Origin of the sequence: Castellaniella daejeonensis, from assembly GCF_039523555.1 — a bacterium.
Classification (GTDB): Bacteria; Pseudomonadota; Gammaproteobacteria; order Burkholderiales; family Burkholderiaceae_B; genus Castellaniella; species Castellaniella daejeonensis.
Genome location: NZ_BAAAFN010000015.1, coordinates 1 through 451,193 on the forward strand (window position 1 = coordinate 1; position 451,193 = coordinate 451,193).

The 451,193-nt window shown below is 68.0% G+C and carries 401 protein-coding genes, 2 tRNA genes, 2 pseudogenes and 1 riboswitch (1 of these 406 running past the window's edge); of the genes and pseudogenes, 207 read left to right on the top strand and 198 right to left on the bottom strand.

From position 1 onward, the window contains the following. Positions 1-32: 32 nt before the first annotated feature. The 4 genes from ABD022_RS09780 to dnaA all read right to left on the bottom strand — a co-directional run bounded on the left by ABD022_RS09780 (position 33) and on the right by dnaA (position 6,195). Complete coding sequence (locus tag ABD022_RS09780) at positions 33-626, bottom strand: hypothetical protein (RefSeq protein WP_343821148.1); 594 nt, start codon at positions 624-626, stop codon at positions 33-35. A gap of 523 nt (positions 627-1,149) precedes the next feature. After that, positions 1,150-3,603, bottom strand: coding sequence for a DNA topoisomerase (ATP-hydrolyzing) subunit B (gene gyrB, locus ABD022_RS09785; protein ID WP_343821150.1), 2,454 nt, complete (start codon positions 3,601-3,603; stop codon positions 1,150-1,152). A 50-nt stretch (positions 3,604-3,653) separates the two neighbouring features. Then, positions 3,654-4,766, bottom strand: a complete 1,113-nt coding sequence (gene dnaN, locus ABD022_RS09790; protein ID WP_343821152.1) for a DNA polymerase III subunit beta — start codon at positions 4,764-4,766, stop codon at positions 3,654-3,656. Between the two features lie 4 nt (positions 4,767-4,770). Beyond that, complete coding sequence (gene dnaA / locus ABD022_RS09795; protein WP_325125901.1) at positions 4,771-6,195, bottom strand: chromosomal replication initiator protein DnaA; 1,425 nt, start codon at positions 6,193-6,195, stop codon at positions 4,771-4,773. 281 nt (positions 6,196-6,476) lie between these two features. Between dnaA and rpmH the strand changes: the two genes are divergently transcribed. From rpmH to mnmE, 5 genes are all read left to right on the top strand, one after another. Beyond that, positions 6,477-6,611, top strand: a complete 135-nt coding sequence (rpmH, locus tag ABD022_RS09800) for a 50S ribosomal protein L34 (protein ID WP_043679136.1) — start codon at positions 6,477-6,479, stop codon at positions 6,609-6,611. 50 nt (positions 6,612-6,661) lie between these two features. Next, a complete protein-coding gene (locus tag ABD022_RS09805) occupies positions 6,662-7,018 on the top strand; it encodes a ribonuclease P protein component (RefSeq protein ID WP_325125898.1) in 357 nt (118 codons plus the stop codon). Continuing rightward, the gene (yidD, locus tag ABD022_RS09810) at positions 7,015-7,251 is read left to right on the top strand and encodes a membrane protein insertion efficiency factor YidD (RefSeq protein ID WP_325125896.1); all 237 of its coding nucleotides are present in this window, start codon (positions 7,015-7,017) and stop codon (positions 7,249-7,251) included. The genes ABD022_RS09805 and yidD overlap by 4 nt, the downstream gene beginning before the upstream one ends. 120 nt (positions 7,252-7,371) lie before the next feature. After that, on the top strand, positions 7,372-9,048 hold the full coding sequence (gene yidC, locus ABD022_RS09815) for a membrane protein insertase YidC (RefSeq protein WP_325125894.1): 1,677 nt from the start codon (positions 7,372-7,374) through the stop codon (positions 9,046-9,048). 86 nt (positions 9,049-9,134) lie between these two features. Further along, positions 9,135-10,505, top strand: coding sequence for a tRNA uridine-5-carboxymethylaminomethyl(34) synthesis GTPase MnmE (gene mnmE / locus ABD022_RS09820; protein WP_325125892.1), 1,371 nt, complete (start codon positions 9,135-9,137; stop codon positions 10,503-10,505). 30 nt (positions 10,506-10,535) lie between these two features. Here the strand turns inward: mnmE and ABD022_RS09825 are convergent, their stop codons facing one another. The 3 genes from ABD022_RS09825 to ABD022_RS09835 form a co-directional block, all read right to left on the bottom strand. Further along, positions 10,536-10,832, bottom strand: coding sequence for an antibiotic biosynthesis monooxygenase family protein (locus tag ABD022_RS09825; RefSeq protein ID WP_343821157.1), 297 nt, complete (start codon positions 10,830-10,832; stop codon positions 10,536-10,538). Between the two features lie 99 nt (positions 10,833-10,931). Next, positions 10,932-12,041 carry an NAD(P)/FAD-dependent oxidoreductase gene (locus tag ABD022_RS09830; RefSeq protein WP_343821158.1) on the bottom strand — a complete coding sequence of 370 codons (1,110 nt, stop codon included), beginning with the start codon at positions 12,039-12,041 and terminating at the stop codon, positions 10,932-10,934. Between the two features lie 62 nt (positions 12,042-12,103). Beyond that, positions 12,104-12,979, bottom strand: a complete 876-nt coding sequence (locus ABD022_RS09835) for a LysR family transcriptional regulator (protein WP_343821159.1) — start codon at positions 12,977-12,979, stop codon at positions 12,104-12,106. Between the two features lie 133 nt (positions 12,980-13,112). Here ABD022_RS09835 and ABD022_RS09840 point away from each other — a divergent pair, with 133 nt between their 5' ends. The 3 genes from ABD022_RS09840 (at position 13,113) to ABD022_RS09850 (ending at position 15,317) form a co-directional block, all read left to right on the top strand. Next, the gene (locus ABD022_RS09840; protein WP_343821161.1) at positions 13,113-14,177 is read left to right on the top strand and encodes an alkene reductase; all 1,065 of its coding nucleotides are present in this window, start codon (positions 13,113-13,115) and stop codon (positions 14,175-14,177) included. A gap of 115 nt (positions 14,178-14,292) precedes the next feature. Beyond that, positions 14,293-14,790: a MarR family winged helix-turn-helix transcriptional regulator gene (locus ABD022_RS09845; RefSeq protein ID WP_343821163.1), complete on the top strand. Its 498-nt coding sequence runs from the start codon at positions 14,293-14,295 to the stop codon at positions 14,788-14,790. Between the two features lie 101 nt (positions 14,791-14,891). Beyond that, a complete protein-coding gene (locus ABD022_RS09850; RefSeq protein ID WP_325125012.1) occupies positions 14,892-15,317 on the top strand; it encodes an organic hydroperoxide resistance protein in 426 nt (141 codons plus the stop codon). 54 nt (positions 15,318-15,371) lie between these two features. Here the strand turns inward: ABD022_RS09850 and ABD022_RS09855 are convergent, their stop codons facing one another. Further along, positions 15,372-15,656, bottom strand: a complete 285-nt coding sequence (locus ABD022_RS09855) for a heavy-metal-associated domain-containing protein (RefSeq protein ID WP_325125014.1) — start codon at positions 15,654-15,656, stop codon at positions 15,372-15,374. Positions 15,657-15,765: 109 nt separating this feature from the next. Between ABD022_RS09855 and dinB the strand changes: the two genes are divergently transcribed. Next, on the top strand, positions 15,766-16,899 hold the full coding sequence (gene dinB, locus ABD022_RS09860; RefSeq protein WP_325125016.1) for a DNA polymerase IV: 1,134 nt from the start codon (positions 15,766-15,768) through the stop codon (positions 16,897-16,899). A gap of 54 nt (positions 16,900-16,953) precedes the next feature. Here the strand turns inward: dinB and ABD022_RS09865 are convergent, their stop codons facing one another. Next, positions 16,954-17,826: an MOSC domain-containing protein gene (locus ABD022_RS09865; protein ID WP_343821166.1), complete on the bottom strand. Its 873-nt coding sequence runs from the start codon at positions 17,824-17,826 to the stop codon at positions 16,954-16,956. A gap of 107 nt (positions 17,827-17,933) precedes the next feature. Between ABD022_RS09865 and ABD022_RS09870 the strand changes: the two genes are divergently transcribed. From ABD022_RS09870 to ABD022_RS09880, 3 genes are all read left to right on the top strand, one after another. Beyond that, positions 17,934-18,827, top strand: a complete 894-nt coding sequence (locus ABD022_RS09870; RefSeq protein WP_325125021.1) for an EamA family transporter — start codon at positions 17,934-17,936, stop codon at positions 18,825-18,827. Between the two features lie 137 nt (positions 18,828-18,964). Further along, positions 18,965-20,155 carry an acetylornithine transaminase gene (locus tag ABD022_RS09875; RefSeq protein WP_343821168.1) on the top strand — a complete coding sequence of 397 codons (1,191 nt, stop codon included), beginning with the start codon at positions 18,965-18,967 and terminating at the stop codon, positions 20,153-20,155. A gap of 42 nt (positions 20,156-20,197) precedes the next feature. Continuing rightward, a complete protein-coding gene (locus ABD022_RS09880) occupies positions 20,198-21,319 on the top strand; it encodes a 5-methyltetrahydropteroyltriglutamate--homocysteine S-methyltransferase (RefSeq protein WP_325125025.1) in 1,122 nt (373 codons plus the stop codon). A 66-nt stretch (positions 21,320-21,385) separates the two neighbouring features. On the opposite strand, the gene ABD022_RS09885 is transcribed toward ABD022_RS09880, so the two are convergent. From ABD022_RS09885 to gcl, 10 genes are all read right to left on the bottom strand, one after another. Next, positions 21,386-22,177 (bottom strand): anti-sigma factor family protein, encoded by a 792-nt coding sequence (locus ABD022_RS09885; RefSeq protein WP_343821170.1) that lies wholly within the window; start codon positions 22,175-22,177, stop codon positions 21,386-21,388. Positions 22,178-22,190: 13 nt separating this feature from the next. Next, on the bottom strand, positions 22,191-22,718 hold the full coding sequence (locus ABD022_RS09890; protein WP_325125029.1) for an RNA polymerase sigma factor: 528 nt from the start codon (positions 22,716-22,718) through the stop codon (positions 22,191-22,193). A 12-nt stretch (positions 22,719-22,730) separates the two neighbouring features. After that, positions 22,731-23,120 (bottom strand): COG4315 family predicted lipoprotein, encoded by a 390-nt coding sequence (locus ABD022_RS09895; RefSeq protein ID WP_325125031.1) that lies wholly within the window; start codon positions 23,118-23,120, stop codon positions 22,731-22,733. Positions 23,121-23,344: 224 nt separating this feature from the next. Further along, positions 23,345-25,519 carry a malate synthase G gene (locus tag ABD022_RS09900; protein WP_343821172.1) on the bottom strand — a complete coding sequence of 725 codons (2,175 nt, stop codon included), beginning with the start codon at positions 25,517-25,519 and terminating at the stop codon, positions 23,345-23,347. Between the two features lie 223 nt (positions 25,520-25,742). Beyond that, positions 25,743-27,161 (bottom strand): pyruvate kinase, encoded by a 1,419-nt coding sequence (gene pyk / locus ABD022_RS09905; protein ID WP_325125035.1) that lies wholly within the window; start codon positions 27,159-27,161, stop codon positions 25,743-25,745. After that, positions 27,158-27,589: a GlcG/HbpS family heme-binding protein gene (locus ABD022_RS09910; protein WP_325125037.1), complete on the bottom strand. Its 432-nt coding sequence runs from the start codon at positions 27,587-27,589 to the stop codon at positions 27,158-27,160. Before ABD022_RS09910 ends, pyk begins: the two co-directional genes overlap by 4 nt. 29 nt (positions 27,590-27,618) lie before the next feature. Beyond that, positions 27,619-28,881: a glycerate kinase type-2 family protein gene (locus ABD022_RS09915; protein ID WP_343821174.1), complete on the bottom strand. Its 1,263-nt coding sequence runs from the start codon at positions 28,879-28,881 to the stop codon at positions 27,619-27,621. 112 nt (positions 28,882-28,993) lie between these two features. Then, positions 28,994-29,878 (bottom strand): 2-hydroxy-3-oxopropionate reductase, encoded by an 885-nt coding sequence (glxR, locus tag ABD022_RS09920; protein ID WP_343821176.1) that lies wholly within the window; start codon positions 29,876-29,878, stop codon positions 28,994-28,996. 41 nt (positions 29,879-29,919) lie between these two features. Then, positions 29,920-30,696 (bottom strand): hydroxypyruvate isomerase, encoded by a 777-nt coding sequence (gene hyi, locus ABD022_RS09925; protein ID WP_325125043.1) that lies wholly within the window; start codon positions 30,694-30,696, stop codon positions 29,920-29,922. Between the two features lie 11 nt (positions 30,697-30,707). Beyond that, entirely contained in the window at positions 30,708-32,489 is a 1,782-nt protein-coding gene (gcl, locus tag ABD022_RS09930; RefSeq protein ID WP_343821178.1) for a glyoxylate carboligase, read from the bottom strand. Between the two features lie 220 nt (positions 32,490-32,709). Here gcl and ABD022_RS09935 point away from each other — a divergent pair, with 220 nt between their 5' ends. Beyond that, positions 32,710-33,627 (top strand): LysR family transcriptional regulator, encoded by a 918-nt coding sequence (locus ABD022_RS09935; protein WP_325125047.1) that lies wholly within the window; start codon positions 32,710-32,712, stop codon positions 33,625-33,627. Further along, positions 33,624-34,577 carry a DMT family transporter gene (locus tag ABD022_RS09940; RefSeq protein WP_325125049.1) on the top strand — a complete coding sequence of 318 codons (954 nt, stop codon included), beginning with the start codon at positions 33,624-33,626 and terminating at the stop codon, positions 34,575-34,577. The genes ABD022_RS09935 and ABD022_RS09940 overlap by 4 nt, the downstream gene beginning before the upstream one ends. Positions 34,578-34,635: 58 nt before the next feature. Here ABD022_RS09940 and ABD022_RS09945 read toward each other — a convergent pair whose 3' ends face one another. Beyond that, positions 34,636-35,148, bottom strand: a complete 513-nt coding sequence (locus ABD022_RS09945; RefSeq protein WP_325125051.1) for an ureidoglycolate lyase — start codon at positions 35,146-35,148, stop codon at positions 34,636-34,638. Between the two features lie 84 nt (positions 35,149-35,232). After that, positions 35,233-35,739: a 2-oxo-4-hydroxy-4-carboxy-5-ureidoimidazoline decarboxylase gene (gene uraD / locus ABD022_RS09950; protein WP_343821181.1), complete on the bottom strand. Its 507-nt coding sequence runs from the start codon at positions 35,737-35,739 to the stop codon at positions 35,233-35,235. Between the two features lie 158 nt (positions 35,740-35,897). Here uraD and ABD022_RS09955 point away from each other — a divergent pair, with 158 nt between their 5' ends. Further along, positions 35,898-36,833 (top strand): LysR family transcriptional regulator, encoded by a 936-nt coding sequence (locus ABD022_RS09955; RefSeq protein WP_325125056.1) that lies wholly within the window; start codon positions 35,898-35,900, stop codon positions 36,831-36,833. 64 nt (positions 36,834-36,897) lie between these two features. Here ABD022_RS09955 and ABD022_RS09960 read toward each other — a convergent pair whose 3' ends face one another. Both ABD022_RS09960 and ABD022_RS09965 read right to left on the bottom strand, forming a co-directional pair. Beyond that, a complete protein-coding gene (locus ABD022_RS09960) occupies positions 36,898-38,280 on the bottom strand; it encodes an NCS2 family permease (protein WP_425545220.1) in 1,383 nt (460 codons plus the stop codon). 174 nt (positions 38,281-38,454) lie between these two features. Further along, entirely contained in the window at positions 38,455-39,393 is a 939-nt protein-coding gene (locus tag ABD022_RS09965) for a LysR family transcriptional regulator (protein ID WP_325125058.1), read from the bottom strand. 138 nt (positions 39,394-39,531) lie between these two features. Here ABD022_RS09965 and xdhA point away from each other — a divergent pair, with 138 nt between their 5' ends. The 6 genes from xdhA (at position 39,532) to ABD022_RS09995 (ending at position 47,982) form a co-directional block, all read left to right on the top strand. Beyond that, entirely contained in the window at positions 39,532-41,016 is a 1,485-nt protein-coding gene (gene xdhA, locus ABD022_RS09970; protein ID WP_325125060.1) for a xanthine dehydrogenase small subunit, read from the top strand. Between the two features lie 22 nt (positions 41,017-41,038). Then, positions 41,039-43,402: a xanthine dehydrogenase molybdopterin binding subunit gene (xdhB, locus tag ABD022_RS09975; RefSeq protein WP_425545231.1), complete on the top strand. Its 2,364-nt coding sequence runs from the start codon at positions 41,039-41,041 to the stop codon at positions 43,400-43,402. Continuing rightward, positions 43,402-44,433 (top strand): xanthine dehydrogenase accessory protein XdhC, encoded by a 1,032-nt coding sequence (xdhC, locus tag ABD022_RS09980; protein WP_325125064.1) that lies wholly within the window; start codon positions 43,402-43,404, stop codon positions 44,431-44,433. Before xdhB ends, xdhC begins: the two co-directional genes overlap by 1 nt. Positions 44,434-44,537: 104 nt before the next feature. After that, positions 44,538-45,872, top strand: a complete 1,335-nt coding sequence (gene guaD / locus ABD022_RS09985) for a guanine deaminase (RefSeq protein WP_325125066.1) — start codon at positions 44,538-44,540, stop codon at positions 45,870-45,872. A 43-nt stretch (positions 45,873-45,915) separates the two neighbouring features. Further along, positions 45,916-47,412 carry an AMP nucleosidase gene (locus tag ABD022_RS09990; protein ID WP_325125068.1) on the top strand — a complete coding sequence of 499 codons (1,497 nt, stop codon included), beginning with the start codon at positions 45,916-45,918 and terminating at the stop codon, positions 47,410-47,412. A 21-nt stretch (positions 47,413-47,433) separates the two neighbouring features. Beyond that, positions 47,434-47,982, top strand: coding sequence for a YaeQ family protein (locus ABD022_RS09995; RefSeq protein WP_325125070.1), 549 nt, complete (start codon positions 47,434-47,436; stop codon positions 47,980-47,982). 57 nt (positions 47,983-48,039) lie between these two features. Here ABD022_RS09995 and ABD022_RS10000 read toward each other — a convergent pair whose 3' ends face one another. The 5 genes from ABD022_RS10000 to ABD022_RS10020 all read right to left on the bottom strand — a co-directional run bounded on the left by ABD022_RS10000 (position 48,040) and on the right by ABD022_RS10020 (position 52,370). Further along, on the bottom strand, positions 48,040-48,792 hold the full coding sequence (locus ABD022_RS10000) for a TSUP family transporter (protein ID WP_325125073.1): 753 nt from the start codon (positions 48,790-48,792) through the stop codon (positions 48,040-48,042). A gap of 109 nt (positions 48,793-48,901) precedes the next feature. Further along, positions 48,902-49,927: a DctP family TRAP transporter solute-binding subunit gene (locus tag ABD022_RS10005; protein ID WP_325125075.1), complete on the bottom strand. Its 1,026-nt coding sequence runs from the start codon at positions 49,925-49,927 to the stop codon at positions 48,902-48,904. A gap of 59 nt (positions 49,928-49,986) precedes the next feature. Further along, positions 49,987-51,285: a TRAP transporter large permease gene (locus tag ABD022_RS10010; protein ID WP_343821187.1), complete on the bottom strand. Its 1,299-nt coding sequence runs from the start codon at positions 51,283-51,285 to the stop codon at positions 49,987-49,989. Further along, positions 51,282-51,806, bottom strand: a complete 525-nt coding sequence (locus ABD022_RS10015; protein ID WP_325123765.1) for a TRAP transporter small permease — start codon at positions 51,804-51,806, stop codon at positions 51,282-51,284. Before ABD022_RS10015 ends, ABD022_RS10010 begins: the two co-directional genes overlap by 4 nt. A 93-nt stretch (positions 51,807-51,899) precedes the next feature. Then, positions 51,900-52,370 (bottom strand): SET domain-containing protein, encoded by a 471-nt coding sequence (locus ABD022_RS10020; RefSeq protein ID WP_325123766.1) that lies wholly within the window; start codon positions 52,368-52,370, stop codon positions 51,900-51,902. 143 nt (positions 52,371-52,513) lie between these two features. On the opposite strand from ABD022_RS10020, the gene ilvB reads away from it, so the two are divergent. Then, entirely contained in the window at positions 52,514-54,289 is a 1,776-nt protein-coding gene (gene ilvB / locus ABD022_RS10025; RefSeq protein WP_414647386.1) for a biosynthetic-type acetolactate synthase large subunit, read from the top strand. Here ilvB and ABD022_RS10030 read toward each other — a convergent pair whose 3' ends face one another. From ABD022_RS10030 to ABD022_RS10040, 3 genes are read right to left on the bottom strand one after another with little or no spacing between them, the layout of a single operon-like run. Then, positions 54,290-55,048 (bottom strand): SDR family oxidoreductase, encoded by a 759-nt coding sequence (locus ABD022_RS10030; protein WP_325123768.1) that lies wholly within the window; start codon positions 55,046-55,048, stop codon positions 54,290-54,292. Positions 55,049-55,063: 15 nt separating this feature from the next. After that, positions 55,064-56,521 (bottom strand): aldehyde dehydrogenase family protein, encoded by a 1,458-nt coding sequence (locus tag ABD022_RS10035; protein WP_343821189.1) that lies wholly within the window; start codon positions 56,519-56,521, stop codon positions 55,064-55,066. Positions 56,522-56,573: 52 nt separating this feature from the next. After that, entirely contained in the window at positions 56,574-57,656 is a 1,083-nt protein-coding gene (locus tag ABD022_RS10040) for a tartrate dehydrogenase (protein WP_343821191.1), read from the bottom strand. A 277-nt stretch (positions 57,657-57,933) separates the two neighbouring features. Between ABD022_RS10040 and ABD022_RS10045 the strand changes: the two genes are divergently transcribed. Genes ABD022_RS10045 through ABD022_RS10055 form a run of 3 tightly spaced genes read left to right on the top strand, consistent with a single transcriptional unit; the run spans position 57,934 to position 60,698 of the window. Continuing rightward, positions 57,934-58,914 carry a TRAP transporter substrate-binding protein gene (locus tag ABD022_RS10045; RefSeq protein WP_425545221.1) on the top strand — a complete coding sequence of 327 codons (981 nt, stop codon included), beginning with the start codon at positions 57,934-57,936 and terminating at the stop codon, positions 58,912-58,914. A gap of 4 nt (positions 58,915-58,918) precedes the next feature. After that, entirely contained in the window at positions 58,919-59,407 is a 489-nt protein-coding gene (locus tag ABD022_RS10050) for a TRAP transporter small permease (RefSeq protein ID WP_325123771.1), read from the top strand. Between the two features lie 13 nt (positions 59,408-59,420). Continuing rightward, positions 59,421-60,698 carry a TRAP transporter large permease gene (locus tag ABD022_RS10055; RefSeq protein WP_325123772.1) on the top strand — a complete coding sequence of 426 codons (1,278 nt, stop codon included), beginning with the start codon at positions 59,421-59,423 and terminating at the stop codon, positions 60,696-60,698. A gap of 122 nt (positions 60,699-60,820) precedes the next feature. Here the strand turns inward: ABD022_RS10055 and ABD022_RS10060 are convergent, their stop codons facing one another. Genes ABD022_RS10060 through ABD022_RS10075 form a run of 4 tightly spaced genes read right to left on the bottom strand, consistent with a single transcriptional unit; the run spans position 60,821 to position 64,230 of the window. Next, positions 60,821-61,837 carry a TRAP transporter substrate-binding protein gene (locus ABD022_RS10060; protein WP_343821193.1) on the bottom strand — a complete coding sequence of 339 codons (1,017 nt, stop codon included), beginning with the start codon at positions 61,835-61,837 and terminating at the stop codon, positions 60,821-60,823. A gap of 51 nt (positions 61,838-61,888) precedes the next feature. Further along, positions 61,889-63,169, bottom strand: a complete 1,281-nt coding sequence (locus ABD022_RS10065; RefSeq protein WP_325123774.1) for a TRAP transporter large permease — start codon at positions 63,167-63,169, stop codon at positions 61,889-61,891. 10 nt (positions 63,170-63,179) lie between these two features. After that, positions 63,180-63,674, bottom strand: coding sequence for a TRAP transporter small permease (locus tag ABD022_RS10070; RefSeq protein ID WP_325123775.1), 495 nt, complete (start codon positions 63,672-63,674; stop codon positions 63,180-63,182). After that, entirely contained in the window at positions 63,661-64,230 is a 570-nt protein-coding gene (locus ABD022_RS10075) for a gluconokinase (RefSeq protein WP_325123776.1), read from the bottom strand. The genes ABD022_RS10070 and ABD022_RS10075 overlap by 14 nt, the downstream gene beginning before the upstream one ends. A gap of 132 nt (positions 64,231-64,362) precedes the next feature. On the opposite strand from ABD022_RS10075, the gene gntR reads away from it, so the two are divergent. Further along, positions 64,363-65,427, top strand: coding sequence for an HTH-type transcriptional regulator GntR (gene gntR / locus ABD022_RS10080; RefSeq protein WP_343821196.1), 1,065 nt, complete (start codon positions 64,363-64,365; stop codon positions 65,425-65,427). 35 nt (positions 65,428-65,462) lie between these two features. Here gntR and ABD022_RS10085 read toward each other — a convergent pair whose 3' ends face one another. After that, positions 65,463-68,054: a DNA topoisomerase III gene (locus tag ABD022_RS10085; RefSeq protein ID WP_343821198.1), complete on the bottom strand. Its 2,592-nt coding sequence runs from the start codon at positions 68,052-68,054 to the stop codon at positions 65,463-65,465. Positions 68,055-68,367: 313 nt separating this feature from the next. Between ABD022_RS10085 and ABD022_RS10090 the strand changes: the two genes are divergently transcribed. The 6 genes from ABD022_RS10090 to kce are packed head-to-tail and all read left to right on the top strand — an operon-like array spanning position 68,368 to position 74,320. Then, positions 68,368-69,612 (top strand): branched-chain amino acid ABC transporter substrate-binding protein, encoded by a 1,245-nt coding sequence (locus ABD022_RS10090; protein WP_343821200.1) that lies wholly within the window; start codon positions 68,368-68,370, stop codon positions 69,610-69,612. 25 nt (positions 69,613-69,637) lie between these two features. Next, complete coding sequence (locus ABD022_RS10095; RefSeq protein WP_343821202.1) at positions 69,638-70,579, top strand: branched-chain amino acid ABC transporter permease; 942 nt, start codon at positions 69,638-69,640, stop codon at positions 70,577-70,579. Positions 70,580-70,583: 4 nt separating this feature from the next. Next, positions 70,584-71,867: a branched-chain amino acid ABC transporter permease gene (locus tag ABD022_RS10100; protein ID WP_343821204.1), complete on the top strand. Its 1,284-nt coding sequence runs from the start codon at positions 70,584-70,586 to the stop codon at positions 71,865-71,867. After that, positions 71,864-72,619 carry an ABC transporter ATP-binding protein gene (locus ABD022_RS10105; protein ID WP_343821206.1) on the top strand — a complete coding sequence of 252 codons (756 nt, stop codon included), beginning with the start codon at positions 71,864-71,866 and terminating at the stop codon, positions 72,617-72,619. The genes ABD022_RS10100 and ABD022_RS10105 overlap by 4 nt, the downstream gene beginning before the upstream one ends. After that, a complete protein-coding gene (locus ABD022_RS10110) occupies positions 72,616-73,335 on the top strand; it encodes an ABC transporter ATP-binding protein (protein WP_325123783.1) in 720 nt (239 codons plus the stop codon). The genes ABD022_RS10105 and ABD022_RS10110 overlap by 4 nt, the downstream gene beginning before the upstream one ends. 43 nt (positions 73,336-73,378) lie before the next feature. Then, positions 73,379-74,320, top strand: a complete 942-nt coding sequence (kce, locus tag ABD022_RS10115) for a 3,5-dioxohexanoate:acetyl-CoA acetone transferase (RefSeq protein WP_343821208.1) — start codon at positions 73,379-73,381, stop codon at positions 74,318-74,320. 14 nt (positions 74,321-74,334) lie between these two features. On the opposite strand, the gene ABD022_RS10120 is transcribed toward kce, so the two are convergent. Both ABD022_RS10120 and fabG read right to left on the bottom strand, forming a co-directional pair. Continuing rightward, the gene (locus tag ABD022_RS10120) at positions 74,335-75,126 is read right to left on the bottom strand and encodes an SDR family oxidoreductase (RefSeq protein ID WP_325123785.1); all 792 of its coding nucleotides are present in this window, start codon (positions 75,124-75,126) and stop codon (positions 74,335-74,337) included. Between the two features lies 1 nt (position 75,127). After that, the gene (gene fabG / locus ABD022_RS10125; protein ID WP_343821210.1) at positions 75,128-75,868 is read right to left on the bottom strand and encodes a 3-oxoacyl-[acyl-carrier-protein] reductase; all 741 of its coding nucleotides are present in this window, start codon (positions 75,866-75,868) and stop codon (positions 75,128-75,130) included. 139 nt (positions 75,869-76,007) lie between these two features. Here fabG and ABD022_RS10130 point away from each other — a divergent pair, with 139 nt between their 5' ends. Together ABD022_RS10130 and ABD022_RS10135 are read left to right on the top strand one after the other, a co-directional pair. Continuing rightward, positions 76,008-77,054 carry an AraC family transcriptional regulator gene (locus tag ABD022_RS10130; protein WP_343821212.1) on the top strand — a complete coding sequence of 349 codons (1,047 nt, stop codon included), beginning with the start codon at positions 76,008-76,010 and terminating at the stop codon, positions 77,052-77,054. Between the two features lie 38 nt (positions 77,055-77,092). Continuing rightward, the gene (locus tag ABD022_RS10135; protein ID WP_343821213.1) at positions 77,093-79,528 is read left to right on the top strand and encodes a GDYXXLXY domain-containing protein; all 2,436 of its coding nucleotides are present in this window, start codon (positions 77,093-77,095) and stop codon (positions 79,526-79,528) included. 49 nt (positions 79,529-79,577) lie between these two features. Here the strand turns inward: ABD022_RS10135 and gluQRS are convergent, their stop codons facing one another. The 8 genes from gluQRS to ABD022_RS10175 form a co-directional block, all read right to left on the bottom strand. Next, positions 79,578-80,528 carry a tRNA glutamyl-Q(34) synthetase GluQRS gene (gene gluQRS / locus ABD022_RS10140; protein WP_325123789.1) on the bottom strand — a complete coding sequence of 317 codons (951 nt, stop codon included), beginning with the start codon at positions 80,526-80,528 and terminating at the stop codon, positions 79,578-79,580. A 51-nt stretch (positions 80,529-80,579) separates the two neighbouring features. Then, a complete protein-coding gene (locus tag ABD022_RS10145) occupies positions 80,580-81,047 on the bottom strand; it encodes a Smg family protein (RefSeq protein WP_325123883.1) in 468 nt (155 codons plus the stop codon). A 115-nt stretch (positions 81,048-81,162) separates the two neighbouring features. Further along, on the bottom strand, positions 81,163-83,184 hold the full coding sequence (locus ABD022_RS10150) for an acetyl/propionyl/methylcrotonyl-CoA carboxylase subunit alpha (RefSeq protein WP_343821215.1): 2,022 nt from the start codon (positions 83,182-83,184) through the stop codon (positions 81,163-81,165). A gap of 10 nt (positions 83,185-83,194) precedes the next feature. Next, positions 83,195-84,796: a carboxyl transferase domain-containing protein gene (locus tag ABD022_RS10155; RefSeq protein WP_343821217.1), complete on the bottom strand. Its 1,602-nt coding sequence runs from the start codon at positions 84,794-84,796 to the stop codon at positions 83,195-83,197. 70 nt (positions 84,797-84,866) lie between these two features. Continuing rightward, positions 84,867-86,048, bottom strand: a complete 1,182-nt coding sequence (locus ABD022_RS10160) for an acetyl-CoA C-acyltransferase (RefSeq protein WP_325123792.1) — start codon at positions 86,046-86,048, stop codon at positions 84,867-84,869. Between the two features lie 15 nt (positions 86,049-86,063). Further along, complete coding sequence (gene aceK / locus ABD022_RS10165) at positions 86,064-87,926, bottom strand: bifunctional isocitrate dehydrogenase kinase/phosphatase (protein WP_325123793.1); 1,863 nt, start codon at positions 87,924-87,926, stop codon at positions 86,064-86,066. An 8-nt stretch (positions 87,927-87,934) separates the two neighbouring features. After that, on the bottom strand, positions 87,935-89,113 hold the full coding sequence (locus ABD022_RS10170) for an isovaleryl-CoA dehydrogenase (RefSeq protein ID WP_325123794.1): 1,179 nt from the start codon (positions 89,111-89,113) through the stop codon (positions 87,935-87,937). 9 nt (positions 89,114-89,122) lie between these two features. Continuing rightward, positions 89,123-89,509, bottom strand: coding sequence for a MerR family transcriptional regulator (locus ABD022_RS10175; protein ID WP_325123795.1), 387 nt, complete (start codon positions 89,507-89,509; stop codon positions 89,123-89,125). A 125-nt stretch (positions 89,510-89,634) separates the two neighbouring features. Between ABD022_RS10175 and ABD022_RS10180 the strand changes: the two genes are divergently transcribed. The 3 genes from ABD022_RS10180 (at position 89,635) to ABD022_RS10190 (ending at position 93,093) form a co-directional block, all read left to right on the top strand. After that, the gene (locus tag ABD022_RS10180) at positions 89,635-90,720 is read left to right on the top strand and encodes an MBL fold metallo-hydrolase (RefSeq protein WP_343821220.1); all 1,086 of its coding nucleotides are present in this window, start codon (positions 89,635-89,637) and stop codon (positions 90,718-90,720) included. Positions 90,721-90,728: 8 nt separating this feature from the next. Beyond that, complete coding sequence (gene metC / locus ABD022_RS10185) at positions 90,729-91,943, top strand: cystathionine beta-lyase (protein ID WP_325123797.1); 1,215 nt, start codon at positions 90,729-90,731, stop codon at positions 91,941-91,943. Between the two features lie 73 nt (positions 91,944-92,016). Next, on the top strand, positions 92,017-93,093 hold the full coding sequence (locus ABD022_RS10190) for a metal-dependent hydrolase (protein WP_343821222.1): 1,077 nt from the start codon (positions 92,017-92,019) through the stop codon (positions 93,091-93,093). Positions 93,094-93,116: 23 nt separating this feature from the next. Here ABD022_RS10190 and ABD022_RS10195 read toward each other — a convergent pair whose 3' ends face one another. From ABD022_RS10195 to ABD022_RS10210, 4 genes are read right to left on the bottom strand one after another with little or no spacing between them, the layout of a single operon-like run. Then, positions 93,117-93,737 (bottom strand): thiol:disulfide interchange protein DsbA/DsbL, encoded by a 621-nt coding sequence (locus ABD022_RS10195; RefSeq protein ID WP_325123799.1) that lies wholly within the window; start codon positions 93,735-93,737, stop codon positions 93,117-93,119. A gap of 22 nt (positions 93,738-93,759) precedes the next feature. Next, the gene (locus ABD022_RS10200; RefSeq protein ID WP_325123800.1) at positions 93,760-94,449 is read right to left on the bottom strand and encodes an SPOR domain-containing protein; all 690 of its coding nucleotides are present in this window, start codon (positions 94,447-94,449) and stop codon (positions 93,760-93,762) included. A 4-nt stretch (positions 94,450-94,453) separates the two neighbouring features. Continuing rightward, positions 94,454-96,136, bottom strand: a complete 1,683-nt coding sequence (argS, locus tag ABD022_RS10205; RefSeq protein ID WP_325123801.1) for an arginine--tRNA ligase — start codon at positions 96,134-96,136, stop codon at positions 94,454-94,456. A gap of 41 nt (positions 96,137-96,177) precedes the next feature. Then, on the bottom strand, positions 96,178-100,092 hold the full coding sequence (locus ABD022_RS10210; protein WP_343821224.1) for a DUF6531 domain-containing protein: 3,915 nt from the start codon (positions 100,090-100,092) through the stop codon (positions 96,178-96,180). A gap of 92 nt (positions 100,093-100,184) precedes the next feature. Between ABD022_RS10210 and ABD022_RS10215 the strand changes: the two genes are divergently transcribed. Both ABD022_RS10215 and ABD022_RS10220 read left to right on the top strand, forming a co-directional pair. Beyond that, on the top strand, positions 100,185-100,529 hold the full coding sequence (locus ABD022_RS10215; RefSeq protein ID WP_325123803.1) for a DUF1840 domain-containing protein: 345 nt from the start codon (positions 100,185-100,187) through the stop codon (positions 100,527-100,529). A 29-nt stretch (positions 100,530-100,558) separates the two neighbouring features. Continuing rightward, positions 100,559-100,876: a hypothetical protein gene (locus ABD022_RS10220; protein WP_343821226.1), complete on the top strand. Its 318-nt coding sequence runs from the start codon at positions 100,559-100,561 to the stop codon at positions 100,874-100,876. Between the two features lie 174 nt (positions 100,877-101,050). Here the strand turns inward: ABD022_RS10220 and leuA are convergent, their stop codons facing one another. Beyond that, positions 101,051-102,754 carry a 2-isopropylmalate synthase gene (gene leuA / locus ABD022_RS10225; protein ID WP_325123805.1) on the bottom strand — a complete coding sequence of 568 codons (1,704 nt, stop codon included), beginning with the start codon at positions 102,752-102,754 and terminating at the stop codon, positions 101,051-101,053. A 374-nt stretch (positions 102,755-103,128) separates the two neighbouring features. Beyond that, a complete protein-coding gene (locus tag ABD022_RS10230; protein WP_325123806.1) occupies positions 103,129-103,671 on the bottom strand; it encodes a hypothetical protein in 543 nt (180 codons plus the stop codon). A 36-nt stretch (positions 103,672-103,707) separates the two neighbouring features. Here ABD022_RS10230 and rpoN point away from each other — a divergent pair, with 36 nt between their 5' ends. The 3 genes from rpoN (at position 103,708) to ABD022_RS10245 (ending at position 108,002) form a co-directional block, all read left to right on the top strand. Next, the gene (rpoN, locus tag ABD022_RS10235; protein ID WP_343821228.1) at positions 103,708-105,060 is read left to right on the top strand and encodes an RNA polymerase factor sigma-54; all 1,353 of its coding nucleotides are present in this window, start codon (positions 103,708-103,710) and stop codon (positions 105,058-105,060) included. Positions 105,061-105,121: 61 nt separating this feature from the next. Beyond that, positions 105,122-106,516, top strand: coding sequence for a DUF2868 domain-containing protein (locus tag ABD022_RS10240; RefSeq protein ID WP_325123808.1), 1,395 nt, complete (start codon positions 105,122-105,124; stop codon positions 106,514-106,516). Beyond that, complete coding sequence (locus ABD022_RS10245) at positions 106,509-108,002, top strand: GTPase/DUF3482 domain-containing protein (RefSeq protein WP_343821230.1); 1,494 nt, start codon at positions 106,509-106,511, stop codon at positions 108,000-108,002. The genes ABD022_RS10240 and ABD022_RS10245 overlap by 8 nt, the downstream gene beginning before the upstream one ends. A 65-nt stretch (positions 108,003-108,067) precedes the next feature. On the opposite strand, the gene ABD022_RS10250 is transcribed toward ABD022_RS10245, so the two are convergent. Together ABD022_RS10250 and ABD022_RS10255 are read right to left on the bottom strand one after the other, a co-directional pair. Then, positions 108,068-109,003: a TPM domain-containing protein gene (locus ABD022_RS10250; protein WP_343821232.1), complete on the bottom strand. Its 936-nt coding sequence runs from the start codon at positions 109,001-109,003 to the stop codon at positions 108,068-108,070. Continuing rightward, positions 109,000-109,614 carry a LemA family protein gene (locus ABD022_RS10255; protein ID WP_325123811.1) on the bottom strand — a complete coding sequence of 205 codons (615 nt, stop codon included), beginning with the start codon at positions 109,612-109,614 and terminating at the stop codon, positions 109,000-109,002. The genes ABD022_RS10250 and ABD022_RS10255 overlap by 4 nt, the downstream gene beginning before the upstream one ends. Positions 109,615-109,873: 259 nt before the next feature. Here ABD022_RS10255 and ABD022_RS10260 point away from each other — a divergent pair, with 259 nt between their 5' ends. The 4 genes from ABD022_RS10260 (at position 109,874) to ABD022_RS10275 (ending at position 114,339) form a co-directional block, all read left to right on the top strand. Continuing rightward, positions 109,874-111,334 carry a DEAD/DEAH box helicase gene (locus ABD022_RS10260; RefSeq protein ID WP_343821234.1) on the top strand — a complete coding sequence of 487 codons (1,461 nt, stop codon included), beginning with the start codon at positions 109,874-109,876 and terminating at the stop codon, positions 111,332-111,334. A gap of 30 nt (positions 111,335-111,364) precedes the next feature. After that, on the top strand, positions 111,365-111,997 hold the full coding sequence (locus ABD022_RS10265; protein WP_325123813.1) for a LysE family transporter: 633 nt from the start codon (positions 111,365-111,367) through the stop codon (positions 111,995-111,997). Between the two features lie 32 nt (positions 111,998-112,029). Beyond that, complete coding sequence (locus tag ABD022_RS10270) at positions 112,030-113,628, top strand: peptide chain release factor 3 (RefSeq protein ID WP_325123814.1); 1,599 nt, start codon at positions 112,030-112,032, stop codon at positions 113,626-113,628. A gap of 75 nt (positions 113,629-113,703) precedes the next feature. Beyond that, positions 113,704-114,339, top strand: a complete 636-nt coding sequence (locus ABD022_RS10275; protein ID WP_325123815.1) for a hypothetical protein — start codon at positions 113,704-113,706, stop codon at positions 114,337-114,339. A gap of 50 nt (positions 114,340-114,389) precedes the next feature. On the opposite strand, the gene bfr is transcribed toward ABD022_RS10275, so the two are convergent. From bfr to ABD022_RS10300, 5 genes are all read right to left on the bottom strand, one after another. Further along, positions 114,390-114,854 carry a bacterioferritin gene (gene bfr / locus ABD022_RS10280; protein ID WP_325123816.1) on the bottom strand — a complete coding sequence of 155 codons (465 nt, stop codon included), beginning with the start codon at positions 114,852-114,854 and terminating at the stop codon, positions 114,390-114,392. Positions 114,855-114,982: 128 nt separating this feature from the next. Further along, positions 114,983-115,234: a (2Fe-2S)-binding protein gene (locus ABD022_RS10285; protein WP_325123817.1), complete on the bottom strand. Its 252-nt coding sequence runs from the start codon at positions 115,232-115,234 to the stop codon at positions 114,983-114,985. Positions 115,235-115,416: 182 nt separating this feature from the next. Continuing rightward, on the bottom strand, positions 115,417-115,857 hold the full coding sequence (locus tag ABD022_RS10290) for a DUF1850 domain-containing protein (RefSeq protein ID WP_343821236.1): 441 nt from the start codon (positions 115,855-115,857) through the stop codon (positions 115,417-115,419). After that, positions 115,857-117,875, bottom strand: a complete 2,019-nt coding sequence (locus ABD022_RS10295) for a TRAP transporter permease (protein ID WP_325123819.1) — start codon at positions 117,873-117,875, stop codon at positions 115,857-115,859. The genes ABD022_RS10290 and ABD022_RS10295 overlap by 1 nt, the downstream gene beginning before the upstream one ends. Positions 117,876-117,994: 119 nt before the next feature. Continuing rightward, on the bottom strand, positions 117,995-118,954 hold the full coding sequence (locus ABD022_RS10300) for a TAXI family TRAP transporter solute-binding subunit (protein WP_325123820.1): 960 nt from the start codon (positions 118,952-118,954) through the stop codon (positions 117,995-117,997). Between the two features lie 225 nt (positions 118,955-119,179). Here ABD022_RS10300 and ABD022_RS10305 point away from each other — a divergent pair, with 225 nt between their 5' ends. The 3 genes from ABD022_RS10305 to thpR are packed head-to-tail and all read left to right on the top strand — an operon-like array spanning position 119,180 to position 123,043. After that, complete coding sequence (locus tag ABD022_RS10305) at positions 119,180-120,631, top strand: chloride channel protein (protein ID WP_325123821.1); 1,452 nt, start codon at positions 119,180-119,182, stop codon at positions 120,629-120,631. Continuing rightward, entirely contained in the window at positions 120,618-122,459 is a 1,842-nt protein-coding gene (locus tag ABD022_RS10310; RefSeq protein ID WP_343821238.1) for a cation:proton antiporter, read from the top strand. The genes ABD022_RS10305 and ABD022_RS10310 overlap by 14 nt, the downstream gene beginning before the upstream one ends. Continuing rightward, positions 122,456-123,043, top strand: coding sequence for an RNA 2',3'-cyclic phosphodiesterase (thpR, locus tag ABD022_RS10315; RefSeq protein ID WP_325123823.1), 588 nt, complete (start codon positions 122,456-122,458; stop codon positions 123,041-123,043). Before ABD022_RS10310 ends, thpR begins: the two co-directional genes overlap by 4 nt. Before the next feature lie 321 nt (positions 123,044-123,364). On the opposite strand, the gene ABD022_RS10320 is transcribed toward thpR, so the two are convergent. After that, the gene (locus ABD022_RS10320) at positions 123,365-124,510 is read right to left on the bottom strand and encodes a trypsin-like peptidase domain-containing protein (RefSeq protein ID WP_343821783.1); all 1,146 of its coding nucleotides are present in this window, start codon (positions 124,508-124,510) and stop codon (positions 123,365-123,367) included. Positions 124,511-124,588: 78 nt separating this feature from the next. On the opposite strand from ABD022_RS10320, the gene ABD022_RS10325 reads away from it, so the two are divergent. Further along, a complete protein-coding gene (locus tag ABD022_RS10325; protein WP_425545232.1) occupies positions 124,589-125,365 on the top strand; it encodes a Nif3-like dinuclear metal center hexameric protein in 777 nt (258 codons plus the stop codon). Positions 125,366-125,373: 8 nt separating this feature from the next. Here ABD022_RS10325 and mscL read toward each other — a convergent pair whose 3' ends face one another. After that, on the bottom strand, positions 125,374-125,838 hold the full coding sequence (mscL, locus tag ABD022_RS10330) for a large conductance mechanosensitive channel protein MscL (RefSeq protein ID WP_325123825.1): 465 nt from the start codon (positions 125,836-125,838) through the stop codon (positions 125,374-125,376). Positions 125,839-125,989: 151 nt separating this feature from the next. Between mscL and petA the strand changes: the two genes are divergently transcribed. The 9 genes from petA to ABD022_RS10375 all read left to right on the top strand — a co-directional run bounded on the left by petA (position 125,990) and on the right by ABD022_RS10375 (position 135,738). Then, positions 125,990-126,634 (top strand): ubiquinol-cytochrome c reductase iron-sulfur subunit, encoded by a 645-nt coding sequence (petA, locus tag ABD022_RS10335; RefSeq protein ID WP_325123826.1) that lies wholly within the window; start codon positions 125,990-125,992, stop codon positions 126,632-126,634. Positions 126,635-126,681: 47 nt separating this feature from the next. Then, complete coding sequence (locus ABD022_RS10340; RefSeq protein WP_325123827.1) at positions 126,682-128,067, top strand: cytochrome b; 1,386 nt, start codon at positions 126,682-126,684, stop codon at positions 128,065-128,067. Between the two features lie 31 nt (positions 128,068-128,098). After that, the gene (locus tag ABD022_RS10345) at positions 128,099-128,947 is read left to right on the top strand and encodes a cytochrome c1 (RefSeq protein WP_325123828.1); all 849 of its coding nucleotides are present in this window, start codon (positions 128,099-128,101) and stop codon (positions 128,945-128,947) included. 134 nt (positions 128,948-129,081) lie between these two features. After that, complete coding sequence (locus ABD022_RS10350) at positions 129,082-129,690, top strand: glutathione S-transferase N-terminal domain-containing protein (RefSeq protein WP_325123829.1); 609 nt, start codon at positions 129,082-129,084, stop codon at positions 129,688-129,690. Positions 129,691-129,693: 3 nt separating this feature from the next. Continuing rightward, complete coding sequence (locus ABD022_RS10355; protein ID WP_325123830.1) at positions 129,694-130,128, top strand: ClpXP protease specificity-enhancing factor; 435 nt, start codon at positions 129,694-129,696, stop codon at positions 130,126-130,128. Positions 130,129-130,159: 31 nt separating this feature from the next. Next, positions 130,160-130,235 (top strand) — tRNA-Thr (locus tag ABD022_RS10360). Positions 130,236-130,418: 183 nt separating this feature from the next. Then, positions 130,419-131,393: a TAXI family TRAP transporter solute-binding subunit gene (locus ABD022_RS10365; RefSeq protein WP_325123831.1), complete on the top strand. Its 975-nt coding sequence runs from the start codon at positions 130,419-130,421 to the stop codon at positions 131,391-131,393. A 69-nt stretch (positions 131,394-131,462) separates the two neighbouring features. Next, entirely contained in the window at positions 131,463-134,048 is a 2,586-nt protein-coding gene (locus ABD022_RS10370; RefSeq protein ID WP_343821244.1) for a TRAP transporter permease, read from the top strand. Positions 134,049-134,247: 199 nt separating this feature from the next. Next, positions 134,248-135,738: a GGDEF domain-containing protein gene (locus ABD022_RS10375; protein ID WP_343821246.1), complete on the top strand. Its 1,491-nt coding sequence runs from the start codon at positions 134,248-134,250 to the stop codon at positions 135,736-135,738. A 23-nt stretch (positions 135,739-135,761) separates the two neighbouring features. On the opposite strand, the gene hemB is transcribed toward ABD022_RS10375, so the two are convergent. Together hemB and yihA are read right to left on the bottom strand one after the other, a co-directional pair. Continuing rightward, complete coding sequence (gene hemB / locus ABD022_RS10380) at positions 135,762-136,778, bottom strand: porphobilinogen synthase (RefSeq protein WP_343821247.1); 1,017 nt, start codon at positions 136,776-136,778, stop codon at positions 135,762-135,764. Between the two features lie 64 nt (positions 136,779-136,842). Continuing rightward, complete coding sequence (gene yihA / locus ABD022_RS10385) at positions 136,843-137,466, bottom strand: ribosome biogenesis GTP-binding protein YihA/YsxC (protein ID WP_325123835.1); 624 nt, start codon at positions 137,464-137,466, stop codon at positions 136,843-136,845. A 153-nt stretch (positions 137,467-137,619) separates the two neighbouring features. Between yihA and ABD022_RS10390 the strand changes: the two genes are divergently transcribed. The 3 genes from ABD022_RS10390 to ccsB all read left to right on the top strand — a co-directional run bounded on the left by ABD022_RS10390 (position 137,620) and on the right by ccsB (position 141,880). Continuing rightward, entirely contained in the window at positions 137,620-138,309 is a 690-nt protein-coding gene (locus ABD022_RS10390; protein ID WP_325123836.1) for a c-type cytochrome, read from the top strand. A 228-nt stretch (positions 138,310-138,537) separates the two neighbouring features. Next, a complete protein-coding gene (locus ABD022_RS10395) occupies positions 138,538-140,529 on the top strand; it encodes a cytochrome c biogenesis protein ResB (RefSeq protein WP_325123885.1) in 1,992 nt (663 codons plus the stop codon). A gap of 40 nt (positions 140,530-140,569) precedes the next feature. Then, the gene (ccsB, locus tag ABD022_RS10400) at positions 140,570-141,880 is read left to right on the top strand and encodes a c-type cytochrome biogenesis protein CcsB (RefSeq protein WP_425545233.1); all 1,311 of its coding nucleotides are present in this window, start codon (positions 140,570-140,572) and stop codon (positions 141,878-141,880) included. A gap of 81 nt (positions 141,881-141,961) precedes the next feature. Here the strand turns inward: ccsB and ABD022_RS10405 are convergent, their stop codons facing one another. The 4 genes from ABD022_RS10405 to ABD022_RS10420 all read right to left on the bottom strand — a co-directional run bounded on the left by ABD022_RS10405 (position 141,962) and on the right by ABD022_RS10420 (position 148,977). Further along, positions 141,962-144,898 carry a putative bifunctional diguanylate cyclase/phosphodiesterase gene (locus ABD022_RS10405; RefSeq protein WP_343821252.1) on the bottom strand — a complete coding sequence of 979 codons (2,937 nt, stop codon included), beginning with the start codon at positions 144,896-144,898 and terminating at the stop codon, positions 141,962-141,964. A gap of 136 nt (positions 144,899-145,034) precedes the next feature. Then, the gene (lysA, locus tag ABD022_RS10410) at positions 145,035-146,315 is read right to left on the bottom strand and encodes a diaminopimelate decarboxylase (protein ID WP_343821254.1); all 1,281 of its coding nucleotides are present in this window, start codon (positions 146,313-146,315) and stop codon (positions 145,035-145,037) included. Further along, positions 146,312-146,515, bottom strand: a complete 204-nt coding sequence (gene lptM, locus ABD022_RS10415) for an LPS translocon maturation chaperone LptM (RefSeq protein WP_343821256.1) — start codon at positions 146,513-146,515, stop codon at positions 146,312-146,314. The genes lysA and lptM overlap by 4 nt, the downstream gene beginning before the upstream one ends. After that, the gene (locus ABD022_RS10420; protein WP_325123840.1) at positions 146,515-148,977 is read right to left on the bottom strand and encodes a penicillin-binding protein 1A; all 2,463 of its coding nucleotides are present in this window, start codon (positions 148,975-148,977) and stop codon (positions 146,515-146,517) included. The genes lptM and ABD022_RS10420 overlap by 1 nt, the downstream gene beginning before the upstream one ends. 157 nt (positions 148,978-149,134) lie before the next feature. Here ABD022_RS10420 and ABD022_RS10425 point away from each other — a divergent pair, with 157 nt between their 5' ends. The 4 genes from ABD022_RS10425 to ABD022_RS10440 all read left to right on the top strand — a co-directional run bounded on the left by ABD022_RS10425 (position 149,135) and on the right by ABD022_RS10440 (position 153,618). Then, the gene (locus tag ABD022_RS10425) at positions 149,135-149,722 is read left to right on the top strand and encodes a shikimate kinase (RefSeq protein ID WP_325123886.1); all 588 of its coding nucleotides are present in this window, start codon (positions 149,135-149,137) and stop codon (positions 149,720-149,722) included. Between the two features lie 6 nt (positions 149,723-149,728). Beyond that, positions 149,729-150,808: a 3-dehydroquinate synthase gene (gene aroB, locus ABD022_RS10430; protein WP_325123841.1), complete on the top strand. Its 1,080-nt coding sequence runs from the start codon at positions 149,729-149,731 to the stop codon at positions 150,806-150,808. Between the two features lie 29 nt (positions 150,809-150,837). After that, positions 150,838-151,974: a deoxyguanosinetriphosphate triphosphohydrolase gene (locus ABD022_RS10435; protein ID WP_325123842.1), complete on the top strand. Its 1,137-nt coding sequence runs from the start codon at positions 150,838-150,840 to the stop codon at positions 151,972-151,974. 243 nt (positions 151,975-152,217) lie between these two features. Then, the gene (locus tag ABD022_RS10440) at positions 152,218-153,618 is read left to right on the top strand and encodes a CoA transferase (RefSeq protein ID WP_425545234.1); all 1,401 of its coding nucleotides are present in this window, start codon (positions 152,218-152,220) and stop codon (positions 153,616-153,618) included. Between the two features lie 25 nt (positions 153,619-153,643). On the opposite strand, the gene ABD022_RS10445 is transcribed toward ABD022_RS10440, so the two are convergent. The 5 genes from ABD022_RS10445 to ABD022_RS10465 form a co-directional block, all read right to left on the bottom strand. Next, positions 153,644-155,197 carry a tripartite tricarboxylate transporter permease gene (locus ABD022_RS10445; protein WP_325123844.1) on the bottom strand — a complete coding sequence of 518 codons (1,554 nt, stop codon included), beginning with the start codon at positions 155,195-155,197 and terminating at the stop codon, positions 153,644-153,646. Then, positions 155,194-155,631 carry a tripartite tricarboxylate transporter TctB family protein gene (locus ABD022_RS10450; protein ID WP_343821260.1) on the bottom strand — a complete coding sequence of 146 codons (438 nt, stop codon included), beginning with the start codon at positions 155,629-155,631 and terminating at the stop codon, positions 155,194-155,196. The genes ABD022_RS10445 and ABD022_RS10450 overlap by 4 nt, the downstream gene beginning before the upstream one ends. A 20-nt stretch (positions 155,632-155,651) precedes the next feature. Further along, the gene (locus tag ABD022_RS10455) at positions 155,652-156,632 is read right to left on the bottom strand and encodes a Bug family tripartite tricarboxylate transporter substrate binding protein (protein WP_325123846.1); all 981 of its coding nucleotides are present in this window, start codon (positions 156,630-156,632) and stop codon (positions 155,652-155,654) included. A 91-nt stretch (positions 156,633-156,723) separates the two neighbouring features. Continuing rightward, complete coding sequence (locus tag ABD022_RS10460; RefSeq protein WP_325123847.1) at positions 156,724-158,154, bottom strand: sensor histidine kinase; 1,431 nt, start codon at positions 158,152-158,154, stop codon at positions 156,724-156,726. Continuing rightward, entirely contained in the window at positions 158,138-158,821 is a 684-nt protein-coding gene (locus ABD022_RS10465) for a response regulator (RefSeq protein WP_325123848.1), read from the bottom strand. Before ABD022_RS10465 ends, ABD022_RS10460 begins: the two co-directional genes overlap by 17 nt. Positions 158,822-158,992: 171 nt before the next feature. Here ABD022_RS10465 and ABD022_RS10470 point away from each other — a divergent pair, with 171 nt between their 5' ends. After that, positions 158,993-161,719 carry a diguanylate cyclase gene (locus tag ABD022_RS10470; RefSeq protein ID WP_343821262.1) on the top strand — a complete coding sequence of 909 codons (2,727 nt, stop codon included), beginning with the start codon at positions 158,993-158,995 and terminating at the stop codon, positions 161,717-161,719. Between the two features lie 7 nt (positions 161,720-161,726). On the opposite strand, the gene uvrA is transcribed toward ABD022_RS10470, so the two are convergent. Next, positions 161,727-164,585: an excinuclease ABC subunit UvrA gene (gene uvrA, locus ABD022_RS10475; RefSeq protein WP_343821787.1), complete on the bottom strand. Its 2,859-nt coding sequence runs from the start codon at positions 164,583-164,585 to the stop codon at positions 161,727-161,729. A gap of 195 nt (positions 164,586-164,780) precedes the next feature. Between uvrA and ABD022_RS10480 the strand changes: the two genes are divergently transcribed. Together ABD022_RS10480 and ssb are read left to right on the top strand one after the other, a co-directional pair. Next, positions 164,781-165,977, top strand: a complete 1,197-nt coding sequence (locus ABD022_RS10480; protein ID WP_325123850.1) for an MFS transporter — start codon at positions 164,781-164,783, stop codon at positions 165,975-165,977. Positions 165,978-166,162: 185 nt separating this feature from the next. After that, entirely contained in the window at positions 166,163-166,651 is a 489-nt protein-coding gene (ssb, locus tag ABD022_RS10485) for a single-stranded DNA-binding protein (protein ID WP_325123851.1), read from the top strand. 81 nt (positions 166,652-166,732) lie between these two features. On the opposite strand, the gene ABD022_RS10490 is transcribed toward ssb, so the two are convergent. Further along, the gene (locus ABD022_RS10490) at positions 166,733-167,437 is read right to left on the bottom strand and encodes a glutathione S-transferase family protein (RefSeq protein ID WP_325123852.1); all 705 of its coding nucleotides are present in this window, start codon (positions 167,435-167,437) and stop codon (positions 166,733-166,735) included. 140 nt (positions 167,438-167,577) lie between these two features. Between ABD022_RS10490 and ABD022_RS10495 the strand changes: the two genes are divergently transcribed. From ABD022_RS10495 to ABD022_RS10510, 4 genes are all read left to right on the top strand, one after another. Beyond that, positions 167,578-168,192, top strand: a complete 615-nt coding sequence (locus tag ABD022_RS10495) for a TetR/AcrR family transcriptional regulator (protein WP_343821263.1) — start codon at positions 167,578-167,580, stop codon at positions 168,190-168,192. Positions 168,193-168,259: 67 nt separating this feature from the next. Continuing rightward, on the top strand, positions 168,260-168,955 hold the full coding sequence (locus tag ABD022_RS10500; protein WP_325123854.1) for a glutathione S-transferase N-terminal domain-containing protein: 696 nt from the start codon (positions 168,260-168,262) through the stop codon (positions 168,953-168,955). A 10-nt stretch (positions 168,956-168,965) separates the two neighbouring features. Beyond that, the gene (locus ABD022_RS10505; RefSeq protein ID WP_325123855.1) at positions 168,966-169,895 is read left to right on the top strand and encodes a patatin-like phospholipase family protein; all 930 of its coding nucleotides are present in this window, start codon (positions 168,966-168,968) and stop codon (positions 169,893-169,895) included. 101 nt (positions 169,896-169,996) lie between these two features. After that, entirely contained in the window at positions 169,997-171,118 is a 1,122-nt protein-coding gene (locus ABD022_RS10510) for a hypothetical protein (RefSeq protein WP_325123856.1), read from the top strand. Positions 171,119-171,157: 39 nt separating this feature from the next. Here ABD022_RS10510 and ABD022_RS10515 read toward each other — a convergent pair whose 3' ends face one another. Together ABD022_RS10515 and ABD022_RS10520 are read right to left on the bottom strand one after the other, a co-directional pair. Continuing rightward, positions 171,158-171,697: a cyanophycin metabolism-associated DUF1854 family protein gene (locus ABD022_RS10515; protein WP_325123857.1), complete on the bottom strand. Its 540-nt coding sequence runs from the start codon at positions 171,695-171,697 to the stop codon at positions 171,158-171,160. Continuing rightward, positions 171,687-173,939, bottom strand: coding sequence for a cyanophycin metabolism-associated ABC transporter (locus ABD022_RS10520; protein ID WP_343821265.1), 2,253 nt, complete (start codon positions 173,937-173,939; stop codon positions 171,687-171,689). Before ABD022_RS10520 ends, ABD022_RS10515 begins: the two co-directional genes overlap by 11 nt. 240 nt (positions 173,940-174,179) lie before the next feature. On the opposite strand from ABD022_RS10520, the pseudogene ABD022_RS10525 reads away from it, so the two are divergent. The 13 genes and pseudogenes from ABD022_RS10525 to ABD022_RS10585 all read left to right on the top strand — a co-directional run. Further along, a pseudogene (locus ABD022_RS10525) lies at positions 174,180-176,330 on the top strand (cyanophycin synthetase); the annotation flags it as partial. Positions 176,331-176,423: 93 nt separating this feature from the next. After that, on the top strand, positions 176,424-179,054 hold the full coding sequence (gene cphA / locus ABD022_RS10530) for a cyanophycin synthetase (protein ID WP_325123860.1): 2,631 nt from the start codon (positions 176,424-176,426) through the stop codon (positions 179,052-179,054). Continuing rightward, positions 179,041-179,907: a peptidoglycan DD-metalloendopeptidase family protein gene (locus ABD022_RS10535; RefSeq protein WP_325123861.1), complete on the top strand. Its 867-nt coding sequence runs from the start codon at positions 179,041-179,043 to the stop codon at positions 179,905-179,907. Before cphA ends, ABD022_RS10535 begins: the two co-directional genes overlap by 14 nt. Before the next feature lie 164 nt (positions 179,908-180,071). Continuing rightward, complete coding sequence (locus ABD022_RS10540) at positions 180,072-181,280, top strand: aminotransferase-like domain-containing protein (RefSeq protein ID WP_343821269.1); 1,209 nt, start codon at positions 180,072-180,074, stop codon at positions 181,278-181,280. Further along, complete coding sequence (gene ubiA, locus ABD022_RS10545; protein ID WP_325123863.1) at positions 181,277-182,230, top strand: 4-hydroxybenzoate octaprenyltransferase; 954 nt, start codon at positions 181,277-181,279, stop codon at positions 182,228-182,230. Before ABD022_RS10540 ends, ubiA begins: the two co-directional genes overlap by 4 nt. Before the next feature lie 116 nt (positions 182,231-182,346). Beyond that, complete coding sequence (locus ABD022_RS10550; RefSeq protein WP_343821272.1) at positions 182,347-183,960, top strand: GMC family oxidoreductase; 1,614 nt, start codon at positions 182,347-182,349, stop codon at positions 183,958-183,960. Between the two features lie 33 nt (positions 183,961-183,993). Continuing rightward, complete coding sequence (locus ABD022_RS10555; protein WP_325123865.1) at positions 183,994-185,271, top strand: putative Na+/H+ antiporter; 1,278 nt, start codon at positions 183,994-183,996, stop codon at positions 185,269-185,271. 100 nt (positions 185,272-185,371) lie between these two features. Beyond that, entirely contained in the window at positions 185,372-185,632 is a 261-nt protein-coding gene (locus ABD022_RS10560) for an FmdB family zinc ribbon protein (RefSeq protein WP_343821274.1), read from the top strand. A 12-nt stretch (positions 185,633-185,644) separates the two neighbouring features. Next, positions 185,645-186,295, top strand: a complete 651-nt coding sequence (locus ABD022_RS10565) for a DUF502 domain-containing protein (RefSeq protein ID WP_325123867.1) — start codon at positions 185,645-185,647, stop codon at positions 186,293-186,295. 31 nt (positions 186,296-186,326) lie between these two features. Further along, positions 186,327-188,120: an aspartate--tRNA ligase gene (gene aspS / locus ABD022_RS10570; RefSeq protein ID WP_343821276.1), complete on the top strand. Its 1,794-nt coding sequence runs from the start codon at positions 186,327-186,329 to the stop codon at positions 188,118-188,120. Between the two features lie 15 nt (positions 188,121-188,135). After that, positions 188,136-188,987: an endonuclease/exonuclease/phosphatase family protein gene (locus ABD022_RS10575; RefSeq protein ID WP_343821278.1), complete on the top strand. Its 852-nt coding sequence runs from the start codon at positions 188,136-188,138 to the stop codon at positions 188,985-188,987. A gap of 112 nt (positions 188,988-189,099) precedes the next feature. Next, entirely contained in the window at positions 189,100-190,005 is a 906-nt protein-coding gene (gene rpoH, locus ABD022_RS10580) for an RNA polymerase sigma factor RpoH (RefSeq protein ID WP_325123870.1), read from the top strand. Positions 190,006-190,377: 372 nt separating this feature from the next. Then, positions 190,378-193,023 carry a cation:proton antiporter gene (locus ABD022_RS10585; protein WP_343821280.1) on the top strand — a complete coding sequence of 882 codons (2,646 nt, stop codon included), beginning with the start codon at positions 190,378-190,380 and terminating at the stop codon, positions 193,021-193,023. On the opposite strand, the gene ABD022_RS10590 is transcribed toward ABD022_RS10585, so the two are convergent. Genes ABD022_RS10590 through ABD022_RS10610 form a run of 5 tightly spaced genes read right to left on the bottom strand, consistent with a single transcriptional unit; the run spans position 193,007 to position 197,081 of the window. After that, positions 193,007-193,621, bottom strand: a complete 615-nt coding sequence (locus ABD022_RS10590; RefSeq protein WP_325123888.1) for an SCO family protein — start codon at positions 193,619-193,621, stop codon at positions 193,007-193,009. The genes ABD022_RS10585 and ABD022_RS10590 overlap by 17 nt on opposite strands. A 55-nt stretch (positions 193,622-193,676) precedes the next feature. Further along, a complete protein-coding gene (gene cyoE, locus ABD022_RS10595; RefSeq protein WP_325123872.1) occupies positions 193,677-194,579 on the bottom strand; it encodes a heme o synthase in 903 nt (300 codons plus the stop codon). Then, positions 194,576-195,691, bottom strand: a complete 1,116-nt coding sequence (locus ABD022_RS10600; protein ID WP_325123873.1) for a COX15/CtaA family protein — start codon at positions 195,689-195,691, stop codon at positions 194,576-194,578. Before ABD022_RS10600 ends, cyoE begins: the two co-directional genes overlap by 4 nt. Continuing rightward, complete coding sequence (locus tag ABD022_RS10605; protein ID WP_325123874.1) at positions 195,691-196,302, bottom strand: SCO family protein; 612 nt, start codon at positions 196,300-196,302, stop codon at positions 195,691-195,693. The genes ABD022_RS10600 and ABD022_RS10605 overlap by 1 nt, the downstream gene beginning before the upstream one ends. Next, positions 196,299-197,081 (bottom strand): SURF1 family protein, encoded by a 783-nt coding sequence (locus tag ABD022_RS10610; protein WP_343821283.1) that lies wholly within the window; start codon positions 197,079-197,081, stop codon positions 196,299-196,301. The genes ABD022_RS10605 and ABD022_RS10610 overlap by 4 nt, the downstream gene beginning before the upstream one ends. Before the next feature lie 35 nt (positions 197,082-197,116). Here ABD022_RS10610 and ABD022_RS10615 point away from each other — a divergent pair, with 35 nt between their 5' ends. After that, complete coding sequence (locus tag ABD022_RS10615; RefSeq protein WP_325123876.1) at positions 197,117-197,323, top strand: twin transmembrane helix small protein; 207 nt, start codon at positions 197,117-197,119, stop codon at positions 197,321-197,323. Between the two features lie 115 nt (positions 197,324-197,438). Here ABD022_RS10615 and ABD022_RS10620 read toward each other — a convergent pair whose 3' ends face one another. From ABD022_RS10620 to coxB, 5 genes are all read right to left on the bottom strand, one after another. Further along, complete coding sequence (locus ABD022_RS10620) at positions 197,439-198,314, bottom strand: cytochrome c oxidase subunit 3 (RefSeq protein ID WP_325123877.1); 876 nt, start codon at positions 198,312-198,314, stop codon at positions 197,439-197,441. 29 nt (positions 198,315-198,343) lie between these two features. Next, positions 198,344-198,538 carry a DUF2970 domain-containing protein gene (locus ABD022_RS10625; RefSeq protein ID WP_325123878.1) on the bottom strand — a complete coding sequence of 65 codons (195 nt, stop codon included), beginning with the start codon at positions 198,536-198,538 and terminating at the stop codon, positions 198,344-198,346. Then, positions 198,535-198,651, bottom strand: coding sequence for a cytochrome oxidase small assembly protein (locus ABD022_RS10630; protein ID WP_325123879.1), 117 nt, complete (start codon positions 198,649-198,651; stop codon positions 198,535-198,537). Before ABD022_RS10630 ends, ABD022_RS10625 begins: the two co-directional genes overlap by 4 nt. Positions 198,652-198,670: 19 nt before the next feature. After that, the gene (gene ctaD / locus ABD022_RS10635) at positions 198,671-200,281 is read right to left on the bottom strand and encodes a cytochrome c oxidase subunit I (protein WP_325123880.1); all 1,611 of its coding nucleotides are present in this window, start codon (positions 200,279-200,281) and stop codon (positions 198,671-198,673) included. A gap of 85 nt (positions 200,282-200,366) precedes the next feature. Continuing rightward, complete coding sequence (gene coxB, locus ABD022_RS10640) at positions 200,367-201,524, bottom strand: cytochrome c oxidase subunit II (RefSeq protein WP_343821285.1); 1,158 nt, start codon at positions 201,522-201,524, stop codon at positions 200,367-200,369. A gap of 347 nt (positions 201,525-201,871) precedes the next feature. Here coxB and ABD022_RS10645 point away from each other — a divergent pair, with 347 nt between their 5' ends. From ABD022_RS10645 to ABD022_RS10660, 4 genes are all read left to right on the top strand, one after another. Continuing rightward, entirely contained in the window at positions 201,872-202,687 is an 816-nt protein-coding gene (locus ABD022_RS10645) for an NUDIX hydrolase (protein WP_325124512.1), read from the top strand. Between the two features lie 37 nt (positions 202,688-202,724). Then, on the top strand, positions 202,725-203,318 hold the full coding sequence (locus ABD022_RS10650) for a PhaM family polyhydroxyalkanoate granule multifunctional regulatory protein (RefSeq protein ID WP_325124511.1): 594 nt from the start codon (positions 202,725-202,727) through the stop codon (positions 203,316-203,318). Between the two features lie 70 nt (positions 203,319-203,388). Then, on the top strand, positions 203,389-204,756 hold the full coding sequence (gene glmU, locus ABD022_RS10655) for a bifunctional UDP-N-acetylglucosamine diphosphorylase/glucosamine-1-phosphate N-acetyltransferase GlmU (RefSeq protein ID WP_343821288.1): 1,368 nt from the start codon (positions 203,389-203,391) through the stop codon (positions 204,754-204,756). A 16-nt stretch (positions 204,757-204,772) separates the two neighbouring features. Continuing rightward, the gene (locus ABD022_RS10660; protein WP_343821289.1) at positions 204,773-205,828 is read left to right on the top strand and encodes a glycosyltransferase family 4 protein; all 1,056 of its coding nucleotides are present in this window, start codon (positions 204,773-204,775) and stop codon (positions 205,826-205,828) included. A gap of 49 nt (positions 205,829-205,877) precedes the next feature. On the opposite strand, the gene ABD022_RS10665 is transcribed toward ABD022_RS10660, so the two are convergent. Further along, a complete protein-coding gene (locus tag ABD022_RS10665; protein ID WP_325124508.1) occupies positions 205,878-206,402 on the bottom strand; it encodes a gamma carbonic anhydrase family protein in 525 nt (174 codons plus the stop codon). Between the two features lie 133 nt (positions 206,403-206,535). On the opposite strand from ABD022_RS10665, the gene waaC reads away from it, so the two are divergent. After that, complete coding sequence (gene waaC / locus ABD022_RS10670) at positions 206,536-207,540, top strand: lipopolysaccharide heptosyltransferase I (RefSeq protein WP_325124507.1); 1,005 nt, start codon at positions 206,536-206,538, stop codon at positions 207,538-207,540. 42 nt (positions 207,541-207,582) lie between these two features. Further along, positions 207,583-208,932 (top strand): 3-deoxy-D-manno-octulosonic acid transferase, encoded by a 1,350-nt coding sequence (locus ABD022_RS10675; protein WP_343821291.1) that lies wholly within the window; start codon positions 207,583-207,585, stop codon positions 208,930-208,932. Positions 208,933-208,942: 10 nt separating this feature from the next. On the opposite strand, the gene galU is transcribed toward ABD022_RS10675, so the two are convergent. Further along, entirely contained in the window at positions 208,943-209,782 is an 840-nt protein-coding gene (gene galU / locus ABD022_RS10680; RefSeq protein ID WP_325124505.1) for a UTP--glucose-1-phosphate uridylyltransferase GalU, read from the bottom strand. Then, positions 209,779-209,958 carry a hypothetical protein gene (locus ABD022_RS10685; protein WP_325124504.1) on the bottom strand — a complete coding sequence of 60 codons (180 nt, stop codon included), beginning with the start codon at positions 209,956-209,958 and terminating at the stop codon, positions 209,779-209,781. The genes galU and ABD022_RS10685 overlap by 4 nt, the downstream gene beginning before the upstream one ends. Positions 209,959-210,145: 187 nt before the next feature. Between ABD022_RS10685 and ABD022_RS10690 the strand changes: the two genes are divergently transcribed. Next, positions 210,146-211,417, top strand: a complete 1,272-nt coding sequence (locus ABD022_RS10690; RefSeq protein ID WP_343821293.1) for an amino acid deaminase — start codon at positions 210,146-210,148, stop codon at positions 211,415-211,417. Positions 211,418-211,431: 14 nt separating this feature from the next. On the opposite strand, the gene ABD022_RS10695 is transcribed toward ABD022_RS10690, so the two are convergent. Continuing rightward, positions 211,432-212,316: a type III pantothenate kinase gene (locus tag ABD022_RS10695; protein WP_343821295.1), complete on the bottom strand. Its 885-nt coding sequence runs from the start codon at positions 212,314-212,316 to the stop codon at positions 211,432-211,434. Then, positions 212,313-213,185, bottom strand: coding sequence for a biotin--[acetyl-CoA-carboxylase] ligase (locus ABD022_RS10700; protein WP_343821297.1), 873 nt, complete (start codon positions 213,183-213,185; stop codon positions 212,313-212,315). Before ABD022_RS10700 ends, ABD022_RS10695 begins: the two co-directional genes overlap by 4 nt. A gap of 45 nt (positions 213,186-213,230) precedes the next feature. Here ABD022_RS10700 and ABD022_RS10705 point away from each other — a divergent pair, with 45 nt between their 5' ends. From ABD022_RS10705 to ABD022_RS10725, 5 genes are all read left to right on the top strand, one after another. After that, positions 213,231-213,875: an alpha/beta hydrolase gene (locus ABD022_RS10705; protein ID WP_325124500.1), complete on the top strand. Its 645-nt coding sequence runs from the start codon at positions 213,231-213,233 to the stop codon at positions 213,873-213,875. A gap of 151 nt (positions 213,876-214,026) precedes the next feature. Beyond that, the gene (locus ABD022_RS10710) at positions 214,027-215,268 is read left to right on the top strand and encodes a D-alanyl-D-alanine carboxypeptidase family protein (protein ID WP_343821299.1); all 1,242 of its coding nucleotides are present in this window, start codon (positions 214,027-214,029) and stop codon (positions 215,266-215,268) included. Positions 215,269-215,275: 7 nt separating this feature from the next. Further along, the gene (locus ABD022_RS10715; protein ID WP_325124498.1) at positions 215,276-215,551 is read left to right on the top strand and encodes a DUF493 family protein; all 276 of its coding nucleotides are present in this window, start codon (positions 215,276-215,278) and stop codon (positions 215,549-215,551) included. Between the two features lie 13 nt (positions 215,552-215,564). Beyond that, positions 215,565-216,266, top strand: coding sequence for a lipoyl(octanoyl) transferase LipB (gene lipB / locus ABD022_RS10720; protein WP_325124497.1), 702 nt, complete (start codon positions 215,565-215,567; stop codon positions 216,264-216,266). Then, positions 216,232-217,023 (top strand): enoyl-CoA hydratase, encoded by a 792-nt coding sequence (locus ABD022_RS10725; RefSeq protein WP_325124496.1) that lies wholly within the window; start codon positions 216,232-216,234, stop codon positions 217,021-217,023. The genes lipB and ABD022_RS10725 overlap by 35 nt, the downstream gene beginning before the upstream one ends. 28 nt (positions 217,024-217,051) lie before the next feature. On the opposite strand, the gene ABD022_RS10730 is transcribed toward ABD022_RS10725, so the two are convergent. Together ABD022_RS10730 and ABD022_RS10735 are read right to left on the bottom strand one after the other, a co-directional pair. After that, positions 217,052-217,912 (bottom strand): EamA family transporter, encoded by an 861-nt coding sequence (locus ABD022_RS10730; RefSeq protein WP_343821301.1) that lies wholly within the window; start codon positions 217,910-217,912, stop codon positions 217,052-217,054. Further along, a complete protein-coding gene (locus ABD022_RS10735) occupies positions 217,909-218,523 on the bottom strand; it encodes a nitroreductase family protein (RefSeq protein ID WP_343821303.1) in 615 nt (204 codons plus the stop codon). The genes ABD022_RS10730 and ABD022_RS10735 overlap by 4 nt, the downstream gene beginning before the upstream one ends. Positions 218,524-218,633: 110 nt before the next feature. Here ABD022_RS10735 and ABD022_RS10740 point away from each other — a divergent pair, with 110 nt between their 5' ends. From ABD022_RS10740 to ABD022_RS10755, 4 genes are all read left to right on the top strand, one after another. After that, on the top strand, positions 218,634-219,530 hold the full coding sequence (locus tag ABD022_RS10740; RefSeq protein WP_325124493.1) for a LysR family transcriptional regulator: 897 nt from the start codon (positions 218,634-218,636) through the stop codon (positions 219,528-219,530). A gap of 67 nt (positions 219,531-219,597) precedes the next feature. Next, entirely contained in the window at positions 219,598-220,425 is an 828-nt protein-coding gene (locus ABD022_RS10745) for a formylglycine-generating enzyme family protein (protein ID WP_343821305.1), read from the top strand. Positions 220,426-220,643: 218 nt separating this feature from the next. Beyond that, complete coding sequence (gene nirK, locus ABD022_RS10750) at positions 220,644-221,708, top strand: copper-containing nitrite reductase (protein WP_325124491.1); 1,065 nt, start codon at positions 220,644-220,646, stop codon at positions 221,706-221,708. 53 nt (positions 221,709-221,761) lie between these two features. Continuing rightward, positions 221,762-222,079: a c-type cytochrome gene (locus ABD022_RS10755; RefSeq protein WP_325124490.1), complete on the top strand. Its 318-nt coding sequence runs from the start codon at positions 221,762-221,764 to the stop codon at positions 222,077-222,079. Positions 222,080-222,142: 63 nt separating this feature from the next. Here ABD022_RS10755 and ABD022_RS10760 read toward each other — a convergent pair whose 3' ends face one another. Together ABD022_RS10760 and ABD022_RS10765 are read right to left on the bottom strand one after the other, a co-directional pair. Then, positions 222,143-223,189, bottom strand: coding sequence for a C45 family peptidase (locus tag ABD022_RS10760; protein ID WP_325124489.1), 1,047 nt, complete (start codon positions 223,187-223,189; stop codon positions 222,143-222,145). Positions 223,190-223,196: 7 nt separating this feature from the next. Then, positions 223,197-224,060: a MurR/RpiR family transcriptional regulator gene (locus ABD022_RS10765; RefSeq protein WP_325124488.1), complete on the bottom strand. Its 864-nt coding sequence runs from the start codon at positions 224,058-224,060 to the stop codon at positions 223,197-223,199. Between the two features lie 85 nt (positions 224,061-224,145). Between ABD022_RS10765 and ABD022_RS10770 the strand changes: the two genes are divergently transcribed. Next, on the top strand, positions 224,146-225,471 hold the full coding sequence (locus ABD022_RS10770; protein ID WP_325124487.1) for an aspartate aminotransferase family protein: 1,326 nt from the start codon (positions 224,146-224,148) through the stop codon (positions 225,469-225,471). 14 nt (positions 225,472-225,485) lie between these two features. Further along, positions 225,486-226,013: a carboxymuconolactone decarboxylase family protein gene (locus ABD022_RS10775; RefSeq protein WP_325124486.1), complete on the top strand. Its 528-nt coding sequence runs from the start codon at positions 225,486-225,488 to the stop codon at positions 226,011-226,013. A gap of 41 nt (positions 226,014-226,054) precedes the next feature. On the opposite strand, the gene ABD022_RS10780 is transcribed toward ABD022_RS10775, so the two are convergent. Both ABD022_RS10780 and ABD022_RS10785 read right to left on the bottom strand, forming a co-directional pair. Further along, entirely contained in the window at positions 226,055-226,621 is a 567-nt protein-coding gene (locus tag ABD022_RS10780) for a cob(I)yrinic acid a,c-diamide adenosyltransferase (RefSeq protein ID WP_343821309.1), read from the bottom strand. A gap of 38 nt (positions 226,622-226,659) precedes the next feature. Further along, positions 226,660-227,094: a GNAT family N-acetyltransferase gene (locus ABD022_RS10785; protein WP_325124520.1), complete on the bottom strand. Its 435-nt coding sequence runs from the start codon at positions 227,092-227,094 to the stop codon at positions 226,660-226,662. 155 nt (positions 227,095-227,249) lie between these two features. Between ABD022_RS10785 and ABD022_RS10790 the strand changes: the two genes are divergently transcribed. Next, positions 227,250-227,549 carry a copper-binding protein gene (locus ABD022_RS10790; RefSeq protein ID WP_325124484.1) on the top strand — a complete coding sequence of 100 codons (300 nt, stop codon included), beginning with the start codon at positions 227,250-227,252 and terminating at the stop codon, positions 227,547-227,549. Positions 227,550-227,577: 28 nt separating this feature from the next. Here ABD022_RS10790 and hslU read toward each other — a convergent pair whose 3' ends face one another. From hslU to ABD022_RS10825, 7 genes are all read right to left on the bottom strand, one after another. After that, the gene (gene hslU / locus ABD022_RS10795) at positions 227,578-228,894 is read right to left on the bottom strand and encodes an ATP-dependent protease ATPase subunit HslU (RefSeq protein WP_414647415.1); all 1,317 of its coding nucleotides are present in this window, start codon (positions 228,892-228,894) and stop codon (positions 227,578-227,580) included. Positions 228,895-228,920: 26 nt separating this feature from the next. Beyond that, a complete protein-coding gene (gene hslV / locus ABD022_RS10800) occupies positions 228,921-229,454 on the bottom strand; it encodes an ATP-dependent protease subunit HslV (protein ID WP_325124482.1) in 534 nt (177 codons plus the stop codon). A 61-nt stretch (positions 229,455-229,515) separates the two neighbouring features. After that, positions 229,516-229,956, bottom strand: a complete 441-nt coding sequence (dksA, locus tag ABD022_RS10805; protein WP_325124481.1) for an RNA polymerase-binding protein DksA — start codon at positions 229,954-229,956, stop codon at positions 229,516-229,518. Positions 229,957-230,037: 81 nt separating this feature from the next. Next, positions 230,038-231,147: a CobW family GTP-binding protein gene (locus ABD022_RS10810; RefSeq protein ID WP_325124480.1), complete on the bottom strand. Its 1,110-nt coding sequence runs from the start codon at positions 231,145-231,147 to the stop codon at positions 230,038-230,040. A gap of 244 nt (positions 231,148-231,391) precedes the next feature. Then, on the bottom strand, positions 231,392-231,685 hold the full coding sequence (locus tag ABD022_RS10815) for a hypothetical protein (RefSeq protein ID WP_343821311.1): 294 nt from the start codon (positions 231,683-231,685) through the stop codon (positions 231,392-231,394). Positions 231,686-231,752: 67 nt separating this feature from the next. Continuing rightward, positions 231,753-232,538, bottom strand: coding sequence for a molybdopterin-dependent oxidoreductase (locus ABD022_RS10820; protein WP_325124478.1), 786 nt, complete (start codon positions 232,536-232,538; stop codon positions 231,753-231,755). Beyond that, a complete protein-coding gene (locus ABD022_RS10825) occupies positions 232,535-233,191 on the bottom strand; it encodes a cytochrome b/b6 domain-containing protein (RefSeq protein WP_325124477.1) in 657 nt (218 codons plus the stop codon). The genes ABD022_RS10820 and ABD022_RS10825 overlap by 4 nt, the downstream gene beginning before the upstream one ends. Positions 233,192-233,286: 95 nt before the next feature. Between ABD022_RS10825 and ABD022_RS10830 the strand changes: the two genes are divergently transcribed. Together ABD022_RS10830 and ABD022_RS10835 are read left to right on the top strand one after the other, a co-directional pair. Beyond that, positions 233,287-234,003 (top strand): winged helix-turn-helix domain-containing protein, encoded by a 717-nt coding sequence (locus ABD022_RS10830; protein ID WP_343821313.1) that lies wholly within the window; start codon positions 233,287-233,289, stop codon positions 234,001-234,003. Further along, positions 233,997-235,493 (top strand): sensor histidine kinase, encoded by a 1,497-nt coding sequence (locus ABD022_RS10835; protein WP_325124475.1) that lies wholly within the window; start codon positions 233,997-233,999, stop codon positions 235,491-235,493. Before ABD022_RS10830 ends, ABD022_RS10835 begins: the two co-directional genes overlap by 7 nt. A gap of 20 nt (positions 235,494-235,513) precedes the next feature. Here ABD022_RS10835 and ABD022_RS10840 read toward each other — a convergent pair whose 3' ends face one another. Further along, entirely contained in the window at positions 235,514-235,981 is a 468-nt protein-coding gene (locus tag ABD022_RS10840) for a Fur family transcriptional regulator (RefSeq protein WP_325124474.1), read from the bottom strand. A gap of 52 nt (positions 235,982-236,033) precedes the next feature. On the opposite strand from ABD022_RS10840, the gene ABD022_RS10845 reads away from it, so the two are divergent. From ABD022_RS10845 to ABD022_RS10860, 4 genes are read left to right on the top strand one after another with little or no spacing between them, the layout of a single operon-like run. Further along, entirely contained in the window at positions 236,034-236,177 is a 144-nt protein-coding gene (locus tag ABD022_RS10845; protein WP_325124473.1) for a hypothetical protein, read from the top strand. Beyond that, complete coding sequence (locus ABD022_RS10850; RefSeq protein ID WP_325124472.1) at positions 236,174-236,908, top strand: metal ABC transporter ATP-binding protein; 735 nt, start codon at positions 236,174-236,176, stop codon at positions 236,906-236,908. The genes ABD022_RS10845 and ABD022_RS10850 overlap by 4 nt, the downstream gene beginning before the upstream one ends. Beyond that, entirely contained in the window at positions 236,908-237,813 is a 906-nt protein-coding gene (locus tag ABD022_RS10855; protein ID WP_325124471.1) for a metal ABC transporter permease, read from the top strand. Before ABD022_RS10850 ends, ABD022_RS10855 begins: the two co-directional genes overlap by 1 nt. Then, on the top strand, positions 237,813-238,916 hold the full coding sequence (locus tag ABD022_RS10860; RefSeq protein WP_425545235.1) for a metal ABC transporter solute-binding protein, Zn/Mn family: 1,104 nt from the start codon (positions 237,813-237,815) through the stop codon (positions 238,914-238,916). The genes ABD022_RS10855 and ABD022_RS10860 overlap by 1 nt, the downstream gene beginning before the upstream one ends. Before the next feature lie 21 nt (positions 238,917-238,937). On the opposite strand, the gene ABD022_RS10865 is transcribed toward ABD022_RS10860, so the two are convergent. The 5 genes from ABD022_RS10865 to ABD022_RS10885 form a co-directional block, all read right to left on the bottom strand. Next, the gene (locus ABD022_RS10865) at positions 238,938-239,984 is read right to left on the bottom strand and encodes a tyrosine recombinase XerC (RefSeq protein ID WP_343821318.1); all 1,047 of its coding nucleotides are present in this window, start codon (positions 239,982-239,984) and stop codon (positions 238,938-238,940) included. A gap of 13 nt (positions 239,985-239,997) precedes the next feature. Further along, positions 239,998-240,678: a DUF484 family protein gene (locus ABD022_RS10870; RefSeq protein ID WP_325124468.1), complete on the bottom strand. Its 681-nt coding sequence runs from the start codon at positions 240,676-240,678 to the stop codon at positions 239,998-240,000. Between the two features lie 30 nt (positions 240,679-240,708). Further along, the gene (dapF, locus tag ABD022_RS10875) at positions 240,709-241,596 is read right to left on the bottom strand and encodes a diaminopimelate epimerase (RefSeq protein WP_325124467.1); all 888 of its coding nucleotides are present in this window, start codon (positions 241,594-241,596) and stop codon (positions 240,709-240,711) included. A gap of 72 nt (positions 241,597-241,668) precedes the next feature. Beyond that, positions 241,669-242,559 carry a lysophospholipid acyltransferase family protein gene (locus ABD022_RS10880; protein ID WP_325124466.1) on the bottom strand — a complete coding sequence of 297 codons (891 nt, stop codon included), beginning with the start codon at positions 242,557-242,559 and terminating at the stop codon, positions 241,669-241,671. Between the two features lie 41 nt (positions 242,560-242,600). Next, complete coding sequence (locus tag ABD022_RS10885) at positions 242,601-243,467, bottom strand: lysophospholipid acyltransferase family protein (RefSeq protein WP_325124519.1); 867 nt, start codon at positions 243,465-243,467, stop codon at positions 242,601-242,603. 289 nt (positions 243,468-243,756) lie between these two features. Between ABD022_RS10885 and metK the strand changes: the two genes are divergently transcribed. Further along, complete coding sequence (gene metK / locus ABD022_RS10890; protein WP_325124465.1) at positions 243,757-244,920, top strand: methionine adenosyltransferase; 1,164 nt, start codon at positions 243,757-243,759, stop codon at positions 244,918-244,920. Between the two features lie 78 nt (positions 244,921-244,998). On the opposite strand, the gene ABD022_RS10895 is transcribed toward metK, so the two are convergent. Then, positions 244,999-245,634 carry a TetR/AcrR family transcriptional regulator gene (locus tag ABD022_RS10895; RefSeq protein WP_343821320.1) on the bottom strand — a complete coding sequence of 212 codons (636 nt, stop codon included), beginning with the start codon at positions 245,632-245,634 and terminating at the stop codon, positions 244,999-245,001. 195 nt (positions 245,635-245,829) lie between these two features. On the opposite strand from ABD022_RS10895, the gene ABD022_RS10900 reads away from it, so the two are divergent. From ABD022_RS10900 to metF, 13 genes are all read left to right on the top strand, one after another. Continuing rightward, positions 245,830-246,951 (top strand): efflux RND transporter periplasmic adaptor subunit, encoded by a 1,122-nt coding sequence (locus ABD022_RS10900; protein WP_343821321.1) that lies wholly within the window; start codon positions 245,830-245,832, stop codon positions 246,949-246,951. Positions 246,952-246,959: 8 nt separating this feature from the next. Beyond that, positions 246,960-250,079: an efflux RND transporter permease subunit gene (locus tag ABD022_RS10905; protein ID WP_343821323.1), complete on the top strand. Its 3,120-nt coding sequence runs from the start codon at positions 246,960-246,962 to the stop codon at positions 250,077-250,079. Then, on the top strand, positions 250,076-251,524 hold the full coding sequence (locus tag ABD022_RS10910) for an efflux transporter outer membrane subunit (protein WP_343821325.1): 1,449 nt from the start codon (positions 250,076-250,078) through the stop codon (positions 251,522-251,524). The genes ABD022_RS10905 and ABD022_RS10910 overlap by 4 nt, the downstream gene beginning before the upstream one ends. A 206-nt stretch (positions 251,525-251,730) precedes the next feature. Further along, positions 251,731-251,886, top strand: coding sequence for a hypothetical protein (locus ABD022_RS10915; protein ID WP_325124460.1), 156 nt, complete (start codon positions 251,731-251,733; stop codon positions 251,884-251,886). 10 nt (positions 251,887-251,896) lie between these two features. After that, positions 251,897-252,436: a cupredoxin domain-containing protein gene (locus ABD022_RS10920; RefSeq protein ID WP_325124459.1), complete on the top strand. Its 540-nt coding sequence runs from the start codon at positions 251,897-251,899 to the stop codon at positions 252,434-252,436. 13 nt (positions 252,437-252,449) lie between these two features. Continuing rightward, complete coding sequence (locus tag ABD022_RS10925) at positions 252,450-254,150, top strand: cbb3-type cytochrome c oxidase subunit I (RefSeq protein WP_325124458.1); 1,701 nt, start codon at positions 252,450-252,452, stop codon at positions 254,148-254,150. A 25-nt stretch (positions 254,151-254,175) separates the two neighbouring features. Next, on the top strand, positions 254,176-255,054 hold the full coding sequence (locus ABD022_RS10930) for an SCO family protein (RefSeq protein WP_325124457.1): 879 nt from the start codon (positions 254,176-254,178) through the stop codon (positions 255,052-255,054). Further along, on the top strand, positions 255,051-255,554 hold the full coding sequence (locus ABD022_RS10935) for a hypothetical protein (RefSeq protein WP_343821327.1): 504 nt from the start codon (positions 255,051-255,053) through the stop codon (positions 255,552-255,554). Before ABD022_RS10930 ends, ABD022_RS10935 begins: the two co-directional genes overlap by 4 nt. A gap of 2 nt (positions 255,555-255,556) precedes the next feature. Further along, positions 255,557-256,996 carry a cbb3-type cytochrome c oxidase subunit I gene (locus ABD022_RS10940; protein WP_343821329.1) on the top strand — a complete coding sequence of 480 codons (1,440 nt, stop codon included), beginning with the start codon at positions 255,557-255,559 and terminating at the stop codon, positions 256,994-256,996. Further along, a complete protein-coding gene (locus ABD022_RS10945) occupies positions 256,993-258,918 on the top strand; it encodes a cytochrome b N-terminal domain-containing protein (protein WP_343821330.1) in 1,926 nt (641 codons plus the stop codon). The genes ABD022_RS10940 and ABD022_RS10945 overlap by 4 nt, the downstream gene beginning before the upstream one ends. 31 nt (positions 258,919-258,949) lie before the next feature. Next, a riboswitch (S-adenosyl-L-homocysteine riboswitch) is annotated at positions 258,950-259,047 on the top strand. Between the two features lie 65 nt (positions 259,048-259,112). Beyond that, positions 259,113-260,519: an adenosylhomocysteinase gene (ahcY, locus tag ABD022_RS10950; RefSeq protein WP_325124453.1), complete on the top strand. Its 1,407-nt coding sequence runs from the start codon at positions 259,113-259,115 to the stop codon at positions 260,517-260,519. A gap of 69 nt (positions 260,520-260,588) precedes the next feature. Continuing rightward, a complete protein-coding gene (locus ABD022_RS10955; protein ID WP_043679699.1) occupies positions 260,589-260,927 on the top strand; it encodes a phage holin family protein in 339 nt (112 codons plus the stop codon). A gap of 23 nt (positions 260,928-260,950) precedes the next feature. Next, complete coding sequence (gene metF, locus ABD022_RS10960; RefSeq protein ID WP_325124452.1) at positions 260,951-261,787, top strand: methylenetetrahydrofolate reductase [NAD(P)H]; 837 nt, start codon at positions 260,951-260,953, stop codon at positions 261,785-261,787. A 66-nt stretch (positions 261,788-261,853) separates the two neighbouring features. On the opposite strand, the gene ABD022_RS10965 is transcribed toward metF, so the two are convergent. Beyond that, positions 261,854-262,483, bottom strand: a complete 630-nt coding sequence (locus ABD022_RS10965; protein ID WP_343821331.1) for a 5-formyltetrahydrofolate cyclo-ligase — start codon at positions 262,481-262,483, stop codon at positions 261,854-261,856. Between the two features lie 29 nt (positions 262,484-262,512). Between ABD022_RS10965 and ABD022_RS10970 the strand changes: the two genes are divergently transcribed. The 5 genes from ABD022_RS10970 (at position 262,513) to murI (ending at position 269,866) form a co-directional block, all read left to right on the top strand. Then, positions 262,513-264,651, top strand: a complete 2,139-nt coding sequence (locus tag ABD022_RS10970; protein ID WP_343821332.1) for a lytic transglycosylase domain-containing protein — start codon at positions 262,513-262,515, stop codon at positions 264,649-264,651. Then, on the top strand, positions 264,648-265,772 hold the full coding sequence (locus ABD022_RS10975) for a tRNA nucleotidyltransferase/poly(A) polymerase-related protein (protein ID WP_343821334.1): 1,125 nt from the start codon (positions 264,648-264,650) through the stop codon (positions 265,770-265,772). The genes ABD022_RS10970 and ABD022_RS10975 overlap by 4 nt, the downstream gene beginning before the upstream one ends. Before the next feature lie 284 nt (positions 265,773-266,056). Next, on the top strand, positions 266,057-268,225 hold the full coding sequence (locus ABD022_RS10980; protein WP_343821336.1) for a S8 family serine peptidase: 2,169 nt from the start codon (positions 266,057-266,059) through the stop codon (positions 268,223-268,225). Continuing rightward, positions 268,203-268,991 carry an autotransporter outer membrane beta-barrel domain-containing protein gene (locus tag ABD022_RS10985; RefSeq protein WP_343821337.1) on the top strand — a complete coding sequence of 263 codons (789 nt, stop codon included), beginning with the start codon at positions 268,203-268,205 and terminating at the stop codon, positions 268,989-268,991. Before ABD022_RS10980 ends, ABD022_RS10985 begins: the two co-directional genes overlap by 23 nt. Before the next feature lie 68 nt (positions 268,992-269,059). Then, complete coding sequence (murI, locus tag ABD022_RS10990; protein ID WP_325124447.1) at positions 269,060-269,866, top strand: glutamate racemase; 807 nt, start codon at positions 269,060-269,062, stop codon at positions 269,864-269,866. Between the two features lie 3 nt (positions 269,867-269,869). Here the strand turns inward: murI and ABD022_RS10995 are convergent, their stop codons facing one another. The 3 genes from ABD022_RS10995 to ABD022_RS11005 all read right to left on the bottom strand — a co-directional run bounded on the left by ABD022_RS10995 (position 269,870) and on the right by ABD022_RS11005 (position 273,522). After that, positions 269,870-271,051 (bottom strand): class I SAM-dependent methyltransferase, encoded by a 1,182-nt coding sequence (locus tag ABD022_RS10995; RefSeq protein WP_325124446.1) that lies wholly within the window; start codon positions 271,049-271,051, stop codon positions 269,870-269,872. 227 nt (positions 271,052-271,278) lie between these two features. Next, on the bottom strand, positions 271,279-272,826 hold the full coding sequence (locus ABD022_RS11000) for a DEAD/DEAH box helicase (RefSeq protein WP_343821338.1): 1,548 nt from the start codon (positions 272,824-272,826) through the stop codon (positions 271,279-271,281). Between the two features lie 222 nt (positions 272,827-273,048). After that, positions 273,049-273,522, bottom strand: a complete 474-nt coding sequence (locus tag ABD022_RS11005) for an Lrp/AsnC family transcriptional regulator (RefSeq protein WP_325124444.1) — start codon at positions 273,520-273,522, stop codon at positions 273,049-273,051. 260 nt (positions 273,523-273,782) lie between these two features. On the opposite strand from ABD022_RS11005, the gene glmS reads away from it, so the two are divergent. Continuing rightward, on the top strand, positions 273,783-275,615 hold the full coding sequence (gene glmS / locus ABD022_RS11010; RefSeq protein ID WP_325124443.1) for a glutamine--fructose-6-phosphate transaminase (isomerizing): 1,833 nt from the start codon (positions 273,783-273,785) through the stop codon (positions 275,613-275,615). 22 nt (positions 275,616-275,637) lie between these two features. Here glmS and ABD022_RS11015 read toward each other — a convergent pair whose 3' ends face one another. Continuing rightward, positions 275,638-278,214, bottom strand: a complete 2,577-nt coding sequence (locus ABD022_RS11015) for an EAL domain-containing protein (RefSeq protein ID WP_343821340.1) — start codon at positions 278,212-278,214, stop codon at positions 275,638-275,640. A gap of 132 nt (positions 278,215-278,346) precedes the next feature. Next, entirely contained in the window at positions 278,347-279,258 is a 912-nt protein-coding gene (locus ABD022_RS11020) for a LysR family transcriptional regulator (protein ID WP_325124441.1), read from the bottom strand. Between the two features lie 137 nt (positions 279,259-279,395). On the opposite strand from ABD022_RS11020, the gene ABD022_RS11025 reads away from it, so the two are divergent. The 6 genes from ABD022_RS11025 to hmgA all read left to right on the top strand — a co-directional run bounded on the left by ABD022_RS11025 (position 279,396) and on the right by hmgA (position 285,483). Then, positions 279,396-280,046, top strand: coding sequence for a TRAP transporter small permease (locus ABD022_RS11025; protein ID WP_343821342.1), 651 nt, complete (start codon positions 279,396-279,398; stop codon positions 280,044-280,046). Then, positions 280,034-281,311, top strand: a complete 1,278-nt coding sequence (locus ABD022_RS11030; RefSeq protein ID WP_343821343.1) for a TRAP transporter large permease — start codon at positions 280,034-280,036, stop codon at positions 281,309-281,311. The genes ABD022_RS11025 and ABD022_RS11030 overlap by 13 nt, the downstream gene beginning before the upstream one ends. Positions 281,312-281,378: 67 nt before the next feature. Then, complete coding sequence (locus ABD022_RS11035) at positions 281,379-282,359, top strand: TRAP transporter substrate-binding protein (protein WP_325124438.1); 981 nt, start codon at positions 281,379-281,381, stop codon at positions 282,357-282,359. A gap of 70 nt (positions 282,360-282,429) precedes the next feature. Continuing rightward, positions 282,430-283,449 carry a fumarylacetoacetate hydrolase family protein gene (locus tag ABD022_RS11040; protein WP_325124437.1) on the top strand — a complete coding sequence of 340 codons (1,020 nt, stop codon included), beginning with the start codon at positions 282,430-282,432 and terminating at the stop codon, positions 283,447-283,449. A gap of 7 nt (positions 283,450-283,456) precedes the next feature. Continuing rightward, complete coding sequence (maiA, locus tag ABD022_RS11045; RefSeq protein ID WP_325124518.1) at positions 283,457-284,098, top strand: maleylacetoacetate isomerase; 642 nt, start codon at positions 283,457-283,459, stop codon at positions 284,096-284,098. A gap of 86 nt (positions 284,099-284,184) precedes the next feature. Beyond that, positions 284,185-285,483, top strand: coding sequence for a homogentisate 1,2-dioxygenase (gene hmgA / locus ABD022_RS11050; RefSeq protein ID WP_325124436.1), 1,299 nt, complete (start codon positions 284,185-284,187; stop codon positions 285,481-285,483). Positions 285,484-285,599: 116 nt separating this feature from the next. Here hmgA and ABD022_RS11055 read toward each other — a convergent pair whose 3' ends face one another. Continuing rightward, complete coding sequence (locus ABD022_RS11055; protein WP_325124435.1) at positions 285,600-286,730, bottom strand: homogentisate 1,2-dioxygenase; 1,131 nt, start codon at positions 286,728-286,730, stop codon at positions 285,600-285,602. 81 nt (positions 286,731-286,811) lie between these two features. Between ABD022_RS11055 and ABD022_RS11060 the strand changes: the two genes are divergently transcribed. Further along, positions 286,812-287,618: an IclR family transcriptional regulator gene (locus ABD022_RS11060; protein ID WP_325124434.1), complete on the top strand. Its 807-nt coding sequence runs from the start codon at positions 286,812-286,814 to the stop codon at positions 287,616-287,618. Between the two features lie 34 nt (positions 287,619-287,652). On the opposite strand, the gene ABD022_RS11065 is transcribed toward ABD022_RS11060, so the two are convergent. Genes ABD022_RS11065 through paaN form a run of 7 tightly spaced genes read right to left on the bottom strand, consistent with a single transcriptional unit; the run spans position 287,653 to position 295,901 of the window. Next, positions 287,653-288,798, bottom strand: coding sequence for an ABC transporter substrate-binding protein (locus tag ABD022_RS11065; RefSeq protein WP_414647410.1), 1,146 nt, complete (start codon positions 288,796-288,798; stop codon positions 287,653-287,655). Next, positions 288,795-290,018: a 3-oxoadipyl-CoA thiolase gene (gene pcaF, locus ABD022_RS11070; protein WP_343821344.1), complete on the bottom strand. Its 1,224-nt coding sequence runs from the start codon at positions 290,016-290,018 to the stop codon at positions 288,795-288,797. The genes ABD022_RS11065 and pcaF overlap by 4 nt, the downstream gene beginning before the upstream one ends. Positions 290,019-290,027: 9 nt before the next feature. Then, positions 290,028-291,350, bottom strand: coding sequence for a phenylacetate--CoA ligase PaaK (gene paaK, locus ABD022_RS11075; protein ID WP_325124432.1), 1,323 nt, complete (start codon positions 291,348-291,350; stop codon positions 290,028-290,030). A gap of 47 nt (positions 291,351-291,397) precedes the next feature. Continuing rightward, complete coding sequence (gene paaI / locus ABD022_RS11080; protein ID WP_325124431.1) at positions 291,398-291,886, bottom strand: hydroxyphenylacetyl-CoA thioesterase PaaI; 489 nt, start codon at positions 291,884-291,886, stop codon at positions 291,398-291,400. Then, positions 291,876-293,402 (bottom strand): 3-hydroxyacyl-CoA dehydrogenase, encoded by a 1,527-nt coding sequence (locus ABD022_RS11085; RefSeq protein ID WP_325124430.1) that lies wholly within the window; start codon positions 293,400-293,402, stop codon positions 291,876-291,878. Before ABD022_RS11085 ends, paaI begins: the two co-directional genes overlap by 11 nt. Before the next feature lie 4 nt (positions 293,403-293,406). Beyond that, positions 293,407-294,201: a 2-(1,2-epoxy-1,2-dihydrophenyl)acetyl-CoA isomerase PaaG gene (gene paaG, locus ABD022_RS11090; RefSeq protein WP_325124429.1), complete on the bottom strand. Its 795-nt coding sequence runs from the start codon at positions 294,199-294,201 to the stop codon at positions 293,407-293,409. A 32-nt stretch (positions 294,202-294,233) separates the two neighbouring features. Beyond that, positions 294,234-295,901: a phenylacetic acid degradation protein PaaN gene (gene paaN, locus ABD022_RS11095; RefSeq protein WP_325124428.1), complete on the bottom strand. Its 1,668-nt coding sequence runs from the start codon at positions 295,899-295,901 to the stop codon at positions 294,234-294,236. 357 nt (positions 295,902-296,258) lie between these two features. Here paaN and ABD022_RS11100 point away from each other — a divergent pair, with 357 nt between their 5' ends. The 11 genes and pseudogenes from ABD022_RS11100 (at position 296,259) to ABD022_RS11150 (ending at position 306,598) form a co-directional block, all read left to right on the top strand. Further along, entirely contained in the window at positions 296,259-297,284 is a 1,026-nt protein-coding gene (locus ABD022_RS11100; RefSeq protein ID WP_325124427.1) for a hypothetical protein, read from the top strand. Positions 297,285-297,389: 105 nt separating this feature from the next. Continuing rightward, positions 297,390-298,427: a 2Fe-2S iron-sulfur cluster-binding protein gene (locus tag ABD022_RS11105; RefSeq protein WP_325124426.1), complete on the top strand. Its 1,038-nt coding sequence runs from the start codon at positions 297,390-297,392 to the stop codon at positions 298,425-298,427. 19 nt (positions 298,428-298,446) lie between these two features. After that, entirely contained in the window at positions 298,447-299,403 is a 957-nt protein-coding gene (gene paaX, locus ABD022_RS11110) for a phenylacetic acid degradation operon negative regulatory protein PaaX (RefSeq protein ID WP_325124425.1), read from the top strand. Between the two features lie 346 nt (positions 299,404-299,749). Further along, positions 299,750-300,625, top strand: coding sequence for a branched-chain amino acid ABC transporter permease (locus tag ABD022_RS11115; RefSeq protein ID WP_325124424.1), 876 nt, complete (start codon positions 299,750-299,752; stop codon positions 300,623-300,625). 2 nt (positions 300,626-300,627) lie between these two features. Further along, positions 300,628-301,560: a branched-chain amino acid ABC transporter permease gene (locus tag ABD022_RS11120; protein WP_325124423.1), complete on the top strand. Its 933-nt coding sequence runs from the start codon at positions 300,628-300,630 to the stop codon at positions 301,558-301,560. Positions 301,561-301,564: 4 nt separating this feature from the next. Then, entirely contained in the window at positions 301,565-302,326 is a 762-nt protein-coding gene (locus ABD022_RS11125) for an ABC transporter ATP-binding protein (protein ID WP_325124422.1), read from the top strand. 11 nt (positions 302,327-302,337) lie between these two features. After that, a pseudogene (locus ABD022_RS11130) lies at positions 302,338-302,736 on the top strand (hemerythrin domain-containing protein); the annotation flags it as partial. A gap of 213 nt (positions 302,737-302,949) precedes the next feature. Further along, the gene (locus ABD022_RS11135; RefSeq protein WP_325124516.1) at positions 302,950-303,651 is read left to right on the top strand and encodes an ABC transporter ATP-binding protein; all 702 of its coding nucleotides are present in this window, start codon (positions 302,950-302,952) and stop codon (positions 303,649-303,651) included. 20 nt (positions 303,652-303,671) lie between these two features. Then, entirely contained in the window at positions 303,672-304,640 is a 969-nt protein-coding gene (locus ABD022_RS11140) for an MBL fold metallo-hydrolase (protein ID WP_325124421.1), read from the top strand. Positions 304,641-304,700: 60 nt separating this feature from the next. Next, positions 304,701-306,368: an FAD-dependent oxidoreductase gene (locus ABD022_RS11145; protein WP_343821347.1), complete on the top strand. Its 1,668-nt coding sequence runs from the start codon at positions 304,701-304,703 to the stop codon at positions 306,366-306,368. Positions 306,369-306,373: 5 nt separating this feature from the next. Beyond that, positions 306,374-306,598 (top strand): DUF2783 domain-containing protein, encoded by a 225-nt coding sequence (locus tag ABD022_RS11150; protein WP_414647408.1) that lies wholly within the window; start codon positions 306,374-306,376, stop codon positions 306,596-306,598. Positions 306,599-306,645: 47 nt separating this feature from the next. Here the strand turns inward: ABD022_RS11150 and ABD022_RS11155 are convergent, their stop codons facing one another. The 3 genes from ABD022_RS11155 to ABD022_RS11165 all read right to left on the bottom strand — a co-directional run bounded on the left by ABD022_RS11155 (position 306,646) and on the right by ABD022_RS11165 (position 309,397). After that, the gene (locus ABD022_RS11155) at positions 306,646-307,185 is read right to left on the bottom strand and encodes a cytochrome b (RefSeq protein WP_325124418.1); all 540 of its coding nucleotides are present in this window, start codon (positions 307,183-307,185) and stop codon (positions 306,646-306,648) included. A 125-nt stretch (positions 307,186-307,310) separates the two neighbouring features. Next, on the bottom strand, positions 307,311-307,904 hold the full coding sequence (locus tag ABD022_RS11160) for a phosphatase PAP2 family protein (protein ID WP_343821349.1): 594 nt from the start codon (positions 307,902-307,904) through the stop codon (positions 307,311-307,313). 119 nt (positions 307,905-308,023) lie between these two features. Then, the gene (locus ABD022_RS11165; RefSeq protein ID WP_425545222.1) at positions 308,024-309,397 is read right to left on the bottom strand and encodes a nucleobase:cation symporter-2 family protein; all 1,374 of its coding nucleotides are present in this window, start codon (positions 309,395-309,397) and stop codon (positions 308,024-308,026) included. A gap of 368 nt (positions 309,398-309,765) precedes the next feature. Between ABD022_RS11165 and ABD022_RS11170 the strand changes: the two genes are divergently transcribed. Beyond that, entirely contained in the window at positions 309,766-311,214 is a 1,449-nt protein-coding gene (locus ABD022_RS11170; protein WP_343821353.1) for a sensor domain-containing diguanylate cyclase, read from the top strand. Here ABD022_RS11170 and ABD022_RS11175 read toward each other — a convergent pair whose 3' ends face one another. Further along, entirely contained in the window at positions 311,215-311,832 is a 618-nt protein-coding gene (locus ABD022_RS11175) for an FmdE family protein (RefSeq protein ID WP_325124414.1), read from the bottom strand. Between the two features lie 232 nt (positions 311,833-312,064). Here ABD022_RS11175 and acnA point away from each other — a divergent pair, with 232 nt between their 5' ends. Together acnA and ABD022_RS11185 are read left to right on the top strand one after the other, a co-directional pair. Next, positions 312,065-314,740 (top strand): aconitate hydratase AcnA, encoded by a 2,676-nt coding sequence (gene acnA, locus ABD022_RS11180; RefSeq protein WP_325124413.1) that lies wholly within the window; start codon positions 312,065-312,067, stop codon positions 314,738-314,740. Positions 314,741-314,762: 22 nt separating this feature from the next. Continuing rightward, positions 314,763-316,157: an MFS transporter gene (locus ABD022_RS11185; protein WP_343821355.1), complete on the top strand. Its 1,395-nt coding sequence runs from the start codon at positions 314,763-314,765 to the stop codon at positions 316,155-316,157. Between the two features lie 4 nt (positions 316,158-316,161). Here ABD022_RS11185 and ABD022_RS11190 read toward each other — a convergent pair whose 3' ends face one another. Continuing rightward, the gene (locus ABD022_RS11190; RefSeq protein ID WP_325124411.1) at positions 316,162-317,001 is read right to left on the bottom strand and encodes an aldo/keto reductase; all 840 of its coding nucleotides are present in this window, start codon (positions 316,999-317,001) and stop codon (positions 316,162-316,164) included. A gap of 79 nt (positions 317,002-317,080) precedes the next feature. Between ABD022_RS11190 and panB the strand changes: the two genes are divergently transcribed. The 4 genes from panB to ABD022_RS11210 all read left to right on the top strand — a co-directional run bounded on the left by panB (position 317,081) and on the right by ABD022_RS11210 (position 321,656). After that, entirely contained in the window at positions 317,081-317,905 is an 825-nt protein-coding gene (gene panB / locus ABD022_RS11195; RefSeq protein ID WP_325124410.1) for a 3-methyl-2-oxobutanoate hydroxymethyltransferase, read from the top strand. 182 nt (positions 317,906-318,087) lie between these two features. Continuing rightward, positions 318,088-319,059: a LysR family transcriptional regulator gene (locus ABD022_RS11200; RefSeq protein WP_325124409.1), complete on the top strand. Its 972-nt coding sequence runs from the start codon at positions 318,088-318,090 to the stop codon at positions 319,057-319,059. Between the two features lie 111 nt (positions 319,060-319,170). Further along, entirely contained in the window at positions 319,171-320,616 is a 1,446-nt protein-coding gene (locus tag ABD022_RS11205) for a DNA recombination protein RmuC (RefSeq protein WP_325124408.1), read from the top strand. Beyond that, the gene (locus tag ABD022_RS11210; RefSeq protein WP_325124407.1) at positions 320,613-321,656 is read left to right on the top strand and encodes a 5'-methylthioadenosine/S-adenosylhomocysteine nucleosidase; all 1,044 of its coding nucleotides are present in this window, start codon (positions 320,613-320,615) and stop codon (positions 321,654-321,656) included. Before ABD022_RS11205 ends, ABD022_RS11210 begins: the two co-directional genes overlap by 4 nt. Positions 321,657-321,740: 84 nt before the next feature. Here ABD022_RS11210 and ABD022_RS11215 read toward each other — a convergent pair whose 3' ends face one another. From ABD022_RS11215 to ABD022_RS11245, 7 genes are all read right to left on the bottom strand, one after another. Further along, positions 321,741-321,866 (bottom strand): MFS transporter small subunit, encoded by a 126-nt coding sequence (locus ABD022_RS11215; protein WP_325124406.1) that lies wholly within the window; start codon positions 321,864-321,866, stop codon positions 321,741-321,743. A 13-nt stretch (positions 321,867-321,879) separates the two neighbouring features. Beyond that, a complete protein-coding gene (locus ABD022_RS11220; protein WP_325124405.1) occupies positions 321,880-323,286 on the bottom strand; it encodes an L-lactate MFS transporter in 1,407 nt (468 codons plus the stop codon). An 83-nt stretch (positions 323,287-323,369) separates the two neighbouring features. After that, complete coding sequence (locus ABD022_RS11225) at positions 323,370-323,636, bottom strand: formate dehydrogenase subunit delta (protein ID WP_325124404.1); 267 nt, start codon at positions 323,634-323,636, stop codon at positions 323,370-323,372. Beyond that, positions 323,633-324,487, bottom strand: coding sequence for a formate dehydrogenase accessory sulfurtransferase FdhD (fdhD, locus tag ABD022_RS11230; RefSeq protein ID WP_343821358.1), 855 nt, complete (start codon positions 324,485-324,487; stop codon positions 323,633-323,635). Before fdhD ends, ABD022_RS11225 begins: the two co-directional genes overlap by 4 nt. A gap of 9 nt (positions 324,488-324,496) precedes the next feature. Continuing rightward, positions 324,497-327,370, bottom strand: a complete 2,874-nt coding sequence (fdhF, locus tag ABD022_RS11235) for a formate dehydrogenase subunit alpha (RefSeq protein ID WP_343821360.1) — start codon at positions 327,368-327,370, stop codon at positions 324,497-324,499. A gap of 9 nt (positions 327,371-327,379) precedes the next feature. Then, positions 327,380-328,954: a formate dehydrogenase beta subunit gene (locus tag ABD022_RS11240; RefSeq protein ID WP_325124401.1), complete on the bottom strand. Its 1,575-nt coding sequence runs from the start codon at positions 328,952-328,954 to the stop codon at positions 327,380-327,382. Positions 328,955-328,956: 2 nt separating this feature from the next. Next, complete coding sequence (locus tag ABD022_RS11245; RefSeq protein WP_325124400.1) at positions 328,957-329,439, bottom strand: NAD(P)H-dependent oxidoreductase subunit E; 483 nt, start codon at positions 329,437-329,439, stop codon at positions 328,957-328,959. A 194-nt stretch (positions 329,440-329,633) separates the two neighbouring features. On the opposite strand from ABD022_RS11245, the gene ABD022_RS11250 reads away from it, so the two are divergent. Then, on the top strand, positions 329,634-330,737 hold the full coding sequence (locus tag ABD022_RS11250) for a substrate-binding domain-containing protein (protein ID WP_325124399.1): 1,104 nt from the start codon (positions 329,634-329,636) through the stop codon (positions 330,735-330,737). A 61-nt stretch (positions 330,738-330,798) separates the two neighbouring features. On the opposite strand, the gene ABD022_RS11255 is transcribed toward ABD022_RS11250, so the two are convergent. Beyond that, on the bottom strand, positions 330,799-334,284 hold the full coding sequence (locus tag ABD022_RS11255) for a DUF748 domain-containing protein (protein ID WP_425545223.1): 3,486 nt from the start codon (positions 334,282-334,284) through the stop codon (positions 330,799-330,801). Positions 334,285-334,459: 175 nt separating this feature from the next. Next, positions 334,460-334,906, bottom strand: a complete 447-nt coding sequence (locus tag ABD022_RS11260; protein ID WP_325124397.1) for a cupredoxin domain-containing protein — start codon at positions 334,904-334,906, stop codon at positions 334,460-334,462. Positions 334,907-335,124: 218 nt separating this feature from the next. Between ABD022_RS11260 and ABD022_RS11265 the strand changes: the two genes are divergently transcribed. Continuing rightward, positions 335,125-335,709, top strand: coding sequence for a hypothetical protein (locus ABD022_RS11265; RefSeq protein WP_325124396.1), 585 nt, complete (start codon positions 335,125-335,127; stop codon positions 335,707-335,709). A 13-nt stretch (positions 335,710-335,722) separates the two neighbouring features. Here ABD022_RS11265 and ABD022_RS11270 read toward each other — a convergent pair whose 3' ends face one another. After that, positions 335,723-336,433: a winged helix-turn-helix transcriptional regulator gene (locus ABD022_RS11270; protein WP_343821365.1), complete on the bottom strand. Its 711-nt coding sequence runs from the start codon at positions 336,431-336,433 to the stop codon at positions 335,723-335,725. A gap of 186 nt (positions 336,434-336,619) precedes the next feature. Between ABD022_RS11270 and ABD022_RS11275 the strand changes: the two genes are divergently transcribed. Next, entirely contained in the window at positions 336,620-337,444 is an 825-nt protein-coding gene (locus tag ABD022_RS11275) for a class I SAM-dependent methyltransferase (protein WP_343821367.1), read from the top strand. Between the two features lie 73 nt (positions 337,445-337,517). Then, positions 337,518-338,603 (top strand): tRNA epoxyqueuosine(34) reductase QueG, encoded by a 1,086-nt coding sequence (gene queG, locus ABD022_RS11280; protein ID WP_343821369.1) that lies wholly within the window; start codon positions 337,518-337,520, stop codon positions 338,601-338,603. A 49-nt stretch (positions 338,604-338,652) separates the two neighbouring features. Here the strand turns inward: queG and ABD022_RS11285 are convergent, their stop codons facing one another. Then, positions 338,653-339,294, bottom strand: a complete 642-nt coding sequence (locus ABD022_RS11285) for a pseudouridine synthase (RefSeq protein ID WP_325124392.1) — start codon at positions 339,292-339,294, stop codon at positions 338,653-338,655. Continuing rightward, a complete protein-coding gene (locus ABD022_RS11290; protein WP_325124391.1) occupies positions 339,291-340,229 on the bottom strand; it encodes a LysR family transcriptional regulator in 939 nt (312 codons plus the stop codon). Before ABD022_RS11290 ends, ABD022_RS11285 begins: the two co-directional genes overlap by 4 nt. Positions 340,230-340,385: 156 nt before the next feature. On the opposite strand from ABD022_RS11290, the gene ABD022_RS11295 reads away from it, so the two are divergent. Beyond that, positions 340,386-341,699 (top strand): MFS transporter, encoded by a 1,314-nt coding sequence (locus ABD022_RS11295; protein ID WP_343821371.1) that lies wholly within the window; start codon positions 340,386-340,388, stop codon positions 341,697-341,699. Between the two features lie 19 nt (positions 341,700-341,718). Here ABD022_RS11295 and ABD022_RS11300 read toward each other — a convergent pair whose 3' ends face one another. Together ABD022_RS11300 and ABD022_RS11305 are read right to left on the bottom strand one after the other, a co-directional pair. Continuing rightward, positions 341,719-341,862, bottom strand: coding sequence for a hypothetical protein (locus ABD022_RS11300; RefSeq protein ID WP_325124389.1), 144 nt, complete (start codon positions 341,860-341,862; stop codon positions 341,719-341,721). 178 nt (positions 341,863-342,040) lie between these two features. Further along, positions 342,041-342,116, bottom strand: a tRNA-Phe gene (locus ABD022_RS11305). A 133-nt stretch (positions 342,117-342,249) separates the two neighbouring features. Between ABD022_RS11305 and hemA the strand changes: the two genes are divergently transcribed. The 6 genes from hemA (at position 342,250) to ABD022_RS11335 (ending at position 347,780) form a co-directional block, all read left to right on the top strand. Further along, positions 342,250-343,527, top strand: a complete 1,278-nt coding sequence (gene hemA, locus ABD022_RS11310) for a glutamyl-tRNA reductase (RefSeq protein ID WP_325124388.1) — start codon at positions 342,250-342,252, stop codon at positions 343,525-343,527. A gap of 83 nt (positions 343,528-343,610) precedes the next feature. Further along, complete coding sequence (gene prfA / locus ABD022_RS11315) at positions 343,611-344,690, top strand: peptide chain release factor 1 (RefSeq protein WP_325124387.1); 1,080 nt, start codon at positions 343,611-343,613, stop codon at positions 344,688-344,690. Positions 344,691-344,692: 2 nt separating this feature from the next. Continuing rightward, entirely contained in the window at positions 344,693-345,508 is an 816-nt protein-coding gene (gene prmC, locus ABD022_RS11320) for a peptide chain release factor N(5)-glutamine methyltransferase (RefSeq protein ID WP_414647413.1), read from the top strand. A gap of 61 nt (positions 345,509-345,569) precedes the next feature. Beyond that, on the top strand, positions 345,570-345,911 hold the full coding sequence (gene grxD, locus ABD022_RS11325; protein WP_325124385.1) for a Grx4 family monothiol glutaredoxin: 342 nt from the start codon (positions 345,570-345,572) through the stop codon (positions 345,909-345,911). After that, positions 345,908-346,516 (top strand): UbiX family flavin prenyltransferase, encoded by a 609-nt coding sequence (locus tag ABD022_RS11330; RefSeq protein WP_325124384.1) that lies wholly within the window; start codon positions 345,908-345,910, stop codon positions 346,514-346,516. Before grxD ends, ABD022_RS11330 begins: the two co-directional genes overlap by 4 nt. Positions 346,517-346,550: 34 nt before the next feature. Next, on the top strand, positions 346,551-347,780 hold the full coding sequence (locus ABD022_RS11335) for an HD-GYP domain-containing protein (RefSeq protein ID WP_325124383.1): 1,230 nt from the start codon (positions 346,551-346,553) through the stop codon (positions 347,778-347,780). Here ABD022_RS11335 and ABD022_RS11340 read toward each other — a convergent pair. Further along, entirely contained in the window at positions 347,770-348,999 is a 1,230-nt protein-coding gene (locus ABD022_RS11340; protein ID WP_343821376.1) for an MFS transporter, read from the bottom strand. The two genes, ABD022_RS11335 and ABD022_RS11340, sit on opposite strands and share 11 nt — an antisense overlap. A gap of 8 nt (positions 349,000-349,007) precedes the next feature. After that, positions 349,008-350,198, bottom strand: coding sequence for an MFS transporter (locus ABD022_RS11345; protein WP_343821378.1), 1,191 nt, complete (start codon positions 350,196-350,198; stop codon positions 349,008-349,010). Positions 350,199-350,441: 243 nt separating this feature from the next. Between ABD022_RS11345 and ABD022_RS11350 the strand changes: the two genes are divergently transcribed. The 3 genes from ABD022_RS11350 (at position 350,442) to ABD022_RS11360 (ending at position 353,949) form a co-directional block, all read left to right on the top strand. Next, positions 350,442-351,530, top strand: coding sequence for a TRAP transporter substrate-binding protein (locus ABD022_RS11350; RefSeq protein ID WP_325124380.1), 1,089 nt, complete (start codon positions 350,442-350,444; stop codon positions 351,528-351,530). A gap of 116 nt (positions 351,531-351,646) precedes the next feature. Further along, positions 351,647-352,258, top strand: coding sequence for a TRAP transporter small permease subunit (locus ABD022_RS11355; protein WP_325124379.1), 612 nt, complete (start codon positions 351,647-351,649; stop codon positions 352,256-352,258). Positions 352,259-352,260: 2 nt separating this feature from the next. Next, positions 352,261-353,949, top strand: coding sequence for a TRAP transporter large permease (locus ABD022_RS11360; protein WP_343821381.1), 1,689 nt, complete (start codon positions 352,261-352,263; stop codon positions 353,947-353,949). Positions 353,950-354,157: 208 nt separating this feature from the next. Here ABD022_RS11360 and ABD022_RS11365 read toward each other — a convergent pair whose 3' ends face one another. Continuing rightward, positions 354,158-356,755, bottom strand: coding sequence for an EAL domain-containing protein (locus ABD022_RS11365; RefSeq protein WP_325124377.1), 2,598 nt, complete (start codon positions 356,753-356,755; stop codon positions 354,158-354,160). A 282-nt stretch (positions 356,756-357,037) separates the two neighbouring features. Between ABD022_RS11365 and ABD022_RS11370 the strand changes: the two genes are divergently transcribed. Both ABD022_RS11370 and tdh read left to right on the top strand, forming a co-directional pair. Next, positions 357,038-358,240, top strand: a complete 1,203-nt coding sequence (locus ABD022_RS11370; protein ID WP_325124376.1) for a glycine C-acetyltransferase — start codon at positions 357,038-357,040, stop codon at positions 358,238-358,240. Positions 358,241-358,262: 22 nt separating this feature from the next. Continuing rightward, entirely contained in the window at positions 358,263-359,303 is a 1,041-nt protein-coding gene (gene tdh, locus ABD022_RS11375; protein WP_325124375.1) for an L-threonine 3-dehydrogenase, read from the top strand. A 239-nt stretch (positions 359,304-359,542) separates the two neighbouring features. Here the strand turns inward: tdh and ABD022_RS11380 are convergent, their stop codons facing one another. Next, entirely contained in the window at positions 359,543-360,514 is a 972-nt protein-coding gene (locus ABD022_RS11380; RefSeq protein WP_343821383.1) for an asparaginase, read from the bottom strand. Continuing rightward, complete coding sequence (locus ABD022_RS11385; protein ID WP_325124373.1) at positions 360,514-361,803, bottom strand: Glu/Leu/Phe/Val family dehydrogenase; 1,290 nt, start codon at positions 361,801-361,803, stop codon at positions 360,514-360,516. Before ABD022_RS11385 ends, ABD022_RS11380 begins: the two co-directional genes overlap by 1 nt. A gap of 229 nt (positions 361,804-362,032) precedes the next feature. On the opposite strand from ABD022_RS11385, the gene ABD022_RS11390 reads away from it, so the two are divergent. From ABD022_RS11390 to ABD022_RS11425, 8 genes are all read left to right on the top strand, one after another. After that, positions 362,033-362,800 (top strand): phosphoadenylyl-sulfate reductase, encoded by a 768-nt coding sequence (locus ABD022_RS11390; protein WP_343821385.1) that lies wholly within the window; start codon positions 362,033-362,035, stop codon positions 362,798-362,800. Then, positions 362,797-363,708 (top strand): sulfate adenylyltransferase subunit CysD, encoded by a 912-nt coding sequence (gene cysD / locus ABD022_RS11395; protein WP_325124371.1) that lies wholly within the window; start codon positions 362,797-362,799, stop codon positions 363,706-363,708. Before ABD022_RS11390 ends, cysD begins: the two co-directional genes overlap by 4 nt. A gap of 29 nt (positions 363,709-363,737) precedes the next feature. Beyond that, on the top strand, positions 363,738-365,036 hold the full coding sequence (locus ABD022_RS11400) for a sulfate adenylyltransferase subunit 1 (RefSeq protein ID WP_343821387.1): 1,299 nt from the start codon (positions 363,738-363,740) through the stop codon (positions 365,034-365,036). Between the two features lie 83 nt (positions 365,037-365,119). After that, positions 365,120-366,031 (top strand): LysR substrate-binding domain-containing protein, encoded by a 912-nt coding sequence (locus tag ABD022_RS11405; RefSeq protein ID WP_325124369.1) that lies wholly within the window; start codon positions 365,120-365,122, stop codon positions 366,029-366,031. A 142-nt stretch (positions 366,032-366,173) separates the two neighbouring features. Next, on the top strand, positions 366,174-367,388 hold the full coding sequence (locus ABD022_RS11410) for an ABC transporter substrate-binding protein (RefSeq protein WP_325124368.1): 1,215 nt from the start codon (positions 366,174-366,176) through the stop codon (positions 367,386-367,388). 105 nt (positions 367,389-367,493) lie between these two features. Continuing rightward, positions 367,494-368,369 (top strand): branched-chain amino acid ABC transporter permease, encoded by an 876-nt coding sequence (locus tag ABD022_RS11415; protein ID WP_325124367.1) that lies wholly within the window; start codon positions 367,494-367,496, stop codon positions 368,367-368,369. Positions 368,370-368,376: 7 nt separating this feature from the next. Then, positions 368,377-370,317 carry a branched-chain amino acid ABC transporter ATP-binding protein/permease gene (locus ABD022_RS11420; RefSeq protein ID WP_325124366.1) on the top strand — a complete coding sequence of 647 codons (1,941 nt, stop codon included), beginning with the start codon at positions 368,377-368,379 and terminating at the stop codon, positions 370,315-370,317. Further along, a complete protein-coding gene (locus ABD022_RS11425; protein ID WP_325124365.1) occupies positions 370,311-371,030 on the top strand; it encodes an ABC transporter ATP-binding protein in 720 nt (239 codons plus the stop codon). Before ABD022_RS11420 ends, ABD022_RS11425 begins: the two co-directional genes overlap by 7 nt. A gap of 20 nt (positions 371,031-371,050) precedes the next feature. On the opposite strand, the gene ABD022_RS11430 is transcribed toward ABD022_RS11425, so the two are convergent. After that, on the bottom strand, positions 371,051-371,725 hold the full coding sequence (locus ABD022_RS11430) for a Crp/Fnr family transcriptional regulator (RefSeq protein ID WP_343821389.1): 675 nt from the start codon (positions 371,723-371,725) through the stop codon (positions 371,051-371,053). A 147-nt stretch (positions 371,726-371,872) separates the two neighbouring features. On the opposite strand from ABD022_RS11430, the gene ABD022_RS11435 reads away from it, so the two are divergent. The 8 genes from ABD022_RS11435 to ABD022_RS11470 all read left to right on the top strand — a co-directional run bounded on the left by ABD022_RS11435 (position 371,873) and on the right by ABD022_RS11470 (position 381,392). Then, entirely contained in the window at positions 371,873-373,834 is a 1,962-nt protein-coding gene (locus ABD022_RS11435) for an AMP-dependent synthetase/ligase (protein ID WP_325124363.1), read from the top strand. Beyond that, on the top strand, positions 373,835-374,656 hold the full coding sequence (locus ABD022_RS11440) for an ABC transporter ATP-binding protein (protein WP_325124362.1): 822 nt from the start codon (positions 373,835-373,837) through the stop codon (positions 374,654-374,656). 28 nt (positions 374,657-374,684) lie between these two features. Further along, complete coding sequence (locus ABD022_RS11445; RefSeq protein WP_325124361.1) at positions 374,685-375,614, top strand: branched-chain amino acid ABC transporter permease; 930 nt, start codon at positions 374,685-374,687, stop codon at positions 375,612-375,614. Positions 375,615-375,626: 12 nt separating this feature from the next. Next, positions 375,627-376,688 carry a branched-chain amino acid ABC transporter permease gene (locus ABD022_RS11450; RefSeq protein WP_325124360.1) on the top strand — a complete coding sequence of 354 codons (1,062 nt, stop codon included), beginning with the start codon at positions 375,627-375,629 and terminating at the stop codon, positions 376,686-376,688. A 141-nt stretch (positions 376,689-376,829) separates the two neighbouring features. Next, positions 376,830-378,107 carry an ABC transporter substrate-binding protein gene (locus tag ABD022_RS11455; RefSeq protein ID WP_325124515.1) on the top strand — a complete coding sequence of 426 codons (1,278 nt, stop codon included), beginning with the start codon at positions 376,830-376,832 and terminating at the stop codon, positions 378,105-378,107. A gap of 55 nt (positions 378,108-378,162) precedes the next feature. Beyond that, a complete protein-coding gene (locus tag ABD022_RS11460; RefSeq protein WP_325124359.1) occupies positions 378,163-378,990 on the top strand; it encodes an ABC transporter ATP-binding protein in 828 nt (275 codons plus the stop codon). 14 nt (positions 378,991-379,004) lie between these two features. Continuing rightward, entirely contained in the window at positions 379,005-380,276 is a 1,272-nt protein-coding gene (locus tag ABD022_RS11465; RefSeq protein ID WP_325124358.1) for a phenylacetate--CoA ligase family protein, read from the top strand. 99 nt (positions 380,277-380,375) lie between these two features. Further along, positions 380,376-381,392 (top strand): amino acid ABC transporter substrate-binding protein, encoded by a 1,017-nt coding sequence (locus ABD022_RS11470; RefSeq protein ID WP_325124357.1) that lies wholly within the window; start codon positions 380,376-380,378, stop codon positions 381,390-381,392. Between the two features lie 14 nt (positions 381,393-381,406). Here ABD022_RS11470 and ABD022_RS11475 read toward each other — a convergent pair whose 3' ends face one another. The 3 genes from ABD022_RS11475 to dprA are packed head-to-tail and all read right to left on the bottom strand — an operon-like array spanning position 381,407 to position 384,057. Then, on the bottom strand, positions 381,407-381,883 hold the full coding sequence (locus ABD022_RS11475) for a hypothetical protein (RefSeq protein WP_325124356.1): 477 nt from the start codon (positions 381,881-381,883) through the stop codon (positions 381,407-381,409). Next, a complete protein-coding gene (locus tag ABD022_RS11480; RefSeq protein WP_325124355.1) occupies positions 381,880-382,785 on the bottom strand; it encodes a hydroxymethylglutaryl-CoA lyase in 906 nt (301 codons plus the stop codon). The genes ABD022_RS11475 and ABD022_RS11480 overlap by 4 nt, the downstream gene beginning before the upstream one ends. A 42-nt stretch (positions 382,786-382,827) precedes the next feature. After that, on the bottom strand, positions 382,828-384,057 hold the full coding sequence (gene dprA / locus ABD022_RS11485) for a DNA-processing protein DprA (protein WP_343821393.1): 1,230 nt from the start codon (positions 384,055-384,057) through the stop codon (positions 382,828-382,830). Positions 384,058-384,170: 113 nt separating this feature from the next. Between dprA and def the strand changes: the two genes are divergently transcribed. Both def and fmt read left to right on the top strand, forming a co-directional pair. Then, positions 384,171-384,695, top strand: a complete 525-nt coding sequence (gene def / locus ABD022_RS11490; RefSeq protein ID WP_325124353.1) for a peptide deformylase — start codon at positions 384,171-384,173, stop codon at positions 384,693-384,695. After that, positions 384,696-385,658 carry a methionyl-tRNA formyltransferase gene (gene fmt / locus ABD022_RS11495; protein WP_343821395.1) on the top strand — a complete coding sequence of 321 codons (963 nt, stop codon included), beginning with the start codon at positions 384,696-384,698 and terminating at the stop codon, positions 385,656-385,658. Positions 385,659-385,706: 48 nt separating this feature from the next. Here fmt and ABD022_RS11500 read toward each other — a convergent pair whose 3' ends face one another. From ABD022_RS11500 to rsmB, 4 genes are all read right to left on the bottom strand, one after another. Then, complete coding sequence (locus ABD022_RS11500; protein WP_325124351.1) at positions 385,707-386,414, bottom strand: response regulator; 708 nt, start codon at positions 386,412-386,414, stop codon at positions 385,707-385,709. Positions 386,415-386,420: 6 nt separating this feature from the next. Further along, complete coding sequence (locus ABD022_RS11505; RefSeq protein WP_325124514.1) at positions 386,421-388,754, bottom strand: sensor histidine kinase; 2,334 nt, start codon at positions 388,752-388,754, stop codon at positions 386,421-386,423. Next, the gene (locus tag ABD022_RS11510; protein WP_343821397.1) at positions 388,754-389,323 is read right to left on the bottom strand and encodes a DUF4390 domain-containing protein; all 570 of its coding nucleotides are present in this window, start codon (positions 389,321-389,323) and stop codon (positions 388,754-388,756) included. Before ABD022_RS11510 ends, ABD022_RS11505 begins: the two co-directional genes overlap by 1 nt. Before the next feature lie 95 nt (positions 389,324-389,418). After that, the gene (gene rsmB, locus ABD022_RS11515) at positions 389,419-390,771 is read right to left on the bottom strand and encodes a 16S rRNA (cytosine(967)-C(5))-methyltransferase RsmB (RefSeq protein ID WP_343821399.1); all 1,353 of its coding nucleotides are present in this window, start codon (positions 390,769-390,771) and stop codon (positions 389,419-389,421) included. A 212-nt stretch (positions 390,772-390,983) separates the two neighbouring features. On the opposite strand from rsmB, the gene rimO reads away from it, so the two are divergent. Continuing rightward, positions 390,984-392,306 (top strand): 30S ribosomal protein S12 methylthiotransferase RimO, encoded by a 1,323-nt coding sequence (gene rimO / locus ABD022_RS11520; protein ID WP_325124348.1) that lies wholly within the window; start codon positions 390,984-390,986, stop codon positions 392,304-392,306. Here the strand turns inward: rimO and ABD022_RS11525 are convergent. Beyond that, positions 392,303-393,259, bottom strand: coding sequence for a methyltransferase domain-containing protein (locus tag ABD022_RS11525; protein ID WP_325124347.1), 957 nt, complete (start codon positions 393,257-393,259; stop codon positions 392,303-392,305). The two genes, rimO and ABD022_RS11525, sit on opposite strands and share 4 nt — an antisense overlap. Before the next feature lie 74 nt (positions 393,260-393,333). On the opposite strand from ABD022_RS11525, the gene ABD022_RS11530 reads away from it, so the two are divergent. Beyond that, complete coding sequence (locus ABD022_RS11530) at positions 393,334-394,158, top strand: ComFC family protein (protein ID WP_343821401.1); 825 nt, start codon at positions 393,334-393,336, stop codon at positions 394,156-394,158. Between the two features lie 91 nt (positions 394,159-394,249). Further along, a complete protein-coding gene (locus ABD022_RS11535; RefSeq protein WP_343821403.1) occupies positions 394,250-394,720 on the top strand; it encodes a tRNA (cytidine(34)-2'-O)-methyltransferase in 471 nt (156 codons plus the stop codon). A gap of 13 nt (positions 394,721-394,733) precedes the next feature. Here ABD022_RS11535 and ABD022_RS11540 read toward each other — a convergent pair whose 3' ends face one another. From ABD022_RS11540 to ABD022_RS11555, 4 genes are read right to left on the bottom strand one after another with little or no spacing between them, the layout of a single operon-like run. After that, positions 394,734-395,774 carry an NAD(P)H-dependent glycerol-3-phosphate dehydrogenase gene (locus tag ABD022_RS11540; protein ID WP_325124344.1) on the bottom strand — a complete coding sequence of 347 codons (1,041 nt, stop codon included), beginning with the start codon at positions 395,772-395,774 and terminating at the stop codon, positions 394,734-394,736. A 19-nt stretch (positions 395,775-395,793) separates the two neighbouring features. Further along, positions 395,794-396,297, bottom strand: a complete 504-nt coding sequence (gene secB / locus ABD022_RS11545) for a protein-export chaperone SecB (protein WP_325124343.1) — start codon at positions 396,295-396,297, stop codon at positions 395,794-395,796. Positions 396,298-396,344: 47 nt separating this feature from the next. Then, positions 396,345-396,602 carry a glutaredoxin 3 gene (gene grxC / locus ABD022_RS11550; protein WP_325124342.1) on the bottom strand — a complete coding sequence of 86 codons (258 nt, stop codon included), beginning with the start codon at positions 396,600-396,602 and terminating at the stop codon, positions 396,345-396,347. 17 nt (positions 396,603-396,619) lie between these two features. Then, positions 396,620-397,030 (bottom strand): rhodanese-like domain-containing protein, encoded by a 411-nt coding sequence (locus ABD022_RS11555; RefSeq protein ID WP_325124341.1) that lies wholly within the window; start codon positions 397,028-397,030, stop codon positions 396,620-396,622. An 89-nt stretch (positions 397,031-397,119) separates the two neighbouring features. Between ABD022_RS11555 and gpmA the strand changes: the two genes are divergently transcribed. The 4 genes from gpmA to ABD022_RS11575 all read left to right on the top strand — a co-directional run bounded on the left by gpmA (position 397,120) and on the right by ABD022_RS11575 (position 401,881). After that, complete coding sequence (gpmA, locus tag ABD022_RS11560) at positions 397,120-397,872, top strand: 2,3-diphosphoglycerate-dependent phosphoglycerate mutase (protein WP_325124340.1); 753 nt, start codon at positions 397,120-397,122, stop codon at positions 397,870-397,872. Positions 397,873-397,895: 23 nt separating this feature from the next. After that, positions 397,896-399,365, top strand: coding sequence for a murein hydrolase activator EnvC family protein (locus ABD022_RS11565; protein WP_325124339.1), 1,470 nt, complete (start codon positions 397,896-397,898; stop codon positions 399,363-399,365). 183 nt (positions 399,366-399,548) lie between these two features. After that, positions 399,549-401,084, top strand: coding sequence for a S41 family peptidase (locus ABD022_RS11570; RefSeq protein WP_325126029.1), 1,536 nt, complete (start codon positions 399,549-399,551; stop codon positions 401,082-401,084). Between the two features lie 17 nt (positions 401,085-401,101). Continuing rightward, positions 401,102-401,881: a HesA/MoeB/ThiF family protein gene (locus ABD022_RS11575; RefSeq protein ID WP_325126033.1), complete on the top strand. Its 780-nt coding sequence runs from the start codon at positions 401,102-401,104 to the stop codon at positions 401,879-401,881. On the opposite strand, the gene ABD022_RS11580 is transcribed toward ABD022_RS11575, so the two are convergent. From ABD022_RS11580 to ABD022_RS11605, 6 genes are all read right to left on the bottom strand, one after another. Next, on the bottom strand, positions 401,811-402,560 hold the full coding sequence (locus ABD022_RS11580) for a pyrimidine 5'-nucleotidase (RefSeq protein WP_325126027.1): 750 nt from the start codon (positions 402,558-402,560) through the stop codon (positions 401,811-401,813). The two genes, ABD022_RS11575 and ABD022_RS11580, sit on opposite strands and share 71 nt — an antisense overlap. A gap of 43 nt (positions 402,561-402,603) precedes the next feature. Beyond that, positions 402,604-403,509, bottom strand: a complete 906-nt coding sequence (argB, locus tag ABD022_RS11585; protein ID WP_325126025.1) for an acetylglutamate kinase — start codon at positions 403,507-403,509, stop codon at positions 402,604-402,606. 1 nt (position 403,510) lies between these two features. After that, positions 403,511-404,005, bottom strand: coding sequence for a peroxiredoxin family protein (locus ABD022_RS11590; RefSeq protein WP_325126023.1), 495 nt, complete (start codon positions 404,003-404,005; stop codon positions 403,511-403,513). After that, positions 404,002-404,715 carry a BON domain-containing protein gene (locus ABD022_RS11595; RefSeq protein WP_325126022.1) on the bottom strand — a complete coding sequence of 238 codons (714 nt, stop codon included), beginning with the start codon at positions 404,713-404,715 and terminating at the stop codon, positions 404,002-404,004. Before ABD022_RS11595 ends, ABD022_RS11590 begins: the two co-directional genes overlap by 4 nt. Beyond that, entirely contained in the window at positions 404,715-405,308 is a 594-nt protein-coding gene (locus ABD022_RS11600) for a phosphoheptose isomerase (protein ID WP_325126020.1), read from the bottom strand. The genes ABD022_RS11595 and ABD022_RS11600 overlap by 1 nt, the downstream gene beginning before the upstream one ends. A 91-nt stretch (positions 405,309-405,399) precedes the next feature. Next, the gene (locus ABD022_RS11605) at positions 405,400-405,900 is read right to left on the bottom strand and encodes a YraN family protein (RefSeq protein WP_343821408.1); all 501 of its coding nucleotides are present in this window, start codon (positions 405,898-405,900) and stop codon (positions 405,400-405,402) included. A gap of 15 nt (positions 405,901-405,915) precedes the next feature. Here ABD022_RS11605 and rsmI point away from each other — a divergent pair, with 15 nt between their 5' ends. Then, a complete protein-coding gene (gene rsmI, locus ABD022_RS11610; protein ID WP_325126016.1) occupies positions 405,916-406,854 on the top strand; it encodes a 16S rRNA (cytidine(1402)-2'-O)-methyltransferase in 939 nt (312 codons plus the stop codon). 42 nt (positions 406,855-406,896) lie between these two features. On the opposite strand, the gene ABD022_RS11615 is transcribed toward rsmI, so the two are convergent. The 10 genes from ABD022_RS11615 to ABD022_RS11660 form a co-directional block, all read right to left on the bottom strand. Further along, on the bottom strand, positions 406,897-407,880 hold the full coding sequence (locus tag ABD022_RS11615) for a septal ring lytic transglycosylase RlpA family protein (RefSeq protein ID WP_343821410.1): 984 nt from the start codon (positions 407,878-407,880) through the stop codon (positions 406,897-406,899). Next, positions 407,877-408,752 carry an RNase adapter RapZ gene (rapZ, locus tag ABD022_RS11620; protein WP_325126012.1) on the bottom strand — a complete coding sequence of 292 codons (876 nt, stop codon included), beginning with the start codon at positions 408,750-408,752 and terminating at the stop codon, positions 407,877-407,879. The genes ABD022_RS11615 and rapZ overlap by 4 nt, the downstream gene beginning before the upstream one ends. Before the next feature lie 91 nt (positions 408,753-408,843). Then, the gene (gene hprK / locus ABD022_RS11625; RefSeq protein WP_325126010.1) at positions 408,844-409,779 is read right to left on the bottom strand and encodes an HPr(Ser) kinase/phosphatase; all 936 of its coding nucleotides are present in this window, start codon (positions 409,777-409,779) and stop codon (positions 408,844-408,846) included. Beyond that, positions 409,751-410,248, bottom strand: a complete 498-nt coding sequence (locus ABD022_RS11630) for a PTS sugar transporter subunit IIA (RefSeq protein WP_325126008.1) — start codon at positions 410,246-410,248, stop codon at positions 409,751-409,753. Before ABD022_RS11630 ends, hprK begins: the two co-directional genes overlap by 29 nt. A 134-nt stretch (positions 410,249-410,382) precedes the next feature. After that, entirely contained in the window at positions 410,383-410,706 is a 324-nt protein-coding gene (hpf, locus tag ABD022_RS11635; RefSeq protein WP_325126005.1) for a ribosome hibernation-promoting factor, HPF/YfiA family, read from the bottom strand. A 191-nt stretch (positions 410,707-410,897) separates the two neighbouring features. Next, positions 410,898-411,683, bottom strand: coding sequence for an LPS export ABC transporter ATP-binding protein (gene lptB, locus ABD022_RS11640; RefSeq protein ID WP_325126003.1), 786 nt, complete (start codon positions 411,681-411,683; stop codon positions 410,898-410,900). A gap of 4 nt (positions 411,684-411,687) precedes the next feature. Beyond that, positions 411,688-412,290: a lipopolysaccharide transport periplasmic protein LptA gene (gene lptA, locus ABD022_RS11645; protein WP_343821413.1), complete on the bottom strand. Its 603-nt coding sequence runs from the start codon at positions 412,288-412,290 to the stop codon at positions 411,688-411,690. Further along, the gene (lptC, locus tag ABD022_RS11650) at positions 412,287-412,904 is read right to left on the bottom strand and encodes an LPS export ABC transporter periplasmic protein LptC (protein ID WP_325125999.1); all 618 of its coding nucleotides are present in this window, start codon (positions 412,902-412,904) and stop codon (positions 412,287-412,289) included. The genes lptA and lptC overlap by 4 nt, the downstream gene beginning before the upstream one ends. After that, on the bottom strand, positions 412,901-413,503 hold the full coding sequence (locus tag ABD022_RS11655; protein ID WP_325125997.1) for a KdsC family phosphatase: 603 nt from the start codon (positions 413,501-413,503) through the stop codon (positions 412,901-412,903). The genes lptC and ABD022_RS11655 overlap by 4 nt, the downstream gene beginning before the upstream one ends. Next, positions 413,503-414,489, bottom strand: coding sequence for a KpsF/GutQ family sugar-phosphate isomerase (locus ABD022_RS11660; protein WP_323029481.1), 987 nt, complete (start codon positions 414,487-414,489; stop codon positions 413,503-413,505). The genes ABD022_RS11655 and ABD022_RS11660 overlap by 1 nt, the downstream gene beginning before the upstream one ends. Positions 414,490-414,581: 92 nt before the next feature. Here ABD022_RS11660 and ABD022_RS11665 point away from each other — a divergent pair, with 92 nt between their 5' ends. Then, positions 414,582-415,145 carry an adenine phosphoribosyltransferase gene (locus ABD022_RS11665; protein ID WP_269356744.1) on the top strand — a complete coding sequence of 188 codons (564 nt, stop codon included), beginning with the start codon at positions 414,582-414,584 and terminating at the stop codon, positions 415,143-415,145. Here ABD022_RS11665 and cydC read toward each other — a convergent pair. The 9 genes from cydC to ABD022_RS11710 all read right to left on the bottom strand — a co-directional run bounded on the left by cydC (position 415,039) and on the right by ABD022_RS11710 (position 428,883). Beyond that, on the bottom strand, positions 415,039-416,787 hold the full coding sequence (gene cydC, locus ABD022_RS11670) for a thiol reductant ABC exporter subunit CydC (RefSeq protein WP_343821792.1): 1,749 nt from the start codon (positions 416,785-416,787) through the stop codon (positions 415,039-415,041). The two genes, ABD022_RS11665 and cydC, sit on opposite strands and share 107 nt — an antisense overlap. Positions 416,788-416,843: 56 nt before the next feature. Continuing rightward, complete coding sequence (cydD, locus tag ABD022_RS11675) at positions 416,844-418,616, bottom strand: thiol reductant ABC exporter subunit CydD (RefSeq protein WP_343821416.1); 1,773 nt, start codon at positions 418,614-418,616, stop codon at positions 416,844-416,846. Beyond that, entirely contained in the window at positions 418,613-418,741 is a 129-nt protein-coding gene (gene cydX / locus ABD022_RS11680) for a cytochrome bd-I oxidase subunit CydX (protein ID WP_269356748.1), read from the bottom strand. The genes cydD and cydX overlap by 4 nt, the downstream gene beginning before the upstream one ends. Before the next feature lie 10 nt (positions 418,742-418,751). Further along, positions 418,752-419,909 (bottom strand): cytochrome d ubiquinol oxidase subunit II, encoded by a 1,158-nt coding sequence (gene cydB, locus ABD022_RS11685; protein ID WP_269356750.1) that lies wholly within the window; start codon positions 419,907-419,909, stop codon positions 418,752-418,754. Positions 419,910-419,922: 13 nt separating this feature from the next. Beyond that, positions 419,923-421,500 (bottom strand): cytochrome ubiquinol oxidase subunit I, encoded by a 1,578-nt coding sequence (locus tag ABD022_RS11690; protein WP_325125984.1) that lies wholly within the window; start codon positions 421,498-421,500, stop codon positions 419,923-419,925. After that, the gene (locus ABD022_RS11695) at positions 421,497-422,060 is read right to left on the bottom strand and encodes a GbsR/MarR family transcriptional regulator (RefSeq protein ID WP_269356753.1); all 564 of its coding nucleotides are present in this window, start codon (positions 422,058-422,060) and stop codon (positions 421,497-421,499) included. The genes ABD022_RS11690 and ABD022_RS11695 overlap by 4 nt, the downstream gene beginning before the upstream one ends. A gap of 152 nt (positions 422,061-422,212) precedes the next feature. After that, positions 422,213-426,145 carry a DUF3683 domain-containing protein gene (locus tag ABD022_RS11700; RefSeq protein ID WP_343821419.1) on the bottom strand — a complete coding sequence of 1,311 codons (3,933 nt, stop codon included), beginning with the start codon at positions 426,143-426,145 and terminating at the stop codon, positions 422,213-422,215. A gap of 135 nt (positions 426,146-426,280) precedes the next feature. Further along, positions 426,281-426,904 carry a YqaA family protein gene (locus ABD022_RS11705; RefSeq protein WP_325124541.1) on the bottom strand — a complete coding sequence of 208 codons (624 nt, stop codon included), beginning with the start codon at positions 426,902-426,904 and terminating at the stop codon, positions 426,281-426,283. Positions 426,905-426,933: 29 nt separating this feature from the next. Continuing rightward, on the bottom strand, positions 426,934-428,883 hold the full coding sequence (locus ABD022_RS11710; RefSeq protein WP_325124542.1) for a sensor domain-containing diguanylate cyclase: 1,950 nt from the start codon (positions 428,881-428,883) through the stop codon (positions 426,934-426,936). A gap of 211 nt (positions 428,884-429,094) precedes the next feature. Here ABD022_RS11710 and ilvA point away from each other — a divergent pair, with 211 nt between their 5' ends. Further along, a complete protein-coding gene (gene ilvA / locus ABD022_RS11715; RefSeq protein WP_325124596.1) occupies positions 429,095-430,603 on the top strand; it encodes a threonine ammonia-lyase, biosynthetic in 1,509 nt (502 codons plus the stop codon). A gap of 45 nt (positions 430,604-430,648) precedes the next feature. On the opposite strand, the gene phoR is transcribed toward ilvA, so the two are convergent. Continuing rightward, positions 430,649-431,989 (bottom strand): phosphate regulon sensor histidine kinase PhoR, encoded by a 1,341-nt coding sequence (gene phoR / locus ABD022_RS11720; protein WP_343821421.1) that lies wholly within the window; start codon positions 431,987-431,989, stop codon positions 430,649-430,651. Further along, a complete protein-coding gene (gene phoB / locus ABD022_RS11725) occupies positions 431,986-432,681 on the bottom strand; it encodes a phosphate regulon transcriptional regulator PhoB (RefSeq protein WP_325124544.1) in 696 nt (231 codons plus the stop codon). The genes phoR and phoB overlap by 4 nt, the downstream gene beginning before the upstream one ends. 185 nt (positions 432,682-432,866) lie before the next feature. Here phoB and ubiE point away from each other — a divergent pair, with 185 nt between their 5' ends. From ubiE to rfaE2, 5 genes are all read left to right on the top strand, one after another. Further along, on the top strand, positions 432,867-433,640 hold the full coding sequence (gene ubiE / locus ABD022_RS11730) for a bifunctional demethylmenaquinone methyltransferase/2-methoxy-6-polyprenyl-1,4-benzoquinol methylase UbiE (RefSeq protein WP_325124545.1): 774 nt from the start codon (positions 432,867-432,869) through the stop codon (positions 433,638-433,640). A gap of 200 nt (positions 433,641-433,840) precedes the next feature. Continuing rightward, positions 433,841-434,809 carry a Tim44 domain-containing protein gene (locus ABD022_RS11735; RefSeq protein ID WP_325124546.1) on the top strand — a complete coding sequence of 323 codons (969 nt, stop codon included), beginning with the start codon at positions 433,841-433,843 and terminating at the stop codon, positions 434,807-434,809. Between the two features lie 183 nt (positions 434,810-434,992). Continuing rightward, positions 434,993-435,619: a ubiquinone biosynthesis accessory factor UbiJ gene (locus ABD022_RS11740; RefSeq protein ID WP_343821422.1), complete on the top strand. Its 627-nt coding sequence runs from the start codon at positions 434,993-434,995 to the stop codon at positions 435,617-435,619. After that, positions 435,613-437,178 carry a ubiquinone biosynthesis regulatory protein kinase UbiB gene (gene ubiB, locus ABD022_RS11745; protein ID WP_325124548.1) on the top strand — a complete coding sequence of 522 codons (1,566 nt, stop codon included), beginning with the start codon at positions 435,613-435,615 and terminating at the stop codon, positions 437,176-437,178. Before ABD022_RS11740 ends, ubiB begins: the two co-directional genes overlap by 7 nt. Beyond that, positions 437,178-437,657 (top strand): D-glycero-beta-D-manno-heptose 1-phosphate adenylyltransferase, encoded by a 480-nt coding sequence (gene rfaE2 / locus ABD022_RS11750; RefSeq protein WP_325124549.1) that lies wholly within the window; start codon positions 437,178-437,180, stop codon positions 437,655-437,657. The genes ubiB and rfaE2 overlap by 1 nt, the downstream gene beginning before the upstream one ends. A 61-nt stretch (positions 437,658-437,718) precedes the next feature. Here the strand turns inward: rfaE2 and ABD022_RS11755 are convergent, their stop codons facing one another. The 9 genes from ABD022_RS11755 to ABD022_RS11795 all read right to left on the bottom strand — a co-directional run bounded on the left by ABD022_RS11755 (position 437,719) and on the right by ABD022_RS11795 (position 447,190). Further along, a complete protein-coding gene (locus ABD022_RS11755) occupies positions 437,719-438,399 on the bottom strand; it encodes a protein-L-isoaspartate O-methyltransferase family protein (protein WP_343821423.1) in 681 nt (226 codons plus the stop codon). A 72-nt stretch (positions 438,400-438,471) separates the two neighbouring features. Beyond that, entirely contained in the window at positions 438,472-439,296 is an 825-nt protein-coding gene (gene thiD, locus ABD022_RS11760; protein WP_343821425.1) for a bifunctional hydroxymethylpyrimidine kinase/phosphomethylpyrimidine kinase, read from the bottom strand. Between the two features lie 59 nt (positions 439,297-439,355). Beyond that, entirely contained in the window at positions 439,356-440,159 is an 804-nt protein-coding gene (locus ABD022_RS11765; RefSeq protein WP_325124552.1) for a thiazole synthase, read from the bottom strand. A 139-nt stretch (positions 440,160-440,298) separates the two neighbouring features. After that, the gene (locus ABD022_RS11770) at positions 440,299-441,651 is read right to left on the bottom strand and encodes a CsgG/HfaB family protein (protein ID WP_325124553.1); all 1,353 of its coding nucleotides are present in this window, start codon (positions 441,649-441,651) and stop codon (positions 440,299-440,301) included. A 6-nt stretch (positions 441,652-441,657) separates the two neighbouring features. Continuing rightward, the gene (gene lpoB, locus ABD022_RS11775; RefSeq protein WP_325124554.1) at positions 441,658-442,272 is read right to left on the bottom strand and encodes a penicillin-binding protein activator LpoB; all 615 of its coding nucleotides are present in this window, start codon (positions 442,270-442,272) and stop codon (positions 441,658-441,660) included. Between the two features lie 41 nt (positions 442,273-442,313). Further along, positions 442,314-443,663, bottom strand: coding sequence for a COG3014 family protein (locus tag ABD022_RS11780; RefSeq protein WP_325124555.1), 1,350 nt, complete (start codon positions 443,661-443,663; stop codon positions 442,314-442,316). Positions 443,664-443,845: 182 nt separating this feature from the next. Continuing rightward, complete coding sequence (locus ABD022_RS11785; protein WP_325124556.1) at positions 443,846-444,733, bottom strand: cobalamin-binding protein; 888 nt, start codon at positions 444,731-444,733, stop codon at positions 443,846-443,848. Positions 444,734-444,735: 2 nt separating this feature from the next. Then, the gene (locus ABD022_RS11790; protein WP_325124557.1) at positions 444,736-446,616 is read right to left on the bottom strand and encodes a TonB-dependent receptor domain-containing protein; all 1,881 of its coding nucleotides are present in this window, start codon (positions 446,614-446,616) and stop codon (positions 444,736-444,738) included. Positions 446,617-447,025: 409 nt separating this feature from the next. Further along, positions 447,026-447,190 (bottom strand): hypothetical protein, encoded by a 165-nt coding sequence (locus ABD022_RS11795; RefSeq protein WP_325124558.1) that lies wholly within the window; start codon positions 447,188-447,190, stop codon positions 447,026-447,028. Between the two features lie 276 nt (positions 447,191-447,466). Between ABD022_RS11795 and metH the strand changes: the two genes are divergently transcribed. After that, on the top strand, positions 447,467-451,193 hold the 5' portion of the coding sequence (gene metH / locus ABD022_RS11800; protein WP_343821428.1) for a methionine synthase. Its footprint extends 47 nt past the window's final position; the window shows 3,727 of its 3,774 coding nt (coding positions 1-3,727); the start codon lies at positions 447,467-447,469; its stop codon lies off the right edge, out of view.

Here is a 451,193-nt window from a genome sequence, read left to right on the forward strand (position 1 = left end):
CTTGCAGCGCCGACTGTGGAACCTGTTTTACTTTAACCAAACAGCCTCCGCGATCCCCGGTGTGATTCATGTGTACTACGAATGGTGCTTTTGAGGAAGACGTCTGTCGGGGCATTCGTGAGCAGCTTCACTACATCAATATGTCCATACTCTATACCCAGTTCGTCTAGCGCCTCGGGTGTAAGTTTGAATATGGTTGCAGAGCCCAACAGGAATGGCACACTGCTGTCTAGCTCTACCCCGTAAAGTGGAACGGCGAACGTGTACTCTTCAATCTTGTCGTGAACTATCGACATGATGTCTTGGAGTATTTCCTCACTATCGTCAGGCTGAACGCCGCTTGAGAGATATTTGGTGGCAACACTAAACCAAGCATCCCAGATATCTGAAAAGTCTGCTAGCCCATCAAACAACGCCGCTCTGTCTATCATCTCGACGATGCGTCGGAAATTTTGGTAGCCAGATTCCGTCATAAATACCCGGCGGTTTCTGGAAAGATGAAACTGACGAGAGAAGAAGTTCTCTTGAGGAATATCCTTAATCGATGCGGGTATGAAGAAAGATTTTTTCGTGAAAAACCTATCTGAAGTGTGCTTGAGCGCACGCAAAATTTTTGGCTCTATCATGGAAATCCGCTCAATAATTTAAAGTTAATCAGAGACAGGGATACACCGTAAGCTTGTCCTCTTCAGTTGCCAGCTCAACTGGATCGACATTACCTTGGTGGGAAACAGCACGAGCGTGAGCGATCATTTGGAACCGACACCGTGATGCGCCATCACCGTCTGATCGCAGTATCGACGATCTTACCTATGCGCAAGCGAATTAAACTCGTCTGCCGGGGAGCTCTAAAACTCCGGAAGATACAGTGATTTTCGGTGGTATATGAGGCCAAGTCGAGTAGTGTCTCTTCTTGGCCGGTAGCTATCTTTCGCGGGGGGGACAGCTTTGGGTCGAAAGCTGTCATCTGCGAAACTCTCAGCCGCAACGGATGGTCGGCGAGGCGGCGTAAGGCGACCAGCTTTCACGCGACTTTGATCCGAAGAAAAAGGGCCACCTATTGGTGGCCCCAAGATCCAAGATCTACGCTCAAACGAGAAACTCTAACTTACATGAGACAGATCTAAGCTTTCGCGAGATCCTACAACATCAAACGTCAATATTCCCCGCCTGCAGCGCATGCGCTTCAATGAAGGCGCGGCGCGGTTCCACGTTGTCGCCCATCAGGGTGACGAAGATTTCGTCGGCGGCGATGGCGTCTTCGATCTGCACGCGCAGCAGGCGCCGCACGGACGGGTCCATGGTGGTTTCCCAGAGCTGTTCGGGGTTCATTTCACCCAGGCCTTTGTAGCGCTGCTTGCTGATGCCGCGTTCGGCTTCGGTGCGCAGCCACTGCATGACCTCGCGGAAGTCGGCGACGGGCTTTTCCTTCATCTTGTCGCCGGAGCCGCGGCGCACGACGGCGCCGTCGCCCAGCAGACCCAGGAAGGTCTTGGCTGTGCGGGATAGCACGGCGTAGTCGCCGCCGCGCACGAAGCTGCGGTCGAACAGGCTGACGCGCATATTGCCGAAGTGGGGGCGGATGACGGCCAGGCGCCAGGCGTCTTCGACGTCGTCGTACTGGGCTTCGACGTGGACGGCTTGCGGGGCTTCCGGATTGTGCAGGGCCTGTTCCAGCGCTGCGGCGCTGGTGCGGGCGGCGGCTTCGTCCACCAGGCTGATCTGCACGCCTTCGGCCATGGCCGACAGTGCTTCGGCATCCAGCGTGCGGGACAGGCGGGCGATGACCGAATCGGCGGTGACGTACTGGCGGGCCAGGTCCATCAGCGCATCGCCGGAGATCGAGGCGGCGCCCGCGCGCGGCATGAGTTCCGTGTCCTTCAGCGCCAGCTGCAGCATGAACTGGGCTTCCTCGGCGTCGTCCTTCAGGTAGCGTTCTTCGCGGCCGACCTTGACCTTGTAGAGCGGCGGCTGGGCGATGTAGACGTGGCCGCGTTCGATCAGCGCCGGCATCTGGCGGTAGAACAGGGTCAGCAGCAGGGTCCGGATGTGGGCGCCGTCGACGTCCGCGTCGGTCATGATGATGATGCGGTGGTAGCGCAGCTTGTCGACGTTGAAGTCGGGCCCGATGCTGGTGCCCAGGGCGGTGATCAGCGTGGTGATCTGTTCGCTGGACAGCAGCCGGTCGAAGCGCGCCTTTTCGACGTTCAGCACCTTGCCGCGCAGCGGCAGGATGGCCTGAAACTTACGGTCGCGGCCCTGCTTGGCGGAGCCGCCGGCCGAGTCGCCTTCCACGATGTAGAGTTCGCACAGGGCGGGATCCTTTTCCTGGCAGTCGGCCAGCTTTCCGGGCAGGCCCGCGCCTTCGAGGACGCTCTTGCGGCGGGTCATTTCGCGGGCCTTGCGGGCGGCCTCGCGGGCACGGGCGGCTTCCACGATCTTGGCGCACAGGGCGCGGGCGTCGTTGGGGTTCTCGAGCAGCCAGGTTTCCAGGGTCCTGGCGACGGCTTCCTCCACCGCGGGGCGGACTTCGCTGGAGACCAGCTTGTCCTTGGTCTGGCTGCTGAACTTGGGCTCGGGCACCTTGACGGAAAGCACGCAGGCCAGGCCTTCGCGCATGTCGTCGCCGGTGGTGTCGACCTTGGCCTTCTTGGCCAGGTCGTTGTCGGCGATGTATTTGTTCAGCACCCGCGTCATGGCGGCGCGCAGGCCGGTCAGGTGGGTGCCGCCGTCACGCTGCGGGATGTTGTTGGTGAAGCACAGCACGGTCTCGGCGTAGCTGTCGTTCCATTGCATGGCGACTTCGACGCCCACGCGCACGCCGCCGGCTTCGGACTCGGTGGACACGGCGAAGATGTTGTCGTGCAGGACGGTCTTGGCGCGGTTGATGTACTGGACGAAGCCCTTGACCCCGCCCAGGAATGCGAGGTTTTCTTCCTGGCCGGTGCGCTCGTCTATCAGGCGGATCTTCACGCCGTTGTTCAGGAAGGACAGCTCGCGCAGGCGGCGGGCGAGGATTTCGTAGGTGTAGTCGACGTTGGTGAAGATCTCTGCGTCGGCCAGGTACTGGACCCGGGTGCCGGTGCGGTCCGCCGGGCCGGTGACGGCCAGGGGGGCGACTCGCACGCCGCGGCGGAATTCCATCTGGTGCTCTTCGCCGTTGCGCCAGATCGTCAGGCGCAGCCATTCGGACAGGGCGTTGACGCAGGACACGCCCACGCCGTGCAGGCCGCCGGAGACCTTGTAGGAGTTCTGGTCGAACTTGCCGCCGGCGTGCAGTTCGGTCATGACGATTTCCGCCGCGCTGCGGTGCTGCTCGTCGTCTTTATGGATGGCGGTGGGGATGCCGCGGCCATTGTCCGTGACCGAAATGCTGTTGTCGGCATGGATCGTGACGACGATGTCGTCGCAATAGCCTGCCAGCGCTTCGTCGATGGCGTTGTCCACGACCTCGAAGACCATGTGGTGCAGGCCCGTGCCGTCGGAAGTGTCGCCGATGTACATGCCGGGCCGCTTGCGTACGGCTTCCAGGCCCTTGAGCATCTTGATCGAATCGGCGCCGTAGCCGGCGGCCGCGGTGGTCTTGGTGGTGGAATCTGACATGAAAATCCTGTAGTTGAATCCGTCGATGGGTCAGTCGGCCCTGAAGGCGTTCAGATGCGCATCGGCATGACGACGTACTTGAATTCCTCGTCGCCGGGCAGCGTGATCAGCACGGAAGCGTTGGCGTCGGGCTGCACGGACCAGCGCACGGTGTCGGTCTTGATGTTGGTCAGCACGTCGAGCAGGTAGCTGACGTTGAATGCGACGTCCAGCGATTCCTGGGCGTAGTCGACTTCGAGTTCTTCGCGGGCCTCTTCCTGCTCGGCGTTGGACGAGGACAGGCGCAGCAGGTTGTCTCCCAGCTGCAGGCGCACGCCCTTGAGCTTGTCCGTGGTCAGGATGGCGGTGCGCTGGAGGGCGGCCTGCAGGGCATCGCGGGCGATGTCGAAATGCCGGGTGTAGCCGGAGGGGATGACGCGGCGGTAGTCGGGGAACTTGCCCTCGACCAGTTTGGAGACGACCTCGATGTCGTCGAAGCGGAAGCGGATCTGGCCGGTGGCGACGTCGATCTGGACGGCGGCCTGTTCGTCGTCGGAGAGCAGGCGCTGCATTTCGTGGATGGTCTTGCGCGGGATGATCACATCCAGCGTGGATTCCTGGCCTTCGACGGCCACGCCGCCGTGGGCCAGCCGGTGGCCATCGGTGGCCACGGCCCGCACGCGGCCGGGTTCGAGCACCAGCAGCAGGCCGTTCAGGTAGTAGCGGATGTCTTGCTGGGCCATGGAGAAGTGCACCTGGTTGAACAGGTTCTTCAGGGCCTTCTGGGGCATGGAAAAGGATGCCGCCCATTGTTCGGACTGCGTGACCGTAGGGTAGTCGGCCGCGTCCAGGGTCTGCAGGGCGAAGCGGCTGCGGCCGGCCTGGACGGTGAGCTTGGCTTCGTCCAGCGACAGGCGGACATCACCCGATTCGGGCAGGGCGCGCAGGATGTCGAGCAGCTTGCGGGCGGCCACGGTGGTGGCCCGGGCGTCATCGCCCACGCCGAAGTTCGCGCGGGTGGTGATCTGGACTTCCAGGTCGTTGGCGATGAATTCGAGCTGACCGCCCTGCTTGCGTATCAGCACGTTGGCAAGGATCGGCAGCGTGTTGCGCCTTTCGACGATCCCCACCACCATCGTCAGGGGCTTGAGCACGGCATCGCGGGTCGCTTGAATGAGTTGCATCTTCTTATCCTTTGAGAGTTTGCTCGAGTACGTGGAGTGCGTGGTTCAGCTCGGTCTGCTTGGCGCGCAGGTCGGTGATCTTGCGCACCGCGTGCAGCACGGTGGTGTGGTCGCGTCCGCCGAACAGGTCGCCGATTTCCGGCAGGCTCTTCTGGGTGAGCTCCTTGGCCAGGTACATGGCGATCTGGCGGGGCAGGGCAATGTTCGCGGGCCGACGCTTGGAATACATGTCGGCGACCTTGATTTTATAGAAATCGGCCACGGTCTTCTGGATGTTCTCGACCGTGATCTGGTTGTTGGAAACCGACAGCAGGTCCTTCAGGGCTTCCTTGCAGACTTCGACGGTGAGCACGTCGCGGCCGTGGAAATTGGCGTAGGCCGAGACCTTGCGCAGGGCGCCTTCGAGCTCGCGCACGTTGCTGCGCAGGTGCTTGGCGATGAAGAAGGCGACTTCCTCGGGCATGACGATGCGTTCGGCCTGGGCCTTGCGCAGCAGGATGGCGACGCGCATTTCCAGTTCGGGCGGCTCGATCGCCACCGTCAGGCCCCAGTCGAAGCGCGAGATCAGGCGGTTGTCTATGTTCGACAGTTCCTTGGGGTAGGTGTCCGAGGTGATGATGATCTGCTTGCGCTGGGCCACCATCGCCTCGAAGGCGTAGAAGAATTCTTCCTGGGTACGGTTCTTGCCCGCAAAGAACTGGATGTCGTCGATCAGCAGCAGGTCCAGCGAATGGTAATAGCGCTTGAAGTCGTCGAAGGCGCGGCGGTGGTAGGCCTTGACCACGTCGGAGATGTACTGGTCCGCATGGACGTAGCGCACGCGCGTGCTGGCGCCGCTGGCGAGCAGGGCATTGCCGATGGCGTGGATCAGGTGGGTCTTGCCCAGGCCGACGCCGCCGTACAGGAACAGCGGGTTGTAGGACACGCCGGGGTTTTCCGCGACCTGCATGGCCGCCGCGCGGGCCAGCTGGTTGGCCTTGCCGATGACGAAATTGTCGAACGTCAGGTCCCGGTTCAGGCGGGAGTGGTCCTGGATGGATTCCTCGGTGGCGGCCTGCACGGGGGCGGGCTGGGGGGGCGTGATGACGGCCGGCGCAGCCACGCTGGCACCTGCGGGCCCGGCTGCGGGCGCGGGCGACGAAGGCACGGGCCTGGCCGCCGGGGCCGGCGCCGGCCGGCCGACCGGGGCGGATAGCTCGAACTGGACCTGCACCGCCTGGGAATACCAGTCGGATGCCATCGATTCCAGGCGTGTGGAGAAGTTCTTGCGGACCCAGTCGAGCTTGAAGCGGTTGGGCGCGCCTATCCTCAGGACCGCGAGTTCCTCGTCGTAGTCGAGGGGTACCAGGGGCCGGATCCAGGCGTTGATCTGTTGTGGGGGAAGTTCCTGTTCCAGTCTCTGGACGCAGGCCTGCCAGAATTCATTCATAGGGGTCATCTTGCCAAACCTCGATTCTACCCTTTCCCGGCTGAAGTTATCCACAGCCTGTCCGGAGCGCCGGGGTGCGGCGGCCTGGCGGATGCCTCCAAGTGATTGACACGATTTCAAAAATTTGATGAAATAATGGGCTTTTCGATGCCGTGGGCATATTGTGCCTGTCGGCTTCATCCCGGGGATCTGCCTTTGTAGCCGCATCCGTGTTGTTGTGGCGGCCGTCTTTGCCCCGGGCCTGCCCCTGGCCATTTGCCCCGAGCTCTTTTGGATCCACCATGAAACGCACTTTCCAGCCTTCCGTTACCCGTCGCAAGCGCACCCATGGGTTTCGCGTGCGCATGAAGACCCGTGCCGGCCGCGCCGTCCTGAGCGCCCGCCGCGCCAAGGGCCGCAAGCGCCTGGCCGTCTGATTTTCCTTTCGGGGCCCGCCGCCTGCCGGCACGGCCCCGGAACGATCGCCATGCCAACCGCTTTTCCTCCGGCGGCCCGGCTGCATCGCCCCTCGGAATACGCGGCTGCCCTGAAGGGGCGGCGTATCGCCCGAGGGGCTTTGTTCGTGGTGTCCGGGCCGCGCGAACCGGCCGAAGGCCCCGCCCGGCTGGGACTGGTGGTGCCCAAGCGGCACGCACCGCTGGCGGTAACCCGCAATGCCATCAAGCGGGTCCTGCGGGAAGCTTTCCGGCTGCGCCGGGATGCGCTGCCCGACGGGGATCTGGTCTTCCGCCTGGTGAACCGGCCTCCGGCCGCCAGCCTGACCGCCCTGAAGCGCCAGGTCCGGGCCGAGGCCGATATTCTGCTGGCACGGATCGCATCATGATGCGCGCGCTGTTCATCGCCCCGATCCGCTTCTACCGGTACTTTCTCAGCCCCTGGGTGGGCCAGCAGTGCCGCTTTACCCCGACCTGCTCGGCCTATGCGATCGAGGCCATCGAAACCCACGGGGTGGCGCGGGGGCTGTGGCTGGGCGCGCGACGCATCGCCCGTTGCCATCCGTGGTGCCAGGGCGGCCACGACCCGGTCCCGCCCGCGCGGGGCACGGGCCGTCCGTGATTCCCCGGCATTCCGTTTCCCGTCAGGGACTTGTTCAGGGCATCCTTAGGGCCACAGTCAGGATTGCTACGTTAAACTGGTGAGCTTTTGCTCCGAACCGATACGAATACACAGGCGCCAATGGACATTCGACGCACCATCCTCTGGATGATCTTTTCCTTCTCGCTGCTGCTGCTGTGGAACAACTGGCAGGTCTACCAAGGCCAGCCGTCGCTGTTTTCCCTGACGCCGCCCGCTGCCGAGCAGTCCAAGACCGCCCAGTCCGGGGAAAGCCAGCCCGCCGGCGTGCCGGCGGTCGCGGCGCAGTCCCAGCCGGGGTCTCCTTCCACGGTGCCGGGCTCGTCCGCCGAGCCCCAGGGGCAGAAGGTCCACCTCAAGACCGAGGTCTACGACCTGACCTTCGACACCACCGGCGCCCAGCTGGTGCAGGCCCAGTTGCTGAAGTACAAGTCCCTGGCGGGCGACGACGGCCCGATGTACCTGCTGAATGACCAGCCGGGCGACACCTACGTCGCCCAGACCGGCGTGGTCGGCGCTCCCCAGGGCAGTGGCTATCCCACCCACCTGACGCCGTTCTCCCTGGTGACGCCCGAGCCCGTCGTGAAGGGCGACACGGTGGAAATCGCCTTCGAGGCCACCGCCGGGCAGGTGAAGGTGGTCAAGACCTTCATCGTGCCGCGCGACGGCTACGACATCCGCGTGCGCCACGACATCACCAACCTGGGCGACCAGCCGATCGATCCTTCGCTGTACCTGCAGCTGACGCGCGACGGCAATGATCCCCCGAATACCTCGGGCTTCTACAGCACCTTCACGGGCGCGGCGGTGTATTCGTCGGAAGACAAGTTCCAGAAGGTGAAGTTCGACGAGATCGCCAAGGGCAAGGCCAGCTACATCCAGCAGGCCGACAATGGCTGGATCGGCATCGTGCAGCATTACTTCGCCAGCGCCTGGGTGCCGCCCCAGGGCACGGTGCGCACCAACCAGGCGCTGCGCGTGGCCGACAACCTGTACGCCATCCGCACGATCGAGCAAGTCGGCACGATCGCCCCGGGCGCCCAGCGCTCGGTCGAGGCCAACCTGTGGGTCGGCCCGCAGGACCAGCAGGCGATGAGCGCGGTGGCGCCCGGCCTGGAACTGGTGGTGGATTACGGCTGGGTCACGATCATTGCCAAGCCCATGTTCAAGTTCATGACCTGGCTGCACACCCTGCTGGGGAACTGGGGCTGGACCATCGTGGTGCTGACGCTGCTGATCAAGGCCGTGTTCTACCCGCTGTCGGCCGCCAGCTACCGCTCGATGGCGAAGATGAAGCTGGTTGCTCCGCGCATGCAGCACCTGAAGGAAAAGTTCGGCGACGACAAGGCCAAGCTGAACGCCGCCATGATGGAGATGTACCGCACGGAAAAGATCAATCCGCTGGGCGGCTGCCTGCCGATGGTGGTGCAGATTCCGGTGTTCATCGCGCTGTACTGGGTGCTGCTGGGCAGCGTGGAAATGCGCGGCGCGCCCTGGATCCTGTGGGTCCACGACCTGTCGGTGCGCGATCCCTGGTTCATCCTGCCGGCGATCATGATGGCGACGATGTTCCTGCAGATCAAGCTGAACCCGACCCCGCCCGATCCGACCCAGGCGAAGATCATGATGATCATGCCGCTGGTGTTCGGCGGGATGATGTTCATGTTCCCGGCCGGCCTGGTGCTGTACTGGTGCGTGAACAACATCGTGTCCATCATCCAGCAGCGCATCATCATGGTGCGGCTGGACCGGGAAAAGGCCGCCTCCGCATCGAGCTGATGTAGACTGGATGCCGCCTTCGAAACGGTGCTCCTCGGGGCACCGTTTTTCTTTTCCGTGAACCCGACATTCGCTGCTGGTGACGCATGAGCGCCTTTGCTTCCGACCCCATCATTGCCATTGCCACGGCGCCCGGCCGGGGCGGCATCGGTGTGATCCGGATTTCCGGTCCGGACCTGAAGGACTGGGCCGATGCGCTGTGCGCCCGGGTCCTGCGCCCGCGCCATGCGCACTACCTGCCGTTCCGCGACCGCCTGGGCGAGGTCATGGACGAGGGGCTGGCACTGTTCTTTCCGGGGCCGAATTCCTATACCGGCGAGGATGTGCTGGAACTGCAGGGCCACGGCGGCCCCGCCGTGCTGCGGCGCGTGCTGGAAGACTGCCTGGCGCGGGGTGCGGGCATCGGCCTGCGGCTGGCGCAGCCGGGGGAATTCACCCAGCGCGCCTTCCTGAACGACCGCCTGGACCTGGCCCAGGCCGAGGCGGTGGCCGACCTGATCGAGGCCAGTTCAACCGCGGCGGCGCGCAGCGCCATGGCATCCCTGTCGGGTGCGTTTTCCGCCGAGATCGATGCGCTGAGCGAGCGTATCGTCCAGCTGCGCATGCTGGTCGAGGCAACCCTGGATTTTCCCGAAGAAGAAATCGACTTCCTGGAAAAGTACCAGGCCGCCCAGCGGCTGGATGCGGTCACGGCCGCCCTGGACGGCGTCCTGCGGACCGCCCGCCAGGGGCTGGTGCTGCGCGAAGGGCTGCACGTGGTGCTGGCGGGCCAGCCCAACGTGGGAAAATCCAGCCTGCTGAATGCCCTGGCGGGCGAGGACGTGGCCATCGTCACCCCGATCGCCGGCACCACGCGCGACCGGGTGGTGCAGCAGATCCACATCGAGGGCATTCCCCTGCATATCGTGGATACGGCCGGCCTGCGCGAGACCGAGGACACGGTCGAGCGCATCGGCATCGAGCGCAGTTGGGCCGAGATCGCCCGCGCCCAGGTGATCCTGCACCTGCAGGACGCCCGGCACCCGGACGACCCGCTGGACGCGGAGATCGTGCAACGCCTGCCGGCGGGGGTGCCGGTGCTGCGGGTATGGAACAAGACCGATCTGCTCGAGCCGGGTGCGGTGGCCGCTGTGGCGGCCGACGATGCGCCCCTGCTCATTTCCGCCCAGACGGGTGCGGGCCTGGATGCCCTGCGGGCCCGGTTGCTGTCCATCGCCGGCTGGACACCGGGCGCGGAATCGCCCTGGCTGGCGCGCGAACGGCACGTGCGTGCGCTGGAAACGGCGCGGGAACACCTGCGGGCCGCCGCGGCGCATGCCGCGCACAGCGATCAGGTGCTGGATCTCTTTGCCGAGGAACTGCGCCTGGCGCACGAGGCGCTGTGCGGGATCACGGGCCAGTTCACCAGCGACGACCTGCTGGGAGAGATTTTTTCCAGCTTCTGCATCGGGAAGTAGGCCCGGCCGGAGCCGGGCCGGGGCGGGCGCCTAGCCTTCGATCCGTACTTCCGAGTGCACCACTTCCGGCGCCTTTTCGAAGAATCCGCCGACCAGACCGCGCCAGGCCTGGAAATCGTCCGACTGGCGGAAGTGCACCATGTGGTCTTCCAGGGTTTCCCAGTACACCATCAGCACGTATTGCTGGGGGTTTTCGATGATGTGGTGCAGTTCCACGCGCTTGCAGCCCCGGGCGCGGTGAAAGATCGGCAGTGCCTGGCGGACGCCGGCCTCGAAGTCGGCCTGGGTGCCGGGTTTCACGGTGATGTGGGCCATTTCGCGGATCATGTCGGATTCCTGTGGTCGAGGGTTGAACGATGCCATGATTATGCACCGCGCCGGCCGGTGCCCGCCCGGGCGGCTTCCGGGCGGGTCGCGGCAGGCGGGTCAGGGATTTCCCAGCCGTTGGATCACTTCGCCGGCAATGGCCAGGCAGGCGGTCAGGCCCGGGGATTCGATGCCGTACAGGTTGACCAGGCCGGGCACGCCGTGCGCCCGCGCATCCTGGATGAGGAAGTCGGCGTCCTGGCCGGCGGGCACGGCCAGCTTGGGGCGGATGCCGGCATAGTCGGGGTGCAGGGCGCCGTCGCGCAAGTCGGGCCAGTAGCGGCGGATGGCGGCGTAGAAGCCATCGGCGCGGGCGGGATCGACGGTGTAGTCGATGGCATCGACCCATTCGACGTCGGGACCGAAGCGGGCCTGGCCGCCCAGGTCCAGGGTCAGGTGCACGCCCAGGCCGCCGGGTTCGGGCACGGGGTAGATCAGGCGGGAAAACGGCGCCTTGCCCGATAGGGCGTAGTAGTTGCCTTTGGCGTAGCGGCCGGCCGGGATGCTGCCGGGCGGCAGGCCGTCGATGGCGGCGGCCACGGTCTGGGCATGCAGGCCGGCGCAATTGACGACGCGGCGGGCGATGAGCTCCATGGGCTCGTCGCCGCCGATGCGCAGCAGGATGCCTTCGGGCAGGACCTTGCCCGAAAGAACGGGGGCGCGCAGGGCCAGCAGGCCGCCGGCGGATTCCAGGTCGCCCTGCAGGGCGAGCATCAGGCCATGGCTGTCGATGATGCCGGTGGAGGGCGATTCCAGTGCGGCCACGCATTGCAGCGCCGGCTCGCGCGCCCGTGCCCGGGCGGCGTCCAGCCGGCGCAGGTCGTGCACGCCGTTGGCGGCCGCCGCCGCGCCGATGCGGTCCAGGGCGCCGATCTGTTCTTCCCGGGTGGCGACGATGAACTTGCCGCAGCGCGCGTGGGATACGCCGTGGGATGCGCAGTAGTCGTACAGGGCCTGGCGGCCCTGGACGCACAGCCGGGCCTTGAGCGAGCCGCGCGGGTAGTAGAGACCGGCGTGGATGACTTCGCTGTTGCGCGCGCTGGTGGCGGTGCCGATGGCGGCTTCGGCTTCCAGCGCCAGGGTTTCCAGCCCGGCCAGGGCGCAGGCGCGCGCCACGGCCAGGCCGACGACGCCGGCGCCGATGACGACGCAGTCGACGCGATCCGTCATGGTGTCTTCCTATCGAATGTGTGGGTGGCAGTGTATCGCCGCTTGCCCGGGGACGGCGGGCCCTACAGCCAACGGTCCGGGAACTGCTCGCAGAGAAAGTCGATGAAGGCGGTGACGCGGGGGCTGGCCAGCCGCCGGGAGCTGTGCAGCGCCCAGAGCTCGACCGGGCGGTCCGGTACGATGCCCCAGATTCTCAAGCCTTCGGTTGCAGGGCCGGGCCGCGTCATGGATTGGGGAAGCAGCGCTGCGCCCGTGCCGGCGCGCACGGCGTCGCGGACCATGAGCAAGGACGATAGAACGATGCGCGGCGTGGGCGTGACGGTGCGGGTGGTCTTGCCGTGCAGGAAGGTCCAGGTGTTTTGTACGGCGGCGTTGGCCAGTACGACGGCAGGGATTTCGGGCGGGTTGGCGGTGCGACGCGGCAGCCGCAGGCCCGCCGGCGCGGCCAGCAGCATGCGGTCGCGCGCGAAGCATCGCCCCACGAGCAGCGAATCGGCGGGTGGATTGACCCGGATGGCGATGTCGAAGCCGTCTTCGACCAGGTCGACGCGCCGATCCTCCGCGCGGATGTCGAGCGTGATGCCAGGGTATCGGCGGGTGAATTCGGCGGCCAGCGGGACGAGCAGCGTATGGGAGAACAGGACGGGCGCGCTGACTCGTAATGTGCCGCGAGGCTGCTGGCCGCCGTTGTGGATGGATTCGACGGCATCGGCCAGATCGCCGAGCAATCCATGCGTGCGCGCATGCAGGGCGGCACCTTCTTCGGTGAGCCGGAGCGTGCGTGCGCCGCGTTCGATGAGTCGCACCCCCTTTCGGTGTTCCAGTTCCATGATCTGGCGCGACAGCGTGGCTTTGGCGTAGCCGCTGGCGCGGCTGGCCTTGCCGTAGCCGCCATGCGTGGCGACCAGATCGAATGCCTGCAGGGCCGTGAGATCCATGAGTGTTCCATATATGGGACGATCTGTATGGATTTTATGTCTTCTTTCCCGCATTTGGAACAATCTATAGTGGTGCCGTAGACCCGGGATGCGTCCCGTCGTTCGATGATTGTTTACGTGGAGAGTTTCTGAAATGACGACTTTATGGGATCCGATCCGACTGGGCCATCGGGTGTTGAGCAACCGACTGGTCCAGGCGCCGATGACGCGCAGCCGTGCGCGGCACGATGGCACGCCGGGCGAATTGGCGCCTGCGTACTATGCGCAGCGGGCCTCGATGGGCTTGCTGATCACGGAAGGCACGCAGCCCTCTGCCGATGGCCAGGGCTATGCAAATACCCCGGGCCTGCACGAGGCCGCGCATGTGGCCGGATGGCGCCTGGTGACGGAGGCGGTGCATGCGGCGGGTGGACGCCTGTTCATCCAGCTGATGCATGCCGGCCGAATGTCTCATCCGGACAATACGCCTCATCATCGTCAGGCCCTGGCGCCTTCGGCGATTGCGGCGAATGTCCAGATACCCACGGTCTCGGGCATGAGGGATGTGCCGGTGCCGCGCGCCATGACGCCGGCCGATATCAGGCGGGCGATCGAAGATTTCGCCGTTGCCGCTGAACGGGCGGTGGAGGCTGGAGCGGACGGGGTCGAAATCCATGGTGCCAATGGCTACCTGGTCCAGCAGTTTCTGGCTCCCAATGCTAATGTGCGCACGGATGCCTACGGCGGCTCCATCGAGAATCGTGTACGGTTCGCCCTCGAGGTGGCAGCGGCGGTGGCGGACCGGATCGGTGCCGCCCGCACGGGGCTGCGCCTGTCGCCCGGCAGTGTCCTGGGCGGTATCGATGAAGGTCCGGAGAGCGCGGATCTGTATCGTCACCTGGTGACGCAGCTGGCGCCGCTGGGGTTGGCCTATCTGCATGTGGTCCAGGGACGGGACGAGGCCTTGCTGCAGCAGATTCGCCGCTTGTGGCCGAGCGTGCTGATCGTCAACCGGCCGGGGCGCGACCGGCAGTCCCTGGCTTCCGACCTGGATGCGGGCCTGGCAGACATGGTGTCGGTGGGCCGGATGGCGCTGTCCAATCCCGATCTGCCGGTGCGCATCCGGGAAGATCTGGCTCTGAACGAACCGGATCCCGCCACTTTCTACGGTGGTGGGGAAAAAGGCTACACGGACTATCCCGTTTTCCAGGCGGCCTGACGCGAGACGGACGGTAGCCGGGTTCCGGCCCGGCTGGCGTGCCTGCGGATTCATGCGCGAGAACATGTCAAAAATATCGCTTGCGATTAAATAGCGTGCTATATAAAATGGATGCATGAACCGTTCCAATCGATCCGCTGCCGCCGCCTCACCCGCCAGCCCGAGGCTGGATGCGCAGCTGTGCTTCGCGCTGTATTCGGCGCAGCTGGCGATGGGCAAGATCTACCGGAAGCTCTTGTCAGACCTGGGCCTGACCTATCCGCAATACCTGGTGATGCTGGTGCTGTGGGAAGCGGACGGCATGACGGTCACGGCATTGGGCGAGCGCCTGTACCTGGATTCGGCCACGCTGACGCCGTTGCTCAAGCGCCTGCAGTCCATGGGGCTGCTGCGCCGCGATCGCGCGGCCAACGACCAGCGCCAGGTACGAGTGACGCTGACGCAGACTGGAAGCGACCTGCGGGGGCGCGCCGCCGGCGTCCAGGATGGCGTGCTGTGCGCCACGGGCTGTACGCCCGGCCACGCGCGGGTGCTGAAGGCCGAACTGGAAGAACTGCGGGCGCATCTGCTGGCCGCGTCCTCACCCATGGAAAACCGCACGGCGCCGGACTAGGGCCTGTCCATTCGGATCAGGTTTCGTCAGGCCCGTTCACGGGACGCCGCCGATCGTGGTGCCGGCAGTGTCCCTGGAACCGCACCACAAGGAGTCCAAGCATGACAGTCGAAAACGTTCTCTACACGGCCCACGCCACGGCCACCGGCGGCCGCGAAGGCAGTGCCAAGTCGTCCGACGGCCGCCTGGCCATCAAGCTGTCCACGCCCAAGGAACTGGGCGGGGCCGGCGGCGACGGCACCAACCCCGAGCAACTGTTCGCCGCGGGGTATTCGGCCTGCTTCCTGGGCGCGCTGAAGCTGGTCGCCGGCAAGGACGGCGTGAAGCTGCCCGACTCGACCGAAGTGGCGGGCTCGGTGGGCATCGGCCCGATCCCCACCGGTTTCGGCATTGCCGTGGAGCTGAAGATCTCTGCTCCGGGCGTGGATCGTGCCACGCTGGAAGGCCTGGTGCAGAAGGCGCACGTGGTGTGCCCCTACTCCAACGCCACGCGCAACAATGTGGATGTGAAGCTGACGGTGCAATAAGCCCCGCCACGGCGGGATCACGGCGGCGGTCGCATGGCGGCCGCCGCTGCTGCATCAGCCGCCGCAGCCGCCGCAGCAGTTGCCGTCTTCGCCGTGGACGGGCTTCAGGGCTTCGTAGCCGGCGTCCTGGACGGCGACCTGCAGGCGCTGGACCGAGACCTGGGCGGTATCGAAGGTGATGGTGACCTTTTCATCGGCCAGGGAAACCGTGACTTCTGAGACGCCGGGCACGGCGGCCAGGGCACGGTCCACTGCGTCGGCACAAGAGGGGCCGCGCAGGCCGACCAGGCGCAGGGTGGCGGTTTTCTGGGCTGAGCGCTTCAGGGATGCTGCTTCCATGGGTGTCCTCGCAAGCGGGGGATGCCCTTGATAAGGGCAGGGTTATAGATTCATTTGAAATACATCTTCTAGGGCGGCTAGTATAGCAGGGTCGCTGCTTTTTCGTGCCATGCCTGCCGCACCCCCTGCCCGCCGTATTGCGCATCTGGACATGGACGCGTTCTACGCGTCCGTGGAGTTGTTGCGTCATCCGGGTCTGCGCGGCCTGCCGGTGGTGATCGGCGGGGGCGGCCCGAAGCCTGCAGGGGGTGAATACACCCGGCTGCGGGATTATGTCGGCCGCGGGGTGATCACGACGGCCACCTACGAGGCACGCGCACTGGGTGTGCATTCGGCGATGGGGATGATGAAGGCCGCGCGCCTGGCGCCCGATGCCGTGCTGCTGCCGGTGGATTTCCCGGCCTACCGTCACTATTCCCGGCTGTTCAAGTCGGCCGTGGCGGCAATCGCTCCCCGGATCGAAGACCGGGGCATCGACGAGATCTATATCGACCTGACCGATCTGCCGCAGGAATCCAGCGAGCTGGCCCGCGCCCTGAAGCAGGCGGTGCGCGAAGCCACGGGGCTGAGCTGCTCGATCGGCATTTCGCCGAACAAGCTGCTGTCGAAGATCGCCTCGGACCTGGACAAGCCCGACGGCATCACATTGATCGGGCCGGGCGACCTGGAACGGCGCATCTGGCCCCTGCCGGTGTCGAAGGTCAACGGCATCGGCCCCAAGGCCACGCGCAAGCTGCAGGACCTGGGCATCGAAACCGTGGGCCAGCTGGCCCGGGCGGCGCCGGAACTGCTGCAGCGCCATTTCGGGCTCGGCACGGCGCAGTGGCTGCTCGACGTTTCGCACGGCATCGACGACCGGCCCGTGGTGACGCAGTCCGAGCCCAAATCCCTGAGCCGGGAGACGACGTTCGAGCGGGACCTGCACGTGCGTCACGACCGGGCGCTGCTGTCGCAGATCTTCCTGGATTTGTGCGAACGCCTGGCGCAGGACCTGGCGCGCAAGGGCGTGCGCGGCGCGACCGTGGGGATCAAGCTGCGGTTCGACGATTTCCGGGTGGTGACCCGCGACCTGACGCTGAACGAGGCGGTCGGGGATGCCCGTGCCATCCACCGGGCTGCCGGGCAGTGCCTGAAGCGGGTGCCGCTGGAGCGGCGCCTGCGGCTGCTGGGCGTGCGGGTCAGCAAGTTGGAACCCGCCGGCGCGGGCGCGCGGGCTCATCCGGTGCAACTGGACCTGTACTGACCGGCAAGCGCGTGGGAACCGGCTGCCGTGCGCCGGCAGGCGGCGCAGCAGGGATCAGAAATCGTATTCGGGTTCGATGGCGTCGCCCGCCTGGAGCCAGAATTCGCCTTCCGGCAGGGCGGCGATGGCATTCATGCCGAACAGCACGCCTTGTTCGAACTGCCGGTGCCGTGCCAGGGTGCGGCCCGGCTCCGCCGCGGTGCCGCCCGTTTGCGGGTCCACGTTGGGGATGGGGCAGCGGGCGCAGGCCTTGACGAATGCGAACCCCGCGTCGCCCGTGCGGAATCCGGCCATGTGGTCTTCGTCGTAGGGTTCCAGGCCCTGGAGCACGATGTTGGGGCGGAAGCGGATCATGTCCACCGGCGTGATGCCCTGGGCGCCCAGCTGGCCGTTCAGTTCTTCCAGCGAGTGCAGGTTCGTCACGAGAAAGGGAAAGCCGTCGGCGAAGGCGAAGGCGTGCCGGTCCGCCGGCAGGAACGTCTGCGGCCAGTCGGGGTGGGTCTGGATCCAGTGCGTGACGTGGCGCAGGCTGGCCAGGCGGTTCGCCTGGGGATGCAGATGCAGCAGCCGGCAGGGAACGCCGATGAATGCGCTCAGCCATGCGGCGGCGTCGTCGCCCTGGTCCGCGCCCAGCGTTGGGGTGCCCCAGATGGTGACCGGCACGGCCTCGGCCTGCGGGGATGGCGGCGGCACGAAGCAATCGGATTGGCCGGGTGCTCGCAGCCAAAGGCCGTCGGCGATGGGCTCGGGGCGGATCAGCACCATGCGGGGGTACTGGCGCTGGGTCATGAATGTGCCCTGGGCATCCACGATGACCCAGTTGCGGTCGAATTCCAGGCCGGATTCGGTGACGCGGATGCGTTCGTGGGCGATGCCGGCGCAGGATTTGACCGGGTAGCTGTACAGGCTGTGGATGGCCAGGCGCATGAAAGTCTGCCGGAAAATGGAAACGGAACCAGCATTCTAAGGCGTGAAATGCCGTAGCATGCAGGATTCGCGCGTTCTCGCGCGCACGCCATGAAGCGAGAGATTCCATGCCCCTGAAAGATATCCTGGCCGCCCTGGTCGTCATCGTGGTGTGGGGCGCCAATTTCGTCGTCATCAAGGTCGGCGTGGACGAGATCCCGCCCATGCTGCTGGGCGCCCTGCGATTCCTGCTCGTGGCCTTTCCTGCCGTGTTCTTCGTGCCCCGGCCGGCCGTGCCCTGGCGCTATATCGCCGGCTACGGAGCCACCATCTGCCTGGGCCAGTTCGTTTTCCTGTTCCTGGCGATCTACCTGGGCATGCCGGCGGGCCTGGCATCCCTGGTGCTGCAGGCGCAGGCCTTCTTCACGGTGGCGATTGCCGCGCTGGTGCTGCACGAGGCCATCCGGGCGCACCATGTCGTGGGCATCGGGCTGGCCGCCGCCGGCCTGGCGCTGCTGGATCTGGGCGCCGGTGCCGAGACGACGGTGCCGCTGGCCGGCTTCCTGCTGACCCTGGCGGCTGCCTTCAGCTGGGCCTCGGGCAATGTGGTGCTGAAGTGCGCGGGGCCGGTGCGCATGCTGTCGATGGTGGTGTGGGGCGCCCTGCTGCCGCCCATCCCGTTCCTGGTTCTGTCGGCCATTTTCGAGGGGCCGGACCGGATCGTGGACAGCCTGGTCCACATCAGCTGGCGCGCGGTGGGGGCGGTGGCCTACCTGTCGGGGGTGGCGACGCTGATCGGATACGTGCTGTGGGGGCGCCTGCTGGCCCGCCATCCGGTGGCCCGGATCGCGCCGCTCAGCCTGCTGATCCCGGTGGTGGGGCTGCTGTGCGCCGACTGGTTCCTGGGTGAGCGGCTGGGCGTGTGGCAGTGGCTGGGAGGACTGGTGGTGCTGATCGGGCTGGCGGTGAACCTGTTCGGCGCCCGGCTGCTCCAGGCCGGGCGGCGTCTTGCCGGGGGCTAACCCCCCGGGGCGCGGCGCCTTGTGGCTTTTTTGGATACGTCGTGCCCCGTTGGGCCGGGAGGCCCCGTGTCCGTCTTAGAATATCGGTTTGCGCGGCGCCGTGCCGCCGGTACTTCGTTTTTCAGGAATCTGCACTCATGTCGATCGATCGCGCCGGGCTGAACGCCCTGATGGAAATCACCTCGCGTCCGGAGCTGGTGTTCGTCCGAGGCCAGGGTTCCTGGCTGGAAGATCACGCCGGCAAGCGCTACCTGGACTTCATCCAGGGCTGGGCCGTGAACTGCCTGGGGCACAACCATCCGGCCATGATCGACGCCCTGGCCCGCCAGTCGCAACTGCTGATCAATCCCTCGCCGGCCTTCTACAACCAGCCGGCCATCGAACTGGCCCGCCGCATCGTCGAGTCCTCGTGCTTCGACCGCGTGTTCTTCGCCAACAGCGGCGCCGAGGCCAACGAAGGCGCGATCAAGCTCGCCCGCAAATGGGGGCAGCTGCACCGCAAGGGCGCCTACAAGATCATCACTTTCGATCACAGTTTCCACGGCCGCACCCTGGCCACCATGTCGGCCTCCGGCAAGGCCGGCTGGGATCGCAAGTTCGCGCCGCAGGTAGATGGCTTCCCCAAGGCCGAGCTGAACGACCTGGATTCGGTGCGTACCCTGATCGACGACCAGACGGTTGCCGTGATGCTGGAACCGGTCCAGGGCGAGGCGGGCGTGATCCCGGCGACGCGCGAGTTCCTGCAGGGCCTGCGCGAGCTGACCCGCGAACGCGGCCTGCTGCTGATCGTGGACGAGGTCCAGAGCGGCATGGGCCGCACGGGGCGCATGTACGCCTACCAGCACGCCGGCATCGAGCCCGACATCATGACGCTGGGCAAGGGCATCGGCGGCGGCGTGCCGCTGTCGGCCCTGTGCGCGCGCGAGGCCGTCTGCTGCTTCGAGCATGGTGACCAGGGCGGCACCTACAACGGCAATCCCCTGATGACGGCGGTGGGCGTGGCGATCTTCGACACGCTGGCCGCGCCGGGTTTCCTGGACGAAGTCAACGCCCGGGGCCGCCAGCTGTCGGCCGGCCTGGAAAAGCTGTCGGCCAAATGGGGCATGCAGGGCGAACGCGGCCAGGGTCTGCTGCGCGCACTGGTGATGGACCGCGACGACGGCCCGGCGCTGGTCCAGGCCGCGCGCGACCGTGCGCCGGAAGGCCTGCTGCTGAATGCGCCGCGCGGCAACCTGCTGCGCTTCATGCCGGCGCTGAACGTGACCGCCGACGAGATCGACACCATGCTGGCCTGGCTCGACGAGCTGATCACCGACGTGCGGAAATGATCGATTCTTCAGTACGCTGAATAATTTCCCGAGGAGACTGCGATGCCCGTACGCAATGTTCCGCCGTTTCGCGCCGACCATGTCGGCAGCTTCCTGCGGCCCGTCTATCTGCTCGAGGCGCGCGACCGCCACGCCCGGGGCGAGATCGATGCCGCCGCCCTGCGCGCCGTCGAAGACCGCGCCATTGCCGAGATCGTGCGGTTCCAGGAAGACATCGGCCTGAAGTCCGTGACGGACGGCGAGTTCCGCCGCACGTATTTCCACCTTGATTTCCTGCGGCAGCTCGATGGCGTGTCGACCGACGATCCCAAGGTGGTGACCGGGCCGGACGGCAAGGAGCATCTGGCGCCGCCGTCGATCCGCGTGACGGGCAAGGTGCGCCATGCGCGCGACATCCAGCGCGCCGATTTCGAATACCTGGCGAGCCAGGTTTCGGCGGGCCATACGCCCAAGGTCACCATCCCCTCGCCCACCATGCTGCATTTCCGGGGCGGGCGCGCCGGCATCGACGCCGTGGCCTATCCGGAACTCGACCCCGATTTCTACGAGGACGTGGCCGAGGCCTATGGCCAGGAACTGCGCAGCCTGCACGACGCCGGGTGCCGCTATGTGCAGATGGACGACACCAACCTGGCCTATCTGTGCGACGGCCGCATGCGCGAGGCTGCGCGGGCGCGCGGCGACGACCCCAACGAACTGCCGCACCGCTACGCCCGGTTCATCAATCGGGTGGTGGCGCGCAAGCCCGAGGGCATGGTGCTGGCCATGCACCTGTGCCGCGGCAATTTCAAGAGCACCTACGCGGCCGAGGGCAACTACGAGCCCGTGGCCGAGGCGCTGCTGTCGGAAATGCATCTGGATGCGTATTTCATGGAATACGACGATGACCGCAGCGGCGATTTCCGGCCCTTGCGCTTCCTGCCGCGCGGCAAGATCGTGGTGCTGGGCCTGGTCACGACCAAGTTCGGCGCCCTGGAATCCAAGGACGACCTCAAGCGCCGCATCGACGAGGCGGCGAAGTACGCCCCCCTCGAGCAGCTCGCCCTGTCGCCGCAATGCGGCTTTTCGAGCACGGTCCATGGCAACAATGTGGCCGTCGAGGACCAGCGCGCCAAGCTGCGGCTGGTGGTCGAGACGGCCCGCGAGGTCTGGAGCGACGCCTGAGCCGCAGCAGGGGCTCGCACGCTGCCTCGGGGACGCCGGTGCTTCCGGATGCGGCGTGCCCCGGGTTCAGTCCAGCTGGCGGTAGATGGCCTCGGCCAGCGCGTACAGCCGTTCGCGCGGCAATGCGGCGCTGACCGCGTAGCCCTGGCGCCCGTCGATCCAGTAGAAGCCTTGGGCCGACTCGTCGCCGGTCCAGTGGAAGGCCACCGGCGGTGCCGCGGCGGCCCCGTCTTCCCGCGACAGCACCGAGACGTACAGCGTCACGCGCTCGCCGGCCGGATCCTGGTACATGAACTGCGCGCGCGCCTGCCCGGCTTCGCCCGGCAGCAGGCGGCCGCCGACCAGATGGAAGCCCTGGGCTTCGAGCACCGGCACCTTGAGCTGAACCCCCAGCCGTTTGGACAGCCATTGCACCAGGTGCGCCTGCTGCTGCGCCGCCACTTCCACGGGGTGGCGCTGTTCCGGCACGTAGACCGCATGGGCGGCGGCGGCCTCGCGCACGAAGACGGGCAACTGCGCCTGGGCGGCCTGCGGCCAGGCGCCCGGTGCCCGGCTGCCCAGGCCGTAGCCCAGCCCAAGGCCCAGGCTGAGCATCACGCCGGCTGCCAGTGCGTGCGGCCAGTGCCATTGCAGCGGCGGCCGGCGCAGTGCCTGGCGCAGCCGCCGCGGCACCGGTTCGTCCAGTACCTGGGCATGCAGGGCGCGCAAGCTGGCGCATTGCGCCTGCAGGGCGGCCACGCGGGCCGCCTCGCCGGGATGTTCCGACAGCCATTGCGCCACCTCCGCGGCGCGCCCGGGCGCAAGCTCTCCATCCACCCAGGCATGCAGCGTGGTTTCGTCGGGGCGGTTCATGGACATCGATTGCGTTCCTTCATTTGATGGCCTTCAGTGTCGCCCGGGAAGGCGCGCCGCCTTCCATCAGGCGCCGCAGCTGTTCGCGCGCCCGCGCCAGGCGGGACATGACCGTGCCGATGGGAATGTCGAGCATCCGCGCCGTCTCGGCGTAGCTGTATTGCTCCATCGCCACCAGCAGCAACACTTCGCGCGCCTGCGGCGCCAGCAGCGTCAGTGCGTGCTGCAGGTCGAGCCGCAGCCCCAGGTCCGAGGTGGGGTCGTGCGCGGGCCCCAGGGTCTCGTCCCAGTCGACCATGCGCCGCCGCGCCGCCTGTTGCCACTGGTTGGCGAAGAGGTTGTGCATCAGGGTGAGCAGCCAGCCGCGCAGGGCCGCCTGCACCTGGTCCGCCGACGCGGCGTCGGGCGGCCGCCACAGTGCCCATTTCTGGCAGGCGCGCTCCAGCGTATCCTGCACCAGGTCGTCCGCGCGGGCGGCATCGCCCACCAGAACCCGCGCATAGCGGCGCAGGCGCGGGATGTGGACGATGACGGCGTCGATGTCCACGCGGGACCGTGCTCAGGGCTTGGCGGCGTGCCAGGCGTTGTTGAGAAGGCCGTCGCCCGATTTGTCGCCGGGCTTGGCGTCCTTGCTCCAGTAGTAGAGCGGACGGCCCTTGTAGGCCCATTGCTTGCTGCCGTCGTCGCGGGTGATCACGCTCCAGTCGCCGGCGGCGGTGTCTTCCGCGGCTGCCATCAGCGGTGGCCAGTTGGCGGCGCAGCCGCCGTTGCATACGCTCTTGCCGGACCCCTCGGGGTCTTTGTCGAAGACGTAGAGCGTCATCTGGTTGGGGCCGACCAGCATGCCGTTCATGGCGGTGGCCGGGGTTTGCGCCTGGGCCGCGGGCGCCAGAAGGCTGGCGGCAAGCAGCGCCGGCCCGAGGATGCGGAAGGATGCGGGACGGATCATGGCAGTTCTCCTTGTGTGGTTGACCTGCGGTAAACAGTCCGGCCGGGCGGTTTATTCCATTGGACACCGTATCGGAATGAAAAATAACCCCCCCTTGCCGCGTTCGCGGCATGCCGTTCCTCTGGAGCGCTTTTCATCGCGGAGCAGACCGCCGATGAAAAAAACCGCCGGGACCGTGGCCGGTCCGGCGGTTTCCGGGATGCCGGGACGGGTGTCCCGGGGGATCAGGCCTTGGCGGCGAGTTCCGCCTTCTTCACCTGGCGCCAGCGGTGCAGCAGGGGCTCGGTGTAGCCGTTGGGCTGTTCCAGCCCCTTGAAGATCAGGTCGCTGGCGGCCTTGAAGGCGCAGGACGTGTCGAAGTGGCCGGCCATCGGCTCGTAGGCGGGATCGCCCGCATTCTGCTTGTCCACCACGGCGGCCATGCGGCGCAGTGTCTCCTCGACCTGTTCGCGGGTGGCGATGCCGTGCAGCAGCCAGTTGGCGATGTGCTGGCTGGAAATCCGCAACGTGGCGCGGTCTTCCATCAGGCCGATGTCGTGGATGTCGGGGACTTTCGAGCAGCCCACGCCCTGGTCGATCCAGCGCACCACGTAGCCCAGGATGCCCTGGCAGTTGTTGTCCAGCTCCTGCTGGATCTGCTCGGCGGTCCAGTGGGGGTCGCGGGCGACCGGCACGGTCAGGATGCGGTCGGTGTAGTCCTCATGGTGGTTTTCCAGGGATTTCTGGACTTCGACCACGTCGACCTGGTGGTAGTGCAGGGCGTGCAGCGTGGCCGCGGTCGGCGAAGGCACCCAGGCGGTGTTCCCGCCGGCCTTCACGTGGGCGATTTTCTGCTCCAGCATGGCGGCCATCAGGTCGGGCATGGCCCACATGCCCTTGCCGATCTGGGCGTGGCCGCGCAGGCCGCATTCCAGGCCGGTCTGCACGTTGTTCAGCTCGTAGGCCTGGATCCAGGCCTGGGTCTTCATGTCGCCCTTGCGCACCATGGCGCCGGCGCGCATGGAGGTATGCAGTTCGTCGCCGGTCCGGTCCAGGAAGCCGGTGTTGATGAACACGACGCGCTCGGCGGCGGCGGCGATGCAGGCCTTGAGGTTGACGCTGGTGCGGCGTTCCTCGTCCATGATGCCCATCTTGATGGTGTTGGGCGACAGGCCGAGGAGCTGCTCGACGCGGCCGAAGACCTCGCCGGCGAAGGCGACCTCGTCGGGGCCGTGCATCTTCGGCTTGACGATGTAGATCGAGCCGGTGCGGGAGTTGCGGCGCGCCTGCAGGTCGTGGATGGCGATCAGCGACGTGCAGACGGCATCCAGGATGCCTTCGGGCACTTCGTTGCCGTCCCGGTCGAGGATGGCGGGGTTGGTCATCAGGTGGCCGACGTTGCGCACGAACATCAGCGAGCGGCCATGCAGGCGGGCCGGGGCGCCGTCGCGGCCCGTGTATTCGCGGTCCGGGTTCAGGCGGCGGGTGATGGTCCTGCCGCCCTTGACCAGGTCTTCGGTCAGGTCGCCCTTCATCAGGCCCAGCCAGTTGCGGTAGGCCAGGACCTTGTCGTCCGCGTCCACGGCGGCGACGGAGTCCTCGCAGTCCATGATGGTGGTCAGGGCCGCTTCGACGACCACGTCCTTGATGTGGGCCGGATCGGTCTTGCCGATGGGGTGGCTGGCGTCGAACTGGATTTCGACGTGCAGGCCATGATGGCGCAGGATCAGGGCCTGCGGGGCGGCGGCATCGCCGCGGTGGCCCAGGAAGGCGCTGTCGTCGGCCAGGCCGGTGGCCGTGCCGTCCTTCAGCGTGACGCGCAGGCTGCCTTCGACGACGGCGTAGGCCGTGGCGTCATTGTGGGAACCCTGGGCCAGCGGGAAGCTGTCGTCCAGGAACCGGCGGGCGAAGGCGATGACGCGCGCGCCGCGCACCGGGTTGTAGGCGCCGCCGCGCGTGGCGCCGTCGGTCTCGGGAATGGCGTCGGTGCCGTACAGGGCGTCGTACAGGCTGCCCCAGCGGGCGTTGGCGGCGTTCAGGGCATAGCGGGCGTTCATGACCGGCACGACCAGCTGCGGGCCGGCCTGGACGGTGATTTCGCTGTCGACGTTCGCGGTGGTGACGGCGACCTGCGCGGGGACGTCCTTCAGGTAGCCGATGTCCTTCAGGAAGGCGCGGTAGGCGGCGGGGTCGGCGATGGGGCCGGGGTGCCTGGCGTACCAGTCGTCCAGGGCTGCCTGGAGACGGTCGCGCTCGGCCAGCAGGGCGCGGTTCCTGGGGGCCAGGTCATGAATGATCGCCGCGAGGCCTTCCCAGAAGGCGGCCGGCTGTACGCCCGTGCCTGGCAGGGCTTCTTGTTCCAGGAAGCGATGCAGCGAGGCGGCGATCTGGAGTCCATGGCTGGAAATGCGATCGGTCATGATGGTCCTTGGATAATCTGGGAGTCAATTCTGGATTATAGGCAGTCTTCTATAAGAGTTAAAGGGCGCCTGCGCCCCGGACCAGGGTTCCGATGCGCGTGCAAGTACCTGTCGCACAAAAGAAAACGCCCGCCTCCGGGGAGGCGGGCGGGCTATATGCCGGTCCGGATAGTGCTTATTAGGGAACCGCCAGGCTGGCCAGGCGGCCCGCTGCGGGGGCGCGTCAGGAGACCTGGGCGATGTGCAGCAGGTTGGTGCTGCCGCTGCGTCCGAAAGGCAGGCCGGCGATCACGATCAGCGTGTCGCCGGTCTCGGCCAGGCCGGCCTGCCGGGCGGCTGCGGCGGCCCGGTCGATCATTTCGGTCGATTCCCGCAACTGCTCGGGAAAGAGTACCGGGCGCACGCCCCAGGCCAGGGCCAGGCGGCGGGCCGTTTCCGGCTGCGGGGTCAGGGCCAGGATCGGCGTGGCGGGGCGTTCGCGGCTGGCGCGCAGGGCACTGAATCCCGAAGCCGTGTAGGCCACGGTCGCGGCCGGTTCCAGCAGGCCCGCGACGCGGCGCAGGGCGCAGCAGATGGCGTCGGGGATGTTGGCCTCGGCCGGGCTGTGGGTGGCGTCCAGGTTGGCACGCCAGGACGGGTCGGCCTCGACCTCGCGGATGATGTGCTCCATGATGGTGACCGCCTCGACCGGGTACTGCCCCGAGGCCGATTCGGCCGACAGCATGACGGCGTCGGCGCCGCTGTAGACGGCAGTGGCCACGTCCGAGGCCTCGGCGCGGGTGGGCACAGGCGCGGAGATCATGGATTCCAGCATCTGCGTGGCGACGACCACCGGCTTGCCGGCGGCGCGGGCCCGGCGCACGATGCGCTGCTGCAGCACCGGCACGCGCTGCGGGGGCAGCTCGACGCCCAGGTCGCCGCGCGCCACCATGATGCCGTCGGCCTGGCCGACGATGGCGTCCAGGTGCTCGATGGCGGCGGGCTTCTCGAGCTTGGCCATGATCCAGGCCCGGCCGCCGATCAGGCCGCGCGCCTCGACGATATCCTCCGGGCGCTGCACGAAGGACAGGGCGACCCAGTCGACACCCAGCGACAGGCCGAACTCCAGGTCGGCCCGGTCCTTGGGCGTGAGGGGGGAAATCGGCAGGATGACGCCGGGCACGTTGACACCCTTGCGGTCTGACAGCGGGCCGCCCACCAGCACCGTGGTCTCGGCGAAGTCGGGGCCGTGGCGGTCCACGCGCAGGCGCAGCTTGCCGTCGTCCAGCAGCAGGTCGGTGCCGTCTTCCAGGGCGGCGAAGATTTCGGGATGCGGCAGGTTGGCGCGTGCGGCGTCGCCTTCGGCCGGGTCCAGGTCCAGGCGAAAGGCCTGGCCCGCCGTCAGGGTGGTCTTGCCCCCGGCGATCCGGCCCACGCGCAGCTTCGGCCCCTGCAGGTCCATCAGGATGCCGATGGGGCGGCCCAGTTCCTGCTCGACCTGGCGGATGAGGCGGTGGCGTTCGGCGTGATCCTCGTGCGAGCCGTGGCTGAAGTTCAGGCGGAACACATTGGCCCCTGCCTGGGCCAGGGCGCGGATCTGTTCGAGCGATGAGCTGGCCGGCCCCAGGGTGGCCAGGATGCGGGCGCGGCGATCGGCCTTCATGCCCGGGCTCCCGCGGGGGTGCCATCGTCGCCGTCCAGGGCGGCGACGCCGGCGCGGGCCACCTGGGCGTCCTGCCCGGCCTGCACGCCGGAAACGCCGACCGCGCCGATCAGGCTGCCGTCGAAATAGATGGGCTCGCCGCCTTCCAGGGGCACGACCGGCATGGAAAGGGCGGCGATGCGGCCCTGGTTGACCATGTCTTCGTAGACCTTGCTGGGCTTGCCGCTGAGGATGCAGGTCCGGGCCTTTTCCGGCGCGATCCGGGCGCTCATGAGCGGGGCGCCGTCCATGCGCTGCAGCCACACGCTGTGGCCGCCGGCGTCGCAGATGGCGATGCTGACGTTCCAGCCGTTGCGGCGGGCTTCGGCCTCGGCTGCGCCCGCCATGCGGCGCGCGTCTTCGAGTGTCAGGACTCTGATGGTCTTCATGCTGTGTCTCCTGGAGGACGCCATGGGGTTCAGAGAACCAGGATGGCGCGGAAATCGTTGACGTTGGTCAGTGTGGGCCCGGTGACCAGGGAATCGCCCAGCCGTTCGAAGAAGCCGTGGCCGTCGTTGTCGTCGAGGTGGGCGCGCGGCGGCATGCCGGCCGCCCAGGCGCGCGCCAGGGTGTCGGGGCCGATCAGGGCGCCGGCGATCTCTTCCTGGCCGTCCACCCCGTCGGTGTCGCCCGCCAGGGCGTGGATGTCCCGGGCGCCGTCCAGGGCGATGGCCATGGACAGCAGGCATTCCACGTTGCGCCCGCCGCGGCCCTGGCCGCGCACGGTGACGGTGGTCTCGCCGCCGGACAGCAGCACGCAGGGGGCGGGGATCGGCTGGCCATGGGCCCGCACCTGCAGGGCGATGCCGCCCAGGACCTTGCCGACGTCGCGGGCCTCGCCCTCGATGCGGTCGCCCAGCAGCAGCGGTGCGACGCCTGCTTCGCGGGCCACCGAGGCCGCGGCTTCCAGGGCCATCTGGGGCGTTGCGATCAGGTGGGTCTCGACGCGCGCCAGCCGGGCGTCGCCGGGTTTCAGGGTCTCGCCTTCGCCGGATTCCAGCAGCCGGCGCGCCCCTGCCGGCAGGTCGATGCCGTAGCGGCTCACGATGTCCAGCGCGTCGGCGCAGGTGCTCGGGTCGGCCACGGTCGGCCCGGAAGCGATGTCGCACGGCTGGTCGCCGGGGACGTCGGAGATCAGCAGGTTGACCACGCGTGCGGGGGCGCAGGCCGCCGCGAGGCGGCCGCCCTTGATGCCCGACAGGTGGCGGCGCACGCAGTTCATCTCGGAGATCGTCGCGCCGGATTTCAGCAGGGCGCGGTTGATCGCCTGCTTGTCGGCGAGCGCCACCCCGGTGCCGGGCACGGGCAGCAGCGAGGATCCCCCGCCCGAGATCAGGCAGATCACCAGATCGTCGGGCGTGAGGCCCGACACCAGTTCGAACAGCCGCCGGGCGGCGCGTTCGCCGGCTTCGTCGGGCACGGGATGGGCGGCTTCGACGATCTCGATGCGTTCGCAGGGCACGGCGTATCCGTAGCGGGTGACGACCAGGCCTTCGATGGGGCCGGCCCAGTGCCGCTCGAAGGCCTGCGCCATGGCGGCCGAGGCCTTGCCGGCGCCGATGACGATCGTGCGTCCCTTGGAACGTTGCGGCAGGAAGGCGGGGATGCAGTGTTCGGGCTGGGCGGCGCGCACGGCTGCCTGGAACATGCGGGTGAGGAGCTCGCGGGGCGAGAGGTTCATGGTGCGTCCATCCCGAGGGTGAGGGGCGGCCGGGAGCCGCCGCGGTTTGCGGCCTGTCCGGCGGGCGCGTGCCCAAGGGAGCGCGCCCGCCGGACAGAATGCAGGATACCGCTTACTGTCCGATCTCGTGGTTCGCCAGGATCTCCAGGGCGCGCACCATGCCGGAATGGTCCCAGCCGGCGCCGCCGTGGGCCACGCAGGTGTTGAACAGTTCCTGGGCCACGGCCGTGCTGGGCAGGGCCAGGCCCAGCTGGCGGGCGGTGGTCAGGGCCAGGTTCAGGTCCTTCTGGTGCAGGTTGATGCGGAAGCCCGGATCGAAGGTGCGCTTGACCATGCGCTCGCCATGCACTTCCAGGATGCGCGAGCTGGCAAAGCCGCCCATCAGCGCCTGGCGGACCTTGGCCGGATCGGCGCCGGCCTTGGAGGCCAGGACCAGGGCTTCGCCCACGGCCTCGATGGTCAGGGCGACGATGATCTGGTTGGCGACCTTGGTGGTCTGGCCGTCTCCGTTGCCGCCCACCAGGGTGATGTTCTTGCCCATCAGCTCGAAGATCGGCTTGCAGCGGTCGAAGGCTGCCTGGCTGCCGCCGACCATGATGGTCAGGCTGGCCGCCTTGGCGCCGACTTCGCCGCCGGACACCGGGGCGTCCAGGTATTCGCAGCCCAGCGCATTGATCTTCTTGGCGAATTCCTTGGTGGCGACGGGCGAGATCGAGCTCATGTCGATGACGGTCTTGCCTTTGCTCAGGCCTGCGGCCACCCCGTTCTCGCCGAACAGCACGGCTTCGACATCGGGCGTGTCGGGCACCATGACGATGATGATGTCGGAGGCCTTGGCGACTTCGGTGGCGTTGGCAAGCGCCTTGGCGCCCGCGTCCAGCAGGCTCTGCGGAGTCTTGCCGTGGGTGAAGGTGGCCAGGGTGTGGCCGCCCTGGATGAGGTTGGCGGCCATGGGGCTGCCCATGATGCCCAGACCGATGAAACCGATATTGGCCATGTGAGTTCTCCTTGTGGATTCGAGTTGAGTCGTGATGGGGGTCAGGCCAGCGCCTGGATCCAGCCCAGGCCGTCCTCGGTACGGCCGGCCGGCTTGTATTCGCAGCCGATCCAGCCGTCGTAGCCGATGGCGTCGATGTGGCGCAGCAGCCAGCGGTAGTTGATTTCGCCGGTGCCCGGTTCGTTGCGCCCGGGGTTGTCGGCCAGCTGGATGTGCCCGATGGAGCCCAGGTGCCTGGCGAGCGTGTTGCCCAGCTCGCCTTCCATGCGCTGGGCGTGGTAGATGTCGTACTGCACGCGCAGGTTGTCGGAGCCTACTTCGTCGATGATGGCCAGCGCCTGGTCGGTGCGCGACAGGAAGAAGCCCGGGATGTCGAAGGTGTTGATGGGTTCGATCACCAGGCGGATGCCGGCCTTCTTCAGCTCGGCAGCCGCGTGGCGCAGGTTTTCGACGAAGGTCCGGTGGGCCGTGGCCTGGTCTGCGTCCGCGGGCATCTTGCCGGCCAGGCAGTTGAGCTGCGGGCAGCCCAGGGCCTGCGCGTATTCGATGGCGCGGGCGACACCCTGCCGGAATTCCTCGACGCGCCCGGGGTGGCATGCGATGCCGCGCTCGCCGGCGTCCCAGTCGCCGGCGGGCAGGTTGTGCAGCACCTGGACCAGGCCGTTTTCCTTCAGGCGTTCGGCCAGCGCCTGCTTGTCGTAGGCGTAGGGAAACAGGTATTCGACTCCCTTGAAGCCGGCTTTCGCGGCGGCCTGGAAGCGGTCCAGGAAGTCGATCTCGGTGAACAGCATCGACAGGTTTGCGGCGAATTTGGGCATGTCTTGACTCCTCAGTCCAGCAAGGTGATGGCGGTCGGGGCGTCCTCGCCGCGCTCGGCCAGTTCTTCGAATTCGTTGATCGCGTCGATGTCGTTGCCCATGGAGATGTTGGTGATGCGCTCCAGGATGAACTCGACCACGACGGGCACGCGTAATTCCTTGATCCAGGCGCGGGCCTGGGCGATGGCGGGCTGGATCTCTTCGACCGTCTTCACGCGGATGGCCTTGCAGCCCAGGCCTTCGGCGACCTTGACGTGGTCCACGCCGTAGCCGTCGGTTTCCGGCGCATTGATGTTGTCGAAGGACAGCTGCACGCAGTAGTCCATGTCGAAGCCGCGTTGCGATTGGCGGATCAGCCCCAGGTAGGCATTATTGACCACAATGTGGATGTAGGGCAGGTTGAATTGCGCGCCCACGGCCAGTTCCTCGATCATGAACTGGAAGTCGTAGTCGCCGGACAGGGCGACGATTTCGTCGCCGGTGTTCGCGGCCACCACGCCCAGCGTGGCGGGCACCGTCCAGCCCAGGGGGCCGGCCTGGCCGGCGTTGATCCAGTGGCGCGGGCCATAGACGTGCAGCAGTTGCGCGGCGGCGATCTGCGACAGGCCGATGGTGGTGACATAGCGCACGTCGCGGCCGAAGGCCTTGTTCATTTCCTCGTACACGCGCTGCGGCTTGAGCGGCGACTGGTCGAAGTGGGTCTTGCGCTGCATGGACTTCTCGCCCCTGCGTGCGCGGCATTCCGCGGCCCAGGCGCTGCGGTCGCGCAGCTGTCCGGCGGCCTTGAGGCGCCGGGCTTCCTCGATCATCAGGCGCAGGGCCGCACCGGCGTCCGATGCGATGCCGTAGTCCGGACCGAAGACCTTGCCGATCTGGGTGGGGTCGATGTCGATGTGCACGAAGGTGCGGTCCTTCGTGTAGACCGGGATCGAGCCGGTGTGGCGGTTGGCCCAGCGGTTGCCGATGCCCATGACGAAGTCCGAGGCCAGCAGGTTGGCGTTGCCGTAGCGGTGCGCGGTCTGCAGGCCGGCCATGCCGGCCATCAGCGGGTGGTCGTCGGGGATCACGCCCCAGCCCATCAGGGTGGGAACGACGGGCACGCCGGTCAGTTCGGCGAATTCCTGCAGCAGGCCGGCCGCGTCGGCGCTGAAGATGCCGCCGCCGGCAACCAGCAGCGGGCGCTCGGAGGCGTTGAGCATGGCCACGGCCTTGGCGGCCTGGGCCGGCGTGGCGGCGGGCTTGTAGACCTGCAGCGGTTCGTAGGTGTCGATGTCGAATTCGATCTCGGCCATCTGCACGTCGAAGGGCAGGTCCACCAGCACCGGGCCGGGACGGCCGGAGCGCATGATGTGGAAGGCCTGCTGCAGGATGCGCGGCACCAGTTCCGGTTCGCGCGCCATCACGGCCCACTTGGTGACCGGCTTGGCGATGGTCTCGATGTCCACCGCCTGGAAGCTTTCCTTGTGGAGCTGCGAACGCGGCGCCTGGCCGGTGATGCACAGGATGGGGATGGAATCGCCCGAGGCCGAGTACAGGCCGGTGATCATGTCCGTTCCGGCGGGGCCGGACGTGCCCAGGCAGACGCCGATGTTGCCGGGGTTGGCGCGGGTATAGCCTTCGGCCATGTGCGAGGCGCCTTCCACGTGGCGGGCCAGCACATGCTTGAAGCCGCCGTTCTTGCGCAGGGCGGAATACAGCGGGTTGATGGCGGCGCCGGGCACGCCGAACAAGGTGGTGATGCCTTCTTTCTGCAGGACCGCCGCTGCGGCGTCGACTGCTCTCATTCTGGCCATGATTTCTCCTGGGTCGATCGGTCGTTCGTTCGTTGACGAGACCAGAATAAAGAAATCGATCTGCGGCAGGAATCCCAGTCCACCTCTGTTCTGTCGATACTATTTGTATGTGGTCGAGTGGGCATGGAGTAGAATTCCCGGAATCCGGGGATGTCGGCCAGGTCGGGAATTCCCTTTCATTGCCGCATGTTTTCGGCTTTTTCCATCTGCGGGGTGCGCCTTGAGCCGCTATACCGAGGTACGCAGTTTTGTATTGATTGCCGAGCAGGGCAGCTTCGCCGCCGCCGCCCTGGTCGAGGGCGTGACGCCGGTCATCATGGGACGCCGCCTGACGGCACTGGAAAAGCGCCTGGGCGTGCAGCTGATGCACCGGTCCACGCGCGGCCTGGTGCTGACGGACCTGGGCGAACGCTACCTGGAACACTGCCAGCAGCTGATCCAGGATTTCGACGCGGCCGATGCCAGCATCATGTCCCGGGGCAAGTCGCTTTCCGGCCACCTGGTGGTGTCGGCGCCCGCTTCGTTCGGCCGCCTGCACGTGGCGCCGCATGCGGTGGCTTTCCGCGAGCGCTACCCCGACCTGGCGCTGTCCTTCAATTTCACCGACAGCGTGGTGGACCTGGTGCGCGAAGGCTATGACATGGCGATCCGCATCGGCGAGGTCACCGACCCCAATTACGTGGCGGTGCGCCTGTATCCGAACCGCCGCGTGGTCTGCGGCACGCCGGCCTACTTCGAATCGCATGGCGTGCCGCGCACGCCCGAAGACCTGATCCGGCACAACTGCCTGGCGTTCAACCTGCAGGGCGGGCAGCATCGCGGCTGGACGTTCGTGCGCGATGGCAAGCCCTTCGCCGTGCGGGTGCGCGGCGACCTGGCCTGCAACGATGGCGAGCTGCTGTATCACTGGGTGCGCCAGGGGCTGGGTATCGGCTGGCGTTCCACCTGGGAGATCCAGCGCGAACTGAAGCGCGGCGAACTGGTGACGGTGCTCGATGAGTTCGCCCTGCCGGCCTACGACATCCAGGCCGTCTATCCGCAGCAGCGCTACCTGCCGGCCAAGGTGCGCTATTTCATCGATGCCCTGAGAACCCATTATCATGAACCCGGTTATTGGGAAGGACAGAGAACATCTTGAATACGAACGACCGGACGCCCGACGCAGACCCGGGCACGCCTGCCGCAGGAGCGGCGCGGCAGGCGGCGGTAGCCCGCCGCAATGAACGGCTGGCGCTGCTGGCCCTGGCCGGAATGGCCCTGGGCTGGGGCTACAACTGGGTGGTGATGAAATCGGTGCTGGCCTATGTGGGCCCCTTCGATTTCTCCGCATTGCGTACGTTGTTCGGCGCCGTGTTGCTGCTGGCCGTCCTGGCGGTCCTGCGCCGGCCGGTACGCATCCGGGCCTGGGGACGCGTCGCGGTGCTGGGCGTGCTGCAGACCGGTGCGTTCTCCGCCCTGATCCAGATCGCGCTGCTGCACGGTGGCGCGGGCAAGACGTCCATCCTGGTCTACACCATGCCGTTCTGGGTGATTCCCATGGCCTGGGTGGCCTTTGGCGAGCGCATCCGCGGCCTGCAATGGCTGGCCCTGGCGCTGGCGGCCGCCGGCCTGGTGCTGATCCTGGAACCCTGGACGCTGCACGCCGATTTCGCCAGCGAATTGCTGGCGGTCTCGGCGGGCCTGTGCTGGGCATTGGCGACCATCGTCGCCAAGTGGATCAAGCGCGACCATCCCATGGATGCCCTGCCGCTCACTGCCTGGCAGATGCTGTTCGGCGCCCTGGCCCTGTGCGTGGCCGCCTGGATCGTGCCCGAGCGGCCCATCGATCCGGCGCCGTATTTCTACGGTGCGCTGGCCTACAACGCCATCATCGCCACGGCCCTGGCCTGGTTCCTGTGGCTGTTCGCCCTGCAGCACCTGTCGGCCGGTGTCGCGGGCATGTCGGCACTGGGCGTGCCGGTGGTCGGCGTGCTGGCCGGCTGGCTGCAGCTGGGCGAGCGGCCGGGCGCCCTGGAGCTGTCGGGCATGGTTCTGATCGGGGCGGCGCTGGCGGTGATCAGCCTGCGGTCGATGGGCCGGCGCGGGTAGGGCACCGCGGCATTGCCGGACCCGTGCCCGCCGTGCGGCGGGCGCGTCCGGCGCGGTGTCAGTCCAGCTCGGGGATCACGCCGGGCGCTTCCATCTGGACGATGTCGCAGTTGTCGCCGGGGCCGGCCCGGTCGATGATCAGGAAGTCGGAGACGGCATCCAGCGCCAGCAGCGGGTGGTGCCAGACGCCGCGCGCGTAGTTCACGCCCTGGTCGCCCTGGCACAGAAAGACGCGCAGGTCGGCGACCGTGGGGACGGACGCGGGGTCGGCGACCACGACGAGATAGGGCCGCCCCGACAGCGGCATGAAGGCCTGGCTCGCCTTCGGATGGCGTTCCATCATGGTGATGGTGAATGGCAGCGTGCGCGGCAGGCCGCGGAAGATCGAGACGATGGCGCGGCCGTCTTCGCCCGGATCGATGGCGGCCAGGTCGTGGTAGCGCTCGGTATTGCCGTCGTTGATGGTGAAGTGCCGGGCCGCATCGTCGGCCTGGATCACATCGCCGAAGGGGGCAAAGGCTTCCCGCGTCAGGGGTTCGATGGTCAGGGACGTCAGCGTGGTGGCAGTCATGGGAAACTCCGTGAAAATCCCGGCGAGGCGCCGGGATCGGGCAATGATCCGTGCCGGCGGGCCGGAGCCCGGCGGCCCGGGGCTTCAGGCGGCGAAGCGGGCGTCGAGGCGGAAGCGCGCGATCTGCCCGATCTGCTCCAGGCAGGTGTCGAATTCGGCGTCCCGTTCATTGTGCAACCGTTGCTCGATGGCGTCCATGATCTGGTAGCGGCTGCGGCCCTTGACGGCAATCACGAAGGGAAAGCCGAAGCGCTCGCGGTAGGCGGCGTTCAGGCCGCGCAGGCGCTGCAGTTCTTCCGGGCTGCACTGGTCCAGGCCGGCGCCGCGCTGCTCGCTGGTCGAGTCGTCGGTCAGGGTGCCTGCCGCGGCTTCCTTGCCGGCGAGCTCCGGGTGGGCCTGGATCAGGGCGAGCTGTTCGGCCGGGTCGGCGGCGCGCACCACCTGCATCATGGCCCGGTGCAGCGCATCGACGTCGGCGAATGGCCGGGCCGCCCAGGCGCGTTCAGGGATCCAGGGGGAATGTTCGAAGATCGTTCCGAGTTCCTGGGCAAATTCGGCCTGGGTCAGGGCGGACAGTTCGTTCAAGGTCATGACAGGAATGGATGAGTGCATCATGATGGAAAGTCTACGGTGTATCGCCCGCCAAAAGAAGGGCGGTGCGCGGTATAAGTGGTATATGCTGTGCCGCATCCCCGGGGGCGGACAGGTGCCGGATGGCCCATGCCCCCGCCAGAACGGAGAACCGAACGATGTCGACGCGACGCGGTAGCGAAACGCTGGATACGTATCTGCTGAAGGTGTTCAGCATCCTCATGACCGAGCGCAGTGTGTCGCGCACCGCGCTGAAGCTGAACCAGTCCCAGCCCGCCATCAGCGTGGCGCTGAAGAACCTGCGCCAGATCCTGCAGGACCCGCTGCTGGTGCGCGAGAAAGGCGGCATGGTGCCGACCGACCGCGCGCTGGCCATCCTGGAACACGCCCGCACTGCGCTGAGCTCGATCGATTCGATGCTGGAGGCCGGGGGTGTCTTCGAGCCCGGCAGCAGCCGCCAGGTGTTCCGCATCGGCTCGCCGGACTACCTGGCGCCGGCCTTTGCCGCCGCCGTGGTCGCGCGGTTTCGCCGCGAGGCGCCGCAGGCGCGGCTGGTGCTGCATTCCCTGGGTCCGGATTTCGATTTCGAGCATTCCCTGGCCGAAGGCGAGCTGGACGTGGTGATCGGCAACTGGCCCGAGCCGCCCGACCGCATGCACCTGTCGGTGCTGCTGGAAGACGAGATCGTGTGCCTGGTGGCGGCCGACCACCCGCTGGCGCGGCGTGGCATGACGCTGGAGGACTACCGGCGCGTGCCGCACGTGGTGCCGACCCCGTATTCCATCACCCAGCGCGGCATGATCGACACGGTGCTGACGTCCCTGCGGATCCAGCGCGAGGAATTCATCGAGGCGCAATCCTTCATGCTGGCGCCCTACCTGCTGCCCGGCACCGACCTGGTGTTCACCACCACGCGGCATTTCGCCCGCTACTACACCGAATTGCTGCCGCTGACGGTGCTGGAGTCGCCGATCGAATTCCCGCCGATGCGGTTCTATCAGTTGTGGCATGCGCGCAATCATCATGCGCCCTCCCATCAATGGCTGCGTCACTTGCTGGGCGACTGCGGCCGGGGCGTGCTGGCAAGGGGATGAAGCCGGACACGGGATAGTCCCTGCGGACTTCTCCCGTGCCTGCCGGATCCGGCGTCCGGGTGGGTCAGATGGCCCAGCCGCCCAGGTAGAACACGGCCAGCGCGATGGCGATGGCCAGGGTGCCCAGGTTCAGCTTGCGCCATTCGCCGGCGAACAGGCGGCCGATCACCAGCGTGCAGAAACCCAGCATGATGCCGGTGACGATGTTGCAGGTCAGCACGATGAAGACGGCGCAGACCATGCCGGCCATGGTGTCCACGGTATCGTCCAGGTGCAGCTTGCGCACGCCGCCCAGCATCAGCAGGCCGACATACATCAGGGCCGGCGCGGTGGCATAGGCGGGCACCAGGCCGGCGAGCGGCGACAGGAAGATCAGGGCCAGGAAGCCCAGTCCGACGATGGTGGCGGTCAGGCCGGTCTTGCCGCCGGCCGCCGTGCCTGCCGCCGACTCGATGTAGGCCGCCGCCGGGGCGCCGCCCAGGCCGGCCGACACGATCGAGCTCACCGAATCCGCCGTCAGGGCGCGGCCGCCGTTGATGATCTGGCCGTTCTCGTCCAGCTGGCCGGCCTGGCCGGCCACGGCGCGGATGGTGCCGGTGGCGTCGAAGACGGCGGTCATGACCAGGGCAAGGACGCTGGGGATGACCACGGCGTTGAGCGCGCCGCCGACATCCATGGCCCCGATCAGCGAATGCTCGCCGCCGAATGACGGCAGGGCGAACAGGCCCTGGAAGCTCACGGCCGGATCCCAGATCAGGCCGACGGCCGACAGCGCCACGATGACCAGCAGGATGCCGCCCGGCACGCGCCGGCGCTCCAGGCCGAAGATCGCCGCCAGGCCCACCACCGACAGCAGGGCCGGCAGGGCGTTCAGGGTGCCCAGGGACACCGGCAGGCCGGGGCCCGGATTCTTCACCACCAGGCCGACTTCGTTGGCGGCGATCAGCAGCAGGAACAGGCCGATGCCGATGCCGGTGCCGTGCGCGATGCCGGTCGGCAGGTTGCGCAGGATCCAGCTGCGCACGCCGGTGGCGGAGATGGCCGTGAAGATGACGCCCATCAGGAACACCGCCCCCAGGGCGACGGCGGGCGACAGGCCCTGGCCCAGGACCAGGTCGAATGCCGTGAAGGCCGTCAGCGAGATCGCGCAGCCCACGGCGATCGGCAGGTTGGCCCACAGGCCCATCAGCAGGGAGCCGAAGGCGCTGGTCAGGCAGACGGCGATGAAGACCGAGGATGTGTCGAAGCCCGCCTTGCCCAGCATGGCCGGCACGACGAACACGGAATAGACCATCGCCAGGAAGGTCGTCAGGCCGGCCAGGGTTTCCTGGCGCACGCTGGTGCCGCGGGCTGAAAGCTGGAAGCGCCGTTCCAGCCAGGGGTTGGAGGGTGCGGGGGATGCGGGGGTGCCAAGTCCCGCAGGCAAGGCATGTTCCTGCTCGCTCATGAGGGTGTCTCCGGAATGGGTGGGCGCCTTCTGATGGGACGGACGCTTTATGGGTCAGGCCATTCTAGGGACGAGGTTTTCGGCTGTGTGCGCGCGGCTCTGATGACGATTATCAAGCCCGGATGATGTCTTCTGGGAGGCGTCAGGGTTTGTCCTGATGCCGTGCAAACGGGTTCAGGCGTCGTCCAGGCTGGCCTGCAGCATGGCGGCGACCTTGGCGATGCTCTGGCGCAGCCAGACGACTTCCGGCGCGCCGTGACAGCGGCGGTGCCACAGCAGGTAGAAGCGCATCGGCGGGAAAGGCAGGGGCGCGGGCAGGATGGTGATGGGCAGGTAGCGCGCGTAGTGCTGGGCGAATTGCTTGCCGGTGGTGAAGATCAGGTCCGTGCGCAGCAGCATGCCGGCCACCTGGCCGAAATACGGGATGGTCATCTGGATGTTGCGCTTCAGGCCCTGGGACGCCAGGTGGCCGTCGATGAAGCTCTGGCGCTCGGTGACGTACGGAAAAGGCGCCAGGTGCGGCAATTCCAGGTAGTGCTTCAGGGTGAGCTCGCGGTGCGCCGCCGGGTTGTGGCTGCCGATCATGCAGACGACCTCGTCGTCGAACAGACGCGCCATGTGCATCTGCGGCGGCGGTTCGAGCCAGTTGCCGATGACCACGTCCAGGCCGCCGTCCTCGAGGCCTCCCGCGTAGTCGTAATCGGCATTGATCGGGTGTACGATGAATTTGGCGTGCGGCGCCTCGCGGCGCAGGATTTCGGCGATGTTCGGCAGGAACATCGCATCCAGGTAGTCCGGCGCCCCCACATGGAATTCCCGCGTCGTCCGGGCCGGATCGAAGGCCCCGGGCGGCTGGGTGATGCGCTCGATGGCGCTCAGGGCCTCGTTGGCGTGTGCCAGCAGTTCCAGGCCGCGGCTGGTGGGCACCATGCCGGCCTTGCCGCGCACCAGGATCGGGTCGCCGGTGATGTCGCGCAGGCGGCGCAGGGAATTGCTCAGGGCCGGCTGCGACAGCCCCAGCTTGATGGCGGCGCGCGACACGCTCTGTTCGGTCAGCAGGATCTGCAGGATGCGCAGCAGGTGCGTGTCCATGGGTTCGCGGGTTCGTTGCATCGGCCTATTATTCACGGGCGTGCGCCCCCCGTCCACCGGATGACGGCATGATGTTCTTCATCATCGGGGGTGAATGGCCGGGGTGGTGGCGCGGTGATATCGTGGATGCAACACCTGTTCAATGAAAAGAGGGATGCGATGGAGACCGATGTCATTCGCTTTCACTATCGTGGCCGGATCCACGAAGTTTCCGACCAGCCCACGACCCGCACCGTGCTGCAGTACCTGCGCGAGGACCTGGGTTGCATGGGCACCAAGGAAGGATGCGCCGAAGGCGACTGCGGCGCCTGTACCGTCATGGTGGCCGAGCCCGACGGCCGGGGCGGCGTGGCCATGCGGGCGGTGAACGCCTGCATCCAGTTCCTGCCCACGCTCGATGGCAAGGCGCTGTACACGGTCGAGGACCTGCGCCGGGAAGACGGCACGCTGCATCCGGTGCAGCAGGCCATGGTCGACTGCCACGGATCCCAGTGCGGTTTCTGCACACCGGGTTTCGTCATGTCCTTGTGGGGCATGTACCTGGCGCACGGCCCCGACGATCCTGCGCCCACGCGCACCGAGATCGACGACACGCTGTCGGGCAACCTGTGCCGCTGCACGGGCTACCAGCCCATCGTGCGCGCCGCCGGCGAGATGTTCAAGTATCCGGCCGTGCCCTTCGACCGGGCGGCCCTGGCGGACATCCTGGCCACGCTGCAGCGCGACGGCGTGTTCACCTACACGCATGACGGCCACACCTTCCATGCGCCGCGCACCCTGGCCCAGCTGGCGCAGCTGCGCCTGGAGCATCCCGATGCCCGCATCCTGGCCGGCAGCACCGACGTGGGCCTGTGGGTGACCAAGCAGTTCCGCGACCTGCCGCACCTGATCTACATCGGCCAGGTGGCCGAACTGCGCGACATCCGCCAGGAAGGCGACGATCTGCTCATCGGCGCGGGCGCGCTGCTGAACGATGCCTTCGATGCGCTTGTCGAACACATCCCAGAGCTGGCCGAAATGCGCCAGCGCTTTGCCTCTTTCCCCATCCGCAACGCGGGCACGCTGGGCGGCAATGTGGCCAACGGCTCGCCGATCGGCGATTCCATGCCGGGCCTGATCGCCCTGGGCGCCAGCATCGTCCTGCGCCGGGGCGAGCGCGTGCGCGAAATGCCGCTTGAGGACTATTACCTGGGCTACCAGAAGAACGCCGCCGAGCCCGGCGAATTCGTGCAGGGCCTGCGCGTGCCCGTGCGGGTGGCCGGCCGCCAGTTCCGCCACTACAAGCTGTCCAAGCGCTTCGACCAGGACATCTCGGCGGTGTGCGCGGCCTTTGCCGTGATCCTGGACGAGTCCGGCGCGGTCCGCTCCGTGCGCACCGGTTTCGGCGGGGTGGCGGCCACTCCCAGCCGCGCCCGCGCCGTGGAAGCCGTCCTGCAGGGCCAGCCCTGGGACGAGGCGCATGTCCGCGCCGCGATGGACGCCGTGGCGCAGGATTTCAAGCCTTTGACCGACATGCGCGCCAGCAGCGAATACCGCCTGCTGGCCTCGCGCAACCTGCTGTACCGCTTCTATCTGGAAACCGCCCCTGGGGCGCCGCTGGCGACGCATCAGGTCAGTACGGCCGCGTTGGCCGACATTGCTTGAGGAGACCGCCATGAACATGCGCATCAATGTGCCGGTCGAGCTGGACCGGCTGGCCGTCGCCAACGACTGCATTCCCCGCCCCGTCGAAGGCGAACCCGCCGCCGGCGCGTCCAGCCCGCATGAATCCGCCGCGCTGCACGTCACCGGCGAGGCCGTCTACACCGACGACATCCCCGAACTGCGCGGCACCGTCTACGCCGCCCTGGGCCTGTCGGCCAAGGCGCATGCCCGCGTGCGCGGCATGGACCTGGAAGCCGTGCGCCGCGCGCCGGGCGTCGTCGCCATGTTCACGGCCCGCGACATTCCGGGCGAGAACAACTGCGGCCCGGTGCTGCACGACGATCCCCTGCTGGCCGACGGCCTGGTCCAGTACGTCGGCCAGCCGCTGTTCATGGTGGTGGCGCGCTCGGTGGATGCCGCGCGCCGCGCCGCCCGCCTGGGCCGGATCGACTACGAGGAACTGCCTCATCTGCTGACGCCGGTGCAGGCGAAGGAAGCCGATTCCCGCACGCTGCCCGACATGCGGCTGGTTCAGGGCGACGTGCTGGCCGCGCTGGACGCCGCGCCGCGCCGGATGAAGGGCACGTTCGACTGCGGCGGCCAGGAACAGTTCTACCTGGAAGGCCAGGTTGCCTATGCTGTTCCGCGTGAAAAGGACGGCATGCTGGTCTGGTGCTCCACCCAGCACCCGACCGAGATGCAGGCCGTGGTGGGCCACACGCTGGGCTGGCATGCCCACCAGGTCCAGGTCGAATGCCGGCGCATGGGCGGCGGCTTCGGCGGCAAGGAATCCCAGTCGGCGCTCTTTGCCTGCCTGGCATCGGTTGCCGCGCACCGGCTGCAGCGCCCGGTGAAGCTGCGCGCGGACCGCGACGACGACATGATGATCACCGGCAAGCGCCACGGCTTCCATTACGAGTATGAAGTCGGCTACGACGACGAGGGCCGGATCCTGGGCATGCGCCTGGACATGACGCTGCACTCGGGTTTCTCGGCGGACCTGTCCGAGGCCGTCGCCAGCCGCGCCGTGTGCCACTTCGACAATGCCTACTACATCCCGGCGGCCGACGTGCGCGCCATGTGCGGCAAGACGAACACGCAATCGAACACGGCCTTCCGCGGTTTCGGCGGCCCCCAGGGCGCGCTGTTGACCGAAGTCGTGATCGACCGCATCGCCCGCGAACTGGGCCGCGATCCGCTGGATGTGCGCCAGACCAATTTCTACGGCATCGATACGCGCAACACCACCCCCTATGGCCAGGTGGTCGAGGGCAACCTGCTCGAGCCGCTGGTGTCCGAGCTGGTCGCCAGTTCCGATTACCGGGCCCGCCGGCAGGCGGTGAGCGACTTCAATGCATCCAGCCCCGTCCTGAAGAAAGGCCTGGCGCTGACGCCGGTGAAGTTCGGCATTTCCTTCAACGTGCCGGCCTTCAACCAGGCGGGCGCGCTGGTGCACATCTACCGCGACGGCTCCGTCCTGGTGAACCACGGCGGCACGGAAATGGGCCAGGGCCTGAACACCAAGGTCGCCCAGATCGTGGCCAACACCCTGGGGCTGGACCTGGATTGCGTGCGCGTGACGGCCACCGACACCTACAAGGTCGCCAACACGTCCGCCACCGCGGCTTCCACGGGGACCGACCTGAACGGCAAGGCGGCCGAGGATGCCGCGCTGCAGCTGCGGGCGCGCCTGGCCGATTTCGCCGCCCGCAAGTACGGCGGCAAGCCCGAGGACGTGGTCTTCGCGTGGCGCCAGGTGAACGTCAATGGCCGCAATATCCCGTTCGGCCAGCTGGCCGACGAGGCCTACTGGGATCGCGTGCAGCTGTGGTCCGACGGCTTCTATGCCACCCCGGGCATCGTCTGGGACAAGGCCACCATGCACGGCCGGCCGTTCTTCTATTTCGCCTTCGGGGCGGCCGTCTCGGAAGTGGTGGTCGATACGCTGACCGGCGAATGGAAGCTGCTGCGCGCCGACATCCTGCATGACGTCGGTGCGTCCATCAACCCGGCGATCGACCTGGGGCAGGTCGAGGGCGGCTACATCCAGGGCACCGGCTGGCTGACCACCGAGGAGCTCTGGTGGCGCGAAGACGGCCGGCTGATGACGCACGCCCCGTCCACCTACAAGATCCCCGCCATCAGCGATTGTCCGCGCGATTTCCGCGTGCGCCTGTTCAGGGCGCAGAACCTGAAGGATACGGTGCACCGCTCCAAGGCGGTGGGCGAACCCCCGCTGCTGCACGGCATCAGTACTTTCAACGCCATCTGCGATGCGGTGGCGGCGGTGGGCGACGGGCGGTCTTCGCCCGACCTGCGGGCGCCGGCCACGCCGGAAGCCATCCTGAAGGCAGTCGAGGGCCTGCGGAAACGCAGCGCGGCCTGATGCACGCCTGGATCGATCAGGCCCTGTGGTGCCTGGATCGCCGGCAGGCGGCGGTGCTGGTCACGGTTGCCTGGGTGCAGGGATCGGCCCCGCGCGAGGCCGGCGCCAAGATGCTCGTGTCCGCCGGACACCAGTGGCTCACCATCGGCGGGGGGCACCTGGAATGGAAGGCTGCCGAGTCCGCCCGGGCGCGCCTGCGCGCCGATGACGGCCCGGACCGCTGGATCGAGGCCTTGCCCCTGGGGCCGGCGCTGGGCCAGTGCTGCGGCGGCATGGTGCATCTGCTGTTCGAGCGCCTGAGGGAATCCGACCGCGGCTGGCTTGAGGCCGTGCGCGCCGGGCTGCAGTCGCCCGCGGGCCGCGTTCGCGAGGTCCGCCTGGGCGGAGACGGCGCGGCCCCCTGCGTGCGCGTGTCCGAGCCGGATGCGGCGGCGCCCGGCGGCATCGATGCGGATGCCGGCCGGCTGTTGCGGCCCGGCCCCGGGCAGGGCTGCCTGACGCTGCGCGAGACCATCCGGCCCGATCCGCTGCATGTGGTGATCTTTGGCGCGGGACACGTCGGCCAGGCGCTGGTGCACATCCTGGGCACCCTGCCCTGCCGGGTAACCTGGGTGGACGCGCGCGACGAGCTGTTTCCCGGCACCGTGCCCGCCAATGTGTCGATCGAGGCCACCGACACGCCCGAAGCCGTGATCGACGAGGCGCCCCCCGACAGTTGCTTCCTGATCATGACCCACGACCATGCGCTCGACCAGCGCCTGTGCGAACAGCTGCTGCGGCGCGACGACGTGGCGTATTTCGGCCTGATCGGCTCGCAGACCAAGCGGCGCAAGTTCGAGCACCGCTTCCAGGCGCGCGGCATCCCGCCCGAACGCTATGCGCGCATCGTCTGCCCGATCGGTGAACCCGGCATCGAGGGCAAGCAGCCAGCCGTGATCGCCGTTGCGGTTGCCGCCCAGCTGCTGCGCCTGCGCTCGGAACGGGAACGGCTGGCCGGAGCGCAGGCACGAACCGAAGCGCCCGCGCATTGACCGCACCCGATCGATCCATCGAACCCCATCGAATTGAAGCACGCCGGGCCGCCGGCCCCGCCGCGAAGGCGGCCTGGCCCACAGACAACGACCGAGGAGACCTCATGACGTCCACGAAACCGTCCGCGCCCGCCCGATCGAATTCCGGCCTGCAGGCCTATCGTGCCCAGCTGCTTTATTTCCGGGACACCCCGAAGGCCGAGGACGAGGCCTGCGAGTGGATCCGCGACGGCCTGCTGGTCGTGCGCGACGGCCGTATCGAGCAATGCGGCGACCATGACAGGCTGATCGGGGATCTGCCGCCCGGGACACCGGTTCACGACTGGAGCGGGCGCCTGATCACGCCGGGCTTCATCGACACGCACATCCACTACCCGCAGACGGACATGATCGCCTCGCCGGCACCGGGCCTGCTGCCGTGGCTGGAGACCTACACTTTCCCGACCGAGCGGCGCTTCGAGAATCCGGACTATGCCCGGGACGTGGCGCGCTTCTTCCTGGACGAATTGCTGCGCTGCGGCACCACCACCGCGCTGGTGTACTGCACTGTGCACCCGGGTTCGGCCCAGGCCTTCTTCGAGGAAAGCCATGCCCGCGACCTGCGCATGGTGGCGGGCAAGGTCATGATGGACCGCAATTGCCCCGAATACCTGCGCGATACGGCCGAGTCAGGCGCCCGCGACAGCGAAGACCTGATCCGCCGCTGGCATGGCACGGGCCGCCAGCTGTATGCGCTGACGCCGCGCTTCGCGCCCACGTCCACGCCCGAGCAGCTCGGCCTGTGCGGCGAGCTGGCCAGGCGCTACCAGGACGTGTTCATCCAGTCGCACGTGTCCGAGAACCGCGACGAGGTGAAGTGGGTCATGGACCTGTTCCCCGGCTACCGCAGCTACCTGGACATCTACGACCAGTACGGACTGCTGAGGCCCCGGTCCGTCTACGGGCACTGCGTCTGGCTGGACGATGACGACCGGCGCCGCATGCGCGATGCGGGCGCCGTGGCCGCCCATTGCCCCACGTCCAACCAGTTCCTGGGCAGCGGCCTGTTCGATTTCGCCGCGGCCAAGAATTTCGGCATGCCGGTGGCCCTGGCCACCGACGTGGGCGGCGGCTCCTCCTTTTCCATGCTGCTGACCATGAACGAGGCGCACAAGGTCGCGCGCCTGTCGGGGCATTATCTGACGGCTCGGCGCATGTTCTGGCAGGCCACGCAGGGCGCGGCCAAGCACCTGGGCCTGACCGGGCAGATCGGCACGCTGGAGCCGGGCGCCGAGGCCGATTTCATCGTCCTGGATCCCAGGGCCACGCCGCTGCTGGCGCGCCGCAGCGCCCTGGCCGATTCGCTGGAGGAGCTGCTGTTCGCCCTGGCGATGCTGGGAGACGACCGCGCCGTCGCCGCGACCTACGCGGCGGGACGGGAAGTGCACCGTCGGGAGTGATGGATAGCCCCGGCTGTCGTGCAGAACTGCCATAATCGGGCGCATGGAAAAATTCATCGACACTGCGCGCCCGACCCGGCTGCCGCCGCTGATTCCGTTCTCCAGCTACGAGGACGCCGATGCGGCTGTCGACCGGCTTCTGGAAATCTACCGGCGCAACACGGCTTTCATCCGCGACGCTTTCCGCGAATACTGCGCCAATGGCCTGGAAACGGGCCAGCGGGTGCGCGCCTGCTATCCGGCGATCCGCATCCGGGTGCATTCCTACCAGGAAATCGACAGCCGCCTGTCGTACGGCCACCTGGTCGAGCCGGGGGTCTACATGACCACGGTGACGCAGCCCGCCCTGTTCCAGGACTACCTGCGCGAACAGGTGCGCCTGCTGTTGCGCAACCATGGCGTGCCGGTGGAAATCGGCGAATCCGACCTGCCCATCCCCCTGCATTTCGCCTTTCCGGAAGGCGAGTACGTCGAGGGTGAGTATTCCGAAGTCCCGGGGCACACCCTGCGCGACCACTTCGACGTGCCCGATCTCGCCGTGACCGACGACGCCATCGTCAACGGCACCTGGCGCGGCCGCCCCAACCAGGCCCGGCCCCTGGCGCCCTTCACCGCGCCGCGCATCGATTATTCCCTGCACCGCCTGCAGCACTACACGGCCACGGCGCCGGTGCATTTCCAGGATTTCGTGCTGTTCACCAACTACCAGTTCTATGTCGACGGCTTCGTCCAGTGGGCGCGCGAGACGCTGGCCTCCGGCGTGGGCGGCTACACGGAACTGGTCGAGCCGGGCAACCGCATCGTCACGCCGGACAACCTGGACGAGCCCCGCACGGGGCCGGCGCCGCTGCCCCAGATGCCGTCCTACCATCTGAAGCGGCCCGGGCACACCGGCATCACGCTGATCAACATCGGCGTGGGGCCGTCCAACGCCAAGACCATCACCGACCACGTTGCCGTGCTGCGGCCGTCGGCCTGGCTGATGCTGGGTCATTGCGCCGGGCTGCGCACCACCCAGCGGCTGGGAGACTACGTGCTGGCCCACGGCTACGTGCGCCAGGACCATGTGCTGGACGACGACCTGCCCCTGTGGGTGCCGGTGCCGCCGCTCGCCGAGGTCCAGGTCGCCCTGGAGCAGGCCGTGGCCGACGTGTCGGGCCTGTCGGGCTGGGAGCTGAAGCGGATCATGCGCACCGGCACCGTGGCCACCATCGACAACCGCAACTGGGAACTGCGCGACCAGCAGGAGCCGGTGCAGCACCTGTCGCAGTCGCGCGCCATCGCCCTGGACATGGAATCGGCCACCATTGCGGCCAACGGCTTCCGCTTCCGCGTGCCCTATGGCACGCTGCTGTGCGTGTCGGACAAGCCGCTGCACGGCGAATTGAAGCTGCCGGGCATGGCCACGGCCTTCTACCGCACCCAGGTCAGCCAGCACCTGCACATCGGCATCCGGGCCCTGGAACGCCTGCGCGAGATGCCCGGCGAACGCCTGCACTCGCGTAAACTGCGCAGCTTCATCGAAACGGCGTTCAAGTAGAACGCAGGAACGGAAATCGCCATGGCCCTGCGAGCCACCGTCTACAAGGCGGAACTTCATGTCGCGGACAACGACCGCGCCTATTACGGCACCCATGCCGTCACCGTCGCCCGTCATCCGTCCGAGACCGACGAGCGGCTGATGGTGCGCTTGCTGGCCTACGCACTGTGGGTCGAGGCAGACGAGCGGCTGGTCTTCACCCGGGGCCTGAGCGACACGGATGAGCCCGACCTCTGGAACCTGGACCTGACCGGGGCCGTGCGGCAGTGGATCGAGGTCGGCCTGCCCGACGAACGCCGCCTGCTGAAGGCGTGCGGCCGGGCGGAGCAGGTGATCGTGCTGGCCTACGGGCGCAGCGCCGATGTCTGGTGGTCGGGGGTGCGCGGCAAGCTGGAGCGGGCCGGCAACCTGCAGGTCCATGTCCTGGATGCCGAGGCCACGCGCGACCTGGCGGCGCTGGCCGAGCGCACCATGAGCCTGAGCGTGAACATCACCGACCGCACGGCCTGGGTGTCGTGCGACCGTGGAGACGTGAGCCTGGACGTGCGCAGCCTGCGCGAAGCCGCCTGACCCGCGGCCGGGCAGCCGGCGGCACCCCCGGTGCGGGTGTCGGCCGCCAATGCCGGGCTATCGCTCCAGCAGCATCTTCACCGAGACGATCACCGCCATGGCCACCATCAGGATGCGGATCAGCTGGTGGCCGCGCGTGATGGCCAGGCGTGCGCCGATGGTGCCGCCGATCCACTGGCCCGCCAGCATGGGCAACCCGAAGGACCAGACGATGTGGCCGCTGGCGGCGAAGAACAGGACGGAGGCCAGGTTGCTGCACAGATTCAGCAGCTTGGCGTGCGCCGTGGCCTTGACCAGGTTGAAGCCCAGCAGCGTGACGCAGGAAATCGCCAGGAAAGTGCCCGTGCCCGGGCCGAAGAAGCCGTCGTAGAAGCCGATCAGCGGGGCCAGGGTGGCGGCGTACAGGGCGGGCGCGATCCGCTGGGCGCGGTCTTCGGCGCCCACGCGCGGCGACAGCAGGAAGTACAGGGCGAAGCCGATCAGCAGAAAGGGGATCACCTGGCGCAGCACGCCGCTGTCGATGTGCGTCAGGGCGATCCCGCCCGTGAGCGCCCCCAGGAAGGTGGTCAGCATCATCCAGCGGCTGCGTTTCAGGTCGATCTGGCGCATGCGCAGGAAGTGCAGGGTGGCGGCGGTGGATCCGGCGATGCCGCCGATCTTGTTGGTGGCGATGGCGGCGCCCGGCGGCAGCCCCGCCGCCAGGAGCGCCGGGATGGTGATCAGGCCGCCGCCGCCGGCGATGGCGTCCACGATGCCCGCCAGCAGCGCGACGAAGAACAGCAGGACAGCGACGTCGAAGGTGATTTCCATGGGATGCCGGAAGGCGGGAGCGTCCCGGCATCATACGCCGCGGCGGGTTTTCGTGCGCGCCGGCCCGGGCGTGGCGGGCCAGGCGCACGCGGCGCCTGGAACCGGCCGATCAGCGCTTGGCGATGTCGGCCTGCGCCTGCTGCACCAGGTCGGTGCCGATCTGCTTCGCCCACTTGTCGAACACCGGCCGGGTGGCCTTGGCGAAGGCGTCGATCTGCTCGGGCGACAGCACCGTGACCTTCACGCCGTGGCCTTCGATTTCCTTCAGCAGGGAATCGTCGGTGTTGGTCACGCCTTTGCGGGCGATGACGATTTCCTGGCGGCCGGCTTCGATGGCGGCTTCGCGCACGATCTTCTGATCGGCCGGTGTCCAGGAATCCCAGACATCCTTGTTGACCACGAAGATCAGCGGGTCGGCCACGTAGTTCCACAGGCTCAGGTATTTCTGGCCGACGTCGTACAGTTTGGCACCGGCGTAGATGGACAGCGGGTTTTCCTGGCCGTCGACGGCGCCGCTGGCAAGCGCGGGCTGGGCATCGGCCCAGCTCATCTGCGTGGGATTGGCGCCCAGTGCGGTGTAGATGTCGATGTACAGCGGTGAACCGACCACGCGCAGCTTCATGCCCTTGACGTCCTCGGGCGTCTTGACCTCGCGCGCGGAATTGGACAACTGCCGGTAGCCGTTCTCGCCCCAGGCGAGCGGCACCACGCCCTTCTTGGACAGGATGTCGAACAACTGCTCGCCGACCTTGCCCTGGGTCAGGGCGTCGATGGCGGGATAGTCGGGCATCAGGAAGGGCAGTGAAAAGAGGTTCAGTTCCTTGACCTGCGGCGACCAGTTGATGGTGGAACCGATGGCCATGTCGATCACGCCCTGGCGGATGGCGGTGAATTCGCGCGTCTGGTCGCCCTGGACCAGGGACGTGCCCGGGTAGACCTTGATGTTGATGCGGCCGTTGGTGCGTTCGCGGACCAGGTCGGACCAGATCACCGCCCCCTGGCCCCAGGGGAAGTTGGTGCCCACCACGATGGACAGCTTGTATTCGGACTTGTAGTCGGCGGCCTGGGCCGGCAGGGCGGCGGCCAGGGCCGTGAAGGCCAGCGCGGCGGCGCCGATGATTCGTTTGAAGCGCATGTCAGTCTCCTCTTTGAAAAATCCCCGGCGGGCTTGCCGCCCGCTCGAACGCGTGAACGTCAGTATCCCAGATAATGCGGCAGCCAGAGTGCGATCTGCGGAAAGATCACGACCAGGGCCAGGGTGCAGAGCATGCCCCCCACCAGCCACAGCGCCCAGGGCACCGTGCTTTCCATCGGAATCCGGGCGATCTTGCTGGAGACCATCAGGTTGACGGCCACGGGCGGCGTGAACTGGCCCACCGCGACCATCAGCGTCAGCACCACGCCCAGCCACACCAGGTCCCAGCCGAAGGCCATGGCAACCGGCTGGATCAGCGGCACGAAGATCAGGAAGATCGAGATGCCGTCCAGGAACATGCCGGCCACGACCAGCAGCAGGATCAGCAGCGCCAGCACGCTGTATGGCCCCAGGCCGGAATGCACGATGGCGTTGGTGATCGGGTCGATGATCGACAGCGTGGACAGGGACCAGGCGAAGATCCCCGCCAGGGTGACGATCAGCATGATGACGGCGGACAGTTCCCCGGCTTCGCGCAGGATGGGGAACAGGTCGCGCAGGCGGATGGTGCGATGCACGCACAAGCCGATGAACAGGCCGTAGAACACGGCCACCACGGCGGCTTCCGTGGGCGTGAAGTAACCCATGCGCATGCCGCCCAGAATGATGACGGGGGCGGCCAGGCCCGGGATGGCCTCGAACAGGCTGCGCCAGAAGGGCGGGCGAGGCTCGGCGCGTGCGGCCGCACCCATCTTGTGGCGCCGCGCCAGCCAGACGGCCGGGATGATCAGGCCGATGCCCGCCAGGATGCCGGGGAACATGCCGGCGGCGAACAGCGCCGGGACCGAGGCCTGCGGCACCAGGACCGAGTAGACGATCATGGCGATCGAGGGCGGGATCAGGATGTCGGTGGCGGCGCCCGCCGCCACCACGCTGGCCGAGTAGGCGCGCGGGTAGCCGGCGCGATTCATGGCGCCGATCATGATGGCGCCCACGGCGGCGGCGCAGGCCGGGCCCGATCCGGAAATCCCGCCCAGGAACATGGCGACGGTGATGGCGACCACGGCCAGCATGCCCGGACCGTTGCCGGTGATGGACTGGGCCAGGCGCACCAGCTTGGCGGCGACGCCGGAGCGGTCGAAGATCGAGCCCACCAGCACGAACATGGGAATGGCCAGCAGGGGGTATTTGGCCAGGCCCGCATAGAAGCTCTGCGAAACCGCCATCAGGCCGAACCAGTGGGTGTCCGGGTTGGCCAGGGCGATGGCCAGGGTGCCGGCCGTGCCCAGGGCGATGCCCACGGGCACGCCGATGATCATCAGGACGACGAAGAGCCCGAACAGCAGGGTGGGGATCATGACTGCCCCCAGGCGCGCCGCAGGATGCCGGCCAGGCGCAGGGTGATGATTGCCGACAGCACGGGCAGCCACATGGAATACCACCAGGTGGGCACACCGATGGCCGGGGATGTGTCGCCCCAGTTGTATTCGTCCAGGGCCATGCGGCCCAGCAGCACCGTCAGGCCGGCGAAGAACAGCAGGGACACGGCGCCCGCGGCCAGGGCGAAGCGCCGCCGCCGTTCGGGGCTGCCGCCGTCGGCCAGCAGCTCGATGCGGATGTGCAGCAGGCGGACGAAGGCCGAGGAACTGGCGCTCATGGTGAGAACGATCAGCAGGAAGATGGAGATTTCCTCGGTCCAGGCGAAGGATTCGGAGGTGAGGTAGCGGACGATCACGTTGGCCAGGGTGATGCAGGCCAGGGCGCCCAGGGTCAGCACGGTCAGCCAGTCCTCGAATCGCAGGGAAACGCGCAGGGGTGGATCGGTGGGCGGCGCGTAGGCAAGCGGGTCGGCGGAATCGGCGGCGTGGTCGTCGGGCATGGGACGGGCAAGGCAGGTGTCGGGCCGGATGGCAACACTGAATCCTACAGCGAAACGGCGTACTTGCCAGTTGGTATGAGTACGGACACCGGCTCAGGATGCGTCCGGCAGCGCCAGCATCGTGCCGCGGCATGCGGGCGCACCGCAGCGGCAGCGGTAGTGGCGCTTCAGCGTCCGTGTGAGCGGCTCGTCGATCACCAGGCCGTAGTCGTAGAGCAATTCCGTGCCCGCCGGAATGTCCTGCAGTGCGTAGATCGCCACCCGGGTGCCCGTCTCGTTCTCGCGCGCCTCGCAGTTGGGAGCGCAGCCGTGATTGATCCAGCGGGCGTCGTTGCCACGCTGGCCGCCGTCGATCACCATGCCGCTGCTGAGCGCGAAATAGAAGGTGTGGTAGGGGTCGTCCGGGTTGACCGGCCAGCGTGCATCGGCCTGCTCCGCCGTCAGGCGGCGCCCTGCATAGTCCAGGATCCGGGTGCCGGCGGGGATGTCGCGCGCGGCGAAGACACCGGTGCCGTGCAGGGACGAGACGCGCACGGCATGCCAGGGCGAGCGGGGGTTGGCCATGGGATGCAGTCGAAAAGGGATAAACTGGGGTCCATTATCCTTGGGATGCTTTGCTCACGTCCACTCGTCCCGGCGGCGATCCCGCCGGGTGCCGCCGCGCGCGAGGGGCCGGTGCGGCATCCGCCACCCTTCCGTCCAGGTGAATGCCCGTGAATGCCCCCACCGCCGCCCATGCCGCCGTACCCGCGCCCGTCCTCGACCGCAACGGCGCCGAGGTCCTGCTGGACACCCTGATCGCCCTGGGGGTGGATACGGTGTTCGGTTATCCGGGCGGTGCGGTGCTGCCGCTGTACGACGCCCTGTACGCCGAGCCGCGCATCCGTCATGTGCTGGTGCGTCACGAGCAGGCGGCCATGCACGCCGCCGAGGGCTACGCGCGGTCCACGGGCCGCCCCGGCGTGGTCTTCGTGACTTCGGGGCCGGGCATGGCCAACACCACCACCGGCCTGCTCGACGCGCTCTGCGACTCGATTCCGGTGCTGTGCGTCAGCGGCCAGGTGGCAACCGGCGCCATCGGCACCGACGCCTTCCAGGAATGCGACGCGGTCGGCATTTCGCGCCCGGTCACGAAATGGAATGCCCAGGTGCGCCGCTCCGAGGACATCGCCGACCTGGCCGCCAAGGCCCTGCGCCTGACGCGCGCCGGCCGCCCCGGTCCGGTGCTGCTGGACTTCCCCAAGGATCTGCAGATTGCCCGCGTGCCACCCGAGCACGCCGCCGCCGCCCCCGAGCCCGAGGCCGCCGCCGAGCCGCTGGCGCCCGTGACCGAGGCCGCTCTCAAGCGCGCCGCCGCGCTGATCGCCCGCGCCCGCCGCCCCGTGTTCTACGGCGGAGGCGGGCTGATCAATTCGGGCATCGACGCCTGCCATGCATTCCGCAGCCTGGTGCAGGCCACCGGGGCGCCCTGCACCCTGACGCTGATGGGCCTGGGTGCCTACCCCGCGGGCGATGCGCAATTCCTGGGCATGCTGGGCATGCACGGCACGCTGCAGGCGAACCTGGCCATGCACCACGCGGACCTGATCATCTGCGTGGGCGCGCGTTTCGACGACCGCATCACCGGCCGCCTGTCGGATTTCTGCCCGCATGCCGACAAGATCCACCTGGACATCGATCCGGCCTCGATCGACAAGGTCGTGCGCGCCGATGTGGCGCTGGTGGGCGACTGCTACCCCCTGCTGCGGGCGCTGCACAAGGAACTGGGGCAGTATCCGCTGGAATCCGGGCGACTGGACGAATGGTGGCAGCGCATCGCAGTCTGGCAGGCGCGCGACTGCCTGAAATTCCCGCCTTCGGACGACACCATCCTGCCCCAGGACCTGATGCGCCGCATCGACCGGCTGCTGGCCGGGCGCGACGCCATTGTCTCCACCGACGTGGGCCAGCACCAGATGTGGGCAGCGCAGTACATCGGCATCGACCGGCCCAACCGCTGGCTGACGTCCGGCGGGGCGGGCACCATGGGCTACGGGCTGCCGGCCGCCATCGGCGCGCAGATCGCGCATCCGGACAAGCCGGTGGTCTGCGTCAGCGGCGATGCGTCCGTGCTGATGAACATCCAGGAACTGGCCACGGCCGCGCAGCATCGCGCGCCCGTCAAGCTGATCCTGTGCAACAACGGCCACATGGGCATGGTGCGCCAGTGGCAGGAACTGATCCACGAGGGCCGCTACAGCCACAGCTACAACGCTTCGATCCCGGATTTCGTGGCGCTGGCGGGCGCATTCGGCTGGGGCGCCGCACGGGTCGAGCATCCGCGCGACCTGGATGCGGCGCTGGCCGCCTGCATGGCGCACGATGGCCCGTATTTCCTGGACGTGGCGGTGGTGCCCCTGCAGAACTGCTTCCCGATGATGCCGGCCGGCTATGGGCACCAGCAGGTGATGCTGTCCGAAGACACCTGGTACGTGGAAGAGTGATCAGACACACCGGCCGCCGTCGACTTCCAGGCAGGCGCCGGTGATGAACGCGGCTTCGTCCGAAGCCAGGTACAGGCAGGCGTAGGCGACGTCGTCGGGGGTCGAGAACCGGCCCAGCGGGATGCCGGCGGTGAACTTGGCGCGGTTTTCGGGCGTGTCGGGCATGCCCATGAATTCCGTCAGCAGGCCGGTGGCGCCCACCACGGGATTGACGCAGTTGACGCGGATCCGGTCGGGGCCCAGTTCTGCCGCCATCGAGCGGCTGGTGGTCACCACCGCGCCCTTGGTGCCGTTGTACCAGGTCAGGCCGGGCCGCGGCCGGATGGCGGCCGTGGATGCGATGTTCACGAACACGCCCCCGCCCTGGCTGCGGAAATGCGGCACGAAGGCCTGGGCGCTGAGATAGATGCTCTTGACGTTGATGGCGTAAATGCGGTCGAACTCGTCTTCGGTGACTTCGAGCATGGGCCGGTTGCGGTGGGTGGCGCCGGCGTTGTTGACGACGATGTCCAGTCCGCCGAAGTGCTCCAGGGCCTGCGCCAGCAGGCCGCGCATGCTGGCCGCATCGGCGACGTCCACGTGCGCGAAGGCGGCCTGGCCGCCTTCTGCGCGGATCTGCGCGACGGTTTCGTGGCCGTGTTCGTCGTGGATGTCGGCCACGATCACCCGGGCGCCCTCGCGGGCGAAGACCGAAGCGATTCCCCGGCCGAACCCGGAGCCGGCCCCGGTGACGATGGCAGTCTTGTCGCGCAGGCGCATGGTGTGTGTCTCCTTTCAGGCTTGCTGGCCGTAGCGGATCGCCACGGTCTTCAGTGCGGTGAATCCCAGCAGGGCTTCGAAGCCTTTTTCGCGGCCGTGGCCGCTGGACTTGACCCCGCCGAAGGGCAGTTCGACGCCGCCGCCGGCGCCGTAGTTGTTGATGAAGACCTGGCCGCAGCGCAGGTGACGGGCCATGCGCAGCTGCCGCGCCCCGTCACGGGTCCAGACCCCGGCCACCAGGCCGTAGTCGGTGGCGTTGGCCAGGGCCAGGGCGTGCGCCTCGTCGCGGAAGGCCTGCGTGATCAGGACCGGCCCGAAGATTTCCTCGCGGGCAAGGACACTGCCGGCGGGCACGTCTCGGAACAGCACGGCTTCCTGGTAGTAGCCGTCCGGCGGCACGCCGTCCAGGATGCGGCCCCGGGCGGCCTCGGCCAGGCCTTCGTCGCGGGCTGCGTCCAGCAGCCCGCGCACGCGTTCGTACTGCTTGCGGTTCACCAGCGGTCCCAGGTCGGCGTCGGATGCGGGCGGGCCGGCGCGCAGGGCACGGAAGCGTTCGGCGACGCGTTCGACGAAGGCGTCGTGGATGCTTTCGTGGACCAGCAGCCGGCTGCCCGCCGAGCAGGTCTGGCCGCTGTTCTGGATGATGGCGTTGACGACCACCGGCAGGGCGGCATCCAGGTCGGCGTCCTCGAACACGATCTGCGGCGACTTGCCGCCCAGTTCGAGCACCACCGGGCAATGATGCCGCGCGGCGGCGGCGGCGACCTGCTGGCCGGTGGCGGTGGATCCGGTGAAGGAAATGTGCCGGACGCCCGGGTGGGCGCTCAGGGCGGCGCCGGCCTCGTGGCCGTATCCGGTGACGACGTTCAGCGCCCCGGGCGGAAAGCCCACGCGGGCGGCCATTTCAGCCAGGTACAGGGTGGACAGGCTGGCGTCTTCGGCGGGCTTGACCACGCAGGCGTTGCCGGCGGCTAGGGATGCGCCGACGCTGCGGCCGAAGATCTGGACCGGGTAGTTCCAGGGGATGATGTGACCCGTGACCCCGTGCGGCTCGCGCACCGTCATCACCAGGGTTCCGGTGTCGTAGGGCAGGGTCTCGCCGTGCAGCTTGTCGCAGGCGCCCGCATAGTATTCGAAGTAGCGCGCCAGGGCGGTGACGTCGTTGCGCGCGGTGCGCAGCGTCTTGCCGGTGTCGCGCGCCTCCAGGCGGGCCAGCTCGTCGGCCTCTGCCAGCACGGCGCGGCCCCAGGCCGCCAGCAGGCGTCCCCGGTCGCGGGCGCAGGTCATCGCCCAGGGGCCGTCGAACTGCGCCCCCATGGCCGCCTGGGCGGCCTGCACGGCGCGGTCGATGTCGTCGGGGGATCCGCGGGCGATGCGGTCGAAGGCCTGGCCGTCGGCCGGGTCGATGACCGGGATGGTGAGCGCGTCGGACACGGGCAGGCGGGTGTTGGCGATGAAGTGGTGCGCGGGCATGGCGTGCTCCTGGAAAGGCGCGGGCGGTGGGTGCGTGCGGTCGGCCCGTGGGTCAGCGGGCCTGGGCGACGTGGCTGGCGATCGCGCGGCCCATGTCGGCGGTGCGCGCCGTGCCACCCATGTCGGGCGTGCGGGGGCCTTCGGCCAGCACGGCCTCGATGGCTCGCAGGACGGCATCGGCCGCGTCCTGCCAGACGGAGACGTCCCGGCCGAGGTGCTGCAGCATCAAGGCGGCGGACCAGATCTGCCCGACCGGGTTGGCAATGCCCCGGCCGGCGATGTCCGGGGCGGAGCCGTGCACGGGCTCGAACAGGGACGGATAGCGGCGTTCCGGGTTCAGGTTGGCCGATGGGGCGATGCCGATCGTGCCGGTGCAGGCCGGGTCCAGGTCGGACAGGATGTCGCCGAACAGGTTCGATGCCACGATCACGTCGAAACGATCCGGATGCTGCACCAGATGGGCGCACAGGATGTCGATGTGGAACTTGTCCCAGGCGACCTCGGGATATTCGCCGGCAATGGCCTGCAGGCGCTCGTCCCAGTAGGGCATGGTGATGGAGATGCCGTTGGATTTGGTGGCCGCCGTCAGGTGCCGCCCCGGCCGGCGCGCGGCCAGCTCGAAGGCGAACCGCAGGACGCGGTCGACCCCGGTGCGGGTGAAGACGGATTCCTGGATCACGAATTCGCGTTCCGTGCCCGGGAACATGCGCCCGCCCAGGCTGGAATATTCGCCTTCGGTGTTCTCGCGCACCACCAGGAAGTCGATGTCGCCGGGGCGCCGGTTGGCCAGCGGGCTGGGCACGCCGGGCATCAGCCGCGCCGGGCGCAGGTTGACGTACTGGTCGAATTCGCGGCGGATGGTGATGATGGAATCCCAGATGGCGATGTGATCCGGCACCCGGTCGGGCGCGCCCACGGCGCCGAACAGGATGGCGTCGTGGCCGCCGATGCGTTCTTTCCAGTCGGCCGGCATCATGCGGCCTTCGCGCAGGTAGTGGCCGCAGCCCCAGTCGAAGGATTCGAAGTCCAGGTCCAGGCCGAACCGGGTGGCGGCGGCTTCCAGGACCCGCAGGCCTTCGGGCATGACTTCCGTGCCGATGCCGTCGCCGGGGATCACTGCGATTCTTTGTGTCATGTGCGCTCCGTGGGTGCCCCGGGTGGTGTGGCCGGGGCGGTTCGCGGCTTCGGTGCGCCGCCGGGTCGAGGGTTCGAGCATACCGCCCGGGCCGATGGCGCACCAGTGGGTTTTGCCCCGCCGGACGGGCGCGGGCCGTACCCTGTGATAACCCGAATCCGTGAGCGGTTTCCATTGCGACCGGGCCGGACTTCATGTTAGAACACCAAGGCTTTGACGCTGCGTTGCGCGCGGCGCGGGCCGGACAACATTCATATCGGATTCGGGAGACGACACCATGTTCCAAGGTAAGAAACTCGCACGGTGGCTGGCGGCCGCGGCCCTGGTCGGCATGACGGCGTCCGCGCCGGCCCTGGCGCAGACCACGCTGAAGATGGCCTACGCGCTGTCCGAGAACTCGCACTATGGCGCGGGTGCCGCCGCCTTCGTGAAGACCCTGGAAAGCAGCCTGCCCGACTTCAAGATCCAGCAGTTCCCGAACAGCGCGCTGGGCGGCGAGCGCGAGGTCATCGAGGGCCTGCAGCTGGGCACCATCGACCTGGCCATCGTATCCACGGGCGCCACGCTGAATTTCGTGCCCCAGACCGGCGTGTTCGACATCCCCTTCCTGTTCCGCGACCTGGCCCATGCGCGCAAGGTCCTGGACGGCAAGATCGGCCAGGACATGCTGGCCGAATTCCCCAAGCGCGGCCTGGTGGCCCTGGCCTGGGGCGAGCAGGGCTTCCGGCACCTGACCAACAACGTCCGTCCGGTGAAGGAGCCCGCCGACATCAAGGGCCTGAAGATCCGCACGACCGAAAACCCGATCCACATCGCCGCCTTCCGCGAGCTGGGCGTGCTGGCCACCCCCATGGCCTGGCCGGAAGTCGCCACCGCGCTGCAGCAGGGCACCATCGACGGCCAGGAAAACCCGCTGTCGGTGATCGTGTCCGTGAAGATGTGGCAACTGCAGAAGTACCTGTCGCTGACGGCGCACGTCTATGGCCCGGCGCTGATCCTGATGTCGCCGTCCGTGTATGACGGCCTGGACGATGCCGGCAAGGCCAAGTTCAAGGAAGCCGCCGCCGCCGGCGCCAAGGCCATGCGCGCCTATGTCGACCAGGTCGAAAAGGACGGCATCGAGACCCTGAAGTCCAACGGCATGCAGGTCAATACGGTGGACCACGCAGCCTTCGTCAAGGCGGTCCAGCCGGTCTACCCGCAGTACTACAAGCAGTTCGGCCAGGACCTGGTCGACGCCATCCGCAACACCCAGTAGGCCCATGGGCGTGCTCGGCTCGATCGACCGGGGCCTGACCCGGCTGGTGTCCTGGATCGCCCAGGCCCTGCTGTGGTCCGCCGTCGCGGCGGGCTTCTACCAGGTCCTGGCGCGCTTCGTGCTCGAATCGCCTTCGGCCTGGTCCGAGGGCTGGACCCGGGCCGCCATCATCTGGACGGTGATGCTGGGGGTGGCCCTGGCCTTTCGCCAGGGCGCCATGCTGGGCGTCGACCTGCTGCACAACCTGCTGGCGCCGCGTCGGGCGCGCGTGCTGGAGCACGTCGTCCTGCTGATCGTCGTCGGTTTCCTGGGTTTTCTGGTCTGGATCGGGGCCGACATGACCTGGCGCGTCCGGTTCCAGACCACGCCCAGCATGGGCATCTCCATTTCGTGGATCTATCTGTCCATTCCCGTGGGGGCCACGCTGGCCCTGTTCGCCGCGCTGGCCTACTGGGCCGAAGGCCCGCGGCGGCCCCACATCGAAACCGTCTGACCGGGGAAGCGCCATGTCGCAGTTGATGGTCATTTCCATGCTGCTGTTCTTTGGCCTGACCGTGCCGGTCGCCGTCTCGATCGGCCTGGCCACCATGGCCGGGGTCGGCTTCGACGGCCACATGACCTGGCTGGTGATCGCGCAGCAGCTCTATGCCGCCCTGGACAAATACCCGCTGGTCGCCGTGCCTTTCTTCATTCTGGCCGGCAACCTGATGGAAGAAGGCGGCATTTCCGAGCGCATGGTCGAGTTCGCCAAGAGCGTGGTGGGCGGCGTGCAGGGCGGGCTGGCCTGCAGCTGCGTGCTGACCTGCATGATCTTCGCCGCGGTGGCCGGCTCCAGCGTGGCCACCACCTTCGCAGTGGGCGCGATCCTGATCCCCGCCATGGTCAAGCACGGCTATCCGGCGCCCTTCGCGGCCTCGCTGCAGGCCTGCGCGGCGGAACTGGGCGTCATCATCCCGCCGTCCATTCCCATGATCCTGTACGCCGTGTCCACCGATACGTCGGTGGGCGAGGTGTTCATCGCCGGCATCGGGCCCGGCCTGCTGATCGTCTTCGGGTTGATGGCCTACGTGTGGCTGTACGCGCGCCGCAACGGCCTGGGCAAGCGTGACGGCGACGGCCGCCTGCCGGTCTGGACCGCGTTCAGAAAGGCCTGGTGGGCGCTGCTGATGCCGGTCATCATCCTGGGGGGGATCTACGGCGGGATCTTCACGCCCACCGAGGCCTCGGCCGTGGCCGTGGTGTATGCGCTGTTCGTTGGCATCTTCGTCTATCGCCGGCTGAATTTCACCACGCTGGGGCGCACCTTCCACCGCTCCGTAGTGTCCACGGCGATCATCATGTTCATCATCGCCAACGCGGGCGTGTTCGGCTTCCTGCTGAACCGTGCCGGGGTGCCGATGATGCTGGGCGAATGGCTCAGCCACCTGTTCGGCAGCGAGATCTCATTCCTGCTGGGGGTGAACGTCGCGCTGTTCCTCATCGGCATGTTCATCGAGACCTCCGCGTCGATCGTGGTGCTGGCGCCCCTGCTGCTGCCGGTGGCGACGCAGTTCGGGGTCGATCCGGCGCACTTCGGCGTGATCATGGTGGTGAACCTCGCCCTGGGCATGGTGACGCCGCCCTTCGGCGTGAACCTGTTCGCCGCCTGCACGGTCGCCAAGGTGCCCATCGAGCGCCTGATCCGGCCGTTGCTGCCCTTCGTCGGCGTGGTGGTGGTCTGCCTGATGGTGATCACCTACTGGCCCGACCTGTCGCTCTACTTCCGCGACCTGGTGTACCGCTGACCATCCGGCCGGCGGCACCGGGAACCTGGATGGAAAAAACCCCGGCCGGATCCGACCGGGCCGGGGTGCCTGCCTGATGGCGTGCCTGCGTTGCGGCCCATGGGCCGCAACGTGAAAGGGCCTCAGCCCTGCTTGCGGATTTCCTTCAGCTGGTCCTGCACCGCGTTCCACAGATCGGACCCGACCGCCTTCTCGATCTGCGCATTGACCGGGGCGATGGTCTCGCGCATCTTCTGCACGGCTTCCGGGGAGACGGTGTTGATCTGCATGCCGTCGGCCTTCAGCTGCGCCAGGGCCTTGTCGGCTTCCTGGCGGGTGTCTTTGCGCTCGAAGTCGCGGCTCACGGCGGCGGCCTTGAGCAGCACGTCGCGCTCGTCGGCGCTCAGGCCGTCCCACCACTTCTTGCTGGCCGTGACGATCCAGGGGCTGTAGACGTGGTTGGTGATGCTCAGGTATTTCTGGACTTCATAGAACTTGCTCGACAGGATGGTGTTGTAGGGGTTTTCCTGCCCGTCCACCGTCTTCGTTTCCAGGGCGGTGAACAGTTCCGAGAACGGCAGCGGCACGGCGTTGGCACCCAGGCGCTGGAATGTGTCCAGGAACACATTGTTCTGCATGACCCGCAGCTTCAGGCCGCTGAAGTCTTCCACGCTGGTCACGGGCTTCTGGCTGTTGGTCAGGTTGCGGAAGCCGTTTTCCCAGTAGACCAGGCCCACCAGGCCCTTGTCTTCCAGTTTGTGCATGATCGCCTGGCCGGTCTTGCCGTCGAGCACCTGGTCGGCTTCCTCGCCGGAATTGAACAGGAAAGGCGTATCCCACAGGGCCATTTCGGGCGTGATGCCGACCAGGGTGGCGGTGGAGCCCACCATCATCTCCTGGGCGCCGCCGATCAGCGCCTGCTGCATCTGGACGTCCGAGCCCAGCGCGGCGGCGCCGACGGCGCGGATCTTCATCTTCCCGCCGGAGAGCTTGGCGACCTCGTCGGCAAACACCTGCACGGCGCGCCCCTGGTTGGAATCCTGGTTCAGGCCGTAGCCGAAGCGGATCAGGCGGGTCTGGATGTCGGCGGCATGGGCCGCGGGGAGGACCATCGTGCCGGCTGCCAGCGTGGCAGCCAGGAACAGGGCTTTCAGTTTCATGGGGATTCTCCTTGGTGGAAAGTTCCGCCGTACGGGGCGGTGTTGTTTGCCTCAGCCCAGCCAGTGGACCGGGGCGGTGACGATCTGGGGAAAGGCCACCAGCAGGACCAGCAGCGCGGCGTAGACCAGCAGGAAGGGCGCGACGCCCCTGATCACGGATTCCATGCGCACGCCGCCCACGCCGGCGGCGACGTTGAGCACCGTGCCCACCGGCGGCGTGATCAGACCCAGGCAGCCGGTGAACACGAACATGAAGCCGAAATAGACCGGATCGATGTGTGCCTTCAGCGCCAGGGGCAGGCAGACGGGGGCGAAGATCAGGATGATGGGCGTCAGGTCCATGGACGTGCCCACCAGCAGAAGGAAGATCACCATGCAGGCCATGAACAGCGTCGGATGCGCCAGGATGGGCTGGAACAGCTGGGCCAGCTGATTGGGCAGGTCGGCAAGCGTGATCATGTAGGCGGCCACGGTCGCGGCGCCGCACAGGAACATCACCACCGCCGTGGTGATGCTGGAGGCCACCAGCACATCGTAGGCGGCCTTCCAGGACAGCGCCCGGTAGATGAAGCGCGACACCACGAAGGCGTAGACGGCGGCCACCACGGCGGCCTCGGTGGGCGTGAAGACACCGAAGCGGATCCCGCCCAGGATGATGACCGGCATGAAGATGGCCCAGATGCTGTCGGCCACTGCGCGGCGACGTTCGGCCGGTGAAGTGCGGGGCGCCGTGGGCAGCTGCCGGCGGCGCGCGACCACGCGCCAGGCCAGCAGCAGCGCGCCGCCCATCAGGATGCCGGGGACCACGCCGCTGATGAACAGCTTGCTGATGGACGTGTTGGTGGTCACGCCGTAGATGATGAAGGGCAGCGATGGCGGGATGATGGGGCCGATGATGCCGCCCGAGGCCAGCAGGCCCGTGCTGTAGTCCATGGGATAGTGCTGCTGGCGCATCATGGGCAGCAGGATGGTGGCCAGTGCGGCGGTGTCGGCGATGGCCGAGCCGCTCATCGAGGCCAGCAGCACCGAGGCGAACACGGCGACGTAGCCCAGGCCGCCCGGAATGTGGCCGACGAAGGCGCGCGCCATGTCGATGATCCGCTGGCTCAGGCCGCCCACGTTCATCAGCTCGCCGGCCAGGATGAAGAAGGGCACGGCCAGCAGGGGAAAGCTGTCGAAGCCGGCCTGCAGGTTCTGCGCCAGCAGCTGGGTGTTGAAGAAGTCCAGATGCCACATCAGGGCCACGCCCGATACCAGCAGGGAAACGGCGATGGGAATGCCGATCGCCATGGAGGCGAACAGGACTGCGAGGAAGATCAGCGTGGTGTCCATGCGGGCACTCCTAGGTTCGATCGCGGCGGCGGTCCAGGACCACCTGCTTGAACAGCAGGATTTCCATGGCGGCGGCCATGAACAGGGTGGCGCCCGCAGCGATCGCCAGGGGGTAGCCGATGACGGGGCTGTAGCTGTGCAGGCCGGCGATCACCTGGTCCCAGGCGCCCTTGACGACCATGCCCAGGACGATCGCGCTGATCAGGGCGGCCAGCGCGCCCATCGCCGCCCGTGTGCGCGGCCCCACCCGATCCACCAGCAGGTCGAAGCTCAGGTGGCGCCTGTCGTAGGCGGTGACGACCGTGCCCATGCAGACCAGCCAGATGAACAGCAGGCGGGACAGTTCTTCGTAGATCACCAGGCCCGTGCCGAATGCGTAGCGCAGCACGACATTGCTGAATACGGCGATCACCATGAGCGCCAGGGTGGCGGCCATGAAAGCCTCGGCGGCCTTGCGGATCGGCGGCTTGCGCGGTGCGCTGGCCGGTGCGTCAGGGGTGTGCATGGGGATTCCTTCGCAGCCATTCGGCGGCGTGTTCGAGGATTTCTTCCAGGGGCCGCTCGCTGTCCAGGTGCAGCAGGCCGGCTTCGTCGTGGGGCGGTTCCAGCGTGGCGAACTGGCTGTCGATCAGGGTGGCGGGGAAGAAGTGGCGGTCGCCGCGGCCGGCGACGCGCCGGTGGGCCGCATCGCGGCCGACTTCCAGCCAGATGAACGCCAGGCCATCCACGTGGGCGCGCAGCCGCCGGCGGTAGGCCCGCTTCAGGGCCGAGCAACTGAGGACGACGCCGCCGGCGGCATGGCGCGCCAGTTCGCATCCCAGGGCCTCCAGCCAGGATTCCCTGTCTTCATCGGTCAGGGGGATGCCGGCCCGCATCTTCGCGTGGTTCCCTTCGCTGTGGAAGGCGTCGCCTTCGACGAAGGCCCAGCCCTGCCGCCGGGCCAGCATTTCGCCGACGGTGGATTTGCCGCTGCCGGAGACGCCCATCACGACCACCGCACGCGGCGGACAGACCGTGGCGCCGAGTGCCCCGGCGGGAGAAGATAGCGCTATCTTTTGCATTGAAAAAAAATGGCCCTTACGTACAATGGTGCCCGGAGCGTCGGGCCGGGCCAGTGCCGACCGATCTTCCCGAAGGCGGTGAGACGCAAAGATAGCGCTATCTTATTCCGGCCGACATTAGGGAATTCCTGTATGAATGATTCTTCCTCCGACGGCGGGTCCGGCTCCCGGACGGCCGTGGCCCGGGGCCGCCGCCGCGCCACCGGGCGGGCGACGCTGGCCGACGTGGCAGCCCTGGCCGGCGTCAGTCCCATCACGGCCTCGCGCGTGGTGGCGGGCAAGACGACCGTGCGCCCCGAACTGGCCGAGCGGGTGCGAGCCGCCGTGGAGCAGCTCGGCTATCGGCCCGACCCGTCGGCGCGCGCGCTGGCTTCGGCCAAGAGCAGCCATGTCGTGGTGCTGATCCCGCTTCTGTCGAACACGCTGTTCACAGAGCTGCTGGAAGCCGTCCAGGATGTGATGTGGGAGGCAGGCTACCCGATCTTCGTGGGGATCACCCAGTACCGGCCCGAGCGTGAAGCCGCCCTGCTGGACAGCTATCTTTCCCATCGGCCGGCGGGGCTGATCCTGACCGGCTTCGATCGCAGCGAGGCCCAGCGCCGCCTGATCGAGGCCAGCCGCACGCCGTGCGTGCACGTGATGGAATTGAGCGACGATCCGGGCGTGTACTGCGTCGGCTTTTCCCAGACCGTGGCTGCGCAGACGGTGGCCCGCCACCTGCTGGACAAGGGGCGGCGGCGCATCGCCTTCGTCGGCGCCCAGCTGGATCCGCGCACGCTGGAGCGCGCCGAAGGCTTTCGCGGCGCCCTGCGCGCGGCGGGCTGCCACGACCCGCGGCTCGAAATCCTCGACCCCAGGCCTTCGTCGGCCGCCCTGGGGGCGGAAGCCTTCCGCCGCCTGGTGCAGGCGCATCCCGACCTGGACGCCGTATTCTTCTGCAACGACGACCTGGCCCACGGTGGCCTGCTGGAAGCGCTGCGCCTGGGAATCTCGGTGCCCGACCGGGTCAGCGTGGTGGGGTTCAACGATTTGCCGGGCAACACGCAGATGCTGCCCGCGCTGACGAGCCTGCGCACGCCGCGCCGGGAAGTGGGCGATGCCGCGGCGCGCATGCTGCTGCGGCTGATGCGCGGCGAGCCGGTGGACGAGCCCGCGATCGACCTGGGCTTCGAGCTGAAGATCCGCGCCAGCAGCTAGCATGCCCACCGGGCGGCGGTGCCGCCCGGGTGCGGTCAGAAGGCCGGGCCGTCGTCCTCTTCCGTCTTGGCCGCCGTTTTGCGGACGGCCTTTTTCGCCGCCGCCTTTTTAGCGGGGGCTTTCCTGGCCGTTGTCTTCGTGGCGGACTTTGCCGCCGTCTTGGCGCCCGCCTTGGGCGCGCGCGGCTCGAATTCGAAGCCGACCTTGCCGTCGGCCTGGCGCACCAGGAAGGCCTTGAACTTGCGGTTGGTGCGGCTGGACACGAAACCATCGAGCAGGTCGGTCTTGCCGGTGGCCAGCAGCTTGCTCATTTGCGCAGCGGGGATTTCCTGCTGCAGGATGACCTTGCCGCTGCGGAAGTCGCAGGTCTTTTCGGGACCCACGGCGCGTTCGCAGACGTAGTTCATGCCATGCTCGAAGACGTGGCCGCCGCATTTCGGGCAGGCGCCCAGCGGGGTATGGCCGGAGAAGTCCACGGATTCGGCGTCTTCGTCCTCGCGCTGGCCGAAGTCGAATTCCAGCTTGTATTCGTCGGTGATGCGCAGCACGGCGGCGAAGGGGCGGCCCATCTTGCTGATGAAGCCGGTCAGCGGGCCCAGTTCGCGCCTGGCCAGCAGTTCCTCGACTTCGGCGATCTCGAAGGTGCGCCCGCCCGGATGCTTGCCGATGGAGAAGTCGCAGGCCGTGCAGGCGTAGCGGCGGTAGTTTTCCTTGACCACGCCACCGCATTTCGGGCAGGGCGTCTGCAGGGTGGCGTAGTCGCCGGGCACGGTGTCGCGTTCGTATTCCTTGGCTCGCTTGACGATCACCTGGGTCATCTGGGCGATCTCGCGCATGAAGGATTCGCGGTCGAGCTTGCGCTGTTCGATGAGCTTGAGCTGGTGTTCCCATTCGCCGGTGAGTTCGGGCGATGTGAGCTCGTTGACGCCCAGGCCGGAGAGCAGCGTCATCAGCTGGCGCGCCTTGGCGCTGGGGATCAGGTCGCGGCCTTCGCGGCGCAGGTAGCCTTCGTTGAGCAGGCCTTCGATGATGGCCGCACGGGTGGCAGGCGTGCCCAGGCCGCGCTCGGACATGGCCTCGCGCAGGGCCTCGTCGTCCACGAGCTTGCCGGCGCCTTCCATGGCCGACAGCAGCGTGGCTTCGTTGAATCGGGCCGGAGGCTTGGTGGTCAGGCCGCGCGCCTCGATGTCTTCGGTGCGCACGCGCTCGCCTTCGGCCACGGGGACTAGGGATGCGTCCTCGCCCTGGGACTCGCGGCCGTAGATGGCCAGCCAGCCCGGGTTGACCAGCACCTTGCCTTCGGTCTTGAAATGGTGGCCCGAGACCTGGGTGATGCGGGTCGTGACGCGGAATTCGGCCGCCGGGAAGAACACCGCCAGGAAGCGGCGCGCCACCAGTTCGTAGATCTTGAATTCGGCGTCGCTCAGCTCGCGCGGCACCTGCAGGGTCGGGATGATGGCGAAGTGGTCGGAGATCTTCTTGTCGTCGAAGATGCGCCGGTTGGGCTTGACCCAATCCTTCTGCACGACCTGGGCGGCGTAGGGGCGCACGGAACGGGCCGCGCCCGATTCGCTGTCGGCCAGGACGCGCATGGTCTGCTGCACGGTGCCGACGTAGTCCTGGGGCAGGTAGCGCGAATCGGTACGCGGATAGGTCAGGGCCTTGTGGCGTTCGTACAGCGTCTGGGCCAGCGCCAGCGTGGTCTTGGCGGAAAAGCCGAAGCGCGAGTTGGCCTCGCGCTGCAGGGTGGTCAGGTCGAACAGGGCCGGGGACAGCTGCGTGCTGGGCTTGGATTCCTCGGTCACGCTGCCGGGCTGCTCGCGGCAGGCGGCCACGATGGTCTGGGCGGCCGAGGCGGACCACAGGCGCGAGTCGCGGACGTCGGGGTCCTGTTCGTTTTTCTTGAAGTCCGGATCGAACCAGCGCCCCTCGTACAGGCCGGCGGCGGCGACGAAGGTGGCGTGGACTTCCCAGTAATCGCGCGGCACGAAGCGGCGGATGCGGTCCTCGCGTTCCATGACGATGGCCAGGGTGGGCGTCTGCACGCGGCCCACCGGGGTCTTGAAGAAGCCCCCGTCCTTGCTGTTGAACGCCGTCATGGCGCGGGTGCCGTTGATGCCGACCAGCCAGTCGGCCTCGGCGCGGGACCGGGCGGCGGCTTCCAGCGGCTTCATGGTTTCGTCGTCGCGCAGGTTGGCGAAGGCCTCGCGGATGGAGGCCTGGGTCATGGACCGCAGCCAGAGGCGCTGGATGGGCTTCTTCACCCCCGAATACTGGATGATGTAGCGGAAGATCAGTTCGCCTTCGCGGCCCGCGTCGCAGGCGTTGATGACGGCGCCGACATCCTTGCGCTTGAGCAGCTTGACCAGCAGCTTGAGCCGTTCGGCCGAGCGCTTGTCGGTGGGGCCCAACTCGAACTGGGGCGGGATGACCGGCAGGTGGGTGAAGCTCCATTTGCCGCGAACCGGATCGTTCGGCGCAACGAGGCTGAGCAGATGGCCGACGCTGGAGGACAGCACGTACTGCTCGCTTTCGAAGTAGTCTCCTTCCCGGGTGAAGCCGCCCAAGGCCCGGGAGATGTCCAGTGCGACCGAGGGTTTTTCGGCAATGATCAGGGTTTTGGTCATGAGGTTCCAGTTGGGGCCGTTTTGCGACCACGATAGCGCGGATCATACGAGGGGGGACCACGGCACGCAAGTCGCCCCGTCCGGTGAGCAGCCGGCATGCCCATCCTTTGGCGCCGGATTTCCGTCCCTCCGAAAGGCCGGCGCGATGCGCTGGCGCCTTCTCTTCTCATTAGGGTAAGCCATGAGTCTGCGTGTCCGGTAAAGATACGGTCATGTCCTTGATCGATCTGTAATGGAACAGGCACGGTCTCTAACATGCCTTCAACCGGTGCATGTGGATGCGCGGTTGACCGCTCTCATGGAGGAGACCCTCATGAAATCACATTCCGTCCTGAATATGGCGCTGTTGCCCGGCCTGCTGTGCGTTTCGGCACTGGCGGCGGCCGCCCCCGTCAAGATCGCCCTCGTGGAGACGTTGTCCGGCCCGCAGGCGTCGACGGGACTGACCTACCGGTCTGCCGTGCGCTATGCGGTGGATCGCATCAACGCCGACGGCGGCTGGCATGGGCAGCCGCTCGAACTGCTGGAATACGACAACCAGGGCGGGCCGGCCGGTGCCGCCGACAAGCTGAAGGCGGCCATCTCCGATGGCGCGCAGCTCGTCGTCCAGGGCGCCTCATCGGCCATCGGCGGCCAGATCACCGAGGACGTCCGCAAGTGGAACCTGCGCAACCCCGGTCGCGAACTGATCTACCTGAACGTGGGCGCCGAGGCGCAGTCGCTGACGGGCGAGAAATGCCAGTTCTACCATTTCCGCGTCGCCGGCAACGCTCCGATGCGGGTCAAGGCCCTGGTGGCGGGCATGAAGCAGGACGGCGCACTGGGTTCCCGCGTCTATGCGATCAACCAGAACTATTCCTGGGGCCAGGACATGGAGCAGGCCATCGTGGATGCGGCCGCCTCCGGCGGCTACCAGGTGGTCGAGAAGACGCTGCACGATGTCGGCAAGATCCAGGATTTCTCGCCCTACGTGAACAAGATCGCGGCCGCCCGGGCGGATACCGTGATGACGGGCAACTGGGGCAGCGACCTGCTGCTGCTCATGAAGGCCGCCAGGGCGTCCGGCCTCAAGGCACGCTTCGGCACGGTCTACCTGGACCAGCCCGGCAACATCGCCAATGCGGGCGACGTCGCGCTGGGGGGGTATGTCGCCCAGGCTTTCAATGCCGAGGCAGCGGGCGAGGCGGGCGCGGCGTTCGTGCTGGACTACCAGGCCAAGATGGGCCATGCGCCCACCTTCATCGAGCCGCAGACGGTGTTCGGGGTGCTGCTGGTGGGCGAGGCGCTGAAGCACGTGCCGGCCGGCGACGGGAAGCTGGATGTGCGCAAGCTGGCGCTGCAGCTGGAGCAGGCCTCGCTCGAAACGCCCATGGGAACGCTCAGCATGCGGGCGCAGGATCACCAGGCCCTGCTGCCGCTGGCCGTATCGGTCGTGTCCCGCGATGCCCGCTACAAGGCCGACGGCACGGACCTGGGATTCAAGCCGGTGAAGCGGTTCACGGCACCGGAAGCCGCCGTGCCCGCGCAGGGCACATGCCGGATGCAGCGGCCCGATTGATCGGGTCCGGAACCAGGGAGACGTCATGGAACATCTCGCAATCCCCCTGCTGAATGGCGTCGTCTACGGCCTGCTCCTGTTCATGGTGTCGGCGGGATTGACGCTCATCTTCGGCATGATGGGCATTCTCAATTTCGCCCATGCCTCGTTCTACATGCTGGGGGCCTATTTCGCCTATGCGCTGCAGGGGGCGGTCGGCTTCTGGGTGGCGGTCGCCGTGTCGCCCCTGCTGGTCGGGGCCATCGGCGTCCTGGTCGAGCGGCATGTACTGCGGCGCGTGCATCGGTACGGGCATGCCCACGAACTCCTGGTCACCTTCGGCCTGTCGTTCATCATCGTGGAACTGGTCAAGCTGTTCTTCGGCAACTATCCGGTCAACTACCGGGTGCCGGCGGACCTGGATTTCGCGGCCTTCACGCTGGGCGGTCTGGATTATCCGGCCTACCGTCTGTTCATGGGCATCGTGGCCATCGGCATGTTCGTGGCGATCTACCTGCTGCTGTCGCGCACGCGGGTGGGGATCATCGTGCGGTCCGCCATCCACAGGCCCGAGATGGCCGAGGCGCTGGGCCACAACGTGCCGCGCGTCTTCATGGGCGTCTTCGGCGTGGGCGCCGCCATGGCCGGGCTGGCGGGCGCGGTGGCCGGCGCGTTCTACACCACCAGCCCGAACATGGCGCTGGAACTGGGCGTGCTGGTGTTCGTGGTGGTGGTGATCGGCGGCCTCGGCTCGCTGGAAGGCGCGATGCTGGCATCGCTGCTCATCGGGGTGGTGACCTCCGTGGCGGTGGGCATCGACGCCACGCCGGCCGACCTGCTGGTCTGGCTGGGTGCCGGAGACCTGGCGCAGGATGCCGCCGGCATCCTTTCCCTGAAGATCTCCAGCCTGGCCGCCAGCCTTCCGTTTGCGCTCATGCTGCTGGTGCTCCTCGTGCGGCCCAGCGGGCTGATGGGCGAAAAGGAGTAGCGCCATGAAGACACGCGCGATCCTGCTGGCCGCCGGCGTGGCCGTCCTGGCCACCGTTCCGCTGATGCTTCCGGACGGCCTGGTGAATGCGGCGATCTCGATGCTGATCGCCGCGCTGTTCGCCTGCGCCTACAACCTGCTGTGCGGCTATGCCGGCATGCTGTCCTTCGGCCATTCCGCCTATTTCGGCGTGGGGGCCTTCGCCACCATCCATGCCATGAATGCGCTGGGTGGCGCGGGGCTGCTGCCCACGCCCTGGATGCCGCTCGTCGGCGCGGCGGGCGGTCTGCTTGCAGGCCTGGTGGCGGGGTGGTTCTCGACCCAGCGCACGGGGGCGTATTTCGCCATGATCACCCTGGCGATCGCCGAGCTGCTGCACGCCATGGCCCCGCAGCTGAAAAGCGTCTTCGGCGGCGAGGCCGGCATTTCGTCGATGCGCATGCCGGCCTGGGGCCTGACGTTCGGCTCGACCGTGGAGGTCTACTACCTGACGCTGGCCTGGGTGCTGGCGAGCCTGGTGCTGCTGTACCTGCTGACCCGCACGCCGCTCGGACGCCTGGCGCTGGGCCTGCGCGAGAACAGCCAGCGCCTGCGGTTCCTGGGCTACGACGTGCACCGCATCAGCGTCCTGATCTTCGCGCTGTCGGGCATGTTTTCCGGCATCGCCGGCGGCCTGCAGGTCCTGAGCAACGAGTCGGCCAACTATGTCGTGTTCGACACCTCGCTGTCCGCCGCCGTCGTGCTGAACACCTACATCGGCGGCGTCCATGCCTTTCTGGGGCCCGCCCTGGGCGCGGCCCTGGTGACCTTCTTCGGCTACGCGGTCTCGGATCTGACGCAGTCCTGGCTGCTCTACCAGGGGGCACTGTTCGTGCTCGTCATCATCTTCATGCCAACGGGGCTGGCGGGTCTGCTGGCGCTGGCCGGCCGCTTCGTGCAGCGCCACGGCCTGCGGGCGGCGGCGCCCGGTGCGGGCCTCTATCTGCTGGCCGGGGCGTGCTACGCCGCCGCCGCGATATTCCTGACGGAGCTGCTGCAGCGGCTGTTTTCGCAGGACTACCGCAGCCTGGCCCATGCGGCGGGCGCCTGGGAATGGCCGGCGGTCTCCCTGTTCGGCCGGGAATGGCCGCCCCTGGGCGTGACGACCTGGCTGGTGCCGGCGACGCTGGCGGTGCTGGGCTGGCTCTTCTGGAAGATGGCCGCGGCTGCAGTCGGCCGCCTGCGCGATGCGGCGCCGGCGGACCATGCACCGGCGGCCGGCGCAATGACCGAAAGGAGGCTGACGTGAATGCTCCAGTCCTTTCCCTGCACGATGTCCGCAAATCCTTCGGCCCGGTGGACATCATCCGGGGCGTGAGCCTGGACGTGGGTGGGAACGAGCGGCATGCCGTCATCGGGCCCAATGGGGCCAGGAAATCGACGCTGTTCCATCTCGTTTCCGGCCAGCTGCGCCCGAGCGCCGGCGAGATCCGCCTGGGGGGGCGCCCCATCGCCGGCTGCAGTCCACAGGCTATCAACCGGCTCGGCCTGGCGCGGTCGTTCCAGATCACCAATCTCTTTCCCCGGCTGACGGTCTTCGAGAACATCCGCCTGGCCGTGATGAGACCGCGCGGCCTGCAGTACTGCTTCTGGCGCCTGGCCGACCGGGACGAACGCGTGCGCGATCGCGGCATGGCCCTGCTGGAGAACGTCCGCCTGTCCCATCGGGCATCGGCCGTGGCGGGCGAGCTGTCCTATTCGGAACAGCGTTCGCTGGAAATCGCCATGACGCTGGCGTCGGATCCCCGGATCATCCTGCTCGACGAGCCCATGGCCGGCATGTCGCGCGAGGAAACCCGCTACACCACGGAACTCATCCGCGAAGTCACGCAGGGGCGCGCCCTGCTGATCGTGGAGCACGACATGGAAGTCGTGTTCACGCTGAGCGACCGCATCAGCGTGCTGGTCTATGGCGAACTGATCGCCAGCGGGACGCCGGAAGAGATCCGCGCGAACCCCAGGGTCAGGGAAGCCTATCTGGGCGAGGAGGCCACGGCATGAACACGGAAACTCCGATCCTGCGCGTCCGGGATCTGCATGCGCACTACGGCAAGAGCCATGTCCTGCGCGGGGTGAGCTTAGACGTGAAGCCGCGCGAAGTCGTCGGGCTCGTCGGACGCAATGGCTCCGGCCGATCCACTTTGCTCAAGGCCGTCATGGGGCTGGTGCCGCCTTCGTCCGGAGACATCGTGCTCGCGGACCGTTCCCTGGCCGGCCGGCGGCCGTACGAGATCGCGCGCGCCGGGATCGCCTACGTGCCGGAAGCACGCGAGGTATTCGCCAACCTGACAGTCGACGAGAACCTGCGCATGGGAGAACAGCCGTGCCCGGAAGGCGTGCCCGCGTGGACGGTGGCGCAGATGTTCGACTATTTCCCCCGGCTGAAGGAACGGCGCGGCACGCTGGCGGGCAGCCTGTCGGGCGGCGAGCAGCAGATGCTGACGATCTGCAGGTCGCTGCTGGGAAACCCGCGCGTGCTGTTGATCGACGAGCCCACCGAAGGCCTGGCGCCGCAGATCGTGGCCGCGGTCAGTGACTGCATCGAGGACATCCACCGGCGGGGCGTGTCGGTCGTCCTGGTGGAGCAGAAACTGACCATCGCGCTGCGCGTGTCCACGCGCATGTGCGTGATGGGCCATGGCCGGATCGTCCGCGAGGGCGCGCCGCAGGAAATCGCGGGCAACGACGAACTGCTCGCGCAATGGCTGGCGGTTTGAACCTTGCGGCCCACGGGCCGCGCAGATGCATGGAAACGGAAACATGAAACGCAAGAATGACAAGGTCATCATCACCTGCGCCATCACGGGTGGCATCCACACGCCGTCGATGTCGCCCTATCTGCCGCTGACGCCGGAGCAGATCGAGGAGCAGGCCGTCGCGGCCGCCGAGGCGGGCGCCGCCATCCTGCACCTGCATGCCCGCGATCCGGTCGACGGTCGGCCCACGCCCGATCCGGAAATCTTCGGCCGCTTCGTGCCGCGGATCAAGGCGGCCACCGATGCCGTCATCAACATCACGACCGGGGGCACGACGCGCATGAGCCTGGCCGAGCGGCTGGCCTACCCGCTGCTGGCCAGGCCGGAGATGTGCTCGTTGAACATGGGATCGATGAATTTTTCCATCCATCCGGTCGCACGCCGCATGACCGAGTGGAAGCACGACTGGGAGAAGCCCTACGTCGAAGGCATGGAAGACCAGATATTCCGCAACTCGTTCAAGGACATCGCCTATATCCTGAAGTCCCTGGGGCAGGCCCACGGCACGCGTTTCGAGTTCGAGTGCTACGACGTGGGGCATCTCTACAACCTGGCCCATTTCGTGGACGAAGGGCTGGTGCAGGCGCCGCTGTTCATCCAGTTCATCTTCGGCGTGCTGGGCGGCATCGGACCGGATCCGGCCAACCTGACGCACATGCGGGACGTCGCCGACCATTTGTTCGGCCGGGACGGCTACCGGTTTTCCGTCCTGGGGGCGGGCAGGCACCAGATGGCCCTGTCGACGATGGCGGCTGTCATGGGCGGGAATGTCCGCGTGGGGCTGGAGGACAGCCTGTTCCTGTCGCGGGGCGAACTGGCCCCATCGAATGCGGACCAGGTTCGCAAGATCCGGCGCATCCTGGAGGACTTGTCCCTGGAGATCGCGACGCCCCGGGAAGCCCGCGACATGCTGGGCCTGAAGGGGGCCGATGCCGTGGGCTTCTAGCCCGCGCGGGCGGGCTACAGGTATTCGACGTTGCCGTCCACGCTGATGGCCTGCCCCGAGATGTTCGAGGCAGCCGGGGTGGACAGGAACAGGGCCATTGCGGCGATGTCTTCGGCCGAGACCATGCGGCGCAGGGAAATCTTGCCGAGATACTGCGCCCGCATGGCTTCGTCGTCCAGCCCCAGCGCCTGGGCGCGCGCCGCGATGACGCGGTCCATCCGGGGGCCGGCGACGACGCCCGGCAGGATGGCATTGACGCGCACGCCTTCGGGGCCGAGTTCCGCCGCCAGGGATTTCATCAGGCCGACGATGGCCCATTTCGTCGCGGCGTAGGGGGTGCGGAAAGGGTAGCCCAGGCGGCCCGCCACGGAGGACATGGCGACGATGTGCGGATTGTGTGCGGAGCGTTTCAGGTGGGGGACGGCATGGCGCAGGAAGTAGAACTGGCTGTTCAGGTTGGTGCCGATCGTCCGCTCCCAGTCGGGGGCGGACAAGGTATCGATGCCGCCCGTGGGACCGGCGATGCCGGCGTTGTTCACCAGCACGTCCAGGCCGTCCAGCGCCTGCGCCGCGTCTTCCACGGCGTGCGCGGCGGCGTCTTCGCGGCCGACGTCCGCGACGGTTCCCCGGGCGCCGGGATGGCGCCGCCGGAAGTCTTCCAGCGCCTGTGCGTCGATGTCGCAGACATAGACGCGGGCGCCCGCCTCCAGGAAGCCCGCCGCGATGGAGGCGCCGATGCCGGCCGCGCCCCCGGTGATCAGGACTTTCAGGCCCGCAGGCACGAGCAACCGTTGGGTGATCGACATGTCAGATCCTCAGGCCGCCGGTGACTTCGATCACGGCGCCGTTGATGTAGCTGGCCTCGTCGCTGGCCAGGAAAGCGTAGAGATTGGCGACTTCCTCGGGTTGCCCGAGGCGGCGCAGCGGGACCTGGTCGCTCATGCGCGTCAGCACGGTATCCGGCACGCTGTCGAGCATGGGGGTCTGGATGAAGCCGGGCGCCACGGCGTTGACCCGGATGCCCTTCGGGCCCAGTTCGCGGCACCAGGTCAGGGTGAAGCCGATGACGCCGGATTTGGCGGCCACGTAGTTGGTCTGGCCGAAGTTGCCGTAGAGGCCGACCACGGAACTGGCGTTCAGGATGACGCCGCAACCCTGTCCGATCATGCTGGGAACGACGGCCTGGGCGGCATTGAAGACGCCCTTCAGGTTCACGTTGATCACCGCGTCGAATTGCGCCTCGGTCATTTTCTCGAAGCGGGCATCGCGGGTGATGCCTGCGTTGTTCACCAGGATGTCGACGCGTCCGAACCGGTCCAAGATGGATTCGACGGCCCGATCCATGCCGGACCGGTCCGTGACGTCGGCCGCGATGCCGATGGCGGTTGCGCCGGCGGCGCGGCAGTCGTGGAGCGTCTGCTGCACGGCGTCTTCGTGTATGTCGCAGGCGACGATCGTTGCGCCTTCCTGCGCGAACTTGATGGCGGTCGCTGCGCCGATTCCGCGGCCGGCGCCTGTGATCAGTGCGACCTTGTCTTGTAGCTTCATGCCGATTCCTGTCTCCCTGGCGGGTTGTCTGTTCTGTTGCGGGCCGGGCATGGCCCCGGGGAAAGAGTAATGGAGTCCCGCATGGATGATAAGATCGATTCCGGACGTCCGCATATCATCATCGGAAATACCATTCCCCATGCGAAGCCGCCCTCCCCGCTATAACGAGCGCATCTATGCGCCCTACAAGATCGCCGCCCTGGTCGAAGTGCTGGCCGAGCAGGGGATCCCGCCGTCGCTGAGCCTGCAGGGCACCGGGGTGGACGAAACACGCATCTACGATGCCACGGCGCTGACTTCGATCCGGCAGTACGTGGACGTCTGCGGCAATGCCCTGGCCCTGTCGGCCGATCCCGCCACGCCATTCCTGACAGGCTCGCGGCTGCATCTTTCCGCCTATGGCATGTACGGCTATGCGCTCATGTCGTGCCTGGAAATGCGCGACTATTTCCTGCTGGGCGTGAAGTACCACTCGCTGGCGACCCCGACCCTGACCATCGAGTGGTCGGAACGGGACGACAAGGCGGTCTGGACCTTTCCCGATGCGATCGTGAGCTACGACTCGCCGGACATCCGGCGCTTCCTGATCGAGCAGCAGTACACACAGCACGTGACGCACCTGCAGGACGTGTTCGGCCGCCCCTGCTTTCCCGTCAGGGCCTGTTTCTCGTATGCGGCGCCGCTCCATGCCGCGATCTACGAGCGCTTCCTGGGCTGTCCCTGCGAGTTCGGCCATCCGCAGTGCGAGCTGCACTATGACGCGGCCATCCTGGATCAGCGTCCCCGGCTGGCGCACCGGCTGACGGCCACCGTGCTGCAGCAGACCTGCGAAGGTCTGATCAGCAACGCCAGTACCCTGACGGGCATGGCGGGCGAGGTCTACCAGCGCCTGCTGAGGCGGCCCGGCGAATTCCCCGACATGGAGGCGATCGCGGCCCAGCTGGGCATGACATCGCGCAACCTGCGCCGGCATCTGCAGGCCGAGGGCACGTCGTTCTCGGCGATCCTGGACGACGTGCGCTCGTCCCTGGCGGTGGAATACGTACGGACCACCCACATGAACGGCGACGACATCGCACTGCTGCTGGGTTTCTCGGAATCGACCAATTTCCGCCGGGCCTTCAAGCGCTGGACGGGCAAGACGACGCGGGAATACCGGCAGGCCGCGCAGGAACGCGCGCGATAAGATGCGGTGAACGTTTCCGTCTGCCCACAGGACTCCGCATGATGCAATCCGACCCACCCGTTTCCCAGGCCGACGCCGCGGGTCCGTGGCGCCGCCGCCTGGCCGGGGGCGCTGCGCTGCTGGCCGTCATCCTGGCCGCCGCTGCCCTGGTCTTCTGGGTGGCGTCGCAGTGGGGCGGATGGGCGCCGGACGCCCGGCTGTGGCTGGCGCGCGGTGCGCTGGCCGGGTCCAGCCTGGCGGCGTCGGCCCTGGCCTGGCGCGCGGGCCGGTGGGTGGATCTGCCTGCCGGGCTGGCGGCGGCCTGCACCGGCGCCCTGCTGGCGCTCGTGGGCCAGGCGTACCAGACCGGCGCGGATGCCTGGCCCCTGTTCCTGCTCTGGGCCGGCCTGAGTCTGCCCTGGCTGCTCCTGCTGCGCACGGTATTTCCCTGGCTGCTGTGCGCCGCCCTGCTGAACCTGGCGCTCGGGCTTTATCTTTCGTCCGGGGCCGCATCCTGGCTGGACTGGGACGATTCCCGGACGTTCCTCGGGCTGGCGGCCCTGAATGCCTGCCTGCTGGTCCTGGCCGAATGGGCGGGAGCCCGGCTCGACGACCCATGGCGCCTGGCCAGACGGCTGGCCGCGGCCGCGCTGTTGTGGGGGCTGTGGATGGCCGGTTTTCCGGCGGCCCTGGACATGGGCGCCGGGCCGGCGCCGTGGCTGCCCGTGCTGTCGGTGGCCGTGCTGGCGGCGCTGTACTGGGTATATGCCCGCCGGCGCCGCGACCTGGCCGTGGGCGCATTGGCGCTGCTGACCGGCCTGGGGCTGGTCTGGCTGTGGCTCTGGCCCCATGCGGACGACATGCTGACGATGCTGGGGCTCATCCTGCTGCTGCTGGCGCTGGGGCTGGCTGCCCTGGCGCATGTGCGCCGGCTCTGGCGCGCGGTGTCGCCGGCCCGGGCGCCCGGGGAGCCCTGGTTCCTGGCCGGCCTGCGGGTGGGGATCCTGGGATCCGTCGTCCTGCTGCTGGTGGCCTGGGTGGCGGCGATGGCGGATATCGAGACCGGCGCGCAGGCCCTGCTGCTGGGGGTGATTCTGCTGGTGCCGGGCCTGTGGCTGGCGCGCCGCGGCCGCCCGGGTGCGCTTGCCGGCCAGCTGGGCGAAGTGCTGGCCGGCGTGGGCCTGGTCCTGGCGACTGGCGGCGCCCTGTTCCTCGATACCGACCGGGGCCTTCCGGCGCTGCCGCTGGGCGCGGTCCTGGCCCTGGGGGCGGCGGTCTTCCTGGCCAGTGCACGGCAGGCTCTGCGCTTTGCCGCCGCGCTGGCGGTGCTGGCTGCGGTTCTCTGGCTGACCTGGCCGGCAACGCCGGCCGATCGGGGGCTGCTCGATGCCGCCCCCGCGGACTGGCCGCAGGGCCTGATGCTGCGCCTGTGGTGGTGCCAGGCGGGGGCGGTGCTGGCCTGGACTCTGTCGCTGCGGGCGGATCGCCGGCCATTGTGGCGGCCGGTGGCCTGGGCCTTGCTGCTGGTCGCACCACCCCTGGCGTGGCTGGCGGCGGCGTTCGGCGGTGGTTACGCCTGGGGCCTGCCGCTGCCTGACCGGCTGGCGGGCCTGGCGGTTGCCCTGCTGCCCGGACTGGTCCTGGGCGCCTGGCTGGCGTCGCGCCGTGCGCTGCCGCCGGCCGCCTGCTGGACGGCCGCGGCCGTCCTGTCCATGGCTGGCCTGGGATGGGTGGACGCCCCGGGGGTTTCGGTGGCCTTGACCGGGTTCCTGCTGGGCCGCCTGGCCGGGCACCGCCTTCTTTCGTGCCTGGGAGTAGCCATTGCCCCGCCCGGCCTGTATGTCTTCTACCTGGATCCCGCTGTGACGCTGGCGCACAAGGCCGGAAGCCTGGGGCTGGCCGCGCTCTGGCTGCTGGCGGCGGCCGGACTGGCCGGCCGGCCGGCCCTGGGAGCGGCCCTGGGCCTTGCTGCGCGGCGTGCGCCCTGGCGGCGGCCGGCCGGGATGCTGGCCGCCGGTGCGCTGGCGCTGGCTGTGGCTCAGATCCAGATCCATCATTACCGGACGATCCTGGCCGAGGGGCGGCCGGTGGTCCTGGCCCTGGCGCCAGTGGACCCGCGCTCCCTGATGCAGGGAGACTACATGGACCTGGACTACGCTGTGCGCCGTCAGGCGCGGGACTGGCTGGGCGAGCGGACTTCGGTGCGGGACGCGTTGCAGGCTTCCGGGCGGGGCTGGCTGCTGCTGCGGTCCGACGACCGGGGCATCTGGCAACTGGCGGGGGTGACGGCCGAGACACCCATGGCCGCGGCGGACGTCGTGGCGCTGGCCTTTCGCTGGCGTGCCGGCGAGATGGATTGGGGCGCTCGCAGCTGGTTCTTTCCCGAGGGGCAGGCCGAACGCTACGCCAGGGCGCGCTATGGGGTGCTGCGGGTGGCGGTCGACGGCACCGCCTTGCTGTCCGGGCTGCTGGACGAAGAACAGGCGCCGCTCTAGGTGCCCCCGGGTTGCGTGCGCATGACCCGCGCACGGTGCCGCGCCGGCCTCAGCCCGGGCGCGGCGCGTCCACCCCGAACCGTTGCGCCCAGCGGGCGGTGGCTTCAGGCCAGAATGCCTGCGGCGTGGCCGCCGCCAGATCGGAGAATCCCAGGTCGCGCCAGGCGGCGCGCAGGCAGTCCAGGGGGCGCGATACGTCCAGCGCGGGCGCGTGGTTCTGCTTGGACAGCTTGTGGCCGGCGGCGTCCAGGACCAGCGGCACGTGCAGTACGCGCGGCGGAACCAGCCCCAGGGCGCGGGCCAGCTGCCGCTGGCGCGCGGTGGAGTCCAGCAGGTCGGCGCCGCGCACCACGTCGGTGACGCCCTGGTCGCCGTCGTCCACGACCACGACCAACTGGTAGGCCCACAGGCCGTCGGCCCGGCGGATGATGAAGTCGCCGACCTCGGCCGACACGTCCTGGGACTGGGGGCCCAGCCAGCGGTCGCGGAAAGTTTCGATGCCGGGTGCGGCCAGGAAGCGCCAGCTGCGGACGGGACGCCGTGCGGTGGGCGGGGTCGTGTCCGGGCCGGCTCCGCGCGAGGCCGCGGGCGGGCGGCAGGTGCCGGGATACGGGCCGGGCGGCAGTTCGCGCCGGGTGCAGGCGCAGCCGTAGACGCGCCCGGCATCCCGCAGCCGGGCGAATGCCCGTTCATACAGGGGGTGCCGCTGCGTCTGCCAGACCGGTTCCTCGTCCCAGCGCAGGCCCAGCGTTTCCAGCTGTTGCAGGATGATGCGGTCGGCCCCGGGCACGGTGCGGGGTTCGTCGATGTCCTCGATGCGCAGCAGCCAGCGCCCGCGATGCGCGCGAGCATCCAGGTAGCTGGCCAGGGCGGCTACCAGCGAGCCCGCGTGCAGGGGGCCGCTGGGGCTGGGCGCGAAGCGGCCCACATAGGCGGGGCTGTCCGCAGCCCCGGCCGCCGGCGATGCGCCCTGGTGGCCGGCGGAAGGGTTCTGGGGCATCGGCATCGTGGCTGGGGGGCGGCTGATCCCGCCGCCCGGGGTGGACGGGTGCTAGTGCGACAGGCGGCCTTCGTCGTCGGCCAGCAGTTCCTCGAATACCAGGTGGTCGACTTCGGCTTCCTGGCTCCAGAGGACCATCAGCGCCAGGACCTTGATCTCGGCCAGGGTCAGGGGCGAATGATCCGCCGCCTGGGCGGCTTCGATCAGGATTTCGCGCAAGACCGGGGGCAGGCTGCCCGAAGTTTCCAGGAAGCTGATGAAGCCGATGGCCTCGGTGCCCAGCGCCGCGTATTCCTCGTCGGTGTAGATGCGCGCGGCGTCGCGCCGGGCGTCGCGCATGACGGCCAGCGGCAGGCAGCGCTCGGTGGTGTTGGCCAGGTCGCGCAGCCAGTTCAGCGCGTCGTCGATGTCTTCGTGCTCGAACCCGGCGGCCGCCAGCTTGCTTGCCAGAACTTCGGCGCGCGGGCAGGCCTGGGGCGTGTAGTAGTTTTCGAACAGATAAACCAGGATGTCGTACATGGCGGTCATGAAGCGGTTGCCATTCCAGTTTACCGGATTCCTCCGGAAGCGCACCCGGCCCGCGCCGCCGGATGGCGGGTGCGGGCCGGAAACTGGAGCAGGAGGGCTGCCGGGGTCAGCCGGCCGCGGCGGATTCCAGGTCGATCAGGGTGACGCCTTCCGCCACCTGGTCTCCAACCGCGTAGAAGATTTCCTTGACCGTGCCGTCGTGGGGCGCCTCGATGGTGTGTTCCATCTTCATGGCTTCCATGACGATCAGGGGCGTGCCGCGTGTCACGGAATCGCCCGCTGCGACGGCGACCGACAGGATCTTGCCCGGCATGGGTGCGGTCAGCCCGCCGGCCGCGTCGTCGGCGGCCGCAGCCGCCAGGGTCAGCGGGTCGCGCCATTCCAGGGCATGCCGCCGGCCGTCGGCGAAGACATCCAGGTGGAAGCCGTTGCGGTGGATGTCGCCGCGCGTTTCCGCTTCGCCCAGGCGGACGCGGGCGCGGACCGGATGGCGTCCTTCGGCGCGCCAGCTAAAGGCCTGTGCGGGCCGGTCGTCCACGGCCAGGGTCCAGTCCGTGCCGTCGCGGCACAGGCGCACGGTGCGTTCGTCCCGGGCGTCTTTCAGCGTCAGCACGCGCTCGTAGCGGCCACCCACGCGCCAGCCGTCGGCCTGGAGCCAGGGGCCTGCATCGGCCGCCGGCGCGCCGGGCCGGGGCAGTCCGTCGCCGTGCAGCAAGGCCGCGGCCGCCAGGGCCAGGGTGGTGTCCTCGCAATCCTGGGGCGCGGGAAACAGGCGCTCATGCTCGCGCTCGATCAGCCCGGTGTCCAGGTCGGCGGCGGCGAAGGCCGGGTCGTCCATCAGGCGGCCCAGGAAGGCGATGTTGGTCTGCACGCCGGTGCAGCGCACCGCGCCCAGCGCGCGCAGCATCCGCTGCCGGGCCTGCTCCCTGTCCTGGCCGTGGACGATCAGCTTGGCGATCATCGGATCGTAGTGCGGAGAGATCGTGTCGCCTTCCTGCACGCCGCCGTCCACACGGACCGGACCGGTCTGGAACACCACGTGCGGCGGCCATTGCAGGGCGCTCAGGTGGCCGATGCTGGGCAGGAAATCCTTGTCCGGGTTCTCGGCGTAGATGCGCGCCTCGATGGCATGGCCCTGGATGCGCAACTGGTCCTGCCGCAGCGGCAGCGGCTGGCCGGCGGCGACGCGCAGCTGCCATTCCACCAGGTCCTGGCCGGTGATGGCCTCGGTGACCGGATGTTCGACCTGCAGCCGGGTGTTCATTTCCATGAAGTAGAAGCGTCCGTCGGGCTCGGCGATGAATTCCACCGTCCCGGCGCCGACGTAGCCGACGGCCTGCGCGGCGGCCACGGCCGCGCGGCCCATGGCCTCGCGCCGCTCGGGCGTCATGCCGGGCGCGGGGGCTTCCTCGATGACCTTCTGGTGGCGCCGCTGCACCGAGCAGTCGCGCTCGAACAGGTACACGCACTGGCCGTGCGTGTCGGCGAAGACCTGGATCTCGATGTGGCGCGGCTTGGTCAGGTAGCGCTCGATCAGGACCTGCGCGTTGCCGAAGCTGCTGGCCGCCTCGCGCTGGCAGGAAGCCAGGGCCGCCTGGAAATCGGTGTCGTCCTGGACGATGCGCATGCCCTTGCCGCCGCCGCCGGCGCTGGCCTTGATCAGCACCGGGTAGCCGATGGCGCGGGCCTGTTCCTGGAGGAAATCGGCTTCCTGGCGCTCGCCGTGGTAGCCCGGCACCAGCGGCACGTCTGCGCCGGACATCAGGGTCTTGGCGGCGGACTTGCTGCCCATGGCGGCGATCGCGTCCGCGGGCGGGCCGACGAAGATCAGGCCGGCATCCGCGCAGGCGCGGGCGAAGCCGGCGTTTTCCGACAGGAAGCCGTAGCCCGGGTGGATGGCCTGGGCGCCGGTGCGGCGGGCGGCATCCAGGATGGCGTCGGCCCGCAGGTAGCTGGCGGCGGGCTCGGGGCCGCCGATGTGGACGGCCCGGTCGCAGGCCTGGACGTGCCGGGCGTCGGCGTCGGCGTCGGAATACACGGCGACGGTGCGGATGCCCATGCGGCGGGCCGTGGCGGCGATGCGGCAGGCGATCTCGCCCCGGTTGGCGATCAGGAGGGTGTCGAACACGGGAAGGTCCTCACATTCTGAAGACGCCGAAGCGGGTGGGCTCGGCGGGTGCATGGCGGGCCGCCGCCAGGCCCAGGCCCAGCACGCGGCGGGTGTCGGCGGGGGCGATGATGCCATCGTCCCACAGCCGCGCAGTGGAATAGTAGGGATGGCCTTCGCGCTCGTACTGGGCGCGGATGGGTTCCTTGAAGGCTTCTTCCTCGGCGGCGGACCAGGCGCCGCCCTTGCGCTCGATGCTGTCGCGCCGCACCGTGGCCAGGACGCTGGCGGCCTGTTCGCCGCCCATGACCGAGATGCGCGCGTTGGGCCACAGGAACAGCAGGCGCGGGCCGAAGGCGCGGCCGCACATGCCGTAGTTTCCGGCGCCGAAGGAGCCGCCGATCAGCACCGTGAATTTCGGTACCGATGCGGTGGACACTGCCGTGACCATCTTCGCGCCGTGGCGGGCGATGCCCTCGTTTTCGTACTTGCGGCCCACCATGAAGCCGCTGATGTTCTGCAGGAAGATCAGGGGAATGTTGCGCTGGCAGCAGAGTTCGATGAAGTGCGTGCCTTTCTGGGCCGCCTCGGAGAACAGGATGCCGTTGTTGGCGATGATGCCCACCGGCATGCCGTAGATGCGTGCGAAGCCCGTGACCAGGGTGGCGCCGAAGCGCGCCTTGAATTCCTCGAAGTCGGAACCGTCCACGATGCGGGCGATGACTTCGCGCACGTCGTAGGGCTTGCGCGTGTCCTGGGGGATGATGCCATCCAGCTCGGCAGGATCGTACAGGGGTTCGGCCCAGGGGCCGGGCGCGGGCGGCGCCGGGCGGTTCAGCCGGGCCACCGCGTCGCGCGCCAGGCGCAGCGCATGCGTGTCGTTCTCGGCCAGGTGGTCGGCCACGCCCGACAGGCGGGTATGTACGTCGCCGCCGCCCAGGTCCTCGGCCGAGACTTCCTCGCCCGTGGCGGCCTTGACCAGCGGCGGGCCCCCCAGGAAGATCGTGCCCTGGTTGCGCACGATGATGGACTCGTCGCTCATGGCGGGCACGTAGGCGCCCCCGGCGGTGCAGGAGCCCATCACCACGGCCAGCTGGGCGATGCCCATCGAGGACATGACGGCCTGGTTGTAGAAGATGCGCCCGAAGTGGTCGCGGTCGGGAAAGACCTCGTCCTGGTTGGGCAGGTTGGCGCCGCCCGAGTCGACCAGGTAGATGCAGGGCAGGTGGTTCTGCTGGGCGATTTCCTGGGCGCGCAGGTGTTTCTTGACCGTCAGCGGGTAGTAGGTGCCGCCCTTGACCGTGGCGTCGTTGCAGACGATCACGCATTCGGTGCCGCCGACCCGGCCGATGCCGGTGATCAGGCCGGCGCCGGGAGATGCGTTGTCGTAGACGTCGAGCGCAGCCAGCGGCGACAGCTCCAGGAATGGCGTGCCGGGATCGAGCAGGCGCTCGACCCGTTCGCGGGGCAGCAGCTTGCCGCGCGCCAGGTGCCTGGCGCGGGCCGTTTCGCCGCCGCCCTGCGCCGTGCGGGCGATGCGCTCGCGCAGATCGTCGACCAGCGTGCGCATGACGCGCGCGTTGTCCTGGAATTCCTGGGATCGTGGGTTGATGCGGGACTCGATGACCGGCATGTCGGTTCCTGTTCCTGGAAAGAGCGGGCCGGCCGCTTGCGACGGCCGGCCCCTGCGGGCTGCGGGATGCTTACAGCATTTCGATGGCCAGGGCCACGGCTTCGCCGCCGCCGATGCACAGCGAAGCGATGCCGCGCTTGCCGCCGGTCTTGCGCAAGGCGCCGATCAGCGTGGTCAGCAGGCGCGCTCCGGAAGCGCCGATGGGGTGGCCCAGGGCCGTGGCGCCGCCGTGCAGGTTGACCTTGTCATGCGGCAGGTTCAGGTCGGCCATGGCCGCCATGGTGACCACGGCGAAGGCTTCGTTGATTTCGTACAGGTCGACGTCGCCGGCCTTCCAGCCGGTCTTGTCCAGCAGTTTCTGGATGGCGCCGACCGGGGCCGTGGTGAACCATTGCGGTTCCTGCGCATGCTGGGAATGCGCGACGATGCGCGCGAGCGGCCGGGCGCCGAGCGCCTGGGCCCTGGAGGCCGTCATGACCACCAGGGCGGCAGCGCCGTCGGAGATCGAGGAAGCGTTGGCCGCCGTGATCGTGCCGTCCTTCTTGAAGGCGGGCTTGAGCGTCGGGATCTTTTCCGGCATGGCCTTGGTGGGCGACTCGTCGGTGTCGATCACCGTGTCGCCCTTGCGGCCCTTGACCGTGACCGGCGCGATTTCCCACTTGAAGCTGCCGTCTTCGGTGGCCTGGCGGGCGCGGCGCAGCGATTCCAGGGAGAAGGCGTCCTGCTGCTCGCGGGTGAAGCTGTATTTCGAGGCGCAGTCTTCGGCGAACACGCCCATGGCCGTGCCGCGCTGGTAGGCGTCTTCCAGGCCGTCCAGCGCCATGTGATCGTAGACCGTGGAATGGCCGTAGCGGTAGCCCTGGCGGCCGCGCAGCAGCAGGTAGGGCGCGTTGCTCATGCTTTCCTGGCCGCCGGCCACCACGACTTCGGCCGATTCGGCCTTGATGATGTCATGGGCCAGCATCACGGCCTTCAGGCCCGAGCCGCAGACCTTGTGCAGGGTGCTGCAGGCGACGCCCTTGGGCAGGCCCGCGCCCAGCGCGGCCTGGCGGGCCGGCGCCTGGCCCTGGCCGGCCTGCAGCACGTTGCCCATGATGACTTCCTGGATGGCGTCGCCCGCGATGCCGGCGCGCTCGACTGCTGCGCGGATCGCGATGGCGCCCAGCTCGTGCGCGGCCAGGCCGGACAGGCTGCCCATCATGCTTCCCATGGGGGTGCGGGCGGCGGATACGATGACGATGGATTCGGACATGGTGTTGCTCCTATTTCAGGGGGTGTCCCGGGATGCGCTGTGGGCGGGCCGTGAATGGCCGTCCGGCGGCTGCAGCCTGCGCGATTGGTCGTAGGGGAAGATGTCTTCGATGCGGCCCTGGGCGGCGCGGGCGCGGCAGTCCTGCCACCATTGTGCATCCAAAAGCGGCGCGTGGTATTTGAGGAAGGCGGCGCGCACCCGGGGGTCGCCCAGCAGGAATCGCTCGAATTCTTCGGGGAACACGTCGTTGGCGCCCACCGGGTACCAGGGCTCGCCGGACAACTCGGCTTCTTCGTTGGGCGCGGGCGGAATGCGGCGGAACTGCATTTCCGTCATGCGCTGGATTTCGTCGTAGTCGTAGAAGACCACGCGGCCCAGGCGGGTGACGCCGAAGTTCTTGTACAGCATGTCGCCCGGGAAGATGTTGGCGGCGGCCAGTTCGCGGATGGCCTGCCCGTATTGCTGGACGGCGGCCTCGAGTGCCGCGTCCGAGGCGCTGGCCAGGTAGATGTTCAGCGGTGTCATGCGGCGTTCGATGTAGACGTGGCGCAGCACCACCAGGTCGTCGGTCTCTTCGAGGAGGCTGGGGACTTCGCGGCGCAGTCCTTCCAGCAGGCGGGGCGAGAACCGGTTGCGCGGCAGGGCGACCTGCGAATATTCCCAGGTGTCGGCCATGCGTCCGACGCGGTCGTGTTTCTTCACCATCTGGTATTTGCGCCGGACCGTGGCCTCGTCCATGCCATCCTTGGCGATGCGGTCGCGGATCAGCTTGAACACGTAGGGGTAGGACGGCAGCGTGAACACCGTCATGACCATGCCCTGGATGCCAGGCGCATAATCGAAGAGATCCCGCGAATGCGACAGATGGTGCAGGAAGTCGCGGTAGAACAGGGTCTTGCCCTGTTTCTGCAGGCCGATGGTGGTGTAGATCTCGGCCTTGGGCTTGCGCGGGAACAGCGACGACAGGAAATCGACGTAGGCCGCCGAGGCTTCCATGTCGACCAGGAAATAGGCGCGCGTGAAGCTGAACAGCGTGCTCAGGTCGTCGCTGGTGTGCAGCAGGGCGTCGAACTGGATGTGGCCCGATGGTGTGTGCAGCAGCGCCACGGCAAACGGGTGGATGGCGGTCTGGTTGATCAGGCGACCCACGATGTAGGCCCCCTTGTTGCGGAAGAACAGGGTGTTGAGCACCTGGATCTGGCAGTCGGGCGCCAGCCGCTTGCCCAGGCCGCGCGGCAGTGTGCGGCGCAGGTGGCGCAGGCCCATCCGCGCCATGCGCCGCACATCCGCCGGCAGGTCGTGGTAGGGGGCAGCCAGGCCGAAGTCGGCGGCCATGCGGGTCAGACTGGGCAGCAGGCCTTCGGTCAGCGGGTAGTAGGCCCGATAGGACGGGTGCGCGCCGTCGATGTAGTCGGTCGCCACCGCCGGGCGCACGAACAGGAAGTCGTTGTTGAAGTAGCTGCGGTGCAGGATGCGGCAGGACACCGAATTGAAGAAGGTCTCCGCGCACTCGGGCTGGCGGTGCCCGGCCAGCAGCGCGATGTAGCTGCTCTTGACCGCCTGCCAGAATTCGACCTGCTCGTCGGTCAGGGCCGTGTCCGGCGCGGTATGGGCGCGGGCGGTGCCGCGCAACGCCTGGCCCAGGGCGGTCGCGCATTCCCGCACGCGCGTGTCGTAGTATTCGATGCGCTCGCGCGAGAGCTGCTGGATGCCGTGCCAGTCGCCCGATTCGAACAGGGCCTTGGCCCGCTGCGCGCTGTAGCGGAACAGCGAATAGTGACGATCGAACCCGGCCAGGATCATGCGCGCCACGGCCTCCGGGGGCTGGCCCCGGGTCGCGACGGGCTCGATGCGGCGGTGGTCGCCAGTCTCGTCCATGGCGCTTTTCAGGCGGTCTCGCCGAAGAGCTCGCGGCCGATCAGCATGCGGCGGATCTCGCTGGTGCCGGCGCCGATCTCGTAGAGCTTGGCGTCTCGCCACAGGCGGCCGGTGGGGTAGTCGTTGATGTAGCCGTTGCCGCCCAGGATCTGGATGCCCTCGCCCGCCATCCAGGTGGCTTTCTCGGCGCAGTACAGAATGACGCCGGCGCAGTCCTTGCGCACCTGGCGCACGTGCTCAGCGCCCAGGTTGTCCAGGTTCTTGCCGACCGTGTAGCAGAAGGCGCGGCAGGCCTGCAGGGTGGTGTACAGGTCGGCCAGCTTGCCCTGGATCAGCTGGAATTCGCCGATGGCCTGGCCGAACTGCTTGCGTTCGTGCACGTAGGGCACGACCACGTCCATGACCGCCTGCATGATGCCCAGGGGCCCGGCCGCGAGCACGGCGCGCTCGTAGTCCAGGCCGCTCATCAGCACCTTGACCCCGCCGTCGACCTGGCCCAGCACGTTCTCGGCGGGCACCTCGCAGTCCTGGAACACCAGTTCGCCCGTGTGCGAACCGCGCATGCCCAGCTTGTCGAGCTTCTGCGCCACGGAAAAGCCGGGGAAGGTCTTTTCGACGATGAAGGCGGTGATGCCGCGCTGGTGCGCCTCGGGGGTGGTCTTGGCGTAGACCACCAGGGTGTCGGCGTCGGGACCGTTGGTGATCCACATCTTGGTGCCGTTCAGTACGTAGCGGTCGCCGCGCTTCTCGGCGCGCAGCCGCATGCTGACGACATCGGAGCCCGCGCCCGGCTCGCTCATGGCCAGTGCGCCGATCTGTTCGCCGGATATCAGGCCCGGCAGGTACTTGCGCTTCTGGGCTTCGGTGCCGTTGCGGTGGATCTGGTTGACGCACAGGTTGGAATGGGCGCCGTAGGACAGCGCGATCGATGCGCTGGCGCGCGAGATTTCTTCCATGGCGATCATGTGCGCCAGGTAGCCCAGGTTGGCGCCGCCATAGGCGTCCGACACCGTGACGCCCAGCAGCCCCAGGTCGCCGAACTTGCGCCACAGGTCCATGGGGAACTGGTCGTCGCGGTCGGCCGCGGCCGCGCGCGGGGCGATTTCGGCTTGGGCGAAGTCGCGGACGGCCTCGCGCAGCATGTCGAGGTCGGAGCCGAGGTCGAAGTTCAGGCCGGGCAGGTTCATGGCAGTCTCCTAGGAATGACGGGCCAGCAGCAGCGCCTCGCACTCGGCCTGCTGGTGGCGGATTTCTTTCAGGGTTTCGTCCAGGTCGCGCCGCTGCTGTTCGAGCTTTGCGCGGTGGTTGGCGAGGACTTCGGCGTAGTGCCGCAACTGCGCCTCGCTGCTGGCGCCACCCTGGTCGTACAGGTTGATCAGCGTGACGATTTCGGACAACTGCAGCCCCAGGCGCCGTCCGCGCAGGGCGAGCTTGAGCCGCGTGCGGTCGCGCGGCGCGTAGACGCGATTGCGGCCTTCGCGCGCCGGGCTGACGATGCCCTGATCCTCGTAGAAACGGATCGTGCGCGGCGTGACGCCGAATTCGCGGGCAAGCTCGGAAATTGTCCAGGTGGCTTGGCTCATGGGGCGGTCGTGATGCGGAACGAGGGGTGGAACCGGTGCCTATTATGTATTACGTTTACGTCAACGTAAAGAAGGAATTCTGACATAATGATGAGAGAAAACCCGAACCGTCATGGAGACACGGCATGAATCCGCTGGAAAACGAACTGGACTATCCCTGGGGCGATACCCTGCCCGGGCCCGGCCGTGCGCTGGAAGTGGCGGCGGACGTGCGCTGGATCCGCATGCCGCTGCCCTTCGCCCTGGATCACATCAACCTCTGGCTGCTGCGTGACCGCATCGGCGACCGCGAGGGCTGGACGGTGGTCGATTGCGGCATCGACCGGACCGAAGTGCGCGACTGCTGGGAAGCCGTGTTCGAGCAGGCGCTGGATGGGCTGCCGGTGTTGCGCGTGCTGGTCACCCACATGCATCCGGACCATGTCGGGCTGGCGCATTGGCTGTGCGCGCGCTGGCAGGCTCCGCTGTGGATGTCCATGACGGACTACGCAGTGGCCCGGCTGTGGGCGGGGTCGTCGGTGGCGGATTCGTCGGTCGAAGGCAGCGGCCCGTCCGGCGAGGGCGCGGCGCGGCATTTCGCCCGTCACGGGCTGGTCGATCCGCAGGCGCTGGACATGATCCGCGCCCGTCACGACTACTACACCCGCCTGGTGCCCGACATGCCGCCCCGTTTCCACCGCCTGATGCATGGCCAGGAAGTGTCCATCGGCGGGCGCGGCTGGCAGGTCATCGTGGGCCACGGCCATGCGCCCGAGCATGTCTCGCTGTGGTGTCCCGACCTGGGCACGCTGATCTCGGGCGACATGGTGCTGCCGCGCATTTCCACCAACGTCAGCGTGTTCGACCTGGAGCCCGAGTCCGACCCCCTGCGCCTGTACCTGGATTCGCTGGTCGCCTACGAGCGCCTGCCGGAAGACGCCCTGGTGCTGCCGTCGCACGGCCGGCCCTTCCGGGGCCTGCACCGGCGCATCGCCCAGCAGCGGACGCACCACGCCGAGCGCCTGGCCGAAGTCCTGGCCGCCTGCGAGCAGCCCGGCAGCGCCTACGACCTGCTGCCGGTGCTGTTCCATCGCAAGCTCGACATGCACCAGCTGTCCTTTGCCATGGGCGAAGCCATCGCCCACCTGCACGCCCTATACTTCCAGGGATCCCTGCGGCGCATCCTCGGCGAGGACGGGGTGTACCGGTTCCAGAGCATCCGACCTCAATGACAACCATCATGGCAACGCACGATCCCGATCGCATCGACACCCTGCTGCAGCATACCGGCCAGGCTCCCCTGGACCCCGTCACCGGCTCCGGGCCGGTGGCGCTACCCTCGTACCGGACCAGCACGGTGCGCTTCGCCTCCATGGATGTCCTGGACCGGGCCCAGGCCGCCAAGCAGCGCGGCGAGCGCGTGCCCACCTACGGCCGGGTCGGGCTGCAGACCCACGAAGCCCTGGAAACCCTGCTGTGCCGTCTGGAAGGCGGCGAGCGGGCGTTCCTCGCGCCTTCGGGCATGGCGGCCATCAGCATGGCGCTCATGGCCTTGCTGGGGCAGGGCGATCATGCCCTGGTCGTGGACTGCGTCTACGGGCCGGTGCGCTACCTGCACAAGACCGTCCTGTCGCGCATGGGGGTATCCATGGATTTCGTGCGCGGCAATCTGGCCGCGCTGCAGGCGGCCCTGCGCCCCGAAACGCGGGTGCTCTACCTGGAATCCCCGGGTTCGCTGCTGATGGAAATGCTGGACTTGCCGGCCCTGGCGCGCTGGGCGCACGAGCGCGGCCTGACCGTGGTGGCCGACAACACCTGGGGCTCGGGCTACATCTACCGTCCGCTGGCCCTGGGGGCCGACGTCTCGGTGGTCGCGGCCACCAAGTACGTCGGCGGGCATTCCGACCTGATGCTGGGCGCGGCCGTGGCGCGCGATCCGGCATTGGTCGGCAAGCTGCACGAAACCCACTATGCCCTGGGCAGCACCGTCAGCGCCGACGACGCCTGGCTGGCCCTGCGCGGGGCACGCACGCTGGGGGTGCGCCTGCGCGCCTGCGCCGAAAATGCGATGGCAGTCTGCCGCTGGCTCGACGCCCAGCCGCAGGTGTCGCGGATCTTCTTTCCCGCGTGGCCCGACGACGCCGGCCACGCCCTGTGGCGGCGCGACGCGACGGGCGCCAACGGCCTGCTGGCCGTGGCCGTGGATTTCACAGAGGCCCAGGTGCGCCGCCTGATCGACAGCCTGCGGCTGTTCGGGATCGGCTATTCATGGGGCGGATACGAAAGCCTGGTCACGCAGGTCGAGCCCGGCGCCCTGGCCTCGCACGGCTATTGGGCGGAAATGGCCGACGCCCGCATGCAGGCCGGCACGGTGCTGCGCCTGCACATCGGCCTGGAAGACCCCGCCGACCTGATCGCGGACCTGGCTCAGGCATTCGCGGCGGCGCGCGCGTGACGCACCGGCCGGGTCCCCCACCACTGCCGGGGCCCGCGGGTGCGCCGTGGCGCGGATCGGGGCGGAGCAAGGCATGGATTCCCTGACGCAGGTCGTCCTGGGCAGCAGCGTGGCCGCACTGGTGGTGCCCGAAAGGCACCGGCGCGTCGCGCTGGTCGCCGGGGGCATCCTGGGCACGTTGCCGGACCTGGACGTGTTCTGGTTCGGCCTGGCGGGCAGCGATGTCGTCACCCAGGTGACGTGGCATCGCGGCCCCTCGCACTCGTTGCCGGTGCTGGCGGTGGCCGGATGGCTGCTGTGGCTGTGGCTGAAGCGCAGGAGCGCCCTGGTCGGCGAATCACCGCGGCGCTGGTTGTGGGCGATCTGGCTGGCCCTGCTGACGCATCCGCTGCTCGATGCCTTCACGGTCTATGGAACCCAGCTGCTGTGGCCCCTGCAGATGCCGCCCGTGATGTGGTCGTCGATCTTCATCATCGATCCCGCCTACACGCTGCCGCTGCTGTTCGGCGTGATCCTGGCCTGGTGGCTGTCCCCCGGCGGGGCCGGGGCCGGGGCCGGTCCGGGTGCCGTGCGGCGCAGCCGGTCGGCGCACCGGTGGCTGGTCATCGGCCTGTCACTCAGCTCGCTTTATCTGGCCTGGAGCATGGCGGCCAAATGCACGGTGGACCGTATTGCCGCGCAAAGCCTGGCCACCATGGGATTGCAGGATGCTCCCCGCTTTTCCACACCGCTGCCCTTCAATACGCTGTTGTGGCGCGTGATCGTGATGGCGCCCGATGGCTATTGGATCGGAGACCGTTCGCTGATTGCCGATCGCGGGCGCATGCGGTTCATCTTCCGGCCCAGCGACACCCGGGCATTGGCGCAGCTGGCGGCCACGCCGCAGCTGCGGCGCCTGCTGTGGTTCACGCACGGCTTCGTCGGCGTGCAGGCACGGCAGCGCGGCGATGGCGCGCGGCGGCTGATCCTGTCGGATCTGCGGATGGGCCTGGAGCCGGACTATTTCTTCCGTTATGACATCGCCGGCCAGGATGCGGAAGGTCGCTGGCTTGCCGCCCCCGAGATCACGCGCATTCCTGCGCCCGGCAACCGCCTGTCGGGCCTGGCCTGGGTCTGGCGCCGGCTGCTTGGCCGCGAAGCGCAGCAGTGAGGCCGCCGGCGCGGCCGGCATTGCTACTGGGCCAGCAGCTGCTTGACCAGCTTGTCGGCCTCGTCGACGGCGCCCTGGTAGGTGCCGGTCTGCGCGGGCGAGGTCAGGTAGCGGCCGCCGATGGCGAGTGTCGGCGTGCCTTCCACGTGGTAGGACTTGGTCAGTTCGTCCGCGCGCGAGATCTTGGTCTGCACGCCGAATGAGTTGAACGCGTCGGTGAAGGCCTGGCGATCCAGGCCCTGGGCTACGGCCCAGTCGATGATTTCCTTGGCCTGGGTCAGGTCCTTGTGCTCTTCATGGATGGCCTTGAAGACTTGCGGATGCAGATCCAGGCGGTCCAGCGCTTCCAGTGTGTAGTACAGCCGCTGCATGTCGCGCATGCTGGCGTTGAAAGCGACCGGAACGCTCTTGAAGACCACCCCGTCGGGCAGGGTCTTGCGCCATTTTTCGACCAGGGGCTCGATGGCGTTGCAGTGCGGGCAGGTGTAGAAGAAGAATTCCAGCACCTCGACCTTGCCCGGAGTGTCGGACGGCTGGACCGGATCCAGCGTGTCGTAGGGCGCCGCCTGTGCGGGCGCCATGGCCAGCGCGGCCAGGCCCAGGACCAGGCCCGACAGCAGACGGGAAAACAGGGCGTTCTTCATGGGTGCTCCTTGGTACGTCGGTTCAGGGGCGTACGACCGTCGATTCGATCTTGTCGTCGCCCAGGCGGGTCCGGGCGCGATTCATTTCGTCGATGCCCTTGAAGGGGCCGACGCGCACGCGGTTGATGGGGGCGCCGTTGGATTCGCCGGTCTCGATGCGCACCGGCAGGCCCAGCAGGACGACCCGGGCCAGCATGGCCTGGGCTTCCTTTTCCGAGCGGAAGGCGCCGGTCTGCAGGTAATAGGTGGTTTGCGTGCCGGGCGCCGGCCGGGCTGCGGGCGGCGGGGGCGGAGGCGGCGGAATCGGCTGGCCCGTTTGCGCGGCGGCCTGGGTCTGGCCCGGCGCAGGTTTGGCGTCTGGCTTGTCGAGCCCGGCGATGATCTGGCCGATGGCGTCGGACAGGGGGTTTTCCGGCGGAGCGCCGGGTTCCGGCGCCGGAGCGGGCGGATTGATGGCGCTGCCGCCCTGCGAGGTCGAGCGGGTGCCGGCCGGACCGTCCTTGCCGTACAGGGCGATGTTCGGGTCCGGCGCATTCTTCACGTCCGGCAGCAGGGTGGTGGGGGCGTCGCGGCTGGCCTTGTCCTTGAAGGGCATGGGCGCCTTGGTGACGAACAGCGCCACGGCCACGGCCGCGGCCACGCCGAGCACCATGCCCAGGACCAGGCCGAACCAGGCGCCGCCGGACCGCGAGGATTTCTTGCGCGCAGCCATGGCGTTACATGCGCTCGGGGGCGCTGACCCCCAGGAGGCCCAGGCCGTTGGCGATCACCTGGGCGGTGGCGCGGGCCAGGCGCAGGCGGGCGGCGCCCAGCGCGGGGTCGTCCACCAGGATGCGTTCGGCGTTGTACCAGGCGTGGAAGTCGGCGGCGCAGTCGCGCAGCCAGAACGCCAGCTGGTGCGGGGCCAGTTCGCGGGCAGCCTGGGTCAGCACGCCGGGATATTCGGCCAGGCGCTTGAGCAGCGCGATTTCCGTGGGTGCCGTCAGCAGGGACGGATCGGCTGCGGCGCCCTGGCCGCTGGCGTCGTGCTGGCGCAGCAGCGAATGGATGCGGGCGTGCGCGTACTGGATGTAGTAGACCGGGTTTTCTTCGCTGTGCGACAGGGCCAGGTCGATGTCGAAGACGAATTCGGAATCGGCGCGACGCTGGGCCAGGAAGAAGCGCACCGCATCGCGCCCGACCCAGTCGATCAGGTCGCGCAGGGTGACGTAGCTGCCTGCGCGCTTGGAGATCTTGACCTCGGTGCCGTCGCGCATGACGCGCACCATCTTGTGCAGCACGTAGGCCGGGTAGTCGGCCGGGATGCCCAGGCCCAGGCCCTGCAGGCCGGCGCGCACGCGGGCGATGGTGCCGTGGTGGTCGGTGCCCTGGATGTTGATGGCATGGTGAAAGCCGCGTTCCCACTTGGCCACGTGGTAGGCCACGTCAGGCACGAAGTAGGTGTAACCGCCCTCGGACTTGCGCATGACGCGGTCCTTGTCGTCGCCAGTGCCCAGTTCGGTCGTGCGCAGCCACAGCGCGCCGTCCTGCTCGTAGGTGTGGCCGGCGTCTATCAGGGCCTGGACGGTGCGCTCGACGCGGCCACTGGTGTAGAGCGAGCTTTCCAGGTAGTAGTTGTCGAAGCGCAGGTCGAAGGCCTGCAGGTCCAGATCCTGCTCGCGGCGCAGATAGGCCACGGAGAAGCGCCGGATGGCGTCCAGGTCGTCGAGGTCGCCCGATGCCTGGACGGGCTCGCCGTCGCTGGCCTGGACGGTGGCGCGGGCCAGATAGTCGCGCGCGATGTCCTGGATGTATTCGCCCCGGTAGCCGTCGGCGGGGAAGGCCGGGTCGTCGGGCTCGATGCCGCGCGCCCGCGCCTGGACGCTGATCGCCAGGTTGTGGATCTGGTTGCCGGCGTCGTTGTAGTAGAACTCGCGCGAGACCTGGGCGCCCTGGGTGGCGAACAGGCGGCAGATGGAGTCGCCGAGGGCGGCCTGGCGGGCATGCCCCACGTGCAGCGGGCCGGTCGGGTTGGCGGAGACGAATTCCACCAGCACGCGCTCGTCGGTGGCGGGGCGGTGGCCGTAATGCTCGCCCTGGGCCTGGATGGCGTCCAGGACGGCCTGATGGGCGGCGGCCGACAGGCGGAAATTGATGAAGCCCGGTCCTGCGACTTCGGCCGAATCGATCAGGCCGGCTGCGTCCGGGTGGGCCAGGACGCCTTCCACGACGGCCTGGGCGAGTTCGCGCGGGTTGCGGCGAGCCGCGCGGGCAGCCTGCATGGCGACGTTGCTGGCCACGTCGCCGTGAGCGGCGATCTTGGGGCGTTCGAGGGTGACGTCCGGCACCTGGCCGGGTATCAGGGAGTCCAGGACGGAGCGGAGGATGGCGGTGAGCCGGGTGTGTTGCTCTGGTAGCATGGTGTCCGTATCTGAGGGTATCCCGAAATGATAGCCCGATTTCAGGGCCGCCGTGCCGGCGGCGCCATTCCGGGCAGGCCCAGCGCCGTCTCCAGCCAGGCGCCATAGGTGGCCATGTCCACGTGGCCGGCCACGGACGCCGGATCCCCGCCCGTGCCGTCCGCCCGGCGGATGAATGCCTCGACGATGCGCCGCTGTTCGTCGCCCAGGCGCGCGTCGGCGCCCTGGAGCCCGATCGTTCGCGCCGTGGCGTCCTGCAGCGCCCGGTCGCCCGGCGGCAGGCCGCGCAAGGCGGGGGTACGCTCGTCGTGCAGCAGCGGGCGCGACACCGTCCGGTCTGCCGGCGCCAGCTCTGCCAGGGGCACCAGGGCGGCCAGGGCCTGCCAGCGCATCCAGTTCAGGGCGACGTCCGACAGGTCGCCGTCGGGAATGGGCTGCATCCGCTCATCCAGCAGCAGGCCGCCGCCGATGTCGGCGTGGGCGCCAATGAAGGGCGCCTCGACCGTGTTGCCGGTGTCGCCGGCCGCCGAGACCAGGGGAAACAGTGCCCGCAGTTCGTGCAGCGCCACTGCGTGGGCCACCCAATGCCAGGCGCCGGCGATGCCCAGATCGAAACCGGCATTGGCGGCGCCCAGCAGCCCGAATTGCGCCACGGTATCGAACAGGCCCAGGAAGCGCAGGTCGACGCACAGGCCGATGCTGCCCCGCAACGGGTCGTCGTAGGAGAACCAGCCGTCGCGGGTGTGCCGTGCGATGCGGTTGGCGAAGTCGCGAGCCAGGGCCGCCCCGCGCGAATAGCCCAGGATGTCGATGGGCACCGGCGCGGCGGCGCCCTGGGCCCGGTCCAGGGCGTTCAGCAGGGACTGCCACTGATTCTGCAGGATCTGGCGGCTGCCGGCGGCGGTGATGGCGTCCCAGTCGGTGTAGTAGGCGTTGCCCGGTCCGGCGTGATAGTAGGCCGGGCCGTCTTCGTAGGATTGCGCGAGCTTCCAGACGTTGCCCTGGTTGCGCGGCCCGTAGCGCGTGCCGTCGAAGGCCAGCAGGATCAGGCCCAGGGGGTCGGCGTGGCGCAGGGGCTGCTGGGCGGCGTATCCCAGGGCCTGCTGGCCGGGCAGCGGCCCCAGGGGGTCGGGTTCCAGGTAATGGCCGCGTTCCGGCAGGAAGGTGCGAAAGACATTGTCGTGCCAGCCTGTCGCCGGGTCTTCGTCCTGGCCCGGCCGCCGCAGGGGCAGGTCCAGGTCGCCGCGCAGGCGGGTCGCGCGGCCCAGCGCATCGTAGCGGGCCGCCCAACGCACGGCGCGGTCCGCGTCGGTGGCCAGGACGGGAGCGCCCAGCAGGTCGGCGTGCAGGTAATACAGGCGGGTGCGGCCATCGGCTTCCGTGTGCAGCAGGCCGACGGGGACTTCGCCGGCGTACAGGTAGCGCTGGGTGATGCCGAAGGCCTGTGGGTGCCCCGGATGCGGGGCCGGCCGCCGCCAGATGGCCGCCAGGCGGTTGTCCAGGTAGTAGCGTTCGGTTTCCTGGCCATCCAGGATGGCGCGGATCCGCTGGCCCCGGGCATTGTGGGCGTAGCGGGCCAGGACCCGGCCGGCTTCCCGCACTTCGGCAGGCCTGCCCTGGGCCTGGTAGCGCACGCCGCGGCCGCCGACCGCCAGGGGCAGCCCGCCGGCATCGCGGGTGATCGGTGGCGTGAAGGGCTGGTCTCCGGGCAGGGACGGTGCTGGCGCGGGCCGGGGCGCGTCGTGCGGCGCAGCCGGCGTGCCGCCCCTGCGCGTGGCATCCGGTGCAAAGGTGTGCCGGTCGAGTCGGGCCGCCAGGCGGCCGTCCTCGCCCCAGGCCAGCCAGGTCCGGGTGGCCGCGTCCTGGATGCCGGCCAGCCGGTCCCGGTCGTCGTAGGCCAGGAGCAGGTGGTGCCAGTGGCTGGCGGGCGGCGAAGCCGCGGCCGCCGGGGGCGGCGAGCTTCCGGCGGCCGCGGGCATCGCGCCGGGCGTTTCTGCCGGACCGGGCGCCAGGAACGTGCTCAGGCGCACGACCCGGCCGCGTGCGTCGTGGCGCCTTCGCTCGCCCCACATGATGCGCGGCCCGTCGGACACGACCAGAGTTTCGGCCTGCCCGCCCGGCCCGGCGGCCGTGCGCAGCCACAGCCCGTTGCCGTAGCGGTAGCCGGCGAGGCCCGGGATGGATTCGATGACGGTATGGAGCGTGCCGTCGGCGGCTTCCCAGTCCAGGCGGTGCAGGCGGCCCGTTTCGGACCAGGCATAGCGCAGCGCCCCGCCTTCGGGCAGGTCGTGGCGCGCCAGGCGCCCCCGCTCGTCGTAGGCGAAGCGTTCCCGGTAGGCCACATCTCCGCCGGGACGGGGTCGATGGACGGCGCGCGCCGTCACCCGGCCGTGCGTATCGTGCTGCAGGTATTCGGTTTCCTCGGGGTGCGACAGGCGGATCGGCCGGTCGCCCCGCCAGCGCAGGCCGACCTCCAGCGTCGGCAGTCCGGGCGCCGCATGCAGCAGCCGCACGGGGCGGCCGATGGCATCGCGGCGGATGTCCGTGCGCCTGCCGCCGGCCCGTTCCTGGCCGGACAGCCGGCCCTGCGGATCATAGGCAAGCCGGGTCGTGCCCGTCAGCCGGCTGGACCAACGCACCAGCCGGCCTTCGGGGGCATAGTCCAGGCGCAGTCCGGGCCAGCCGCCGTGCGCCTCGGCCAGTGCCCGGATCCGGTCGTCCGGCGTGTGCCGGATGCGCAGCCCGCCGATGGCGGCCAGCCGGCCCCGGGCGTCGTGGTCGATGCCCAGGACGGTTTCCGGGCAGGCCGCGCAGGCAGACGTGCGCATCGAGCGTGGCACGAGCCTGCCGCCTTGCAGGGCATGGCGCACTTCCGCCCAGCCGTGGGCCGATGCCACCCGGGTCGGGCCACTGTCCGGCCGGCCGGGCGGATAGTGCAGTTGCAGGCGCCCGGTCGTTGTACCGGGAGGGCCCGGAATCGCCTGGATGACGCGGCCGCGCGTGTCGTAGATCCAGCTGCGCACGCGCGAGCGCCGGCCATCGGCCGCTTCGAGTGTGACACCGGTCAGGGCGGCGGGGTGCCCGGCCTGCCGTTCGGGCTCGTAGTGATAGCGGCGGCGCATGCCGTCCGGGCGCTGCACGGCGCGCAGCAGGATCGGGGCCGGACCGGGTGCATGCCCGGGGGAAACAGTGTCAGTGGACGATGCCGGCGCAGGCGCCGCGGCTTCTTCGGTACGGGCATGCTCGTAGCGGAAGACGCCCAGGGGGGTGTCCAGCGTGTGCAGGCGGGGGTTCGGCCCCGATGCATCGTAGCCGAGCCGCAGCGCGTGGTCGCCGCGCCGGATCGTCCGCATCAGGCCGTCCAGGGGGCCGCCGGTGTGGCGTTCGACGACGATGTCGGGCCGGCCGGGTGTGCCGATCGTTTGCAGCCGGCCCTGCGCGTCGAAGTCCAGCCGCCTGCCGCCGGGGCCCTGCCAGGTTGCGGCAGGCGGTTCCGGCGACAGGATGCGGCCATCGGCGTGCGAGGCGCCCTGGCCCCGGGCGCTGAAGCGCACGTTGCGGCCGTCGGGCAGTTCGAGCCGCCAGCCGCCGGGGTGCGCCCGCAACCGGATGTCGTATTCGCTGGTCCAGCCGGGGCCCAGGGGGCCGTCCGCCCCGGAGCCGGAGCGGTACAGGCGGACGAAGGACGGGTGTTCCGCCCGAAGCGGTTCGGGCAGGTCGGCTTCCCGCAGGAATTTCTCGCCGGTGGCCAGGTGCACGGGATTGGCGATGCCCGGATCGGGGGCGGGCTCGGCCGCCGGCCCGTGCGCGGACGCCGCGCCGCAGGGCACCCGCATCTGCGGCGCGGGACAGCTCAGGGTGGCGTGCGCGGGGGTGGGCGCCGGCCCGCAGGCGAGCGCCAGCGGCAGGCCGGCGAGCCAGGGCGGAAAGCGGCGTCGGACAAGGGTTTCGGGCATGGGGAACCTGCTGTCGGAGCGCCCATTGTGCTGCTTGGCAGGGGGTTGAAGTTCGGGTAGTGTATGGATGTGTCCATTGCAGGAAATCCACCATGCTCGTTTTGTTCCAATCGAAATCTGCGGCGGAAGTCCTGATGTTCGCCCAGCATGCCCGGCCCATCCTGGTGGCCGCCGGCAAGACCTTCGACACGCCCGGCCTGCCGGAACGCGGCGTCATCACCCGGGCGCAGCTGGACACGGCCATCGCGGGCATCGAAGCGCTGGTGGCCGCCGATCCCGGCCACGACGACGCCTCCGGCGATCACGACGACACGGTCGAGCACCCCATCGCCCAGCCGGTCGGCATGCGACGCCGGGCATGGCCGCTCTTGACCATGCTGCGGCTGGCCCGCGAAAAGGGCGAAGACGTCACCTGGGAACCCGCGCCGTCCTGGTAAATTCACGCATTTCGCACGGAGAAGCACCCATGCAGGGTCATGTAATCGTGATTTTCGATGCCCACCTCTCGCTGGAACTGCCTGTCGATGCCCCGGTAGACCCGGATCGCGCACGCGCCGCCCGCGAATGGTTCGAACAGACCTGGGAATCCCTGGGATGCGAGCCCTTGCGGGTCAGCGGCAAGGTGCTGCTGCTGGACAAGATCCTGGGGGTGGCCGATGCCCTGGGCTACAGCCGCCTGTCCGCGCAACCCGACCTGGCGAACGAATTCGCCGGCCATGCCGTCCAGGCGCTGGAAAAGCCGCGCGTGACGGTCGACCTGCCGGGTCTGGCCATCGTGTACTGATCGGCCGGCGCCATCTCCTGCGCAAGCAAAAACCCCGTCCTGTGGGACGGGGCTGAACGAGACGGGCGCTTGTGGTGCCGGATGAACCCCGGGATGCGGGGACGGCGCCTGCCCGATGGGCGCTGTGGTTCCTGATGGCGGGCGGCCCTTTTCGCAGGGCCGCCCCTGTGTTTCCTAGGCCGCGACCGATGCGTGCGGCCGGATGTCCCCGCCAGCTGCCGCGTGGCGGTTGACGGCGCTCAGGATCGCCAGGAAGGACGAGGTCACGATGTCCTCGTGGATGCCGACGCCGTAACCGCTGGGGGCGTCCTGGATGCGCATCTCGATGTAGGACGCCGCACGGGTATCGGTGCCGGTGCCGATGGCGTGTTCCTGGTAGTCCATCACGCGGGCCTCGATACCCAGCGCGTCCACAAAGGCCGAGATCGCGCCGTCGCCCTGGCCCGAAAGATGGCGGACCTGGCCGTCGATTTCCAACTCGACCTCGATCATGAACTGCTTCTGGCCGGTGGTCTTGGGGCTGCCGGTGATGCGGTGCCGGATCAGCTTCATCGGCGCTTCGCGGTCCAGGTATTCGCTGGAGAAGATCTCGAACACGTCCTTGGGCGTGACTTCGCGGCCCGTCTCGTCGGTGACGCGCTGGATGGCGCGGCTGAATTCGATCTGCAGGCGGCGCGGCAGGATCAGGCCGTGTTCCTGTTCGAGCAGGAAGGACACGCCGCCCTTGCCGGACTGGCTGTTGACGCGGATGACGGCGTCGTAGCTGCGGCCCAGGTCGGCCGGGTCGATGGGCAGGTACGGTACTTCCCACGGCGCGTCGGCCTGCTGCACCGCGAAGCCCTTCTTGATGGCATCCTGGTGCGAGCCGGAAAAAGCCGTGAAGACCAGGTCGCCGGCGTAGGGGTGGCGCGGGTGCACGGGCAACTGGTTGCAGTATTCCACGCAGCGGCGGACTTCGTCGATGTCGGAGAAATCCAGGCCCGGGTGGATGCCCTGGGTGTACAGGTTCAGCGCCAGGGTGACCAGGTCCACATTGCCGGTGCGCTCGCCGTTGCCGAACAGGCACCCTTCGATGCGGTCGGCCCCGGCCATGACGGCGAATTCGGCGGCGGCCACGGCCGTGCCCCGGTCGTTGTGGGGGTGAACGCTGAGGACGATCTTGTCGCGCTGGGCCAGATGGGTGTGCATCCATTCGATCTGGTCGGCGTACAGGTTCGGCGTGGTGGCCTCGATCGTGGCCGGCAGGTTCAGGATGATCTTGTCCTGGACGGTCGGCTGCCAGGTGTCGACCACGGCGTTGCAGACTTCCAGCGCGAAATCGGGCTCGGTCGTGCTGAAGACTTCCGGCGAATATTCGTAGCGCCAGTGGGTTTCGGGGTGCTTGGCGACTTCGGCCTTGACCATCCTGGTGCCTTCGACGGCGATGGCGCGGACCTCGTCGCGGCTCATGCGGAAGACGATCTTGCGGAAGGCCGGCGCGCACGCGTTGTACATGTGGACGATGGCGTGCCTTGCGCCTGCGCATGCCTCGACGGTGCGCTGGATCAGGTCTTCACGGGCCTGGGTCAGGGCGATGATGGTGACGTCATCGGGGATGCGGTTTTCGTCGACCAGCTTGCGCACGAAATCGAAATCGGTCTGGGATGCGGACGGGAAACCAACCTCGATTTCCTTGAAGCCGATCTTGATCAGTTGCTCGAAGAAGCGCAGCTTGCGCTCGACGCTCATGGGTTCGATCAGCGCCTGGTTGCCGTCGCGCAGGTCGGTGCTCATCCAGATCGGGGGGGTGGCGATGCGGCGGCTGGGCCAGGTGCGTTCGGCGAAGTCGCGTGCAAACGGGGCGAACGGGATGTATTTGTCGGCGGGGTTCTTGATCATGTCATTACCTGTCAGGGCGTGTGCGCCCGGATCGCGGACGCGGGAATGCGAGGGTGTGGCGAAACAGGCTGCCGAACTGCCACGCGGCGCTAGGCCCGGCAACCGATCGCTAGCAGCAGTAGGCCCGACAGGGAGAGGAGAGGCAACGGACGCGCGCAACCCGCAGCGGGGCGCTGCTGGGCATCGTGAAAAGAAGTGCGCGTGACGTTCATGTATGGAAGTCAAACATAATTCCGGCCGCTTGGCAAGCGCCGCATGCGCCGTCCCCTGGGTGGCTGGGCGCCGGAACCGCGCAGGCGCCCCGGAGTGCGGCGCCTGCGCAACGGCAAGCCGGGCGGACGGCGGTGCCGCCGTCCCGGCCTGCGCTCGTCGGCCTACTGCCGCTGGCGGGCGTTTTCCAGGATGGCGAGCTGTTCGGCCGCCCGGTGCAGGCGGCTGGCGCGGCCGGCGGAGAGCTCGTCCCGGGTGAGCAGCAGGTCGCCCACGCGCAGAGGTTCGTCACGGGTCTGCCAGGCCCACAGCAGGACATCGAGCGCGGCGCCGGACAGCTGGTCGGCCAGTTGCTGGAACGAGGCGGGATCCACGGGACGCAGGCGGGCTCGTGCCAGGATCGCGCGCACCGCCAGCCAGGTCAGGTAGGCCAGCAGCAGGGAGCCGAGCGTGACCAGCGCGCCCCAGAAGTATGGGTTGTAGCGCTGCAGCAGGGCGGTGGCTTCCGCCCCCACGATGCGGTTTCCGGCATAATCGATGCCGTTGCCGAAAGCCAGCAGGCGGTTCAGCGCGTCATACCAGAGCAGGACGACCACCACGACGAGGGCGGACGCAAGAATCTTGGACGTGGCCGTGAGCTTGAGCAGGATCTTGCGCAGCAGGGCATGATCCCGACGGCTGGAGGATTCGTTTCGTTCCGGTTTCATGGCCGTATTTTAGATTGAACATGCCTTAGATAGAACATGCGCGCGCAACCGTCCCTGGAACTGGGCCAGCATCAGCACCTGACGCTGACGCCACAGTTGCGCCAGGCGCTGGCCCTGCTGCAATGCTCGTCCCAAGAGCTGGAGCAGGAAATCGCCCAGGCACTGGCCGACAATCCGCTGCTCGAGACTGTCGATCCGGAACCGGAATCGGCGGCCCAGGCCGAGCGGCTGGACCGCCTGTGGTCGCAGTCCGCGCGCGCCGCCTTGCCCGACGACCTGCCCGAACCGGGCCAGCCTGCCAGCCTGATCGATCACCTGCTGCAGCAATTGCATGCGACCCGTGCCACGGAGCGCGACTGCTTCCTGGTGATTCGGCTGATGGGCGAACTCGACGAGCGTGGCTATCTGGAATTCGATCCGGCCGCGCTGTCCGCGGACCTGCCGCCGGAACTGGACGTCGAGGACGAGGAATGGACCACGGCGTTGCGCCTGCTGCAGTCCTTCGATCCCGCGGGGGTGGGCGCGCGCGATCTGCCCGAATGCCTGCGGCTGCAGTTGCGGGCGCGCGCCGGCGAATGGCCTGCGGACGTGCTGGCCTGTGCCCACCGCCTGACCGGCCATCTGGAAGACCTGGGTGCCGGACGATGGGGGCGCCTGTGCGAGGCGCTGGGCTGCGACCGCGCGATGCTGGACGCCGCCCACAGGGTCCTGCGGCGCCTGGATCCCCGGCCAGCGGGCGCCTGGCAGGCCGATCCCGTTCATTACATCGTGCCCGACGTGCTGTTCCATCGGGCGGCGGACGGCTGGCGGGTCAGCCTCAATCCTGCCATCGAGCCGCGCGTGCGCCTGAATCCTGAACTGGCGGACAGCCTGGCGGACCAGGATCTGTCTCCCGACCTGAGGGACCGGATGCGCCAGGCGCGCAGCCTGATCCACAACCTGGACCAGCGCCGGCAGACGATCCTGCGCGTGGCCGAATACATCGCGAAGCACCAGCAGGCGTTCCTGGAATCGGGCGTCGCGGCGCTGCGGCCGCTTACCCTGCGGGAAGTCGCGCAGGCGCTGGATCTTCACGAATCCACGATTTCGCGCGCCACGCGCCTCAAGTATGCGCAGACGCCCTGGGGCGTGCACGAGCTGAAATTCTTCTTCGGCACGGTGGTGCAGACCCGCTCCGGCGAGGATACCTCGGCGCTGGCGGTGCAGGCGCTGATGCGCGAGCTGCTGGCGTCGGAGCCGGCCGGCAAGCCCCTGTCCGACATGCGGCTGGCACAGATGCTGGCCGACCGGAACGTCGTGATCGCGCGGCGGACCGTGGCCAAGTACCGCGAAGCCATGGGCGTGCCGCCTGCCGGCGTGCGCAAGGTGCGCGGACCCGCGGGCGCCTAGGGTCGTGCGCCCGGTTCCGGTAAAACTCGGTATCATCTTGTTTTCATCCGCCCGTTTCCCCATGCGGAACCGCCCGCCCACCGCCGCTCCCCACCCCGCCGGCCCGCTGCTCCAGTATTGGCAGGCCGAGGCCGTGCGTCTGCGAGAGGCGCACTGGGGGCCACTGGAAGACCGCGCCGCCTGCCAGGCCGCCCTGCGCGCGCCCGCCGACCTGGGGGTCCGCATCCTGGCGCGGGCAGCCTGGCTGGCCGAACACGGCGAGCTGCACGACCGCCTGGTCCAATGGTCCGTCGGCGCCCGCTGGGCGCTGGCGGTGCTCTGGCTGTGCGCCTGCCTGGCGGGCATCGGCACGGCCGCCGCCGTCCTGGGCCAGAGCCAGGTCAACCTGGCATTGGCGCTGCTGGGACTGCTGGGGCTGCATGCGCTCACCTTCCTGATCTGGCTGGCCGGCTGGCTGCCGGGATTGCCCGATTCGACCGCCCTGTCGCGCCTGTGGCTCTGGCTGACCCGGCGCCTGGTCCGGGGGCCGGATGCCGCCCTCGCGGCCCAGGCATTCCTGTCCCTGCTCGGCCGTGCGCGGGCCTGGAAGACCGCGATCGGCCTGATCAGCCACGGAGCCTGGACGGCGGCTTTCCTGGGGGCCCTGGCCACGCTGCTCCTGCTGTTGAGCGCGCGCCACTATACGTTCCATTGGGAAACCACCCTGCTGTCGCCGGATGTGTTCGTCGGCATGACCCGGATACTGGGCAGCGTGCCCGGCCTGCTGGGCTTCGAGGCGCCCAGCGATGCCCTGATCGCCGCCAGCCTGGGCCCGCAGCCGCTGGCCGCCGGTGTCCAGGCCGAATGGTCCCTGTGGCTGATCGGATGCGTGCTCGTCTGGGGCCTGCTGCCGCGGCTGCTGGCATTGGCCGCCTGCATCCTGCACCTGCGCCGGCGCCTGGCCAGACTGACCGTGGACCCCGGCCTGCCGGGCTGGCTGGATTTGCGCGAGCGGCTGCTGCCCACGCACGCCAACCTGGGCATCGACCGCCCCGCGCCGGCGATCGACGGCGCAATCGGTCCCGCCGCCCCGGTGGCGGCTGCCGGCGGACGGGCCGCGGTGCTGGCCTACGAGCTGGGGCACGGCCTGGACTGGCCGCCGGCCCAGCTGCCGGACGACGTGGTGGATTTCGGCCGCTGCGACAGCCGGGAAGACCGCGCCCGCATCCGCGCGCTCCTGCGCACGCCGCCTGCGCACCTGCTTTTCGTCTGCGACGCGCGCCTGACGCCCGACCGCGGCGCCGCCGCCTGGCTGGACGAATTGCGCCGTTCCTGCCCCGATCTGCGCGCCCTGTGCCTGGGCGGCACGCCCGAACGCCTGCAGGCCTGGCAGGACGCCCTGTCGCACCAGGCCGTTCCCCGGATTTCCAGCCTGGACGGCTGGCTCGAACACATCGGAAGTGTCCCCCATGACTGACGCCCCGAAACCCATCGACCTGGCGGTCGTCGGCCACACCAATACCGGCAAGACCTCGCTGTTGCGCACGCTGCTGCGCGACGAATCCTTCGGCGAGGTCGCGGACCGGCCCGGCACCACCCGCCACGTCGAGAGCGCCCAGTTGCTGACCGAGACCGGCCAGGCCATTCTGGTGCTGCGCGACACGCCGGGCCTGGAAGACGCCATGGGCGTCCTGGACTACCTGGACCAGCTGTCTCCGCCTCAGGAAAGGCACGATGGGCCGGACCGCATCCGCAAGCTGCTCGACAGCCCCGAGGCCGCCGGCCGCTTCGAGCAGGAATGCCGGGTGCTGGCCACGGTGCTGGAAACCGACGCCGCGCTGTACGTCATCGATACCCGCGATCCCGTCCTGCCCAAGCATCGCGACGAACTGATGCTGCTGGCCGCTTGCGGCCGTCCCATCCTGCCGGTGCTGAACTTCACCCGCACGGCGCACGCGGACACGACCGCCTGGCGCGACGCGCTGGCCCGGCTGGGGCTGCATGCCACGGTGGATTTCGATACCGTGGCGCCCGCCCTGGATGGCGAAGGCCAGCTGCTGGAACGCCTGGCACTGATGCTGGACCAGCATGCGGCCGCCCTGCAGACCCTGCGCGTCGACCTGGGCCAGCAGCGCCTGCGCCGGCTGCAGGACGCCACGCGCCTGATCGCCGAACTGCTGGTGGATGCCGCCGCGCTGCGGTTGCCCTGTTCCCAGGATCCGACGGACATGGCCTCGATCACCCTGGGGCTGCGCAAGCGCACCCGCGACCGCGAACAGGACTGCGTGCACGCGCTGCTGAAGCGCTACCGCTTCAGCAAGGCGACCTTTCCCCATCACCCCCTGCCGCTGGAAGGCGAGCGCTGGGGCATGGACCTGTTCAATCCCCAGACCTTGCGGACTTTCGGCATCCAGGTCGGCAAGGGCATGGCCACCGGTGCCATGGCGGGGGCCACCATCGATGTGCTGACCGGGGGGCTGAGCCTGGGGGCCGCTGCGTTGCTGGGGGCTGCCATCGGCGGCGCCTGGCAGGGGGCCAGCCAGTGGGGCAAGCGCCTGGTGGGCCGGCTGGCGGGCAATACGGAAATGACCGTGGACGACCCTGTGCTGCACTTGCTGGGGTTACGCCAGCTGGCCCTGGTGCGGGCGCTGGAATGCCGGGGGCACGCGGCCATGCGGCCCATCGACGGCGACCTGCTGGCGCAGGTGGCGCCGCCCGAGCCGGATCCCGCCGAACCGGCGGCGGCCCCTTCGCCGGAGGACGAGGACGCGGTACCCGGGACCGGTCAGGAACCCGGCACGCCGCCCGAGCCGTTGCGCCGTCTGCCGCCCGACGTGCAGCGCATGCTGGACGAGGCGCGCGGCCATCCCGAATGGTCCATGATCGGCGAGGAGCCCGCGCCCGATGCCCGGCGCGAGGCGCTGGTCGGCGCCATGGCACAGGCGCTGTTCGCCGCGTTGTAGCCGGGGTCCCGGCGTCCGCTTCGATCGGGCGGGCGCCTGACATGAATGGCCGGCAGCCCGGCCTGCTACCAGCTGCCGGATGCGCCCCCGCCGCCGCCCCGGCCGCCGCCTCCGCCACCCGAGGATCCACCGCCGAATCCGCCACCGCCGAACCCGCCGCCTCCGCCGAAGCCGCCACCGAAACCGCCTCCGCCCCCACGGCCGCCGCCCCGGCCGCCGCGCCCGCGGGCGAGCTTGTCGGGGATGTGCAGGATTCGGCCCAGGATGCCGAGCGCCAGTCCCGCCAGTGCCGCGACGGCGGTCCAGAGCAGGCTTTCGGTCAGCACGAACACGAAGCCGCCCAGCAACAGGGCCCCGATGGGCGGCGTCATGATCAGGGCGAAGAACGTCAGGGGCAGGAACATCACGCGTTCGTCGAGCCCTTCGTCATCGTCGGTGGACTCCGGAGGCGGCAGGGGTTCGCCCTGGATCAGGCCCGTCAGGGCCGAGACCCCGGCTTCCACCCCGCCGAAGAGGTCGCCCGCTGCGAAGCGTGGCGTGATCCGCTCGCGGATGATCCGCCCGGCGTCCACGTCGGTGACGGCGCCTTCGAGCCCGTAGCCGACCTCGATGCGCAGGCGGCGGTCCTGCACGGCCACCAGCAGCAGCACGCCGTCGTCGATGTTCTTGCGCCCCACGGCCCACTGGTCGAAGACCCGGCGTGCGTACTGTTCGATGGACTCGTTGCCGGTGGTGGGCACCAGCAGCACGAACAGCTGCGAGCCGTGCTGCCGTTCCAGCGCCTGGACCTGGGCGGTGAGCGTGCGGACCTGATCGGCCGTCAGGGCGCCGGCCTCGTCCATGACCGGCCCGGTCCAGGCCGGCACCGCGACCTGGCCGGCCGTATCCGGTGCGGCGGCGGATGCCGGAGCGGGTGCGGCGGCCGCCGCAGGCGCCGGGACCGCGCCCGCCAGCATCCCCAGCGCCAGCACGGCTTGCGCCAGCATGCGGCGAAAATTCATTTGCCCTGCCCCTGAGGCAGGTCGAACTTCACCTCGGGGTCCTGCATGACGGTGTCGGCCTTGTCCAGGCCGTACTGGGCCTTGGGCTGATAGCCGAACACGCGCGCTGTGATCAGGGTGGGAAACTGGCGGATCGTGAGGTTGTAGGACTGCACCGCGCCGACATAGCGCTCGCGCGCCACCGCGATGCGGTTTTCCGTGCCCTCGAGCTGGGTCATCAGGTCGCGAAACAGGCCGTCGCTCTTGAGCTGAGGGTAGTTCTCCGACACCGCCAGCAGGCGCGACAGGCTGGAGGACAGGGCGCCCTGCGCCTGCTCGAAGCGGGCCATCAGGGCCGGATCGTCCAGGTCGTCGGCACTGACGCGGATCTGCCCGACCCGGGCACGCGCGTCCGTGACCTGCTGCAGCACGGTGCGCTCGTTCACCATGTAGGCGTTGACCGAGGACACCAGCTTGGGCACCAGGTCGGCGCGGCGTTCGTACTGGTTCAGGACCTGGGACCAGGCCGCCTTGACTTGCTCGTCCTGGCGCTGGATTTCGTTGTAGCCGCAGCCCGAGAGCAGCAGCGTCAGGGCTGCCAGCGCAGCCAGGTTCAGGTAACGTCGGAACATCCGGGCCTCTCGTGTGGCGCCCCCGGCAGGGAGCGAATGGCGTATTTTAAAGGGCGACCGGTCAGTCAGGGCCGACTGCCGCGCGGCGTTGCAGTCACGCTATAATGCAATGCTTCGCACGGCCAACCAGTCGCCGTGCGGCTTCTTTTCAGCCCCGGCGCCAGGCGCTCCGGCGGCACCTCTCCTGACATTCTTCATACGTCGGCCTCGATTGGTATCACTCGGCTCGAGCGATAGGCGGTCGCTGGAGTCAATTTTCTTGGATACTTCGATTACCTTTGCCTCGCTCGGCTTGGCGGAACCTTTGCTGCGCGCCGTCGGCGACGCCGGCTATGACCATCCCACCCCGATCCAGGCCCAGGCCATCCCCCGCGTTCTGGAAGGCGGCGACCTGCTGGCCGCCGCCCAGACCGGAACGGGAAAGACCGCCGGTTTCACCCTGCCGATCCTGCATTACCTGCTGGGCCACCCCGCCACGGACCGCCGTCCGGGTCGCCCGCGCGTGCTGGTCCTGACCCCGACGCGCGAACTCACCGCCCAGGTCGAGGAATCCGTGCGCCTCTACGGCAAATACACCTCCGTGCGCTCCATGGTGATGTTCGGCGGGGTCAACATCAATCCCCAGATCGCGGCCCTGAAAAAGCCCCTGGACATCCTGGTGGCCACGCCCGGCCGCCTGCTGGATCACGCGCAGCAAAAGACGCTGGATCTTTCGGGCGTCGAGATCCTGGTGCTGGACGAAGCCGACCGCATGCTGGACATGGGCTTCATCCACGACATCCGCCGGGTGCTGAAGCTGCTGCCGGCCAAGCGCCAGAACCTGCTGTTTTCCGCCACATTCTCCGACGAGATCCGCGGCCTGGCGCAGGGCATCCTGAGCAATCCGGTCGAAGTCTCCGTCGCCCGGCGCAATACCGCGTCCGAGCTGGTCAGCCAGCGCGTGGTGATGACCGACCAGGCGCACAAGCGCGACCTGCTCAGCCACATCATCCGCGAGAGCGGCTGGCACCAGGTGCTGGTGTTCACGCGCACCAAGCACGGCGCCAACCGCCTGGCCGAAAAACTGTCGAAGGACGGCCTGTCCGCCGCTGCCATCCACGGCAACAAGAGCCAGGCGGCGCGCACCAAGGCGCTGGCGGGTTTCAAGGATGGCAAGGTGGCCGTGCTGGTGGCCACCGACATCGCCGCCCGCGGCCTGGACATCGACCAGCTGCCGCAAGTGGTCAATTTCGAGCTGCCGAACGTGCCCGAAGACTACGTGCACCGCATCGGCCGCACGGGCCGTGCCGGCAGCACCGGTTCCGCCCTGTCCCTGGTGGATGCGTCCGAGATCAAGCTGCTGCGCGCCATCGAACGCCTGATCAAGCAGACCATCGAACCGATCGCGGTGGAAGGATGGAATCCCTCCGCCATGGTGACTGCCGATTCGGCACCGGATGCCCGGGAAAAGCGGGCGCTCGCCCGCCTGCAGAGCGGCTTTGCCGGCCGCGGCGACGGCAACCGGCGCAATGACGGCGGCCGGCGCGAATCATCCGGCCGTGACGGCCGCCGGCCAGCCGGCCCGTCCGATCGCCATCCCGGTCAGGATGCCCGCCGCAGCGGCGGCGGCCGCACCCCGGGTGCGCGCCCGGCCCGCGAGGGCGGTGCGGCCCCCGCCGCGCGCCGGGACGCACGCCCCGCTTCGTCCGGGCGGCCCGCGCTGCTGCGCAAGGCCGACTGATCCGCCGGGCCGGCGCACTGGAGACCGAGGATGGCACTGTCCACCTGGCTGGCTTTCTTCGCTGCGGCCTGGGCGATCTCGTTCTCGCCCGGGCCCGGCGCCATCTGTTCGATGGCCTCGGGCCTGAAATACGGTTTCCGCCATGGCGCCTGGACCATCTTCGGGCTCCAGGCCGGCATTATCTGCCAGCTGATCATCGTGGCCCTGGGCGTGGGCGCGCTGCTGGCCACGTCCGAAGTGGCCTTCACGATCGTCAAGTGGATCGGCGCCGTCTACCTGGTGTACCTGGGGGTGCGGCAGTTCCGCACCGACGCGGCGCCGGTGGCGGTCGAGGCGCAGCCGCCGAAAAGCGCCCATCCGATCCGCGACCAGCTGCTGCGCGGCTACCTGGTGAACGTCACCAACCCCAAGGGCACCATGTTCCTGCTGGCCGTGGTGCCGCAGTTCCTGGACCTGGGCCGGCCGCTGCCGCTGCAGTATTTCCTGATCGGCGCCACGCTGTGCTTCACCGACCTGGTCGCCATGAGTTGCTATACTTCGCTGGCTTCGCGGATCCTGCGGATGCTGCGCAAGCCGGGCCATATCCGCTGGCTGAACCGAGGCTTCGGTTCGATGTTCATCCTGGCCGGCACCGTCCTGGCCTCCTTCAGTCACAAGCACTGAAGCCTCACGCCCTGAAGCTCCACGACCTTTCCATGAGCCTGACCGACGAAGTCGCCCGCCGACGCACTTTTGCCATCATTTCCCACCCCGACGCCGGGAAGACGACCCTGACCGAAAAGCTGCTGCTGTTCGCGGGCGCCATCCAGATCGCCGGTAGCGTCAAGGCGCGCAAGGCCAGCCGCCATGCGGCGTCCGACTGGATGGAAATCGAAAAGCAGCGCGGCATTTCGGTGGCGTCCTCGGTGATGCAGATGGAATACCGCGACTGCGTCATCAATCTGCTGGACACTCCGGGCCACCAGGATTTTTCCGAGGATACCTACCGGGTGCTGACCGCCGTGGACGCCGCGCTGATGGTGATCGACGCCGGCAACGGTGTCGAGCCCCAGACCATCCGCCTGCTGCAGGTGTGCCGCGCCCGCAATACGCCCATCATCACGTTCATCAACAAGCTCGACCGCGAGGTGCGCGAGCCCCTGGACCTGCTTTCCGAGATCGAGGGCCACCTGGGCATGGATGCGATTCCGTTTTCCTGGCCGGTGGGCATGGGCCGCCATTTCGGCGGGGTCTTCGACCTGCGCCACGACCGGATGCGGGTCTTCCGCCCCGGCTCGGAGCGCCATCGGGACGACGACGAGACCATCGACGGGCTGAACAATCCCGAACTGTCGGCGCGGTTCGGCGACGCCCACGCCAAGGCCAGCGAGGAGATCGAGCTGATCACCGGCGCGGTCCCGGCCTTCGATCACGACGCCTTCCTGGCAGGCCGCCAGACGCCGGTGTTCTTCGGTTCGGCGATCAACAATTTCGGTGTGCGCGAGGTCCTGGACGCCCTGGTGGAGCTGGCTCCCCCGCCCGGCCCGCGCGCCGCGCTGGAGCGCAGCGTGCTGCCGTCCGAACCCAAGTTCACCGGTGTGGTGTTCAAGGTGCAGGCGAACATGGATCCGGCGCACCGCGACCGCGTGGCCTTCGTGCGCGTCAGTTCCGGCCGGTTCGAACGCGGCATGCGCCTGAAGGTCGCCCGCAACGGCAAGGAAATCCGGCCCAACAACGTGGTGTCCTTCCTGTCGCAGCGGCGCGAGATCATCGATGAGGCCTATGCCGGCGACATCATCGGCATTCCCAATCACGGCATCCTGCAACTGGGCGACGTGCTGACCGAGGGCGAATCGCTGACTTTCACGGGCCTGCCGTTCTTCGCGCCGGAATTGTTCCAGGCGGTCGAGGTCAAGGACCCCCTGCGCACCAAGCAGCTGCGCACCGGCCTGACGCAGCTCGGCGAGGAAGGCGCCATCCAGGTGTTCCGCCCCGAAGCCGCCGGTGGCGCGCTGCTGCTGGGGGCCGTGGGCCAGCTTCAGTTCGAAGTGGTGGCCCACCGCCTGAAGACCGAGTACGGCGTCGAGGCTCGCCTGATGCCGTCGCGCTACAGCCTGGCGCGCTGGATCACCTGCCCCGACCCCAAGGCCCTGAAGAAATTCATGGATGCCAACGCGGCCAACATCGCCTACGACGTGGTGGATGCGGCCGCTTTCCTGGCCAGTTCGCCCGCCCAGCTGCGGGTCGCCCAGGAGCGCTACCCCGACATCGAATTCCACACCATGCGCGAACATGCCGGGCGGGTCTTTGCATAGCGTGCTGGCTGCCGCGGCGGTGGCTTCCTATACAATGCAGGGATCACCCGCTCCGATCGACGAGGCCCGTCGCCCATGTCCTGGCGTCTGATTTTTGCTTTTCTGCTGCTGGCCGCAGGCGCATCCGCCTGGGGCGGACTGCAGCTGGGCGACTGGCTGATCGCCCACGGGCCGGCACAGATCCAGATGCCGAAGCCGCACCCCGAGCTCGATGCGCAGGCCGGCATGCTCGATGCCAACGGCAAGCCCTATGTCGCCTCGGCTCCGCAGGTGCTGCCGGATGGCCGCCAGGGGGTGCCCGAACTGCAGCCTCCCGTCGATTGGAAGATCCAGCAGGATTCCCTGCTGGACGACGGCCGGCCGATCGCCCTGGCGACCACCACCATTTCCATGGACGAGGCCATCGCCCTGGCATCCCGCAACCAGCTGGGAGACGGCCTGCAGGGCATTGCCCAGTTCGGGGGATTGGGCGGCAGCCAGGTGGTCCAGCCCATCGACGTCACGACACCTCCGCCGCCGCCTTCGCCCGCGCCTGCCGCTGCCCGCGGCGGGCAGTGGCAGGCCGCCTTCCAGGCGGAGCTCAAGGCCTGCGAATCGCTGGGTTTCTTCTCGCGGCCCTCGTGCGCCTGGGCGGCCCGCAACAAATACTGCGAACCCAACAATGCCTGGGGCCGCGTCCCCGACTGCCCGGCGAAGAAATCGGGCTTCTGATTCCCGGCCTCCCGGCCGGGTGCCTGGGCCGGCGCCGAGGCGCCGCAGGGTCACATCTGAGATTGCAGGTAGTTCTGGAGACCAAGCTGCTCGACCAGGCCGATCTGCGTTTCCAGCCAGTCGATGTGTTCCTCGGTGTCTTTCAGGATGGTCAGGAACAGATCCCGCGAGGCGAAGTCCTGCACCGATTCGCAGTAGGCCATGGCTTCCTTGACCGTGGCCTGGGCAGCGGTTTCCAGCTTCAGGTCGCAGGCCAGGATCTCGGGCACGGTTTCCCCCACCAGCAGCTTGTGCAGATCCTGCAGATTCGGCAGGCCGTCCAGCATGAAGATGCGCTCGATCAGCAGATCGGCATGCTTCATCTCGCCGATGGATTCCTTGTATTCGTGCTCGCCCAGCGCCTCGAAGCCCCAGTGGCGCAGCATGCGCGCATGCAGGAAATACTGGTTGATGGCCGAAAGCTCGTTTTTCAGCTGCTGGTTCAGATAGCGGATGACGGTTTTGTCGCCTTTCATGACCTGTGCTCCCTGGTGCATGGCTCGTCCGGAATCGGACGGGCCCGGATCACAAGGCTAGCACGACCCGCGCGCCCCGGGAACCGGGGTGCGGGAAGCGGGACCTGCACGATGGTGGCGGGGCGGGCCTAGGCGACGCGGCGCGTGGCAACGCGGGACAGGACGGTGACCTCGACCTGCCCGGTCAGCCCGGCCGCGGCGGAGCCGACGTCGGCTGCGTAGCGACCGCCCGGCAGGTATTCCGTGGCGGTCTCGGCGCAATGGCCGCAGCAAGTCGCCACGCCCAGTTGGGCCTGGAGATCGCCCAGGTCGGCCGCGCCCTGGGCGATGGCATCCTGGACCTGGCGTTCGCTGATCGCGTTGCATACACAAATATACATGAGAATGATTATCATGTTTTTTCTTCGGGAAGACAAGTCCCGCGAGAAAATTTCATGCCCATCGCTTGTGCCGGAACAGGCGCACGCTTCCCGGGTCGTGCATCCACGGGTGGATAATCGCTCTCATCGATAGAAGCCCTCGTGAGTCCAGTCCCAGGAAAGAGCGTTTCGTGAGATCGGGGCTATCGGGGGGCGGTCCTGACCGGCGGTTGAGGCGCGCGGCAGGGCCGCAGCAGGGTCACGTCGCCATCGGTGGGCATGATGCCCACCATGGGTTCGCAGCGCCCGCCGACGCACCAGTCGTAGTCGGCGGTATAGGGCGAACGCGACAGGCGCAGTTCATGCAGCAGGCCGGTATGGGGCTGGTAGACGTACCAGCCGTCGGGGCGCAGCGTGGCGTCCGGGGGCGGTTCCATGCCCGCTCCCGAGCCCAGGATGCGGGCCTGGCCGGGCACCAGGATGGGCCGGCCGCCGGCGTCAGCACTGACGGTGTAGTCTTCTTCCCAGCGGATCTTCTCGATCGAGTGGGTCCAGGCCAGCGTGAATGCCTGGACCGGCACGAAGCGCGGCGGCACGCCGGGCGCCGCCGCCAGGGTCAGGCAGACTCCCAGTGCGGCCAGCATCAGGTCGCCGCCCCCACCGTGCGGGCACGGCGGCTGCGCACCACGTGCCACACCAGGAACAACCCCGTGGCTGCAAAGCCGATTTCGTCGGTCAGCGGGATCGCCGTCACCAGCAGGATGGCCGATGCGATGATGTACAGCCGCTCGAACCAGTTGAGAGACGACAACAGGAAGCCGGTGATGCCGGCGGCCCACAGCGTGATGGCGAGCAGGGCCTTGAAGACGATGTAGGCCGTATCCAGTGCGCTGCCGCCCTGCAGCATCAGGGCCGGCGCATAGACGGCCATGTAGGGAATCACGAAACCGGCCACGGCCACGCGCAGCGCCTGGATGCTGATCTTCAGGCCGTTTTCCCGGGCGATGGGCGCGGCGGCGAAGGCCGCCAGCGCCACCGGCGGGGTCAGGTCGGCCATGATGCCGAAATAGAACACGAACATGTGCGAGACGATCAGCGGCACGCCGAGCTTCAGCAGGATGGGAGCGGCCAGCGAACTGGTGATGATGTAGTTGGGGATCGTCGGGATCCCCATGCCCAGCACCAGGCAGGTGATCATGGTCAGGAACAGCGCCAGGAACAGGTTGCTTTCGCCGATGGCGATGACCTGGCCGCCGAACTCGGCGGCCACGCCGGTCAGGTTGATGATGCCGATGATCACCCCGACCAGCGCGCAGGCCGCCGCGACCGACAGCGCATTGCGCGCGCCTTCGGCCAGGGAATTGAGCGCCAGCCGCAGCGTGTCGCGGCCATGCCGGCGCACCATCAGGGCCAGCCCCAGCACGGCGATGATGACGAAGAAGTCAGTGACGCCGAACTGGATGAAGCCCGCGCAGGCGATGCCCAGCAGCAGCCAGAAGACGTAGCGCAGGATTGCCTGCGAAGTGCCCTGGATGACGGCGGCGCCGAAGATCAGGATCACCGTCAGGCCCAGGCCGATGGTGCCGGAAAACAGTGGCGTGTAGCCCGAGAACAGCAGCACCACCAGGCCGATCAGGGGCAGCAGCAGGTACCAGCGTGCACGCACGGCTTTCCAGGGATCGGGGCAGTCTTCCTTGGCCAGGCCGTGCAGGCCGCGCCGGCCGGCCTCGAGGTGGACGGAGATGAAGGCGGTCGTGAAGTAGAGGATGGCGGGGATGAGGGCCGCCTTGACGACTTCGACGTAGGGAATGTTGAGTGTTTCCGCCATGATGAAGGCGACCGCACCCATCACCGGCGGCATGATCTGCCCGCCCATGCTGGACGTGGCCTCGACGCCGCCCGCGAAGGCGGACGAATAGCCGAAGCGTTTCATCAGCGGGATGGTGAACTGGCCGGTGGTCACGACGTTGGCCACGCCCGAGCCGTTGATGGTCCCCATCAGGCCCGAGCTGACCACGGACACCTTGGCTGGCCCGCCGCGCGTGTGGCCGACCATGCCCATGGAAAAGTCGCTGAACAGCTGGATCATGCCCGCCTGTTCGAGGAACGCGCCGAACAGGATGAACAGGTAGATATAGGTGGACGACACGTAGGTCGGCGTGCCGTAGATGCCTTCGACCCCGAAGCTCAGGGTGCCGACGATCTGGTCGAAGCCGTAGCCGCGGTGCATGAAGGGCCCGGGGATGTACTGGCCGAACAGGCCGTAGGCCAGGAACAGGCCGCAGATGACCGGCAATGCCCACCCCATCATGCGGCGGGTGGCCTCGAAGACCAGCACGATGGTCACGATGCCCACCACCATGTCGGCATCGGTCATCTGGCCGGCGCGCGCCGTGAGGTCGGATTCGTAGACCCAGTGGTACAGGCTGAAGACGAAACCCAGGGTGCCCAGGCACCAGCCCAGCGTCCGGTTTGCGCGGCTGCCGCCGGAATACAGGGAAAAGACCATCAGCAGCACGAAGCCGACGTGGACTGCCCGGACCACCTGGCTGGACAGGGGGCTGTAGGCCGCGGTCCAGATCTGGAAGCAGGAAAAGACGACGGCAATCCAGAAGATGGTGCGCGGCAGGGGCTGGGCCGCGGTATCGTGGGGAGAACTCATGAGCGCAAACCTGGAGATTGAAAAGGCGGTTCAGACGCAGGTCGGAACCGCCCCGGAGGGAAGAGAGGGGGCACCGTGGCTTCCGGGGGAACCGGGGGCGGCGCGGTGCCCGTGTGTGATCACTTGATCAGGCCCACTTCCTTGTAGTAGCGCTCGGCGCCGGGATGCAGGGGCACGGGCATGCCCTTCAGGGCATTCTCGAGCTGGATCGACTTGGCGGCGTTGTGGGCGGACTTCAGGGTGTCGAGCTGTTCGTAGAACACCTTGGTCATCTGGTAGACCAGGTCGTCGGGCACCGTCGAGGCCGTCACCAGGAAGTTCGGCACCGCCGCCGTGGGCGTGTCCGCAGCCTGGCCCTCGTAGGTGCCGGCGGGGATGGTGGCCGGCTGGTAGGCGGCATTGCCGATCTTCTCGATGACGTCGGCCGGGATCGGCACGATGACGATCTTGACCGAGGTCGCCAGGTCGCGGATGGAAGACACACCCAGGCCGGCCGATTGCAGCGTCACGTCCAGCTGGCGGTTCTTCATCAGCTCGACCGACTCGCCGAAGGGCAGGTATTCGACCTTGGAGAAATCGTCGTAGGTCAGGCCGGCGGCCTTGAGGACGGCGCGTGCGTTGAGCTCGGTGCCGGAGCGGGCGGCGCCCACGGAAATGCGCTTGCCCTTCAGGTCGGCCAGCGTCTTGATGCCGGAATCGCCATTGGCGACGATCTGGATGTAGTTGTTGTAGGTGGCCGTCATGCCGCGCAGGTTCTTCAGCGGGGCCTTGAAGCCCGCATCGGCATTGCCTTTGTAGGCATCGGACACGGTGTCGGCCAGCGCGAACGCGAGCTCGCCGCGGCCTGCCTGCAGCAGATTCATGTTTTCGGCCGAGGCCTTGGAGACCTGGGCGGTGGACTTGGCATCGGGGATGTGCTTGTTGTAGATCTGGGACAGGGCCACACCCAGCGGGTAGTAGACGCCGCTCTGGCCTCCGGTCAGGATGTTGATGAACTTGGTGTCCGCCTGAGCGGGGGCGGCGGCGATGGCGGCGGTAACCGCCACGGCGCACGCGGCCAGCCATTTTTTGATGGGCATGGTGTGGTTCCTCTTCAGTTGCTATTGGGAAAGCTTGCATAGTAGCAAGGGCTGTTCCGCGAACCACTCCGTAATCACCCTAGAAAAAATAAGTTTCCCGACCCGGGCGGCCGATTCCGGGGCGCGTGGGATGTGGATGAACCGGCTGACCGCGGCCAGGGGCCAGGCGGGCTCGGCTATACTGCGGAGGGTCGGGCCCGCATCGGGCGCGCTTGCGCCTGACCCATGAAACTGCCTTCCCTTCCCCGTATCGACCTGCTGGAACCCGCCGTGATGCTGGCGACGGTGGTCCAATGGCTGATCCTGGCTTCTTTGACCGGGCTGGTGGTCGGCGTCGGCACCAGTCTGTTCCTGCATGCGCTGTTCTTCGCGACCGGCCGCACCCAGTCCATGCCCCTGTGGGCCTACTGGGCCCTGCTGCCGCTCGCGGGGCTGGCCAATGGCCTGCTGATGGGCCATGCGCGTCGCCGCCTGGACGCGTCGGGCCTGAAGGATTCCATTTTCGCCGCCGTGCACGAACAGGGCGGCCGCATGCCCTGGCGCACCCTGTGGATCAAGCCGGTGGCGGCCATCATCACCCTGGCCAGCGGCGGCTCGGCCGGCAAGGAAGGCCCCTGCTCGCACCTGGGGGCGTCCCTGGGCTCGGTGATCGGCCAGGTGTTCCGGCTGAATGCGGAACTGCGCCAGCGCATCGTGGCCTGCGGCGTCAGTGCGGGCTTTGCCAGCGTATTCGGCACGCCCCTCGCCGGCGCCCTGTACGGCGTGGAGATGCTGATCATCGGCCGCATCCGCCACGACTTCCTGTTTCCCGCCCTGATCGCGGGCATGACCTCGTACCAGGTCAGCAAGGCCCTGGGCATTCCCTACGAGCACTATGCGATCGATGTGCTGCCGGTTTTTTCCGAATGGCTGTTCCTGCGCACCATCCTGGTCGGCATGCTGTGCGGGCTGGTGGCGCGTGTGTTCGTGGACCTGATCTACGCCGTGCGCAATGCCTGCCACCGGCTGCAGGCCCGCTGGGCCGTGTGGCCGCCGCTGATGCCGCTGGCGGGCGGCATCGCGCTGGCGCTGCTGGTGACCTTTGCCATCCCCACGGACTACCTGGGCCTGAGCCTGCCGCTCATGGACCGGGCCCTGGCGGGCGAGGCCATGCCTTATGCGGGTTTCCTGTGGAAGACGATCCTGGTGGCCGTGACCCTGGGCTCGGGATTCTATGGCGGCATCGTCACGCCCCAGTTCGTCATCGGCGCCGTGGCGGGCAACGCCTTTGCGCACCTGTTCGGCATCAGCCCTTCCCTGGGCGCCGCCGTGGGGCTGGTGTCGGTGGTGGCTGCCGCCTCCAACACCCCGCTGGCCGCCATCCTGATGGGGGTGGAGCTCTTCGGTGGCACCGTGGGCACACTGTATGCGGCCGGATCGGCCATTGCCGCCTACCTGATCATCGGCCACCGCAGCGTCTATCCGGACCAGCGGCTGGGCTATGCCAAGTCTTCCTGGATGCGGGTGCGGCCGGACATTCCGGTGGGCCAGGAAAAGACGCATCTTTCCTACGGTCTGCTCAAGAGCTGGCGCCAGATGCGCAAGCGGGGGTGGCGAATCTGGCTGGAGCCTGCCGGTCGGCGCGCAGGCGGTGCGCCGCACGCGCGGGAAAGTGGACGCGACGATGCGCAGTCCTGAACTGATGCTGGCCGGGATCGGCCTGATTGCCATATCCGCCCAGTGGCTGGCCTGGCGCCTGCGGGTGCCGGCGATCCTGTTCCTGCTGCTGGCGGGCATCGCCGTGGGGCCGCTGGCCGGCTGGCTGGAACCGGACGCCCTGTTCGGCGACCTGTTGTTCCCCATTGTTTCCCTGTCGGTGGCCGTGATCCTGTTCGAGGGCAGCCTGACGCTGGAATTCCACCAGACGCGGGGCCTGGAGCAGGTGGTGCGGCGGCTGGTGACGGGGGGCACGCTGATCGCCTGGGTCGTGGCGGCCGTGGCGGTGCATGCCTTCCTTGAGTTCCCCTGGGACCTGGCGATCCTGTTCGGTGCCATCACGGCCGTCACCGGGCCGACGGTCATTGCGCCGCTGCTCAAGACCGTGCGTCCCGTGGCGCCGGTGGCCCACGCCCTGCGCTGGGAAGGCATTCTGATCGACCCGATCGGCGCCTTGCTGGCCGTCGTGGCCTACGACCTGATGGTGTCCCTGCGCATGACCCATGAGTGGGGCCATGCCCTGTGGGCCTTCGGCGCCACGCTGGCGACGGGCCTGTGCATCGGGGCGGCGGCCGGCTGGCTGCTGGGCACATTGCTGCGGCGCGGCTGGGTGCCGGACTCCCTGGTGAACCTGTCGGTGCTGGCGCTGGTGTTCGCCGCCTTCGCCCTGTCCAACGCGGTGCAGCACGAATCCGGGCTGCTGGCCGTCACCATCATGGGGATCTGGCTGGCAAACCAGCCCGGCGTGCCGGTGCGCGACATCCTGGAGTTCAAGGAAACCCTCAGCCAGATTCTGCTCTCGGCCCTGTTCATCCTGCTGGCCGCGCGCGTGGCGCCCGGCCAGCTGTACGACCTGGGCTGGCCCGCACTGGGCGTGCTGGCGGTGATGCTGTGGGTGGGGCGGCCGCTGAAAGTGATGTATTCCACCTGGGGTTCGGGGCTGAACTGGCGCGAACGCGGCCTGCTGGCCTGGATCGCGCCGCGCGGCATCGTGGCGGCGGCGGTGTCCGCCCTGTTCGCCCTGCGGCTGGAAAAGATGGACGTGCCCCATGCAGACCGGCTGCTGCCGATGACGTTCCTGCTGATCATCGGCACGGTGATCTGGCAGAGCCTGACGGCGCGGCCCGTGGCCCGCTTGCTGAAGGCGGCCGAGCCGGACCGGGTGGGCTTCCTGATCGCGGGCGCCAATCCGGTGGCGCGGTCCATCGGCCAGGCGCTGCATGAACAGGGCGTGCCGGTGCGCTTGTGCGACAGCGATTGGTACAGCCTGTCGCGGGCCCGGATGATGGGGCTCTCCACCTATCATGGCAGCCCGGTTTCCGAACACGCCCAGCGCAACCTGGACACCACCGGCCTGGGGCGTCTGCTGGCGCTGGGCATGCGCGACGACGTCAACCAGTTGATCACGGCGCGCGCCCGCGACGAGTTCGGCAGGCGCAAGGTCTTCAGCCTGCCCCGGTCCCAGGATGCCGGCCAGTCCGAGAAGCACCTGCTCGATGCCGCCTATCGCGGCCGCACCCTGTTTGCTCCGGACCTCGGCTACTGGAAGCTGTCCGCCCTGCTGGCTGCCGGTGCCCGGGTCAAGGCGACGCGGCTGTCGGACAGCTTCGGCTTTGCGCAATACCTGGCAGCCCGCCCGGACCACCCGGTGATCCCGCTGTTCGCCCTGAATCCCAAGGGGTATGCGCTGCCTTTCACCCCGGACGAGGAACTGCAGCCCGGGGCGGGCTGGACCGTCATCGGTCTGCACGAGGACGACGCGAACGGGGCGGAAACACCGGCCGCCGGGCGCGCGCCGGACGGATCATGACGGCCCGCGCGGACGGACCGCCGCGCCGGGACGCGGCCCATTCCCCGGGCGAGGACGGCCGGCGGGTGTTCTTTGCGCTGTGGCCGGATGCCGAGACTGCCGAGACCCTGTCCGGGTGGGCGCGCCGGGCGCACGCCGCGTTCGGCGGACGCGTCATGCGGCCCGAAACCCTGCATCTGACGCTGGCTTTCCTGGGCATGGTGCCCAATGACCGGATCGCGGAGCTGGCCTCCTTGCTGGACGAGGCGGTATTGATCGGCGGCGCGTTGCGCCTGGATCGCTACGGCCGTTTTCGTGGCCCGAGGATCGTCTGGGCCGGCCCGTCGGCTCCCGCGCCCTGGCTGGATGCGCTGCATGGCTGGTTGTGGCGGGCGCTGGCGCGCCGGGGCTTCCCGCGGCCGGACGAGCCTTTTCGCCCGCATGTGTCGCTGCTGCGCCGGGCGGAGCCGGGCGATCTGAGTCTGCTGCCGGTGCCCGAGCCCCTGGACTGGACGCCGCGCCGCTGCGTGCTGGTGGCCTCGGCGCCGAGACCGGAAGGATCCTTCTATGAAATCCTGGCGGAACGCACGCTCCGGATTCCCTGATACAGACCCCGTGGACCGGGGGCGGATCGCACAAGCCGGTCCGCCCTGCGCGGGCCCGCCCCGGAGGCGCAAAGGGAGTAGCCGCCCCGGAGCCGGCCCGTGCCGGCGGATCGGTTACTTCTGCGGCCCGGGGATGGCCGGAGTGCCCGGCGGCAGGTCTGCAGGTCTTTCCGGGACCGGGTGCGTCGCCAGGAGAATGGATGCGCGCGTTCTCATGGTGTTCCCCTTGTGGAACGGTTATATCCACAATGAAAACATGGACATTGTTTTCCCGTATTGATGGAGGTCAACAATCGCCCGTGCCCGCCCGCATGTCCGCGTTCAACGTCTCGGCATGCGGGCGGGGGGGCGGATGCCCACGCGGACGTCCAGTTTCAGGGTCCGGCCCTGGCGCAGCAATGCCAGCCGGGCCGTCGAGTCCGCCGGCAGGGGGGCCAGCCGGTTGACCAGGTCGTAGGCATCTTCCACGGGCTGGCCGTTCAGCGAGCGGATGACGTCGCCCACCCGCACCCCGGCGCGCGCTGCCGGACCGCCCGGCAGGATCCGGGCGACGATGGCGCCGCGCGTGTCTTTCAGGCCAAAGGCCTGTGCCAGATCGGGGGTGATGTCCTGCGGCTCCAGGCCCAGCCAGCCGCGCCGCACCCTGCCGTGTTCCAGGATTTCATCCAGGATGTGGTGGGCCGCGGCCGCCGGGATGGCGAAGCCGATGCCCAGCGACCCCCCCGTTTCGGAATAGATGGCCGTGTTGATGCCGACCAGTTCGCCCCGGGTGTCGATCAGCGCGCCGCCGGAATTGCCGGGGTTGATGGCGGCGTCGGTCTGGATGAAATCCTCGTAGGTGTTCAGCCCGAGGCGATTGCGCCCCACGGCGGAGACGATGCCCAGGGTCGTGGTCTGGCCGACGCCGAAGGGGTTGCCGATGGCCAGCACCACGTCGCCCACGCGCACCGATGGGTCGGGGTCGAAGGCGATCGCCGGCAGGTCGGGCAGGCCGATCTTGAGGACGGCGAGGTCGCTTTCGGGGTCGGCGCCGATCAATTTCGCCGCCGCCTGGCGCCCGTCGTGCAGACGCACTTCGATCGCGTCGGCGGCCTCGATCACGTGGTAGTTGGTCAGGATCGCGCCGTCGGCCCGCACGATCACGCCCGAGCCCAGGCTGGTCGTCGCCTCGCGCCGGGTGAATCCGGGCAGGCCGCGCAGGAATTGCTCCAGCCTGGGGTCCGCCGGCAACGGCACCAGCGGCACGTCGACGTGCTTGGTGGTGTAGATGTTGACCACGGATGGCGCGGCCCGCGCCACGGCTGCCGCGTAGCTGGACGGCGCGCCCGCGGCTGCCGGTGCCATGGGCACGGCCTTGTGTTCAGACGCGCCGCCCGGCAGCCATTGGGGCCGCAGGGTCGCGACCAGGAACAGGATGCCCAGACAGACCGTCACCGTCTGGGCGAAAATCAGCCACAATCGCCGCATCAACATGGAATCGCTCGACTCGTCTCGGGCTTGCCGTCCGTGGGACGGCGGAAAGACATGCTAAAGGACATCAACATGATCGCCAAAATATCACGTCAGGAACTGGCGGACTGGCTGAACGACGCGTTGCAGCCCGAACGCTTCCGTGATTATTGCCCGAACGGCCTGCAGGTTCAGGGCCGCGACGAAATCCGCCACATCGTCACCGGTGTCACGGCATCGCTGGCCCTGATCGAGGCTGCCGCCGCCCGGGGCGCCGATGCCGTCCTGGTGCACCACGGCTGGTTCTGGAAGAACGAAGACCCCTGCATCCGCGGCACCAAGCATCGCCGGCTGGCGGCCCTGATGGCGCGGGACATCAACTTGTATGCCTACCACCTGCCGCTGGACGCCCACCCCGAATGGGGCAACAACGCCCAGCTGGCGCGCGTCATGGACTGGATTCCGGAAACCGACCCCGACGGCGCCCCGCGGCGCTGCGGACCCGACGGACTGGTCTGGCTGGGCGCGCCCGCCCGGGACCTGACCGTGGGCGCGCTGGCGGCCGATATCGCCCGCCGGCTGCGGCGTGAGCCGCTGGTGATCGGCGATCCCGACCGTCCGGTGCGGCGGCTGGCCTGGTGCACCGGCGCCGCCCAGGGAATGATGGACGCCGCCCTGGCCGCCGGGGCCGATTGCTACGTCAGCGGAGAGATCTCGGAACCCACCGTGCACCTGGCGCGCGAAACGGGCGCGGCCTATATCGCCGCGGGCCATCATGCGACGGAGCGCTACGGGATCCAGGCCCTGGGCGCAGCCATCGAGGCCCGCTTCGGCGTGCCCTGCGAGTTCGTCGACATCGACAACCCGGTGTAGGGCGCGGCCTACTTCCCCGGGTTGCCGGCCTGCAGGGCGTCGCGGATCTCGCGCAGCAGCTGGATGTCTTCGGGAGGCGCGGCGGGAGCGGGAGCCGGCTCGGCCTCGAAGCGGCGCCGGGCGTTGTTCACCAGCTTCACCATCACGAAGACCACCAGGGCGAGCAGCAGGAAATTGACGAAGATGGTCAGGAAATGGCCCCAGGCGAACACGACCGCGCCCGCCTTGGTGAGCTCGGCCATCGTCATGGCGCCGGCATAGCCTTCGGGCAGGCGCAGCACCAGGAACAGGTTGTCGAAGTTGACGTTGCCGCCGACGATGAAGTTGATCAGCGGCATGAAGAGGTCGTTGACGACCGAATCGATGATCTTGCCGAAGGCACCGCCGATGATGACCCCGATCGCCAGGTCCATCATGTTGCCCTTGATGGCAAATTCTTGGAATTCTTTGATGAAACCCCGGGCTGTGCTCATTTCGGTCTTCCTCCATCCATTTACCCCACTGGGCGTAACGCTATAATACGCGGTTGAAGAACCTTGTGGGGCGACCTTTTCCAGCCTCCACGCACAGGCAGATCATATTCAAAAAACGCTCCGCCCCCGGGCGGCAACCAGGGATAACAGAATGAGTCAGCATCCGACACAGTCCGACGAGCAGGGCGCAGTCGACCCGAACCTGCCACCCGATCCTTCGCGCCGCTTCTGGGTTGCATCGGCCTGTACGCTTGGCGGAGTCGCGGGCGTCGCCACGGCCGTTCCCTTCGTGGGCTCGTTCGCCCCCTCCGAAAAGGCCAAGGCCGCCGGTGCGCCGGTCGAGGCCGACATCTCCGGCCTTGCCGAAGGCCAGATGATGACCGTCGAATGGCGCGGCAAGCCGGTCTGGATCGTGCGCCGCACGAAGGCCGAGGTCGATGCGCTGTCCAAGCACGACGCCGAACTCGCCGATCCCAATTCCGACCGTCCCGGCTTCACGCCGGAATGGGCAAAGAACGAATACCGCTCGCGCAAGCCGGAATACTTCGTCTGCATCGGCATCTGCACCCACCTGGGCTGCTCGCCGACCGCCCACTTCCAGACCGGTGCCCAGCCCGGCCTGCCCAGCGACTGGCCCGGTGGCTGGCTCTGCCCCTGCCACGGCTCCACGTTCGACCTGGCCGGCCGGGTGTTCGCCAACAAGCCCGCCCCAGACAATCTCGAAATTCCGCCCTACGTCTTCTCCGCCGACGGCACCCGCATCACGATCGGTGTCGACGAAGACAACAAGGCCTGATGGACGCTTCCGTCCATCTTTTGCGATATTGAATCTAGGAGCCTTTCATGGCCGATAAAAACGTCGAGACGACCGGGTTGCTGGGCTGGGTGGACCACCGCTTCCCGCTGACCAAAATGTTCAAGGAGCACATGTCCGAGTACTATGCTCCGAAGAACTTCAACTTCTGGTATTTCTTCGGCTCGCTGGCGCTGCTGGTGCTGGTGATCCAGGTCGTCACCGGGATCTTCCTGGTGATGAACTACAAGCCCGATGCGCGCTTTGCCTTCGAATCCGTCGAATACATCATGCGCGAAGTGCCTGGCGGCTGGTTCATCCGCTACATGCACTCGACCGGCGCTTCGATGTTCTTCGTCGTGGTCTACCTGCACATGCTGCGCGGCCTGTTCTACGGCTCCTACCGCAAGCCGCGCGAACTGGTCTGGATCTTCGGCGTCGGCATCTTCCTGTGCCTGATGGGCGAGGCCTTCTTCGGCTACCTGCTGCCCTGGGGCCAGATGTCCTACTGGGGCGCCCAGGTGATCGTCAACCTGTTCTCGGCCATCCCCTTCATCGGTCCCGAGCTGTCCCTGTGGATCCGTGGCGACTACGTCGTGTCCGATGCCACGTTGAACCGCTTCTTCGCCTTCCACGTGATCGCCATCCCCCTGGTGCTGATCGGCCTGGTCGTGGCGCACATCATCGCCCTGCACGAAGTGGGTTCCAACAACCCCGACGGCGTCGAGATCAAGCAAGGCCCGAAGGACAAATACGGCCGCCCCGTGGACGGCATCCCGTTCCATCCCTACTACTCGGTGCACGACGTGGTCGGCGTGGCCGGCTTCCTGATCGTGTTCGCCGCGATCATCTTCTTCGGCCCCGAAATGGGCGGCTACTTCCTGGAATACAACAACTTCCTCCCGGCCGATCCGCTGAAGACCCCGCCGCACATCGCCCCGGTCTGGTATTTCACGCCGTTCTACACCATGCTGCGCGCCACCACCAGCGACTTCACCTGGGTCATGGCCGCCGGCGCCCTGCTGGCCGCCGTGCTGCTGTTCGCCAAGGGCCGGCTCTCGGGCATCTGGCGCCTGGCCGTGCCCGGCATCCTGGTCCTGGTCGCCATCCTCATGAAAGTCCTGGACGCCAAGTTCTGGGGCGTGGTGTCCATGGGCGGCGCCGTCGTCATCCTGTTCTTCCTGCCGTGGCTCGACCATTCGCCGGTCAAGTCCATCCGCTACCGTCCCAACTGGCACAAGGTCCTGTACGCGATCTTCATCATCGACTTCCTGATCCTGGGCTGGCTGGGCACGCAGCCGGTCTCGCCGGCCTACACCGTTCTCGGGCAGATCGGCACGGTCATCTACCTGGCGTTCTTCCTGGCGATGCCCGTCTGGAGCCGCCTGGGCACCTTCAAGCCGGTTCCCGAACGCGTCACCTTCCGGGCCCACTGAAGGCCGAACCACTGACTGTCACGGAAAGATCATGCTGAAAAAACTGCTCGGTGCCCTGGCCCTGTCCCTGACCTGCACGCTGGCCCTCGCTGCCGAAGGCGGCGCGCACCTGGACCGCGCCCCCGATCGCATCACCGACCTTGCGGCCCTGCAAAACGGCGCCAAACTGTTCGTCAACTACTGTCTGAACTGCCACAGCGCCAATTCCATGCGCTACAACAAGCTCACGGACCTGGGCCTGTCGGAAGACGAGATCAAGAAGAACCTGCTCTTCACCCGCGAGAAGATCGGCGACCTGATGACGATCTCCATGACCCCCGAGGACGCGAAGAAGTGGTTCGGCGCCGCGCCCCCGGACCTGTCCGTGATCGCCCGCGCCAAGAGCACCAACTTCGGTCCGTCCGGCGTGGACTACATCTACACGTACCTGCGCACCTTCTACCGCGATTCTTCCAAGAAGACCGGCTGGAACAACGTCGTCTTCCCCAGCGTGGGCATGCCCAACGTGCTCTGGCAACTCGAAGGCCCGCGCAGCTTCACGGACATCGACGTCCACCAGGTGGCCGACGCCCAGGGCAACGAGCACTGGGAACGCACCACCACGGTCTATGACGCCGATGGCTTCCAGACCATCAAATCCGAGCCCCTGAAGGACTACACCGGCGAAGCCACCCGCGTGACGCGCTTCGAGTCCGCCGATGCCAAGACCTTCAGCAAGTTCGAAAGCGATGTCGCCGACCTCAGCAACTTCCTGGGCTGGATGGCGGAACCCGGCCAGCTGGAGCGCAAGCAGATCGGCGTCTGGGTCATGCTGTTCCTGTTCCTCTTCCTGTTTGTCGCCATCCGCATGAATGCGGCATACTGGAAGCACGTCCGCTAAGTTCGGGCGCGCCCCCGGGGGCGCATGACCCTCCGGCCGCGCGGGCCGGAATGCCAGCCAGGCGTTGCCACGCCTGGCTTGCGTTTTCAGGACCGCGCGCGTTCTTCGTCTTTTTTTGCATTGGAACCCACGACATGATGGTGCTCTATTCCGGGACGACCTGCCCCTTTTCGCAACGCTGCCGCTTCGTGCTGTTCGAAAAGGGCATGGATTTCGAGATCCGCGACATCGACCTGTACAACAAGCCGGAAGACATTGCGGTGATGAATCCCTACGGCCAGGTGCCCATCCTGGTCGAACGCGACCTGGTCCTGTACGAGTCGAACATCATCAACGAATACATCGACGAGCGCTTCCCGCATCCGCAGCTGATGCCGGCCGATCCGATCATGCGGGCGCGCACCCGGCTGTTCCTCTACAACTTCGAGAAGGAACTGTTCGTCCACGTGTCCACGCTCGAAAACCGCGGCATCACCGACGAAAAGGTCCGCGAAGCGGCCCGCGCCAACATCCGCGACCGCCTGGCCCAGCTTGCGCCGCTGCTGGTGAAGAACAAATACATGCTGGGCGAGGAATTCTCCATGCTGGACGTCGCCGTGGCGCCCCTGCTGTGGCGCCTGGGCCATTACGGCATCGAGCTGCCCAAGAGCGCCGCACCGATCCAGAAGTACGCCGAGCGCCTGTTCTCGCGCCCCGCCTACATCGAGGCTCTCACCCCGTCCGAAAAGGTCATGCGTCGCTGAAACATGCAGGAATCCTCGACCAAACCATACCTGATCCGCGCGTTGCACGAATGGTGCACCGACAACGGCTACACCCCCTACCTGGTGGTCACCGTCGACGAGAACACCGTGGTGCCCCGCGCCCATGTCCATGATGGCCAGATCACGCTGAACATCAGCCACCTGGCCACCAACCGCCTGACGCTGGGCAACGAGTACATCGAGTTCGAATCCCGCTTCAACGGCGTGGTCGAGCATCTGTTCATCCCGGTGGGCGCAGTTTCGGCGGTGTATGCCCGCGAGACCGGCGCCGGCATGGGCTTCGAAGTCGTGGCTTCGCGCCCCTACCCGGGTGGCGACGATCCGGAAGGGCCGCCGACTTCAGGGCCGGATACCCCGACGCCACCGGGCGATGGTCCGGACGCTCCCAAGCCGTCCCACCTGAAAATCGTCAAGTAGGCACGCCCGTCCTGTAGAATGACGGGCCTTGGCCGGCTTAGCTCAGTTGGTAGAGCAGCTCACTTGTAATGAGAAGGTCGGGGGTTCGATTCCTCTAGCCGGCACCACGATGATTCACACATAAACGCCGCCTGTTTTCCAGGCGGCGTTTATGTTTTTGTGCGCGGGGCTGCACCGCTTTCCCAGGGCGGATATCTGGAAATCCCGTATGGACGCGGATTGAACGTTGCTTAAACTTGATGTGCTCGCAACAAACGTTTCAATCCATCCATCCATGTGGGAGAGATGACATGATCAAACTGAACGTCCTGGCGGCAGCCGCCCTGTCCGCCGGCCTCGCCCTTGGTTCCCCGCCCGCATCATCGGCCCAGACCCAGTTCATCACGATCGGCACCGGCGGCGTGACCGGGGTCTATTACGCCGTCGGCGGGGCCGTTTGCCGCCTGATGAACAAGGACCGTGCCCAGACCGGCATTCGCTGCTCGGTGGAAAGCACGGGAGGATCCGTCTACAACGTCAATACCATCCGGGCCGGCGAACTGGACATTGGCGTGGTGCAGTCCGATGTCCAGTACAACGCTACCCGGGGCGAAAACCAGTTCAAGGACAAGGGCGCGATGGCGGGGCTGCGCGCAATCTTCTCCATCCACCCCGAGCCTCTCATGGTGGCTGCCCGCAAGGAATCGGGGGTCAAGCAATTCCAGGATTTCAAGGGCAAGCGTTTCAACATCGGCAATCCGGGATCGGGCCAGCGCGCCACGGTCGAACAGCTGCTGCCGGCGCTGGGCATGCAGAAGTCGGACTTTGCCCTGGCTTCCGAACTGAAGGCGGATGAACACGGCGCGGCTTTGTGCGACAACAAGATCGACGGTTTTGCCTATGTCGTGGGCAACCCGTCGGCCAACCTGCAGGATGTCACCACCACCTGCGCCGCGCAGCTGGTCAATGTCACGGGGCCGGCCATCGACAAGCTGGTTGCCGAGCATCCCTACTATGCCAGCGCGACCATCCCCGGCGGTACCTATGCCAACAATCCGGATGACGTCACGACCTATGGCGTAGTGGCCACGCTGGTGACATCGGACAAGGCCTCGCCCGATGTCGTCTATCAGTTGGTCAAGGCTGTCTTCGATCATTTCGACGAATTCAGGAAGCTGCATCCGGCGTTCGCCAATCTCGACCCCGCGCACATGATCAAGGACGGCCTGACCGCTCCTCTGCATGAAGGCGCCATCAGGTACTACAAGGAAAAGGGCTGGATGTAAGCCCGTATCGTATGTAGCCCCGGTGGCGGGATGCATGTGCATCCCGCCACCCGCCCCAGGAGAAGACGCGTGGTAGAAAACGAGCACGACACGGCCCCTGCGCACCTTTCCAGAGAACAACTCCAGCAGATGGTGGCCGAGGCCGATACCGGAGGACGCACGCCGCACGGCGCCGTCGGCCGTGGCATCGCGGCGGTTGCGCTGGCCTGGTCCCTGTTCCAGCTCTGGATCGCATCCCCCCTGCCGTTCCTGTTCGGCATCGGGATCCTGAACACCACCGAGGCGCGCTCCGTCCACCTGGCGTTTGCGGTTTTCCTGGGTTTCCTGTTGTTCCCGGCCTTCAAGCGCTCGTCGCGCCTGTACATTCCCGTTGCGGACTGGGTACTGGCGGCCGTGGGTGCCGCCTGCGCCGGCTATCTGTACGTGTTCTACGACGCCCTGTCCAGCCGGCCGGGGTTGCCGACCCACCAGGATCTGGCGGTGGCTGTCATCGGCCTGATCACCCTGCTGGAGGCCACGCGCCGCGCCCTGGGACTGCCCCTGGTGATCATGGCGGTGGTATTCATCGGCTACATTTTCCTCGGGCCGTACATGCCCGAGATGATTGCCCATCAGGCGATATCGCTGAACAAGGGCATGTCCCATCTCTGGTTGAGCACCGAAGGCGTCTACGGCGTGGCCCTGGGTGTTTCCACCAGCTTCATTTTCCTGTTCGTGCTGTTCGGCGCCCTGCTGGAGACCGCCGGGGCAGGCAACTACTTCATCCAGTCAGCCATTTCGCTGCTGGGCAGCCTGCGGGGCGGTCCGGCCAAGGCCGCCGTGCTGGCCTCGGCGGCCACCGGCGTCATTTCAGGCTCCTCGATCGCCAATGTGGTGACCACCGGCACCTTCACCATTCCGCTGATGAAGCGGGTCGGCTACCGGCCGGACAAGGCCGGCGCGGTCGAGTCGGCCGCTTCCGTGGATGGGCAGATCATGCCGCCCGTCATGGGGGCTGCCGCCTTCCTCATGGTGGAATACGTCGGCATCCCGTACGCCGAAGTCGTCAGGCACGCCATCCTGCCCGCCCTCATCTCCTACATTGCACTGTTCTATATCGTGCATCTCGAGGCGGTCAAGGCCGGCATCCATGGGATTCCGCGTGCGCATGCCACGTCCTGGGGGCGGCGCCTGGCTTCCATGGGCATGACGGTCAGCGGCCTGATCATCCTGGCCGCCATCGTGTATTACGGGTTCGGCTGGATCAAGACCATCGCCGGCGATGCTTCCTTCCTGATCGCCGGCCTGTTGCTGGGGCTTTCCTATGTCGGCCTGCTGAAATTCAGCACACGCTATCCCGAGCTGCGGATGGACGATCCGGATCAACCGCTGGAGACGCTGCCGGACGTCGGTCCGACCTTGAAATCCGGCCTGTATTTCCTGCTGCCGGTGGTGGCCCTGATCTGGAACCTGATGGTCGAGCAGCTCTCGCCCGCCACGTCGGCCTTCTGGGCCACGGTATTCCTGATCTTCATCCTCGTCACGCAGCGTCCCCTGCTTGCCTGGTTCAGGGGCAGCCGGGATCTGGCTGCCCCCTGGCGTCAGGGGGGCCGCGACTTGTTCACCGGATTGATCACCGGGGCGCGCAACATGATTGCCATCGGGCTCGCGACCGCGGCGGCCGGCATCATCGTCGGCACGGTCACGCTGACCGGGGTGGGGCTGGTCATGACCGAATTCGTCGAACTGGTTTCGGGAGGCAACCTGTTCATCATGCTGGTCATGGTCGCGGTCATCTGCCTGATCCTGGGCATGGGCCTGCCGACCACGGCCAACTACATCGTGGTGTCCACCCTGATGGCGCCCGTGGTGGTGGAGCTGGGGGCGCAAAACGGACTGCTGGTGCCCCTGATCGCCGTCCACTTGTTCGTGTTCTATTTCGGCCTGATGGCCGATGTCACGCCACCCGTGGGGCTGGCTTCGTACGCTGCGGCCGGCATCGCCCGCACCGACCCCATCAAGACGGGCGTGACGGCCTTTGGCTACAGCATCCGGACAGCCATCCTGCCCTTCATGTTCATCTTCAACACGCAGTTGCTGCTGATCGGCATCGGCGGTCCCCTGCAACTGGCCGTCACGGTGGCCTCTGCCGTCGCGGCCAATCTGATCTTCGTGGCGGCCACTCAGGGGTGGTTCCTGGCGCGCAACCGCTGGTATGAAACGCTGGCGCTGCTGCTCATCGCTTTCTCGCTGTTCCGGCCCGGGTTCTGGATGGATCTGCTGTTTCCGCCGTATTCCCTGGAACCCGCCAGCCGCGTTATGGAGGTCGTCGAGGCTGCGCCCCCGAACCATCCGATACGGTTCTGGATCGAGGGCGAGAATCTGGACGGGCGGCGGATTTCCAAAGGTGTCCTGCTGACGCTGGGTGAGCGGGGACCCGCGCCTGCGCGGCTGCAGGCAACGGGGCTGCGCACGCTGGCAAACGGAGACCGGCTGGACATCATCGCCGTGCGCTTCGGCAGCCAGGCCGACAAGATGGGGGTCGACCAGGGATTCGCGATCACCGGCATGGAAGTGCCCACCGACCGCCCGGCGACGGAATGGATGCTGCTGCCGCCGCTGCTGGTGCTGGGATTGCTGATGCTGGTCCAGGCGCGGCGGCGCGAAAAGGACTGAAGGGGAGCGGTGGCGGTCGATCCACTCGGCTGCCTGCGCGCGGGAAACCGGTTTCGCCTTGCCGTGCGTGCAGTTTCGATCACATCTGTGGTATTCGCGGGAATCGAAACCGGCTATCATGCACCGTTGCATTTGAGTCGAAGCTGTCGCGGCGCTGACGAAGAAGGCCGGCGGATGGCATTCGGACAGCGCACGGACAATGAGCCAGACCCTTCCCCTCGGTACGAATTTCTCGCGATCGATCGTGCAGGCGGCATGGATCGCGGCGGCGGCATTCCTGCTGGCGCACGCCAGCCTGCTTGCCCAGCCAGCGCTCGAGCGTGCGGCCCTGTGGCCGGCCAATGCGATCCTCGCAGGGGTGCTGCTGCGCCAGCAGGCGCCGATCCGGCCCCTGTCGTGGCTGCTGGCGGGCGCCGGCCTGGCCCTGGCCCGATGCAGTCTCGACGGTGTCTTGCCCCAGGCCGTGGCCGGCGGCCTGGCAGACCTGGCGGGTGTCTGGACGATCTGGCTCATCCTGGCCCGCTTCTGGCCCCTGGACAATCTGCGCACGCCCCGGGCCGTGGTCCGGATGCTGCTGGCCGGGCTGGCGGCGTCGGCAGTCACGGTTGCCGCCGGCCTGCTGCCGGGCTACTGGAACCCGGCCGCCGCGCCAACGCCCGAAACCGTGGCCAGCAGCCTGCTGGGCCAGTGGCTGGGCTATTGCATCTTCCTGCTGCCCGTCCTGTTGCTGCCCCGGATGGAAATCCCCGGGATCGATCGCCGCCGCAGGGATCACGGCCCATTGCGCCACCTGCGCAACTGGTCCGCGCGGATCCCGGGGGCGCTGCTGGTGTTCAGCCTGGTGCTGTGTTTTCTGCTGGGCGGGCCCGGCGCCCTGCTGCTGCCTTTCGCCGCGTTGGTGTATTGCGCGCATACCTACCAGCAGTGGACCTCGGCCTGGCTGGCACTGCTGGCCGCCGTCGGGGTCGTGCTCGGCCTTGACGCCGGCTGGTCCCTGGGGCCGGGTGAACTGCTGGCATCCCTGTCGGTCTGGACGCGCATCTCGCTGCAGCTGGGCATCCTGCTGCTGATGACCGTGCCGCTGCTCATGTCCAGCGCGCTGGCCGCGCGCGGCGACCTGATCGTGTCCCTGAACCGTGCGCTGGACCACGACGACCTGACCGAGGCCCTGTCCAGGCCGGCATTCACCCGGGGCGCTCAGGAATATCTGCGCCGGATTCCTCCCGCGCCGCACGGCAATGGATTGATGATGCTGGACATCGACCATTTCAAGCGCATCAACGATCGGCACGGCCACGCTGCGGGCGACAACGTGCTGTGCGAATTTTCCCGCACGATCCGGGAAGCCATCCGCCCCGAGGACTTGTTCGGGCGGCTGGGCGGCGAGGAATTCGGCCTTGTCCTGCCCGACTGCTCTCTCGAAGAAACCACCGAGATCGCCGAGCGGCTGAGGGGCTGCGTGGAAAAGATCCGCCTCTACCTGGACAGCGACGAGCCCCTGAGGATCACGGTCAGCATCGGCATCGCGCACGATGGCCAGGGGCTGCCGGCGGGCCTGGACAAACTGCTGTCACATGCGGATCAGGCGCTCTACCAGGCCAAGAGACAAGGCCGCAATCGCTGGTGCGCCCATGGGCTGGAGACGGCCGAGAGCCGGGCGGACGCGCCCCGGGCGCGCCGGCGGGCCTGAACGCAGGCCGCGTCCGGGCGGGGTCAGCCCCGGCTGCGCAGGATCCTGGCTGCGGCGATTGCGAAATACGTCAGGATGCCGTCGCCGCCGGCCCGCTTGAAGGCCAGCAGGGATTCCATCATGACCTTGTCGTGGTCCAGCCAGCCGTTGGCGGCGGCGGCCTTGATCATGGCGTATTCGCCGCTGACCTGGTAGGCATAGGTGGGCATGCCGAAGGCGTCCTTGACTTCCCGCAGGACGTCCAGGTAGGGCAGGCCGGGCTTGACCATCACCATGTCGGCGCCTTCGCGGATGTCGGCGGCCACCTCGCGCAGGGCTTCCAGGCGGTTGGCCGGGTCCATCTGGTAGGTGGCCTTGTCGGATTTCCCCAGGTTGGCGGCCGATCCCACCGCGTCGCGGAAGGGGCCGTAGAAGGCGCTGGCGTACTTGGCCGAATAGGCCATGATGCGGGTGTGGATGCGGTCCTGGGCATCCAGCGCCTGGCGCACCGCGCCGATGCGGCCGTCCATCATGTCGCTGGGTGCGACGATGTCCACGCCCGCCTGGGCGTGGGTCAGCGCCTGGCGCACCAGCATGGCGACCGTGGGTTCGTTCAGCAGCTGGCCGTCCGCGTCGATCAGGCCGTCCTGTCCGTGGCTGGTATAGGGGTCCAGCGCCACGTCGGTCAGCACGCCCAGCTCGGGGAATTTCGACTTCAGCAGCGCCACGGTGCGCGGGATCAGGCCGTCGGGATTGGCGGCTTCCTGGCCGTCCGGGGTCTTCAGGGCCGGATCGATGTGCGGAAACAGGGCCAGCACCGGGATGCCCAGTTCCAGGCATTGCTCGGCCGTGCGCAGCAGCACGTCGGGGGATTGCCGTGCCGCGTCCGGCATCGAGGCGACCGGATCGCTGACGTTGCTGCCCTCGCAGACGAACACCGGGTAGATCAGGTCGTCCGTCGACAGGCGGGTCTCGCGCACCAGGCGGCGCGAGAAATCGTCGCGCCGGTTGCGGCGCAGGCGCAGGGCGGGAAAATCGGCTTGGGGCAGGAAGGCAGTCATGCGGAACTCCGGAAAACACCCGCCGTGCGGGGCGGGGCGGTGACGGATTCGAAGGGGGCGGCGCTCAGGGCACGGCCTGGGGCGAGATCCAGTTTTCGATATGGGCGGCAGCTTCGTCCAGCCCGATGCGGTGGGTCGCGGAGAAAGGCAGCGCAGTCAGCGTGCCGATGTCCGCGAGATCCTTGCGCGCCCGCGCCGCGGCCTGGATGCGCTGGCCGTAGGGCAGCTTGTCCGCCTTGGTCAGCAGCGCCAGGGTGGGCAGGCCGCGCAGGGCGATCCAGCGGGCCAGGCGGCGATCCAGGTCGGTGACGCCGCGGCGGATGTCGATCAGCAGCACCACGCCCGCCAGGCTGGAGCGCTCGTGCAGGTAGCCGCCCAGGACTTCGGCCCATTCGTCGCGCGCCGCGCGGTCGACGGCGGCGTAGCCATAGCCGGGCAGGTCCACCAGGAAGCCGAGCCAGGCGTCCGGATCGAGCGGATCGGGGATGCCGAACAGGTTGATCAGGCGGGTGCGGCCCGGCGTCTTGCTGGAAAAGGCCAGCCGCCGCTGATTGGTCAGAACGTTGATGGCCGACGATTTGCCCGAGTTGGAGCGGCCGACGAAACAGACCTCGGCGGTGGTCGGTGCGGGCAGCTGGTCCAGCCGGGCGGCTGACACCGTGAACCGGGCGCGGTGGAGGAGAGACACGGGGGGCGGGCTCGAAGAGAAGGGCGGGTGAAGCCTATTGTATAATTTCATATTGAATGTTGCGCCGCGCATCGCGTGTCCCGGGCGGATACGGCGTCGGCCCTGTCAGGCGCCGGCCCCCGGCGTCGTGAACGAATCACCACCGAGGATCTCATGAAGCGTGCGCTTTCCAGTGTGTTCATGGCCAGCAGCCTGATTCTCGCCGGCGTCCTGCCCGGCCTTGCCCATGCCGAAGATGCGCAGAAACCCGATGCCAAGGCCGGCGAGCAGCTCTACCTGAATGGCGATATGTCGCGGGGCGTCCTGGCCTGTGTCACCTGCCACGGCGACGGCGGCAACAGCACCATCCCCATGAATCCCAACCTGGCCGCCATGCCGCACGAATACATCGCCAAGCAGTTGCGCGATTTCGTGCCGCAGGGCGACAAGCGCGCGGTGCGCACGGGCGCCGACGGGGCCCCCTCGATCATGTCCACCATCGCGCCCACCCTGACGCCCCAGGACGTCCAGAACGTCGCGCTGTACCTGTCGCACCAGAAGATGGATTGGGACAAGGCCGGCACGGCCACGCACGAAGCCACCATGGAACGCGGCCAGACGATCTGGCGCGCCGGCATCGCCGATCGCAAGGTCCCGGCCTGTGCGGCCTGCCACTCGGCCAACGGCGCCGGCCTGCCGGGCGAATTCCCGCGCCTTGCCGGCCAGCATCCCGAATACCTGCTCGAGCAGCTCAAGCTGTTCCGCTCGGGCGATCGGGCCAACGACATCATGCGCGACATCGCCGACCGCATGAACGACCAGGATCTGGCCGCCGTCGCCGACTACGCTGCCGGCTTGCGCTAGGAAGCCTCGGGCGCACCGGGCGCTGGTCCGGGGATGCCCCGGATTCCCCGGTCGCGCGCGGGGTCTTGGATGAATCCCGGCGCGTATCGGTGTATCGTTAAAACTTAAAATTTCTGGATCAAGGGGGCACGCGCGAGCGCACCCCCTGTTTTTTTGAGTCGAGCCGACGTGGCGTCTTCCACCCATTCCCGCGCCCTGGGCGCCGATGTCATCGAACTGCTGGGTTCGATGCGCTTTGCCATCAGCCTGCTGGTGTTCATCTGCGTGGCCAGCCTGATCGGCACCGTGCTGCCCCAGAATCAGGGGGCCAGCACCTACGTCGACCAGTTCGGGCCGTTCTGGTTCGCGGTCTTCGACCAGTTCTCCATCTGGCACGTCTACAACAGCGCGTGGTTCCTGCTCATCATGGCCTTCCTGGTGGTGTCCACCACGCTGTGCGTGCTGCGCAACACACCGAAGATGCTGCGCGACATGCGTTCGTTCCGGGAATACGTGCGCGGCTCCAGCCTCAAGGCCTTCCATCACCGGGTCGAGCTCGACAGCGGCCTGCCGCCCGACCAGGCCAGCGCCCAGGTCGGCGCGCTGCTGCAGGCCCACGGCTTTCGCTACCGCGTGCGCGAAGACGGCGACAGCCGCATGGTGGCCGCCAAGAAGGGCGCCGCCAACCGGATGGGCTACATCTTCGCGCACGTGGCCATTGTCGTGATCTGCCTGGGCGGGCTGCTGGACAGCGAGCTTCCTGTGCGGCTGCAGACCTGGCTGTTCGACAAGCAGCCGGTGACCGGCAACATGCTGATCTCCGATGTGCCCGAGTCCGGCCGCCTGTCCGCGCGCAATCCCAGTTTCCGGGCCAACATGCTGGTGCCCGATGGCAAGCAGAGCAGCGTCGGCATCGTGGCGGCTGGCCAGGGCGTCCTGCTGCAGCCGCTGCCCTTCACACTGAAGCTCAACAAGTTCCACATCGATTACTACGACACCGGCATGCCCAGCGATTTCCGCAGCGACGTGACGGTGACCGACCTGGCAACCGGCGAGTCGTTCGACCGCACGATCCAGGTGAACGAACCGCTGCATTATCGTGGCGTCACCGTCTACCAGTCCAGCTTCGACGACGGCGGCAGCAAGCTGCAGCTGAAGGCCTGGCCCCTGCGGGGCGCCGCGGCGCAGCCCGTGGACGTTTCCGGCACGGTCGGGCGCGAGGCCAGGCTGCCCGCCAGCCTGGGCGGGCTGACGGTGGATTACACCGGACTGCGTGTGATCAACGTCGAGGACATGGGCAGCGGCCAGGATCCGCAGCCGTCCGATGTGGTCGCGCACGTGGCGGCCGTGACCGGCAGTGCGGCCCGCCCGCGCAACGACAACCTGCGCAACGTCGGCCCCAGCGTGCAATACCGGCTGATCGGTGCCGACGGGCAGGCGCACGAATTCAACCAGTACCTGCTGCCGGTCAGGCTCGACGATGCGCCGGTGTTCCTGCTGGGCGTGCGCGACAACGCCTCGCAGCCGTATCGCTACCTGCGCATCCCGGCGGACAGCCAGGGCACGATGGCAGAATTCATGCGGCTGCGCGCCGCGCTCGACGATGCCGGCCTGCGCGAGCAGGCCGCGCAGCGGTTCGCGGACGGCAACGCGCCCCAGGGCGAACAGCGCGAGCTGATGTTCCAGGCCGCACGCGGGGCGCTGCGTACCTTTGCACGCGACGGTTTCAACGGCATCATCGACGCCGCGCCGCCCGATCAGCGGGAAAAGATCCTGAATTTCGCCGTGCCCATGATCCAGCTCAGCCTGACCGAACTGCGCAACCTGGACCGGGCCAGGCGCGGCGAACCCGCGCCGGATCTCCAGGGGCCTGACGCGGAACGCGAACGCCAGTGGATGCGCATGGCCGTGCTGGCGCTGGCGGCGCTGCCGGATTATCCTGCCACTGTGGCCCTGCAGCTGACCGGCTTCGAGCAGGTCCAGGCAAGCGTCTTCCAGGTGGCCCGCAGCCCCGGCAAGACCATCGTCTATATCGGCTGCCTGTTGCTGGTGCTCGGCGTGTTCTCGATGTTCTACATCCGCGAACGCCGCGTCTGGGTGTGGATCCGGCCGCAGGACAAGGGCAGCGCCTGGCTGGCGGCCATGACCACCCAGCGGCGCACCCTGGATTTCAACCACGAATTCGAGCGGCTGCGAGATGCCTTGCGCCGCCTGTCCGGAGGACACGATCATGACGTCTGATTCCCTTGCTGCGCGCGCTTCGGCGGCCTGGCCCCACGACATGAATGCCAGCGGCGACCGCCGCGGGCGCCGGGGGCGGCCCGATTGGACCGACTTCGGTTTCTTCCTGCTGCTGGCAGTGGGCGCCGGGCACGTGCTGACGGAATACGGCGCGTTCATGGATTACTACGAGAAGCTGATCCTGATCGGTGCGGTCGGCCTGTTCAGCTGGATGGGCTGGCTGTGGCGGCCGTTGCGCGCCCTGATGCTGGCCAGCGGTCTGACGGCGCTGCTGGCGATCTGGCTCTACAGCCCCACCGGCGAGCTGCTGCAGGGCGACCTGTCGCGGGTCGACAGCGTCTTCCTGCTGAAATACCTGATTTCCTCGCAATCGGCCATCCTGTGGATGTGCGCCCTGTTCGCCCTGGCGACGGTCTGCTACTGGGTCGGCTTCGCCAGCCGCACGGCGGCCTGGCTGGGCAGCATCCTGACCTGGGCGGCCGTCTACGCGGGGGTGACCGGATTGCTGGTGCGCTGGCGCGAAGGCCACCTGCTGGGCCCCGACATCGGCCATATCCCCGTCAGCAATCTCTACGAGGTCTTTGTCCTGCTGTGCCTGGTGACGGCGCTGTTCTATCTGTACTACGAGCGCCGCTACGCCACGCGCGCCCTGGGGGGATTCGTGCTGCTGGTCATCAGTTCGCTGGTGGTGTTCCTGCTGTGGTATTCCTTCACCCGTGATGCCTACCAGATCCAGCCCCTGGTCCCGGCCCTGAAGAGCTGGTGGATGAAGCTGCATGTTCCCGCGAACTTCATCGGCTACGGCACCTTCAGCCTGGCGGCCATGGTGGGTTTTGCCTACCTGGTCAAGTCGCACGGCGAGACCCGCAACTGGAAGCCACTGGTGCCGGTGTTCGTCCTGGGCGCCGTCCTGTGTGCCGAGCCGCTGATCTTCGGCTCGCGCGAGCTGTCGGCCACCTGGATGCTGTATTTCGGCATCGGCGCCCTGGTCGTGGGCGGGATCCTCACCTTCCGCGCGCCGATCGCCCGCCGGCTGCCTTCGCTGGAAATCCTCGACGACATCATGTATCGGGCGATCGCAGTGGGCTTCGCCTTCTTCACCGTGGCCACGATCCTGGGGGCGCTCTGGGCTGCCGACGCGTGGGGCACCTACTGGCAGTGGGATCCCAAGGAAACCTGGGCGCTGATCGTCTGGCTGAATTACGCCGCCTGGCTGCACATGCGCCTGATGAAGGGCCTGCGCGGGGCCATGTCCGCCTACTGGGCGCTGTCGGGCCTGCTGGTCACCAGCTTCGCCTTCCTGGGCGTCAATATGTTCCTGTCGGGCCTGCACTCGTACGGCGAACTCTGATCCAGCCCTTGCCGGGCCGGCCGCCTTGCCGGGGCGGCCCGGCAAGCAGGACTCCAGGCATCTGCTGCCTGCTCCTCGCCGCTACGGCATGCGCCGTCCGCTGATTTCCTCGATGTAGGCACGCGCCGCCGGGTCTGCGACCAGCGGCATGATGTTCTCGCAGGCCAGGATATCCAGCGGCGGCCGCGATTTCGAGATCACGTAGCCCTGGACATAGTCCACCCCCATGTCGGCCAGTGCGCGCAGGGTGGCGACGTCCTCGACCCATTCGGCGATGCATTCCATGCCCAGGTTGTGGGCCAGGTCCACGATGCTGTTGACGATGGCGATGTTGGCTTCGCTCGCCAGCATGTCGCGAATCAGGGTGCCGTCGATCTTGATCATGTCGGCCGGCAGCTCCTTCAGGTAGGAGAACGATGTATAGCCGGCGCCGAAGTCGTCCAGGGCGACGCGGGCGCCCATGCGCTGCAGCCGGCGCATGAACTGGCGGGTGCGCTCCAGATCCTGCAGAGCCACGCCTTCGGTGATTTCCACGCACAGGCGCCGGGTGAATTGCGGCTGCTGGTTGAGGATGCCGAACAGGGCGTCGATGAAGCGGTCGTCGTTCAGCGAGACGCCGCTGAGGTTGACGTTGACCTGGCGGGTCTGCCCGAGCTTCAGGTGGTGTCTGGACATCCAGTCGAGCAGGGTCGTGAACACCCATTTGTCGATGGCGGTGACCATGCCGCTGTCTTCCGCCGCCTGGATGATCTTGCCTGTCTGCAGCGGCCGCGCGCCGGTGTTGCGCACCCGCAGCAGCGCTTCGAAATTGAGGGTCTGCAGGGGATGGCGCAGCGACATGATGGGCTGCATTTCGAGGAAGATGTCTTCGGACGTGCCGGTGCTTTCAAGCTGCTCGAACAGGTGCATCTCGTCGATGTGGTCGAACAGCTCGCGCGCGTTTTCCTCGTACAGGACGACGTCCTGGTGCTGCTTGCGCGCGTCGCGGCAGGCGCGGCTGGCGGCGGCGATGGCGTCCTTGGGCGTCATGGTGCGATCGATGTCGATCAGCCCCATGGCGCTCTTCAGCTGGAAGGCCCGCTCGCCGACATACAGCGCCGAGCCGTTCAGGCTCTCGATCATGTCCTGGGCCGTGCGGCGGACCTCTCCGGCCCGCTTGCCGGGGAACAGGATGATGAACTCGTCGTTGCCGATGCGGCCCAGGGGCTGGTTGTCGGACAGCGAGTATTTCAGCCGCTCGCACACCATTTGCAGCAGGGTGTCGCCCATCGAGTGGCCGAACAGGTCGTTGACGCGCTTGAGGTGGTCCAGATCCAGGAAGGCCAGGGCGCAGGGCGTGTTGACCTGCTGCAGGTCTTCGATGGCCTTCTGCATGGATTTTTCGATCCCGCGGCGATTGAGCGTATCGGTCAGGGGGTCGTTGTCGGCCATCAGGCGCAGCTTGCGGATGGTTTCGGTGCGGGCGCTGATGTCCTGCAGGGAGCCTTCGATGCGGCTGCCCACCAGGGTGGCGCGTAGCAGGAAGTTTCGGGCCGGCGCATCCGGCGAGGCCTGGATGCGCTGGATCTCGGTGTCGCAGCCCTGTTCGGTGGCCACGGAGATTTCCAGCCAGTCGACCTTGGGAAAGAAATCGCTCCAGGCCAGCGCATGCAGATCCGCATCGGGGGCGATGTCGAGGATGTCGCGCGCGTTCGGGTTGAGGTGCTCGAAATGCCGGGTGGCGCCCAGGGTGAACAGGCCCAGCGGCGTGAGCGTGTCGCGGGCGATCAGGTCGTTGCGCTGGCGCAGCCGCAGCTGGCGCTCTTCGCGCATCTTGTCGGCCGCTGCGAGGGCGACCAGCACGTTGCAGAGCAGCAGCGCCGCCACGCCGGCGAAGGGCGCGATCAGGTGTTCGCGCCCCAGGCCGATCAGGACCAGGCCCGTCAGCAGCAGCGCCAGAGCCAGGCAGACGCCGATCGTGTGCCAGAGCTGGGAGCGCGTATTGAAACGGAACAGGCCATGGACCACGGCCACCGCGACCAGGGCGCTTGCCAGCCAGGCGGTGAGGAAGATGGTGAAGGGGAACCATTCGCCGGGCAAGACCAGCAGGGCCACCAGCAGGCAGGCCGCGCTCGTGCGGCCGACCAGGCGCAGGCGGCGCAGGGTGGCGGCATCCAGGCTGGGCTGGAACAGCGTGGTGAACAGCTGGACCGTCAGCACGTAATGGACCAGGACGGTCAGCTTGCGGATCCAGATCAGGGGCGCGGGCGGGATGATGACGCCCAGGAACTGATGATCCCAGCCCAGCGCCCAGGCGCCCAGGCGCAGATTGCACAGGATCCAGCATGCCAGCACCGTGTAGGGCTGCTCGCGCATGGTCAGGGAAATGACGATCAGGAAGGCGGCGAGGGTCAGCAGCCCGCCTTCGAGCAGGCCGCTCGCCTGGGCTGTGTACGCCGTGGCGCCGGCTAGTTCGTGGCTCTGCCATTCCTCGATGGAGAGCCTGGCGGGGGCGCTCATGTCCAGGCGGCACAGGACCTGGTCGGCCGTCGGGGCGTTCGGCAGCCGCATTTCCTGCCCGAGCAGGCCGTCCCGGACTTCGAGTTCTTCCAGGGGCGCGGACGAGGATGCATCATCGCCGGCGTGCAGGCTCGGGGTCAGCCAGCACTGGGGCGCGCCGGCGGGATGGGCGGGAACCAGCAGCGCGAGCCGGGTGCCCGGGTCGGTGCTGCTGCCGGCAGGCAGGTCGGCCAGCAGCCAGGCCTGGCCGGCGTCGGCGTGCTGTGCGAGGCGAGTGGGCCGTTGCCGCAACTGCTGCAGGGCCGCAGTCGGTTCGAGCCAGGCGTCGGCGTGCAGGAAGCGGGTCGTCAATGGCTGGCCCGAGCCGCTGGAATAGCGGGGCTGCAGCAGCAGGGAGGCGGCCAGTCCCAGCGCCAGCAGGGCGGGAATGCCGAAATACAGCAGAAACGACCAGACGCGCCCGGCGGCGGAGTGGGGGGGGGAGGCAGGCGGGCTGGAAAGAAGCGTCTTGATCGCCATGAAACGGAGATGTGGGCAACGTTCCGGTTTCGTGAGGCACAAACCGAGACTATGGAAGGTTGACGTCCGGAAAGAGCGAAAATTTAGGGGCGGTGTCTCCGGTCAGTGTTTTTGTCGTGGGCCGTCGGGGGCGGGTTCATGCCTTCGCGGGCCGGTGGGGAATGCGTTCCAGCGCGTACAGCTCCTGGAGGGTCTCGCGGGGGCGGACCAGCCAGGAGTCCTGGCCATCCACCAGGACCTCGGCTGCCCGGGGGCGGGTATTGTATTGGCTGGACATCGAGAAAGCATAGGCGCCGGCCGACTGGATGGCCAGCAGGTCGCCCTGTTCCAGCGGCAGCGCGCGGCCGCGCGCCAGCCAGTCGCCGCTTTCGCAGATCGGCCCGACGATGTCGTAGGTTTCGGTCAGGGTGCCGGCGCGCGGCGCGACCGGCACGACGCCATGCCAGGCATCGTACAACGCGGGGCGCATCAGGTCGTTCATGGCGGCGTCGACGATGGCGAAATTGCGCGCTTCTGTCCGTTTCAGGTATTCGACCCGGGTCAGCAGCACGCCGGCATTGCCGACCAGGGACCGGCCAGGCTCCAGGATGAGCTGCAGGTGGTCCAGCCCGCGGGCGGTCAGCGCGGCGAAGACCGGCTCCAGCAGTTCGGCGGGATCGGGCGGGGTCTCGTCGACATAGCGGATGCCCAGGCCGCCGCCCAGGTCCAGGTGGCGCAGGGCGATGCCATCGGCCGCCAGGGTGTCGATCAGGTCCAGCAGCTTGTCGAGCGCGTCCAGATAAGGCGCGATCTGGGTGATCTGGGAGCCGATGTGGCAATCCACGCCGACGATCTCCAGGCCCGGATGCTGCAGCGCCTGGCGGTACAGCTCGGGCGCCTTGCGGATGTCGACGCCGAACTTGTTTTCCTTCAGGCCGGTGGAAATGTAGGGGTGGGTGAGCGCATCGACATCCGGGTTGACGCGCAGCGATACCGGGGCGCGCACGCCCAGTTCCTGGGCGATGTCGGCCAGGCGTTCGAGTTCGGCGGCCGACTCGACGTTGAAGCACTTGATGCCGGCGGCCAGCGCCTTGCGGATTTCCCAGCCTTGCTTGCCCACGCCGGAGAACACGACGCGGTCGGGCCTGGCGCCGGCCGCCAGGATGCGTTCGAGTTCGCCGCCCGAGACGATGTCGAATCCTGCGCCCAGTTGCTGGAATTCGTGCAGGATCGCCAGGTTCGAGTTGGCCTTGACGCCGTAGCAGATCAGCGCGTCGTGCCCGGCAATGGCCTGCTCGTAGCGGCGCCAGGCGGCATGCAGCGCCGCGCGGGAATAGACATACAGGGGCGTGCCGTAGCGGTCGGCGAGCTCGGGCAGCGGGATGTCTTCGGCATGCAGGATGCCGTCCCGGAGGGGGAACAGGGAGTCTGCGGTCATGAAGGTGAGGGGGGCGAATCGGGACGCGTGTCCGGCGCGGGCGCCGGCGCCAGGGTGGGCGGGGCCGCCAGCGCGGCGTTGGCCGGCGGCGGGTCGGGCAGGCGCAAGGGGCCTTTCATGCCGCAACCGGCCAGCGCGAGGGCCAGGCCGGCGCCGGCCAGGAGGTGGGCGGCATGCGGTAGGGGTGAGGCAATCTTCATCAGAAAGGCACGCGGACGGGTTGGGGGACGGCACCGCCTGAATCGGAACCGGAATCGTTGCCGGCATCGCCATGCAGCTGGTCCAGCAGTGTGCCGATGCCGTCCAGGCCGTCGGCGGGCGCGCCCGGGACCGGGTCGCCCGGCGCGGGCAGGCCGACGCGGGCAATGGCCGTGCCCGGCGGGAATTCGGAAAAATAGAAATCGCCGTTGACACGCGTCAGGCCGCTGGGCATGGGGCCGGGCGGGATTTCCGGCTGGCCCGCCAGGGCCGTGCGCATGTAGTCGACCCAGATGGGCAGTGCGGCCCCGCCGCCGGTCTCGCCCTGGCCCATGGATCTGGGCTGGTCGAAGCCCATCCAGGCCACGGCGACCAGCTTGGGCGTGAAGCCGGCGAACCAGGCGTCCTGGGAATCGTTGGTGGTGCCGGTCTTGCCGCCGATGTCGTTGCGCTTGAGCTCGCGGTGGGCGCGCGCGCCGGTGCCGTAGGTGGCCACGCCGCGCAGCATGTCGTCCATGACGTAGGCCGTGCGCGGGTCGATCACGCGCGCCAGTGTGTCGCCGGCCACGGTGGGCCTGGAGCGCATGATGACCTTGCCCGCGCTGTCCGTGACGTAGTCGATCAGGTAGGGCGGCACGCGGTAGCCGCCGTTGGCGAAGACCGAGTAGCCGCCGGCCAGTTGCAGCGGCGTCACGCTGCCGGCGCCCAGGGCCAGCGGCAGCACCGCCGGCTGGCGCGAGCGGTCGAAGCCGAAGCGGGTGACGTAGTCCTGCACATATTGGGGCCCCACGGCCTGCATGATGCGGATCGAGACCATGTTCTTGGACTTGTACAGGCCCTGGCGCATGGTCAGCATGGGTTCGTAGGAGCGCCCGTAGTTCTTGGGGTTCCAGGCCTTGGAGCCGGTCTGCTCGGCCGTCAGGGAGAAGGGCTCGTCCGAGATCTGCGTGGCGGGCGTCAGGCCGCGTTCCAGGGCAGAGGCGTAGATGAACGGCTTGAACGAGGATCCCGGCTGGCGCCAGGCCTGCGTGACGCGGTTGAACTTGCCTTCGTCGAAATCGAAGCCGCCCACCATGGCCTTGATGGCACCGTCCTGCGGGCTGAGCGAGACCAGGGCAGCCTGGATGGACGGCTTGTTGATGAGTTCCCAGTAGTCTCCCGTGTCGTGGATGTAGACGACGGAACCGCGCCGGATGCGCACGGAATCCTTGGCGTTGGGCGTCAGGCCGCGCGCCACGACGCGCAGGGCGCGCTTGTCGGTGATGTCGATGATCCGGGACGCGCTGCGCGCCACGCGGACTTCGGTCGGGCTGGCCGACAGGACGATGCCGATGAGCAGGTCGCCGTTGTCGGGGTGCTTGTCCTGCTGCTCGTCGAGCAGGTCGTTGAGCGCCTCGGGGTCGGATTCGATGCCCTTGGGCAGGTCGATGTTCTCTTCGGGGCCGGTGTAGGGCGCGCGGCGGGTGTAGTCCAGGATGCCTTCGCGCACGGCCTGGTAGGCGGCTTCCTGGTCCTTGGAGTTGATGGTGGTGTAGATATTGAAGCCGCGCGAGTAGATGTCGTCCTGGTAGACGCCGTACAGCAGCTGGCGCGCCAGTTCGGCCGGGTAGTCGCCATGAATGCCGTAGCGTCCGCCCGGGGAATTGGCCGCCGAGCGGATCACGATGGGCTGCTCCATGGCCTGCCGGTATTCGGCGTCGGTCAGGTAGCCCAGGCTGCGCATGCGGCCAAGGACGTAGGCCTGGCGGGCCTTGGCACGCTCGAAGTTGGAGATCGGGTTGAAGCGGGACGGGGCCTTCGGGATGCCGGCCAGCATGGCGGCCTCGGCCGGGGTGATTTCGGACAGCGGTTTGCCGAAATAGGTGCGGCTGGCGGCGGCGAAGCCGTAGGCGCGATGCCCCAGGAAGATCTGGTTCATGTAGAGATCGAGGATCTGGTCCTTGGTGAGGGTGGCCTCGATCTTGAAGGTGAGCAGCAGTTCGTAGAACTTGCGCGTGTAGGTCTTTTCCGACGACAGGTAGAAATTGCGCGCCACCTGCATGGTGATGGTGCTGGCGCCCTGCGTCTTGGACATGTGGATGGTGTTGGCCAGGGCGGCGCGCAGCACACCTGCCCAGTCGATGCCGCCGTGCTGGTAGAAGCGGTCGTCCTCGGCCGCCAGGATGGCGGACTTCATGACGTCCGGGATTTCATCGAAGCGCAGGACGTTGCGGCGTTCTTCGCCGAATTCGCCGATCAGGACCTTGTCGGCGGTATAGATGCGCAGCGGCACACGGGGCCGGTAGTCGATCATCGCCGTCAGGTCCGGCAGATTGGGCCAGGCCAGCGCCAGCGCCAGACTCATGAGCAGCGCCCCGCACAGGCCGAGGCCGGTGAAAAGCACGATCGCCTTGAGGACCAACCGCGTGAACCAGGATCGGGCCGCCGGGGCCTTCTGCTTGGAGGAGGTTTTGGTGGATTTCATCAGAGGCGATTGTAAGCCCTTGTCGAATCGGGCCAGAAGGCGGGGAACGGGTCTGTGTAACAGGATGATGCGCGTGGCGCGCGCGTGCGAGGCCGGCCGCCTGGCCGGCTGATGCGATAATACACGCAAACGACCTGCCCGATGCCCTGCCATGACGATGGAATGCGCCACCGATCCGACCCGCACCCCTCCCCAGGAGCGGGACGGCGCGCGGCCGATATTCCTGGTCGGCATGATGGGGGTGGGCAAGACCACGATCGGCCGGCAGCTGGCGGCGGCGCTGGGGCGGGAATTCATCGACCTGGACCACGCCATCGAGGCGCGCTGCGGCGTGCGCATCGCCACCATCTTCGATATCGAGGGCGAGGCGGGTTTCCGCCGCCGCGAGACGGCCACCCTGGATGAATACACGCGCCGGCCCGGCCTGGTCCTGGCGACGGGCGGGGGCGCCGTGCTGTCCGGGGAAAACCGCCGCATGCTGGACGAGCGCGGCTGCGTCGTCTATCTCAGGGCGGGGGTCGATGAACTCTACCGGCGCGTGGCCCGCGACCGCAACCGGCCGCTGCTGCGCACCGCCGACCCGCGCCAGCGCATCGCCGACCTGCTGGCCCAGCGCGAGCCGCTCTATGAAAGCGTGGCCGACGTCACGCTGGATACGGGCGATCAGCCGGTCGCCCAGGTGCTGCGCGCCTTGCTGCCGCTGCTGGACGCCCAGGCCGCGGGCCAGACACACACCACTTCATAGGAAGCCATGCATACTGTCCAGGTCGAGACGCCCGGCGGGCACTATCCCATCCACATCGGTGCGGGCCGGCTGGATGCCGTCGCGGACAGCATCCCCGCCGATGCCACGGCGATCGCGATCGTCACCAACACCACGGTGGGCGCCCTGTACGGCGCGCGGTTGCGTGCGGCCCTGGAAGCCGCCGGCAAGCCGCTGCTGACCATCGAGCTGCCCGACGGCGAGCAGTACAAGACCTGGGAATCCCTGGACCGCATCTTCGACGCGCTGCTGGCGGCGGCCCTGGATCGCAAGGCCGTGCTGGTGGCCTTGGGCGGCGGCGTGGTGGGAGACATCTGCGGCTTCGCGGCCTCGTGCTACATGCGCGGCATCCGTTTCGTCCAGGTGCCCACCACACTGCTGGCCCAGGTGGATTCGTCGGTGGGCGGCAAGACGGCCATCAACCATCCGCGCGGCAAGAACATGATCGGGGCGTTCTACCAGCCGCTGGCCGTCGAGATCGACCCGCATGTCCTGGCGACGCTGCCGGCCCGCGAGATTTCCGCCGGCCTGGCCGAGATCATCAAGTACGGCATGATTGCCGATGCCGGTTTCTTCGACTGGTGTGAAGCCCACGTCGATGCGCTGCGCGCGCTCGACGACCAGGCCATCCGGCATGCGGTGCGCCGTTCCTGCGAGCTCAAGGCCTGGGTCGTGTCCCAGGATGAGCGCGAATCCGGCCTGCGCGCCATCCTCAACTTCGGCCACACTTTCGGCCATGCCATCGAATCCGGCCTGGGCTACGGCCAGTGGCTGCATGGCGAGGCCGTGGGCTGCGGCATGGTCATGGCGGCCGAGCTGTCCGCCCGTGCCGGAAGCCTGGATGCTGCGGCCGTGGACCGCATCCGGGCGCTGGTAAGCGCCATCGGCTGCCCGGTGGATCCCCCGGGCCTGGGCGCGGACCGCTGGCTGGACCTGATGCGGGTGGACAAGAAGAACGAAGGCCGGCGGATCCGCTACGTGCTGCTGCCGGCCCTCGGGCAGGCCGAGGTCCGGGCGGTCGACGACGACGTGGTCCGCCCGCTGCTGCCCGGCACGGCGCAGTCCTAGGTTCCCTCTGTCAAAGGAGTCGTGAAGGCATGAACCATCGGATCGATCCGGCTCCATACGCCTGCCACCCGGAAGCCACCCGGGGGCGGCGCCACCCCGAGCCGCCTCCGGCCGGACGCACCGACTTCCAGCGCGACCGCGACCGCATCATTCATTGTTCCGCTTTCCGCAGGCTGGAATACAAGACCCAGGTCTTTCTCAACCACGAAGGCGACTTGTTCCGGACCCGGCTGACGCACAGCATCGAGGTGGCGCAGATCGCGCGCACGCTGGCGCGCAACCTGGGCGTCAACGAAGACCTGACCGAAGCCATCGCCCTGGCGCACGACCTGGGGCATACGCCTTTCGGTCACGCCGGCCAGGACGAGCTCAACGCCTGCCTGCGCGAATTCGCACCCGAGGCCGGGGGGTTCGAGCACAATCTCCAGAGCCTCAGGGTGGTCGACGAGCTCGAAGAGCGCTACGCGGCCTTCAACGGCCTGAACCTGTGCTTCGAGACCCGCGAGGGGATCCTCAAGCATTGTTCGCGCTCGCATGCGCGGCAGCTGGGCGACGTGGGCGCGCGTTTCCTGGAAGGCACCCAGCCTTCGCTGGAAGCGCAGCTGACCAACCTGGCCGACGAGATCGCCTACAACAACCATGATGTGGACGACGGCTTGCGCTCGGGCCTGATCACCCTGCCGCAACTGCTGGACCTGGACATCTTCGCGGCGCATCATGAGCAGGTGCTGCGCCATTACCCGGATGCCGAGCCCAAGCGCCTGGTGTCCGAGATCATCCGCGCGATGATCAATACGCTGGTGCTCGACCTCACGCGCACGACGGCCGAACGCATCGCCCGGCTGCGCCCGCAATCGGCGGATGATGTCCGCGCCGGGCCACCCCTGGCGGCCTTCTCCGACGAAACCCGCGCCCAGGCCGATGCGCTCAAGCAGTTTCTGCTGAAGAATCTGTACCGCCATTGCCAGGTGATGCGCATGACGGGCAAGGCCCGGCGCGTGGTGCGCGAACTGTTCCGGGCATTCCTGGACGATCCCCGGCTGCTGGCGGACGAGTATCGGCGCGACGACCCCGTGGCGCAGGCACGGGCGATCGCGGACTACATCGCGGGCATGACGGACCGCTACGCCATCCGAGAACACCGAGCCATCTACAGGATGGATTAGCCAGGACACGAAACAGTCCCCTGCGGACTGTTTCGTGCCTGGCTGATCCGAGCGGCATGCAGGCCGCGAGGTGGAGAGCTGCCACGGCTTGGGACAGTCCCCTGCGGACTGTTTCGTGCCTGGCTGATCCGAGCGGCATGCAGGCCGCGAGGTGGAGAGCTGCCACGGCTTGGGACAGTCCCCTGCGGACTGTTTCGTGCCTGGCTAATCCGAGCGGCATGCAGGCCGCGAGGTGGAAACATGATGACGCACGACAGTTCCTCTTCGGACCACGCCTGGATGTTGCGGCAGATGCTGGCCGCGCTGGATGCGGATGCGCCGCCCGGCATGCTGCATGTGGCAGGCCGGGCCGGGCTGGCGTCCCGCTATCCGGTCAGCGGCCTGGCCTGTGCCGGAATCGGCTCGGCCGCACTGATGCTGGCGCGGTGGGCGCGGCCCGGCGATTGCCGGCCGGTCCGGCTCGACCGGGCGCTGGCCTCGTGGTGGTTCGGCTTCAGCATCCGGCCCCTGGGCTGGAAACGGCCCGACGTGCGCGACGCCGTCACGGGCGATTATCCCGCCCGGGACGGCTGGATCCGCCTGCATGCCAATGCGGTTCATCATCGCCGGCGGGCGCTGGCGGTGCTGGGCTTGCCCGAAGACGCCACGCACGAGGCCGTTGCCGAACGGATCCGGCGCGAGTCCGCAGGGGACCTGGAGGACGCCATCGTGGAGCGGGGCGGCTGCGCGGCCGCCCTGCGCCCGCCCGCGGCCTGGCGCGATCATCCCCAGGGCCGCGCGGTCGCGGCCGAGCCGCTCGTCCATCGCCTGCCCGGCTCGACCGGGACGTCCGGCGCCGGGTGGCAGGATGAACCGGTCCCCGCGCGACCGCTGGCGGGGATCCGCGTGCTGGACCTGACGCGCGTGCTGGCCGGGCCCGCGGCCACGCGCTTCCTGGCCGCCTATGGCGCCCAGGTCCTGCGCCTGGATCCTGAGGTGTGGGACGAGCCCGGCCTGGTGCCCGAGGTGACCGTGGGCAAGCGTTGCGCCGCCCTGGACTTGCGCAGCCCCGAGGGGCAGGACCGGTTCAGGCGGCTGCTGGCACGGGCCGACGTGCTGGTCCATGGCTATCGGCCCGGGGCCCTGGACGCGCTGGGCCTGGATGCAGCAACCCGCCAGGCTATCCGGCCCGGCCTGGTGGACGTCTGCCTGGATGCCTGGGGCTGGACCGGTCCCTGGCGCGGGCGCCGGGGATTCGACAGCCTGGTGCAGATGAGCGCCGGCATTGCCTGGGCGGGCGAGGATGCCGTCCCGGATCCCCTGCCGGTCCAGGCGCTGGACCAGTCGGCGGGATGCCTGATGGCGGCCTGTGCGTTGCGGGGGCTGGCGTTATGCCGCGAGACCGGCCTGGGCAGCGGCTGGCGCGTGTCGCTGGCGCGGATGGCACGGCTGTTGCAGGAAGCGGCCGACGCCGGATGCGGGACTGCGTCGGAAACCCTGCCGGCGCTGGGGCCGGCGCCCGATTCAGCCTACGACCCGGCGATCGAGCCGACTGCCTGGGGGCCTGCGCACAGACTGCGGGCGCCCTGCCTGGTGACGGGCGCCCGCTGGGGCTGGGACCTGCCGGCGGGGCCGCTGCGCAGCAGCCCGCCGGAGTGGTGGTGAGCGCGTCCGGACGCGCGGCTCGTCCTCAGTCGTCGGACGCGATGAGGTCGGGGGCGACGGTGTCGCCCTTGCGGCGCCGCTGCGCGCGGCGCCAGCGCATCAGGGGCGGGACGACGACGATGAGCAGGGAGACGATCCACAGGCCCAGGGCGATGGGGCTGTCCCACAGGATGTGCAGCTCGCCGTTGGTGATCGACAGCGCGCGCCGCAGGTTCTGCTCCATCATGTCGCCCAGCACGACGCCGAGCACCATCGGCGCCATGGGCACGCCGGCCTTGCGCAGCAGGTAGCCGATCAGGCCCAGGAAGGCCGCCATGGTCAGGTCGAACGTGCCGGCGTTGATCGCGTACACGCCGATGTAGCTGATGCACAGGATGCCGGGCACCAGCAGCCAGTTCGGCAGCGACAGCACCTTCGAGAAGACGCGCACCATGGGAATGTTCATCAGGAACAGCAGCACGTTGGCGATGAACAGCGACGCGACCAGGCCCCAGACCAGTTCCGGCTTGGTGTCGAACAGCACCGGGCCGGGGGTGATGTTGTACAGGGTCAGCGCGCCCATCATCACGGCCGTGGTTCCCGAGCCGGGCACGCCCAGGGTCAGCATGGGCACGAAGGAACCGACGGCCGACGCGGTCGAGGCTGCTTCGGGCGCGGTCACGCCACGCAGGTCGCCTTTGCCGAAGCAGGCATCGGGGTCGCGGCCTTCCTGGTAGCGCTTCTCGTTGGAGTAGGCCACGGCGGACGCCACGCTGGCGCCGGCGCCCGGCAGCACACCGATGAAGAAGCCCAGGACGGCGCTGCGCAGCACGGTCCATTTCGTGAACAGCAGTTCCTTCAGGTTGAAGAGCTTGCGCTCGTTGGCCGGGACTTCCGGCGATTCGCCGCGGATGGCGGATTCCAGCAGTTCCAGCAGTTCGGCGATGGCGAACAGCGCGATCACCACGACCACGAAATCGATGCCGTCGAACAGGTGGACGGAATCGAAGGTGTAGCGGTAGACACCCGAATTGGCGTCCACGCCCACGGTGGCGATCGCCAGGCCCAGCATGGCCGACAGCGTGCCCTTGACCGGCTGGTTGCCCAGCAGGCTGGTCAGGCAGCAGAAGGCGAAGACGATCAGCACGAAGTATTCGGCCGGGCCGAAGGCCAGGGCCCAGCGGGCCAGCAGGGGGGCCAGCACGATCACCCCGATGGTGGATACCAGCGCGCCGCAGAAGGCCGACCATCCCGATAGCGACAGGGCCACGTTGGACAGGCCCTTGCGCGCCAGCGGGTAGCCGTCCAGCGTGGTCATGATGGCGCTGGCTTCGCCCGGCACGTTGATCAGGATGGCGCTGATGCGTCCTCCGTATTCGGCTCCCACGTAGACCGCGGCCAGCAGGATCAGCGCGGTTTCGGGGGGCAGGTTGAGGGCGTAGGCGATGGGGATGAGCATGGCCACGCCATTGATCGGCCCCAGACCGGGCAGCACGCCGACCAGGGTGCCCAGGAAGGCGCCCAGGGCCGCAACCAGCAGGTTCATCCACGAAAAAGCGACATCGAAACCGATGCCCAGATGGTCGATGATCTGGCTCATGACAGGAACTCCAGGGGGCCCAGCGGCAGCACGACGTCCAGCGCCCGGTCGAACAGCAGGAAGAAGAGCACGCCCATTGCGATGCCGCTGATGATCATCTTGCCCCAGCTGCCGCCGAACAGGCGGCCGATCAGCACGGTGACGGCGGCGGTGGCGATGATGAAGCCCAGGGTTTCGAAGAGCAGGGCGTAGCCGAAGACGTAGACCACCATCAGCAGCAGGCGCGGCCAGTCGATCGGCTCGCCGGCGCGGCGGTCGCGCCAGTGCTTGAGCACCAGCCAGGCACCGCACAGGGCAATGATCAGGGCGACCAGCATCGGAAAGGCGCGCGGGCCCACCGGTTCATAGGAAAAGGGGGCCTGCAGGTCGTGGCCGAACCACGCCATCAGGCCGGCGAAGATCAGGGCGCAGAAGCCCAGGGTGCGATCACTCATGGCGAGGTCCGGACATGGGTTTATTGACGGATCAGGCCGAATTCATTGGCCAGCTTGGTGTAGTCGGCGACGCGCGCCTTGACGTATTTGTCCAGCTCGGCGCCCGATTTGTTGAAGGGGAACAGGCCCTGCTTGTCGCGGATGGCGGCAAAGGACGCGTCTGCCTGGGTCTTGTCGAATGCATCCACCCACCACTGGTAGTCGGCGTCCGAGACTTTCGGGCCGACGTAGAAGCCGCGGATGATCGGCCACTGGATGTCGAAGCCTTCTTCCTGGGCGGTGGGCACGGAGGACAGCTTGCCCGGCAGGCGCTCGTCGCTGAACACGGCCAGCACGCGGATCGGGGCGCCGCCTTCGAGCATGGTGAAGGCCTCGGCAGCGTCCCCCATGTAGGCCTGGATGTGGCCGCCGCGCAGGGCGGTGATCGCATCGCCGCCGCCTTCGAAGGCCACGAAGCGCATCTTGCGGTAGTCCACGCCCGCCGCGCGCGCGGTCAGGGCGGCCTTCATCCAGTCCTGGCTGCCGACCGTGCCGCCGGCGCCCAGGACGATCTTGCTCGGATCCTGCTTGAAGGCGGCCATCAGGTCCTTCAGGTTCTTGTACGGCGAGTCGTTGCGCACCACGGCCACGCCGTAATCGGCGCCCACGGCAGCGAGCCAGCGCACGTCGTCCACGTTGTAGCGGCCGAACTTCTTCTGGGCCAGGTTCAGCAGCGAGCCGCCGGAGAAGGCCACGATGGAATTGGCATCGTCGGGTTTCTGGGCGATGACATGGTTGTAGGCCACGGCGCCGATGCCCCCGGGCATGTAGACGATGCGCATCGGATCGGCCAGGGCGCCGGAGGCCTTCAGACCTTCCTGGGCCAGGCGGCAGGTCAGGTCGAAGCCGCCGCCGGGGTTGGCCGGGGCGATGCATTCGGGCTTGGACGGGGCGGCCTGGGCCGCCAGGCCCAGGGAAAGCAGGGCGCCGCCCAACAGCAGCGACAGGGAACGGGATTTCATGACGGGTCTCCTCGATGGTCGGATGGCACGCCGTCGCCTTGGATGGCGTGCATGGGCGCAACCTTAGGACCGCCAAGCTTTCCGCCGGCTTTCAGGCAGGCGATTTCCCGGGAAAACCCTGATCGCCGGGGAAGACAAGCGAGACCCGGACGCCCGGAGAGGCGGGCTCGATGCGCAGGGCGCCGCCGTGACGCTGCATGATGGTGTGGACGATGGCCAGGCCCAGTCCCGCGCCGTGGCCGCGCTTGCCGGCCTGGCCCCGGCGGAAGCGCCGCCCCGCCTTGCGGATGTCGGTCTCGGTCATGCCCGGCCCGGTGTCGCGCACGCTGAGGACCATGCCGCCTGGCGTGCGCTCGATCCTCAGGGTGATGGCGCCTTCCTCGGGCGTGTACTTGATGGCGTTGTCCATCAGGTTGACGAGTGCTTCCCGCAGCAGCCACTCGACTCCGGTCACCGTGGCGTCGAGCTCGCCGCCCTCCAGGGCAATGGTCTGGCGCTTCTGGCGCGCCAGGCCGTAGAGCTGGCGGATGACGTCCTGGGCCAGCGGGGTGAGCGCGACGGGCCGCAGCGATCCGGCGGGGGTGTCGGCACCGCGTGCGCGGGCCAGCGCCAGCATCTGCGCGGCCGTGCGCTGCGCCTGGTCCAGGCCGCCGCGCATGGCCAGCAGGGCGGCGCGCGCCTCGGCGGGGTCGGATTCGCGCAAGGCATAGTCCAGCTGGGTACGCAGGACGGCCAGCGGCGTGCGCAACTGGTGCGAGGCATCGTCCAGGAACTGGCGCTGCCTGCGCGCCTGGCGGGCGTGCCGGGCGACGTGCTGGTTGACGGCGTCCACCAGCGGCTGGACCTCGCGGGGAAGCTCCGGCGCCGAGATCGGGCTGAGGTCGTCGGGCGCGCGGCGCTTCAGCCTGCGGTACAGGCGGGTCAGGGGCCGGAGGCCGATCAGCACGCCGACGACGATCAGGCCGGTGGAGGCCAGCACCTCGACCAGGTCGCGCACGACGTTGCGGATCATCAGGTCGCGGATCACCCGGTCGCGGCCAGCGCGGTCCTCGCCCACCATCACGACGATGCGGCCGTCCTGCTGGCCGTAGAGCGGCGGGGACATGGGCCGGGCCAGGGCGGCGATGCGGATGGTGGCGCCCAGGTAGTCGCGGTCGTAGAACACCGGGGTGTTCGAAGGCAGCCGGGCGCCGGGCAGCGGCAGATCCTGGTTCCCGATGTCGGCCAGGCCGTCCTCGGTGAGGATCCGGTAGTAGACCGAGTCGTTCGCGGTCAGCTCGAAGAACTCCAGCATCAGGTAGGGCAGCTCCACGGCCAGGCCGCCGCTGGCGGTGGAGATGTTGTGGTCGATGGCGCGCAGGGCTCCGGCCAGCGACCGGTCGTAGGCCAGGTCGACCTGCTGGTGCAGCTGCCGGCTGGAGAACCACAGCGCCAGGCTCAGGACCACGATCTGGGCGGGCACCAGGATCCACAGCAGCAGGGAACGCAGGCTGCCGGGCCGGCGTTCAGTCCGGGGCGCCATGCGTGGGCTCCAGGCAGTAACCCATGCCGCGCAGCGTGACGATCTGCACGTCGACGCCCGCAAGCTTCTTGCGCAGCCGGTGCACCAGGACCTCGATGGCTTCCAGGTTGATGGCCGTGTCGTCCGGGCTGATGCGGTCCAGGATCTGCTGCTTGGTCACCGGCTCTCCGGCTTTCTGCATCAGGACCTTGAGGGCCGCGTATTCGCGGGGCGACAGGTTCAGCGGCTCGTCCCGATGCAGGAATCTCTGGCTGCCGATGTCCAGCACCAGGTCGCCCAGGATCCAGCGGGGATGTTCGCGGCCCCTGCTGCGCCGGATCAGGGCGTTGAGCCGGGCTTCGAGTTCCCCGATCGCGAAGGGCTTGTGCATGAAATCGTCGGCGCCTTCGTGCAGCGTGCCGATGCGTTCGGTCAGCGAATCGCGCGCGGTCAGCACCAGCACCGGGCAGCGGTCGTCGCGCCCGCGCAGGCGGCGCAGGAATTCGTGGCCGTCCATGCCCGGCAGGCCCAGGTCGAGGATGATGGCGTCGAATTCCTCGACCGCCAGGCGGCGCTCGGCCAGTTCGGCGTCGTCGGCCCAGTCGACCATGAACCCGCCGTGGCGGGCCAGGCCGCGGGCCAGCCACGCGGCCAGTTCGGATTCGTCTTCGATCAGCAGGATGCGCATGCCGCCATCATAGAATCGGCGCCCCGGCTTTGCACAGTCCGTGGGCGCCAGGGGCCGGCACGGCTGCCCGGCGCGCGCGGCATGCCCGATTGCCCCATTGTTTCCCAGTGGCGCGAAATGTATGCAAATGCGAAACTTCAGTGAAAAGGGCTAGAGCACCGGAGGTCCGGGTTGAAGCGTACGCTATCCGTCGTGATCCTGCTGCTCCTGGGCATTGCCGCCGTGCTCGGCACGGAACGCTACGATCGATCTCGCAGCGAAGCGCGCATCGTGGCCGGCGTCCGCCAGCAGCTCAATGAAAGCGCAGGCCGTTTCCAGGACGACCTGCGAGTACTGCAGGGCCTGAACGAGCGCCTCGCCGGGGCATTGGCCGCCGTTCCCGGCGCCGAGGCGGATCCTTTCGGCTCGATCGCGCCCGGCATGGTGCGGGCCCGCCCCGATATCCGCAGCATCGTCTTCGTCCGCAAGCTGCGGATCGAACAGGTCTATCCGGTCGCCGGCAACGAGCCCGTCATCGGCCTGGACTACGGGCTGCAGCCCCAGTTCATGGCCAAGATCTCCTACATGATCCGGCGCCGCGTGCCGGTGATCGACGCCTCCACCCGCCTGGTGCAGACCGGGCGTACCGGCCTGATCTTCCGCGCACCGATCTTCGATGGGCCGGACAGCGCCGGCGGCGACGGCTACCGTGGCATGACGGCCCTGACGGTCGATCTGGAGCACACCCTCCGGCGCACCGGCCTGATCGGACCGGAGACGCTTTTCGATCTGGCGATCCGCAGCCGCGAAGAAGGCCGGCATACCTCCAGCCTGTTCGGCGATCCCGGTCTGTTCGAGCAGCCCCACGTCGCGGCGGCGATCACGCTGCCGGACGCCACCTGGGAACTGGCGGCCGTGCCGAAGAACGGCCTGGTCTACGATCCCGCACGCGCCTGGCTGATCCGGGGTGTGGGCGCCAGCGTGGTGCTGGCCCTGCTGCTGGCGGTGCTGTACCGGCGCGGCGCGTGGCGTTCCTGTCCCGGCGGCCATCCCGCCCGGGACGGCCTGGCATCGTTGCGCACGCTGCTGCTGGTTGCCACGCTGGCGCCGATGCCGCTGATGATCGGGCTGGCGGGCTGGCTGGTGTACACGGCCTCGATCCGGGCGGTCGAGGATCTCGAACGGCAGCAGGTCGATGAGCTGGCCGACCAGCTCAGGGACGAAGTCATCGGTTTCTTCGAGGTGCCGCGCGCCGCCGCGGTGTTCAACGCCAGCCAGTTTAAGAGCGGGCTGATCGGCCTGGATCGGCGGGAAGACCTGTTGCGCAGTTTCCTGCTGCAATTGCGCCAGCAGCCCCTGCTGACCCTGCTGGCGGTCGGTGCGGCCGATGGCGGCTACCTGGCGGCAGGCAGTCCCCCGGCCGAGGCCGAGCGCAGCCTGCGCATTTTGCAGGCCGATCCCCGCAGCGGTGGGGCGATGCACATCGACCGGGTGGACGACGACAACCGGCGCAGCACGTCGGCGGGGATCGGCAATCCGCGTTACGACGCGCGGGCCATGCCCTGGTTCGAGGCCGCCCGGCAGGCCGACAGCCTGCGCTGGTATCCGGCCTACCGCTATGCCATCCATGATCCGGGTGGCCTGTTCGAGGACATGGGCATGGGCATGTCGGTTGCACTGCGTGATGGCGACGGCCGCCTGGAGGGCGTGCTGACGGCCGATGTGGCCCTGTCCCAGATCGGCTGCTTCCTGCGCGCGGAGGTGGCCAGGACCGACGGCATCGCCTTCCTGGCCGAATCCGGCGGGGCGCTGCTTGCCAGTTCCAGCGGCGAGCCGATCTACCATCTCGAAGATGGCCAGGTCCGCCGGGTGCTGGCGGACCAGAGCGGTACGCCCGAGATCCGTCTGCTGGGCACGCGCATCCTGCATTTGGGGCGGCCCGCCGGCCGGCTGGCCCTGGATGTCGACGGCCGTCGGTACTCGGCACGCTGGCAGTCGATCCAGCTGCCGGACGGGCCCTTGCTGACCCTTGCCCTGGCCTTGCCGGAAAGCCGCTACGCCGAACCGGCCGAGCGGGCGCTGAACCGGATCGGACTGCTGATCCTGGGGTTCTGGGTGTTCGGTGTCGCGGTCGCCCTGCTGGTGGCCTGGTGGCTGTCGCGCCCCCTGCTGTCCATCAGCCGATGGGCGGAAGATCTTGCCGGGGGCGGCGACCGGCTCAGCCCTTCGGTTCGCAGCCCGGTCCGCGAGATCGCCGTGCTGGCGCATGCGCTGGAGCGCATGGCCGAGCGGCAGCGCAGCCATGCGCGCGACCTTGAACGCCAGGTTGCAGAGCGCACGCAGGCGCTCGTCCAGGCCAACCAGCGCCTGGTCGGCCTGTCGCTGACCGATGGCCTGACCGGCCTGGCGAACCGCCGTCATTTCGACGAAGTGCTGGCGCGGGAAGGCGACCGGGCCCGCCGCGACCGGCGACCGCTGAGCCTGCTGATGCTGGATGTGGACTGGTTCAAGCTCTACAACGACCAGTACGGGCACCCGGCGGGCGACGTCGTGCTGTGCCAGATCGCCCGGATCCTGCTCGAATCCGTGCGCCGCCCCGGAGACCTGGCGGCCCGGTACGGCGGCGAGGAGTTCGCCGTGATCCTGCCGGGGCTGGATGCGAGCGAGGCGGGGGTCATGGCCGAACATATCCGCGGCCGGATCGAGGCGTTGGCCATCGCGCATGTGCATGGCCTGGCGGGCCGGGTCACCATCAGCATCGGGGTCGCGGAAATGGACCTGGACGATGCCCACGCTGCCGCGACCCTGGTCGGCCAGGCCGATGCGGCGCTCTACCGGGCCAAGGCCGGGGGGCGCAATCGCGTCGAGATCGCCCGCCCGGAGGCCGGGCCCGGGGCCCCGCCGCACGCCCGGGCCTGAACGGGCCCTAGCCGCCGGAAGGCGCCAGCACGCTCCTGAGCCATTGGCCGGTATGGCTGCCGGGCGTGGCGGCCACGGTTTCCGGCGTGCCCTGGGCGATGATGCGGCCACCGCCTGCCCCGCCTTCCGGGCCCAGGTCGACGACCCAGTCGGCGGTCTTGATCACGTCCAGGTTGTGTTCGATCACCAGGACGGTGCTGCCCGTGTCCACCAGCCGGCGCAGCACGCCCAGCAGCACCTCGATGTCGTGGAAGTGCAGGCCGGTGGTGGGCTCGTCCAATACGTACAGGGTGCGCTCCGAGCCGCGCCGGGACAGCTCCTGCGACAGCTTGATGCGCTGCGCCTCGCCGCCCGACAGGGTGGTGGCGCTCTGGCCCAGGCGGATGTAGGACAGGCCGACGTCCATCAATGTCTGCAGCTTGCGGGCCACGGTGGGCACCGCCTGGAACAGGTCCAGGGCCTGGGCCACCGTCAGGTCCAGGACCTCGCTGATGGACAGGCCCCGGTAGCGGATGTCCAGGGTCTCGCGGTTGTAGCGGCGGCCTTCGCAGACCTCGCAGGGCACGTACATGTCGGGCAGGAAGTGCATTTCCACACGCACCACGCCGTCGCCCTGGCAGGCCTCGCAGCGGCCGCCCTTGACGTTGAACGAGAAGCGCCCGGGATCGTAGCCCCGCAGGCGGGCCTCGGGCACCCCGGCATACAGCTCGCGGATCGGGGTGAACAGGCCCGTGTAGGTGGCGGGGTTGCTGCGCGGCGTGCGGCCGATCGGATTCTGGTCGACGCTGATGATCTTGTCGAAGGCCTCCAGTCCTTCGATGCGGTCGTGCGGCGCGGGGTCTGTCTGGGCGTGGTTCAGCGTCTGGGCCAGGGCGGCCACCAGCGTGTCGTTGATCAGGGTGGACTTGCCCGATCCCGAGACACCGGTAATGCAGGTCAGGCGGCCCACCGGGACGGCCAGGTCGACGGCCTGCAGATTGTTGCCCCGGCACCCCAGGACGCGCAGCCAGGGCTGGCCGGACCCGACGGGGCGGCGTTCCGGCACGGCGATCCGCCGCGTGCCGGCCAGGTACTGGCCGGTCAGCGACTGGGGCTGTGCCATGATTTCCGCCGGGGATCCCTGGGCGACCACACTGCCGCCCTGTTCGCCCGCGCCCGGCCCCATGTCCAGCACGTGGTCGGCGGCGCGGATCATGTCTTCGTCGTGTTCGACGACGATCACGCTGTTGCCCAGGTCGCGCAGCTGCCGCAGGGTCTCGATCAGGCGGTGATTGTCGCGCTGGTGCAGGCCGATGGAGGGTTCGTCGAGCACGTACATGACGCCGGTCAGGCCCGAGCCGATCTGGCTGGCCAGGCGGATGCGCTGGGCCTCGCCGCCGGACAAGGTGTCGGCGCCCCGGTCCAGGGACAGGTAGCCCAGGCCCACGTTCACCAGGAAGTCCAGCCGGGCGCGGATTTCCTGGATGATGCGGTCGGCGACTTCGCGCCGGGCGCCATCGGGCGACCAGTCGAGGAACCATTGCCGGCAGTCGGCCAGCGACAGGGATTCGATTTCGTACAGGGCGCGGCCGCGGCGTTCGCCCTGGCCGGGATCCTGGCCGATGAGGACGTTGCGGGCATCGGAGCACAGGCGCGCCCCGCGGCAGTCGGGACAGACGACTAGGTGGCGCAGCCGGCCCAGTTCCTCGCGCACGGCGTTGGAGTGCGTTTCCCGCCAGCGCCGTTCCAGGTTGGGGATGATGCCCTCGAAGGCGTGGCGGCGGATGGCGGGCACGCCGTTCTCGCCCAGGTACTGGAAAGCGATCTCCTCGTCGCCCGAGCCGTGCAGGATGCGGTCGCGCACGGCCGGGTCCAGCGCCTGGAACGGCGTCTGCAGATCGAAGCCGTAGTGCTGCGCCAGGCTGGCCATCATGGCGTAGCTGAAGGCGTTGCGGCGGTCCCATCCGTGGATTGCGCCCGCAGCCAGGCTCAGTTCGGGAAAGGCGACGACGCGCGCCGGGTCGAAGGACTCGACCTGGCCCAGGCCGTTGCAGGTCGGGCAGGCGCCCGCCGGATTGTTGAAGCTGAACAGGCGGGGCTCCAGCGTGCCCATGCCGCGGGCGCAGACCGGGCAGGCATAGGCGGCGGAAAAAGCCTGTTCGTATTCCGTGTCCAGGTCCAGCGCCAGGGCGCGGCCCTGCGCCAGTTCCAGGGCCGTCTCGAAGCTTTCGGCCAGCCGCTGGCGGCTGTCGGGCCGCACGCGCAGCCGGTCCACGACCACATCCAGGTCCCAGGGGCCGCCGGTCGCGGCCGGCGGCGCACCGCCGTCGAGCGGCTGGATGACGCCGTTGAGCCGGACGCGCACGAAGCCCAGCGCCTGCAGGCGGCGGCATTCGGCCGTCAGGTCGTCCTTGCTGGCGCGGGCCACGGGGGCCAGGATGGCCACCCGGGTGTCCTCGGGGCGGGACAGGACCTGGTCCACCATCTGGCTGACGCTCTGCGCCTGCAGCGGCAGGTGGTGGTCCGGGCAGTAGGGGGTGCCGACACGGGCGTACAGCAGGCGCAGGTAGTCGTGGATCTCGGTGACCGTGCCCACGGTCGAGCGCGGGTTGTGACCGGCGGTCTTCTGCTCGATGGCGATGGCGGGCGACAGGCCGGTGATCACGTCCACGTCGGGCTTGTCCATCATCTGCAGGAACTGGCGCGCGTAGGCCGACAGGCTTTCCACGTAGCGGCGCTGGCCTTCCGCGTACAGCGTATCGAAGGCCAGGGACGATTTCCCCGAGCCGGACAGCCCCGTGAGCACGACCAGCTTCCGGCGGGGCAGGTCGACCGAAACATTCTTCAGGTTGTGGGTACGCGCGCCGCGGATGCAGATGGCGTCCATGCTAGTGTGCTTCGTGGCTGATTTGTTCATGCGTCCTTCGTCCTCGTGACCGGACTCGCATGCGGCCGGATCCGCCGGGAAAGCCGATCCTGATGGGAAGAAGAATCGAAGCCGGGTGATCCGCAGGGGAGTTCAGGTTTTTCAAAGGCCAACTTGATACTATAACGCGCAGCTTCTCTTCTATTGGCGCTTCCCATGTCCGCACCTTCCCGTCCGCGTTCGTCCGCGCTTCGGCTGACTCCCCTGGAACGGCGCAGCAGCATTGCGCTGGCGACCCTGTTTGCCGCCCGGATGCTGGGCCTGTTCCTGCTGACGCCGATCTTTGCCGTGGCCGCGCGCACCCTGGCCGGCGGCGACGATCCCGCGCGGGTGGGCCTGGCCCTGGGGGCGTACGGCCTGACCCAGGCGATCATGCAGATTCCGCTGGGCATGGCGTCCGACCGCTACGGACGCCGCCCGGTGATCGTGTTCGGCATGCTGCTGTTCGTGGTGGGCGGGGTGATCTGCGCCCTGACCAATGACGTGGACTGGGTCACGGTCGGGCGCGTGGTGCAGGGCCTGGGGGCCGTGTCGGCCGCCATCACGGCCTGGATCGCCGATGCCACCCGCCCCGAAGTCCGCACGCGCGCTATGGCCATGGTCGGCGGGTCGATCGGGATATCCTTTGCCCTGTCGCTGGTGCTCTCGCCCCTGCTGGTGGGCGAATTCGGTCTGTCCGGGCTGTTCTGGGCCATCAGCCTGCTGGGTTTCGCCTGCCTGCTGATTGCCATGTTCTTCGTGCCGGACGTGCCGCGCTCCGAAGCCGACATCGTCCAGGCCACGGCGCACGACGTGCTGGGGCACCGCGACCTGCTGCGGCTCAATTTCGGCGTCTTCTGCCTGCATTTCATCCTGATGTCGCTGTTCATGGTGGCGCCCGGGCTGCTGGGCCGCCTGGGCGGCTACGATTCCGCCAGCCTGTGGCAGGTCTACCTGCCGGTCATCCTGGCGTCCTTCGTCCTCATGGTGCCGGCCGTCTTCCACACGGAAAAACGCAAGGCCCACAAGCCCGCGCTCGAATGGGCGGTGCTGGGCCTGGCGGTGGTGCTGGGCCTGCTGCCCTGGCTGATGGATTCATTCTGGCTGGTGGTCTCGGCCTTCGTCGCCTTTTTCGTGGCCTTCAACATCCTGGAAGCCCTGCAGCCTTCGCTGGTCTCGCGCGTGGCGCCGCCCGCCTACAAGGGCCTGGCGCTGGGGTTCTACAACACTGCCCAGTCCCTGGGGGTGTTCGCCGGCGGCGTGCTGGGGGGCATCCTGGCGCGCACCGGTGGCGCGGCCATGGTGTTCTGGGCCGGCGCCGTGCTGGCGGCCGTCTGGCTGTACACGGCGCGCGGGTTCAAGGACCCGCGCTGATCCGGGCCTCGCGTCCGCGGCCCGACGTGGAGCCGGACCGCAGGGGCGGGCACCGCGCCTTCCCGGCGGCTTGTAGGTGATATCCCGCGTGGGCGATAATGATCATTTGATGCATTTCGATGTGCCCGGGGCGACGCAAGTCCCCGATAATGGCAGCCACATCGTTCACTACAGGATCCTGCACCATGGCCTCCGTCAACAAAGTCATTCTCGTCGGCAACCTGGGGCGTGACCCCGAAGTCCGTTACAGCCCCGATGGTGCGGCGATCTGCAACGTCTCCATCGCCACCACGTCCCAATGGAAGGACAAGGCCACGGGCGAGCGCCGCGAAGAAACCGAATGGCACCGCGTGGTGTTCTACAACCGCCTGGCCGAGATCGCGGGCGAATACCTGAAGAAGGGCCGTTCGGTCTACGTCGAGGGCCGCCTGAAGACCCGCAAGTGGCAAGACAAGGAAACCGGCGCCGACCGCTACAGCACCGAAATCGTTGCCGACCAGATGCAGATGCTGGGCGGGCGCGAAGGCGGTGGGGAAATGGGCGGCGGCGATGCGGGCGGCTTCTCGCAGCCCCCGGCCCGGCGTGCGCCGCAGCAGCAGCAACCGCGCCCGGCCGCTCCCGCGGCGGCGCCGGCCAGCAACCTGGCCGACATGGACGACGACATCCCGTTTTAAGCTTCACCTGCCGCGCCCGGGTTTTGCCGATGATGGCCCGCGCTCCTTCCCGGAGGCGGGCCTTTTCGTCGGGACGGCCGTTCAGGCCGCCGGCGGAAAATTCGAAGGGAACAGCGCCCGCCGGGTCTCTTCGTCGTTCACCTTCTTGAATTCGATGTCCGATCCGACCTTGCGCGCGCGTGCGGCGGCGGGCCGGGCATCGATGCCTTCGAACCAGCGCCGGATGTTCGGGTAGGACGCCCAGGGGTCGGTGGCGCCCTTCAGCACCTTGGGCGCCCTGTCCAGCCATCCCCAGGCGGACATGTCGGCGATGGTGTATTCGTCGCCGACGATGAAGGTCCGGCCGGCCAGGTGGCCGTCCAGGACCTGGTAGTGGCGCTCGGCCTCGCGGCGGTAGCGGTTGACGGCGTAGTCGAGGCCCGCGGGCGCCGCATACTGGAAATGCACTGCCTGCCCCGAAAACGGCCCCAGGCCGGTGCCCAGGAACAGCAGCCAGGACAGCAGCTGCGGGCGATCCTGGGGTCGGCCCAGGAAGCGCCCGGTCTTCTCTGCCAGGTAGATCAGGATCGCGGTCGAATCGAAGACCGTCGCCGCGCGGCCGTCCGGGCCGTCGAAATCCACGATCGCCGGCACCTTACCGTTCGGGTTGATCTTGCGGAATGCCGGGTCGTGCTGCTGGCCCTTGCTGGTGTCAACCGGCACGACTTCGTAGTCCAGGCCGGCCTCTTCCAGGAAGAGCGAGACCTTGGCCGGATTGGGTGTTGGGTGGAAGTAGAAATGGATCATGAGCAAAGGCTCCTGTCAGGGTGGGGCGGGCTGTGGCCGGTAAGGGCCGGATTGTGTTTTAAATCGATTGATCTAAAATAGTCAAGGGCAGGCCGGTATCATGACCGGCATGCACGGGGAAAGTCTGACTGATCGGCGATATGGGTAGGCCAAGAGAATTCGATGAGACCGAAGTCCTGGACGCGGCGGTCGATTGCTTCTGGGAGCACGGCTACGAGGCGACCTCGACCAGGGAACTGGCCGACAGGATGGGCCTGACCGGCGCCAGCCTGTACAACGCCTTCGGCGACAAGCGGACCCTGTACCGCAAGGCGCTCGATCATTACATCGAGACCAGCTTCGAGGAACGGGTGCGCCGGCTGGAAGGCCGGCTGCCGCCGCGGCAGGCCATCGGCGCCTTCTTTGCGGAAATCATCCAGCGCTCGCTGGACGATGACCGGCGCCGGGGATGCATGCTGGTGAATTCCGCGCTGGAAGTCGCGCCGCACGACCCGGAATGCCGGCAGATCGTGACTGGCGTCCTGGGGCACATCGAGGCCTTCTTCCGGCGGTGCGTCAAGGCCGGCCAGCAGGACGGCACGATCACGGCATCCCAATCCGCCACCGACCTGGCGCGGATGCTGCTGGGTGTCCATATCGGATTGCGCGTCGTGGCCAGGACGAGGCCCGAGCGCGCATTGCTCGAAGGCATGGTCCGTCCTGCGCTGGCGATGCTCGACCCCCTGGTGGGCCATGGCGGTGCGGCCGGCTCATGAACCGATTCGCACATGGCCGCGCACCTGGCGGCCCCGATGGAATTCCAACTCGACCGAGAGAATGAACGTGACGCTTGATCATCCGATTTTCGCCCGCTGGCCGGCCCGGCATCCGGACCGGCTTCAGCTCTTTTCCCTGCCGACGCCCAATGGCGTGAAAGCAGGCATCATGCTGGAGGAAACGGGCCTGGCCTACGAGCCCCACCGCATCGACATCTCGGCCGGCGAGAGCCATGATCCGGCCTTCCTGGCGCTGAATCCCAACGGCAAGATTCCGGCGATCTACGATCCGGACGGGCCGGGCGGGCGGCCGCTGGCCTTGTTCGAGTCGGGGGCGATCCTGATCTACCTTGCCGAAAAGACGGGGCAATTCCTTTCGGCCGACCCCGTCGCGCGCTACGAAACGATCCAGTGGCTGATGTGGCAGATGGGCGGGGTGGGGCCGATGTTCGGCCAGGTCGGCTTCTTCAACAAATTCGCCGGCAGGGACTACGAAGACAAGCGGCCGCGCGATCGCTATGCGGCCGAATCCGCCCGGCTGCTCGGCGTGCTCGATGACCGGCTCGCCGGCCGCGACTGGGTGATGGGCGCCGACTACAGCATCGCCGACATTTCATTGCTGGGCTGGGTGCGCAACCTGATCGGCTTCTACGAAGCACGCGAACTCGTGGGTTTCGACCGCTTTCATCACGTGCAGGCCTGGCTCGATCGCGGCCTAGCCCGCCCGGCGGTGCAGCGCGGTCTGGCCGTGACGACGGCATAGGGAGGCCGCCATGCGCGCATCGCCGGCCAGGATCGGACTGGCGCTGGGCAGCGGCTCGGCGCGTGGCTGGTCGCACATCGGGGTCATCCGCATGCTGGAAGAGGCCGGCATCGTGCCGGATGTCGTGTGCGGGACCTCGATCGGCGCGCTGGTCGGCGCGGCCTATGCCGACGGGCAACTGGAAAAATTCGAAACCTGGGTCCGGGGGTTGACCTGGCAGGGCGTGATGGGCCTGCTGGACTTCACCGTCAGCGGTGGCCTGATCCCGGGCGAAAAGCTGTTTTCCTTCCTGCGCTCTCATCTGGACGACAAAACGATCGGCAGCCTGCCCAAGGCCTACGGAGCGGTCGCCACCGAGCTGGCCACGGGCCGCGAGGTCTGGCTGCGCGAGGGTTCGGTGATCGATGCCGTGCGCGCGTCCGCCGCCTTGCCGGGCCTGTTCACTCCCGCGCGGCGCGATGGGCGCCTGCTGGTCGACGGTGCCCTGGTGAATCCGGTGCCCGTCTCCCTGTGCCGCGCCATGGGCGCGGACATCGTCATCGCGGTCGACCTGAACTCGGACCTGATCGGGCGCCGGCTCGGGCCGGATGCGGTGCCCGAAGCCGCCGTGCCGGCCTCGCCCGGGGCCCTCGGTTCGGTGCTGAGCAGGCTGCCGCTGGGGCTCGGGGGCGCCCGGACCCCGGCGCCGGAAGCCGTGGACATGCCGTCGATCTTCGACGTGCTGAGCATGAGCCTGAACATCATGCAGGTGCGCATCACGCGCAGCCGCCTGGCGGGCGAGCCGGCGGATGTGCTGATCCGCCCGCGCCTGGCGGATTTCGCCCTGATGGACTACCACCGTGCATCGATCGCGATCGACGAGGGCGAGCGGGCGGCGCGCAGGGCCTTGCCGGAATTGCGGGACGCGATCGGCCGGACCCAGGACGATCCGGCCGAATGACCGTGTCCACGCGGCCGGGGCGGCTGTATCCACAGGTTACAGCCGCCTCGGCCGCTTCTCTTTAGCATGTTGGTTTTTCGTTTCGGCCGGAGGCTGCCGTCGTGAATTCAATCGAGGGAGTGCGTGTACGCGGCGCTCTGGGCGGCATCGATGACGATGGCCTGCGGGCCTGGCTGTCCGATGACCGCTGGGCTTCCGGCATCGAGGAAACGCGCGGGATCGATGCCCAGGGTGCGTACCGGGATTTCAGGCTGGCCCGGGATGTGGCCGGACGCTGGGCGCCGGATGGCGACACGACGCAGCTTGCGCGGACCCTGGCCCTGGATCCCGAGGCGCACGCACTGGACCTGGAAAAGGAAATCTTCGTCGCTTTGCTGCTGTCGCCGTTGCGCTTCGATTTCCCCAGCGCTGGGGAACTGGCCGCGGCGGTGCGCGTGCGCCGCCGCATCGTGCAGGCCGCCCGGCGCACCGTGCTGGCCTTCGATACCGAGCAGGCCGAGCGCCCCGACTGCTGGTCCTGGAGCGAGGCAACCGGCTTCGTCCTGAAGCCGGGCCATGAACTGATCCCTTCGCTCGAACTCACGCTCTGGCCCGATCTGTCGGGCCGGCTGTTCTCCTTTTCATGCTACCGGGCAACGGAGTACGTGCTCCTGCTGGCGCTGGCCCAGGAGCTGGCCGAGAGCCATCCTGCCGCCCTGGCCGCATTGCAGCGTCAGTGGCGGACGCGGGCGATCCAGTCGGGTGCCTTCCACGACGTGTTTCTGCGGGAATACGGGTCGCTGCAGGCACCGCTGCCGTCCGGCTACTACGTCCCGGGCGACCGGCTGTGGTTCCGCAACCCCGACGCGGCATCGGCCGAAGTCGAAGGCTACGAGGGGTCCTGGGTGTTCTACCTGGGCGCGGGCCTTTTCACGAACTTCTGGAAGCCCGGCCAGCCGTACACCCTGGTCTCGAAATGCGTGGAGCTTCATCACTGGCGCGACGGCCTGCGCAAGGATGGCGCCCGTGCCTGGATCGATGAATCCGTGGTCGAGGCCCGCGTGGCCGAATCGCTGGCCGATCCGGAGCGGACGTCCCGTATCCTGGAACGCATGATGCGCCTGCGCGATCCGGGTGGCGTGTATGCCGAGGGTGGCTGCATCGACGCTTCGCGCGAGGCGCTGCGCTGTCTGCTGCCCGGTACCTGGGACCTGGGGCTGCCCAGCCTGGCTGCCGCCGGCTGAAGAGTCACCGCCGGCGGCCGGGCCGCCGTCCGGCGACATCTACAGGAAATGGTCCAGGATGCGGCGGCTGGCCTTGTCCAGCGCCGCCATGTCGCGCACCAGGAACTGCACCCCGTGGGCGTCGGTGATCAGTAGGGAAGCGGCCGGCAGGCGGCGGATGTCTTCCTCCGCCTTCAGGGTCAGGCGGGTCGGACCCCGGTCCGTTTCCACATCCCAGTGGCTGGGCGTCGCCCAGGTCGAGGCGTGGCGGATGCGCAGGATCTCCGGCCTGAATTCCCGCTGCCCCAGTTCCTCGTCCACCAGGCGGCGCGTTTCGGCAGGCAGCGCATCCAGGCGTTCGATCCAGGCCAGTTCCGTGCCCTGGGCGCCCATCAGCGCGATGCACTCGTCGGGGGCGGCAAAGGGAAAACCCCGGACGGGCGTGACCGGCGCGTCGGCCTGTCCGGGGCGCATCAGCACCAGCCGGCCGAAGGCGTCGCGCGCCAGCGACCAGTCCGGGCGCCCGGGCGCCGGAACGTCCGCCCGGGCGGACGGCAAGGGATGAGAGCCGGCATCCGCCGGCGCGTCGTCAGTGCGCATCGGAAGTTTCCTCGGCCTCATCTCCGGCCTCATCCCCATCCCAGCCAGTGGGATCCATCGGCGACTGGCCCTGCAATTGCGCGCGGTGGAGCCGTGCATACGCGCCGTCGCGGGCCAGCAGATCTTCGTGGCGGCCGATTTCCACGATCCGCCCGCGGTCCATGACGACCAGGCGGTCTGCCTCGCGCAGGGTGCTGAGGCGGTGGGCGATGGAAATCGTCGTGCGGCCGCGCACCAGGTTGTCCAGCGCCTTCTGGATCTCGTTTTCGGTGGTGGTGTCCACGGACGAGGTGGCCTCGTCCAGGATCAGGATGGGCGGGTCGATCAGCAGGGCGCGGGCGATCGAGATGCGCTGGCGTTCGCCGCCGGACAGCGCCTGGCCGCGCTCGCCGACCAGGGAGTCGTAGCCGTGCGGCAGGCGCAGGATGAATTCGTGGGCGTGGGCGGCGCGGGCGGCAGCGACGATCTCGGCGCGGCTGGCGTCGGGCCGGCCGTAGGCGATGTTCTCGGCCACCGTGCCGTAGAACAGGAAAGGCTCCTGCAGCACCAGGCCGATGTGCCGCCGGTAGTCGGCGATGGCGTATCGGCGGATGTCCGTGCCATCCAGGCGGATGGATCCGCCGGATACGTCGTAGAAGCGGCAGATCAGGTTGACGAGGGTGCTTTTGCCCGAACCGCTGTGCCCGACCAGGCCGACCATCTCGCCCGGGGCGATGTCCAGGCTCAGGTCGTGGATCACCGTGCGGCTGCCGTAGCGGAAGCTGACGTGGCTGAGATCGATGCGGCCCTGGATGCGCTCGGCGCGGTGGGGCGTGGCGGGCTCGGGCACGCTGGAGACGTGGTCCAGGATGTCGAAGATGCGCTTGGCGCCCGCCGCGGCCCGCTGGGTGGTCGAGACGATGCGGCTCATGGAATCCAGGCGCACGTAGAAGCGGCTGATGTAGGCCAGGAAGGCGGTCAGCACGCCGACGGAGATCGAATTCCTGGACACCAGCCAGATGCCGAAGACCCACACCACCAGCAGGCCCAGCTCCGTGAGCAGCGTGATCGTGGGGGTGAACAGGGCCCAGAGGGCGTTGACGCGGTCGTTGATGGCCAGGTTGCGGTCGTTGGCTTCGCGAAAGCGCGCGACTTCACGGCGTTCCTGGGCGAAGGCCTTGACCACGCGGATGCCGGGGATGGTGTCGGCCAGCACGTTGGTGATGTCCGACCAGACGCGGTCGGCTTTCTCGAAACCGTGGCGCAGGCGGTCGCGCACCCAATGGATCATCCACAGGATCAGCGGCAGCGGCGCCAGGGTCGCCAGCGCCAGCAGCGGGTCGATCGTCAGCAGCACGATCGCGGTCATCGCGATCATGAGCACGTCGGTGACGAAGTCCAGCAGATGCAGGGACAGGAACAGGCAGATGCGGTCGGATTCCGAGCCGATGCGGGCAATCAGGTCGCCGGTGCGCTTGCCGCCGAAATACTGCAGGGAAAGCTGCTGCAGGTGCTGGTAGGTGGCGGTGCGCAAGTCGGCGCCGATGCGCTCGCTGACCCAGGCCAGGATGGCGCTGCGCGCCCAGCCCAGCCCCCAGGCGAGGATCGACGAGGCGAGCAGGCCGCCCAGGTAGAACGACACCAGGCGATAGTCGATCGGCGTCCCGTTCTGGAAGGGAATCAGCACGTCGTCCATCAGCGGCATGGTGAGATAGGGCGGCACCAGCGAGGCCGCCGTGGCCGCCAGGGTGAGGGCCAGGCCGGCCGCCAGTTGCCGCCCGTAGGGTCGGGCGAAACGCCACAGGCGGAACAATGCGCTGGCCCGCGGCGCGGCCGGCGCGGGGACGGTGGGCGCTTCGGCTGCATCGGAGTGCGCCGGCTCGTGCAGGCCCTGCCAGGCGGCCACCAGGCGCTGGGCTTCGGGCTGGCGTTCCAGCGTGTAGCGCCAGCGCGCCAGCCGGGTGTGGCTGTCGGCCAGTTCGAGGCTGCCCACCCCGGCGTGGTCCTGCTGCCGTATCTCCAGATCGGGACGCAAAGGCCAGGACCGGCTGGCCTGGGGGTCGGATCCGCAGGCCAGCCAGCGGCGGTCGGTCAGGACGACCAGCCCTTCGCTGTAGCACAGGCGGTGATCCAGGTTGGTGCGCAGCCAGCCCAGGATGCGCTCGCCGGCAGCGAGCTGGGAAACGAGGGCCGTGCGCCACGGCTCGGGCAGGCCCGGCGGGCACGGAACGGCCAGCGAGGAATCGGGGGAAAGGCCCTGCATGAACGAGGATGGTCTGGAGGGGTGTTGTCGCGGATCGAAGCGGGGTGATCGGGGCGGTGTTCAGGGGCCTGTAAGCGTGTTTTCAGGGCATTTTCAGCGCAAGAAATCGCGTCACAATTTTCAACTCTTTTTCTATGCCGCGCAATAACGGCGAGATTAATATGTGTGCCGATGTTTCACGGCGGCCGCCAGGAAAGGCGGCCGTTTTCGCCGGCCCCGGCCCTTACGCATGGTTCGATCATGAGCAACAGGAATATTGAGTTTCTCAATATGGTGCATCTAAGGGGGCCGAACATCTGGGCCTACCGGCCCGTCATCGAGGCGCTGGTGGACATCCACGATCTCGAGGACTGCCCTTCCAATCTCATTCCCGGTTTCTACGAACGTCTGAGCGCCTGGCTGCCGTCGCTGGTCGAGCATCGCTGCAGCGTGGGCGAGCGGGGCGGGTTCCTGAAGCGGGTGCGCGAAGGCACGTGGCCGGCCCACATCCTGGAGCACGTCACCCTGGAATTGCAGAGCCTGGCCGGCATGCCGGGCGGACTGGGGCGTGCGCGGGAAACGCCGCTGCGTGGCGTCTACAAGGTGATCGTGCGCGCCTGGTACGAGCCGCTCACGCGCGAGGCGCTGCACGTCGCGCGCGACCTGGTCATGGCCGCGATCGAGGACCGGCCCTTCGACGTGGCCGGCGCGGTCGAACGGCTGAAGGATCTGGCCGACTCCCTGAGCCTGGGGCCCAGCACGGCATGCATCGTGGACGCCGCGGACGAACGGGACATCCCGGCGATCCGCCTGAACGACGCTAATCTGTTGCAACTGGGCTACGGCGCGCGCCAGCGCCGCATCTGGACGGCGGAAACCAGCCGCACCAGCGCCATCGCCGAAAGCATCTCGCGAGATAAGGACCTGACCCGCAGGCTGCTGCAGTCCTGCGGCGTGCCGGTGCCCGAGGGGCGCCTGGTGGACAGTGCCACGCAGGCCTGGGATGTGGCGCAGGAACTGGGCCTGCCCGTGGTCGTCAAGCCGTCTGACGGCAACCATGGGCGCGGCGTCTTCACCTGCCTGACCACGCGCGAACAGATCGAGGCGGCCTATGCCGTGGCGGTGGACGAGGGCAGCGGCGTCATGGTCGAGCGTTTCATCCAGGGCGACGAGCATCGCCTGCTGGTGGTGGGTGGCCGGGTGGTGGCCGCCGCGCGGGGCGAGGCTGCGATGGTGGTCGGCGACGGGACGTCAACCGTGCGGCAACTGATCGAAAGCCAGCTCAATTCCGATCCCCGCCGCGGCCGCGACGAGGACCATCCCCTGAACTTCATCCGCCTGGATTCCGCGGCACGCCTGGAGCTTGAGCGCCAGGGGCTGCATGGAGACGCGGTGCCCGAGCGGGGCCGTGCGGTGCTCGTCCAGCGCAGCGGCAACGTGTCCATCGATGTCACCGACGAGGTGCATCCGGACGTGGCCGCGCAGGTGGCGCTGGCGGCCCGCGTGGTCGGCCTGGACATCGCCGGTGTCGATCTGGTGGCGCGCGATATCTCGCGGCCCCTGGAAGAACAGCAGGCCGCCATTGTCGAAGTCAACGCGGGCCCGGGTCTGCTGATGCACCTGAAACCCGCCGTGGGCAAGCCGCGGCCGGTCGGCCGCGCCATCATCGACGACCTGTTCCCGGCGCCCGAAGACGGGCGCATTCCGGTGATCGGGATCAGCGGCAGCCGGCCCGCCGCGCCGGTCGCTCACCTGATTGCGCACTTGCTGCGCCTGGCCGGCCGCGTGGTGGGCCTGGCTTCGTCCGAAGGGTTGTTCATGGGGGCCGTCCAGGTGACGGCGCAGGATTCCGCGCACTGGGAGGCGGCGCGCCGCGTCCTGCTGAACCGGGCGGTCGAATACGCCGTGATCGAGAATGGCGGCCGCGCCATCCTGGGCGAAGGCCTGGCCTACGATCGCTGTCAGATCGGCGTGGTCACGGGCATCGATCCGGACGTGACCTGGCCGGAGTTCTACATGGAAACGCCCGAGCAGCTGGCGCGGATCTTCCGCACGCAGGTCGATGTCGTCCTGCCGGGCGGGGCCGCCGTCCTGAATGCGGACGATCCCCTGACGGTGGAATTGGCGCAATTGTGCGACGGCGTGGTGGTGTTCTATGGCCTGGATCCGGACGGCGCTGCCGTGCGTGCCCATTTGCGCGCCGGCGGCCGCGCCGTCACCGTGCACGGCGGCATGGCGGTGCTGTGCGAGGACGGGATCCAGATCCCCGTGATCGCCCTGGACGAACTCGCCCCGGCGATCGATGCGGCGGGGCCTGCGCCGGTGCTGGCGGCCCTGGCCGTGGCCTGGGTCCTGGGGCTGGACATCGAGCGCATGCGTGTCGGGCTGCGCACCTGGAACACTCCCCGGATACCCGACGAGCCGCCGCTCGCCGCCTGATTTCTTTCTGGCCAGGCGGGACGGCCGCCGGGCTTTCCCACGACCCTTCCAAGGACATTGGCCATCATGGAAGTCTCACGAGTGCGGGCCCTGCGCGGGCCCAATCTGTGGTCGCGCCAGACCGCGATCGAAGCCATCGTTGCATGTTCGGAAAGCGAACGCGCGATCGGCGACATGGATGTGTTCGAAACGCGCCTGCGGGCGCGTTTTCCCGACCTCGACCTGCCCCGGCCCCCGGGTCTGGAGGGCATCCATTCGCTGGCGCACATCCTGGCGGCCGCGGCCTTGCGGCTGCAGACCCAGGCGGGCTGCCCGGTGGCCTTCTGCCGCGTGGCGCAGACCCTGGAGCCCGGCATCTACCAGGTGGTGATCGAGTACGTCGAGGAAGCGGTCGGCCGCCTGGCATTCGACCGGGCACTGGAGCTGTGCATGGCCACGCTGAGCGACGCGCCCTTCGACACGGGCGCAGCGATCGCCGAACTGAAGGCCTTGTACGAGGACGTCCGGCTGGGCCCCAGCACCGGTGCGATCGTGCAGGCCGCCGTACGCCGGGGCATTCCGTACCGGCGCCTGACCGGGGGCAGCCTGGTGCAGTTCGGCTGGGGGCGCCGCCAACGCCGCATCCAGGCGGCCGAGAGCGACGCCAGCGGGGCCATTGCCGAGGCCATCGCCCAGGACAAGTCCCTGACCAAGGCGCTGCTCGCGTCGGCCGGCGTTTCGGTGCCTCAGGGCCGTTGCGTCGAGAGCGCCGAGGATGCCTGGGCCGCGGCCTGCGAAATCGGCGGACCGGTCGTGATCAAGCCGCTGGACGGCAACCAGGGCAAGGGCGTGGCGGTGAACGTGCAGGGGCGGGAGCCGGTGATGGCAGCCTATGCCGTGGCCCGCGCGCATGGCTCCGGCGTGCTGGTGGAGCGCTATTTTCCCGGCCATGATTTTCGCCTGCTGGTGGTGGGCGACCGCCTGGTCGCGGCGGCACGGCGCGATCCGCCCCAGGTGGTGGGCGACGGCAGCCGCACCATCGCGGAACTGGTCGAACAGGTCAACCAGGATCCGCAACGCGGCGAAGGGCACGGGACGTCCCTGACGCGCATCCGGCTCGACGAGATCGCCTTGAACACCCTGGCCGCACAAGGCTTCGATCCCGGATCGGTGCCGGCGCCCGGCGTCTGTGTGGTGCTGCGCAACAATGCCAATCTGAGCACCGGCGGGACCGCCACGGACGTGACCGACCATGTGCATCCCGACCTGGCGGCCAGCGCCGTCATGGCGGCGCGCATGGTGGGGCTGGACATCTGCGGCATCGACGTGGTGAGCCGGGATGTCTACCAGCCGCTGACGCCCGAGACCGGCTGCATCGTCGAGGTCAACGCGGCGCCCGGCCTGCGCATGCACCTGGATCCGTCGTTCGGCACGGGGCGCGACGTGGGCGGGGCCATCGCCGACATGCTGTTTCCCCCGGGCGAAACGGGCCGGATCCCGGTGGTGGCGGTGACGGGCACCAACGGCAAGACCACGACCGTGCGCCTGCTCGCGCACTTGTGCGCCGGGACGGGCGCCTGCGTGGGCATGACCAATTCCGACGGCGTCTACGTTGGCGGCCGGCGCATCGACAAGGGCGACTGCAGCGGGCCGCGCAGCGCGCGCAATGTGCTGCTGCATCCGGACGTGGACCTGGCGGTCTTCGAGACCGCGCGCGGAGGCATCCTGCGCGAAGGCCTGGCCTTCGACCGCTGCGACGTGGCCGTGGTGACCAACATCGGGATCGGGGATCACCTGGGGTTGAACTACATCAGTACGGTCGAGGACCTGGCCATCGTCAAGCGAGTCATCGTCGAGAACGTGGCGCCCACGGGCATGGCTGTCCTGAACGCCCAGGATCCCATCGTCGCCAGGATGGCGCCCGGTTGTCCCGGCCGTGTCACCTTCTTCGCCCGCGACGGCCATCATCCGGTGATCGAAACCCACCGGGCGCAGGGCGGGCGGGTGGTGTTCGTCGACCAGGGCGACCTGGTGTTCGCGCAGGCCGGTGTCGAGACGCGCATCGAACTGGCCGCGGTGCCCCTGACCCGTGCCGGGAGCATCGGCTTCCAGGTCGAGAACACCATGGCCGCCGCTGCCGCGGCCTGGGCGCTGGATGTGGACTGGATCCGCATCCAGGGGGGCCTGGCGACGTTCGTCAACGATGCCGGAACCGTGCCGGGCCGCTTCAATGTGTTCGACTATCGGGGCGCCACGCTGATCGCCGATTACGGCCACAACCCGGATGCGATCCTGGCGCTGGTGGAAGCGGTGGAGACCCTGCCCGCGCGGCGCCGCACCGTGGTGATCAGCGGGGCGGGGGACCGGCGCGACCAGGACATCCGCCGGCAGACGGAAATCCTGGGCAACGTGTTCGATACGGTCGTGCTGTACCAGGACCAGTGCCAGCGCGGGCGTGGCGACGGTGAGGTCCTGGCCCTGCTGCGCGAAGGCCTGCGGGCGGCCCGGCGCATGAGCCGGCTGGAAGAGATCCGCGGCGAATTCCTGGCCATCGATACCGCCCTGGACACCCTGGAGCCCGGCGACCTGTGCCTGGTCCTGATCGACCAGGTCGAAGAGGCGCTGGCCCATATCGCCCGGCGGCTGGAGTCCCGGGACGACGAGGCGGCTACAATGCCCGCCTCGGGAAAAACAGTGCAAGCGCATGCCTATCAGTAGTCCGAATCTGCGCCGCCTGGCCGGCGCCCTGGTGCTGCTGGGTGCGGCCCTGGCGGCCGCGCCAGCGGGGGCGCGTGGATACATCGGCCGCACGCTCGACATGCCCGTGCCGGGCGGCGTGGCGGTGGTTTCCCTGGGAACGGGCAGCCAGGTCCCGCGCGCCAGCTACGCGGGCCGGCGTGTAATGGTGATCCGCGACAGCGACGGCGAATGGATCGCCCTGGTGGGCATTCCCCTGGGTACCGCACCGGGGCGCCAGTCCCTGCTGGTGCAGGACGGGCCCGAGGCCGCATTCACCGTCCGGGCCAAGGAATACGCGGCCCAGCACATCCGCTTGAAAAACCGCCGGCAGGTCACGCCCGATCCCGACGATCTCAAGCGGATCGAGCGCGAGCTCGACCTGCAGCTGAACGCCTATCGCACATACCGGGACGGCGTCGTGCCGAGCAACGTCATCCTGGACCGTCCCGTCGCCGGCGGACGCCTGTCCAGCCCGTTCGGTCTGCGGCGCTTCTTCAACGGCGAAGAACGCAACCCGCATTCGGGCCTGGATTTCGCCGTGCCTGCCGGTACGCCCGTCAAGGCGCCGGCGGCCGGGCGGGTGACGCTGGTGGGGGATTATTTCTTCAACGGCAAGACCGTGTTCATCGATCATGGCCAGGGCTTCGTCAGCATGTTCTGCCATCTGTCGGCCATCGATGTGAAGGCGGGCGACGAGGTTGCGCGCGGTGCCGTGGTGGGCCGGGTGGGCGCGACCGGACGGGCCACGGGACCGCATCTGCACTGGAACGTCAGCCTGAACGATGCGCGGGTGGACCCCGCCCTCTTCATCGGCGCTGCGAAGCGGCCGTAGGCGGATCGGCTGCGCGCCGCCCCGGAGCCGGCAGCCCCATGGCTCCGCGGGCGTGCTTGATTTAATATACGAAGCTTCACCTGCGCCGCCCGCCCGCGGATCCGGGCTGACCGGCGATTTCCAGACGACCGGCCCACAAGGCAGGCCCTATTCGGAATCAATCCATGGACACGTCCGTTTCCCACACGATTTTCTCCCAGCGCGCCAACCAGCTCACCAGTTCGGCGATCCGCGAAATCCTCAAGATCACCGAGCGGCCCGAGGTCATCTCGTTCGCCGGCGGCCTGCCTTCGCCCGAAGGCTTCCCGATCCCCGAGCTGCGGGCGGCCTTCGACCGGGTGCTGTCCACCCAGGGGGCCACGGCATTGCAGTACGGCCGCACCGAAGGCTACACGCCGCTGCGCGAATGGGTCGCCCAGGATCTGTCGCGTCCGGGGCTGGACATCGACCCCGAGGAAGTCCTGATCGTATCGGGCTCGCAGCAGGCCCTGGACATGCTCGGCAAGCTGTTCATCGATGCGGGGTCGCGCGTGCTGGTGGAAGCCCCCAGCTATCTCGGGGCCCTGCAGTCGTTTTCCCAGTTCCAGCCGGAATACCGGACCGTGCCCACCGACGAGCGCGGCCTGGTGCCCGAGGCCCTGGACGGCGATCTCGCCCGGGGCGCCCGCTTCATCTACGTGCTGCCCAACTTCCAGAATCCCACCGGCCTGACGCTGGACCGCGCGCGCCGCCAGGCCCTGGTCGAGCGCTGCGCCCGGCTGGGCCTGCCCATCGTCGAAGACGATCCCTACGGCGAACTGCGCTATGCGGGCGAACCGCAGCCGGGCCTGCTCGAACTGGGCCGTCCGGTGGGCGCCACCGTGATCCGCCTGGGCACCTTTTCCAAGGTCCTGGCGCCCGGCATGCGCCTGGGCTACGTCGTGGCGCCGCGCCACATCATCTCCAAGCTGGTGCAGATCAAGCAGGCCACCGACCTGCACACTGCCACGGTCACCCAGATGGCGGTCTACGAGGCCGTGCGCGGCGGGTTCCTGCGCGAACACCTGCCCAAGGTACGCGAGCTCTATCGCCGCCAGTGCGGCTACATGCTCGACGCCCTGCAGGCCCATTTCCCGTCCGATGCGCGCTGGACCCGCCCCGAGGGCGGCATGTTCATCTGGGTCACCCTGCGCGAATCCATCGACACCACGCAGCTGCTGCAGGCGGCGATCCAGCGCAACGTGGCCTTCGTGCCGGGCGCGCCGTTCTACGCGAGCGCCGATGCGCCGGTGAACACCCTGCGCCTGAGCTTCGTCACCGTGCCCGAGGACCGCATCAGCGCCGGCGTGCGCACGCTGGGCGAACTCATCGGTCCGGCACCCGAACGCGCATGACGGCGGGCGGCCCCCCCAACGGCCCGGAGCGTGCGGGGCCCGATCTGTCGGACATGCGCTTCGACGATTGGGTGGCCCGCTGGCTGCCCGTGTCCTGGGGGCCCTATGCGCGCCTGTGCCGGCTGGACCGCCCCGTGGGCACCTGGCTGACCCTGCTGCCGGCCCTGGCCGCGCTGGTCCAGGCGGCCGACGGGCTGCCAACCCTGTGGCGTATCGCGGTGTTCTCGCTGGGGGCGCTGCTGATGCGCGGCCTGGGCTGCACCTTCAACGACATCTTCGACCGGGATTTCGATCACCGCGTGGAACGCACGCGCTTCCGCCCCCTGACCAGCGGCCAGCTCACCCTGCGCGCGGCGCTGTGGTTCGCGCTGGCGCAGATATTGGTCAGCGCCACGCTGCTGCTGGCGATCAATGCCTACAGCCGCTGGCTGGCGCTGGCGCTGCTGCCGCTGGTGGTGATCTATCCCCTGTGCAAGCGGTTCACCTACTGGCCCCAGGCGGTGCTGGGGGCGGCCTTCAACTGGGGCATGCTGATGGCCTGGTCCGATACGCGCGACGCGGTGCCCTGGTATGCCGTGGCCATGTGGCTGGGAGCCGTGTTGTGGCAGATCGGCTACGACGCCATCTATGCCTACATCGACTTGCGCGACGACCGCATGCTGGGCCTGAAGTCGGTCGCCATGCGTTTCGGCGACCGGGGCCGTGCCTGGATCGGCGGCATGTACGCCGCCACGGCCTTCCTGTGGACCGCTTCGGGCTGGGGAATGGGCATGGACTGGCCCTACTACCTGGTCATGGCCGTCATCGCCGGTCATTTCGTCTGGCAGGTGCGTGTCTTCGACGTGCGCCACCCCGAGCGCGGCCTGCGCCTGTTCCGCTCCAACATGCAGGTCGGCGTGCTGTTGATCGCTGCAGCCCTTGCGGGCACGGTGCTGCGGCCCTGGCTGTAGCGCGGCACCGCCTTCGGGCGGGCCGCCTTCTGGCGCTGCCCCGGCGTTGCGGATAGACTGGACCCCACCAGAAAAATGACGGGGTCGTCCGACGGCTCCGCAGGAGACAGCACACCATGACCACGGAAGCGCCGGACGCCGCCGCGCTGGAATTCGACTACGTCATCGTCGGGGCCGGCTCGGCCGGCTGCCTGCTGGCCAATCGCCTCTCGCGCGAACACCGCGTCCTGCTGCTCGAGGCGGGCGGCGCCGACGACTGGCGCTGGATCCACATCCCGGTGGGCTATCTGTATTGCATCGGCAATCCGCGCACGGACTGGTGCTACCACACCCAGCCGGACCCGGGGCTGAACTACCGTTCCCTGGGCTACCCGCGCGGCCGGGTGCTGGGCGGTTCGTCCTCGATCAACGGCATGCTCTACCTGCGCGGACAGGCTGCCGACTACGATGGCTGGAAAGCGCTCGGCAACCCCGGCTGGTCCTGGGCCGACGTGCTGCCGCTGTTCCGGGACGTCGAAGACCATCACGCCGGGGCCAGCGAATTCCACGGCGCCTCGGGCACCTGGCGGGTCGAACCCCAGCGCCTGCGCTGGGACGTGCTCGATGCGTTCCGCGATGCGGCGGCCCAGGCGGGCATCGAACGCACCGACGACTTCAACCGGGGCGACAACGCCGGCTGCAACTACTTCGAGGTCAACCAGCGCCGGGGCGTGCGCTGGAACGCGGCCAAGGCCTTTCTGCGCCCCGTCATGCACCGCGACACGCTGCGCGTGATGACCGGCGTGCGGGTGGAACGCATCCGCTTTTCCGGACGGCGCGCCACCGGCGTGGATTGCGTGGCGGACGGCGGCCGCCTGCGTGCCGTGGCGCGGCGGGAACTCATCCTGGCTGCCGGGGCGATCGGCTCGCCCCAGTTGCTTCAGGTGTCCGGCGTCGGCTCCGCCGAACGCCTGCGCAAGCTGGGCATCCCGATCGTGCTGGACCTGCCCGGCGTGGGCGAAAATCTCCAGGACCATCTCCAGCTGCGCATGATCTACCGCCTGAAAGGCGCCCGCACCTTGAACACCCTGGTCCATTCATGGCGGGGCAAGGTCGCGATGGGGCTGCAGTACGCCTTGTTTCGCAGCGGCCCGCTTGCCATGGCGCCCTCGCAGCTGGGCGCCTTCGCGCGTTCGGACCCTTCCCGGCCGCGGCCAAACCTGGAATACCATGTCCAGCCCCTCTCGCTGGACAAGTTCGGCGACCCGTTGCACGATTTCCCGGCCCTGACGGCTTCGGTCTGCAATCTGCAGCCCGGCAGCCGGGGCCATGTGCGCATCGTCTCGCCCAATGCCGCCGATGCGCCGGAAATCCTCTGCAACTACCTGCAGACTCCCGAAGACCGCGCCGTGGCGGCCGACGCCCTGCGCCTGACGCGGCGCATCATGGCCCAGCCCGCGATGGCGCGCTATCAGCCCAGTGAATACCTGCCGGGCGATGCGGTCCAGACCCAGGAAGAACTCGAGGCCGCGGCGGGCGATATTGGCACCACCATCTTCCATCCGGTGGGCACATGTAAAATGGGCGTCGATCCGTTGGCCGTGGTGGATCCGGAACTGCGCGTCCGGGGGGTGGAAAGCCTGCGTGTGATCGATGCATCCATCATGCCGGTCATCACATCGGGCAACACCAATTCGCCGACGATCATGATTGCCGAAAAGGGCGCACGCCTGATTCTGGGCAGCGCCTGAATCCCCTTTTAGTCTTTCACTCAGGACCCGGACATGGTCAGTCATACCGAGGTCGTGGCAAGCATTCTGTTTGCCATCGCCATCATCCACACGTTCTCAGTACCCGTCTTTGCCCGGCTGGCCAACAAGGGCGGACCGCATGCCGGTCTGTGGCACCTGTTGTCCGAAGTCGAGGCCGTGTTCGGCGTCTGGGCCTGTGTGCTGTTCATCTGGATGGGGCTGACCCTGGGTGTGCACGGTGCGGTCGAATACCTGGATACGCGCAATTTCACCGAGCCGGCCTTCGTCTTCGTGATCATGGTGGTGGCGGCCAGCCGGCCCATCATCGAGCTGGTCCGTCTGGTGGTCGACATGGTGTCGCGCCTGCTGCCGGTGGCCGGCGAGCTCTCGCGATTTTTCGTCATCATGACCCTGGTGCCGCTGTCGGGATCCCTGATCACCGAGCCGGCCGCCATGACCCTGGCGGCCCTGCTGCTGCGCCAGGCCTACTTCCGCAGGCCCGGCCAGGACGGCTTCAAGTACCTGACCGTCGGCGTGCTGTTCGTGAACGTGTCCATCGGCGGGGTGCTGACCGCCTACGCCGCGCCGCCGGTGCTGATGGTGGCGCACACCTTCGGCTGGGATTCGCTCTTCATGGCCACCCACTTCGGCTGGCGCGCCCTGCTCGCCGTGCTGATCAACGGCCTGGTCCTGACGCTGATCTGCCGGCCCTTCCTGCTCAACGGCAGCATCGGCGTCCAGGAGAACGAGGGCGAGCGCCGCCCGCCGGTGTCTCCCGTGGTCATGGGCGTGCACGTCCTGTTCCTGGTGGGCGTCGTGCTGTCGTCGCACCACATGCAGATCTTCATGGCCCTGCTGGTGCTGTTCATCGGCTATGCCCACGCCTACAAGCGGCACCAGTCGCCCCTGCTGCTGCGCGAAGGCCTGATGGTCGGTTTCTTCCTCGCGGGCCTGGTGGTGCTGGGCGGCCTGCAGCAATGGTGGCTGCAGGATCTGCTGGGGGGGCTGTCGCCCTATGTCCTGTACGTGGGCGCCACGGCCCTGACGGCGGTCACCGACAACGCGGCCCTGACCTACCTGGGGTCGCTGGTCGAGGGCACCGGCGAACTCTGGCGCTACATGCTGGTGGCCGGCGCGGTCACGGGCGGCGGCCTGACCGTGATCGCCAACGCTCCGAACCCGGCCGGATTTTCCATCCTGAAGGGCTGCTTCGGCGATGGCACCATCGCGCCGTTGCGCCTGCTGGCCGCGGCCGCCCTGCCGACGCTGGTGGCCGCGGTGATGTTCCTGCTGCCCAATTCGTTTGCCTGACGGCGTCCGGCCCACCCGGCCCCGCCTGGGGGCTGCCGGGTGGGCCCTTGCTGCAAAAGGATTAAAATCCAGGCCGTCGATCATTTCGGAATCATGTGCTGTGCCTATCTACGCCTATCGTTGCAGCCGCTGCGGCCATGAGCAGGACGTGCTGCGGAAACTCTCGGATCCCCCGCTGAAGACCTGCCCGGCCTGCGGCCAGGATACCTATGAAAAGCAAGTGACGGCGGCCGGCTTCCGCCTGAAGGGAACCGGCTGGTATGCGACCGACTTTCGCGGAGGCGGGCAATCCGCGCCGAAATCGGCCGACACGGCGGGGGGCGGATCCTCTTCGTCCGCGCCCGCCTCGACGTCGGGCTGACGCCCATCATCCATGCGCTTCCTCAAACGCTACTTCATCACGGGGCTGCTGATCTGGTTGCCGCTGGTCGCCACGGTCTGGGTTCTGGCCGTGCTGGCCAGCACGCTCGGTTCCCTGGTGCCGTCGTTCCTTTCGCCCGAAGCGCTGTTCGGGGTGGCGATTCCGGGATTCGAGCTGGTGCTGGTCCTGGCCGTGATCTTCATCACGGGGCTGTTCTGCGCCAATTTCATCGGCCGCGCCATTCTGTCGCGCTGGGAATCCCTGCTGGGACGCATCCCCCTGGTGCGCTCCATTTATAATTCGGTCAAGCAGGTCAGCGACACCGTGTTCGCGCCCAACGGCCAGGCCTTCCGCGAGGCCGTGCTGGTGCAGTATCCGCGCCGGGGCGCCTGGACCATCGGTTTCCTGACCGGCACCCCCTGCACCGAAATCGCCGCGCTGCTGGAAGGCGATTTCGTCAGCGTCTACGTGCCCACGACGCCCAATCCGACGTCGGGCTTCTTCCTGATGATGCCGCGCGCCGATGTCCAGGTGCTCGACATGTCGGTGGAGACGGCACTGAAATACATCGTGTCCATGGGTGTGGTGGCGCCGCCCGGCCTGCCGCCCCAGACACAGATGGATCTGCCAGCCGTGGAATCCCCCGGCGGGCAGGCCCATTGAAACCCGAACAATTCCTCAGACGGAGCCATTCTTGAACCGCACTTGCTACACCGGCGAGGTGTCCAAAGCCCACCTCGACCAGACCGTGACCCTGTTCGGCTGGGTACATCGCCGCCGCGACCATGGCGGCGTGATCTTCATCGACCTGCGCGACCGCGCGGGTCTGGCCCAGGTGGTGGTGGATCCGGACAACAAGGCCGCGTTCGAGACCGCCGAGCGGATCCGCAACGAATACTGCCTGCGGATCACCGGCCTGGTGCGCCTGCGCCCCGAAGGCACCACCAATCCCGACCTGCTCTCGGGCGAGGTCGAAATCCTCTGCCGCGAGATCGAGATCCTCAACGCCTCGGTCACGCCGCCGTTCCAGCTCGACGACGACAACCTGTCCGAGACCACGCGCCTGACGCACCGGGTGCTGGACCTGCGCCGTCCGCAGATGCAGCGCAACCTGATGCTGCGCTACCGCGTGTCGATGGTGGCGCGCAACTACCTGGACGCCCTGGGCTTCATCGACATCGAGACCCCGATGCTGACCCGCAGCACGCCGGAAGGCGCGCGCGACTACCTGGTGCCCTCGCGCGTGAATCCGGGCGAATTCTTCGCGCTGCCCCAGTCGCCGCAGCTGTTCAAGCAGATGCTGATGGTGTCCGGCTTCGACCGCTACTACCAGATCACCAAGTGCTTCCGCGACGAAGACCTGCGGGCCGACCGGCAGCCTGAATTCACCCAGATCGATTGCGAGACCTCCTTCCTGGACGAAGTCCAGATCCGGGAAATCTTCGAAGGCATGGTGCGCCAGATCTACCGGCAGGTGCTCGACGTGGCGTTGCCCGATCCCTTCCCCGTCATGAGCTGGGAAGAAGCCATGCGCCGCTTCGGCTCGGACAAGCCCGACCTGCGCGTGAAGCTGGAATTCGTCGACGTGGCCGACCTGATGCGCGACGTGGACTTCAAGGTCTTCGCCGGCCCGGCCAACGACCCGGCCAGCCGCGTGGTGGCCTTGCGCGTGCCCGGCGGCGCCAGCCTGCCTCGCAGCGAGATCGATGCCTACACCCAGTTCGTCGGCATTTATGGCGCGCGCGGCCTTGCCTACATCAAGGTCAACGATGCCGGCTCGATCCCCGACGGCCTGCAGTCGCCCATCGTCAAGAACATCCATGCCGACGCACTGCGCGCCCTGATCGAGCGCACCGGCGCGCAGGACGGCGACCTGATCTTCTTCGGCGCCGACCGGGCCAAGGTCGTTGCCGATGCCATCGGCGCCCTGCGCGTGAAGATCGGCCAGAGCGAGTTCGGCCGTGCCAACGGCCTGTTCGAGCCGGGCTGGAAGCCGCTCTGGGTAGTGGATTTCCCCATGTTCGAATACGACGAGGGCGAGGGCCGCTACACCGCCGCGCACCATCCGTTCACCTGCCCCAAGCCGGGCCACGAAGACTTGCTGGAATCCGATCCCGGCAAGGCGCTGGCACGGGCCTACGACATGGTCATGAACGGCTGGGAAATCGGTGGCGGCTCCGAGCGTATCCACCGTGCCGACGTCCAGCGCAAGGTCTTCAAGGCCCTGAAGATCGACGAGGAAGAAGCACGCCTGAAGTTCGGCTTCCTGCTCGACGCCCTGCAGTACGGCGCGCCGCCGCACGGTGGCCTGGCCTTCGGCCTGGATCGCCTGGTGACGCTGATGGCGGGGGCCGAATCCATCCGCGACGTGATCGCCTTCCCCAAGACGCAGCGTGCCCAGTGCCTGCTGACGCAGGCGCCGTCGGCCGTGGACGAAAAGCAGCTGCGCGAGCTGCATATCCGCCTGCGCCAGACGGAAGCCAATTAGGCGCGGAGACCGGCCATGCCCGTCTTGCGGGTCGTCAGCTACAACATCCACAAGGGCCGCTCGGCCACGGGTGGGCGGGAATCGCTGGCCGACCTGCGGCTGGGTCTGTACGGCCTGCGGCCCGACCTGCTGTTCCTGCAGGAAGTCCAGGGCCGCAATCAGGTGCGCGGCAGCCTGGACGCACAGCACGAGTCCCTGGCGGCGGCCCTGCACATGCAGGCGGCCTACGGCTGCAACGCCGTGCGCCAGGCGACCGACCACGGCAACGCGCTGCTGTCGCGCTACCCCATCCTGTACTACGAGAACCAGGATATTTCCGACCACCGCCTGGAACAGCGCGGCCTGCTGCACGGCGTCGTGCGGGTCGGCGACGTGCCGGTGCATTGCCTGGTGGTGCACCTGGGTCTGCTGGCCGGAGGACGGTTGCGCCAGGTCCAGGCCCTGGCGGACCGCATCCAGCGCCTGGTGCCCGCGCACGAGCCGCTGCTGATCGCGGGCGATTTCAACGACTGGACCAACCGCCTGGCGCCGCTGTTCGTCGAGCAATTGGGGCTGGTCGAGGTATTCGCCGCCGCTCCACAGGGGTCGGACGAGATCTACCGGCTGCGGCGCACCGTATCGCGCCTGCGCGAACGCCTGGCCTGGCTGCCGGGCCAGGCGCTGCGCCCGATGCCCGAGCTGTCCATGAACGGCCATGCGCGCCTGACGCCGCCGCCCCGGACGTTCCCGTCCGTATTTCCCTGGCTGCGGCTGGACCGCATCTACCAGCGCGGCTTTGCCGTGCGGCGCGCGCGTGTGCTGCACGGCCTGCCCTGGAAGAAACTGTCGGATCACGCGCCGCTGGTGGCCGAACTGGAATTGCCCTGAAGCGGGGGAACTTTCCTGACCGGGACCTGCCTAAACTTCGTTACCTTGGAATTAGCACTCTTCCACGGAGAGTGCTAACATCAGTACTATCCAGTACGAGGACTTGTCGCCCATGACCACATCTTCGTCCGCTCTGTCGCTCGCGCCTTCCCAGCTGTCCCTCGCGGTCGCCAATCCGGGCGCGCTCGGCACCATCGATGCCTACATCAGCGCCGTGAACCGGCTGCCGATGCTCACCGCCGAACAGGAAGCCGACCTGGGCCGCCGCCTGCGCGATCACAACGACCTCGACGCCGCGCGCGACCTGGTCCTGTCGCACTTGCGCCTGGTGGTCTCCATTGCCCGCCAGTACCTGGGCTACGGCCTGGCGCACGCGGATCTGATCCAGGAAGGCAACATCGGCCTGATGAAGGCCGTGCGCCGCTTCGATCCCGACCGGGGCGTGCGCCTGGTGTCGTTTGCCGTGCACTGGATCCGCGCCGAGATCCATGAATATGTGGTGCGCAACTGGCGCCTGGTCAAGATCGCCACCACCAAGGCGCAGCGCAAGCTGTTCTTCAACCTGCGCCGCATGCGCCCCGACGGCCGCAGCCTGGGGCCGGATCAGGTCGCCGACATCGCTCGCGAGCTCGACGTACGTCCCGAGGACGTCACCGAGATGGAAGTCCGCCTGTCGGGCAACGACTGCGCCCTGGATGCGCCGTCCGACGACGAAGAACGCTACGCACCGTCCGACTGGCTGGCCGACGAGGCCCAGGAACCCGTCCAGGTGCTGGCACGCCGCGGCATGGATGCATTGCAGGGCGAAGGCCTGGAACACGCCCTTTCGTCCCTGGACGCGCGTTCCCAGCACATCGTCCGCGCCCGCTGGCTGGCCGACGACGGCGGCGCCACGCTGCATGAGCTGGCCGACGAATATGGGATCTCCGCCGAACGGGTGCGCCAGATCGAATCGGCGGCGCTGAAAAAACTGCGCGTCGCCTTGAGCGACCGCCAGGCGGATTTCGAGGCCGCCTGATTCCTGCCGTGCGGACGGCGGCCTGTCTCGCGCCGCCGCGAGCGCGCTGGCACCGGCCAGCCCTGGCCGATGGGTACCCTGCCGGCCAGTCACACTCTCTTGCATCTTTGCCGCCCACGCCGTGAACTTTCCGCGCGTCCGGCGGACCAATCCTCCATGAACGCATGCCGGCCACGCCGGTTTCGCCGTTCTGTCGTCCGCTTCTGCTTCTCCTCTTCCCCTCCCTATCGAAGCGGATGTTCATGGGATGCCGCCCGGCATCCCTTTTTTTGCCTGCCGGCAACGGATCGCGCAACCGGATACATTTTTCTAGGGGGGCGGTCCTTCGGCCCTGTAACATAGCATCCGGACGATCTGGAGCATTTTTCCGTCATGAAAATCGGCCTTTTGGTGTTCGGCCTGGCTGGCCTCCTGGCCCTGGTATCTTTCATGCCTCCCCTGGCAGGGCGTCTGCGCCTGCCTTATTCCGTGTTGCTGGCCATCGTCGGCTTCGTTCTGGGCGTCATCATTCACGTGCATGGCTGGGCGCCCGGCGTTGTGGCCGACTTCCTGGACACCCTGCAGCACTTCGAGATCTCTTCCGAGACTTTCCTGTTCGTCTTCCTGCCCGTGCTGCTGTTCGAGACCGCACTGGCCACGAACATCCGGCGGCTGCTGGACGACATCAGCCCGATCCTGGTGATGGCCATCGTGGCCGTGGTGGTCTGCACGGTGATGGTCGGTTTCTCGCTGGCGGCGATCTCCACCTACGGCCTGGTGGTCTGCCTGATGCTGGGCGCCATCGTGGCCACCACCGATCCTGTGGCGGTCGTGGGCATCTTCCGTGAGGTCGGCGCGCCACGCCGCCTGACCAACCTGGTCGAAGGCGAGGCGCTGTTCAACGACGCGGCCTCGATCGCCCTGTATTCAGTGCTGCTCAGCGTCCTGTTCGGTGGCACCGCACCCGCCGTGACCGATATCTTCGGCGGCTTCGTGATCAGTTTCCTGGGGGGCGGCCTGGCGGGCCTGGTCATGGGCCGGCTGGCGATCGGGCTGTTCCGCTGGCTGCGAGGCTGGCCCGCAGCCGAGATCACGCTGACCGTGGCGCTGGCCTATCTCACCTTTTTTTCGGCGGAGCACTATCTCGGGGTATCGGGCGTGGTGGCCACCGTGATCGCCGGCCTGGTGGTGGGCTCCGGCGGCCGCACGCGCATGTCGCCCACGACCTTCGAGCAGCTGGAAGGCGCCTGGGCGCAATTCGGTTTCTGGGCCAATTCCCTGATTTTCCTGTTCGCCGCCATGCTGATCCCGCGCATGATGGCGGAAATCACCTGGATGGAAGTCCTGCTGATCCTGGTCGTGTTCATCGTCACGCTGTGCGCGCGCGCGGTGATCGTCTATGGCCTGCTGCCGCTGCTGGGCCGGCTGCGGCTCAGTACCGAGGTCAGCCCGTCCTACCGGGCCGTGATGCTGCTGGGCGGCCTGCGCGGTGCCGTTTCCCTGGCGCTGGCGCTGGCCGTCACGGAGCAGCCGGCGGTGCCCCACGAGGCGCGGCAGTTCATTGCCGTGGCCACGACCGGGTTCGTGCTCATGACGCTGTTCATCAACGGTCTGACCCTGCGGCCGCTGATCCACCGGCTCGGGTTGAACCAGCTCTCGCCGGTGGACCGGACCCTGCGCGACCAGGCCCAGGTGGTCGAGCTCGAGGCCCTGCGCCTGAAAATCGACGATATCGCCCATAACGAACACATCGGCAGCGAGGTGCTGGAACGCCTGCATGCGGTGTTCGACGCCAGCCAGGCCGGCGTGGACACGGCCCAGGTGCATCAGCTGTCCCTGGACCAGAAGGTCGCTGTCGGCATGGGCATGCTGGCGGGCCGCGAGGAAGAAATGTTCTTCGAGACCCTCAAGGCCCAGGTCGTGGACTGGCGCACGGCCGAATCGCTGCTGGCGCGCGCCGAGCGGCTGGGGGATGCGGTGCGCTCGGGCGGCCTGCGCGGCTTCGAGGCCGCCATCGATGGCGACCTGCGGTATTCGCAGGCCCTGCGGCTGGCGCTGCGCCTGCATCACCTGACCGGCTGGCAGGGCTGGCTGGTGCGCGAACTGGCCCAGCGGTTCACGAACCTGATGTGCAAGTGGTCCGTGGCCCGGCGCCTGATCCAGTTCGCCCGGACCGATGTGCAGCCGCTGCTGGGGCCGGAAGTCACGGAGATCATCGTGGCCGCGCATCAGCGCCGCCTGACGCTGCTGGAAGGCGCGCTGCAGGCCCTGGCGCTGCAGTACCCGAACTATGCGCAATATCTCCAGGAAGCCTATCTGGCGCGCATGGCGCGCGCCATGGAACGCATCCGTTACCGCGACATGCTGACGCACAACCTGATCAGCGGGGAGACCTACTCCGACCTGATCCAGCAGGCCGACGCCCGCTGGGGGAAACTGGAAACGAGCGGGGTGCTGGACATCACCATGAGCGCGGCGGCGCTGGTGCAAAGGGTGTCGATGTTCGAGGGCATGGACGAGCGCACCATGGCCGCCATCCGCCGCGTGCTCAAGCCCCGCCTGGTCGTGCCGGGCCAGGAAATCCCCACCCGCTTCGGCCGCAGCCGCGCCATGTATTTCGTCGCTTCGGGCGCGGTGGTCCTGGATCTGCCCGATGGCACCACGGCCGAACTGGGCAGTGGCCAGATCTTCGGGGAAATGGCGCTGGTCATGGACCAGGATTTCCAGGCGCGGGCGCGGTCGCTGGGGTACAGCCGCCTGCTGATGCTCCAGGAGCGCGACTTCAAGCGCCTGCTGCAGCAGTACCCGATGCTGCGCGAAAAGATCGACCAGATCGTGCGCCAGCGCCTGCGGGCCGTGGAAGTCTGGCAGCAGTTCGAGTCCGGAGAGCGCCAGCACGAGCCCCTGCCGGATCTCGGGCGGACCGCGGTGGAGCAGGCTCCGGCCGATGCCGCGCAGGCGCCGGAGCCGGCATCGGCACCGGCCGATGCCGGCGCCAGGGATCCCGGGCCGGATTCGCCGTCTACAGCAGCAACTTGATGTCGTGGGCCATGTCTTCGGGCGTGAGAGACGGCCCGAGCAGGGCGCGGGCCTCGCCCTCGCGGTCGAGCAGGTAGAAGGCCGACGAGTGGTTCATGGCGTAGTGCTCGGGCGTCGGGCCGGCTTCCTTGGCGTAGAAGGCCTTGAATGAGCGGGCGGTCTTTTCCAGTTGCTCGGGGGTGCCCGTCAGGCCGATGAAGGATGGGTCGAAGGCCTGCACGTAGGCGCCCAGGACCTCGGGCGTGTCGCGGGCCGGATCGACCGACACCATGATGACGCGCACGTCGCCGGCCTGGTCCCCCAGCAGCTGCATTGCCTGGGCGGCCTGCGCCATGGCGGTGGGGCAGACGTCGGGGCATTGCGTGTAGCCGAAGAACACCAGCAGGACCTTGCCCTGGAAGTCGGCCAGCGTGCGGCGCTGGCCCGTGGTGTCGGTCATGTCCAGGTCGCGGCCCAGGTGGGATCCGGTGATGTCGTTGCCCTCGAAGGGCAGCGGTTCGGCCTGCGAGGAGCAGCCCGGCAGGGCCAGGGCGAGAGGCAGGGCGGCAAGGGCGCCAGCCAGGAGGCGGCGGCGCGGAATCGAGAACGGCATGTCCATCATCCAGGTCTGTGGGCCGGCGCCGCGGCGCTGCCCGGGTCGGAGTCGCGACGGGTCAGTTCAGGGCCAGGAGGCCCACCCAGTGATCCAGCAGCAGCGCGGCAAACAGCAGCGACAGGTACAGGATTGAATAATGGAATAGTTTACGCGCCCTGGCGTCGGAGTAGTTTCGATATAGCGCAATGGATTGCCACACGAAGCGGCCGCTGAGCAGGCAGGCGGCGGCCAGGTAGGCCAGGCCGCTCATGCGCACCACGTAGGGCATCATGGACGCCGCGAACAGCGCGATGCTGTAGAGCAGGATATGCAGCTGGGTGAAGTTCTGCCCGTGCGTGACCGGCAGCATGGGCAGGCCGGATTCCTCGTAGTCGTGGTGGCGGTACAGGGCCAGCGCCCAGAAGTGGGGCGGGGTCCAGATGAAGATGATCAGCACCAGCAGCCAGGCTTCGGCCGGTACGGCATCGGCCATGGCGGCCCAGCCCAGGGCCGGCGGCATGGCGCCCGACAGGCCGCCGATGACGATGTTCTGTGGCGTGAGCGGCTTGAGGATGGCGGTGTAGATCAGGGCGTAGCCGACGAAGCTGGCGAAGGTCAGCCACATGGTCAGCGCGTTGACCTGGGTGTACAGGATCCACATGCCGGCGCCGCCCAGGATGCCGGCCATCAGCAGGACCTGGTGGCTGCCGATCTGGCCGGAAGCCGTGCCGCGCCATGCCGTGCGTTGCATGCGGGCATCGGTTTCGCGTTCGACCAAGCAGTTGATGGAAAAGGCCGCCGCCGACAGCAGCCAGATGCCCACCGTGGCGTTCAGCGCCAGCCAGGGATCGGGCAGGCCGGGGGTGGCCAGGAACATGCCGATCACCGCGCAGAACACGGCCAGCTGCGTGACGCGAGGCTTGGTGAGCGCCATGTACTGGCGCAGCAGGGAAGGAGGACGGCGGGCGGCGGTGGTGGTCATGTTGGCATTCTAGGCGCTTCGGGGCGCGCCGCGGCTAGTGGGTTTCCCTGCCCCGGTGCGTGTTTGCCGGCTCTGGACAGGCGCCACAGCAGCGTGACGCCCACCAGGACGAGCCCGGCCGCGCCGCCGTTGTGCATCACCGCGATCAGCAGCGGCCACTGGAAGAAGATTGTGGTCAGCCCGGTCAGCAGCTGCAGGGCCAGCAGGGCCAGCAGCAGGCGCGCCGGCCCGGCCAGGCCGGGGGTGCGGCGCCAGCGCCAGGCCAGGATTCCCAGCAGGGCGATGACGAGGAAGGCGAAATTGCGGTGGGTCCAGTGGATGGCGGTCAGCGCATCCTGCGAGATGAGCTCGCCGGACGAGAGCTGCCCCAGCCCGCGCAGCAGGGCATACCCCTCGCGGAAGTCCATGGGCGGCAGCCAGGCGCCGTGGCATGTGGGGAAATCCATGCAGGCCAGGGCCGCGTAGTTCGTGCTGACCCAGCCGCCCAGTGCGATCTGCAGGAACAGCACGGCCAGCCCCAGGATCATCCAGGCGCGGCCGGCGCCCGGGTCGACGAGGATGGGAGCGTGGGCCTTTTCGCGTACGGCCAGCCAGGTCATCAGGGCCAGCAGGCTCATGCCCAGCACCAGGTGCGTGGTCACCACCAGGGGCATCAGCCGGTGGGTGACGGTCCAGGCGCCGAAGGCGCCCTGGATGCACACCATGACCAGCACGGCGCAGGCCAGCACCGGGCTGCGCCCCGGCTGGTGGCGCAGGCGCCAGGCACACGCCGTGATGGCGATGATCATCATGCCCAGGATGGCGCCGGCGTAGCGGTGGATCATCTCGATCCAGGCCTTGAAGGCGCTGACCGGGCCGTAGGGCATGGCCTCGAGGGCGGCGCGGATGTGGTCCCCGGCGCCCAGGGGGCTGAGGTGGCCGTAGCAGCCGGGCCAGTCGGGGCAGCCCAGGCCCGAATCGGTCAGGCGCACGAAGGCGCCGAACATGATCAGGTCCAGGGTCAGGAACCAGGTCAGGAACACCAGCTTGCGGTAGCGCGCGAGCAGGTGCGGCCGGGGCGGGTCCGTCCGGGCGGCGGACGGCGAGGCGGGGACGGTGGCGGGGCGGTTCATCAGCCGATCCGGGAGTTCTTCAGCAGCGTGCGGATGTCGTCGCGCACCGCTTCGGGTTGCTGGGCATCGGGAAAGCGCATCATCAGGTGTCCCAGGGGGTCGACGATCCAGAGGCCCCGGGCCAGTGCGGTTTCGGGATCCTGGGCGTCGGGAGCGAGCCACGCCGCCAGCCTGGCGGGATCCGCGCGCAGGATGTGCGTGCCGGCGTAGGCATCGCCGACCACGGGGGCGGCGGGCGCATCGTCGGTGATGAACCAGACCCGTTCCAGGCGGTCGACATCCTTGCCCTGGCTGGCGTGGGAATTGCGCAGCACGAACAATCCGCGGACGCAGGATTCCGGGCAGGCGCCGGGCCCCGCGCTGATCAGCAGCCACTGGCCCTTGAGCTGGTTCAGGTCGTAGGGCTGGCCCTGCGCGTCTGTCAGTGCCAGGTCGCCGGGGATGGGGCGCTGCGGCTCGATGAGCTGGCCGTAGTGCGTGCGCGTTTCGGGGCGCAATCCCAGGGCCGGCACGTAGTAGGCCAGCAGGGCGAACACCACCGGTGCCAGGCAGACCAGCAGGACGGCGATGAGGGGGCGGATGGATCGGGGGCGTGCGGGTGCGGTCGTCATGCGTTCCGGGAAGAAGTGGGACGGCGCAGGGTGCGCCAGGCCGTGAAGCCGGCCGCGATCAGCGCGATCGCGGCGAAGCTGAACCATTGCAGGGCGTAATTGTAGTTCTGCCCGGCGTTCGTCGAGGGGCCGGGCCAATCCTGGATCAGGTCCGCATCCTGCGTGGGCGCCTGCTGCAGCACCACCGGCAGCAGGTCCAGGCCGGTGGCCGCCGCCAGGGCGTCCAGCGGCAGGTTCTGCACCCGAGGCGGGACGCCGTCGGCGGCGGGAAAGGGCCGGGGCAGGACCTCGCCGCCGGCCCGCCCCGTCAGGCTGCCCAGGTCGAACAGGCGAGGCACCCGGTGCAGCAGCGTGCCCCGGACCAGGACGGTGCCGGGGGCTGCGCTCAGGTCGGGCAGCGCGGCGGGCGGCAGCGGGCGGGCCACCCAGCCGCGCAGCACCAGCACGGCGGTGCCCGGGCTGTCCTGCAGTTCCAGGGGCGTGGCGACCCAGAGACCGGGCAGGCCTTTGAGGTTGCGATTGTCGAGGAGTACAGTAAACGGATTCAGCCAGTGTCCGCGGGCGCTGGCCGGATGCCAGTCGGGGCCGTCGCGATGCTGTGCATCCAGCGTCTGGGCCGGTGCCCGCCGGCCCGCCTCGATGGCGGCCAGCAGCGCTTCGCGTTCATGGGCGCGGCGCAGTTGCCACTGGCCCGCTCCGATGCAGACCGCCCCCAGCAGCACCAGCAGGACCATGGCCAGGACGGCCTTCGTGCGGGTTGCGGGTTGCTGCGGGGTCATACGATGCTTACATCCTGATATTGCGGGGAAATCCCATGAAATTCGTGATCGTCGCGCTGTTCCTGGGGGTGCTGGTCAGCCTGGGGTCTGCCATGAAGTATCTCATGCAGGACCGCGGCCGTACCGACCGGATGGCCTGGGCCCTGACGTGGCGGGTGGGGTTGTCGATCCTGCTGTTTCTTTTCCTGCTGCTGGCGCATGCCCTGGGCTGGATCGACGCAACGGGGCTGCAGGTTCAATGAGCCCGTCGTGAGCCGGTCCGGACGGGCCGGCCCCTGACGGGCGGATCCGCGCGGCCCAGGGCCGCGCGGCGGTGGGCGGCCTGCCGGCCGGTAGCCAGCCTGCCGCCTGCGCGATCTACAGCCAGTACACGAAGATGTACAGGCCGAGCCAGACCACGTCCACGAAGTGCCAGTACCAGGCGGCGCCTTCGAACCCGAAGTGGTGGTCGGCGGTGAAATGCCCGCGCACCAGTCGCAGCCAGATCACGGTCAGCATGGTGGCGCCCAGGATCACGTGAAAGCCGTGGAAGCCGGTCAGCATGTAGAACAGCGCACCATAGGCGCCCGAGGTGAAGCGCAGGTTCAGCTCGGTGTAGGCGTGGTGGTATTCGTAGGCCTGGCAGGCGACGAAGGTGAAGCCCAGGATCACGGTCAGGGCCAGCCAGAAGATCGCCTTGGAACGGTGCGCCGCGCGCAAGGCGTGGTGGGCGATGGTCAGGGTCACGCCGGAAGACAGCAGCAGCGCGGTATTGATGGTGGGCAGCCAGAACGGCCCCACGGTCTGGAAGGGCGCGATGGTGCCGGCCGGCCCCTGGTTGGGCCAGGTGCCGCTGAATCCCGGCCACAGCAGCGTCTGCGTGTCCAGGCTGCTCAGCCACGGCGTGGTGACTTCGCGGGTGTACCACAGCGAGCCGAAGAAGGCCGAAAAGAACATGACCTCGGAAAAGATGAACCAGGCCATGCTCCAGCGGTAGGAATGGTCGATGCGCTGGCTGTTCAGGCCGCCTTCGGACTCGCGGATCGCGTCGCCGAACCAGCCGTAGAGCACGACGAACATGCTCAGGATGCCCAGCAGGCAGAGCCAGGGCCCGATCGCATAGCTGTTGACCCACAGCGCCGCGCCGACCAGCGTGGCCAGCATGCTCAGGCTGGCCCTGATCGGATGGACCGAATCGGGCGGGACGTAGTAGTAGGGTGCCTCGCCGGCATGGGCCATCTTGGCTGTCGTCATTGTTGTCTCTCCTCTGGATCTTCCGTCTTTTAGGCCGTCGCCAGGCGCACGGCCAGTATCAGCAGCAATACGAACACCGCCCCGCTGATCAGGCCCGCCACGATCAGGTGCGACGGGCGCAGGTGCGACAGGTCCTCGTCGTGTCCGGAGCGCTTGCGCAGCCCCAGGAACGCCCAGGCGACCGTGCGCATCGAGCGCAGGAAGGTGTTGCGCGGTTCCGTCATGACACGACCCCGTACAGGTTGGCGCGCACGAAGGTCCACACCAGGATGGCCACGGCGAACAGGGCCAGGATCCATCCGGTGCGGCGATTGCGGCGGCGTTGCTCGGGCGTCATGTCGGGTCTCTCGGTGGCCTCAGTGGCTGGTTTCGAGGTTGGGCGGCGTGACGAAGGTATGGTGGGGCGCCGGCGAGGGCACCGTCCATTCGAGACCCTCGGCACCTTCCCACGGGTTGGCGGCCGCCTTGGCGCCGTGGCCGCGGAAGGCCTTGATCACGACGTAGGCGAACAGCAGCTGCGACAGCCCGAACCAGAAGGCGCCGATGGTGGCGACCTGGTGGAAGTCGGTGAACTGCGCGGCGTAGTCCGCGTAGCGGCGCGGCATGCCGGCCAGGCCCAGGAAGTGCATCGGGAAGAAAGTGATGTTGAACGAGATCATCGTCATCCAGAAGTGCCACTTGCCCAGGCGCTCGTCGTACATGTGGCCGCACCATTTCGGCAGCCAGTAGTAGGTGGCGCCGAACAGGGCGAACAGCGAGCCGGCCACCAGCACGTAGTGGAAGTGCGCCACCACGTAGTAGGTGTCCTGCACCTGGATGTCGATCGGCGCGACCGCCAGCACCAGTCCGGTGAAGCCGCCGATGGTGAACACGAAGATGAAGCCGATGGCGAACAGCATCGGGGTTTCGAAGGTCATGGATCCGCGCCACATGGTGGCTGTCCAGTTGAAGACCTTGACCCCCGTGGGGATGGAAATCAGCATCGTGCCGTACATGAAGAACAGCTGGGCGGTGACCGGCATGCCGGTGGTGAACATGTGGTGCGCCCACACCAGGAACGACAGGATGGCGATGGCGCAGATGGCGTACACCATCGACGCGTAGCCGAACAGCCGCTTGCGCGCGAACGTCGGCACGATCTGCGACACGATCCCGAAGGCCGGCAGGATCATGATGTAGACCTCGGGGTGGCCGAAGAACCAGAACACGTGCTGGTACAGCACGGGGTCGCCGCCGCCGGCGGCATTGAAGAAGTGGGTGCCGAAGTGGCGGTCGGTCAGCAGCATGGTGACCGCGGCGGCCAGCACCGGCATCACGGCCAGCAGCAGGTAGGCCGTGACCAGCCAGGACCAGCAGAACAGCGGCATCTTCATCAGGGACATGCCCGGCGCGCGCATGTTCAGGATGGTGACGATGATGTTGATCGCGCCCATGATGGACGACGCGCCCAGGATGTGCACGGCGAAGATCGCGAAGTCCATGCCCGGGCCCATCTGCAGCGACAGCGGCGCGTACATGGTCCAGCCCGAGGCATTGGCCCCGCCCGGCACGAAGAACGACGTCGTCAGCAGGATCGCGCCCACCGGCAGCAGCCAGAAGCTGAAGTTGTTCATGCGCGCGAACGCCATGTCGGACGCGCCGATCTGCAGCGGGATCATCCAGTTGGCGAAGCCCACGAAGGCGGGCATGATCGCGCCGAAGATCATGATCAGCCCGTGCATGGTGGTGAACTGGTTGAACAGCTCGGGCTGGAAGAACTGGATGCCGGGCTCGAACAGTTCCGTGCGCAGCAGCAGGGCAAGCGTACCGCCCTCCAGCAGCATGCAGAACGAAAAGATCAGGTACATCGTGCCGATGTCCTTGTGGTTCGTGGCGAACACCCAGCGCCGCCAGCCGCTCGGGACGTGGTGGGCGTGTTCGTCATGCCCGGTGTGGGGCGGAATGTGATCGACCGTGACGCTGCTCATTGGATGCCTCCTTCCTTGGGCGCGCCGCCGTCCGGGCGGCGCGAGGAAATTTCGTGTGAATTCGCGATGCGGGTTGCGTTCCGGATCAGCGCAGGGCCTTGACGTCCGAGGGCTGGACGACGGGGTCCTGGCCCTTGCCGGCGTTGTCCCAGGCGTTGCGCGTATAGGTGATGACCGAGGCGATCTGGGTGTCGCTGAGCTGGTCGCGGAAGGCGGCCATCGCCGTGCCCGGATGCCCGTTCAGGACCGTGAGGATCTGGTCCTTCATCGGTCCCAGCACGAATTTGTCGCCGTTCAGGGCGGGGAAGGTGCCGGGGATGCCCTCGCCGTTGGCCTGGTGGCAGGCCACGCAGTTGGCGGCGAACACCTGCTTGCCCTTGTCGGCCAGCTCGTCCTTGGACCAGGTCTTGTTCGGATCCTCGGACGCCGCCGCCATGGCCGTCTTTTGCTGAGCGGCCCATTGGGCGTAGTCTTCCTGCGATTTCACTTCGACCACGATCGGCATGTAGGCGTGGTTCTTGCCGCAGAGTTCGGCGCATTGGCCGCGGTAGACGCCGGGCTTCTCGGCGCGGAACCAGGTGTCGCGCAGGAAGCCGGGGATGGCGTCCTGCTTGACGCCCAGCTCGGGCACCATCCAGGCGTGGATGACGTCGGCGGCCGTCAGCACGACGCGCACTTTCTGGTTGACCGGCACCACCAGGGGCTGGTCGACTTCCATCAGGTAGGTGTCGCTGGCCGGTGCCTTGCCTTCGATCTGGTCCTGCGGCGTGGAAAGGTTGGAAAGGAAGTGCACCCCGGTCGCCGGCCCGTCGAGGTATTCGTACCCCCACTTCCATTGGTAGCCGGTGGCCTTGATGGTGAGATCGGCGCTGGTGGTGTCCTTCATGGCGACCACGGTGCGCGTGGCCGGGATGGCCATGCCGACGATGATCAGGAAGGGGATCACCGTCCAGGTGAGCTCCAGGCCGAGGTGTTCCTCGAATTTGGCGGCCTTGTGGCCCTTGTCCTTGCGGTGGCGGATGATGGAATACAGCATCACGCCGAACACGCCGATGAAGATCAGCGTACAGATGACCAGCATCATCCAGTGTAGAGAGTAGATTTCCCTGGCGATGGGAGTGACCCCGGTGTGGAGGTTCAGCTGGTTGACCGCCGGCCCCCCCGGCATGTCCTGAACCTGTGCTCCTGCAGCTGTCGCCCATGACAGCGCAACCATGCCCAACGTCCCTCTGACCATCTTCATGTTGTCCCTTTGTTGGCGTGTATTTTTTAGGGCCAGGTTGACTTTCGTCAAAAAAGAACGAGAGAACAACCGGGCCTGCACACATGGATGGATCGCCAGACCGTACAATGAATCGCGGCAGCTGCAGCCTGGGTATCCTTATAAACCTGAAGGGATTATAGCCACTGGCCACGGCTTGTGCAGACCGGGTCACGCGCCGTTCATCGGCTTTGCGGGTTTCCACCAATCCCCGAATCCTGCGGATATCGGGCGGATTCGCCCGGCACGGGGCCGTCCGGCGGGGCTGCCCCGCGTCCGGACTCATCCACTACAATGCCCGGATGGATGCCACTTCAGCGGCCTTTACCTTGGATGACCTGCAGGCGCGCAATGCGCGCCTGGTTCGCCGCGCCCAACAGTTGCCGCCCGCAGGCGCGCGCCCGACCACCATCGCGGGCCGGGTCGGGGGGTGGATCGGTCCGGCTGCGCTGTCCGCCGTCGCCGGGTTGCCGGGTGTCCATGTCGAACCCGAAGCCGTGCATTTCACCGCCGCACCGGCCGCGCGGCTGAACCTCGATGCCGTGCTGCGCAGCGTGGCGCTGGCCTTGCGGGATGCGGGCTGCATCCGGTCCTGGCGCGACGAACTGCTGGACGTCATGGCCGAAGGCCGGTCGCTTGGCTGCATAGAGCGCGGTGCCGTGCGGCCCCTGGGCCTGCTGACGCAGGCTGTTCATCTGAACGGCTGGACTCCTGACGGGCGCCTCTGGGTGGCACGCCGCGCCCTGAACAAATCCACCGATCCCGGCCTGTGGGATACCCTGGCGGGCGGGCTGGTCGCCGCGGGCGAAGACACGGAATCCGCGTTGTTGCGCGAAACCCAGGAAGAGGCCGGCCTGCCGGCCGTGGCGCTGGCCGCCCACGGTCCGCTGCGCACGGTGCTGCGCATGCACCGCCGTCTGGAAGACGGCTACCAGGTCGAAAACGTGCTGCTCAGCGATTGCGTCCTGGACGCCGGGGCCGTGCCGCAGAACCAGGATGGCGAGGTCTTGGAATTCCGTTGCCTGGCGATGCAGGATCTGTGGGATATGATCGTCCATGGCGCCTTCACGCTGGAAGCCGAGCTGGCCATCCTGGATTCACTGCGGCATCGCGCGCAGGGCGCATCCGGCGGGGCGACCCCCTAATTCAATCCCGGCATGGTGCCGGCGGAGGCAATCCATCATGGCGCAAGACTCCACCAATCCCTTCGTGTTTCCCGGGTTCGGTCAGCAGGGCGAGGCGGCGCGCAATCCGCTGTTCGCGGGCCTGGACATGATGCGCCAGGCCTGGCAGAACATGGCGGGCGCCGGCGGCCTGGATCAGGCGCCATTGACGCCGATGTCGCTCGAAGACCTCGACCGGCGCATCCGCGAACTGCAGACGGTGCAGAACTGGCTGCAGCTGAACGCCACGATGCTGTCCAACACCATCCAGGGTCTGGAAATCCAGCGCAGCACACTGAAGACCCTGAAATCCTTCGCGGGCGGTGCTTTCCAGGGCGCTGGTGCGGGCGCGGAGTCCGCCGGCGGGGCGGATGCGGCCGGTACGGAATACGCCCGTGCGGCCGGCGAATGGTGGAACATGGTGCAGCAGCAGTTCGAGCAGCTGGCCACCGCAACCGCCGCCGGCCTGCAGGGCATGGCCGAAACCGCCGGGCAGGCGGCCGACCCTGCCGCCAGGCGCGCAGCCCCCGCCCGCAAGAAGCCGGCCGCCGCCCGCAAGCAACCGGCCGGCAAGCCCGCGGCCAAGAAAACCGCACGGCGATCCCGTACCTAGGTCTCGCCGCCCTCATTCCCCGGCCCGGCCGGCTGGCCGGGCCTTTCGATTCCAAACCACGCGTCATTTCATGCTGAACATCATCATTCTGGCCGCCGGCCTGGGCAAGCGCATGCAATCCGACCTGCCCAAGGTCCTGCATCCGATCGCCGGCAAGCCCATGCTGGCCCATGTCCTGGATACGGCGCACGCCCTGTCTCCCGACCGGATCGTGGTCGTCACCGGCCACGGAGCCGAACGGGTCCAGGCGGCATTCGCGGGACAGGACCTGTGCTTTGCGTTGCAGCAGCCCCAGCTGGGCACAGGCCACGCCGTGATGCAGGCGCTGCCCCATCTGCTGGAAGGCGGTGCGGATGACGTCAGCCTGGTGCTGTACGGCGATGTGCCGCTGGTGCGTGCGGACACGCTGCGGGCGTTGCTCCAGGCGCGTGGCGACGGCCTGGCGCTGCTGACCGAGACCCTGGACGATCCCACCGGCTACGGGCGCATCGTGCGCGACGCTGCGGGCCGGATCCGCCGCATCGTCGAGCACAAGGACGCCAGCCCCGAAGAGCTCGCCATCCGCGAAGTCAACACCGGCATCCTGGCTGCGCCCACGGCGGCGCTGCGGGATTGGCTGGGGCGGATCGACAACCGCAACGCCCAGGGCGAGTACTACCTGACCGACGTCGTCGGCCTGGCCGTCGCCGACGCCATGCCGGTGTCGCATGCGCAGCCGTCGGCTGGCTGGGAAACGCTGGGCGTCAACAGCCGCGTCCAGCAGGCCCAGCTGGAGCGCATCTGGCAGGGCGAACAGGCCCGCCAGCTGCTGGAACAAGGCGTCACGCTGGCGGATCCCGCGCGTTTCGACCTGCGCGGCACGCTGGCCTGCGGGCGCGACGTCTTCATCGACGTGGGCTGCGTCTTCGAGGGCGAAGTCCGGCTGGCCGACGGCGTGCGCATCGGGCCGCATTGCGTGATCCGCGACGCGCACATCGGCGCGGGCACGATGCTGGAAGCCTACACCCACGTCGAAGGCGCCCGGGTGGGCGAGGCGGCCCGGATCGGCCCCTATGCCCGCCTGCGGCCCGGGGCCGACATCGGCCCGGATGCGCATGTGGGCAATTTCGTCGAGCTGAAAAAGACCCGTCTGGGCAGGGGATCCAAGGCCAATCACCTGGCCTACCTGGGCGATGCCGAGATCGGCGAGCGCGTCAACGTCGGCGCGGGCACCATCACCTGCAATTACGATGGCGTCAACAAGTTCCAGACCGTGATCGAGGACGATGCCTTCATCGGGTCGGATACCCAGCTGGTCGCGCCTGTGCGCGTGGGCAAGGGCGCCACGCTGGGCGCGGGCACGACGCTGACGCGGGATGCGCCCGCGGGCGAACTCACCCTGTCGCGGGTGCGGCAGCAGTCCGTGCCGGGCTGGAAACGGCCGACGCGCAAGTCGTGACGCCGCCGGAGGCGTCGTGCGCATCCTGCACCTGAACCTGGAAAAGGGCTGGCGGGGCGGCGAGCGCCAGACCCTGCTGACGCTGCGCGGTCTGCGCGCGGGCGGCCACGAGGTCGCCCTGGCCGCCCGCGCGGGCGGGCCGCTGGCCGAACGCGCCGCCGCCGAAGGCATCCGGGTGTTCGGCTGCGGTGGCGCCCTGGGGTTGGCGCGCGTCCTGCTGATGGCGGGCTGGCGCTACGACGTGCTGCATGCGCAGACGGCCCAGGCCATGAGCCTGCTGGCGGTGTTGCGGCCATTGCTGAGGCCCGCGCTGGTGTTCACGCGCCGCACGGCGTTCGACGCCCCCGGCGCGGCCGATCGCCACCGCTGGAAATGGTCGCGGGCCGATGCGCTGGTGGCGATCAGCGAAGCGGCTGCGGCGGCGCCCCGGGCGCTGGGCCTACCCGTCACCGTCATCCCCAGCGCGGTCGAGTCCGTGCAGGCCGATCCCGAAGGGGTGCGCGGGCTGCAGACGCGCTTTGGCCTGGCGGGGCGGCGCGTGCTGGTCACGGCGGCGGCGCTCAGCCCCGAAAAGGATCCCCTGACCCTGATCGAGGCGATTGCGATCCTGCGCCGCGACCACCCCGACGTGGCGTGCCTGCATTGCGGCGCGGACGGTGCGGCGGCAGGCGCGGCACGGGCGCGCGTGGCCGAGCTGGGCCTGCAGGATCACTATCGGTTCGCGGGCTTCCTGCCCCAGGTGGCCGATGCCCTGGCGCTGGCCGAAGCCTACGTCAGCAGTTCGCGTTTCGAGGCCCTGGGCACCAGCGTGCTGGACGCCTGCCTGGCCGGTCTGCCGGTGGTGGCCACGGATGTCGGCGGGCACCGTGAAATCCTGGCGCCCGACCGGGGGCTGCTGGTGCCGGCGGGCGATGCCGCAACCCTGGCGCGCCGCATTTCCTGGGTGCTGGATCATCCCCAGGCGGCGCGGGCCATGGGCGACCGGGCGCGTGAAACGGCGGCACGGGAATATGCCGTGCCGGCCATGGTGGCGCGCTACGAGAGCCTGTATCGCGGCCTGCAGCGGGCCTAGCGCCGAGCGCCGCAGACCGGCCGGCGCGGCGCCGGCGGAATCGCTCGGGTCACGGCAGCGGGCGCAGCGTCTCGCGGTACCGCTGGCCGTGCTCGACATAGTGGCGGGCGCTGGCTTCGAGACCAGCCACTTCTTCGTCGGAGAGGGTGCGGACCGCCTTGGCGGGCGATCCCAGGATCAGGGATCGTTCCGGAAAGGTCTTGCCTTCGGTGACCAGCGCGCCCGCGCCGACCAGGCAATGGCGGCCGATCACGGCGCCGTTCAGGACGATGGCCTGGATGCCGATCAGCGCGCCGTCTTCCACCGTGCAGCCGTGCAGCATGGCCTGGTGGCCCACGGTGACGTTGCGGCCGATGCGCAGCGGCCTGCCGGCATCCACGTGCAGCACGGCGCCTTCCTGGATGCTGGTGTTCTCGCCCACGGCGATTGGTTCGTTGTCGGCCCGGATCACGGCGCCGGGCCAGACGCTGGCGCCGGCCCCCAGCGTGACGGCGCCGATCAGGGTGGCCTCGGCCGCCACGAAGGCGGACGGGTCGATGTTCGGGGTCAGGTCCCCCAGGGCGTAGCAGGTCATTGGCGGTCTCCGGACGGGCCGCGCGCCGGCTGTCCGGAAAGCCGGCCGGCGCAGGCGGCATATGTGTGCAGGGATCGTAGCACGTGCCGGCGGCACGCCCGCCCGGCGCCATGCGCGGCCCTATAATCGCGCCATGACGACCCGCATCCTCATCGTACGCACGTCCTCGCTCGGGGATCTGGTGCACATGCTGCCCGCCATCAGCGACATCGCCCGGCACGTGCCGGGCGCATCGATCGACTGGCTGGCCGAGGAAGCCTTCGCCGAGATTCCTTCCTGGCATCCTGCCGTGCATGAGGTCATACCGGTCGCGCACAGGCGCTGGCGCCGGCACTGGTGGTCGGCCGACACGCGCCGCGAGCGTGCCGCCCTGCGCGCCACCCTGGGCGCGCGCCGCTACGACGTCATCCTGGACATGCAGGCGCTGATGAAATCCATCTGGCTGGTCCGCCAGGCAAGCGGCGTGCGCCACGGCCTGGACTGGAAGTCGGCGCGCGAACCGCTGGCCTCGCTGTTCTACGACGTGCGCCACCGGGTGGAATTCTGGCAGCCGGCCATCATCCGTCAGCGAACCCTGGCGGCGGCGGCATTCGGCTACACGGTCGATGGCCCGCCGGACTTCGGCCTGGACGCCCTGACCCAAGGGGTGGCGATCGAGCCGGCCGCCCTGATCATGCCCTCGGCCAGCCGCGACGACAAGCTCTGGCCGGACGCCGATTGGCAGCAGGTCTTCGACGATCTGCAGGCGCGCGGCCTGGCGCTGCGGCTGCTGGCCGGCAACGAGGCCGAGCAGGCGCGCGCGCGGGAATTGATCCGCGGCCGCACGGACGCGACCGTCCTGCCGCGCATGGGGCTGCGCCAGGTCGCGGAACAGCTCGCCCGGGCCCGGATCATGGTGGGCCTGGACAGCGGCCTGACGCATCTGAGTGCCGGCCTGGGGCGTCCCACCATCGGCATTTACAAGGCGTCGACTCCGGTGCGCACGCCGCTGCAGGGGCCGGCCTACACCGCAAGTCTGGGCGAACGCGGCCAGGCGCCCGACGCGGGCCGCGTGCGGGCGGCCATCGCCGAAGCCCTGGACGAGGCCCGTGCCGGGGCGTCCCGGACGGATTTCGCCGTCCCCGCGGACGGTGCCTGAAATGGGCGGCGTACCGGGTTCCGCCCGGGGGCCCGGAGGGGCATGATGCGCATACTCTATTCCTGGCTGCTGCGGCTCCTGTCCCCCCTGTTGCTGGGCTGGATGGCCCTGCGCGCGCGGCGCGCGGGCGGCAAGTGGTCCGTGCTGGGGGCGGCGCGCTTCGGCTTCTATCGGCAGGACGAGGGCGATCCCGGCGCGGTCTGGATCCACGCGGTCAGTCTGGGCGAAACCCGGGCCGCGCATCCGCTGATCCGGCTCCTGCTGGATCGGGGGCATCGGGTGTTGCTGACGCACCTGACGGCCACCGGGCGGGCCGAAGGGCAACGTGTCTATGCGGCGGAGCTGGCCTCGGGGCAATTGCGCCAGGACTGGCTGCCATACGACTTTCCGGGGGCGACGCGCCGTTTCATGCGCCATCACCGGCCGGCGGTCGGGGTCCTGATCGAACGCGAGGTCTGGCCCAATCTGGTGCACGCCGCCGTGCGCGCCCGGGTGCCGCTGGTGCTGGCCAGCGCCCGCATGTCCGAGGCTTCGCTGCGCGTCACACTGAGGCTGGGCGCGTTGCTGCGGCCGGCCTATGGGGCGCTGTCACGAACCTATGCCCAGTCGCTGGCGGACGCCGGGCGGCTGGAGCGCGCCGGTGCGCGGCAGGTTGCCGTATCGGGCAATTTCAAATTCGACCTGTGGCCCGACCAAGAGCGGATGGACCGGGGCGCCGGGTTTGCCGCCCGGCTGAGCCGGCGGATCGTGGTCATCGCCAGCACCCGCGAAGGCGAGGATGCCCCCTTCGTCGAAGCCATCCGCCGCGAACTCGAGCAGCGGCGCACGCGGGGCGATGATTCCGACCGGCCGTTGCTGTTCATCCTGGTGCCGCGCCATCCCGAGCGTTTCGATGCCGCCGCCGACCTGTTGCGGGCCGCCGGCCTGCCCCATGTGCGCCGCACCCGCCTGCTGGAGCTGGGCGGCGACGGCAGTACGGCGATCGAGGCGTGTCGCGATGTCACGGTGATCCTGGGCGATACGTTGGGCGAAATGGCCTGGTACTACGCCTGCGCGCAGGTGGCGATCGTGGGCGGCAGCTTTGCGCCGCTGGGGGGGCAGAACTTCATCGAGGCCAGCGCCCAGGGGCGTCCGGTGCTGGTGGGGCCGCATACGGCCAATTTCGAGCAGGCGGTCGGCGATGCCCTGGCTGCCGGCGCCGTTGCCCGTGCCGCCGACCCGGCCCAGGCCGTGCGACAGGCCTTGCGGTGGCTGGATGATCCTGCCGGCCTGGGCCGCATGGGCGAGGCCGCGCGCGACTGGGTGCGGCAGCATGCCGGCGCCGTGACGCGCGTGGCCGATGGCATCGAAGACCTGCTGGCGCGCACGCCGCGGCAGCAGCCCGGCGCCTGAGGCCCTGCGATCAGGCCGGTTCCAGCCCGTGGTATTTCTTGCCCAGCGCGATCGTCGCCTGGAAGAAGCCTTCCTTGCTGCCGCAGTCGTAGCGGATTCCGTCGTAGCGGTGGCCCAGCACGCGGCGCTGTTTCAGCAGACTGGCGATGGCGTCCGTGAGCTGGATTTCGCTGCCGACCCCGGCCTGGGTGCGGCGCAGGTGATCGAAGATTTCGGGTTCCAGGATGTACCGGCCCACGACCGCCTGGTTCGAGGGCGCGTCCAGGGGGTCGGGTTTTTCCACGATCCGGTCCACCCGCGTGTTGCGCGCGTCGATGGCCGTGCCGGCGATGATGCCGTATTTGCGGGAATCGGCCGGGTCGATGGTCTGGATGGCGAGCACGCTGCCATCGTGCTGGTGGGCGGCATCCACCAGCTGGCGCGTGACGGATGTGTCGGCGTCCAGCAGGTCGTCGGCCAGCAGCACGGCAAAGGGTTCGTTGCCCACGATGGGCTCGGCGCACAGGACCGCATGGCCCAGGCCCAGGGGCTGGGCCTGGCGGGTGTAGATGCAATGGACGTGCGGCGGCAGGATCTCGCTGACCATGTCCAGCAGGGCCCGCTTGCCCTTGGATTCCAGTTCGGCCTCGAGTTCGGGCATGCGGTCGAAATGGTCCTCGATGGCGCGCTTGTGGCGTCCCGTGACGAAGACCAGTTCCGTGATGCCCGCGGCCAGGGCCTCTTCGACGGCGTACTGGATCAGCGGTTTGTCGATGACCGGCAGCATTTCCTTGGGCATGGCCTTGGTGGCCGGCAGGAAACGGGTGCCCAGGCCTGCGACGGGGAATACGGCTTTGCGGATTGGTTTCATCGGACGGTGGCGTCGGCGGGAGGAACAGGCACGCCCAGGGTCAGGGCCTGCTGGTTGCGTTGCGACAGCGGTCGGGGCGTTCGCCCCTGCTCCGCCGGCGGCGGGCCGAAGAAGCCCTGGCCGTAGGCCAGCAGCGCCAGGTTGGCGATGACGGCAAGGGTCAGCAGGAAACGCATGCGTCGACCGGTGGAAAATAGACAATGCCTGCCAGTATATCAGCGGGTTCCGGGCACGCGGCGGGGCCTGTTTCAGGCGGATACGTTCGGGGTCGGGCCGGCGCAGCGCGATACCATGGCATGGTTGCAGGGCGGCCGGCCCCGCCACAAGCCGCCGTGAACGCACGCAATGAAAGGGAACCACATCATGCATCCGGATTTTTCGATCGATGGCCGCCACAAGGGCTTTCCCCTTGCGGCCGGGCCAGTGCGGGCCTCGCAGCTCGCCGAACGCGGCTGGAACGTGCTCGCGGATGACCTGGCCTATCCGCTGGCGGTGATCCGCCGGTCGGCTCTGGAACACAATGTGCGCTGGATGCAGGCGTATGCCCGGGACCGGCGCATCGTCCTTGCGCCGCACGGCAAGACCACCATGTCGCCCCAGTTGTTCGACCTGCAGCTGCGCGGTGGCGCCTGGGGGCTGACCTTCGCGACGATCCACCAGCTTTCCGTCGGGCTGGAGGCGGGCCTGCGGCGGGCCATCATCGCCAATCAGGTGGTGGCGCCCGCCGATCTGGATGGGCTCGATGTCTTGCTCGACCGGCATCAGGACCTGCGCGTGTGGTTCCTGGTCGATTCCATCGCTCAACTGCACTGCATCGAAGACTGGGCGCGCATGCGCGGCAGCCGGCGGGTCTTCGACGTGTTGCTGGAGGTCGGCATCCCGGGCCAGCGGACCGGCGTGCGGACGCGGGATGATGCGCTGGCCTTGGCGCGGGCCATCGGTGCCAGCGCGTCGGTGCGCCTGGGCGGCATCGAATGCTACGAAGGCGGGCTGGCGCAATGCGACAGCGCGCATGACGTGCCTGCCGTGACCGAGCTCGTGCGCCGTGTGATCAGGATCGCCGCGGAGTGCGATGCGCTGGGGTTGCTGCCCGCGGAAGATCCGATCCTCAGCGCCGGCGGCTCGGCCATTTTCGATCTGGTGGTGCCGTTGCTGCAGGGGGCGGGCCTGAAGCGGCCGTTCCTGGGCGTGCTGCGTTCGGGCTGCTACGTGACGCACGACCAGGGCAATTATCGGCGCCTGCTCAGGCTGATCGAGCAGCGGGCGGGCCTGCGGGATTCATTGCAGGCCGCGCTCGAGGTCTGGGCCATGGTGCAATCCGTGCCCGAGCCAGGCCTGGCACTGCTGACGTGCGGCCGGCGCGATATTTCCCATGACCAGGAAATGCCCTCCGTCCAGCGCTGGGCGCCGCGCGGCGTGCAAGCGGCGCAGGATGCGCCCGCATCCTGGAAGATCGACGCCCTGAACGACCAGCACGCCTACCTGCGTTTCGATCCGGCGCGGGACGGTCCGGCGGTGGGCGACCGGGTCGCGCTGGGCATTTCCCACCCCTGCACGACCTTCGACAAGTGGCGCTGGATGGCGGTGGTGGATGATGCCTGGATGGTCGTCGATGCGATCGAGACGCGGTTCTGACCCGGGCTGCCGACTCAGCCCCGGTTGCCGTCGATACGGTTCAGGCCGCCGTCCTGTGCGCGCGGTGCCGGGCCGGCCTGGAGTTCCGGGGCCGCCAGGCTGGCCAGTCCGTCCAGGACGGGGCTGTCCAGCCAATGCGGCAGGGGCGCGGCCCCGCCGGGGCAGGCGCGCGACAGCGCCGATTGCAGTTCTCCCTGGACGCGCGGCCAGTCGCCACCGCTGACGAACAACAGCGGCGATGTGCCGGGATAGGCGTCGGCGGCTAGCCGCCACTGGCGCAGCAGCGCGCCTGCCTGGGCTGCCGCGATGCCGCTGGCGATGGCGGTATCGGTATCGGCGGGGAAATCGGCGGGTTCGCCCCGGGCCAGGGGCAGTCCGGCCGTGCCCTGTGAAAGGCTGCGGGCCATCAGGGCCGCCCCGGGCAGGATCAGTCCGCCGATGAAGGCGGCCCGGTGCGTGCCGTCGGGCTGCGCCTGCCAGGCCAGGGTATCGACCGTGGTGGCGGTGCCGAAGCTGGCCAGGATGCAGGGCGCGCCTGCCTGCCAGGCCGGCTCGCCCCGGACGTGGCGCAGCAGGCCCAGCAGGCCCAGCCAGCGGTCGATGCCCAGTTGGGCCGGCTGCCGGTAGCCGTTCAGCAGCAGGTCGTGCCCGTCCCGGGTGTCATGCCAGCGCACCGGCAGCCCCCAGGCGTCGTGGCAGGCGCGTTCCAGGGTGTCGCGCACCGCGTGGCCGGCGACGTTGGAACCCAGGATGCGTGCGGGGATGAAATCCAGGCGCGCGGCCAGCCCGGGCAGTTCCGCATGATCCAGGGTCAGGGGTGGGGTGCAGGGCCGGGAGATGCCGGCGGCCAGCCAGGCGATCTTGACCCGGGTGTTGCCGGCGTCGATCAGCAGGATCATCGCTGCAGCCGCACGGAGATTTCACCGACCGAGATGGCCTGGACGCCGTCGGCGTTGCGCAACAGCAGGCGGCCGTCGGTATCGACACCGCAGGCCACGCCCGTGTGCCGCAGATGGCCGTCGTCGAGCACGTCCACCATGCGGCCCGCCAGTCCGTCGACTTCCGCGTAGCGGGCAGGCAGGTCGGCGAAACCCCGCGCGGTGGCCTGGTTCAGGGCTTCGTACCAGGACCGGGCGGCGCAGGCCGCCAGGTCGGCGGCCGTGGCGCGTGCCGCGACCGGATCGTCGGCTGCGATCTCGGCCCAGTCGGCGATGCGCCGATCCAGCGACTGCGACAGTGCCCGGGCATCTTCCAGGTTCAGGCCCATGCCGATGATGATCAGGTGGTGGTCGGAAGCCTGGGCGGTGCCCGAGCGGGTGGACTCGATCAGGATCCCGGCGAGCTTGGCCTGGTCCCAGAGCAGGTCGTTGGGCCACTTCATGGTCAGGCGCGTGCGCAGGCCGGCCCCGAGGCGCGTGCGCAGCGCCGCGCAGGTCGCCATGCCGATCAGGGGCGCCAGCGTCGGCAGCTGGCGGGTCGGCAGGAAGACGTCGAAGGCGCAGGAAAACATCAGGTTGGCGCCGACGCGGTTCTGCCAGGTGCGTCCGGCGCGCCCGCGGCCCCTGGACTGCAGGTGCGTGCCCAGCAGCCAGGGGCGGTCGGGCGGCCCTCCGGGGCGGCGCGCGCGTTCCAGCAGGTCGGCGTTCGTCGAGCCGGTGTGTTCGACCCAGTCCACCTGGCGGAATTGGGGCAGGGCTTCGCGCAGGGCATCGGCCATGGCATCCGGGCACGGCAGGACGCAGTCGGGATCGGGGGGAAGGCCGGCCATATGGGTAGAATGAGATCTGAAGCAGACAGGAGCATCCGCGCAGCCATGAGTTTACGCACAGAACAAGCCACATGCCAGGGTCCGGCGGGTCTGATCGAATACACCGTGGACCACCCGGAGGACGAACCTTCCGGCTGGGCCCTGGTGCTGCATCCGCATCCCCTGCATGGCGGCACCCGCGACAACAAGATCGTCACCACGGTGTCGCGCGCCTGCGTGCAGCACGGCCTGCTGGCCATCCGGCCCAATTTCCGGGGCGTGGGCGCCTCGCAGGGCACGTTCGACCGGGCGGTCGGCGAAACGGCCGACATGGCCGCCGTCGTCGAGCATGTCTTCCAGGCCTGGCCGCAGGCGGCCGCGGGGCCCTGGGTGCTGGCGGGCTTTTCCTTCGGGTCGGCCGTGGCCGCGCAGCTGCATGCCGACCTGGCCGATCGCGGCCTGCCGCTGCCGGCCCGTCTGATGCTGATCGGTTGCGCGGTCGAGCGCTTTCGTCATCGCCCCTTGTCCATGCCGCCCGATACGCTCATGATCCATGGCGAGCACGACGAAGTGGTGCCGCTTGCCGAAGGCATGGATTTCGCCCGGTCGCATCAGCTGCCCATGACGGTCGTGCCCGACGCGGGCCACTTCTTCCACGGCAAGCTGCTGATCCTGCGCCAGATCGTCAAGTCCGGGCTGTGTGGGCTCTGAGCAAGCCGCGGCCGGGAAGGCCGGCGGCGGGGGCATGTCGTTTCAGTTGCTTGCTTTTTGTCTCGAATTGCACCAGCCAAGCAGCCGTAAGGCATTTTCACGCTGCCTATAATGGGCGCTTGTCGCTCATTACCCAATCTTTCAGCCGCCTATGCCCATGAATGCCCTTTTGCCGCTCCTTCGTCGTTCCCGTCTGGCGCCCCTGGCGCTGGCCTGCTCGCTGCTGGTGTCCGGTGCGGCCTGGTCCCAGGCGGCTCCCGCGCCCGCGTCCGCCGAAGCGGCCGCGGCCCAGGCTCCGGCCGGGGTCGACATGGTCAGCAGCCTGTCCAGCATTCCCGCGCCCACCCTGGGCGCCAAGGCCTGGCTGACCCTGGATGCCACCAGCGGGCAGATCATCGCCGCCCAGAATCCCCAGGAAGCCGTCGAGCCTGCATCCCTGACCAAGCTGATGTCCGCCTACGTGGTCTTCGAGGCCCTGGAAAGCGGCCGCCTGAAGCTCGACCAGATGGTGCGCATCTCGGAAAAGGCCTGGAAGACCGAGGGCTCGCGCATGTTCGTCAACCCGAACACGGACGTGTCGGTGGATGATTTGCTGCAGGGCATGCTGGTGCAGTCGGGCAACGACGCCACCGTGGCGCTGGCCGAGGCTGTGGCCGGAAGCGAGTCGGCCTTCGTCGCGCTCATGAACCAGCAGGCCAAGGAACTGGGCATGAAGCACACCCACTTCACCAATGCACCCGGCCTGCCCGACCCCGACCACATGACCACGGTCGAGGACCTGGCCATCCTGGCGCGGGCCCTGGTCCAGCGGTTCCCGCAATACCGGCACTACGACAGCCAGAAGGAATTCACCTACAACAACATCAAGCAGAGCAACCGCAACCGCCTGCTGTGGGCCGACTCCACCGTCGATGGCCTGAAGACCGGCCATACCCAGTCCGCGGGCTACTGCCTGGTGGCCACGGCGCTGCGCGACGGCCGGCGTGTGGTCTCGGTGCTGGTGGGTGCGGCCAGCGATGCCGCCCGCACCGAAAGCAGCCTGAAGCTGCTGAACTGGAGCTTCAAGAACTTCGACACCGTCAAGCTGCTGGACAAGGGCAAGCCGGCCGTGTCGGCGCGGGTCTGGGAAGGCGCGACCGAGACCGCCGAGCTGGGCCTGTCCGACGCCCTGTGGGTCACCGTGCCGCGCGGACGCGCCGACGACATCAAGACCGAAGCCCGCTACACCCAGCCGCTGATGGCGCCCCTGACCGAGGGCGCCCGGGCCGGCACCCTGCTGGTCAGCCTGGACGGCAAGGAACTGGACCAGCGGCCGCTGGTGGTGCTGCATTCGGTGGAAGAAGCCGGTTTCTTCGGCAGGCTGCTGGACAAGATCCGCCTGTTGTTCGAATAATGGCGACATGAAGCCGATCCGCCCCGAAGATTCCCTGATCACCTACCCCTGCGACTTTCCGATCAAGGTCATGGGGCGTGCCCACGACGATTTCGCCCGCGCCATGGCCGAGGTGGCGCGCGGCTTCGATCCCGCCTTCGATCCCGACACCATCGAAATCCGCCCCAGCTCCAGCGGCAATTACCTGGGCCTGACCCTGACGGTGCGGGTTGTTTCGCGCGAGCAGCTGGACGACCTGTACCGCGCACTGCACGGGCACGCGATGGTGTCCGTGGTGCTGTAGGCGCGGGCCGGACATGGCCGTGCAGACGCGCTGGCTGGACCGTCCCGCTCCCTACCTGCCGGTCTGGCGGGCGATGCAGGATTTCACCGAACTTCGCCACGAAGACACGCCCGACGAACTCTGGCTGGTGGAACACGAGCCGGTCTATACCCTGGGCCAGGCCGGCAAGCCGGAACACATCCTCAATCCCCACGGCATCCCGGTGGTGCACTGCAATCGCGGCGGCCAGGTCACCTACCATGGGCCGGGCCAGGTCGTGCTCTACACCCTGGTCGACCTGCGCCGCCAGGGGGTCTTCGTGCGGGATTTCGTCGCCATGCTCGAGCAGGCCGTGCTGGACCTGCTGGCGGAGCTGGGCGTGCGGGGCGCCTGCCGCAAGCCCGGCGCTCCCGGCATCTACGTGCCCCAGTCGGCGCTGCGCCAGTCCCGGGGAGACGCACTGGCCAAGATCGCCGCGCTGGGGGTCAAGATCCGCAACGGGCGCGCCTATCATGGCGTGGCCCTGAACGTGGCCATGGACCTCGATCCTTTCCTGGGCATCAATCCCTGCGGATACGAGGGGCTGCAGACGGTCGACCTGAAAACCTGCGGCATCGAGGCCGACCTGGTCAAGACCGGCGACCGGCTGGCGGATCTTTTTGCCGGGGCCTGGGCGGCCGCCGGCCACCAAGGAGACGAACATGACGCAAGTTTCTGCCGATCTGGTGCTGGATGAACGCCGCGACGGCGTCCTGACGCTGACGCTGAACCGGCCCGACCAGTTCAATGCGCTGTCCGAAGAGATGCTGCAGGCGCTGCAGGCGCGCTTCGACGCCTGCATGGACGATCCCGGTCTGCGAGTCGTGGTGCTGGCCGCCAATGGCCGCGCATTCTGCGCCGGCCACGACCTGAAGCAGATGCGCGGTCATGCGGGCGACCGGGAATACTACCGCGACCTGTTCGGCCGCTGCGGTCTGCTGATGCAGTCCATCGCGCGCTGCCCCGTGCCGGTCATCGCGCGGGTCCACGGCACCGCGACCGCCGCCGGTTGCCAGCTTGTGGCCAGCTGCGACCTGGCGGTGGCCGCCGAAAGCGCGCGGCTGGCCGTTTCCGGCATCAACGTCGGCCTGTTCTGCGCCACGCCGTCGGTCGCGCTGACGCGCAACGTGCCCTTGAAGAACGCCTTCGAGATGCTGGTGACGGGCCAGTTCATCAGCGCCCGCCAGGCCGCCGAGCGGGGGCTGGTCAATCACGCCGTGCCCGACGCCGACCTGGACCGGGCCGTGCAGGGGCTGGTCGATGCCATCCTGTCCAAGAGCCCGGTGGCGGTGCGCACGGGCAAGGCCATGGTCTACCGGCAGCTGGGCCTGCCGCTGGATCAGGCCTACGACTATGCGGCCGGCATCATGGCGGAAAACATGCTGGCCGAGGACGTGGGCGAGGGCATCGACGCCTTCATGCAGAAGCGCCCGCCGCAGTGGCGGGGCCGCTGACCACGCGGCGGGCCGTCCGCTTTGCTTCTCAGCGTGCGCCCGCGCCGGCTTGCCGGGAACTCAGCCAGAGACTGCCGGCGATCACGGCCACTCCGGCTGCTTGCGGCAGCGTCAGGGATTGGCCCAGGAAAAGCCAGCCCAGCAGCACGGCCGTCAGCGGGCTGAGAAACAGCAGCGAGGACACGAGGACCGGGCTCAGCCTGCCGATGCCCCGGAACCAGAGCGCGTAGGTCAGCGCCGCGCCGACAAGGCTCAGCCAGGCCAGCCCCAGGCCGTTGGCCGCCGTCGGAGCGGGCGGCATCGGGTCGAATGCCAGGGCCAGGGGAATCAGCAGCAGGCCGCCCAGGCTGAGCTGCCAGGCCGTCATCGTCAGCATCGGCACGGAAGCCTTCCAGCGGCGGGCCAGGATGTTGCCCAGAGCCATGGATGCCGCGCCGGCCAGGCCCGCCGCGATACCCAGGCCATCGAGCGCCGCGTCCGGGGTCAGCACCAGCAGGCCCACGCCGCCGATGCCGGCCAGCGCGGAGACCAGGGCGGCCGGACGCAGCGGGCTGCCCAGCAGCGCGGGGGCCAGCAGCGCCACCAGCAGCGGCTGGATGGCGCCCACGGTGGCGGCGACTCCGCCGGGCAGCCGGTAGGCCGCCACGAACAGCAGGCTCAGGAAGATCGAGATGTTCAGCGCCCCCAGCACGAGGCTGCGCAGCCACCAGATGCCCGCGGGAAGCCGCCGCACGATCAGGAGCAGCAGCAGCCCGGCGGGCAGGGCGCGCAGCAGGGCGACGGTCATGGGGGAAAAGCCCGGCAGCAGTTCGGTGGTGACGATGTAGGTGCTTCCCCAGATGGCGGGCGCGCTGGCGGTCAGCAGCAGATCGGAGCGGGCGGTCGTCATGCGATTTCCAGGACTTCGGCCAGGGGGCGGCGGGGTTTTTGCGGCCAGTTGCCCGGCGCGGCGCGGCCCACCGGCACCAGCATCACGGGCAGCTCGTGCCCGGCCAGGCCGAAGGCGCGTGCCACGCCCGCCGCGTCGAAACCGGACATGGGGCTGGATGCCAGGCCCAGGGCGCTGGCCGCATGGATCAGTGTCGCGGTGCCCAGGGATGCCGAGCGGATGGCCTCGTCGCGCGCGGCTCGCGCGTCGGCGTATTTCGCCTGCGCATCTTCCTGCCAGGCCGCCGCCAGAGAAGCGGGCATGTGCCCTGCCTCGACGAAGGGACGCAACCGGTCCGCGAGCGCGTGCGGGTCGGGCAGCAGGCCGCAGACGATGAAGGTGGCCGCCGCCTCGGAAACCTTGGCCTGGCCGTAGGCCAGCGCGCGCAGCGTGCGTTTGGCTTCGGGCGTGCATACGGCGATGAAGCGCCAGTTCTGCAGGTTGTAGGCAGTGGGCGCCCGGGTCGCAAGCTGGACCAGGCGCTGGATTTCGCTGGTCTCGAACCGGTGCGACGGGTCGAAATGGTTGGTCGAGGCTCGCTGCTCGATCAGGTCGAGGGCTGGGTGGTTCATGCTTTTTTCCGTGCGGCTGGAGTTCATGCCGCCAGTGTATTTAATTCACTATTGATTGATAATCCGTTAATTCGTAAATGGATAATCAACCATCAGTGGATGATAGGATCATGGATCTCCATATCGCCCTGCGCGTGTTCCGGGAAGCGGCGGAACAGGACAGCTTCGCCGAGGCGGGCCGGCGGATCGGGCTGTCGCCGGCGGCGGTCAGCAAGAACATCGCCGAACTCGAAGCGCATCTCGGGACGCGGCTCTTCCATCGCACGACACGCAGCAAGACGCTGACCGAGGAAGGCCGGATCTATCTGGAGCACGTGGCGCGCAGCCTGGATGCCCTGGCCGATGCCGACGAAGCCCTGGGTCTGGCGCGGGCCGACCCCGGCGGCGTCCTGCGGGTCAGCGCGCCCGTGACGGTCACCATGACCTGGCTGTCCACGCGCATCCCGGATTTCCTGGCCCGCCATCCCGGACTGCACCTCGACTTGCGGCTCGACGACCGGCGGGTCGATCTCGTCCGGGAAGGCTACGACCTGGCGATCCGTGGCAGCGACCACCTTGAAGACACCAGCCTGGTAGCCCGCCGCCTGGCCGAGATGCCACATGTGCTGTGCGCCGCCCCGGCATACCTCCGGAGCCGGGGCGCACCCGCTTCGCCGGCCGCCCTGAAGACGCACGAGTGCGTGCGCTTCAGCCTGTCGGGGCACGCGGACACCTGGACCTTCAGGAAGGACGGGCGCATCGAACGGGTCACCGTCCAGTCCCGGTATTCGGTGTCGTCCAGCCTGGCCGTGTGCGATGCGCTGCGGGCGGGCTTCGGCCTGAGCCTGGTGCCCCGTCCCTACGTCGAGCGGGACCTGCGGGAAAGCAGGCTCCAGGCCGTGCTGGAGGACTGGAGCACCGTCACCACCACGCTCTATGCCGTCTACCCGTCGCGCCGCCACCTGGCGCCCAAGATCCGCGCGTTCCTGGAGTTCCTGGCAGAGACATTCGAAGCGACGAAGATTTGAGCCTGGACAAGGCGCCGCGCCGCGTCCGCGTGTCCAATGAAAGGCATCCCGCAACGGAGCCTTTTACATGACCACGAACCCTGGCGCGTACCGCGCCCCGGCGCCTGTCCTGAAACGCCTTGCCGCCTGCCTGCTGGTGGCCGGTGCCTGGATGGCGCCGGCTGCCGCAGCGCCGGCCGGCATCGATGTCGTCGCCATTCCGGGCGGTGAATTCACCTACCAGGCGGCCGGCGAATTCCTCGATCAGGGCCGGCCCGTGGATGCACCCCGGGTCCAGGGGCGGGTCGGGGACGGCCTGCTCATCATGCGCCGCCAGGTCAGCCAGGCCGAATACGCACGCTGTGTGCAGGCGGGCGCCTGCAAGCGGCTGGACAAGGGCTTCCGCGACCTGGATTCGCCCGATCTGCCGGCCGTGGGCGTGAGCTGGGCCGATGCCACCGATTATGCGGCGTGGCTGTCGCGGGAAACCGGCCAGCGCTGGCGGCTGCCCGTCTACGCCGAATGGGTGCGCGCCGCCGCCGACCGCTACCGCGAAGAAGGCGCCCTGCCGTCGGACCCCGCCGACCCTTCCGTGCGCTGGCTGGCGGAATACGACCGCGAGGTCGCCCGCAGCAGGGGACGGATCAAGCCCGCGCAGCCCTTCGGGCATTTCGGCGTCAACGCCCTGGGCATCAGCGACATGGGCGGCAATGTCTGGGAATGGACCGATACCTGTTTCGCCAGCCACAGCGTGGGCGCATTGCCGCTGGCCCCGCGCGAGAACTGCGGCGTGCGCATTCTGGCCGGCGCCCACATCGCCGCCATGGCCGATTTCATCCGTGATCCCCGCAACGGGGCCTGCTCCGTCGGGCTGCCGCCGGCCAACCTGGGGTTCCGCCTGGTGCGCGAGCACTGACCACACCGGGCCGCACGGCAGCCTTGCCGTGCGGTTCGCGCCACGCGCTGTGCGTGAAAGTTTGCGGCACATCAACACTTTCCACAAAGTCTGAATGTTGCCTGAACGGGTTTGATCCAGCGCAATGGGGGTTAACCCCGGCCGTGACAAGATGGAAGCGTCGAAACAAGACGACACATTAAATCAGGGAGTTGAACATGAAGGTATTTCGTCTGTGTATGGCTGCTACCGCTCTGGCGTCTTTGCTGGCCGGGGGTGTTGCGGTGGCGGATCCCGCCGACCAGCTGGAGCACATCAAGCCCGTGCTCGTGGCGCCGCCCCATGTGATGGAGCACGAGCAGGCGACCAAGGCCAAGCCGCGCGTGGTCGAATTCACGATGACCATCGAAGAAAAGAAGATCGTCATCGATGAAGAGAACGGCACGACGATGCAGGCCATGACCTTCAACGGCTCCATGCCCGGCCCCACGATGGTCGTGCACGAAGGCGATTACGTTCAGCTCACCCTGATCAATCCGGCCACCAACGCGCTGGAGCACAACATCGACTTCCACGCCTCCACCGGGGCGCTGGGCGGCGGTGCGCTGACCAAGATCAAGCCGGGCGAACAGACCGTGCTGCGCTTCAAGGCAGACCGCACCGGCACGTTCATCTACCACTGCGCGCCCGAAGGCATGGTGCCCTGGCACGTGGTGTCCGGCATGAGCGGTACCCTGATGGTGCTGCCGCGCGACGGCCTGAAGGACGAGAACGGCAAGCCGCTGCACTACGACAAGGTCTACACCATCGGTGAGTTCGACCTGTACATCCCGAAGGATGAGAACGGCAATTACAAGGAATACGACACTGCCCTGGAAAGCTACGGCGATACCACCGAAGTGATGCGCGGCCTGATCCCGTCGCACATCGTGTTCAACGGCAAGAAGGGCGCGCTCACCGGTGAAGGCGCCCTGACGGCCAAGGTGGGCGAGACCGTGCTGTTCATCCATTCCACGGCCAACCGCGACACCCGGCCCCACCTGATCGGCGGCCATGGCGACTACGTCTGGGCCACGGGCAAGTTCATCAACAGGCCCGAACGCAATCTGGAAACCTGGTTCATCCCGGGCGGTACGGCCGGTGCGGCGCTCTACACCTTCAAGCAGCCCGGCGTCTACGCCTACGTCAACCACAACCTCATCGAGGCCTTTGAACTGGGCGCTGCCGGTCACGTGAAGGTCGAAGGCAAGTGGAACGACGACCTGATGAAGCAGGTTGCCGCCCCCGGCCCCACCAAGAAATAAACCACGATAACCGGGATGGCCCAGGAGGCCATCCCGACTCAGGAGATAGAAAAATGTTGAAGATCGTGAGCGTGACCGCTCTGTCCCTGGCCCTGCTGCCCGCCCTGTCGATGGCCACCGATGCCGGGACCCTGAAGACCGGCGAAAAGCTCTACAAGAGCGCCTGTATCGCGTGCCACAGCACCGGTGCGGCCAATGCGCCCAAGCTCGGCAACAAGGCGGCCTGGGAGCCGCTGATCGCCAAGGGCATGGACGAAATGATGAACGTGGCCATGCACGGCAAGGGCGCCATGCCCGCGCGCGGCGGCACCAAGGCGGATGACGCCACCCTGCGCGCTGCCGTGGAATACATGGTCAGCCGCGTGAAGTAAGTTCCGCTCCGTGGCTGTGCCTGCCGGCGCCGGGATGCGCCGGCAGCACGCCCAAAGGCGCATTCACAGGCGCCGCAGCCCGTCGAGGCGATGATGGGGGGTTGCCGCCCCCGGTGCGTAGACCGCCCAGCGGGCGGTGGGGCCCGACAGGTCGATGTCGGCGGTGGCCAGGGTGTTTTCCTGGTCGGTGTCGGAAGAAGACCGCCGCAGGATGGGTTCCGCGGCATCGCCTGCATCGGCCAGGATCGTCAGTGCCGGGGTCCCTTGCTCCAGCAGGTCTTCGCCGCGCTCCTGGCGATGCGCCGACGAGGCCGTGATCACCTGAGGCAGTTCGGCCTGTGCTTCGTGCACGGCATGGTTGGCATGCAACAGCGGTGTACGTGCCACGATCCTGACGGACACGGCCGCCCGGCTGAACTCCACGCTCCAGGTCTGCGATGCGCCGGCTTGACCCAGGCCCAGGTGGAACGCCCCCATGCGCGGGTGCGATTGCAGGATCGATACCGCTGCATGGGCCGAATCGGCAGCCAGCAGCGCCCGGGTCAGGACCATGCGCGGCATGCCGGCGCCGGCCCGGCGTGCCCGGATGTTGTTGACCGTCATCGCCAGACCGGTTTCGTTGACGGCGAAGGTGTGACCGGGCAGAGAGCCCGGATAGACGAAGGACACGAAGGCGGGTGCACCGGCAGGCCGCACCTCGGCCAGGCCGCAGGCGCCGGCGAAGCCCGGGTCGCCGTCCTCGTTGTGGCTCAATCGTGTCGGCGCCAGCACCGTGGTGCAACCATCGGGCGCCAACGCCCAGAGGTCGCCCCGGCAATTCCACAGGAAGACATCGTCCGGCGGCAGGTCCAGGCCCGCGGCCAGGCCCGCCAGTTCTTCCTCGATCCAGGGGAAAGCCTGGCGCAACAATGCCCGCATGGCCGGGATCTCCGGCCGGTCGCGGCAGGCCATGATCTGTGCCCAGGCTTCGGAATGAACCAGGTGGCGGTGGCAGGCATCGGCCCCCCAGCGCCCCAGGGCGTGGCCGATGTCGCGGTGTGAGCCGCGGGCCTCGGTCCATTCGAGTTCAAGCGGGCGGGGATCGTTCGGCATGGAAGACGTGTTGCTCATGGGGTGTTCAGCGGTAGGCGCCGGTCGCCTGGAGCCTGGCCTCGGTGCGGCTCAGTTCGGCCAGCGCCGGTTCTCCGTGATGAACCAGCAATTGCCGGGCCAGCATTTCGACCAGGGCCTGGATCGCCACGGTGGTCGGGAAGAATGAGTGCCCCTGGGTGGAGAAGGTCAGCACGCAGTCGGCATGCAGTGCCATCGGCGCGAGCTGGCTGTCGCACAGGACCAGCATGCGGCAGCCCTGGGGCTGGATCGCTTCGGCCAGTTCGATGATCTCGCGGGAATACGGCGCATAGCCGATCAGCACCGCCACATCCCCGGGGCGCAGGTGGTGCGTGTCCTGGCTCATCGTGCCGCCGGTGCTGTGCAGCAGATGGACATCCGGGCGGAACAGGCTGCACAGATAGCGCAGGCTGAAAGCGGCCGGATAGCAGGAGCGGAATCCGGCGATCACGATGCGCTCGGCGCCGGCCAGCAGGGCCACGGCGCGGGCCATGGCGGCCTGGTTGGCGGGCTCCAGCGCCTGCAGGTCGAGGATTTGCTGCTGGATGGTGGCCTGCCAGGCGGCCTGGTCGGATTGCGGGTGATGAAGCAGGGACTGGGCGCGCGCTGCATAGGCGCCCGGCGGATGGAGTGCCTGCATGAAGACGGCCTTCAGGGCATCCCAGCCTGCATAGCCCAGGTGCTGTGCCAGGCGGACCAGCGTGGCGGGCTGGACGCCGGCCAGTACGGCCAGCTTGCGCGCGGACAGCGTGGAGACCTGGGTCGGATGATCGATCAGGTAGCGTGCCCCGACCTGGAATTGGGGGCTGAGGTCCGGGTATTGGGCCTGGATGCAGCGGGTGAGTTCGTCCAGTGAGTGTGGTGCCGACATGACAGGTTTGAAAAACGGATTGGGCCAGGGCTTGAATTATATGTTTCCTGATCTATGATAGTAGAAACATTTGTTGAATCAAGCCATGACGCATGTATTCCATCGCAATCCGCAGCATACGCTGAAGCGCGCCGTGCGCGGCCAGGGGATTTCCCTGTTTGACCAGGATGGCCGCCAGTACCTGGATGCTTCGGGCGGGGCGGCCGTATCCTGCCTGGGGCACGGGCATCCCGACGTGATCGCCGCCATCAAGGCGCAGGTCGATCAGGTGGCCTACGCCCATTCTTCCTTCTTCACCACCCAGGCCTGCGAGGATCTGGCGGATTTCCTGGCTGCCAGGGCGCCGGGCGACCTGGATCATGTGTATTTCGTGTCTGGCGGGTCCGAGGCGATCGAGGCGGCGCTGAAGCTTGCCCGGCAGTACTTCGTCGAGCGGGGCGAAACCGGCCGCAGCCAGTTCATCGCCCGTCGCCAGAGCTACCACGGCAACACCCTGGGGGCGCTGGCCATCGGCGGCAACGCCTGGCGGCGCCAGCCTTTCCTGCCCTTGCTGGTACCGGCGCACCACGTATCGCCCTGCTACGCCTACCGTGACCAGCAGCCCGACGAGACCGAGGAGCAATACGCCGCCCGTCTGGCCGACGAGCTGGAACAGAAGATCCTGGAAATCGGCGCGGACCGGGTGGCGGCCTTCGTGGCGGAAACGGTGGTCGGCGCCACGGCAGGCGCCCTGCCGCCGGTGCGCACCTACCTGCGCCGCATCCGCGAGGTCTGCGACCGGCATGGCGTGTTGCTGATCCTGGACGAGGTCATGTCCGGCATGGGGCGTACCGGCCACCTGTATGCCTGCGAGGAAGATGGCGTGGCGCCGGACATCCTGGCGATTGCCAAGGGCCTGGGGGCGGGTTATCAGCCCATCGGTGCCATGCTGGCCAGCCGCCGCATCTACGACACCATCGTGGGCGGCAGCGGGTTCTTCCAGCACGGCCATACCTACATGGGCCACGCCACGGCCTGTGCCGCCGCGCTGGCGGTGCAGCGGGTGATCGAGCGCGACGGACTGCTGGCCAATGTCCTGGCGCGCGGCGAGCAGCTGCGGGCGCGCTTGCGCGAGGCCTTCGCCGATCATCCCAATGTGGGTGATGTGCGCGGCCGCGGACTGTTCGTCGGTGTGGAATTCGTGCGCGACCGGGCCGACAAGTCCGTCCTGGATCCGGCCCTGAAGACGCACGCGCGCCTGAAGCGCCAGGCTATGGAAAACGGCCTGATGATGTATCCCATGGGCGGCACCATCGATGGCGTCCATGGGGATCATGTGCTGCTGGCGCCGCCCTTCATCTGCACGGCGGCCGACATCGACGAGATCGTCGCCCGGCTGGATCGTTCGGTGCGCCAGGTCCTGCCCGGCTGATCACGGAGATTTTCATGGCCCGAATCGAGTATGCCGACCTGAGCCAGGGCGAAGCCGCCGTCCTGGCCGACCGCATCGTCGCCGAGCGCGGCAGCGTGCTGCATCTGTACCAGATGCTGCTGCACAGCCCTCCGGCGGCGGAAGGCTGGCTGACCTACCTGACCGCCATCCGCCACCGCTGCAGCCTGGACGGCGCGATCCGCGAGCTGGTCATCATGCGCATCGCCCACCTGAACCGCGCGCCCTACGAGGCCGACCAGCACGCGCCGATCGCCTTGCGCGAAGGGCTGCGGCAGGACCAGCTGGATGCCCTGGCCCTGGATGACGTGCCGTCGGATCTGTTCGATGCGCGCGAACGGGCGGTGCTGGCCTACGCGGATGCGATGACGCGGTCCGTGCAGGTGCCCGATCCCGTGTTCCAGGCCGTGCGGCGCCATTTCCCCGACCGCGAATTGGTCGAGCTGACGGCCACCATCGCGGCCTACAACATGGTCTCGCGCTTTCTCGAGGCGCTGCAGGTGCATTCCGCCGATCGGCGGTAACGTTTCCCGTCGGCAGGCTGCCCGGATTCCTCGGGCACGGATCAGTCCGCGGGGGGCTGGTCCGTATCCTGTCTCATCCACAGCGTATCCCGCACGCCGGCAGCGCGGTTCAGGAAGCGCGCCAGCACGAAGCACAGGTCCGACAGGCGGTTCAGGTAGTGCAGCACCGGCGGGTTCACGGTGTCCTGGCGGGACAGCGTCACCACGGACCGTTCCGCCCGGCGGGCGATGGTGCGCGCCATATGGGCGTGGGCGGCAGCCGGGCAACCGCCGGGCAGGATGAATTCCTGCAGGGGGCCCAGTTCGGCGTTGTAGTGCTTCAGGGCTTCGTCCAGGCGCAGCACGTGATCGTTCTTGAGCGCCGTCCAGCCCGGGATGCAGAGTTCGCCGCCCAGGTCGAACAGGTCGTGCTGGATGCGGTTCAGCAGGGTGTCGACTTCGGCCGGCAGGGACGTCGTCCGCCACAGTCCGATGGCGCTGTTCAGTTCATCCACGTCGCCCAGCGCGGTGATGCGCGGCGCGTCTTTGGGCACGCGGGTCTTGTTGCCCAGGCCGGTGGTGCCGTCATCGCCGGTGCGGGTGGATACGATGGAGACGCGGATCGACATGGAAGACTCCCGGTGCGGATGCAAGAAGGCAGTGGGGCTCAGGCCTGGCCGGCAAGCCGCAACAGGGCGTCGCCGGTGACGCGCACGACGCGCCAGTCGTCCAGGATCTCGCCGCCGTGGTGCTTGTAGAACTCGATGGCGTTTTCGTTCCAGTCCAGCACCACCCATTCGAAGCGGCCGCAGCCCAGTTCCACGGCCAGCGCCGCCAGGTGTTTCAGAACCCAGCCGCCCAGGCCGCGCCCGCGGTGGGCCGGCGTGATGTACACGTCTTCCAGGTACAGGCCGCGCCGGTCCAGGAAGCTGGAATAGTTGTGGAACCACATGATGTAGGCGATGGCCGTGGACGGGTCCCCGGTGGTCGTGATGACCAGGCAGCGGGCGGCAGGCTCGGGGCCGAAGAAGCTTTGCTTCAGGCTTTCGTGCGTGGCCTGGAAGATGTCGGTCAGTTTCTCGAATTCCGCCATTTCCAGCATCAGGGCGTGGATGGCGGGAATATCGGATTCGGTGGCGGGCCTCAGGTCGTAGCCCGGGACGGAAGCGGGGGTCGGCAAGGGATTTTCTCGGTTTCGCGGTATGCTGGAGATGCTCCGGCGGCGGACCGCCGGGGATGCAGACAGGAGTTTAGCCCATGCCTTTTCATGTCCTGCGGTCGGGCGTTCTGGCGGCCGCGCTGGCAGTGCCGGCGATCGTGTCGGCGGCGCCGCCCGTCCAGGCGCAGGCCAGCGGCCAGGTGGTGCGGGTGGATGCCCGGGCCGGCAAGATCGCCATCCGCCATGGCGCCATCGGCAAGCTGGACCTGCCCGCCATGACCCTGGTCTACCACGTCGATCCGGCGCTGCTTGCAGGGATCTCGGTTGGCGACAAGGTGGCGTTCACGGCCGAGCGCGCCGAAGGCCGGTACCGGATCGTCGAACTGAAGAAGGACTAGGCGGCGGCCCGGAGGCCGCCGCGCCCCGCTACAGCACGTAGCGCGCCAGGTCCTGGCTGCCGGCGGCCTCGGACAGCTTGTCGTTCACGTAGGCGGCATCGATCACCACGGTCTCCGCCCCCGGGCTGGCAGCCTCGAACGACAAGTCTTCCAGCAGCTTTTCCATGACCGTATACAGGCGCCGGGCACCGATGTTTTCCGTGCGCTCGTTCACCTCGAAGGCCAGCTCGGCCAGGCGCCGCACGCCATCCTCGGTGAATTCCAGCGTCACGTCCTCGGTGGCCAGCAGGGCGCTGTATTGCTTGGTGAGCGATGCATCGGTCTCGACGAGGATGCGCACGAAGTCTTCGGCCGTCAGGGAATCCAGTTCCACCCGGATCGGGAAGCGGCCCTGCAGTTCCGGGATCAGGTCGGACGGGCGGGACAGGTGGAAGGCGCCGGAGGCGATGAACAGGATGTGATCGGTGCGCACCATGCCGTACTTGGTGTTGACGGTGGTGCCCTCGACCAGCGGCAGCAGGTCGCGCTGCACGCCCTGGCGCGAGACGTCCGCGCCGCCCTGTTCCTGGCGTGCGGCGATCTTGTCGATCTCGTCCAGGAAGACGATGCCGTGCTGCTCGGCCAGGGCGACCGCGTGGGTGCGCAGTTCCTCTTCGTTGATGCGGCGGGCGGCTTCTTCCTCGACCAGCAGGCGGAAGGCTTCCTTGACGGACAGCTTGCGCGCCTTGGTCTTGCCCTGGGCCAGCCCGGCGAACATGCCACGCAGCTGCTCGGTCATTTCCTCCATGCCGGGGGGCGCCATGATTTCCATGTGGGGCGGCGTCTGGGCGACCTCGATGTCGATCTGCGTGTCGTCCAGCTTGCCTTCGCGCAGGCGCTTGCGGAAGATCTGCCGGGTGTTGTTTTCCTCGCGTTCCGGTTCGCCGCGGGCGTTGCGCGGCGGCGGCAGCAGGGCGTCCAGGATGCGGTCCTCGGCGGCGTCTTCCGCCTGGGTGCGCACGCGGCGCATCTCGGCCTCTCGCGTCTGCTTGACGGCGACCTCGACCAGGTCGCGCACGATGGTGTCCACGTCGCGGCCCACGTAGCCCACCTCGGTGAACTTGGTGGCCTCGATCTTGATGAAGGGCGCGTTGGCCAGACGGGCCAGGCGGCGGGCGATCTCGGTCTTGCCCACGCCGGTGGGGCCGATCATCAGGATGTTCTTGGGGACGATTTCATGGCGCAGGGGCTCGGGCACCTGCTGGCGGCGCCAGCGGTTGCGCAGCGCCACCGCCACCGACCGCTTGGCTTTTTCCTGGCCGACGATGTGCTTGTCCAGTTCCGAGACGATTTCCTTGGGGGTCATGGGGGTGGCATCAGACATGGGCGGGCCTAGAGCGTTTCGACGATGTGGTTCTGGTTGGTGTAGATGCAGAGCTCCCCGGCGATCTCCAGGGATTTCTTGACGATGTCGGCGGGGGAAAAATCGGTGGCCTCCAGCAGGGCGCGTGCCGCAGACTGGGCGTAGGCGCCGCCCGAACCGATGGCGGCGATGCCGTGTTCGGGCTCCAGGACGTCGCCGTTGCCCGTCAGGATCAGGGTGTGCTCGCGGTCGGCCACGATCAGCATGGCTTCCAGCCGGCGCAGCACGCGGTCGGTGCGCCAGTCGCGCGTGAGCTCGACGGCGGCGCGCATCAGGTGGCCCTGGTGCTTTTCCAGCTTGGCCTCGAAGCGTTCCTGCAGGGTGAAGGCATCTGCGGTGGCGCCGGCGAACCCGGCCAGAACCTTGTCATGGTAGAGCCGCCGGATCTTGCGGGCCGTGCCCTTGATGACGATGTTTCCCAGCGTGACCTGTCCGTCGCCGCCCAGGGCGACTTCTTCGCCGCGCCGGACGCAGACGATGGTGGTGGCGTGAAATTGTTCCATGTGGTTCTCTCGGGTAGAGACAACCACATGGGGGCGAACATGCGGAACTCAAGCCCCCGGATCAGTCTCCGTAGAGCTTCTGGCGCATTTCGCGGCGTTCCTGGGCTTCCAGCGACAGGGTGGCCGTGGGGCGGGCGAGCAGGCGGGGGATGCCGATGGGCTCGCCGGTTTCCTCGCACCAGCCGTATTCGCCGGCGTCGATGCGGGCAATGGCCTGCTGGACTTTCTTCAGCAGCTTGCGTTCGCGGTCGCGGGTACGCAGTTCCAGGGCGTGTTCTTCTTCGATCGTTGCGCGGTCGGCCGGGTCGGGCACGTACTGGGTCTCGCGCAGGTTCTCGGTCGTGGCGCCGGCATTGGTCAGGATTTCGTGTTCGAGCTGGTGCAGGCGCGCACGGAAGAACGCCAGCTGGGCTTCGTTCATGTAGTCCTTTTCAGGCATCGCCAGCAGCTCTTTTTCCGTAAGCAGCTTGCCCTGGGGTTTGGTGCTGGATTTGGTAGCCATGTCGTGTCCTCTTCTTTCCTTATGTGCCGGGGCCTGTCTGCCGCAACCGGAAGGTACGGCGGGGCAGAGATGATGCGGTATTCAGGCCAGGCATTGTTCGAGCCCCTGGGTGAAGATGTCCTGAGGCAGTTTACGGCCGATGAAGACCATGCGGGTATTCGGTTTTTCACTGGCAGGCCAGGGTTTCCCGGGCTCGGCGCCGAACATCATGTGGACGCCCTGGAACAGCATGCGGCGGTTGATGCCCTTGATGTACAGGATGCCCTTGTAACGCAGCAGATCGGGGCCGTAGACCTGGACGATGCCGCTGAGGAAGTCTTCCAGGCGTTCCGGATCGAAGGCGCGGTTGGAGCGGAACACGAAGGCGCCGATCTCGTCGTCGTGGTGGGCGTGATGGTGATCGTGGTCGCAGGCGGGACCGCAAGCGTGATGCCCGTCCTCGTCGTCATGATCGTGGTCGTGGCCGTGATCGTGATGATCGTGGCCATGGTGGTGGTCGTGTCCCGCGGCTTCCTCTGCGAGGAATTCGGGATCGATGTCCAGGATGGCGTCCAGATCGAAGCCGCTGACGTCCAGCAGGGCCTTCAGGTCGGTCTCGCCGAAATGCGCGGGCAGGATCGAGGCACGCGGGTTGATCCGCACCAGGCGGGTGCGCAGGGCCTGGTAGTCGGCCTCGTTGACCAGGTCTTTTTTCGAGATCAGGATGCGGTCGGCGAAACCGACCTGGCGCTGGGCTTCTTCCTGGCGGTCCAGGGTGGCCATGCCGTGCTTGGCATCCACCACCGTGACGACGGCGTCCAGCCGGTAGGTGGCGGCGATGTCGTCGTCCATGAAGAAGGTCTGGCAGACCGGGCCGGGGTTGGCCATGCCCGTGGTCTCGATGATCACGCGGTCGAAGCGCACGTTGCCTGCGGCGCGGCGGGCGGCCAGATCGCCCAGCGTGCGGATCAGATCGCCGCGCACGGTGCAGCAGACACAGCCGTTGCTCAGCTCGACGACCTGTTCTTCGCTGTCCTGGACCAGCAGGTCGTTGTCGATGTTTTCTTCGCCGAATTCGTTTTCGATGACGGCAATGCGCTGGCCGTGGAATTCCGTCAGGATGCGGCGCAGCAGGGTGGTCTTGCCCGCTCCCAGAAAGCCCGTGAGCACGGTGACTGGAATCAGGGAATCGGCGGATGGAGCAGTATTCATGATGGCCTCGAATGCGATGCGCCGTCCCCGCCCTTGTACGGGCTGCGCCGGATGCCGGTGGGCATGGCCGTCCCGGCAGCGGGCAGGGTGCGGCGATCAGCATGCGATTACATCATAGGCCCGGGTTTAGGGCAAACCCGGGACCGGAGTGGGGGATGCCGAAGCGCCGCGCCCCCCATTCCCCTCGTTTGCCGGGTGGCCGGTGGGGCCGGAGGCGTCTTCGGCCGGAGAGAAACCTACTTCTTCATGCGTCCTTGTCCATTTTCTGCATGTTGTCCTTCTTCATGCCGTCCTTGCCCATGGCGTCCTTTTCCATGCCCTTCTTGCCCATGTGATCCATGGCGGACCCATGCGCCTTGTCTTCCTTGGCCATCGGAGCCTGGGATGCGCCCATCCCGTCCTTGTGCATGGCCTGGCCCGACATCGGGGTCTTGTCCATGCCCGTGGCATCCTGGCCCATCGTGCCGGCGGCGAACGCCGGGAAGGCCCCCAATGCGAGGCATGCGGAAAGCGTTGCGGTGGCGAATGTGGTTTTCATGATGTTTCCTTTCAAGGTGGGGGGAGAATCGCGGCGGTTGCCGCAGGGAGAGAAGGGGGCGTCTTCATCAGCTTCCACCGAACCAGTTGTAGCCCTGGTCTTCCCAGTAGCCGCGGTTGAAGGTGTTGCTCACGAAGATCGCCTGGATGTGCTTGGGGTTCTTGTAGCCAAGCTTGGTGGGGATGCGCAGCTTCATGGGGAAGCCATACTTGGGTGGCAGCGGCCGGTCGTCCCAATCCAGGGCAATCAGCGTCTGGGGGTGCAGGGCGGTCGCCATGTCGATGCTGGTGTAGTAGCCGTCGGCGCAGTGGACGCCGACGTAGCGCGCGTTCAGGTCGGCGCCGATCATGTGCAGGAAATCGCTCAGGCGGGGGCCGCCCCATTTTCCGATGGCGCTCCAGCCTTCCACGCAGATGTGGCGCGTGACCTGCGAGTATCGGGGCAGCGCACGCAGTTCGGGCAGCGACCATGGCCGCTTGTGGGCGACCAGGCCGGCGACTTCCAGCCTGAAATCCCCGGCATCGATGCGCGGTGCCATGTCCTCGTCGTAGAACGCGTTGAATGGAAAGGGCCGCGTGATCATGGAGTCCGGATAGGTGGGTGCGAGCAGCGAGGGATCGAACAGCCGGCCTTGGACCCAGTCGTTGATGCGCGAAATGCGCGTCAATGCCGCCTCGGCCGAGGCGTTGTCGTCGATGACGCAGCCGCTGAGCAGGGACAGTCCGCCCAGCGTCAGCCCGCGCGCCAGGAACCGGCGGCGTGACGCCTGGGGCAGCTGCCTGCGCAGCAGGTCGCGGGCCTCGGCCGCGACAGCCTCGGCGTTGTCCTTGTGCCAGGGGGAAAAGAGACTCATGGCGCGATCTCCTTGTCGGAACGGGGCGGGCGTGGCCCGCCGGACAGCATGGCGAGCAGGGATCTCGGCACCAGCAAGGCCATGGTGGCGTGGCCGGCCACGAAGGCGACGATGGCGGCCATGCCGTAGAAATGGATCAGCCGGGCGGCGTCGTAGCCCCCGAAAAGTTCGCGCAACATCGGGAACTGCACGGATTTCCAGACGACCAGGCCGCTGAGCACCACCAGGACGAGATCCAGGATCGCGAACAGGTAGGCGGCGCGCTGCACCTGGTTGTAGCGGCGCGGGTCCGAATGATCGAGGTGACCGGCCAGCGCCCGCCGCGCGTCGGCCAGCACACCGCGCGGGGTCACGGGAAACAGGCGCCGTGCCATCCGCCCCGTGGACAGGCAGAGGCACAGGTAGACCAGCCCGTTGATGACGAGCAGCCACATGCCGGCAAAGTGCCATTGCAGCGCTCCGCCCAGCCAGCCGCCCAGCGTGATGCCCGCCGGGAATGTGAAATCGAACAGGGGCGATGCGTTGTAGATGCGCCAGCCGCTCATGACCATGATCAGCACGGCCAGGGCGTTGAGCCAGTGCGTCATGCGCAGCCACAGCGGATGTGGCGGCCCGTCGTGCCTGGAAGGGATGGAGGTCGGATCGGCTTTCATGGGTGCATTATGAAAAGCGTCCGATCCCGGAATCCTCGCCGAAAGTTCAAAAAAACGTGATAAACGGGCGTGCCGTCCTGTCGGATAATGACCGGATGGACGCCCCCAAACGGATTCTGGTCGTCGAGGATGACGACGATATTGCCGAACTCCTGCGCCTGCACTTGCGCGACGAAGGTTACGACGCGGTGCGCGTTGCCGATGGAACCCAGGGCATGGCCGCGCTCGAGCAGGGGGGCTGGCATGCGCTGGTGCTCGACCTGATGCTGCCGGGCGTGGACGGCCTGGAGATCTGCCGCCGGGCGCGGGCCATGGCTTACTACATTCCCATCATCATCACCAGCGCGCGTTCCAGCGAGGTGCATCGCATCCTGGGGCTGGAGCTGGGCGCCGACGACTATCTGGCCAAGCCGTTCTCCATGATGGAGCTCGTGGCGCGCGTGCGCGCGCTCCTGCGGCGCAGCGAAGCCCTGGCGCGCAATGCCCGCCTGGATGCCGGGACGCTCGTGCTGGGCCGGCTCAGCATCGATCCGATCGCCAGGGAAGTGCGCCTGGGTGAGCAGCTGGTGGAACTGACGCCGCGCGAATTCGACCTGCTGTATTTCTTTGCCCGCCACCCCGGCAGGGTGTTCTCGCGCCTCGACCTGCTCAACCAGGTCTGGGGCTATCGGCACGATGGCTATGAGCACACGGTGAATACGCACATCAACCGGCTGCGCATGAAGATCGAACCGAATCCGTCCGAACCCCGCCTGATCCTGACGGTGTGGGGGCGCGGCTACAAACTGGCGGAGGAGCCTGCGCCATGCTGATGCGCAATCTTTCCCTGTCGCAACGCCTGTCGGCCGTGTTCGTCGTGCTGCTGCTGGCATGCTGCGCTGCGTCGGTCGCCCTGCAGATGCGGGGCAGCGAGCGCCACGAGCAGGAAGTCATTCAGCGGCTTTCGCTGGACCTGGCGCCGCAGATCGCCGGCTATCCGGAGCTGGTGGCAGCCGGGGGATTCAATCCCCCGGCGGTGCGCGACCTGTTCGACAAGCTCATGGCGGTGAACCCCAGCGTCGAGGTCTATCTGCTGGACACGACAGGACGCATCGTGTCCTACTCGGCTCCCGAAGGGGCCGTCAAGCGCACGCGGGTGGATCTTGCGCCCATCGAATCGCTGCTGGGCGGCGGCACGTTGCCGGTCTTCGGCGACGATCCGCGCAATCCCGGCGGCCGCAAGGTCTTCAGCGCCGCGCCGCTGAAATCCGCGGGCGGCGAGGCAGGCTTCGTCTACGTGGTTCTGCAGGGCTCCAGCCGCGATTCGCTGGCCGAACGTGTGCATGCGGGGGGTGCGGCCAATGCGATGCTGTGGTCCATGGGGCTGGTGGCCCTGCTGGGCCTGCTGGCCGGGCTGACGGCGTTCCACCTGATCACGCGCCCCTTGCGCACGCTGACCGAAGCGGTGCGGGGCCTCGAAGCCCACGGCATGTCCTGGCTGCCGCAGGCCCGGCCGCTCTTCAGGCGGGCGGCGGATAGCGGCAGCGACCTGCTGCTGCTGAGCCGCAGCTTCGAGAGCCTGGCGCAGCGCATCGACGAGCAATGGCGCGCGCTGCGCGACCAGGACCGATTGCGGCGGGAATTGTTCGCCAACCTGTCTCACGATCTGCGCACGCCGCTCACATCGCTGCACGGCTACCTGGAGACCCTGCGGATGAAGTCCGATGCGCTGGACCCGCGCGAGCGGCAGCGCTATCTCGACATCGCCCTGGAACAAAGCCGCAAGGTCGGCCGCCTGGCCCAGGAAATGTTCGAGCTGGCGCGGCTGGAATACGGCATGGTCAGGCCGCAGATGGAACCTTTCTTCCTGACGGACCTGCTGCAGGACGTATTCCAGAAATTCGAATTGGCGGCGGAAGCACGGAAACAGCGTCTGGTGGCCGACATCGGCTCCGGCCTGCCCCAGGTGATGGCCGACCTCGCCATGATGGAACGCGTGCTGGTCAACCTGATCGACAATGCGGTGCGGGCGACTCCGGTGGGCGGGGACATCACTGTGCGGCTGAGGCCGCACGGGGGGGGCGGCGTCGAGGTCACCGTGTGCGATACCGGGCCGGGCATCGCGCCCGCATTGGCGGAGCATCTGTTCGAACGCCCGGCATTCACCGGCTATGCGGCCGCCCAGGAAACACGCTCGGGCGGGTTCGGCCTGATGATCGTGGACCGCATCCTGCAACTGCACAAAAGCACGATCCGGCTGCTGCCGCAACCCGGCGCGGGGGCGGTGTTCCAGTTCGTGTTGCGGAGCGGGATGCAGACATAGCAGCGCGCCGGCGGCCGCGCTCAGGCCTGCTGGCAGCGGGGGCAGAGCGCGCGCAGTTCGGTTTCCGCGCTGCTCAGGACATAGCCGGCCTGGGCGACGCAGGCGGCCAGGCGGCGGCCCAGGTCGGGATCGCTGAGTTCGGCCACGCTGCCGCAGCGGGTGCAGACCACCAGCACGTCGTGGGGCTCGCCGCCCGCGTCGGTGCAGGCGCTCCAGGCGTTGATGGCGTCCAGCCGATGGATCAGGCCCTGCTCCGTCAGGAAATCCAGCGCGCGGTAGACCGTGGGGGGCGCGGCGCCGGGCTGCGCGGCGCGCAGGGCGTCGAGCAATTCATAGGCCTTGAGGCTGCCGTGGTGGCGCAGCAGCGTTTCCAGCACCAGGCGCCGCAGGGGCGTCAGGCGCGACCCGCGCGCGGCGCAGATTTGCTCGGCCGTATCCAGGCGGGCGGCGATTTCGGCATGCGAGTGGGAGTGGGCCTTCGTGGTCATGATGGTTATGTTATAACATAACAATTCCAGGCGACGCCGATCGCGGATCATCATGCCCCTTTCCTCCCTGTTTTCCCGACCGGGCCGTTATCGCGGCTCTTCCTTGCTGTTGTCGGCAGGCCAGCGCATGCGCCGCGCCGCGCTGGCCGTGCTGTTTCTGTGGCTGCTGACCGGGTGGGCGCTGGAATGGTGGTGAGCCAGGCGTCCGGCCCGGCGGTGCCCGCCATCGAGTTGCAGCAGCTCTGGCTGGGCTGGCGCGACCGGATCGCGGTGCGCGATGCCAGCGGTGCGTTTCCGCAGGGTTCGATGACGGCGGTGGTGGGCCCCAACGGCGCCGGAAAGTCCACGCTGATCAAGGCCATGGCCGGGCGCCTGAGCCCCATTCGCGGGCGCATCCGGATCGATCCCGAGATCGCGGGCGAACTGGCCTGCCTGCCGCAGTCGGCCGAACTGGACCTGGATTTTCCCGTCAGCACGTTCGACCTGGTGGCCATGGGCGCCTGGCATCGGCTGGGCGCCTGGCGCGGCCTGGACGAGGCAGGCCGGGATGCCGTCGAAGCCGCGCTGCGCGCCGTGGGCCTGGCCGGCCTGGGCCGCCAGCCCGTGAATACGCTGTCCGGCGGCCAGCGGCAGCGTGCCCTGTTTGCGCGGCTGATGCTGCGCGATGCGCGGGTGATCCTGCTGGACGAGCCCTTTGCCGCCGTGGACCGGGCCACCACCGAAGATCTGCTGGCCCTGCTGCATCGATGGCATGGCGAGGGGCGCACCCTGATCGCCGTGCTGCACGATCTGGATATGGTGCGCGCCTATTTCCCGCAGGCGCTGCTGCTGGCCGGGCAGGTCGTGGGCTGGGGGGACAGCGGCCAGGTGCTGTGCGCGTCCAATCTGCACCTGGCCCGCCACCTGTGCGCCGGGGGGGCCGCCTGATGGACCTGTGGAGCCTGCTGGCGCAGCCTTTCATCGACTACGGCTTCATGCGCCGCGCCCTGGCGGGCGCCCTGGCGCTGGCCTTCGCCGCCGGGCCGCTGGGAGTGTTCCTGGTGCTGCGCCGCCTCAGCCTGATGGGCGATGCCATGGCGCATGCGATCCTGCCGGGGGTGGCGGTCGGTTTCCTGACGGCCGGGCTGTCCATGACGGCCATGACGCTGGGGGGCATGGTCACCGGTGTGGCGGTGGCGGTGCTGGCCGGCCTGGTGTCGCGCATGACACCCCTGCGCGAGGACGCCAGTTTCGCGGCCTTCTACCTGGTGTCCCTGGGCCTGGGGGTGCTGCTGGTGTCCCTGAAGGGCACCAACATGGACCTGATCCACGTGCTGTTCGGCACAGTCCTGGGGCTCGGCGACGCCGCCCTGATCCTGGTCACGGTCGTCAGCAGCGTCACGCTGCTGGCGCTGGCCGCGCTGCTGCGCGTGCTGGCGATGGAATGCCTGGACCCGGGCTTCCTGCGCGCCGAAGGCCGGGCGGGCGCCTGGGCGCACATCGGTTTCCTGCTGCTGCTGGTCATGAACCTGGTGGCCGGCTTCCAGGTGCTGGGCACGCTGATGGTGGTGGGCATCATGATGCTGCCCGCGACGGCTGCCCGGTTCTGGGTGCGGCCCGTGGGAAGCCAGATGGTGCTGGCCGCCGTCCTGGGCGCCCTGGCGTCTTATGCGGGCCTGCTGGTGTCCTATCACGCCGATGTGCCCGCGTCGCCCGCCATCATCCTGGGGGCGGGGGCGATTCATTTCATTTCGGTGGCGTTCGGGCCGCATGGCGGCATCCTGCTGGCCGTGCGCGAGGCGCGGGCGCGCCGCGCGAGACTGTTGCAGTCCATGAAGGAGAGGAGTCAATGATGCAGGAACGGTGGTCTTTTCTCGCCGGGCCGGCCCGAAACCGGGCGCGCGCCACCGTGGCGCGGCGACGCGCCGTGGAGCGCTTCCAGCAGGTGTTCCTGCGCCTGGCGGCGGGCGCCGTGTGCGCGGTGGCCCTGGGCGTGGCCGCGGCTCCGCAGGCGGCCCGGGCCGAGGGCGCGGCGGGCGACGGTCGGCTGCCCGTGGTGGCCTCGTTCTCGATCCTGGGCGACATCGTGCGCCAGGTGGGCGGGGACGACGTCCGGCTGGATGTCCTCGTCGGGCCGATGCGCGATGCCCATACGTTCGAGCCGACCCCGAAGGATGCGCGCGCCCTGGGGCAGGCCCGGGTGCTGGTGGTCAACGGCCTGGGCTTCGAATCCTGGATGCCGCGCCTGGTCGAGGCTGCCGGCTTCAAGGGGCGCACGATCGAAGCCTCGCGAGGTGTGCAGCCCAGGCGACTGGATGACGGGGAGGACGGGCCCGAGGATCATGCGCACGAGGATCACGCGCATGAAGAAGCGGGCGGCGGCGCCCATGCGGATGCAGGGCATGGCCACGACCACGACCATGGCGGCGTCGATCCCCACGCCTGGCAGGACCTGGCCAATGGCGTGATCTATGCGCGCAACATCGCGCGGGGGCTGGCCGATGCCGATCCGGCCCATGCTTCCGCCTACCAGGCACGGGCGGAAGCCTATGTGCGCAAGCTGCGCCAGGCCGATGCCGAGTGGCACCGGAAGCTGGACGCCATTCCCGCCGGCCGGCGCGTGCTGGCGACCTCGCACGATGCCTTCGGGTATTTCGGCGCGGCCTACGGGATCGAGGTCCTGTCGGTCGTCGGCCTGTCCAGCGAAGCCGAGCCATCGGCGCGCGCCATGGCCGATCTGGTGGCGCGGATCCGCGCGCACCACGTGCGGGCGTTGTTCCTGGAACAGGGCGGCAATGCGCGCGCCCTGCGGCAGGTCGCGGCCGAGACCGGCGTGAAGCCGGGCGGCGCGCTGTATGCGGACACGCTGGATCTGCCGGGACACGAGGCTTCGACCTACCTGGGCATGTTCCGCTGGAATACGGAACAGCTGTTGCAAGCCTTCGAGGCGCCGTAGCCCGGGCATGCGCCCGCCGCGTCAGTCTTTCGTCTTGCGGTGTGCCCGGGGGTGGGCCTGGTCGTAGCTGGCGGCCAGGTGCTGGAAGTCCAGCCGGGTGTAGATCTGGGTCGTGGAAATATTGGCGTGTCCCAGCAATTCCTGCACGGCGCGCAGGTCCTGGGCGGATTGCAGCAGGTGGCTGGCAAAGCTGTGCCGCAGGCTGTGCGGGTGCACGTGCAGCGGCAGGCCGACGCGCTGCGCCAGGGCCTGCAGGCGCAACTGCACCACGCGCGGGCTGATGCGCTGCCCGCGCTCACCCAGGAATAGCGCGGCCCGGGCATCCTCGTCGGACCTGGGGTTCAGCAGCCCGTCGCGGACTTCCAGCCAGGCCTGCAGGGCGGCCAGGGCATGGCGGCCCAGCGGCACGATCCGGGTCTTGCCGCCCTTGCCCCGCACCACGGCCTCTCCTTCGTCGGCCAGTATCCAGCTGTGCGAGACATGGTCGGGCGCGCGCACCGGCCGCCAATCCAGGCCGACCAGTTCCGACAACCGCAGGCCGCCGGAATACAGGATCTCGAACATGGCCATGTCGCGCCGTTCGACCGGGGTTTCGGCGGGCGGCAGATGGCTGCGGTCCAGCAGGGCCTGGGCCTGGTCCACGGACAGGGCCTTGGGCAGGCTGTGCGGAATCCGGGGGGCGCGCACGCCGTGGGCCGGGTTGCGCGTCAGGCCGGCGGCCGGCGCGCGCCATTCGTAGTAGCCGCGCCAGGCGGCCAGGGTGCGTGCCAGGCTGCGGGGCTGCAGCCCGGAGGCGTGCAGCCGCCCCAGGGCCTGACGGATGTGGGACTCGCCCAGCGAGTCCAGCGGCTGGCCGGGAAAGCATTGCCGCAGCGCCCGCAGGTCGCGGCGGTAGGCGGCGATCGTATGGTCGGAATAGCGCTGCTGCGCGCCCAGTTCCGACAGCCAGGCCTCGGTCAGGGCGTCGTCGGGCGCGGCTTGCGTGGGCGTGGGTTCCGCCGGCCGTCCGGGGGGGGTTCCGGTCTGCGCTGCTGCGCGCGGCCGCCGGCCGCCGGGGCGCGCGGTCATGGCGGCCCGCCGCTCAGGCGGCCTCGGGCGCCGTGCGGGCGAGGCGGCCCAGCGCCGCGCCCGCCAGGGACGCAATCAGCGACAGGAAGGCCGTGCCCATGTCCGGCGTGAAGCGCTGGGCGTCGTCCGAGCCCAGGACCAGCAGGCCGACCGGCGCGTTGCCGCTCAGCGTGCGCAGGGGCAGGATCGCCAGCGAGGCGGGCTCGGACGCCAGCCAGCGGGCGGCTTCCTGGTCCTTGAGCGGCCCGCAGTAGGGCTGCTCGAGGTGTTCGGCATAGGCCCGGATGTCGGCGTCGACATCCTGGGAGAATTCGCTGTCTTCCAGCGCGGGCAGGTCCCAGACCCGCAGGGCGATGGCGCTCAGGTCGAACTGGTCCGACAGGCTGCGGATGATGTGGGCCGGGATTCGGCCGGCATCGGGCTCGGCCAGCATGCGCGCGCACCACTGCATGAGCGACTGGTTGATGCGCTCGTTGCCCCCGGCGTTGTGCAGCAGTTGCATCAGCCGGTGCTCGTGCTCCTTCACGCGCGCGCGCAGGGTGAGGATCTGCCGCTCGCCCAGCGAGATCGCGCGGGCCTGGTGGGGATGGGGCACGTTCAGCGAGGCGAAGACGTCGGCGTGCGCCTCGAAGAAATCGGGGTTGCGGCTGAGGAAATCCGCCACATCCTGGGCGGTGAGCGCATCCTGTGTCATATGCTTTCCGTCGATAGGGGTGAACGGGGCCTAGGCCGCCGTAAGGGCGTCGATGTCGATCTGGCCGTGGAAAACCGTGACGGCCGGACCCTGCATGCGCAGGTCGTGGCCGTCCCATTCGATCCGCAGGGTGCCGCCGCGGGTGTCCACCCGCACCGGGCTGTCCAGCAGGCCGCGCCGGATGCCGGCGACGGCGGCGGCGCAGGCGCCGGTGCCGCAGGCCAGGGTCTCGCCCGCGCCGCGCTCGTAGACCCGCAGCCGGATGTGGTGGCGGTCCACCACCTGCATGAAGCCGGCGTTGACGCGCCGGGCGAAGCGGGGGTGGGATTCGATCGCCGGCCCCATGCGGGCGACCGGATGCGTGTCCACGTCGTCGACCTGGACCACGGCGTGCGGGTTGGAGATTGCCACCAGCGAGCACCAGGCTTCGCCCGCCTCGGGCGGAAGATCCAGCCGGTACAGGGTGTCCTGGCCGCAGGCACGGGTTTCAAGGCCGGCAGGATCGAAGCCCAGGTCGGAAGGCGCGAAGGCGGTGCGGCCCATGTCCACGCCGACCTGGCCGTCGTCGGCCTCGTGCAGCACGATCAGGCCGGTGGCGATCTCGGCGCGCAACGGGTTGCGCCGCGACAGGCCCTGCTCGTGCACGAAGCGCACGAAGCAGCGCGCGCCGTTTCCGCAGTGCTCGACTTCGCCGCCGTCGGCGTTGAAGATCCGGTAGCGGAAGTCCGCATCTGGGTGCAGGGGCTCTTCGACCAGCAGGATCTGGTCGGCGCCGATGCCGAAGTGGCGGTCGGCCAGGGCCCGCGCCCGCGCGGGCGTCATGTCGATGGATTGGCGCACGCCGTCCAGGACGACGAAGTCGTTGCCCGCGCCGTGCATTTTGGTGAAATTCCAGATCATCGCCGCATTATCCTGCAAAAGCGGGCCCCGGTGGCTCTCATCCCGTTCCCGTGTGGTCCGGAGGCACGGCCGGGCGGGTGCGCGCCCGGATCAATAGAACCCCGCCTCGCCCTCGGGCCGCGTCTTGAAACGCCGATGCACCCAATAATACTGGGCCGGATCGAGCCGGACTTCGGCCTCGATCAGGGCATTCAGGCGGGCGGTGGCCGCTTCGGGGCTGTCATCGCCGGGGAAATTCCCGACGGGCGGGCCGACGTCCACCCGGTAGCGGCCCGTTTCGGGGTCCAGGCGGCTGATGACCGGCACCACCGCGGCATCCCAGGAAGCCGCGATCTGCGCGGCCGACAGCAGGGTGGCGGCAGGCACGCCGAAGAAGGGAATGAAGGCGCTGCCCTGGCGGCCGAAATCCATGTCCGGCAGGTAGTACACGGGGATGCCCTTGCGCAGGTGCCGGATCAGGCCGCGCACGCCGTCGTGGCGGCTGACCAGGTGGACCTGGTTGAAGCGCCCGCGCCCCAGGCGCACGATCTCGTCGACGTCCGCGTCGCTCTGGCGCGTATACAGCGTGGCCGATTCCTTCAGGAACAGGGTCAGGCGGGTGGCGGCGGCATCCAGGGCGATGAAATGCGGGGCGAACATCAGGATGCGGCGCCCCTGGTCCAGCAGTGCCTGCAGGTGGTGCTCGCCGTGCAACTCGACCGTATCCAGGATGCGCTCGGGCGTGCCGAACCAGCACAGGCCCCGGTCGACGAAGGACTGGGCCAGCAGGCGGAAATGGCGGCGTGCCAGGGCATCGCGGTCAGCCGGCGACAGGGCGGGAAAACAGCGTTCCAGGTTCACCCGGACGATGTGGGCGCGCGAGCGCAGCAGGCGCGGCGTCAGCCAGCCCAGGATGCGTCCCCAGCGCAGCCGCGCGCGGGTGGAACAGCGGCCGAAATGGCCCAGAACGGCGCGCAGCAGGGGTTTCTTATCGAAGGCCATGGTCGGGGAATCGGGTGGGGACGGTGCCGGTGCGGGGGCGGTCAGACCGGTTCATGGGGCGTGGGCCGGTCGGGATGGGGCGGGGCGTCGTCCGGTTCCTTGTAGCGGTTGTAGCTCCACAGGTATTGTTCCGGAAAGCGCCGGATCAGGGTCTCCATCGCCTGGTTGATGGCGGCGGCCAGCGCGGCCGGATCGCCGGGCAGCGGCTCGGGCAGGCGCAGGTAGTGGATGCGCCAGCCGCGTCCGTGCGGCAGGCGCTCGCCGGCCGTCAGGATCACGGCCACGCCTGTCTGCAGGGCCAGGCGCGCGGCCAGAGTCATGGTCAGGGCGGGGCGGCCGAAGAAAGGCAGCCAGACGCCGTCGCCTTCGCGCGGCACCTGATCGGGCAGCATGCCGACGGCCTCGCCGCGTTTCAGGGCGCGCACGAATTCGCGCACGCCGTTGCGGTTGGCGGGCACGGCGCGCAGATTGTGCATGTCGCGGGCGGATTCGACGATGGGGTCCAGCAGCGGGCTGCGCGATGGGCGGAACATCACCGTCAGCGGCCCATATTGCGTCAGGTGGCGCGCGGTGATCTCGAAACAGCCCAGGTGGGGCGTCAGGTACAGCACGCCCCGGCCTTCGGCCAGGGCGCCGCGCACCACGTCTTCCTGGTCGCCTCCGGTCAGGGCCAGGCATTGCGGCGTGCGCCACCAGACCTTGGGGATTTCCAGGATCATGGCGCCGGATTCGGCGGCGGCGCGGCGGGCGAAGGACGGGTCGGCATAGCCCGCCTGGGCGGCATTGGCCTGCAGGCGGCGGCGGTAGCGGCCCGGAAACAGGTAGACAACCGTGCCGAGCAGCCGGCCGGTGGCCTGGAGCCAGGACAGGGGCAGCGCGGCCAGCAGGCGGACGAGGAACAGCAGCATGAAGGATGGGGATGCGATCTGTTCCGGCGTGGCGGCCAGGCCCGCGCAGGGGCGGGGGCCGTGCAAACACCACACCGGGGCATATGCTTTCTTTCGGACGGACTCCATTTTCGCTTAAAATGGCAGGGATCGCTGAGTTAACCGACAACTTGCGGAGCGATCACCCGGCCGATCCGCCTGGCCGGGCATTTTCCCGCTAAAGCGTCGCGCCCCGATATCCTGAAGAGGTGCAACGCGTTTCGTTCAACCTCGCGCCGGTGAACCCGGCGTTTTTACAGGACGCATCGCTGTGGCAAACAACGATTTTCTCTTTACCTCCGAATCCGTCTCCGAAGGGCACCCCGACAAGGTCGCCGACCAGATCTCCGACGCCATCCTCGATGCGCTGCTCGAGCAGGACCCGAATTCCCGGGTCGCCGCCGAAACCCTCTGCAACACCGGCCTGGTCGTGCTGGCCGGCGAAATCACCTCGAGCGCCAACGTCGACTACATCCAGATCGCCCGCGATACGATCCGCCGCATCGGCTATGACAACACCGATTACGGCATCGACTACAAGGGATGCGCGGTGCTGGTCGCCTACGACAAGCAGTCTCCCGACATCGCCCAGGGCGTGGACCGCTCTCCCGAAGAAATCCTGAATCAGGGCGCCGGCGACCAGGGCCTGATGTTCGGCTACGCCTGCGACGAAACCCCCGACCTGATGCCCGCGCCGATCTGGTATGCCCACCGCATCGTGCAGCGCCAGGCCGAATTGCGCAAGGATGGCCGCCTGCCCTGGCTGCGCCCCGATGCGAAGTCCCAGGTCACCTTCCGCTACGTCGATGGCAAGCCGGCCGAAGTCGATACCGTGGTGCTGTCCACCCAGCATCATCCCGACATCTCCCAGGCGGAAATCCACGACGCCGCCATCGAGCACATCATCCGCCCGGTCTTCGCCAGCGGCCTGCTCACGGACAAGACCAAATTCCTGATCAACCCCACCGGCAAGTTCGTCATCGGTGGCCCGCAGGGCGACTGCGGCCTGACGGGGCGCAAGATCATCGTCGACACCTATGGCGGCGCCTGCCCGCACGGCGGCGGCGCGTTTTCCGGCAAGGACCCGTCCAAGGTCGACCGTTCCGCCGCCTATGCCGCGCGCTACGTGGCCAAGAACATCGTTGCCGCCGGTCTGGCGCGCCAGTGCCAGGTGCAGGTCAGCTACGCCATCGGCGTGGCGGAGCCGATCAACATCACGGTCTACACCGAAGGCACCGGCGTGATCCCCGACGACCAGATCGCGCGCCTCGTGCGCGAGCACTTCGACCTGCGTCCCAAGGGCATCATCAACATGCTCGACCTGCTGCGTCCCATCTATTCCAAGTCCGCCGCCTACGGTCATTTCGGCCGCAGCGAGCCGGAATTCAGCTGGGAAGCCACCGACAAGGTCCAGGTCCTGAAGGCCGCTGCCTGAGAAAACCGCAGCCTGACGCCAACGGCGGCCCGCTTCGGCGGGCCGTTTTTCTTCCGGCCGGCGGCTGCGGCGGGCGGCTCAGGGTTCGAACGCCATCCGCTTCATGAAGGCCCACAGGATGCGCTCGATGTCCTCGTCGCCCGGCGGGCTTCCCGCCAGCCGGTGCAGCGCACAGCCGTCGCACAGCGCCATGAAACCGAAGGCCAGGTCTTCGGGACTCATCGACAGCGTCAGTCCGGCCCGCTGCGCGAACGTCCGGGCATAGTCGCCCACGGCCTGCAGCAGATCTTCGCGAAAGCGGCGGAAATGGGGTGCAAAGGCCTCATCCCGTGCCGCGTGCAGCCGGGCCTCCAGCATCAGCGCCAGCAGCTGCGTGTCCTGGTGCATCCGGGCGTAGCGCGCCAGCAGCCGCGATTCCAGCAGGTCCGGGGATGGCGGGCCTTGCACGCCTTCCGGGGCGGGCTCGTCCAGCACGGCCTGCAGTTCCCCCATGATGCGTTCGTGTTCCCGCCGGAGCAGCGTCAGGAAGATGTCCGCCTTGTCCTGGAAATTGGAGTAGAAAGCCCCCCGGGTGTAGCCGGCTTCCAGGGCGATCTGCTCGACGCTGGTGGCGGCATAGCCCTGTGCGGCGAACAGGATGCGGGTTGCATCCAGCAGGCGCTGCCGGGTCTGTTCCCGGCTCTGCTCGCGGGTCAGGCGGTTTTTCGTTTTCATGATGTCCGGATTGTAGAAACAAACGGGAAGGTCCGCGCATGCGGGGGCCTGCAGGCTCCGGACCCATTCAAATACATAAATGTATTTGAATTCATATATGCATTGAAATAAACTGCCCAACGGCATGGCGGCCGGCGCTCGTGCGGGCGGGGCGCCATTGGCCGTATCCCTCGTCCGACACTCGCCGGGATGCACATGAAAGACACCCTCGCTCGTTTGCCGTACCGCCTGGCCCTGGCGTCCGCCTGCGCCGTCCTGGCTGCCTGCGGCGCCCGCGAGCCGGCCGAGCCGCCGCCGCGCCCGGCACCGGCCATCACGGTCCGGCCGGATGCGCAGGCCGCCGTCTGGACGGTTCCGGGCATGATCGCCGCACCCGAATCCACACCGCTGTCGTTCAGGCAGGCCGGGCTGATCCTGCAGCGCCATGCGGGCCTGGGCGATGCCGTTCGCGCCGGCCAGGTGCTGGCGGAACTGGACCCCGACCCCTGGCGCCAGAATCTGGAATCGGCGCAGGCGCTGTACCAGGCCGCCCGCGAGGCGCTGGACGTGGCCGAGCGGCAATGGCGGCGTGACCGGACCCAGGGGCGCGAAGGGCTGATCGCCCAGTCGCAGGCGGAGCAGACGCGCGGGCAATTGGCCCAGGCGCGGGCGCAGTACGAACAGGCCCGGCAGGGCCTGGCGCATGCGCGAGACCAGATGGTCTATACGCAGCTGACGGCCGGGCACGATGGCGTGATCGTTGCCGAGCAGGCCCGGACGGGCCAGAACGTTGCCGCGGGACAGCCCGTCTATACGCTGGCCTGGGGGGATGGCCTCGAGGTGGTTGCCGACCTGCCCGCGCGCCGGGTGGCGGCCATCGAGCCCGGGCAGCAGGCCGAGATCGAACCGGTGGCGATGCCGGGCACGCGCCTGCCTGCCCGCGTGCGTGAAGTCGCCCGGGCCGCCGACCCCGCGACCCTCGGGTTCCGGGTGAAGCTGCGGCTCGATGCGGTGGATCCGGCGCTGCGCCAGGGCATGACGGCGACGGTCCGCTTCCGGACGAACGAGTCTTCCGGGGCCCGCTACACGCTGCCCGCCACGGCGCTGTTCCATCGTGGAGACCATCCCGCGGTCTGGGTCGTGGGCGCCGATGGCGCGCTGGCCCTGAGGACGGTCGAGGTTGCCGCCTATGGTGCCGACACCGTCACGGTCTCCGGCGGCATCGAACCGGGGCAGGTCGTGCTGGCCCAGGGCGCCCATACGGTATCCGAAGGGCAGCGTGTCGAGACGGTGCCCTATCGGCCCCATGCCGCCGCGCCGGCCGGGGATGGCCGGTGAACGGGCCGGTGCCGGCCCATCCGGCGGAGGGGCGATTCAACCTGTCGCGCTGGGCGATCCTGCATCGTTCGCTGGTGATCTACCTGATTGCCGTCATGGTGGCGGCCGGCACGCTGGCCGGCCTGCGCCTGGCGCAGTCCGAGGATCCGCCCTTTACCTTCCGCGTCATGGTGATCCAGACCCTGTGGCCCGGGGCCACGGCGGAGCAGGTGCGCCGGCAGGTCACCGACCGCATCGAGCGCAAGCTGCAGGAAATGCCGCATCGCGACTACACCACCAGCTATTCGCGCCCGGGGCAGTCGACGGTCTTCTATTTCATGAGCGAGGCGGTGGATGCCCGCAAGGTGCCCCAAGAGTGGTACCAGGTGCGCAAGAAGATCGGCGACATGGCCGCCGAGTTGCCCGCGGGGGTGGCGGGGCCGTTCTTCAACGACGAGTTCGGCGATGTGTACACCAACATCTACACGCTGGCGGGCGACGGCTACACGCCGGCACAGCTGCGCGATCAGGCCGACATCCTGCGCACCGTGCTGCTGCGGGTGCCGGGCGTGGCCAAGGTCGATTATTTCGGCGACCAGGAAGAGCGCATCGAAGTGCGCATTCCCAATGCCGTCATGGCGCAGTCCGGCCTGTCTCCCGCCCGGATCGCCCAGGCGATCTCCGCGCGCAATGCCGTCGCCGATCCGGGCGTGATGGCGACCGCGTCCGACCGGCTGTACGTGCGCCCCACGGGGCAGTTCCATAGCCTGGACGATCTGGCCGACACACTGGTGTCCGTCGACGGCCGGCTGGTGCGGTTGGGGGACATCGCCGAAATCCGGCGCGGCACGGTGGATCCGCCGTCCACGCAGATGCGGCATGGCGGGCGGCCGGTGCTGGGCATCGGCGTGACCGCCGCCGAGGGGCACGATGTGGTGGTGCTGGGCCGGGCATTGCAGGACGCGGTGGATGGCCTGAGGGACCGGCTGCCCGCGGGCCTGTCGCTGGAAGAAGTTGCCAGCATGCCCGATGCCGTGACGGCTTCGGTCGACGAATTCCTGCGCGCCGTGGGCGAGGCCGTGGCCATCGTCCTGCTGGTCAGCCTGGTGTCGCTGGGGCTGCGCACGGGCATGGTGGTCGTGATCTCGATCCCGGTGGTGCTGGCGCTGACGGCGCTGGCCATGGGCTGGATGGGCATCGGGCTGCACAAGGTTTCCCTGGGCACCTTGATCCTGGCGCTGGGCCTGCTGGTGGACGACGCCATCATCGCGGTGGAGATGATGGCCGTGAAGCTCGAACAGGGATGGGACCGTCTCAGCGCGGCGGCCTTCGCCTACACCAGCACGGCGTTTCCCATGCTGACGGGCACGCTGGTCACGGTCGCGGGCTTTCTGCCGATCGCCCTGGCGCGCTCGAACACCGGGGAATACACGCGCTCGATCTTCCAGGTGTCGGCGATCTCGCTGCTGGTGTCCTGGCTGGCCGCCGTGATCCTGATTCCGCTGCTGGGCCATGCCATGCTGCGGCCGCATGCGCATCCCGGACCCGCGGACGGCGCGCCGGAGCGGGACATCTACGATTCGCCTTTCTACCGCCGGCTGCGGCGCTGGCTGCATGCCTGCGTGCGCCGCCGCGGCGCCGTCGTCGCAGCCACGCTGGTGCTGTTCGCGGCAGCGCTGGCGGGGTTCCGGCTGGTGCCGCAGCAGTTCTTCCCCGATTCCGCGCGGCCGGAATTGCTGGTGGACCTGCGCCTGCGCGAGAGCGCCTCGTTCGAGGCGACGCTGGCGCAGGCCAGGCGCCTGGAAGCGCTGCTGGATGGCCGTGCCGAGGTGGCGCGCGCGGTCGGCTTCGTGGGCACGGGCGCGCCGCGCTTCTACCTGCCGCTGGACCAGCAGCTGCCGTCCCCGAACTTCGCCCAGTACGTGGTGACGGCGAAATCCATCGAGGACCGGGAAGCGCTCAAGCCCTGGCTGGAATCGGTGCTGAGGACCGATTTCCCTGCCGTGCGCGGGCGGGTCTCGCGCCTGGAGTCGGGACCGCCCGTCGGTTTTCCCGTCCAGTTCCGCGTCAGCGGCGACGATATCCCCCGCGTGCGCCAGGCGGCCGAGGCCGTCGCCGCCGTGCTGCGTGCCGACCCCCGCGCCCGCAACACGCAGTTCGATTGGGACGAGCCGTCGGCCCGCGCGTCGCATTTCGAGGTCGACCAGCAGGCCGCCCAGCGGTTGGGCGTTGCTTCGCGCGACATCGCGGATTTCCTGGCCATGACGCTGTCGGGCCGCCCCGTGTCGCAGTACCGCGAGGGCGACCGCCTGATCCGCATCGATCTGCGTGCGCCGGAGTCCGAGCGGGCAGGTCCCGGGGCGCTGGCGCAACTTTCCCTGCCCTCGCCCCGGGGGCCCGTGCCCCTGGAGTCGCTGGGCGGGCTGCGCGATGGGCTGGAATCGGCCATCATCTGGGAACGGGACCGGCAGCCCACGATCACCGTGCGCGCCGAGGTGGCGCCGGGTGCCGAGGGCATCGACCTGACGCGGGCCGTCGATGCGCGGCTCGCGGACATCCGCGCCGGCCTGCCGGTGGGCTACCGGATCGAAGCCGGCGGCGCGGTGGAAAACAGCGCCAAGGCCCAGGCCTCGATCAGCGTCGAAGTGCCGATCATGATCGTGGCCGTGCTGACGCTGCTGATGATCCAGCTGCAGCGGTTTTCCCGCGTGGTGCTGGTGATCCTGACCGCGCCCCTGGGGCTGATCGGCGTCGTCCTGGCGCTGCTGCTGTTCGGCAAGCCGTTCGGCTTCGTCGCGCTGCTGGGAGTGATCGCCATGTTCGGCATCATCATGCGCAATTCGGTGATCCTGGTGGACCAGATCGAACAGGACATCGCCGCCGGGCATCGCCGCATCGATGCGATCGTGGACGCGACCGTGCGGCGCTTCCGGCCGATCACCCTGACGGCGGCCGCCGCCGTGCTGGCGCTGATCCCGCTGCTGCGCAGCGATTTCTTCGGTCCCATGGCAACCGCCCTGATGGGCGGCATCACCAGCGCCACCGTGCTGACGGTCTTCGTGCTGCCGGCCCTGTATGCGTTGATGTTCCGGATCAGGGACGAAGACGGGGCGCCGGACGCGGGCCGCGCGTCGGGAGAAATCCGATGAATGGATGGCACGGGATGCGGATGGCGGCGCTGGCCGCGCTGGGCCTGGTCCTGGCAGGCTGCGCCCTGGGGCCTTCGGGGAAGCCGCCGGCCATGCCCGAACCGGTACGCTATGTTGCCGGCCCGGCACCGGACGCCGCGCCGGCTGGCAGCCCCGATCTGGTCGCGGCATGGGCGCCCGATGCGTCCTGGTGGACGGCGTTCGGGGCGCCCGAACTGGATGCGCTGGTGGCCGAGGCACGCGCGGCCAATCCCGATCTCGCCGCCGCGCGCCGACGCCTGGAGGCGGCGCGCGAGGCGCTGCGGGCGCAGACGGGCGCCACGGAACTGCCTTCGGTCGATCTGGGCGCCCAGGCCGCGCGCCAGCGCGCGCTGGGCCTGCCGCTGGAACTGCCGCCGCCCCTGCCCGAACTGCCGCGCACGTCGATCTACGACACCTTCGTCGGCCAGGCCCAGGTCCGGTATGCCTTCGATCTGTTCGGCTCGATCCGCGAGCGCAACCGCGCCCTGGCCGACCGGGTGGAGCAGCAGGCGGCCCAGTGGCGCGCCGCCCGCGAGGCGCTGGCGGCGAACGTGGTGTCCGGCGCACTGACCCTGTCCGCGCTGCAGGTCCGCCTGCGCATCCTGGAAGCGGTGGCCGACGGATTGCGGCGCGACGAGGCGGAGTCCGCCCGGCGCCAGGCCCTGGGCGCCGCACCGCGCGCCGCCGTCCTGGACGCGCGTCGCCAGGCCGAGGCCGTGGCGGCACAGATCCCCGGCCTGCAGGCCAGGGCGCTGGCGATCCGGCATGCCCTGGCCGTGCTGCTCGGGCGCACGCCCGACCAGGCGCCCGAAGCCATCCCGTTCGAGCGGCTGGCCTTGCCCGCGCGCATCCCCGTCCTGGTGCCATCCGCGCTGCTGGCCGCGCGGCCCGATGTCCAGGCGGCACAGGCCGCCCTGCGTGCGGCTGCCCACGATGCGGGCGCGGCCAGCGCCGACCTGTTTCCCAGCCTGACGCTGACGGCGGCCATGGGGCGCGGTGGCTACGACTGGTCTTCCGCATGGTCGCCCGGAGGCGCCTTGTGGAGCCTGGCCGGCGGTCTGACGGCGCCGCTGTTTCACGGCGGCGCGCTGCGGGCGCAGCGGCGCGCCAGCCTGCAGGGCTATGCCGCGGCCGAGGACGATTACAGAAGCACGGTGCTGGCCGCCTTCCGCGAGGTGGCCGACGCCCTGTCGGCCCTGGAGCAGGCGGGTGCCGCCCAGGCGGCCGGGGATGCCGCCGCCGGTGCGGCCCGCGGCGTTGCCGCGGACGCGGCGCGGCGCGCGGCGCTGGGCGCTGTGCCGCCGTCGGCCGCCCGCGCGGCCGACCGGCAGGCCGACCTGGCGGAACTGGACGCCCTGGATATCCGCGCCCAGCGGCTGCTGGACGCCGTGCGCCTGTTCCATGCCCTGGGCGCGCCGGCGTAGGCCGCGCGCCGGATTGCCCCATCCTTCTTGCAGCCGGCCCGGCGGCTTTCACGCGGGCCGCCGGAGAATCATTTTGCGAAATTGATGTGAATCATGGCGCCGTTCACTTCGGGTCTGGACAATCACATCACTCCGGCATGGATATTCATCGGGCTTTCACACCAACAATTAAAAGCCCCCGGAGATTGCCCCAAGAGGAGACAGGCATGGATCACCATGATGACGAGGACGAAAAAGTGCCGCTCATCCAGCAACTGCTGGACAGCCCCTTTTTATTGCTGTTTCTGGGTGTGATCATCCCCATGGTTATCTACAACCTTTGGGGATTCATCGACATCCTGACCATTCCCGCGGCCAAATAAGGAAGCCCCCATGAGCGCAATCCTCCCCCCGTCGGAGCGGCTGTGGTGGAAGCACCCGCTCGACCGTCTGGAAACCACCTGGATCATCATCGCGTTCGTCTGGTGCATGGTGATGTTCTTCATGATGGTGTTCTGGCACGTCTACGGCAAGCAGAACCTGGCGACCGAAACCTACAAGACCAACCCCGCGAAGTTCATGGCCCAGACGCAGGCCTTCGTGGACAAATGGACGGTCCGCACCGAAACCGAGCAGAAGATCCCCGTGGTGGCGCCCCCCGAAGGATCCGACGTCTACCTGATCGCCCGTCTCTGGAGCTGGTGGCCGATCCTGGAACTCGAAAAGGGCAAGACCTACAAGCTCCACCTGACCGCGATGGACTACAACCACGGCTTCTCCCTGCAGCCCGTGAACATGAACATCCAGGTGGTGCCGGGCTACGAGCATGTGATCAAGATCACGCCAAACGAGTCGGGCACCTTTTCCATCGTGTGCAACGAATATTGCGGCATCGGCCACCATGAAATGGTGAGCCGCCTGTACGTCAAGTAAAGCGGGGATCGATATGGCCACCCATACCACTTATCGCACGTGTCCGCGCTCGGGACTGCAGTTCGAGGACCAGGCCGAAAAACTCATCAAGATCAACGCCGTCACGGCCATCGTGGCGCTGCTCGTCGGGGGCCTGCTGGCCATCGGCGTGGTGCTTACCCGCTGGCCCGCCGTGCACTGGCTGCCCGCCGACACCTTCTACATGGTGCTCACCGCGCACGGCCTCGACATGCTGATCTACTGGATGCTCTTTTTCGAGATCGCGGTGCTGTATTTCGCCGCATCGACCCTGTTGCGCTGCCGCATCGCCACCCCGCGGCTCGCATGGCTCGCCTATGCGCTCATGCTCGCGGGCGCCGTGATCAACAACATCGCCGTGTTCCGGGGCGATTCCAGCGTGATGATGACGTCCTATGTGCCCATGATGGCCCATTGGTCGTTCTATCTCGGCCTGATCGTGTTCGCCGTCGGCGCGCTGATTGCCTGCGGCGTGTTCTTCGGCACGATGGTCGTCGCCAAGCGGGAAAAGACCTACGAAGGCTCGGTGCCCCTGGTGACGTTCGGCGCGATGACGGCCGCGATCATCGCCGTCTTCACCCTGCTGTCCGGCGCCATCATCCTGATCCCCACCTTCTTCATGTCCGTCGGCGTGCTGAAGAACGTCGACCCGCTGGTGTACCGGGTGATCTGGTGGGCGCTGGGCCATTCGTCCCAGCAGATCAACGTGGCGGCCCACATCTCGATCTGGTATGCCGTGGCGGCGATCGCCTTCGGTGCCAAGCCCATGTCCGAGCGCGTCAGCCGCGGCGCCTTCCTGCTGTACATCCTGTTCCTGCAGCTTGCCAGCGCTCACCACATCCTGGCCGATCCGGGCGTCAGCACCGAATGGAAAATCGTCAACACCAGCTATTTCATGTATTTCGCCGTGCTGGCCTCGATGATCCATGCCCTGTCGATTCCCGGCGCCATGGAAGTCGCGCAGCGCGCCCGGGGCTACAACAAGGGCCTGTTCGAATGGCTGCGCAAGGCGCCCTGGGGCAACCCGGTGTTCTCCAGCGTGTTCATCTCGCTGGTCGGCTTCGGGTTCCTGGGTGGTATTTCCGGCGTGATGATGGGCACCGAGCAGCTCAACCTGCTGATCCACAACACCATCTACGTGCCCGGTCATTTCCACGCGACCGTCGTCGTCGGGTCGACGCTGACCTTCATGGGCCTGACCTATTTCCTGATCCCGGTGCTGTTCAGGCGCGAAATCGTTTCGCCCGGCCTGGCGCGGATCCAGCCCTACCTCTTCGGCTTCGCGATGTATTTCTTCTGCCTGGTGATGATGGGCGCCGGCACCCTGGGCGTGTCCCGCCGCCACTGGGACATGGCCTTCAGCGGCCACGCGCTGGCCTATGAATGGCCGGGTTCGGCCTACCTGATGATGGGGCTGGTGGGCATCGGCGGGGTCGTCGCCATCATCGGCGGCGCGCTCTTCGTCTATCTCGTGATCGGCTCCCTGCTGTTCGGCAAGCGGCTCGATGCCGGCCAGGTCAGCCCGCATTTCACCCCGGTGCCGCGCGCCGCGCCGACCGCGGCGGCCCAGACGTACGGGTCGGCCGGGTTCGTCGCGCCTGGCACCTTCGTGCTGGCCATGGTCTTCCTCCTGGCCTTCGTTCTGTACTACTTCATCAACTGGAAGTATCTCAGCCAGTTGTGGGGCCTGAGCTAAGGAGCCCCGGCACCGGAGAGCAGGGGTGGCATCCGTCTCGTCGATTCTCTCCCGCCTGCGGCGCGGGGCGGTCCTGGGCGGTCTAGGGCTGGCATTGATGATGCCGGTCCCGGGCCGCGCCGATGCGGCCGTGAAGGCCACCACAGCACCAGGGCTGGACCTTGCCCGGGCCCTGCAGGCCAGCCAGGCGGCGGTCGGGCGGCGGGTCGGCGATCATGTCCTGCTCGATCGCCAGGGCCGCCCGGTGGCCCTTTCCTCGTTCCGGGGCAAGCCCCTGCTGGTCAGCTTCATCTACACCGGCTGTTTCCAGATCTGCCCCGCCACCACCCGGGCATTGCAGGAAGCCGTGGAAGCCCTGCAGAAGAGCGTGGGCGTGAACCAGTTCAATGTCGTCAGCATCGGCTTCAACCAGCCCGCGGATTCGCCGCAGGCGCTCAAGGCCTTTGCCGCGCAGTACGGGATCACGGCGCCCAACTGGGAATTCCTCAGCCCGCCGGCGGCCATCGTGCCCGCCCTGACGGCGGACTTCGGTTTCGACTTCGTCGCCACGCCCGCGGGATTCGATCACGTGCTCCAGGTGTCCGTGCTCGATGCCGGCGGGCGCATCGTGCGCCAGATCTACGGCGAGGATGTCGCGGCGGGCGAACTGGGCGAACCCCTGAAGATGCTGCTTGCCGGGCGGTCCATGAGCCGGGCCGATTTCACGCTCGACCACCTGGTGGACCGCATCCGCATCCTGTGCACGGTGGTCGATCCCGAAACCGGCGCCTATCGGGTCGATTACACCTTGCCGATCCAGATCGCCGGGGGCGCCACCTTTTTCATCCTGATGATGGCCTTCTTCGCCCACGAATGGCGGTCGCACAGGAAAGCCGCGGGTTCCCGCCCCAAGGAGACAGGATGAGGCGTGTGTTCGGCTGGATGGGCCAGGCCCTGCTGTACGGGTGTTTCGCGGCGGCGATCGGCGTGTTCTCGCGCTGGCCGGCCTACCACCCCCTGCCTGCCGGCATGGCGCAGATCAAGGTCAGCTTCATGCACCACGGGGCGCGGCTGGCCGATTGCCGGCCCCATACCGCCGAGGAACTGGCCCGGCTGGCGCCCAACATGCGCGGGGCCATGAAATGCGAGCGTGAGCGCTCCCCGGTGCACATCGAGGTGGACCTGGACGGCCAGACGGTGCTCAGCCACGCCGCCGCGCCTTCGGGCCTGTCGCGCGACGGCGCCTCCACCCTGTACCGGCGCCTGGATGTGCCGGCGGGCGAGCACCGGATCGCCGTGCGCTTCAACGACAGCCAGTCGGTGCAGGGATACACGCACCAGCGCGAAGCCGTGGTTTCCCTTGCGCCGGCCCAGGTGCTGGTGATCGATTTCAATGCTGACCGAGGAGGCATCGTCCTGCAATGAGCATGAGCGCGAATCCCTGTCATGTGCCGGGCCTGCAAAGCGGCCCCGCCGCGCCGCCGCCGGCGCGCCTGGGCGCAGACTATCAGCTCGGCGCCGTCGGAGAATCGCGCCTTGCGCTGGGGCGCGGCTGGCTCGGTCTGGGGCTGGCTGCCCTGATCGGCTCGGGCGTGTTCTCGGTGCTGCTGGTGGCTTCGCGTACCCCGGTCGTGAACCAGTGGCTGCCGGCCGCCGATTTCTTCCGGATTGCCCTGGTGCTGCACGTGGATCTGTCGGTGCTGGTCTGGTTCGTCGCCATGGCCGGACTGCTCTGGAGCCTGTACGGCACTGCGCGCGCGCAATGGATGGCCTGGCCGGGGCTGTGGATCACCGCGGCGGGCACGCTGGTCATGGCGCTGGCGCCGTTCCTGGATCCGGGCGAGCCGATCATGGCGAACTATATCCCCGTGCTGGAGTCGCCGCTGTTCCTGTCGGGCCTGGCGGTGTTCGGCCTGGGTGCCGCGCTGCTGGTGCTGCGCAGCCTGCTGGCGGCGCCCAGGCTGGGCGTGCGCTACGACGGGCGCGGCGCGCTGGCTTTCGGCCTGAGCGCGGCCGCCGTCGCCGCGGCTGTCGGCTTGCTCGGTTTCGCCTGGTCCTGGGTCGTGCTGCCCACCGCGCTGCATGGCAAGGCCTACTACGAAGTCCTGTTCTGGGGCGGCGGCCATGCCCTGCAGTTCACCTGGACCCTGCTGATGCTGGTGGCCTGGCTGTGGCTGGCCAGCGCCTGCGGCGCGCGTTCCGCGCTGACGCCGCGCGTGACGGTGATGATGTTCTCCCTGGCGCTGGCGGGGGTTTTCGTCACGCCCTATGCCTATCTCGCCCACCACGTGGCGTCCGTCGAGCACCGCGACGTGCTCACCTGGGCCATGCGCCTGGGCGGCGGCCCCGCCATCCTGCCGATCGGCCTTTCGGTGGTCTACGGCGTGGCCGCGGCCCGGCTGGGTTCCCCCGAGCAGCGGCCGCTGCGCGCGGCGCTGCTGGCCTCCGTGCTGGTGTTCGCGGCGGGCGGCGCGATCGGCATTTTCATCGACGGCAGCAACGTGCGCATTCCGGCCCATTACCACGGCTGCATCGTCGGCGTGACCCTGGCGCTCATGGGCGTGGTCTACCGCGTCCTGCCCGCGCTGGGCTACCGGGCGCCGAGCGGCCGCATGGCCACCTGGCAGCCGTGGCTCTACGGCGTGGGGCAGCTCATCCACATCGCCGGGCTGGTCTGGTCCGGCGGCTATGGGGTGCAGCGCAAGGTGGCCGGCGCCGAGCAGGTGCTGCGCAGTACCGGAGAAGTGGTCGGCATGGGGATGATGGGCCTGGGCGGGCTTATCGCCATCGTCGGGGGGCTATTGTTCGTGGTGGTGGCGGTCCGCGCCATTTTCCAGCCGGCGGCAGGCCCGCGGGAAATCCAATGATCAAGCGCATCCAGGCCGTGCTGCAGTGGCTCTTCCTGTCCGTCGAAGGCCTGTTCAACACCGCGTTCGGCGACCGCGTCAATCCCTTCTATCACCTGGGGGCCATCACCTTCTTCCTGTTCTGGCTGGTGGGTGGCAGCGGCCTGTACCTGTATGTGTTCTTCGACACCGGCATCCCCGACGCATATGACTCGGTGTACGCGCTGAGCACGAAGCAGTGGTGGCTGGGCGGCATCCTGCGCAGCGTGCACCGCTACGCCTCGGATGCGATGGTGCTGACCATGGCGCTGCACATGCTGCGCTATTTCGCCTTCGACCGATTCCGCGGGTTCCGCTGGTTTTCGTGGCTGACGGGGGTGATGCTGATCTGGATGGTCTATGCCACGGGCATCAACGGCTACATGCTGCCCTGGGACCAGCTGGCGCAGTACGCGACCGTGACGGCCTTCGAATGGCTTGATTGGCTGCCGATCTTCGATGGCGCGCTGATGCGCAATTTCCTCTATGCCGAGCACGTCGGCAACCGTTTCTTCACCCTGTTGTCCTTCATGCACGTGGGGCTTCCGCTGGTGGTGCTGATGGTCATGTCGATCCATGCCCAGCGGGTGCCCAAGGCGCGCACGATGCCGCCGCGGCCCATTGCCGGCGGGTTGTCCGCGACCTTGCTGGCGCTTGCGATCGTCGCCCCCGTGCACAGCCAGGGCGGCGTCAGCGACCTGGCCCGGGCCGTGACCAGTGTGGAGCTCGACTGGTTCTACATGGCGGTCTTTCCATTGATGACGCAATGGCCGATGGGCTGGGTGTGGGCCCTGGTGGTGGGCGGGTCGGTGTTGCTCGCGCTGATGCCCTGGTTCCCGCCGCGGTTCCGTCGCGGCGAGCGGCGTCCGGCGCAGCTCGTGGTGCATGGCGAGGGCGGCGCGAGCGTGCAGTTCCAGGCGCGCCAGGGCGAGACCATCCTCGACGCGGGCCTGCGCGAGGGGCTGGGCCTGTCCTACGAGTGCCGCAATGGCGCTTGCGGCCTGTGCATCTGCACCGTGCGGCAGGGCGCCTACGATCACCGGCCCTGCAGTCCGGGCGCGCTGGCCGAAGACCAGAAGGCCGGGGGCATGGCGCTGATGTGCTGTGCCGTGCCGCGTGGCGACATGGAGGTCGAAGTCCGGGGCTTCACGGGCGGTGGTGCGCTCGCCGTACGGGAATACACCGCTTCGGTGGTGCGTCTCGAGCCGCTGTCTGCCGACGTGATGCTGCTCGTCCTGCGGCCGTCCGATGGCGCGGTCCTGGATTTCAAGGCGGGCCAGTACATCAATATCCTGCTCGAGGATGGCCAGCGGCGCGCCTTCTCGTTCGCGAATCCGCCGCGCGGCGACGCACTGATCGAACTGCACGTCCGACTCGTTCCCGGGGGCCGCTTCACGACCCGCGTGTTCCGGGACATGAAGGTCGGCGACGCCGTGCGCTTCGAGGGCCCGCTGGGCCGGTTCACGCTGCGCGACAGCCCGTTGCCCATTCTCTTCGTGGCGGGCGCCACCGGCTTCGCGCCGGTCAAGAGCATCCTGGAAGACGCCTTTGCGCGCGGCGTGTCGCGCCCCATGCGACTGTACTGGGGCGTGCGCCGGCGCGAAGACCTGTACATGCTCGAACTGTGCGAACGGTGGCAGCGCGAACACGCCAGCTTCAACATCGTGCCCGTGCTGTCGGATCCCGCCGGGGATGACGGCTGGACGGGGCGCACCGGCCTGGTGCACGAAGCCATCCTGGCCGACTTCGCGGATCTGCACGGCTACGAGGTCTATCTGTGCGGCTCGGTGCGCATGGTCGAGGCGGCGGCGCCGGCGTTCATCGGCCGGGGTCTCGACGAACAGGCCTGCTTCTCCGACGCCTTCCTGCCGGCGGCGCGGCTTCCCGCGAATCCGGGGCCCTGAGCCTGGCCGGCGCGCACGCTATAATTTCCACTTTCCCGAGGGGCGCTGCACCGGTGCGCCGACGAGATCCGCTGGATCCCGCGCGCGCCGCCAGGCTCGGGATCCCTTTTCAAACGGCGCCCATCGCCGTCCTGCGCGGACGGGGTGGGCGCAGCCGTTCCGCCCCTCGCCGGCGCAGGCTCTACAGGACCACCATGAGCACTGCACACGACTACGTCATCGCCGACATCGCCCTGGCCGACTGGGGCCGCCGCGAAATCGCCATCGCCGAAACCGAAATGCCCGGCCTGATGGCTACGCGGGAAGAATTCGCCGCCGCGCAGCCCCTGAAGGGCGCGCGCATCGCCGGCAGCCTGCACATGACCATCCAGACGGCGGTGCTGATCGAGACGCTGAAGGCGCTGGGCGCGGAAGTCCGCTGGGCCTCGTGCAACATCTTCTCCACCCAGGACCACGCCGCCGCCGCCATCGCCGCCGGCGGCACGCCGGTGTTCGCCGTCAAGGGCGAGTCCCTGGAAGACTATTGGCAATACACGCATCGCATCTTCGATTGGCCGGGCGAGCAGGCCAACATGATCCTGGATGACGGCGGCGACGCCACGCTGCTGCTGCACCTGGGCGCGCGGGCAGAAACCGACGCCTCGGCCATCGCCAATCCCGGCAACGAAGAAGAGCGCGTGCTGTTCGCCGCCATCAAGGCGCAGCTGGCCCGCGATCCGAAATGGTATTCCACGCGGCTGGCGCAGATCCGGGGCGTGACCGAGGAAACCACCACCGGCGTGCATCGCCTCTACCAGATGTCGCAGCGCGGCGAACTGAAGATTCCCGCCATCAACGTCAACGACTCGGTCACCAAGTCCAAGTTCGACAACCTGTACGGCTGCCGCGAATCCCTGGTGGACGGCATCAAGCGCGCCACCGACGTGATGGTGGCGGGCAAGATCGCCATCGTCTGCGGCTTCGGCGACGTGGGCAAGGGCTGCGCCCAGGCACTGGCCGCACTGCGTGCCCAGGTGTGGGTGACGGAAGTCGATCCCATCTGCGCGCTGCAGGCCTCGATGGAAGGCTACCGGGTCGTGGACCTGAACGATCCGGACGTGGTCGAGCAGGCCGACATCTTCGTCACGGCCACCGGCAACTACCACGTCATCGACCGCGACCACCTGTACCGCATGAAGGACCAGGCCATCGTCTGCAACATCGGCCACTTCGATAGCGAGATCAACGTCGCCTCGGTCGAAGACCTGCCCTGGGAAGAAATCAAGCCGCAGGTGGACCACATCATCTTCCCGGACGGCAAGCGCGTGATCCTGCTCGCCAAGGGCCGCCTGGTGAACCTGGGCTGCGCCACCGGCCACCCGTCCTTCGTGATGTCGGCTTCGTTCACCAACCAGACCATCGCCCAGATCGAACTGTTCACGCGCGGCGACCAGTACCAGACCGGACAGGTCTACGTACTGCCCAAGCACCTGGACGAGAAAGTTGCCCGCCTGCACCTGAAGAAGCTGGGCGTGCGCCTGACGCAGCTGACGCAGAAGCAGGCCGACTACATCGGTGTGCCGGTCGCCGGCCCGTTCAAGCCGGACCACTATCGCTATTGATCGCAGTTCGCCCCGCCTCCGGCGCGCCGGGGGCGGGGCGCCCCCGATTCCTATCCTTCCGGGAGTTCCATCATGCTGCTGCTCGTCTGGATCCTGAATGCCGTGGCCCTGCTGGTCGTGGCCTACATCCTGCCCGGCATCACCGTGGCTTCGTTCGGCTCGGCCCTGATCGCCGCGCTGGTGCTGGGCCTGCTCAATGCCGTGGTCAAGCCGCTGCTGATCCTGCTGACCCTGCCGCTGACCATCGTCACCCTGGGCCTGTTCCTGCTGGTGCTGAACGCCCTGGTGTTCTGGTTCGCCGGCTCCATCCTGAAAGGCTTCCAGGTGGACGGTTTCTGGTGGGCGGTGATCGGCGCGATCGTCTACAGCATCGTGTCCACGGCCCTGGCAGGGCTGCTGGCATCATGAGCGGACCGGGTCAGGGGGGGCGCATGCACGATTCCATCAGCCTGGAATTCTTCCCGCCGCGCGACATCGCCGCCCAGGAGCGCCTGGTGCGTTCCGCCAAGCGGCTGGCGGCCCTGCGGCCGGCCTACGTCAGCGTGACTTTCGGCGCGGGCGGATCCACCCGCACGGGCACGGCCGACACGGTGCAGATGCTGCAGAACCTGGGCGTCGACGTGGCGCCGCACCTGTCGTGCATCGGCGCCACGCGTGCCGATCTGCGCGTCATCCTGGACGACTACCGGGCGCGCGGCATCCGCCGCCTGGTCGCCTTGCGCGGCGATCTGCCCTCGGGCATGGGGGGCGACACGGGCGAACTGCATCACGCCGTCGATCTGGTCCGCTTCGTGCGCGAGCATTACGGCGATCACTTCCACATCGAGGTTGCCGCCTACCCCGAGATGCATCCCCAGGCCGAGAGCGCGGAATCCGATCTGCGGCATTTCGTGGACAAGGTCCGGGCCGGGGCCAGCGGCGCCATCACCCAGTATTTCTTCAACCCCGATGCCTATTTCGATTTCGTCGATCGGGTGCGCGCGCAGGGGCTGGACGTCCCCATCACGCCGGGCATCATGCCGGTGACCAATTACACCCAGCTGGCGCGTTTCTCGTCGATGTGCGGGGCGGAAATCCCGCGCTGGATGCGGTTGCGCCTGCAGGATTTCGGCGACGACAAGGCATCCATCCGCGCCTTCGGCATCGACGTGGTGACGCGGCTGACGGCGCGGCTCCTGGAGCAGGGCGCGCCGGGGGCGCATTTCTATACCCTGAACAATGCCGATGCGGTAGCGCAGATCTGCGCCAACCTGGGGCTCGACGCCTGAGTTCGGCCTTTCGTGCGGGCGCGGGCCTGGAGATGACCCGCGTGCGGCCCGCCCGCGCGCCGGACCCTACAGTTCGGGGGCCGGCACGGCCCAGCCCTTGTCGGTCAGGACCGCGTCCAGCCGGACATCGTGCGCGGCGGGCGCGTAGGGCTGGCCGCTCAGGTCGCCGCTGGCCCAGGCGATGCCGATCGTCGTGAATGCGTGGCCGGACGCCTTCAGTGCGGCCAGGGTCCGGTCGTAGTAGCCGCCCCCGTAGCCCAGGCGATCGCCCTGGCGGGTGTAGCCCAGCGTGGGCACCAGCACCACGTCGGGCGCCGGGGCGTCGGGGCCTTCGGGTTCCAGGATGCCGTAGGCCCCCGGTTTCATGGGGGTATCCGGGGTCCAGGCGCGGAATTGCAGCGGTGCGCCGGGCGTGACGACCACAGGCAGCGATACGGTCAGGGTTTCGTCTTCCGCCCATTGGCACAGCAGGGCCTGCAGGGCAGGCTCTTCGGCCATGGACCAGAATGCCGCGATGTGGCGGACATCGGGGCGGCCCGATTCGCGCAGGCGGGTCCGGCTGGTGGCAAGCCAGGTGTACAGGCGGCCGCGGATCAGCAGTGCGCCCCGGTCGCGGTCCTGGGAAGGAATTTCGGCGCGGAGCCGCTTGAGTCGCGTCCGCAGGGCGGCTGCGTTATCCTGTGCATTCTGATTCATGTGGTGACTGGTTCGCGGGGTTGTCGGCGATGGGGCGAAGTTTCATAGGATATCCGGGATTCGCGGGGGATGCAGGGCCGGCCTCGTCCCGGCCGCGTCTGGGTGCTCTGGCCTGGGGCCTGGCGGCGCTGCTGGGGCTGGCGGGCTGCGCAGGCGCCCAGGCGCCTACCGCTGCCGAGCAGCAGGCGGGCGAAGCGCCAAGCGTCGCGCTGGCCGCGCCGGAAACTGCTGCACCCGCTGCCCCCGCGGCGCCCACGGCCCCGACTCCCGAAACGCCCGCGCCGGTGGTGGTGCCGCCCGCGGCACGCCAGGCCGTCCTGGACGCCTACGAGGCCGTCCAGAAACGGCGCTGGGCCGACGTCGACCGGCTGGCGCCGCAGGCTGCCGCCGATCCGGTGCTGGGCCTGTACCCGCGCTACTGGGCCTTGCTCAACCGGCTGCAGGACCGCGCCCGCCCCGTTCCCGACACCGAGGTGCGCCAGTTCCTGGCCGATGCGGCCGGCACCTATCTCGATGAACGCATCCGCGCCGAATGGATTCTTGCGTCGACGCGGGCCGGCGACTATGCCCAGGCCCTGCGGGTTCCGGCAGTGGACGATCCTTCGGCGTCGGTGCGCTGCGCCCTGCTGCTGGCGCGCCACCAGAGCGGCAAGCGGGCCCGGTCGTCCGAGGTCCTGGATGCGTTCCGACCCACCGCCGATTGCTGGGACATGCTGGACCAGGTCGCGTCGGACCACGTCCTCAGCCGCAAGGAACTGAACGGCCTGCTGCGCGACATCCTGGAAACGGGCAAGCAGAACCATGCGGACCGGATGGCCGGCGTGGTGTTCGACGACGCCGCCATGGTGCAGTATGCCGCCCTGATGAAGAATCCCCGGAAGTGGCTGGAATCCCGCGGCCAGCCGCGCGCGGCCGTCGATTTCGAGCTGGCCGCCATCGCCCTGTCGCGCCTGGCGCGCAGCGACGACCGGCCCGAGGCCGCCCGCTACATCCAGGAACACTGGGCAGGCTGGATGCCGAAGGCCGACCTGCAATGGGTCTGGGGGCAGTTCGGCCTGGTGGCCGCGTTGAACGTCGACCCCGAAGCCGCGCGCTGGTATCGCCAGTCCGGCTTCGTGCCGATGACCGACTACAACCATGCCTGGGAAGTCCGGGCCGAATTGCGCGCCGCCCCGATCGACTGGAACCGGGTGGCCACGGCCATCCGCAAGATGACCGCGCGGCAGGCCGACGAACCCGTCTGGCGCTACTGGTATGGCCGCGCCCTGGCGGCCCAGGGCAATGCCGAAGCCGCGCGCCAGTACTACGAATCCATCGCCAGCGAGCAAGGCTTCTACGGCCTGCTCGCCACCGAGGAACTGGGCCGCGCGCCTTCCCTGCCGCCCCAGCCCGGTCCCCTGGATCCCGGCTGGATCGCCCAGGCGCGGGCCAACCCCGGCTTGCGGCGTGCCGTGGCGCTGTTCGAGCTGGGCTGGCGCAAGGAAGCCGTGCCCGAATGGAATTTCGCCCTGCGAGGCATGAACGATGCCCAGTTGCGGGGCGCGGCCGAGTTCGCCCGCGAGCAGCACATCTACGACCGGGTGGTGAACACATCCCTGCTGACGCGCAGCGTGGCCGACTTCAGCCAGCGCTTCATCGCGCCCTTCGAAGGCCAGGTGGCCGCCAAGGCGCGCCAGATCGACCTGGACCCCGCCTGGGTCTACGGGCTGATCCGCCAGGAATCGCGCTTCATCACCGACGCCCGTTCGCACGTCGGTGCCTCGGGCCTGATGCAGCTGATGCCGGCCACCGCGCGGCACGTGGCCCGCAAGATCGGCCTGAAGGACTTCAAGCTCAGCCAGGTCAATGATTTCGACACCAACACGATCCTGGGCACCAACTACCTGAACATGGTCCTGCAGGATCTGAACGGCTCCGAACTGCTGGCCACGGCGGGTTACAACGCCGGGCCGGGCCGGCCCAAGCGCTGGCGTTCCCAGCTCCTGACGCCGGTCGAAGGCGCGATCTTCGCCGAGACCATTCCTTTCACCGAGACGCGGCTGTACGTGAAGAACGTCCTGTCCAATGCGGTGTACTACTCGATGCTGTTCTCGGGTCGTCCCGATTCGCTGAAGGCGCGCCTGGGCACCGTCAATCCCATGTCCGGGACACGGACGGCCCTGCCGTGACCGCGCTCTTCGCTGCGCAGGATGACCCGGCCGTCGCCGGGCTGGATGTCTACATCGTCGGCGGCGCGGTGCGCGACGGCCTCCTGGGCCTGCAGGCGGGCGACCGCGACTGGGTGGTCGTGGGCGCCAGCCCCGAAATCATGGCGGCGCGCGGCTTCACGCCGGTGGGCGGGGACTTTCCCGTGTTCCTGCATCCGCGCACGCGCGAGGAATACGCGCTGGCGCGCACGGAACGCAAGTCCGGCCGGGGCTACCGGGGCTTCGTGTTCCATGCGGGGCCCGACGTCACCCTGGAAGACGACCTGCGCCGCCGCGATCTCACGGTCAATGCCATTGCGCTGGCGTCCGATGGCACGCTGGTCGATCCCCTGGGCGGGGTGGCCGACGTGCGCGCCCGCGTGTTGCGCCACACGGGGCCGGCCTTCGTCGAAGACCCCGTGCGCCTGCTGCGCCTGGCGCGCTTCGCCGCCCGCTTCCATGATTTCTCCATTGCCCCGGAAACCCTGGAGCTTTGCCGTGCGCTGGTGCGCGACGGCGAGGTCGATGCCCTGGTGCCCGAACGCATCTGGCAGGAATTCGCCAAGGGGCTGATGACAGACCATCCGGGCCGCATGCTGGACGTCCTGGACGAAAGCGGTGCCCTGGAACGGGTCGCCCCGGGCCTGGTGTGGCGGGCCGACGTGGCCGCCGGCCTGGCGCAGGGCGCGACCCGGGGCCTGGACCTGGCAGGGCGGTATGCGCTGCTTTGCAGGTGTTCGGCTCCCAGCCTGCAGGACCGGTTGCGGGCGCCTTCCGCCTGCCGCGACCTGGCCAGGTTGCTGCCGGGCGTGCTCGAACGCCTGCCGCATGCCGCGGAATCCGATGGCCCTGCCGCCTGGCTCGCGCTGCTGGAATCCTGCGATGCGCTGCGCCGCCCCGAGCGCTTCGAGGCGTTGCTGGCGGCGGCCGGCTGCGTGCTGGAAGGCGTCGATCCCGCGGTGTGGATGCAGCGGCAGGCGGCGGTGCGCGCGGTGGATGCCGGCGCCATCGCCCGGGCGGCGGGCGGAGACGCTGCGCGTATCCGCGATGCCCTGTGCGTGGCACGGCTGCAGGCCCTGGAAAGGCTGCGGACCGGAGCCTGAGCACCTGGGGCCATAAAGCCCGGGGGCAAGGGTGCGGCGTGCGTGCGGCAGCGGCCGGGCGTTGCGGCAACACTGCCAAGACCTTGCGATGATCGCGGGTTTACTCGGATTCGGATGCGGCCCGGTTCGTGCAAGAATGCCATCGCCTCGCGCCGACCTCCGGCCTGTCGCTCATCACGGACTGACCCATGCCGCCATTTCCGCGATCCGCTCGCCATGCCGACGCTGTTTCTTTCCCTGCGCGATTCCGCCCGTGGCGGCGTCCCGTCCGCGCAAGGCGGCGCTTGCCCGCCTTGCTCGCCGGGCTGGGAATGTCGGCTGCCGCGTTGGCAGCGCCCGGAGATTTCCTGTTCGACCCGGCCAGTTTCGTGGATGCGGAATTCCGCCGCAGCGGAGCGCTCGAAGCGATCGGCGCCCAGTACGCCTACGCGCGCGGCCTGACCGGCAAGGGCGTGCTGGTGGCGGTGCTGGATTCCGGGCTGTATGCCCGGCACCCGGAATTCGCCGGCCGCGTGGCCGGAGGATGGAACTTCCAGCCCGGCCAGGCAGCCTGGGACTATGCGGATACGGAGCGGGACGAGGACACGGGCCTGATTTCAGGGCACGGCACCCACGTGGCCGGCATCATCGCGGCGGCGCGCGATGGCGTGCAGATGCATGGCGTGGCCTACGGCGCCCGGCTGCTGGGGGTGCGGATCGATACCGACGTCGATTGGGTGGGCATGGACTATGCCATCAGCCGGGGCGCCAAGGTGCTGAACGGCAGCTACGGGCCAGACGGCACGCCGCCTGTCAGTCTGCCCGACGGCAGCCCGAATCCGGGCTATTGGGACAATGTGTCTGCGCATCCCGAACTGCTGAAATACCAGCTGGTGCCGCTGGGGGACTTGCAGACTCAGGTGGCTGCATTGCGGCGTGCCGCAGCGGCCGATGTGCTGATGGTGTTCGCGGCCGGCAACGACTACCGGGAATACAAGGATCAGGCCTCGCACGCATCGGGCTATGGCATGTATCACCTGATCACGCCGGACTTCTTCATCGGCAAGCCGGGCGGCATCGATCCGATGTTCCGATTCCTGGACGACGAGGCCACGACGGATCTTTATGATCCGGCGAAATACACCATCGTCGATTTCAGCGATCCCCGCGTGAGCAGCCTGGATTTCTCCGACCTGGGCGGCAGCATGCTGACCGTGGTCTCCGTGGGGCCGTCGGGCGAGATCGCCAGCTACAGCAACCGTTGCGGTCAGGCGGCGATGTGGTGCCTGGCCGCGCCAGGTGGAGACGGCGACGCGGCCGGCGCCCCGATCTGGTCCACCCATCCCGACCCGGCCAACGGCTACTACGTCACGATGAACGGCACTTCGATGGCGGCCCCCGTGGTGGCGGGTGCGGCGGCCGTGCTGCGCCAGGCCTTTCCCTACATGAGCGCGCGGCAGATCATCGAAGTCATCCTCACGACCACGAACGATGGCGGGCTGTATGGCAATCACGACATCTACGGACGCGGCCTGCTGGACCTGGGCCGGGCAGTCCGGGGGCCGGGCGAGTTTGGCGCAGACGGCTTTGCCCCGATGTTCCGCGCCGATACGCGCGGGCACGATTCATGGTTCGGCAACGATATCGAAGGCGATGGCGGGCTGGTCAAGGCGGGTGCAGGCACGCTGTACCTGGACGGCGCCAATACGTATACGGGCGATACGGTCGTGGAAGGCGGCCGGTTGTCGGTCAATGGGGATACGAGACAGTCGGCATTCACGGTGCAGTCCGGCGGAACGCTGGGCGGTATCGGCACGGTCGGCCCGACCCGGGTGTTCGGGCGGGTGGCGCCGGGCAATTCGATCGGCACGCTGACGGTGGCGGGCGATTACGTCCAGGCGCCCGGTTCTGTGCTGGAGATCGAGATCGATGGCGCGGGCCTTTCCGATCGGCTGGATGTGCAGGGGAATGCCGATCTGCAGGGGGGCGAGGTCCGGATCCTGGGGTTGCGGGGCGGGTCTCTCGGGCGCTCGATGTCCTTCATGACGGTGGGCGGCGCAGTCGTCGGGCCGGGCTTCGCAGGGGTGCGCGACGACTATGTCTTCGCCGACCTGAGCCTGCTCCAGCCCGCGCCGGGGCAGTTCAATGTGGCCGTGGATCGCAACGCCACGCGCTTCGCCGCCCTGGGACGCACGGCCAACCAGCGCAGCGCGGCGGGCGCGATCGAGTCCATGGGTGCGGGCGCCGTGCCCTACGAAGCCTTGATCGACCTGCGTGATGCCGGCCAGGCGCCGGGCCTGTACGACCAGCTGTCGGGCGAGCTGCATGCGACCGCGCGCACGATGATGTTCGAGGATGTGCGCCTGGTGCGCGACGAGGCCATGGGCCGCCTGTCCATGGGCGGCGGGCCGTCCGGGCGCCCGGGACGGAAACGGTCTGTGGGGCCGGGCGATGACGGCCTGGAGCCGGCATGACGGGGATGGCGTATCCCAGGATGCGAACCGCTGGGCCACCGGCCTGATGATCGGCCGCGATGTGGCCTGGCCGACAGGCGCGCGGGCAGGCGTGGCATTCGGCTACACGCGGTCGCGCGTGCGGGCCGAGGGGCATAACGAAGCGACGCTGGACGGCTACCATGTGCTGGCCTACGGTGGCGTGGCTTCGGGGCCCTGGCGCCTGCGTGGCGGGGTGGGGCAATCCTGGCAAGTGGCGGACACGCGCCGTGAAGTGGATGTGGCGGGCCTCGGGCGGCAGACTGCGCGCTATGGCGGCTCGACGACGCAGGTGTTTGCCGAATTCGGGCACGCGTCGGCATTCGGTGCGGCGGAAGTCGAGCCCTATGTGCAGGCATCGCAATCCTGGCAGCACGTGGGCGGCTTCGATGAGGACGGCGACGCAGCGCTGTCGGGCCGCGCCGGCCGGGCCTCGAGCACCGAGACGTCGCTGGGCGTGCGCGCGCGCTGGTCCCTGGAAACCGGCGCCGGCAACCTGGACCTGGCCGCGGGTGCGGGCTGGGTTCATGCCTGGGGCAGCCTGAGCCCGCAAACGCAGCTGGCGTATGCGGGCGGACCGGATTTCGAGGTCTCGGGTACGCCGGCGGCGCGCGATTCCCTGCGGCTCGAGGCGCGGGCCAGCCTGGCGCGCACGCGGACGACGCGGTTGGAGATCGGCTACGCCGGCCGCCTGGGCGGCGGCGTGCGCGACCATGGGCTGCGCATCCGGCTGAGCCACGCCTTCTGACGGCGGGGGAAATCCGGCCGGCGAAAAAAAGAGGACAATCCTTCTTTTCGACCCTGAACAGTGCATTCATGCCCGAACTGAACGCCGACCAGGACCGGCCCGTCCTCGTCTTTGATTCCGGGATTGGCGGCCTGACCGTCCTGCGCGAGGCCCGCGTGCTGATGCCCGAGCGGCGCTTCCTCTATGTGGCCGACGATGCCGGATTTCCCTATGGCGGTTGGTCCGAGGCTGCCCTGCGGGACCGGATCGTGGGGCTGTTCGCGAACCTGTTGCGCGATCACGAGCCGGCACTCTGCATCATCGCCTGCAATACGGCGTTCACCGTGGCGGGTGCGGCGTTGCGCTCGGCCTATCCGGACATGACCTTCGTCGGCACCGTGCCGGCCATCAAGCCCGCGGCCGAGCGCACGCGGTCGGGGCGCGTATCGGTGCTGGCCACGCCGAATACGGTGCAGCGTGACTACACCCACGGCCTGATCCAGTCCTTTGCGTCCCGGTGCCACGTGACCCTGGTGGGGTCGCCCCGGCTGGCACGCATGGCGGAAGCCTATGTGCGCGGCCTGCCGGTGAGCGACGAGGCCGTCAGCGCTGAAATCGCGGCCTGCTTCGTGGATGACGGCGGGGCCCGCACCGACATCGTGGTGCTGGGATGCACGCATTACCCTTTCATGGCCAACGTGTTCCGCCGGCTGGCGCCCTGGCCCGTCGACTGGCTGGATCCGGCCGAGGCCATCGCGCGGCGCGCCCGCAGCCTGCTGCCGCCCCGCGCCGATGCCTGGCATCCGGAAGAAAACGATGCCGCGCTGTTCACGGGCGGGCGGCCGGATTTCGCCACGCGGCGGCTGATGAACAGCTTCGGCCTGAAGGTGGCCTAGTCCCTACAGGCGGTCCCGCCGGTCTCCGCGCGTGAAGCCCAGCAGGGGCGCATCCAGGCCTCGGCCGATCGCCATCACCTTGAACAGTTCGCCCATTTCCGCTTCGGACAGCAGCGTGTTCAGGGCGGTCAGCTGGCGCGCGCGCAGCGCCGGATCGCTGCCTGGCGCGTGGATCAGGTCCGTCAGGCCGGCATTCATCAGGAAGCGCGCCTGGGACGTATAGCCCAGGACTTCCAGGCCGCCATCCAGCGCGGCATCCGCCATGGCGGTGAAATCGACGTGTGCGGTGATGTCCTGCAGGCCGGCCAGGATCAGCGGCTGGTCGTGGGCATGATGGCGGAAGTGGCACATCAGCGTGCCGCGCAGGCGCTGGGGGTGGTAGTACTCGGCACGCGGAAAACCGTAGTCGATCAGCAGGGCCGCCCCCCGCTGCAGCCAGCGGCCGAGATCGCGCACCCAGGCCTCGGCCTGCGGATTCATTTCCGATTGATAGCCGGGCAGGGGCGGCATGCGGGAAGAGAGGGCGGCCATGGTGGACGGCGGTGCTTCCCGCACCGCCCAGCGGAAGGGCGAGACGGCTTCCGGGCGAGCGTCCAGGGCAACGCCCAGCAGTTCCGCCATGCCTGCGGCATTCCAGCGGAACAGGACGGCGGGCATGGCGTCCAGGACTTCGTTGGCGACCACGCAGCCGCTGAAGGAGTCCGGCAGCGCGTCCAGCCACCGCACCCGTCCGGCCCAGGCCGACAGGCGGTCCTGCTGGCGGGCGCGCAGGTCGGCGGACAGTTCCAGGATCTCGTATTCGACTTCGAATCCCAGATCGCCCAGGGCGGGAATCAGCGCGGCGGCCAGGGCGCCCGAACCGGCGCCGAACTCCAGGACGCGGACGGACTGGCTGGCCTGGAGCACCTGGGCGACCTGGCGTGCGAGCGCCTGGCCGAACAGGGGGCTGGTTTCGGGGGCAGTGGTGAAATCGCCTTCGTGGTGGAATTTGGTGCTGCCCGCGCTGTAGTAGCCCAGGCCGGGGGCGTACAGCGCGGCTTCCATCCAGCGTTCGAACGGCAGCCAGCCGCCGGCGTCGCGGATGCGCTCCACGAGCATGGCCTGGACGCGGGCGCCATGAGCGCGCGCTTCGGCATCGGGTTCGGGCAGGCCCGAGGGGATATGGACGGCAGCCAGTTCAATCATGGGCGAAGCATAACAGGATGAGTCTGGGCACAGGTCAGTCCCTGCGGACTGCCCTGTGCCCGGACGAATCCGAGTGCCTTTCCAGGCGCGAGGTGGGGAGAAGCCGCAAAAGAAAGCCCCGGCGAAAGCCGGGGCGGTCTTGCAGGCGCCCGGGTGAAACCACCGGGCGCCGGTTGCCTGGATCAGGCGAAGCGGGGGCGTTGCGTGCGTCCCTGTTCCTGGCGGGCCTAGCGCTTGAAGGACGACTTGGCGCCGACCTTGCCGGCGGGGCGGGCGGCGCGCGGCGCATCGCCGTCACGGCCCTGGCGCGGTGCGCGATCGGCCTTGGGATGGAAGCTCGGGCGACCCTCGCCGCGCTCGGGGCGCGCAAAGGCCGGTGCGTCCTGTTCCCAGGGTTTGCGGGCGGCGCGCGCCGGGCGGGCACCGTCGGCAGCCTGGGCGTCTTGTCTCCATGACTTGTCGTGCGGCTTGCGGGCGCGGGCCGGCCGCGTATCGTCGCCCGGCCTTGCGTCCTGTTGCCAGGGCTTGCGGGCACGCGGCGCGGCGCCTGCAGCAGGGCCGTCCTTGTGCCACGGCTTGCCGCCTTGCGGACGTGCGCCTCGGGCGGGCTTGTCCTTGTAGGTGGGCCGCACGGACCGCTGGGGTTCCAGGCCGGGAATGGTTTCCGTGGGAATGGCCTGGCCGATGAAGTGCTCGATGCGGCGAACCTTGTGGCGTTCGGCGTGCACGGCCAGCGTGATGGCCTGGCCGTCGCGACCGGCGCGGCCGGTGCGGCCGATGCGGTGCACGTAGTCTTCGGCCTGCAGGGGCAGGTCGTAGTTCACGGCATGACTGATGGTCTGCACGTCGATGCCGCGCGCGGCCACATCGGTGGCGACCAGGACGCGCACCTGGCCTTTCTGCATCAGGCCCAGGGTGCGGGTGCGTTGGCGCTGGTTCATGTCGCCGTGCAGGGCGGCGGCGGAAAAACCGATGTCGCTCAGGTGGTCGGCCAGGTCGTCGGCGCCGCGCTTGGTGGCGGTGAAGACGATGGCCTGGTCCAGGCTGGCGTCGCGCAGCAGGTGATCCAGCAGGCGCAGCTTGTGGGCCTTGTCGTCTGCGTACAGCAGGTGCTGGGTGATGTTCGCGTGCTTCTGGCGATGCGTGGTGATCTCGATGCGTTTCGGGTCGCGCATCAGGTTTGCCGCCAGGTGGGCGACCGTGCCGTCCAGCGTGGCCGAGAAGAGCAGCGTCTGGCGTTCGGCCGGCGTGCTGCGGACGATGGTTTCGATGTCTTCGATGAAGCCCATGTCGAGCATGCGGTCGGCCTCGTCCAGCACCAGGGTCTGGACGGTGGACAGGTTCACGCGGCGTGCCTGCAGGTGGTCGATCAGGCGGCCCGGCGTGGCGACCAGGACATCCACCCGGCGCGACAGGGACTTGATCTGGGCGCCGTAGGGCATGCCGCCGACCACGGTGGCAATGCGCAGGCCATCGATCTGCTTGCTGTAGGAACGGGCTGCATCGGCGACCTGCATGGCGAGTTCTCGCGTGGGTGCCAGCACCAGGACCTGCACGCCGCGTCCGCCCGCGCCGGCGCGGTGGCTCAGGCGCTGCAGGGCGGGCAGCATGAAGGCCGCGGTCTTGCCGCTGCCCGTTTGCGAGGACACCATCAGGTCATGGCCGGCGAGCGCCTGGGGGATGGCGGCCGATTGGACGGAGGTGGGCGTGTCGATGCCGAGGCTGCTCAAGGCAGCCACGAGCCGGGGGGCGAGCCCCAGGGAGTCGAAGGACATGGGTTTCCTTGCGCCCGCGAGTGCGGGCGGTGTGCCGCGGGGATCGAAGGATTGTCCCCGCTGGGTTGCTGCCGCGGATGTCTGCCGGGCAAGAATCAGTCGCATGTGCCGACCGAATCAACCCAAACGGCGCAACTGGTGCGAAACCGAGGTCAGAAGGTCAGAAAACAGGCAATCAGAAAGTATCGCATGACGGGCCGGCCAGGTCAATGTAATTGTGGATCAGAGGGCCAGCGGAATCCGAGTGTCGAACTTGCTGCGCTGTGTGGCGAAGAAGCTGCGCACGTTGCGCACGCGCGGGTCGCCCGTCAGGCAGCGCAGTGCCAGGGCCTGGTAGGCCGCCATGTCAGCCACCAGGGCGATCAGCACGAAATCGGGCCCGCTGCTGACCCGGTAGCACTGCTGGATGGCGGGTTCGGCCAGGAGCTGGGCCTCGAAGGCGTCGGCCTGCGCGGCGGCCTGGGCGTCCAGGGTGACCTCGATCAGGACGGTCAGGGCCGCACCCATCAGGGCGGGGTCCAGGATGGCCACCCGGCGCTGGATGATGCCGGCCCTGACCAGGCGGCGCACCCGCCGCAGGCAGGTCGGCGGAGAGGCGTGCACGCGTTCGGCCAGGTGCTGGTTGCTGAGGGCGCAGTCCTGCTGTAGGGTATCCAGGATGCGGCGGTCCAGGTCGTCGAGTTCGGGGGCGGGCATGGAGTTGTTTCCGGGACGCAACAGGCGTGAGGAAGGGCAAGTAAGAAGCCAGGATATCCCTGGTTTTCATATCATTTATTTCATACGACCATATTTTATGAAATCATATTTCATCATCCATATCACATGAAATCTGGTTTCATTATAGGCGTTAAAAAGAATTCATATTTCTTGTCCTCAAGGTCACAATAGCGCAAAAAACCGGTCCTGCCTTCATCCGGCCCGGACCGGCATCCCCTCACGAACCAGGAGCATCCTCCATGTGTGGCATTGTCGGCGCCGTGGCGCAGCACAACATCGTTCCCGTCCTGCTCGAAGGACTGCGCCGGCTGGAATACCGCGGCTATGACTCCTGCGGCGTGGCCGTGCACACGGGCACGGGCCTGCAGCGGGTGCGCAGCACCCAGCGGGTGGCCGAACTGGCGGCGCAGGCCGAGCAGGACGGCGTCCGGGGCCTGACCGGCATCGCGCACACCCGCTGGGCCACCCACGGGGCGCCACTGACACACAATGCGCACCCGCATTTCTCGGGACCGGACCAGGGGGCGCCGCGCATCGCGCTGGTGCACAACGGCATCATCGAGAATCATGACGCCCTGCGCGCCGAACTGCAGGCCGCCGGCTACGCGTTCCAGAGCCAGACCGACACCGAAGTCATCGCCCACCTGGTGGACCATCTGTACGATGGCGACCTGTATGGCGCCGTGCAGCAGGCCGTGCGCCGCCTCGAAGGCGCCTACGCCATCGCGGTATTCTGCGCCGAGGAACCGCACCGCGTGGTCGGCGCCCGCCAGGGCTCGCCGCTGGTCGTGGGGTGCGGCAAGGACGGCAATTACCTCGCTTCCGATGCCCTGGCGCTGGCCGGCACCACGGACCAGATCATGTACCTGGAAGACGGCGACGTGGTCGACCTGCAGCTGGCGCGGGTATGGGTGGCGGACGTCCAGGGCAAGGCCGTGGAGCGGGCCGTGCACACGGTCCAGGTCCACACCGGCGAGGCCGAGCTCGGCCCCTACCGCCATTTCATGCAGAAGGAAATCTTCGAGCAGCCGCGCGCCGTGGGCGACACCCTGCAGGACATCGATGCGATCATGCCGGAATTGTTCGGCGACGGGGCGCATGCCGTGTTCCGGGCGATCGACCGCGTGCTGATCCTGGCCTGCGGCACCAGCTACTACGCCGGCCTGACGGCACGCTACTGGATCGAATCACTGGCCGGCATTCCCGTCGATGTGGAGATCGCCAGCGAATACCGCTACCGCACCAGCGTGCCCGATCCGCGCACCCTGGTGGTCACCATCTCCCAGTCCGGCGAGACCGCCGATACCCTGGCGGCGCTCAAGCACGCCCGCAGCCTGGGCATGGAGCACACCCTGACCATCTGCAATGTGGCCACCAGCGCCATGGTGCGCGAATGCAAGCTGGCCTTCATCACCCGCGCGGGGGTGGAGATCGGCGTGGCCTCGACCAAGGCCTTCACCACCCAGCTGACCGCGCTGTACCTGCTGACCCTGGCGCTGGCCCAGACGCGCGGCCGCCTGGATGCCGCTGCCGAAGAGCAGGCCATCAAGTCCCTGCGCCACTTGCCGGCTGCCGTATCCGCCGTGCTGGCGCTCGAGCCGCAGATCATCGCCTGGGCAGAGCGCTTCGCCAGCAAGGAAAACGCCCTGTTTCTCGGGCGCGGCATGCATTATCCGATTGCCCTGGAAGGCGCGTTGAAGCTGAAGGAAATCAGCTACATCCACGCCGAGGCCTATCCCGCCGGCGAACTCAAGCACGGCCCGCTGGCCCTGGTGACCGACGCCATGCCCGTCATCACCATCGCGCCGCACGACGAACTGCTGGAAAAGCTGAAGTCCAACATGCAGGAAGTCCGCGCACGCGGCGGCGAGCTGTATGTCTTCGCCGATGCGGATTCCCAGATCGCCAGCGCAGAAGGCATGCACGTCATCCGCATGCCCGAGCACTACGGCAGGCTCTCGCCGATCCTGCATACCGTGCCGCTGCAGCTGCTGGCCTACCATACAGCCTGCGCGCGCGGCACCGACGTGGACAAGCCGCGCAACCTGGCCAAGAGCGTCACGGTGGAATGATCGGGGGCGCTTGCCGCGCCGGCTATCCCGGAAGGGCGCGTTGCCGGCGCACCGAGGTCAGCCACGCCTCGATCGGCATGGGGCGTGCACGCAGGTAGCCCTGTATCGCATCGCAGCCGTGCCGGATCAGGAAATCGGCCTGGGGCTCGTCTTCCACGCCTTCGGCGACGACCCAGAAATCCAGTTGTTCGGCCATGGCCAGGATCAGCCGGGCGATGGCGATGCTGTCGGGGTCGTCGGGCAGGTTCCGGATCAGGCTCTTGTCGATCTTCAGTTCGAAGATCGGCAGGCGCATCAGGCTGGACAGGTTGGAGTAGCCGGTGCCGAAATCGTCGATGGAAAAGCGGATTCCCAGGCGGTTGAGTTCGCGCATGCGCTGCGCCGTGGCCTCGACGTCCTGGATCCACACCCCTTCGGTGATCTCGAAGATCAGGCGGTTGCCGGGGGCGCCGGTGCGTTTCAGCAGGCCGCGCACGGCTGCGCCGAATCCCGGATCCATCAGGACCCTGGGGCTGATGTTGATGGAGACCGGGTAGGTCTCGTCCAGTCCCTGCAGGTCGAGCAGCGTCTGGCAGGCCTCGCTCAGGGACCAGTCGGTCAGGTGGTGGATGAGGCCCGTTTCTTCGGCCAGGGGCACGAACCGGGCGGGCGAGATCGGGCCGTGCTCGGGGTGCGTCCAGCGCGCCAGCAGTTCGGCGCCCGTGACCCGGCCGTCGCGCGCATACTGGGGCTGGATGTGCATGGACAGTTGCCGGGTGCTCAGTGCCAGGGTCAGGTCTTTTTCCATCCACAGGCGCTGTTCGAATTCCGTCTGCAGCGTGTGATCGTAGAAGACGACCTGATTGCCGCCCAGCTGTTTGGCGCGCTGCATCGCCAGGTCGGCCTCGCGGATGGCATCGTCCGCACCCGCGTCCCCGGCGGGCAGCAGGGTCAGGCCGATGCTGGCGGTGAATACGCAGGCCTGTTGTTCACCCGGATCCAGCGGGGTCGACGCCAGCGCGAGCCGCAGCCTTTCGGCGACCTGCCGTGCCCGGCGGCTGGCGGTGGCGGGGTCCGGGCCCAGCCCGGCGAGCAGCGCCATGAATTCGTCGCCGCTGGCGCGTGACACCATGTCCCGCTCGAGCGTGCAGTCCTTCAGGCGGCGCGCCACTTCTTTCAGGACGCGGTCGCCGACGGCATGGCTGCGGCTGTCGTTGAGTTTCTTGAAATCGTCCAGGTCCAGGATCAGCACGGCGCTGCAGCCGGCGTCGGGCCGTATCCGCTTCAGCCGGTCCAGCAGCAGGATGCGATTGGGCAGGCCCGTCAGGGGGTCGTGGAGGGCGTGGTGGTGGGCCAGGGCCTCGGCCTGCATGCGGGCGGTGACGTCGGTCAGGATGGTGCAGTACATCCCGGTCGCGCCATCCGGGCCGCGCAGCGGCATCTTGATGGACTGGAACGTGTGCATCCGGCCCGTCCGGGCCGATGGCCGCTGCTCTTCGGCGACGATGCGCTCGCCTCGTCTCAGGGCCGGAAGATCCGCGGCCGCGATGCCGTTGGCGCGGATGGCGTCGGGGTGGTATCCGGGGTCGGCCGCTTCCGGCGCCATGTCGGGCAGGCCGAAGAATTCACGGAACGGCCGGTTGGCGTATCGGCAGCGCCGGTCTTCGTCCTCGATGCAGATCAGGTCGTCGATGTGGTCCAGGATGGCAGACAGGTGTTGTCCCACGGTTTCCAGGCGCCGGGTCCTGTGGCGGGTGTACCCGGCCCAGGCCAGCGCCGCCAGCACGGCCAGGACTGTCGCCGCCAGGGCGACGGGCCCGTGGCCGGGCCGGGGGGTGGCGATCGGACGCGTCTTCTGGCTGTCCCAGCGGGTCAGGATGCGGTAGTAGACGGAACCCGGATCGGCCTTCCAGGCGACCAGGTGGCGGTCGATGGCATGCAGGACATCGGCGCCGCGGCCTTTCGGGGCCGCGTAATAGAGGCCGGAAGGCAGGAAAAGAATGGGTGTGGCCGTCAGGCCGTATTGCGCAGCCGTGGCGTTGCCGAAGAAGAAGTCGGACGCGACGCCATCGGCCTGGCCTGTCTGCACTTCCCGGAAACCCTGGATCAGCGTGTCCACCGGGCCGAGGCGGGCCTGGATGCCCAGGCTGGGTAGCAGGGTTTCCAGGTAACTGTATTCAGTCGAACCGCCCAGGGTGACCAGGCGCCGGCCGTTCAGATCCTGAAGAGTGTTGATCGTTTCGCCCGGGCGTACGTAGACCTGGGACCAGGTCTGCAGGATCGGTGTCTGGTGGTAGTCGAACACGGCCGTGCGTTCGGCCGTGAGGGAAACGGCGGGCAGCAGGTCGATTTCCGCGTCCCGCAGCTTGCGCACGCAATCCTGCCATTCGCAGAGTTCGGTCTTCAGCGTCCAGTGTTCCTGGTGCGCGATCTCGGAAAGAATGTTGCCCAGAACGCCGTCGGGCTGCCCGTTGGGGGCGGTCGAAAGCAGCGGACCCATGTCGCTGATGCCCACCGTCAGCGTCGTGGCGCTGGCGGGAACCGGCGCGAGGACGGCCGCCGTTTCCAGCAGCAAAAGCAGGCAGGCAAGCGCGCGGATGGGTCGTAGGAGGATGTTCATCGGCGTTTCCGGTGGGGCCTGGGGCTCCGCTGAAACGATCCAGACCCGGAAGTGCCCATGCGATCGGCCGAGGCTCGATTATAGGAGGGCGGTGCCGTCCGGATTCGGTGGTTCCATGGTGGAAACAGCGGCTTATTCCGGGTTTCTCCAGTCCCGCGTGCCCACATGTTCATGCAGGTGCCGCACGAAAGCCTGGGTGGCGGGCGGCGGGCTGGCATGCAGGCGGCTGTAGATGAAGAACTGGCGCCGGATCACCGGATCCTGCAGCGGCCGCATGCGCAGGCCGTACAGGTCCACCAGCGTGCGCGCGTAGGGCAGCCCCGCCGTTACGCCCAGTCCCGCGCTGACCATGCTCAGGGCGGTACTCATGAAGGCCACCTCGTGGCTGGGGTGGATGGCGGGGATGTCGGCCATCCGGTACAGGTCCAGGGCCAGGCGGTCCGTGAACTGGCCCTGCAGCGCGATCAGGGGATAGCGCACCAGGTCGGTCCAGCGGATGTGCTTGAGCGATTCCAGCGGGTGGCCCGGTGGAAACACGGCCATGAAGGGCAGGTCGAACAGGGGGTCGGCCGACAGCTCGGCCAGCCCTTCGCGGTGGGGGCCGATGCTGACGTCCACTTCGCCGCGCACGGCCTGGGCGATGGCGTTTTCGACCGCACAGTCCAGCAGGTGGACCTGGATGTCGGGGTGTTCCCGGCGGAAGCTGGCGATGACTTCCGGGATCAGGGTGCTGGCCATCAGCTGGGGAGCGGCGATGCGCACGATGCCGCGCCGCAGGCGCTTGAGGTTGTCGATGTTTTCGAGCGCGCCGTCCAGGTCGCGCAGGATGCGCGTGGCCACCGAATGGAATTCGCGTCCGACTTCCGACAGCTGGATGCGCCGGGTATTGCGGTCCACCAGGCGCACGCCCAGCTGGGACTCCAGTTCCTTGATCAGGCCGCTGAGCGCAGACTGGGTGATGTGCAGGGATTCGGCCGCCCGGGTGAAGCCCCCGGTGCGGGCCAGCGCCGTGAAGGCGCGCAATTGGCGCAGTGTCACTTCCATCGGATCACCCTATGAATCGATGAATAAAAACTGTTTGAATGATATCTGGAAACTGCGTCTAATGGGGCATCGATAACGAGGATGCGCCGGCGATGCGGCCGGCACCCGACATCCCTGGACGGACCGGAGACAACGTCATGCCTTCCCGCTGGGAACCCCCGAGCAAGGCCTCGCGCCGCATGCCGCCGCGGCAACGCGCCGCCCATCTGATCGCGCGGGGTTTCGAAATCATGATCGTCGCCTGCCTGACGATCATGGGCATCCTGGTCTTCGGCAATGTCGTGCTGCGCTATGCCTTCAATTCCGGCATTGCCATTTCCGAGGAATTGTCCCGCCTGCTCTTCGTCTGGCTGATCTTCATGGGCGCGGTGCTGGCTTCGGCCCGGCGCATCCACATCGGCTTCGATACGCTGCAGCGCGCCGTCGGGCCACGCACCCGGCGCGCGCTCGTGGTCTTCACCGGCGCGCTGATCCTGGTCGGCTGCGGGATCTTCATCGTCGGCGGCTGGCGCCAGACCTCGATCAACCTGGGCAATACCTATCCGGTCCTGGGCATTTCCTATGCCTGGCTGTACGGAACGGCGCTGGTGTTCGGGGTGGCGCTGATCTTCCCGGTCTGCAACAACATCCGCCGGGCGCTGGCCGGCATCGACGACGGCCTCACGGAAGACCTGGCCGACCGCATCGAGAGCCTGGCCGAACGCATCGAGGACGAGCCGGGGCATCCGTCCGCGCCCACGGGCCGCGGGGCGGCTGACTCGAAGGAAGGCCGGCCATGGGCGCGTTAGTCTTCCTGGGCTCGCTGCTGGGCCTGATCGCGCTGGGCCTGCCGATCGCCTTCGCGCTGATGTTCGCCGGGGTGGCGCTGATGCTGCTGACGGGGCAGTTCGACGCCCAGATCGTGGTGCAGAACGCCATCGCGGGTGCCGACAATTTCGTGCTGATGGCGGTGCCCTTCTTCATCCTGGCGGGCGAGTTCATGAACGCTGGCGGGCTGTCCCGGCGCATCGTCGACATGGCCAGCGCCTTCGTCGGCCATCTGCGCGGCGGCCTGGGCTACGTGGCCATCTGCGCCGGCATCCTGCTGGCCAGCCTGTCCGGGTCCGCGGTGGCGGACACGGCGGCGCTGGCGGCCATCCTGGTGCCCATGATGCGCCAGGCCGGCTACGATCCGGCGCGTGCCTGCGGCCTGATGGCCGCCAGCGGCATCATCGCGCCGGTCATCCCGCCGTCGATCGGCTTCCTGATCTTCGGCGTGGTGGCCAATGTGTCGATCACCCGCCTGTTCCTGGCCGGGATCGTGCCGGGCGTCCTGATGGGCCTGTTCCTGACCGTGGCCTGGTGGTTCGTCGCCCGCCGCCAGAAGGTGGCGCTGACCCCCCGGGTGCCCTGGGGGCAAAGGATGCGCCTGCTGGGGCAGGGCGGCTGGGCGCTGATGCTGCCGGTCATCATCGTCGGCGGCCTGCGTTTCGGCATCTTCACGCCGACCGAGTCCGCCGTGGTGGCGGCGGCCTACGCGCTGTTCGTCGGCGTGGTGGTGTACCGGGAACTGAGCTGGCGCAAGGTCTACGAATGCCTGCTGTCCACGGCGCAGACGACCTCGGTGGTGCTGCTGCTGGCCGCGCTGGCGATGGTCGCGTCCTACATGATCACCATCGCCGACATCTCGGGCCAGGTGGGCGGCTGGCTGACGTCCCTGTCGGATCACCCGCTGGTCCTGGTCGCCGCCATGATGGTGGTGGTGTTCTTCGCCGGGATGGTGCTGGATTTCATTCCCATCGTGCTGATCTTCACGCCGGTGTTCATGCCGATCATCCAGGCGGCCGACATCGATCCCGTGTATTTCGGCGTGATCTTCATCATGAACTGCTCGATCGGCATGATCACGCCGCCCGTGGGCGTCGTGCTGAACGTCGTCGGTTCCGTGGGCAAGGTATCCATGGCCCAGGCCACACGCGGCATCGGCCCGTTCCTGCTGGCCCTGGCATCGCTGCTGATTGCCCTGATTCTGTTCCCCGAGCTGGTGACCGTGCCCGCCCAATGGTGGCGCTAGGTCCGGACATGTTCATCCAGAGGTTCGCGCTGGGTACCTCATTCGATTCCACCCAAGGAGACAAACCATGAAATTGCGCACCACCCTCATCGTCGGCCTGCTGGCTGCGACGCTGTCCGGCTCGGCCTGGGCGGCCGTGACCGCGAAATTCGCCGTGACTCTGCCCGAGAAATCCCACCAGGGCCAGGGCGTGGCCAAGTTCGTCGAACTGGTCAAGGCCAAGAGCAACGGCGAGATCGACATCAAGCCCTACTACAGCGGCGCGCTGGGCAACGACGTGCAGGTGACCTCCGCCCTGCAGGGCGGCACGATCGAGTTCACCGTGCCCCAGACCACCACCCTGACGGGCATGGTCAAGGCCTACGAGATCCTGGATTTCCCCTTCCTGTTCAAGAACAGCGAGCAAGCCGAGAAAGTGCTGGACGGCCCGGTGGGCCAGAAGCTGCTGGAAACCCTGCCCGCGCACGGGCTGGTGGGCCTGGCCTATTGGGAAAATGGCTTCTTCAATGCCACCAACAGCAAGCATCCGATCGCCAAGGTCGAAGACTTCGAGGGCCTGAAGTTCCGCTCGATCCAGGCCAAGATCACGCAGGAGACCATCAAGGCCCTGGGCGCCAACCCGGTGCCGCTGGCGGTGCCCGAGCTCTACACCGCGCTGGAGACCCGCACCATCGACGGCCAGGGTACGCCCAATGCCGTGATTGCGGCGCTCAAGCTGTACGAAGTGCAGAAATACCTGTCCATCACGCGCCACAGCTACGGCGCCTTCATCCCGCTGGTGTCCAAGGCGTTCTGGGACAAGCTGACGCCCGAGCAGCAGAAGATCCTGAAGGATTCCGCCGTCGAGGCCCGGACTTATCAGCGCCAGGTGGCGCGCGCCCAGGCGCAGTCGGCCAAGGAAACCATGGCCAAGCACGGCATGGAGATCAACGAAGTCAGCGACGCCGAGCACGATCGCATGCGCGAGCGCGTGCAGCCGGTGTGGCAGATGTTCATTCCCAGCGTGGGTCAGGATCTGTTCGACCAGGTCCAGGCCGAACTGAAGTAAGCCAGATCGTGCGCGCGGCTTGCCCGCGCGCGTCCGGGTGCGCCTGGCGCACCCGGCCACCGGAGTTCCCATGAAGCTTGCCACCTTGAAAAACGAGTCGCGCGACGGCCGCCTGGTCGTCGTGTCCCGGGATCTGACGCAGTGCGTCGCCGTGCCCGAGATCGCACCCACCCTGCAGGCGGCGCTGGATGACTGGGATGCCTGCCTGCCGGCGCTGCTCGCCGCCTATGACCGGCTCAATTCGGGCCAGGACGGCGCGGCGCGCGCTTTCGACCAGGCTGCCTGCCATTCGCCGCTGCCGCGCGCCTACCAGTGGGCGGACGGCTCGGCCTACCTGAACCACGTGGAGCTGGTGCGCCGCGCGCGCAACAGCCAGGTGCCGGAATCCTTCTTCACCGATCCGCTGATGTACCAGGGCGGTTCGGACAGTTTCATCGGCCCGCGCGACCCCATCGTCGCCGACTCCGAGGACTGGGGCATCGACATGGAGGCCGAGGTCGCCGTCGTCACCGGCGACGTGCCCATGGGTGCGTCGCCGGCGCAGGCCGCGGATGCAATCCGCCTGCTGATGCTGGTCAACGACGTATCCCTGCGCGGCCTGATCCCGGCCGAACTGGCCAAGGGCTTCGGCTTCTTCCAGTCCAAGCCGGCCAGCGCGTTTTCCCCGGTCACCGTCACCCCCGACGAACTGGGGCCGGCCTGGCACGGCGGCAAGGTCCACCTGCCGCTGCGGGTCGAGCTGAACGGCGAGCCTTTCGGCTGCCCGGATGCGGGGCAGGATATGACCTTCGATTTCCCGCAGCTGATCGCGCACGCCGCCCGCACACGCAGGCTGGCGGCCGGGACGATCATCGGTTCGGGCACGGTATCCAACAAGCAGGGGGGGCTGCACGGCTCCAGCATCCGCAATGGCGGCGTGGGCTACTGCTGCATCGCCGAAGTCCGCATGTACGAGACCATCGAGGGCGGGGCGCCCGTCACGCCCTTCATGCGCTTCGGCGATCGTGTGCGCATCCACATGAGCGATGCAAGGGGCGAGGACATCTTCGGCATCATCGAGCAGACGGTCGAACGCCGGGCGGGAGCCTGATCCCATGCTGGAACTCTATTCCTACTTCCGCAGTTCGGCGGCCTACCGCGTGCGGATCGCGCTGAGCCTGAAGGGGCTCGACTACCGGGTGATCCCCGTCCATCTGCTGCGCCACGGTGGCGAGCAGTTCGGGGAAGAGTACCGTCGCCGCAATCCCGAAGGCCTGGTGCCCGCGCTGGCCGAAGGCGACCGCATCCTGACCCAGTCCCTGGCGATCATCGAATACCTGGACGAAACGCATGGCCCCGCCATCCTGCTGCCGCCGGATGCGCCGGGCCGCGCCCGGGTGCGCGCCCTGGCGCTGCACGTCGCCTGCGACATCCATCCGCTGAACAACCTGCGCGTTCTGCGCTGGCTGGCGCATGAGCTGAAGATCGAGCAGGCCGGCCGGGATGCCTGGTACCGGCACTGGGTCGAACTGGGGTTCCGCTCGCTGGAGGCCCAGCTGCAATCGCCCGAGACGGGGCTGTGCTGCCATGGCGACGAGCCGAGCCTGGCCGATTGCTGCCTGGTGCCCCAGGTGTACAACGCGCGCCGCTATGATGTCGATCTGTCGGCCTTTCCGACGATCGCGCGGATCGCGGCGCATTGTGAATCGATGCCGGCCTTCAGGGCCGCGCATCCGGACGGGCAGCCCGACGCCGAGTGACCGGGCGCTCCGCGGCCGCGGACTGCGGTTCCCGCGGTTCCGGCGTGTGTGCAGCCGCCGCCGGCCGTGTTTTTCGAGAGATCATCATGAGCACGACCCCTTTCCTGGAATACCAGAGCGGATTCGGCAACGAATTCGCCACCGAGGCCTTGCCCGGCGCCTTGCCGGCGGGCCGCAATTCTCCTCAGCGGGCCCCTTACGGGCTGTATGCCGAGCAGCTCTCGGGCACGGCCTTCACCGCGCCGCGCCACCTCAATCGGCGCTCCTGGCTGTACCGCATCCGGCCGGCCGCCACGCACGGGCCATTCCAGCCCTCGTCCGCGGGCGCGCGCTGGCTGAGCCGCTACGATGAGGTTCCCACCCCGCCCGATCCGCTGCGCTGGGATCCCCTGCCCCTGCCCGATGCAGGCACGGCCACGGATTTCGTGGACGGCATGGTGACCATGGGCGGCAATGCCGGCTGCGGCATCCACCTGTATGCCGCCAACCGGTCGATGCAGGATCGCTATTTCTACGATGCCGACGGCGAATTGCTGATCGTGCCCCAGTTCGGACGCCTGGAGCTGGCCACCGAACTGGGCGTGCTGGCGGTAGAGCCGCAGGAAATCGCCGTCATTCCGCGCGGCGTGCGCTTCCAGGTGCGCCTGCCCGATGGCGCGGCGCGCGGCTATGTGTGCGAAAACCCCGGCGCGCCCTTCCGGCTGCCCGACCTGGGCGTGATCGGTTCCAACGGCCTGGCCAATCCGCGCGATTTCCTGGCGCCCGTGGCCGCCTACGAGGACATCGAGGGCGACTTCGAACTGCTGGCGAAATTCCAGGGCCGGTTCTGGGCCGCGCGCATGGATCATTCCCCCCTGGATGTCGTTGCCTGGCACGGCAACGACACGCCCTACAAGTACGATCTGCGGCGCTTCAATGCGATCGGCTCGATCACCTACGATCATCCGGATCCGTCGATCTTCCTGGTGCTGCACGCGCCCAGTGCCGTGCCCGGGGTGGACACCATCGATTTCGTCGTCTTCGCACCGCGCATCCTGGCGATGCAGGACACGTTCCGGCCGCCCTGGTTCCACCGCAACCTGGCGGGAGAATTCATGGGGCTGGTGCATGGCCGCTACGACGCCAAGGCCGAAGGCTTCCAGCCCGGCGGCGCTTCGTTGCACAACACCATGACGGGCCATGGCCCCGATGCCGAGACCTTCGCCAAGGCCAGCGCGGCGGACACGTCCAGGCCGGACTACATCGCCGACACGATGGCGTTCATGTTCGAGACGCCGGTGGCGATCCAGGCCACGCGCCAGGCCCTGGAATCGCCGCAGCGGCAGCGGGAATACTACCGCTGCTGGCAGGGGCTGAAGAAGCACTTCGATCCGGCAAAGCGGTAGGCTTGGGTTTCTGAAACGGGAAGCCGCCGGCGCCTCATACGGTTGCGTCATGCCCCCACCCGACTTTTCTCGATCTTTTTCGAGCGACGGGAGGGGGCTCTCTTGCGAACCCAGGCTCACTCCTTCCACGAATCCAGATACCCCGGCACCTTGACCCCATTGGGCAAGACGTCAAGTTCCAGCGGGTAGCGCGAATCGATCATCACCGCGACCTCGTCGGTGTACTTGCGTTCGCCCTTGTTGTTGGCCGCGGCGGCGGCAAAGGCCTTGGGGTGCGGGCCGTGGTGGAAGCCCGAGGGGTGCAGCGTGAACATGCCCGGCTTGATGTTGTCGCGGCTGAAGAAATTGCCCTGGTGGTAGAAGATCGACTCGTCGAACTCGTCGTTGTTGTGATAGAAGGGCACCTTCAGGGCGCCCGGGTCGCTTTCGATGGGACGCGGGGCGAAGGTGCAGACGATGATGGTGTTCGACAGGAAGGTCGCATGCACCGTGGGCGGCAGGTGGTAGCGGTCCGACAGCAGCTCGCGGATGTCGCGCCAGTTCAGCTTCACCGGCACGCAGTCGCCGTGCCAGCCAGCCGTGTCCAGGAAGTTGTAGGGGAAGGTCACCGTCGTGACCTGCTGGCGGCGCTTGGCGCGCACCCGGGTCTCGTGCTCGCCGTACTGGGCCTTGTAGGCCTCGTCGATCTTCGGCGTGTCCAGCACGGCCAGATCGAATTGCGCGTGGCGGCCGGTGATGCCGCGTTCGGGCAGCTGGAACAGGTCTTCGGTGGCCTCGATGGTCAGGACTTCGTTGCGCACCGAGGTTTCCAGGCGCCAGGTCGTGCCGCGCGGGATGTTGATGTAGTCGCCTTCGCGGTAGCTCATGTGGCCATAGTCGCAGAAGAACTCGCCTTCGCCCTTGTGGAAGAACAGGATCATGTCGCCGTCCCCGTTGCGGGCCAGGTCCGGCATGGAGACGTCGAATTTCCAGAAACAGACCTGGGTCTGGCCGTTGTGCATGAAGCGTTGCGCCTTCCAGGGGCAGGGGGCGCTGTCGTTCAGGCGGTTCAGGTCCAGCAGGGTGAGCTCCAGGGGGCCTTCCCATTTCGTCCATCCGGTGGGCTTGTGCGTGTGCAGGATGTGGCTGGCGGGGCCGAAGAAGCCGTTGCGGCCGTGCTCGCGTTCGTACAGGCCGTCGGGGATGTCGCAGTGGGCCTGGCGGGTGTAGATGCCTTCGGCCTTGGGGAAAGTGATCGGGTTCTTCATGAGGGTCTCTCCGATGATGTTATGCAATGATTAACAGTGTTATTATTTAGACAACACCTTAAATCTAAGGCCGGAAGCGCGATGCGTCCAACAATTTTTCCCCATGAATCAATCGGCCCGTCTTCTGCCGCCGGAGGCGATTGGCCCGGCGATGTACCGGGCATCCAGTCCGTGGAGGTGGGGCTGGACCTGTTCCGCCAGCTGGCCGATGGCGAAACGCCGTGCGGCCTGTCGGATCTGGCCCGGCGGGCGGGCATGCACCGGGCCAAGGCCTACCGTTATTTGGTCAGCCTCGCGCGGGCCGGATGGGTGATCCAGGACGCGCGGACGGGGAAGTACGACATCGGCCCGGCTGTCCGCGACCTGGCGTTGTCCTGGCTGTCGCGCCAGGATCCGCTGCGCCTGGCCGGGGCCGAGGCCCGCATGCTGGCGCAGATGCTGGGCGAGACCTGCTTCGTCGCGGTGCCCGGACAGGGCGGGGTGACGGCCGTGCGGGTCTGCCAGCCGGGCCGCGGGATGTCGGTCGGCGTGGCCGAGGGTGCGTTGTTCGACCTGGAATCCTCCGCCACGGGGCGGATCTTCGCCGCCTGGCAGGAGCCGCCGGCGCGGCGGCTTGCCGCCGCGCTGCGCCGTGACATCCGCGCGCAAGGCCTGGCCGTGGTGGAAGGCGAGCACGTCCCGGGCATCAACGCGATCAGCGTGCCGGTGTTCGGCGCGCAGGGCCAGCTGCTGCTGGCCCTGACGGTGGTGGGGCACGCCGCATCCCTGCCGGCCGACCCTGACGGCCCCGCCGCCGAGGCGCTGCGCGCCGCCGCCCGCCGAATCTCAATCGCGGCGCCCGGCGAATCGGAGCGGCCTGCAGGCCGCGATAAAAAACCGGCCGCATGAGCGGCCGGGAAAATACTGCGCGCGGGGCTCGCGTTCAGTCGACCAGTTTCCAGTCTCCGTTCTGGATCTCGAGCATGCGGAAGGCGCTCAGGTCCAGGCCCATGTGGTCGGTCGGGGACATGTTCACCACTCCGCCCGTGCCGACGTAGCCCTTGGTCTGCTCGATGGCGTCGCGCACCTTGTCCTTGTCGGTGGTGCCGGCCCGCTTGACCGCATCGACGTAGAGCATCAGGCCGTCATAGGCATGGCCGCCGAAGGTCGATACTTCGGACTTCCAGCGCTCCTGGAATGCCTTGGCGTAGGCCGTGACGATCGGTTTCTGCGCATCGTTGTCGGGCAGCTTGTCGGCGACGACCAGCGCCGCGCAGGGCAGGCGCGCGCCTTCGGCCGCATCGCGTGCCAGCTTGATGAACTCGTTCGAGCACACTCCGTGCGCGTGGTAGAGCGGCAGCTTCACGCCCAGCTGCTTGTAGTTGCGGGTGGCCAGCGCCGGGCCCTGGCCCAGGCCGAAGATCAGCACGGCCTGGACGGCGGGGTCGTTCTTGATCTTGGTGAGCTGCGGGCTCATGTCGGTGTCCTTGGGGCCGTAGGTTTCGTTGGCCACGATCTGGATACCGTAGTTGGGCGCGACCAGTTCGGATTCCTTCTTGCCGGATTGGCCGAAACCGCTGGTTTCGCTCAGCAGGGCGATCTTGGTGTAGCCGCGCTTCTTCATGTCCTCGAAGACCTTTTCGGCGGCCATGCGGTCGGTGTGCGGGGTCTTGAAGAGCCATTTCTTGACCGGGTCGATGATGACCACCGCGCCCGCCAGGGAAATGAAGGGGACGCCCGCCTTTTCGGCCAGCGGATCCATGGACATGGTGGAGCCCGTCGTGGTGCCGCCGATGATCACGTCGACCTGGTCGTCGTAGATCAGGCGCTTGGCGAAGCTGTTGGCCTTGTTCGCGTCGCTGCCGTCGTCGTAGTGCACGAGCTGCAGCTGCCGGCCCAGCAGCCCGCCCGCCTTGTTGATGGAGTCGACGTACATTTCCAGGGTCTTGACTTCCGGGTCGCCCAGGAAGGCCGCGGGACCGGTGGCCGACAGGACCGAGCCGATCTTGATGGGATCCGCAGCCTGGGCGGCGAAGCCGAAGGCAGCCAGCGCGAAGCCGGTCATCCAGCGCCGTGTCGATGCTTTCATGGTGTGTCTCCTTGGGTGTGGGTGTTTTCGATGATCATGGCAATGCCCTGGCCCACGCCGATGCACATGGCACACAGGGCGTAACGGCCGCCGGTCCGGGTCAGCTCGGCGCTGGCGGTTGTGATCAGCCGGGCGCCGCTCATGCCCAGCGGATGGCCGATGGCGATCGCGCCGCCATTCGGATTCACGTGCGGAGCGTCATCGGGCAGCCCAAGTTCGCGCAGCACCGCCAGCGACTGGGCGGCAAAGGCTTCGTTGAGTTCGATCACGTCCATTTGTTCCAGTTTCAGGCCGGTCAGGGCAAGGACCTTGCGCACCGCCGGGACCGGGCCGATGCCCATGATTCGCGGAGCCACGCCGGCCGCCGCCATGCCCAGGATGCGGGCGCGGGGCGCCAGGCCGTGCCGGCGCACGGCTTCGCCCGATGCCAGCAGCACGGCGCAGGCGCCGTCGTTGACGCCCGAGGCGTTGCCCGCCGTCACGCTGAGGTCTGGCCCGTTGATGCCGCGCAGGCGGGCCAGGGCCTCGGCGCTCGTGTCGGGCCTGGGATGCTCATCCGTATCGATGACCAGGTCGTCGGCCTTGCGGCGTGGGATGCGCACCGGCACGATTTCGTCCGCGAAACGGCCGGCCGCCTGGGCGCGCGCCCAGCGCTGCTGGCTGCGCAGGGCGAAAGCATCCTGGTCGGCGCGCGAGATGCCGAATTCCTCGGCAACGTTGTCCGCCGTTTCCGGCATGGAGTGCGTGCCGTGCTCCTGGTCAAGGCGCGGGTTGACGAAACGCCAGCCGATGGTGGTGTCGTACATCGCCGCCTGGCGCGACCAGGCCTGCTCGGCCTTGGCCACGACGAAGGGTGCGCGCGACATGGATTCGACGCCGCCGGCGATCATCAGGTGGGCTTCCCCGGCCCGGATGGCGCGCGCGGCCGTGCCGATGGCGTCCATGCCCGACCCGCACAGGCGGTTGATCGTGGCGCCGGGCGCGGACAGGGGCAGGCCGGCCAGCAGCGCAGCCATGCGGGCCACGTTGCGGTTGTCCTCGCCAGCCTGGTTGGCGCAGCCCAGCAGGACGTCGTCGAGCGCCGACCAGTCGAGGCCGGGGTGGCGTTCCATCAGGGCACGCAGCGGCAGCGCGGCGAGATCGTCGGCGCGCACGCCAGCCAGGGCGCCGCCGTAGCGTCCGATGGGCGTGCGTACCGCGTCGCAGAGAAAGGCGTCCATGGGTTCCCCTTATGCCTGCTTGGGGCGTTCGTCGAACACGCGGCGGGCCTTGCCGGTCTGGGTGCGCGGCAGTTCTCCGTAGCGCAGGACAGTGACCCTGGTCGAGATGCCGATGTTGGTCTTGATGTGGTGCTGCAGGCGGCGGATCGACTGGTCCACGATTTCGGCGCTGGATTCGTTGGCCTCGTGCTGCAGTTCGCAGCGGACCTCCACCTGATCGAGGTGGTTGGCGCGCGTGACGACGATCTGGTAGATGCCGTTGAAGATCGGGTCGCGCAGGATCTGTTCCTCGATCTGGGTGGGGAATACGTTCACCCCCCGGATGATCAGCATGTCGTCGCTGCGGCCGGTGATGCGGCCCATGCGCCGGAAGCTGCGGGCAGTCGGGGGCAGCAGCCGGGTGAGGTCGCGGGTGCGGTAGCGCACGATCGGCAGGGCTTCCTTGGTGAGCGAAGTGAAGACCAGTTCGCCTTCCTCGCCGTCGGCCACAGGCTCACCGGTGGCGGGGTTGATGATTTCCGGATAGAAATGGTCTTCCCAGATCACCGGGCCGTCCTTGGTTTCGATGCACTCCGAAGCGACGCCCGGGCCCATGACTTCGGACAGCCCGTAGATGTCCACGGCATCCAGCCCCAGCTTGCGTTCGATCTCGGTGCGCATGCCCTCGCCCCAGGGTTCGGCGCCGAAGATCCCAACCTTCAGTGAAATGTCGTCGGGGGCGATTCCCTGCCGGTCGAATTCTTCCGCGATGACCAGGGAATAGGAAGGCGTCACCATGATGATGTCGGGCCGCAGGTCCATGATCAGCTGCACCTGTTTCTCGGTCTGCCCGCCGGACATGGGGATGACCGTACAGCCGGCGCGCTCCGCGCCATAGTGGGCGCCCAGGCCGCCGGTGAACAGGCCGTAGCCGTAGGCGACGTGGACGGTGTCGCCCGCGCGGCCGCCCGCTGCGCGGATCGATCGCGCCACCAGCTGGGCCCAGGTGTCGATGTCCTTCAGGGTGTAGCCGACGACGGTGGGCTTGCCGGTCGTGCCCGACGAAGCATGCAGGCGGGCCAGGCGTTCCCGGGGCACGGCGAACATGCCGAAGGGGTAGTTGCGGCGCAGGTCTTCCTTGGTGGTGCAGGGGAATTTGCGGATGTCTTCCAGGCGCTGCAGGTCGTCGGGGTGGACGCCGCGCGCGTCGAAGGCCTGGCGGTAGTGCGGCACGTTTTCGTAGGCGTTGCGCAGGGTCTGGCGCAGGCGCTCGAGCTGCAGTGCGGCGATCTCGTCTCGGCTGGCTGTCTCGATGGGCTCCAGATCCCCGGCTTGGACGGTTTTGACGGGCATGATGTGTTGTCTCCTGTGTCTTGTGATTCGATTCGCGGACGGGCCGGTCAGGATCTGTGCACGCTGGACAGACTCTTCGGGGCGTCCGTGGGCAGGGTGTCGGTCACCATGCCCTGGATGCGGTGCGATTTGCCGCGGAACAGCGCGATGTCGCGGCCAGCCGTCAGGTTGTGGACCGTGATGTCGTAAACCCCGGTGCGGCCCCCCTGGGTGCGGGCCTCGGCGCGCGCCTGCAGGCGGTCGCCTTCGTGGGCGGGCGCCAGGAAGTCGATGTGGCAGGCCGAGGCCACCGTGTTGTGGTTGTCGCTGTTGCAGGCGTAGGCAAAGGCCGTGTCGGCCAGTGTGAAGATCATGCCGCCGTGGCAGATGCCGTGGCCATTGAGCATGTCGCCGCGCACGGTCATGGACAGGCGCGCGCTGCCGGGCGCGATGGAATCCAGGCGCATGTCCAGCGCCTGCGCGGCGCGATCGCGGGACCACATGGCGGCAGCCACGGTTTCGGCCAGGGTCTGGGGTGCGAGTGCTTCATGCGTCATGGAGAGGTTTTCCCGAGTGGATGGCGGTTTGCAGGGCGATGCAGGGGCGGTACCGCTCGCCGTCGCTGCGACGCAGATGATTCAGTACTGCGCCGATCGTACCGGCGCCGATGCGGTTGCACCAGTCCAGCGGCCCCAGCGGATAATTCACGCCCAGCCGCATGGCCAGGTCGAGATCGGCAGCGCTGCAGACGCCCTGGTGGACCGTGTCGGCGGCTTCGTTGATCAGCATGGCGACGGTGCGCATCACCACCATGCCGGGTGCATCCCGGATGGGGGCGACTTCGAAGCCCGCCGCCTGGAGCAGGCCAATGGCTTCCCGGCGTGCCGGCTCGGGGCATTGCCGGGCGGCAGCCAGGGGCAGGCAGGAAGCCGTGGCCGGGTCCAGCGCCAGGTCCAGCAGCAGCGTGGCGGGCTGGTCCAGGTCGCGGGCGCGTTCGGTGGCGCTGCGGCCGTCGGTCAGGTACAGGATGGCTTCGCCGGCGCGCGCGACGCGGCAGTCCCGGGCGGCGGGGGCGGTTTCGAACGCGATGCCGCGCGCACGCAGGCGCTCGGCCAGCGCGCGCGCCAGCGGCGTGTCGCCATGGATCGACAGGGTATCCGGGCAGGGGTGCGGGGCGGCCAGCCGCGGCTGGGGGGGCGGCGCATCCGGCCGGTAATCGTGGAAGCCGCGTCCGGACTTGCGCCCCAGGCGTCCGCCGTCGACCAGTTCCTGCTGCAGCATGGATGGCTCGAAGCGCGGTGCGTGGTGGAAGGCAGTCCATACGCTGCGGGAAACAGCTGCGTTCACATCCTGGCCGATCAGGTCGGTCAGTTCGCACGGGCCCATGCGGAAACCGCCGCAGGCCCGCATGATGTGATCCAGCGTGGCCGGATCCAGGACTTGTTCCTGAAGCAGGCGCAGGCCTTCGGCGTAGAAGGGGCGGGCCACGCGGTTGACGATGAAGCCGGGCGTGGAGCGGGCCGATACCGGCGTCTTGCCCCAGGCCGCCGCGGTATCGGACAGGGCCCGGGCCGTGGCCGGGTCGGTGTCCAGGCCGGAGACGATCTCGACCAGCGGCATGCGCGGCGCCGGGTTGAAGAAATGCATGCCGCCCAGGCGTTCCGGATGGCGCAGTCCCGCGCCGATGGCGGTGACGGGGATGGACGACGTATTGGTGGCCAGCAGGCAGTCCGGGGCCACGATGCCTTCGAGCGCCCCGAACAGGGCGGTCTTGGCGTCGAGCCGCTCGACGATGGCTTCGACGACCAGGCCGCACCCGGCCAGGCCGGCCAGGTCGTCGGCAGGGCTCAGGGCCTGGCCGGCGGCTTGTGCCAGGCCGGCATCCAGCTTGCCCCTGGCCGCCAGGGTGCGCAGGCTGTCCTGGATGCCGGCGATGGCCTGGGCCGCGGCGCCCGGGCGGGCGTCGTGCAGGCGGACGGGGTGTCCGGCCAGTGCCGCGACCTGGGCGATGCCGGCGCCCATGGTGCCGGCGCCAACCACGGCGACGATCGTACTGGGGTCCAGGGCAGCCATGCGGTCATTCCCCCGTGAACCGGGCGGGCCGTTTTTCCAGGAAGGCGGCGACGCCTTCCGCGTAGTCGTGCCGCCAGCCCAGCTCGCGCATGATGCCGGCTTCCATCGAAAGCTGCTGCTCCAGCGTGTGCGAGGCGGCGGCGTGCATCGCCTGGCGCGTGCGCACCAGTGCGCGGGTCGGCGCCTGGGCCAGCTGCGTGGCCAGCCGGTCGATCTCGGCCTCGAAGGCATCGTCGGCAACGCAGGACCAGATCAGGCCCCAGTCGGCCGCCTGCCGCGCGGGCAGCCGCTCGGCCAGCAGGGCCAGGCCCATGGCGCGCGCCATGCCGATGCGCTGGGGCAGCAGCCAGGTGCCGCCGGTGTCGGGGATCAGGCCGACCTTGCTGAAGGCCTGCAGGAAATAGGCGGATTCGGCGGCGACGACCAGGTCGCAGGCCAGGGCGATCGAAGCGCCCGCACCCGCGGCGATTCCGTTGACGGCCGCCAGGGAAGGCACCCGGAGGTTCTGCAGGGCCAGGATCAGCGGCTTGTAGAAGGCCTCGACGGTGGCGCCCAGGTCGGGCGTCTGGCCGGCGCCGATCTGCATGGCGCGGTCGCCCAGGTCCTGGCCTGCGCAGAAGCCGCGGCCTGCGCCGCCCAGGACCAGCACGCGGACCGCGCTGTCGCGCTGGACGCGGTCCAGCGCGTCGCGTACCTCGAGGTGCATGGCTTCGGTGAAGCTGTTGAGCTTGTCGGGCCGTGCCAGGGTCAGGCGGGCGACGCCTTCGTCGATGGAAAAGCGGATGTTCTGGTAGGTCATGGATGCGGGCCTTCTCGGATCGTGAGCGGTTGTCAGGCGTGGCGGCGGCGCTGCACGACCCGGAAGCGGTTGGCCACGAAGGCCGAATCCGCGTACGAGGCGTTGGCCGCCGGGTTGCCGCCCGTGCCGTGGAAATCGGAGAAGGCTGCCGACTGGTTCACGAAGACGCCGCCCGTCAGGTTGATGGACAGTGCGACCTTGGCGCGCCAGGACATCCGGACGGCGGCGTCCAGCACTGCGTCGCGGGTGCTGTAGACCGCGAGCGTCAGGGCGCCGTGCCGGCGCGCCAGGTCTTCGGCCAGCGCAAGGGCGGCGTCCGTGTCGTCGGCACGCACCAGGAAACTGATGGGGCCGAACTGTTCCCTGGCGTAGTGTCCGGAGTCCCGCGCGTCGCAGGCCAGCAGGGCCGGCGTGCGCGCCCGCGCCTGGGGGAAAGCCTCGTAGTGCAGTGCCTTGGGCGCCAGCACGACCTGGCCCATGCCGCCGCCCGCGGCCTCGTCGATGCGGGCCAGCGTGGCGTCGGACTGGATCGCGCCCAGCACGGCCAGGGCGGTCTCGGGTTTTTCCAGGAAGCGCTCGATCGCCTGGGCCAGGTCCTGTCCCACCTGGTCGAAGGATTTCCGGCCCTGGTCGGTATCGATGCCCTGCGCGGGGATCACGATCGCCTGGGACGTCGTGCACATCTGCCCGGAATAGAGCGACAGGGTGAAGGCCAGGTTGCGCAGCATGCCCGCATAGTCGTCGGTGGAATCGATCACGATGCTGTTGACGCCGGCGAGTTCTGCGTAGACCTGGGCCTGGCGGCAGTTGTCCAGCAGCCACTGGCCGAAGACGTTGCCGCCCGTGTAGTCGATCGAGCGGACTTCCGGGTGGGTGTACAGCGCGTGCGCGGTTTCGTGGTCGGGCGGCAGGCACAGGGTGACCAGATCCGGATCCAGGCCGTTTTCGGCCAGTACGGCGCGGATCGTGCGGACCGTGATGGCGGCCGGCAGGACGACGTTGCCGTGGGGCTTCAGGATGACGGGGTTGCCGGTGACCAGGGCGGCGAACAGCCCCGGATACGTGTTCCAGGTGGGGAAGGTCGCGCAGCCGATGACCACGCCGACGCCGCGGCCGACGATTTCATAGTGCTTGCGCATGACCAGGGCCGGATGCTTGCCCTGCGGTTTTTCCCAGGTGGCCTCGGCGGGTATGAACGACATTTCGCGCCAGGCGTAGGCCACGGCCTCCAGACCGCGGTCCTGGGCATGCGGGCCGCCTGCCTGGAAGGCCATCATCCAGCCCTGGCCGCTGGTCATCATGACCGCATGAGCGATCTCGAAGCTCTGGCGGTTCAGCCGCTGCAGGATTTCCAGGCAGATGCCGGTGCGGCCTTCGGCGCCCAGTGCCTGCCAGGCCGGCATGGCCGCCAGGGCCGCCTGCACGAGGGCCTGGGGATCGGACTGGGGGTAGCGGATGCCCAGCGGCATGCCGTAAGGGGAAGTTTCATCTTCGTGCCACCCGCACTGCCCCGGTTGGCCGAGTTCGAAGGGTTTGCCCAGATGCGCCTCGAAGGCGGCGCGGCCTGCCTCGGGCGCGTCTTCGCCGTAGGCCTTGGGACTGGGCGATTCCGCGAACGCCGCCCAGTAGCCGCGCGTGGCGATGGCTTGCAGGGCGCGGTCGAGCAGGGGGCGGTGCGTGTCGAGCAGGGGATGCGGCATGGGTCCTCCTGTGCCGGCCCATGGCGGGGCGGCATTTTTAGAAATACGAAACTTCATATTTGATGTCGATTAATGTATCACTTTTGGAAGGCAACTTTTCAATCAAACCTAATTTATCTTTTTTGGTGATGGATTCATCAAGCAATCGAATAACAAGGAAAATCAATGGTTTCATAGGGTGTTTTCGACGTTCATGGCGGTTTCTATCCATTCACTCTGGAAAACCCTAGGTCTCAAGCGATACAAATAATTTGACAGAAGCGTTATTCAAGTAACATGATTGAGCCGTGCCTGATCCGGATCGGGCCAGCAGGACCAGAACCTACCCTCGTACCCCCCATCCAAAGGAGCCCTTTCATGTCCAGCAAGGAACGCTTTTCGGACAAGATGGAATTTCCACCCGAAATTGAACAGCCCAACGTCTATCCCCTGTCCTGGCATCGCAAGACCCAGAAGCTGCAAGAAGTCTGGGAAGCCTCGCTCAGGGAATACTGGGAACCCGAGAAACTGCCCTGGGATACGCTCGACGTCGAGAGCTATTCCTGGGAAGAACGCGAATGCATCGCCTACTGGTGGACGCTGCTGTCCGTGTTCGATGCCTCCGCGCCCCCGGTCTTCGCCGAGGCCCTGATCAAGACCTACGAGGTCCATGAAGAAGACCCCGTGCGCAAGTGCTTCTTCTCGGTCACCAGCGACGAGCAGAACCACGAGATCATGTGCGGCCTGTCCATCACCAAGCTGCTCGATCATCCCGACCCGCTCACCTACGAGCCCAAGACCGACATCGGCCGGCGCCTGCAGAAAAACGCCAAGTGGCTGTATTTCAACGGCGCGCGCTACTGGAACGGCTACAAGAACGCCGTGCCCAAGTACGACCTGGCGGTGCTGTTCAGCTCCTTCCTCATGGGAGAGATCGCCGCCGCCACCATCTTCAAGCAGATGTACGAAAACTCGCGTGAACCGGTGTTCAAGGAAGCCTTCAAGAACATCGGCCGCGACGAGGGCCGCCACATGGCGATCTGCATGGCCGTGATGGAGCGCGATTACCCGGGGCTCAGCGAAGAGCACAAGTCCGTCGTCACCAAGCAGATCCGCGCCGGCTACCTGTTCCTGTCGGCCGTGCTGTTCGAGCCGCCGATGGAATTCTGGGACCTGCCCGACGACTTCATCGCCACGCAGCGCGAAGCCGAGGCCATTGCCCGCGACGCCGGCTTTGGCATCCCCACCTACGAAGCCAAGCTCGAGAACTGGAAGAACGCGATGCTGAATCTCAAGGGCGTCCTGGACCGCTACGACATTCCGTTCCCCGCGATTCCGGAAGTCGGGATCACCGGGCACGAGATCTCGGACGTGGAAATGCAGGACATCATCCCGGTGTTCTGACCGGACGGGGCGCTGCGCGTCCCGCTCCCGCGGTCCATCCCGGCCCCGCCCGTGCCCCTGGCGGCGGGGCCACCTCCCAGAAAGTCGAAAGAAACGGAAGCTTTCATGTCACGCATCATCATCCAACCCTCCGGCAAGTCCGTGGAATGCAAGGACAGCGACACAGTCCTGATGGCCCTCGAAAGGGCCGGCTACGCGCTGCCCAACAACTGCCGTGCCGGCGCCTGCGGCGAATGCAAGGTCCGTGTCCTGGAAGGCCAGTACGACCAGGGGATGGTGCTGGACATGGCCCTGTCGGCAGAAGAGCGCCGCCAGGGCTACGGCCTGATGTGCATGGCCAAGCCCATCTCCGACGAGATGGTGATCGAATGGGGTACGGCCGATGCGCGGCCGAAGCTGTTTCCGCCGCGGGAAGGCGCGCTGTTCGTCCTGATCGAGCGCCGCGAGGTGGCCCGCCGCACCCTGGAGATCCGCCTGCGCCCGGTGGGCCAGCCGATCCGCTACTGGCCGGGCCAGTACGTCACGCTGGGCGACGAGCGCGCCGACATCCCCAGGCGGGCCTATTCGATCGCCAATGCGCCTCGCCCCGATGGCGAGATCACCCTGCAGGTGGCACGGGCGGACGACGGGGTCACCAGCGCCTGGATCCACGACACGTTGCGGGTTGGCGACAGCGTCAAGATCAATGGCGCCTATGGCACGTTCATCGGCGATCCGTCCGCGGAAACCCCGGTGCTCTGCCTGGCGGCGGGCACGGGCCTGGCGCCCATCCTGGACCTGGCAGAGGCCGCGCTGCGGCGCGGCTATCGCAAGAAAGTGGACCTGATCTTCTCGGCCCGCACCGCAGAAGACGTCTATGGCCAGGGCATGATGGCCTGGTGGCGCACCAAGCATCGCAATTTCGACTATAAAATAACCCTGACGCGCGAACAGCGGGAAGGCTACCTGGAAGGCCGCATCGATGCCATCCTGCCCAGCCTGTATCCCGACCTGTCCGCGCACAGTATTTTCATCGCGGGCAGTCCGGAATTCGTGGACGCCTGCGTCGCGGCGGTCAAGTCGCTGGGCGCGAAGGACGCACTCATCCACAAGGAAGGATTCTTCGCCATCCAGAACACCCGATCCGAAGGCCGCCAATCCTGAAAACCACGCTCCGACCGCCTTGATTCCCGCCATCCAGCACCGCATCGACCGTTTCCGTCAACAGCAGCGAGTGCGCGCGGGTTCACTGATCATGTCGGTCTTCGGCGATGCCGTCCTGCCGCGCGGCGGCCGGATCTGGCTGGGCAGCCTGATCCACCTGCTCGAGCCCCTGGGCCTGAACGAGCGCCTGGTGCGCACCTCGGTGTTCCGCCTCGGCAAGGAGAAATGGCTGCGTGCCGATACCCACGGGCGCCGGGCCGAATACGTGCTGACCGATTCGGGGCGCCTGCGCTTCGAGGAAGCCTCGCGCCACATCTATTCATCCCACGCACCGATCTGGGATCGCCGCTGGCGCCTGATCCTGGTAGTCGGCGAACTCGATGCCCGGCAGCGCGACCGCCTGCGCCAGGCCCTGCTGTGGCAGGGCTTCGGCAGCCTCGGAAGCGATTGCTTCGTGCACCCGTCGACGCACCTGGAGGCCGTCTACGATGCCCTCGAGGCCGACGGCCTGGGCGACATGCTGGGCAGCCTGCTGCCCCTGCTGGCGGCCGATGCTCGCATCACCCTGACGGCATCCGACGCCGACCTCGTCGCCCGTGCCTGGAACCTGGAACGCCTGGCCGAGTCCTATGCCGCCTTCGTGGCCGACTACCTGCCGATCCTGGCCGAATTGCGGCGCGACCGCCGGACCCGCCTGGAACCCGAGGAGGCCTTCCTGACGCGGGTGCTGATGATCCATGATTACCGCCGCCTGCTGCTGCGCGATCCCGAATTGCCGGAAGTGCTGCTGCCGGCAGACTGGCCGGGGCAGTCCGCGCGCATGGTGTGCCGCGAACTGTACCGCCGCCTGGCCGAGCCGTCCGAATGGCACCTGGACGCCCATATGCGGCTGGCCGACGGCACGGTGCCGGCGCGCCTGGAAGACGGCTTCGAGCGGTTTCCCTCCGACGATCCGCTGGTCTCGATCTCGCTCTGATTCCCGGGCAGCCGCCTCTGCATCCGGCCGGCCACACGGCCTGGCAGCCTGTTTCAGGCCGTGATGATACAAATTTCAAGAAAAAAACCTTTTTTGCGTATTGTGTGGACAGGCCTGGATCCAGAGGGTGATCCGATGAATGGATGAGTTGGACCCGGGATTCAATTGATGGTTTTCCCGAATGGCTGTGGGTTATTCATCAGATCCTCTTGATCATCCTGCGCTTGTCCTCTATGTTTTCTCCGATACCAAATATGATGATTAAAAAATCGATTTGTAATATATCGGGATCGTAGGCCCTCCGCCATGCGCGGAACGGCATCGCGTCCCGGCAAGGAGACAAGCCGTGCATGCGGAGTTCCTGCAGTTCCTGTTTTCGGGCCTGACCGTCGGGGCGACTTATGCCCTGGCCGCCCTGGGCTTCAACCTGATCTACAACGCCAGCCACGTGATCAATTTCGCCCAGGGCGAATTCATCATGCTGGGCGGCATGCTGGCCGTGTTCTTCACCCAGGCGGGCCTGCACTGGGCGCCCGCCTTCGCGCTGGCGGTGCTGCTGCCGGCGCTGGTAGGGGTGCTGCTCGAAAAATGCGCCATCGAGCCGGTCAAGGACGCGGACACGGTCACCCTGATCATCATCACCATCGGCGCTTCGCTGGTGCTGCGCGGCCTGATCCAGGTCTGGCTGGGCAAGGGCGCCCACAGCCTGCCGCCGTTTTCCGATCACGCACCCTTTTCGCTTCTGGGCGCGACGCTGCAGCCGCAGAGCTTCTGGGTGTTCGGGGTGACGGCGGTCGTGGTGGCGCTGCTGTGGTATTTCTTCAGCCGCACGCTGGCGGGCAAGGCCATGCTGGCCACGGCCTACAACCGGGTCGCCGCGCAACTGGTGGGCGTCAGCACGGGCTGGGTCCTGCTCATGAGCTTCGCCCTGGCCGCCGCGCTCGGCGCACTCGGCGGCATCCTCATCACGCCGATCACGCTGACGTCCTACGATGTGGGCATCATGCTGGGCCTGAAGGGCTTCGTGGCCGCGGTGGTGGGCGGCCTGGGCAGCGGCCTGGGCGCGGTGGTCGGCGGCCTGCTGGTCGGCGTGCTGGAAGCCATGGGCGCGGGCTACGTCTCCTCGGCGTACAAGGACGCCATCCCCTTCGTCCTGATCCTGCTGATCCTGTTCTTCATGCCGCGCGGCCTGTTCGGGGGCCTCTCGACGGAGCGGGTATGAGCATGCGCGGACGTTCCTTCGCCGGCCTGGGCATCCTGGCCCTGGCCCTGGCCGTGGCGCCCTTCCTGGTGCCCAACAGCTATTACCTGGACCTCGTCATCCGCATGTGCATCAATGCGGTGATCGTCCTCAGCCTGAACCTGCTGATCGGCTACGCAGGCCAGATCAGCCTGGGCCACGCAGGCTTCGTGGGCCTGGGCGCCTACGCCTCGGCAGTGCTGCCCGCCCATTTCGGCTGGCATCCGCTGCTGGCGCTGGTGGCCGGAGCCGCCGGCACGGGGCTGCTGGCGCTGCTGGTGGCGCGGCCGATCCTGCGCCTCAAGGGACACTACCTGGCCATGGCGACGCTGGGGCTGGGCATCATCATCAACATCGTCATCCGCAACGAGGCCGCCTGGACCGGCGGGCCCGACGGCATGCCGGTGCAGTCGATGGAACTGTTCGGCCACGAACTGATGCGCGACACGCAGTGGTACTGGGTGGTGGCCGTCATCCTGCTGCTGAGCGTGTGGGGCGCGCTCAACCTGATCGACTCGCCGTTCGGCCGCGCCTTGCGGGGCCTGCATGGTTCCGAGATCGCCTCCCAGGTCGTGGGGGTGGACGTGCCGCGCTACAAGACCGCCGTTTTCGTGCTGTCGGCCGTCGTCGCCAGCATCATGGGCAGCGTCCTGGCGCATTACGTCGGTTTCGTGACGCCCGAGGTGGCCAACTTCTTCCATTCGATCGAACTGGTCACCATGGTCGTGGTGGGCGGCATGGCATCGGTCTTCGGCTCGGTGCTGGGAGCCGTGCTGCTGACGGCGCTGCCGCAGGCGCTGGCAACCTTCGAAGGCTGGGAAGTCGTGGTCTTCGGCGCCATCCTGATGCTGTGCATGATCTTCCTGCCGCGCGGCCTGGTGCCCACCCTGGCGGCGCGCCTGCGCCTGGAGGACTGACGCCATGGCCCTGCTCGAAGTCGACCGCATTTCCATCCAGTTCGGCAATGTCCGGGCCGTCCAGGACGTCAGTTTTTCCGTGGACGAAGGCATCGTGTATTCCGTCATCGGCCCCAATGGCGCCGGCAAGACGACCCTGTTCAACCTGATCACCGGGATCTACCGGCCCACGGCGGGTGCCGTGCGCCTGGACGGGCGGGAAATCCAGGGACGCACCCCCTACGAACTGGCCCGCCGGGGCATGGCGCGCACCTTCCAGAACCTGCAGGTCTGGATGAACATGAGCGCCCTCGAGAACGTCATGGTCGGCGCCCACCTGCACCTGGACGGCAGCCTGTTCAAGGCCTTGCTGCGCACGCCCGCCCTGAGACGCCGCGACCGGGCGCTGCGCGAGGAATCGGCCGGCCTGATGGAATTCGTGGGCCTGGGGGCCTATGTCCGGTCGCGTGCCGACAGCATGCCCTACGGGGCGCTCAAGCGCCTGGAGATCGCCCGGGCCCTGGCCATGAAGCCGCGCCTGCTGTTCCTGGACGAACCGGCCGCCGGGCTCAACCCAAAGGAAACCCAGGAAGTCGACGCCCTGGTGCGCCGGATCGCCGAGACCGGCATCACCGTCGTCCTGGTCGAACACGACATGAAGATGGTCATGAACCTGTCCGACCGGATCCTGGTGCTGGATTACGGCAAGCGGCTGGCCGAAGGCTCGGGGCCTGAAGTCCGCGGCAATCCGGACGTGATCGCGGCCTACCTGGGCGGCCACGCCTGATCGGGGACATCATGCACGCACTGGACATCATTCAGGAAGAACACCGCAATCTCTGGCGCATCGCCACCACCATCGACTGGGTGGCCGGCGAACTGGAGGCGGGCGAGCCGGTCGAGGAAGGCTTCTTCCATGCCTTGTTCGACTACATCCAGGAATTCATGGATGGCTGCCATCACGCCAAAGAGGATCAGTACCTGTTCCTGGCGCTACGCCGGCGCGCCCCGGAGGCCGCCGCCTCCATCCTGGACACCCTGGAGGCCGAGCATCGCCAGGGGCCCGAAAACCTGCGCACTCTGCGCCGTTTCCTGGGACAGGGTGGGCGCCTGTCGGACCAGCCCGGGTTCATCGAGGGCCTGCGCCGCTACGCCGACCAGCTCAAGCGGCATATCCGGACCGAGGAAAAAGAAGCCTTTCCCCTGGCGCGCCAGGTGCTTCAGCCCGAAGACTGGGCCGGCATCGCGGCCGCTTTTTCCGATCACCGGGATCCGCTGTTCGGCGAGCAGGCCCGCGCCGAATATCGCGAACTCTACCACCGCATCGTATCGCTTGCCCCTGAAACGGTCGGCCTGGGCGGCAGCCAGGCGGGGGGCTTCGGCCACCTGGCGGCCGCCGCGCGCGAGCCGCTGCTCGAAGTCCGCGACCTCGAGTCCTGTTACGGGCGCATCCAGGCGCTCAAGGGCATCAGCCTGGATGTCTTCAAGGGCGAGCTCGTGGCCCTGGTCGGAGCCAACGGGGCGGGCAAGACCACGTTCCTGCGCACGCTGTCCGGCATCCAGCCCATGAGCGCCGGCCGCATCCGCTTCGCGGGGCAGGATCTGTCCCGGGTGCGGGCCGACCGGCGGGTGCGGGCCGGCATCTGCCACAGCCCGGAGGGCCGCCAGGTCTTCGGCCCCCTGTCGATCGAGGACAACCTGCGCCTTGGCGCCTACCTGCGGCCCGCCGTCCAGGTGGAAGAAGACCTGGAGCGCGTCTACGCGATGTTCCCCGTGCTGCGTGAAAAGCGTCGCTTGCCCGCGGGGACGCTGTCGGGCGGGCAGCAGCAGATGCTGGCCATCAGCCGCGCCCTGATGGGGCGGCCGCGCCTGCTGCTGCTCGACGAGCCGTCCATGGGCCTGGCGCCCCTGCTGGTCGAGGAAGTCTTCAACGTCATCCGCACGCTCAAGGCCCAGGGCATCACCATCCTGCTGGTCGAGCAGAACGCCTTCGCCGCGCTGGGCATCGCCGATCGCGCCTACGTCCTGGAAACCGGCCGCATCGTGCTGTCGGGCACCGGCCAGGACATGATCCGCAACGAACAGGTGCGTGCTGCGTACCTGGGCATGTGAAACACCGGGAGCCATCCATCATGAGCAAGCAATTCGCATCCGTAGCCGACCTGGAAGAAAAGAAAACCACCTTTGCCCGTCTGTCCGAGCACTGCTGGTCCTATACCGCCGAAGGCGATCCCAACACCGGCGTCGTCATCGGCGACGAGGCCGTCCTGATCTGTGACACGCTCGCCACGCCCGTGATGGCAAGGCGGCTGATCGCGGAAATCCGCAAGATCACCGACAAGCCCATCAAGTACGCCGTGCTGTCGCACTACCATGCCGTGCGGGTGCTGGGCGCTTCCGCCTACCGCGACGAGGGCCTGCAGGAAGTCATCGCCAGCCAGGGCACCTACGAGATGATCGTGGAACGCGGCGCGCAGGACATGCAATCCGAATACGAGCGTTTTCCGCGCCTGTTCCAGTCCTTCGAGTCGATCCCGGGCCTGACCTGGCCGACGCTGGTCTTTCGCGAAGGCATCAGCCTGTGGATGGGCGGCGACCTGGAAGTTCGCGTCTTCCACCCCGGCTCGGGCCACACCCGGGGCGATACCGTGGTGTGGGTGCCGTCCGAAAAAGTCCTGTTCTCCGGCGACCTGGTCGAATACGACGCCGCCTGCTACACCGGCGATGCACAGCTGGCGGATTGGCCGGCCACCCTGGATGCGCTGGCCGCGCTGGGAGCCGAGAAGCTGGTCCCGGGCCGCGGTCCGGCGCTGGTGACGCCCGAACAGGTTGCCGCGGGCCTGGCCTACACGCGCGACTTCGTCACCACGCTGTACTCGTCCGCCTGCGAGGCACATGCCCGGGGCATGGATCTCAAGCAGGCCATGGCCCACATCCGCCGCGCCATGGATCCGAAGTTCGCCCAGGTCTTCATCTACGAACACTGCCTGCCGTTCGACGTGGTCAGGGCCATGGACGAGGCCAGCGGCATCCGCCATCCGCGCATCTGGACGGCCGAGCGCGACCGGGAAATGTGGCACGGCCTGCAGGCGGAAAACTGATCGCGGGACCGGCCCCGCGGCCTTGTGGCCGCGGCCCGCACCGGTCCGCAGGAGACATACATGCTCAGTACCTATCAGTACCAGAAGTTCGAATACCGTCCGCCGCGCGAACTGGGATCGGGCACGCCCGTGCGCCATCCGGTGGTGGTCGTGGGCGCCGGCCCGGTCGGTCTGGCCGCCGCCATCGATCTGGCCCAGCAGAACGTACCCGTGCTGCTGCTCGATGACGACGATACCGTCTCCGTCGGTTCGCGCGGGGTCTGCTACGCCAAGCGCGCCCTGGAAGTGCTGGACCGCCTGGGGGTTGGCCAACCCTGCGTGGACAAGGGCGTCAGCTGGAACGTGGGGCGGACGTTCTTTCGCAGCGAAGAGGTCTACAGCTTCAACCTGCTGCCTCAGCCCGATCACCATCGGCCGGGCATGATCAATCTGCAGCAGTACTACCTGGAAGAATTCATGGTGAAGCGGGCCCAGGCCCTGCCGTCGCTGGACCTGCGGTTCCGCAACAAGGTCGTGTCCGTGCGCGTGGGAGACGATGGCGTCGCGCTGCAGGTCGAGACGCCGGACGGCACCTATCCGGTGGAGGCCGACTGGCTCATCGTGGCCGATGGCGCGCGCAGTTCCATCCGCCGCATGATGGGGCTGGAAGCCGAAGGCAAGATCTTCATGGACCGCTTCCTGATCGCCGACGTGGTGATGAAGGCCGATTTCCCCGCCGAGCGCTGGTTCTGGTTCGATCCGCCTTTCCACCCGGGCCAGTCGGTTCTGCTGCACCACCAGGCCGACAATGTCTGGCGCATCGATTTCCAGCTCGGCTGGGACGCCGACCCCGAGGAAGAAAAGCGCCCCGAGCGGGTCATTCCGCGCATCAGGGCCATGCTGGGCGAAGAGCACGAATTCGAGCTTGAATGGGTCAGCGTCTACACGTTCCAGTGCCGGCGCATGGGCAAGTTCCGCCATGGCCGCGCCCTGTTCGTCGGCGATGCGGCCCACCAGGTGTCGCCCTTCGGTGCGCGCGGCGCCAATTCGGGCATCCAGGACACGGACAATCTGATCTGGAAGCTGCGGCTGGTGATGGAAGGCCGTGCGCCCGACCGCCTGCTGGACACGTATTCCGATGAGCGGACTTACGCCGCCGACGAGAATCTGCTGAATTCCACGCGGTCCACGGATTTCATCACGCCCAAGACGAAGACTTCACTCGCCTTCCGCAACGCGGTGCTGGGGCTGGCGCGCCACTATCCCTTTGCGCGGGCGTTGGTGAATTCGGGCCGCCTGTCGGTTCCGGCGATTCTGGCCGATTCCCCCCTGAACACGCCCGACGAGGCCGCCTTCGCCGGGGACATGGTGCCCGGCTCGGCTTGCGACGACAGCCCCATGCGGGCCCAGGTGGATCATTTCTGGCTGCTGGAGCGGCTGGGCAACCGGTTCCAGCTGCTGGTCTATGTGGACAAGCCGGGCGATGTCGCGCAGGCCGATGCCCTGCAGGCGCTGATGTCCGGCCCGTTGCCGGTGGACGTCATCCTCGTGACCCCGGCTGGCGGCCGCTCGCCGCACGGTTTCCGGGTCTTCGAGGATTACACCGGCCGCTTCGCCGAACGCTACGACGCCCGGCCGGGGTCGGCCTGGCTGATCCGTCCGGACCAGCATGTCGCGGCCCGCTGGCGCGTCGTGGACGCCAAGCGGGTCCGGCAGGCGCTGGCCCGCGCAACCTGCAATCCGGAATGAATGCCATGGGACTGAACCTGAACCTGAATTTCGGCGAACCCGGCCGCCGCTATGCGCGCGCCTACACTCCCGGCGACGATTTCTACGAGGCGCTGATCGAGATGCACCGGGATCTCAGCGATGAACAGAGCGTGCAGGCCAATGCCCGCCTGATCCTGTTGCTGGCCAATCATATCGGCGACCTGTCGGTCCTGCGAGAGGCCATGGCAATCGCACGCCAGGACCTGTGATGCGACGTGCCCGGCGGGCCATCCGCCGGGCACGTGTGCCCGCGCCGTCAGGCGCGCGATGGCAGCATGCGGCGCAGGGTGTCGTCCCGGCTGATGTAATGGTGCTTCAGCGCAGCCAGGGCATGCAGGCCGATCAGGGCATAGCCGATGTTGGCGATCAGCTTGTGCGTGTCGATCAGCGTGCGGCCCAGGGCCTTGTCCACGCCGGTCAGGGCGGGCAGTGCCATGCCCCAGGCCTTGACCGTGCCGCCGAAGGAGTTGATGCCGAACCAGGCCAGCAGGGGCAGGGCGATCAGCATTGCATACAGGGCCGCGTGCATCAGGCGGGCGACGGTCTGTTCCCAGGCGGCGGGCGCCGGCGTGATGGCCGGCGTGTGCTGGAACGGGCGTGTCGCCAGACGGATCGCGGTCAGCGCCAGGATGGTCAGGCCGCACGAGGCATGCAGCATCTTCATGAAGGCGCGTTCCGGGCTGTCCTTGGGGAACAGGCCCTTGAATTCCATCATGGAATAGACCACGACGATCAGAAGCAGGGTGAGCCAGTGCAGGCTGATGGACAGGCGGCTGTAGCGGGCAGGGGCTGACATGGGATCGAATCGGGAAGACGGTTTGCAACGGCGCCATGATCGCCTGCACGGCATGAACCGGAGATGAACGCAGCCTGCGGCCCCCCCGCACCGGCGCGGTGCCGGGCGGCCCGGACCGCAGGGGATCAGGCGCGCATCCAGCCCTTGCGGATCGGCCAGGCGAAGACCAGGCGGTAGGCGGGTTCGATGCAGCGTCTCAGGGACGGAATCAGCGAGCCGCGCAGCGGCAGGCCGATCGCCGCGGCGGCCAGGCCGGTGAGCAGGGCGCCGGCCATGTCCAGCGGGAAGTGGATGCCCATGTAGATGCGCGCCCAGGCGATCGGCAGCGCGGCCAGGGCCAGCAGCCCGGCGGCCTTCCGGCGGACCGGATGCAGGGCCAGCCCGGCGCAGATCGCCCAGGCGAAGCTCAGGTGGTTGCTCGGGAACGAAGCGGTCGGTGCGTGGGGGATGTACTGGTGGCCCAGGCCGATGACGAAGGGGCGCGGGTGGAACCAGACCTGGGCGATCGACCAGGACAGCAGCATGGCGATGGCCGCGCTGACGGCCGCCTGCAGCAGGGCTTCGCGTCCGGCTGCATCGGCGCGCAGCCAGCTCAGCACCAGGTACAGGGGAAACAGGTAGATCAGGCCGTTGGACAGGAAGCGGCCCAGCAGCAGGGCCGCCGCCGAGGGGGTGCTGGCATTGATCCAGAGGAAAAGGGTGTGGTTCAGAGCTTCCATGCGGAACGGATGGGCGGCGTGTCGGGGAATGCAGCATAGCATCGGCCCGTTCCGGATGGCGTATTCAAATGAAATACACCCCGAGGGACGGATGCCCGGCCTTCGGGGTGTGGTTCGGATCAGTGATCCCCGGAGGCGGGGCGGGTACCGGCGACGAAAACGGATTGCCGGTCGGAATTGCCCAGGGTCAGGTGGTTGAACAACAGGTTCAGGGTGATGGCCATGATGGCGGCCGAGCTGATGCCGGAGTGGAAGATCGTTGCGACCCAGGCCGGGAAGTGGGCATAGAAATGGGGCGCCGCGATGGGGATCATGCCGAAACCGACGGAAGTCGCCACGATGATCAGGTTCATGTTGTTTTCGTAGTCGACCCGGGCCAGGGTGCGGATGCCGCTGGCGGCCACGGTGCCGAACAGCACCAGGCCGGCGCCGCCCAGCACGGCCGTGGGCACGGCGGCGATGAAGCGGCCGATCACCGGCAGCAGCCCCAGCCCCAGCAGGATCAGGCCGCTGGTGGCGACCACGTAGCGGCTCTTGACGCCGGTGACGGCGACCAGGCCCACGTTCTGGGCGAAGGCGCTTTGCGTGAAGGAGCCGAAGACGGGCGCCACCACGCTGGAAATCATGTCGGCGCGCAGCCCGTCGCCCAGACGGTGCGAATCGATCCGGGTGTCGATGATGTCGCCCACCGCCAGGATGTCGGCGGACGTCTCCACCAGGACCACCAGGATGACGATGAACATCGACACGATCGCGGCGGGATGGAACTCGGGCCAGCCAAAATGGAACAGGGTCGGCAGGGCGAAGGACGGGCCGTCGAGGGCCCGCGAAAAATCGGTCATGCCGGCGCCCCAGGCGATGACCGTGCCCAGCGCCATGGCCAGCAGGATCGACAGGCGCGAGACGGCTGCGCTGCCGAGCTTGCTGAGCAGCAGCACGATGGACAGGGTGGCGGCGGCCAGGCCGATGTTGGCCATGCTGCCGTAGTCGGCCGCCTTGGGATTGCCGCCCATGGACCAGTTCGCGGCCACCGGCATCAGCGACAGGCCGATGGTGGTGATGACCGATCCGGTCACCAGTGGTGGAAAGAAGCGGATGATGCGCGAAAACACCGGGGTGATCAGCAGGCCGAGCAGGGCGGCGGCCATGACGGCGCCGAAGACGGACGGCAGGCCGCCGCCGGCCGTCAGGATGGCGACGATGGTGGCCACGCTGGCAAAGGACACGCCCTGGACCAGGGGCAGCTGGCAGCCGAAGAACGGAATGCCCAGCGTCTGCAGCAGGGTCGCCAGGCCGCCCATGAACAGGCAGGATGCGATCAGTACGCCGATTTCGGTGCCGTCCAGCCCGGCGGCCTGGCCCACGATCAGCGGCACGGCGATGATGCCGCCGTACATGGTCAGGACGTGCTGGAACCCGTACATGAGGTTGGCCGGCAATCCCAGGGCTTCGTCTTCGGGGCGCGGCGGCGCGGTGCGGGCGGGTGTGTTCAAGGCAGTCTCCATCCTCGTCGTTCGTCGTGGGCCGGACGCGGCGCGTGCCGGGAGGGCGGGCGGTGCCGGCGATGCGGCCTTCCGGCGCGGCCGGGGCCGCGTTCGGACATCGGGGCCGATGGCCTTATTGTGAACCCCGGGCCTGGTTTCGGGATCGCTGCCCCATCATATTGTCCATCCCCATGTATTTATTCGAATTCATGTCCATTGGTGTTTTCTCTAACGCATGTGGAATGACCTTTTACGGCGGCGAAAATAGGGTGTCTGCACAGGATATTCCTTTAGAATCCCTGCTTTAACGTGCGAGCGGGGCCAGGATGGATGAAGGGCGGGCGGTGTCGGCCGAATGGCGGTCTCAGGAAACCGGCATGCCGGATTTCTTCGAGGCCACGCCCATGGCCTTGTGGCTCGAGGACTACAGCGCCTTGCATGCCCAGTTCGAACGCTGGCGCGCGGAAGGCGTCACCGACCTGCGGGCCTGGCTGCTGCAGGACCGCGACCGGTTGCGGCATTGCGCCGGCCTGATCCGGATCCTGCGCGTCAATCGCCAGGCCTTGTCCCTGTTCGGCGCACGCTCGCAGCCCGAACTGATGGACCGGCTGGCCGAGGTATTGCGCGACGACACGTTCGAGGGGCTGGCCGCGGAACTCAACCAGCTCTGGCTCGGCCAGGGGGGCTTCCAGAGCCAGACCGTGAACTACGCACTGGATGGCCGCCGCCTGGACCTGTCGCTGAAGGCCGTGGTGCTGGCCGACGAGCAGCGACCCTGGGACCGGGTCCTGGTCGCCATGGAAGACGTCACCCCGCTGCAGGAAGCCCGCCGCCGGGCCCAGGCCAGCGAGCGCGATGCCCGCGAATTCTTCCAGCAGGCGCCGGTTTCCCTGTGGGTCGAGGATTTCAGCGCCATCAAGCGCCTGTTCGACGAACTGCGCGGCCAGGACATCAGCGATTTCCGTACATTCCTGGATGTGCATCCCGACTTCATCGACCGCTGCCTCCAGGAAGTCCGCATCATCGACGTCAATGACTACACCCTGACGCTGTTCAAGGCGGAATCCCGGGACCAGCTGATCGAGCGGATGAACGACGTCTTCCGCGAGGAATCCCGCGCCTCCTTCGCCGAACAGCTGATCGACTTGTGGCATGACCGGCTCTTTCACCAGAGAGAAGTCCAGAATCACACCCTGGAAGGCGATCTCCTGCACATACACCTGCAGCTGTCGGTCTTCCAGGGGCACGAGGACGACTGGGGCCTGGTGCTGGTCTCGCTGACCGACATCACGGCCCGCAAGAAAGCCGAAGCCTACCTGGAATACCTGGGCAAGCACGATGTGCTGACCCAGCTGAAGAACCGCTCCTATTTCGTCGACGAACTGGGCCGCCTGCAGCGCAAGCGGGCGCCGCTGGTGTCATTCATTGCGCTGGACCTGAACAATCTGAAGCAGGCCAACGACGAGGGCGGCCACGCGGTGGGCGACGATCTGCTGCGCCGTTTCGGCGAGGTCCTGAACAAGGCGATCGATCGCCCGGGCCAGGCCGCCCGCATCGGCGGCGACGAGTTCGTGGTGATACTGCCCGGCTACGACGAGACGGCGAGCCGCAAGGTGCTGGACAACATCCATTCGCTGATCGAGCTGAACAACCAGTACTACGGCGGCATTCCGCTGAGCGTTTCGGCCGGCGAGGCCACCTGCCGCGACCCCGCCGCCCTGGAGCAGGCCCTGAAGGACGCCGACCACGCGCTGTATGAAGACAAGCGCCGCTACTACAGCACGCACGAGCGGCGCCAGGGATCGGCCGGGCGCGCCGAAAGCTGATCAGGCGGCGCGCGGCAGCGGGCTGACCGTGACCAGCCCGGGCTGGTCGATGGCTTCCAGGATGCGGCGCACGCGGTCTTGCCAGAGCTGGGCGAAATCCCGCTTTTCCGTTTCGTCGGCGTGGCCGGACAGGATCTTCTGCAGCATCGGCATGGCCGCCGGCGAGCCCGGTACGCCCTGGGCACTGAAGGACACCGCCACCTGATCGCCGGTGTCCCGGCGCGTGAAGACGATTTCTCCGGGGATGTCGCCCCCGAAATGCAGCAGGTTGCGCCGGTCGTGCTGGCCGGCCAGCCCCTTGAAGCCCGTATCGACGGTGGCGCCGGTGACCAGGCTGACCACATTGGCGATGACGCCGGTGACGCCGTTGGTGGCGTCGTCCGCGAAGGTGACGTCGATGTCGCCGCGTTGCGGCGCGGCGTCGGGATACAGGGCGCGCAGCGCGCGCACCGTCATCAGCCAGGCGCCGGCCACCGTGGGGCAGGAATGGCCGGCCAGACGCACGGCGTCTTCGTAGCCGTACTCGATCAGGCCGTCGTCGGATGCGCCCAGCAGCTGGGCGAGCGGATCGTGCAGCGCGATGCGCGGGGCCTGGGCGAAGAATTCGGGAAATGCCATGAAATGCGCTCCGGAGGAACAGGAATCGTTCCAGTGTAGGCCCGGGCGCCGGGAAAACCGCGCTTAACCCTGGGCTGCGTCCGGTCGTTGGCCATGTGCGCCGGCAGCCTTGCGTCCGTGCCCGGCGCGAAGGATGGCCGCCGGTGCCAGGGGGTGTAAGATGGACCGGATCAGCGGCCCCGTGGCGGAGGTCCCCCGGCGGCCCGTGTTCGAACCGACAGGAGGACATGTCATGGCACACCCCAACAGCTTCGGCGCGCTCGCAACACTGGATGTGGGGGGCAAGTCCTACCGCATCTGGCGTCTGGATGCGCTGAAGGACCACGGACTCGACCCGAGCCGCCTGCCCTACGGCCTGAAGATCCTGCTGGAGAACCTGCTGCGCACCGAAGACGGCGTGGCCGTTCGCGCCGACGAGATCCGCGCCCTGGCGGGCTGGGATCCCGACGCCGAGCCCAGCCGCGAGATCGCCTTCACGCCGGCCCGGGTCGTGCTGCAGGATTTCACCGGCGTGCCCGCCCTGGTCGACCTGGCCGCCATGCGCGATGCCATGCGCGCGCTGGGGGGGCAGCCGGACCGCATCAATCCCCTGGCCCCCGTGGAACTCGTCATCGACCACTCGGTGATCGTCGATGATTTCGGCCACAACCAGTCTTTCCGCCGCAACCAGGAAATCGAATACCGCCGCAACGTCGAGCGCTACAAGTTCCTGCGCTGGGGCCAGACGGCCTTCGACAATTTCCGCGTCGTGCCGCCGGACACCGGCATCGTCCACCAGGTCAACCTGGAACACCTGGCGCGTGGCGTGTTCACGCGCCAGGTCGATGGCGTCACCGAAGCCTATCCCGACACCTGTGTGGGCACGGACTCGCACACGCCCATGGTCAACGGCCTGGGGGTGGTGGCCTGGGGGGTCGGCGGGATCGAGGCCGAGGCCGCCATGCTGGGCCAGCCCATCTCGATGCTGATTCCGCGCGTGGTCGGGTTCAAGCTTTCCGGCGCGCTGCCGGAAGGCACCACCGCCACCGACCTGGTGCTGACCATCACCGACATGCTGCGCAAGCACGGCGTGGTGGGCAAGTTCGTCGAATTCTACGGCCCCGGCGTGGCCGCGGTGCCGCTGGCCAACCGCGCCACCATCGGCAACATGAGCCCGGAATACGGCTCCACCATCTCCATCTTCCCCATCGACGACGAGACGCTGGAATACCTGCGCTTCACCGGCCGTTCCGCCGAGCAGGTCGCCCTGGTCGAAGCCTACGCCAAGGCCCAGGGCCTGTGGCACGATCCCGCGCATGAACCGCAGTATTCCGAGCGCCTGGAGCTGGACCTGGGCACGGTGGTGCCCTCGATCGCCGGCCCCAAGCGGCCGCAGGACCGGATCGCGCTCACCGACGCCAAGCCCGCGCTGGCCAGGTCCCTGGCCGCGTTGCCCGGCGCGCCGAAGCCCAACCCGGCGACCGTGCGGCTGCCCGATGCGGGCGAGTTCCGGATCGACCACGGCGCCGTGGTCATCGCTGCCATCACTTCGTGCACCAACACCAGCAACCCCGCCGTCATGATGGCGGCCGGCTTGCTGGCCAAGAAGGCGGTGGAACGCGGGCTGCGCCGCAAGCCCTGGGTCAAGACCAGCCTGGCGCCCGGTTCCCGCGTGGTCACGGACTACTACGAGAAGGCCGGGCTGACGACCTACCTGGACCAGTTGGGCTTCAACCTGGTCGGCTACGGCTGCACCACCTGCATCGGCAATTCGGGCCCCCTGATTCCCGAGGTTTCCGAAGCCGTGCGCGCCAACGACCTGGCGGTCGTCTCGGTGCTGTCGGGCAACCGCAACTTCGAGGGCCGCATCCATTCAGAGGTCAAGCTCAACTATCTCATGTCCCCGCCGCTGGTGGTGGCCTATGCGCTGGCCGGCACCATGGACATCGACCTGCTCAATGATCCGCTGGGGCAGGATCCCGAGGGGCGTGCCGTGCGGCTGCGCGACCTCTGGCCCACCACCGAAGAAGTCCAGGCGGCGATCCGTTCCTGCATTTCTTCCGAGATGTACACGCGCAGCTATGCCAGCGTGTTCGACGGTGGCGAGCTCTGGCGCGACCTGGATACCCCCGAAGGCAGCCTGTTCCATTGGGAAGAGGATTCCACCTACGTGCGCAATCCGCCTTATTTCCAGGGCATGCCCCGCCAGCCCCGGCCGGTGGGCGATATCCGCGGCGCGCGGGTGCTGGCGATGCTGGGCGACTCGGTCACCACCGACCATATCAGCCCGGCCGGTTCGATCGGCAAGGACACGCCCGCAGGGCAGTACCTGAGCGCGCACGGGGTCGAGCCCCAGGACTTCAATTCGCTGGGGTCGCGGCGCGGCAACCACGAAGTGATGATCCGCGGCACGTTCGCCAACGTGCGCCTGCGCAACCAGATCGCCCCCGGCACCGAGGGCGGCTGGACGCGCGATTTCACCCGCGACGGTGCGCCCGTCTGCACGATCTTCGAGGCCTCGCAGAACTACCTGGCCGCGGGAACGCCGCTGGTGATCCTGGCCGGCAAGGAATACGGTTCAGGCTCCTCGCGCGACTGGGCGGCCAAGGGTACGGTGCTGCTGGGCGTGCGCGCGGTGATCGCCGAATCCTACGAGCGCATCCACCGTTCCAACCTGATCGGCATGGGCGTGCTGCCGCTGCAGTTCCCGGCGGGCCAGAACGCGGGCACCCTGGGCATCCGGGGCGAGGAAACATTCGAAATCCTCGGGGTGGAGGCCTTCAACGGCGGCGCCACGCCCAAGACCGTGCGCGTCCGGGCGGGCGATATCGAGTTCGACGCGCTTGTGCGCATCGACACCCCGACCGAGGCCGCCTACTACCGCCACGGCGGCATCCTGCAGTATGCCCTGAGGCAACTGCTGGAGTGATGCGGGCGGTTATCATGGGCGGATGAGTTCATCTTCTTCCGCCTCATGGGGCGCCCTGCTGCGGGGCCGCAATGGCTTGCGGTCCCTCGCCCTGGCCGGCGGCGTGGCCGTGCACGCGGTCAACGTCTTCATTGCCACCACCATTCTGCCCTCGGTCGTGCGCGACATCGGCGGCCTGCCCTGGTACGCCTGGAACACCACGCTGTTCGTGGCGGCATCGATCATGGGGTCTTCATGCGCCCCGCTGGGCATCCGCTGGTACGGTCTGCGGCGCGCATTCCTGCTGGCCCTGTTCGTGTTCGCGGGCGGAACCGTGGCCTGCGGGCTGGCGCCCAGCATGCCATGGCTGCTGTTCGGCCGGGTGGGCCAGGGCCTGGGCGGCGGCATGCTGCTCAGCCTGAGCTACGCCACCGTGCCCCTGGTGTTTCATCAAAGCCTGTGGTCGCGCGCCATGGCGCTGATTTCCGGCATGTGGGGGGTGGCCACCCTGTCGGGGCCGGCCATCGGCGGCCTGTTCGCCGAAGCCGGGCTCTGGCGCTGGGCGTTCTGGGCCGTCCTGCCGGTGTGCGTGTTGCTGGGTGCGCTGCTGGTGACCCAGCTGGACGCGGTGGGCCGTGACCGCAGCGCGCGGCTGGATGCGCCCCTGTTCCGCATGGGCCTGCTGGTCGCTTCCGTGCTGGTGGTGTCGGCGGCCAGTCTCCATCCGTCCTGGATCGCCCAGCTCGCGGGCGTGGCAGGCGGCCTGCTGCTGGTGTTCTGGCTGGCGCGCATGGATGGCCGCGCGCGCCAGCGCTTCCTGCCCGCAGGGGCCTGGTCGCTGGCGCATCCCCTGGGCCGCCGCTACGCCATGATCGGCCTGATGAGCATCGGCGTGACGACGGAAGTCTTCGTGCCTTATTTCCTGCAGGTCCTGCATGGGCAGTCGCCGCTGCATGCGGGCTATCTGTCGGCGCTCATGTCGGCCGGGTGGACGCTGGGCACCCTGGCCAGTTCCGGCCGCGGGCCCGCCGGCGTCGGGCGCTTGCTGGCGCTGGGGCCGGTCCTGTCGGCGGCGTCGCTTGCCGGGCTGTATGTGTACATGCCCGATCCCGGTGCGCCGACGGAGCTGCTGGCCGCATTGCTGCTGGGGGTGGGCGTGGGCGTGGGCCTGTGCTGGCCGCACCTGCTGACCGGCGTGTTCAGGGCCGCGCCGGCGGACCAGCAGAACATCGCTTCGGCGGCGATCACGACCCTGCAGCTGTACGCCATGGCATTGGGCGCCAGCGTGGCGGGCATGGCCGCCAACGCCGCGGGCTTCACCGACCCGGGCGGCTGGCAGGGTACCCGCCAGGCCGCCTGGGCGGTCTATGGGGTGTTCGTCTTCGCGCCTGCCCTGGCGACCAGCCTGGGATGGCGGGCGCGCCGCGACGGCGTCTAGGCGTTTACTTCAGCAGGTGGAACGTCTCGGGATCCGGACCGAGGCGTCCGTCGGCGCGGTCCATGGCGGCGATCCTGGCCATGGCGTCGTCGTCCAGGTGCAGGTTCCACAGATTGAAGTTTTCCTGGATCCGTTCCGGGGTCGAGGATTTCGGGATCACCATGTGACCCATCTGGATGTGCCAGCGCAGGATCACCTGCGCCGGGCTGGCCTGCAGCCGGTGGGCCAGTTCCAGGATTGCCGGATCCCGCAGCGCCTGGCCCTGCCCCAGCGGGCTCCAGGCCTCGGTGAGGATGTCGTGGTCCCGGTGGTAGGCGCGCAGTTCGGCCTGCTGGAAATGCGGGTGCAGTTCGATCTGGTTGACCACCGGCAGCACACCGGTGCCGTCCAGCAGCCGCTGCAGGTGGCCGGGCTGGAAGTTGCAGACACCGATCGACCGGGCGCGGCCTTCGTCGCGCAGCTGGATCAGGGCTTCCCAGGTGTCCAGATAGCGCTTTTCCTTGGGAACCGGCCAGTGGATCAGGAACAGGTCGACGTAGTCCAGCCCCAGCCGGTCGAGGCTTTCCTGGAATGCGGCCTTGGTACTATCGTGGCCATGCCGGTCGTTCCAGACCTTGGTGGCCACGAACAGTTCCTCGCGGGGAACGCCGCATCGGGCGATGCCGAGGCCGACTTCGGCCTCGTTGCCGTAGATGGCGGCGGTATCGATGGAACGGTAGCCGGCCTCGACGGCAGCCTGGATCGCCGGGACGACGGCGTCGCCGGTCAGTTTCCAGGTGCCCAGGCCCAGTTGGGGCGCTCGACGGCCATCATGAAACGTGAGATAGGGTTGATTGGTGGACATTCGGGTCTCCAGTGTGGGCAGCGCACGGCTGGCCGGCAAATGGCTTGCCGGCAATGAACGAATCTTTGGAGTCAGTCAAATGAGTGTACATAGTCAGGCGCAGCGCGTCACGGTGCCCCAGCTCGTCGCTTCCAAGGGCGAACGCAAGATCGCGGCGCTGACCGCCTACATCGCGCCGATCGCCCGCCTGCTGGACGAGGCCGTGGACATGCTGCTGGTGGGCGATTCCACGGCCATGGTGGGCTATGCGCTGCCCGACACGCTGTCGATCACGGTCGAGACGATGGCCGCCCATACCGCCGCCGTGGTCAGGGCCACCCGGCATGCCTGCGTGATCGCCGACATGCCGTTCGGCAGCTACCAGCAGTCTCCCGCCCAGGCATTCGCCAATGCCGCGACCCTGCTGGCGTCCGGCGGCGCCTCCGGCGTCAAGCTCGAGGGCGGCCAGGCCCTGGCCGACACCACCCGGTTCCTGGTGGAGCGCGGCATTCCGGTGCTGGCGCATGTGGGCCTCATGCCCCAGTACGTCAACACCATGGGCGGCTTCAAGGCCCAGGGCATGACCGAGGCCGCCGCCCGCCGCATCCTGGACGATGCCCGCGCGCACGCCGAGGCCGGGGCGTTCGGCGTGGTGCTGGAAGGCATCAGCGAGCCCCTGGCGCGCGAGATCACGGCGGCGCTGCCGATTCCCACCATCGGCATCGGAGCCTCGCCCGCCTGCGATGGCCAGATCCTGGTGACCGAGGACATCCTGGGTCTCAGCGGCGACAGGATCCCGAAATTCGCCCGGCGTTTCGCCGACGCGGGACAGGTGATACGCCAGGCGGCGCAGGACTATGCCCAATCCGTGCGGGAAGAGACCTTTCCTACGCTTGCTCATTGTTTTGGTGTACGGCCAAAGTAGTAATATTCATATAATTTTCATTTCTAGATATTTCGCCCGAGCCGCCGCCACTGGCTGATCCGGGCGGTTTCTGGCCGCCGAGCCGCTACAAGACAGCAGACGTCTCATCGGGCATGTGCGCATTCGAAGCGCGGCACGGGGCTCTTTTAGGGTGCGGCCAGGGACGGTCCGCATCGAACGCCATGGAAATACGCCAACTCGAGGCCCTGAACGCCATCGTGACCAGCGGCAGCGTCACTGCGGCCGGCCGCATGCTGGGCCGTTCGCAGCCCGTCGTGAGCCGCCAGATCAGCGATCTGGAGGCCGAGCTGGGTTTCCTGCTGTTCACCCGCACCCGGCCCACCATCACGCTGACCGAACAGGGCGCCGAGTTCTACCAGGAAGTGCGCGGCATTCTGGCCGAGCTGCATCAGCTGGAATCGCGAGTCCAGGGCATGCGCAACGGCCAGGTCCGCCCGCTGCGGGTGCTGGCCGCCGTCGATCTCGCCCGCGGCCTGCTGCCCGAAGCCCTGGCCAGGATGGACCGCTTCAGCCCCGTGTTCCGCGAAAAACTCATCATCGAGGAAGTCGTCCACGAAGTGCCCGCCAGCGCGCTGGCCGAAGGCCGGGCGGATTTCGCGCTCATCAACCTGCCGATCGATGCCGGTGCCTTGCGGGTGCACTGGTGCGGCCAGGCGCCCTGCCTGCTGGCAATGCCCGCGGCCCATCCGCTCGCGGCGCGCGAAACGGTCCGGCTCGAAGACGTGCGCAACACCGACGTCATCACGCTGCTCAACCGCTATCGCATGCGTTATCACCTGACCAGCAGTCTGGTGCAGGCGACGGCAGGCGGGGCCAGGCGCCACATCGAAGTCGGCAGCCAGCAGACAGCCCTGTCTCTGGTGCGGCTCGGCCTGGGCGTGGCGCTGATCGATCCGTTCTCGATCCGGGGCGTCCATCTCGATGGAATCGTCCTGCGGCCCATCCAGACCGACATCGCCTACATGATCGGTGCCGTTTCCCAGGCAACGCACGAGCTGTCCGAAGGCGCCCAGCGCCTGGTCCAGGGGCTGCATCTGCACGTCCAGAGCTGCATTCCGCATTATGTCGACACGGATCCCAGCGGCCTGCGCCCCAGGGCATCCCGCAAGGCCGAGGTCCTGCGTTCGGCCTGAGCCGCTGCGGCGTGCCGGCATCGCGGGCGCCCGGGGTCGGGACGGCTCGCGCGGATGCCGATCCGCGCTTGTGCGATGATGTCGGGTCTTCATGCAGCATAGGGTGGCATCGTGATCCCGCTTTCTCCGGAAATCCTGGCGTTGCTGGCGCTGGCCTTCCTGGTCGGCGCAGTGGCCGGTGCCTGGCCCGCGCGCCGGCGCCTGCTGGAGCAGGCCGCCGAAGCTGCCCGCCAGGCCGAGCGCGCCGACCGGCTGCAGGAACGGATCGGACAGCTCGAGCAGGATGTGTCCGCCCGGGCCGGCATGGCGGAGGATTGGCGGTCCCGGGCCCAGGACGCCCAGCTGGATCTGGCCAGGCTGCAGGCGGCCTACCAGGAAAAGCACGCTGCGCTCGACGAGCTGAAGCAGGCCTTCGAGCAGTCGCGCGCGGCGCTGAAGACGGAATTCCAGCAGCTGGCCGGCCAGGTCCTGGAAGAAAAAAGCCACGGCCTCGCTCGTACCAGCCAGGATTCGCTCGATGGCCTGCTGCGGCCATTCCGTGAGCAGATCGAAGGCTTCCAGCGGCGCATCAATGAAATCCACGATGCGTCGGTGCAGGGCCAGGCCCGGCTGGATGCGGAAATCCGCCGTGTCCTGGACGTGGGGCTGAAGATGAGCGACGAGGCCCAATCCCTGGCCAGGGCACTGAAGGGCGACAAGAAAACCACCGGCAACTGGGGCGAGGTCCTGCTGGAACGCAGCCTGCAGCTGGCGGGCCTGATCGCGGGCGACCACTACCAGGCCCAGGCACCGTTCCGCGACGAGGCCGGCAACCGGCGTCAGCCGGATTTCGTCGTGCGCCTGCCGGACGGCAAGCACCTGATCATCGACAGCAAGGTTTCTCTGGTGGACTACGACCGGGCCGTGTCCGCCGACACGCCCGAGGCGCGCGAAGCCGCGCTGGCCGCGCATGCGCGCGCCGTGCGCAATCACATCGACGACCTGGCCCGCAAGGACTACAGCAGCCTGATCGGCATGAAGAGCCCCGGTTTCGTGCTAATGTACATGCCGGTCGAACCGGCCTACATCGAGGCCATGCATCATGACCGGGAACTGTTCGATCACGGCTATCGCCGCAATATCGTTCTGGTGTCCCATACCACGCTGATGCCGGTGCTCCGCACGGTGGCAACCCTGTGGATGCTGGCGCGCAGCAACGAACAGGCCCGCGCGCTGAGCGAACAGGCCGGCGGGCTGTACCGGCAGGTCGAAGTGGTGGCCGATCGCCTGCAGAAGCTGGGCCACGCGCTGGGGAATGCGGCCACGCACTACAACAGCACGGTCACGGCCGTGGCCGGGCAGCGGGGCCTGTACGGCAAGGCCGGCCGTTTTGCCGAGCTGTCTGCCAAGGCCGGCCGGCCGTTGCCGCCGCTGGAGCCCCTGCACGCGGATTTCGAAGTCCAGCGACTGGATCTTGCGGTGCCCGGGGCAGGCCCAGGCGTGCCCGCCCCTGAATCGGACGCTGCGGCGGCGCAGGACCCGGCCGCCCCGTTCTCTCCAACGGAGTCAGAGACATGACGCTTGAACTGGATGCGCGAACCGCTGCAGGGATCCTTCGTGGGCTGCGTGCCTCGTCCGGGATGCGGCGGCTGCCGCGTGCCGCGGCGCTTTTCGTTTTCTCCATCGCACTGTGGGCCTGGGCGGGGCCGGGTGCTGCCGCTCCGGCGCCCGGTTCGCAGGCAGTGGCCGAGGCCGCCGCGCAGAACGGCCGGCGCGTGGACGACACGCCTCGCATGGCGATCCTGTCGGCCTTCGCTCCCGAGCTGGAACTGCTGCGCGCCCGCCTGCGGGAATCGCAAGTCCATGTCGTCCAGGGGGTCGAGTTCACCACCGGGCAGCTTGAAGGCCAGCCCGTCGTGCTGGCGCTCAGCGGCATCAGCATGGTCAACGCCGCCATGAACACCCAGCTGCTGTTCGACCGCTTCCATGTCACCCACCTGATTTTCAGCGGCATCGCGGGTGGCGTGAATCCCGACCTGAACATCGGTGATGTCAGCGTGCCCGAGCGCTGGGGGCAATACCTGGAAGTGGTCATGATGCGGGAAACCGCACCGGGGCAGTACCGCGCGCCGGCTTCCAAGGGCGCCTTCGAGTTTCCGCCCTATGGCATGATGCAGCCGCGCGCGGTGCGCGTGCAGCCTGCCGATGGCGCCGGAATCCAGGAAAAATTCTGGTTCGAGGCCGATGCGCGCATGCTGGCCGTGGCGCGCGGCATCCAGTCCGTGCCCCTGCGCGCCTGCGACCGCGACGACCGTTGCCTGGACAGGCGCCCTCGACTGGTGGTCGGCGGCAACGGCGTGTCCGGCCAGGCTTTCGTGGACAATGCCGATTTTCGCCGCTACGCCTTTCGTACCTTCCAGGCCAACGTGCTGGACATGGAAAGCGCGGCCTGCGCCCAGGTGGCCTGGCGCGCGGGCGTGCCCTTCATTGCCTTCCGGTCGCTCAGCGACCTGGCCGGCGGCGGGCCGGGCGAGAATGAAATGAATGCCTTCCTGCACATCGCGGCGGACAATGCCGCGCAGGTGCTGCTGGCGTTTCTGCGCGCCTGGCCGGGCTGATCATGGATGTGCCGATGCCGTGCCGCCATCGGCGATGGCGGCACGGCATCATGGCGGCCGGGGAGCCCCTGGCTCGGAGGCTCCTCAGTGGAACAGGGCGCTGGCCTTGAGCAGGGTTTCCCAGATGCCCACGGCCAGCGGGATGCCGACGTAGAGCCAGAACAGGACGATCAGGGCAGGCGAGGGAGTGCGTGTCGTCGTGGCGGTCATGTGAGTCTCCTTCCTATTTCTGAGGGGCCAGGCTGGCGGCCATCGGGGCGGTATCGGTGTCGGCCGCCATGTGGTGGTGTGAGGCGACCGGACGGACCAGCAGGTTGCAGATGAAGCCCACGACCAGCAGTCCTGCCATCAGGTACATCGTGACGGTGTAGGACTGGCCCGGCGGAACGCCGTGGTCGACCTGGTACTGGCGGATGTAGTTCACCAGCACGGGTCCCAGCACGCCGGCGGCCGCCCAGGCCGTCAGGATGCGGCCGTGGATGCCGCCCACGTAGCGGGTGCCGAACAGGTCGGCCAGGTAGGCCGGGATGGTCGAGAAACCGCCGCCGTACATCGAGATGATGATCGCGTAGAACAGCACGAACAGGGCGACGTTGCCCGAGGCCCCCATGCCGGGCACCAGGAAGTACAGCACCGCGCCCAGGACGAAGAAGATCCCGTAGGTGGTCTTGCGCCCCAGGTAGTCCGATGTGCTGGACCAGAAGAAGCGCCCCAGCATGTTGGCCAGCGACAGCAGGCCGACGAAGCCGGCTGCCGCGGCCGGCGTGATGGCGCCGCGGAAGCTTTCCTGGATCATCACCGAGGCCTGGCCCAGCACGCCGATGCCCGCCGTCACGTTCAGGGTCAGCGCCCACCACAGCAGCCAGAACTGCGGGGTCTTCAGGGCCTGGTCGATATGGACGTGGTTGCGCGAGATCATGGCCTTCTGCGTGACCGGCGGCGTCCAGCCTTCGGGCTTCCAGTCGGGCGCCGGGATGCGGATGGCGCAGGCGCCGATCATCATGGAAATGAAGTACAGCACGCCCATGACCAGGAAGGTCGGGGCCACACCCATCGATTCGGGCGTGCGGAAATGCTCCATCAGCGCCACCGACATCGGCGAGGCGATGAAGGCGCCACCACCGAAGCCCATGATCGCCATCCCGGTGGCCATGCCGCGCTTGTCCGGGAACCACTTGATCAGGGTCGAGACGGGCGAGACGTAGCCGATGCCCAGGCCGATCCCGCCAAGGACGCCATAGCCCAGGTACAGCAGCCAGAGCTGGTGGGTGGAGACGCCGATCGAGGACACGATGAAGCCGCCGCCGAAGCAGCAGGCCGCCACGAACATGGCCTTGCGCGGGCCGACTTCCTCGAGCCATTTGCCGGCGAAGGCGGCGGACAGGCCGAGGAAGAGGATGGCGAGGCTGAAGATCCAGCCCAGGGCAGGCAGGCCCCAGTCGTCCGGCGCAGGCTGCTGGATGCCGATGAGCTTGGTCATCGGGCCGTTGAACACTGAAAAGGCATAGGCCTGCCCGATGCACAGGTGGACCGCCAGGGCGGCGGGCGGGATCATCCAGCGGTTGAAGCCGGGGGGCGCGGTGATGCGTTCCTTGCTGAAAAATCCGTTTTGATTTGCTTCCGTACTCATGGGTCTCCTCCTGGGTCGAATGCCCGGTATGTCTGCGTGTGTGCTGCCGAGGTCGGAAAGAAGGCCGGGGGGCCTGTGGGGTGTCAGGCCGGGCTGGCGCCCTGCCTGGGATAAAGGCGATCGCGGTGCTGCGCGATGGCTTCCATGCAGATGGGCGACAGGGCCGTGTCGCCCCACTGGCCATCCGGATGCGTGCCGAGGTAGTCCAGCAGGGCGCGCCGCATGCGCGGATCCCAGAACCGCCGGATATGGTCGGCGATGCCGTTGATGCCGGCGGCCCGGTCGGGCATGGCTTCGAAGAAATGGCCGATGCGGTTGGCCAGGCGGATCAGGTGTTCGATATTGGTCACGTGCGGCTCTCCAGGTCCAGGTAATCGGGCCGGCTGTAGACCGTGCAGCGGCCGTCGCGCGCGAAGCCGGCCAGCATCATGGGTGCTTCGCGTGCCAGCCGCACGGCCAGGGTGGTGGGCGCGGAGACGGCCACCAGGGCACGGATGCCGGCGGCCTGGGTCTTCTGCACCATCTCGAAGCTGGCCCGGCTGGAAATCACCGCGAATCCCGCGCCCGGGTCCACCGTTTCGCGCAGCAGGCGGCCGATGAGCTTGTCCAGCGCGTTGTGCCGCCCGACGTCTTCGTAGGTCCAGGCCAGGCGCCCGTCGGGTTCGGCCCAGGCGGCTGCGTGGGTGGCGCCGGTCAGGTTGTGCAGCGGCTGACGCCGGCGCAACTGGTTCAGCGCGGATTCCACGGCCCCGATCGCCCAGGGCCGCTGCGGCTCGGCCAGGGGCGGCAGGTCGCGGCGGATCTGCGCCAGGCTCTGTACGCCGCACAGGCCGCAGCTGGTGCTGCCCGCCAGGGTGCGCCGGCGCAGCTTCAGGGCGTGCAGCCGGGCGTTGACGATCCGCATGCGGACCACCAGGCCGTCGGGCGTCGTATCGACATCCATGTCCAGCACATCGGCCGGGGATCGGATGATGCCTTCGGTGTAGGAAAAGCCCAGTGCCAGCTCGTGGAGATGCAGCGGCGAGGCCAGCAGGGCGGCGTGCGCGATGCCGTTGTATTCCAGGGCGACCGCCTGCTCGCAGGCGATGGCGTCCTGCGCCGCCGTCGCCTGGCGGCCGCCGACGCGCAGGATGTCGTCCATCGCCAGGCCGGCGGACGGATCGGGCAGGTCGGACAAGGGATCGAAATCGGCAGGATGCATGCGATCTCCTCAGGCGCTGGCGGGCGCGGCTTGCGGCACGCGGGCATCCAGGAGTTCATCCTGGCGCTGGTCGTGCGCCGCCCAGTCCCGCTGCCAGGCCGACGGCGTGGCGACCTTGCGCACCTGGACCGCGGTCACCTTGTATTCGGGGCAGTCCGTGGCCCAGTCGGTGTTGTCGGTGGTGAGGACGTTCGAGCCGCATTCGGGGAAGTGGAAGGTGGTGTACACCACGCCGGGCTGGATCCGGTCGGTGACGGTGGCGCGCAGCACGGTTTCCCCCGCCCGGCTCTCGATGGCGACCCGGTCGCCCTCGACGATGCCCCGGTCCTCGGCGTCGTGGGGGTGGATTTCCAGGACGTCCTCGCTGTGCCAGGCGTTGTTGGCAGTGCGCCGGGTCTGCACCCCGGCGTTGTATTGCGACAGGATCCGGCCCGTGGTCATCAGCAGCGGGAAGCGGCGGGTGGACCGCTCCTCGGTGGGGACGTATTGCGTGATCATGAACCGCCCCTTGCCGCGCACGAATTCGCCCACATGCATGATGGGCGTGCCTTCGGGGGCCGCGTCGTTGCAGGGCCATTGGATGCTGCCGCCCAGGGCGGCGATGCGGCCGAAGGAGACGCCGGAGAAGGTCGGCGTCAGCCGGGCGATCTCGTCCAGGATCTCGCCCGGATGGGCGTAGTGCATGGGGTAGCCCATTGCGTTCGACAGCGCGCAGGTGACTTCCCAGTCGGCCAGGCCGGCCTTGGGCGCCATCACCTGGCGCACCCGCGAGATGCGGCGTTCGGCGTTGGTGAAGGTGCCGTCCTTTTCCAGGAAGGACGAACCCGGCAGGAAGACATGCGCGTATTTGGCGGTTTCGTTCAGGAACATGTCCTGGACGATCACGCATTCCATGGCTTCCAGGGCCGCCACCACGTGGCGGGTGTTGGGGTCGGACTGGGCGATGTCCTCGCCCTGGCAGTACAGGCCCTTGAACGTGCCGCTGTGGGCCGCATCGAACATATTGGGCAGCCGCAGGCCCGGCTCGGCCTGCAGCGCGACGCCCCAGGCCCGCTCGAATTCCGCGCGCACCTTGTCGTCGGAAACATGGCGGTAGCCGGGGAATTCATGCGGGAACGAGCCCATGTCGCAGGAGCCCTGGACGTTGTTCTGGCCGCGCAGGGGATTGATCCCCACACCTTCGCGGCCGATGTTGCCGGTGGCCATGGCCAGGTTGGCGATGCACATGATGGCCGTGGAACCCTGGCTGTGCTCGGTGACGCCCAGGCCGTAGTAGATCGCGGCGTTGCCGCCGGTGGCGTACAGGCGGGCGGCGCCGCGCAGGTCGGCCGCCGGCACGCCGGTGATGGATTCCGTGGCCTCGGGAGCGTGTTCCGGGCGGCTGATGAACTGCATCCATTCGTCGAAGGCGCGATCCTCGCAGCGGGCGCGGACGAATTCGCGGTTCACCAGGCCTTCGGTGACGATGACGTGGGCCATGGCGTTGAGCACGGCGACGTTGGTGCCGGGACGCACCGGCAGGTGGTAATCGGCCTTCACATGCGGCCCGTCGACCAGTTCGATGCGGCGCGGGTCGATCACGATCAGGCGGGCGCCCTGGCGCAGCCGGCGCTTCAGGCGCGAGGCGAACACCGGGTGGGCGGCGCTGGGGTTGGCGCCCAGAACCACCGCCACGTCGACGTGCATCACCGAGTCGAATGTCTGGGTACCGGCCGATTCCCCGATGGTGGTCTTCAGGCCGTAGCCGGTGGGCGAATGGCAGACCCGGCCGCACGTGTCCACATTGTTGTTGCCCATCGCGGCGCGCACCAGCTTCTGGACGAGGTAGGTTTCCTCGTTGGTGCAGCGCGACGAGGTGATGCCGCCGATCGAATCCACGCCGTATTTGCCCTGGATCCGCCGCAGCTCGGAAGCGGCGTGGCCAATGGCCTCTTCCCATGAGACTTCCCGCCAGGGGTCGGTGATCTTCGCGCGGATCATGGGCCTGGTCAGCCGGTCGGCGTGGGTGGCGTAGCCCCAGGCGAACCGGCCCTTGACGCAGGAATGGCCGCGGTTGGCCTTGCCGTCCTTCCAGGGCGTCATGCGGATGACGCGGTCGCCCTTCAACTCGGCCTTGAAGCCGCAGCCCACGCCGCAATAGGCGCAGGTGGTGATGACCGCGTGATCCGCCTGGCCCTGGTCGATGACCGTGTTCTCGATCAGGGCCGAGGTCGGGCAGGCCTGGACGCAGGCGCCGCAGGATACGCAGTCGCTTTCCAGGAATCCATCGTCCTGGCCGGCGATGATGCGCGAATCGAAGCCGCGTGCCTGGACGGTCAGGGCATAGGTGCCCTGGACTTCGTCGCAGGCCCGTACGCAACGGCTGCAGACGATGCACTTGGACGGGTCGTAGGTGAAGTAGGGATTGGATGCGTCGGTGGCGTCATTCAGGTGGTTGGCGCCATCGAAGCCATAGCGCACGTTCCGCAGGCCCACCACGCCGGCCATGTCCTGCAGCTCGCAGTCGCCGTTGGCCGGACAGGTGAGGCAGTCCAGCGGGTGGTCGGAGATGTAGAGCTCCATGACATTGCGCCGCAGCTTGTGCAGTTTTCCGGTTTCCGTGCGGACCACCATGCCTTCTTCGACGGGCGTGGTGCAGGACGCGGGATGGCCCCGGCGGCCTTCGATTTCCACCAGGCACAGGCGGCAGGAACCGAAGGCTTCCAGATTGTCCGAGGCGCAGAGCTTCGGGATCTGGATCCCTGTCTCGGCAGCCGCGCGCATGATCGACGTGCCTGCCGGGACGGTGACGGTCTGGCCGTCGATGGTCAGGGTGACGGTTTCGGTGGACGGGGACTCGGGCGTGCCCAGGTCGCGGTCGCGTTTCAGGACGGTTTCCAGCATGGCGGGCTCCTAGGCGGTCAGGGGGACGGAGGCCGGGGACAGGCCGAAGTCTTCGGGGAAGTGGCGCAGCGCGGACAGCACCGGGTAGGGCGTCATGCCGCCCAGTGCGCACAGGGAGCCGGCCATCATGGTGTCGCACAGTTCCTGCAGGAGCTCGGCCCGTGCATCCCGGTCCCCGCCCTCGCGGATCGCGCGGATCACTTCGGTGCCGCGCACCGAGCCGATGCGGCAGGGCGTGCATTTGCCGCAGGACTCGATGGCGCAGAATTCCATGGCGTATTCGGCCAGGGCGGCCATGTCGGCCGTGTCGTCGAAGGCCACCACGCCGCCATGGCCCAGCATGGCGGAGATTTCCAGGAAGGCCTCGTAGTCCAGCGGCGTGTCCCACTGGGATTCGGGCAGGTAGGCGCCCAGCGGGCCGCCCACCTGGACCGCCCGCAAGGGCCGTCCCGAGGCGCTGCCGCCGCCGAAGTCGAACAGCAGTTCGCGCAGCGTCAGGCCGAAGGCCTTTTCGACCAGGCCGCCGCAGCGGATGTTGCCGGCCAGCTGGAAGGGCAGGGTGCCCCGCGAACGCCCCATGCCGAAGTCGCGGTAGGCCTGCGCGCCTCGGGCCAGGATGAAGGGCACCGTGGCCAGCGAGATCACGTTGTTGATCACGGTGGGGCAGCCGAACAGGCCGCGTACGGCGGGCAACGGCGGCTTGGCGCGCACCAGACCCCGCCGGCCTTCCAGGCTTTCGAGCAGCGAAGTCTCCTCGCCGCAGATGTAGGCGCCGGCGCCGCGCCGCAGCTCGATGTCGAAGGCGCGGCCCGAACCCTGGATATCGTCGCCCAGCCAGCCGGCCGTGCGCGCGGCCTGCAGCGCGCCGGCCAGGATCCGTTCGGCCTGGGGATATTCGGAGCGGATGTAGATGTAGCCCCGCGTGGCCCCCACGGCCAGGCCCGCGATCGCCATGCCTTCGATGAGCGCACAGGGGTCGCCTTCCATCAGCATGCGGTCGGAGAACGTGCCCGAATCGCCTTCGTCGGCGTTGCAGACGATGTATTTCTGCGCCGACGGAGTCTGCAGCACGGTGCGCCACTTGATGCCGGTGGGGAAGGCGGCGCCGCCGCGGCCGCGCAGGCCGGATTCGACGATGGCGTCGACAATGGCCTCGGAGGGCATGTCCAGCGCCTTCCGCAGTCCGGCGAAGCCATCGCGGGCCTCGTAGTCGGGAATGCTCAGGGGATCGATCAGGCCGACCCGGGCGAAGGTCAGGCGCTCCTGGTTCTTCAGGTAGGGGATTTCGTCGGTCGGACCGTGGTACAGGGGGTGGGCGGTGCGGCCGTCGGGCGCGCCATCCGTGCCGATCGCGTCCAGGATGGACGGGACGTCCGCCGGGGCGACGGGGCCATAGGCGACTCGCCCCGCGGGCGTCGCGATCTCGACCAGGGGTTCGAGCCAGAGCAGGCCGCGCGAGCCGTTGCGCACGATGCGCAGGCTCAGGCCGCGGCGCGCGGCTTCCGTGCGGAACGCGTCGGCCACCGCGTCGGCCCCCATGGCCAGCGCGGCGGTGTCCTGCGGGACGTAGAGGATGCGTTCCATGGTCAGGCCTCCTGCGCCGATGCCAGCAGGGCGTCCAGTTTCTCGGGGGTGACGCGTGCGTGGGGACGGCCGTCGATCATGACGGCCGGGGATTGGGCGCACAGGCCGAGGCAGTACACCGGCGCCAGCGAGACCTCGCCGGCGCCCCCGGCCGCGATACGCGCCCGTGCGTGTTCGTACAGGGCGTTGCCGCCACAGGCCTGACAGGATTCGGCGCGGCAGACCTCGAGATGCGTGCGCGCGGGTGCGGCGGTGCGGAAGTGGCCGTAGAAACTGATCACGCCATGGACTTCGGCGCGGGACCGCTGCAGGGCGGCGGCAATCTGCGGTACGGCCTGCTCGGGGATCCAGCCCAGGGCGTCCTGCACGTCGTGCAGGATCGGCAGCAGGGCGCCGGGGCGGCCGGCATGCCGGGCCAGGATATCCCGCACCAGGGGGTCGACGTCATGCGGGGCTGCTTCGGCATCGGACCGGAAGGTGTCCATGGCTTCGTCTCCGGGCGCATGGTCGGCTGGCATGCGCTTTAATAGGTTTATTTGTGCATATATAGATCAGTGCCGTTGATTTACTCTACTATTGAAAATAATTTGATTTCAATAAGATAATAAAAACATATTTAGATCGAGGTCATTTTTTATATGCAATCAAATTCATATTAATAAGACTTTCAGGAGGAGAAATGGCGGTTTATCGGTTCAAGCCACGGCTGCATTCCGAATGGATTCTGGAAAAGCAATCCGGGGAAATGCTGCCCATGGGAGATGTGCTGCGGCTGCTGGCCGCCGTTGATGAACACGGTCATATTTCCGGTGCCTGCCAGGCGCGCGGAATGTCCTACCGGCATGCCTGGGGCATCCTGCGCAAGGCCGAATCGGAATTCCAGGCGCCGCTGATCGAAACGTCCAGGCGGCGCGGCTCGCGCCTGACCAGTTTTGCGCAGCACCTGCTGTGGGCAAACCGGCGGATCGATGCGCGCCTGGCCCCGACGTTCGAGAGCCTGGCGTCCGAACTGCAGGAAGAACTGCAGCGCCTGTATTCCGAGGAAATGTCCGTGCTGCGCCTGCATGCAAGCCACGGCTTTGCCGTCGAAGGCCTGATGCGCCTGGCCAATGGCCAGGACCTGCTGCCGCTGGAACTGCGCTACCGTACCGGGATCGAGGCGCTGGCCTCGCTGGATCGGGGCGAATGCGACCTGGCCGGATTCCAGGTGCCGGTCGCGGAATACCAGAAGCCGATCCTGCAGCATTACCGTCGCTGGCTGGATCCGGACCGCATGCTGCTGCTGCACCTGGCGGAGCGCAATACGGGGCTGTTCGTGCAGCCCGGCAATCCGAAGCGCATCCAGTCGATCAGCGACCTGGTGCGCCCGGACGTGCGCTTCGTGAACCGGCAGATCGGCTCCAGCACGCGCTTCCTGGTGCACCTGATGCTCGAGCGCCTGGGCATCGATTCAAAGGACGTCACCGGCTTCGACAGCGGGGAATTCACGCATATGGCCATTGCCGCCCACATCGCCAGCGGCATGGCCGACGTCGGCATCGGGGTCGAGACCGCCGCCTGGCGGTGCGGGCTGGAATTCATTCCCCTGACGCGGGAACGCTATTTCTTCGGCATCAACAAGGAACTGGTCGGCACACAGTCGCTGCAGCGGCTGCTGGACCTGATGAACGGGGACGATTACCAGGCCTATGTGCGGGACCTGGTGGGTTACGACTGCAGTCTGATGGGACACGTCCAGACCCTGGAACAGGCCTTCGGGCCGGAGTTCGCCGACAGGCATTGAGGCGCGGCGGCCAGGCCGCAACGGCGCCGCGCAGGACCGGCGCCGGCTGGCGGGACACTGGTCAGTGCAGCGCGAAATCCACGCGCGTGGCGGGGCCGCCGTCCTCGATCCCGTCGGCGTTGGGCTTGGGGGCCACGATGAAGACCCGGTCGGCCAGCTCGGGCGCGGATGCCGTGATCTGCTCGTAGACGGCCTGGGCGCGGGCTTCTGCAAGCCCGTTCAGGGGCTGCTTGCCCAGCGGGGCGGCGGCGAGCAGCAGGGCATTCATCTGTTCGGGAGGCAGCGACTTCGCGATGCCGATGGCATTGCGCGGCTTGTTCTTGATCCGGGTGTCGCCGTAGACCTCCTTCAGGTACTTGGCGCGGTCCGCGTCGCTCAGCTCGGTGCTTCCGGTGGCCTGCCTGCCGCGCCCGCCGGCTGCCCTGGCCTTGGCGGCCCGGATCCTTTCATCGATCCAGGCCTGGCGCAGGCCCGTTTCGTCGGATTGGGGGTCGGCGCGTCCGACGATGTCCATTTTCAGCGATGGGCGGTCGGCCAGTGCCTTGACCAGGGTGGCGATGTTCGACTTCGCCGCGTCGTCGAGCACGGCGCTGCCGGGCGCGAAATCGACGTGGGACAGGTCTTCGCCGCCGCCGAAGGCGGAGGCCAGCAGCTTGAAGGGCGCGGTCACCGCCTTGGCGATCGTATTGACGATCACCTGCACGATGATGCCCCCCACCGAGAATTCAGGATCGTCCAGCGAGCCCGCGATCGGCAGGTTGACGTCGATGTTGCCGCTGGAGTCCTTCAGCAGCGCAACGGCCAGCAGCACCGGCAGCTTGAGCGCGTCGGGGCTGCCGGAGGGCTTGCCGAAGGTGAGCTGGTTGAGCAGCACCTTGTTGCTGGCCTGCAGGGCCCGGTCCTTGATCTGGTAGTGCAGGTCGACCGACAGCTTGCCGCGTTCGATGGCGTAGCCGACGTACTTGGACGAATACGTGGTGAAACGGGGCAGGTCCACGCCCTTGGCCGAGGCCTTCAGATCCAGCGCCAGGTAGCGCGCGAACGGCTGTACCGTGCCCGAGACGGAAAGCGGCGCGGTGCCGTAGACACGGCCGGTGACGTTGACCCTGGCCGGCGCGGGCCGGGTCGAGGATACGGCAGTGAGCGTGCCCGCGATCGCGGACAGCTCGGCGCGGTAGTTGGGACGCACGAAGTGGTCGTTGAACGTCATGCGGCCGCGCTTGAGGGTGATGCTGCGGATCGAGATGTCGGGCAGGGCGCCGGCGGATTGCGCCGCGGTTCGCTTCGTTCCTGCCTGCGCCGGGTCGGTCGCGCGCTTGCGCCGGGTCTGTGTATCCTGGGTGATGGAGCCCGCGGCCGTGCCCTCGTCCACCAGGATGTCCAGCACGTTCAGGCGCGCATTGCTGTTGAGCAGGATGTTGCCGTAGAAGTCGTCCAGCAGGATGTTGCCCAGATCCAGGCTGAGCTTCGGTCCCGCCACCCCGATGTGCATGTCGTCCAGCCCCAGGTGCTTCCAGTTCAGGAACGGGGCCTTGTTGACGCGGTCCTGGAGATCCAGGCCGTCGACCCTGACCGCGCCGCGCCAGTCCGCCCGCAGGGCCTGCTTGCCTTGCGGGGCGGCAAAGCTGGCCTTGCCGCGCGCGCCCAGGTCCATGCCGCGCACCGTGGCATTCAGGCTGGACGCCACGTAGGGCGCCAGCGAAGCGGCGTCGAAATGCGCCAGATCGACCGAGGTGTCGATGGCAAGCGGCTGCGTGGTCAGCGAACCGTCGAGCGCCAGCGTGCCGCGCTTCTGGATGCCGTCGGCCCGCAGGGTGAATCGCGCCGGCTCGGCGTCCAGGGCCAGCCGGTCGGCCGTCAGCGCCAGGGATTCCAGGGACAGGTCCACGCCGGGCTTCACGGATTCGTCGCGCGCCGCGAATTGCCGCAGGCCGAGCTTGATGTCGCGGCCCTGGACCTTGCCGTCGGCGGCGTCGATCATGCCTTCCAGGCTCAGGCGGCCGTCTTTCAGCGCGATCGGTGCGTAATGGCGCACGGCCGCCGCGAAGGGCGCCAGCGCCAGGTTGTCCAGGGCGACCTGCGCGTGCACGGCCAGAGGCTGCAGCACGATCGGCGCCTGGGCCCGCAGCGTGCCGCCGTCCAGGCTGTTGTCCATGCTCAGCCGGGCCTGCATGGGTTGGTCCGGGGTCGGTGGCCAGGCGATCTGGTCGACCTCGGCGCTCAGGCCGTCGATGGGGTAGTCCAGGCCGCTCGGCTCGTCGCGCAGGAGCACGGCGCCGGCTTCGAGCCGGAAGGCGCCCAGGGTGATCTGCCAGGTGTTCCGGGACGGCTCAGGAGCAGCCTGTGGAGGTGCGGCTTGCGCCTGGGCGCCTTCGCCCGCCGGCGCCTGATCGGTTGGTGCCTGATCGGCCTGGGCCTTGCCGGTCGAGGCCTGACCGGCGGCTTCGGATGACGCTGCCGGGACGCCGGGGTGCCGGTCGCCGGAGGCGTCTTCTCCCAGTCTGGCGAAGCCGGTGGCCACGCGTTGCCAGTTCAACTGCGTGGCATCGCGATGCGCCTCGACCCTGGGTTTCGCCAGGGTGATCGTCTCGATGGAAACTGTGCGTGCGCCCAGGTCCAGCGCCAGCCCTTCGGCGCGAAGATCGTCCCAGGCGAGCAGGGGGGCGCCCGACGTCTCGGCGACATCCAGCTGGCGCAGGCCCAGGCTGCCATGCACGCGGATGCGCGGGGCGGCATCCCGCGGTTGTTCGAACCGCACTTGCAGCCTGGAGTCCAGCAGCGCGCTCTTGACTGCGATGGGCAGGGGCAGCGGCCAGAAGTCCGCCCACTTGTCGAGCGCCACGCCGTCCAGCGCGACGTTCAGCGTGGATGTCGGCACTGTTTCGAAAGGCCGCGCGGTGCCGTCCAGGTCGAGGGGGCTGCCGTTGATGCGCAGATGCACCGCGGGTTGCACGTCGATGTCGGTGGCGTAGCCGAAGGAAGAAAGAAAGGGAATGCCCAGCGTGATCTCGTCGATCGTCTGCTTGCGGCCTGTGACCTGGTCGTCCAGGCTGACGCTGCCGCCGGTCAGCGACAGGTTGTTCAGGGAAAAGCGTGGCGGGCCAGAATCGGCCGGGCCGGGTTCCTCGGGCTGCCCGGCCGCCCTGGCGGCCAGCCGGTCGACGATGTCGGAGAAATTGAATCGGTCAATGTCCTGGCGCACCAGTGCGATCCGTGGCCGGTCGATGCGCAGCCGATCGACCACCGGCGCGAACACCGCGATGGAGCGCCATGCCACGCGCAGGTCGATCTCGCCGATCTGAAGCAGCGGTTCGGACTGGGGCTGCTCGATGACGAGATCCCGCGCGCGCAGCGCCAGTGTGAAGGGGTTGAACCGGATTTCGCCTACCTGCACCGGGCGGCCCAGCAGTTCGGAGACGTCCTGCGTGAGCGCGCTGCGTACGGCCTTGGGCACGAGCCAGGCGGCCAATGCGGCCAGCACCAGCAGCGCCAGGGCGATGCCCGCCAGGATCTTGATCGTGCGCCGGCTGGGTTTCAGGGCTGGCATCCGCATCTGCATTGCATGCGCTCCGACTGATTTTGTTTTTATGCGCCATGCCGGCCCGCGGGCATCGATGCCGTGCCGCTCATGGTTCGCAGTCAATTATCCATGCCGGATTCCGGCGCGTCCATCGGGAAGCGCCGGACTTTGCATTTTTTTGCGCTGCCTGGCCGTGTGGGGCCTATCCGATCACGAACCGGCCTTTCATGCCGGCTTCGTAGTGCCCGGGGATCGTGCATGCGAAGTCGAGGGCGCCCGCCTGCGGAAACGTCCAGGTCAGCTCTCCGCTGCCGCCCGGATCCAGCGTGAGGGCGTTGGCTTCATGGTGGGCCGGCATATCGGGGTGTGCGCGCATTTCCGTGGCGTGCGCCAGAATCTCGTCCATTTTTCCCAGGACGATTTCATGGGGCAGCCGGCCCGCATTGTGAATCCGCAGCCGCACGGTCTCGCCCGGCCGTACCGCGATCTGGTCGGGATGAAAGCGCATGGTGTCGTCCATGGTGATCTCGATCACGCGGGCGGATTGTGCCTGCATTGCGTTCATGTCGTGCGGGGCGTCGCCATGGGCGTGCGCCGAGGCGGCAGCCAGAAGCAAAGCCGGAAAGAGGGCAAACGGCCGGATGCGCATGGGGGGCTCCTTGTGCTGGATCGGCCTGAAAGCTTAAACCTTGTCACCGTGGCAAGTGCAAGAGGCCTTGCCGGAAGCGCAGGCATCGATGTGCGCCGCCCGGCCCGTTGGCGGAATCCCGCGAAAACCGTGTTGCACTTGTCCCGGCGCAGAACATTCAAGCTTAAAATTCAAGGATCGGCCGATGCCGAAAACGGCGATCAGACGGTGGAGGATCCATGGATGCATCGCTTGCGACGCCCTCGGGCCCGCGGCCGGGGCTGGTCCGGTGGCATTATCTCTGGTACGTCGCGGGGGCGCTCGCCGTTCTGGTGGCGGCGGTACTGGCCGGCAATCTCTGGCTGCTCGACTGGGTGCACGTCATGAGCGGCGTGCTGTGGACCGGCATCGACCTGTTCATGGGGTTCGTCATCGGTCCGATCATCCGCAGCGTGTCGATTCCCGTGCGCAGGGAAATCATCGTCAGGCTGACCCCGGTCACCCTGTTCCTCATGCCGACGCTTTCCATCCTGACGAGCACGGCGGGCTGGTTCCTTGCGGTGCGGATGGGCTACGTGCAGCTGCCGTGGCCGCAGTTCGGCTGGATTGCCGCCGCGCTGGTGCTGGTGACGCTGATGACGATCCAGGGCCTGGGTTATCTGCTGCCGACCAGCGTGCGCGTATGCCTGGAACTGCAGAAACCCGAGCCCGACGGTCCGAAGATCGGGCGCATGATGAGCCGGTTCTATTACGTGGTGGCCAGCCAGGGCCTCATGCAGGTCGCCATCATCGTGGTCATGGCGAAGCTGGCCACCGGCGTGTGATCCTGGCCGCATATCACGGCAGTGCCTGGGCCTGCGGGGGCTGCACCGCGGCGAACGGGCTCAGGGCGAACCAGGCGTCGAAGGTGCGTGCGAGCTGCCTGCTGCCCGTCAGGGCCAGGCGGCCCGCCGTACGTGCCCGCGCGATGCTGGTGTGGCCCAGCCAGATCTCGGTCAGCGTGCGCAGGTCTGCGCGGACATAAAGGTCCACCTCGTAGCCGGGATCGAAGGTGCACAGGTCGGCTTCCTGCCCCTGCTCGGCGATCAGCCAGTAGCAGCGTTCCCGGGCGGGGCGTTCGGGAAAGATGAACTGTATCGTGCTGCGCCGCTCCGGCATCGACGACACATCGATGCGGCGGCGCACATCCCACATCAGCAGGTCGGCATCGAGATGATGCAGCGAAGCCTCGGCGGCGACCCAGCGCTGCCCCCACACCCCCATTGTTTCCACGATGGGGCGCAGTTCCCTGCCGGCGGCCGTCAGATGGTATTCGCAAACGCCGGCTTCCGCGGATACGGGGCTCCGGACCAGGATGCCGGCGGTCTCCAGCTCGCGCAATCGCTTGGCGAGCAGGGCGGTCGACATGCGCGGCAGGCCACGCCGGAGCGCATTGAAGCGGGCCGACCCCGACAATAGTTCGCGCAACAGCAGCAGGGTCCACCGGCGGCACAGGACTTCCGCCGCCATGGCGACCGGACAGAACTGCTGGTAGCTGTCTCGTGTCATGTTCGCCTCCGTGCTCGGTGGCCACGACCAGGCCAGTGTACTGCGCAGCAGCCCAGGCTGCGGTTCAGAAATTGAACTAGTGCCGCGCGTCCGGCGGGTCCATGATGGGAACCGGCGAGGAAGAGGATCACGGCGGGATTCGGCGGCGGATGCCCCGGTCGAGCCATCTTCAGGCAGGAGGATGCCATGTCCACTGAAACTCTCGTCCCGGACTACCAGTCCGTCAAGCAGCGCCAGCATGCCGTATGGGCTTCGGGCGACTATGCGGTGATCGGCAGCACGTTGCAGATCGTTGGCGAAGAACTTTGCGAGGCGGTCGAGCTGCGCGCCGGCAGCCGGGTGCTCGACGTGGCGGCCGGCAATGGGAATGCCACCCTGGCGGCGGCGCGCCGTTTTGCGCGGGTCACTTCCACGGACTATGTGCCTGCGCTGCTCGCGCGTGGCAAGGAGCGGGCCGATGCGGAGCGCCTTGCCGTATCGTTTCGCGAGGCCGATGCCGAAGCGCTGCCGTTCGACGACGGCAGCTACGATGTGGCGCTTTCCACCTTTGGCGTCATGTTCGCCCCGGATCAGCAGCGGGCGGCCGCGGAGTTGGCGCGCGTTGTCGTGCCCGGAGGACGCATCGGCCTGGCGAACTGGACGCCCGAGGGCTTCATCGGCCAGTTGCTGGGGCTGGTCGGCCGCTATGCCCCGCCGCCTGCGCCCGGCCTGCGCCCGCCCACCCGATGGGGCTCCGAGGCCGTGCTGCGGGATCTGTTTCCAGGGCATTCCCTGGAGATCAGGCCGAAATCCTTCGTGTTCCGCTACCGGTCTCCCGAGCACTGGCTGGAGGTCTTCGAGCGTTGCTACGGTCCGACGCACAAGATATTTGCCGCGCTCGAACCCGATCGGCGGGATGCGCTGGCCCGGGACATCCTGGACCTGCTGCGCCGCCATGACCGCGGGGGCGGCGGCTCGCTGGTCGTGCCGGGGGAATACCTGGAAGTCGTGATCACCACGAAAGCGGCGTGAGCCCGGCTGGCCGGCAAAGAATTCCCCATGCTCAGCCGGGGTTTGGCCCGGGCGATTTCCCTATAATTTCCCGATGAATCGGAACAGACAATGGGTCCATCAGATCCGTACCTGGGCACAAGAGCTGGGCTTCTCCGGCATCGGAGTCTCGGGGGTGGACCTGTCTTCGGCCGAGCCGCAGCTGCTGCAATGGCTCGCCAAGGGCTATCACGGCGATCTGCACTACATGGAACGCCATGGCCTCAAGCGCGCCCGGCCAGCCGAGCTGGTGCCCGGCACGGTGAGCGTGATCACCGCGCGCATGCCCTATTTGCCGCGCGATACCGCGCCCGATTGGCAAATCCGCGAACGCGCCCGGCTGGCCGATCCCGGCGAAGGCGTCGTGTCGCTCTATGCCCGGGGGCGCGACTACCACAAGGTGGTGCGCGGCCGGCTGCAAAAACTGTGCGACCGCATCGAGACGCTGATCGGCCCATTCGGCTACCGCGTCTTTTCCGATTCGGCGCCCGTGCTGGAAAAGGAACTGGCCAGCCGCAGCGGCCTGGGCTGGCGCGGCAAGCATTCCATGGTGCTCTCGCGCGATGCGGGGTCGATGTTCTTCCTGGGCGAAATCTTCGTGGACTTCGAACTGGAGCCGACCGATCCGGTGGGCGCGCATTGCGGCACCTGTACCGCCTGCATCGATGTCTGTCCCACGGGCGCCATCGTCGCGCCCGGCGTGGTCGATGCGCGCCGCTGCATTTCCTATCTCACCATCGAGAACCACGGCCCCATCCCCGAGGAACTGCGCCCGCTGATGGGCAACCACATCTACGGCTGCGACGACTGCCAGACGATCTGCCCCTGGAACAAGTACGCGCAGACCACCGAACTGCCCGATTTCGACGCGCGCGAGCCGCTGGTCGGCCACCGGCTCGTCGAGCTGTTCGCCTGGGATGAGGCAACATTCCTCAAGCGCACCGAAGGCGGGCCGATCCGGCGCATCGACCACGAGCGCTGGCTGCGCAATATCGCCGTGGCGCTGGGTAACGCGCTGCGCGAGGCCGATGCGGAGCAAGCCCGGGAACTGCGTGCCGCCTTGCTCAGCCGTGCAGGCCATGAAAGCGCCATGGTGCGCGAACATGTGGCGTGGGCGCTGGCACAGCGCCCGGAAGGCTGATCGGCCGCCGTGCCGCGAGGCCGGGCGCGGGCGGCGGCATGGCCCGCGATCAGGTGTTTGCAGGTCGCGCCGGGGCGGCTGCAATGGTGGGCGCGGCTTCGCGCCACATGCCCGGCTGCAGGTCCCCGATGCGCCAGGGCCCGATGCGGGTGCGCACCAGGCGCAGGGTCGGCAGTCCCACGGCAGCCGTCATGCGTCGCACCTGGCGGTTGCGGCCTTCGCGGATGGTGATCTCCAGCCATGCGGTCGGGATGTTCTTGCGGAAGCGCACGGGCGGGTCGCGCGGCCAGAGCCTTGGTTCCGCCAGCAGGCTGACCCGGGCTGGAAGCGTGGGGCCGTCCTTCAGGTCCACACCGGCGCGCAGGCGCTGCAGCTGGGCGTCGGCCGGCTGTCCTTCGACCTGCACCCAATAGGTTTTCTCCATCTTGTGCCTGGGGTCGGCGATCTGCGCCTGCAGGCGGCCATCGTTGGTCAGCAGGAGCAGCCCTTCGCTGTCGCGGTCCAGGCGCCCGGCCGGGTAGACGCCGGGCACGTCGACGAAGTCCTTCAGCGTGGCGCGCCCCTGGTCGTCGCTGAACTGGGTCAGCACGCCGAACGGCTTGTTGAGCAGGAGCAGGCGGGGCTGGCCGGGCGGCGCCTTGGTGGCCCGGCGGATCCTGCCGGGCCGGGGCGTTCGATTGCCATGGTTCATGCGTTGCGCTCCGGGTCGTTGACGGGCAGTGTGCCGCACACCCGGCGTACCAGCTGCCGCAGCCAGCGGTGTGCCGGCTCCGCTTCCTGGCGAGGGTGCCACATCTGCGAAATCGTGATGTGCTGTGCCGGTACGGGCAGCTCGAAGGATTGGAATGCCATGCCTTTCCCGGCTGCATCCTGGGCAGGCAGGTAGGATGAGGGCAGCAGTGCGATCAGATCCGATGCCATGGCCACGGCCAATGCCGCGGGGAACCCGGGCACGACGCTGACGACCCGGCGGGCCAGGCCCATTCCGGCCAGGGCATCGTCGACCGGTCCGCGGGACAGCCCCCGGCGCGAGGCCACCACGTGCCCGTAGGCGGCATACCGTTCGGCGGTGACGGCCGGTCCGGACAGCAGGGGATGGCCGGCCCGGACCACGCCAACGAAATGATCGCGAAACAGCGCCTGGAGGCGGATCTCCGGACCCATGTTTTCCACGACCCCGATCTCCAGGTCGACCAGGCCTTCGCGCAGATAGCGGGAGTCCTTCTCGATCTTGGGTGCGAAATGCAGGCTGACGCGCGGCGCTTCGTCGGCCGCGGCCGCGATCAGCCTGGGGGCGAAGATCTCGACGAACCCCTCGTTGGCCCGTATGGCAAAGACGCGATCCAGGGCGGATGGATGCAGTTCGGATGCTGCGGGCGACAGCAGGGCCCGGATTTCGAGCATGGCATTGCGCGTTCGTTCGCGGATCGCCTGCGCGTGCGGTGTTGGCACCATATGGCGCCCCGCCCGCACGAGCAGGGGATCGCCGGTCGTTGCGCGCAGCCGGCCCAGCGTGCGGCTCATGGCCGAGGTGCTCAGGCCGGTTCGCCGCGCCGCACCAGCCACGCTGCCTTCGGCCAGCAGGGCATCGAGCGCCGCGAGCAGGTTGAAATCGGGTTCTGACATGGGAGCAGGCCTGGGACGGTGGGTCGGGCGGAAGGGGAGACGCGTATGACATGCAGCGTACCATGCAATATATAACTGCGAATGGTGCGTCTTCCGCCTGATCTTCGCCGGAATTACATTTTTTCCATGGATCGAACGACAACGAGGTGAATCGCCATGGAATTACTGACGGATAGGCCGGGAGACGAGGGATTGCCGGGCCGTGAGCGCGTCGCCGTCATGGCGGCGCTGATGACCGCCACCGTGATGGTGGTGTTCGATGGCACGGTGATCAACATCGCCTTGCCGAAGATGGCGGACGCACTGCAGGTTTCGCCGGACGTGGCCATCTGGTTCGCCAACGGGTACCTGTTGGCCGTGGCCATGCTGCTGGCCACTTTTGCGGCGCTCGCCAGCCGCATCGGATTCCGGCCCCTGTTCCTGTCCGGCCTGGCGCTGTTCACACTGGCGTCGGCCGCGTGCGCGCTGGCGCCCGACGCCCATGCGCTGATTGCCCTGCGGGTGTTGCAGGGCGCGGGCGGCGCCGCCGTGGTGAGCATCGGGCCCGCCATCCTGCGGTTCGCGTTTCCCAGCCGCCTGCTGGGGCGGATCCTGGGCCTCAATGCCCTGTTGATCGCCGCCAGCACCGCCATCGCACCGATCGTGGGCGGCGCACTGCTCGATGCCTGGGGCTGGCAGTGGCTGTTTGCCCTGAATGTCGTGCCCGGCGCAATGGCGCTGGCGATTGCCCTGAAGGCAATCCCCGCAGGTCCTGCGATCGTGCGCAAGCCGTTCGACATTCCAGGCGCCGTACTGTCTGCCGTACTGGTGGGGGCGCTGATCATGGCGGCCGACCGGGTGATGAAGCCCGGGGATGGCTGGTATGCCCTGGCGGCCCTGCTGGCCGGGGCGGGGTTTGTGTGGCGCCTGCGCCGTGCGGAACAGCCCCTGCTGCCGCCCGCCATCTTTGCGTCGCCCCGGTTCTCGTTCGCGGCGCTGACTTCGATGGCGGCGTTCGTGGGGCAGAGCATGACCTTCGTGGCGCTGCCGTTTCTTTTCCAGAATGTGTATGGCTATGGCGCATCTGAAACGGCGCTGCTGCTCATGCCGTGGCCGGTTGGCATCGTGCTGATCGCGCCCCACGCAGGGCGGTGGGCCGACCGGATGTCACCAGCGATGATCTCGACCGTTGGCCTGTCCGTGCTGTTGGCGGGCCAGATATCCCTGGCCTGCCTGCCGGCGCAGCCACAGGTCTGGGATATTGCCGCCCGCTGCCTCCTGTGCGGGATCGGCTTCGGCTGCTTCCAGAGCCCCAACAACCGTGAAATGCTGTCGAACGTATCGCGCGAGCACAGCGGCTATGCCTCGGGGGTGCTGGCCATCATGCGCACATTCGGCCAATGCCTGGGGGCGGCGCTGGCTATCGTGCTGAGCCTGGGGCGCATGCGCGGGACACCGCGCCGTCTGGCGCCCTCGGGCGAGACTGTGTGATCGGGGGCGGTGGGGGTGCTCAGACGCCCCGCTTCTGCTGGGCATGGTCACTGCTGAAAAACAGGGCGATTCCCGCAACGCCCATGACAAACGTGAAAGAAACCGCCAGGAAGATCAGCTGCCCGCCATCAATCTGGCCGCTGCCGAACATCAGGAAAGGCATGATTCTCATCCTCTCCAGCCGGGGCACGCACTTGCAATGTGACTGCAACCCTTGCCCGGGAGAACGCATAAGCTGGACCTGCTGGCCAGGTTGATACTTGATTGACGGCGGATAATCCGGAGACGAAAAAAAGGCCTGCCGAAAAAACGGCAAGCCTTTGATTCCACTGCAAATTCTATGGTGGCCCGGGGCGGAATCGAACCACCGACACAAGGATTTTCAATCCTCTGCTCTACCGACTGAGCTACCGGGCCAAGACGCAGAATCATACATGAAAATTTGATCCTGTGCAGAAACCGACGCTGGAACGCGACGGTCGTCGTTCCCTGGCCGGCCAGGGCGCCTTATAATACAGTCCATCTTCATGTGCAACTCCTTCTTGCGGGCATGTCCGTCGACGTCCTGACCTTTGGCTTGAACCACGTTTCCGCGCCGGTTTCCGTGCGGGAACGCGTGTCGTTTCCGCTCGATCTGGTCAAGCCCGCGCTGGCGGCCTTGCGGTCCGCCTTCGGCAACGGCGTGCGCGAAGCCGCCATCCTGTCCACCTGTAATCGCACGGAAATCTACTGTGCGGCCGATTCCGGCGTCGCGCCGGAACTGCCCGGCTGGCTGGCGGAATTCAACCGCCTGGAAACCGGCTTGCTGGTGCCCCACCTGTACCAGTACCAGCAGAACGACGCCGTGCGCCATGCCTTCCGCGTGGCCAGCGGCCTGGATTCCATGGTGCTGGGCGAGCCGCAGATCCTGGGCCAGATGAAAGACGCCGTGCGCGCGGCCGAGCAGGCCGGCACGCTCGGCACGCTGCTGCACCAGTTGTTCCAGCGCACCTTTTCCGTCGCCAAGGAAGTCCGCTCGCAGACGGCCATCGGCGCGCATTCCGTGTCCATGGCCGCCGCCGCCGTGCGCCTCACCGAGCGCGTGCTGGGCGACCTGTCCTGTAGCAACGTACTGTTCATCGGCGCGGGCGAGATGATCGAGCTCTGTGCCACGCACTTCGCCGCGGTGCGGCCGCGCCAGATCGCGGTGGCCAACCGCACCCTGGAACGCGCCGAAACCCTGGCGGCCCAGTTCGACGCCCGCACGCTCAAGCTGTCGGCCCTGCCGGATCATCTTGCCGAATTCGACGTGGTCGTTTCCTGTACGGCCTCGTCCCTGCCCATCCTCGGCCTGGGGATGGTGGAAAGGGCTGCGCGCGCGCGGCGCCATCGCCCCATGGTGATGGTCGACCTCGCGGTGCCGCGCGATATCGAACCCGAAGTCGGCCGCCTGGCCGACGTCTACCTGTACACGGTCGACGACCTGGGCCGCATGGTGCAATCGGGCACCGATGCGCGCCGTGCCGCCGTGGTCCAGGCCGAAGCCATCATCGAGGCGCGGGTGCGGCACTTCATGCACTGGCTCAGCAACCGCGAGATCGTGCCGGCCATCATCGACTACCAGCAAAGCGCCGATGCCCTGCGCCTGGCCGAGCTGGACCGCGCCCGGCGGCAGCTGGCACGCGGCGAAGACCCCGAAGCCGTGCTCGAACTCCTGGCGCACAGCCTGACGCACAAGTACATGCACGGTCCGCTGGCCGCCCTGAACCGCAGCGAAGGCGCCGAACGCGATCAGTTGCTGGCATTGCTGCCCCGCCTGTTGCCCGAATCCGGCGCCCGCCGCCGGTAGCGGCGATTTCCCCCTCTTCGTGCCGATCCGGCTCCGTGCGAGCCGGGTCCTGGCTTCCTTGTGATTTCCCGGAACCTCCCTTCATGAAAAGCTCGATGCTCAGCCGCCTGGAACAGCTCAGCCACCGATTGGCCGAGATCGATGCCCTGCTGGCCGAGCCGGACAGCGCCGACGATATGGAACGCTTCCGCAAATGGACGCGCGAACGCGCCGAACTGGAACCCGTGGTGCAGGCGTTCGATTCCTGGCAGCGGGCGTGCGACGACCGGGATGCGGCGCGGGACATGCTGTCCGACCCCGACATGAAGGCGCTGGCCGAGGAAGAGCTGTCGGGCGCCGATGCCCGCATCGAGGCGCTCGAGGGCGAATTGCAGATCCTGCTGCTGCCGAAGAACCCGGATGACGACCGCAGCGTCTTTCTGGAAATCCGCGCCGGCACGGGGGGCGACGAAAGCGCCCTGTTCGCGGGCGATCTGCTGCGCATGTACACCCGCTATGCGGAAACCCGCGGCTGGCGGGTGGAACTGATGTCCGAGAGCGCATCCGAGCTGGGCGGCTACAAGGAAGTCATCGCCCACATCGAGGGCGATGGCGTCTACGGCAGGCTGAAGTTCGAATCGGGCGCCCATCGCGTGCAGCGCGTGCCCGAGACAGAGTCCCAGGGCCGGGTGCATACCTCGGCCTGCACGGTCGCGGTGATGCCCGAGGCCGATCCCCAGGCCGACATCCGGATCGACCCCAACGACCTGCGCATCGATACCTTCCGTGCCAGCGGGGCCGGCGGACAGCACATCAACAAGACCGATTCGGCGGTGCGCATCACCCACTTGCCGACCGGCCTGGTGGTGGAATGCCAGGACGACCGTTCGCAGCACCGCAACAAGGACAAGGCCATGCAGGTGCTGGCCGCGCGCCTGAAGGACCGCCAGCAGCAGGAGGCCCATGCCCGCGAGGCTGCCCAGCGCAAGAGCCTGGTGGGTTCCGGCGACCGGTCGGAACGCATCCGCACCTACAACTTTCCCCAGGGGCGCGTCACCGATCACCGCATCAATCTGACGCTGTACAAATTGGCGCAGGTGATGGACGGCGATCTGGACGAGCTGACCGGTGCGCTGCTTGCCGAGCATCAGGCTGAGCAGCTCGCCGCCCTGGCGCTGGAATGAGCCTGACACTGCGCGAATCCCTGGCGGCCAGCCCCCTGCCGCGCCTGGAAGCCCGCATGCTGTGGCAGCGCGTGCTGGGCGTGTCGCGTGCCTGGCTGATCGCGCATGACGCCGACCCCCTGGATCCGGCCCGGGTCGCCGCCTATCGGGCGCTGGAATCCCGGCGGGTGGCGGGCGAGCCCATCGCCTATATCCTGGGACAGCGGGAATTCTACGGGCGTGACTTCGAGGTCACGCCGGCTGTGCTGATTCCGCGCCCGGACACCGAACTGCTGGTCGAGTGCGGCCTGCGGGCCATCCGGGACGTGTCCGGACCCCATGTGCTCGATCTGGGCACAGGCAGCGGCATCGTGGCCGTGACGCTGGCGCTGGAACGTCCCGATGCGCGGGTGCGGGCCACCGACATCAGTCCCGAGGCCCTGGACGTGGCACGGAAGAACGCACGCGCCTTGGGGGCAAAACTATTGTTTTCACACGGGAATTGGTACGATACCGAGTTGGATTCGGTGCGTTTCGATCTGATCGTCTCGAATCCGCCATACATCGACGCGCAGGACGCGCATCTGGGGCGGGGCGATCTGCGTTTCGAGCCCCCCGGAGCCCTTACCGACGGGGCCGATGGCCTGCAGGCCCTGCGCGAGATCGTGCAGGGCGCTCCAGATCATCTGTCGCCGGGTGGAACCCTGTGCGTGGAACATGGCTGGGATCAGGCGCAGGCTGTCCGGTCCCTGTTTTTGTGCCGGGGGTTCGTCGATGTCGCCAGCGAACGGGACCTGTCCGGCATCGAACGCGTTACCCGGGGCCGAGTCCCGGCCTGATCTTTTTCTCCGCCAGGCTGCTCCAAGGCGCGGCGTGGGGGATTTATTAAGCGAGACCACCATGAGCGAAGCAGTTCAATCCGAAGTCCAGAACTTCATCCGTGAAACCGTCACCGGCCATCCGGTCGTCCTTTTCATGAAGGGCACGGCCCAGTTCCCGCAATGCGGCTTTTCCGGACGCGCCATCCAGATCCTGAAGGAAACCGGCGTCACCAAGCTGGTCACCGTCAATGTGCTCGAAGACCCCGAAGTCCGCCAGGGCATCAAGGACTACGCCAATTGGCCGACGATTCCCCAGCTCTACGTCAAGGGCGAATTCATCGGCGGCACCGACATCATGAACGAAATGCATCAGAACGGCGAGCTGACCCAATTGCTGAAGGACGCCGGGGCGATCGAGTGACTCCCCCCCGGCGGCTTGTCGTCGGCATCAGCGGTGCGACTGGCGTCCGGTACGCCACCCGCCTGCTCGAACTCGCACGGGCGCACGGCGGGGTGGAAACCCATCTCGTCATGTCGCCTTCGGGGGTGCTGAACATCCGCCACGAACTCGGCCTGGATCGCCAGGCGGTGCGGGCCCTGGCCGATCATGTCCATAGCCATCGCGACGTGGGCTCCGTACTGGCCAGCGGCAGTTTCCGTACGGCCGGCATGGTGGTGGCGCCCTGCTCGATGCGGACACTGGCGGCCGTGGCGCACGGGCTGTCGGATAATCTCATCACACGGGCGGCCGACGTCACCCTCAAGGAACGCCGGCGGCTGGTGCTGATGGTGCGGGAAACACCCCTGAACCTGGCGCACCTGCGCAACATGACCGCGGTGACCGAGATGGGGGGCGTGATCTTCCCGCCGCTGCCTGCGTTCTACCTGCGCCCGGCCACGCTGGACGATCTGATCGATCACACCGTGTGCCGCGTGCTGGAGCTTTTCGATATCCATGTGCCCGGGCCCAGTTGGGAAGGTCTCGACGACCCGGGTATCCACCCGCAGGAGGCGGGGGGCGCCTGAGGCGCCGCCGCTGCCTGTTTCACGGAACTCGCGCATGATCAAAAAGGTTCCTGTGTCCCAATTGTGCGTCGGCATGTATGTGCATGACCTGGGCGGCTCTTTCCTGGACCATTCCTTCTGGCGTTCGCGTTTCCTGATCCAGAACGAGCGCAAGCTGCGCCGCCTGCAGGAATCGAGGCTCGAATGGGTGCTGATCGATACCGATCGGGGGATCGACGTGCCTGCCGGCGGTCCGGACACGGGTGCCGCACCCGCCGCGCGGCCTGTCCCGGCCGAAGAATCTGCGCCGCCTTCCGCCAGGGCCGCCGCGCCGGCGCCCGAGCGTAGCTCGCCGGAACAGCAGGCCTTCGACGACGCAAAGGACATCATCGAGGGGTCGCGCGAACAGGTCCTGCAGCTTTTCGCCGATGCCGAACTGGAAGGCAAGCTCGACCTGCGGCAGATCGAGGGCCTGGTCCAGGACATGGCCGACTCGATCGACGGCCATCCGGATGCGCTCACCAGCCTGGCTCGCATCAAGCGAGCCGATCAGTATCTGTACGCGCATTCCGTGGCCGTGGCCGCGCTGATGACTTCACTGGCACGAACCCTGGACCTGTCCGAGGACCAGGTGCGCCTGGCCGGCATGTCCGGCCTGCTGCACGACATCGGCAAGATCCGCGATCCCGACGAAGCGCCCGGCAAGCTCGGCCGCCCGGTCGTGCCGCCCCAGGAAGTGCTGCGCAAGCATCCCCTCAGCGGCGCCGAAGTCCTGCGCCAGGATCCGGGCGTACCGCCCGAGGTCATCGACGTCTGCCTGCACCACCACGAGCGCGTCGACGGCAAGGGCTTCCCCGACGGCCTGGCCGGCGATGGCATCAGCCTGCTGGCCCGGATGGCGGCCGTCTGCAACTACTACGACGAAGTCACCTCGACGCGGCCCTTCAAGAAGGGCTGGGATCCGGCTTTCGCGCTGTACAAGATGATGCGGTCCGAAGGGCAGTTCGACATGGACGTGCTGGGTGCGTTCGTGCGCACGGTGGGGCGCTATCCGCTGGGTTCCATCATCAGCCTGACACAGGGCGAACTGGGCCTGGTGGTGGCGCAGAATCCCGATGCGCCGGAGCTGCCCGTGGTCAAGATCTTCTATTCGATCCGCTGGAGCCATGCCATTCCGGAACGCCGGGTGAACCTGGCCGAACCCGACTGCCCCAGCCGCATCCTGCCGGTGGCCGCGCCGGTGGACTGGGCCCAGTCGGGCCTGCCCGTGCCGCCTATCGTGTAGGTGCGGCGGACCGCGTCCGCAGGCCGATCAGCGCCGCCAGGACGATGCCCGCCGCCGCGAAGGCGGCGGTGGCGGTCCAGGTCCATTGCCAGTCGCCGCCCGCGCGGTTGACCACCCAGGCCACGAAGGGCGGCCCGGCGAACTGGCCCAGGGACGAACATTGCTGCATCCAGCCGATGGTCGTGGAGGCGGTCTGCGGCGTGGGCGCCAGGGTCAGTCCCAGCACGAACAGGGTGGCCGGCACCAGGCCGCCCACCATCGAAAACACCAGCACGGCCACGAACTGCGCCGGGGCTGGCAGGCCGGCGCCAAAGGCGGCGTAGGCGCACAGGATCATGGTGGCCAGGCCCGTGATCAACAGCTGCCAGCCCGCCACGCCGCGGTGCAGCAGGCGGCCGGCGGACAGGTTGCCGATCGCGTTCGCGCCCGCGACGATGGCCGTCAGCAGGCCTGCCGTGGTGCCGCTGATGCCCTGGGCGGCATAGATCGTCGGCAGGAAGCCGATCACCGCCATCCATTGGCCCGCGTACACGCCGAAGATCAGGGCAACCAGCCAGACGTTCGCCGATCCCAGGGTCGTGCGCGCCAGTTGTCCCAGGGAATCGCGGGGCTGGCCGGGATCCGTGGCCGGATCGGGCGGTACCAGGCGAGCCGTGAGCAGCAGGCAGCACAGGGTCAGCACCGACAGCAGCGACCACAGCAGCTGCCAGGTTCCCATGCTCAGGATCCAGGATCCCGCCAGCAGGATGATCACGGTGCCCAGCGGCATGTAGCTGCCCCACAGGCCCATGATGCGGCTCAGCCGCTCCGGCGGCACGAGTCGGCGGATCAGCGCGGGGATCGGCATCGCCACCATCAGGACGCCGCAGCCTTCGGCGGCGCGGAACAGCAGCACCAGCAGGCTGGAATCCAGCCAGGCGCCCAGCATCGAGGCCGCGGCCAGCACGGCCAGGCCGGTCAGCACGCAGCGGCGCAGGCCGATGCGTTCGGCCGCCAGGGCGATCGGCAGGCCGAGCAGCAGCCCGCCGAACTGCACGGCCGACAGCAGGAACCCGGATTCCACCAGGCTGAGCCGGAATTCGGCCTGCAGCTGGGGCAGGGCCGGCGGGACTTTCCAGATATGCAGCGCGGCGCACATGCCGACCAGCACCAGGAACAGGGCGGCGCGGACGGCGGCTTGCGGCTCGGGGGCACGGGATTCCAGGGCTGTGTGCGGCATGGCGGGCGTCAGGGGGAGGCAGTCTTGCGGGGCAGCCAGCGCCAGAACATCCAGGCGGCGATGAAGCCCAGGGCGCCGATGGCGGTGATGCCGCCGGCCAGCGATACGGCGGCGGTGATGGCGGACATCAGCAATGGTCCGCCGCCCCCGCCCAGGTCGGTGAGCAGCCGCCAGATGCCCAGGAACCGGGTGCGGTCCGAGGGCGGCGAGGCGTCGGCGCCGATGGTCATGATGATGCCCGAGCCGATGCCGTTGCCCACGCCCAGCACCATGCTGACCGCCAGCAGGCTGGCGAATCCCGTGGCCCAGGGGATGGCGACCAGGCTGGCGCCCATGATCAGCATGCAGGGCAGGGCGACCCAGAGGCGTCCGCGCAGGTCCATGATGCGTCCGGCCGGGTAGAACAGCAGCATGTCCACGCCGCCCATGATGCCGTAGATCAGGGCGGTCGCGGTGGCGTCCAGGCCGATCTGGTCGGCCCAGAGCGGGATGACGATCTGTCGGCAGGACCGGATCGCCGAGACCAGGCCCGTGGCGACTCCCAGCGTGAGGAAGACACCTGCGTGCGCACGCGCCAGGTTCGCCAGGGACAGCGGCGGAGCGTTGCGGTTCGCTGCCCGGTCCCGGGGTTCCAGGTCCGGGATGCTGAAGGCCAGGATGCCCGTGCCCAGGAAGGCCAGCACGGCGGCCCAGTAGGCCCCGGGCAGGCCCAGCATGTGGATGAAGGCGGCGGCCATGAAGGGCCCGGCGAACAGCCCCACGCGCATGGTGCCCCCCAGGGTGGACATGGCGCGTGCGCGCATGTAGGGCGGGACGGCTTCGATCAGGTAGGTCTGGCGCGCCAGCAGGAAGACGGAGCTGGCCAGGCCGATCATCAGGACGCCCAGGCCGAAGACCCAGGGCGTGCGTGCGAGCAGGCACAGGGCCAGGGCGGCCAGGCTGAAGACGGCTGCGCCGACCATGGCACGGCGCTCGCCGTAGCGGTTGGCCAGCGCGGCGGCGGGCAGGTTGGCCATCATCGAGCCGATGCCGATCAGCGCCACGATCAGGCCGGCCTGCGCCGAACTGGCACCCAGGTCGCGGGCGCTCAGCGCCAGGACCGGATAGATCGCACCTTCTCCGAGGCCGAAGAGCAGGGAAGGACCGAATGCCGGCAGGGCAATCCGGGCCAGGCTGAAAGAATCGGAAGAAGGAGGCACGCCAGGGTCGCGATGACCAAATCGGCATTGTCGCACATGGACAGCGGAAATGCCTGGAAAGGGGCCGGCTAGGTGGGTTCCCCTATTGCTGTCATGGAAATTGGCAGATTCAATCGGGAAAAACTCTAGGCGTTATTACTGATTGCGGAGAGCTTCAGATTTCATGCATCATGCACGCGCTCTCGACCGTTTACAAAACGGCACACTTGACCGGTTTACCAACCAACTTAGGGGCTCTCTCTCATGCAACGTCGTTCCTTCCTCAAGAAGGCTGCCCTAGGCGCGGCCGCTGGTGGCGCTACCCTGGCCGCTCCCGCCTTTGCCCAGGAATCGCCTGCCATCTCCTGGCGCCTGGCTTCCAGTTTTCCCCGTAGTGCCGACGCCATCTACTCCGGCGGCGAAAACGTCGCCAAGTACGTGTCCGAAGCGACTGGCGGCAAATTCCAGATCCGTGCCTTCCCGGGCGGCGAAATCCTGCCCGCTCTGGGCGTGCTCGATGGCGTGCAGAACGGCACGGTCGAATGCGGCCATACCGCGTCCTACTACTATTTCGGCAAGGACCCGGCCCTGTGCTTCGACGGCGCCGTCCCCTTCGGCCTGAATACCCGCCAGTACAACGCCTGGGTGCGCCATGCCGGCGGCCTGCAGGTGCTGCGCGAACTGTTCGCCAAGTACAACATCGTGAACTTCCCCTGCGGCTACACCGGCACCCAGATGGGCGGCTGGTTCCGCAAGGAAGTCAAGAGCGTCGAAGACCTCAAGGGCCTGAAGTTCCGTACCGCGGCATTCGCCGGTGCGGTGCTGATGAAGCTCGGCGTGGTGCCGCAGCAGATCGCCGGCGGCGACATCTACCCGTCCCTGGAAAAGGGCACCATCGATGCGGCCGAATGGATCGGGCCCTACGATGACGAGAAGCTCGGCTTCCACCGCGTGGCGCCGTACTACTACTTCCCCGGCTGGTGGGAAGGCACGCTGCAGGTGTCCCTGTACGTGAACAAGGACAAGTACGAAGCCCTGCCCAAGCATTACCAGGCCGTGCTCGACCAGGCCTCCGCCCTGGCGACCAACACCATGATCGCCACCTACGACGCGGAAAACCCGAACGCCCTCAAGCGCCTGATCGCCGAAGGCGCCAAGCTGCGTGCCTTCCCGAAGCCCGTCATGGACGCCTGCTACAAGGCCGCCCAGGAAACCTACGCGGAACTGTCCGCCAAGGATGCCGGCTTCAAGAAGATCCACGACGCCTACATGGGCTTCCGCGACCATGAAATCCCGTGGTTCCGCATCGCCGAAGGCAGCTTCGACCAATACATGGCCACCGCGGCCAAGTAATCGAAGCCTCGTGCCGGCCTGCTTTTGACGGCCGTCCATGACCGGTTCGCGCGCCAGCCCCCCTCGTGGGGGCTTGCGCGTGTCCGGGCGTAACTCATTTTTCATCGGCTCTCACCATGAATGCACTTCTCGCCCTGTCGCGAGCGATCGACGCTGTCAATCGCCGCGTGGGCCGGGCCGTGACCTGGTTGATCCTGCTCGCGGTACTCGTCAGCGCCACCAACGCGACGATCCGCAAGCTGTTCAACGTCAGTTCCAATGCCTGGCTCGAATTGCAGTGGTATCTGTTCGGCGCCATTTTCCTGCTGGCTTCCGGCTATACCCTGCTCAAGAACGAACACGTCCGCGTCGACGTCCTGGCCTCGCGCTTTTCCCGGCGCACCCAACTCTGGATCGAGATCATCGGCGTCCTGTTCTTCCTGCTGCCCGCCTGCGGGCTCATCATGTGGCTGTCCTGGCCGTTCTTCATGGATGCCTTCGTCAACAACGAACAGTCCTCGAACGCGGGCGGCCTGATCCGCTGGCCGGCCAAGCTGCTGATTCCCATCGGCTTCGCGATGCTGGTCGCCGCCGGTATTTCGCATCTGATCAAGAGCGTCGGCTGCCTGCTCGGCCGCTGCCCCGATCCCCGCGACGTGCATACGGGCAAGTCCGCCGAGGAACTGCTCGCCGAGGAAATCGCCCGCGAGGCGCAACAGCGCGAGGCTGCCTCGCATGAGGGGCACTGACCATGGAAGCATTGTTTCTGGCTTATATGGCGCCGATCATGTTCGGCATGCTGGTGGTGTTGTTGCTGCTGGGTTTCCCGGTGGCCTTTTCGCTGGCTGCCAACGGCATCCTGTTCGGCCTGATCGGGATCGACCTGGGCCTGCTGTCTCCGGCCTTGTTCCAGGCCCTGCCGCAGCGTGTGTTCGGCGTGATGGGCAACGAGTCCCTGCTGGCGGTTCCGTTCTTCACCTTCATGGGTCTGATCCTGGAACGCTCCGGCATGGCCGAGGACCTGCTGGAGACCGTCGGCCAGCTTTTCGGCCCGCTGCGCGGCGGCCTGGCGATCGCGGTCGTCCTGGTGGGCGCGATGCTGGCGGCGACCACCGGCGTGGTGTCCGCCTCGGTGATCTCGATGGGTCTGATCTCGCTGCCCATCATGCTGCGTTACGGCTATGATCGCCGTCTCGCAACCGGCGTGATCGCGGCGTCCGGGACGTTGTCGCAGATCATCCCGCCCTCGCTGGTGCTGATCGTGCTGGCCGACCAGTTGGGCCGTTCCATCGGCGACATGTACAAGGGTGCCTTCCTGCCGGGCTTCGCCCTGACGGGGCTGTACATCCTGTACGTCGTCGTGATGGCCCTGTTCCGGCCCAAGATGGCGCCTGCCATCCCGCCAGAGGCCCGCACGTTCGTCGAACCCAATGGCGGCCATGGCATCCCCTCGCTGCTGGTGCTGATGGCCCTGTCCGTCGGCGCGTCGTTCGTGGGTGTGGAGTTCCTGCTGGAAGATGGCGCGCACGTGGACGAGCTGATCGTCACCAGCATCCTGATCTGGGGTGCCGCGGCGTTCGTCATGGCCGGGCTCAACAAGGTCCTGAGGCTGGGGCTGCTGTCGCAGATCGCCGAACGCGTCACCTTCGTCATGATCCCGCCGCTGGCCCTGATCTTCCTGGTGCTGGGCACGATCTTCATCGGCGTGGCCACGCCCACCGAAGGCGGCGCCATGGGCGCGGTCGGCGCCCTGGTGATGGCCATCATCAAGCGCCGGTTGAACTTCAGTCTGCTGCGCCAGGCCATGGACACCACCACGACCCTGACCTGCTTCGTGGTGTTCATCCTGATCGGCTCGTCGGTGTTCAGCCTGACCTTCCGCGGCGTGAACGGCGACCTGTGGGTCGAGCACCTGCTCACCGGCCTGCCGGGCGGGGAAATGGGCTTCCTGGTCGTGGTCAGCATCCTGACCTTCTGCCTGGCCTTCTTCCTGGACTTCTTCGAGCTGGCCTTCATCATCGTGCCGCTGATCGGGCCGGTGGCCGACAAGATGGGCATCGACCTGATCTGGCTGGGCGTTCTGCTGGCAGTGAACATGCAGACATCCTTCATGCACCCGCCGTTCGGCTTCGCGCTGTTCTACCTGCGGTCGGTGGCGCCCAAGGAAGACTACCAGGACCGGATCACCGGCGAGACCATCGCCAAGGTCACCACCGGTCAGATCTACTGGGGCTCGATTCCCTTCATCGTGATCCAGATCGCCATGGTGGTCCTGGTGCTGCTGTACCCGGGCATGGTCACCCACTACAAGGCCGACCGTCCTCAGGTCAACATCGAGGACGTCAAGCTCGACATGGGCAACTTCGGCGGCTATGGCGCCGGGGCCGATGGCCAGACGCCGAGCACGTCGGATCAGGACTACAACAATATGTTCAAGTAGGAAGGACCCATGGCCGGCACGCCCAGGCGGCGCCGGCCATGCGCATCACCGAAAGACCCGGCATGCCGGGTCTTTTTTTGCCGCCGGGCCGCCCCAAGGCAAAAAGCGCCCCCCTCGGGGGGCAGCAAGCCGAAGGCGCAGCGTGGGGGCTTTTTTTGCGGCGATTGGCGGCAGCCGGCCTGGGAAGGCTGGCCCTGGATGCTCCGGATCAGGCCGGGTTGCCGGTGGCGGCGGATCGCCGCCGGGCGCGCACCACGTCCAGCCAGGCTTCGAACGGCATGGGGCGAGCCAGCAGGTAGCCCTGCAGGGCGTGGCAATCGTGTTCGAACAGGAAGCGGGACTGGGCTTCTGTTTCCACGCCTTCTGCGACCACGCGCAGGTTGAGCTGGTCCGCCATGGCCAGGATCAGCTGGACGATGGCGATGCTGTCGCTGTCATTGGGGATGTCCTGGACGAGGCTCTTGTCGATCTTCAGCTCGTACAGCGGCAGGCGCTTCAGGTACGCCAGATTGGAATAGCCGGTGCCGAAGTCGTCGATGGAAAAGCGGATGCCCAGCCGCGACAGCGCCTGCATGCGCCGGGCGACCGCCTGCACGTCCTGGATCAGCACGCCTTCGGTGATTTCGAAGATCAGCCGATTGCCCGGGACGCCCTTGCTTTCCAGGATGTCGCGGACGTATTCGGGGAACTGCGGTTCCATCAGCCGCCGCGGGCTGACGTTCAGGGACAGGGGATAGGTCTCGCCTTCTTCCTGCAGGGCCAGCAGGGCATCGCAGGCGAACTGCAGGGACCAGGCGCTCAGCAGGCTGATCAGGCCGGTTTCTTCGGCAACGGGGATGAACAGGGCGGGCGATACCGCGCCCCGGCTGGGGTGGGTCCAGCGAGCCAGCAGCTCGCCGCCCGTGACGCGCCCGTCGTGGCCGAACTGCGGCTGTACGTGCAGGGTGAGTTGCGGCGTGCCGATCGCCTGCAGCAGGTCGTGTTCCAGCCAGAGCCTCTGCTCGACCTCGGATTGCAGGCCCTGCTCGTAGAACGTGGCCTGGTTGCCGCCCTGCTGCTTGGCGCGGTGGGTGGCCATGTCGGCCTCGCGCATCACGGTGTCGGTGGTCTGGCTGTCGGCGTGGATCAGGGTCAGGCCGATGCTGGCGGTGACATAGGCCGGTTTGCCGTGGATGGAAAACGCGCTGTTGCAGATGGCGAGCCGCGTCTTTTCGGCCACGTGCATGGCGTTGCGGGCGGCGTCGCTGATCTGGGTGCCCAGGCCGTCGAGCAGCACGATGAATTCGTCGGCGCTGACGCGCGACACCAGATCGCGGTCGCGCACGCTGGTCCGCAGGCGGTCGGCGGTGCCGCACAGGACCTGGTCCCCGGTCTCGTGCCCGTACATGTCGTTGATCCGCTTGAAGCCGTCCAGGTTGATCAGCAGCAGGGCGCCGATGGGCCGGCCCTGGCGGACCGATTCCAGCATCTGCGCCAGGTGGGCCAGTGCCGTGCGCCGGTTGGGCAGGCCGGTCAGCGCGTCGTAGACGGCCAGGTGGTGGGCGGCCTGTTCGGCGCGCAGGCGTTCGGTGATGTCGGTGGCGACCGTGCAGATGGCTTCCAGTGCGCCATCCGGGCCGCGCATGGGGGCCTTGATCGTGAGGAATGTGCGGGGCTCGCCTTGGGGCGGCCGGATGGTGATCTGGGATACGCTGCGTTCCTGGGAGTCGATGACGGCCTGGTCGCTGCGCCGGATGCTGGCCAGCGAATCGGCGTCGGTCAGGGCCTCGTCGTCGCGCAGGCCGATGAGCTTGCCCTGGCCCATCCCCAGGAATTCTTCCTGCTTGCGGTTGGCGAAGGTGTAGCGGAAGTCCAGGTCCTTGATGCCGACGGCGGCGTCGATGGCTTCCAGGATGGCACCCTGGCGGCGTTCGGCGCGCCGCAGGCGCCGCCGCTGGCGACCCAGCTGGATGCGCAGCAGCAGCGCCAGGGCCAGGGTCAGGACCAGAAGCCCGCCCAGGCCGGCGATGATCCAGTTTCCGTAGCGGTTCAGCAGGGCCTGGGGTCGGGGCATGCGCCAGCTGTCCAGCGTACGGTAATAGAACGAGCCGGGATTGGCCTGCCAGGCGCTGAGGTGGCGGTCGATGGCTGCCAGAACCTCGGGGTGTCGGCCTTGCGGTGTGGCGAAGTAGGCCTGGGTGGGTTGGAACACGATGGGCGTGGCGACCAGGTTGTATTGCTGTGCAAGCAGCTCGCCGACATAGAAATCGGCTGCCACGGCATCGTCCAGGCGGGCCTGCACCCGCTGGAATCCGGCCTCCAGGGTCTGGACGGCATCGGTGCGGACGTCGATCTGCAGGCCCGAGAATGTGGTCTGCAGGTATTCCTGCTGGGTCGAGCCCGACAGCACCGCGATCGAGCGGTTCTTCAGGTGCTCGATCGAGCGCAGGCCGTGGTCCGGCCGCGCATAGACCTGGGACCAGCTGTGCAGCGCCGGGACGTGGTGCAGGCCGAACGCCTGGGCCCGTTCCGGGGTGTAGTAGACGTCGGGCAGCAGGTCGATCGTGCCCTGGGCGAGCTGCTGCATGCATTGTTCCCAGGTGCAGGCCTGGGTCCGGATTTCCCAGCCTTCCTGGCGGGCGATCTCGTTCAGCAGTTCGCCCAGGATGCCGGCCGGCCGGCCGTCCCGGGCGATGTAGACATCGGGCTTCTGATCGTAGATGCCGACTTCCAGGGTCAGGGCACGCGCGATGGGCACATGCATGCCCAGGCACAGCGCCAGGGCAGGCAGAAGGATGCCGCGGTACGGGCGATCGCGAGAAGCCATAAGGTTCGGTCCGGTCTCCGGGTTTCCGGATGGCCGGCGCGCGGTCCCTGGATAGCGGGAGAGTGCCCGGCGCGCCCTGCCATAGGGCCAAAAGAAACCATCATAGTGCCCCGGGAGATGCGGCAAAGTGTTGCATAGCCCGTAGGATTGTCATCAGTTATCCGGATTGTAAACAATGCCGGGGCGGCGCCGGAGGGCGCATGTCGGGGCATCGCCGGAGGCGGGCGTCGTACAATGCCCGCACGCAATCCCATTCCAATGCATTCCCCCAAAAGGTGGATCATGTCACAGCGATTCCTTGCGGATGCGCGCGCCCGGATCGGGCAGCTGCGCGAAGACGGTTTCTACAAGTCCGAACGCGTCATTGCAAGCCAGCAGTCCGCGCGCGTGCGGCTGGCAGACGGCTCCGATGTCCTGAACTTCTGTGCCAACAACTACCTGGGCCTGGCCAATGATCCCCGCCTGATCCAGGCGGCCGCCCAGGGTCTGGCCGCCGACGGTTTCGGCCTGGCGTCGGTGCGTTTCATCTGCGGCACCCAGACCGGGCACAAGGCCCTGGAATCCGAACTGGCCCGCTGGCTGGGGATGGGAGACGCCATCCTGTATTCCAGCTGTTTCGATGCCAACGGCGGGTTGTTCGAAGCCTTGCTGGACGAGCAGGATGCCATCGTCAGCGACGCACTGAATCATGCCAGCATCATCGACGGCATCCGCCTGTGCAAGGCGCGCCGCTACCGCTACGCCAACAACGACATGAACGACCTGCGCGCGCAGCTGCAGGCGGCCCGGGATGGCGGAGCGCGGCACATCATGATCGCCACCGACGGCGTGTTTTCCATGGACGGCATCATCGCCGACCTGGCGGCGATCTGCGACCTGGCCGACGAGTTCGACGCGCTGGTGATGGTGGATGATTCCCATGCCGTGGGCTTCATGGGCGCCGGCGGACGCGGCACGCCCGAGCACTGCGGCGTGGCGGGGCGGGTCCACATCCTGACCGGAACGCTGGGCAAGGCGCTGGGCGGTGCCTCGGGCGGCTATGTCGCGGCCGATCCCGCGATCGTCGACCTGCTGCGCCAGCGTTCGCGCCCCTACCTGTTTTCCAATACGCTGGCCCCGGCCATCGTGTCGGCGTCCCGGCGGGTGCTCGAACTGCTCCAGGATACCGAAGGTGCTGAACTGCGCGCCCGCGTGCATCGCAACGGCGCGCATTTCCGGCGCGGGATGCAGGCCTTGGGTTTCGACCTGGTGCCCGGCGAGCACCCGATCATCCCGGTGATGCTGGGCGATGCCGCCCTGGCCGGACGCATGGCCGATGCCCTGCTGGACCAGGGCATCTATGTGATCGGCTTTTCCTATCCGGTAGTGCCCAAGGGCCGGGCCCGCATCCGCACCCAGATGAGCGCGGCCCATGCGCCCGAGGACATCGAACGGGCCGTCCAGGCCTTTGCCCGCGTCGGGCGCGACCTGGGCGTCATTGCCTGACGGACCCCTTTCGGAGATTTTCATGAGAGCCTTGGCCAAAGTGCAGCCCGCCGCCGGATTGGAACTGGTGGATGTCCCCAAGCCCGTCATCGGGCACAACGACTTGCTGATCCGCATCCGGAAGACCGCCATCTGCGGTACCGACATCCACATCTGGAAATGGGACGACTGGGCCGCGCGCACGATTCCCGTGCCCATGCACGTCGGCCACGAATACGTGGGCGAGGTCGTGGAAATCGGCCAGGAAGTCCAGGGCTTCCAGATCGGCGACCGCGTCTCCGGCGAAGGCCACATCACCTGCGGCCACTGCCGCAACTGCCGCGCCGGGCGCCGGCACCTGTGCCGCAACACCCAGGGCGTGGGCGTCAACCGCCCCGGCGCCTTCGCGGACTACCTGGTGATTCCGGCCTTCAACGCCTTTCGCATCCCGGACGACGTGTCCGACGACCTGGCCGCGATCTTCGATCCCTACGGCAACGCCACCCATACGGCGCTGGCCTTCGATCTGGTGGGCGAGGACGTGCTGATCACGGGCGCCGGCCCCATCGGGGCCATGGCAGCGGCGGTCGCCCGCCACGTGGGCGCACGCAATGTCGTCATCACCGACGTCAACGACTACCGCCTGGACCTGGCCGCCCGCATGGGCGCCAGCCGCACGGTGAACGTGGCCCGCGAGGATTTGCGCGACGTGATGCACGAGCTCGGCATGACTGAAGGCTTCGACGTGGGCCTGGAAATGTCGGGTGTGCCCAGCGCCTTTTCCTCGATGCTGGATCAGATGAACCACGGCGGCAAGATCGCCATGCTGGGCATCCTGCCCGACGGCGTGGGCGTCGACTGGAGCCAGGTGATCTTCAAGGGCCTGGAGATCAAGGGGATCTATGGCCGCCAGATGTTCGAGACCTGGTACAAGATGGTCGCCATGCTGCAGAGCGGCCTGGACCTGTCGCCCATCCTGACGCACCGCTACCCGGTGGCGGACTTCCGCCAGGGCTTCGAGGCGATGCTGTCCGGCCAGAGCGGCAAAGTCATCCTGGATTGGATGAGCCAGGACGCTGAATAGTCCTGAGGACTATTCAGCGCCTGGCGAATCCGAGCCGCTTGCAAGCGGCGAGGTGGAGAGATGTTCCGGCTGGAGATGATCAGCGCCTGGCGAATCCGAGCCGCTTGCAAGCGGCGAGGTGGATGAGGCGGGACATGGGACAGTCCACTGCGGACTGTCTCATGCCAGACGAATCGAAGCGACGTGCAAGTCGCGCCGTGGAGAGATGTTCCGGCTGGAGATGATCAGCGCCTGGCGGGTTACAGCCGCTGCAGCAGATCGCTGATCCCGTCGCGGTCCATTTCTCGTGCCAGCGCCAGTCTCAGGGCGATGCGCGCCTGCAGGGCATTGAGCGCATGGGACGCCAGCGGACCGCTGTCGGTGGCGCGGCCCGTGACCGGGCCGTCCGGCACCCGGCTGGCACGCACGCACACTAGGCCGCGGCGCATCGCCTGGGCGCAGCCCCGCACGGCGGCCGGGCTCAGGCTGCCGTTGCCCATGGACGCGACCACGATGCCGCGCGAACCCGCCTGGATCGCCGCGGCGTAGGGATGCGCGGGTGCGTCCTGGTAGTCGGTGATGATGTCCACCGGCGGCAAAGTGCGCAGGCCGGCCAGGGAAAAGACCGCCGCGTCGGGCAGGTCGGGGCGCATGGCGTAGCGGACGCAGCCGTCGGCGATCGTGCCCAGGACGCCCGCGCCATCGGCCCCGAAGGCGTCCACCCGGGTGGTGTGGCGCTTGGCCGCGTATCGCGCGGCGACGATGCAGTCGTTCATGACCACCAGCACGCCCCGGCCGCGGCTGGCCGGATCGGCCGCCGCCAGCAGGGCGTTGACCAGGTTCAGCGGCCCGTCGGCGCTCAGCGCCGAGGCCGGGCGCATGGCCCCGACGAGCACGACGGGCTTGGGACTGCGCACCGTCAGGTGCAGGAAGAAGGCGGTTTCCTCCAGGCTGTCGGTGCCGTGGGTCACCACCACGCCGTCCACGCCCGGGTCGCGGACGTGGCGGTCGATGGCGCGCGCCAGGCGCAGGACCTGGGCCGTGGTCAGGTCGCGGCTGTCCACGTTGAACGGCTGCTCGCAGCGGATGTCGGCCACGTCGGCCGCGCCGGGGATCGCCGCCAGCATGGCGTCGATCCCCTGGGTGACCCGGTAGCCGGTCAGCGTGCGGGCATCGCCGGCCGTGGCGGCGATGGTGCCGCCCGTGCCGATCAGGACCAGGCGGGGCCGCATCAGGGATACAGGCCGCGCACCTGGCGGGCTTCGAGGATGCGGGTGCAGGCCACGATGAACGAGGCCGTGCGCAGGGACACCCCGTGCTGGCGGGCCACCGCCGACACGGCGGCGTAGGCGGCGCGCATCATGGCCTCGAGGCGGTGGTTGATTTCCTGCTCGGTCCAGAAGAAGCTGGAGAAATCCTGCACCCACTCGAAGTAGCTGACCGTGACGCCGCCCGCGTTGGCGACCACGTCGGGGACGATCACCGTGCCCTTGGCCGAGATGATGTCGTCGGCCTCGGGGGTGGTGGGGCCGTTGGCGCCTTCGACCAGGATGCGCGTGCGGATCAGGTCGGCATTGTCCCGGGTGATCTGGCCTTCCAGGGCGGCCGGGATCAGGATTTCGGTCTCGAGCGACCAGAATTCCTTGGGGCTGAGCGTCTGCGCGTCGGGGGCGCCTGCCACGCCGCCGTTTTCGCGCACATGGTCGAACAGGGCCAGGATGTTCAGGCCGTTGGCGTTGTGGACGATGCCCGTGTGGTCGTACACCGCGATGACCTTGGCCCCGGCTTCGTGGAACAGGCGCGCGGCGGTGCCGCCCACGTTGCCGAAGCCCTGGATGGCGATGCGTGCGCCCTTGATGTCGATGCCGGATTCGCGCGCCGCCTCGCAGGCCGCCACGTACACGCCGCGGCCGGTGGCTTCGACGCGCCCCAGGCTGCCGCCCAGCGAGATCGGCTTGCCGGTCACCACGCCGGTGGTGGTGGCGCCTTCGTTCATGGAATAGGTGTCCATCATCCAGGCCATGACCTGGCCGTTGGTGTTCACGTCCGGCGCGGGGATGTCCTTGTTGGGCCCGATGATGTCATGGATTTCGCTGGTGTAGCGGCGCGTGATGCGTTCCAGTTCGCCCTGGGAGTACTTGCGCGGGTCGATGCGGATGCCGCCCTTGGCGCCGCCGAAGGGCAGGTTCACTGCCGCGGCCTTGACCGACATCCAGGCCGACAGGGCCATGACTTCGGACAGGGTCACGTCCTGGTGATAGCGCACGCCGCCCTTGCCGGGCCCGCGCGACGTGTTGTGCTGCACCCGGTAGCCCTCGAAGTGGGCGACCGTGCCGTTGTCCAGTTCGACCGGCACGTCCACGATCAGGATGCGCTTGGGGCGCTTCAGGGTTTCGACCCAGCGCGCCAGGGAGCCCAGGTAGGGCGTGACGCGGTCGACCTGTTCCAGATAGATGCCCCAGGGACCGGGATGAGCGGAATCCAGGTAGGAAGGCATGGGTTGGGAAATCGGTTCGGGCATGGTGTGCGACCTTTTGTATGAAGTATGAGTTCAGGACTGTCAGGGACATGCTACCGGCCCCATTTTAGTGCGGCGGCAGCGTTCTGTGTCCCCGCATCGGCCCGTCGAAGGCCTGCGGTTATATGGAACCAACGTTTTTTTCGTTCCGGCCGGGGCGTCGGAGGGGCACACTGGGCGCTTCCGCCGGCGGGAAGTGCCGGCTTTGTCCTGTTGGAGATGAATCGTGCCGATGACGCTGTCCCCGCCGCTGGCGGCGCGCTGGGAGGCCCTGATGGCATCCCTTCGGCGCATCGCGGATCTGCACCCCGACGCGCTGCTGGCGTCGTCCATGGGGGTCGAGGATACCCTGCTGATCCATGCGGTGGCGCAACTGCCCCGTCCCCTGGGGGTCTTCATGCTCGACACGGGCCGCCTGCATGCCGAAACCCTGGCCATGGTGGACGTCGTCCGCGCGCGCTACGGCATCGAGGTGCGCGTGATGCACCCCGATCCCGATGCGGTGCGCGCCCATGTGGCCGCGCATGGCGAGTTCGCCTTCTATGAAAGCGTGGAATTGCGCAAGGCCTGTTGCGGCATCCGCAAGGTCGAGCCGCTGCGCCGCGCCCTGGCGGGCCGTACGGCCTGGATCACGGGCCAGCGGCGCGAGCAGTCCGTGACCCGGGTCGAATTGCCCGATGCGCAATGGGACGACACTTTCGGCCTGCAGAAATTCAACCCCCTGGCGCTCTGGTCGGCCGACGAGGTCTGGGACGTGGTGCGTGCGCTGGATGTGCCCTACAACCCGCTGCACGACCGCGGCTATCCCTCGATCGGCTGCGAGCCCTGTACCCGCGCCGTGCGGCCCGGCGAGGATCCGCGCGCCGGCCGCTGGTGGTGGGAGCAGCGCGACAGCCGCGAATGCGGCCTGCATGCCGGCAACCTGCGGACATCGGGGCAACCCGGGGTGCGCCCCCGCGACCCCATCCCCACGGATACTACGGAAACATCGACATCATGAGCACAGCCCTGTTAGCCCGGACCCATCTCGACTGGCTGGAATCGGAAGCCATCTACATCCTGCGGGAAGTCGCCGCCGAATGCGCGCGTCCCGTGCTGCTGTTCTCCGGCGGCAAGGACTCCTGCGTGCTGCTGCGCCTGGCGGAAAAAGCCTTCCGCCCGGGCCGCTTCCCCTTTCCGCTGATGCACATCGATACCGGCCACAATTTCCCCGAGGTCATTGCCTTCCGCGACCGGCGCGCGGCCGAACTGGGCGAAGAGCTGATCGTGCGCAGCGTCGAAGATTCGATCGCGCGCGGCACGGTGGTGCTGCGTCACGCTCTTGATTCGCGCAATGCGGCCCAGGCCACGACGCTGCTGGAATCGATCGCAGAATTCGGCTTCGATGCCTGCATCGGCGGCGCCCGCAGGGACGAGGAAAAGGCGCGCGCCAAAGAGCGCATCTGCTCGTTCCGCGACGAATTCGGTCAATGGGATCCCAAGGCACAGCGTCCCGAGCTCTGGAACCTGTACAACACCCGCGTGCATCCGGGCGAGAACATCCGCGTCTTCCCGATCTCGAACTGGACCGAGCTGGACGTCTGGCAGTATATCGAGCGCGAGGGCCTGGACCTGCCCTCGATCTACTACGCGCACGAGCGCGATGTCGTGCGCCGCAATGGCCTGCTGGTTCCCGTCACGCCGCTGACCCCGCCGCGCGAGGACGAGCAGGTCGAACGCCTGAGCGTGCGCTTCCGCACCGTGGGGGACGTGTCCTGCACCTGCCCGGTGGCCTCCACCGCATCCACGCCGGCCGACATCATCGCCGAGACCGCCGTCACCACGATCACCGAGCGCGGCGCCACGCGCATGGACGACCAGACCTCCGAGGCGTCGATGGAGCGGCGCAAGAAGCAGGGCTACTTCTGAGCGGCCCGCCCGGACAAAGGAATCCCATCATGAATGCAATCAACGAACAATGGCCGGCCGCGCCGGAAACCAGCGTGCTGCGCCTGATCACCGCCGGGTCGGTGGACGACGGCAAGTCCACCCTGATCGGCCGCCTGCTGGTCGACAGCAAAGGGGTGTTCGCCGACCAGCTCAAGGCCATCGCGGGCTCGAAATACACCCGCGCGCCCGATAGCGGGCTCGACCTGGCGCTGCTGACCGACGGCCTGGAGGCCGAGCGCGAGCAGGGCATCACCATCGACGTGGCCTACCGCTACTTCGCCACGCCCGTGCGCAAGTTCATCGTCGCCGACGCGCCCGGGCACGAGCAATACACGCGCAACATGGTCACGGGCGCATCGACGGCCGATGCCGCCGTGATCCTGATCGATGCCAGCCGGGCGAGCGACGGCCGCCTGCTGCCGCAGACCAAGCGCCACAGCACCCTGGCGCGCCTGCTGGGGCTGCGCCACATCGTGGTGGCGGTCAACAAGATGGACCTGGTCGGCTGGGACCAGGCGGTGTTCGAGCGGATCCACGCAGCCTATCGCGACCTGTCCGGCCGGCTCGGCATCGCGGATTTCCACATCGTGCCGCTGTCGGCCCTGTCGGGCGACAATGTGGTCCGGCCCAGCGAGCGGACGCCCTGGTACCAGGGGCCGCCGCTGCTGTCCCTGCTGGAATCCCTGCCGGCCGAACCCGAAAAGGCACAGGACCAGGCGCGTTTCTTCGTCCAATGGGTGATCCGCCACAACGGCAGCGGCCCGGATGCGTTCCGGGGCTATGCCGGCCAGCTGCAGGGCGGCACCTGGCGGGTTGGCGATGCCGTCCAGGTGCTGCCGAGCCGCGAGACAGCCCGCATCGCGGGCCTGCTGCGGGGCGTGCAGGCGGCCGATCAGGCCTTGCCGGGCGACAGCATCACGGTGGTGCTGGACCGGGACATCGACCTGTCCCGGGGCGATGTGCTGGTCGATGCGGACGCGCAGCCGGCGCTGGACAAGGACTTCGAGGCGGACCTGTGCTGGCTGGACCAGCAGGCACTGAACCCGGCGCGGCTGTACTGGCTGAAGCAGGGCACGCGCCTGACTCAGGTGCGCGTCCAGGCGGTGCGCACCCGCCGCGACATCCACGAGTTGCGCTCCGTGGACTGGAACGGCACCCTGGCCATGAACGACATCGGCCGCGTGCAGTTGCGCGCCCGCGATCCCCTGGTGCTGGACGACTACGATGCGCAACGGGCCACGGGCGCCTTCATCCTGATCGACACGGCCACCAACCAGACGGCGGCGGCGGGGCTGATCCGGCGCTGACGCGCGCCCCGGTGGGCGGACCGGGCGTTTCGTGACAGAATGGCGCGGGGTGGCCGGTGTCCGGCCCGTCGCCATGAAGCCGTATGCTCAGATTCGCTCACCAGAACCTCCGACTCCCCTCGCTGGCCACGATCCAGGCGTTCGAGTCCGCCGCCCGGTTGGGGTCGTTCGGCCGGGCCGCCGAAGAACTCTGCATCACCGCCAGCGCGATCGGCAAGCGCATCAGCCAGCTGGAAGCCGCCCTGGGCCAGCCCCTGTTCGATCGCGGCAGCCGCGGCGTTTCGCTGACCGCCGCGGGGCATGAATACCTGGACCAGATCGAAACGGCGCTGCACCTGCTGTCCGATATTTCCCTGCACCGCCGGTCCCGGCCCCGGGAACGCATCCGGCTGGTCACGACGCCCACCTTCGGGCATTACATCCTGGGGCCGCACCTGCACGAATTCACCTCGGCCCATCCCAACGTCGACATGAGCGTGGTGCTGTCGATCCCTTACCTGGACATTGGTCCCACCCAGGCCGATTTCTGGGTGCGGTTCGGGCTGGGGCGCTATCCGGGCGCCCTGTCGGAACGCCTGACGGACGACACCGTGTTTCCGGCGTGCTCTCCCGGCTACCTGAAACGCCACGGCGCCCTGCGCCGCCCCGCCGACCTGGCCGGTGCAAACCTGCTGCGCTGTCCCCTGGATCCCTGGAAACCCTGGTTCGACGCCGCCGGGCTGGATTGGCCCGAACCCGAGGGCGGCGTGAGCTTCTTCGATGTGGGGCTGGCGATGACTGCGGCGCGGGCGGGGCAGGGCGTCATCATCGCCCGGCGCAGCCTGGCGGGCGCCTACCTCGACGAAGGCAGTCTCGTCGCGCCGTTCGGCATCCGTGCCGCCCCCGATTCCCACTACTACCTGTGCCGCGAGGCCTCGACGCCGCTGACGGGGGCGCACCTAGCGTTTTCCCTATGGCTGAAGGATCTCTGCGCCCGGATTTCCCCGTCTCCCTAGGCCTCGGGCCGAGGGGTGGAATTTCTTTCCACCCTGGCCCGATGCAATTTCCGACAGCGCCGCAGGGCGGTCGATAGACTTTCCGCCGAGCATGTAAATCAGGCCGGCGCATCAGTCGGCCGCATCAAAAACGGGAGACGACATGACATTCCACAAGACCTGCCTGGCCCTGGCCATCACCCTGTCGCTGGCGGCGACCGCCAACGCGGCCGACACCATCAAGGTCGGCGTATCCGGGCCGTTCACCGGGGGCTCTTCGTCCATGGGGGTCAGCATGCGCGACGGCGTGCGCCTGGCCGCCCAGGAAATCAACGCCAAGGGCGGCGTGCTGGGCCGCCAGATCGAGCTGATCGAGCGCGACGACGAAGCCAAGAACGAGCGCGGCGTGCAGATCGCCCAGGAGCTCATCAACCGCGAGCAGGTCGTCGCGACCGTGGGATTCATCAATACCGGCGTGGCCCTGGCCTCGACCCGTTTCTACCAGAACGCCGCGATTCCGGCCATTGCCAATGTGGCGACGGGCTCGGTGGTCACCCAGCAGTTCCTGCCGCCCAAATACGAGCACAACTACGTGTTCCGCATGTCGGCCGCCGACAACATCCAGGCGCCCATGATCGCCGCCGAGGCCGTCACCAAGCGCGGCTTCAAGAAGGTCGCCATCATGGCCGATTCCACCAACTACGGCCAGCTGGGCCGCGAGGACATGGAAAAGGCGCTGGACAAGCTGGGCGTCAAGCCGGTCGTGGTGGAAAAGTTCAATATCGGCGACGTCGACATGACTGCGCAGCTGCTGCGCGCCAAGGAAGCCGGCGCGGAAGCCCTGCTGACCTACGGCATCGGCCCCGAGCTCGCCCAGCTGGCCAACGGCATGGCCAAGCTCGGCTGGAAAGTGCCCCTGATCGGCAGCTGGACGCTGGCCATGGCGAACTTCATCGACACGGCGCGCGCCAACGGCGACGGCGCCCTGATGCCCCAGACCTTCATCCAGAATCCCAACACGCCCAAGCGCAAGGCCTTCATCGACGCCTATGTGCAGACTTTCAAACCCAAGCACGACCGCATCGAGTCGGCCGTGTCCGCGGCCCAGGGCTACGATTCGGTGCTGCTGCTGGCAGCCGCCATCGAGCAGGCAGGCAACACCAAGGGGGCCGACATCCGCGCCGCTCTCGAAAGCCTGCAGAAGCCCGTCGAAGGCGTGATCATGACCTACAAGTCGCCCTATTCGGCGACCGACCACGAAACCATCGACGGCCCCGAGCTGGTCTACATGGGCGAGGTCTCCAAGGGCCGCGTGGTCTTCGCCCACCCCGAGGACGAGCAGCGCAGCGTTGCCAACGCCGGCCAATCCGCGCAATAAGCCCGACGCCGCCGCACCGGAGCATTCCGCTTCGCGGGATGCCCGCTCCGGCGCATGGTTCCGGGGCTTCACGGCCCCGGACGGCGCGTTTCTGCTGGAAAGAACATGACGATTTTTCTGCAACTGGTCTACAGCGGCGTAGCCCTGGGGATGATCTACGCGGTCATCGCCTTCGGCTATCAGCTGACCTACGCCACTTCCGAAACCCTGAACTTCGGCCAGGGCGACGCCCTGATGCTCGGGGGGCTGGTGGGCCTGACCCTGGTCGGGATGGGCGTGAGCTACTGGCTGATGATCCCCCTGGTCTGCATCTTCGGCATGGCGCAGGGCGCCGTGGTCGAGCGCGTGGCCGTGCGGCCCGCGATCGAAGCGCGTTCCGAGTTCGGCTGGATCATGGCGACCATCGCCCTGGGCATCATCTTCCGCAACACGGCCGAGAACATCTGGGGACGCGATGCGCTGCATTTTCCCTCGCCCGTGCCCGAGACGCCCTTCAGCGTGCTGGGAGCCCACATCCTGCCGATGGAACTGCTGGTGGTGGGGGGCGCGCTGCTGATCATGGGCGCCATCGAGCTGTTCAACCGCACGTCGATCTACGGCAAGGCGGTCGTGGCGACATCCGGCGACCGCGACGCGGCCGGCCTGATGGGCATCAACACCAAGCTGGTCATCACGTTTTCCTATGCGCTGTCTTCCCTGACGGCCGCATTCGCAGGCGTGCTGGTCGCGCCGCTGACACTCACCGGCGCATCCATGGGGGCGGTGCTGGGGCTGAAGGCGTTCGCCGTGGCCATCGTGGGCGGCCTGAACAGCGGCCTGGGCGCCATCGTGGGCGGCCTGCTGCTGGGCGTCATCGAAACCACCACCGGCTTCTATCTGTCCACCGGCTACAAGGACGTCCCCGGACTCATCCTGCTGCTGCTCGTCCTGACGGTGCGGCCCGCCGGGCTGTTCGGCAAGACCGCCATCAAGAAGGTCTGATTCCACCATGAACAAGAAGCATCTGCTGTCCTTCGCCGCGCTGGCCGCCATCCTGGCGATGGTGCCGCTCGCCGTCGACAATCCCTATTACCTGCACCTGATCGAGACCATCCTGATCTACGCGGTCCTGCTGCTCGGTCTGGACATCGTGGTGGGCTACACCGGCCAGGTGTCCCTGGGTCACGCGGGGCTGTTCGGGATCGGCGCCTATGTCGTGGGCACCCTGGTCCTGCACCTGGACCTGCCCTTCTGGGCCACCCTGCCCGCCGCCGTCGTCGTGACGGCGGGCTTCGGTGCGATCCTGGCTCTGCCTGCGCTGCGGGTGACCGGGCCCTATCTCGCGATGGTCACGCTGGCCTTCGGCACCATCATCCAGATCCTGATCAACGAGATGGATTTCCTCACGGCGGGACCTCTGGGCATCAGCCTGGACAAGCCCACCGTCGCCGGCCACATGCTGAGCGGCCCCGAGTTCTTCTGGCTGGTGCTGGCCCTGCTGGCGCTGTCGGTGCTTTTCACCGAGCGCGTCGCCCGCTCGCATTACGGGCGCGCGTTCGAGGCGCTGCGCGACAGCCCCATCGCCTGCGACTGCATGGGCGTTTCGGTCTATCGCTACAAGGTCGTGGCCTTTGTGATCAGCGCCGGGCTGGCCGGGCTGGCAGGCGCGCTGCATGCCTATTCCGAGCAATACATCTCGCCCAATACCTACACCTTCGAGCTGATGGTGCTGTTTCTGCTGGCACTCATCATGGGCGGCCGCAAGACGCGCTCGGGTGCGCTGCTGGGGGCGGCCATCATCGTGCTGTTGCCCAAGATGCTCGACGACGTGTCCACCTTCCGGCCGCTGGCCGTGGGTCTGGCGGTGCTGGTCGTGGCGGGGGCCGTGATGGCGGTGCGGCGCGGCCGCGCCACGCCCGCGCGCATGGCGGCGCCCGTGATCGGCGCCCTGGTTCTGGCCGGCGGCTCGCTGGCGCTGGACCAGATGACCGACTGGCGGCTGTCGATCTTCGGCCTGATGATCCTGTTCGTGGTCTATTACCTGCCCGATGGCATCGTCGGTTTCCTGATGCATGCCCTGGGCCGGTCCCAGGCCGTGGCGGCTCCGGCGGAACAACCGACGCCCGAGGCGGCCCCGGCCGAGGACGGCGGCCTGCCGGATGCCTCGCACGGGATCCTGCTCGCCGTCGATCAGGCCGTGATGCAGTTCGGCGGCCTCAAGGCCCTCAACCGCGTCGACCTGGAAATCCGCCGCGGCACGATCCACGGGCTGATCGGGCCCAATGGCTCGGGCAAGAGCACCATGATGAACGTGCTGACGGGCATCTATCGGCCCACGTCCGGCTCCGTGGTCTTCGCCGGCCGCGACCTGGCCGGCCTGACGTCCGCGCAGATCGCCGGCCGGGGTGTGGCGCGCACCTTCCAGAACGTGCAGCTTTTCGGCGAGATGAGCGCCCTGGAAAACGTGCTGGTCGGGCTGCATCATTCCTTCACCACCGGGCTGGCGGGCGTCGCGCTGCGTACGCCCGACTGGCGGCGCGAAGAATCCCGGGCCCGTGCCCGGGCGCTCGGGCTGCTGGAATTCGTCGGCCTGGCGCCGCTGGCCCACGAAGAGGCGCGCAATCTGCCCTACGGCAAGCAGCGCCTGCTGGAAATCGCCCGCGCCCTGGCGCTCGACCCCCAGCTGCTGCTGCTCGACGAACCGGCGGCCGGCCTGACGGCCCCGGACATCGAGGAACTGCTGGGCATCATGCGCAAGCTCAAGGCGCGGGGCCTCACCGTCATTCTCATCGAGCACCACATGGATGTCGTGATGGGGGTCTGCGATGCGGTGTCGGTGCTGGATTTCGGACAGAAGATCGCCGAAGGCCTGCCCGCCGACGTGCAGGCCGACCCACGGGTCGTGGAAGCCTATCTGGGCGGCGAACAGGCAGGAGCGCAGGCATGCTGAAGATCGAAAACCTGGAAGCCGGCTACGGCAAGGTCAAGGTGCTGCATGGCATCAGCCTGGACGTGCCTGCCGGCAAGGTCGTGACCCTGATCGGGTCGAACGGAGCGGGCAAGACCACCACCATGCGAGCGGTATCGGGCATGCTGCGGCCTTCGGCGGGCACCATCGTCCTGGGCGATCGGCAGATCCAGGGCCTGGATTCACACCGGATCGCCCGCCTGGGCCTGGCGCATTCCCCGGAAGGCCGGCGTGTCTTTCCCACGCTGAGCGTCACCGACAACCTGATGCTGGGCGCCTTTCCGCGCCTGACGGGCAGCCGCGCGCGCGGCGACGTGGCCCGCGACCTGGATCGCGCACTGGAACTGTTCCCGCGCCTGAAGGAACGGCGCACGCAGCTGGCGGGCACCCTGTCGGGGGGCGAGCAGCAGATGCTGGCCATGGCGCGCGCCGTCATGCTGAACCCCGAGGTGGTGCTGCTCGATGAGCCGTCCATGGGTCTGGCCCCCATCCTGGTCGACGAGGTGTTCCGCATCATTTCGCGCCTGAAGTCCGAAGGCGTGACGATGCTGCTGGTGGAGCAGTTCGCCGCGGCGGCACTGGCGGTTGCCGATTACGGCTATGTGCTGGAAAACGGCCGCATCGCCGTCGAGGGCCCCGCCCAGCGGCTGCGCAACGATCCCGCCGTCGCGGCGGCCTACCTGGGCGGGCACTAGCCCGGCCGGCGCCCCGAGCGCTAGATCCCGTAGTGCTTCAGCCCGTCCAGGTCCAGCACCTGGACGGCGCCGTATTCGACCCGCAGCAACTGCGCGGCTTCCAGGGTGCGCAGGGCCTGGTTGGTGCGCTGGCGGGAAATGCGCGCCAGGAAGCCGATTTCTTCCTGGGTGATTTCCAGGCGCATGGAATTCCCGGGGTACAGCAGCGGGTTGAACAGCTCGGCGAGGCAGCGCGCGACACGGGCGTCGGGCGCCAGCAGGCGGTCGTATTCGGCCTTGCCGATGAACTGCGCCACCCGCTCGTTCAGCTGGTGCAGCAGATAGCGGTTGAAAGGGATGCTGGCGTCCAGCAGCCAGTAGAACGTATCGCCGCGCAGGCGGGCGATGGTGCTGCGGCGCAGCGCGATGATGTCGTACTTGCGGGCTTCGCGCTTGAGCAGCGAGCCTTCCCCGATCCAGCCGCCGGCCGGCACCCCGGTCAGCGACGCCAGCTTGCCTTCGGCGTTGCCCACCGAGACCTTCACCAGCCCTTCGAGCACGCCGATCCAGGAACAGGCGATCATGCCCTTGTGCTCGACGATGGTGCCGGCCTCGACGTGGGCCACGGCGGTGTCCTGCAGGACGCGCGCCTGCTGTTCGTCGTCGAGCAGGTCGAACCAGGCGGCATGAGCCGGCAAAGCCTGAGACAGGTTCATGGGGACTTACCCTAGATCGAGATCGAATGTCATATTTGCGACAGTCGGGGCGGATCGGTGCCTGTACCTTAGTTCACGACACCGCCCCACAGAGGCGCATTGTAGGCGCCGCGCGTTGCAGGATCCGCGCGAAGCCGAGGAGACATCATGGTACAGGAAACCACCGCTGCGACGACGTTCCCCGCCCTGCTGATGCACCATGCGCGGGTGCGTGGTTCGCGGCCCGCGATCCGGGAAAAGGACCTGGGCATCTGGCAGACGCTGACCTGGGCGCAGGTGGCGGCCGAAGTCCGGCGCGTGGCCTCCGGGCTGGCCGGCCTGGGAGTCAGTGCAGGAGAGCACGTCGCCGTCGTCGGCGAAAACCGCCCCCGGCTCTACATGGCCATGATGGCGGCCCAGTGCCTGGGCGCCATTCCCGTGCCGCTCTACCAGGATGCCGTCGCCGAGGAAATGGCCTACGTGCTCCAGGACGCCGAGATCGGCGTGGTGGTGGCCGAAGACCAGGAGCAGGTCGACAAGATGCTCGAGATCTCGGACCGCTGCCCGGCGTTGCGCCACGTCGTCTACGACGATCCGCGCGGCTTGCGCCATTACGACGATCCCCGCCTGATGGCCTGGGAAGCCCTGTTGTCGCACGGCGACGAGCGCGCGCGGCAGCATCCTGAAGAAATCGACGGCCGCATCGCCGCGATCCGCCCCGAGGACACGGCGGCGATGTTCTATACGTCCGGGACCACGGGCAAGCCCAAGGGCGTGGTGCTCAGCCACCATGCGCTCATCGACCGGGCGCGGGCGATCGAGCGCTTCGAAGGCCTGACCGACCGCGAGGACGTGCTGGCCTACCTGCCGCCCGCCTGGATCGGGCAGAACATGTTTTCCTACACGCAGTTCCTGACCACGGGCTTTACCGTCAACCACCCCGAATCCCCTGAAACCGTGTCGATCGACATGCGCGACATCGGGCCTACCTATTATTTCGCGCCGCCGCGCGTGCTGGAAGGCCTGTTGACCCACGTCACGATCCGCATGGAAGACGCCGGCCGCTTCAAGCGCTGGCTGTACCGCAAGGCAATGGGCCTGGCGCGGCGGGTGGGGGACCGGATCCTGGACGGCGGCGCGGGCGTCGGCATGCTCGACCGCCTGAAGTACGCCCTGGGCGACCTGCTGATCTACGGCCCCCTGCGCAACACGCTGGGCATGAGCCGGGTGCGCGTGGCCTATACGGCCGGCGAGGCCATCGGCCCCGACCTGTTCGTGTTCTATCGCTCCATCGGCATCAACCTGAAGCAGCTCTACGGTTCCACCGAGACCTCGGTCTTCGTCTGCGTCCAGGCCAATGGGCAGGTGCGCGACGACACGGTCGGCCCGCCCTGCGAGGGCGTGGAGATTCGCGTGGCCGAGAACGGCGAGATCCAGCTGCGCAGCCCGGGCCTGTTTTCGGGCTATTACCGCAATCCCACGGCGACGGCCGAGTCCTACACGGAAGACGGCTGGTACCACACCGGCGACGCGGGCTACCTGGATGCCGACGGCCAGCTGAAGATCATCGATCGCGCCAAGGACGTCGGCCACCTGGCCGATGGCAGCCTGTTCGCGCCCAAGTACATCGAGAACAAGCTGAAGTTCTTCCCCTTCATCAAGGAAGCCGTCGCCTTCGGGGCCGACCGCCCCGAGGTCTGCGCCTTCATCAACATCGACCTGGAAGCGGTCGGCAACTGGGCCGAGCGCCGCGGCCTGCCCTATGCCGGCTACACCGACCTGGCCGGCAAGGACGAGGTCTACGCCCTGATCCGGGATTGCGTCGAGCAGGTCAACGCCGATCTCGCCCAGGATCCGAAGCTGTCGGCCTCGCAGGTCAGCCGCTTCCTGATCCTGCACAAGGAACTGGACCCGGACGACGACGAGCTGACCCGCACCCGCAAGGTTCGCCGCGCCTTCATCGCGCAGAAATACGCCGTGCTGGTCGAGGCCCTGTTCGAGGGCCGTCCGAGCCAGTTCATCGAGACCGAGGTCAAGTTCGAGGACGGCCGCACGGGCCGCATTTCCGCCGACCTGCGCATCGAACCCGCGGCCGTGGTGCGGCCCGAACCACTGAAGAAGGTGGCCTGAATGACGGAACTGGCGATGGAAAAGACCCCGGAAACGGCCCGGGCCGGACGGATCGGCGATGTCATCCTCGACCTGCAGAACATTTCCCTGTCCTTCGGCGGGGTCAAGGCGCTGACGGACATATCCTTCGACGTGCGCGAGCACGAGATCCGCGCCATCATCGGCCCCAACGGCGCCGGCAAGAGCTCGATGCTGAACGTCATCAACGGCGTCTATACGCCCCAGGAAGGCCGCATCCTGCTGCAGGAACAGCAGTTCACCCGGATGAATCCGCGCCGCGCTGCCGAAATGGGCATTGCGCGCACCTTCCAGAACCTGGCCCTGTTCAAGGGCATGAGCGTGCTGGACAACATCATGACGGGCCGCAACCTGCGCATGAAGGCCGGCGTGCTGGCCCAGGCGCTGCGGCTGGGCTCGGCCGAACGCGAGGAAATCGCCCACCGCGAGGTGGTGGAGAACATCATCGATTTCCTGGAAATCCAGGCCTGGCGCAAGACGCCGGTCGGCCGCCTGCCCTACGGCCTGCAGAAGCGCGTGGACCTGGGCCGCGCCCTGGCCATGGAGCCGCGCATCCTGCTGCTCGACGAGCCCATGGCGGGCATGAACATCGAGGAAAAGCAGGACATGAGCCGCTACATCCTCGACGTGAACGACGAATACGGCACCACCATCGTGCTGATCGAACACGATATGGGCGTGGTGATGGACATTTCCGACCGGGTCGTGGTGCTGGACTACGGCCGCAAGATCGGCGACGGCACGCCCGACGAAGTGCGCAGCAATCCCGAGGTCATCCGGGCCTATCTGGGCGCCAGCCACTAGGGCCGGCCGCGCCATTCAAGGAGTCGCAATGGGATTCTTTCTGGAAACAGTGATCGGCGGCCTGATGAGCGGCATGCTCTATGCCCTGGTGGCACTGGGCTTCGTGCTGATCTTCAAGGCCTCCGGGGTGTTCAACTTCGCCCAGGGCGCCATGGTGCTGATCGCGGCGCTCGCCATGGCCCGGCTGTCGGGCTGGATCGGCGACTGGCTGGGCGGGGATTCGCCGATACTGGCCAACCTGCTGGCCTTCGCCCTCAGCGCCCTGTTCATGTGGCTGGTGGCCGTGCTGGTCGAACGCCTGGTTCTGCGCCATCTGGTCAACCAGGAAGCCACCACGCTGCTGATGGCCACCATCGGCATCAGCTATTTCCTGGACGGCATCGGCCAGATCCTGTTCGGCAGCTCGGTGTATGCGATCGATGTCGGCATGCCGAAGGATCCGGTCATCATCATGGACACGCTCTTCGACGGCGGCGTGCTGGTCAGCCTCGAAGATCTGACGGCCGCCGTCGTCGCCGCCGTGCTGGTGGCGGTGCTGGCCTTCTTCTTCCAGTACACCACGGTGGGCCGTGCGCTGCGCGCCGTCGCCGACGACCACCAGGCCGCGCAATCGGTGGGCATCCCGCTGAACCGCATCTGGGTGGTGGTCTGGACGGTGGCCGGCCTGGTGGCCCTGGTCACGGGCATCGTCTGGGGGTCGAAATTCGGGGTGCAGTTCACCTTGTCCACGGCTGCCCTGCGGGCGCTGCCCGTGGTGATCCTGGGCGGCCTGACCTCGGTGCCCGGCGCCATCGTCGGCGGTCTCATCATCGGTGTGGGCGAAAAGCTCTCCGAAGTCTACCTGGGCCCCTTCGTGGGCGGAGGCATCGAGATCTGGTTCGCCTACGTGCTGTCCCTGGTGTTCCTGCTGTTCCGGCCCCAGGGTCTGTTCGGCGAAAAAATCATCGACCGCGTTTAGGAAGCCCAGCCCATGTTCTATCGTGAAAACGGCCAGTTCAAGAGCTCCTACCGTTCGGACCAGCAGATCTTCCCGATCCGCCAGGACCGCTGGTTCGTCGCCGGCCTGCTGCTGGTTGCCTTCGTCGCCGTTCCCCTGCTGGCGTCGAACTACTTCCTGCAGGCGATCTTCATCCCCTTCCTGATCCTGGCGCTGGCAGCCATCGGCCTGAACATCCTGGTCGGCTATTGCGGCCAGATCTCCATCGGCTCGGGGGCCTTCATGGCGGTGGGCGCGTATGCCGCCTGGAACTTCGGCGTGCGGCTCGACCTGCCGCTGGTGGTGCAGATCCTGCTGGGCGGCGTGCTCGCCACGCTGGTGGGGGTGGTGTTCGGCGTGCCCAGCCTGCGCATCCGCGGCCTGTACCTGGCGGTGACCACGCTGGCGGCGCAGTTCTTCATGGACTGGGCCTTCCTGCGCATTCCCTATTTCACCAATTATTCCTCTTCGGGCAATGTGTCCGTTCCGGCGCTCGATGCCTTCGGCCTGCCGGTGATCACGCCCGTGCAGAAATACCTGTTCGTGCTGTGCTTCGTGGCGGTCATCGGCCTGCTGGCCAAGAACCTGGTGCGCGGCGCCATCGGCCGGCAGTGGATGGCGATCCGCGACATGGACGTGGCCGCCGCCGTGATCGGCATCCGTCCGGTGTATGCCAAGCTCACCGCCTTTGCCGTCAGCTCGTTCATCATCGGCGTGGCCGGCGCGCTCTGGGCCTACATCCACCTGGGTTCCTGGGAACCCCTGGCCTTCGACCTGAACCGTTCGCTGCAGTTGCTGTTCATCATCATCATCGGCGGCCTGGGCTCCATCGTCGGCAGTTTCTTCGGCGCGGCCTTCATGGTGCTGGTGCCGGTGCTGCTCACCAACGTGCCGCACTGGCTTGGCCTGAACATGCCGGTGGACGTCGCTTCGCACATCGAACACATGGTTTTCGGCTTCCTGATCGTCTTCTTCCTGATCGCGGAGCCGCATGGTCTGGCCAGGCTGTGGAGCATTGCCAAGGAAAAACTCAGGATCTGGCCGTTCCCCCACTGATGGACTGCGGGGGCTTTGGGGCGGCGTTCGATCGGACCCGTTCTTTGTTGACACGATAGGTGCCACACGCACCAGGAGGAGCTACAGATGAAGCATGCACTGACGAAGACCGCCGCCGTCGCCTTGCTGGCTGCTGCGGGGATGGCGGGTGTCGCCGGCCCGGCACAGGCCGCCGAAGAGCAGTTCGTTCCCCTGCTGGTCTACCGGACCGGCTCGTTCGCCCCGCTCGGCATTCCCTGGGCCAATGGCAAGATCGACTACCTCAAGCTCGTCAACGAGCGCGATGGGGGCGTCAATGGCGTCAAGATCGTCTATGAAGAATGCGAAACCGCGTATTCCACCGACAAGGGCGTGGAATGCTACGAGCGCCTGAAGAACAAGAGCGGCGGTGCTTCCGGCTTCGATACCCAGTCCACGGGCATCACCTTCGCGGTGACCGACAAGGCGATCGTCGACGGGCAGCCCGTGATCACGGTGGGCTACGGCCTGTCGCAGTCGGCCGACGGCCGCGTCTTCAAGTGGAATTTCCCGCTGCTGGGCACGTACTGGACCGCCGCCGACGTGATGATCCAGGACATCGCCAAGAAGCTGGGCGGCGAGGACAAGCTCAAGGGCAAGAAGATCGCCCTGATCTACCATGACTCGCCCTTCGGCAAGGAACCCATCCCGCTGCTCCAGGAACGCGCCAAGGACAACGGCTTCGACCTGCAGCTCTATCCGGTCGCCGCCCCTGGGGTGGAGCAGAAATCCACCTGGCTGCAGATCCGCAAGAACCGCCCCGACTACGTCATCCTCTGGAGCGCCGGGATCATGACCCCGACCGCCATCCGCGAGGCCCAGGGCGTGGGCTATCCGCGCGACAAGATGTACGGCATCTGGTGGGCCAGCTCCGAGACCGACGTCAACGACCTGGGCGATATCGCCAAGGGCTACAACGGCATCACCATCCAGAACAGCGCCGAACACGGCCGGGTGCATGAAGACGTGAAGAAATACGTCTACGACAAGGGCGAAGGCGCCGACAAGGACGGCACTTCCTTCGGTTCGCTGGCCTATACGCGCGGCATGATGATTTCCATGCTGCAGGTCGAAGCCATCCGCACCGCCCAGGAAAAATTCGGCAAGGGCAAGCACATGACGCCCGAGCAGGTGCGCTGGGGCTACGAAAACCTGAACCTGGACCAGGCACGCCTGGAACAGCTGGGTTTCGCCAAGCTGATGCGGCCGGTCCGGACTTCGTGCGAGAACCACATGGGCGACGACTGGGCGCGCATCATCCAGTGGGACGGCAAGAAATTCAATGTCGTGTCCGACTGGTATCAGTCCAACCCGAAGTACGTGCAGCCGCTGGTGAAGTCCCTGGGCGAGAAGTACGCCGCCGAGAAGAAACTGCCGACGCGCGACTGCGCCGCCGAGTAAGCCGTGCCGGGGCCGGGCCTGGCCCGGCCCCGGGAGGCTCCTGGGAGAGGAAACCATGGATAGCGCACAGGCGCCCGAACCCGCAGTGCTGTTGAACGTCAACGGCATCGAGGTCATCTACAACCACGTCATTCTGGTGCTCAAGGGCGTGTCCCTGACCGTGCCGGAAGGCAGGATCGTGGCGCTCCTGGGCGCCAACGGCGCCGGCAAGACCACCACCCTCAGGGCGATCTCCAATCTTCTGCGTGGCGAGCGCGGCGAGGTCACCAAGGGCGGGATCGAGTATCGCGGGGAACGCATCGAGTCCCTGTCGCCGGCCGACCTGGTGCAGCGCGGCGTGGTTCAGGTCATGGAAGGCCGCCACTGCTTCGCCCACCTGAGCATCGAGGAAAACCTGCTCACCGGCGCCTACACGCGGCGCCTGGGGCGCGCCGACCTGGCCGCCGCGCTGGAGCGGGTCTACAGCTATTTCCCCCGCCTGAAGCAGCGCCGCAAGAGCCAGGCGGGCTATACGTCGGGCGGCGAGCAGCAGATGGCCGCGATCGGCCGGGCGCTGATGGCCGACCCGCGCATGATCCTGCTGGACGAGCCATCGATGGGGCTGGCGCCGCAGATCGTCGAGGAAATCTTCGAGATCGTGCGCGACCTGAACCAGCGCGAAGGCGTCAGTTTCCTGCTGGCGGAGCAGAACACCAACGTGGCCCTGCGCTATGCGGACTACGGCTACATCCTGGAAAACGGCCGCGTGATGATGGACGGCGCCGCCCGCGCGCTGGCCGAAAACGAGGACGTCAAGGAGTTCTACCTGGGCGTTTCGGGGTCGGGCCGCACCAGTTTCCGCGACACCAAGTTCTATCGCCGGCGCAAGCGCTGGCTGGCCTGACACGGGGGAATGGCATGCAGGCATACTACGATGCACGCGAGACCCAGCCCGCCGAGGAGCGCGAGCGGTTGCTGTTCCAGCGCTTGCCCGACGCGCTGGAGCGGGCCCGGACCGGGGCGCCGGCCATCGCCCGGCAGTTGCGGGGCATCGACCCCGCCTCGCTGGATTGCCGCCAGGCCCTGGCCCGCGTGCCGGTGCTGCGCAAGAGCGAATTGCTGCAAGTCCAGCACGCGGCCCGCATCGCGCCGCCGGGGACCACGGTCGATGCCGAGCGCCTGCGCGTGTTCGGCGGGTTCTCCACCGTGGGCTGGGGCGAGGCGCGACGGGTCTACGCCTCGCCGGGGCCGATCTACGAGCCCGAGGGCGCGCGCCCCGACTACTGGGGCTTCGCCCGCGCCCTGCATGCGGCGGGGGTGCGCCCCGGCATGCTGGTGCACAACTGCTTTTCCTATCATTTCACCCCTGCCGGCTCCATGATGGAAACCGCTGCCCATGCGCTGGGCTGCACGGTGTTCCCCGGCGGGGTCGGGCAGACCGAACAGCAGGTGCGCGCCATGGCGGACCTGGCGCCGCAAGCCTACACGGGCACGCCCAGCTTCCTGCGCATCATCCTGGAAAAGGCCGACGAGATGGGGGTGGCGCTGCCTTCGCTGCGCCTGGCCCTGTTTTCGGGCGAGGCCTACCCGCCGTCTCTGCAGGCCTGGTTCCGGGACCGCGGCATCCAGGGCTTCCAGGCCTATGGCAGTGCCGACCTGGGCATGGTGGCCTTCGAAACTCCTGCGCGCGAAGGCCTGGTCGCCAACGAAGACCTGATCCTGGAGATCGTCCGGCCCGGCACCAGCCAGCCCGTGCCCGAGGGCGAGGTCGGCGAGCTGGTGGTCACGACCCTGAATCCCGACTATCCGCTGCTGCGCTTCGGCACCGGCGACCTGTCGGCCCTGATGCCGGGGGTTTCGCCCTGCGGCCGGACCAACCTGCGCATCCGCGGCTGGCTGGGGCGCGCCGACCAGACGACCAAGGTGCGCGGCATGTTCGTGCATCCCGAGCAGATCGCCCGTGTGCTCGACCGGCATCCGCAGGTGGGCCGCGCGCGCCTGGTGGTTTCCGGCGAGGCGGGGCACGATGTCATGACCCTGCGGGTCGAGGCCGGCGCCGCGCTCGACGTCGAGGCCGTGGCCGCCACGGTGCGCGAGCAGACCAAGCTGCGGGCCGTCGTCGAAGTCGTGGCGGCAGGCAGCCTGCCCAACGACGGCAAGGTGATCGAGGACGTTCGCCGTTACGACTGACTCGGGGGGCGTCGGCGCCATGCATGCGGCGCATGGCGGGGCGCGGGTTCCCTCAGTTACTATGTGCAAATCCGTGAAGCAGACTGAGGGAGACCTTCCATGCGTGGATTCAAGATGATTGCCGGCCTGGCCCTGCTGGGCGCCGGCATGCCCCTGGCCCAGGCCGATACCCTGTCGGTGGTCAAGGAACACGGCGCCGTGCAATGCGGCGTTACCACCGGCTTCGCCGGCTTCTCTGCGCCCGACGCCCAGGGTGCCTGGAAGGGGCTGGACGTGGACATGTGCCGCGCCGTTGCGGCCGCTGTGCTGGGCGACGCGTCCAAGGTCAAGATCGTGCCCCTGAATGCGCAGCAGCGCTTCACCGCCCTGCAGTCGGGCGAGATCGATCTGCTGGCCCGCAACACCACCGTGACGCAGTCGCGCGATACGTCGCTGGGTGCCATCCATGCCGCCATCAACTTCTACGACGGCCAGGGTTTCATGGTGCCCAAGTCCCTGGGCATCACCTCGGCCCGCGACCTGAACGGGGCCACGGTCTGCATGCAGACCGGCACGTCCAACGAGCAGAACATGGCCGATTGGGCGCGCGCCCACAACGTGCAGTACAAGCCGGTGGTGATCGAGCAGTTCAACGAGGTCGTCAATGCGTTCGCGGCCGGCCGCTGCGACGTGTTCACCACCGACGCCTCGGGCCTGGCTTCGATCCGCATCGCCAAGCTGACCAAGCCTGCCGACTATGTGATCCTGCCGGAAATCATCTCCAAGGAACCTCTCGGGCCCTTCGTGCGCCAGGGGGACGACGCCTGGCTGAATATCGTCAAATGGAGCTTCCAGGCCATGACGGGCGCCGAAGAGCTGGGCGTGACCTCGGCCAACGTCGACGCGCAGCTGAAGAGCGCCGATCCCAATGTGCAGCGCCTGCTGGGCGTGACCGGCAGTGCGGGCAAGAACCTGGGCCTGGACGAGCAGTGGGCCTACCGGATCATCAAGCAGGTCGGCAATTACGGCGAATCGTTCGACCGCAATGTCGGCATGGGCAGCCCCTTGCAGATCCAGCGCGGCCTGAACGCGCTCTGGAAGGACGGCGGCCTGATGTATCCGCTGCCGATCCGCTAGGCCGTACGCGCCCGTTACATTCTTTTCCGGTACACCAGGCTGATGCGGGCGAAGGCTGCCTGCAGTTCCGGCGTGCCGGCCTGAAAGACCACGGGCCGGCCTTTCTGGACAAAGCACACCAGCTTCTTCGAGGCGAACAGCGGGATGAACTTGGTGGACTGGATCTCGGCCCAGGGCACTTCGCGGCGCGTGATCCAGGACTGGCGGATGCCCCATTCGGAGATTTCCGTGACCGAGGTCCACATGTGGACGCTCATCCAGAGCAGGGCGCCGAAGCACACCACGATGCTGGCGATGACCGGCATGGGCAGCGCCTGCTCGGGCGAGAGCTGCAGCACCATGACCAGGCGCACCGCGATCAGGGCCATGATGAGCCAGGCGATGACGGCGATCCAGCGGGGCCAGGCCCGGCCGCGCAGCGGCAGCGGGGCGATCTGGGCCATCAGGGCATCGTGTTCTTCGGGGGAAGGACGGCCGAAAGGGGACATCATTGGGCCTTCTTCAGTGCCAGGGCGCGGCCGGCGCGGCTGGATGTCGGGCGGCCGATGCGTTCGGAGATCCATTGGCCGATGTCCACCACGGCGTCCAGGTCCACGCCGGTATGCAGCCCCTGGCCGCGCAACAGGTACAGCACGTCTTCCGTGGCGACGTTGCCGGTGGCGCCCTTGGCGTAGGGGCAGCCGCCCAGCCCGGCGACCGAGCTGTGGAAGATGCGCACGCCGCAGTCCAGCGCCGCCAGGATGTTTGCCAGGGCCTGGCCGTAAGTGTCGTGGAAATGCCCCGAGACCTGGGAGCCCAGGTCGGCGACCTGGCCGACGGCGCGCAGCACGCGCCCGACCTGGGCGGCCGTGCCCACGCCGATGGTGTCGGCCACGTCGATCTCGTCGCAGCCCAGGCGCAGCAGGCGTTCGGCCACGTCGACCACTGCGGCCACCGGGGTCTCGCCCTGGTAGGGGCAGCCCAGGGCGCAGCTGATGCTGCCGCGCAGGCGCATGCCGGCTTCTTTCGCGGCAGCCGCCACGGGCTCGAAGCGGGCGATGGATTCGGCGATGGAGCAGTTGATGTTGCGCTGGGAAAATGCCTCGCTGGCGGCGCCGAAGATCACGACTTCGTCGGCGCGGGCCGCCTGGGCGCCCTCGAAGCCGCGCAGATTGGGCACCAGGACGGAATAGATCGTACCGGGCCGGCGGGCGATGCCGGCCATGACCTCGGCGCCGTCGGCCATCTGCGGCACCCATTTCGGGGACACGAAGGATGCGGCCTCGACGTTGGCAAAGCCGGCCGCGGCCAGGCGGTCGACGAGCTCGATCTTGACGGCGGTGTCGACGAACTGCTTTTCATTCTGCAGGCCGTCGCGCGGCCCGACTTCGACGATCTTGATGTGTTCGGCCATGGATGTCGTCCAAGGGGGATTCCCGGTCGGGAGAGGGGTTCATCATAGCGCAGCCGGGGGCTCGGACCGGCGCCGGTAGCGGCCATTGCCGGTCCGGTCGATCCGGCCGGCAACCTCCAGCAGGGTCAGCTGGCTCATCAGACGGTCGATGGGCCAGTCCAGGTCCGCCTGCAGGATATCCAGGCCGACCGGATCGCGGCCGATGCGCCCCAGCAGGGCGCGGGCGTCGGGGCCGATGCCGGGACTGGTATCCGCGCCGGGTTCGCCAGCGGTGCCGGCCGATGCCTCGGGTGCGGACCCGGGGGCGGCATCGGCTGCCGCGATGTCCTTTTCAGCGTCGGGTGCCGGCGGGGTCCGCAGGCCCGGCAGCGCGCCTTGCCGCAGTTCCTCGATGATGTCCTGCCCGGATTCGACCAGCTTGGCGCCCTGGCGGATCAGGGCGTGGCAGCCGCGCGACAGGGGGGAATGGATGGAGCCCGGGATGGCGAAGACCTCGCGCCCCAGCTCGCCCGCCAGCCGGGCGGTGGTCAGGGAGCCGCTGCGGGCGGCGGCCTCTACCACCAGCACGCCCTGGCCCAGGGCGGCGACGAGGCGGTTGCGTTGCGGGAAATGATAGGGCAGCCCCGGCGTCCCCAGGGGAAATTCCGACAGCAGCAGGCCATGGGTGGCAATGCGGTGGGCCAGGGTGTGGTGCGCGGGCGGATAGACCCGGTCGATGCCGGTGCCCAGGACGGCCAGGGTGCTGCCGCCTGCTTCGCCGGCGTCCAGGGCGCCTGCGTGGGCCGCGCCGTCGATGCCGCTGGCCAGGCCGCTGACCACGCACCAGCCTTTCAGGGCCAGGTGGCGTGCGAAGGCGTGGGCGTTGCGCTCGCCGTCCACCGTGGCATGGCGCGCGCCGACGATGGCCAGCATGGGGCGGGTCAGGATGTCGAGCCGGCCGTGCGCATACAGGAGCGGCGGCGGGTCGGCCAGCGCGTACAGCGCGCGCGGGTAGTGGGGGTCGGCCAGCGTCAGCAGGTGGTGGTCGGCAGCCTGCAGCCACTCCAGCGTCCGGTCGATTGCGGACTGGAGTTCCGGGCCGGGCGGCTGGCGCAGGCGGGCCGCCATGGCCGGGTCCAGGTAGCGGGCCAGGCTGCCGGTGGTGGCTGCGACGATGTCCTGCGGCATGCCGAAGACCGACAGGAGCAGGCGGATCCGGGCCGCGCCCAGCTCGGGTTCGAGGCTCAGGCGGATCCAGGCGCGCAGTTCGGTTTCAGAGGCATTCAGAGGCATGGCGCCAGTGTGCCATGAACTGCGGGCGTGTTTCGCGCGGGCGGGCGGTTTCTGTCCCAGGCCGTGGTCCTGATTTATCATGGAGTTTTGGCATCATCGTCACGGTTTTCGACATGGCTCTGCTTCCCATTCTCAAATACCCGGATCCCCGGCTGCACAAGGTCGCCGCGCCGGTGCAGCAGGTGGACGACCGCATCCGCCAGCTGGTGCGCGACATGGCGGAAACCATGTACGCCGCTCCCGGCGTCGGCCTGGCCGCGACCCAGGTGGACGTGCATGAGCGGGTCGTGGTCATCGACGTTTCTGAAGACGGCAACGATCTGCACGTGCTGATCAATCCCGAGATCACCTGGAAGAGCGAAGAACTTCAGGTCTATGAAGAAGGTTGCCTGTCGGTGCCCGGCATCTACGACGAAGTCGAACGCTCCGCCCGCATCCACGTGCGTGCCCTGGACGAACGCGGCGAGCCTTACGAGTTCGACGCCGAAGGACTGCTGGCGGTGTGCGTGCAGCACGAGCTGGATCACCTGCTGGGCAAGGTCTTCGTCGAGTACCTGTCCGTGCTCAAGCAGAACCGCATCCGCACGCGCCTGCGCAAGCAGCAGCGCGAGGCCCAGCGCGAAGCCGCCGGTGCCTGAATGCGGGTTGCCTTCGCAGGAACGCCCGAATTCGCCCGTCTGGCCCTGGACGCCCTGATCGGGGCGGGCCATCGGATCGCGTGTGTGCTGACCCAGCCCGACCGTCCCTCGGGACGCGGGATGAAGCTCATGCCCAGCCCGGTCAAGCAGGCCGCCCTGGCGGCCGGCATCCCGGTGCTGCAGCCGCGCAGCCTGCGGCTGGACGGCAAATATCCGGAGGATGCCGAGGCGGCCCGGTCTGCATTGCAGGATCTGGCCCCGGAAGTCATGGTGGTGGCGGCCTATGGCCTGATCCTGCCCCAATGGGTGCTGGACCTGCCGCGCCACGGCTGCCTGAACATCCATGCCAGCCTGCTGCCGCGCTGGCGCGGTGCGGCGCCCATCCAGCGCGCGATCGAGGCGGGCGATGCCGTCAGCGGCGTGACCATCATGCAGATGGATGCGGGGCTGGACACGGGCGACATGCTGTACCGGGTGGAACGCCCGCTGGCGCCCGACGAAACCGGCGCCAGCCTGCATGACGGCCTGGCGGCCGACGGCGCGCGCGCCATCGTGGACGTGCTCGCGCGGCTGGAAGCCGGGGATGCCCCGGCGCCGGTGCCGCAGCCCGAAGCGGGCGTCTGCTACGCCGACAAGCTGCTCAAGTCCGAATCGCCGCTGGATTTTTCCCGTCCCGCGGTCGAACTGGCCCGCCGGGTGCGGGCGTTCGACCCATTTCCCGGCACGACGATGGCGCTGCCCGGATTCGACCAGCCGGTCAAGGTCTGGGGGGCGCAGGCACTGCCGGCCAGCGGCGGGCCCGGACGTGATGTGCCGGCCCCCGGCACGATCGTGGACATGGGGCCGGACGGCATCGACGTGGCGACCGCCGATGGCGTGCTGCGCGTGACGGCGCTGCAGAAGCCCGGGGGGCGGCGCCAGCCGGCGGCCGAGTTCGTCAGGGCCTACCGCGGTCAGGCCTGACGCGCCGCCTGGCGGCGCGTTCCCGCACCGGGCGGCGTGGCCGCCTGGTCAGCCTCCGGACGATTTCTTGCGCGAGGTGTCGATGCCGAGCTGTTTCAGCTTGCGGTACAGGTGGGTGCGTTCCAGGCCGGTGCGCTCGGACACCCGTGTCATGCTGTGGTTCTCGTGCAGCAGGTGGTATTCGAAGTAGATCCGCTCGAATTCGTCGCGGGCTTCGCGCAGGGGCTGGTTGAGTGAAATCCGGCCCAGGTGCGAGTCGTCGTGGACGGGAGCGGCGGGGGGCGCGGCCGGGGGTTGTGTGGCGGCGGCGCCTGCCAGCGGGGGCGGCTGGGTGAAGACCGGATCGGGCGTTGCGGGGCGTTCGGTGCGGCTGCGCATGGCGGCCGGAATCACCGGACGCGCCAGGCCCGAGGACACGGCCTTCAGCAGTTTCTGCAGGGTGATGGGCTTTTCGAGGAAGTCCACCGCGCCGATGCGGGTGGCTTCGACGGCGGTGTCCACGGTGGCATGGCCGCTCATCATGATGACGGGCATGTTCAGCAGCCCCTGGCTGGACCATTCCTTCAGCAGGGTGACGCCGTCGATGTCGGGCATCCAGATGTCGAGCAACACCAGGTCGGGCCGCTGGCGGAGACGAAATTCGCGGGCCTGCGCCGCATTTTCCGCGAGTTCGACCGTGTGGCCTTCGTCGTAGAGAATTTCGGACAGCAGCTCGCGGATGCCTATTTCGTCGTCCACCACCAGAATTCTGGCCATATCACCTCACCTGTTGTTCTGCGTATTATCGTGTGCTTGCCTGGGCGCGTCCAGCCGGACCGGCTCGGCGGCCAGCCTGGAAAACAGGATGGAAACGCGCGCTCCGCCTTCGGTCCGGTTGGAAATGTCGACCTGGGCGGCGTGCTCCTCGACGATCTTCTTGACGATGGCCAGGCCCAGCCCGGTGCCGGTGGTTTTGGTCGTCACGTAGGGCTCGAAGACGCGGTGCAGGACCTCGGGCGCGAAGCCCGGGCCGTTGTCCGAGACGGTCAGGCGGACGCGGGCGTGGCCGGTCTCGTCGTCCGGCAGGATCAGGCGGGTCTGCACGCGGATCTCGGCCGTGCCGGGCGCGGCGTGCTGGCAGGCGGCGTCGCGTGCATTGGCCAGCAGATTGTGGATCACCTGGCGCAATTGCGCCGGATCGCCCTGGATCGGCGGCAGGCCGGCCGCGAGCTGGGCATCGAAGCGGGCCGCGCCAGGGGCGCTCTGGGGCGGGGCCGGCTCGGCGGGATCCCAGCCGTACAGCGTCAGGACTTCGGTCAGCAGGGCGTTCAGGTCGATGTCCTGCATCTGCGCGGGCGGCGTGCGGGCGTATTCGCGGAAATCGTCCACCATGCGCTTCAGGGAAGCGACCTGGTTGACGATGGTCTGGGTGGACCGCTGCAGCATGGCGGCGTCGTCCGGCGCCAGGCGGTCGGCCAGTTTCATGGCCAGCCGCTCGGCCGACAGCTGGATGGGCGTGAGCGGGTTCTTGATCTCGTGGGCCAGGCGCCGGGCGACCTCGCCCCAGGCAACCGTGCGGTTGGCGGAGATCACTTCGCTGATGTCGTCGAACACCACCAGGTAGCCGTCCTCGTGGCCATCCATCAGCAGCCGGGTGCCCCGGGCCAGCAGGGTGACGACGTGCTTCTTGCGTTCGTTGTCCGGCGCATCCTGCAGCTCGACTTCGAACTGCTGCTGCCAGTAGGGGCGCGTGGATTCCACCGCGTCGTGGGCGGAGAACGCCTGGCGGATCAGGCCGGCGATCGGCAGGGCGCCGTCGGCGGTTTCCAGCGGGCGGCCCTGGATGGTGCGCAGGTCGACGTGCAGGATGGTCTGGGCGCCCTGGTTGAACAGCGTCAGGCGGAAGGCGCGGTCGAACACGAGCACCCCCGAGGACAGGTTGCTGAGCACCGATTCCAGGTACAGGTTGCTTTGCTCCAGCTGGCGGCGGTGGCGATCGACCATCTGGCGGGCTTCCTCCAGCTGCCGCGTCATGGCGTTGAAGGATCGCGTCAGCTGGCCGACTTCGTCGCGCGCGGGTGGTTCGGGCAGCGGGCGGTAGTCGCCGACGCCGACGGCCTGGGTGCCCGAGGCCAGGGTCAGCAGGGGCCGCACCAGGCGCCGCGAGACGGCCAGCGCCACGACCACGGCGGCGAATACGGCTAGGATCAGGGCCAGGGTCAGCGTGATGCCGTAGAGCTTGCGCAGGCCCAGGCGTGACAGGGCCAGTTCCTGGTAGTCGCGGAAGCCCTGCTGGACCTGGCTGGCATTGCGGGCGATGCGTTCGGGCACGGCCTGGATCACCTGCAGCCAGCGCGAGTCGCCGCCCAGGCTCATGGGATTGCCCAGCCGGTCGGAAGCAGCCGGCCCCAGCGGGATGATGACGCGCAGGTGCAGGCCGTCGCTGGTCGGCCCGTCGCCGGGGGTCGCGTCGGCCTCGGCCGCCGCATAGCCCTGGGCGACTCGCAACTGGTTCATGACGCTGCTGGGCGGCAGGTCCGGCAGCAGCTGGCTGAAGTTCGACGAGGAAAAGGCGACCAGGCGGCTGTTGCCGGTGAAGACCATCGCTTCGTCGATTTCGTTGGCGGCGCGCAGCGAAGTGATCAGCAGGGATGTCTCGGCGTCGCTGGCGGTGTTCAGCCGCAGGGCCATGTTGCGTGCCCGGCCGCTGAGCTCGGTGAGCTGGGCGTCCAGGGCGGCGCGCCCCAGGTTCAGGCCGGCTTCCAGCGCGGTGTCCACCCGCACGTTGAACCAGGATTCGATCGATCGCGACATGAACTGCACCGACAGCACGTAGATCAGCACGCCAGGCAGGATGCCGATCAGGGTGAAGTACAGCGTGAAGCGGGCGGTCATCCGGGCCCCGAACTGGCGCCGCCGGATCTGGCGCAGCAGCCGGATGGTGAGCATGGCCACCCAGGACATCAGGGCGATCGCCAGCACGCCGTTGAGCAGCAGCAGCATGTCGTATTGCTGCGCGTAGCGCGATGCGTTGCCGGTGGACCAGACGAGCAGGCCCAGCAAAGCGATCGCGCTGGCAGCGGCGACCCCCAGCGCGGAGCGCAGCGCCCAGCGGATCAGCCGCGGGGCGTTGCGTCGGAGATCGAAAAGGTGAACTCTTTCCATGGGGTCGTCAGGGACCAGGCCGCGCTGTTGAGGGCGTCGACCTGGAATGGGCGGGCCAGGCGCGATGTGTCCAGGCGTAGCCGGAGCCGCCCCTGGTAAGTGCTGCCGGGCGTGAAGAGGTCGGCGTTGCCGAGCGGCCAGTCGCGGATGTGGCGCACCAGGTCCAGGGCCTCGTCCAGGGACGTGGCCGGTAGGGACAGATCGCCGGTGCCGACCCGCCATTGGCGCGTCAGGGCGTTGTACTGGATGCGCCAGGTCTGGCTGAGCGACAGGATCGTCTTGTCGAACCACCACCAGCGCGGATGCTCGATGACCAGGTCCACGGTGAAATACAGCGGGACGCCCTTGCGGGCCGCCTCGTGCTGTTCGTCGCCGAGCGTGAAGTCGATGTCGGCGTTCAGCAAGATCTGGTCCTGGCGCAGCACCGGTTCGATGCGCACGACCTGGCCGTCCTCGGCCCAGGTGGTCGGGGGCACCAGGAACAGGATGCTGAAGGCCAGGAAGATCAGGAAGCGTGGCATGCGCTGGCTGCGGTGGAGCGGAAAGTCACGAACAGTCGCAGTATTGTTGAGCACGCGCCAAAGCGCAAGCCGGGTCCGGCCTGGACGGGCATGGGTCAGCCTGCGGGGACGGGCTCCGGCCCGGGCTCGTGCGTCTTGTGCAGCAGGGCGTAGAAGAAGCCGTCGCCGTCGTCGGGGCCGCCGGGCAGGATGTGGCCGGGCGCCGGCAGCCGCCGCGCTTCGGGATGCCGGTCCAGGAAGCTGCGGACCTGGGATTCGCCTTCCTGGGGGAAGATCGAGCAGGTGGCGTACAGCAGGTGTCCGCCGGGGGCCAGCAGCGGCCAGAGCGCATCCATGATGCGGGCCTGCAGGGCCGCCGTGCGCGCCAGGTCGTCGGCCCGGCGCAGCCAGCGGATGTCGGGATGGCGCCGCACCACGCCCGAGGCGGTGCAGGGCACGTCGGCCAGGATGGCGTCGTAGGGCTGCCCGTCCCACCAGGACTCGGGCTGTGCGGCATCGGCGCAGCGCAACACGACGTCGGAGGATTCCAGGCCCAGACGCCGCAGGTTTTCGCCCACGCGTTCCAGGCGCCGGGCGTCGCTGTCCAGCGCCGTGAGGCGCAGCGTGTGGCGCTCCAGCAGGTGGGCCGTCTTGCCGCCGGGCGCTGCGCAGGCGTCCAGCGTCCGCATGCCGTCTTGCAGCGGCAGCAGCTGCGCGGCTCGCTGGGCCGACGGATCCTGCACCGACCACCAGCCTTCCGCGTAGCCGGGGATGTCGCGCACGGGGCGGGGCGCGTCCAGGACCAGGCCGTCCTCGCCCACGGGCCGGGCACGCAGGCCGGCTTCGTCCAGGCGCGCCTGCAGCGCGTCCCGGGCAATGCGCCGGACATTGGCGCGCAGGGCCATGGGGGGCGGCTGGTCGGCGGCATTCAGGATCGATTGCCAGTCGTCCGGCCAGGCATCGCGCACGGTGTCGATCCACCAGCCGGGGTGGTTCCAGACGGCTTCCGGCGTGTCGGCCAGCGCGGCGTTCAGCGCTGCGCGTTCGCGCCCGTAGCGCCGCAGCACGGCATTGATCAGGCCCTTGGCCGGCCGGGCGCGCCGGTCGGCGGCGGCCGCTTCCACCAGCTGGTGGACCAGGGTGTGCTCATGGTAGACCGGTGTGCCGGGCGGCTGCGGGACGCCTTCGGCCTGCCGCAGGCTGGCTTCCAGCAGGCTCAGTCCCAGCAGGATCAGGGATTCGACCAGGCGTTCCGGCGGGCGCCGCGGCACCAGCAGCCCGCTCACGGCCCGGGCATGGCCCAGACGGCGCATGGCGTGGAAGGACAAGGCCTGGGCGGCCGGGCGCAGGGCGGCGGGTGCGGCTTCCAGCGCATCCGACAGGGACTGGCCTTCCAGCACGGCCCGGATGGCCCGGGCGGCAGCGAGCAACTGGTCGGACAGGGCGGGGGATTGTGGCGATTCCGGCACGAAAAAATCCAGGGTGGCGGTTGGGAGAGCCTCCGGGTCGGCCGGCGCGGCTGCCGCGGCGGTGGCCGATGCGCACGCACGGCACTCGATCCCGGGCCGCGCCGCCGCCGTCTGCCCGGCTGATTCAGAGGCTCCTGGTACAGATTCCGTGGACTTTAGCACCGATTGATTAAAATGGACGGTTATCCCTGTTTCGTCCCACCGAGAATTACATGAGCCAATCCCCCCGTGTCGGTTTCGTCAGCCTGGGTTGTCCCAAGGCCCTGGTCGATTCCGAGCGCATCCTGACCCAGCTGCGCACCGACGGCTACACCATCAGTCCGGACTACGAAGGGGCCGACGTCGTCGTGGTGAATACCTGCGGCTTCATTGACAGCGCCAAGGCCGAATCGCTGGACGCCATCGGCGAGGCCATCGTCGAGAACGGCAAGGTCATCGTCACCGGCTGCCTGGGCGTGGAAGCCGACATGATCCGTTCCGTGCATCCGGCGGTGCTGGCCGTCACCGGGCCCCAGCAATACGAACAGGTGGTGCGCGCCGTGCACGAGGCCGCCCCGCACGAACGCCCGCACGATCCCTACGTCGACCTGGTGCCGCCCCAGGGCATCCGCCTGACGCCGCGCCACTACGCCTACCTGAAGATCTCCGAAGGCTGCAACCACAATTGCAGCTTCTGCATCATCCCGTCCATGCGTGGCCGCCTGGTCAGCCGTCCGATCGGCGATGTGCTGGGCGAGGCCCGCCGCCTGGTGGACGCCGGCGTGAAGGAACTGCTGGTGATCTCCCAGGACACCAGCGCCTACGGGGTGGACGTCAAGTACCGCACCGGGTTCTGGGACGGGCGCCCGGTCAAGACGCAGCTGACCGCGCTGGCGCGCGCGCTGGGGGAATTCGGCGTGTGGGTGCGCATGCACTACGTCTACCCCTATCCCCATGTGGACGAGCTGATCCCCCTGATGGCGGAAGGCCGCATCCTTCCTTACCTGGACATCCCGTTCCAGCACGCCAGCCCGCGCATCCTGCGGGCCATGAAACGCCCCGCGTTCGAGGACCGCACCCTGGCACGCATCCGCCAGTGGCGCGAGGCCTGTCCCGACCTGACCCTGCGCTCCACCTTCATCGTCGGCTTTCCCGGCGAGACGGAGGAAGACTTCCAGTATCTGCTGGACTGGATGACGGAAGCCCAGCTCGATCGCGTCGGCTGTTTCCAGTATTCGCCGGTCGAAGGCGCGCGTGCCAATGACCTGCCCGATCCCGTGCCCGACGAGGTCAAGGCCGAACGCTGGGAGCGCTTCATGGCGCACCAGCAGGCGATCTCCACGCAGCGCCTGGCGGCCAAGGTCGACCGCACCCTGACGGTGCTGGTGGACGAGGTCGACGAGCAGGGCGGCGCCACCGCGCGCTCCATGGCCGATGCGCCCGAAATCGACGGCAGCGTGCTGCTGCGCGATGCCGCCGGCTGTGCGCCCGGCGACCTGGTCCGGGTGCGGATCGAGGACGCGGACGAATACGACCTGTACGGTGTGCCGGTCTAGGACGGGTCGTCGGGCTTGCGCGGCACCACGCGTGGGGGCTGCTTGCCCGGTTCCAGCGGGCGGGCGCGCTTGAACGTGGTGACGGGCAGGTCGCCGAACACCCCGCGCCGCGCGGCAACGCGCCAGGCGTGGCCGTAGGCGACTTCGAGGCTCAGGTGGATCGTGCCGTCGGCATGGCGGCGGCGTTCCAGGGCGCGGACCAGGCGTTCGCGCCAGGCGCGGCCGGGCAGGCCGCGGCGGCGTTCGGGATGGGGGTTGCCGCCCAGCGCGCGCACGTCTTCCAGCAGCTTGTCCGCGGTCTTGTAGGTCAGGGTGATGATTTCCTGGTCCATGACGGGATCGGCGAAACCCACCTGCAGCATCAGGTCGCCGAAGTCGTGCATGTCGACGAATTCCATGGGCCGTGTATCCAGGTCGGCCTCGGCCAGGGCCTCGCGCAATTCGCGGAAGGTGCCCGGTCCCAGGCTTGAATACATCGCCAGGGCGTCATTGCGCAGAACGCGCCGCCATTCCTGCAGCACCAGGTGGGGTTCCGGGTGCCAGTGCAGGGCCAGGTTCGACCAGACCAGGTCCAGGCTTTCGTCCGGCAGGCCGGTTTCGGCCAGATCGGCCTGGATGAATGCCGGCTTCGGCGTGGGTTTGTTGCGCAGCCGGTGCCAGAATCCGGGCTTGGTCGCGTAGCGTTCGCGGGCCGTATCCAGCAGCGTTTCGCAGGCGTCCAGTCCGATGTAGCGCTGGTCGGGGTAGCGGGCGCGCAGCGGATCCAGGGCATGGGCTGCGCCGCATCCCGCATCCAGGATGTCGTGCGGATCGATGCGGATGTAGCTCAGGCGGCGCAGCATGCGCTGGGCGATTTCCCCGTACAGGAACTGGGGGGCGTCCAGGGGCGCGCGCCGGGCGAACTGGCGCGTCACGGCCTGGGAGTCGATGGGCAGTCGGGGAAGCTGTGGCATAAACGATCAAGGCCTGCCCCGGGAAGGCCCGAAGCATGCTGTGATGGAGATTTCCTGCGGAAGGACACGCCATTATGCTGCATCTGCCGATCGGCCGCTGGCGCGACTGGATCCCCGCCGACTGCCCTGGTTGCGGCCGGCGCCAGGGCGGCCAGGGGTTGTGTGCCGCCTGCCTGGCGAGCCTGCGGCCCGACCCGGCGAGGCCATGCTGCGGGCGCTGCGCGCATCCCCTGGACGAAGTGGGGGGGTGCCCGGACTGCGGTCCCGAACCACCGGCCTACGACCGCGTGGTGGCGGCCTTCGACTATGCCGGGCTGGGCCGCGACCTGATCCGGGATTACAAGATCCGCCGCCGCCTGTCCCTGGCACGGCCGCTGGCAGACCTGCTGGTGCGGGCGGTGCTTGCCGGCGAGGCCGGGAACCCGCGGCCGGACTGGGTCGTGCCGGTGCCCGCCCGGCGCGAGTCGCTGCGGCGGCGTGGTTTCAGCCCGCCGGCCGAGGTGGCCCGGCTGCTGGCCCGCCGGCTGGGCCTGCGCTGCCATCTGGACGGGGTGCGGCGGATGCGCGAAGGAGAACGCCAGGCGGTGCTGGACCGCGCGCTGCGCCTGCGGGCCCAGGTCGGGGTCTTCACGGCCTTCGGGGCCGCAGGCCGACCGCACCCGGCGCCGCCGGCGCATCGGGCATTGTCGGGGTCTGCGGCCGATTCCGCGCGGCCTTTGTCCGGCCGACGGATTGCGGTGGTGGACGATGTGCTGACCACGGGCGCGACGCTGCAGGCGGTGGCGTCGGCGCTGAAGGAAGCCGGTGCCGTCCGGGTGGAAGGCTGGGTCCTGGCCCGCGCCGTAAGCCCCGGAAGCGGAAGAGACGGCGGGCGGGGCCGCGGCCGGGTTCTACAATAGGGCCCGCCGGACCGGCTCTCGAACGCGGGCGGGGCCGGCGACAAGCCAGCGTGCGGCGATCCGCCGCGCGGTCCATGCCGATTCCGCTTCCATGTTCCACATCGTCCTCGTCGAACCCGAAATCCCGCCCAATACCGGCAATGTGATCCGCCTCGCCGCCAATACCGGAACCTTCCTGCACCTGGTGCGCCCGCTGGGCTTCACGCTGGACGATGCGCGCATGCGACGGGCGGGCCTGGATTATCACGAGTGGGCGCGCATGCAGGTGCATGACAGCCTGGACGATGCGCTGGCCGCGATCGGCGGCGATCCCGCGCGGCGCTTCGCGCTGACCACGCGCGGCTCCGTACTGATCGGCGAACGCGATTTCCGGGCGGAGGATGTGTTCGTGTTCGGGCGTGAAACCGCCGGCCTGTCGGACGCGCAACTGGCGCTCTTCCCCCCGGCGCAGCGCATCCGCCTGCCGATGCAGCCGCAGCAGCGCAGCCTGAACCTGTCCAATGCCGTGGCCGTCACGGTCTTCGAGGCGTGGCGGCAGGCGGGTTACGCGGGCGGCATCTGACCCGCGCCGGGCGTCATTCGTCGCGCGGATCCCGCGCCAGCAGGGCGGCCACGGCCTGGGTCGGAGCCACGCCGCCGAACAGCACGTCGCAGACGGCATCGGTGATGGGCAGGTCCAGCCCGTGCTCGCGGCCCAGGGCCTGCGCGGCGCGCGCGCAGCGCACCCCTTCGGCGGTCATGCCGCCCGCCAGGATGTCGTCCAGCGATCGTCCCTGGCCGATGGCCACGCCCACCTGGCGATTGCGGGACAGCTCGCCCGTGGCGGTCAGGACCAGGTCTCCCAGCCCCGTCAGGCCGATGAAGGTATCCGCCTGTCCGCCCAGGGCCACGCCCAGGCGCTGGATTTCCGCCAGCCCGCGGGTGATCAGGGCGGCGCGGGCATTGGTGCCCAGCCTCAGCCCGTCGCTGATGCCGCAGGCGATGGCCATGACGTTCTTCAGTGCGCCGCCGACTTCCACACCCATGACGTCGCGGGTGCCGTAGATGCGCGCCTGGGTGCCGTGGAAGGCCGCCTGGGCGGCACGGCCGGTATCCGGATCGCGGCTGGCGACCGCCAGGGCAACCGGCAGCCCCTGGGCGACCTCGCGGGCGAAGGATGGACCCGACAGCACGCCGGTGCGCAGCCAGGCGGTGCCGGGCAGCGTTTCGGCGACGATCTGGTGCGGCCACTGGTGCGTATCGGGGCTGATGCCCTTGCAGGTCCACAACAGGTGGACCGGTGCGGAACCCGGGACGCGGGCGGGCAGCGCCTGGGCAAGACGCCGGCAGACGTCGGCCAGGCCCGACATGGGCACGCCCAGCACGATCAGGCGGTCGGCCTGATCGGGGCCTTCCAGGACGTGCGCCAGCGCGGCGCCGAAGTCAGCCGTGGCCCGCAGGGCGGGCGGCAGGGCGATGTCGGGCAGGTGGCGCGGATTGACGTGCCGCTGGCCGATGGACAGCGCCTGGTCCGGGTCGCGGGCCCAGATCAGGGTGTCGGACCGGGCGCTGGCCAGGGCCGCCAGGGCGGTGCCCCAGCTGCCCGCACCCAGGACGCAAAGCCGGACCGGCGCCATGACGTGCGGGCCCCGCCGGTCAGTTGCGGGCGCCGGGCGGCAGGATCAGGCCGGAGTCTTCGTCCTTGGCCTGTTCCGACTGCTGCGCCAGGCGCTGTTCGTACAGGGCCTGGAAGTTCATCTCGCTCAGGTGCAGCGGCGGCAGCGAGGTGCGCGTGATCGCGTCGGCGACGTTGGCGCGCAGGTAGGGATAGAGCATGGTCGGGCAGACGATGCCCAGCAGCGGATCGAGCTGTTCCGCCGGGATGTTGGCGGCCTCGAAGATGCCGGCCTGGCAGAGCTCGACCAGGTACAGGACCTTGTCGCCGATGCGCGTGGTCACCGTGGCGGTCACCGTGGATTCGAACACGGTTTCCGCCAGGCGCTGGCCGCCGACCTGGATCGAGACCTCGACCGTCGGGCCTTCCTGTTCGAGGAAGATTTCCGGCGCGTTGGGCATTTCCAGCGACAGGTCTTTGACGTAGGTGCGCTGCAGGCCGAAGCTGGGGGCCTGGCCGTTCTGGGAGTTGTTTTCGTCGGACATGGGGGGATTCCGGAGTGGGGTGGGAGGCGGCGCTGGGCCGTGTGGGGTCAGGCCTGCAGCAGGGGCAGCAGGCCGCCGGCGCGGTCCAGCGCCGAAAGGTCGTCGAAGCCGCCGATGTGGCGTTCGTCGATGTAGATCTGCGGGACGGTGCGCCGGCCGGTGCGTTCCATCATGATGGCGCGCTGGGCCGGGTCGCGGTCGATGAAGATCTTGTGGATCTCGCTGACGCCGCGCTGCTTGAGCAGCATCTCGGCGCGCACGCAGTAAGGGCACACGGAGGTGCAGTACATGGAAACTTGGGCCATGAGGGGATGTTTTCCGGTCAGGATTTCTTCAGGGGCAGGCCGCCTTCGGTCCAGGCGTTCAACCCGCCATCGAGGCAGGATACCCGATCGAAGCCATGCTTGCGCAATTGGGCCACGGCCTTGGCGCTGTCGCGCCCATGGGCGTCCACGAGCACGATGGGCTTGTCCTTGGGCAGGCTGTTGACGTGCGACTCCAGCGTGTCCAGGGGGATGTTGCGGGCCTGGGCGATGGCGCCGGCCTTGAACTGGTCGGCGGGCCTGACGTCCACGAACAGGCCGTGTTCCTGGTTGACCAGGCGGATGGCTTCGGCCAGGGCGACGCGCCCCGTCGAGCGGCCTCTGGACAGGCTGGGCCACAGCAGCAGGCCCCCGGAAGCCAGGGCGATGAGCAGGATCCAGATGTTGTTCTGGCTGAGTAAGAAGTCCACGGCGATTCCTGTCCTGTAACGGCGGTAAAAAAACAAATGCCCGGGGATTATAAAATGGTCGGCAGTTTTGGACTTTGCGGGCTGCGAACATGCACAAACTGGTACTCATGCGCCATGGCGAAAGCCAATGGAATCTCGAAAACCGTTTCACGGGCTGGACCGACGTGGATCTCACCGAAACCGGCCGCGAACAGGCGCGCCAGGCGGGGGAACTCCTGCGCGCGCAGGGCTATGAATTCGATCTCGCGTTCGCCTCGGTGCTCAAGCGCGCCATCCGCACGCTGTGGATCGCGCTGGATGCCATGGATGCCATCCATACGCCCATCGGCCTGAACTGGCGGCTGAACGAACGCCACTATGGCGCGTTGCAGGGGCTGAACAAGGCCGAGACCGCGGCCCGTTACGGCGAAGCCCAGGTGCTGCAATGGCGCCGTGCCTATGCGATCGCCCCGGACCCCCTGGCCGAGGACGATCCGCGCCATCCGCGCTTCGACGCCCGCTACCGCCGGGTGCCGGCCGGCGAGCTGCCGGCCACGGAATGCCTGCGCGACACGGTGGCGCGCGTCGTGCCTTTCTGGAACGAATCCATCGCGCCCGCCATCCGCTCCGGCCGGCGGGTGCTGGTCTCGGCCCACGGCAACAGCCTGCGCGCCCTGATCAAGCACCTGGACGGCATTTCGGACGAGGACATCGTCGGCCTGAACATCCCGACCGGTCAACCCCTGGTCTACGAACTGGACGACGATCTGCGTCCCCTGCGCCACTACTACCTGGGCGACGAGGAGCAGATCCGCGCCGCCATGCAGGCGGTCGCCAACCAGGGCAAGGCAAAGGCGGTCTAGCGTCCACCGGTCCCGACCCGATCATGAGCCTCATCCTGCGGGCGCCCGGCCGTCCGCGCAGCCTGCGCCGGATCCGCGCGCCCCGGTGGCCGGTGCATGCCCTGTGCCTGGCGGCCGCCCTGGCCTGCCAGGCGGCCTGGGCCGATTCAGCCCTGGAAGCACGCCAGGCGCGCGCCCGCGAAGACAGGGCCGCCCTGCGCACGCAGATCGAAGCGCTGCAGAAGCGCATCGAGTCGTCGGAATCCTCGCGCGAGGACGCCAGCCGTGCGCTGCAGGCCTCCGAGCAGGCGATTTCCGACATCAGCCGCGAGCTGGCCGAACTGGATCGGCGTGAAACGGTGCTGCAGGACACCCTGCGCCGGCTGGACGCGGCCAGCAGCGAGCAGTCCGGCGAGCTCGAGCGCCAGCAGCAGGCGCTGGCGGCGCAGTTGCGCGCCCAGTATGCCAGCGGCCTGTCGCCCTGGACTGCCCTGCTGTCGGGTCGGGATCCCCAGGAAATTGGCCGCGAGCTGGCGTGGCTGGCCTACGTCACCCGGTCCCGCACCCAGGCGCTCGATGCCCTGCGGGCCACGCTGGACCGTCTGGCCGGGCTGCGGCAGCAGACCGACGACAGCCGCCGGGAACTCGATGCGGTGCGGGCCGACGTCCGCAAGCGCCGCGAAGACCTGCAGGACCAGCAGGCGCAGCGCCGCGAGGTGCTGGAAAAGATTCGCGCCCGGCTGGACGAGGAGCGCGGCCACGCCAAGCAGCTTCAGGCGCGGGATGCGAGGCTGGGCAACCTGATCCAGGAGCTGGATGCCGAGATCGCACGGGCCGAGGCGCGGCGCCAGGCCGCCCTGAAGGCCGAAGCCGAGCGACGCGCGCGCGAACAGGCCGAACGCGCCCGGGCCGAAAAGGCCCGCCGCGAACAGGAGCGCGCGCGTGCCGCCGAGCAGGCGCGCAGGATCCGCGAGCAGGCCGAGCACCACGTGCAGGAAGAGCAGCCCGCTCCGCAGCAGCCGGACGAGGCCGGACAGGCCGAAACCCAGGCACCGCCGCCCAAGGAGCCGCAGCCCGGGGGCGCGGCTGCCGCCCGCATCGAACCCGAGGGCGGCTTTCCCGGCCTGAACAAGGGCCTGCCGCATCCCGTGGCGGGCCAGGTCCAGGGGCGTTTCGGCACGCAGCGGCCCGAAGGCGGACTGTGGCGCGGCATCGTGCTGCGCGCCCCGGCGGGCACGCCGGTGCGCGCCGTGGCACCGGGCCGCGTGGTGTATGCGCATTGGCTGAGCGGTTTCGGCAATCTGCTGATCATCGACCACGGCAAGCAGTACCTCAGTATCTATGCCTACAACCAGTCCCTGCTGCGCCAGGTCGGCGACGTGGTGGCGCGCGGCGACGAAGTGGCCCGGGTCGGCGCCACGGGCGGCCAGGTCGAGCCCGGCCTGTATTTCGAGTTGCGCCACAACGGCGCCCCCATCAACCCGGAGATTTGGATGAGGCAGGACACAAAATAGTCCCCTGCGGACTATTTTGTGCCTGCCGAATCGGAGCGCCTTGCAAGGCGCGAGGTGGAGGGCTGCTACGGCTGGAGATGTCCCCGCAGACTATTCCGTGCCTAATTTTTGTACTATGTACCATTCGTCGAGCAAGGCGCGACCGCGCCGCCGCGACGGCCCGAAAATCGCTTAGGAACGTGCATGAGCACTCGAAACAATCGGTCGTTGAGTTGGATTCTGATGGGTTTCCTGGGGGGAATCCTGGTCAGCCTCGGCATTTCGGCAGCGGCCCAGAAGGGCGAACCGCTTCCGCTCAAGGCCTTGCAGCAGTTCGCGAATGTCTACGGCGCGATCAAGTCCAGCTATGTCGAGCCCGTGTCCGACCAGACGCTGATCGACGACGCGATCAAGGGCCTGTTCTCCGACCTGGATCCCCATTCGGTCTATCTGGACGAGGAAGCCTACAAGCAGATGCAGGACATCACGCGCGGCGGCTTCGGCGGGCTGGGCATCGAAATCGGCACCCAGGACGGCATGCCCAAGGTCATCGCACCGATCGAGGACACGCCTGCGGCGCGTGCCGGCATCCTGACGGGCGACCTGATCACCCATATCGACGGCGAGCCCACCAAGGGCATGAGCCTGAATGACGCCGTCAAGAAGATGCGCGGCGATCCCGGCACCCCGATCGACCTCACGGTCCAGCGCGCAGGCAGCGCCAAGCCCCTGAAATTCCACATCGTGCGGGAAATGATCAAGACCCGCAGCGTGCGCGGCAAGATGCTCGACGACGGCATCGCCTATGTGCGCATCAGCCAGTTCCAGGACCGCACCACGTCCGACCTGGTGCGGATGCTGGCCAGCCTGTCGAAGAACCAGACGCCCAAGGGCCTGGTGCTGGACCTGCGCAACGACCCGGGCGGCCTGCTGGACGGCGCCATCGGCGTGTCCTCGGCCTTCCTCGAGCCCGGCAAGCTGGTCGTGTCGACCAAGGGGCGCATTCCGTCCTCGAACGAAGAGTTCTATGCCCGGCCGCTCAACGGCAGCCATGGCGTCGAGGACGGCGGACAGCTGCCCGCCTGGACGCGCACGGTGCCGATGGTCGTGCTGGTGAACGTCGGCTCGGCATCGGCTTCGGAAATCGTGGCGGGGGCCCTGCAGGACTACAAGCGCGCTCGCATCATCGGCAACCGTACGTTCGGCAAGGGCTCGGTGCAGTCCGTCCTGCAACTGGACAAGGACACGGGCATCAAGCTCACCACGGCGCGCTACTACACGCCCAGCGGCCGTTCGATCCAGAACACCGGGGTATCCCCCGACCATGTGGTGGACGACAGCGCGGCGGGCAATCTGTTCCGCATGCAGCGCGAGGTCGACCTGCAGCACCACCTGGAAACCCAGTCCGGCGCCCAGGCGGGCGATGCGGACGATGGGGATTTCGTCCAGGGCGAGATCAAGATGTTCGAATTCGGCGGCGCCGATGACTGGCAGCTGCAGCAGGCCATCAATGCCTTGCAGGGCCGTCCGGTCCGCAAGTCCGACCCGGCCCTGGTGCGGCAGGCACGGGCCCAGGCGCAAGCGGAAGGCGCGGCTGGCGCCTCGGCAACGCCCGCGGCCGAAGACGCGAACAATACGGCCAGGAAGCCCGCTCCGCCGGAAAAAAAAACCCTGAATAACGGGGGCGATGGGGTCGAACGCTACCGCGTCACCCCGGAAGGCCTGATCAGGGTTCCGTGATGGGCGATGCATCCGCCCTGGACGACGCGAGGCTGACGCGCTATGCCCGGCACATCCTGCTCGACGAACTGGGTATCGAGGGCCAGGAACGTCTCCTGGCTGCCCGCGTCCTCATCGTGGGCGCCGGTGGCCTGGGGTCCCCGGCGGCGCTGTACCTGGCCGCCGCGGGCGTGGGGCGGATCACTCTGGTGGACGATGACGTCGTCGAACTCAGCAACCTGCAGCGCCAGGTTCTGCATGCCATGGCGGATCTCGGGCGGCCCAAGGCCGAATCCGGCCGGGACTCGCTGCTGGCCCTGAATCCGGACATCCATGTGCAGGCGCTGGTCGAGCGCCTGGATGACGCGCGCCTGGCGGCGCTGGTCCGCGAGGCCGACGTGGTCCTGGACTGCAGCGACAATTTCGCCACCCGGCATGCCATCAACCGTGCCTGCGTGGCGGCCCGTGCGCCCCTCGTCTCGGGGGCGGCGATCAAGTTCTCGGGGCAGATCAGCGTCTACGACCTGCGGGACGCGCAAGCCCCCTGCTATCACTGCCTGTTTCCCGAAGCCGACGATGTCGAGGAACTGCGCTGCGCCACCACCGGGGTGCTGGGCCCGCTGGTGGGCATGGTGGGCAGCGTTCAGGCCGCCGAGGCCATCAAGGTGATCGCCGGCATGGGCGAACCCCTGGTCGGCCGGCTGCTGTCGGTCGATGCCCTGCGCATGCAGTGGCACACGATCCGGTTCAGGCGCGACCCGGATTGCCCGGTATGCGCCCGGCGCGGGCCCGCAGCAGCAGCGTCCCCAGGCGGTTGATCCGCGCGTCCACGTACAGGTCGCGGCCGTTGCGCTGGCGGGAAAAGGGCGTGCCGGGATGGTAGAGCCAGACCGTGCGCATGCCGACCTGGCGGGCCGACTTGAGGTTGCGCTCGGTATCCTCGACCAGGATGATCCGGCGGGGCGGCACGCCCAGCCGGGCGGCCACCATGCGCATCAGCCCGAGCGAGGGCTTGGGCCGCGCCAGGCCCATGGGCATCATGTGGTCGATGGCCCACAGGCCGTCGAATTCCTGCAGGATCCCCAGCGCGGCCAGCACCCGGCGGGCGTAGTGGGCCGGCGCATTGGTCAGCACGATGCGCGTGCCCGGCAGGCCGCGCAGGCGGGCGGCCAGGCCGGTCTCGGCATGCACCAGCGGGGCGATGTCGAAGTCGTGGCAGGTCGCCAGGAACTGGCGCAGGTTCACTCCATGGTGACGCGCCAGGCCGATGGCGGTGGCGCCGTAGCGTTGCCAGTAGCGCAGGCGCAGGGCGTCGGCCTGGTCGGCAGGCAGGTTCAGGGCCTGGGCCACGGCGGCGCCCATGCGTCGGTCGATGGCGCGGAAGATGCCGCGCGAGGCGTCGTGCAGGGTGTTGTCCAGGTCGAACAGCCAGACCGGATCGTCCGGGTCGATGGCCCGCCGACGCCGCAGGGGGCTGGGCGCGCGCAGGGGAGTCACCGGGCGCTCCCGCGGATGAAGCGCACCTGCGCCGGGCAGGGCATCAGTGCGAGCTGATCATGGTGCCTACGCCGCGGTCCGTCAGGATTTCCAGCAGCAGGCAGTGCGGCACGCGGCCGTCGATGATGTGCACCGAGTTCACGCCGTTGCGGGCCGCGTCCAGCGCCGAGGAGATCTTCGGCAGCATGCCGCCCGACAGGGTGCCGTCCTGGAACAGCGTGTCGATGGTCTGGGCCGACAGGCTGCGCAGCAGCTGGCCGCTCTTGTCCAGCACGCCCGGGGTGTTGGTCAGCATGACGAGCTTTTCGGCGCCCAGGACTTCGGCCATCTTGCCGGCGACGACGTCGGCATTGATGTTGTAGGCCTGGCCGTCTTCGCCATAGCCGATCGACGAGATGATGGGAATGAACTGGTCGTCCTGCAGCGCCTTGACCACGGCCGGCTCGACCCGTTCGATATCGCCCACGAAGCCGATGTCCAGGGTTTCGCCGGGGTGTTCGGGATCGGGCATGAGCTTCTTGCGCGCCTGGATCAGGCAGCCGTCCTTGCCGGTCAGGCCGACGGCCTTGCCGCCGGCTTCGTTGACCATCATGACGATGTCCTGCTGGACCTGCCCGCCCAGCACCCACTCGACGACTTCCATGGTTTCGGCGTCGGTGACGCGCATGCCCTGGATGAAGGTGCCTTCCTTGCCGATGCGCTTGAGCGCGCTGTTGATCTGCGGGCCGCCGCCGTGCACCACCACGGGATTCAGTCCGACGAGCTTCAGCAGCACCACGTCGTGGGCGAAGCTGCGCTGCAGGTGTTCGTCGGTCATGGCGTTGCCGCCGTACTTGATGACGACGGTCTTGCCGTGGAATCGGCGGATGTAGGGCAGGGCCTCGGAGAGGACTTCGGCCTTCAGGGCGGCCGGCGTCTGGGAAGAAGTATCCTGGTCGGTGTGCGTCATGTCAGGAGGCCAGTGCCTGTTCGACCGTGGCCATGAAGGCCTTTTCGTCGTAGTTGCCGAGATAGCGCTTGATGATGCGGCCCTGCTTGTCGATCAGGAAGGCCGTGGGCGTCAGGCGCACGTCGCCGAAGGCCTGCGCGATCTTGCCCTGGGCGTCGATGACCACGGGGAAAGGCAGCTTGCGCGTTTCGGTGAAATTCTTGACGTAGTTGGGCGGGTCGTACTGCATGGCCACGCCGATGGTGTCGAAGCCCCGGGATTTCAGTTCCTGGTAGTGGCGGATGGTGTCGGGCATCTGCGCCACGCAGGTGGTGCAGCTGGTGGCCCAGAACTTGACCAGCACGACCTTGCCGCGCAGGTCGCTGGTGGTGACCGTATGGCCGTTCAGGTCGGTGAAGGCGACGTCGGGCGCCGCCTGCGCGGAGCCCTGGAATTGCCAGAGGGCGGCGATGGCGATCGCCGCGACGGCCACCAGGCCAAGGATGGACTTTTTCATTGCACGGGCATGGTTTGGGCGCCGCCGTCGCCGCCCACGGGCGGCGTGGCGGAGGTGCCGGATGAATCACTGGAATCGCTGACGGGCGCCTTGCCCTGCTGGCCGGGCTCGGTGAGCAGGCTTTCACGCGCCACGATCGTGAACAATTTTACGACTTTGTTGACCCCCGAAATACCTGCAGCGACGGTGGCGGCGCGGCGGCCTTCTTCTTCGGTGACCTTGCCCATCAGGTAGACGACCCCGCGTTCGGTCGTGACCTTGATGGTGCGGAAGGGCACGTTCTCGGTGGCGACCAGCTGGCTCTTGACCTTGGATGTCAGCCAGGTGTCGTTGGTGCGCACGCTGAGCGGCGTGATGTCGCCGACCCGGATGTAGTTGTCGACCAGGCGGACCTTGGTGATGCCCCGGGCGATGGTCTCGGCCTGCTGGCGGTCGGCTTCGGTGGGGACGTCGCCCACCAGCAGCAGCCGGCCCGCGTACGATGTGCCCAGGACGCGGGCCTTGTCGCCGAAGGCTTTGTTCATCTCGCTGGAGACGCGCAATTCGATCGTCTGGTCGTCCACCTGTTCGCCGGCGGTGCGCCGGTCGGTGGCCACGACGGCGGAGGTGGCGGCCGTGCCGCCCACGACGAACAGGCCGCAGCCCGACAGGGCGGGCAGGCAGGCGAGGCCGATCAGGAGGCGGGTGAGCATGCGGGCGGAAACGGTCATCAGAGAGGGTCTCCCAGAAGCAGGGCGTCGATGCCATCGCACATGGCGTGCAGCAGCAGGATGTGGACTTCCTGGATGCGCATGGTGCGATCGTGCGGGACGCAGAGGTGGATATCGGTCTCGTAGAGCAAGGAATTGATCTGCCCGCCGCCTTTGCCGGTCAGGGCGATGATCTGCATGTCGCGTTCGTGGGCGGCTTCGATGGCGCGCAGGACGTTGGGCGAATTGCCGCTGGTGCTGATGGCCACCAGGATGTCGCCGGGCTGGCCCAGGGCGGCCACCTGGCGTTCGAACACGGCGTTGAAGCCGTAGTCGTTGCCCACGGCGGTCATGATCGAGGTGTCGGTGTTCAGGGCGATGCCGGCCAGCGGCAGGCGGTCGCGTTCGAAGCGGCCGACGAGTTCGGCCACGAAGTGCTGGGCATCTGCGGCGGAGCCGCCGTTGCCGCAGGCAAGAATGCGTGCATTGTTGGTCAGGGCGCCGAACAGCAGATCGACCGCAGCGGCCAGGGCGGGGGCCAGTTCGCGGGCGCTGGAGCGGAACGCGTCGACGGCGTCGTCGAAGTGCGACGTCATGCGGGAGGTCATGTCCATGCGCCGATTATCGCATGAGCGCGCCGCGCTGTTACGTGTGAACGTAACAAGTTTCCGGGCGGACGCAGGGGGTCGGGGCCGGCGAGGGGAATCAGGCGCGGAAGGCGTCGCGAATCCAGCAGGGCTGGCCGGCATCGAAGGCGATCACGTCGAAGCGGCAGGCCGGCGCAGCCCCGCCGAAATGCCGCCGCGCGAGCCGCGGCAGGAAATGGCGCGCGGCCCGGATCAGCCGGGCCTGCTTGGGGCGGTTTACACTGGCGGCGGCGCCGCCGAAGTGCGGATTGCGGCGTTCCCGCACTTCGATGAACAGCAGCAGGGCGCCTTCGCGGGCCACCAGGTCGATTTCACCGGCGCGGCAGCGCAGGTTGGCCGCCAGGATGCGCACGCCCTGCGTTTCCAGGTGGTGCGCCGCCCGCATCTCGGCCGCGCGGCCCTGGCGCTGGGTGGGGGAACCGCGCGCAGGCAGGGCGGCGGCCGCACCGGCGGCCGGCACGGCACGGCGCAGCCGGCGCTTGCGGCGCGCCACTGCCTGGCGCTGGGCCTGCCGGGCGGCTTCGTAGGGATCCGCGGGCATGGGAAAACCAATCGGCATGAGGAAAGATCGAGTATGACGGACAGCGCAGACTGGGAGAAGGCCGGACCGACGTGGAAACGTCACGCGGGCCTGGCGGCGGGCCAATCCTGGCCGCCGGGCTGCCTGTACGTGGTGGCCACGCCGATCGGCAACCTGGAGGACCTGAGCTTGCGCGCCTGGGAGGCGCTGCGGCGCTGCGATGCCATCGCGGCCGAAGATACCCGCACCACCCGGGCGTTGCTGGATGCCTGGGGGATCGATACGCCGCTGCTGGCGGCCCACCGGCACAACGAACGCGAAGCGGCCGAAGCCGTGATCCGGCGGCTGGAGCAGGGCGAGCGCATCGCCCTGGTGTCCGATGCGGGCGCGCCTGCGGTGAGCGATCCGGGGGCGCGGGTGGTGCGTGCGGTCCAAGAGGCGGGCTACCGGGTCGTGCCTCTGCCGGGGCCCAGCGCCGTGATCGCCGCGCTCATGGCGAGCGGCGCCACCAGCGACGAGGAGCCCGGCTTTGCTTTTGCGGGCTTCATGCCGTCCAAGGCCCAGGCGCGCCGCAAATGGCTGGCGCAGTGGCTTGCCTGGCCGGTGCCTGTGGTGATGTTCGAGACGCCGCACCGCCTGCGCGCGGCCTTGCGGGACCTGGCGGATGTGGCCGGACCGGATCGGCAGCTGACCGTGGCGCGCGAGCTGAGCAAGCGTTTCGAAGAGATCCGGACCCTGCCGGCGGGAGACGCGCTCGGCTGGCTGGACGGGGATGCCCATCGTGAGCAGGGCGAATTCGTGCTGGTGGTGCATGCCGGTGCGCGCGAGGAAGCCCCGGACGAGGATTTGTCCCCCGGGCAATGCCGGATCATGGAGGCCCTGCTCGAGGAACTTTCCGTGCGCGATGCGGCGCGGATCGGCGCCAGGGCAACGGGGCTGGCGCGCGACCGCCTGTATGCCTGGGCGCTGGCGCGAGGGCGGGACGCTGGCTGAATGCCGGCGCCGGGCCCCGGGGCGTGACGCCCGCGCGGCCGATCAGATGCCCTGGTCCAGTGCGATCACGGGATTCAGTCCCGCGGATTCCGCCAGCCGCGAGGCGGTCTGGGCGGCCTCGTCGCGCGACAGGTAGGGGCCCATGCGCACCTTGTAGAGCGGCGGCTGGTGCGTGACGGTGGCGGACCCGGCCAGGTCTGCCGCTTCGATGTTGACTCGCGTGGCCAGGGCCTGGGCGTTCTGGGCCGATGAAAATGCGCCGAACTGCAGGTAGATGCCGCCCGGCTGCCGTGCGCCGGCCGCAGGGGATGCGGGTTGGGGGGTCGGCAGGGCGGCAGGGCTGGCGGGCAGGCCGACCGGCTGCGTCTGTGCCGTGTCCGGCGGCGGGGCGGCTGGCGTTGCCGGGGCCGATGCCACCAGCGGCGCCGCGGGGTAGCGGCCGGCACGGATGTCGGCGTTGGTGATGGCCTGCACCACCACGCGGCCGCTGCCGGGGCCGATCAGGCCCAGCTTGGCGGCCGCCACATAGGACAGGTCGATGATGCGGCCCGGGTGGAAGGGGCCCCGGTCGTTGATGCGCACGATCACCGAGCGGCCGGTGCCCACCCGGGTCACCCTGGCGTAGCTGGGGATGGGCAGGGTCGGATGCGCCGCCGTCATGGCGTACATGTCGTAGGTTTCGCCGTTGGCGGTCTTCTCGCCGTGGAACTTGCGTCCATACCACGAAGCCACGCCTTCCTGGCGGTAGGGCTGGTCCTCGGCAATGGGGATGTAGCGCACGCCGAAGACTTCGTAGGGCCGGAAATTGGCCGGGGCATGCCGTTCGATGCGCGGGACGGCATCGGGGATGGCGTCGATGTTGGCTGGAATGTCGCGGCCGGGGCCGTCGTCCTTGTAGTAGCCGCCCGAGCGCGAGGCGCAGCCCGCCAGCACGGCCAGCGCAACACCCAGCAGGCCCAGGGCCAGCAGGCGGCCGATGCGGAGTGCGACAGTTTCTTGATGCCAGAGGCTTGCCGGTGCGTTCATGGGCGGGCCTCCTGCAGCATGGGGTTGCGGTGGCGCACCAGCAGCGGGGAGTGGTCGGCGAAGCGCCGGGCGAGCTGCTCGGTGATGTAGACCGAGCGATGCTGGCCTCCGGTGCAGCCGATGGCCACCGTCAGGTAGTTGCGCGTGTCCTGCATGTACAGGGGCAGCCATTTGCGGATGAAGGCTGCGATGTCGTCGATCATGGCCTCGACGCTGCCGAACTGGGCCAGCCAGGCGGCGACCGGGGCGTCGCGCCCCGTCAGGGGGCGCAGTTGCGAGTCGTAGTGGGGGTTGGGCAGGCAGCGCACGTCGAAGACCAGGTCGGCATCGCGGGGAACCCCGCGCTTGTAGGCAAAGGATTCGAAGGTCAGGATCACCGAGGGCCGGTCCGTCTGGACCAGGTCGCGCACCCAGGCGCGCAGCTGGCCCGGCGCCAGGTCCGAGGTGTCGATCACGTGTTCCTGGTTGCGCAGGGGCGCCAGCAGTTCCCGTTCGCGGGTGATGCAGTCCAGCAGCGACGGCTCCAGCCCTTCGTGCCGCAGGCGGTCGGTCAGGGGGTGGCGGCGCCGGGATTCGGAGTAGCGCTGCATCAGGGTGTTGTCGTCGGCGTCCAGGAAGATCACGTGCAGCGCCGTGCCCATGGCGCGCAGGCTGGTCAGGATGCCGGGCAGGTCGTCCAGGTCGCCCGGGGTGCGCACGTCGATGGCGACCGCCACCCGCTCCAGGCCGCTGTCCTGGGTGCTGGCGATGAATTCGTGCAGGAACCTGACCGGCAGGTTGTCGATACAGGTGTAGCCCGTGTCTTCCAGCATGCGCAGGGCCACCGACTTGCCGGAACCGGAAATGCCGGTAATGAGGACGATGTTCAGCATGGCGCGGGCGGCGAGGTCGGTTCCGTTCCCCGGACCGGGCGGGCGGGGACGGAGCGGCCATGAGTGGCGGGGGCGGCGTTCCGGTGCGGGGTCACGGGCGGGGCTCCTGCGAGCTTTCCATGATGGCCAGCGCCTGGCGTTCGATGAAGTCGCCCATGGTGTCGATGCCGCGCAGGTTCAGGATCGTATTGCGCACGGCAGCTTCGACCAGCACGGCCAGGTTGCGGCCCGCGGCGACCTGCAGCATCACCCGGCGGATCGGAATGCCCAGGATGTCCTGGTATTCGTCCTGGGTCGGCAGGCGCTCGAAGTTGTCGGGCGTCAGGCGCACCAGGTGGACGATCAGCTTGATCTTCATTTTGCGCCGCACCGAGGTCTCGCCGAAGATCGTGCGGATGTCCAGCAGGCCCAGGCCGCGGACTTCCAGCAGGTTCTGCAGCAGGGGCGGGCACTGTCCTTCGACGAAGTTCGGCGCGGTGCGCGAGAGTTCCACGGCGTCGTCGGCCACCAGCCCATGGCCCCGGGAAATCAGTTCCAGGGCCAGCTCGCTCTTGCCCAGGCCGGATTCGCCGGTGATCAGGACCCCCAGGCCGAGGACGTCCATGAAGACGCCGTGCACCGTGGTCTTGGGCGCCATCCGCTTGCCCAGGTAGATGCGCAGCAGATCGATCAGCAGGGCGGCGTCGGTGGGCGTGGACAGCAGGGGGATGTCGTGTTCCAGGCAGTAGGCCCGGAGGTCGTCGGGCACCTGGGTGCCGGCTGCCAGGATGATGGCCGGCACGCCCCCCGCCACCAGTTCGTCCAGGTGGTGCTGGCGGCGGCGCGGGTCGAGCCGCTGGTAGTAGGACATTTCCTCGGCGCCGAAGACCTGGATGCGGCCCGGGTGGATCAGGTTCAGGTGGCCGACCAGATCGGCCGCGCCGCCGCCGTCGGAAATCAGGTGCTGGTCGGCGGCATCCTTGCCGGCGATCCAGGAGAAGGGGATCTTCTCGGTGTTGTCACGAATCAGCTCTTGGATGGTCAGCATGTTCAGGGGCCGGGGCGCTCGCGCCAGTCAGGATCAGGTGGTGGATTTCCCGAGGGTCCGTGGACTGTGTCAGGGTCTGTCGGATGCCGGCGTCGGACATCAGGCGGGCGATGCCGGCCAGCAGGTCCAGGTGGGCCTGGGTGGCGGTTTCCGGAATCAGCAGGAAGAACAGCAGGCGGGCGGTACGGCCGTCGTTGACGTCGAAACGGACGGGTTCCGCCAGCCGGATGAAGGCGGCGTGCGGTTCGCGCAGATCCTTGAGCCGCCCGTGCGGGATGGCGACCTCGTGGCCCAGCGCAGTCGAGCCCAGCCGTTCGCGGGACAGCAGACTGTGGAAGACCGATGTGCGTGCGACGCCCTGGTGGTTCTCGAACAGCAGCCCGGCGTGCTCGAAGGCTCGCTTCTTGCTGGTGGCGGCCAGGTCCAGAACGATGTTTTCCGGCGGCAGGATGCGGGGTGTGAGATTCATGGCGTCCATTATAGGTAAATGGGCCTCCGAAGGAACGCCCCGGGGAGCGGCCGGAAACAATATGGCCCCGGACGATCGTCTCGAGGCCATGTGTGGTTCAGGGCCGGTGGCGCCGGCCCGCCGCCAATGCGTCGTCAGGCGGGAATTTCCTGGCGCTTGGGGGGTTCGTGGACGTGGTTCTGAGCCTTGGTCTTGTATTTGATGACCTGGCGGTCGACCTTGTCGACCAGCAGGTCGATGGCCGCATACAGATTTTCATCCGAGGCTTCGCAGTGCAGGTCCTTGCCACGCAGGCGCATGGTGATCTCGGCGGTATGCTTCAGGGGCTCGATCGAGAGCATGACCTGGGTATCGATGACCTGATCGAAGTGCCGCAGAACCCGCGCCGTCTTGGTGTTGACGTATTCGCGGATGGCCGGGGTGATTTCCAGATTGCGACCGGTGATTGTCAGGCTCATAGTGCAGACTCCTTGCGGAAAGACGGGGATGGTTCCGGATGGAACCGGACATGGACGGGATTGACCTCCTTTCTGACAGTTTGATGACAGGTCCAGTGTACCCATTGCCCCCGCCACATCAAGGGCCCTCTTCCGGTGTAAGATGCTAGGATCGCACCGGGGGATCGTCTGCATCCCCCCCGCATGCCCCCCTACATCCGGAAATTCTTGCCCAGGTAGACCTGGCGCACGGCCTCGTTGTCCACGATCTCGTTGGGGTGGCCGCTGGTCAGGACGCGGCCTTCGCTGATGATGTAGGCGCGGTCGCAGATCCCCAGTGTTTCCCGCACGTTGTGGTCGGTGATCAGCACGCCGATATTGCGGCTCTTCAGGAACTGCACGATGCGCTGGATCTCGATCACCGCGATCGGATCCACGCCGGCGAATGGCTCGTCCAGCAGGATGAAGCGCGGGTGGGTGGCCAGGGCGCGGGCGATTTCCACCCGGCGGCGTTCGCCGCCCGACAGCGAGATCGCCATGTTGCGGCGGATGTGTTCGATCTGCAGTTCGTCGATCAGGGATTCCAGGCGTTCTTCCAGGGCGGCGGCCGACAGGGCGCGGCCCTGCGAGTCGCGCTGCAGCTCCAGCACCGCGCGGATGTTCTGTTCCACCGTCAGGCGGCGGAAGACCGAGGCGTCCTGGGGCAGGTAGGACAGGCCCAGTCGGGCGCGCTTGTGCATGGGGATGCCGGTCACATCGTGGTGGTCGATCATGATGCGGCCCGTGTCGGCCGGGATCAGCCCCACGATCATGTAGAAGCTGGTGGTCTTGCCGGCCCCGTTGGGGCCCAGCAGGCCGACGACCTCGCCGCTGTCCACCGACAGGGAAACGTCCTGGACGACGGCGCGGCGGCCGAAACTCTTGCCCAGGCCGATGGCCTGGAGGCTGCCGGATGCGCGGGTGGCATTGGCGGCGGATGGGGAATCGTGTGCGGGCATGGGATCAGGAGCGGTCCGCTTTCTTGGCCTTGCACCGGGCGATGGCCTGGTCGATGCGGGATTGGGGCTGCGCCAGGGACCGGACGCGCCCGCCGGCGGCGGCCGAATTCTGCCCGCCGAACGCTTCGTAGGTGCCGGATTTCTCGTGGTAGATGATGCGGGCGCCCCGGACGTTGTCGAAGGACTGGCCGCAGATCTGGCGGGTCACGGTGGCCTGGCCCGTCAGGGTGATGTCGCCCGACGAGCCTGCGTAGTCGGCCTGCAGGCCGGTGGCGATGATCGTTTCGAACTTTTCGGGGTTTTCCTGGCGGATGGTGACGACCCGGCCCTTGTCGGCCGTGGCGGTGCCGAACTGGTTGCCCTGGGCGTCTTCGCGGGTGACGAGCTTGTCGCCGCGCAGGGTCATCGACCCCCGGGTCAGGACCACGTTGCCGGTGAAGGTGCTGGTCTTGTTGACGTCGTCGTAGTGCAGGGTGTCGGACAGGATCACCGTGTCGGGTTCGTCCTGGGCCGGCGCGGGCGCGCCTTGCGCGGCGGCCGCCTGGGCAGCCAGGGACAGGATGCAGGCGGCGATCGATGCGATCAGGGCGGGAAACGGGGTTTTCATGGTCGTTCGTTCTTTTTGGATCCGGCGTTGCGGGCAGCCTGGTCTTCGCCCGAGATCTTGACGTCGCTGGCCGCCGTGACGGTCAGCTGGCGGGTGCGGTTATCGTAGCGCATGCCCTTGCCCCGCAGCGTGGAGCTGCCGTTGACGACCAGCGCCGGGCGGTCCGTGTAGACCAGGTCCCGGTTGGGCTCGATGATCAGCTGGGTGCTGCGCACGTCCAGCAGCTGGTGGTCGGCATCGGGCAGGCGCTTCAGGTGGGCATTGCCGTCCAGCACGATGCGGTCGCCGTGCTCGTCGAGCGTGCCGTGGTCGGCGGTGCCTTCCGTGATGGGGGAGCCGGGCTGGCGGCCGACTGCGTGCGGCGCGGTGATTTCATAGGCGCCGGTGTCCGGGAAATGTTCCATGGCCGCGCCTTCCAGGCGGTTGATGGCGTGCCCGGCGGCGTCGGTGCGCACCATCGTGAACTGGTCCGACCAGGAATCGCGCTCGTGGGTGACGCGCCGGGGCGGGTCGATCTCGATCGAGCGCAGGGTGTAGTCGGACGCCCACCAGGTGCCCAGCACCAGCAGGCCGAGCAGCAGCACGGCCACGAGACTGGGCAGGCGGTCTTTCACTGGATGGCCCCTCCCAGCGCGGACAGGGATACGGTGAAGCAGGCGCCCAGCCGCCCCTGGGCCGCCAGGATCAGGTCGCAGCATTCGCGCACGGCGCCGGCGCCGCCCTTCAGGGTGCTGGTCCAGTGGGCCGCCTGGCCGACATAGAAAGGCGCATTGGGCACGCTGGCGGCGAAGCCGACCCGCTGCAGCACGGGCAGGTCGATGATGTCGTCGCCCATGTAGCCTACATCCTGCAGGGACAGGCCTGCTTCGCGGGCCAGGTCCTCGACGGCGGCGATCTTGTCGCGCACGCCCTGCAGTGCCGGCGAGATGCCCAGTTCGGCGGCCCGGCGGGCCGTGATGGCGCTCTTGCGGCCGCTGACCCAGGCCACGTGGATGCCCTGCTCGCGCAGCAGGCGCAGGCCATGGCCGTCCAGCGCGTTGAAGGGCTTGACGGCTTCGCCTTGTTCGCCGTACCAGAGGCTGCCGTCGGTCAGGATGCCGTCGACGTCGAACACCATCATGCGCACGGCGCGGGCCCGTTCCCGGACCGCTTCCGGGATGCGGGCCAGGATCTGGGCTTCGGCGGGGTGGGAGAAACCGGGCAGTTCGTTCATCAGATGACCTTTGCGGCAAGGAGGTCGTGCATGTGCAGAGCCCCCAATAATAGCCCGTCGCCGTCCAGCACCAGCATCTGGTTGAGCTTGTGCGCATCCATGATCGAGGCGGCCTCGATGGCCGGGGCATCGGCCGCGATCGAGCGCGGATGGTGGCTCATGCCGGCCGAGACCGGCAGGGCGCGGATATCGCCGTGCTGGGCGATCATGCGGCGCAGGTCGCCGTCGGTGAACAGCCCCACGGGGCGCCGACCTTCCAGGACGATGGCCATGCCCATTCCCTTGGAGGACATTTCGATCAGGGCATCGGGAATCAGGGTGTCCGGGACGACGCGCGGCAGGGCCGCGCCGGTGCGCATGATGTCGGCCACGGAAGTCAGCAGCCTGCGGCCCAGGGCGCCGCCCGGGTGCGAACGGGCGAAATCCTCGCGGTTGAAGCCGCGCGCCTCGAGGCAGGCGACGGCGATGGCGTCACCCAGCACCAGGGCTGCCGTGGTGCTGGCTGTGGGAGCCAGGTTCAGGGGGCAGGCTTCCTGGTCCACGGCGGCGTCCAGTGCCAGGTCGGCGCTGCGGGCGAGCTCGGAATCCGGGTGGCCGGTCAGGGCGATGATGCGCGTGCCCATCCGCTTGGCGACGGAAATGATGGTGATCAGTTCCTGGGCCGAGCCGGAATAGGAGATCGCCAGCAGGATGTCCTGGCCGGTCAGCATGCCCAGGTCGCCGTGGATGGCCTCGGCCGCGTGCATGAAGAAGGCCGGCGTGCCGGTGGATGCCAGCGTGGCGGCGATCTTGCGGGCGACGTGGCCGGACTTGCCGATGCCGGTGACGACGACGCGGCCGGGGCAGTCGAGGATCAGGTCGACTGCCTGGGTGAAGTGCGCGTCGATGCGGCCCCGCAGGGCTTGCAGGGCCTGGATCTCGATGTCGAAGGTGCGATCGGCGCTGGCGCGGATCGCTTCCGGGCTGGAGTGGGGGTGGGCGTGCATTCCGCGATTTTAAGCGGAACCGGTCCCCCGGTGAGGGATGCGGCTTGTTAAACTGTGCCCGCCTCCCCATGCCTCCGCCACAGGACCCCGCCATGCAAACCGATCCGGCCCAGTACATCCGCGATACGATCCGCACCGTGCCCGATTGGCCGAAACCCGGCGTGCAGTTCCGGGACATCACGCCGGTGCTGCAGGATCCGCGCTCGTTCCGGGTGCTGATCGACCTGTTCGTCTACCGCTACATGCGCCAGCGCCTGGATCTGGTGGCAGGCATCGATGCGCGCGGCTTCATCGTGGGTTCGGTCCTGGCCTATGAGCTGAATCTGGGCTTCGTCCCCGTGCGCAAGCAGGGCAAACTGCCGTTTCGCACGGTGGCCGAGGAATACGCCCTGGAATACGGCAATGCCGCGGTGGAGATGCACACGGATTCGGTGCGGCCCGGCCAGCGCGTGCTGCTGATCGATGACCTGATCGCCACCGGCGGCACGATGCTGGCGGCGTCCCGCCTGTTGCAGCGCCTGGGGGCCAACGTGGCCGAGGCCGCCGCCATCATCGACCTGCCCGACCTGGGCGGCTCGAAGGCCGTCCGGGATTCGGGCCTGCCGGTGTATACGGTCTGCGAATTCGAGACGGGTCCGGAGCATCCAGAGCCATAGTCTGATCCGCGACCCCGGGAGGCAGGGGCGCATGCGTGGCCAGCACGACGGTGCGGCCCCGGGTCGCCCGAGGCAGGTCGGCCAGGAACTCCGCCTCCGTGTCGGCGTCCAGACCCGCGGTTGGCTCGTCGAGCAGCAAGATTTCCGCGGGTGACAACAGGATCCGTGCCAGGGCCAGCCTGCGTGCCTGGCCGACGGAAAGGCAGGCCCCCGTTTCTCCGATCCAGGTATCCAGGCCGTGCGGCAGGCTGCGGACGAAGGCGCCCAGACGCGCGGCGTCGAGGGCGTGCCACAACGACGCGTCATCGGCCTGCGGGTCGCCGATCAGCAGGTTGGTCCGTATCGTGCCGAGGAACAGCGGCGCATCCTGCGCCAGCAGCGCCATGCGCGCATGCAGCGTGGCCTGGGCGCATGCGCGCAGGTCGATGCCGCCATAGAAGATGTGGCCCGCCTGGGGATCGTCCAGGCGCAGCAACAGATGCAGCAGTGTGGATTTGCCCGCGCCGCTGGCCCCCGTCAGCGCGGTGCGGCTGCCGGGCGGGAGGTCGAGGTCGAGACCGTCCAGGACCGGGCTGTCCGGAGCCTCCGGATAGGCGTAACGCAGCTCCCGGACCTGCAAGGCGCTCCCGGCTGGCGGCATCCGGGGCGCAGGGGGATCGCGCAGGTCGGTTTCCACCGATGTAATGGCTTCGATGCGCACCAGGGCGGCCAGCGCGGCACCCATGCGGGTCGCGCCGCGCATGACGGGGCCGATGGTCTCGAACAGGCCCAGGGCCCCCAGCATCAGGCCGGCCATCACGGGCGGGGCCAACTGGCCGCGGCCGACGGCATCCAGGCCGGTCCACAGGATCGTCAGCAGGGCGATGCCGGTGGCGGCCTGGATCAGGCCCTGGCCACCGGCGCTCAGGCTGGCCTGGGCATTGCGGGCGCGGGCGGCGCGGCCGCAGGCTTGATCGAAATGCCCCAGGATGTGTCCCGAAAGCGCCAGGGACAGGATGTCCGCATGGCCTTCGGCCGCTTCCTGGACTGCTGCGCGCAATTGGGCGGCGCTGTCCTGGATGGCCTGGCCGGGCGCCTTGGCCTGGTGAAGCAGGATGGCCGGGACCAGCAGACAGGCCGCAAGAAAAACCGCGGCGACGGCGCCGGCGGCTGCCGGCAACTGCCAGGCCAGGATGGCCGTCATGGCCAGGCCGGCCAGCAGGGCGCTCAGCAGCGGCGCCATCAGAGTCAGGAACAGGGTATCGAGCGCATCGACATCCGATGTCAGGCGCGCCACCAGGTCGCCCGAGCGATAACGGGCCAATTGACGGGGCGACAACCGGGCCAGCGCTCGGAAAAGCGTGCTGCGCAGTTCCGCGAGCAGGTGCAGGGTCGCCGTGTGACCGGCCAGGCGTTCCGCGTAGCGGGCGCCGATGCGGATGAACGAGAACCCGCGCACCAGCGCCGAGGGTGCGAACAGGTTGAAGGCCTGGGCCGCGCTCGCCGAGGCGGCTCCGGCCAGGGCCGCGCCGGTCAGGAACCAGCCGGCGACGCCCAGCAGGCCCGCGCCGGCCAGCGCCGTCAGCAGGGCCAGGGCCACGGTGGCGGCCAGGCTTGGCCAATGACGCCGGTAGATCTGTGCCAGCAGGCGCCCTCGGCCCATCGGGCGGTCGCCCTGTTGCGCATCCGTGGGCAGGCTGCCGGGGTTGTGTGGTGCTGTCATGTTGCCGCCCCGATGCGGCCGTTCTCCAGCCGGAGGCGGCGCGGCAGCCGGCGCGCCACCTCGACGGAGTGGGTGACGAGCAGCAGGGTGCGGCCGCGCGCGAAATCCAGGAGCCCATCCAGTACGGCATTGCGCGTGGCTTCGTCCAGATGGGCGGTGGGCTCGTCGAGCAGGATCAGGCCGGGGGCGCGCAGGTACAGCCGAGCCAGGGCGACGCGCTGCGCCTGCCCACCAGACAGGCCGTGTCCGCGCGGGTCGAGCTGGCTGTCCAGACCGTGAGGCATGTGTTGGGAAAACTCGGTCACGCAGGCCCGTTGCGCGGCGCGGGAGATCTCCGCGGCGCTTGCCTCGGGGCGTCCGAGACGGATGTTGTCTGCGATCGAGCCCTGGAGCAGACAGGGGCGCTGGCCGATCAGGATGACCCGTTCGCGCAGCCTGGATTCCGGCCATTCGGCCAGCGGGCGTCCATCGAGTCTCAGGGGGCCTTCGGCGGTCTGGAGCCGCGCCAGGACTTCGAGCAGGGTTGTCTTGCCGACACCGCTGCCACCCAGCAAGGCGACGTGCTCGCCCGGCTGGATCGACAAGGAAAGCCCATCCAGGACGGGCCTGGATCGTTCCGGCAGAATCAGCCGCAATGGGCCCGCCTGCACGGCCAGGCCCGATGCCTGCGGGGCCCCGCGCGGGGCTTCGGTATCCGTGTCCCGGCTGGCGTCGGGCGGTTGCGGCATCGCGGCGCCGAGGGGAGGCAGGGCGCCAAAGGTCGCTTCGATCTGCACGGCGGCGGCCCGCGCGGCCGCGCGGTCGTGATAGTGGGCGGCGAACTGGCGCAGGGGCGCGTAGACTTCCGGCGCCATCAGCAAGCAGAAGAATCCCGCCTGGAGCGTCAGGGGCTGGGTGCGCAGATCCAGGTAGCCCAGGTAGCTCAGGCCGATGTAGACGGCGACACCCGCCACGCCCAGGGCGGCGAAGAACTCCAGCACGGCGGAGGACAGGAACGCGATGCGCAGGACGGCCAGGGTGCGGTCGCGCAGCGTATCGCTGGCCTGGGCGACCGTTTCCGATTCGGCCTGCGCCCGGCCGTGCAATTTCAGGGTGGACAGGCCGCGCAGCCGGTCGGCGAAGAAACCCGACAGGCGGGCGAACGTCCGCAGGTGGCGCCGGCTGGCCGCCTCGGCGCCCCAGCCGACCAGGGCCATGAAAAGCGGAATCAGCGGGGCGGTCGCCAGCAGCAGGAGGCCGGCGACGAGGTCGACGGGCAGGACGACGAGGGAAAATGCGATCGGCAGCACAAGGGCGGCCGCCATGGAAGGCAGATAATGGGAAAAATAGCCGTCCAGGGCTTCGGTCTGTTCAACGACCGCGCCCGCCAGTTCGCCGGATGCCTGGCGCCGAGTCCATGCGGGACCGGCCGCCAGCAGCGTGCGCATCAGCATCTGGCGGACGGCGCGTTTGATGCGTTCGGCGGCAAGGGCGCCCGCCCGTTCCGCCATCCAGGCCAGGGCCGCGCGGGCCAGGATCAGCGCGGCGATCCCGGCGAGCGGCTGCAGCAGGGCGTCGCGGCCGACCCTTTGGATGAATCCGGCTTCCAGGGTGTGCGCCAGCAGCCAGGACTGGATGACCAGCAGGCATCCGGCCAGCAGAGGGGCCGCCGCTGCCAGGGCCAGTGGCACCCGGGCCTGGCGCGCCAGATCCCGCAGCCATCGGGCCTGGTCCGGCGTTGCGGGCTGGACGATGGCCGGATCGTATTCCAGGCTGGAGCGATCGTTCACTCGGTGTCCGGGGGCGGCATGGGCGGCGCGTGCGCATGGCCCTCGCGCAGTTCGAACCACATTGCATTCAGGATGCCGAACGCGCAGGCCAGGCCCAGACCCAGGATCCAAGAAAAATACCACATGTCCGGTTCCTCAATAAGCGTGGGGGGCGGTGTCGATCGATTCCGCCGTGACCTTGCCCCGCATGACGCGGTAGACCCAGGCGGTATAGGCGGTGACGATGGGCAGCAGGATCAGGGTCGCGAGCAGCATGATCCACAGGGTCAGATGGCTGGATGACGCGTCCCAGACGGTCAGCCCCGCCGCAGGCTGGCTCGATGAGGGCAGGATGAAGGGAAACAGCGCGAAGCCCGCGGTCAGGATCACGCCGGCGAACGAGGCGGATGAAGCCAGGAACGACAGGAGGCCGGCGCGGCCGATGGACAGCAGGATGGCCGTGAGCAGTGCCCCGCACGCGCCGGCGGCCGGAGCGAGCCACATCGCGGGCCAGATCGTGAAATTGCGCAGCCAGCCGCCGGTCTGCAGCGCGACGCTCTTGGTCAGCGGGTTGGAGGGGGCGCCGGGGTCGACGAGGCTGGTGATGGCATGGCCCTGGATGCCGTACGCCACCCAGAAGCCCCCGATCAGGAACAGCGCGAGCGACAGCAGGGCCGCCCTCGCTCCCCAGCGACGCGCCCGGGCGGCCACCCTGTCTTCCGTGCGCCAGGCCAGCAGCGCGGCGCCATGCATGGCCACCAGCGTGACGCTCAGGACGCCCGCCAGCAGGGCGAAGGGTGTGAACAACTGGAAGAAGTGGCCCGAGTAGACGGGGCGCATGGTGTCCGGGTCGAATCCCGAAGGCACGCCCAGGATCACATTGCCCATGGCCACACCGAACACCAGGGCCGCGATGGTTCCGGAAAAGCATAGCGCGGCGTCCCAGCTGCCGCGCCAGCGCGGGTTTTCGAGCTTGCTGCGGTACTTGAAGCCGACCGGCCGCAGGATCAGTGCCAGCAGTGCCAGCATCATGGCGAGATAGAAGCCCGAGAAGGATGCCGCGTACAGGAGGGGCCAGGCGGCGAAGATGGCACCGCCCGCCGTGATCAGCCAGACCTGGTTGCCTTCCCAGACCGGACCGACGAGGTTCAGCGCCACGCGTCGCTCGGCGTCGGTGTGAGCGACCAGGGGCAGCAGCGCGGCCACGCCCAGATCGAAGCCGTCCATGATTGCGAAGCCGATCAGCAGGGCGCCCAGCAGGGCCCACCAGATCACGCGCAGCGTGCCATAGTCCAGAGGAATCAAGGTTTCCATTGTGCTCTCCCGTTCAGGCCTGCAGGGGGATCCGTCCGGGCACGCCGGGTGCCGCTGGATCCAGAGGGTCGCTCGCATCTCCGGGGCCCTTCCGGATGGCACGCAGCATGACTTTCACGCCGATGACCAGCAGTGCGGTGTACAGCACCAGGAAGACCGCCAGACTGATGGCCAGGTCCGCGAGTGTCAGACCGGAGGCCGCGTAGTAGGTGGGCAGCACGCCTTCGATGACCCAGGGCTGGCGGCCGTATTCGGCCACGAGCCAGCCGCATTCGATGGCCACCCAGGGTAGGGGAAGGCTCCAGAGCGCGATCTTCAGCATCCGGGGACTGACGTCCAGGCGTCCGCGCGAAGCGAGCAGGAAGGCGGTGGCGAAGAACAGGATCAGATAAAAGCCGACGGTCACCATGATGCGGAATGTCCAGAACAGGGGTGCCACGTTCGGGACGGTGTCGAATGCCGCCTGGCGGATCTGGTCGTCTGTCGCCTTGGAGAGATCCTGTGTATAGCGCTTGAGCAGCAGCCCGTAGCCGAGATCGGGCCAGATTTCCTCGAAACGCTTGCGGGCGGCCTGATCGTCCGGATGGGCGCGGATGTGACGCAGGGTTTCGTAGGCAACGATGCCGTTGCGCACGCGCGTCTCGGCCCGCGCAACCAGTTCGTTGATGCCCAGCAGGGGCGTTGTGAGCGAGCGCGTGCCGATGATACCCATCACGTAGGGGATCTCCAGGGCGAAATCATTCTTGCGTTCCGCCTGATTGGGGATGGCGATCAGATTGAAGCTGGCGGGCGGGGGCTCCGTCTGCCACATGGATTCCATGGCCGCGATCTTCATTTTCTGGTGCTCGGTGGTCAGGTAGCCGCTCTCGTCGCCCAGCACGACCACGGACAGCGACGCGGCCAGGCCGAAGCTTGCGGCCACGACCATCGAGCGCTTGGCCAGGTCGATGTGCCGCTTGCGCAGCAGGTACCAGGCGCTGATCGCCATGACGAACATGGCGCCCGCGGTGTAGCCGGCGCTGACGGTATGCACGAACTTGGCCTGGGCCACCGGATTGAACAGCACGGCGGCGAAGTCGGTCATTTCCATGCGCATGGTGTCGGGGTTGAACACAGCGCCGACGGGATTCTGCATCCAGCCGTTGGCGATCAGGATCCACAGGGCGGAAAGATTCGTGCCCAACGCGACGAGCCAGGTCACGACGAGATGGCCGAGCTTGGACAGTCTGTCCCAGCCGAAGAAGAACAGGCCGACGAACGTGGCTTCGAGGAAGAAGGCCATCAGGCCCTCGATGGCCAGCGGCGCACCGAAGATGTCGCCGACGTAGTGGCTGTAGTAGGACCAGTTCATGCCGAACTGGAACTCCATCACGATGCCGGTAGCCACGCCGAGCGCGAAATTGATGCCGAACAGCGAGCCCCAGAACATCGTCATGCGCTTCCAGATTGCGCGGCCGGTCATGACGTAGACGCTTTCCATGATCGCCAGCAGGAAGGACAGGCCCAGCGTGAGCGGCACGAACAGGAAGTGATACAGGGCGGTGGCGGCGAACTGGAACCGCGACAGGTTGACGACGTCGAAGTCGATCATGATGGATTCCCCGAGGGTTTGGGACTGCGAAGCTTGCCGGCGAAATCGAGCACCTTCTGGACCCGGGCGCCGAGCCGCATCAGGTTTTGCAGGGTTTCTGGCGGAAGGCGCTGGACCTCGTCGAACCAGTCGGTGGACAGTTCGATCAGCTCCAGCATGGACTGCATGCGCTGGCGGGCCTGGGCCTCGTCCTCGCTTTTGGGTTCCTCAAGGAGCATGTCGCGCAGCAGGCTGAGGGTCGGATCGATCTCCCGCCTGCGTTTTTCTTCCATGAGGACGCGGAAGATTTCCCAGACATCGCCCAGTGATTCGTAGTAATCGCGCCGGTCGCCGACGCGGTTCGCCTGGCGGACCAGGCGCCATGATTGCAGCTCCTTGAGTCCCATGCTGACGTTGGATCGCGAGAATTTCAGTGTTTCGGCGATTTCGTCCGCGTGCAGGGGATGCGGCGCGATGAACAGGAGTGCGTAGATCTGACCGACGGTACGGTTCACGCCCCAGCGGCTGCCCATTTCGCCGAAGTGCAGGATGAAGCGCTCGGATTGTGAAGAGAGCGGCATGGTATTCGTTTGTTCTTGTGATTTCAGTATTTTCTGAAAATTCAGAGCAAAAACAAATTTAGATCAATTTTGATCGTTTGCCAATACCCACTCTGAAAAAGTGGTTATCCAGTCGTGGTTCTCCCGCGTGGCGAAGTGGCCACGGTGCCCGGTTACACCAGCACCCGCTCGATGCCGCCCGCGTTGGCGGCCTTCACGTAATCCGGCATCCAGTTCTCGCCCAGCAGGTGCCGGGCCATCTCGACCACGATGTAGTCGGCCGACAGCCCCGTGTCCTGCTCGTAGCGCGCCAGGCCCTGCAGGCAGGACGGACAGGACGTCACCATCTTCACTTCGCCCTGGAATCCATCGGCGCGGATGGCGGCGGTGTTCTTCGCCAGTTCCTCCTGTTTGCGGAAGCGGATCTGGGTGGAGATGTCCGGGCGCGAAACCGCCAGCGTGCCGGATTCGCCGCAGCAGCGGTCGGTCTTGATGGCCTTGTCCGAGCCCAGCAGGGACTTCACGGTCTTCATCGGATCCTGCTGCTTCATGGGCGTGTGGCAGGGGTCGTGGTAGATGTAGCGCACGCCCTGCACGCCGGCGATGTCCACGCCCTTTTCCAGCAGGTATTCGTGGATGTCGATCAGCCGGCAACCGGGGAAGATCTTGTCGAACTGGTAGCTTTCGAGCTGGTCGTAGCAGGTGCCGCAACTGACCACCACGGTCTTGATGTCCAGGTAGTTCAGCGTCGTGGCCATGCGGTGGAACAGCACGCGGTTGTCCGTGACCATCTGCTCGGCCTTGTCGGCCAGGCCATTGCCGCGCTGCGGATATCCGCAGCATAGGTAGCCGGGGGGCAGCACGGTCTGCACGCCCACGTGCCACAGCATCGCCTGTGTCGCCAGGCCCACCTGGGAAAACAGGCGCTCGGATCCGCAACCCGGGAAATAGAACACCGCCTCGCTGTCGGGGGCGGTGGCGGCCGGGTCGCGGATGATCGGGATGATGTGCGGGTCCTCGATGTCCAGCAGCTTGCGGGCGGTCTGCTTGGGCAGGCCGCCGGGCATCTTCTTGTTGACGAAGTGGATCACCTGCTCGCGCACCGGGGCCTTGCCCACTGTGGCGGGTGGCTGCGCCACCTGTTTTTTCGTCACGGGCGCCAGCAAGTCGTGGGCCAGGCGCTGGGCCTTGTAGCCCATGCCGATCATGGCGGTGCGGGTGGCCTTGATGACGCGCGGATCCTTCGCGTTCAGGAAGAACATCGAAGCCGCCGTGCCGGGGTTGAAGGACTTTTTCCCCATGCGGCGAAGCAGGGAGCGCATTTCCATGGATACGTCGCCGAAATCGATGTCCACCGGGCAGGGGTTGAAGCACTTGTGGCACAGTGTGCAGTGATCGCCGACGTCCTCGAATTCCTCCCAGTGGCGGATGCTGACGCCGCGCCGGGTCTGTTCCTCGTACAGGAAGGCCTCGATCAGCAGCGAGGTCGCCAGGATCTTGTTGCGTGGCGAATAGAGCAGGTTGGCGCGCGGCACGTGGGTGGCGCAGACCGGCTTGCACTTGCCGCAGCGCAGACAGTCCTTGATGGCGTTGGAGATGGCGCCGATCTCGGTGCGCTGCATGATCAGCGATTCGTAGCCCAGCAGGTTGAAGCTGGGCGTCCAGGCGCGCGTCAGGTCGGCTCCGGGCATCAGCTTGCCGGCGTTGAAGCGGCCCTCCGGGTCGATGCGGCGCTTGTATTCCTGGAAGGGGGCCAGTTCGGCCTCGCTGAGGAATTCGTATTTCGTCAGGCCGATGCCGTGCTCGCCCGAAATCACGCCGTCCAGGTCGCGGGCGATGCCCATGATGCGGGCCACGGCGTCGTTGGCCTCGCGCAGCATCTCGTAGTCGTCGGAGTTGACGGGGATGTTGGTGTGGACGTTGCCGTCGCCCGCGTGCATGTGCAGGGCGACGAAGACCCGGCTTTTCAGGATGCGGTCGTGGGTGGCCTGCAGTCCGGCCAGGATCGCGGCGCATTCGGCGCCGGCGAAGTGGCGTTCCATGGCGCCGCGGATATCGGTTTTCCAGGAGATCCGCAGGGTGTGGTCCTGGACCAGATCGATGATGCGCGCGTCCGGCTGGGCCGCCAGGCGCTCTTCCAGTTCGGGGATGCGGCTGCCCAGGCCCAGATCGGCCAGGGTGCCCAGGCTGCCGGCCAGCGGGGCGTCCAGGTGATCCAGCAGCCAGGCCCAGCGGCGGCGCACGGCGGTCAGGGTGTCCAGGGCGTCGCGGCGGCGGTCGGACAGGATGACATCGCGCGTGTGCTCGGCATCGTCGGGGTCTTCGGCCTTGCCGATCGGCAGGTCGCCGTCCAGGTAGGCTTCCAGCGCGTCCACCAGGCGCAGTTTGTTGCGGGTCGACAGCTCGATGTTGATGCGTTCGATGGCATCGGTGTATTCGCCCATGCGCGCCAGCGGGATCACCACGTCCTCGTTGATCTTGAAGGCGTTCGTGTGGCGGGCGATGGCGGCGGTGCGGGCGCGGTCCAGCCAGAATTTCTTGCGGGCTTCCGGGCTGGCGGCGATGAATCCTTCGCCGTGGCGCGAGTTGGCGATGCGCACGACCTCGCTGGCCGCCAGGGCCACGGCGTGCTCGTCATCGCCGACGATGTCGCCGATCAGGACCATCTTGGGCAGCGTGCCGCGCTTGCTCTTGGTGGCGTAGCCGACGGCGCGCAGATAGCGCTCGTCCAGGTGCTCCAGGCCCGCCAGCAGCACCCCCTGGGCGCGGCCCCGGGTGTCCAGGTAGTTCTTGACCTCGACGATGGACGGCACGGCCTGGCGCGCCTGGCCGAAGAATTCCATGCAGACCGTGCGTGTGTGCGTCGGCATGCGATGCAGGATCCAGCGCGCGGCCGTGATCAGGCCGTCGCAGCCTTCCTTCTGCACGCCGGGCAGGCCGGCGAGGAACTTGTCGGTGACGTCCTTGCCCAGCCCGGCCTTGCGGAAGCGCCGGCCTTCGATGGTCAGGATCTCGGTCTTGAGCAGCGCCTGTCCGGGCTTGCGGGCGCCGTCGAACCACTTGAGCTCGAAGCGGGCCTCGTCGACCTCGTGGATCTTGCCCAGGTTGTGGTCCAGCCGGGTGACTTCCAGCCAATTGCCCTCGGGGTCCACCATGCGCCACCAGGCCAGGTTGTCCAGGGCCGTGCCCCAGAGCACGGCCTTCTTGCCCCCGGCATTCATGGCAACGTTGCCGCCCACGCAGGAGGCGTCGGCCGATGTCGGGTCCACGGCGAAGACGCGCCCGGCGGCCTCGGCCGCTTCGGCCACGCGGCGCGTCACCACGCCGGCGCCGGTCAGGATGGTGTGGACGGGCTGCCCGACACCCGGCAGGGCGACGGTTTCGACCGGGCCGATGGCATCCAGCTTTTCTGTGTTGATGACCACCGACCGCCACGACAGGGGGATGGCGCCGCCGGTGTAGCCGGTGCCGCCGCCGCGCGGGATGATGGTCAGGCCCAGGCGGATGCAGGCGCGCACCAGGACGGCGATTTCGTCCTCGGTGTCGGGCATCAGCACGACGAAGGGGTATTCCACGCGCCAGTCGGTGGCGTCGGTGACGTGTGAGACGCGCGACAGGCCGTCGAAGCGGATGTTGTCGCGCCGGGTCAGGCGGGACAGTTTCTTCAGGGCGGCATGGCGCAGTTCGGCCGTTTCCACGAACCGGGCCTCGAAGTCGGCCACGGCGGTCCTTGCGGCTGCCAGCAGCTTCTGGACCTGTGCGTCGCGCGGGCCGTGGTCGTCGTCGCGGCGGTGGTCGATCTCGGCCAGCCGGTGGTTCAGGGCCTCGATCAGCAGGTGGCGGCGCTTCGGGTCATCCAGCAGGTCGTCCTGCAGGTAGGGGTTGCGCAGCACCACCCAGATGTCGCCCAGCACCTCGAACAGCATCCGGGCCGAGCGGCCCGTGCGCCGCTGCGAGCGGAGTTCGGACAGCAGCCGCCAGGATTCCTCGCCCAGCAGCCGGCAGACGATTTCGCGGTCCGACCATGAGGTGTAGTTGTAGGGGATTTCGCGCAGGCGCGGCGCCTGGGGGGATGCGAGCAGTTCGCGGGCGACAGGGGCGTTCATGAAGGTGTCGATGGGTATCGGTGCCCCTGAAGTGAAAAGGGGCAATCCCCTAGTTTAAGGGCAAAACACCCGCGTTTCCGTATGAGCTTATTGCGGCGGGTTCTTTGCGCCTCGTGAGGCGAAGGGGCACGCCGCTCACAGCCAGCCGCTGACCCACGGCCAGGCGTGCAGCAGGGCGGCCGTCATGACGACGTAGCGCAGGCATTTGCCGACGGCCATATAGAACACGCAGGGCCAGAAGGGCAGGCGCAGCCAGCCGGCCACGGCGCACAGCGGGTCGCCGACGACGGGTAGCCAGGACAGCAGCAGCGTGGGTGGCCCGAAGCGGTGGAACCATCGGGCGGACAGCGCATGCCAGCGGCCGCCGGGCGAGGCGTGGCTTGCCGGCGGCGCCGCCGGGCGGGACGGCGTTGCGTCATCGGGGACCGGATCGGATGGGGCGCAGCCGGAAGGCGGGGTGGGCGGGTCGCCGTGATCGGCTGCCTGCCGGGCCCGCCAGCGGTGCCAGGCGGCCTCCGCGCCAGCGCCCATGGCGTAGCTGATGGCGCCTCCGAGCGTGTTGCCCGCGGTGGCGACCAGGACGGCGGGCCAGAACATGGCGGGGGCGATCTGCACGTAGGCGAAGACGGCCGGCTCCGATCCCATCGGGAGCAGCGTGGCCGACACCAGGCTGACGAGGAACACCGCGGGCAGCCCGATCCGGGGCAGCGCGAACAGGGCCAGCAGAGTGTGGATCGAGGATTGCAGCCAGGCTTCCATGGTGGTGGAGTGTAGCCCGGCCGGGCCGGCTACGGCCGTACCGTCGGAGCCGCCCGGTCAGTCTGCGCAGTGGGCAGGGGTTCCCAGCGAAAGCGGTTCTTGCCGGATTGCTTGGCGGCGTACATGGCGGCGTCGGCGTGGGCCACCAGGGTATCCGGGTCCTGGCCGTGCCGGGGGTGGATTGCCGCGCCGATGCTGGCGTGGACATGTACCTGGATGTCATCGGTCAGGTCGAAGGGCTGGGACAGGGCTTCGAGGATCGTGCGGGCAACCCGTTCGCAGCCTTCGAGGCTGTCCAGGCCCGACAGGACGATGCCGAACTCGTCGCCGCCGAAGCGGGACACGGTGTCCTCGGAATCGGCGCGAACGCAGTGCTCCAGCCGGCGGGCCACCTGCTGCAGCAGGATGTCGCCGATCGTGTGGCCATGGCTGTCGTTGACTTCCTTGAAGCCGTCCAGGTCCAGGTACAGCACGGCCGCCAGGCCGTTGTGTCGGTTCGCCGCCTCGAGGGCCCGGGCGCAGCGGTCCTGGAACATGACGCGATTGGGCAGGCCGGTCAGCGAGTCGTGCAGGGCATCGTGCGACAGGCGGGTTTCCAGGTTCTTGCGCGCCGTGATGTCTTGCACGACGGCCACCAGGAAATCCGGCATGCCCGCCGCATCGCGCACGACGCTCAGGGCCTCGCAGACCCAGAGCGTGCTGCCGTCGCGGCGTCGGTAGGGCTTCTCGATTTCGGGCGGGGGGCCCAGGAAGTGCGCCGTCAGCCGGCCTTTCAGGAAGGCGCGGGTCTTGTCCCGGTCGCCCGGTGCGACCAGGTCGAACAGGGTTCGTTCGAGCATCTCGGGCGTGTCGTAGCCCAGCATGCGGCAGAACTTTTCGTTGACTTCCAGGAAGCGGCCGTCGGGCGCAATGCGGGCGATGCCCATGGCCGCCTGATGGAACGTGGCGCGGAACAGGGCCTCGTTGGCTTCCAGGGCCTCGGTGGCCGCGCGCTGGCGCAGCGACACGAAAAGGAACAGGGCGGCGAGGGCGAGCAGGGCGGCCGTGGCGCTGCCTGCCAGGATCAGGTAGGTGGTGCGGCGCTGCCGGACGGGCCGCAGGACCTCGGCGTAGTTCGTGCCGACCGTGATCATCAGCGGATAGCTGTCCATCGTCCGGTAGCTGATGATGCGGGTGATGCCGTCGATGGAATTGCCGTCGTCCACGAACGAGCCTTCCGGCTGGGTGGCCTGGCGCAGGTTCCAGGGATGCTTGCCGGCATCCAGGCCGTAGGTGGTGTGCTCACCGATCAGGCGGCTGCGCAGGACGCCATCCAGCCCGGCGATTTCCAGCATGTCGGAGGGACCCGGGCGAATGCCGCCGTAGAGCGTGGCGAGGTTGGCCGGATCCACCGACAGGACCACCACGCCGCCGAAACCGCCGTCCGGCCTGGTGATGCGCAGGGACATGGGAATGCGCCACTGGTTCGAGATCCGGCCCAGCACGGGGTGGTCCAGGTAGAGGGTGTCTTGCGGGTTGTCGCGCTGCTGCGTGAAGAAATCGCGGTCGGCGTAATTGACGGGGCTGAGGCCTTGCGTGCTGGTGACGATGGCGCCGGTCTCGTCGACGATGCTGAGGATGGTGAAGGCCGAGTCCCGGATGATGCGGTGCCGGGCCCAGCGCGTCAGATCCAGGCCGGCGCCTTCGCGCAGGTATTGCTGGCGGGCGAAGACGGCAATCTGCTCGGCCTCTTTCAGGGTGCGGGTCACCTGCTGTTCCAGTGCGATCGCCAGGTTGGCATTGGAGCGCATGGCAGCGGCCACGGCCTGGGCGCGCTCGAAGGTGGCGCGCTGCAGGGTGGCGATCCAGATCAGGATAATGGCTGCGATGCCGACCAGCAGGATCAGCAGTTGCAGGAGCGACAGGCTGGGCAGCCGTGGTCCGATCCTGTCGGGGACCTGCGGCTTGCGGGGGCTGCCCTGCCTGGCGGGCAGTGTCATCAGAGGGTTCTCCCATCCATGTCCGGCGCGGACGGCGCTGGAATCCGCCTGTCTTGAGTGACAGAACTTTACGGCGTGACACCAAGTTTGTCGAGCCTGCGGCCTGTGTGCGGATCGGCTCCTGGCCGGCGCGCGGGCTGCGCCGGGCGCGGATCGGGGGACGCGGCCCTATGATATTCTTTTTGATTCCGTGTCCAATTGCGCCTGCGCCATGTCCGTCGATTACCTGAAACGCATCCTGACGTCCAAAGTCTATGACGTCGCCCACGAGACTTCACTGGACCTGGCGCCCCGGATTTCGAAGCGGATCGGCAACACCGTGCTGCTCAAGCGGGAAGACACCCAGCCCGTGTTCAGCTTCAAGCTGCGCGGCGCCTACAACAAGATGGCCCACCTGAGCCAGGATGAGTTGCGGCGCGGCGTCATTGCCGCGTCGGCCGGCAATCATGCCCAGGGGGTCGCGCTGGCGGCCAGCCGCCTGAAGTGTCGGGCGGTGATCGTCATGCCCGTGACCACGCCCCAGGTCAAGATCGACGCCGTGCGCGCCCTGGGCGGCGAAGTCGTGCTGTTCGGCGACAGCTTCACCGATGCGGCCGAGCACGCCGCCGAACTGCAGGCCCGCGACGGCCTGACGTTCGTGCACCCCTTCGACGATCCCGATGTGATCGCCGGCCAGGGCACCGTGGGCATGGAAATCCTGCGCCAGCACCCCGGTCCCATCGACGCGATCTTCGTTGCCATCGGCGGCGGCGGGCTGATCGCGGGGGTGGCTGCCTATATCAAGCAGCTGCGCCCGGAAATCAAGGTCATCGGCGTGCAGACCGTGGATTCCGACGCCATGGTGCGCAGCGTCCAGGCCGGGCGCCGGGTCCGGCTCGCCGACGTGGGGCTGTTCTCCGACGGTACCGCGGTCAAGCAGGTGGGCCAGGAAACCTTCCGCCTGGTGCGCGAATACGTGGACGATTTCGTCACCGTCGACACCGATGCCGTCTGCGCGGGGATCAAGGACGTGTTCCAGGATACGCGCAGCGTGCTGGAGCCGGCCGGCGCCCTGGCGCTGGCCGGGGCCAAGCGCTATGCCGCCCAGAACAAATGGAAGGGCAAGACCCTGGTGGCCATCACGTGCGGCGCGAACATGAATTTCGATCGCCTGCGGTTCGTGGCCGAGCGTGCCGACGTCGGCGAGGCGCGCGAGGCCCTGTTCGCCATCACGCTGCCGGAAAAGCGGGGCAGTTTCCTGCGCCTGTGCGAAGCCGTTGGGCAGCGTGCCGTCACCGAATTCAACTACCGGATTTCCGATGCCGAACTGGCGCATGTCTATGTCGGCCTGCAGATCCGCTCGGAATCCGAAATCGAGAAGCTGGCGGCGCATTTCCGCAAGCTGGATTTCCCCACCCTGGACCTGACCAGCAACGAAATGGCCAAGACCCACCTGCGCTACATGGTGGGCGGGCGTTCGGGCCTGGCCGAAAACGAAGTGCTGTACCGCTTCGAATTCCCCGAGCGCCCCGGCGCCCTGATGAAGTTCCTGGGGGCCATGAATCCGGACTGGAACATCAGCCTGTTCCATTACCGCAACCAGGGCGACGACTACGGGCGCATCCTGGTGGGCATCCAGGTGCCGCCCGCCGACAAGAAGGCCTTCAAGGAATTCCTGTCCACGCTCGGCTATCCGTGCTGGAACGAAACCGACAATCCGGCTTACCGCCTGTTCCTGTAACCGCGCGGCTGCTGTTGCCGCACCGCCGTGGCGGGTCCGTCCGAATCAGGCGTCGCGGGACGCCGATGGGGGCTGGGCCGGTGCCGCAGGGGCGTCGGGCGGGCAGACCCGCGCCGGCGGAAACAGGATGCTGAAGAGGCTGCCTTCCCCCGGGGTGCTCCGGATGTCCAGCACGGCTTCATGGCGCATGGCAACGTGCTTGGCGATGGCCAGGCCCAGTCCCGTGCCGCCCGTGGCGCGCGAACGGCCCCTGTCCACCCGGAAGAAGCGTTCCGTCAGGCGGGGGATGTCGTCTGGCGCGATGCCGATGCCGGTGTCCCGGACCCGGTAGGCGGCGCCCCCGTCCGGGGTCGGTTCCCACGAGACCGTGATGGCGCCGCCCGCCGGTGTATAGCGGACGGCATTGGTCAGCAGGTTGCCGATCGCCGAGGCCAGCTCGGTGTCCTGGCCGCGGATGTGCAGGGTCTCGTCCAGATTGGTGTCGAAGGCATGCTGTCCTCCTGACAAAGCCTGCGCCTGGGCCAGGGCGGTGCGCACCAGGGCCGTGACCGAAACAGGGGTGCCTTCCCGGTTGGGGCTCGATTCCAGCGAGGACAGCGTCAGCAGGTCGGCGACCAGGGCCTGCATGTTGCGGGCCTGCTGGGCCATCAGGTCCAGGTAGTGGCGGCGCTGTTCTTCGGTCAGGGCGTCGCCGGGCATGTCCTGCAGGGTCTCGACGAAGCCCGACAGGACGGTCAGGGGCGTGCGCAGTTCGTGGGATACGTTGGCGACGAAGTCCTTGCGGGTGTTTTCCAGCCGCTCGATCTGGGTGATGTCGCGCGTGACCATCAGGAACTGGCCCACGCCATAGGGGGCCAGGTGCAGCGACAGGGTGCGGGCCTGGCTGCCGTGCCCCAGGTGCAGGATCAGGGGGCGGTCCCAGGCGTCCTGGCTGGCGTAGCGGGCGAATTCCGGCGCGCGCACGATGTTCAGGATGCTGTGTCCGCGGTCCCTGTCCAGGTCCAGGCCCAGGTGGCCGGCCGCCGCCTGGTTGCACCACTGCAGCGATTTCCCGGCATCCAGTGTCAGCGCGCCGTCGGGCAGGGCCTCGGCAGCCAGCAGGGCGCGGTGGAAGCTGCGCGTGCGGTCCTGCAGGTCCAGGCGGTTCTGCTTCAGCTTGCGGTAGATGGGCGCCAGGATTTCGTCCCAGGGGCCGACCGAGGGCGGCGGCGGCTCGTCGATGGCGCGTACCCAGCGGGCGATGCGCGACAACTGCAGGCCGCTGATCAGCACCATCAGCAGCAGGCCCAGGGCGAAGACGGCCCAGCCGGTGGCGGCCCCCAGCCAGGCGCCCAGCAGCCAGCCGCCCAGCGCCCAGAGCGCGATGGAAACGAGGGTTTTGCTCATTGCGAATGTGTGGTGCTGAAACAGTAGCCCGCCCCGCGTGCGGTCTGGATGACGCCGTCCAGGCCAGCGGGAGACAAGGCCTTGCGCAGGCGACGGATGTGGACGTCGACCGTGCGCTCTTCGACGAAGACGTGGTCGCCCCAGACCTGGTCCAGCAACTGGCCTCGGCTGTACACGCGCTCTGCATGGGTCATGAGAAAGTGTAGCAGGCGGAATTCGGTGGGCCCCATGGGCAGGATCTGGCCGTTGCCCGACACGCGCCGGGAATCCGGCTCCAGCCGCAGTCCGCCGGCCTCGATCGGATCCGGTGTGTGTTGCGGCGCGCGCCGGCGCAGCAGGGACTTGATGCGCGCCAGCAGTTCGCGCGGAGAGAAAGGCTTGGTGATGTAGTCGTCGGCCCCGGCCTCCAGTCCGTCCACCTTGTCCTGCTCGGCGCTGCGGGCGGTCAGCATGATCAGCGGGATGTCGCGGGTGCGGGTATCGCTGCGCAGCTGGCGGGCCAGGCGGATGCCGGGCTGGTCGGGCAGCATCCAGTCGAGCAGGATCAGGTCGGGCAGGACACGCTGGATCTGCTCCAGCGCCTGGTGCGCGTCCGGGGCGGTGCGCACGCTGTAGCCGGCGTGCTGCAGATTGACTGACAGCAGTTCCCGGATGGCAGGTTCGTCTTCGATGAGCAGGATGGTGGCGGGCATGGGGGAAGTCTCGCAAGGCGGCGAGGCCGGGCTGGGGTCTCGCCGTTCCGGCCGCGGGCAACGCGTTCCGGCACGGTTGTCATCTTACGGTCGCATTATTTCATTGATGTGACGCTGTCACATGGCGGATTCCGTGACGGGTTTTTCGCCGTCGACGAGGTCCGATGCGGTACGATACGCGGATCATGAGTACATCCCGCACATCCGCACCCGGCGCCGGCCAGGGTCAGCAGACGCATTTCGGCTTCGAGACCGTCCAGGAATCGGAAAAGGCCCGCCGCGTGGCCGAAGTCTTCCATTCGGTGGCTTCGCGCTATGACCTGATGAACGACCTGATGTCGGCCGGACTGCACCGCATCTGGAAAGCCTTCACCATCGGCCGCGCCCAGGTACGCCCGGGCATGCGCGTGCTGGACATCGCCGGGGGCACCGGCGACCTGGCGCGCGCCTTTGCCCGCCGCGCCGGCCCCGAAGGCGAAGTCTGGCTGACCGACATCAACGACTCCATGCTGCGCGTGGGCCGCGATCGCCTGCTGGACCGCGGCGTGGTGGTGCCGGTATCGGTCTGCGACGCCGAATGCCTGCCGTTCCCCGACCGGTATTTCGACCGGGTGTCGGTGGCGTTCGGCTTGCGCAACATGACGCACAAGGATCGTGCCCTGGCTGAAATGCGTCGTGTGCTGAAACCGGGCGGCAAGCTGCTGGTGCTGGAATTTTCCCGCGTGGCGCCCGCGCTGGCGCCCGCCTACGACTGGTATTCCTTCAACGTCCTGCCGAAAATGGGCCAGCTGGTGGCCGGAGACGAGGCCAGCTACCGTTATCTGGCCGAGTCCATCCGCATGCACCCGGACCAGGAAACCCTGGCCGGCATGATGCGCGAAGCGGGGCTGGACCGGGTGCAGTTCTTCAACATGACGGCCGGCGTGGTCGCGCTGCACGAAGGCGTCCGGCTCGGCTGATCCATTTCGCTGCGCCGTCCGGCGCGGCGTTCTTCTTGTCGCGCCAGCCGAAGGCCGCCCGTGGGCGGCCTTCGGTCATCTCATTGCGAGCAGATGTTTCCACGCTGCGGGCTTGAACGATCTGTGGTAACTTTCACGTTCATTCAGCTTTCTGTCAGGTTGCCGGCATGCGTTCCGGCCCTGCCATACCAGGAGACTCCATGAACCTTCGTCTACCCCGCTGGGCTGCCGCCGCGCTGTTGCTGATGGCGGCCCTGTCCCTGCTGGCCGTGACCCAGGATGCGCATGCTCGCCGCATGGGCGGCGGCATGAGCTTCGGCCGCCAGTCGACCAACGTCATCAAGCAGCGCCAGGCCGTGACGCCGCCGGCCGCGCAGACCACCCAGCGCGCCACGGCGCCGGCAGCCGGTGCGGCGGCAGGCACGGCGGCCGCGGGCACAGCGGCCAAGTCGGGCATGTCCCGCTGGCTGGGCCCCATCGCCGGCATCGCCGCCGGCCTGGGCATTGCCGCGCTGCTGTCCAGCCTGGGGCTGTCCGGCGCCTTCCTGGAATTCCTCTCCAGCGCCCTGCTGATCGGCCTCGTGGTCTTTGCCGTCATGTTCCTGGTGCGCCGCCTGCGGGGCGGCCAGCGCCCGCTGGCCACGGCCGGCGCCGCGCCGGGCAATACCTATCGCCAGTCGGCACCCCAGGATCGGGGCTTCGGCATGACGGAGCGCCCGGCGTCCGAGCCCGCGGCCAGCGGCGCCCCGGTGATCGAGGCCGCGCCGTCCGTCCAGGTCCAGGATCCGTCCTGGTTCATCCCGGCCGGTTTCGACGTGCCTGTCTTCCTGGACCAGGCCAAGCAGCAGTTCGTCCATGTGCAGTCCCTGTGGGATACGGGCAACCGCGACGGCCTGCGTGAATTCCTGACCGATGACCTGCTGGCTGAAATCACTCCGCGCCTGCCCAGTCCCGAAGAAGGCAACCGCACCGAAGTCGTGCTGCTCAATGCCGAGCTGCTGGGGATCGAGACCGTGGCTGGCGGCCACCTGGCCAGCGTGCGCTATTCCGGCATGCTGCGCGAATCGGCCGGGGCCGAGGCCTTCCACTTCGAAGAGGTCTGGAACCTGTACAAGGCCGACGGCGCAGGCTGGCTGCTGGCCGGCATCCAGCAGACCAACGCGCGCTGATCCACGCCCGAGCGGCTCGTGCGGCCGCCCACCCCTTGCCGGGGAGGGCGGCCGCCTGCATTCCGGCATGCGCAAAAGGCCGCGGGCCGGGTGCGCACGCATCCTGCGGCCTGCGTGCAGGGGGTGCAAAACCGGTAAACTGGGGCCTGCGCCCGATCCGGCGCACCCGCGGCCCCGTCGTTCATGATCATGCCTCTTCCCTTTCCCTTTCCCGCTCCTTCCGATGTCCTGCTCCGGGGGCTGAATGCGCTGCTGCACCGAGAACCCTGGGCGCGCGAACGGCTGGCGGCCCACGCCGGCAAATCGCTGCGGCTGACGGGCGGCGAGCCCTGGACGCTGCAATGCGCGATCGCATCCGACGGTTCGCTGCGGCCCTGCGACCGGGCCGTGGTGCCCGACGTGGTGCTGTCCATCCCGCCGGAGCGCCGCCGCGATCTGCCCGGCGCCTGGCGCAGCGAAGGGCTGGCGGGGGTCACGGGCCTGGCCCGTATCCAGGGCGATGCCGGGCTGGCCCACCTGGTGTCCGACCTGGCCCGCGGCCTGCGCTGGGACATGGAAGACGACCTGTCGCGCGTCGTCGGCGACGTGGCGGCAGTCCGCCTGACTCGGGGTGCACGCGAATTTGCAGGCGGCCTGCGGCAGGCCGTGCGCCGCGCGCAGGACAACATCTCGGAATACCTGGGCGAGGAATCCGGCCTGGGCATCCGCGGCACGGACTTCCAGGCCTGGGTATCGGAACGCCAGGCGCTCGAATCCCGGCTGGAGCGTCTCGATGCGCGCCTGCGCCGGCTGGAGGGCGGGACATGCTGACGTTCCTGCGCCTGGTCTACATTCTGTGGATCGGCCTGCGCTACCGGCTCGACGAACTGGTCCTGTCCGGCATCCAGCATCCCTGGGCGCATGCGCTGCTGAAGATCGCCTGCCTGGGCCGCCGCCCGCGCCGCGCGCGCGGCGAGCGCCTGCGGCTGGCCCTTGAAACCCTGGGGCCGATCTACGTGAAATTCGGCCAGGTCCTGTCCACGCGCCGCGACCTGGTGCCCCAGGATATCGCCGACGAACTGGCGCGGCTCCAGGATCGCGTGCCGCCGTTCCCGTCCGATCAGGCCGCCGACATCATCCATGAGTCCCTGGGCAAGGCGCCGCAGGACTTGTTCGCCCGGTTCGAGCGCGATCCCGTGGCCTCGGCCTCGATCGCCCAGGTGCATTTCGCCGTGCTGCACGACGGCCGCGAGGTCGCCGTCAAGGTCCTGCGCCCGGGCATGCGCGAAGCCATCGAGCGCGATCTCAAGCTGCTGCGCACGCTGGCAGGGCTGGTCGAGCGGCTGGCACCCGACGGGCGGCGCCTGAAGCCACGCGAGGTCGTGGCCGAATTCGACAAATACCTGCACGACGAACTCGACCTGATCCGCGAAGCCGCGAACTGCAGCCAGCTGCGGCGCAATTTCGGCCCCGACACCGGCCGGGCCCACCTGCTGCGCGTGCCGGAAGTCGTCTGGGAATACTGCGCCAGCCAGGTCTTCACCATGGAACGCATGCGCGGCGTGCCGGTCAGCCAGGTCGATCGCCTGCGCGCCCTGGGTGTGGACATCCCGCTGCTGGCCCGCCAGGGCGTGGAAATCTTTTTCATGCAGGTGTTCACGGACGGCTTTTTCCATGCCGACATGCACCCGGGCAACATCTACGTCTCCGACGATCCCGATACCCTGGGGCGCTACATCGCCCTGGATTTCGGCATCGTCGGCTCGCTGTCCGAATTCGACAAGAACTATCTGGCGCAGAACTTCCTCGCCTTCTTCCGGCGCGACTACCGCCGGGTTGCCCAGCTGCACATCGAGTCCGGGTGGGTGCCGCCCACGACGCGCGAAGAAGAACTCGAGGGTGCGGTGCGAGCCGTCTGCGAGCCGTATTTCGACCGGCCGCTGGCGGAAATATCCCTGGGGCAGGTGCTGCTGCGCCTGTTCCAGACCTCGCGGCGCTTCAACGTGGAAATCCAGCCGCAGCTGGTGCTGCTGCAGAAGACCCTGCTCAACGTCGAAGGCATGGGGCGCGAACTGGATCCCAACCTGGACCTGTGGCAAACCGCCAAGCCCTTCCTGGAAAAATGGATGCATCAGCGCGTCGGCCTGCGCGGCCTGCGCCAGCGCCTGGACCAGGAAGCCAGCCAGTGGGCCCAGATCCTGCCGCAGATTCCCCGCCTGGCCTATGCCCGCCTGAACCATCCCGACCCGGGGCCGGCAATGCGGACCGAGCTCGAACGCCTGCGCCGTGCCCAGGACCGTTCCAACCGGCTGCTGGCCGTGCTGTGCGGCATCCTGGCGGCCGGCCTGGGCGTGGCGGTCTGGGCGCTGACGCGCGGGGGCGGCGTGTGATGGCCCGCTTCGAATCCAAGATCCTTGATCGCGCGGCCTGCGAGCAGGCCGTGCGCAACGGCCGCTTCCCGCGGCCGCTGGTCTTCACCAACGGCGTGTTCGACATCCTGCATCGCGGCCATGTCACCTATCTGGACGAGGCGGCCGAGCTGGGGGCCTCGCTGATCGTGGGGGTGAACACGGACGATTCCGTGCGCCGCCTGGGCAAGGGCGACGACCGGCCGCTGAATGTCCAGGAAGACCGGGCAGCGCTGCTGGCCGCCCTGGCATGTGTGGACGGGGTGGTGCTGTTCCCGGAAGACACGCCGCTGGAACTGATCCGTGCCCTGCGGCCCGACGTGATCGTCAAGGGCGGCGACTACGACATGGATGCGCTGCCTGAAACTGCGGTGGTGCGCGGCTGGGGCGGACGGGCCGTGGCCATTCCGTTCGAGCATCAGCGCTCGACCACGGCGCTCCTGAAGAAAATCCGGACCTGACCGCAGGCCCGCCCCCTGGGGCAGGTTGCGGTCCGGATCCGGACTGGCGGCTTTGCAGGCCTTAGAACTTGAAGCGCGACCGCGCGGTGCCGCGCAGGGGCTTCACGTAGGTGTCGAAGATGGACACGGTGTCGAAATTCGCAGCGCTGGTGCGCGTGATGCGGCACACGGTCATGATCGGGTTGTGGCCGACGATGGCCACCAGGCGGCCGCCCACGGCCAGCTGGTATTTCAGCGCGTCGGGCACCGAAGGGACGGAACCGGTGATCAGGATGGCATCGTATTCGGCGGTGCCCCAGCCGGCGTGCGCGTCGCCGGTTTCCACGGTGACGTTGGCGACCTGGCTGCGCGCCAGGTTTGCCTGGGCAAAGGCCGACAGGCGGCTTTCGAGCTCGATACTGGTGACCTGCTGGCACAGGCGCGACAGCAGGGCGGCCTGGTAGCCCGATCCCGTGCCGATTTCCAGGACGCAGTCCGTGGGTTTCAGTTGCAGTTCTTCGGCCAGCTTGGCCTCGACCTTGGGGGACAGCATGGTTTCGCGGGTATCGACGCCGTCGATCACCAGTGGCAATTCCGTGTCCGTGAAGGCCAGGGCGCGCATCTGGGGCGGAACGAAGCGCTCGCGGGGCATGTCGAAGACGGCTTGCAGCACCCGTTCGTCCTGGACGTTCCAGGGGCGGATCTGCTGTTCGACCATGTTGAAGCGGGCACGATCGGCGTCGGTGATGTCGTTGACGTTCATGTCGCAGGGGTACCAGAGTTTGATTCGAGTCCGATTATAGGCCAGCAGCCCGCATGGCGGGCTTGCGCGGGATCAGGTCTGCGAAGCGGGCCACAAGGCGTGGAAGTGATGCACCGGGCCGTGGCCGGAGCCCACCTGGAGCTGGCCGGATGCGGCGATGGCGCGTTCCAGCCAGGCCTTGGCGTGGCGGGCGGCTTCGGGCACGCCGGGTGCGCGCGGCAGCAGGGCGGCCATCGCCGCCGACAGTGTGCAGCCGGTGCCGTGGGTGTTGGGCGTGTCGATGCGCCGGCCCGGCAGTTCGATCAGCCGGTCGCCGTCGTGCAGCAGGTCGATGGTGTCGTTGCCCGGCAGATGGCCGCCTTTCAGGAGGACCCAGCGTTCGCCGTCGTCGGCCAGCAGCCGGCGCAGGCGCTCGGCGACGCGGCGCATGTCCTTCAGGTTGTCGACGGGGCTTTGCCCCAGCAGTACCCCCGCTTCCGGCAGGTTGGGCGTGATGACGGTGGCCAGCGGGATCAGGCCTTCGCGCAGCGCGTCCAGCGCCTGGCGTTCCAGCAGGTGATCGCCGCTCTTGGCGACCATCACGGGATCGAGCACCAGATGCGCCGGTTTCCAGTGCTCCAGGCGGTCGGCCACCACACGGGTGACGCCGGCCTGGCCCAGCATGCCGATCTTCACGGCGTCCACGCGCACGTCGTTGAACAGCGTGTCGATCTGCGCAGCGACGAATTCCGGCGGCACGGGAGAAATGCCCGTGACCGCCTGCGTGTTCTGCGCGGTCAGCGCGGCGATCACGGCCATGCCGTAGGCGCCCAGGGCGCTCATGGTCTTGACATCGGCCAGCACGCCGGCGCCGCCCGAGGGGTCCACGCCGGCAATCGACAGGGTATTGGGGATCATCGCAGGCTCCGTGCGGATGGGGCCGGGACGCATGCGTCCCGGCGAGTGCGGGATCGGGATCAGGCGGCCCGGGTCGAGGGCAGCAGGCCTTCGGAAGGCGAGCTGGGGTCGGCGTCGTAGTACTTGCGCTTGATGCGGCCGGCCAGGTAGGCCTCGCGCCCGGCTTGCACGCCCAGGCGCATGGCGCGTGCCATGCGGATCGGGTCGCGCGCGCCGGCGATCGCCGTGTTCATCAGGATGGCATCGCAGCCCAGTTCCATGGCGATGGCGGCATCCGATGCCGTGCCCACCCCGGCGTCCACCAGCACCGGCACGCGGGCCTGGTCGATGATCAGGCGCAGGTTCCAGGGGTTGACGATGCCCATGCCCGAACCGATCAGCGATGCCAGCGGCATCACGGCCGCGACGCCGATGTCTTCCAGCATGCGGCATTGGATCGGGTCGTCGCTGCAATACACCATGACCTGGAAGCCTTCGGCCACCAGCGTGCGGGCGGCGGCCAGGGTTTCCGGCATGTTGGGGAACAGGTTGCCCGAATCGCCCAGGACTTCGAGCTTGACCAGGTTGTGGCCGTCCAGCAGTTCCCGCGCCAGGCGCAGCGTGCGTACGGCGTCTTCGGCGGTGTAGCAGCCAGCCGTGTTCGGCAGGATGGTGTAGCGGTCCGGTGACAGGAAATCCAGCAGGTTGGGCTCGCCCGGGTTCTGGCCGATGTTGGTGCGGCGGATGGCGACGGTGACGATTTCGGCGCCGCTGGCTTCGATGGCTTCGCGGGTCTGTTCGAAATCCCGGTACTTGCCGGTGCCGACCAGCAGGCGGGAATGGAATACGCGGTCGGCGATGGTGAGGGTGTCTGGGGTGGTCATGGAGGTGTGTGTCTGAAGAACCGGAAAGCGGGCAGCCGCGTCGGGCGGCCACCCCCAAGGATAATCCATTTGCGGCGGCCCGATGGCTGCGCTTTCCCGACAGACGTTTCCAGGCCGCCCCGTGAGATTGCCGCCACGGTCAGTGCAGGATGATGCCGCCGCCTTCCTCGACCTGCTGGTCGGATTCCGCGGCTTTCTTGCGTGCGGGTTTCCTGGCGGGGGGCTTGGCTGCGGGCGCTGGCGCCTGCAGGCGGGCCACCGCGCCCCGGGAAATGGCGTCTGCGCTGCCGCTGATGATGTCGCCATAGGCAATCCTGGCCTGTACGGTGCCGATGCGGATCGTTGCGACGCGTTCTTCGGCGGCGCCCAGCTGCTCTCCGGTATCGGGGTCGATCAGGGCCTCGCCTTGCGCATAGATGTCGTAGGTCTGGCCGCTGGCCGCCAGGCCCTGGCCACGATTGATGACGACCCGGCCATTGGTCACGGCGACGACCTTTGGCGGGCTGACGATCTCGGAGATATCGCCGATGATTTTGTCCAGGAACCCGTCCAGGGCCGCGCTGAGCTTGTTGCCGCTGGAGCTGAAGCTGCTGGAATCGGACCACCGCACGGCGCGGGTGGCCGATTCGACCAAGGTGTAGCGCACCGAGGCACGGGTCGATGTCGAGACCTCGCGGTTGGTTTCACCCGTCAGGTCGATGAATTCTTCCTTGACCTTGGTGGATACGCCGGCCTGCGTCAGGTCGACGATCAGCATGAAATCGGCGCCCAGCGCCTGGCCGAGCTTGCCACGCTGTTCGTCGGAGGCCTGATCGCTTTCGAGCAGGCTCAGCTCCTGGCCGATGGCGCTGTCGTTGCTGCGATCCAGCACGGTGAAGCGGCCGCTCTTGACGAGCTTGTCGGTCAGCGCCTGGCGCAACTGGTCGGCGTTGGCGCTCTTGCGCAATCGTCCGGTGGTGACGACGGCGATGCTGTCGCGCTGGGCCTGTGGCGCCTTGGACTTGAACTCGATCTTTTCGACCGCCACTTCCAGGTCGACCTCGCAGCCCTTGTTCTCGCAGGACTGCCGGATGACCTTGTAGCCCTTGACCTTGCCCTGGCTGGTCACGCGGTTCTCGCTGCCGATGCCGGCTTCGAGCGTGGTGCGCGAGGCCCCCGCGCCTTCGATGTGTGCGCTGCCGCTGGCAGTCTTGGACGCGCCCTTGCCGGGCGACTGGAGCTTGCCTTCGGTATTCAGGCTGCTGTAGCCGGCGGTGATTTCGCCTTCGCCGGATTCCTTGACCGAAAGCGTGGCCTTGGGGCCCGCCGACCGGGTGGCAACCTGCGCGCCCGTGACCTGGCGCACCGCGTCGCCCAGCGCGGATTCGATGGCCTGCTCATAGGTGTCGCCGTAGCCGTGGGCCTGCACGGTGACTTCCGTCGCCTGTTGTGCCTGGCCGGAGAACGGCCAGGCCAACGCCAGGCACAATGCCAGAAGAGAAGAGGTCTTCATCGCGGCTCACCAGCTGACGGTGCGGTTGTCCCCGCGTTTCACGATGGGGTATTCGCCTTCCCAGTAGGCCAGGCCGTCGTCCAGATTGGTCATGGTCAGCTGGAAGTAGTAATCGACCTGCTGGGTGCGGCTGCTGACGCGATTGTTGCGCTGGATGATCTTGCCCGAGAGCGAGAAATCGGGAGCAATCACCCGGCCGTCTTTCTTGACGGTGCGCTGGTTGATCATCTTCGATGATTTCAACTGGCGGGACTTGGCGGTCATCGCGTCTTCGGGGCCGTTCAGGCCGACGGCCGTGGTGACGATGAAGCGGCCCGAATTCAGCAGGCTGATGCGGATCTTCTTGGTCAGCTGGTCGGTATCGATGCGCTGGGCGGTGTCGTTGATGACGTTGGACACCGTCAGCACATAGCGCGCACCCTGGTTGGACTTGGGGTGCACCATCAGCGGCGATGCGAGCATCTGGTTGACCAGTTCCGTGGCGGCGTTTTCGAAATCCTTGTAATCCAGGCCCATCACGGCGACGGTGTCGTTCTTCATGTCGACGTAGTGGGTGGGCGTGGCGCAGCCGGCAAGGGCCAGGCAGAGCGCGGACACGGAAAGCAGGGCGCGAGTGTTCATGGGTGTACCTCTGGTCGGGATGGTGAGGGATGGTGAGTCGTTCATTTCGAGGCCAGGACCTGGATGCTGGGTGTGGTCGACGTGTTGAGGGCGCGGACATAGACCAGGACCGGCGCCTTTCGTTCGGGCAGCGGCACGTCGATGCTGGCCTCGATGCCGGGCAGCGTCAGCGTCAGGACGTTATCCTTGGGGTAGGGCACCTGCATCAGCTGGAAGTCGTGCGGCAGGGTGATCCAGCTGCGCAGGTCGGCCTGGGTGGAGGCCGCCTGGGCGACGGCGGCAGCCAGCCCCAGCCAGGGGTTCTGGTCGTTCATCTGCTTTTGCAGCACGGTCTTGGCCGTGGCGCGGATGATCTCCCGCACCAGGATCGCGTTGAAACGCGTCTTGAACTCGCCCTTGATGATGGTATCCATGTCGGCCAGGGGCTGGCTTTGCTGGCGGCCGACGGCGATGTGCGGGTAGGCGGGGACGCCGTCCTCGATGATGGGCAGGGCGATGCCGGTGTAGTGCACCGCACCCGTGACCAGGAACAGCGGCAGGTCGATGCGCAGTTCGCGTTTCGAGGCCGCCATGCCATTCTCCAGCAGGATCCACACGGCGGGCTTCAGGGTCCTGGGTCTGCGTGCCGAGGCAAGGTCGGCCTTGACCTGGGCATGCTTGGTCAGTGCGAAGGCGCGTTCCAGGCTGGTCCTGGCCTTTTCATAGTCGGCCTTGCCTTCGCTATTGAGCAGGAAATACAAGCCATGCAGGTACAGCGCGGCCGGGTTGATGTAGCCGGCGTAGGGAGTCCACTGGCTGACATCCACACCGGCTTTTTCGAATGCGGCATCCGACCCGGCCAGACTGCGGTTGACCAGATCGGCGTTGTCGCTGGTTTCGACCGCGTCGCGCTGCTTGGCGATCTCGGCTTCGAAGTGCTCTGCGGCGCGGCGCTGGCGGTCGTCGACGCGGTTCCATTCGACCCGGGCGTTGGCGTAGTCGCCTTGCTGCCAGAAGTTCAATGCCTTGTAGGTGTTCAGCATCACCGTGTCGTACACGTTGGGCGAGTACGGCAGGACGTTGTCGTTGGTCAGGACGGCGGCGACCTGTTGGCCGCCGCTGGCCACCACGTTGCGCGTGTCGTCTTCCTTCATCAGGACTTCGGCACCGTCGAGCATGCGGGTCGAGCGTTCGCTGAGGGTGCTGTAGCGCAGCAGCGTGCCGGCTTCCAGCGCCCACAGCAGGTTGCCGGGCTGGCCTTCCTTGTCCGGGGCGGATTCCTTGACCGCTCGCTCGGTGGCGGCGGGGATGTTGCCCGACTGAAGTTCGAGCTTGAAGTTGCGTGTTGATTCCGGCGTGGCGCAGCCGGCCAGAACGGCAGCGCAAATGCAGGTGATGAGTAGCCGCCTCATGTGCGTTCCCCCAGGAGCGATTTGATTTTTTTGTGCCGGTCCGCAGGTCTTGCCATGCGGCCCGGAGCGGGGATTGTCACATAATGTTTTTAAGGCTACAAAAGATGTTTCTATTGTTAGATAATGTGTTTAAATAACTTATTATTATATAGATCGATCGTTCCCGGAGACGGTGCAACGCTTCAGTGCGACTGGCGGGTCCGGGCCTCGCGCAGGTCCGCGCAGATTGCCTCGGCGGCATCGACCAGGCGCGGTCCCGGACGGTGCAGCCAGTCGGGGTCGATGGCGTAGATGCGCCTTGCGCGTGCCGCCTCCAGGCCGTGGCGCGCCCACCAGTCTCTGCGGGCGGCCAGGGTCTCGCTGCCGTAGGGTGACAGGATCATCACTTGCGGATTCAGGCGCAGCACGGATTCCACGCTGACCTGCGGCGCGGCCAGGAGGCTGCCGGCGTACGGGTTGACGCCGCCGCAGCGGCCCAGCAGGTCGTTGGTCAGTGGATCGCGGCCCAGGGTGTACAGCGGATCGGCGCTGATCTCGATGAAGACGGACTGCGGCGGAGGCGGAGCCGGCCACAGTGCCCGTATGCGGCGTTCCAGGCTGAGTGCGGCTTCTCCGGCCGCGGCGCGGGTGCCCAGGCGTTCGCCCAGGTCGCGGACCAGGGCCGGGATGTCATCCAGCGATTTCGGATTGGCGTAGACCAGCGGCACGCCCAGGGGCGCCAGGCGTTGTTCCAGGGCTCGCGTGCCGTCGGTCGGCTGCCAGCCGACCACCAGCGTCGGATGCAGTGCCAGGATGGCTTCCTCGCTGAATTGGATGCCGTCGCCGATGCGCGGAATGGCGCGCGCTTCGGGCGGATAGTCGCTGCGCAGGACGGTGCCGACGATGTCGGTGCCGGCGCCTGCAGCGTAGACCAGTTCGGTGGCATTGGGCGCCAGGGTGACGATGCGGGGTGGCGTGCCGTGCCGGACGGCGCCGGCCCAGGCTGCGGAGCACAGGCCCAGGATGGCGGCGGACGCCAGGCCCAGGATGCGGCGCCGCAACCCACTGGATCCGCCCGTCGCCCGCGTCATCGCTACATCCGCCAGGACAGGTTCACGAACACGTTGGAGCCCGGCGTGTTGTAGCCGTCCACCAGTACGTAGTCCTTGTCCAGCACGTTGTTCCAGCGCACTTGCACGCCCAGCGACTTGCTGAAGTCGTAGGCGGCCGTCAGGTTGACCAGGGAGTAGCCGCCCAGGCGGGTCTTTGTAACGGAGTCCAGCCGATTGCCGGTGTATTGATACTCGGCGCCGACCTTCAGGGCTTGAATGCGGTGCTCGGCACTCAGATGAAAGACTTGGCGGGCGCGCAGCGGGAGTTGTGAGTCTTCGCCGGGCTTCGGATTGTCGTTGCGCGGATCGAGCAGATCGATGCTTCCACGAAGGGTCGTGTTGTTGAAGCGGTGGGAGCCTTCCAGTGTCAGGCCGAGCAGTGTCGCGCTGCCGATATTTTCCGGTGAGAATGGAAAGGACGGGCTGGTGGCAATGAGATTCCTGATCTTGTTCTGGAATGCTGTGATTCGCACTGTGTCCCGTTCACCTTCGTAGACAAGGTGTGCTTCGATATTCTTCGATTTTTCGGGTTTAAGGTCGGGATTGCCCTGGTACAGGCCGCCGAATCCGGGATAGTACAGATCATTGAACGTCGGCGCGTGAAAGCCGGTGTTGCCGGCAATGCCGATCTGCCATGTGTCCGTCAGGTCAAAGTCCAGGCCCAGGCTGCCGGTCGTCTGGTTGCCGTAGCCGGAGATATTGTCGTTGCGGACACTGGCCTGTGTGTGCAGGCGGTTGACCCGGCCCTTGTAGATCAGTGCGGCCGCGTTTGTGTCGCGTGCATCCTGGTCATATCGGGTGGTCGTGGCCTGCACACGCTCTTCCTGGCGTTCCAGAAGGACGGAGATTCGGTGGTCGGCATGCGGCCTGAATGTATTGGTCCAGCTGTAGTGGCGCTTGAGCGAATTGAACACGCTGGACGAGTCGCTGCGATTGTCGTTGTCGTCCTTGGTAAAGCCGAACCGCAGCTCGCTTTCCCACCAGCCCGTGATGCTGTCCGTGCTGGTCAGACTGTAGGCTTGCTGGCGGTAGATGGCGTAGGTGTTCGGATAAGGCGTGAATTCGTTGTCATAGTCGCCACGCGTATATCCGTTGTAAGCCGTCAGGCCGATGCGGTGGCCCTCGGCCCAGCGGTAGCCGAGCGTGCCTGAAACAGTGTGACTGCGGTATCCGTCCTTGTCGGGATAGTAGCCCGCGATGACAGTGCCGTCGGCCTTGCGCCGCCGCAAAGCGTCGAATCCCTTGCTGGTCGCCGCGCTGGTCGAGAAGCTGTAGTCCCAGCCCGATGCGGCACCAGACAGGCCCAGGCTGGACCTGGCGGTTTCGTAGGTGCCATAACCGATGTTGGCCCAGGCGGACAGGGGGCGGTTCTGTTCGCCCTGCTTCGTGATGATGTTGATCACGCCGCCGATGGCGTCCGAGCCGTACAGGCTGCTGGCGGCGCCGCGCAGGATTTCGATGCGCTCGATCGTGGCCGGGTCGATGGTGGGAAAATTGATGCCCCCCATGGTGGAGCTGTTGATCCGCATCCCGTCGATCAGCACCAGGGTCTGGCTGGGATTCGCGCCGCGCAGGTAAATGCTGGTCTGCGTCTGCGGCCCGCCGGTCGTCGTGAACTGCACCCCCGGGGCGCGCCCGATGATTTCGGCGATGCCGTCGCCACGTGTCTCGACCAGCTGTTCCGGTCCGATGACGGTGACGTCGCCCACCACGTCGGCCAGGGGTTCGGGGCTGCGGCTGGCCGTGACGACGATGTCCCGCAGCATGGGCACTGCGCTGCCCGGGGAAGATGTTTGGGCCGTGGCGGCCAGGGGGAAGAGACAGCAGGCGGCCGCGAGGCGGCGCGGGAAGGAAGCAGACATGATGAGGCCCTGTTTGGCGCGCGTCCCCGCACGCCGGTATCGAAAAACGCCCGAGGGCCTGGATCCGCCGCTGAAAGGGGATGCCGATGGCCGCGCCGGGCGGTATCAGGTGTCGAAGCAGGCCGGTATCGGGCTGGCATGGGGGCATGCGCACCGTTGCGGGGGCAGCACATCTGGGCTCGTGGACGAGCCGTTGTTTCCCGTTTGAATGCACCGGCGCCTGGGCGTACGGTGCATACCTGTTTCGTCGCGCACTATAGCATGCGGTCCTGCAAGGCAAGGCGATGACCTTGCAGGGCATGCGGTCTGCCGATGTGGGAAGCGGTATGCGATCCTCGGGGGATCGTGGGGCGGGGGATGGTGAGCGGGCGGGCGTCGGCGCCGCGCCCGGGGACGCAGTGTCCGTCGATCAGGTGCGCGAAGCGACCGGCCGGAGGCCGGAGACGGCATCCAGGATGCGTTGCAGCAGGCCGGTGCGGGGCTGGTCGGCACGGGCAGCGCGCGCGGCGCGTTCTTCGGCCATCAGGCGTTCGAAGGCTTCATTGACGGGATAGTTCGAAAAAGGGGCCAACATGTTGCTGTCCTCGGCGTGAAGTCTCTGGAGACGAGATTAAGTATAAACCATTATAGGGTAAACCCTAGTATATTGAAACCGGCCGAACGGCCGGCCTGGAGGCGCAGGTGTGCACGGCCCATGCTGGCGCCGCGCAGCGGGGAGCGACGCAGCCGGATGCCTTCAGGTGCTTGAGCCATCAATCATTACCCGCCGAGCGCCGCGGGGACTGCGCCTGGGCGCGACACGCGACGATACAATGAGGCCTTTCTTCGTCTTTCTCCCCTGGATCGTCTCGTGACCTATCCCGCTTTGCCCTACCCCCTCGAGTCCTATACGCGCGGGGCCGAGTTCGTGCGCCTGCTGGGTCAGCGCATCGTGGTGCTGGATGGAGCCATGGGCACCATGATCCAGCGCTACAAGCTGACCGAAGACGACTTCCGGGGCGAACGCTTTGCCGGCCACGGCCGTGACCTGAAGGGCGACAACGAACTGCTGTCCCTGGTCAGGCCCGACATCATCCGGGACATCCACAGGGCCTACCTGGAAGCCGGGGCCGACGTGGTTGAGACCAATACGTTCGGCGCCACGCGCGTGGCCCAGGGCGACTACGGCCTGCCGGAACTGGCCTACGAACTGAACGTGGCTTCGGCGCGGCTGGCGCGCGAGGCCTGTGACGCGGTGTCGACGCCCGACCATCCCCGCTTCGTGGCCGGGGCCGTCGGGCCGCAGCCCAAGACGGCGTCCCTGTCGCCGGACGTGAACGATCCAGGCGCGCGCAACGTCACCTTCGAAGAACTGCGCGTGGCCTATACCGAGCAGGTCAACGGTTTGATCGACGGCGGCGCGGATCTGCTGCTGATCGAAACCATCTTCGACACGCTGAACGCCAAGGCGGCTATCTTCGCCATCGAAACCCTGTTCGAGGAACGCGGCATCCGCCTGCCGGTGATGATCTCCGGCACGGTGACCGACGCGTCCGGGCGCATCCTGTCGGGTCAGACGGTCGAGGCCTTCTGGAATTCCGTGCGCCATGCGCGCCCCGTCACCATCGGCCTGAACTGCGCGTTGGGCGCGGCGCTGATGCGTCCCTACGTGGCCGAACTGTCCAAGCTCTGCGACACCTACGTCTGCGTCTATCCCAACGCCGGCCTGCCCAATCCGATGGCCGAGACCGGGTTCGACGAGACGCCTTCCGATACCTCGGGGTTGCTCGAAGAATTCGCCCAGGCCGGACTGGTGAACGTGGTGGGCGGCTGCTGCGGCACGACGCCCGAGCACATTCGCGCCATTGCCGAAAAGGTCCGCGGCCTGCCGCACCGGCAGCCGCCGGTGATTCCGGTCAGGACGCGCCTGTCGGGCCTGGAGCCGCTGAATTTCGATCGCGACACGCTGTTCATCAATGTGGGCGAACGCACCAACGTCACTGGCAGCAAGATGTTCCTGCGCCTGATCCGCGAGGAAAAATTCGACGAGGCCCTGTCCGTGGCCCGCCAGCAGGTGGAAAACGGCGCCCAGATCATCGACGTGAACATGGACGAGGGCATGCTCGATGCCCTGGCCATCATGCCGCGCTTCCTGAATCTGCTGGCGTCCGAGCCCGATATCTCGCGCGTTCCGGTGATGATCGACAGTTCCAAGTGGCCTGTGATCGAGGCCGGACTGCGCTGCGTGCAGGGCAAGTGCGTGGTCAATTCGATCTCCATGAAAGAAGGCGAGGGCCCGTTCATCGAGCAGGCCAGGCTGTGCCGCAAGTACGGCGCGGCAGTGGTCGTCATGGCCTTCGATACCGATGGACAGGCCGACACCCTGCAGCGCCGCATCGATATCTGTGCCAAGGCCTACGACATCCTGGTGAACCAGGTGGGCTTCCCGCCCGAGGACATCATCTTCGATCCCAATGTCTTCGCCATCGCCACCGGCATCGACGAGCACAACCACTACGCCGTGGACTTCATCGAGGCCACGGGCTGGATCACTGAAAACCTGCCGCACGCGCGCGTGTCGGGCGGGATCTCCAACGTCAGCTTCTCCTTCCGCGGCAACGAGGCCATGCGGGAAGCCATCCACGCGGTCTTCCTGTATCACGCCGTGCGGCGCGGCCTGACCATGGGCATCGTCAACGCGGGCCAGCTCGGGGTGTATTCCGACCTGGACAAGCAGGTGCGCGACCTGGTCGAGGACGTGGTGCTGGACCGGCTCGAACCGGTCGGCCGGACCGATCCGGCCGACGAGCGCACGCCCACCGAGCGCCTGGTCGAACTGGCCGAAAGCATCAAGGGGTCCGGCGCAAAGAAGGAAGAAGACCTGACGTGGCGCCAGGGGACGGTGCGCGAGCGCCTGACGCATTCGCTGGTGCATGGCATCACCACCTTCATCGTCGAGGACACCGAGGAAGTCCGCCAGGAAATCATGGCGGCGGGCGGGCGGCCCATCGAAGTCATCGAAGGCCCGCTGATGGATGGCATGAACGTGGTGGGCGACCTGTTCGGCTCGGGCAAGATGTTCCTGCCCCAGGTGGTGAAGTCCGCGCGCGTGATGAAGCAGGCCGTGGCGCACCTGCTGCCCTTCATCGAAGAGGAAAAGCGCCAGATGGCAGAGGCCGGCGGCGACGTGCGCTCCAAGGGCAAGCTGGTCATCGCCACGGTCAAGGGAGACGTGCACGACATTGGCAAGAACATCGTCACCGTCGTCCTGCAATGCAATAACTTCGAGGTCGAGAACATGGGCGTGATGGTGCCCTGCGCCAAGATCCTCGAAAAGGCCAAGGAAATCGGCGCCGACATGGTCGGTCTGTCGGGGCTGATCACGCCCAGCCTCGAGGAAATGGCCTACGTGGCCTCGGAAATGCAGCGCGACCCTTATTTCCGCGAGCGCAATATCCCGTTGCTGGTGGGCGGCGCCACCACCAGCAAGGTCCACACGGCCGTGAAGATCGCTCCCAACTACGAAGGCCCCGTGATCTACGTGCCCGACGCCAGCCGGTCGGTCGGCGTGGCCACCAGCCTGATGTCCGATCAGGCCGGCACCTACCTGAAGAGCGTCGCCGACGAATACGAACTCGTGCGCACGCGCCATGCCAACCGCCAGGCCACGCCGATGCTCACCATCGAACAGGCGCGCGCGGCCAAGCCGGCGATCGACTGGGCGAACTACGCGCCGCCGCGCCCGAAGTTCATCGGCCGGCGGGTGTTCAAGCACTACGACCTGAATGAAATCCTGAAATTCCTGGATTGGACGCCGTTCTTCCAGTCATGGGGACTGATGGCTCAGTTCCCGGCGATCCTGACCGATGACGTGGTGGGCGAGGAAGCCAGCAAGCTCCACGCCGAGGGGCAGGCCATGATGAAGCGCATCGTCGAAGGCCGCTGGCTGACGGCCAACGGCATCGTCGCCTTCTACCCGGCCAACAGCATCAACGACGACGACATCGAGATCTACCGCGACGAGACGCGCAGCGAAGTCCTGCTGACCTGGCGCGGCGTTCGCCAGCAGACGCAGAAGCGCGAAGGCGTGGACAACAAATGCCTGGCCGACTTCATCGCGCCCAAGGATTCGGGCGTGACCGACTACATCGGCATGTTCGCGGTGACGGGCGGCATCGGCATCGAGAAATACGAAAAGCAGTTCCAGGATGCCGGAGACGATTATTCCGTGATCATGCTCAAGGCACTGGCCGACCGCCTGGCCGAGGGCTTCGCCGAGACCCTGCATGCCCGGGTGCGCCGCGACCTGTGGGGCTATGTGCCCGACGAATCCCTGGCCAACGAGGACATCATCGCCGAAAAGTACCAGGGCATCCGCCCGGCGCCCGGCTATCCGGCCTGCCCGGAACACATCGTCAAGCGGGACATGTTCGACCTGCTGGATTGCGGCGAGATCGGCATGAAGCTGACCGAGGGATATGCCATGATGCCGGCTTCCAGCGTCTGCGGCTTCTACTTCAGCCATCCGCAGGCCAAGTACTTCAACGTCGGCAATATCGGTGCCGACCAGGTCGCCGATTACGTTCGCCGCACGGGCC

What these genes read in the sequence shown, in the direction of transcription:
- ABD022_RS09780 (WP_343821148.1), bottom strand. Translation starts at nt 626, where the DNA reads ATGATAGAGCCAAAAATTTTGCGTGCGCTCAAGCACACTTCAGATAGG.
- gyrB (WP_343821150.1), bottom strand. Translation starts at nt 3,603, where the DNA reads ATGTCAGATTCCACCACCAAGACCACCGCGGCCGCCGGCTACGGCGCC.
- dnaN (WP_343821152.1), bottom strand. Translation starts at nt 4,766, where the DNA reads ATGCAACTCATTCAAGCGACCCGCGATGCCGTGCTCAAGCCCCTGACG.
- dnaA (WP_325125901.1), bottom strand. Translation starts at nt 6,195, where the DNA reads ATGAATGAATTCTGGCAGGCCTGCGTCCAGAGACTGGAACAGGAACTT.
- rpmH (WP_043679136.1), top strand. Translation starts at nt 6,477, where the DNA reads ATGAAACGCACTTTCCAGCCTTCCGTTACCCGTCGCAAGCGCACCCAT.
- ABD022_RS09805 (WP_325125898.1), top strand. Translation starts at nt 6,662, where the DNA reads ATGCCAACCGCTTTTCCTCCGGCGGCCCGGCTGCATCGCCCCTCGGAA.
- yidD (WP_325125896.1), top strand. Translation starts at nt 7,015, where the DNA reads ATGATGCGCGCGCTGTTCATCGCCCCGATCCGCTTCTACCGGTACTTT.
- yidC (WP_325125894.1), top strand. Translation starts at nt 7,372, where the DNA reads ATGGACATTCGACGCACCATCCTCTGGATGATCTTTTCCTTCTCGCTG.
- mnmE (WP_325125892.1), top strand. Translation starts at nt 9,135, where the DNA reads ATGAGCGCCTTTGCTTCCGACCCCATCATTGCCATTGCCACGGCGCCC.
- ABD022_RS09825 (WP_343821157.1), bottom strand. Translation starts at nt 10,832, where the DNA reads ATGATCCGCGAAATGGCCCACATCACCGTGAAACCCGGCACCCAGGCC.
- ABD022_RS09830 (WP_343821158.1), bottom strand. Translation starts at nt 12,041, where the DNA reads ATGACGGATCGCGTCGACTGCGTCGTCATCGGCGCCGGCGTCGTCGGC.
- ABD022_RS09835 (WP_343821159.1), bottom strand. Translation starts at nt 12,979, where the DNA reads ATGGATCTCACGGCCCTGCAGGCATTCGATCTGGTCGCCACGCATGGC.
- ABD022_RS09840 (WP_343821161.1), top strand. Translation starts at nt 13,113, where the DNA reads ATGACGACTTTATGGGATCCGATCCGACTGGGCCATCGGGTGTTGAGC.
- ABD022_RS09845 (WP_343821163.1), top strand. Translation starts at nt 14,293, where the DNA reads ATGAACCGTTCCAATCGATCCGCTGCCGCCGCCTCACCCGCCAGCCCG.
- ABD022_RS09850 (WP_325125012.1), top strand. Translation starts at nt 14,892, where the DNA reads ATGACAGTCGAAAACGTTCTCTACACGGCCCACGCCACGGCCACCGGC.
- ABD022_RS09855 (WP_325125014.1), bottom strand. Translation starts at nt 15,656, where the DNA reads ATGGAAGCAGCATCCCTGAAGCGCTCAGCCCAGAAAACCGCCACCCTG.
- dinB (WP_325125016.1), top strand. Translation starts at nt 15,766, where the DNA reads ATGCCTGCCGCACCCCCTGCCCGCCGTATTGCGCATCTGGACATGGAC.
- ABD022_RS09865 (WP_343821166.1), bottom strand. Translation starts at nt 17,826, where the DNA reads ATGCGCCTGGCCATCCACAGCCTGTACAGCTACCCGGTCAAATCCTGC.
- ABD022_RS09870 (WP_325125021.1), top strand. Translation starts at nt 17,934, where the DNA reads ATGCCCCTGAAAGATATCCTGGCCGCCCTGGTCGTCATCGTGGTGTGG.
- ABD022_RS09875 (WP_343821168.1), top strand. Translation starts at nt 18,965, where the DNA reads ATGTCGATCGATCGCGCCGGGCTGAACGCCCTGATGGAAATCACCTCG.
- ABD022_RS09880 (WP_325125025.1), top strand. Translation starts at nt 20,198, where the DNA reads ATGCCCGTACGCAATGTTCCGCCGTTTCGCGCCGACCATGTCGGCAGC.
- ABD022_RS09885 (WP_343821170.1), bottom strand. Translation starts at nt 22,177, where the DNA reads ATGTCCATGAACCGCCCCGACGAAACCACGCTGCATGCCTGGGTGGAT.
- ABD022_RS09895 (WP_325125031.1), bottom strand. Translation starts at nt 23,120, where the DNA reads ATGATCCGTCCCGCATCCTTCCGCATCCTCGGGCCGGCGCTGCTTGCC.
- ABD022_RS09900 (WP_343821172.1), bottom strand. Translation starts at nt 25,519, where the DNA reads ATGACCGATCGCATTTCCAGCCATGGACTCCAGATCGCCGCCTCGCTG.
- pyk (WP_325125035.1), bottom strand. Translation starts at nt 27,161, where the DNA reads ATGAAGGCCGATCGCCGCGCCCGCATCCTGGCCACCCTGGGGCCGGCC.
- ABD022_RS09910 (WP_325125037.1), bottom strand. Translation starts at nt 27,589, where the DNA reads ATGAAGACCATCAGAGTCCTGACACTCGAAGACGCGCGCCGCATGGCG.
- ABD022_RS09915 (WP_343821174.1), bottom strand. Translation starts at nt 28,881, where the DNA reads ATGAACCTCTCGCCCCGCGAGCTCCTCACCCGCATGTTCCAGGCAGCC.
- glxR (WP_343821176.1), bottom strand. Translation starts at nt 29,878, where the DNA reads ATGGCCAATATCGGTTTCATCGGTCTGGGCATCATGGGCAGCCCCATG.
- hyi (WP_325125043.1), bottom strand. Translation starts at nt 30,696, where the DNA reads ATGCCCAAATTCGCCGCAAACCTGTCGATGCTGTTCACCGAGATCGAC.
- gcl (WP_343821178.1), bottom strand. Translation starts at nt 32,489, where the DNA reads ATGGCCAGAATGAGAGCAGTCGACGCCGCAGCGGCGGTCCTGCAGAAA.
- ABD022_RS09945 (WP_325125051.1), bottom strand. Translation starts at nt 35,148, where the DNA reads ATGACTGCCACCACGCTGACGTCCCTGACCATCGAACCCCTGACGCGG.
- uraD (WP_343821181.1), bottom strand. Translation starts at nt 35,739, where the DNA reads ATGACCTTGAACGAACTGTCCGCCCTGACCCAGGCCGAATTTGCCCAG.
- ABD022_RS09955 (WP_325125056.1), top strand. Translation starts at nt 35,898, where the DNA reads ATGTCGACGCGACGCGGTAGCGAAACGCTGGATACGTATCTGCTGAAG.
- ABD022_RS09960 (WP_425545220.1), bottom strand. Translation starts at nt 38,280, where the DNA reads ATGAGCGAGCAGGAACATGCCTTGCCTGCGGGACTTGGCACCCCCGCA.
- ABD022_RS09965 (WP_325125058.1), bottom strand. Translation starts at nt 39,393, where the DNA reads ATGCAACGAACCCGCGAACCCATGGACACGCACCTGCTGCGCATCCTG.
- xdhA (WP_325125060.1), top strand. Translation starts at nt 39,532, where the DNA reads ATGGAGACCGATGTCATTCGCTTTCACTATCGTGGCCGGATCCACGAA.
- xdhC (WP_325125064.1), top strand. Translation starts at nt 43,402, where the DNA reads ATGCACGCCTGGATCGATCAGGCCCTGTGGTGCCTGGATCGCCGGCAG.
- guaD (WP_325125066.1), top strand. Translation starts at nt 44,538, where the DNA reads ATGACGTCCACGAAACCGTCCGCGCCCGCCCGATCGAATTCCGGCCTG.
- ABD022_RS09990 (WP_325125068.1), top strand. Translation starts at nt 45,916, where the DNA reads ATGGAAAAATTCATCGACACTGCGCGCCCGACCCGGCTGCCGCCGCTG.
- ABD022_RS09995 (WP_325125070.1), top strand. Translation starts at nt 47,434, where the DNA reads ATGGCCCTGCGAGCCACCGTCTACAAGGCGGAACTTCATGTCGCGGAC.
- ABD022_RS10000 (WP_325125073.1), bottom strand. Translation starts at nt 48,792, where the DNA reads ATGGAAATCACCTTCGACGTCGCTGTCCTGCTGTTCTTCGTCGCGCTG.
- ABD022_RS10005 (WP_325125075.1), bottom strand. Translation starts at nt 49,927, where the DNA reads ATGCGCTTCAAACGAATCATCGGCGCCGCCGCGCTGGCCTTCACGGCC.
- ABD022_RS10010 (WP_343821187.1), bottom strand. Translation starts at nt 51,285, where the DNA reads ATGATCCCCACCCTGCTGTTCGGGCTCTTCGTCGTCCTGATGATCATC.
- ABD022_RS10015 (WP_325123765.1), bottom strand. Translation starts at nt 51,806, where the DNA reads ATGCCCGACGACCACGCCGCCGATTCCGCCGACCCGCTTGCCTACGCG.
- ABD022_RS10020 (WP_325123766.1), bottom strand. Translation starts at nt 52,370, where the DNA reads ATGGCCAACCCCCGCTCGCCCTGGCATGCCGTGCGCGTCTCGTCCCTG.
- ilvB (WP_414647386.1), top strand. Translation starts at nt 52,514, where the DNA reads ATGCCCGTGAATGCCCCCACCGCCGCCCATGCCGCCGTACCCGCGCCC.
- ABD022_RS10030 (WP_325123768.1), bottom strand. Translation starts at nt 55,048, where the DNA reads ATGCGCCTGCGCGACAAGACTGCCATCGTCACCGGGGCCGGCTCCGGG.
- ABD022_RS10035 (WP_343821189.1), bottom strand. Translation starts at nt 56,521, where the DNA reads ATGCCCGCGCACCACTTCATCGCCAACACCCGCCTGCCCGTGTCCGAC.
- ABD022_RS10040 (WP_343821191.1), bottom strand. Translation starts at nt 57,656, where the DNA reads ATGACACAAAGAATCGCAGTGATCCCCGGCGACGGCATCGGCACGGAA.
- ABD022_RS10045 (WP_425545221.1), top strand. Translation starts at nt 57,934, where the DNA reads ATGTTCCAAGGTAAGAAACTCGCACGGTGGCTGGCGGCCGCGGCCCTG.
- ABD022_RS10050 (WP_325123771.1), top strand. Translation starts at nt 58,919, where the DNA reads ATGGGCGTGCTCGGCTCGATCGACCGGGGCCTGACCCGGCTGGTGTCC.
- ABD022_RS10055 (WP_325123772.1), top strand. Translation starts at nt 59,421, where the DNA reads ATGTCGCAGTTGATGGTCATTTCCATGCTGCTGTTCTTTGGCCTGACC.
- ABD022_RS10060 (WP_343821193.1), bottom strand. Translation starts at nt 61,837, where the DNA reads ATGAAACTGAAAGCCCTGTTCCTGGCTGCCACGCTGGCAGCCGGCACG.
- ABD022_RS10065 (WP_325123774.1), bottom strand. Translation starts at nt 63,169, where the DNA reads ATGGACACCACGCTGATCTTCCTCGCAGTCCTGTTCGCCTCCATGGCG.
- ABD022_RS10070 (WP_325123775.1), bottom strand. Translation starts at nt 63,674, where the DNA reads ATGCACACCCCTGACGCACCGGCCAGCGCACCGCGCAAGCCGCCGATC.
- ABD022_RS10075 (WP_325123776.1), bottom strand. Translation starts at nt 64,230, where the DNA reads ATGCAAAAGATAGCGCTATCTTCTCCCGCCGGGGCACTCGGCGCCACG.
- gntR (WP_343821196.1), top strand. Translation starts at nt 64,363, where the DNA reads ATGAATGATTCTTCCTCCGACGGCGGGTCCGGCTCCCGGACGGCCGTG.
- ABD022_RS10085 (WP_343821198.1), bottom strand. Translation starts at nt 68,054, where the DNA reads ATGACCAAAACCCTGATCATTGCCGAAAAACCCTCGGTCGCACTGGAC.
- ABD022_RS10090 (WP_343821200.1), top strand. Translation starts at nt 68,368, where the DNA reads ATGAAATCACATTCCGTCCTGAATATGGCGCTGTTGCCCGGCCTGCTG.
- ABD022_RS10095 (WP_343821202.1), top strand. Translation starts at nt 69,638, where the DNA reads ATGGAACATCTCGCAATCCCCCTGCTGAATGGCGTCGTCTACGGCCTG.
- ABD022_RS10100 (WP_343821204.1), top strand. Translation starts at nt 70,584, where the DNA reads ATGAAGACACGCGCGATCCTGCTGGCCGCCGGCGTGGCCGTCCTGGCC.
- ABD022_RS10110 (WP_325123783.1), top strand. Translation starts at nt 72,616, where the DNA reads ATGAACACGGAAACTCCGATCCTGCGCGTCCGGGATCTGCATGCGCAC.
- kce (WP_343821208.1), top strand. Translation starts at nt 73,379, where the DNA reads ATGAAACGCAAGAATGACAAGGTCATCATCACCTGCGCCATCACGGGT.
- ABD022_RS10120 (WP_325123785.1), bottom strand. Translation starts at nt 75,126, where the DNA reads ATGTCGATCACCCAACGGTTGCTCGTGCCTGCGGGCCTGAAAGTCCTG.
- fabG (WP_343821210.1), bottom strand. Translation starts at nt 75,868, where the DNA reads ATGAAGCTACAAGACAAGGTCGCACTGATCACAGGCGCCGGCCGCGGA.
- ABD022_RS10130 (WP_343821212.1), top strand. Translation starts at nt 76,008, where the DNA reads ATGCGAAGCCGCCCTCCCCGCTATAACGAGCGCATCTATGCGCCCTAC.
- ABD022_RS10135 (WP_343821213.1), top strand. Translation starts at nt 77,093, where the DNA reads ATGATGCAATCCGACCCACCCGTTTCCCAGGCCGACGCCGCGGGTCCG.
- gluQRS (WP_325123789.1), bottom strand. Translation starts at nt 80,528, where the DNA reads ATGCCCCAGAACCCTTCCGCCGGCCACCAGGGCGCATCGCCGGCGGCC.
- ABD022_RS10145 (WP_325123883.1), bottom strand. Translation starts at nt 81,047, where the DNA reads ATGTACGACATCCTGGTTTATCTGTTCGAAAACTACTACACGCCCCAG.
- ABD022_RS10155 (WP_343821217.1), bottom strand. Translation starts at nt 84,796, where the DNA reads ATGCCGGTCATCGAGTCCCGCATCAACCCACGATCCCAGGAATTCCAG.
- ABD022_RS10160 (WP_325123792.1), bottom strand. Translation starts at nt 86,048, where the DNA reads ATGTCCGAATCCATCGTCATCGTATCCGCCGCCCGCACCCCCATGGGA.
- aceK (WP_325123793.1), bottom strand. Translation starts at nt 87,926, where the DNA reads ATGGACGAGACTGGCGACCACCGCCGCATCGAGCCCGTCGCGACCCGG.
- ABD022_RS10170 (WP_325123794.1), bottom strand. Translation starts at nt 89,113, where the DNA reads ATGAACCTGCCCGGCCTGAACTTCGACCTCGGCTCCGACCTCGACATG.
- ABD022_RS10175 (WP_325123795.1), bottom strand. Translation starts at nt 89,509, where the DNA reads ATGAGCCAAGCCACCTGGACAATTTCCGAGCTTGCCCGCGAATTCGGC.
- ABD022_RS10180 (WP_343821220.1), top strand. Translation starts at nt 89,635, where the DNA reads ATGAATCCGCTGGAAAACGAACTGGACTATCCCTGGGGCGATACCCTG.
- metC (WP_325123797.1), top strand. Translation starts at nt 90,729, where the DNA reads ATGGCAACGCACGATCCCGATCGCATCGACACCCTGCTGCAGCATACC.
- ABD022_RS10190 (WP_343821222.1), top strand. Translation starts at nt 92,017, where the DNA reads ATGGATTCCCTGACGCAGGTCGTCCTGGGCAGCAGCGTGGCCGCACTG.
- ABD022_RS10195 (WP_325123799.1), bottom strand. Translation starts at nt 93,737, where the DNA reads ATGAAGAACGCCCTGTTTTCCCGTCTGCTGTCGGGCCTGGTCCTGGGC.
- ABD022_RS10200 (WP_325123800.1), bottom strand. Translation starts at nt 94,449, where the DNA reads ATGGCTGCGCGCAAGAAATCCTCGCGGTCCGGCGGCGCCTGGTTCGGC.
- argS (WP_325123801.1), bottom strand. Translation starts at nt 96,136, where the DNA reads ATGCTACCAGAGCAACACACCCGGCTCACCGCCATCCTCCGCTCCGTC.
- ABD022_RS10210 (WP_343821224.1), bottom strand. Translation starts at nt 100,092, where the DNA reads ATGCCCGAAACCCTTGTCCGACGCCGCTTTCCGCCCTGGCTCGCCGGC.
- ABD022_RS10215 (WP_325123803.1), top strand. Translation starts at nt 100,185, where the DNA reads ATGCTCGTTTTGTTCCAATCGAAATCTGCGGCGGAAGTCCTGATGTTC.
- ABD022_RS10220 (WP_343821226.1), top strand. Translation starts at nt 100,559, where the DNA reads ATGCAGGGTCATGTAATCGTGATTTTCGATGCCCACCTCTCGCTGGAA.
- leuA (WP_325123805.1), bottom strand. Translation starts at nt 102,754, where the DNA reads ATGATCAAGAACCCCGCCGACAAATACATCCCGTTCGCCCCGTTTGCA.
- ABD022_RS10230 (WP_325123806.1), bottom strand. Translation starts at nt 103,671, where the DNA reads ATGAAACCGGAACGAAACGAATCCTCCAGCCGTCGGGATCATGCCCTG.
- rpoN (WP_343821228.1), top strand. Translation starts at nt 103,708, where the DNA reads ATGCGCGCGCAACCGTCCCTGGAACTGGGCCAGCATCAGCACCTGACG.
- ABD022_RS10240 (WP_325123808.1), top strand. Translation starts at nt 105,122, where the DNA reads ATGCGGAACCGCCCGCCCACCGCCGCTCCCCACCCCGCCGGCCCGCTG.
- ABD022_RS10245 (WP_343821230.1), top strand. Translation starts at nt 106,509, where the DNA reads ATGACTGACGCCCCGAAACCCATCGACCTGGCGGTCGTCGGCCACACC.
- ABD022_RS10250 (WP_343821232.1), bottom strand. Translation starts at nt 109,003, where the DNA reads ATGAATTTTCGCCGCATGCTGGCGCAAGCCGTGCTGGCGCTGGGGATG.
- ABD022_RS10255 (WP_325123811.1), bottom strand. Translation starts at nt 109,614, where the DNA reads ATGTTCCGACGTTACCTGAACCTGGCTGCGCTGGCAGCCCTGACGCTG.
- ABD022_RS10265 (WP_325123813.1), top strand. Translation starts at nt 111,365, where the DNA reads ATGGCACTGTCCACCTGGCTGGCTTTCTTCGCTGCGGCCTGGGCGATC.
- ABD022_RS10270 (WP_325123814.1), top strand. Translation starts at nt 112,030, where the DNA reads ATGAGCCTGACCGACGAAGTCGCCCGCCGACGCACTTTTGCCATCATT.
- ABD022_RS10275 (WP_325123815.1), top strand. Translation starts at nt 113,704, where the DNA reads ATGTCCTGGCGTCTGATTTTTGCTTTTCTGCTGCTGGCCGCAGGCGCA.
- bfr (WP_325123816.1), bottom strand. Translation starts at nt 114,854, where the DNA reads ATGAAAGGCGACAAAACCGTCATCCGCTATCTGAACCAGCAGCTGAAA.
- ABD022_RS10285 (WP_325123817.1), bottom strand. Translation starts at nt 115,234, where the DNA reads ATGTATATTTGTGTATGCAACGCGATCAGCGAACGCCAGGTCCAGGAT.
- ABD022_RS10290 (WP_343821236.1), bottom strand. Translation starts at nt 115,857, where the DNA reads ATGCTGGCCGCACTGGGAGTCTGCCTGACCCTGGCGGCGGCGCCCGGC.
- ABD022_RS10295 (WP_325123819.1), bottom strand. Translation starts at nt 117,875, where the DNA reads ATGAGTTCTCCCCACGATACCGCGGCCCAGCCCCTGCCGCGCACCATC.
- ABD022_RS10300 (WP_325123820.1), bottom strand. Translation starts at nt 118,954, where the DNA reads ATGCCCATCAAAAAATGGCTGGCCGCGTGCGCCGTGGCGGTTACCGCC.
- ABD022_RS10305 (WP_325123821.1), top strand. Translation starts at nt 119,180, where the DNA reads ATGAAACTGCCTTCCCTTCCCCGTATCGACCTGCTGGAACCCGCCGTG.
- ABD022_RS10310 (WP_343821238.1), top strand. Translation starts at nt 120,618, where the DNA reads ATGCGCAGTCCTGAACTGATGCTGGCCGGGATCGGCCTGATTGCCATA.
- thpR (WP_325123823.1), top strand. Translation starts at nt 122,456, where the DNA reads ATGACGGCCCGCGCGGACGGACCGCCGCGCCGGGACGCGGCCCATTCC.
- ABD022_RS10320 (WP_343821783.1), bottom strand. Translation starts at nt 124,510, where the DNA reads ATGCGGCGATTGTGGCTGATTTTCGCCCAGACGGTGACGGTCTGTCTG.
- mscL (WP_325123825.1), bottom strand. Translation starts at nt 125,838, where the DNA reads ATGAGCACAGCCCGGGGTTTCATCAAAGAATTCCAAGAATTTGCCATC.
- petA (WP_325123826.1), top strand. Translation starts at nt 125,990, where the DNA reads ATGAGTCAGCATCCGACACAGTCCGACGAGCAGGGCGCAGTCGACCCG.
- ABD022_RS10340 (WP_325123827.1), top strand. Translation starts at nt 126,682, where the DNA reads ATGGCCGATAAAAACGTCGAGACGACCGGGTTGCTGGGCTGGGTGGAC.
- ABD022_RS10345 (WP_325123828.1), top strand. Translation starts at nt 128,099, where the DNA reads ATGCTGAAAAAACTGCTCGGTGCCCTGGCCCTGTCCCTGACCTGCACG.
- ABD022_RS10350 (WP_325123829.1), top strand. Translation starts at nt 129,082, where the DNA reads ATGATGGTGCTCTATTCCGGGACGACCTGCCCCTTTTCGCAACGCTGC.
- ABD022_RS10355 (WP_325123830.1), top strand. Translation starts at nt 129,694, where the DNA reads ATGCAGGAATCCTCGACCAAACCATACCTGATCCGCGCGTTGCACGAA.
- ABD022_RS10365 (WP_325123831.1), top strand. Translation starts at nt 130,419, where the DNA reads ATGATCAAACTGAACGTCCTGGCGGCAGCCGCCCTGTCCGCCGGCCTC.
- ABD022_RS10375 (WP_343821246.1), top strand. Translation starts at nt 134,248, where the DNA reads ATGAGCCAGACCCTTCCCCTCGGTACGAATTTCTCGCGATCGATCGTG.
- hemB (WP_343821247.1), bottom strand. Translation starts at nt 136,778, where the DNA reads ATGACTGCCTTCCTGCCCCAAGCCGATTTTCCCGCCCTGCGCCTGCGC.
- ABD022_RS10390 (WP_325123836.1), top strand. Translation starts at nt 137,620, where the DNA reads ATGAAGCGTGCGCTTTCCAGTGTGTTCATGGCCAGCAGCCTGATTCTC.
- ABD022_RS10395 (WP_325123885.1), top strand. Translation starts at nt 138,538, where the DNA reads ATGCGCTTTGCCATCAGCCTGCTGGTGTTCATCTGCGTGGCCAGCCTG.
- ccsB (WP_425545233.1), top strand. Translation starts at nt 140,570, where the DNA reads ATGAATGCCAGCGGCGACCGCCGCGGGCGCCGGGGGCGGCCCGATTGG.
- ABD022_RS10405 (WP_343821252.1), bottom strand. Translation starts at nt 144,898, where the DNA reads ATGGCGATCAAGACGCTTCTTTCCAGCCCGCCTGCCTCCCCCCCCCAC.
- lysA (WP_343821254.1), bottom strand. Translation starts at nt 146,315, where the DNA reads ATGACCGCAGACTCCCTGTTCCCCCTCCGGGACGGCATCCTGCATGCC.
- lptM (WP_343821256.1), bottom strand. Translation starts at nt 146,515, where the DNA reads ATGAAGATTGCCTCACCCCTACCGCATGCCGCCCACCTCCTGGCCGGC.
- ABD022_RS10420 (WP_325123840.1), bottom strand. Translation starts at nt 148,977, where the DNA reads ATGAAATCCACCAAAACCTCCTCCAAGCAGAAGGCCCCGGCGGCCCGA.
- ABD022_RS10425 (WP_325123886.1), top strand. Translation starts at nt 149,135, where the DNA reads ATGGAATGCGCCACCGATCCGACCCGCACCCCTCCCCAGGAGCGGGAC.
- aroB (WP_325123841.1), top strand. Translation starts at nt 149,729, where the DNA reads ATGCATACTGTCCAGGTCGAGACGCCCGGCGGGCACTATCCCATCCAC.
- ABD022_RS10435 (WP_325123842.1), top strand. Translation starts at nt 150,838, where the DNA reads ATGAACCATCGGATCGATCCGGCTCCATACGCCTGCCACCCGGAAGCC.
- ABD022_RS10440 (WP_425545234.1), top strand. Translation starts at nt 152,218, where the DNA reads ATGACGCACGACAGTTCCTCTTCGGACCACGCCTGGATGTTGCGGCAG.
- ABD022_RS10445 (WP_325123844.1), bottom strand. Translation starts at nt 155,197, where the DNA reads ATGAGCCAGATCATCGACCATCTGGGCATCGGTTTCGATGTCGCTTTT.
- ABD022_RS10450 (WP_343821260.1), bottom strand. Translation starts at nt 155,631, where the DNA reads ATGAGTGATCGCACCCTGGGCTTCTGCGCCCTGATCTTCGCCGGCCTG.
- ABD022_RS10455 (WP_325123846.1), bottom strand. Translation starts at nt 156,632, where the DNA reads ATGAAATCCCGTTCCCTGTCGCTGCTGTTGGGCGGCGCCCTGCTTTCC.
- ABD022_RS10460 (WP_325123847.1), bottom strand. Translation starts at nt 158,154, where the DNA reads ATGGCGCCCCGGACTGAACGCCGGCCCGGCAGCCTGCGTTCCCTGCTG.
- ABD022_RS10465 (WP_325123848.1), bottom strand. Translation starts at nt 158,821, where the DNA reads ATGCGCATCCTGCTGATCGAAGACGAATCCGAACTGGCCGCGTGGCTG.
- uvrA (WP_343821787.1), bottom strand. Translation starts at nt 164,585, where the DNA reads ATGGACGCCATCTGCATCCGCGGCGCGCGTACCCACAACCTGAAGAAT.
- ABD022_RS10480 (WP_325123850.1), top strand. Translation starts at nt 164,781, where the DNA reads ATGTCCGCACCTTCCCGTCCGCGTTCGTCCGCGCTTCGGCTGACTCCC.
- ssb (WP_325123851.1), top strand. Translation starts at nt 166,163, where the DNA reads ATGGCCTCCGTCAACAAAGTCATTCTCGTCGGCAACCTGGGGCGTGAC.
- ABD022_RS10490 (WP_325123852.1), bottom strand. Translation starts at nt 167,437, where the DNA reads ATGATCCATTTCTACTTCCACCCAACACCCAATCCGGCCAAGGTCTCG.
- ABD022_RS10495 (WP_343821263.1), top strand. Translation starts at nt 167,578, where the DNA reads ATGGGTAGGCCAAGAGAATTCGATGAGACCGAAGTCCTGGACGCGGCG.
- ABD022_RS10505 (WP_325123855.1), top strand. Translation starts at nt 168,966, where the DNA reads ATGCGCGCATCGCCGGCCAGGATCGGACTGGCGCTGGGCAGCGGCTCG.
- ABD022_RS10515 (WP_325123857.1), bottom strand. Translation starts at nt 171,697, where the DNA reads ATGCGCACTGACGACGCGCCGGCGGATGCCGGCTCTCATCCCTTGCCG.
- ABD022_RS10520 (WP_343821265.1), bottom strand. Translation starts at nt 173,939, where the DNA reads ATGCAGGGCCTTTCCCCCGATTCCTCGCTGGCCGTTCCGTGCCCGCCG.
- cphA (WP_325123860.1), top strand. Translation starts at nt 176,424, where the DNA reads ATGGAAGTCTCACGAGTGCGGGCCCTGCGCGGGCCCAATCTGTGGTCG.
- ABD022_RS10535 (WP_325123861.1), top strand. Translation starts at nt 179,041, where the DNA reads ATGCCTATCAGTAGTCCGAATCTGCGCCGCCTGGCCGGCGCCCTGGTG.
- ABD022_RS10540 (WP_343821269.1), top strand. Translation starts at nt 180,072, where the DNA reads ATGGACACGTCCGTTTCCCACACGATTTTCTCCCAGCGCGCCAACCAG.
- ubiA (WP_325123863.1), top strand. Translation starts at nt 181,277, where the DNA reads ATGACGGCGGGCGGCCCCCCCAACGGCCCGGAGCGTGCGGGGCCCGAT.
- ABD022_RS10550 (WP_343821272.1), top strand. Translation starts at nt 182,347, where the DNA reads ATGACCACGGAAGCGCCGGACGCCGCCGCGCTGGAATTCGACTACGTC.
- ABD022_RS10555 (WP_325123865.1), top strand. Translation starts at nt 183,994, where the DNA reads ATGGTCAGTCATACCGAGGTCGTGGCAAGCATTCTGTTTGCCATCGCC.
- ABD022_RS10565 (WP_325123867.1), top strand. Translation starts at nt 185,645, where the DNA reads ATGCGCTTCCTCAAACGCTACTTCATCACGGGGCTGCTGATCTGGTTG.
- ABD022_RS10575 (WP_343821278.1), top strand. Translation starts at nt 188,136, where the DNA reads ATGCCCGTCTTGCGGGTCGTCAGCTACAACATCCACAAGGGCCGCTCG.
- rpoH (WP_325123870.1), top strand. Translation starts at nt 189,100, where the DNA reads ATGACCACATCTTCGTCCGCTCTGTCGCTCGCGCCTTCCCAGCTGTCC.
- ABD022_RS10585 (WP_343821280.1), top strand. Translation starts at nt 190,378, where the DNA reads ATGAAAATCGGCCTTTTGGTGTTCGGCCTGGCTGGCCTCCTGGCCCTG.
- ABD022_RS10590 (WP_325123888.1), bottom strand. Translation starts at nt 193,621, where the DNA reads ATGGACATGCCGTTCTCGATTCCGCGCCGCCGCCTCCTGGCTGGCGCC.
- cyoE (WP_325123872.1), bottom strand. Translation starts at nt 194,579, where the DNA reads ATGACCACCACCGCCGCCCGCCGTCCTCCTTCCCTGCTGCGCCAGTAC.
- ABD022_RS10600 (WP_325123873.1), bottom strand. Translation starts at nt 195,691, where the DNA reads ATGAACCGCCCCGCCACCGTCCCCGCCTCGCCGTCCGCCGCCCGGACG.
- ABD022_RS10605 (WP_325123874.1), bottom strand. Translation starts at nt 196,302, where the DNA reads ATGACGACCGCACCCGCACGCCCCCGATCCATCCGCCCCCTCATCGCC.
- ABD022_RS10610 (WP_343821283.1), bottom strand. Translation starts at nt 197,081, where the DNA reads ATGACCCCGCAGCAACCCGCAACCCGCACGAAGGCCGTCCTGGCCATG.
- ABD022_RS10615 (WP_325123876.1), top strand. Translation starts at nt 197,117, where the DNA reads ATGAAATTCGTGATCGTCGCGCTGTTCCTGGGGGTGCTGGTCAGCCTG.
- ABD022_RS10620 (WP_325123877.1), bottom strand. Translation starts at nt 198,314, where the DNA reads ATGACGACAGCCAAGATGGCCCATGCCGGCGAGGCACCCTACTACTAC.
- ABD022_RS10625 (WP_325123878.1), bottom strand. Translation starts at nt 198,538, where the DNA reads ATGACGGAACCGCGCAACACCTTCCTGCGCTCGATGCGCACGGTCGCC.
- ABD022_RS10630 (WP_325123879.1), bottom strand. Translation starts at nt 198,651, where the DNA reads ATGACGCCCGAGCAACGCCGCCGCAATCGCCGCACCGGATGGATCCTG.
- ctaD (WP_325123880.1), bottom strand. Translation starts at nt 200,281, where the DNA reads ATGAGCAGCGTCACGGTCGATCACATTCCGCCCCACACCGGGCATGAC.
- coxB (WP_343821285.1), bottom strand. Translation starts at nt 201,524, where the DNA reads ATGAAGATGGTCAGAGGGACGTTGGGCATGGTTGCGCTGTCATGGGCG.
- ABD022_RS10650 (WP_325124511.1), top strand. Translation starts at nt 202,725, where the DNA reads ATGGCGCAAGACTCCACCAATCCCTTCGTGTTTCCCGGGTTCGGTCAG.
- glmU (WP_343821288.1), top strand. Translation starts at nt 203,389, where the DNA reads ATGCTGAACATCATCATTCTGGCCGCCGGCCTGGGCAAGCGCATGCAA.
- ABD022_RS10665 (WP_325124508.1), bottom strand. Translation starts at nt 206,402, where the DNA reads ATGACCTGCTACGCCCTGGGGGACCTGACCCCGAACATCGACCCGTCC.
- waaC (WP_325124507.1), top strand. Translation starts at nt 206,536, where the DNA reads ATGACGACCCGCATCCTCATCGTACGCACGTCCTCGCTCGGGGATCTG.
- ABD022_RS10675 (WP_343821291.1), top strand. Translation starts at nt 207,583, where the DNA reads ATGATGCGCATACTCTATTCCTGGCTGCTGCGGCTCCTGTCCCCCCTG.
- galU (WP_325124505.1), bottom strand. Translation starts at nt 209,782, where the DNA reads ATGAAACCAATCCGCAAAGCCGTATTCCCCGTCGCAGGCCTGGGCACC.
- ABD022_RS10685 (WP_325124504.1), bottom strand. Translation starts at nt 209,958, where the DNA reads ATGCGTTTCCTGCTGACCCTTGCCGTCATCGCCAACCTGGCGCTGCTG.
- ABD022_RS10690 (WP_343821293.1), top strand. Translation starts at nt 210,146, where the DNA reads ATGCATCCGGATTTTTCGATCGATGGCCGCCACAAGGGCTTTCCCCTT.
- ABD022_RS10695 (WP_343821295.1), bottom strand. Translation starts at nt 212,316, where the DNA reads ATGATCCTGCTGATCGACGCCGGCAACACCCGGGTCAAGATCGCCTGG.
- ABD022_RS10700 (WP_343821297.1), bottom strand. Translation starts at nt 213,185, where the DNA reads ATGGCCGGCCTTCCCCCCGATCCCGACTGCGTCCTGCCGTGCCCGGAT.
- ABD022_RS10705 (WP_325124500.1), top strand. Translation starts at nt 213,231, where the DNA reads ATGAGTTTACGCACAGAACAAGCCACATGCCAGGGTCCGGCGGGTCTG.
- ABD022_RS10710 (WP_343821299.1), top strand. Translation starts at nt 214,027, where the DNA reads ATGCCCATGAATGCCCTTTTGCCGCTCCTTCGTCGTTCCCGTCTGGCG.
- ABD022_RS10715 (WP_325124498.1), top strand. Translation starts at nt 215,276, where the DNA reads ATGAAGCCGATCCGCCCCGAAGATTCCCTGATCACCTACCCCTGCGAC.
- lipB (WP_325124497.1), top strand. Translation starts at nt 215,565, where the DNA reads ATGGCCGTGCAGACGCGCTGGCTGGACCGTCCCGCTCCCTACCTGCCG.
- ABD022_RS10725 (WP_325124496.1), top strand. Translation starts at nt 216,232, where the DNA reads ATGACGCAAGTTTCTGCCGATCTGGTGCTGGATGAACGCCGCGACGGC.
- ABD022_RS10730 (WP_343821301.1), bottom strand. Translation starts at nt 217,912, where the DNA reads ATGACGACCGCCCGCTCCGATCTGCTGCTGACCGCCAGCGCGCCCGCC.
- ABD022_RS10735 (WP_343821303.1), bottom strand. Translation starts at nt 218,523, where the DNA reads ATGAACCACCCAGCCCTCGACCTGATCGAGCAGCGAGCCTCGACCAAC.
- ABD022_RS10740 (WP_325124493.1), top strand. Translation starts at nt 218,634, where the DNA reads ATGGATCTCCATATCGCCCTGCGCGTGTTCCGGGAAGCGGCGGAACAG.
- ABD022_RS10745 (WP_343821305.1), top strand. Translation starts at nt 219,598, where the DNA reads ATGACCACGAACCCTGGCGCGTACCGCGCCCCGGCGCCTGTCCTGAAA.
- nirK (WP_325124491.1), top strand. Translation starts at nt 220,644, where the DNA reads ATGGCTGCTACCGCTCTGGCGTCTTTGCTGGCCGGGGGTGTTGCGGTG.
- ABD022_RS10755 (WP_325124490.1), top strand. Translation starts at nt 221,762, where the DNA reads ATGTTGAAGATCGTGAGCGTGACCGCTCTGTCCCTGGCCCTGCTGCCC.
- ABD022_RS10760 (WP_325124489.1), bottom strand. Translation starts at nt 223,189, where the DNA reads ATGAGCAACACGTCTTCCATGCCGAACGATCCCCGCCCGCTTGAACTC.
- ABD022_RS10765 (WP_325124488.1), bottom strand. Translation starts at nt 224,060, where the DNA reads ATGTCGGCACCACACTCACTGGACGAACTCACCCGCTGCATCCAGGCC.
- ABD022_RS10770 (WP_325124487.1), top strand. Translation starts at nt 224,146, where the DNA reads ATGACGCATGTATTCCATCGCAATCCGCAGCATACGCTGAAGCGCGCC.
- ABD022_RS10775 (WP_325124486.1), top strand. Translation starts at nt 225,486, where the DNA reads ATGGCCCGAATCGAGTATGCCGACCTGAGCCAGGGCGAAGCCGCCGTC.
- ABD022_RS10780 (WP_343821309.1), bottom strand. Translation starts at nt 226,621, where the DNA reads ATGTCGATCCGCGTCTCCATCGTATCCACCCGCACCGGCGATGACGGC.
- ABD022_RS10785 (WP_325124520.1), bottom strand. Translation starts at nt 227,094, where the DNA reads ATGCTGGAAATGGCGGAATTCGAGAAACTGACCGACATCTTCCAGGCC.
- ABD022_RS10790 (WP_325124484.1), top strand. Translation starts at nt 227,250, where the DNA reads ATGCCTTTTCATGTCCTGCGGTCGGGCGTTCTGGCGGCCGCGCTGGCA.
- hslU (WP_414647415.1), bottom strand. Translation starts at nt 228,894, where the DNA reads ATGACCCCCAAGGAAATCGTCTCGGAACTGGACAAGCACATCGTCGGC.
- hslV (WP_325124482.1), bottom strand. Translation starts at nt 229,454, where the DNA reads ATGGAACAATTTCACGCCACCACCATCGTCTGCGTCCGGCGCGGCGAA.
- dksA (WP_325124481.1), bottom strand. Translation starts at nt 229,956, where the DNA reads ATGGCTACCAAATCCAGCACCAAACCCCAGGGCAAGCTGCTTACGGAA.
- ABD022_RS10810 (WP_325124480.1), bottom strand. Translation starts at nt 231,147, where the DNA reads ATGAATACTGCTCCATCCGCCGATTCCCTGATTCCAGTCACCGTGCTC.
- ABD022_RS10815 (WP_343821311.1), bottom strand. Translation starts at nt 231,685, where the DNA reads ATGAAAACCACATTCGCCACCGCAACGCTTTCCGCATGCCTCGCATTG.
- ABD022_RS10820 (WP_325124478.1), bottom strand. Translation starts at nt 232,538, where the DNA reads ATGAGTCTCTTTTCCCCCTGGCACAAGGACAACGCCGAGGCTGTCGCG.
- ABD022_RS10825 (WP_325124477.1), bottom strand. Translation starts at nt 233,191, where the DNA reads ATGAAAGCCGATCCGACCTCCATCCCTTCCAGGCACGACGGGCCGCCA.
- ABD022_RS10830 (WP_343821313.1), top strand. Translation starts at nt 233,287, where the DNA reads ATGGACGCCCCCAAACGGATTCTGGTCGTCGAGGATGACGACGATATT.
- ABD022_RS10835 (WP_325124475.1), top strand. Translation starts at nt 233,997, where the DNA reads ATGCTGATGCGCAATCTTTCCCTGTCGCAACGCCTGTCGGCCGTGTTC.
- ABD022_RS10840 (WP_325124474.1), bottom strand. Translation starts at nt 235,981, where the DNA reads ATGACCACGAAGGCCCACTCCCACTCGCATGCCGAAATCGCCGCCCGC.
- ABD022_RS10845 (WP_325124473.1), top strand. Translation starts at nt 236,034, where the DNA reads ATGCCCCTTTCCTCCCTGTTTTCCCGACCGGGCCGTTATCGCGGCTCT.
- ABD022_RS10855 (WP_325124471.1), top strand. Translation starts at nt 236,908, where the DNA reads ATGGACCTGTGGAGCCTGCTGGCGCAGCCTTTCATCGACTACGGCTTC.
- ABD022_RS10860 (WP_425545235.1), top strand. Translation starts at nt 237,813, where the DNA reads ATGCAGGAACGGTGGTCTTTTCTCGCCGGGCCGGCCCGAAACCGGGCG.
- ABD022_RS10865 (WP_343821318.1), bottom strand. Translation starts at nt 239,984, where the DNA reads ATGACCGCGCGCCCCGGCGGCCGGCGGCCGCGCGCAGCAGCGCAGACC.
- ABD022_RS10870 (WP_325124468.1), bottom strand. Translation starts at nt 240,678, where the DNA reads ATGACACAGGATGCGCTCACCGCCCAGGATGTGGCGGATTTCCTCAGC.
- ABD022_RS10880 (WP_325124466.1), bottom strand. Translation starts at nt 242,559, where the DNA reads ATGGCCTTCGATAAGAAACCCCTGCTGCGCGCCGTTCTGGGCCATTTC.
- ABD022_RS10885 (WP_325124519.1), bottom strand. Translation starts at nt 243,467, where the DNA reads ATGCTGCTGTTCCTCGTCCGCCTGCTGGCCGCGCTGCCCCTGTCCTGG.
- ABD022_RS10895 (WP_343821320.1), bottom strand. Translation starts at nt 245,634, where the DNA reads ATGAAAACGAAAAACCGCCTGACCCGCGAGCAGAGCCGGGAACAGACC.
- ABD022_RS10900 (WP_343821321.1), top strand. Translation starts at nt 245,830, where the DNA reads ATGAAAGACACCCTCGCTCGTTTGCCGTACCGCCTGGCCCTGGCGTCC.
- ABD022_RS10910 (WP_343821325.1), top strand. Translation starts at nt 250,076, where the DNA reads ATGAATGGATGGCACGGGATGCGGATGGCGGCGCTGGCCGCGCTGGGC.
- ABD022_RS10915 (WP_325124460.1), top strand. Translation starts at nt 251,731, where the DNA reads ATGGATCACCATGATGACGAGGACGAAAAAGTGCCGCTCATCCAGCAA.
- ABD022_RS10920 (WP_325124459.1), top strand. Translation starts at nt 251,897, where the DNA reads ATGAGCGCAATCCTCCCCCCGTCGGAGCGGCTGTGGTGGAAGCACCCG.
- ABD022_RS10925 (WP_325124458.1), top strand. Translation starts at nt 252,450, where the DNA reads ATGGCCACCCATACCACTTATCGCACGTGTCCGCGCTCGGGACTGCAG.
- ABD022_RS10935 (WP_343821327.1), top strand. Translation starts at nt 255,051, where the DNA reads ATGAGGCGTGTGTTCGGCTGGATGGGCCAGGCCCTGCTGTACGGGTGT.
- ABD022_RS10940 (WP_343821329.1), top strand. Translation starts at nt 255,557, where the DNA reads ATGAGCGCGAATCCCTGTCATGTGCCGGGCCTGCAAAGCGGCCCCGCC.
- ABD022_RS10945 (WP_343821330.1), top strand. Translation starts at nt 256,993, where the DNA reads ATGATCAAGCGCATCCAGGCCGTGCTGCAGTGGCTCTTCCTGTCCGTC.
- ahcY (WP_325124453.1), top strand. Translation starts at nt 259,113, where the DNA reads ATGAGCACTGCACACGACTACGTCATCGCCGACATCGCCCTGGCCGAC.
- metF (WP_325124452.1), top strand. Translation starts at nt 260,951, where the DNA reads ATGCACGATTCCATCAGCCTGGAATTCTTCCCGCCGCGCGACATCGCC.
- ABD022_RS10965 (WP_343821331.1), bottom strand. Translation starts at nt 262,483, where the DNA reads ATGAATCAGAATGCACAGGATAACGCAGCCGCCCTGCGGACGCGACTC.
- ABD022_RS10970 (WP_343821332.1), top strand. Translation starts at nt 262,513, where the DNA reads ATGGGGCGAAGTTTCATAGGATATCCGGGATTCGCGGGGGATGCAGGG.
- ABD022_RS10985 (WP_343821337.1), top strand. Translation starts at nt 268,203, where the DNA reads ATGACGGCCTGGAGCCGGCATGACGGGGATGGCGTATCCCAGGATGCG.
- murI (WP_325124447.1), top strand. Translation starts at nt 269,060, where the DNA reads ATGCCCGAACTGAACGCCGACCAGGACCGGCCCGTCCTCGTCTTTGAT.
- ABD022_RS10995 (WP_325124446.1), bottom strand. Translation starts at nt 271,051, where the DNA reads ATGATTGAACTGGCTGCCGTCCATATCCCCTCGGGCCTGCCCGAACCC.
- ABD022_RS11000 (WP_343821338.1), bottom strand. Translation starts at nt 272,826, where the DNA reads ATGTCCTTCGACTCCCTGGGGCTCGCCCCCCGGCTCGTGGCTGCCTTG.
- ABD022_RS11005 (WP_325124444.1), bottom strand. Translation starts at nt 273,522, where the DNA reads ATGCCCGCCCCCGAACTCGACGACCTGGACCGCCGCATCCTGGATACC.
- glmS (WP_325124443.1), top strand. Translation starts at nt 273,783, where the DNA reads ATGTGTGGCATTGTCGGCGCCGTGGCGCAGCACAACATCGTTCCCGTC.
- ABD022_RS11015 (WP_343821340.1), bottom strand. Translation starts at nt 278,214, where the DNA reads ATGAACATCCTCCTACGACCCATCCGCGCGCTTGCCTGCCTGCTTTTG.
- ABD022_RS11020 (WP_325124441.1), bottom strand. Translation starts at nt 279,258, where the DNA reads ATGGAAGTGACACTGCGCCAATTGCGCGCCTTCACGGCGCTGGCCCGC.
- ABD022_RS11025 (WP_343821342.1), top strand. Translation starts at nt 279,396, where the DNA reads ATGCCTTCCCGCTGGGAACCCCCGAGCAAGGCCTCGCGCCGCATGCCG.
- ABD022_RS11030 (WP_343821343.1), top strand. Translation starts at nt 280,034, where the DNA reads ATGGGCGCGTTAGTCTTCCTGGGCTCGCTGCTGGGCCTGATCGCGCTG.
- ABD022_RS11035 (WP_325124438.1), top strand. Translation starts at nt 281,379, where the DNA reads ATGAAATTGCGCACCACCCTCATCGTCGGCCTGCTGGCTGCGACGCTG.
- ABD022_RS11040 (WP_325124437.1), top strand. Translation starts at nt 282,430, where the DNA reads ATGAAGCTTGCCACCTTGAAAAACGAGTCGCGCGACGGCCGCCTGGTC.
- hmgA (WP_325124436.1), top strand. Translation starts at nt 284,185, where the DNA reads ATGAGCACGACCCCTTTCCTGGAATACCAGAGCGGATTCGGCAACGAA.
- ABD022_RS11055 (WP_325124435.1), bottom strand. Translation starts at nt 286,730, where the DNA reads ATGAAGAACCCGATCACTTTCCCCAAGGCCGAAGGCATCTACACCCGC.
- ABD022_RS11060 (WP_325124434.1), top strand. Translation starts at nt 286,812, where the DNA reads ATGCGTCCAACAATTTTTCCCCATGAATCAATCGGCCCGTCTTCTGCC.
- ABD022_RS11065 (WP_414647410.1), bottom strand. Translation starts at nt 288,798, where the DNA reads ATGAAAGCATCGACACGGCGCTGGATGACCGGCTTCGCGCTGGCTGCC.
- pcaF (WP_343821344.1), bottom strand. Translation starts at nt 290,018, where the DNA reads ATGGACGCCTTTCTCTGCGACGCGGTACGCACGCCCATCGGACGCTAC.
- paaK (WP_325124432.1), bottom strand. Translation starts at nt 291,350, where the DNA reads ATGCCCGTCAAAACCGTCCAAGCCGGGGATCTGGAGCCCATCGAGACA.
- paaI (WP_325124431.1), bottom strand. Translation starts at nt 291,886, where the DNA reads ATGACGCATGAAGCACTCGCACCCCAGACCCTGGCCGAAACCGTGGCT.
- ABD022_RS11085 (WP_325124430.1), bottom strand. Translation starts at nt 293,402, where the DNA reads ATGGCTGCCCTGGACCCCAGTACGATCGTCGCCGTGGTTGGCGCCGGC.
- paaG (WP_325124429.1), bottom strand. Translation starts at nt 294,201, where the DNA reads ATGACCTACCAGAACATCCGCTTTTCCATCGACGAAGGCGTCGCCCGC.
- paaN (WP_325124428.1), bottom strand. Translation starts at nt 295,901, where the DNA reads ATGCCGCATCCCCTGCTCGACACGCACCGCCCCCTGCTCGACCGCGCC.
- ABD022_RS11100 (WP_325124427.1), top strand. Translation starts at nt 296,259, where the DNA reads ATGTCCAGCAAGGAACGCTTTTCGGACAAGATGGAATTTCCACCCGAA.
- ABD022_RS11105 (WP_325124426.1), top strand. Translation starts at nt 297,390, where the DNA reads ATGTCACGCATCATCATCCAACCCTCCGGCAAGTCCGTGGAATGCAAG.
- ABD022_RS11120 (WP_325124423.1), top strand. Translation starts at nt 300,628, where the DNA reads ATGCGCGGACGTTCCTTCGCCGGCCTGGGCATCCTGGCCCTGGCCCTG.
- ABD022_RS11125 (WP_325124422.1), top strand. Translation starts at nt 301,565, where the DNA reads ATGGCCCTGCTCGAAGTCGACCGCATTTCCATCCAGTTCGGCAATGTC.
- ABD022_RS11140 (WP_325124421.1), top strand. Translation starts at nt 303,672, where the DNA reads ATGAGCAAGCAATTCGCATCCGTAGCCGACCTGGAAGAAAAGAAAACC.
- ABD022_RS11145 (WP_343821347.1), top strand. Translation starts at nt 304,701, where the DNA reads ATGCTCAGTACCTATCAGTACCAGAAGTTCGAATACCGTCCGCCGCGC.
- ABD022_RS11150 (WP_414647408.1), top strand. Translation starts at nt 306,374, where the DNA reads ATGGGACTGAACCTGAACCTGAATTTCGGCGAACCCGGCCGCCGCTAT.
- ABD022_RS11155 (WP_325124418.1), bottom strand. Translation starts at nt 307,185, where the DNA reads ATGTCAGCCCCTGCCCGCTACAGCCGCCTGTCCATCAGCCTGCACTGG.
- ABD022_RS11160 (WP_343821349.1), bottom strand. Translation starts at nt 307,904, where the DNA reads ATGGAAGCTCTGAACCACACCCTTTTCCTCTGGATCAATGCCAGCACC.
- ABD022_RS11170 (WP_343821353.1), top strand. Translation starts at nt 309,766, where the DNA reads ATGCCGGATTTCTTCGAGGCCACGCCCATGGCCTTGTGGCTCGAGGAC.
- ABD022_RS11175 (WP_325124414.1), bottom strand. Translation starts at nt 311,832, where the DNA reads ATGGCATTTCCCGAATTCTTCGCCCAGGCCCCGCGCATCGCGCTGCAC.
- acnA (WP_325124413.1), top strand. Translation starts at nt 312,065, where the DNA reads ATGGCACACCCCAACAGCTTCGGCGCGCTCGCAACACTGGATGTGGGG.
- ABD022_RS11185 (WP_343821355.1), top strand. Translation starts at nt 314,763, where the DNA reads ATGAGTTCATCTTCTTCCGCCTCATGGGGCGCCCTGCTGCGGGGCCGC.
- ABD022_RS11190 (WP_325124411.1), bottom strand. Translation starts at nt 317,001, where the DNA reads ATGTCCACCAATCAACCCTATCTCACGTTTCATGATGGCCGTCGAGCG.
- panB (WP_325124410.1), top strand. Translation starts at nt 317,081, where the DNA reads ATGAGTGTACATAGTCAGGCGCAGCGCGTCACGGTGCCCCAGCTCGTC.
- ABD022_RS11200 (WP_325124409.1), top strand. Translation starts at nt 318,088, where the DNA reads ATGGAAATACGCCAACTCGAGGCCCTGAACGCCATCGTGACCAGCGGC.
- ABD022_RS11210 (WP_325124407.1), top strand. Translation starts at nt 320,613, where the DNA reads ATGACGCTTGAACTGGATGCGCGAACCGCTGCAGGGATCCTTCGTGGG.
- ABD022_RS11215 (WP_325124406.1), bottom strand. Translation starts at nt 321,866, where the DNA reads ATGACCGCCACGACGACACGCACTCCCTCGCCTGCCCTGATCGTCCTG.
- ABD022_RS11220 (WP_325124405.1), bottom strand. Translation starts at nt 323,286, where the DNA reads ATGAGTACGGAAGCAAATCAAAACGGATTTTTCAGCAAGGAACGCATC.
- fdhD (WP_343821358.1), bottom strand. Translation starts at nt 324,487, where the DNA reads ATGCATCCTGCCGATTTCGATCCCTTGTCCGACCTGCCCGATCCGTCC.
- fdhF (WP_343821360.1), bottom strand. Translation starts at nt 327,370, where the DNA reads ATGCTGGAAACCGTCCTGAAACGCGACCGCGACCTGGGCACGCCCGAG.
- ABD022_RS11240 (WP_325124401.1), bottom strand. Translation starts at nt 328,954, where the DNA reads ATGGAACGCATCCTCTACGTCCCGCAGGACACCGCCGCGCTGGCCATG.
- ABD022_RS11245 (WP_325124400.1), bottom strand. Translation starts at nt 329,439, where the DNA reads ATGGACACCTTCCGGTCCGATGCCGAAGCAGCCCCGCATGACGTCGAC.
- ABD022_RS11250 (WP_325124399.1), top strand. Translation starts at nt 329,634, where the DNA reads ATGGCGGTTTATCGGTTCAAGCCACGGCTGCATTCCGAATGGATTCTG.
- ABD022_RS11255 (WP_425545223.1), bottom strand. Translation starts at nt 334,284, where the DNA reads ATGCCAGCCCTGAAACCCAGCCGGCGCACGATCAAGATCCTGGCGGGC.
- ABD022_RS11260 (WP_325124397.1), bottom strand. Translation starts at nt 334,906, where the DNA reads ATGCGCATCCGGCCGTTTGCCCTCTTTCCGGCTTTGCTTCTGGCTGCC.
- ABD022_RS11265 (WP_325124396.1), top strand. Translation starts at nt 335,125, where the DNA reads ATGGATGCATCGCTTGCGACGCCCTCGGGCCCGCGGCCGGGGCTGGTC.
- ABD022_RS11270 (WP_343821365.1), bottom strand. Translation starts at nt 336,433, where the DNA reads ATGACACGAGACAGCTACCAGCAGTTCTGTCCGGTCGCCATGGCGGCG.
- ABD022_RS11275 (WP_343821367.1), top strand. Translation starts at nt 336,620, where the DNA reads ATGTCCACTGAAACTCTCGTCCCGGACTACCAGTCCGTCAAGCAGCGC.
- queG (WP_343821369.1), top strand. Translation starts at nt 337,518, where the DNA reads ATGAATCGGAACAGACAATGGGTCCATCAGATCCGTACCTGGGCACAA.
- ABD022_RS11285 (WP_325124392.1), bottom strand. Translation starts at nt 339,294, where the DNA reads ATGAACCATGGCAATCGAACGCCCCGGCCCGGCAGGATCCGCCGGGCC.
- ABD022_RS11290 (WP_325124391.1), bottom strand. Translation starts at nt 340,229, where the DNA reads ATGTCAGAACCCGATTTCAACCTGCTCGCGGCGCTCGATGCCCTGCTG.
- ABD022_RS11295 (WP_343821371.1), top strand. Translation starts at nt 340,386, where the DNA reads ATGGAATTACTGACGGATAGGCCGGGAGACGAGGGATTGCCGGGCCGT.
- ABD022_RS11300 (WP_325124389.1), bottom strand. Translation starts at nt 341,862, where the DNA reads ATGCCTTTCCTGATGTTCGGCAGCGGCCAGATTGATGGCGGGCAGCTG.
- hemA (WP_325124388.1), top strand. Translation starts at nt 342,250, where the DNA reads ATGTCCGTCGACGTCCTGACCTTTGGCTTGAACCACGTTTCCGCGCCG.
- prfA (WP_325124387.1), top strand. Translation starts at nt 343,611, where the DNA reads ATGAAAAGCTCGATGCTCAGCCGCCTGGAACAGCTCAGCCACCGATTG.
- grxD (WP_325124385.1), top strand. Translation starts at nt 345,570, where the DNA reads ATGAGCGAAGCAGTTCAATCCGAAGTCCAGAACTTCATCCGTGAAACC.
- ABD022_RS11335 (WP_325124383.1), top strand. Translation starts at nt 346,551, where the DNA reads ATGATCAAAAAGGTTCCTGTGTCCCAATTGTGCGTCGGCATGTATGTG.
- ABD022_RS11340 (WP_343821376.1), bottom strand. Translation starts at nt 348,999, where the DNA reads ATGCCGCACACAGCCCTGGAATCCCGTGCCCCCGAGCCGCAAGCCGCC.
- ABD022_RS11350 (WP_325124380.1), top strand. Translation starts at nt 350,442, where the DNA reads ATGCAACGTCGTTCCTTCCTCAAGAAGGCTGCCCTAGGCGCGGCCGCT.
- ABD022_RS11355 (WP_325124379.1), top strand. Translation starts at nt 351,647, where the DNA reads ATGAATGCACTTCTCGCCCTGTCGCGAGCGATCGACGCTGTCAATCGC.
- ABD022_RS11360 (WP_343821381.1), top strand. Translation starts at nt 352,261, where the DNA reads ATGGAAGCATTGTTTCTGGCTTATATGGCGCCGATCATGTTCGGCATG.
- ABD022_RS11365 (WP_325124377.1), bottom strand. Translation starts at nt 356,755, where the DNA reads ATGGCTTCTCGCGATCGCCCGTACCGCGGCATCCTTCTGCCTGCCCTG.
- ABD022_RS11370 (WP_325124376.1), top strand. Translation starts at nt 357,038, where the DNA reads ATGTCACAGCGATTCCTTGCGGATGCGCGCGCCCGGATCGGGCAGCTG.
- tdh (WP_325124375.1), top strand. Translation starts at nt 358,263, where the DNA reads ATGAGAGCCTTGGCCAAAGTGCAGCCCGCCGCCGGATTGGAACTGGTG.
- ABD022_RS11380 (WP_343821383.1), bottom strand. Translation starts at nt 360,514, where the DNA reads ATGCGGCCCCGCCTGGTCCTGATCGGCACGGGCGGCACCATCGCCGCC.
- ABD022_RS11385 (WP_325124373.1), bottom strand. Translation starts at nt 361,803, where the DNA reads ATGCCCGAACCGATTTCCCAACCCATGCCTTCCTACCTGGATTCCGCT.
- ABD022_RS11390 (WP_343821385.1), top strand. Translation starts at nt 362,033, where the DNA reads ATGACGCTGTCCCCGCCGCTGGCGGCGCGCTGGGAGGCCCTGATGGCA.
- cysD (WP_325124371.1), top strand. Translation starts at nt 362,797, where the DNA reads ATGAGCACAGCCCTGTTAGCCCGGACCCATCTCGACTGGCTGGAATCG.
- ABD022_RS11400 (WP_343821387.1), top strand. Translation starts at nt 363,738, where the DNA reads ATGAATGCAATCAACGAACAATGGCCGGCCGCGCCGGAAACCAGCGTG.
- ABD022_RS11405 (WP_325124369.1), top strand. Translation starts at nt 365,120, where the DNA reads ATGCTCAGATTCGCTCACCAGAACCTCCGACTCCCCTCGCTGGCCACG.
- ABD022_RS11410 (WP_325124368.1), top strand. Translation starts at nt 366,174, where the DNA reads ATGACATTCCACAAGACCTGCCTGGCCCTGGCCATCACCCTGTCGCTG.
- ABD022_RS11415 (WP_325124367.1), top strand. Translation starts at nt 367,494, where the DNA reads ATGACGATTTTTCTGCAACTGGTCTACAGCGGCGTAGCCCTGGGGATG.
- ABD022_RS11420 (WP_325124366.1), top strand. Translation starts at nt 368,377, where the DNA reads ATGAACAAGAAGCATCTGCTGTCCTTCGCCGCGCTGGCCGCCATCCTG.
- ABD022_RS11425 (WP_325124365.1), top strand. Translation starts at nt 370,311, where the DNA reads ATGCTGAAGATCGAAAACCTGGAAGCCGGCTACGGCAAGGTCAAGGTG.
- ABD022_RS11430 (WP_343821389.1), bottom strand. Translation starts at nt 371,725, where the DNA reads ATGAACCTGTCTCAGGCTTTGCCGGCTCATGCCGCCTGGTTCGACCTG.
- ABD022_RS11435 (WP_325124363.1), top strand. Translation starts at nt 371,873, where the DNA reads ATGGTACAGGAAACCACCGCTGCGACGACGTTCCCCGCCCTGCTGATG.
- ABD022_RS11440 (WP_325124362.1), top strand. Translation starts at nt 373,835, where the DNA reads ATGACGGAACTGGCGATGGAAAAGACCCCGGAAACGGCCCGGGCCGGA.
- ABD022_RS11445 (WP_325124361.1), top strand. Translation starts at nt 374,685, where the DNA reads ATGGGATTCTTTCTGGAAACAGTGATCGGCGGCCTGATGAGCGGCATG.
- ABD022_RS11450 (WP_325124360.1), top strand. Translation starts at nt 375,627, where the DNA reads ATGTTCTATCGTGAAAACGGCCAGTTCAAGAGCTCCTACCGTTCGGAC.
- ABD022_RS11455 (WP_325124515.1), top strand. Translation starts at nt 376,830, where the DNA reads ATGGCGGGTGTCGCCGGCCCGGCACAGGCCGCCGAAGAGCAGTTCGTT.
- ABD022_RS11460 (WP_325124359.1), top strand. Translation starts at nt 378,163, where the DNA reads ATGGATAGCGCACAGGCGCCCGAACCCGCAGTGCTGTTGAACGTCAAC.
- ABD022_RS11465 (WP_325124358.1), top strand. Translation starts at nt 379,005, where the DNA reads ATGCAGGCATACTACGATGCACGCGAGACCCAGCCCGCCGAGGAGCGC.
- ABD022_RS11470 (WP_325124357.1), top strand. Translation starts at nt 380,376, where the DNA reads ATGCGTGGATTCAAGATGATTGCCGGCCTGGCCCTGCTGGGCGCCGGC.
- ABD022_RS11475 (WP_325124356.1), bottom strand. Translation starts at nt 381,883, where the DNA reads ATGATGTCCCCTTTCGGCCGTCCTTCCCCCGAAGAACACGATGCCCTG.
- ABD022_RS11480 (WP_325124355.1), bottom strand. Translation starts at nt 382,785, where the DNA reads ATGGCCGAACACATCAAGATCGTCGAAGTCGGGCCGCGCGACGGCCTG.
- dprA (WP_343821393.1), bottom strand. Translation starts at nt 384,057, where the DNA reads ATGCCTCTGAATGCCTCTGAAACCGAACTGCGCGCCTGGATCCGCCTG.
- def (WP_325124353.1), top strand. Translation starts at nt 384,171, where the DNA reads ATGGCTCTGCTTCCCATTCTCAAATACCCGGATCCCCGGCTGCACAAG.
- fmt (WP_343821395.1), top strand. Translation starts at nt 384,696, where the DNA reads ATGCGGGTTGCCTTCGCAGGAACGCCCGAATTCGCCCGTCTGGCCCTG.
- ABD022_RS11500 (WP_325124351.1), bottom strand. Translation starts at nt 386,414, where the DNA reads ATGGCCAGAATTCTGGTGGTGGACGACGAAATAGGCATCCGCGAGCTG.
- ABD022_RS11510 (WP_343821397.1), bottom strand. Translation starts at nt 389,323, where the DNA reads ATGCCACGCTTCCTGATCTTCCTGGCCTTCAGCATCCTGTTCCTGGTG.
- rimO (WP_325124348.1), top strand. Translation starts at nt 390,984, where the DNA reads ATGAGCCAATCCCCCCGTGTCGGTTTCGTCAGCCTGGGTTGTCCCAAG.
- ABD022_RS11525 (WP_325124347.1), bottom strand. Translation starts at nt 393,259, where the DNA reads ATGCCACAGCTTCCCCGACTGCCCATCGACTCCCAGGCCGTGACGCGC.
- ABD022_RS11530 (WP_343821401.1), top strand. Translation starts at nt 393,334, where the DNA reads ATGCTGCATCTGCCGATCGGCCGCTGGCGCGACTGGATCCCCGCCGAC.
- ABD022_RS11535 (WP_343821403.1), top strand. Translation starts at nt 394,250, where the DNA reads ATGTTCCACATCGTCCTCGTCGAACCCGAAATCCCGCCCAATACCGGC.
- ABD022_RS11540 (WP_325124344.1), bottom strand. Translation starts at nt 395,774, where the DNA reads ATGGCGCCGGTCCGGCTTTGCGTCCTGGGTGCGGGCAGCTGGGGCACC.
- secB (WP_325124343.1), bottom strand. Translation starts at nt 396,297, where the DNA reads ATGTCCGACGAAAACAACTCCCAGAACGGCCAGGCCCCCAGCTTCGGC.
- grxC (WP_325124342.1), bottom strand. Translation starts at nt 396,602, where the DNA reads ATGGCCCAAGTTTCCATGTACTGCACCTCCGTGTGCCCTTACTGCGTG.
- gpmA (WP_325124340.1), top strand. Translation starts at nt 397,120, where the DNA reads ATGCACAAACTGGTACTCATGCGCCATGGCGAAAGCCAATGGAATCTC.
- ABD022_RS11565 (WP_325124339.1), top strand. Translation starts at nt 397,896, where the DNA reads ATGAGCCTCATCCTGCGGGCGCCCGGCCGTCCGCGCAGCCTGCGCCGG.
- ABD022_RS11570 (WP_325126029.1), top strand. Translation starts at nt 399,549, where the DNA reads ATGAGCACTCGAAACAATCGGTCGTTGAGTTGGATTCTGATGGGTTTC.
- argB (WP_325126025.1), bottom strand. Translation starts at nt 403,509, where the DNA reads ATGACGCACACCGACCAGGATACTTCTTCCCAGACGCCGGCCGCCCTG.
- ABD022_RS11590 (WP_325126023.1), bottom strand. Translation starts at nt 404,005, where the DNA reads ATGAAAAAGTCCATCCTTGGCCTGGTGGCCGTCGCGGCGATCGCCATC.
- ABD022_RS11595 (WP_325126022.1), bottom strand. Translation starts at nt 404,715, where the DNA reads ATGACCGTTTCCGCCCGCATGCTCACCCGCCTCCTGATCGGCCTCGCC.
- ABD022_RS11600 (WP_325126020.1), bottom strand. Translation starts at nt 405,308, where the DNA reads ATGGACATGACCTCCCGCATGACGTCGCACTTCGACGACGCCGTCGAC.
- ABD022_RS11605 (WP_343821408.1), bottom strand. Translation starts at nt 405,900, where the DNA reads ATGCCGATTGGTTTTCCCATGCCCGCGGATCCCTACGAAGCCGCCCGG.
- rsmI (WP_325126016.1), top strand. Translation starts at nt 405,916, where the DNA reads ATGACGGACAGCGCAGACTGGGAGAAGGCCGGACCGACGTGGAAACGT.
- ABD022_RS11615 (WP_343821410.1), bottom strand. Translation starts at nt 407,880, where the DNA reads ATGAACGCACCGGCAAGCCTCTGGCATCAAGAAACTGTCGCACTCCGC.
- rapZ (WP_325126012.1), bottom strand. Translation starts at nt 408,752, where the DNA reads ATGCTGAACATCGTCCTCATTACCGGCATTTCCGGTTCCGGCAAGTCG.
- hprK (WP_325126010.1), bottom strand. Translation starts at nt 409,779, where the DNA reads ATGCTGACCATCCAAGAGCTGATTCGTGACAACACCGAGAAGATCCCC.
- ABD022_RS11630 (WP_325126008.1), bottom strand. Translation starts at nt 410,248, where the DNA reads ATGAATCTCACACCCCGCATCCTGCCGCCGGAAAACATCGTTCTGGAC.
- hpf (WP_325126005.1), bottom strand. Translation starts at nt 410,706, where the DNA reads ATGAGCCTGACAATCACCGGTCGCAATCTGGAAATCACCCCGGCCATC.
- lptB (WP_325126003.1), bottom strand. Translation starts at nt 411,683, where the DNA reads ATGCCCGCACACGATTCCCCATCCGCCGCCAATGCCACCCGCGCATCC.
- lptA (WP_343821413.1), bottom strand. Translation starts at nt 412,290, where the DNA reads ATGAAAACCCCGTTTCCCGCCCTGATCGCATCGATCGCCGCCTGCATC.
- ABD022_RS11655 (WP_325125997.1), bottom strand. Translation starts at nt 413,503, where the DNA reads ATGAACGAACTGCCCGGTTTCTCCCACCCCGCCGAAGCCCAGATCCTG.
- ABD022_RS11660 (WP_323029481.1), bottom strand. Translation starts at nt 414,489, where the DNA reads ATGCACGCCCACCCCCACTCCAGCCCGGAAGCGATCCGCGCCAGCGCC.
- ABD022_RS11665 (WP_269356744.1), top strand. Translation starts at nt 414,582, where the DNA reads ATGCAAACCGATCCGGCCCAGTACATCCGCGATACGATCCGCACCGTG.
- cydC (WP_343821792.1), bottom strand. Translation starts at nt 416,787, where the DNA reads ATGGGCCGAGGGCGCCTGCTGGCACAGATCTACCGGCGTCATTGGCCA.
- cydX (WP_269356748.1), bottom strand. Translation starts at nt 418,741, where the DNA reads ATGTGGTATTTTTCTTGGATCCTGGGTCTGGGCCTGGCCTGCGCGTTC.
- cydB (WP_269356750.1), bottom strand. Translation starts at nt 419,909, where the DNA reads ATGGAAACCTTGATTCCTCTGGACTATGGCACGCTGCGCGTGATCTGG.
- ABD022_RS11690 (WP_325125984.1), bottom strand. Translation starts at nt 421,500, where the DNA reads ATGATCGACTTCGACGTCGTCAACCTGTCGCGGTTCCAGTTCGCCGCC.
- ABD022_RS11695 (WP_269356753.1), bottom strand. Translation starts at nt 422,060, where the DNA reads ATGCCGCTCTCTTCACAATCCGAGCGCTTCATCCTGCACTTCGGCGAA.
- ABD022_RS11700 (WP_343821419.1), bottom strand. Translation starts at nt 426,145, where the DNA reads ATGAACGCCCCTGTCGCCCGCGAACTGCTCGCATCCCCCCAGGCGCCG.
- ABD022_RS11705 (WP_325124541.1), bottom strand. Translation starts at nt 426,904, where the DNA reads ATGGAAGCCTGGCTGCAATCCTCGATCCACACTCTGCTGGCCCTGTTC.
- ABD022_RS11710 (WP_325124542.1), bottom strand. Translation starts at nt 428,883, where the DNA reads ATGACACTGCCCGCCAGGCAGGGCAGCCCCCGCAAGCCGCAGGTCCCC.
- ilvA (WP_325124596.1), top strand. Translation starts at nt 429,095, where the DNA reads ATGTCCGTCGATTACCTGAAACGCATCCTGACGTCCAAAGTCTATGAC.
- phoR (WP_343821421.1), bottom strand. Translation starts at nt 431,989, where the DNA reads ATGAGCAAAACCCTCGTTTCCATCGCGCTCTGGGCGCTGGGCGGCTGG.
- phoB (WP_325124544.1), bottom strand. Translation starts at nt 432,681, where the DNA reads ATGCCCGCCACCATCCTGCTCATCGAAGACGAACCTGCCATCCGGGAA.
- ubiE (WP_325124545.1), top strand. Translation starts at nt 432,867, where the DNA reads ATGAGTACATCCCGCACATCCGCACCCGGCGCCGGCCAGGGTCAGCAG.
- ABD022_RS11735 (WP_325124546.1), top strand. Translation starts at nt 433,841, where the DNA reads ATGAACCTTCGTCTACCCCGCTGGGCTGCCGCCGCGCTGTTGCTGATG.
- ABD022_RS11740 (WP_343821422.1), top strand. Translation starts at nt 434,993, where the DNA reads ATGATCATGCCTCTTCCCTTTCCCTTTCCCGCTCCTTCCGATGTCCTG.
- ubiB (WP_325124548.1), top strand. Translation starts at nt 435,613, where the DNA reads ATGCTGACGTTCCTGCGCCTGGTCTACATTCTGTGGATCGGCCTGCGC.
- rfaE2 (WP_325124549.1), top strand. Translation starts at nt 437,178, where the DNA reads ATGGCCCGCTTCGAATCCAAGATCCTTGATCGCGCGGCCTGCGAGCAG.
- ABD022_RS11755 (WP_343821423.1), bottom strand. Translation starts at nt 438,399, where the DNA reads ATGAACGTCAACGACATCACCGACGCCGATCGTGCCCGCTTCAACATG.
- thiD (WP_343821425.1), bottom strand. Translation starts at nt 439,296, where the DNA reads ATGATCCCCAATACCCTGTCGATTGCCGGCGTGGACCCCTCGGGCGGC.
- ABD022_RS11765 (WP_325124552.1), bottom strand. Translation starts at nt 440,159, where the DNA reads ATGACCACCCCAGACACCCTCACCATCGCCGACCGCGTATTCCATTCC.
- ABD022_RS11770 (WP_325124553.1), bottom strand. Translation starts at nt 441,651, where the DNA reads ATGAAGACCTCTTCTCTTCTGGCATTGTGCCTGGCGTTGGCCTGGCCG.
- lpoB (WP_325124554.1), bottom strand. Translation starts at nt 442,272, where the DNA reads ATGAACACTCGCGCCCTGCTTTCCGTGTCCGCGCTCTGCCTGGCCCTT.
- ABD022_RS11780 (WP_325124555.1), bottom strand. Translation starts at nt 443,663, where the DNA reads ATGAGGCGGCTACTCATCACCTGCATTTGCGCTGCCGTTCTGGCCGGC.
- ABD022_RS11785 (WP_325124556.1), bottom strand. Translation starts at nt 444,733, where the DNA reads ATGACGCGGGCGACGGGCGGATCCAGTGGGTTGCGGCGCCGCATCCTG.
- ABD022_RS11790 (WP_325124557.1), bottom strand. Translation starts at nt 446,616, where the DNA reads ATGTCTGCTTCCTTCCCGCGCCGCCTCGCGGCCGCCTGCTGTCTCTTC.
- ABD022_RS11795 (WP_325124558.1), bottom strand. Translation starts at nt 447,190, where the DNA reads ATGTTGGCCCCTTTTTCGAACTATCCCGTCAATGAAGCCTTCGAACGC.